Source organism: Vibrio diabolicus, assembly GCF_011801455.1.
GTDB lineage: Bacteria > Pseudomonadota > Gammaproteobacteria > Enterobacterales > Vibrionaceae > Vibrio > Vibrio diabolicus.
In genome coordinates this window covers 402991-864363 of record NZ_CP042452.1, presented here as the reverse complement: position 1 = coordinate 864363, position 461373 = coordinate 402991, and the positions used below count along the sequence as shown (strand labels likewise).

Annotated in this window: 375 protein-coding genes, 1 tRNA gene, 2 pseudogenes and 2 riboswitches (1 of these 380 only partly in view); of the genes and pseudogenes, 157 read left to right on the top strand and 221 right to left on the bottom strand. The window is 44.3% G+C overall.

From position 1 onward, the window contains the following. A protein-coding gene (gcvT, locus tag FR741_RS19145; protein ID WP_167427466.1) for a glycine cleavage system aminomethyltransferase GcvT crosses the window boundary here: on the bottom strand, positions 1–161 show its start. Its footprint begins 958 nt before the window's first position; the window shows 161 of its 1119 coding nt (coding positions 1–161); it begins with the start codon at positions 159–161; its stop codon lies beyond the left edge, outside the window. Between the two features lie 260 nt (positions 162–421). Then, the gene (locus FR741_RS19140; RefSeq protein ID WP_005395176.1) at positions 422–1045 is read right to left on the bottom strand and encodes a helix-turn-helix domain-containing protein; all 624 of its coding nucleotides are present in this window, start codon (positions 1043–1045) and stop codon (positions 422–424) included. A 377-nt stretch (positions 1046–1422) separates the two neighbouring features. Here FR741_RS19140 and FR741_RS19135 point away from each other — a divergent pair, with 377 nt between their 5' ends. From FR741_RS19135 to gcvP, 3 genes are all read left to right on the top strand, one after another. Continuing rightward, positions 1423–2718, top strand: a complete 1296-nt coding sequence (locus FR741_RS19135) for a serine hydroxymethyltransferase (RefSeq protein WP_167427465.1) — start codon at positions 1423–1425, stop codon at positions 2716–2718. Between the two features lie 54 nt (positions 2719–2772). Then, on the top strand, positions 2773–3153 hold the full coding sequence (gene gcvH, locus FR741_RS19130) for a glycine cleavage system protein GcvH (RefSeq protein WP_046876056.1): 381 nt from the start codon (positions 2773–2775) through the stop codon (positions 3151–3153). Between the two features lie 128 nt (positions 3154–3281). Next, complete coding sequence (gene gcvP / locus FR741_RS19125) at positions 3282–6146, top strand: aminomethyl-transferring glycine dehydrogenase (RefSeq protein WP_167427464.1); 2865 nt, start codon at positions 3282–3284, stop codon at positions 6144–6146. A gap of 243 nt (positions 6147–6389) precedes the next feature. On the opposite strand, the gene FR741_RS19120 is transcribed toward gcvP, so the two are convergent. Further along, positions 6390–6791, bottom strand: a complete 402-nt coding sequence (locus FR741_RS19120) for a VOC family protein (protein WP_006742276.1) — start codon at positions 6789–6791, stop codon at positions 6390–6392. A 241-nt stretch (positions 6792–7032) separates the two neighbouring features. On the opposite strand from FR741_RS19120, the gene FR741_RS19115 reads away from it, so the two are divergent. Continuing rightward, entirely contained in the window at positions 7033–7494 is a 462-nt protein-coding gene (locus tag FR741_RS19115; protein ID WP_167427463.1) for a carboxymuconolactone decarboxylase family protein, read from the top strand. Positions 7495–7598: 104 nt separating this feature from the next. After that, positions 7599–8339, top strand: a complete 741-nt coding sequence (locus FR741_RS19110; RefSeq protein WP_174856110.1) for a helix-turn-helix domain-containing protein — start codon at positions 7599–7601, stop codon at positions 8337–8339. Positions 8340–8458: 119 nt separating this feature from the next. Here FR741_RS19110 and FR741_RS19105 read toward each other — a convergent pair whose 3' ends face one another. The 3 genes from FR741_RS19105 to FR741_RS19095 form a co-directional block, all read right to left on the bottom strand. Further along, entirely contained in the window at positions 8459–8953 is a 495-nt protein-coding gene (locus tag FR741_RS19105; RefSeq protein WP_167427461.1) for a YcxB family protein, read from the bottom strand. A gap of 223 nt (positions 8954–9176) precedes the next feature. Then, the gene (locus FR741_RS19100) at positions 9177–9437 is read right to left on the bottom strand and encodes a DUF5062 family protein (protein WP_005376453.1); all 261 of its coding nucleotides are present in this window, start codon (positions 9435–9437) and stop codon (positions 9177–9179) included. A 196-nt stretch (positions 9438–9633) separates the two neighbouring features. Beyond that, complete coding sequence (locus tag FR741_RS19095) at positions 9634–10494, bottom strand: immunity 49 family protein (RefSeq protein WP_167427460.1); 861 nt, start codon at positions 10492–10494, stop codon at positions 9634–9636. A gap of 356 nt (positions 10495–10850) precedes the next feature. Here FR741_RS19095 and FR741_RS19090 point away from each other — a divergent pair, with 356 nt between their 5' ends. The 3 genes from FR741_RS19090 to FR741_RS19080 all read left to right on the top strand — a co-directional run bounded on the left by FR741_RS19090 (position 10851) and on the right by FR741_RS19080 (position 14290). Next, on the top strand, positions 10851–11465 hold the full coding sequence (locus FR741_RS19090) for a 3'-5' exonuclease (protein WP_167427459.1): 615 nt from the start codon (positions 10851–10853) through the stop codon (positions 11463–11465). Positions 11466–11632: 167 nt separating this feature from the next. Next, on the top strand, positions 11633–13393 hold the full coding sequence (locus tag FR741_RS19085) for an ABC transporter ATP-binding protein/permease (protein ID WP_167427458.1): 1761 nt from the start codon (positions 11633–11635) through the stop codon (positions 13391–13393). 504 nt (positions 13394–13897) lie between these two features. Continuing rightward, entirely contained in the window at positions 13898–14290 is a 393-nt protein-coding gene (locus tag FR741_RS19080) for a hypothetical protein (protein WP_047008310.1), read from the top strand. 41 nt (positions 14291–14331) lie between these two features. Here the strand turns inward: FR741_RS19080 and FR741_RS19075 are convergent, their stop codons facing one another. The 4 genes from FR741_RS19075 to FR741_RS19060 form a co-directional block, all read right to left on the bottom strand. Further along, the gene (locus tag FR741_RS19075) at positions 14332–15336 is read right to left on the bottom strand and encodes a metal-dependent hydrolase (RefSeq protein ID WP_167427457.1); all 1005 of its coding nucleotides are present in this window, start codon (positions 15334–15336) and stop codon (positions 14332–14334) included. 333 nt (positions 15337–15669) lie between these two features. Continuing rightward, positions 15670–16128 (bottom strand): hypothetical protein, encoded by a 459-nt coding sequence (locus FR741_RS19070; RefSeq protein ID WP_005395188.1) that lies wholly within the window; start codon positions 16126–16128, stop codon positions 15670–15672. A gap of 94 nt (positions 16129–16222) precedes the next feature. After that, on the bottom strand, positions 16223–17251 hold the full coding sequence (locus FR741_RS19065) for a phospholipase A (RefSeq protein ID WP_167427456.1): 1029 nt from the start codon (positions 17249–17251) through the stop codon (positions 16223–16225). A gap of 232 nt (positions 17252–17483) precedes the next feature. Beyond that, positions 17484–17987, bottom strand: coding sequence for a DUF2938 domain-containing protein (locus FR741_RS19060; RefSeq protein ID WP_047008307.1), 504 nt, complete (start codon positions 17985–17987; stop codon positions 17484–17486). Between the two features lie 73 nt (positions 17988–18060). Between FR741_RS19060 and FR741_RS19055 the strand changes: the two genes are divergently transcribed. Continuing rightward, entirely contained in the window at positions 18061–18459 is a 399-nt protein-coding gene (locus tag FR741_RS19055) for a helix-turn-helix domain-containing protein (RefSeq protein WP_167427455.1), read from the top strand. A 64-nt stretch (positions 18460–18523) separates the two neighbouring features. Here the strand turns inward: FR741_RS19055 and def are convergent, their stop codons facing one another. The 7 genes from def to FR741_RS19020 form a co-directional block, all read right to left on the bottom strand. Then, positions 18524–19030 (bottom strand): peptide deformylase, encoded by a 507-nt coding sequence (gene def, locus FR741_RS19050; RefSeq protein WP_005388756.1) that lies wholly within the window; start codon positions 19028–19030, stop codon positions 18524–18526. Between the two features lie 220 nt (positions 19031–19250). Next, entirely contained in the window at positions 19251–19709 is a 459-nt protein-coding gene (locus tag FR741_RS23530; protein WP_054867394.1) for an ABZJ_00895 family protein, read from the bottom strand. Between the two features lie 31 nt (positions 19710–19740). Next, positions 19741–20070, bottom strand: a complete 330-nt coding sequence (locus FR741_RS19040; protein WP_080253353.1) for a YceK/YidQ family lipoprotein — start codon at positions 20068–20070, stop codon at positions 19741–19743. 316 nt (positions 20071–20386) lie between these two features. Beyond that, a complete protein-coding gene (locus tag FR741_RS19035; RefSeq protein ID WP_005395194.1) occupies positions 20387–20638 on the bottom strand; it encodes a DUF2999 family protein in 252 nt (83 codons plus the stop codon). Between the two features lie 100 nt (positions 20639–20738). Next, positions 20739–22184, bottom strand: a complete 1446-nt coding sequence (locus tag FR741_RS19030) for an AGE family epimerase/isomerase (RefSeq protein WP_167427454.1) — start codon at positions 22182–22184, stop codon at positions 20739–20741. A 113-nt stretch (positions 22185–22297) separates the two neighbouring features. Further along, the gene (locus FR741_RS19025; protein ID WP_167427453.1) at positions 22298–22834 is read right to left on the bottom strand and encodes an AAA family ATPase; all 537 of its coding nucleotides are present in this window, start codon (positions 22832–22834) and stop codon (positions 22298–22300) included. 293 nt (positions 22835–23127) lie between these two features. Beyond that, positions 23128–24474, bottom strand: coding sequence for a magnesium transporter (locus FR741_RS19020; RefSeq protein ID WP_167427452.1), 1347 nt, complete (start codon positions 24472–24474; stop codon positions 23128–23130). Positions 24475–24686: 212 nt separating this feature from the next. Between FR741_RS19020 and FR741_RS19015 the strand changes: the two genes are divergently transcribed. Then, positions 24687–25562, top strand: coding sequence for a universal stress protein (locus FR741_RS19015; protein WP_167427451.1), 876 nt, complete (start codon positions 24687–24689; stop codon positions 25560–25562). Positions 25563–25607: 45 nt separating this feature from the next. On the opposite strand, the gene FR741_RS19010 is transcribed toward FR741_RS19015, so the two are convergent. Together FR741_RS19010 and FR741_RS19005 are read right to left on the bottom strand one after the other, a co-directional pair. Beyond that, complete coding sequence (locus FR741_RS19010; protein ID WP_167427450.1) at positions 25608–25997, bottom strand: MazG nucleotide pyrophosphohydrolase domain-containing protein; 390 nt, start codon at positions 25995–25997, stop codon at positions 25608–25610. A gap of 26 nt (positions 25998–26023) precedes the next feature. Then, the gene (locus tag FR741_RS19005; RefSeq protein ID WP_045627353.1) at positions 26024–26452 is read right to left on the bottom strand and encodes a PaaI family thioesterase; all 429 of its coding nucleotides are present in this window, start codon (positions 26450–26452) and stop codon (positions 26024–26026) included. Between the two features lie 210 nt (positions 26453–26662). Here FR741_RS19005 and gloA point away from each other — a divergent pair, with 210 nt between their 5' ends. Both gloA and FR741_RS18995 read left to right on the top strand, forming a co-directional pair. Then, positions 26663–27049, top strand: coding sequence for a lactoylglutathione lyase (gloA, locus tag FR741_RS19000; RefSeq protein WP_167427449.1), 387 nt, complete (start codon positions 26663–26665; stop codon positions 27047–27049). 11 nt (positions 27050–27060) lie between these two features. After that, positions 27061–28161 (top strand): alkene reductase, encoded by a 1101-nt coding sequence (locus FR741_RS18995; protein WP_167427448.1) that lies wholly within the window; start codon positions 27061–27063, stop codon positions 28159–28161. Positions 28162–28280: 119 nt separating this feature from the next. Here FR741_RS18995 and FR741_RS18990 read toward each other — a convergent pair whose 3' ends face one another. After that, complete coding sequence (locus FR741_RS18990) at positions 28281–28556, bottom strand: nitrogenase-stabilizing/protective protein NifW (protein ID WP_005498697.1); 276 nt, start codon at positions 28554–28556, stop codon at positions 28281–28283. A gap of 239 nt (positions 28557–28795) precedes the next feature. Here FR741_RS18990 and FR741_RS18985 point away from each other — a divergent pair, with 239 nt between their 5' ends. After that, on the top strand, positions 28796–30646 hold the full coding sequence (locus FR741_RS18985) for an acyltransferase family protein (RefSeq protein ID WP_167427447.1): 1851 nt from the start codon (positions 28796–28798) through the stop codon (positions 30644–30646). Positions 30647–30726: 80 nt separating this feature from the next. Here the strand turns inward: FR741_RS18985 and FR741_RS18980 are convergent, their stop codons facing one another. The 4 genes from FR741_RS18980 to FR741_RS18965 form a co-directional block, all read right to left on the bottom strand. Then, a complete protein-coding gene (locus FR741_RS18980) occupies positions 30727–31197 on the bottom strand; it encodes an RES family NAD+ phosphorylase (protein ID WP_005376497.1) in 471 nt (156 codons plus the stop codon). Position 31198: 1 nt separating this feature from the next. Further along, complete coding sequence (gene parS / locus FR741_RS18975) at positions 31199–31651, bottom strand: type II RES/Xre toxin-antitoxin system antitoxin (protein WP_006742299.1); 453 nt, start codon at positions 31649–31651, stop codon at positions 31199–31201. Between the two features lie 177 nt (positions 31652–31828). Beyond that, the gene (katG, locus tag FR741_RS18970; protein WP_167427446.1) at positions 31829–34000 is read right to left on the bottom strand and encodes a catalase/peroxidase HPI; all 2172 of its coding nucleotides are present in this window, start codon (positions 33998–34000) and stop codon (positions 31829–31831) included. Between the two features lie 185 nt (positions 34001–34185). Further along, positions 34186–35727, bottom strand: a complete 1542-nt coding sequence (locus tag FR741_RS18965) for a glutamate synthase-related protein (RefSeq protein WP_167427445.1) — start codon at positions 35725–35727, stop codon at positions 34186–34188. 157 nt (positions 35728–35884) lie between these two features. Between FR741_RS18965 and FR741_RS18960 the strand changes: the two genes are divergently transcribed. After that, a complete protein-coding gene (locus tag FR741_RS18960) occupies positions 35885–36364 on the top strand; it encodes an aminoacyl-tRNA deacylase (protein ID WP_006742302.1) in 480 nt (159 codons plus the stop codon). Between the two features lie 169 nt (positions 36365–36533). Here the strand turns inward: FR741_RS18960 and FR741_RS18955 are convergent, their stop codons facing one another. The 3 genes from FR741_RS18955 to FR741_RS18945 form a co-directional block, all read right to left on the bottom strand. After that, on the bottom strand, positions 36534–37946 hold the full coding sequence (locus FR741_RS18955) for a coniferyl aldehyde dehydrogenase (protein ID WP_124007837.1): 1413 nt from the start codon (positions 37944–37946) through the stop codon (positions 36534–36536). A 125-nt stretch (positions 37947–38071) separates the two neighbouring features. Beyond that, positions 38072–38644, bottom strand: a complete 573-nt coding sequence (locus FR741_RS18950) for a GNAT family N-acetyltransferase (RefSeq protein ID WP_167427444.1) — start codon at positions 38642–38644, stop codon at positions 38072–38074. A gap of 114 nt (positions 38645–38758) precedes the next feature. Beyond that, positions 38759–39217 (bottom strand): NUDIX hydrolase, encoded by a 459-nt coding sequence (locus FR741_RS18945; protein WP_167427443.1) that lies wholly within the window; start codon positions 39215–39217, stop codon positions 38759–38761. 184 nt (positions 39218–39401) lie between these two features. Here FR741_RS18945 and FR741_RS18940 point away from each other — a divergent pair, with 184 nt between their 5' ends. Next, positions 39402–40307, top strand: a complete 906-nt coding sequence (locus tag FR741_RS18940; RefSeq protein ID WP_167427442.1) for a DMT family transporter — start codon at positions 39402–39404, stop codon at positions 40305–40307. An 83-nt stretch (positions 40308–40390) separates the two neighbouring features. Here FR741_RS18940 and FR741_RS18935 read toward each other — a convergent pair whose 3' ends face one another. Continuing rightward, positions 40391–40705, bottom strand: a complete 315-nt coding sequence (locus FR741_RS18935) for a DMT family transporter (RefSeq protein ID WP_005395239.1) — start codon at positions 40703–40705, stop codon at positions 40391–40393. Positions 40706–40855: 150 nt separating this feature from the next. Continuing rightward, the gene (locus tag FR741_RS18930) at positions 40856–42961 is read right to left on the bottom strand and encodes a M4 family metallopeptidase (protein WP_167427441.1); all 2106 of its coding nucleotides are present in this window, start codon (positions 42959–42961) and stop codon (positions 40856–40858) included. A 352-nt stretch (positions 42962–43313) separates the two neighbouring features. Between FR741_RS18930 and FR741_RS18925 the strand changes: the two genes are divergently transcribed. Continuing rightward, positions 43314–44678 (top strand): endonuclease/exonuclease/phosphatase family protein, encoded by a 1365-nt coding sequence (locus FR741_RS18925; protein ID WP_167427440.1) that lies wholly within the window; start codon positions 43314–43316, stop codon positions 44676–44678. Positions 44679–44969: 291 nt separating this feature from the next. Here the strand turns inward: FR741_RS18925 and FR741_RS18920 are convergent, their stop codons facing one another. From FR741_RS18920 to FR741_RS18905, 4 genes are all read right to left on the bottom strand, one after another. Further along, positions 44970–45503, bottom strand: coding sequence for a DNA mismatch repair protein (locus FR741_RS18920; protein ID WP_167427439.1), 534 nt, complete (start codon positions 45501–45503; stop codon positions 44970–44972). Continuing rightward, positions 45497–45883: an MAPEG family protein gene (locus FR741_RS18915; protein ID WP_167427438.1), complete on the bottom strand. Its 387-nt coding sequence runs from the start codon at positions 45881–45883 to the stop codon at positions 45497–45499. Before FR741_RS18915 ends, FR741_RS18920 begins: the two co-directional genes overlap by 7 nt. A 206-nt stretch (positions 45884–46089) precedes the next feature. Beyond that, on the bottom strand, positions 46090–46995 hold the full coding sequence (gene rarD, locus FR741_RS18910) for an EamA family transporter RarD (protein WP_167427437.1): 906 nt from the start codon (positions 46993–46995) through the stop codon (positions 46090–46092). 101 nt (positions 46996–47096) lie between these two features. Continuing rightward, positions 47097–47819: a sulfite exporter TauE/SafE family protein gene (locus FR741_RS18905; protein WP_005395248.1), complete on the bottom strand. Its 723-nt coding sequence runs from the start codon at positions 47817–47819 to the stop codon at positions 47097–47099. Between the two features lie 446 nt (positions 47820–48265). Between FR741_RS18905 and FR741_RS18900 the strand changes: the two genes are divergently transcribed. Continuing rightward, positions 48266–48790, top strand: a complete 525-nt coding sequence (locus tag FR741_RS18900; RefSeq protein ID WP_167427436.1) for a prepilin-type N-terminal cleavage/methylation domain-containing protein — start codon at positions 48266–48268, stop codon at positions 48788–48790. A 51-nt stretch (positions 48791–48841) separates the two neighbouring features. Here the strand turns inward: FR741_RS18900 and FR741_RS18895 are convergent, their stop codons facing one another. Then, on the bottom strand, positions 48842–49822 hold the full coding sequence (locus FR741_RS18895) for a chemotaxis protein (RefSeq protein ID WP_025998672.1): 981 nt from the start codon (positions 49820–49822) through the stop codon (positions 48842–48844). A 478-nt stretch (positions 49823–50300) separates the two neighbouring features. Between FR741_RS18895 and FR741_RS18890 the strand changes: the two genes are divergently transcribed. After that, positions 50301–50909, top strand: a complete 609-nt coding sequence (locus FR741_RS18890; RefSeq protein ID WP_167427435.1) for a response regulator transcription factor — start codon at positions 50301–50303, stop codon at positions 50907–50909. On the opposite strand, the gene FR741_RS18885 is transcribed toward FR741_RS18890, so the two are convergent. The 4 genes from FR741_RS18885 to FR741_RS18870 all read right to left on the bottom strand — a co-directional run bounded on the left by FR741_RS18885 (position 50906) and on the right by FR741_RS18870 (position 54606). Then, positions 50906–51793 (bottom strand): LysR family transcriptional regulator, encoded by an 888-nt coding sequence (locus FR741_RS18885; RefSeq protein WP_046876026.1) that lies wholly within the window; start codon positions 51791–51793, stop codon positions 50906–50908. The genes FR741_RS18890 and FR741_RS18885 overlap by 4 nt on opposite strands. A 136-nt stretch (positions 51794–51929) precedes the next feature. Beyond that, positions 51930–53291, bottom strand: a complete 1362-nt coding sequence (locus FR741_RS18880) for a GGDEF domain-containing protein (RefSeq protein WP_006742317.1) — start codon at positions 53289–53291, stop codon at positions 51930–51932. 6 nt (positions 53292–53297) lie between these two features. Beyond that, the gene (locus FR741_RS18875; protein WP_048624969.1) at positions 53298–53447 is read right to left on the bottom strand and encodes a hypothetical protein; all 150 of its coding nucleotides are present in this window, start codon (positions 53445–53447) and stop codon (positions 53298–53300) included. Between the two features lie 4 nt (positions 53448–53451). Continuing rightward, the gene (locus tag FR741_RS18870) at positions 53452–54606 is read right to left on the bottom strand and encodes an EAL domain-containing response regulator (RefSeq protein WP_167427434.1); all 1155 of its coding nucleotides are present in this window, start codon (positions 54604–54606) and stop codon (positions 53452–53454) included. Positions 54607–55284: 678 nt separating this feature from the next. Between FR741_RS18870 and ylqF the strand changes: the two genes are divergently transcribed. Further along, positions 55285–56229, top strand: a complete 945-nt coding sequence (ylqF, locus tag FR741_RS18865; RefSeq protein ID WP_005395264.1) for a ribosome biogenesis GTPase YlqF — start codon at positions 55285–55287, stop codon at positions 56227–56229. A gap of 340 nt (positions 56230–56569) precedes the next feature. Then, the gene (gene cqsA, locus FR741_RS18860; protein WP_167427433.1) at positions 56570–57751 is read left to right on the top strand and encodes an alpha-hydroxyketone-type quorum-sensing autoinducer synthase; all 1182 of its coding nucleotides are present in this window, start codon (positions 56570–56572) and stop codon (positions 57749–57751) included. A gap of 103 nt (positions 57752–57854) precedes the next feature. Here the strand turns inward: cqsA and FR741_RS18855 are convergent, their stop codons facing one another. Then, on the bottom strand, positions 57855–59900 hold the full coding sequence (locus tag FR741_RS18855) for a response regulator (protein ID WP_006742321.1): 2046 nt from the start codon (positions 59898–59900) through the stop codon (positions 57855–57857). 367 nt (positions 59901–60267) lie between these two features. Here FR741_RS18855 and FR741_RS18850 point away from each other — a divergent pair, with 367 nt between their 5' ends. After that, positions 60268–60885 carry an HAD family hydrolase gene (locus tag FR741_RS18850; protein WP_074190595.1) on the top strand — a complete coding sequence of 206 codons (618 nt, stop codon included), beginning with the start codon at positions 60268–60270 and terminating at the stop codon, positions 60883–60885. 86 nt (positions 60886–60971) lie between these two features. Here FR741_RS18850 and FR741_RS18845 read toward each other — a convergent pair whose 3' ends face one another. Beyond that, entirely contained in the window at positions 60972–61520 is a 549-nt protein-coding gene (locus FR741_RS18845; RefSeq protein ID WP_005398196.1) for a GNAT family N-acetyltransferase, read from the bottom strand. Positions 61521–61792: 272 nt separating this feature from the next. Between FR741_RS18845 and FR741_RS18840 the strand changes: the two genes are divergently transcribed. The 4 genes from FR741_RS18840 (at position 61793) to FR741_RS18825 (ending at position 67346) form a co-directional block, all read left to right on the top strand. After that, complete coding sequence (locus FR741_RS18840) at positions 61793–62917, top strand: acyl-CoA desaturase (protein ID WP_005398197.1); 1125 nt, start codon at positions 61793–61795, stop codon at positions 62915–62917. Between the two features lie 355 nt (positions 62918–63272). Beyond that, complete coding sequence (dcuC, locus tag FR741_RS18835; protein ID WP_005398199.1) at positions 63273–64640, top strand: anaerobic C4-dicarboxylate transporter DcuC; 1368 nt, start codon at positions 63273–63275, stop codon at positions 64638–64640. 226 nt (positions 64641–64866) lie between these two features. Continuing rightward, positions 64867–65457 carry a LemA family protein gene (locus FR741_RS18830; protein WP_005398201.1) on the top strand — a complete coding sequence of 197 codons (591 nt, stop codon included), beginning with the start codon at positions 64867–64869 and terminating at the stop codon, positions 65455–65457. Beyond that, positions 65457–67346 carry a M48 family metallopeptidase gene (locus FR741_RS18825; RefSeq protein ID WP_167427432.1) on the top strand — a complete coding sequence of 630 codons (1890 nt, stop codon included), beginning with the start codon at positions 65457–65459 and terminating at the stop codon, positions 67344–67346. Before FR741_RS18830 ends, FR741_RS18825 begins: the two co-directional genes overlap by 1 nt. A gap of 68 nt (positions 67347–67414) precedes the next feature. Here the strand turns inward: FR741_RS18825 and FR741_RS18820 are convergent, their stop codons facing one another. Continuing rightward, a complete protein-coding gene (locus tag FR741_RS18820) occupies positions 67415–67771 on the bottom strand; it encodes a hypothetical protein (RefSeq protein WP_005398137.1) in 357 nt (118 codons plus the stop codon). A gap of 577 nt (positions 67772–68348) precedes the next feature. Here FR741_RS18820 and FR741_RS18815 point away from each other — a divergent pair. The 4 genes from FR741_RS18815 to FR741_RS18800 all read left to right on the top strand — a co-directional run bounded on the left by FR741_RS18815 (position 68349) and on the right by FR741_RS18800 (position 72426). Next, positions 68349–69581, top strand: coding sequence for an L-lactate MFS transporter (locus FR741_RS18815; RefSeq protein ID WP_167427866.1), 1233 nt, complete (start codon positions 68349–68351; stop codon positions 69579–69581). Positions 69582–69648: 67 nt separating this feature from the next. Then, positions 69649–71262 (top strand): VRR-NUC domain-containing protein, encoded by a 1614-nt coding sequence (locus FR741_RS18810; RefSeq protein WP_167427431.1) that lies wholly within the window; start codon positions 69649–69651, stop codon positions 71260–71262. Between the two features lie 165 nt (positions 71263–71427). After that, positions 71428–72075 (top strand): AcfA family outer membrane beta-barrel protein, encoded by a 648-nt coding sequence (locus tag FR741_RS18805; protein WP_046876005.1) that lies wholly within the window; start codon positions 71428–71430, stop codon positions 72073–72075. A 15-nt stretch (positions 72076–72090) separates the two neighbouring features. After that, positions 72091–72426, top strand: a complete 336-nt coding sequence (locus tag FR741_RS18800; protein WP_005398145.1) for a NirD/YgiW/YdeI family stress tolerance protein — start codon at positions 72091–72093, stop codon at positions 72424–72426. Positions 72427–72503: 77 nt separating this feature from the next. On the opposite strand, the gene yegS is transcribed toward FR741_RS18800, so the two are convergent. The 11 genes from yegS to FR741_RS18745 all read right to left on the bottom strand — a co-directional run bounded on the left by yegS (position 72504) and on the right by FR741_RS18745 (position 84633). After that, positions 72504–73406 carry a lipid kinase YegS gene (yegS, locus tag FR741_RS18795; protein WP_048624961.1) on the bottom strand — a complete coding sequence of 301 codons (903 nt, stop codon included), beginning with the start codon at positions 73404–73406 and terminating at the stop codon, positions 72504–72506. An 8-nt stretch (positions 73407–73414) separates the two neighbouring features. Further along, complete coding sequence (locus tag FR741_RS18790; RefSeq protein ID WP_167427430.1) at positions 73415–74320, bottom strand: LysR family transcriptional regulator; 906 nt, start codon at positions 74318–74320, stop codon at positions 73415–73417. A gap of 173 nt (positions 74321–74493) precedes the next feature. Beyond that, the gene (locus tag FR741_RS18785) at positions 74494–74919 is read right to left on the bottom strand and encodes a bifunctional diaminohydroxyphosphoribosylaminopyrimidine deaminase/5-amino-6-(5-phosphoribosylamino)uracil reductase RibD (RefSeq protein ID WP_167427429.1); all 426 of its coding nucleotides are present in this window, start codon (positions 74917–74919) and stop codon (positions 74494–74496) included. A gap of 49 nt (positions 74920–74968) precedes the next feature. Beyond that, positions 74969–76285, bottom strand: a complete 1317-nt coding sequence (locus tag FR741_RS18780) for a BatD family protein (RefSeq protein WP_174856109.1) — start codon at positions 76283–76285, stop codon at positions 74969–74971. Then, on the bottom strand, positions 76282–78012 hold the full coding sequence (locus FR741_RS18775) for a vWA domain-containing protein (RefSeq protein WP_140264826.1): 1731 nt from the start codon (positions 78010–78012) through the stop codon (positions 76282–76284). The genes FR741_RS18780 and FR741_RS18775 overlap by 4 nt, the downstream gene beginning before the upstream one ends. Beyond that, positions 78005–79075, bottom strand: coding sequence for a vWA domain-containing protein (locus FR741_RS18770; RefSeq protein WP_167427428.1), 1071 nt, complete (start codon positions 79073–79075; stop codon positions 78005–78007). Before FR741_RS18770 ends, FR741_RS18775 begins: the two co-directional genes overlap by 8 nt. Further along, a complete protein-coding gene (locus FR741_RS18765; RefSeq protein ID WP_025505516.1) occupies positions 79068–79646 on the bottom strand; it encodes a DUF4381 domain-containing protein in 579 nt (192 codons plus the stop codon). Before FR741_RS18765 ends, FR741_RS18770 begins: the two co-directional genes overlap by 8 nt. Continuing rightward, the gene (locus FR741_RS18760) at positions 79647–80609 is read right to left on the bottom strand and encodes a DUF58 domain-containing protein (protein ID WP_167427427.1); all 963 of its coding nucleotides are present in this window, start codon (positions 80607–80609) and stop codon (positions 79647–79649) included. A gap of 12 nt (positions 80610–80621) precedes the next feature. Then, the gene (locus FR741_RS18755; RefSeq protein ID WP_167427426.1) at positions 80622–81605 is read right to left on the bottom strand and encodes an AAA family ATPase; all 984 of its coding nucleotides are present in this window, start codon (positions 81603–81605) and stop codon (positions 80622–80624) included. Positions 81606–81690: 85 nt separating this feature from the next. Further along, a complete protein-coding gene (locus FR741_RS18750; RefSeq protein ID WP_167427425.1) occupies positions 81691–82992 on the bottom strand; it encodes an anaerobic sulfatase maturase in 1302 nt (433 codons plus the stop codon). A 114-nt stretch (positions 82993–83106) separates the two neighbouring features. Beyond that, entirely contained in the window at positions 83107–84633 is a 1527-nt protein-coding gene (locus tag FR741_RS18745; RefSeq protein WP_006742790.1) for an arylsulfatase, read from the bottom strand. A gap of 140 nt (positions 84634–84773) precedes the next feature. On the opposite strand from FR741_RS18745, the gene FR741_RS18740 reads away from it, so the two are divergent. Then, positions 84774–85631, top strand: coding sequence for a LysR family transcriptional regulator (locus FR741_RS18740; protein WP_174856108.1), 858 nt, complete (start codon positions 84774–84776; stop codon positions 85629–85631). A 123-nt stretch (positions 85632–85754) separates the two neighbouring features. On the opposite strand, the gene FR741_RS18735 is transcribed toward FR741_RS18740, so the two are convergent. Beyond that, on the bottom strand, positions 85755–87302 hold the full coding sequence (locus FR741_RS18735; protein ID WP_074190583.1) for an arylsulfatase: 1548 nt from the start codon (positions 87300–87302) through the stop codon (positions 85755–85757). 330 nt (positions 87303–87632) lie between these two features. Here FR741_RS18735 and FR741_RS18730 point away from each other — a divergent pair, with 330 nt between their 5' ends. From FR741_RS18730 to FR741_RS18720, 3 genes are all read left to right on the top strand, one after another. Next, a complete protein-coding gene (locus FR741_RS18730) occupies positions 87633–88004 on the top strand; it encodes a winged helix-turn-helix domain-containing protein (RefSeq protein WP_043884638.1) in 372 nt (123 codons plus the stop codon). 89 nt (positions 88005–88093) lie between these two features. After that, entirely contained in the window at positions 88094–90448 is a 2355-nt protein-coding gene (locus FR741_RS18725) for a fatty acid cis/trans isomerase (protein ID WP_167427424.1), read from the top strand. A gap of 18 nt (positions 90449–90466) precedes the next feature. Continuing rightward, the gene (locus tag FR741_RS18720; RefSeq protein WP_005376565.1) at positions 90467–90658 is read left to right on the top strand and encodes a hypothetical protein; all 192 of its coding nucleotides are present in this window, start codon (positions 90467–90469) and stop codon (positions 90656–90658) included. Between the two features lie 49 nt (positions 90659–90707). Here the strand turns inward: FR741_RS18720 and torS are convergent, their stop codons facing one another. Next, complete coding sequence (gene torS, locus FR741_RS18715) at positions 90708–93671, bottom strand: TMAO reductase system sensor histidine kinase/response regulator TorS (protein ID WP_167427423.1); 2964 nt, start codon at positions 93669–93671, stop codon at positions 90708–90710. A gap of 43 nt (positions 93672–93714) precedes the next feature. Between torS and torT the strand changes: the two genes are divergently transcribed. Both torT and FR741_RS18705 read left to right on the top strand, forming a co-directional pair. Next, the gene (torT, locus tag FR741_RS18710) at positions 93715–94764 is read left to right on the top strand and encodes a TMAO reductase system periplasmic protein TorT (RefSeq protein ID WP_269819784.1); all 1050 of its coding nucleotides are present in this window, start codon (positions 93715–93717) and stop codon (positions 94762–94764) included. 64 nt (positions 94765–94828) lie between these two features. After that, positions 94829–95284, top strand: coding sequence for a methylglyoxal synthase (locus FR741_RS18705; protein WP_005376571.1), 456 nt, complete (start codon positions 94829–94831; stop codon positions 95282–95284). A 77-nt stretch (positions 95285–95361) separates the two neighbouring features. On the opposite strand, the gene helD is transcribed toward FR741_RS18705, so the two are convergent. Further along, positions 95362–97431, bottom strand: coding sequence for a DNA helicase IV (gene helD, locus FR741_RS18700; RefSeq protein ID WP_150916766.1), 2070 nt, complete (start codon positions 97429–97431; stop codon positions 95362–95364). A gap of 323 nt (positions 97432–97754) precedes the next feature. Between helD and yccS the strand changes: the two genes are divergently transcribed. From yccS to FR741_RS18685, 3 genes are all read left to right on the top strand, one after another. Beyond that, positions 97755–99908 (top strand): YccS family putative transporter, encoded by a 2154-nt coding sequence (gene yccS / locus FR741_RS18695; protein WP_167427421.1) that lies wholly within the window; start codon positions 97755–97757, stop codon positions 99906–99908. A gap of 184 nt (positions 99909–100092) precedes the next feature. Further along, positions 100093–100323 carry a hypothetical protein gene (locus FR741_RS18690; protein ID WP_041853076.1) on the top strand — a complete coding sequence of 77 codons (231 nt, stop codon included), beginning with the start codon at positions 100093–100095 and terminating at the stop codon, positions 100321–100323. A gap of 80 nt (positions 100324–100403) precedes the next feature. Further along, on the top strand, positions 100404–100706 hold the full coding sequence (locus FR741_RS18685) for a hypothetical protein (protein ID WP_005396673.1): 303 nt from the start codon (positions 100404–100406) through the stop codon (positions 100704–100706). Between the two features lie 159 nt (positions 100707–100865). Here the strand turns inward: FR741_RS18685 and FR741_RS18680 are convergent, their stop codons facing one another. Beyond that, complete coding sequence (locus FR741_RS18680) at positions 100866–116237, bottom strand: retention module-containing protein (RefSeq protein WP_167427420.1); 15372 nt, start codon at positions 116235–116237, stop codon at positions 100866–100868. Between the two features lie 859 nt (positions 116238–117096). On the opposite strand from FR741_RS18680, the gene FR741_RS18675 reads away from it, so the two are divergent. Next, positions 117097–117342, top strand: a complete 246-nt coding sequence (locus tag FR741_RS18675; RefSeq protein ID WP_005397186.1) for a YgjV family protein — start codon at positions 117097–117099, stop codon at positions 117340–117342. A gap of 98 nt (positions 117343–117440) precedes the next feature. Here FR741_RS18675 and FR741_RS18670 read toward each other — a convergent pair whose 3' ends face one another. Both FR741_RS18670 and FR741_RS18665 read right to left on the bottom strand, forming a co-directional pair. Further along, a complete protein-coding gene (locus FR741_RS18670; RefSeq protein ID WP_167427419.1) occupies positions 117441–117722 on the bottom strand; it encodes a DUF2218 domain-containing protein in 282 nt (93 codons plus the stop codon). 42 nt (positions 117723–117764) lie between these two features. Beyond that, positions 117765–119771: a TonB-dependent siderophore receptor gene (locus FR741_RS18665; protein ID WP_167427418.1), complete on the bottom strand. Its 2007-nt coding sequence runs from the start codon at positions 119769–119771 to the stop codon at positions 117765–117767. A 116-nt stretch (positions 119772–119887) separates the two neighbouring features. On the opposite strand from FR741_RS18665, the gene FR741_RS18660 reads away from it, so the two are divergent. Continuing rightward, on the top strand, positions 119888–120856 hold the full coding sequence (locus tag FR741_RS18660) for a helix-turn-helix domain-containing protein (RefSeq protein ID WP_174856107.1): 969 nt from the start codon (positions 119888–119890) through the stop codon (positions 120854–120856). 87 nt (positions 120857–120943) lie between these two features. Continuing rightward, positions 120944–121330, top strand: coding sequence for a Cu(I)-responsive transcriptional regulator (gene cueR, locus FR741_RS18655; RefSeq protein ID WP_012842332.1), 387 nt, complete (start codon positions 120944–120946; stop codon positions 121328–121330). Between the two features lie 54 nt (positions 121331–121384). Here the strand turns inward: cueR and vctC are convergent, their stop codons facing one another. The 13 genes from vctC to rbsD form a co-directional block, all read right to left on the bottom strand. Continuing rightward, positions 121385–122140, bottom strand: coding sequence for an iron chelate ABC transporter ATP-binding protein VctC (vctC, locus tag FR741_RS18650; protein ID WP_005397181.1), 756 nt, complete (start codon positions 122138–122140; stop codon positions 121385–121387). A gap of 2 nt (positions 122141–122142) precedes the next feature. Then, positions 122143–123093, bottom strand: a complete 951-nt coding sequence (vctG, locus tag FR741_RS18645; protein WP_012842333.1) for an iron chelate uptake ABC transporter permease subunit VctG — start codon at positions 123091–123093, stop codon at positions 122143–122145. Next, positions 123086–124021: an iron chelate uptake ABC transporter permease subunit VctD gene (gene vctD / locus FR741_RS18640; protein WP_041853077.1), complete on the bottom strand. Its 936-nt coding sequence runs from the start codon at positions 124019–124021 to the stop codon at positions 123086–123088. The genes vctG and vctD overlap by 8 nt, the downstream gene beginning before the upstream one ends. A 22-nt stretch (positions 124022–124043) precedes the next feature. Continuing rightward, a complete protein-coding gene (locus FR741_RS18635; RefSeq protein WP_005397174.1) occupies positions 124044–124952 on the bottom strand; it encodes a siderophore ABC transporter substrate-binding protein in 909 nt (302 codons plus the stop codon). A 163-nt stretch (positions 124953–125115) separates the two neighbouring features. Continuing rightward, positions 125116–125796: a Crp/Fnr family transcriptional regulator gene (locus FR741_RS18630; protein WP_006741007.1), complete on the bottom strand. Its 681-nt coding sequence runs from the start codon at positions 125794–125796 to the stop codon at positions 125116–125118. Between the two features lie 132 nt (positions 125797–125928). Then, complete coding sequence (locus FR741_RS18625) at positions 125929–126660, bottom strand: nucleoside phosphorylase (RefSeq protein ID WP_167427416.1); 732 nt, start codon at positions 126658–126660, stop codon at positions 125929–125931. Between the two features lie 10 nt (positions 126661–126670). Beyond that, complete coding sequence (pnuC, locus tag FR741_RS18620) at positions 126671–127402, bottom strand: nicotinamide riboside transporter PnuC (protein ID WP_005397168.1); 732 nt, start codon at positions 127400–127402, stop codon at positions 126671–126673. A gap of 500 nt (positions 127403–127902) precedes the next feature. Beyond that, on the bottom strand, positions 127903–128925 hold the full coding sequence (locus FR741_RS18615; protein WP_167427415.1) for a substrate-binding domain-containing protein: 1023 nt from the start codon (positions 128923–128925) through the stop codon (positions 127903–127905). A gap of 33 nt (positions 128926–128958) precedes the next feature. Continuing rightward, complete coding sequence (gene rbsK, locus FR741_RS18610; protein WP_005397162.1) at positions 128959–129876, bottom strand: ribokinase; 918 nt, start codon at positions 129874–129876, stop codon at positions 128959–128961. Positions 129877–130101: 225 nt separating this feature from the next. Then, the gene (gene rbsB / locus FR741_RS18605; protein ID WP_005397160.1) at positions 130102–130980 is read right to left on the bottom strand and encodes a ribose ABC transporter substrate-binding protein RbsB; all 879 of its coding nucleotides are present in this window, start codon (positions 130978–130980) and stop codon (positions 130102–130104) included. 77 nt (positions 130981–131057) lie between these two features. Beyond that, positions 131058–132041, bottom strand: coding sequence for a ribose ABC transporter permease (rbsC, locus tag FR741_RS18600; protein WP_006741011.1), 984 nt, complete (start codon positions 132039–132041; stop codon positions 131058–131060). After that, positions 132038–133543, bottom strand: a complete 1506-nt coding sequence (rbsA, locus tag FR741_RS18595) for a ribose ABC transporter ATP-binding protein RbsA (RefSeq protein ID WP_104972464.1) — start codon at positions 133541–133543, stop codon at positions 132038–132040. The genes rbsC and rbsA overlap by 4 nt, the downstream gene beginning before the upstream one ends. A 23-nt stretch (positions 133544–133566) precedes the next feature. Then, positions 133567–133986 (bottom strand): D-ribose pyranase, encoded by a 420-nt coding sequence (gene rbsD / locus FR741_RS18590; RefSeq protein ID WP_005397153.1) that lies wholly within the window; start codon positions 133984–133986, stop codon positions 133567–133569. A gap of 472 nt (positions 133987–134458) precedes the next feature. Between rbsD and FR741_RS18585 the strand changes: the two genes are divergently transcribed. From FR741_RS18585 to FR741_RS18570, 4 genes are all read left to right on the top strand, one after another. After that, positions 134459–136825, top strand: coding sequence for an EAL domain-containing protein (locus tag FR741_RS18585; RefSeq protein ID WP_109169873.1), 2367 nt, complete (start codon positions 134459–134461; stop codon positions 136823–136825). Positions 136826–137668: 843 nt separating this feature from the next. Beyond that, positions 137669–138310, top strand: coding sequence for a murein L,D-transpeptidase catalytic domain family protein (locus tag FR741_RS18580; protein ID WP_167427414.1), 642 nt, complete (start codon positions 137669–137671; stop codon positions 138308–138310). Between the two features lie 330 nt (positions 138311–138640). After that, positions 138641–139099 (top strand): hypothetical protein, encoded by a 459-nt coding sequence (locus FR741_RS18575; protein ID WP_006741015.1) that lies wholly within the window; start codon positions 138641–138643, stop codon positions 139097–139099. 86 nt (positions 139100–139185) lie between these two features. Further along, entirely contained in the window at positions 139186–139509 is a 324-nt protein-coding gene (locus FR741_RS18570; RefSeq protein WP_046875977.1) for a hypothetical protein, read from the top strand. Between the two features lie 125 nt (positions 139510–139634). Here FR741_RS18570 and FR741_RS18565 read toward each other — a convergent pair whose 3' ends face one another. Together FR741_RS18565 and FR741_RS18560 are read right to left on the bottom strand one after the other, a co-directional pair. Next, positions 139635–140315: a DedA family protein gene (locus FR741_RS18565; protein WP_167427413.1), complete on the bottom strand. Its 681-nt coding sequence runs from the start codon at positions 140313–140315 to the stop codon at positions 139635–139637. A gap of 575 nt (positions 140316–140890) precedes the next feature. Further along, the gene (locus tag FR741_RS18560; protein ID WP_005397138.1) at positions 140891–141409 is read right to left on the bottom strand and encodes a DUF4136 domain-containing protein; all 519 of its coding nucleotides are present in this window, start codon (positions 141407–141409) and stop codon (positions 140891–140893) included. A 371-nt stretch (positions 141410–141780) separates the two neighbouring features. On the opposite strand from FR741_RS18560, the gene FR741_RS18555 reads away from it, so the two are divergent. Beyond that, positions 141781–141855: transfer RNA gene (locus tag FR741_RS18555), tRNA-Gly, on the top strand. 17 nt (positions 141856–141872) lie between these two features. Here FR741_RS18555 and FR741_RS18550 read toward each other — a convergent pair. Continuing rightward, positions 141873–142730, bottom strand: coding sequence for a sterol desaturase family protein (locus FR741_RS18550; RefSeq protein ID WP_085344412.1), 858 nt, complete (start codon positions 142728–142730; stop codon positions 141873–141875). A 7-nt stretch (positions 142731–142737) separates the two neighbouring features. Then, positions 142738–143748, bottom strand: a complete 1011-nt coding sequence (locus tag FR741_RS18545; RefSeq protein ID WP_104970605.1) for a DUF2804 domain-containing protein — start codon at positions 143746–143748, stop codon at positions 142738–142740. 302 nt (positions 143749–144050) lie between these two features. On the opposite strand from FR741_RS18545, the gene gdhA reads away from it, so the two are divergent. Continuing rightward, a complete protein-coding gene (gdhA, locus tag FR741_RS18540) occupies positions 144051–145403 on the top strand; it encodes an NADP-specific glutamate dehydrogenase (protein WP_164665539.1) in 1353 nt (450 codons plus the stop codon). A gap of 75 nt (positions 145404–145478) precedes the next feature. Here gdhA and FR741_RS18535 read toward each other — a convergent pair whose 3' ends face one another. The 3 genes from FR741_RS18535 to FR741_RS18525 form a co-directional block, all read right to left on the bottom strand. Next, positions 145479–145946, bottom strand: coding sequence for an OsmC family protein (locus FR741_RS18535; protein ID WP_167427412.1), 468 nt, complete (start codon positions 145944–145946; stop codon positions 145479–145481). 98 nt (positions 145947–146044) lie between these two features. After that, positions 146045–148402, bottom strand: coding sequence for an ATP-binding protein (locus tag FR741_RS18530; protein ID WP_167427411.1), 2358 nt, complete (start codon positions 148400–148402; stop codon positions 146045–146047). Further along, positions 148395–149363 carry a cytochrome-c peroxidase gene (locus FR741_RS18525; RefSeq protein ID WP_167394253.1) on the bottom strand — a complete coding sequence of 323 codons (969 nt, stop codon included), beginning with the start codon at positions 149361–149363 and terminating at the stop codon, positions 148395–148397. Before FR741_RS18525 ends, FR741_RS18530 begins: the two co-directional genes overlap by 8 nt. A 720-nt stretch (positions 149364–150083) precedes the next feature. Between FR741_RS18525 and FR741_RS18520 the strand changes: the two genes are divergently transcribed. The 3 genes from FR741_RS18520 to FR741_RS18510 all read left to right on the top strand — a co-directional run bounded on the left by FR741_RS18520 (position 150084) and on the right by FR741_RS18510 (position 155157). Next, on the top strand, positions 150084–152732 hold the full coding sequence (locus FR741_RS18520; protein ID WP_174856106.1) for an EAL domain-containing protein: 2649 nt from the start codon (positions 150084–150086) through the stop codon (positions 152730–152732). 255 nt (positions 152733–152987) lie between these two features. After that, positions 152988–154364 (top strand): NfeD family protein, encoded by a 1377-nt coding sequence (locus FR741_RS18515; RefSeq protein WP_085344417.1) that lies wholly within the window; start codon positions 152988–152990, stop codon positions 154362–154364. A 10-nt stretch (positions 154365–154374) separates the two neighbouring features. Then, complete coding sequence (locus FR741_RS18510; protein ID WP_005373196.1) at positions 154375–155157, top strand: slipin family protein; 783 nt, start codon at positions 154375–154377, stop codon at positions 155155–155157. 83 nt (positions 155158–155240) lie between these two features. On the opposite strand, the gene FR741_RS18505 is transcribed toward FR741_RS18510, so the two are convergent. Beyond that, on the bottom strand, positions 155241–155645 hold the full coding sequence (locus FR741_RS18505; RefSeq protein ID WP_005392547.1) for a globin: 405 nt from the start codon (positions 155643–155645) through the stop codon (positions 155241–155243). Positions 155646–155883: 238 nt separating this feature from the next. On the opposite strand from FR741_RS18505, the gene FR741_RS18500 reads away from it, so the two are divergent. Further along, positions 155884–156540, top strand: a complete 657-nt coding sequence (locus FR741_RS18500; protein WP_031780265.1) for an NAD(P)H-dependent oxidoreductase — start codon at positions 155884–155886, stop codon at positions 156538–156540. A gap of 103 nt (positions 156541–156643) precedes the next feature. Here FR741_RS18500 and choV read toward each other — a convergent pair whose 3' ends face one another. The 14 genes from choV to FR741_RS18430 all read right to left on the bottom strand — a co-directional run bounded on the left by choV (position 156644) and on the right by FR741_RS18430 (position 174344). Beyond that, on the bottom strand, positions 156644–157822 hold the full coding sequence (gene choV, locus FR741_RS18495; RefSeq protein WP_167427409.1) for a choline ABC transporter ATP-binding protein: 1179 nt from the start codon (positions 157820–157822) through the stop codon (positions 156644–156646). Between the two features lie 2 nt (positions 157823–157824). Continuing rightward, positions 157825–158667: a choline ABC transporter permease subunit gene (gene choW / locus FR741_RS18490; protein ID WP_005392552.1), complete on the bottom strand. Its 843-nt coding sequence runs from the start codon at positions 158665–158667 to the stop codon at positions 157825–157827. Positions 158668–158745: 78 nt separating this feature from the next. Continuing rightward, positions 158746–159684 carry a choline ABC transporter substrate-binding protein gene (locus FR741_RS18485; RefSeq protein WP_167427408.1) on the bottom strand — a complete coding sequence of 313 codons (939 nt, stop codon included), beginning with the start codon at positions 159682–159684 and terminating at the stop codon, positions 158746–158748. 38 nt (positions 159685–159722) lie between these two features. Continuing rightward, complete coding sequence (gene betA, locus FR741_RS18480) at positions 159723–161438, bottom strand: choline dehydrogenase (protein ID WP_167427407.1); 1716 nt, start codon at positions 161436–161438, stop codon at positions 159723–159725. 181 nt (positions 161439–161619) lie between these two features. Further along, the gene (betB, locus tag FR741_RS18475) at positions 161620–163080 is read right to left on the bottom strand and encodes a betaine-aldehyde dehydrogenase (RefSeq protein ID WP_167427406.1); all 1461 of its coding nucleotides are present in this window, start codon (positions 163078–163080) and stop codon (positions 161620–161622) included. Between the two features lie 18 nt (positions 163081–163098). Then, positions 163099–163698 (bottom strand): transcriptional regulator BetI, encoded by a 600-nt coding sequence (gene betI / locus FR741_RS18470; protein ID WP_005392557.1) that lies wholly within the window; start codon positions 163696–163698, stop codon positions 163099–163101. Positions 163699–164228: 530 nt separating this feature from the next. Beyond that, positions 164229–166250, bottom strand: a complete 2022-nt coding sequence (locus FR741_RS18465; protein ID WP_374042267.1) for a diguanylate cyclase — start codon at positions 166248–166250, stop codon at positions 164229–164231. 456 nt (positions 166251–166706) lie between these two features. Beyond that, on the bottom strand, positions 166707–167465 hold the full coding sequence (locus tag FR741_RS18460) for an SDR family oxidoreductase (protein WP_104972454.1): 759 nt from the start codon (positions 167463–167465) through the stop codon (positions 166707–166709). A gap of 9 nt (positions 167466–167474) precedes the next feature. After that, complete coding sequence (gene mmsB, locus FR741_RS18455; protein WP_139060664.1) at positions 167475–168371, bottom strand: 3-hydroxyisobutyrate dehydrogenase; 897 nt, start codon at positions 168369–168371, stop codon at positions 167475–167477. An 18-nt stretch (positions 168372–168389) separates the two neighbouring features. After that, positions 168390–169520 (bottom strand): enoyl-CoA hydratase/isomerase family protein, encoded by a 1131-nt coding sequence (locus FR741_RS18450; protein ID WP_167427404.1) that lies wholly within the window; start codon positions 169518–169520, stop codon positions 168390–168392. Positions 169521–169530: 10 nt separating this feature from the next. After that, positions 169531–170307, bottom strand: a complete 777-nt coding sequence (locus FR741_RS18445; protein ID WP_167427403.1) for an enoyl-CoA hydratase — start codon at positions 170305–170307, stop codon at positions 169531–169533. A 49-nt stretch (positions 170308–170356) separates the two neighbouring features. Then, positions 170357–171511, bottom strand: a complete 1155-nt coding sequence (locus tag FR741_RS18440) for an acyl-CoA dehydrogenase family protein (protein ID WP_167427402.1) — start codon at positions 171509–171511, stop codon at positions 170357–170359. 90 nt (positions 171512–171601) lie between these two features. Beyond that, positions 171602–173095, bottom strand: a complete 1494-nt coding sequence (locus tag FR741_RS18435) for a CoA-acylating methylmalonate-semialdehyde dehydrogenase (protein ID WP_167427401.1) — start codon at positions 173093–173095, stop codon at positions 171602–171604. 70 nt (positions 173096–173165) lie between these two features. Continuing rightward, complete coding sequence (locus FR741_RS18430; RefSeq protein WP_167427400.1) at positions 173166–174344, bottom strand: thiolase family protein; 1179 nt, start codon at positions 174342–174344, stop codon at positions 173166–173168. Between the two features lie 209 nt (positions 174345–174553). On the opposite strand from FR741_RS18430, the gene FR741_RS18425 reads away from it, so the two are divergent. The 6 genes from FR741_RS18425 (at position 174554) to FR741_RS18400 (ending at position 181690) form a co-directional block, all read left to right on the top strand. Then, on the top strand, positions 174554–174940 hold the full coding sequence (locus FR741_RS18425) for a MerR family transcriptional regulator (RefSeq protein WP_005373242.1): 387 nt from the start codon (positions 174554–174556) through the stop codon (positions 174938–174940). A gap of 45 nt (positions 174941–174985) precedes the next feature. Further along, positions 174986–176155 (top strand): isovaleryl-CoA dehydrogenase, encoded by a 1170-nt coding sequence (locus FR741_RS18420; protein ID WP_069495921.1) that lies wholly within the window; start codon positions 174986–174988, stop codon positions 176153–176155. A gap of 113 nt (positions 176156–176268) precedes the next feature. Beyond that, the gene (locus FR741_RS18415; RefSeq protein WP_167427399.1) at positions 176269–177876 is read left to right on the top strand and encodes a carboxyl transferase domain-containing protein; all 1608 of its coding nucleotides are present in this window, start codon (positions 176269–176271) and stop codon (positions 177874–177876) included. A gap of 107 nt (positions 177877–177983) precedes the next feature. Beyond that, complete coding sequence (locus tag FR741_RS18410) at positions 177984–178766, top strand: enoyl-CoA hydratase-related protein (protein ID WP_167427398.1); 783 nt, start codon at positions 177984–177986, stop codon at positions 178764–178766. Then, positions 178759–180807 carry an acetyl/propionyl/methylcrotonyl-CoA carboxylase subunit alpha gene (locus tag FR741_RS18405; RefSeq protein ID WP_167427397.1) on the top strand — a complete coding sequence of 683 codons (2049 nt, stop codon included), beginning with the start codon at positions 178759–178761 and terminating at the stop codon, positions 180805–180807. The genes FR741_RS18410 and FR741_RS18405 overlap by 8 nt, the downstream gene beginning before the upstream one ends. Next, a complete protein-coding gene (locus FR741_RS18400) occupies positions 180788–181690 on the top strand; it encodes a hydroxymethylglutaryl-CoA lyase (RefSeq protein ID WP_167427396.1) in 903 nt (300 codons plus the stop codon). Before FR741_RS18405 ends, FR741_RS18400 begins: the two co-directional genes overlap by 20 nt. A gap of 87 nt (positions 181691–181777) precedes the next feature. Here the strand turns inward: FR741_RS18400 and FR741_RS18395 are convergent, their stop codons facing one another. Together FR741_RS18395 and FR741_RS18390 are read right to left on the bottom strand one after the other, a co-directional pair. Next, entirely contained in the window at positions 181778–184399 is a 2622-nt protein-coding gene (locus FR741_RS18395) for an ATP-binding protein (RefSeq protein WP_167427395.1), read from the bottom strand. A gap of 11 nt (positions 184400–184410) precedes the next feature. Then, the gene (locus FR741_RS18390) at positions 184411–185247 is read right to left on the bottom strand and encodes a phosphate/phosphite/phosphonate ABC transporter substrate-binding protein (RefSeq protein WP_167427394.1); all 837 of its coding nucleotides are present in this window, start codon (positions 185245–185247) and stop codon (positions 184411–184413) included. A 132-nt stretch (positions 185248–185379) separates the two neighbouring features. On the opposite strand from FR741_RS18390, the gene FR741_RS18385 reads away from it, so the two are divergent. Together FR741_RS18385 and FR741_RS18380 are read left to right on the top strand one after the other, a co-directional pair. Further along, the gene (locus FR741_RS18385) at positions 185380–185700 is read left to right on the top strand and encodes a DUF1840 domain-containing protein (RefSeq protein ID WP_167427393.1); all 321 of its coding nucleotides are present in this window, start codon (positions 185380–185382) and stop codon (positions 185698–185700) included. A 238-nt stretch (positions 185701–185938) separates the two neighbouring features. Beyond that, entirely contained in the window at positions 185939–186487 is a 549-nt protein-coding gene (locus FR741_RS18380) for a sugar O-acetyltransferase (protein ID WP_167427392.1), read from the top strand. Positions 186488–186496: 9 nt separating this feature from the next. Here the strand turns inward: FR741_RS18380 and FR741_RS18375 are convergent, their stop codons facing one another. Further along, the gene (locus tag FR741_RS18375; RefSeq protein ID WP_011106430.1) at positions 186497–187912 is read right to left on the bottom strand and encodes an aminotransferase-like domain-containing protein; all 1416 of its coding nucleotides are present in this window, start codon (positions 187910–187912) and stop codon (positions 186497–186499) included. A 154-nt stretch (positions 187913–188066) separates the two neighbouring features. On the opposite strand from FR741_RS18375, the gene FR741_RS18370 reads away from it, so the two are divergent. Genes FR741_RS18370 through FR741_RS18360 form a run of 3 tightly spaced genes read left to right on the top strand, consistent with a single transcriptional unit; the run spans position 188067 to position 190616 of the window. Then, the gene (locus FR741_RS18370) at positions 188067–189431 is read left to right on the top strand and encodes a cytochrome ubiquinol oxidase subunit I (RefSeq protein WP_167427391.1); all 1365 of its coding nucleotides are present in this window, start codon (positions 188067–188069) and stop codon (positions 189429–189431) included. A 28-nt stretch (positions 189432–189459) separates the two neighbouring features. Continuing rightward, positions 189460–190467 (top strand): cytochrome d ubiquinol oxidase subunit II, encoded by a 1008-nt coding sequence (gene cydB, locus FR741_RS18365; protein WP_167427390.1) that lies wholly within the window; start codon positions 189460–189462, stop codon positions 190465–190467. Positions 190468–190487: 20 nt separating this feature from the next. Further along, the gene (locus FR741_RS18360) at positions 190488–190616 is read left to right on the top strand and encodes a DUF2474 domain-containing protein (RefSeq protein WP_080936814.1); all 129 of its coding nucleotides are present in this window, start codon (positions 190488–190490) and stop codon (positions 190614–190616) included. Between the two features lie 134 nt (positions 190617–190750). Here FR741_RS18360 and FR741_RS18355 read toward each other — a convergent pair whose 3' ends face one another. The 3 genes from FR741_RS18355 to FR741_RS18345 all read right to left on the bottom strand — a co-directional run bounded on the left by FR741_RS18355 (position 190751) and on the right by FR741_RS18345 (position 192985). Then, positions 190751–191257: a hypothetical protein gene (locus FR741_RS18355; RefSeq protein ID WP_226420519.1), complete on the bottom strand. Its 507-nt coding sequence runs from the start codon at positions 191255–191257 to the stop codon at positions 190751–190753. Between the two features lie 15 nt (positions 191258–191272). Then, the gene (gene hxpB / locus FR741_RS18350) at positions 191273–191974 is read right to left on the bottom strand and encodes a hexitol phosphatase HxpB (protein ID WP_167427389.1); all 702 of its coding nucleotides are present in this window, start codon (positions 191972–191974) and stop codon (positions 191273–191275) included. 129 nt (positions 191975–192103) lie between these two features. Then, a complete protein-coding gene (locus FR741_RS18345; RefSeq protein WP_167427388.1) occupies positions 192104–192985 on the bottom strand; it encodes a LysR family transcriptional regulator in 882 nt (293 codons plus the stop codon). Between the two features lie 97 nt (positions 192986–193082). On the opposite strand from FR741_RS18345, the gene budA reads away from it, so the two are divergent. From budA to FR741_RS18330, 3 genes are read left to right on the top strand one after another with little or no spacing between them, the layout of a single operon-like run. Next, entirely contained in the window at positions 193083–193868 is a 786-nt protein-coding gene (budA, locus tag FR741_RS18340; RefSeq protein WP_005373273.1) for an acetolactate decarboxylase, read from the top strand. A 29-nt stretch (positions 193869–193897) separates the two neighbouring features. Beyond that, positions 193898–195601, top strand: a complete 1704-nt coding sequence (gene alsS, locus FR741_RS18335; RefSeq protein ID WP_167427387.1) for an acetolactate synthase AlsS — start codon at positions 193898–193900, stop codon at positions 195599–195601. After that, positions 195598–196356: an SDR family NAD(P)-dependent oxidoreductase gene (locus FR741_RS18330; protein WP_167427386.1), complete on the top strand. Its 759-nt coding sequence runs from the start codon at positions 195598–195600 to the stop codon at positions 196354–196356. Before alsS ends, FR741_RS18330 begins: the two co-directional genes overlap by 4 nt. A gap of 90 nt (positions 196357–196446) precedes the next feature. Here the strand turns inward: FR741_RS18330 and FR741_RS18325 are convergent, their stop codons facing one another. From FR741_RS18325 to FR741_RS18280, 10 genes are all read right to left on the bottom strand, one after another. Continuing rightward, the gene (locus tag FR741_RS18325; protein WP_167427385.1) at positions 196447–198360 is read right to left on the bottom strand and encodes a BCCT family transporter; all 1914 of its coding nucleotides are present in this window, start codon (positions 198358–198360) and stop codon (positions 196447–196449) included. Positions 198361–198510: 150 nt separating this feature from the next. Beyond that, positions 198511–199116: a methyltransferase domain-containing protein gene (locus FR741_RS18320; protein ID WP_167427384.1), complete on the bottom strand. Its 606-nt coding sequence runs from the start codon at positions 199114–199116 to the stop codon at positions 198511–198513. A gap of 124 nt (positions 199117–199240) precedes the next feature. Next, positions 199241–200443 carry a phenylacetate--CoA ligase family protein gene (locus FR741_RS18315; RefSeq protein WP_167427864.1) on the bottom strand — a complete coding sequence of 401 codons (1203 nt, stop codon included), beginning with the start codon at positions 200441–200443 and terminating at the stop codon, positions 199241–199243. A 9-nt stretch (positions 200444–200452) separates the two neighbouring features. Next, positions 200453–201274: an ABC transporter ATP-binding protein gene (locus FR741_RS18310; protein ID WP_005373283.1), complete on the bottom strand. Its 822-nt coding sequence runs from the start codon at positions 201272–201274 to the stop codon at positions 200453–200455. A gap of 80 nt (positions 201275–201354) precedes the next feature. Then, entirely contained in the window at positions 201355–202599 is a 1245-nt protein-coding gene (locus FR741_RS18305; RefSeq protein WP_006741059.1) for an ABC transporter substrate-binding protein, read from the bottom strand. Between the two features lie 45 nt (positions 202600–202644). Beyond that, entirely contained in the window at positions 202645–203712 is a 1068-nt protein-coding gene (locus tag FR741_RS18300) for a branched-chain amino acid ABC transporter permease (protein ID WP_104973556.1), read from the bottom strand. 11 nt (positions 203713–203723) lie between these two features. Then, the gene (locus tag FR741_RS18295; RefSeq protein ID WP_005392598.1) at positions 203724–204617 is read right to left on the bottom strand and encodes a branched-chain amino acid ABC transporter permease; all 894 of its coding nucleotides are present in this window, start codon (positions 204615–204617) and stop codon (positions 203724–203726) included. After that, positions 204617–206569 carry a long-chain fatty acid--CoA ligase gene (locus FR741_RS18290; protein WP_167427383.1) on the bottom strand — a complete coding sequence of 651 codons (1953 nt, stop codon included), beginning with the start codon at positions 206567–206569 and terminating at the stop codon, positions 204617–204619. Before FR741_RS18290 ends, FR741_RS18295 begins: the two co-directional genes overlap by 1 nt. Then, positions 206569–207369 carry an ABC transporter ATP-binding protein gene (locus FR741_RS18285; RefSeq protein WP_005392600.1) on the bottom strand — a complete coding sequence of 267 codons (801 nt, stop codon included), beginning with the start codon at positions 207367–207369 and terminating at the stop codon, positions 206569–206571. The genes FR741_RS18290 and FR741_RS18285 overlap by 1 nt, the downstream gene beginning before the upstream one ends. A gap of 241 nt (positions 207370–207610) precedes the next feature. After that, complete coding sequence (locus FR741_RS18280; protein WP_167427382.1) at positions 207611–209248, bottom strand: electron transfer flavoprotein-ubiquinone oxidoreductase; 1638 nt, start codon at positions 209246–209248, stop codon at positions 207611–207613. Positions 209249–209404: 156 nt separating this feature from the next. Here FR741_RS18280 and FR741_RS18275 point away from each other — a divergent pair, with 156 nt between their 5' ends. From FR741_RS18275 to FR741_RS18265, 3 genes are all read left to right on the top strand, one after another. Then, positions 209405–210157, top strand: coding sequence for an electron transfer flavoprotein subunit beta/FixA family protein (locus FR741_RS18275; protein ID WP_006741064.1), 753 nt, complete (start codon positions 209405–209407; stop codon positions 210155–210157). After that, on the top strand, positions 210154–211080 hold the full coding sequence (locus tag FR741_RS18270; protein ID WP_167427381.1) for an electron transfer flavoprotein subunit alpha/FixB family protein: 927 nt from the start codon (positions 210154–210156) through the stop codon (positions 211078–211080). The genes FR741_RS18275 and FR741_RS18270 overlap by 4 nt, the downstream gene beginning before the upstream one ends. 86 nt (positions 211081–211166) lie before the next feature. Beyond that, complete coding sequence (locus tag FR741_RS18265) at positions 211167–213170, top strand: acetoacetate--CoA ligase (protein ID WP_167427380.1); 2004 nt, start codon at positions 211167–211169, stop codon at positions 213168–213170. 29 nt (positions 213171–213199) lie between these two features. On the opposite strand, the gene mnhG is transcribed toward FR741_RS18265, so the two are convergent. From mnhG to FR741_RS18220, 9 genes are all read right to left on the bottom strand, one after another. Next, positions 213200–213493 (bottom strand): monovalent cation/H(+) antiporter subunit G, encoded by a 294-nt coding sequence (gene mnhG / locus FR741_RS18260; protein ID WP_054867462.1) that lies wholly within the window; start codon positions 213491–213493, stop codon positions 213200–213202. Further along, positions 213493–213771: a cation:proton antiporter gene (locus tag FR741_RS18255; protein WP_046875930.1), complete on the bottom strand. Its 279-nt coding sequence runs from the start codon at positions 213769–213771 to the stop codon at positions 213493–213495. Before FR741_RS18255 ends, mnhG begins: the two co-directional genes overlap by 1 nt. After that, positions 213764–214240 (bottom strand): Na+/H+ antiporter subunit E, encoded by a 477-nt coding sequence (locus tag FR741_RS18250; protein ID WP_005392607.1) that lies wholly within the window; start codon positions 214238–214240, stop codon positions 213764–213766. The genes FR741_RS18255 and FR741_RS18250 overlap by 8 nt, the downstream gene beginning before the upstream one ends. Then, entirely contained in the window at positions 214237–215733 is a 1497-nt protein-coding gene (locus FR741_RS18245) for a Na+/H+ antiporter subunit D (protein ID WP_167427379.1), read from the bottom strand. The genes FR741_RS18250 and FR741_RS18245 overlap by 4 nt, the downstream gene beginning before the upstream one ends. Then, positions 215730–216083 (bottom strand): Na+/H+ antiporter subunit C, encoded by a 354-nt coding sequence (locus FR741_RS18240; RefSeq protein WP_167427378.1) that lies wholly within the window; start codon positions 216081–216083, stop codon positions 215730–215732. Before FR741_RS18240 ends, FR741_RS18245 begins: the two co-directional genes overlap by 4 nt. Continuing rightward, positions 216083–218752: a hydrogen gas-evolving membrane-bound hydrogenase subunit E gene (gene mbhE / locus FR741_RS18235; protein ID WP_174856105.1), complete on the bottom strand. Its 2670-nt coding sequence runs from the start codon at positions 218750–218752 to the stop codon at positions 216083–216085. The genes FR741_RS18240 and mbhE overlap by 1 nt, the downstream gene beginning before the upstream one ends. A gap of 166 nt (positions 218753–218918) precedes the next feature. After that, on the bottom strand, positions 218919–219110 hold the full coding sequence (locus tag FR741_RS18230) for a hypothetical protein (RefSeq protein WP_005392611.1): 192 nt from the start codon (positions 219108–219110) through the stop codon (positions 218919–218921). A 109-nt stretch (positions 219111–219219) separates the two neighbouring features. Further along, positions 219220–220155 (bottom strand): universal stress protein, encoded by a 936-nt coding sequence (locus tag FR741_RS18225; protein WP_046875927.1) that lies wholly within the window; start codon positions 220153–220155, stop codon positions 219220–219222. 396 nt (positions 220156–220551) lie between these two features. Next, a complete protein-coding gene (locus tag FR741_RS18220; RefSeq protein ID WP_167427377.1) occupies positions 220552–221271 on the bottom strand; it encodes an SDR family oxidoreductase in 720 nt (239 codons plus the stop codon). 135 nt (positions 221272–221406) lie between these two features. On the opposite strand from FR741_RS18220, the gene FR741_RS18215 reads away from it, so the two are divergent. Continuing rightward, positions 221407–222315 carry a LysR family transcriptional regulator gene (locus FR741_RS18215; RefSeq protein ID WP_167427376.1) on the top strand — a complete coding sequence of 303 codons (909 nt, stop codon included), beginning with the start codon at positions 221407–221409 and terminating at the stop codon, positions 222313–222315. Positions 222316–222405: 90 nt separating this feature from the next. Here FR741_RS18215 and FR741_RS18210 read toward each other — a convergent pair whose 3' ends face one another. Continuing rightward, complete coding sequence (locus FR741_RS18210) at positions 222406–223179, bottom strand: AraC family transcriptional regulator (protein WP_167427375.1); 774 nt, start codon at positions 223177–223179, stop codon at positions 222406–222408. Between the two features lie 99 nt (positions 223180–223278). Between FR741_RS18210 and FR741_RS18205 the strand changes: the two genes are divergently transcribed. Beyond that, complete coding sequence (locus tag FR741_RS18205; protein ID WP_167427374.1) at positions 223279–224415, top strand: multidrug effflux MFS transporter; 1137 nt, start codon at positions 223279–223281, stop codon at positions 224413–224415. A 116-nt stretch (positions 224416–224531) separates the two neighbouring features. On the opposite strand, the gene FR741_RS18200 is transcribed toward FR741_RS18205, so the two are convergent. From FR741_RS18200 to FR741_RS18150, 11 genes and pseudogenes are all read right to left on the bottom strand, one after another. Then, positions 224532–225635, bottom strand: a complete 1104-nt coding sequence (locus tag FR741_RS18200; protein ID WP_167427373.1) for an alpha/beta hydrolase — start codon at positions 225633–225635, stop codon at positions 224532–224534. Positions 225636–225858: 223 nt separating this feature from the next. Continuing rightward, on the bottom strand, positions 225859–226269 hold the full coding sequence (locus FR741_RS18195; RefSeq protein WP_006741077.1) for a hypothetical protein: 411 nt from the start codon (positions 226267–226269) through the stop codon (positions 225859–225861). Between the two features lie 203 nt (positions 226270–226472). Then, a complete protein-coding gene (locus FR741_RS18190; RefSeq protein ID WP_233059826.1) occupies positions 226473–226961 on the bottom strand; it encodes a hypothetical protein in 489 nt (162 codons plus the stop codon). 78 nt (positions 226962–227039) lie between these two features. After that, positions 227040–227603, bottom strand: coding sequence for a hypothetical protein (locus tag FR741_RS18185; protein ID WP_049775473.1), 564 nt, complete (start codon positions 227601–227603; stop codon positions 227040–227042). After that, complete coding sequence (locus FR741_RS18180) at positions 227603–229834, bottom strand: hypothetical protein (protein WP_006741081.1); 2232 nt, start codon at positions 229832–229834, stop codon at positions 227603–227605. Before FR741_RS18180 ends, FR741_RS18185 begins: the two co-directional genes overlap by 1 nt. Before the next feature lie 893 nt (positions 229835–230727). Next, a pseudogene (locus FR741_RS23785) lies at positions 230728–231304 on the bottom strand (DUF4150 domain-containing protein); the annotation flags it as partial. 148 nt (positions 231305–231452) lie between these two features. Then, positions 231453–232244 carry a type IVB secretion system protein IcmH/DotU gene (gene icmH, locus FR741_RS18170; RefSeq protein WP_006741083.1) on the bottom strand — a complete coding sequence of 264 codons (792 nt, stop codon included), beginning with the start codon at positions 232242–232244 and terminating at the stop codon, positions 231453–231455. Further along, entirely contained in the window at positions 232241–233566 is a 1326-nt protein-coding gene (tssK, locus tag FR741_RS18165) for a type VI secretion system baseplate subunit TssK (protein ID WP_047008196.1), read from the bottom strand. Before tssK ends, icmH begins: the two co-directional genes overlap by 4 nt. 11 nt (positions 233567–233577) lie before the next feature. After that, the gene (gene tssJ / locus FR741_RS18160) at positions 233578–234078 is read right to left on the bottom strand and encodes a type VI secretion system lipoprotein TssJ (RefSeq protein ID WP_005392625.1); all 501 of its coding nucleotides are present in this window, start codon (positions 234076–234078) and stop codon (positions 233578–233580) included. Then, the gene (gene tagH / locus FR741_RS18155; RefSeq protein WP_167427372.1) at positions 234071–235564 is read right to left on the bottom strand and encodes a type VI secretion system-associated FHA domain protein TagH; all 1494 of its coding nucleotides are present in this window, start codon (positions 235562–235564) and stop codon (positions 234071–234073) included. The genes tssJ and tagH overlap by 8 nt, the downstream gene beginning before the upstream one ends. A 9-nt stretch (positions 235565–235573) precedes the next feature. Then, positions 235574–236173, bottom strand: coding sequence for a hypothetical protein (locus tag FR741_RS18150; RefSeq protein WP_005392629.1), 600 nt, complete (start codon positions 236171–236173; stop codon positions 235574–235576). A 538-nt stretch (positions 236174–236711) separates the two neighbouring features. Between FR741_RS18150 and FR741_RS18145 the strand changes: the two genes are divergently transcribed. From FR741_RS18145 to FR741_RS18135, 3 genes are read left to right on the top strand one after another with little or no spacing between them, the layout of a single operon-like run. After that, positions 236712–238025, top strand: coding sequence for a type VI secretion system ImpA family N-terminal domain-containing protein (locus FR741_RS18145; RefSeq protein ID WP_167427371.1), 1314 nt, complete (start codon positions 236712–236714; stop codon positions 238023–238025). A 27-nt stretch (positions 238026–238052) separates the two neighbouring features. Further along, positions 238053–241445: a type VI secretion system membrane subunit TssM gene (gene tssM / locus FR741_RS18140; RefSeq protein ID WP_167427370.1), complete on the top strand. Its 3393-nt coding sequence runs from the start codon at positions 238053–238055 to the stop codon at positions 241443–241445. 28 nt (positions 241446–241473) lie between these two features. Then, positions 241474–241926: an Lrp/AsnC family transcriptional regulator gene (locus tag FR741_RS18135; protein ID WP_005373369.1), complete on the top strand. Its 453-nt coding sequence runs from the start codon at positions 241474–241476 to the stop codon at positions 241924–241926. A 54-nt stretch (positions 241927–241980) separates the two neighbouring features. On the opposite strand, the gene tssG is transcribed toward FR741_RS18135, so the two are convergent. From tssG to FR741_RS18070, 13 genes are all read right to left on the bottom strand, one after another. Next, a complete protein-coding gene (gene tssG / locus FR741_RS18130; RefSeq protein WP_167427369.1) occupies positions 241981–242979 on the bottom strand; it encodes a type VI secretion system baseplate subunit TssG in 999 nt (332 codons plus the stop codon). Further along, positions 242976–244724 (bottom strand): type VI secretion system baseplate subunit TssF, encoded by a 1749-nt coding sequence (gene tssF / locus FR741_RS18125; protein ID WP_006741090.1) that lies wholly within the window; start codon positions 244722–244724, stop codon positions 242976–242978. Before tssF ends, tssG begins: the two co-directional genes overlap by 4 nt. Positions 244725–244734: 10 nt before the next feature. Continuing rightward, a complete protein-coding gene (gene tssE, locus FR741_RS18120; protein ID WP_005392634.1) occupies positions 244735–245145 on the bottom strand; it encodes a type VI secretion system baseplate subunit TssE in 411 nt (136 codons plus the stop codon). A 61-nt stretch (positions 245146–245206) separates the two neighbouring features. Beyond that, on the bottom strand, positions 245207–246682 hold the full coding sequence (tssC, locus tag FR741_RS18115) for a type VI secretion system contractile sheath large subunit (protein ID WP_005392635.1): 1476 nt from the start codon (positions 246680–246682) through the stop codon (positions 245207–245209). An 8-nt stretch (positions 246683–246690) separates the two neighbouring features. Then, positions 246691–247197: a type VI secretion system contractile sheath small subunit gene (tssB, locus tag FR741_RS18110; protein WP_006741091.1), complete on the bottom strand. Its 507-nt coding sequence runs from the start codon at positions 247195–247197 to the stop codon at positions 246691–246693. A gap of 26 nt (positions 247198–247223) precedes the next feature. Beyond that, on the bottom strand, positions 247224–248792 hold the full coding sequence (gene tssA / locus FR741_RS18105; RefSeq protein ID WP_167427368.1) for a type VI secretion system protein TssA: 1569 nt from the start codon (positions 248790–248792) through the stop codon (positions 247224–247226). After that, positions 248779–250779 carry a serine/threonine protein kinase gene (locus tag FR741_RS18100; protein WP_167427367.1) on the bottom strand — a complete coding sequence of 667 codons (2001 nt, stop codon included), beginning with the start codon at positions 250777–250779 and terminating at the stop codon, positions 248779–248781. The genes tssA and FR741_RS18100 overlap by 14 nt, the downstream gene beginning before the upstream one ends. 237 nt (positions 250780–251016) lie before the next feature. Beyond that, positions 251017–251961 carry a hypothetical protein gene (locus FR741_RS18095; protein WP_167427366.1) on the bottom strand — a complete coding sequence of 315 codons (945 nt, stop codon included), beginning with the start codon at positions 251959–251961 and terminating at the stop codon, positions 251017–251019. Beyond that, on the bottom strand, positions 251954–252946 hold the full coding sequence (locus FR741_RS18090) for a DUF2169 family type VI secretion system accessory protein (protein WP_167427365.1): 993 nt from the start codon (positions 252944–252946) through the stop codon (positions 251954–251956). The genes FR741_RS18095 and FR741_RS18090 overlap by 8 nt, the downstream gene beginning before the upstream one ends. Continuing rightward, on the bottom strand, positions 252927–254246 hold the full coding sequence (locus tag FR741_RS18085) for a hypothetical protein (protein ID WP_167427364.1): 1320 nt from the start codon (positions 254244–254246) through the stop codon (positions 252927–252929). Before FR741_RS18085 ends, FR741_RS18090 begins: the two co-directional genes overlap by 20 nt. A gap of 111 nt (positions 254247–254357) precedes the next feature. Then, positions 254358–254840 (bottom strand): hypothetical protein, encoded by a 483-nt coding sequence (locus tag FR741_RS18080; RefSeq protein ID WP_005392644.1) that lies wholly within the window; start codon positions 254838–254840, stop codon positions 254358–254360. A gap of 2 nt (positions 254841–254842) precedes the next feature. Then, positions 254843–256921: a type VI secretion system Vgr family protein gene (tssI, locus tag FR741_RS18075; RefSeq protein ID WP_109169809.1), complete on the bottom strand. Its 2079-nt coding sequence runs from the start codon at positions 256919–256921 to the stop codon at positions 254843–254845. Between the two features lie 72 nt (positions 256922–256993). Continuing rightward, on the bottom strand, positions 256994–257512 hold the full coding sequence (locus FR741_RS18070; protein ID WP_005373415.1) for an Hcp family type VI secretion system effector: 519 nt from the start codon (positions 257510–257512) through the stop codon (positions 256994–256996). Positions 257513–257967: 455 nt separating this feature from the next. On the opposite strand from FR741_RS18070, the gene tssH reads away from it, so the two are divergent. Together tssH and FR741_RS18060 are read left to right on the top strand one after the other, a co-directional pair. Then, on the top strand, positions 257968–260640 hold the full coding sequence (gene tssH / locus FR741_RS18065; RefSeq protein ID WP_167427862.1) for a type VI secretion system ATPase TssH: 2673 nt from the start codon (positions 257968–257970) through the stop codon (positions 260638–260640). Then, positions 260627–262258: a sigma-54-dependent Fis family transcriptional regulator gene (locus FR741_RS18060; protein WP_167427363.1), complete on the top strand. Its 1632-nt coding sequence runs from the start codon at positions 260627–260629 to the stop codon at positions 262256–262258. The genes tssH and FR741_RS18060 overlap by 14 nt, the downstream gene beginning before the upstream one ends. A gap of 79 nt (positions 262259–262337) precedes the next feature. Here the strand turns inward: FR741_RS18060 and FR741_RS18055 are convergent, their stop codons facing one another. From FR741_RS18055 to FR741_RS18040, 4 genes are all read right to left on the bottom strand, one after another. Continuing rightward, a complete protein-coding gene (locus FR741_RS18055; protein WP_167427362.1) occupies positions 262338–267077 on the bottom strand; it encodes an OmpA family protein in 4740 nt (1579 codons plus the stop codon). Beyond that, positions 267077–268153, bottom strand: coding sequence for a hypothetical protein (locus tag FR741_RS18050; protein WP_167427361.1), 1077 nt, complete (start codon positions 268151–268153; stop codon positions 267077–267079). The genes FR741_RS18055 and FR741_RS18050 overlap by 1 nt, the downstream gene beginning before the upstream one ends. 3 nt (positions 268154–268156) lie before the next feature. After that, positions 268157–269869 carry a hypothetical protein gene (locus FR741_RS18045; protein WP_233059825.1) on the bottom strand — a complete coding sequence of 571 codons (1713 nt, stop codon included), beginning with the start codon at positions 269867–269869 and terminating at the stop codon, positions 268157–268159. A 763-nt stretch (positions 269870–270632) separates the two neighbouring features. Next, the gene (locus FR741_RS18040) at positions 270633–281045 is read right to left on the bottom strand and encodes a tandem large repeat (RefSeq protein ID WP_167427359.1); all 10413 of its coding nucleotides are present in this window, start codon (positions 281043–281045) and stop codon (positions 270633–270635) included. Positions 281046–281426: 381 nt separating this feature from the next. Between FR741_RS18040 and FR741_RS18035 the strand changes: the two genes are divergently transcribed. Next, positions 281427–282404, top strand: a complete 978-nt coding sequence (locus FR741_RS18035; protein WP_167427358.1) for a M23 family metallopeptidase — start codon at positions 281427–281429, stop codon at positions 282402–282404. A 249-nt stretch (positions 282405–282653) separates the two neighbouring features. Here the strand turns inward: FR741_RS18035 and FR741_RS18030 are convergent, their stop codons facing one another. Next, positions 282654–283583 (bottom strand): LysR family transcriptional regulator, encoded by a 930-nt coding sequence (locus FR741_RS18030; protein ID WP_233059824.1) that lies wholly within the window; start codon positions 283581–283583, stop codon positions 282654–282656. A 266-nt stretch (positions 283584–283849) separates the two neighbouring features. On the opposite strand from FR741_RS18030, the gene FR741_RS18025 reads away from it, so the two are divergent. Both FR741_RS18025 and FR741_RS18020 read left to right on the top strand, forming a co-directional pair. Next, a complete protein-coding gene (locus FR741_RS18025) occupies positions 283850–285691 on the top strand; it encodes a 2-oxoacid:acceptor oxidoreductase subunit alpha (RefSeq protein WP_167427356.1) in 1842 nt (613 codons plus the stop codon). After that, positions 285681–286679 carry a 2-oxoacid:ferredoxin oxidoreductase subunit beta gene (locus tag FR741_RS18020; protein WP_167427355.1) on the top strand — a complete coding sequence of 333 codons (999 nt, stop codon included), beginning with the start codon at positions 285681–285683 and terminating at the stop codon, positions 286677–286679. The genes FR741_RS18025 and FR741_RS18020 overlap by 11 nt, the downstream gene beginning before the upstream one ends. Positions 286680–286862: 183 nt before the next feature. Here the strand turns inward: FR741_RS18020 and FR741_RS18015 are convergent, their stop codons facing one another. Together FR741_RS18015 and ampC are read right to left on the bottom strand one after the other, a co-directional pair. Further along, complete coding sequence (locus FR741_RS18015; protein WP_047008178.1) at positions 286863–287507, bottom strand: CatB-related O-acetyltransferase; 645 nt, start codon at positions 287505–287507, stop codon at positions 286863–286865. Positions 287508–287601: 94 nt separating this feature from the next. Continuing rightward, the gene (ampC, locus tag FR741_RS18010; protein ID WP_167427354.1) at positions 287602–288753 is read right to left on the bottom strand and encodes a class C beta-lactamase; all 1152 of its coding nucleotides are present in this window, start codon (positions 288751–288753) and stop codon (positions 287602–287604) included. Positions 288754–289112: 359 nt separating this feature from the next. On the opposite strand from ampC, the gene pdxR (FR741_RS18005) reads away from it, so the two are divergent. Continuing rightward, positions 289113–290516, top strand: a complete 1404-nt coding sequence (gene pdxR, locus FR741_RS18005) for a MocR-like pyridoxine biosynthesis transcription factor PdxR (protein WP_167427353.1) — start codon at positions 289113–289115, stop codon at positions 290514–290516. A gap of 578 nt (positions 290517–291094) precedes the next feature. On the opposite strand, the gene FR741_RS18000 is transcribed toward pdxR (FR741_RS18005), so the two are convergent. From FR741_RS18000 to FR741_RS17990, 3 genes are all read right to left on the bottom strand, one after another. Continuing rightward, positions 291095–299809, bottom strand: a complete 8715-nt coding sequence (locus tag FR741_RS18000; RefSeq protein WP_233059823.1) for an Ig-like domain-containing protein — start codon at positions 299807–299809, stop codon at positions 291095–291097. Between the two features lie 120 nt (positions 299810–299929). Continuing rightward, positions 299930–300544, bottom strand: coding sequence for a phage tail protein (locus FR741_RS17995; protein ID WP_167427352.1), 615 nt, complete (start codon positions 300542–300544; stop codon positions 299930–299932). Positions 300545–300690: 146 nt separating this feature from the next. Then, positions 300691–301110, bottom strand: a complete 420-nt coding sequence (locus FR741_RS17990) for a hypothetical protein (RefSeq protein ID WP_167427351.1) — start codon at positions 301108–301110, stop codon at positions 300691–300693. Between the two features lie 1361 nt (positions 301111–302471). On the opposite strand from FR741_RS17990, the gene FR741_RS17985 reads away from it, so the two are divergent. Next, on the top strand, positions 302472–305153 hold the full coding sequence (locus FR741_RS17985; protein ID WP_233059822.1) for an ATP-binding protein: 2682 nt from the start codon (positions 302472–302474) through the stop codon (positions 305151–305153). 134 nt (positions 305154–305287) lie between these two features. On the opposite strand, the gene FR741_RS17980 is transcribed toward FR741_RS17985, so the two are convergent. After that, the gene (locus tag FR741_RS17980) at positions 305288–305761 is read right to left on the bottom strand and encodes a DUF1842 domain-containing protein (RefSeq protein WP_104972385.1); all 474 of its coding nucleotides are present in this window, start codon (positions 305759–305761) and stop codon (positions 305288–305290) included. Positions 305762–306044: 283 nt separating this feature from the next. On the opposite strand from FR741_RS17980, the gene FR741_RS17975 reads away from it, so the two are divergent. The 4 genes from FR741_RS17975 (at position 306045) to FR741_RS23665 (ending at position 309904) form a co-directional block, all read left to right on the top strand. Then, complete coding sequence (locus FR741_RS17975) at positions 306045–307736, top strand: FAD-binding oxidoreductase (protein WP_167427349.1); 1692 nt, start codon at positions 306045–306047, stop codon at positions 307734–307736. A gap of 85 nt (positions 307737–307821) precedes the next feature. After that, positions 307822–308103, top strand: coding sequence for a hypothetical protein (locus tag FR741_RS17970; protein WP_233059821.1), 282 nt, complete (start codon positions 307822–307824; stop codon positions 308101–308103). Positions 308104–308612: 509 nt separating this feature from the next. After that, on the top strand, positions 308613–309491 hold the full coding sequence (locus tag FR741_RS17965) for a linear amide C-N hydrolase (protein WP_233059820.1): 879 nt from the start codon (positions 308613–308615) through the stop codon (positions 309489–309491). Beyond that, positions 309491–309904 (top strand): Ntn hydrolase family protein, encoded by a 414-nt coding sequence (locus FR741_RS23665; RefSeq protein ID WP_233059819.1) that lies wholly within the window; start codon positions 309491–309493, stop codon positions 309902–309904. Before FR741_RS17965 ends, FR741_RS23665 begins: the two co-directional genes overlap by 1 nt. A 134-nt stretch (positions 309905–310038) precedes the next feature. Here FR741_RS23665 and FR741_RS17960 read toward each other — a convergent pair whose 3' ends face one another. The 5 genes from FR741_RS17960 to FR741_RS17940 form a co-directional block, all read right to left on the bottom strand. After that, the gene (locus tag FR741_RS17960; RefSeq protein ID WP_005396079.1) at positions 310039–311082 is read right to left on the bottom strand and encodes a GMP reductase; all 1044 of its coding nucleotides are present in this window, start codon (positions 311080–311082) and stop codon (positions 310039–310041) included. A gap of 437 nt (positions 311083–311519) precedes the next feature. Continuing rightward, positions 311520–313061 carry a bifunctional ADP-dependent NAD(P)H-hydrate dehydratase/NAD(P)H-hydrate epimerase gene (locus tag FR741_RS17955; RefSeq protein WP_046875905.1) on the bottom strand — a complete coding sequence of 514 codons (1542 nt, stop codon included), beginning with the start codon at positions 313059–313061 and terminating at the stop codon, positions 311520–311522. Positions 313062–313147: 86 nt separating this feature from the next. Continuing rightward, the gene (locus FR741_RS17950) at positions 313148–313585 is read right to left on the bottom strand and encodes a PAS domain-containing protein (protein ID WP_005396081.1); all 438 of its coding nucleotides are present in this window, start codon (positions 313583–313585) and stop codon (positions 313148–313150) included. Next, positions 313585–314589 (bottom strand): response regulator, encoded by a 1005-nt coding sequence (locus FR741_RS17945; protein ID WP_006741121.1) that lies wholly within the window; start codon positions 314587–314589, stop codon positions 313585–313587. Before FR741_RS17945 ends, FR741_RS17950 begins: the two co-directional genes overlap by 1 nt. Positions 314590–314955: 366 nt before the next feature. Then, positions 314956–315864: an aldo/keto reductase gene (locus FR741_RS17940; RefSeq protein WP_085343916.1), complete on the bottom strand. Its 909-nt coding sequence runs from the start codon at positions 315862–315864 to the stop codon at positions 314956–314958. Positions 315865–315959: 95 nt separating this feature from the next. Between FR741_RS17940 and FR741_RS17935 the strand changes: the two genes are divergently transcribed. Then, on the top strand, positions 315960–316373 hold the full coding sequence (locus tag FR741_RS17935; protein ID WP_167427348.1) for a helix-turn-helix domain-containing protein: 414 nt from the start codon (positions 315960–315962) through the stop codon (positions 316371–316373). Here FR741_RS17935 and FR741_RS17930 read toward each other — a convergent pair. Beyond that, positions 316354–316932 (bottom strand): hypothetical protein, encoded by a 579-nt coding sequence (locus FR741_RS17930; protein ID WP_047008142.1) that lies wholly within the window; start codon positions 316930–316932, stop codon positions 316354–316356. The genes FR741_RS17935 and FR741_RS17930 overlap by 20 nt on opposite strands. 491 nt (positions 316933–317423) lie before the next feature. Between FR741_RS17930 and clcA the strand changes: the two genes are divergently transcribed. After that, positions 317424–318827, top strand: a complete 1404-nt coding sequence (gene clcA, locus FR741_RS17925) for a H(+)/Cl(-) exchange transporter ClcA (protein ID WP_167427347.1) — start codon at positions 317424–317426, stop codon at positions 318825–318827. A gap of 243 nt (positions 318828–319070) precedes the next feature. Then, positions 319071–320036: a TDT family transporter gene (locus FR741_RS17920; protein ID WP_119184670.1), complete on the top strand. Its 966-nt coding sequence runs from the start codon at positions 319071–319073 to the stop codon at positions 320034–320036. A 47-nt stretch (positions 320037–320083) separates the two neighbouring features. On the opposite strand, the gene FR741_RS17915 is transcribed toward FR741_RS17920, so the two are convergent. Together FR741_RS17915 and folE are read right to left on the bottom strand one after the other, a co-directional pair. Further along, complete coding sequence (locus FR741_RS17915; protein ID WP_167427346.1) at positions 320084–321322, bottom strand: NRAMP family divalent metal transporter; 1239 nt, start codon at positions 321320–321322, stop codon at positions 320084–320086. Between the two features lie 275 nt (positions 321323–321597). Then, positions 321598–322251, bottom strand: coding sequence for a GTP cyclohydrolase I FolE (gene folE / locus FR741_RS17910; RefSeq protein WP_006741127.1), 654 nt, complete (start codon positions 322249–322251; stop codon positions 321598–321600). Positions 322252–322538: 287 nt separating this feature from the next. Here folE and moeA point away from each other — a divergent pair, with 287 nt between their 5' ends. The 7 genes from moeA to FR741_RS17875 all read left to right on the top strand — a co-directional run bounded on the left by moeA (position 322539) and on the right by FR741_RS17875 (position 330916). Then, entirely contained in the window at positions 322539–323774 is a 1236-nt protein-coding gene (moeA, locus tag FR741_RS17905; RefSeq protein WP_167427345.1) for a molybdopterin molybdotransferase MoeA, read from the top strand. Positions 323775–323783: 9 nt separating this feature from the next. Further along, the gene (gene moeB / locus FR741_RS17900; protein ID WP_109168985.1) at positions 323784–324533 is read left to right on the top strand and encodes a molybdopterin-synthase adenylyltransferase MoeB; all 750 of its coding nucleotides are present in this window, start codon (positions 323784–323786) and stop codon (positions 324531–324533) included. Between the two features lie 185 nt (positions 324534–324718). Further along, complete coding sequence (locus FR741_RS17895; protein ID WP_167427344.1) at positions 324719–326830, top strand: LruC domain-containing protein; 2112 nt, start codon at positions 324719–324721, stop codon at positions 326828–326830. A 10-nt stretch (positions 326831–326840) separates the two neighbouring features. Continuing rightward, positions 326841–327296, top strand: coding sequence for a hypothetical protein (locus tag FR741_RS17890; protein ID WP_047008137.1), 456 nt, complete (start codon positions 326841–326843; stop codon positions 327294–327296). A gap of 140 nt (positions 327297–327436) precedes the next feature. Continuing rightward, entirely contained in the window at positions 327437–327733 is a 297-nt protein-coding gene (locus tag FR741_RS17885; RefSeq protein WP_006741132.1) for a hypothetical protein, read from the top strand. A 39-nt stretch (positions 327734–327772) separates the two neighbouring features. Further along, positions 327773–328603, top strand: coding sequence for a sulfurtransferase (locus tag FR741_RS17880; protein WP_167427343.1), 831 nt, complete (start codon positions 327773–327775; stop codon positions 328601–328603). A gap of 21 nt (positions 328604–328624) precedes the next feature. Further along, positions 328625–330916, top strand: coding sequence for a bifunctional diguanylate cyclase/phosphodiesterase (locus FR741_RS17875; protein ID WP_167427342.1), 2292 nt, complete (start codon positions 328625–328627; stop codon positions 330914–330916). 25 nt (positions 330917–330941) lie between these two features. On the opposite strand, the gene FR741_RS17870 is transcribed toward FR741_RS17875, so the two are convergent. After that, positions 330942–332234, bottom strand: coding sequence for a glycoside hydrolase family 18 protein (locus tag FR741_RS17870; RefSeq protein WP_167427341.1), 1293 nt, complete (start codon positions 332232–332234; stop codon positions 330942–330944). Positions 332235–332365: 131 nt separating this feature from the next. Continuing rightward, complete coding sequence (locus FR741_RS17865) at positions 332366–333367, bottom strand: sugar-binding transcriptional regulator (protein ID WP_005396112.1); 1002 nt, start codon at positions 333365–333367, stop codon at positions 332366–332368. A gap of 466 nt (positions 333368–333833) precedes the next feature. Between FR741_RS17865 and tal the strand changes: the two genes are divergently transcribed. Beyond that, positions 333834–334784 (top strand): transaldolase, encoded by a 951-nt coding sequence (gene tal / locus FR741_RS17860; RefSeq protein WP_005396118.1) that lies wholly within the window; start codon positions 333834–333836, stop codon positions 334782–334784. 123 nt (positions 334785–334907) lie between these two features. After that, positions 334908–336899: a transketolase gene (tkt, locus tag FR741_RS17855; protein ID WP_145534636.1), complete on the top strand. Its 1992-nt coding sequence runs from the start codon at positions 334908–334910 to the stop codon at positions 336897–336899. Positions 336900–337040: 141 nt separating this feature from the next. On the opposite strand, the gene FR741_RS17850 is transcribed toward tkt, so the two are convergent. The 3 genes from FR741_RS17850 to aroG all read right to left on the bottom strand — a co-directional run bounded on the left by FR741_RS17850 (position 337041) and on the right by aroG (position 341181). Further along, positions 337041–338603, bottom strand: a complete 1563-nt coding sequence (locus FR741_RS17850) for a methyl-accepting chemotaxis protein (protein WP_167427340.1) — start codon at positions 338601–338603, stop codon at positions 337041–337043. A gap of 211 nt (positions 338604–338814) precedes the next feature. Next, positions 338815–339987 carry an MFS transporter gene (locus FR741_RS17845; protein ID WP_046875894.1) on the bottom strand — a complete coding sequence of 391 codons (1173 nt, stop codon included), beginning with the start codon at positions 339985–339987 and terminating at the stop codon, positions 338815–338817. A 141-nt stretch (positions 339988–340128) separates the two neighbouring features. Then, positions 340129–341181: a 3-deoxy-7-phosphoheptulonate synthase AroG gene (aroG, locus tag FR741_RS17840; RefSeq protein ID WP_005396134.1), complete on the bottom strand. Its 1053-nt coding sequence runs from the start codon at positions 341179–341181 to the stop codon at positions 340129–340131. Between the two features lie 461 nt (positions 341182–341642). Between aroG and FR741_RS17835 the strand changes: the two genes are divergently transcribed. After that, complete coding sequence (locus FR741_RS17835; RefSeq protein WP_005396135.1) at positions 341643–342635, top strand: OmpA family protein; 993 nt, start codon at positions 341643–341645, stop codon at positions 342633–342635. Positions 342636–342722: 87 nt separating this feature from the next. Here FR741_RS17835 and FR741_RS17830 read toward each other — a convergent pair whose 3' ends face one another. After that, on the bottom strand, positions 342723–343325 hold the full coding sequence (locus FR741_RS17830) for a beta-phosphoglucomutase family hydrolase (protein WP_031780520.1): 603 nt from the start codon (positions 343323–343325) through the stop codon (positions 342723–342725). Positions 343326–343401: 76 nt separating this feature from the next. Between FR741_RS17830 and arfB the strand changes: the two genes are divergently transcribed. Next, positions 343402–343815 (top strand): alternative ribosome rescue aminoacyl-tRNA hydrolase ArfB, encoded by a 414-nt coding sequence (arfB, locus tag FR741_RS17825; RefSeq protein WP_005396137.1) that lies wholly within the window; start codon positions 343402–343404, stop codon positions 343813–343815. Between the two features lie 101 nt (positions 343816–343916). Then, positions 343917–345686, top strand: coding sequence for a methyl-accepting chemotaxis protein (locus FR741_RS17820; RefSeq protein ID WP_150916929.1), 1770 nt, complete (start codon positions 343917–343919; stop codon positions 345684–345686). A 91-nt stretch (positions 345687–345777) separates the two neighbouring features. Here the strand turns inward: FR741_RS17820 and vmeZ are convergent, their stop codons facing one another. Next, the gene (vmeZ, locus tag FR741_RS17815) at positions 345778–348930 is read right to left on the bottom strand and encodes a multidrug efflux RND transporter permease subunit VmeZ (protein ID WP_167427339.1); all 3153 of its coding nucleotides are present in this window, start codon (positions 348928–348930) and stop codon (positions 345778–345780) included. A gap of 8 nt (positions 348931–348938) precedes the next feature. Further along, positions 348939–350066 carry a multidrug efflux RND transporter periplasmic adaptor subunit VmeY gene (gene vmeY, locus FR741_RS17810; RefSeq protein WP_005396140.1) on the bottom strand — a complete coding sequence of 376 codons (1128 nt, stop codon included), beginning with the start codon at positions 350064–350066 and terminating at the stop codon, positions 348939–348941. Between the two features lie 416 nt (positions 350067–350482). Here vmeY and FR741_RS17805 point away from each other — a divergent pair, with 416 nt between their 5' ends. Beyond that, positions 350483–350947, top strand: a complete 465-nt coding sequence (locus tag FR741_RS17805; RefSeq protein WP_005373515.1) for a dCMP deaminase family protein — start codon at positions 350483–350485, stop codon at positions 350945–350947. A gap of 87 nt (positions 350948–351034) precedes the next feature. On the opposite strand, the gene pepT is transcribed toward FR741_RS17805, so the two are convergent. Further along, positions 351035–352264, bottom strand: coding sequence for a peptidase T (pepT, locus tag FR741_RS17800; protein ID WP_047008127.1), 1230 nt, complete (start codon positions 352262–352264; stop codon positions 351035–351037). A 170-nt stretch (positions 352265–352434) separates the two neighbouring features. Next, the gene (locus FR741_RS17795; protein ID WP_031780521.1) at positions 352435–353298 is read right to left on the bottom strand and encodes a DUF6279 family lipoprotein; all 864 of its coding nucleotides are present in this window, start codon (positions 353296–353298) and stop codon (positions 352435–352437) included. 261 nt (positions 353299–353559) lie between these two features. Here FR741_RS17795 and FR741_RS17790 point away from each other — a divergent pair, with 261 nt between their 5' ends. Beyond that, on the top strand, positions 353560–353733 hold the full coding sequence (locus FR741_RS17790) for a hypothetical protein (RefSeq protein ID WP_005373524.1): 174 nt from the start codon (positions 353560–353562) through the stop codon (positions 353731–353733). Positions 353734–353822: 89 nt separating this feature from the next. On the opposite strand, the gene FR741_RS17785 is transcribed toward FR741_RS17790, so the two are convergent. Both FR741_RS17785 and narQ read right to left on the bottom strand, forming a co-directional pair. Further along, positions 353823–354455, bottom strand: coding sequence for a response regulator (locus FR741_RS17785; RefSeq protein ID WP_005398453.1), 633 nt, complete (start codon positions 354453–354455; stop codon positions 353823–353825). Further along, complete coding sequence (narQ, locus tag FR741_RS17780; protein WP_167427338.1) at positions 354442–356178, bottom strand: nitrate/nitrite two-component system sensor histidine kinase NarQ; 1737 nt, start codon at positions 356176–356178, stop codon at positions 354442–354444. Before narQ ends, FR741_RS17785 begins: the two co-directional genes overlap by 14 nt. Positions 356179–356425: 247 nt before the next feature. Here narQ and napF point away from each other — a divergent pair, with 247 nt between their 5' ends. The 6 genes from napF to FR741_RS17750 all read left to right on the top strand — a co-directional run bounded on the left by napF (position 356426) and on the right by FR741_RS17750 (position 361034). Next, the gene (gene napF / locus FR741_RS17775; protein ID WP_167427337.1) at positions 356426–356911 is read left to right on the top strand and encodes a ferredoxin-type protein NapF; all 486 of its coding nucleotides are present in this window, start codon (positions 356426–356428) and stop codon (positions 356909–356911) included. 41 nt (positions 356912–356952) lie between these two features. Then, entirely contained in the window at positions 356953–357261 is a 309-nt protein-coding gene (locus tag FR741_RS17770) for a chaperone NapD (protein WP_167427336.1), read from the top strand. Continuing rightward, complete coding sequence (gene napA, locus FR741_RS17765) at positions 357258–359747, top strand: periplasmic nitrate reductase subunit alpha (RefSeq protein WP_006741149.1); 2490 nt, start codon at positions 357258–357260, stop codon at positions 359745–359747. The genes FR741_RS17770 and napA overlap by 4 nt, the downstream gene beginning before the upstream one ends. Positions 359748–359825: 78 nt before the next feature. Next, the gene (locus tag FR741_RS17760) at positions 359826–360281 is read left to right on the top strand and encodes a nitrate reductase cytochrome c-type subunit (protein ID WP_164665863.1); all 456 of its coding nucleotides are present in this window, start codon (positions 359826–359828) and stop codon (positions 360279–360281) included. A gap of 28 nt (positions 360282–360309) precedes the next feature. Further along, complete coding sequence (locus tag FR741_RS17755) at positions 360310–360888, top strand: NapC/NirT family cytochrome c (protein ID WP_005398274.1); 579 nt, start codon at positions 360310–360312, stop codon at positions 360886–360888. A gap of 11 nt (positions 360889–360899) precedes the next feature. Next, positions 360900–361034, top strand: coding sequence for a TIGR02808 family protein (locus tag FR741_RS17750; RefSeq protein WP_005373546.1), 135 nt, complete (start codon positions 360900–360902; stop codon positions 361032–361034). A 204-nt stretch (positions 361035–361238) separates the two neighbouring features. Here FR741_RS17750 and phaC read toward each other — a convergent pair whose 3' ends face one another. The 4 genes from phaC to FR741_RS17730 form a co-directional block, all read right to left on the bottom strand. Next, positions 361239–363014 carry a class I poly(R)-hydroxyalkanoic acid synthase gene (phaC, locus tag FR741_RS17745; protein ID WP_167427335.1) on the bottom strand — a complete coding sequence of 592 codons (1776 nt, stop codon included), beginning with the start codon at positions 363012–363014 and terminating at the stop codon, positions 361239–361241. 80 nt (positions 363015–363094) lie between these two features. Then, positions 363095–363442, bottom strand: coding sequence for a phasin family protein (locus FR741_RS17740; RefSeq protein WP_005398278.1), 348 nt, complete (start codon positions 363440–363442; stop codon positions 363095–363097). A 44-nt stretch (positions 363443–363486) separates the two neighbouring features. Next, on the bottom strand, positions 363487–364695 hold the full coding sequence (locus tag FR741_RS17735) for an acetyl-CoA C-acetyltransferase (RefSeq protein ID WP_031780700.1): 1209 nt from the start codon (positions 364693–364695) through the stop codon (positions 363487–363489). 12 nt (positions 364696–364707) lie between these two features. Beyond that, positions 364708–365448, bottom strand: a complete 741-nt coding sequence (locus FR741_RS17730) for an SDR family oxidoreductase (protein WP_005398281.1) — start codon at positions 365446–365448, stop codon at positions 364708–364710. 1005 nt (positions 365449–366453) lie between these two features. Here FR741_RS17730 and FR741_RS17725 point away from each other — a divergent pair. Continuing rightward, positions 366454–367074 (top strand): LysE family translocator, encoded by a 621-nt coding sequence (locus tag FR741_RS17725; protein WP_041853084.1) that lies wholly within the window; start codon positions 366454–366456, stop codon positions 367072–367074. 16 nt (positions 367075–367090) lie between these two features. Then, a complete protein-coding gene (locus FR741_RS17720; protein WP_104970816.1) occupies positions 367091–367357 on the top strand; it encodes a hypothetical protein in 267 nt (88 codons plus the stop codon). Positions 367358–367419: 62 nt separating this feature from the next. Here the strand turns inward: FR741_RS17720 and secF are convergent, their stop codons facing one another. From secF to FR741_RS17700, 4 genes are all read right to left on the bottom strand, one after another. Further along, a complete protein-coding gene (secF, locus tag FR741_RS17715; protein WP_167427334.1) occupies positions 367420–368322 on the bottom strand; it encodes a protein translocase subunit SecF in 903 nt (300 codons plus the stop codon). Positions 368323–368324: 2 nt separating this feature from the next. Next, complete coding sequence (gene secD, locus FR741_RS17710) at positions 368325–370163, bottom strand: protein translocase subunit SecD (RefSeq protein WP_167427333.1); 1839 nt, start codon at positions 370161–370163, stop codon at positions 368325–368327. A gap of 163 nt (positions 370164–370326) precedes the next feature. After that, complete coding sequence (locus tag FR741_RS17705) at positions 370327–370806, bottom strand: hypothetical protein (protein ID WP_104973502.1); 480 nt, start codon at positions 370804–370806, stop codon at positions 370327–370329. Between the two features lie 125 nt (positions 370807–370931). Continuing rightward, complete coding sequence (locus tag FR741_RS17700) at positions 370932–371600, bottom strand: SH3 domain-containing protein (protein WP_145534611.1); 669 nt, start codon at positions 371598–371600, stop codon at positions 370932–370934. A gap of 103 nt (positions 371601–371703) precedes the next feature. On the opposite strand from FR741_RS17700, the gene FR741_RS17695 reads away from it, so the two are divergent. Continuing rightward, positions 371704–372252, top strand: coding sequence for a hypothetical protein (locus tag FR741_RS17695; RefSeq protein ID WP_053807963.1), 549 nt, complete (start codon positions 371704–371706; stop codon positions 372250–372252). Between the two features lie 526 nt (positions 372253–372778). Here FR741_RS17695 and FR741_RS17685 read toward each other — a convergent pair. Together FR741_RS17685 and FR741_RS17680 are read right to left on the bottom strand one after the other, a co-directional pair. After that, positions 372779–373402, bottom strand: coding sequence for a class I SAM-dependent methyltransferase (locus FR741_RS17685; RefSeq protein WP_104972363.1), 624 nt, complete (start codon positions 373400–373402; stop codon positions 372779–372781). Positions 373403–373407: 5 nt separating this feature from the next. Then, positions 373408–373863, bottom strand: coding sequence for an Lrp/AsnC family transcriptional regulator (locus tag FR741_RS17680; protein ID WP_031780652.1), 456 nt, complete (start codon positions 373861–373863; stop codon positions 373408–373410). Positions 373864–374011: 148 nt separating this feature from the next. Between FR741_RS17680 and FR741_RS17675 the strand changes: the two genes are divergently transcribed. Next, the gene (locus FR741_RS17675) at positions 374012–374938 is read left to right on the top strand and encodes a DMT family transporter (protein WP_047008123.1); all 927 of its coding nucleotides are present in this window, start codon (positions 374012–374014) and stop codon (positions 374936–374938) included. 94 nt (positions 374939–375032) lie between these two features. Then, the gene (locus tag FR741_RS17670; protein ID WP_065646235.1) at positions 375033–375695 is read left to right on the top strand and encodes a flagellar brake domain-containing protein; all 663 of its coding nucleotides are present in this window, start codon (positions 375033–375035) and stop codon (positions 375693–375695) included. 2 nt (positions 375696–375697) lie between these two features. Here the strand turns inward: FR741_RS17670 and FR741_RS17665 are convergent, their stop codons facing one another. The 8 genes from FR741_RS17665 to FR741_RS17630 all read right to left on the bottom strand — a co-directional run bounded on the left by FR741_RS17665 (position 375698) and on the right by FR741_RS17630 (position 383929). Next, entirely contained in the window at positions 375698–376735 is a 1038-nt protein-coding gene (locus FR741_RS17665) for a DUF2955 domain-containing protein (protein ID WP_109168965.1), read from the bottom strand. Between the two features lie 12 nt (positions 376736–376747). Further along, the gene (locus FR741_RS17660; protein WP_104972361.1) at positions 376748–377806 is read right to left on the bottom strand and encodes an HlyD family secretion protein; all 1059 of its coding nucleotides are present in this window, start codon (positions 377804–377806) and stop codon (positions 376748–376750) included. A gap of 35 nt (positions 377807–377841) precedes the next feature. After that, a complete protein-coding gene (locus tag FR741_RS17655) occupies positions 377842–378297 on the bottom strand; it encodes a MarR family transcriptional regulator (protein WP_005397727.1) in 456 nt (151 codons plus the stop codon). A 301-nt stretch (positions 378298–378598) separates the two neighbouring features. Next, positions 378599–381175 carry a quorum-sensing autoinducer 2 sensor kinase/phosphatase LuxQ gene (luxQ, locus tag FR741_RS17650; protein ID WP_167427332.1) on the bottom strand — a complete coding sequence of 859 codons (2577 nt, stop codon included), beginning with the start codon at positions 381173–381175 and terminating at the stop codon, positions 378599–378601. Continuing rightward, positions 381175–382272, bottom strand: coding sequence for an autoinducer 2-binding periplasmic protein LuxP (locus FR741_RS17645; protein ID WP_005397733.1), 1098 nt, complete (start codon positions 382270–382272; stop codon positions 381175–381177). The genes luxQ and FR741_RS17645 overlap by 1 nt, the downstream gene beginning before the upstream one ends. 320 nt (positions 382273–382592) lie before the next feature. After that, entirely contained in the window at positions 382593–382913 is a 321-nt protein-coding gene (locus FR741_RS17640) for a GIY-YIG nuclease family protein (protein ID WP_012842363.1), read from the bottom strand. Further along, positions 382910–383560, bottom strand: coding sequence for a YceH family protein (locus FR741_RS17635; RefSeq protein ID WP_047008119.1), 651 nt, complete (start codon positions 383558–383560; stop codon positions 382910–382912). Before FR741_RS17635 ends, FR741_RS17640 begins: the two co-directional genes overlap by 4 nt. A gap of 165 nt (positions 383561–383725) precedes the next feature. Beyond that, entirely contained in the window at positions 383726–383929 is a 204-nt protein-coding gene (locus FR741_RS17630) for a hypothetical protein (protein ID WP_031780656.1), read from the bottom strand. Between the two features lie 241 nt (positions 383930–384170). Between FR741_RS17630 and FR741_RS17625 the strand changes: the two genes are divergently transcribed. Then, positions 384171–384485 (top strand): DUF496 family protein, encoded by a 315-nt coding sequence (locus FR741_RS17625; RefSeq protein WP_005373603.1) that lies wholly within the window; start codon positions 384171–384173, stop codon positions 384483–384485. Between the two features lie 121 nt (positions 384486–384606). Continuing rightward, complete coding sequence (locus FR741_RS17620; RefSeq protein WP_167427331.1) at positions 384607–385944, top strand: MATE family efflux transporter; 1338 nt, start codon at positions 384607–384609, stop codon at positions 385942–385944. Between the two features lie 62 nt (positions 385945–386006). Here the strand turns inward: FR741_RS17620 and FR741_RS17615 are convergent, their stop codons facing one another. Beyond that, positions 386007–388643 carry a hybrid sensor histidine kinase/response regulator gene (locus tag FR741_RS17615; protein WP_109168962.1) on the bottom strand — a complete coding sequence of 879 codons (2637 nt, stop codon included), beginning with the start codon at positions 388641–388643 and terminating at the stop codon, positions 386007–386009. Between the two features lie 615 nt (positions 388644–389258). Here FR741_RS17615 and FR741_RS17610 point away from each other — a divergent pair. Beyond that, positions 389259–390692 carry a glyceraldehyde-3-phosphate dehydrogenase gene (locus FR741_RS17610; RefSeq protein ID WP_006741169.1) on the top strand — a complete coding sequence of 478 codons (1434 nt, stop codon included), beginning with the start codon at positions 389259–389261 and terminating at the stop codon, positions 390690–390692. A gap of 239 nt (positions 390693–390931) precedes the next feature. After that, positions 390932–391153: a hypothetical protein gene (locus tag FR741_RS17605; RefSeq protein WP_005397748.1), complete on the top strand. Its 222-nt coding sequence runs from the start codon at positions 390932–390934 to the stop codon at positions 391151–391153. 146 nt (positions 391154–391299) lie between these two features. Here FR741_RS17605 and FR741_RS17600 read toward each other — a convergent pair whose 3' ends face one another. From FR741_RS17600 to FR741_RS17590, 3 genes are all read right to left on the bottom strand, one after another. Further along, complete coding sequence (locus tag FR741_RS17600; protein ID WP_167427330.1) at positions 391300–391914, bottom strand: LysE family translocator; 615 nt, start codon at positions 391912–391914, stop codon at positions 391300–391302. Between the two features lie 95 nt (positions 391915–392009). Beyond that, positions 392010–392924 carry a LysR family transcriptional regulator gene (locus FR741_RS17595; RefSeq protein WP_167427329.1) on the bottom strand — a complete coding sequence of 305 codons (915 nt, stop codon included), beginning with the start codon at positions 392922–392924 and terminating at the stop codon, positions 392010–392012. A 42-nt stretch (positions 392925–392966) separates the two neighbouring features. Further along, positions 392967–393422 (bottom strand): Lrp/AsnC family transcriptional regulator, encoded by a 456-nt coding sequence (locus FR741_RS17590; protein WP_005396378.1) that lies wholly within the window; start codon positions 393420–393422, stop codon positions 392967–392969. 327 nt (positions 393423–393749) lie between these two features. Between FR741_RS17590 and yjeH the strand changes: the two genes are divergently transcribed. Next, the gene (gene yjeH / locus FR741_RS17585) at positions 393750–395012 is read left to right on the top strand and encodes an L-methionine/branched-chain amino acid transporter (protein WP_006741172.1); all 1263 of its coding nucleotides are present in this window, start codon (positions 393750–393752) and stop codon (positions 395010–395012) included. Here yjeH and pdxR (FR741_RS17580) read toward each other — a convergent pair whose 3' ends face one another. Further along, on the bottom strand, positions 395013–396458 hold the full coding sequence (pdxR, locus tag FR741_RS17580; RefSeq protein WP_167427328.1) for a MocR-like pyridoxine biosynthesis transcription factor PdxR: 1446 nt from the start codon (positions 396456–396458) through the stop codon (positions 395013–395015). It lies immediately after the preceding gene. Positions 396459–396558: 100 nt separating this feature from the next. Between pdxR (FR741_RS17580) and FR741_RS17575 the strand changes: the two genes are divergently transcribed. Beyond that, positions 396559–397215 (top strand): pyridoxamine 5'-phosphate oxidase family protein, encoded by a 657-nt coding sequence (locus FR741_RS17575; protein ID WP_006741174.1) that lies wholly within the window; start codon positions 396559–396561, stop codon positions 397213–397215. Here FR741_RS17575 and FR741_RS17570 read toward each other — a convergent pair. Together FR741_RS17570 and FR741_RS17565 are read right to left on the bottom strand one after the other, a co-directional pair. After that, positions 397196–398518 carry an ATP-binding protein gene (locus FR741_RS17570; protein ID WP_167427327.1) on the bottom strand — a complete coding sequence of 441 codons (1323 nt, stop codon included), beginning with the start codon at positions 398516–398518 and terminating at the stop codon, positions 397196–397198. The genes FR741_RS17575 and FR741_RS17570 overlap by 20 nt on opposite strands. Positions 398519–398521: 3 nt before the next feature. Continuing rightward, positions 398522–399214: a response regulator transcription factor gene (locus FR741_RS17565; RefSeq protein ID WP_025546713.1), complete on the bottom strand. Its 693-nt coding sequence runs from the start codon at positions 399212–399214 to the stop codon at positions 398522–398524. Positions 399215–399579: 365 nt separating this feature from the next. On the opposite strand from FR741_RS17565, the gene FR741_RS17560 reads away from it, so the two are divergent. Both FR741_RS17560 and FR741_RS17555 read left to right on the top strand, forming a co-directional pair. Next, complete coding sequence (locus FR741_RS17560; protein WP_167427326.1) at positions 399580–401121, top strand: hypothetical protein; 1542 nt, start codon at positions 399580–399582, stop codon at positions 401119–401121. Positions 401122–401133: 12 nt separating this feature from the next. Continuing rightward, positions 401134–401823: a VV20781 family protein gene (locus FR741_RS17555; RefSeq protein WP_041853146.1), complete on the top strand. Its 690-nt coding sequence runs from the start codon at positions 401134–401136 to the stop codon at positions 401821–401823. A gap of 85 nt (positions 401824–401908) precedes the next feature. Here FR741_RS17555 and FR741_RS17550 read toward each other — a convergent pair whose 3' ends face one another. After that, the gene (locus tag FR741_RS17550) at positions 401909–402910 is read right to left on the bottom strand and encodes an AraC family transcriptional regulator (protein ID WP_167427325.1); all 1002 of its coding nucleotides are present in this window, start codon (positions 402908–402910) and stop codon (positions 401909–401911) included. Positions 402911–403017: 107 nt separating this feature from the next. Between FR741_RS17550 and FR741_RS17545 the strand changes: the two genes are divergently transcribed. The 14 genes from FR741_RS17545 to FR741_RS17480 all read left to right on the top strand — a co-directional run bounded on the left by FR741_RS17545 (position 403018) and on the right by FR741_RS17480 (position 417688). Then, positions 403018–403344 carry an MFS transporter gene (locus FR741_RS17545; protein WP_017635162.1) on the top strand — a complete coding sequence of 109 codons (327 nt, stop codon included), beginning with the start codon at positions 403018–403020 and terminating at the stop codon, positions 403342–403344. Further along, positions 403344–404567, top strand: coding sequence for an HlyD family secretion protein (locus FR741_RS17540; protein WP_167427324.1), 1224 nt, complete (start codon positions 403344–403346; stop codon positions 404565–404567). Before FR741_RS17545 ends, FR741_RS17540 begins: the two co-directional genes overlap by 1 nt. Positions 404568–404665: 98 nt before the next feature. Beyond that, the gene (locus tag FR741_RS17535; protein ID WP_167427323.1) at positions 404666–405988 is read left to right on the top strand and encodes an ABC1 kinase family protein; all 1323 of its coding nucleotides are present in this window, start codon (positions 404666–404668) and stop codon (positions 405986–405988) included. 112 nt (positions 405989–406100) lie between these two features. Further along, the gene (locus tag FR741_RS17530; protein ID WP_005396363.1) at positions 406101–407447 is read left to right on the top strand and encodes a magnesium transporter; all 1347 of its coding nucleotides are present in this window, start codon (positions 406101–406103) and stop codon (positions 407445–407447) included. A gap of 804 nt (positions 407448–408251) precedes the next feature. Then, complete coding sequence (gene codB / locus FR741_RS17525) at positions 408252–409490, top strand: cytosine permease (protein ID WP_167427322.1); 1239 nt, start codon at positions 408252–408254, stop codon at positions 409488–409490. A gap of 9 nt (positions 409491–409499) precedes the next feature. Beyond that, a complete protein-coding gene (locus FR741_RS17520) occupies positions 409500–410777 on the top strand; it encodes a cytosine deaminase (RefSeq protein WP_167427321.1) in 1278 nt (425 codons plus the stop codon). 261 nt (positions 410778–411038) lie between these two features. Beyond that, positions 411039–411677 carry an HD domain-containing protein gene (locus FR741_RS17515; RefSeq protein ID WP_167427320.1) on the top strand — a complete coding sequence of 213 codons (639 nt, stop codon included), beginning with the start codon at positions 411039–411041 and terminating at the stop codon, positions 411675–411677. Further along, the gene (locus FR741_RS17510) at positions 411678–412436 is read left to right on the top strand and encodes a helix-turn-helix domain-containing protein (RefSeq protein ID WP_167427319.1); all 759 of its coding nucleotides are present in this window, start codon (positions 411678–411680) and stop codon (positions 412434–412436) included. It begins immediately after the preceding gene. A 146-nt stretch (positions 412437–412582) separates the two neighbouring features. Continuing rightward, positions 412583–414436: an MFS transporter gene (locus tag FR741_RS17505; protein ID WP_167427318.1), complete on the top strand. Its 1854-nt coding sequence runs from the start codon at positions 412583–412585 to the stop codon at positions 414434–414436. Between the two features lie 117 nt (positions 414437–414553). Beyond that, positions 414554–415171: a lipase family protein gene (locus FR741_RS17500; RefSeq protein ID WP_134645480.1), complete on the top strand. Its 618-nt coding sequence runs from the start codon at positions 414554–414556 to the stop codon at positions 415169–415171. Positions 415172–415275: 104 nt separating this feature from the next. Next, positions 415276–415416, top strand: a riboswitch (FMN riboswitch). A 113-nt stretch (positions 415417–415529) separates the two neighbouring features. Beyond that, positions 415530–416186, top strand: coding sequence for a 3,4-dihydroxy-2-butanone-4-phosphate synthase (ribB, locus tag FR741_RS17495; protein ID WP_006741191.1), 657 nt, complete (start codon positions 415530–415532; stop codon positions 416184–416186). Between the two features lie 104 nt (positions 416187–416290). Beyond that, positions 416291–416836 carry a glutathione peroxidase gene (locus FR741_RS17490; RefSeq protein WP_167427317.1) on the top strand — a complete coding sequence of 182 codons (546 nt, stop codon included), beginning with the start codon at positions 416291–416293 and terminating at the stop codon, positions 416834–416836. A gap of 10 nt (positions 416837–416846) precedes the next feature. After that, positions 416847–417290, top strand: coding sequence for a DUF3429 domain-containing protein (locus FR741_RS17485; RefSeq protein WP_167427316.1), 444 nt, complete (start codon positions 416847–416849; stop codon positions 417288–417290). Between the two features lie 152 nt (positions 417291–417442). Next, the gene (locus FR741_RS17480; protein WP_005373664.1) at positions 417443–417688 is read left to right on the top strand and encodes a hypothetical protein; all 246 of its coding nucleotides are present in this window, start codon (positions 417443–417445) and stop codon (positions 417686–417688) included. A 70-nt stretch (positions 417689–417758) separates the two neighbouring features. Here the strand turns inward: FR741_RS17480 and FR741_RS17475 are convergent, their stop codons facing one another. Together FR741_RS17475 and FR741_RS17470 are read right to left on the bottom strand one after the other, a co-directional pair. Further along, positions 417759–418358: a thiol:disulfide interchange protein DsbA/DsbL gene (locus FR741_RS17475; protein ID WP_104972344.1), complete on the bottom strand. Its 600-nt coding sequence runs from the start codon at positions 418356–418358 to the stop codon at positions 417759–417761. 83 nt (positions 418359–418441) lie between these two features. Continuing rightward, positions 418442–418822, bottom strand: coding sequence for a hypothetical protein (locus tag FR741_RS17470; protein ID WP_167427315.1), 381 nt, complete (start codon positions 418820–418822; stop codon positions 418442–418444). A 284-nt stretch (positions 418823–419106) separates the two neighbouring features. Between FR741_RS17470 and FR741_RS17465 the strand changes: the two genes are divergently transcribed. From FR741_RS17465 to FR741_RS17420, 10 genes are all read left to right on the top strand, one after another. Next, positions 419107–419403 carry an isoamylase early set domain-containing protein gene (locus FR741_RS17465; protein ID WP_167427314.1) on the top strand — a complete coding sequence of 99 codons (297 nt, stop codon included), beginning with the start codon at positions 419107–419109 and terminating at the stop codon, positions 419401–419403. 214 nt (positions 419404–419617) lie between these two features. Then, positions 419618–420331: a response regulator gene (locus tag FR741_RS17460; RefSeq protein ID WP_005396348.1), complete on the top strand. Its 714-nt coding sequence runs from the start codon at positions 419618–419620 to the stop codon at positions 420329–420331. Next, positions 420331–421626: an ATP-binding protein gene (locus tag FR741_RS17455; protein WP_006741195.1), complete on the top strand. Its 1296-nt coding sequence runs from the start codon at positions 420331–420333 to the stop codon at positions 421624–421626. Before FR741_RS17460 ends, FR741_RS17455 begins: the two co-directional genes overlap by 1 nt. A 117-nt stretch (positions 421627–421743) precedes the next feature. Next, positions 421744–422136, top strand: a complete 393-nt coding sequence (locus FR741_RS17450) for a glycine zipper family protein (protein WP_167427313.1) — start codon at positions 421744–421746, stop codon at positions 422134–422136. A gap of 143 nt (positions 422137–422279) precedes the next feature. After that, on the top strand, positions 422280–422636 hold the full coding sequence (locus tag FR741_RS17445; RefSeq protein WP_150916971.1) for a diacylglycerol kinase: 357 nt from the start codon (positions 422280–422282) through the stop codon (positions 422634–422636). A 22-nt stretch (positions 422637–422658) separates the two neighbouring features. Then, a complete protein-coding gene (locus FR741_RS17440; protein WP_167427312.1) occupies positions 422659–424314 on the top strand; it encodes a phosphoethanolamine transferase in 1656 nt (551 codons plus the stop codon). Positions 424315–424437: 123 nt separating this feature from the next. Continuing rightward, the gene (locus FR741_RS17435; RefSeq protein ID WP_167427311.1) at positions 424438–425370 is read left to right on the top strand and encodes a Gfo/Idh/MocA family protein; all 933 of its coding nucleotides are present in this window, start codon (positions 424438–424440) and stop codon (positions 425368–425370) included. A gap of 217 nt (positions 425371–425587) precedes the next feature. Then, positions 425588–426019: a YccF domain-containing protein gene (locus tag FR741_RS17430; RefSeq protein WP_005373685.1), complete on the top strand. Its 432-nt coding sequence runs from the start codon at positions 425588–425590 to the stop codon at positions 426017–426019. 633 nt (positions 426020–426652) lie between these two features. Further along, complete coding sequence (locus FR741_RS17425) at positions 426653–426991, top strand: hypothetical protein (protein WP_006741201.1); 339 nt, start codon at positions 426653–426655, stop codon at positions 426989–426991. 387 nt (positions 426992–427378) lie between these two features. Next, the gene (locus tag FR741_RS17420) at positions 427379–428227 is read left to right on the top strand and encodes a patatin-like phospholipase family protein (RefSeq protein WP_048624804.1); all 849 of its coding nucleotides are present in this window, start codon (positions 427379–427381) and stop codon (positions 428225–428227) included. Positions 428228–428370: 143 nt separating this feature from the next. On the opposite strand, the gene FR741_RS17415 is transcribed toward FR741_RS17420, so the two are convergent. Next, entirely contained in the window at positions 428371–429219 is an 849-nt protein-coding gene (locus tag FR741_RS17415; protein ID WP_134645472.1) for a pirin family protein, read from the bottom strand. 391 nt (positions 429220–429610) lie between these two features. Between FR741_RS17415 and cspE the strand changes: the two genes are divergently transcribed. From cspE to FR741_RS17390, 5 genes are all read left to right on the top strand, one after another. Beyond that, positions 429611–429820, top strand: coding sequence for a transcription antiterminator/RNA stability regulator CspE (gene cspE, locus FR741_RS17410; RefSeq protein ID WP_005396336.1), 210 nt, complete (start codon positions 429611–429613; stop codon positions 429818–429820). 240 nt (positions 429821–430060) lie between these two features. Then, complete coding sequence (locus FR741_RS17405; RefSeq protein WP_053807947.1) at positions 430061–430270, top strand: hypothetical protein; 210 nt, start codon at positions 430061–430063, stop codon at positions 430268–430270. A 50-nt stretch (positions 430271–430320) separates the two neighbouring features. After that, a complete protein-coding gene (locus FR741_RS17400; protein ID WP_005396335.1) occupies positions 430321–430461 on the top strand; it encodes a PA3496 family putative envelope integrity protein in 141 nt (46 codons plus the stop codon). A gap of 249 nt (positions 430462–430710) precedes the next feature. Next, a riboswitch (purine riboswitch) is annotated at positions 430711–430810 on the top strand. Positions 430811–430899: 89 nt separating this feature from the next. After that, the gene (locus FR741_RS17395) at positions 430900–431913 is read left to right on the top strand and encodes an adenosine deaminase (RefSeq protein WP_145472742.1); all 1014 of its coding nucleotides are present in this window, start codon (positions 430900–430902) and stop codon (positions 431911–431913) included. Positions 431914–432042: 129 nt separating this feature from the next. Then, positions 432043–432516 carry a peroxiredoxin gene (locus tag FR741_RS17390; protein WP_167427310.1) on the top strand — a complete coding sequence of 158 codons (474 nt, stop codon included), beginning with the start codon at positions 432043–432045 and terminating at the stop codon, positions 432514–432516. Positions 432517–432566: 50 nt separating this feature from the next. Here FR741_RS17390 and FR741_RS17385 read toward each other — a convergent pair whose 3' ends face one another. From FR741_RS17385 to yghU, 3 genes are all read right to left on the bottom strand, one after another. Next, a complete protein-coding gene (locus FR741_RS17385) occupies positions 432567–432974 on the bottom strand; it encodes an SPOR domain-containing protein (RefSeq protein ID WP_006741205.1) in 408 nt (135 codons plus the stop codon). Between the two features lie 214 nt (positions 432975–433188). Then, positions 433189–434358 (bottom strand): D-alanyl-D-alanine carboxypeptidase family protein, encoded by a 1170-nt coding sequence (locus tag FR741_RS17380; RefSeq protein WP_167427860.1) that lies wholly within the window; start codon positions 434356–434358, stop codon positions 433189–433191. A 1197-nt stretch (positions 434359–435555) separates the two neighbouring features. Next, entirely contained in the window at positions 435556–436413 is an 858-nt protein-coding gene (yghU, locus tag FR741_RS17375; protein WP_006741427.1) for a glutathione-dependent disulfide-bond oxidoreductase, read from the bottom strand. Positions 436414–436667: 254 nt separating this feature from the next. Here yghU and FR741_RS23760 point away from each other — a divergent pair. Continuing rightward, positions 436668–436778, top strand: a pseudogene (locus FR741_RS23760) (dihydrofolate reductase family protein); the annotation flags it as partial. Positions 436779–436857: 79 nt separating this feature from the next. Here the strand turns inward: FR741_RS23760 and FR741_RS17365 are convergent. From FR741_RS17365 to FR741_RS17355, 3 genes are all read right to left on the bottom strand, one after another. Continuing rightward, complete coding sequence (locus FR741_RS17365) at positions 436858–438312, bottom strand: sucrose-6-phosphate hydrolase (RefSeq protein ID WP_167427309.1); 1455 nt, start codon at positions 438310–438312, stop codon at positions 436858–436860. Positions 438313–438343: 31 nt separating this feature from the next. Further along, on the bottom strand, positions 438344–439267 hold the full coding sequence (locus FR741_RS17360; protein ID WP_167427308.1) for an aminoimidazole riboside kinase: 924 nt from the start codon (positions 439265–439267) through the stop codon (positions 438344–438346). Positions 439268–439432: 165 nt separating this feature from the next. After that, a complete protein-coding gene (locus FR741_RS17355) occupies positions 439433–440872 on the bottom strand; it encodes a sucrose-specific PTS transporter subunit IIBC (protein WP_017188252.1) in 1440 nt (479 codons plus the stop codon). 235 nt (positions 440873–441107) lie between these two features. Here FR741_RS17355 and FR741_RS17350 point away from each other — a divergent pair, with 235 nt between their 5' ends. Then, complete coding sequence (locus tag FR741_RS17350; RefSeq protein WP_167427307.1) at positions 441108–442094, top strand: LacI family DNA-binding transcriptional regulator; 987 nt, start codon at positions 441108–441110, stop codon at positions 442092–442094. A 63-nt stretch (positions 442095–442157) separates the two neighbouring features. Here the strand turns inward: FR741_RS17350 and FR741_RS17345 are convergent, their stop codons facing one another. Beyond that, positions 442158–443531: a carbohydrate porin gene (locus FR741_RS17345; RefSeq protein ID WP_167427859.1), complete on the bottom strand. Its 1374-nt coding sequence runs from the start codon at positions 443529–443531 to the stop codon at positions 442158–442160. 933 nt (positions 443532–444464) lie between these two features. On the opposite strand from FR741_RS17345, the gene FR741_RS17335 reads away from it, so the two are divergent. Further along, the gene (locus tag FR741_RS17335) at positions 444465–444809 is read left to right on the top strand and encodes a hypothetical protein (protein ID WP_053809279.1); all 345 of its coding nucleotides are present in this window, start codon (positions 444465–444467) and stop codon (positions 444807–444809) included. A 109-nt stretch (positions 444810–444918) separates the two neighbouring features. Here the strand turns inward: FR741_RS17335 and FR741_RS17330 are convergent, their stop codons facing one another. The 5 genes from FR741_RS17330 to FR741_RS17310 form a co-directional block, all read right to left on the bottom strand. Beyond that, the gene (locus FR741_RS17330; protein ID WP_167427306.1) at positions 444919–445263 is read right to left on the bottom strand and encodes a hypothetical protein; all 345 of its coding nucleotides are present in this window, start codon (positions 445261–445263) and stop codon (positions 444919–444921) included. 319 nt (positions 445264–445582) lie between these two features. Then, positions 445583–446302, bottom strand: coding sequence for a 3-oxoacyl-ACP reductase FabG (gene fabG / locus FR741_RS17325; RefSeq protein ID WP_167427305.1), 720 nt, complete (start codon positions 446300–446302; stop codon positions 445583–445585). Positions 446303–446602: 300 nt separating this feature from the next. Then, positions 446603–447397: a metal ABC transporter permease gene (locus FR741_RS17320; RefSeq protein WP_167427304.1), complete on the bottom strand. Its 795-nt coding sequence runs from the start codon at positions 447395–447397 to the stop codon at positions 446603–446605. A 3-nt stretch (positions 447398–447400) separates the two neighbouring features. Continuing rightward, positions 447401–448327, bottom strand: a complete 927-nt coding sequence (locus FR741_RS17315) for a metal ABC transporter solute-binding protein, Zn/Mn family (RefSeq protein WP_114323398.1) — start codon at positions 448325–448327, stop codon at positions 447401–447403. Continuing rightward, positions 448317–449459: a hypothetical protein gene (locus tag FR741_RS17310; protein ID WP_167427303.1), complete on the bottom strand. Its 1143-nt coding sequence runs from the start codon at positions 449457–449459 to the stop codon at positions 448317–448319. The genes FR741_RS17315 and FR741_RS17310 overlap by 11 nt, the downstream gene beginning before the upstream one ends. A 207-nt stretch (positions 449460–449666) precedes the next feature. Between FR741_RS17310 and FR741_RS17305 the strand changes: the two genes are divergently transcribed. Then, complete coding sequence (locus FR741_RS17305) at positions 449667–450338, top strand: cupin domain-containing protein (RefSeq protein ID WP_167427302.1); 672 nt, start codon at positions 449667–449669, stop codon at positions 450336–450338. 73 nt (positions 450339–450411) lie between these two features. Here FR741_RS17305 and FR741_RS17300 read toward each other — a convergent pair whose 3' ends face one another. Further along, a complete protein-coding gene (locus tag FR741_RS17300; RefSeq protein ID WP_005392770.1) occupies positions 450412–450651 on the bottom strand; it encodes a YdcH family protein in 240 nt (79 codons plus the stop codon). Positions 450652–450883: 232 nt separating this feature from the next. On the opposite strand from FR741_RS17300, the gene FR741_RS17295 reads away from it, so the two are divergent. After that, entirely contained in the window at positions 450884–451921 is a 1038-nt protein-coding gene (locus tag FR741_RS17295) for a DUF4382 domain-containing protein (RefSeq protein WP_046875835.1), read from the top strand. Positions 451922–452035: 114 nt separating this feature from the next. On the opposite strand, the gene FR741_RS17290 is transcribed toward FR741_RS17295, so the two are convergent. Then, on the bottom strand, positions 452036–452905 hold the full coding sequence (locus FR741_RS17290; protein ID WP_167427301.1) for an AraC family transcriptional regulator: 870 nt from the start codon (positions 452903–452905) through the stop codon (positions 452036–452038). Between the two features lie 125 nt (positions 452906–453030). On the opposite strand from FR741_RS17290, the gene FR741_RS17285 reads away from it, so the two are divergent. Both FR741_RS17285 and FR741_RS17280 read left to right on the top strand, forming a co-directional pair. Beyond that, complete coding sequence (locus tag FR741_RS17285; protein WP_167427300.1) at positions 453031–454179, top strand: aminotransferase-like domain-containing protein; 1149 nt, start codon at positions 453031–453033, stop codon at positions 454177–454179. A 412-nt stretch (positions 454180–454591) separates the two neighbouring features. Continuing rightward, positions 454592–455620, top strand: coding sequence for a hypothetical protein (locus FR741_RS17280; RefSeq protein WP_167427299.1), 1029 nt, complete (start codon positions 454592–454594; stop codon positions 455618–455620). A gap of 103 nt (positions 455621–455723) precedes the next feature. Here the strand turns inward: FR741_RS17280 and FR741_RS17275 are convergent, their stop codons facing one another. Then, positions 455724–456053: a DUF4156 domain-containing protein gene (locus tag FR741_RS17275; RefSeq protein ID WP_005392758.1), complete on the bottom strand. Its 330-nt coding sequence runs from the start codon at positions 456051–456053 to the stop codon at positions 455724–455726. A 195-nt stretch (positions 456054–456248) separates the two neighbouring features. On the opposite strand from FR741_RS17275, the gene FR741_RS17270 reads away from it, so the two are divergent. After that, on the top strand, positions 456249–456959 hold the full coding sequence (locus FR741_RS17270) for a lipoate--protein ligase family protein (protein ID WP_167427298.1): 711 nt from the start codon (positions 456249–456251) through the stop codon (positions 456957–456959). A gap of 61 nt (positions 456960–457020) precedes the next feature. On the opposite strand, the gene FR741_RS17265 is transcribed toward FR741_RS17270, so the two are convergent. Genes FR741_RS17265 through FR741_RS17255 form a run of 3 tightly spaced genes read right to left on the bottom strand, consistent with a single transcriptional unit; the run spans position 457021 to position 460718 of the window. Beyond that, positions 457021–458058, bottom strand: coding sequence for an HlyD family secretion protein (locus tag FR741_RS17265; protein WP_167427297.1), 1038 nt, complete (start codon positions 458056–458058; stop codon positions 457021–457023). Position 458059: 1 nt separating this feature from the next. After that, positions 458060–459376, bottom strand: coding sequence for a glycosyltransferase family 2 protein (locus FR741_RS17260; RefSeq protein WP_167427296.1), 1317 nt, complete (start codon positions 459374–459376; stop codon positions 458060–458062). Then, positions 459363–460718 (bottom strand): TackOD1 domain-containing metal-binding protein, encoded by a 1356-nt coding sequence (locus tag FR741_RS17255; RefSeq protein ID WP_167427295.1) that lies wholly within the window; start codon positions 460716–460718, stop codon positions 459363–459365. Before FR741_RS17255 ends, FR741_RS17260 begins: the two co-directional genes overlap by 14 nt. Positions 460719–461373 lie beyond the last annotated feature (655 nt).

The following is a 461373-nucleotide window of genomic DNA, read 5'->3' as shown; positions in this document are numbered from 1 at the left end:
GAAACATCAAACAGACCTGCCGCATCACGAGTGTGTAAGTGTTCCTTTTTTACGCCTAGAGGATACTGAACAGGCATATCGTAACCCGCGAACGGGACCATTTTGGCACCAACTTCAACGTGAAGTGCGTGTAGTGGTGTTTTCAGTAGTTCTTGAGTCATTTTCGTCTCCATTTAGATAGACCCGAGAATGCTATCGGCATTCGATGTGTTTCCAATAATAAACACGGCTCATTCTATTTTGCACGAACAAGACGTAGATCGACTTGCAAAAGTGTGACTCTTAACATTTTAATCACAACAAATCGTACAAAAAAAGCGCTTTAATGAGTGTGTTCTCATCAAAAAAGCGCCTTTTCATTATAACGACCACCGACAGCAATCGTTTGCTTTCACTATAGGAAATTTACAATTATTTATCACTATTTGGCTGTCACCCACAAAATGTGCGCATCTTCCTCGCTAACACTGGTCAACATATGTCCCATGTTCGCATCGTAATAGACGCTGTCGCCCTCGCTTAGAACCACAGGTTCGTAGAACTCAGAATAGAACATGACCTCACCAGATAAGATAAGCAGAAATTCTTCGCCATCATGACGAACCCAGTCTTTGTATTCATCAAAACTGCGAGCACGAATTTGGCTCTTAAACGGCATCATTTTCTTATTGGAAAGTTGAGTAGCGAGCAGTTCATGTTCATAGGTTTGCGTTGGGTGTGGTTTGCCTTCATTCTTCTTGGTAACATCCCTACGCCCTGTCGCAACCTTTTTTCTTGGTGGCTCAAAGAGTTGCGGCATATCAATTTGTAAGCCAAGCGCCAATTTTTGCATTGCTTGAAATGTCGGAGAAATCTGCTCATTTTCTATTTTACTCAGTGTAGAACGAGCAAGCCCTGTTCGCTGACTGGCTTCTTCTAGTGTAATACCAAGTTTTGAGCGGATATCCTTGATACGCTGACCCAGCTTTAATGGCTCGATATTTTGATCATTTTGCTCTTTCGCTAACGTCATCGATGGGTATTCATCGTAAATACTTTCTGCCATAAATCCCTCTATAGATATCCTTATTTTTGTCCTACTAGCATTGTGCATGAAGCACATAGTGGATAAAAGTCCACCAAGTGAATTAAACCGTGCTCTTGTTAACAAATTTTGAAATCTTGTTTCCTATAGGAAATTTTTGGTTGATTGTTCCCGCCGCAGGCGCTATGTTACCAACTTGTTAGATGTAGAGATGCATATTTCCGTAAGAGATTGGTAAAGGAAACACGCAATCCGACGGAGTTTTTGCCCACATTTAGGGCCGGATGTTCACTCTGTTCTGCTATGCAGTTCAGCTGTTTTGAGGACAAATGAACCACAACCGCAAATCATAATTCATCTATTGCGGGTTCATTTTAAGATTTGGAAGGTCAACTACCATGAATAAGAGTTACCCTAACCACAGCTTGGAAAACTTTTTCTCTACCAACCTCTCTGCGACAGATGATGCTGTCTTTGCTGGAATTCAGGCGGAATCCGCTCGCCAAAACGAACAAATCGAACTTATCGCTTCTGAGAACATTGTTTCTAAAGCGGTAATGCAAGCTCAAGGCACATGCCTAACAAACAAATACGCTGAAGGTTATCCAGGTCGTCGTTACTACGGTGGTTGTGAGCACGTAGATACAGTGGAAGCCATTGCCATCGAACGCGCGAAAAAACTTTTTAATTGCGAATACGCAAACGTTCAACCTCACTCAGGCGCTCAAGCAAATGGTGCGGTGAAACTGGCTCTTCTTCAACCAGGTGACACCATTCTTGGCATGTCTTTGGACGCTGGTGGCCACCTAACACACGGTGCACGCCCAGCACTTTCTGGTAAATGGTTTAACGCAGTTCAATACGGCGTTGATCGCGAAACACTAGAAATCAACTACGACCACGTTCGTGCACTTGCAGTAGAGCACAAACCAAAGATGATCATCGCGGGTGGCAGTGCTATTCCACGCGTTATCGATTTTGCTAAGTTCCGTGAAATCGCTGACGAAGTTGGCGCAATTCTTATGGTCGATATGGCGCACATTGCTGGCCTTATCGCAACAGGTGCACACCCTAGCCCATTGCCACATGCGCATGTTGTGACAACCACAACACACAAAACATTGCGTGGCCCTCGCGGCGGTATGATCCTGACTAACCACGAAGACATCATTAAGAAAATCAACTCGGCCGTATTCCCTGGCCTACAAGGCGGCCCACTGATGCACGTTATCGCAGCAAAAGCGGTTGCATTTGGAGAAGCGCTTGGCCCTGAATTTAAAACTTATATTGATTCGGTGATCAATAACGCAAAAGTCCTAGCGGAAGTATTGCAAACTCGCGGTTGCGACATCGTAACTGGTGGCACAGACACGCACCTAATGCTGGTTGACCTTCGCCCTAAGGGCTTGAAAGGCAACAAAGCAGAAGAAGCTCTAGAACGTGCTGGGATCACATGTAACAAAAATGGCATCCCATTCGATACAGAGAAGCCTATGATTACATCGGGCATCCGTTTAGGAACGCCTGCGGGTACAAGCCGCGGCTTTGGCGCTGAAGAATTCAAACTCATCGGTAATTGGATTGGTGACGTACTGGATGGTTTGGTGAACAACCCAGAAGGTGACGCAGACGTTGAAAAACGCGTTCGCAAAGAAGTAAAAGAACTTTGCAGTCGCTTCCCTCTTTACCAATAAACGATTTTTTTAAAAATCACAATAATTCCTGACAAGTTATTTGGAGATTAAGCAATGGACAAAACACTGAAGTTTACAGATAGCCACGAGTGGGTACGTGACAACGGTGACGGCACAGTAACACTTGGTATTTCTGAGCATGCGCAAGAAATGTTGGGTGACGTAGTATTCGTTGACCTACCAGACGTAGAAGATGAAGTAGAAGCAGGTGAAAGCTTCTCTTTGGTTGAGTCTGTAAAAGCAGCGTCAGATATCTACTCTCCTGTTACCGGTGAAATCGTAGAAATCAACGAAGAACTAGAAGACAGCCCAGAGCTAATCAACGAAGAACCGTACGAAGGTGGTTGGATTGTGAAAGTGAAGCTTTCAAACCCATCTGAGTTGGATGACTTAAAAGACGCGGAAGAATACCTAAACTCTATCGAAGAAGAGTAATTAGGATGTGACGAAAGCTGTTCCCTAGCCTGTTTAGAGAGCAGCTTTTTTTCTAGGTTCGGACGTATAATTAAATGTGTCACTAACGACCATTTCCGTTACCCGAGCCAAGGAGTAGGTAAAGGACAATGACTGAATTACTTCAAAGCCTCAGCACACAAAATGAGTTCGTTGGACGCCACAACGGACCAAGCAAATCAGACCAACAAAAAATGTTGGATGCCATCAACGCGGTAAGCCTTGACGCCCTCATCGAAGAAACTGTGCCTGCACAAATTCGCCTAGAGCAACCAATGACGTTGGCAGAAGCGAAAAGCGAAGCAGACATGCTAGTGACGATGAAGCAGTTTGCTAAACAAAACCAAATTAAACGTACATTCATTGGCCAGGGCTACTACAACACGTTTACTCCAAACGTCATTCTACGTAACGTGCTAGAAAACCCTGGCTGGTATACTGCTTACACACCTTACCAACCTGAAATTTCTCAAGGTCGCTTGGAAGCCCTTTTAAACTTCCAACAAATGATCATCGACCTAACTGGTATGGAAATCGCGAACGCCTCATTGCTAGACGAAGCAACAGCGGCAGCAGAAGCAATGACTCTGTGTAAGCGCGCAGGTAAGAGCAAGAGTAACGTATTCTTTGTGGCTGACGATGTTCACCCACAAACGCTAGAAGTAGTAAAAACTCGTGCAAAATTCATCGGCTTTGAAGTTCTGGTTGGTTCGCTAGAATCCCTACCAGAGCAAGACGTGTTCGGCGCTTTAGTTCAATACCCAAGCACAACAGGTGAAGTTCGTGACCTAACGGACATCATCGCAAAAGCGCAAGCAAACAAAACGCTTGTCACTGTTGCGACTGACCTGCTTGCTTCTACCCTATTGAAGCCTGCTGGTGAAATGGGCGCAGACGTAGCAATCGGTTCTGCACAACGTTTTGGCGTTCCTATGGGTTACGGCGGTCCACACGCAGCATTCATGGCAACGCGTGACAAACACAAGCGTACCATGCCAGGTCGTGTTATCGGTGTTTCTATCGATACCAACGGTAACCAAGCACTGCGCATGGCAATGCAAACTCGTGAGCAGCATATCCGCCGAGAAAAAGCGACATCGAACATCTGTACCGCTCAAGCCTTGCTAGCGAACATGGCGTCTTTCTACGCGGTTTACCACGGCGCAGAAGGTCTACGCACTATTGCTCGCCGTACACACCATATGACTGCGATTATCGCCGCTGGCCTAACCAAAGGCGGCTTTGAACTTGCTCATAACAGCTTCTTCGATACCATCACGATCAACACAGGTTCAAAAACAGAAGAGCTTTACGCAAAAGCACTTTCAGCAGACATTAACCTACGTCTACTACCTGGCAAGCTAGGTATTAGCTGTGACGAAACAACCACGGTCGCTGATGTAGAAGCACTATTTGCAGTCTTTGGTGTAAAAGAAGACGTAGCAGCACTATCGACGGAAATCGCAGGCAACGAGTTTGCGGCAATTCCAGAAGCGCTACGCCGCACAACAGAATACCTGACTCACCCTGTATTCAATACGCATCACAGCGAAACGCAAATGATGCGTTACCTGAAACAGCTAGAGAACAAAGACTTCTCGCTAACGCACGGCATGATCCCACTAGGCAGCTGTACGATGAAGCTAAATGCCGCGGCAGAGATGATTCCAATCACTTGGCCTGAGTTTGGTTCGATCCACCCGTTCGCACCAGCAGAACAAGCAGCTGGTTACGCAGCACTCGCAAAAGACCTTAAAGAAAAGCTATGTGAAATCACTGGCTATGACGCATTCTCACTACAACCAAACTCTGGTGCATCTGGTGAGTATGCAGGTCTTATCGCGATTCAACGCTACCACGAAAGCCGTGGCGAAGGTCACCGCAACGTATGTTTGATCCCAAGCTCTGCGCACGGTACTAACCCTGCGACAGCATCTATGGTGTCAATGAAAGTTGTCGTGGTTAAGTGTGATGAAGAAGGCAACATCGACATCGACGACCTAGCAGCGAAAATCGAGAAGCACAAAGACAACCTATCAAGCATTATGATCACTTACCCTTCTACGCACGGCGTTTACGAAGAGAAAGTGAAAGAAGTGTGTGAAATGGTTCATGCCGCTGGCGGTCAGGTTTACCTAGACGGCGCTAATATGAACGCACAGGTTGGTCTAACATCACCAGGCTTCATCGGTTCAGACGTTTCTCACCTAAACCTACACAAAACCTTCTGTATCCCACATGGTGGTGGCGGTCCGGGTATGGGTCCTATCGGAGTGAAATCTCACCTAGCGCCTTTCCTACCAGGCCATATTGAAGACGGCGTAGAAGGCGAAGATTTTGCAGTATCAGCAGCAGATATGGGTAGCGCTTCTATCCTACCTATCTCTTGGGCTTACATCGCAATGATGGGCGAAGCAGGCCTAACAGATGCAACAAAAGTAGCAATTCTGAACGCAAACTACGTGATGGAAACACTTCGCCAACACTACCCTGTTCTTTATCGTGGCAAAAATGGTCGTGTAGCGCACGAATGTATTATCGACATTCGTCCACTGAAAGAAGAAACAGGCATCAGCGAAGAAGACATTGCGAAGCGTCTAATGGACTACGGTTTCCACGCACCAACTATGTCGTTCCCTGTAGCGGGCACGCTAATGGTTGAGCCAACGGAATCGGAAGATCTAGAAGAGCTAGACCGCTTCTGTGATGCGATGATCGCTATCCGCGAAGAAATGGAAAAAGTGAAAAACGGTGAATGGCCACTAGAGAACAACCCTCTCGTTAATGCGCCACACACGCAAGTTGACCTTTCTGCTGAAGAGTGGGACCGTCCTTACTCTCGCGAGCTTGGCTGCTTCCCTTCTAAAGCGACCAAATCTTGGAAGTACTGGCCAACAGTAAACCGCGTAGATAACGTATACGGCGACCGTAACCTAATCTGCTCGTGCCCAAGAATCGATAACTACGAAGATTAATTTTTGGTAGCATCTAAATAGACAAAGGCGAACCGTTTGGTTCGCCTTTTTGTTTTTGGTGTGCCGCCCTGACATTTGTTGGTACATCAAGAAGGAATGATAACTAGTTATTGTTTGCACAAAAGTGATTTAGAAATATTGTAACTTCTGAGAACCTTAGAATTAGCACTAATATCTCAGAACCTTAAAAGCTTGTTGGAAACTCCTCATGAACACTATGTTATGCAGGTGCTGTGTAGTTTCTCAGTTCAGTTGCAGTAAGTCCCATTTATTACCATAGAGATCTTGGAACACCACCACTGTCCCGTATTCTTCCACACGAGGCTCTTCATTAAATACAACACCATTTTTCTTCATCAACTCGTAGTCACGCCAAAAATCATTAGTTTGCAGAAACAGGAAAACACGACCACCTGTTTGATTTCCTACTGCATGCGTTTGCTCCGGGGTACTCGCTTGAGCTAAAAGTAGGTTTGTACCATTGGAGTTTGGAGGAGAAACTTGAACCCAGCGTTTACCACCTCCTAGGTTGGTATCTTCAACCAGAGTGAATTGAAGTTTTTGAGTATAAAATTCGATAGCATCGTCGTAATTTTCAACGACTAGAGCAATGTTTCCGATTTGCTGCTGAACAGTTTTGGACATGATGATTTCCGCTGTGTCAAAACGCTAATTGTACGCTATTTTGAGACTTTTCTAGAAAGCACGTAACGCCTTGCAAAAGTGTAAGGCACACAATACGAATGTTTACGCATAGCATCAAATAGACATCGTTTTTCGCTTTCTTCGTTCACTCCTTTATCTAACTTTATTGAGTGCATGTCGAAAATCTTCAATCTTTTGCTAAGAGCGTTTTTTATTATGTGAAAAACAGAGGAGAATGACCATGAAAAAACGACTCAACTATATTGAAGTAGCGCCAAAGGCAATAGAAATCCTATACGCTCAGGAAGCTTACTTCCATCAACAATTTAGCCAATCAGAAACCATGAACATGATCATATGGGAACTGGTTAAGTTACGCATATCGCAAATCAATCAATGTGCATTTTGTATCGACATGCATAGTAAAGATGCGCTTAAGTTAGGTGAAAAGCCGGAACGCATATGGGGGCTTAGTGCATGGAAAGATATGCCATTCTACAGCGATGCAGAACACGTTGCACTAGGCTGGGCTGAATTACTAACTGCTGGCCGACCAGTAGATGATGATACCTATCAGCTGACCTTGAATACCTTCGGAGAAGAAGCTATGGTCAGCCTAACAATTGCGATCAACGCGATCAACAGTTGGAACCGAATAGTTAAGGCATTTAAGCCAAAGGTTGGAGTCTATAAACCTAGATAATTCTATCTGACAGTTTTTACATATAAGTCACTGCTTATTCCTCAACTTAATATGATGAAAAGTACATGTGTATCACTTTCTCATTTAAGTTGAGGTTAAATAGGATGATTCATTTGAACTTAGAATTTGATATTTTAAAACCTCAAAGGGCTTTAGCTGGCTATGTTCAAGCCATTTGGTCAGCATCCGTCAAACCTGATACGACGCAAACCGTACGTAAACAATTACTCAGTGATGCTGGTACAGGTGTGGTATTCATTTTACAGAATGAAGTACAAATGGATGGTGAGTGGCAAACGCCAGGGGTTGTCCTACTACCTGTAAGCATTCTGGCACATCAAGTCTGCCTACCGCCAGGCGCGGTGATGACTGGCGTACGCTTTCATCCTGCTGTTGGTTATCAACTATTTGGTAAACGCCTAGAACAGCTATTGCGGATTCAAGATGACCACCCTTTGGCTTCTTCTGCGCTAGCAACATTTGAGTCTCTGCAAACAGCGCGTTCGCCGTCTGCAAGGATTTCTACTTTGTATCGCTGGGTTCAAGCACTGATTGAGGAATATGAACCACAATACGTCCGCCACATCATTGACCAGCCTACAGGGACGCTCAGTCAGCGCCAGAGAGAGCGCAATTTTCAGAAATGGTTGGGGATTACTCCTAAACATTACCAACGTATTAAACGAGTGAAGCACACTTTAGAACTACTCCGAGCGCAACCCGATCTTACTTTATCGGAGTTGGCGCTGGAGCAAGGTTTTTCTGATCAAGCACACATGACTAGAGAATGTAAGCAGATTGCGCGCATGACACCGAAGCAGTTTCTCCGAAAGAGAAATCTCTAAACCTTTTTAGCTTTGTACATCAAACCCAGTTGATTCAGAATCAACCAAGCACTTGTTATGATGTTCGATCATATATCACCTACTTTTTAGATCGCTCATTCCAGCTTGATGTAAATTTGTTAGCTCGCTTTTGATGCCGCGTGCTGTTCTACCATAAACGCGGTCACTTCTTCGTTTAAGCAAGATTTGCTGATGTATTGGCGTTGTTTACCAAGGTGAAGGATAAATCCCAAATCAGTTTGTTCCAGTTGGTCGATATCATTCCAAGCGAGGCTGCGGTCAACTTTACCACTTTTGTAGCGCACGCCATCTGCATTCACTTCAAAAGCCACTTTACTGCCGCGACTTGAGCTGATGGTTTGACGCCACAGCCACCAAGTTCTTTTGAAGTAAACGCTACACGCTTCAATCACACTCAATACGATAAAGAACCAACCGACATAACCGTTAGGTAGCAGTTCAAACTCTAATAAGACCACACCAAAGATAAGAAACAGTATCCCTTTTAAGTACGCTTGTGGGAACTTCGTTGGCTGGCTAGTTTGATCATAACACTCAGCAAAGAAAGGTTTGTCGAGTATGTATTCTGTAGTGAATTCGAAATCTTTAGACATGTATGGTTACTTCAAGGCTTCTGTAAATGAGTAATCTTGGTTGCACTCTCGCAACGCCTGCATTGTAGCGCTTATCGGGATTTATCTTTAGTCCTTTTGATTCTGTTTTGTAAATCAATGATACCGCCACGCAAAAAGACCTCGGTGCACTCGCCAAGATCAAACAAGGCGAACCATTTGGCTCGCCTTGTTAATTAATGACCTATATGACTTATAAGGTTTTCTACTTTAGAGGGTCGTTGTCTGGCAATGCACTGTGTATCCAGACTGCCAGTCGGTGTTTGATGCTTGCGCCGTCTAGCTTGCTTTCCGGTAGTGGCGTGATCTGTTTGGCATCGACCAAGAATAGGTAAATCGCTTTTACTCTCAGAGGTTGTGGTGACTGTGGAAGGTCAAAACCTTGTAGTTTCGCCATCTTCCCACCAATCTCTAGTGCCTTCTTGACCAGTTTGTCTTCATTGTGAAGCTTGGAGCTTTTTGACATTGATAAATCCTCTTCTTCGCTTCGGCTAAGAATACATGAAGTGTCACGTATGGCGTGTTAGTAAGCTCGCATATTGATAAGTTTATGCCTTACTACCGAGTGGTCGATTAAAAAACGACCTTTTTCGAGGCGTATTTTCTGTGTATGCCTCCGAGCTGCAACTCCGAGTGGGCTTGAGGGCCAGCCTCCGAATGATTTATTTAGAACAGAGATCATGTTCACCGTAAACGAGCCATTTCGGTAAATATGCGGTTTCTGGAATCGTCCAGCCATACTTATCGTATGCTAATGCAGCAAGACCAGTCAGTTTCAGAGAAACATTTCCTTTTGGCAAATAGCGAACATCTTCATTCATGTAGAACTGGTAATGCGCCTCTAACGCATCTCTCAGTGCTTCTTGATAATGTGACTCATCGCCATCGATAATGGCAACAAACACATTCACAAAAGGAATAAACAAAGAATGTACATAGGGCACCCTGGTTGATTCTAAATATTGCGGGGAGGATTTCTCCATCACAGTTTGCAATAACGCAGGTAGCGCTGATGAATTACTAAATACACCTTTAACGAACTCGACCAGTGCAACATTAAACGGTGTCTTTATAGACACTAATGATTCATCCATGATGGTCATCAGCTCTACACAGCGCCAATCTCTCGCTGCCATCGCTAAACAGATTTCATCCAACCAAGCATCCATCGTTCCCCCTGCAACAGAACGGTCACCTACTTCCGAAAAATGTCGGTGCCCAACGGAGAATTCAACAACTTGGTCTGAATGATTGGCCAGTAAGTATACGTTATTCAGTAACTCAAGCGCTCTTTTTATATAAGCTGGCGAGGCCTGATGTTGTCCATATTTTGAAGCAGTAAAAAATGCCTGAAGCGAATCCCAAGCATCGCCTTTCATTCTTTTAAGAGGTTGCTGATAAAAAGATTGTTTTTCATCAAGCATTCTTTCCCAGAAGCTGTAGAAATCTTCATCTTCTTCACGAAAAATACGCAATTTTCTTTCTTCAGGTATCTCTAAATAGTGATTTTTCATTTGTTCCATCGTTCCCTAGCCTCGCATTATAAGTTGTTCTAATTTTTTGCCGTGATGATATTCATCTTCAAAATCAAGCCGCGAATGATGCCGAAGTTGATTTATAAAATCAATTTATAATCAGTATTTTATATCGAAAGTTAATGCTTAATTGAAATGAATCGAAAAGCCGAAAAACATTTGAAATATAAGGCTACCGCACAAGCCGCGATGGGTAAGCCAGAACGTACCTGTCCATAAACAGTGAACGACGAACACTGACTTTGTGGAGTAAAGATAGACAGATATTCACCATTGTGTTCGCCTTTCTTTTTCTGTCGCTTTCAATAATACTCTTGCGCAATATTACTCAGCTGGAAAATTTTATGCCTCAAGCAAACTCTGTGGTCGTACTCGACTTTGAAACCACAGGTCTCTCTCCTACTTTAGGTGATCGCGCAATAGAAATTGGTGCAGTAAAGTTAGTCAATGGCGAGGTTGTCGATAGTTTTCAGCAACTCATGAATCCCGGTTTCAGAGTGAGTTCTTTCATTGAGAACTACACCGGCATTACCAACAATATGTTGCGATCGGCACCAAGCTGCGAAGAGGTAATGGCGTCATTTAGTGAGTTCATTGCTGGCGAGAACCTTATCGCTCATAACGCTTCATTCGATAAACGATTTTTAGATGCAGAGCTTGAACGAATCAACTGTAGTTATTCGGGGGAGTTTGCTTGCTCCTTACTGGTAGCAAGACGGCTCATTCAAGATGCCCCATCACACAAGCTAGGTGAACTTGTTCGCTATAAAAATATCGACAACGACGGTGTTTTCCACCGTGCACTATCCGATGCGCAAATGACAGCCAAGCTTTGGCTCTTAATGGTCGAAGGGATAGAAAACTCAGGTATCGTTAAGCCAAGTTTTCAGTTGATGCAAACGGTTAGTAAAACAGCAAAAGGAAAAGTCGACCAGCTACTCGCCAAAAGCCGTGCTTAACCCCCTCCTAGCTAAAAGCTGATTCTCGTCTCTTACACGTTTAAGTGATTTTCGATGCAATATTGGCTATCCCAGTGAACTTCCTAATCTGAATGCGGCAGTTCGCTGGTCTCACCAACCAAACTGGCTTACTATGCCAGGTACCTAAAACGCTTTGTGAGTCACTCATGAGCCGAAAAAATAACAAAAATCTCAGCATTCTTCTTAAACTCAACACCTTTATTGCACCTTATAAATGGCGGGTTGCGGCGGCTTTGGTTGCCCTTGTCGCGACGGCAAGTTTGACGTTATCCGTTGGCTATGGAGTACGTATTCTTATCGACCAAGGCTTTGCTCAGCAATCATTGCAAGAGCTTACCAATGCGATTCAGTTTATTGTCGGTGTCACATTGTGTATTGCCATTGGGACCTTCTTTCGCTTTTACCTTGTCTCTTCGGTGGGTGAGCGCGTCAGTGCGGATATTCGCCTTTCAGTGTTTAACCATGTGATTACGCTGCATCCGAGCTATTTTGAGACCAACAGTAGCGGCGATATTATGTCGCGCCTGACTACCGATACCACGTTGCTGCAAAGCATTATTGGTTCATCGTTCTCGATGGCGATGCGTAGCGCTTTGATGTGCTTTGGGGCCATCATAATGTTGTTTGCCACCAACGTTAAGCTCACGCTGATTGTGCTTGCTTCTGTGCCTTTGGTTTTGGTTCCGATTTTGTTTTATGGACGACGCGTGCGTGCGCTCTCTCGCCAAAGTCAAGACTCAATGGCCGATGTCGGCAGCTACGCAGGTGAAGCGATAGAACATATTAAAACCGTGCAAAGTTTTAGCTCAGAGCCGTACGAACGAGCGGCTTTCGCTGTCGAGGTGGAAAAAGCGTATGAAGTGGGCAGACAGAGAGTAAAACAACGCGCAATCCTGATATCAGGCGTTATTGTGATTGTGTTCAGCGCAATTGCAGGCATGCTTTGGGTTGGCGGCAGCGATGTGATTCACGGAAAGATGTCTGCGGGAGACCTAGCAGCGTTTGTGTTTTACGCCATTATGGTTGCCTCATCGACTGCAACCATTTCCGAAGTCATGGGTGAACTGCAAAGAGCCGCAGGTGCTACCGAGCGACTGATTGAGATTCTTCAAGTAGACAGCGATATTAAAGCGCCAAGCAACCATTTGCCTGTCCGTCCGGATATGCCTGCTGAGGTTAACTTTAATTCGGTGAGTTTCAACTACCCTTCTCGCCCAAATCAACCAGCTATCAAAGAATTAAATCTAACCGCAGAACAAGGCAAAGTATTGGCGTTGGTTGGCCCTTCTGGTGCAGGTAAAACAACACTATTCGAATTGCTGCAACGCTTTTATGACCCACAACAGGGGCAAGTGTTGTTTGGTGGCGAAGATATTCGACAGTTCGACCCAAAAGAGCTTCGACGCCAAATGGCACTCGTACCACAACAGCCAGCGCTGTTTAGCCATGATGTGTTCCACAATATTCGCTACGGCAATCCAGAAGCCACGGATGAACAAGTCATCGAAGCCGCCAAAAAAGCTCATGCCCATGAGTTTATTGAGAAGCTTCCCGAAGGCTATCACAGCTTTTTAGGCGAGCGCGGCGTTAGACTATCAGGTGGTCAAAAGCAGCGCATTGCGATTGCCCGCGCGATTCTAAAAGACCCAAAAATCTTACTACTAGACGAAGCTACCAGCGCCCTTGATAGTGAAAGTGAACATCACGTTCAGCAAGCACTTGAAGCACTGATGAAAGGACGCACAACACTTATCATTGCTCATCGCCTTTCGACTATCCAACATGCGGATAAAATAGCGGTGCTGGACAATGGTGAGTTAGTCGATGTTGGTAACCACCAATCATTAATGCAAAGCTGTGAGTTGTATCAGCGACTCGTGGCGTTACAATTTAAGCACTTAGAGTAACGCCTAGTTAAGCCCTCAAGAATAAGCAAAAACGGACCAAGTGATTTAATGCCAATAGCTTAACGATGTTTTTGTGTCATTCCAGCGAGCCTTGGCGAGACTAGGAATCTAATAGCAACGTGCTGAGGAGTGGTTAAAGAGACAATTTTGACCATAAAGAGCTAGGATAGAAGATCCTATATCACGCACCTTCGCCGCTGTACAAGATAACGAAATACAAAAAGATGCCACTCGTAGTTAAACGAGCGGCATTAAACCAAGTGGTTCTCGTTTTAATACAGGAACTCCGGTAAGAATCCAGTAACCAGCGTACTCTCCCTTCAACTAGAAACACTCATCCCCAAGTACCATATAAAATCCAATCAACTTCATTTGTAACAAGTTAGGTTTCAAAAATAGGAAATTACCACTGTAAAAATTCACCGCGTTTTGTCTTGCTGCCTATGGTTACAATGTTCGTGAAATCAATGCCTTTAAACCAAGTTACAAGTAAGTGGCACCGAGATGAACAGTGAAGCGAAACAACTTTTTTATCATTTATGTCAGCAATACGATGCGCTTTCTCAAGAATTAGAGTCTCGCGCGTTTCCTGAGTTTTCCGAGACCATCACTCATCCGCTTGGACACTGCTTTGTCCGTTGCCCTGTTGGCAGTCAGCGCTTTTCCATTGTTGCAGTCAACTTTGCGCCCTCCGTTCGCGGGCAAGGTGTGCTTACTGCATTTATCGACTACATTAAAAGCCATCCATATCATTACCAAGGCGTTGAGGTCGCTATCATTGAAAACAAAAGCTTAGCAAAACGACTGTTGTCTCTTGGCTGGAAGTACAAGTCTCTGTTTGGCAAAGTTTTCTTCGCCAGCAAGCCTACCCTAGTGAAGGACTTTCAGTCAGCGTGATGGTTATTACGACACCGCATCGGTACCCAAAGTAAAAACCATCACTCAAAATCCGTAAGCATATTGAGAAAAGTTTGGCGGTCTTCCGTTGTACTACCTTGATGAGCAGTGTATTCGACGTGTTCATCCGCGCTGGCTTTTGGGGATAGATTGATGCCCCACAGCGCGTTAATTTGGTTTGGAACGATGGAGTAACGCACGTCAACAATTCGCATTTCGTTATTCGGGTCTTGCGCTACAAAACCATTTGAAAACCAACGGAAACGTTCGATGTCTTTCGCTTGCTGCGATTGCGGATCGAGCCATGGAAATTGAGTCTTCACATTGAGCTTTGGTGTGGATTCGCCTGGGTAGATTTTTATTGAACGCCCCACTCTTACCGCATCCACATAGTAGTTATCTTCCGTTTCATAAATCACTTTCCAGACCAAAAGATTCCCGAAGGTTGGTTTTGCTTTTAGCTGCAAAGCGCTGTGCTGTCTCTCTTGGACGATTTTCCACCCGGCCGCTTCTGCTCTATCTCGTTGAATAACCCCAAGAGTCAGATAAGCCAGAGACCATAGAAATGCGACACGCGCGTAATTTCGATTTCGCTTCAGTGCGGCAAAGAAAAGCAGGATCAAAATCGGAAGTGAGAAAGCGGGATCGATAACAGAGATCGTATTCCAGGCATAGCGTGTGTTGCTTATCGGCCAAAAAAGCTGAGTCCCATAGCTGGTGCAAGCATCTAACAGCGCATGGGTGCTATAACCAAGGGCACAATAAAACCAACTCTGCCGGAAGCTTAGTCCTCGCTTTTTTGCTAACAACGGATACAACACTAAAGCACAGAGAAAGCTGCCAAAAGGGATAAACAACAATGAATGGGTAAAGTGTCGGTGATATTCCAAAAACAGCAATGGGTCAGTTGATGAACGGATAAGTACATCCAAATCCGGTGCCATCCCTGAAACCACGCCTAACACGCCAGCAGCCACAATGTGCCGCTTGTTACTTGCAGACTGTGGCAAAGCAGCGCCAAGTAAACCTTGCGTTAACGGGTCCATTATTTACGCCCGCAACGAAAATGTAGCCGAGATAGAAGGCATATACGCTTCAAAATAGGCTCAAATTTAAAAACCAGAACGTTCTCCGACATAAATTATCCGTATTTAAGTGGATTGGAAGACACACCTTAATGACGCATTAAAGTGTTCGAAAACAAACACTTTGATTTTAGTGTAAGAAGGAATCGCCCTATTCTCTAGTGAGAAGCGAACCTAAAGCGAGGCTTGTGGTGTACGTCAAAAGTACAAAACTGCGGATTTTACAGATGCAAAAATAAAACAAGGCGAACCGGATGGCTCGCCTTGTTTACTGAAGGATTAACGACAAAAACCTTAGTCTTGAGGGTTTTCTTTCGCGTTGATTTCAGCGTAAGTGTGCAGAAGTTCCGTCAATGTTTTTACCCAATCAAAAACATCCGAAGGTGTATTTTCGAGTAGCTTTTCCACTAGTGCACAGTGTGTTTCTAACGTGATCGCCTCTTCCAAATGGAATGAAATCGCATAGAAATGCCAAAGAACCAGTCGCGTCATTCGCTCGCTATTTTGCTTCGCATTGTCTGAGTCATCAAACGCTTGTTGAATTTCACTCAGTGCGATTGCTGTCATGCGTAACATGGCATCAAGACGTGCAGACAACATACGGTCTTCGCTATCCACTTCTTCTTGATCGAAAGTAAATAGCTCATTCATCACGTCTTCAGGCACCATTTTACTGATCATGCGAGCACTAAACTCTTCCAGTTCATGACGAGGCATGGTTACAAGACAATCGAAGGTGTAATCACGAAGCATAAAATCACTCTAGGTTGGAAATCAATTTCAGCCACGCATTCTAAATACTGAAATCTCAATTGCCAGCGTTTATTTCTATTGAGCTACCGAAAAACTACAGAACACCGTTGATCGCGATACCAACACCAATACGCTGCTGATTATGATCATAGTCAATCAAGCTCTTACCATACCCCGTCGAGTACTGTGCGTATCCCTGAAGTTTGCCCCAGATCGGAAATGACACCCCTAATTCGGCAACGCCTTTATGCGTTTGGAAGTTCTGGCGGCCCAAGAAGGTAAACTCATAACCATTCCATTTGTACGCACTCGATAGCTCAAAGTGCCCCATGTAATCTTCGATATCCGGGTTATCATCACCTTTAGGATCATTCGGAGATGTTTTTTCATCCTCAGGTATACGCCACCACGGTTGAAGAGAAACCGCAAAATTGTCTTTCGCAAAGGTTAAGTTGGCGTAAACACGATTCCAACTGCGCGATAACTCTTGTCTCTGCCCATTCGACTCATGTTCAATACCAAAACCTAACCAAGTCGAGCCATCAAGTGGCTTCCAGTCTGTCGGGGTATAATAAAAAAGCTCAGGACGATAATTGGTTTCACGAAATGGACGCGATGCTGCTCCTGTATACACCTGCCAAAATGACTTTAGCGTCATACCAAAGAACAAACCATCCCCATCAAACAACAAATCGTCGTAGTTCATTGGCACTTTAAAACTAATTTGGAACTCCGCTTCTTCCTTACGCAGCTCATCTCCGTACTTAGTGTCCGCATAAGCACGCTTATTTACGCGATCACTGTAAGTGAACGGCAAGATGTAGTTAACACGATGCGCCACCAAACTAAATGGTTCAAAGGCGTTTTCTCGTTCTGATTCCAAACGTTTGTCGACCAAGCTTTCCTGAAGCTCCTCAGGTTCTTCAATTTCTGGATCAGCGGGCACTGTACTTGTTACTGCATCGAGCTCACACTGCGCGCGAATGCTCTTTATGGTTTCCTCACCTTTGCTTTGCTTAATTTTGTCTAGCAAACATAAATCATAAGCACTGGCTGTTTCTCCCATCGCAACTGGCGCTGCCAATAAGCTCAGTATTGATATCCCTGCCACTTTTGAAGCCATCTGAAACCCTTAATATTCTTTATGTCAAACCAGATAATTTTAATTTTTCTTGGTAAACCGCTTGCCATTCTGGCGTTAAGGTAATGTTAAATGTTCGCCGACTTTACGTCTTGGATAAATACGACAGACCTCAAACATATCGGCCCACTATGAGCAACGCGCCAAAAAAGTCCAAGAGTTGAGCATCATAAATAAAAACAAAAAAGACTCGTTTGCATGATGCTCATATTCCCTATGCAAAATACTGGCTCGCCACTTTGATTGCAAACCCGGCTATGAATAAACCCAAGCCGTAAGCCAAATGCGCCAATGTGCTAAGAAAACGGGCTTTCCAAGGTGTTGGGGTTTTACTGGCAGCAAAACCAAATCCTAGACAAGGTTGAATGACAAAAAATGGGAACACCAACGTGACCACACCAGTGGCTAAGCCGGGCACTAGACTAGGCTCTACCAACCAATGATGCCCAAAAGCAGCAATGTGAGCCAAAGCGAAAACAACACCAATGGCATAGTGCAAAAACCAACCGAGTGCTTTTTCTCCCGACATCGCGTCTGTTGCCATAATTGGCGCATGCATAAGCTTTCCTTTGGGCATATATAAAACCCAGCGCGCAACCAATGCATAGTTTAGTGAGGGAATACCAAACACTCTCCTTTGTAGCCAAGCCCATAAATCCATTATCAAAGTCGCACCAATCCCTATTAGCGCCGCTTGTAATCCTATTAAAAACAGCATTTTTCGCTCCTCAAGTTTTTGATTTGTTAAGGTCTTAGTTGCATGCTACAACTTGAAGTCAATGAGGAATAATATGGATATTGCAGAAGTGGTTAAAAAATCAGGATTGCCGACCTCAACGCTCAGATACTACGAACAGTTAGGGTTAATTCGCTCGATAGGAAGGAATGGATTGAGACGTCAATATACACCAGAGGTACTCAATAAACTCAACTTAATTAGTTTAGGGCGTATCGCTGGAATATCACTTAACGAAATGGCGGAAATGTTGAATCACTCAGAAGCATACATTGATCGTGACTTACTGGCGAAAAAGGCGCTTGAAATTGATGAGCAAATAAAACGTTTGAAAGCGGTTCGAGACAGCCTAAACCATGTTGCTTCCTGTCCTCATGAGTCACATATGGACTGTTCTTCATTTCAGAAGCTTATGAAGGTCGTAAAGCGTTATGTCCCTAAAAAACCGAGATAAAGCACTCTACTTATTCTTGATTTAAAAGGAAGTAACTCGCGGTTGTGAGTTACTCCCTTTCATATTACTTAGCTTGCGATTTTACGTACTTCTTCACTTTTTTCATCGCCATTTTTTGCTTTAACGGTGAAAGGTAATCAATGAACAAGTTACCAGATAGGTGATCAATTTCGTGCTGCATCACAATCGCCAAGAACTCATCGCTCTCGATTGTAATCGGGTTGCCATCACGGTCCAATGCAGACACAACAACTGATGTGTAACGCTCTACATCGGCGTAGTATTCGGGAACAGATAGGCACCCTTCTTGACCAAGTGCTTTGTTTTCTCCGCTCACCACTTCTGGGTTAACTAAGATTAAAGGATCATTACGTTCGTCAGAGATATCGATGACAACAACCGCTTCTTTTCTGCCCACTTGGGTTGAAGCTAAACCGATGCCATTGCCCGTTGCGTAAAGTGTTTCTAGCATATCGTCGATCAACGTTTGTACTGTCGATACATCAGTGACTTTTTCTGCTTTTACTTTAAGCCTTGGGTCTGGAATGGAGAGAATTTCGAGGACTGCCATACTTACCTTTCGTTATCTGTAAATCGTAATTTCCGGCGAATTATACACACGTTTCGGCAGACATAAACATGTTGAGTTTTCGTGGAAAGACCGTTTCGTCTAAAACATTCGATTTTGCTAGAGACCAAAGAGGCACAAAGAAAGAGAAAACAATAACGCCAGCGCGATATGGCTGGCGTCTTTTTTACGTATCTATCTTTAAGCGTTCGTTATATGTGAGTTACGCACTCTTTTGCGCTTTTAGCAAAACCTTAATCGCCATTTTTTCACCACTCTTGAAAATAAAGTACCCGAGACAAACGGTTATTAACGTTAATACAACGATAATAATACTGAACCAGCCTAGTTCCGCTATCACTTCAAATATAGAGATGCCCAAAAACATTAAGATGAGAGAAAACACCACTAAGCTCGATAAATTCCAAAGCAGCACTGAATACCATCTCGTTGTCGAAGGCATTATATTCCCTGTTTTATAGCCAAAATAATATCCTACACTCATCGCTGGTATTAACGTCCCAAGAAAGCCGACACCGTTCATTTCCATGCCAGAAATGTACTCAATAATAAATAGCAGTATGGCCAAACAAACTGATGCCAGACACAAAAGCGACGTTACAAAGAGCACCGAGGGAGCGTTGTTTTCTGTTGAGTAATTATTTTTCGATTCCACTTTCATTTCCTTCCATTTATTTCAATAAAATCAGACTTTAGATCATGCTGCCGCTTGGACAACCTAGAGAAACAACGCCGCCATAACTAGTTGTGGGTGTAGCTACCATGACTAAATCAACAGGAAGAAACACAACGTCCGTTGCTAACGACAAAGGAATGTCAATCAATGAAAGTGGATATAACGCGATGGAAGTAATATCAGATCTTAAATAGCAAGGTTGTCGTGCGACTGATAACGCTGTGCCTGAAAACGGCTTTCCGTATCCGCCACCAGCATGCGCATCTATAGATGAACACCCCACCATTAAAGATGCTGACACCACAAGAAATACAACTTGTAGCTTTTTAAATATATTTATTTTCATTTAACCTAGATTCCAACTAACTATTATTTTTTAAAACTAAACCCTCTCTCTCAAATTGTATATTCAATGAATTTACTCATATGGGCCTAGTGCAACCATGTTAATACGTTCTATGTATTAGAAACAATTCATTTATTTCCAATAGCACCCGTGAGTTCATGCGACGTGACTAGAATCGCACTTAATTTTTTATGCAAGCACCAAGTTAAGCTCAACCTATTCGCTTTCCCGTTGGAGTCGCGTACCTTTCATCTGATGTAAAAAAGCCGCCAGAACCATTTGGCTCTGGCGGCTTTTGTTTTTATCGAAAACTCGATTACTGCTGTAGCTTCGCTTTGGCTTCTACTACTTTGGAGAAGTCTAGGCCCAGCTCTTCCACTGCTTCTTTAATCAATACAGGGTTTTGCATTACCTGCGCCATTAACGCTTGAAGCTGATCTTGTGGCAGACCTAGTTGGCTGATAGTTGCCATTGCAGCCAGAGGGTTTTGAGTTAACGCCTGAAATAGCTCGTTGATTTGCTCGTCGCTAATATTGTTTTCTTTCAACATCGCAAGAATCGGGTTCATCAAATTACCTTTAAATACTATGTAAAACAGACCCGCAGTTTACCATTGGGTTTTGTTAGTTTGCACGCAGACTTTAACCACCACACCACCATCGACCAAGTTATGGTCGAATATTGGTGAACGTTGCGGTAGTGACTCCATCACTTTGCGATGAAAGCGCTTTTATATCCGCGTTAAAGTAATATGGATTAAGTGGCATTTTACTCTCGGCTGGTCGCGCGTAGTAAAGCTTGGCGGGCTGTTTTGCCATTTGTTGCGCGTACAAATATCCGACCAACGCATGTTCAAACTGGTGGTAACCATTTCCCCAATGGAACGCTTTGGTTGATTTAGGATTCAGACCAACACCTCCGTACTGATGATCCACCCACACGTCCATAAAGGTGGGTAATGTATATTGCAACGTTTCTTTCATCGAATCATCGACAAGAGAAACCGTCATCGCCGCTTGATCGAGTTCTGCCCATTCCCAAGACGAGCTATAGTGTTTGTGCGGTCTTGATTGCCAAGCAGGAATGCTCTCTTGCGTCCATTTAGTCTGCCATTCTGGCGAGAAGAACGCTTTGACTTGCTCAAAGTTTTGCTGGTATTGCGCCTGTTTAAGCGTGTGTTTCATTCCTTTGAAACCAAACTCTGTCCAATTGGATTTCCCCAACAACTGACCAGTGAGATACGTCATCCAATACGCTTTGATGGTGTGTCCAAAATCATTGTGTTTCGCATCTGACATCATTACCGCTTTGTGGTGTATCGCGCCATAAAAACGCTGCTCTTTGACGGAATGGTAGTTATCTAGCATCACTTGCGTCAGCCACTCCAGATCTTGTTTCCACTTGGCTTGCGCTGGTTCTGGTAAAAGTGGCGCCGTTAACAACAGGTAGCCATTGATTTGGTCAAGTTGAGCGACTAACTCTTGCTGCTTCTCACTTTCTCCATCACCATCTTTCAAAACCCACGCCAGACCGCGATCATCGCTTCGTCGGTATTGTTTAAATATAAACGCTTGCTGGTCGATAAGTGCTTGTTCAACCTTTGGATCTTGCGTCAAGTAGTAGTACATCGCTAAACCCACCAAGGCGTAAGCTTGGTCTTGAGAAGTTCGCTGTTGCCACTCCATCCCCGGTTTTCCACTACGCGTAAAGCTCACAAAGCCGCCGTTTTTCTCATCTTGTAGATGATCAATCAGGTAATAAGCCCCTTTCTTTGCCAGCTCTAATGCTTGTTTGTCACCCGTAAGATGAAAAAGCACGCCATAAGCGTAAGTTTGGCGCGATTTCATGCGTGTGTATTCGCGATCGAAGTGCGGGATAATCCACCCTTTGTTTAATTCTTCACACGGCTTTTGTGGGTCGAGAATGACACCGTTATCACAACGAAATGTCGGAAAATTCCCCGCAGGTTGCCCATGCGCACTTTCCATCATCCAATATGGGGCTAGGCCATTCGTCACATGGTTTAACCAATCATCCCCCGAAGGCAGCTCCACATCAGCAAAGCTGTTCATGCTCGTCGTTGCGAGCAATAAGGTAAGATATTTAAAAGACATAATGCTCAATTAAGTTATTGAATTTTATCCAGTATAAATAACTCCCTTTACGCATATTGTCGTCGTTGTCACAATCGCCTTACGCATTTGTTTGCATTGTTCATCTGTCTGCCTTATTCGATGACTGAGTCGAGAATAAACGCCACTCTGTCTTCGACTGACATTTTGGGCACTTCGAACAATTGATAACCGAACTTGTGGTATGCATCGACCATCTGTTTATGCGTGGCGACCGCTTCAGAAAAATCTTGCTTTCGCTCTTCATCGTTGCTGAATATCGACGACCACGGTGGAAAAATGAACACTTGAGAATGATAACGAAGCGTCTGGCAATGCGTGATGAGCTCATGCGAGATTGGCAATTGTTCCAACTTGCTGTAGCCATATACGTCCACAATACTGCGATCAAAAAACACGTCCCCCTGGCGGACATTGAAAGCTCGGTAATTGCTCACTTCTGCCTTCATCATTTCGTCTCGAAAGGCTTGTTTGTCATTCCAAGGTAATGCTGAACCGTGATTCGTAACCTGCCTTTGTATTACGTGACGACCTGTTTCTGGCGAGCAGATAAAGCCTTGTGTTTTTAGTTGTTCGATTACCGAGGTTTTTCCTGCACCGGGACCACCAGTGAATACGATGAGTTTATTCAAAATTGTTTCCTTATTTTTTTTGTTTGAGTGAAGTAATGCGGGTACAGCCAAGATAATTGGCATGATCTGGCGTTTGAAATTGGCATTTGGCACGCCAGCGTTAAGCGAGATCGGCAGTGGAATGTTTTGGGATAGAAATGAGCAGTGAAAAAAATATTGATGAAATGAAAGCTTAAACGGCGTGTTCAGCGTTTATGAAAAACGGAGGAATTTTGAGCGAACCAAGCTTGCCCAAAAAATTGGGTTGGAAAATGGAGAGATTGGTTCAGCGGGTTAGCGCGTCAATTGGCTTTCTATATCAAGAAAATGGCACCTAAGCCTAAGAATGCAAAGAAACCGACGACATCAGTAACGGTCGTCAATACTACCGAGCCAGCCACGGCGGGGTCAATGTTAAACTTCTTCAACGTGAATGGTATCAGCGTACCCGATGCCGCAGCCGCCAGACTATTGAGAAAAATTGCGCAGCAGATAATAAGCGCCAATGGCCAAGAGTCAAACACCATGTAGACGACACCCGCGATGACTAATCCCATGATCAAGCCATTAATGGTGGCGATTTTTAATTCCTTATTCACCAATAGCTTCAAGTTACTTTGGTGCAAATGGTTGAGTGCGATACCCCGAATGGCCACCGCTAAGGTTTGGCTACCTGCGATGCCGCCCATACTCGCCACAACGGGCATTAAGATCGCAAGCGCAACGACTTGCTCGACCACATTATCAAAAATACCAATGATGGCAGAGGCAACAAAGGCAGTCAGCAAATTAATCACCAACCAAAGTGCTCTTAGCCTTGTCGCCACAGTTAATGGTGTGAACAAATCTTCTTCGCTTCGTACGTTTTCTGCCACTACAGCTTGTAGGCTGAGTTCACGCAAGGTAATCGCGATGGTCGCCATCGACAAAACGCCCATAATTTTGCCACCAGCCATGATAGGAAACCAATGCGCGCCACCATCAATCGAGACCTGTTTACTGACGCTTTGAATCGTTTGGATATCTTCCAGAATTGGCGTGACTGCGGTCAAGTCTGTGAGTTTGGTATGGTTCTCATGCAGCAACAGGGTTTGAGGTTCTATCGTCCCAATAACGCCTCCGACATCGCGCACAATGATCAATCGCACCGGGCTTTGTCCACGTTTTAACAACTCGTTTTTGATGCCTCCTACGCTGTTTTTAGGATTCGCGACCAAAAAATACGGCTCGGCATATCGTCCTACTTTGTTGTCTTCATACGACAATGCTTGTTGAATGTGCGCGACCGACTCTTCACTTTGGTCGATAAGGTACTCATCCACAAATTCGGTCGGTAGAAAGTCTGCAAAGATGATCAGTTCCGAATCCGTGATGTACGCTAAGCGTTCATGTTGCAGCTCTTTGTTGAGTGATTGATGAATGTGCTTGGCGGTGTCGTATCGCAGCAAATTTAATACCGTCCAGTACTTCTCTGGCGGCACCGCTTCTATCACGCGTTTACGATAAGCAATGTTGACCGACTCCAAAATGTTCGCGATTTGCGCTTCCTGATAGTCTTTCAAAAAACTGAGGTCTTCGGTCGACTCTATCGCTTTAATGATCTCGGCAAGCAAATGAGGCACTTTGCGATTAATTTGTAATTGGCTGGAATCTATCATCATTGTCACCGATTTCCTTGGACATCACGTTAGTGTCAACACGATATCTATTATCTAAAGGCATGAGATCCTGATGTTAAAATTCTAGGCAATGGCGCGCACAATTGCGGAATTTATATTTTGCTCGCAGAAACAGAACGTCTTTGTATAAGGGGATGGTATAAACTTTTAGTGTGCATTAGGCGCATTTGCCTCGTTTGATAATGGAGTAATCAATGGCACCAGTATTTTTTCTGACTCAGCAAGCTGCCTTACCAAGTCGTAAGGTGCTTCGTAAAGTGATTCAGTTTACGACAGCGCTGGCTCAACCCATCGTGGTATTGGTGGAAGACCACCGCCGGAGTGAAGATCACGCGTTCGCGCATTTCCTTAGTTTCAACTCTGACCATATAGAAAAGAGACAAGCTGAGTTTGAAGCTTGGACATCAAAATTTAAAGACTTCGTTATCGAACTTTGTGAAGAAGAGGAAGTTGAAACGCCAACACTCTCTTACGAGCATTTCAAAGGGAGTCATTGGATTGCTCAAGTCGCGAAACGGCTTGTCGACCACACAGATTTACTGCTCGTGGGGCATTTTAACAAGCACGAAATTCAAACCTTACTCACCGAGCTAGCAAAAAACGATTGTGATTTATTACTATTAAGTGAGCGTTCATGGCCTTCTCACGCCAACATGCTTTGCGCGATAGATCCGCTTCATCGCGGAGATGCAAAATCAGTCGTAGATAGAGCCATCGTATCGCGAGGCTCAAAGCTAGAAAAAACCTTGAGCGGAAAAATGACGTTAGTTTACTGCCGCTACGTTGCGCCTTATCTATCTCGCTATCGTGCAGAGATTTTGAGCAATCAAAAAGCAGGCATTACGGACTTTATTACTGCGCAAAAGTTAACACGAGTACCACTACTGCTGCCAGAAGGAAACCCTGAAACGGCGTTACCAAAAGCAGTTAAGCAATCACAAGCGGCAATTCTGATTATGGGCGCATGTAAACGAAGCATGTCATCCCAATTTTGGTCTGGCAGCACTGTAGACACGTTACTTGATCAACCGCCTTGTGACCTGCTGCTCGTCAATAGCACGAAGGATTGATCAGGCTTCCCCATCCCGCCGCATCTTCAATAATATCACGCGCAGTTATTGGCTCTTCATGGTCTCTAACTGCGCGGCTTCATGTTCCGCGTTCAAGGCTTGTTTCTGCTGCTGTTTAACCTCATCCCAACTGCGTCCCGATTCAATCGCAGATACACGCTGCTCGTATTTAGTGCAGGCTCTTTCGAGTACTTTCTCAGGATCTATGCCCTTTTCTCTTTCCAACACTTTTAATACGTTAAGATAGTTCCACAACACATCGCCTAACTCGTCTTCCAAATGACAAAGGCGGTCCTCACGAATCTCTTCACGGACTTCATCGACTTCTTTGCTAATGGCCTCCAGATAAGTCTCTACGCCTTTAAACCAAGTGTTGGTTTGGTCATATTGAGATTTTCTCGTCGCAATTGCGTACAACTCATCAAATTTCTTCATTATCTCTCCGTAGAACGAGTTTTTATTTACGCCTCTTTAGGGCGAATAAACTTCCCTTTTGCCGTCACTCTAACTTCATTATTGACCAGTAATTGAGCCACCAGTTGATATATACCGCGGCGTTCACCTTCACAGTGTGCAGTAATCGTGACGTGCTCATCTAACTCAATAGGTGCATGGTAGCGCACATCCAACTGCGCGGTAAGGGCTTGAATGTCTTTAAATAACAAACAGTGTGTCATTGCACCATCGAGCAGCGAACTCGCAATGCCACCATGCAACAGGTCGGTGTAACCTTGATGACGCGGTAAAACGTGAAACTCTCCGACAACAGAACCATCGGCTAGGCACTGGTAGTTCACAGCCAAAGAGTTCGGATTCGCATCGATTGAAGAACAAACCGCACATTGATAATGAGATTCGTGAGTGGAATGAAAGTGACTGTTTGCGGACATGTTAAGTACTCAGCTTGTAAAAAGAGTAATTAGCATATGCCAATTATTAAAAAGAAACGGCGAGTAATCTTTGTTTGCACGTTGTAGGGCCAACAACCTCATTATCCATAACGTTAAATAATCATTTTCATAATTAACGATAATTTCCAGTTTATTTAGAGTGGCGATAAGGTTTGCATCGTGATTACGCAACGTTATGAAAGGCGACTTATGAAGTTTCTCCACACGATGATCCGTGTTGTTGACCTAGACAAATCTATCGAATTTTATACAAAAGTTCTGGGTATGAGCGTTTTGGATCGTTTTGAAAACCAAGAATACCGTTACTCACTGGTGTTTGTTGGTAGCCCTGATCAACCAGATGGCGCGACCATCGAGCTAACTTATAACTGGGATACCGGCAGTTACGACTTAGGTAACGCATTCGGACACATGGCGCTTGGGTGTGAAGACATTTACGCAGCTTGCGAACAAATCAAAGCGCTTGGTGGCAACGTCACTCGCGAACCCGGTCCAATGAAAGGAGGAGAAACGCACATCGCCTTCATTAAAGATCCCGACGGCTACCCAATCGAACTGATTCAAACTAAACAATAACGAGGTTTCCTATGACAGACGCATTATTTCAACCGATTCAACTTGGCTCTCTCTCATTAAAAAACCGCATCGTTATGCCTCCGATGACGCGCTCTCGAGCCTCTCAACCGGGTAATGTTGCCAACGACATGATGGCCACCTACTACGCTCAACGCGCCGAAGCGGGATTAATCGTTGCAGAAGGCACGCAAATTTCACCAATGGGTCAAGGCTACGCGTGGACACCGGGCATTTATAGCCCAGAGCAAATTGCTGGCTGGAAAAAAGTAACTGATGCAGTGCACGAGAAACGCGGCGTTATCTTCGCGCAATTATGGCATGTTGGTCGTGTGACTCATCCTGACAACATCGGCGGCGAGCAACCTATTTCTTCTTCTGCGCTTAAAGCGGAAAACGTGAAAGTATTTATCGACAATGGCACTGACGAACCTGGCTTTGTCGACGTGGTTGAGCCGCGTGAAATGACCAAACAAGACATCAAGAATGTTATTGAAGAATACCGCCAAGCCGCATTAAACGCGATAAAAGCTGGGTTTGATGGTGTCGAACTTCACGCAGCAAATGGCTACTTGGTTAACCAGTTTATCGATTCTGAAGCGAACAACCGCACCGATGAATACGGCGGCTCAATTGAAAACCGTCTGCGTTTTCTTGGTGAAGTGGTCGAAGCGATGACGCAAGCCATTGGCGCAGATCGTGTTGGTGTTCGCCTTGCACCATTCACTTCGTTAAACGGCACCGTTGATAGCACACCTGTCGACACCTACACCGCTGCTGCTGCGCTGCTTGATAAACTCAATGTTGTTTACATTCACATTGCAGAAGTGGATTGGGACGACGCGCCAGACACTCCACTCGCCTTTAAAACCGCAGTTCGTGAGGCGTATAAAGGCACACTGATCTATGCCGGTCGTTACAACGCAGAAAAGGCGCAATACGCGATTGAAAGTGGCTTAGCCGACATGATCGGTTTTGGTCGTCCGTTTGTTGCAAACCCAGACTTACCAAGCCGCATCAAGCATGGCTACCCACTGGCAGAACATGACTCTGCCACATTGTTCGGCGGCGGTGAAAAAGGCTTAGTGGACTACCCTGCGTATCATGCGGGTTAATTCATCTGCGTAAAGCTGATTCGCAACTCACGACAAACCAATAGCTAACCCAAAAGAACCTTGCTCTTCCCCCTGTGACGCCAAGATGCAGGGTTCTTTTTTAGGCAAGCCACCAAGGGTTAACGTCTTTGACAAGATGTACAACCTCGGCACGCAGAGCGCGTCGTTTTACTTAGTAAACTGCGTTGTACTTTACAGTAGGCGTTTTTGAGTGCGCGGCGGCCTGAAAACCAATCATCCGGTTTAGTGAGGATTAAGTAGCCGTTAAACCTCTTAACCAACTCGGTTCGATTGTTTTCGATAAATCGGCTATCAAACTCGATTTCGAAGTAATCCAACGCTTCTTCGATACAAGTAAAGCTGGCAATTTTTTCCTGAATCGTATTCTCTGTCATCGTTTCTTTAGCGTTATCGTTTTCAATGAAGTTTATGTGTCTCGCGCTTTACGTTCTTTGATTTAGCGCTTCTAACATCACTCTTTCTGGAATTTCCATATTGAAATTCAATTTGGGAATTCGTTATTTCCCCAACCTTTTTATTTTAATAATCACCTTAAGACACTGATTTAAATAAACATTATTTTTGGTTCATATTTTGCTCTACTTCGTTAAACGGAATGTTGGAGGGACACGATATGACTTACAGAGCGGAAGTAGACGGATTAAGGGCGATTGCTGTCACGTTGGTGATTTTGTTTCATGCAGGAGTTGAGCAGTTCGCTGGTGGCTTTATTGGCGTCGACGTATTTTTTGTTATCAGCGGCTATTTGATCACCACCATCGTGATTAACGATTTGGAAAACCAGAAGTTCAGCCTCGGTGATTTTTATGAGCGACGCATTCGCCGCATACTTCCCCTGCTACTGGTGGTGATTGCCGTCAGCTACTTGATGTCTTGGTGGCTGTTTTTGCCACAAGCACACAAAGACGTTGGTCAGTTCGTAGTCTCTTCTATTCTTTCTTCATCCAACATTCTTCTGTATTTAAAAGGCCACAATTACTTCGGTTTAGAAGATCAAGCCAATCCGCTGTTTCACACTTGGAGCTTGGGCGTTGAAGAACAATACTACATTGTCATTCCTTTGCTACTCATGCTACTCGCTCGTGGCAAAAACGCGTTTTTCCTGACTTTTTTTGTCGCGGTATTTGCGCTGAGTTTGATGACTATTGTCTATGCGAGCAACGATCCTGATTTCGCCTTCTACATGATCTTCTCTCGTGCTTGGGAGCTGGCAACCGGTTCATTACTCGCATTAGTGATGAGAAAAGTCCAAGTTCAATCTAATGATACTCTAGCAACCATTGGCATCGTTTTGATATTGGCTTCCGCGCTTTTGTTTGAAAAATCGCAAGATGGCGCGGGTATCACTTTGCTGGTGCCGGTCATCGGTAGCGCGTTGGTGATTTTGTTTGCCTCTAAAGACAATGTCTGCGGTAAATTGCTGAGCCTAAAATGGGTCGTGTTCGTCGGCTTAATCAGCTACAGCTTGTACTTGTGGCATATTCCGCTATTTGTGTTTTACCGCTACATGCTGGATGCAACTCAAGACGTCAATATCCCGATTTACATTGCCGCTCTTTTTATACTGTCTTACTTCACTTGGCGCTTTGTTGAAAAGCCGTTCCGCAGCCGAAAAGCCATGAGCATGCGCACTGTGTCTGCGGTTATTGCGGTTTTGACGTTACCCTTGCTGACGTTCGGCGTTATTGGTCATCAAAACGGTGGTTTTCCAGAAAGAAGTGCATTTTTCGAGGCCATGCGCGTGAACAACGGTTACGGTTTAGATTGCAACGGCAACACCGACGTTAACGATGTGTGCTCGTCTGCGCCGCAGCCCACCATCGCTGTGTTAGGCAATAGTCACAGCATGGTTTACGTGAAGCGTCTGTCCGAAGTAACACCAACTGGCGTGGTGCAACTTACTCAAGATTCCTGTGCGGTCGGTTATATCGACATCATCAAAGATGCTGGCTCAATTTCTTGCCGACAGTTCTTCAAACAGGCAGTCGATACCATTTTGCGTACCCCTTCTATTCGTCGCGTCGTTATCTCTTCCAACTTCAATAAAGAGCTTTCACAAGCCGATTATGAGACATCATTAACTAGATTGTTGAATGAACTGGAAGGGAAAGAAGTGGTCGTTTTCGGACCAACGCCTTCTGCACCTTTTGCGGTAGGAGAATGCCTTTGGAAAGCGCGTTTGTTTGGCGAGACAAAAGAGTCCGCATGCGATTTTTCTCCCAAGCGACATCACCCTCAAAACGTGGCGAAGTTAGTGAACTACTTTGAGCAATTTGAGCACATTGAGTTTGTCGACTTGACCGATGCCATTTGCAGAAATGGAGTATGTCGAATGAAAGTTGGTGCGAACAACGCGATGTATACGGATGACAGCCATTTATCTTACAAAGGTGCGGAGTTGGTGCTTGGGCATTACCACAATAGTGCAAATGAAGCGCAACAGTTCACTTACGACCGACAATAACCAAGAGAGTAAGCTTTTATGCTTCAGCGCTTATCTCAGGTAAGCGCTGAATATTTTAAAGCGAGAGAAAGCCAGCGCGTTTATTTGAAAATGCGTGGGTCAAACGCGAAATCGAGCTTTTCGGCTTTCTTAATGATCTCTTTCATTTTGGGATGATTTGGATTCACCACGTAGTTTTTATCACGAGGTGAAATCGTTGAAGGCACTTGCAGTGCGGCAAACTCGGGATGAGGGTCATTGAGAAACTGGTCACCAATGTACTGTGTAGACTCGCTCGCCGGTATTGCTCGCCACGTCACAGGGAGATCTTCTTCATCTAAGGTGGCGATGAGATATTCGGGCATTTCAATACGATATAAATCGTACAGTTTGGTGATAGCTGGATCGTTATTTACGTGAACAAACACTTCCAACGAGCAAAGGGATTCCGATTCAGAGAAGTAGAGGGCTTCGGTTCCTTTTGAGTTCCATCGCCCTCCAAACAACTTTGCGCCAACGGGGCTGAATGGCGTGTCAGCAAATTTCTTTTGTGTGAGACGATAGAGCTTCATATTACGAGAACACCCCGTGCTCTAAACGGCCGATCAAATCTTTGACGATTTCAAAATCCACCGTGGTCGAGACCATGTCTAGCGGCCTTTTTCCACCTAAGCCGTACACATTCTCTCTCATCCATTTTAACGCGCGCTCTTCGTCGTCAAACAACTCTGTCGCGAGTTTCAATAACATCGCTAATCGATAGATTGCATCACTCTCTTGAGTATTAAAACGCTCATCATTTTTAAGACGACGCTTAATTGTACTAACAGGAATCAGTGTCACATGTTGGAATTCACTTTGAGAAAGCTTTACTCGATCAACAATGTTCCGGTATACCTTGGGCTCAAAGCCTTTGTGAACCGCATCAATACGACCCGTTTCAGCATCTTCAATACCTAGCATAAGCCAGAAATTGGCTTTATGAGATTGTTTCGGCTTAAAGCTTTTTAATGCTGCAGTTGCCATATCAAGCTCCTATGGTTCATATGGTCTAGTCATTATGGTTCAAATGAGCTCAATTATCAATCAAAGTAACAATCAAAGTAAAAAGACAGGTAAAGAAAAAGGCGAGCTTTGCGCCCGCCTCTCTTACTTATTCATCAACTTTGTTTACGCATCTACCGATTTGCATCGTTTGACTTATTACAAGTCAAAACGGTCGGCGTTCATGACTTTCGTCCATGCAGCGATGAAGTCGTGGATGAATTTTTCCTGATTATCATCTTGCGCATACACTTCCGCGTACGAACGTAGAATCGAGTTTGAGCCAAAGACAAGATCCACTCGAGTTGCCGTCCATTTCACTTGGTCTGTTTTACGATCACGTATTTCGTACTGATTAGCACTTACCGGTTGCCACGTATATGACATGTCAGTAAGGTTCACGAAGAAATCATTCGACAAAGTGCCTACTCGGTCAGTAAATACGCCCTCTTTTCCACCACCGTAGTTACTGCCTAGAACGCGCATACCACCGATGAGTACCGTCATTTCTGGTGCTGTCAAACCCATAAGCTGCGCTCGGTCGAGCAACAACTCTTCCGGCTTAACCGCGTAGTCTTTCTTCAACCAATTTCGGAAACCGTCAGCAACAGGCTCAAGAACTTCGAACGATTCAACATCCGTCATCTCTTGGGTGGCATCACCTCGGCCTGGCGCGAATGGTACGGAAACATCATGACCTGCGGCACGCGCAGCCAGTTCAATACCTACGTTACCAGCAAGCACGATAGCGTCAGCAACACTACAGCCCTCTTCTGCTGCTATTTTTTCTAGCACAGCAAGAACACGACTTAGACGCTCTGGCTCGTTTCCTTGCCAATCTTTTTGCGGAGCCAAACGAATTCTCGCACCATTTGCGCCACCTCGGCGGTCAGAGCCACGGTAAGTACGCGCACTATCCCACGCCGTACTTACTAGCTCACTAATGGATAGGCCACTTGCTTCGATTTTTGTTTTCACTAAATCGACATCGTAGTCTGTCTTACCTGCAGGCGTTGGATCTTGCCAAATAAGATCTTCGCTTGGCACATCAGGTCCGAAATAACATGATTTTGGTCCTAGATCGCGGTGTGTCAACTTAAACCAGGCACGAGCAAAAACGTCATCAAAGTACGCTGGGTCATTTTGGAACTTTTCTGCAATCTTGCGATATTCAGGGTCCATTTTGAGCGCCATATCGGCGTCAGTCATGATTGGATTGTAGCGCTTAGAACCGTCTTCAACATCGACAGGCTTGTCTTCTTCTTCAATGTCGATTGGCTCCCACTGCCACGCACCTGCTGGGCTCTTCTTCAGTTCCCAATCGTACTTAAATAGTAGGTGGAAGTATCCGTAGTCCCATTGTGTAGGGTGTGTCGTCCAAGCACCTTCAATGCCGCTCGTTACCGTGTCACGGCCAATGCCACGCGTTTTGTGGTTAATCCAGCCAAGACCTTGTTCATGCACGTCTGCGGCTTCGGGCTCTGGACCAAGGTTTGCGGCATCACCATTACCATGACACTTACCGACCGTGTGACCACCAGCTGTGAGCGCGACGGTTTCTTCATCGTTCATTGCCATTCGCGCAAAGGTCACTCGCATGTCATGTGCTGTTTTGAGAGGATCTGGGTTACCGTCTACCCCTTCAGGGTTCACATAGATAAGACCCATCATTACCGCAGCAAGCGGGTTTTCTAAATCTCGCTCACCAGAGTAGCGGCTGTTATCAGCGTCACTTGTGGCTAACCATTCTTGCTCAGAGCCCCAGTAAGTGTCTTTTTCTGGGTGCCAAATGTCCTCTCGTCCAAACGCAAAGCCAAAGGTCTTAAAACCCATGGATTCGTACGCCATGTTACCGGCAAGGACAATCAGGTCTGCCCAACTTAATTTGTTGCCATATTTTTTCTTGATGGGCCATAAAAGGCGGCGAGCCTTATCGAGGTTGGCGTTATCTGGCCAAGAGTTGAGAGGAGCAAAGCGTTGGTTGCCTGTAGCAGCACCGCCACGGCCATCCGCGATACGATAACTACCCGCTGCATGCCATGCCATTCGGATCATTAAACCACCGTAGTGTCCCCAGTCGGCAGGCCACCAGTCTTGGCTATCAGTCATTAAATCTTTTAAATCTTTTTTAAGTGCTTCGACATCTAGCTTTTCCAGTTCTTCTTTGTAATTAAAGTCCTGGCCAAATGGGTTGGTTTTGGAGTCGTGTTGATGCAGGATGTCTAAGTTCAAGGCATTCGGCCACCAATCCATCACCGACTTATCTGTAGATGTTTGCCCACCATGCATAACTGGACATTTACCTACCGAACCGCCGTTTGTGTTGCTCATATAATGCTCCTTCGTATCGTGGTTGTGGCAACCACTCTTTGTTATTCAATAAATCGAATATCCACCTCAAACAGCGTAGTTCATACACTGAATTTTTAGTTAACGCCAAGTCAAAATTTCCATATCTCGGCTAATAAATAATTGTTATCAAACATGTACCTATATGCAGAAAATATGGATAGAGATCAGTTTAACTCCATACCTGAATACTTGATCCCAGACAGCCTCGCCATGTTGTGATCCCAGGTCGCTAAATCATGGCGACTAAATTCATTCAGAGCGTGGTGACCACATGCCCTTGCCATAACTTGCATGAGCTCGACCGAGGATTCGAAGAAATTTTTCAGTTGCTGAGATGATTTTTCGATATCGAGACGCTGCCTCAAATCGGCATTTTGCGTTGCGATCCCCGCAGGGCAATTATTGGTGTTACAAATCCGGGCCGCGACGCAACCGATCGATTGCATCGCACTGTTTGCTATCGCCACTCCGTCTGCCCCAAGTGCCAACGCTTTGACAAAATCCATAGGAACTCGCAACCCACCAGTGATGATTAATGTGACGCGGTCACTTGCGCCTTTTTCATCTAAGTACTTACGCGCACGAGCTAACGCAGGAATGGTTGGCACGCTAATATGATCACGGAACATAGTTGGCGCCGCGCCCGTGCCACCACCGCGACCATCTAAGATTATGTAATCGGCACCCGCATCGAGCGCAAATTGTATGTCTTGCTCAATATGGTTTGCACTGAGTTTAAAGCCAATTGGAATGCCGCCCGTGATGCCACGGACTCTGTCGGCAAACTTTCTGAAATCGTGAGTAGTATGAAGATCTTTAAATGTTGGCGGTGAGATTGCTGGTTGGCCTTCGGGGATACCTCTCACCTGAGAGATCTTACCTACATTTTTATTTGCTGGAAGATGACCACCCGTGCCTGTTTTGGCGCCCTGCCCACCTTTAAAATGAAAAGCCTGAACATTAAGAAGCTTGGATTCATCGTAGCCAAACTGAGCACTGGCAAGCTCATAGAAATACCGCGAATTTGCAGCTTGTTCTTCAGGTAACATCCCCCCTTCACCGGAACAAATACCAGTCCCTGCCAACTCAGCACCTTTTGCTAGCGCAATTTTCGCCTCTTCCGAAAGTGCGCCAAAACTCATGTCCGATACCAATAAAGGGATAGCAAGTTTGAGCGGCTTACGTGCGTTTGGCCCCACAATCAACTCAGTTGATACGGGAACGTCTTCCAACAACGGTTGTGTCGCCATTTGCGCCACCATGATTTGTATAGCGTCCCAATGTGGTAGCAAATGCCTAGGAACCCCCATTGCAGCCATCGGACCATGATGACCGAGTTTAGAGAGCCCTTCTCTCGCTAACTGGTGGATAAACTCTAGGGTTGGTTCTTCTTGAGTAGCGGACGCAGTCGGTTTGTCACTTTTCTCTCGTTTTTTCTCAGGGCCTTCTTTGCCGACTTGCTCAGAAGAAAAACGCTTATGTGTTCCATCACAAAATGGGGCATTAGAGGTATGCTTGCACTGGCAGAGATACGCCTCTTCATCTTTTTCCGCAGTAAAGCTCATTGGCTTTAAGCCTGTTCCCGAATGCGACCCATCGCAATAAGGTTGATTTTTAGAACGTCCACATCGGCAAAAGTAATATTCTTGCCCTTCGGTTAGATTCACTTTAATCGGCTTATTATCGGCGATGATTGGCTTGCTCATGTTGCCCCCTGTTTATTATTGTTAACCACGCTTTCTCGCTGGCTTGCAATAAGCGTAGAACAGGAGCGGAAAGAGCGTCAGCGAAACCAGAGTAAAATACGCGATTGTCGCTTGCCTCACCTATACTCTTTATGGGTCTCATACACGTGGAGGCTATATGACGATTGCAACCCGATTAGATGAATATTTGACTGAGCACAACATTCACTTTCAAACCGTGAATCACAGCCACAGTCATAGCTCGCTACAAAGTGGTGTTGCCGCAGGTGTGCCTTTAATGAATATCGCAAAAGGCGTCATTCTTGAGGATCATGAAGGGCATCATATGATGGCGGTCTTACCTGCCAACAACAAAATCAGTTTGTCGAGATTAAACGATGAATTTAACGCTACTTTCCACTTGGTGAAAGAACGTATGGTTTACCGACTCTTCACTGATTGTGAGCACGGCGCGATTCCACCGATTGGTAGTCCTTACCACATGTCGACCGTTTGTGATGAAAGATTAGCAAACTTGGAACATGTCTATCTTGAAGCCGGCGATCATGAAACTCTGATTAAGCTAGATAGAAAGGCATTTAAAGAGCTAATGAACGACTGCAAATACTTAAGATTCAGCAGTGAAGTTCTGCATTAAACTTCCAAAAACCTGTCGACATTTCGTGAAAAAGGCTCTTTCAAAAAGAGCCTTTCTTTCTCTATTGGCAGCGCATGGTGGAAACTTCTCGGCTTTTGGTAATCCGCAATTTATAGCGCATAGAAACCAAAAAAGCCGCCCGTTTGGGCGGTTTTTATCAATCCAACCACTATCGAACAAATATCTTTTGAATCGCTTTTATCGCCATAGCTCTGCGACGCATTAATGCCCCCGTCCTTGGTAGCCATTTCGGCGTGTGGAGTACGGTTTTCGCGTGGCTAAAGGTTCTGAATCCTTCCACTCCATGATAATGACCAATGCCTGATTCACCAACGCCACCGAAAGGCGCATCTTCAGCGCCAACGTGTAATACCGTGTCGTTAATGCCGACGCCGCCACTGTGTGTGTTGCGTACAATATGTCTGATGGTCGATTTGTTGTCCGACATAACATACAGCGCAAGTGGTCGCTGGTGCTGATTAATGTAGTCAATCGCTTCATCTACCGCTTTGTAAGGCTTGATGGGTAGAAATGGCCCAAATATTTCCTCTTGCATGATGCGCATATCTCTCGACACGTCAGTGATCAAATGAGGATACAAAAGCCTTTCCTGTTGAGGTGACGCTTCAACAGTATGGATGCTTGCGCCCTGAGCTTTGGCATCCTCAAGTAGCGCAGTCAAACGATCATACTGTCGTTGATTGATAATATGGGTCAGCTTTTGATTCTTGTTGGATTTCAAATAGAGTTTTTCAAAACGTTTTAAGAACAGCGTGATGAACTCTTCGACGCGTTCTTGTGGTACAAACGCGTAATCAGGCGCCACACAAATCTGGCCAGCATTGATGCATTTACCAAACAAAATCGCATCAACGGTTTTCTTCATGTCTGCATCTTCTGCAATGATCACCGGAGATTTCCCGCCCAGCTCTAACGTCACTGGAGTCAGGTTATCTGCCGCTGCTTTTGCCACAGCGCGACCAACATTTGTCGAGCCAGTAAACAAAAGATGATCGAATGGCAGTTGACTGAAGGATTGTGCAACGTCCGCTTCTCCTTCAAAGACTTCGACATATTCAGACAACTCGCGACAAATATTGACGATGACTTTATTGGTTTTGGGCGTAAATTCGCTGAGCTTCATCATCACACGGTTACCTGCGGCCAAAGCAGTAACTAAAGGCGCAAGGCTCAAAATGACAGGAAAATTCCACGGCGAAATGATCCCGACCACGCCGAGTGGCTGATACTGAACAGTCACTTTCGACGGAGCAAGCAACAGACCGGATTCACGCTTACTTGGTTTGCACCACTTTTTTAGCTGCTTGATGGTGTAATTGATGTGCGAGACCGTCGGCAAAACGTCGGTCATGGCGGTATCAAATTCGGAACGATAACCAAAATCGTCACTCAGCGCTTCCACCAATGCTTGTTTATTCGCAATCAGAGCTTGTTTTAGCAAGACAAGGCGCTGCTTACGCTCATCCAAACTAGGATAAGGTTCGGCGGCATACGCCGCTTTTAAGCGATCAAGGCTTTGTTGTAACAGGTTGTCCACTTCAACCTCTGCGATTGCGTTCATGATGCTTCTCCTAACCTAGTTTCAACCAATGACGCTCCAAATTAACACGAGCGCAACAATGTTACTATTGTAGCGCTCGCGAAATTAGAGTTCGAACTCTGATTAAAATATCAGTGGGTTTGGAGCTAAGTCAGACGCAACTCATAAATGCCGAGCCGTTGAGAGCGGTCAAGCGTCTCGAACTCGTGATCAACGTATTCTTTTAATGTAGCACCAGCACGCTCAGCAATATTGATGCTGGCAATGTTGTCTTCCATACAGTGGAATTGGATGAATTGCGCGTGCCCTTTCTGCTTCAAAAAAGGAATCAACACCGCGAGTACTTGGTCGATCACTCGGTGTCCTCGCCCATTGTTGGCAAGCCAATAGCCAATCTCAGTGACGCGTGTGTGCGAATCCACACCTTTAATGCCAATAACACCCGTAAACTGCCCATCAAAATAAATAGCGCACCAGTGGGCATCTAACGCTTTGCTGTTCACGCGCTGAGAGATGTAGTTCACCGCTTCTCTGCGGTTGGTCACAAAGTCCGTCCAAGGCAAATAGCCAGAGAGGCTGTTTCGATACGTGTTCACCACTTCCAGTAAAACGGTCGCGTGTTTGGTGGTAAGAGGCTCAATTGAGACCCTGTCTGAAACAGAAAAACTGGCCTGCATGCTATTTCCTTGATACGCCTTTTGGCACATGACCTCATCCATCCACATTATCCCTTTTTCAGTAAACACTACTCACAAATCCTACCGCCTCATTGCGTTGAGAACAAACTTCCATATTCGTTATTTCAAACGTGCTTAAAAGGATGGTTATCTCGTCTAGTCTGTTTGTTCAATCAACGTAAATGGCGTCAACGACTCCACATCCACGTAATGCCTCCACACATGTTCGTAAAGGTGGTGTTGATTTGCAAACGGCGCTAGTCGTTTTGCTTCTTCAAGCGTACACCAACAATACTCTGTGTGTTCTTCGTTAAGTACAACCGATTGGTTAGGTGGACAAAACATTACGAAGCATGGAATAACCATGATGCGGTTATTTTTTGCTTCGTAGAACTGTTCTAGAAAGTCTGCAGTATGTAACTCAACATCGTCAATTTGCGTCTCCTCTTTCAGTTCTCTGAGAATAGTTTGCCATCCGGTTTCACCGGCCTCTACACCACCAGCAACATGGCACCAATAACCACCTCTAACACGTTTGAGCAACAGCATTTTATCGACGCCATCAATTTTAGAAATGACAACGCCAGAAGTATGCGTCGCTTGTACTGGGATCATGTATGCTCCTTAAATATCTAGATATTTCCTAGATGCGCTCCATGCGCGAATCAAAGATAGGGTTGCTTGAGACTCCATAGTCTACTGCTTATTCTCACTCTCGGCAGATGTGTTTGAATATCACGGATCATTTTGTGAGCTGAGTATGCTAAAGTGCGATCTGTCGCAACAAATGAGCAGTAAAATGTCTAATTCATTCAACACTCTGGTTCCCATTGGTGTGCGCTTTATGGTGCTCTCCGCATTCGGTTTCGCGCTAATGTCTGCCACAGTAAAGCATGTCAGTCTTCATGGTATTCCTGTATTTGAGATTGTTGCAGCGAGGGCACTCGTCTCACTTGTTATTAGCTATTTAGATGTTAAGCGAAAACGAATTTCTGTATGGGGCAATAATAAGCCATTACTGTTTGCGCGTGGCGCAGTGGGCACCATGGCATTGATGTGCGTATATTATTCGGTGACTACCTTACCTTTGGCAGAAGCGACCATCTTCCAATACATTCACCCAGTATTTACTGCGCTCCTAGCCGTCTTTTTCTTGAAGGAACGCATTCAACCATCGACGTTCCTTTGCATTGCCTTGTGCTTACTCGGCATCTATATAATGGTAAGTCCAGAAACAGGACAAGAAGCAGAGCGCACTTTACCTATGTTTAGCGTAATGATTGCAATCTTGGGCGCATTTGGTAGCTCAATTGCTTATGTCATTGTTAGAAAACTTAGCCAAACTGAAGATAGTTCAGTGATCATTTTCTATTTCCCTCTGGTTGCTCTGCCCGCTTCACTCTTACTGATTGGCGATGATTTTGTTATGCCCGACCTGTATCTGACTTTCATGTTGGTTTTGATTGGTGTATTCACCCAAGTTGGGCAATTGGGATTAACCAAAGCAATGCAAACTCAGCAAGCGGGCAAAGCGTCTGCTTACTCGTATATTCAGATCGTATTTTCTGTGTTGTTAGGCATCATTTTCTTCGGCGAAATCCCGCTCATCTGGACGTACATCGGTGGTGCACTAATTGTAGCGGGCGCACTCATTAACGTATTTGGCCACCATTTGCGATTGCCATTCGTTAAGCGCAGCGCTTAACCCTTCAGCCCCAAAGCGAGATAACACTAAAACGTAAAAAGCCAGAGTCGACTCTGGCTTTCTTTTTTATGTTTAACCTGACGTTAAGCGGATAATTTTAATCCAGCGATACCAGCTACAATAAGCAATAAACTCAGCAATTTTATTAGCGTCGCGGGCTCGTTAAATATGTAGATACTGACGATTGCCGTTCCAATCGCTCCTATACCTACCCAAACGCCGTAAGCGATACCGAGTGGTAGCGTCCTTAATGCAATTCCAAGTAACCAAAAGCTCAACACCATAAACGTAACGGTAAAGCCAGATGCCGCCAATTTGGTAAAACCTTGTGAGTATTTTAGTCCGACAGCCCATGCCACTTCGCATAAGCCAGCAATGAAGAGAATTCCCCAAGCCATGTCATATTTCCCAACGAGATGGGGTCGTCCCCGAGAAAAGATAGAGCGGTGAGGTCGTCCTCACTTCTTTGCAACTCGCTATTATATACAGAAAATTGAACGTAAAAAAATAAGGCCCTGATATTTCAGGGCCTCTTTACATAAAAATCGCTAGGGCTTAGCGATGATGAATACGGTACCATCCGTCAACGTAAAGCTAACCTCACTGGTTTTCTTTCCGATACCGGATAAACTGCACTCGTTATCGTTATCACACGGCGTATTTGAAATAACATTCCACACGCCATTCATCAAGCCAGAACCAGTAATAATCGCCGTCCATGTTTTACCATTGTTGATTGATTGTGTAGTAACTTCATCAGATGGTGGTGGCGCTTCTTGTCCTACATAACTTGCTTCCACATTCAAATTACTGTAACTGCTGTAAGCGTACACGCCAATGTGCCACGTTCCTTCATTCGGAGAAGTAATACTACATGCTTCATTACTGTTGCTACTGTATGAGCGACAATCGTAGCTGGTTAAACTTGGTTCACTTCCCAGCTTAACGTAAAGATCCGCATCGCCGTTTGCTCCCGATGTGGTAACAATAAAGTCTGAACTGTTGGTAGGCACATCAATCGTAAAACAATGCCACTCACCAGTAGATGAAGAGTCTATGTTGCTGGAAACACCATTGTTTAGGGCGATAGCCTCACACGTGCTAGATGGTGGCTCGACGACTCCGCCATCAACTGAAACACCGACCTGAGCAAAAGCGTCGGCTACATCATTCGCCGCCACGTTTAAGCTTTGGGCGGCCGCCAATACACCCGCAGCTGCAGAGTCAAACGTTTCGCTTGGCGTCCAGTAGTTCTGGTTAGCGTACGCAAAAACCTCGAACGCCTGTCGCGTTCCCCAATTGTACTCAACCGCCAATAGATAAAACGCTTTGTTAAACACACCACTTGAATAATGCACATCCATGCCACTCACATACTGAGACGCGTGATCAATTGAACGACCATCAAGGGGCGGATTATCCATGTAACGCAACGCCGCATTGGCAGCCTTTCTAATATCGTACCCAACTTTCCAGTCGTTAGAACCACGTGAATAGAATTCAGCCGCCTCACCTGCCATATCTGAGAAAGCCTCATTGATTCCGCCAGATTGCTCTGAATAAATCAGATCAGAGTTTTGTTCTGTAAATCCATGGCTAACCTCGTGCGCTGAGACATCTAAACTCACTAAAGGATAGAAATAACTCGCACCGTCGCCAAAAGTCATGCTTGAGCCATTCCAAAAGGCGTTTTCATAGCGTTTGCGGTAATGCACTCGCATTTGAAGCTGAAACGTTAAGGGAGCAGTATTCAGCCAATCTTTGTACATGTCGTATACCACTTTGCCAAAGTAATGCGCATCATTTAACGGGCTGTACGCTCCATTAATTTCTTTAACACTATTGGTTGGACAAACGAACGTATGTGTATTGCCAGACGTCCTACCATTCAAGTTAATGGTTTTGACCACGCCTGGAATATCCATCAAACACGTATCACCAGATTGCTGGACTAATAGAGACTCAAAATCCACACCATAGTGATAACGACCAATTTTTTGGTTTCCTCCCGGACCATTCGCTTCTACGTGCGCTAACCCCTCATATTGCAGCAAAATGTTTCCTGTTTTAGCATCAACAAGAAAGGTGGGACGCGTAGGCTTACCACCATGCTCATTATCAGCAAAAAACTGGACAATATAAGCTAAGTGCGCCACGTCACTTTTATCGACATAAATACGTAAACCTTGGCGCTGATTCTCTATTTGGTATCCGTTTTCTCGGTACGGCTTTTGCGTTGAAGACATTGCTTGAGAAAGCGACAATTTAGGCACCATATCATTGATGTCTCGGGCAATATCCTTTACGAGAGTGCCGTTGATATGCTTGATTTTGCCCTGTTTATCACGATGTACGACAATTTGCTTGCCCCAAATCGGGACGCCTTTAAACATCTGCTGATAACGACTATGCGTACCGCCGTTTTTACCTTGGTTGGTTTTCAGCTCTTGTAAACGATTTCCATTTTGTAAACCTAACACACGATCTATATTTTGTGTGGCTGCAAGGTTGCGTTTTTCTAAAGCAACAACAAGACCATGGTTTTGCTCTAGCCGTTCGGACTGAGCGGCGGATAAAGATGTTGAAAAAAGAAGTGGTGAAGCAAGCATTGCCGTGACAAATAGCCTGCTCTGATAGTTTGATACTGAACCCATCGGTTAGCCCCCTATTTTGCATCAATAGCAAAGCCAAACTGACCAGTTCTTATTTGTTTGTTTCTCACCCAAAAGTGAAGTCAAACTTATCGTAATCATCCCGCTCATTGATTTTAGCACACACAATCATACAGCTTATGTTTTAGTGCCATTTCATCTATTAAAAACGACACCGTTTTTTAACAATTTGCATATAACCTTTTGGTGTTGAAAGTGTTGCGTTTATTGCACAAATCACACAAAAACTAATTGAACATGTAAATATGAAAACGTTTGTGTGATTGATATCGCTTAAAACAATTACTGATGACTTTAATATTCAGCCGAATCAATTATAAGGTATGACGTACCCATGAAAACAATCAAAACCTCTATCGCTCTCCTTGTTGGCGCCGCTCTATTATCTGGATGTAATGACGACACTGAATACGTCAATGTTCAGCCTAAAGAAGTAAAAATAGCGACTTACAACCTCTCTTTTGACCGTGCAACTTTTGAAGCTTTAGTGAGTGAAATGCAAATTGAACCAGCGCAGCAAACTGTATTGGTTACTGCCTATTTAGACGGTTCTATCGCCGCTGAAGACAAAACCACTGCGGAAAAAGTCATTCAAATTCGGAACGTTGCTGCGATTATTCAGAAGAATCGCCCTGACGTTCTTATGATGGCGGAATACAACAACGACGGAACAGGCGAAAATAAAGCTGCCCTTGAAGGCTTCCAGAAGAACTACCTGTCTGTCGCGCAAAGCATCAATGGTGCAGGCGGTGAAGCGAACCTTGAACCTATCGAATATCCTTACGCGGAGTCTTACTCTACCAACACAGGTTTGCTAAGCGAGTTTGACCTCGACAACAATGGAACAGCAGGTCAAATGCCGGGCGATGCATGGGGCTTTGGCATGTACCACGGTCAATACGCCTTTGCCCTAATGTCTAAATACAAGATTGATACGGCAAATACGCGCACGTTCCAAGCGTTTAAATGGAAAGATATGGAAGGTGCGAAGATTCCAACCATTACTATCTGTGACGGCTCACAAAAAATTCCAGATGGCATGAAGTGTGGTGATGAGTGGTACTCTGCAGAAGAATGGGATCAAGTACGCCTATCTTCTAAAAACCACGTAGATGCACCAATTATCATTCCGACTCGCAATGGCGAGGAAGTTGTGCATCTACTGATGTCGCACCCTACTCCACCAGTATTCGACCCAGGTAAAAACAAAGCGCAAAACGCAGCCGAAGTAGAGTTCTGGCATCACTATATTCAAGGTAAAGACTATTTCTACGACGATGCTGGTAAGAAAGGCGGCTTAGCGAGCGGGGCTAAATTCGTAATGATGGGCGATCAAAACCTTGATCCAGTAGCCGGTGACGGTATTAGCTCTGTAATGCAAGAACTGCATAATGATCCATTGGTTAACCAAACCGTGATGAATGGCGAGCTTTATCCGACAAGCTTTGGGGCAGCCGAACACGCTGTTGACCGCAGCTCCACTCACCCATATCCGAATCGCATCACTTCGACGTTTGGCTTAGGTGTAGATTATGCCTTGCCTTCTGCAAACCTAAATGTGGTGGACTCTGGTGTATACTGGTCAGCTTCTTATGAAGAAGGTCGTAAGCTATTTAACGATGCGCGTATTGGTAAGTATGGTGATGGCAAAGATGTGTCTTCCGACCATCGCATGATCTGGATTAAAGCACAGTTCTAAACTGTGCCATTTAAATAAAAAAAAGCCAACCACAAGGATTCGTGATTGGCTGTATATATTTGTGAACAAAGTAGTTCACTAACAACGTCAGTTGGCTAGGTGACCCTCGGCTTAGAAAGGGTCACTCATACTAAAGCATGAGACGTGCCAACTTTGCAGCGCACAAAACAGGTTGTTATTTAACCACTTTCATTAAAACTTCACCAATAGCCACTGTTTGCTCGCGCAATGAATTGCAATTTGCAAATTATAATTGGCATTTCGCAATAGACTCTACCATTAACTTTTGTTCTATGGCTTCCTAGCCAAATCACGTGCGAGGATTAATGCGAGTCCGAATACTTGCAAGAAGAGCCCAATATTCTTGTACCAAGCGATCTTTTCATCTTGCTTTGCCATTACCTCATTGAGCTCTACATTCTCAATGTAATAGTCATCAATGCGATCTCTATACGAAGCTTGTGCTTGGTTTATCTTTGACATTAGCTGAGGGAGTTTATCTATTTGTATTTCATCCGATTCGTGATGAGTCCAAGAGGATAAGTGCCCTTCCAATATCTGTTCTATCTCCGAAGGTATCGCTGCGCTCTGACCTATGTGCAAGTGAAGCAGCAACGCCTCTCTTTTTCTTTCTAGAGTTTCAACGCTATTCCACGCGAGTTGGATGGAATACAAGTTTTCCGCCTTTTGCTCTGCGAGTTGCGAATACTGTTTGCCAAGCCTATCAAGGACCAAGCTAGTAAGAACGATAGCGCCAATATTCAGTACTAACCCAATCAGAACGAGTACCCATGACGGCGGGATATAGCTACGAAGACTTACCATAACTTATCGTACGGAAGATAAATCATATTCAGCACAACCAGAGAAAGTATCACTAGGAATGTCACCTGCATGCCCCTAACACGCCTTTTTAAGTCCTCTTTCAATATACCTCGAGCATGGATAATCCGACCGATCACGAAAATAATGCCTGTGAGATGTATCCAGGTTGGGTAAGTGCTATTGAATTCTAATAGTGCCATTAGAATCAGAGTAATGGGGATATATTCTGTCGCGTTACTCTGTGCACTACGAGCGATTTGGAGAGCCTCTACTCCTCCGTCAGCATAAGCAACCTGATTTAAGCGACGCTGCTTAATCACTTGAACGGCCAACCAAATAATCAGTATTGCAAGAATGCTAGCGTATAGAGCTGTGATCATATGTCGTCCTTTTTGATCCGGTTTTCATTATATAGCGTGTTACTTGGCTATAAATATAGCGGTATCCTAATGATAATGCGTCAGTTAACCTCAAATTATGCTTTGACTCGAATATAGAAAACGAGTAAGAGAATACTTTATGGAACTAAAAACGCCCTCGAATAGAGGGCGTCAGAGTGAAATCGTGAATATTCAAGAATGGTGCACTATAAAGGATGATTGGCCAGCTTTTTACGCTTATGCCCTTTGACAATACTTTCAAAGATTGTAAATAACAGCCCCACCCAAATAAAGGCAAAGGTCACTGCTTTAACTTCATCAAACAGTTCACCGAAAAACATCACAGCCAAAACAAATTGCAAGCTTGGTTCAATGTATTGCATTAAACCAACTGTCGATAAGTTTGTTATACGTATCGCGATAGAATAAAAAATCAGTGGTAAAAGCGTGATCGGTGCGCTGCCAAAGTACAAAAGCAATGTTGTGATATCTACGCCTGAAGCCAGCTCACCCACTGTCCATTGTTTGTAAAACAAATACGCTACGGCAACTGGAGTCAATAGTAGAGCTTCAACAAATAAGGTGGTGCTCCAGTCATATTTTATCTTCTTTTTGTACAACCCATACAAAGCAAAGAACAACCCCATCGTTAGTGCGATAACAGGCAACTGGCCATAATGAATCACTTGATACATCACACCAATTGTTGCTAGCACAATTGCGATGAGTTTGCCTTTTGATAGCTTATCTCCAAGAATAAACACGCCTAGTGCCACAGACACTAACGGTCCAATAAAAAAGCCTAAGCTTGCATCGATGACTCGATGGTGAGTCAAAGCCCAAGTGAACGCACTCCATGAAATACACATCAAGCTGCTCGCGACAAACGTGTACCACAAAGATTTTTTGTCACACCAGATTTCTTTCCAACTCGGTCCTCGACGGGTTATACCAAGCACAATTAAGAAACCGACAGGAACTGAGCCGATGATTCGCCATGCCAGCAACTCATCCATTGAAGCATTCGGTAAATAACGATAATAAATGGGTAGCAGCCCCCAAATTACAAAGGAGAATGCTGCCATAAAAGTGCCATAACGAGTGTTATTCATAAAACTATCGCTCATCTAAACGAATAAGTCAGCGCAAACAAATCGCGCTATGCATGATAAAAGGAACGCGATATCCCTGTGAATTTAAGATGCTGAGGGCATTATTGGTTCAACGCTTGTACTACTGCTGTAAACCCACTCACAAAACACAACATAAGTGCTCCAAATCGAATTTTTTCTTTTGGTAACGATTGGGTGGTTTTCATCGCGAGCCAATACCCAAGTGCTGCCGCAGGTAATAGCGGAATAGTAATCACCAAATGGTGTAATGTGAAGAAACCAGCGGGAATTTGAACAACGAGCGAAATGATGGAACTGAAAACAAAAAATGCCGATAGGTTACCACGTAACTGATTCGCTTCTTGATGTTGCAACAACAACGCCATCGGTGGGCCTCCAATCGCCGAACTGGTACCAAACAATCCAGAAAAGAATCCTGCTAATGTCATACGCGCAGGTGTGGGTTCAACCCGAAACGGTAAAACACTCACCACAACCGCGAATAACACCAAAAAACCAATCCAAAGTGTAAGGGCTTGAGTCGAGACAAAAAACAGTAGCAAGCCGCCAGCGACCGATCCGGGCACACGCCCAATCAATGCCATTTTTAAACCGCCGATTTCAACACTACTGCGGTGCTTCATCGCATTCATCAACGAAATAAATAACGCGACTAAACAGATTGGTGCAGGCACATACTCCGGCGCCCAAAGAATCAGTAAAGGTGCGGCAACAATTGCCAAGCCAAAGCCTATTGCGGTTTGTACATAAGAGCCAAGAAATATTAGCCCTATCGCAAGCAAGTTTATCGAATCGAATTCCATCTAGATTATTCTTATATTTGAAAGCCAAACACGAAAGCAAAGCACATTCGCACGATGAATGCGTCGAGTGTGTTGTGATATGAATCTCGCGTAGCATTCATCAAAGTGAACAAAAAGACAATCCATTTGTGCGGTTTGCCGTCACTTCTTTTCGTCTTTCATTCAGCCGATGTACGCGTATGCTTATATCTAGGCGAATTCATGCTCGACTGTTCATGCAGCATTTCTTCCACGGAATTAATGACTGCTCAAAAACGGCCGCATTAGATCTTTGAATCCTCCTCCCGCTCTATATAGGCGTAACCGATTCTCACTACGTCGGTATAGCACTTTATGACTCATCGCTTTATACTATTGATCATTTTGTCATTACCGTACTTATTTACACAACAACAAGTGTACGGTCAGTGTTACTTTTTCTACCTTTAACTTGCTGTGAAAATAATATGAGAAAACAAACTGGATTTACTCTAATAGAGTTAGTCGTAGTTATTGTCGTGCTTGGCATTCTTGCTGTCACTGCCGCACCACGCTTTTTAAACCTTCAAAGTGATGCGCGTGAAGCGCGTTTAGAAGGCATGAAGGGCGCGATTGCATCAGCGCTCGGTGTCGGTTATGGGAAAATGGCGATTGCAGGGTTGGAGAGCAAAGCATATGTTGCAAATTTTGATAATAAATTCACCAAAGTAGAGCTGCCTTTCGAAGGCTGTACTATTGGCGCCAACAAGCGATGCGTCTTCTTATACGGATACCCTGATGCAGATGAGACTGCTTTGGGGTTGCTTGTTCATGAACTTGAACATCAGTACGGTACAACAGATTGGAAAATTGAGGCTTTTGAAGATAAAAGGCTCGTAGCGATAATGGCAAGAGATGACAAGAGTGCGTCAAAAGAGAAGTGCAGTATCATTTATGGTCCACCACTTAGAGAAAACCAAGACTATACTCTAGTAATTAATCATTGTTCTTAAAACAACAGGGCTGCCCATCGGCAGCCTTATTTTTAATCTTATCGGGTTTGTTTACGCAAAGTTAAACACGTATTTATCCATCATATTCACCATACGGCCAATCTCTGGCTTGGTAATCGTATCATTTGCGCCAAGAGACAGTGCTTTGGCCCGGTTATCCTCACTCATCAATGATGAGAACATAATGATCGGCATTTCATGAAACGCTTCAGTATCGCGTAGTCTCTTCACTAAGTGCATACCATCCATTCGAGGCATTTCTACGTCTGTAACCACCGCATCTAACAGCTCTTTAACTGGCAAGTTTTCTTCTTTCGCGACCTCGATTAAGCTCATTAATTTCTCATGAGCCTCACCACCGTCTTTACAAGTGATCACATTGTAACCTGAAGAAGCTAATGTATCTTGAATCAAAGAGCGAATAAATGCTGAGTCATCCACCACCATGATCGTTTTAGCATTACGCTTACCCACCATTCTCTGGTTTAGATCTACCGACTTATCCCCTTTCACATCGTATTTTTCCATACTCAGCTCTGGGTTAATATCCGCGATGATTTTTTCAAAGTCGAGAATCATGATCAGGTTGCCTTCTTTGCGAACAACTGCCACTACACAATCTTGTTCGCCCGCTTCCAAAAACTGACTTGGTGATTCCACATCATTCCAAGAAATACGATGAATACGTGAAATACTATCAATCAGAAAGCCATTGGTCATTTTGTTGAAATCAGTAACGATAACAAACTTACGCTCTAGGTCCTGACGTGTTGGTACACCTAACCAACCAGCTAAATCAACTAAAGGCGTCAATACATCTCTGGACGAAAACACCCCGATCATGTGAGGTTGTGCGTTTGGATAATCGGTTGTCTCTGGTACGCGAATCACTTCTCGTACTTTCGCAACGTTGATGCCGTAATAACAAGTTTTTGTGCTGCCATCCGGCAATGTTTTTTCTAAATGAAACTCGATGATTTCAAGCTCATTGGTACCACTTTCTGTCAAAATGGTGCTGGTTACGTTACTCATAAAGCCAATTATCCAACCAAAATACGCATCAGAAAAAGTTTGATGCAAACGCCATGAGAAGCCATTCTCAGGCTAAAAATCCAAGAATCCTTTTTAGTCGTTACAACAAAGTTTGTAAACCACCAAAAGGACGGCCAACGCACATTTCCATATCAAACTGTGAAAAAATGTCTCATTTTTGAACAGGATAACATGAGTTAACTTAGTGCGAACTTACCTTCCCACTTTTAGCGGCCATTTCGATGAAAAGTTTAGGGTTAATATTGATGTTTTTCGTTGGCCTATCACTATACCCACACATATGAAATCCCTCGTGTATTGGCGTATTCGACAGTATCTTATTCAATTGTGCTCAGTGAATTTCAATTATAGAAAATGTCATTTTCCTTTCCATCAGAAAGGTTTTTCCTACAATCCCTCTTAATACAATCATATTGCGTTGGGCGGTATGACAGTTCGGATAGTAGTGAGGCTCCATTTGAATAGTGTTCTTATCATTGATGACCAACCACTTTACAGCGAAGCACTGACTTCTCTTGTTGAGAGCGTAATCAACACAGCCGAAGTCATTCAGTCGAAAGACAGCGCAGAAGTAATGGACTTAGTTCGAAATACAAAAATTGATTTTATTATTCTAGACGTTGTCCTTGGTGATCGAGATGGTATGCGTTTGGCGAAGAATATTTTAGCAACGGGCTATCAAGGTAAATTACTTTTCATTTCTTCACGCGACTATTCCAGCCTTTCTAAAGCGGCTTACGAGATGGGAGCTCATGGTTTCTTGAATAAAAACGAGACAAAAGAAGCGATTGCTGACGCGATTGTGAGTGTCTCACGTGGGTACTCTATGTTTAAGTCTACTCACGCTCCTTCTACTGGTGATGTCACGCTATCCAATCGCGAAGCCATGGTGTTCCACTACTTAGCTCAGGGCTATTCAAATAAACGTATTTCAGAACAACTATCGCTCAGCGCTAAAACCATCAGCACTTACAAAACTCGTATTTTGAAAAAATACCATGCAGATTCATTGATTGAATTACTGCATACGATCCCAAGCGCTGAAAACATTCAATGCGATCGTTAGTTCTTCATATATTTTGCAATGGCATCGGTTAATATCTGATGCATTGCGTCGTGACGATGGCTTTGCTTCATCTGAAGTACAACCTTTGGCCAGCCGTTGGGGTAATAAGATTCAGGAATACGAATAAAACGGTATCCTTCGATTGGCGCCTGATACTCCAGAAAAACCGTCGCCGCCTTTTTTTGTTTGAGCAGCTTTAGCACACTGCTCACGTTATCTAGCGCTGCAATTCGATTGATCACCATACCGTGATTCTCCATTGCTCGTTTTGCAAGCTGCTCTTTCTCTTTCCAACCGATAATTTCAAGCATAATAAATGGCAGTTTGGCAGCCTCTTCAAGAGTGGTGATCCCAAGCTCTTCCGGAACAACAACCACAGCTGGCGCGTAGCCAATAAATTTCTGATGGATAGATTTTGGCAATTCATCATTGAAGTAATGAAGCTGGGCATCCACTTTGCCTAAAAGGATTTCGTCCACCGTATATTCCGTGATGGTTGCGACAGTAATATGAGCTTTAGGAAACAGCGTCATTAAATCCATCGCCAACAAGTGTCCAAATGAGTACTGAGCCGTTTGGGGTAAACAGACCGTTATATCCTTACTGTATTTTTCTGGTTTGAATTCTGATCGAACTAAGCATGTTTCTAAGTTATCTAATGCATCTGCAATTTTGGGTAACTGACGCATCAGAAAGTTGGTGGGTTCTAAATGATGTGGGTGACGAATGAATAGTTCATCACCAAGTTGGATGCGTAAGCGAGCAAGATATTTACTGATCGACGCCTCACTCTTGCCCAAGGCTTTCGCTACGGGTTTAAGCTGACGATGCTTTTCTAACAGAACCAGTATTTTTAATAGGTTTAGATCAAGGTCTTTGTTCACGATACAGTACCAGTTGGGTCTTATGATAATCAGCAATCAAAGGAGCATTATGCATTGCTCGACTAATATAAAAGACCAAGGGTACTGCTTGGTCAAATTTATCAAACAGTTATGTCATGGTTATGTATTGTTGTCCTCAAACACGCTGTTTTTTCATTTCATATAACTCTTCATCTGCTCTCACGATCACCTCTTGCAGCGTTTCATCCTCTTCGCGCACAGCAACACCAGTACTAACGCTGATCTCTATATCTAATGTATTTAAACGATTGTGTTTAACAACGCCACGGAGCTTTTTCGCTAACATGGAAGCTTTGCTCATGCTGCATCCGGGCAAAATTACAATAAACTCATCACCACCAGTCCTGACTAAGTAGTCACTGTTCCGAAAAACCTTTCTCATTGAGTCTGCAATAATAACAATGACTTCATCGCCAACATGGTGTCCGTAACGATCATTAATCTTCTTGATACGATTTCCGTCAATCGCAATAATAGAGTATGGTTCAACCTCCATTCGATGTTTAAACCGCTCTTCTTTAAATACTCGCCGATTTAATAATCCGGTCAAGTCATCTTGCGTTACATCACTCAGAGCATTTTCTAATTGAATTTTGCTCTGTTTAGATTCATTGGCTTTTCGATAATAGGCGAACGCTACGACAGAATAGATGACAAGAATAAAGCTGTAGTCCACCACTATTTTACTAAACGGATATTGGTAAATAACAAGATTATTATTGTCGGCAACATAGGATTGAGTGTAAGCAAAATGAGCTAAGGGGTAGCTCGGAAAGTAAATAATTATCTGCTTATTTCCGTTACTAACCTCTACGTCAACGGCTTTGCCTTCATTATAAAGCGATGATAAATACAGTTGTTCCGAAAATTCGCCGACAAGCTTCCCTCTATAGTAGACGGGACTCATGATACTTAATGCCATCTCATCTGAATACGTGGTTTTGAAGGGCTTAGAGATAAGAACTCGGTCGGAGAGCTGCTCTTTCCACGCAGCAAGAATACAAGCGTAATTCACTCTGCACCATTCTATATCAAACGTCTCTTTAGATCCCTCTAGAGCTGGGATTGGTCGTTCTAAGATTAGTTTGTCACTAGTGTAAGAACGAAAGTACAATATGGCGTCTTCTCTATCGTAGACATTGGACAAATGAGCTTCTGCTTGGTGTAGTGCTTTACGAGCAACAGTTTCCACATAATCTAGGTTTTTATACGGCTTTAAAGCATAAATTGCATCTTGAAAACTGAAGTCAGTCAGTACTTCTATTTGTTCGATACTGAAGTTTTCATACTGCGCCAATTGAGCTTCGGTCAACAAGCCTAGCAGAATGACCTTCTGCTTTGTTTTTGCTAAATTGTTAGCGTACGTATTAAATTGCTTCTCCTCATAAGAGATGAGTACAGCACCAATCATGGTCACCGATACAATAAATAACAACATCGCAACCGCAAAAGAAGAAACAAAACTTCTTACATTCATAACACTTTATGTTCCCACTACTTTTGCAAGTTCAATAACATCATTCACATTAAACTTGTCTAGAAATCGACGTTTCTTGGTACTCACGGTTTTATCACTGATAGCCACACAGATAAGCATTTGATCATCAAAGATCAAACAGTTCAATTTTTTCATATCTTTACTTCAAAATAGTGATTACCTCTAACGGCATGGGCTTATCAATGTAAAAGCCTTGGCAGATGTCTATTCCACATTCGCGCATGGTTTTATAGGTTACTTCGTCTTCGACACCTTCGGCGACAATACGAATATTTAGGTTTTTCGCTAAAGCACAAATGGCGATGACAATGCTTTTCTTTTTCAGGTCTTCACTCGCTCCGTAGACAAAAGCGCGGTCAAGTTTGATCTCGTTAAAAGGTAACTTTGCCAACTTTTCAAATGTAGATGAGCCCGTACCAAAATCATCAATTGATACCGTGACACCTTTCATTCTGAGCTTGATGAGGTTTTTGTAGATAGATGTGCTAGCTTGGAAAGCTTCCCGCTCTGTAATCTCAATGGTGATTTGTGACGGGTCGACACCACTTTCCGAGCATTGTTGAATAAAACGATGCGAGAAGTCAGGGTCGTTCAAGTTTTCGTGGTCGACATTAATCGAAACCTTTTGGGTTAATCCCCTATTGTTGATGTCATAGATTGTATTAATCAGCACTGATTGAAAAAGTTCAGAAGACAAATGGCATCGTTTTACGATCGGAAGAAAGTGGTTTGGTAACAACACGCCATAAATAGGATGCACCCAACGCGCTAACGCTTCATAACCTAAAAGCTCACCATTGTGTGCGTCTACCAAAGGTTGGTAATAATTCTTCACTCGCCCTTCACCCAAAGCAAATAAAAACTCTTGGTCTTGCAGTACGATAGGTTGAGCAAACGCTGTTTTTCGCGTTCTTTCATCTTTTATTTGGTTGAAGAGTTTAACCACTTGCATTTCGTCGTACGGCTTAGGCAGTTCTCCTAATATCTCAAAACTAAACCCTTCGCACATTTCTCGTACTGCCGAGATGATGCTCTGCTCCAACAAACTGACTAGCACGACTTGCCCGTGATACTGAATTTGGTCGAATACTTCCAAGATGTCGATACCGCCTTTTCCCGGCATCTGGAGATCGCAAAAGATCACATCAAAATATTGCTCTTGTGCACATTGACTAGCAGTGTCCACACAATTGAATGTACTGACTGAAGCGCCACTATGACCCAATATTTGGGTAAGTATCTTGGTTTGTAGAGGATGACCATCAATCACCATCACATTAAGCTGTGTATTCATTTATCTCTATCCAATAGTCTATATTTTCGATCTCCTGCTCGATTGGTTAAATTAATCCTGCCACTCGCTGATCAAAATCGACCAGCATTACTCAGCCTCAATGTAAAACTCAGTCTGCTTGTCTGTTCTCAATAACTGTCACTATCAATGAGTTAAAAAAGAAACTACTGGCAAAAATGTGGCAACGGACAACGCTGTAATACGACTTATCGTACTGAGCATAAAGCCTTACTCGGACTGGGCAGTCAGACTAATTTGTGTCGGCTAAATGTCAAATTTCGACTAATAGCGAAATGAAATATAAATTACTGATATAAAGATAAAAAATTAAAATAAGTCAGAAAAAACCGACAAAACAATCCACCTTTGACTACACAATATTTGCGCTTAATATCTCACCAAAGTGAATACTTGTTGTAAGTCCGTTGGAGAGCATACTCAACAAATGTTTACTTGCTCGTCTTTAAACCGTGGCTTTTTGTCTCCATCTTGAATGCTTCGCCGTCATTCCGTGATAAACTAGCTCATTAACACGAAAAAAACGCTCAACTTTGCGGTACAGAGCCACAAAAGTAAGTACGGTTTTAACACACTCTGTCTAAAACTATGCTGCTCGAAGCTCAAATTACTACTCGTACGCCCGTTGGAGCAGTAAGAAAATTAAGGTATTAAATTCAAATGGTTAATAACTCAATCCAGTGGTTTCCTGGCCACATGCACAAAGCACGTAAAGAGATCGAAGAAGCAATCCCACAAGTGGATGTGATCATCGAAGTACTGGATGCTCGTATTCCTTTCAGTAGTGAAAACCCTTTGATTTCTCAAATCCGTGGTGACAAGCCGGTCGTTAAAGTCTTGAACAAGCGTGATTTGGCCGATCCTGAGTTAACTCAATTATGGATTGAGCACTTGGAGCAAGAGCAACACGTAAAAGCAATGGCAATCACGACGTCAGAACCGCAAGAAGTGCATCGAATCATGGAGCTTTGCCGTAAACTTGCCCCACACCGTGAAGAGATCGGTAAAAACATTCGTACCATGATCATGGGGATCCCAAACGTTGGGAAATCGACAATCATCAATACTCTAGCTGGTCGAACGATCGCGGTGACTGGTAACCAGCCCGCGGTAACACGTCGTCAGCAGCGTATCAACCTGCAAAATGGCATCGTTTTATCCGATACACCAGGGATTCTGTGGCCAAAAGTGGAAAACCCACACAGTGGCTTCCGTTTAGCTGCTACTGGCGCTGTAAAAGATACTGCGATGGAATACGACGAGGTTGCGTTTTACACCATTGAGTATCTAGCAGCCCACTATGCAGACAAGCTGAAAGAGCGTTACCAAATCGAAGAGCTTCCTGAATCAGATATCGAGATCATGGAAGAGATTGGTCGCCGCCGTGGTGCACTACGCGCAGGTGGACGTGTGGACTTGCACAAAGTATCAGAGATTTTGTTGCACGAACTTCGCCAAGGCATACTAGGCCAAATTACACTAGAGCGCCCAGAAATGATCACTCAAGAGCTGATTGAAGTCGAGATTGAAACCGCTCGTAAAGAAGAAGAAAAAGCGAAGCGTAAAGAAGAACGCCGCAAGCGCTATCTACGTAATAAGCGATAAACTGATATTATCTTTTCCCAATTATATTTTAAGGCGCGATTTTCGCGCCTTTTTTGTTATCTAATGCGCCCATTTTTTCACTTTTCAAACTTTATATTCCTCATACAAAATCCAGATATGAAGCACGAAAAAAACACCGCAAAATCGCCGTATAAACTTTAAGCACAAACTAGTTTAGACCCCGGGCCCCTATAGAGTTACAGCCAGCATCCAACCCTCAAATGTCGAGTTTGCAAGGGTCTGCAAACTTATGCAACCTGGTTAGTGACACTCTCCCCAAAATCCGCAATATGAATAAGTGTCAGCGCTGGCGTTTTTCCATATGAAGAAGAGATTTATTATGAGTGAAACTATACAAAGCAAACCACTTCCTTCCTTTATTGAGGAACGCCTAGATTTTCATATTCAAGATCTAATTGAACCGAACGAGAACAAGAAACACCTTGTTCTTGGTAAACGTCCACCATGTAATGCCGTTGTTATGCAAAGCAATGATTACCTGGCACTGTCTCATAACAAGGAGATTCAAAACGTGCATCGTGATGCGATTTCTCAACACGATGACAACGTCGTGATGTCCGCGATTTTCTTGCAAGATGATGAGTCGAAACCTGCATTTGAAACTCAACTAGCCAGTTTTGTCGGCATGCCTAGCTGTCTGCTTTCTCAATCGGGATGGGCTGCGAATGTCGGTTTATTACAGACTATTTGTGCACCGAACATACCTGTGTATATCGACTTCTTTGCGCATATGTCTTTATGGGAAGGTGCACGTATCGCAGGAGCACAAATTCATCCGTTCATGCATAACAACACCAACCACTTACGAAAACAGATTTCACGCCATGGTTCGGGAATTATTGTTGTGGATTCGGTTTACAGCACTATCGGAACCATTGCTCCTCTACGTGATATCTACGAAATAGCACAAGAGTTTGACTGCGGCTTAGTTGTGGATGAATCGCACTCGTTAGGTACGCACGGTACGCAAGGCGCTGGGCTACTGCAAGAGCTGGATTTGACTCATATGGTGGATTTTGTAACCGTAAGTCTTGCAAAGACATTTGCTTATCGTGCTGGCGCAATTTTAGGTGCAGAAAAGCTGGCGAAGACGCTTCCATTTGTCGCGTATCCTGCCATTTTCAGCTCCACCGTGTTACCGCAAGAAATTATTCGGTTAGAAAAAACACTGGACGTCATAAAAAAAGCCGATGACAAACGGGAGATTTTGTTTAAAAGAGCGAAGTCTCTAGCCGTTGGTTTAAAACGTATTGGGTTTACTATTCGCAGTGAGTCGCAAATTATCGCGCTAGAATGTGGCAACGAAAGAAACACTGAGCGAGTTCGCGACTTTTTAGAAGAAAGAGATGTCTTTGGCGCAGTTTTCTGTCGCCCTGCAACAGGAAGAAACAAGAACATCATTCGTTTTTCTGTCAATGCGGACATGACTGCCGCCGAAGTCGATCACGTTCTTTCCGCCTGCCAAGAAGCGTTTGTTCATCCCGATCTAGAGTTTGTATAAGCTAGAGTGTAGGTAAAAATAAAGAGCTCAGCAGTTTTGCTGAGCTCTTTATCCGTATTCGCGTTATGATCAACTCGTCTCAAGATAACACAGTTGCGAGTGATTAAATCCAGTTTGCGATTTTGTCGAATAAGCGATTTTTATCCGCTGGTTTCACGATAAAGTCAGACATGCCAGAAGAGCCTATTTTGTCCAGCGTAACAGGTGAGCTATCCCCAGTATGCGCAATAATAGGTACCGACGCATAGTTTTTATCCGAGCTTCGAATTCGCCTTGAAGCTTCTACACCATCCATGATGGGCATCTCGATATCCATAAGAATGAGGTCAACGTTCTCTTGCTCTAATGTATCCAGTGCTTGCTGCCCGTCTTCTTTCTGAATCACTTCAAAGCCCTGCTTTTCGAGTAACATCGCGGTAAATTTTCGCAAAGATTCGTTATCATCCACGACCATAATTGTCCGCTTATTTGACGTATCCAAAGCCACTGAGGCCGTTGGTGTCGATACATAGCTTGAATCATACAAGAGACGGTCAATGGTTGGCTTAGTATTCAATAACCAGGCTTGAGTCTCGACCCAAATAGGCTCATATGCCGCTTTGCATGCTCTCTGTGTCGGGTGATGCTCAAAAAGATAAACGATACGAGCTTCCGTGAAAGACAAAAGAGATTCTAATCTATCCAATTGGTTTGCTCTTGCATCCAAGCTCTCAAGATCGATAAAAATCAGGTCGAATTCGAACTCATACTCTTTCTTTTTGAGCACTTGATTAACATCTAAGATCGTTGATTCAAAACCCATAAAACGGCTAATGTCCGTCACTTTCGACACAAGAATATCTTGATTAGTCACCGTTAGGATGGTTTTGAGTTTGGTCAAATCGTTTTTAATTTCAGTCACGATATCAGATGTGATCGGCGGGAAAGTTAACGTGAACTGAGACCACTCACCTAGCTGAGACTGGCATTCAATGTTACCTCCGAAAGAACGCATCACTTTTTTACAAAATGGCAAACCCAAACCATAGCTGCCTGACTTACCAGTTGTGTAAAAGTCCTGAAATATATTACGTAGGACATCAGGAGCAATGCCTGCACCATTATCGGTTACAACGATTTGGTTTGAGTGCTCCGTACTCGTCATGGAGACATGTATGTGGAAATCTTCAGATGTGCGATGATGGAAGGCGTTCTTGAAAAGGTTATACATAACGTATTTGAGTAAGGTATCGCTACCAAGAAAATCAAACTCACTTCTCGCATCTAGGGATATAGCAAAGCGATCCGTCGCACGCTTATAACTAAAGCTTTCAATCGCTTTTTCAACCACTGAGTGAGCAGAATGCTTTTGGAAACTGGATCGCGAGACACGGTTTTCGTCTATCGATGTCAGAAGTAAATCTATCGTCTCGTTGCCCGACTGGATGATGTTCATCGCATCCTCACTAACTTCGCGCAGCAGGGTGACATCCTCTCCGCTCATCAGATATTGGTCTTTCTCGGCTTCTTTTTTACTGGGTAAGACTGATTGGATAACATCGATTGACGTACAAAGGCCACTTAAAGGGTTACGCATTTCATGCGCAATTCCGGCCCCGAATGACTTGGCCAACGACACTTTCGCTTCGTGCTCTACTTGGTTCCGAAAGTAGAATAAATTGCCAAATACATAAATAAAGAGAAAGATTGGCACATGCGTCCAGTCCATTGTTAAATCGAGATGAAACCCTTTCGCTACCCAAGCAAAGAACGTCGCTAAACCTATTCCGGCAAAAGTTTGAGCGAACATAACTCTTGTGACATGAACCAATAGAATGTGCAAGAAAATCGCGGACATAAAGGACATGACCCAAACATTGGACCAGTCATTCATCAATAACATATAGAAAAAGAAAAACGGTAAGCAGATCGTTATCGTCACTTGGTAGTAAATATGGATATATTTTCGCCACGTTGACGACAAGCGGTTTCTAAAAATGATGCCAAAGAACAATAGTGAACAAAACAGTCTGAGCGGCAAGTTTTCATAAGCCTGTGGGAAAACAAAATCCCAAACAAAGTAGTACAGCGGAAAGCCAAGAAACCCCATCCAACCAACGAGAGTCAGGTTGGGTTCTGCATATTGATAAACCTTACGTATCGAGTCCATATTATCTATTTTGCCTACTCCGCCTGACGTCCCAATAGTGTGATTTGCATTCATTCTTATCGTTTTATTATTAAGTAATTATATATTACTTAACGCTTATAAGCAGCGCGAAATGGCGCAAATATTTCGCGACGCTTGTCTTTAATTTCAATCTTTTAAGATAGCGACACTTGATTTACAACCAAATAAATGAAGTTGCATATAGTTTAGTGTAATTTTGCGATAATCGCGTTGTATCCTAAGGGATGTTAATCTCATATACGTTCGAGACGTTTAAACAGCGCCTTTAGCTCGAACTTCCAAAGATTTAACGACAGCATTCACTGTGGATGTAACGCGGTGATGAACAATTGGCTTGGAGTGTGTTATGGAACCTTTACAAATAAAAAACGTAATTTTTGATGTGGGAAATGTATTAGTACGCTGGTCTCCGGTAGAGATTGTTCGCTTAACATTTGGTCACTCAGTAGAAGCGGAAAAAATGGCCCAGTTGCTGTTTTCATCACAAATCTGGAAAGACTTAAACAAAGGAATCATTTCCGAAGAGGAAGCCAAACTGTGCTATCAACGTGAGCACAAAGTGACAGCGGAAGAAATGGACCGCTTTTTTTACTACGTAAAACATACACAAATATTACTTTACGGCAGTGTCGAACTGCTAAAAAGAATAAAAAGTGCAGGATATCGCGTTTATGCGCTCACAGACAACGTCAACGAAATTGTTGAGCATCTTCGTGCTACCTATGAATTCTGGCCGCTGTTTGAAGGTGCAATCATCTCTTCTGAAGTGCAGTTACTAAAGCCACAAGCTGAGATCTACCAAGCCCTACTTTCAACATATCAGCTTCAGGCCGAGGAAACGGTATTTCTTGATGATATGCCATACAACGTCGAAGGGGCCCGAGCGGTAGGCATGGAAGCCATTCAATTTGAAAATGCTCAGCAATGCGAGTCAGAGCTAAAAGCCATGGGGCTTTGCTTTTGAGTCGCCCACTGAAACACAAAACTTTAGGGCAGGCACAAAAAAGAGCAGCGTTGATGCTGCTCTTATTGCTAAGCTAAAACGTCAGACTAGGAGTAAATAACGTTTTCTTCTATCCCACTGACTAGTGACTGAGCATTCTTCCAACGGAATACCTTCTCCAATACTTCTGTACCACCTGGCGCACGCCAAGTTCGCTCTTGACATTCTTGACCTCCAATATGGCGGTAGAATTCAATTGCAGAAATGTTTTGCGATACGACTTCTAGATAAAGACCAGTGTCTTTAAAATACTGTTGTTGCCATTCTGCGACAGCAAGTAATAGCTGCTTGCCAATACCACGACCGCGGTAGCTGTCATCAACATGCAGTGCGTCAATAAAGGTTCCACGCTCGAAATCATGGTTGCCAAACACACAAACGAAGCCGAGCAACAAACCACCCTCTTCCGCCAAGACAATGTGCTGGTTGAATGGTGGGTTGGTCAGACGGGTTTGCCAGATCAGTAGTTTGTCGTCAATCGCCTCTTTATCAAGATAGTTATCACTAAGAATGCCACGGTAATGACGCTTCCAACTATCCGCATGAAGATGCGCAATGCGCTCGTAGTCCTTATATTCCGCTAATCGTAAATCCATTACGTATTCCTATTTTCTTACATTTTTTGCTTCTTTATAGAGTCTCGGCATATTCCACCTTTATAACACTTGTTTCTTGGCAGATTTTATACACCTTAAGCCAGAGCTCATTTTTTAATACTACTCATTATTCAATTAAAAGCAAAATATCCCATCAAGTTCCTTAATGTACATCCAAAGGAACAGTCACATTTGTCTAACTTTAATTTGACTTACACGTGTACGCTGATATTCTGGCGAACAGTTGTTAGCTCAAAGTTAGGAATACACCTGTGACTCAAAACAAACCACCCATTATCTGGTTGAATACGTTGATATTTTCTTCCAGTTTTGTTCTGACTTTTATTGTAATGCCTTGGTATGCATATCATTTTGGACTGGGTTGGGAGCATCTAGTTTGGGGAGTGATGGCATTCAGTTTTACGAATCTTTCTATTACAGCAGGCTATCACCGACTCTGGAGCCACAAAACATACGAAGCTCATCCAATTTTACGTGCTATTTTTGCGATTGGAGGAGCATTTTCTTTGCAAAATAGTGCATTACACTGGTCTTCTGATCATCGTGTACACCACAAGCATGTCGACAATAACGACAAAGATCCTTACTCAGCGAAACGTGGCTTTTGGTATTCTCACATTGGCTGGATGTTACGCGACTACAACAAATCGCAGGAAAACGAATACACCAACTGCCGCGATTTAAAACGTGACAAAATCGTCATGTGGCAACATAAGTACTATGTTCCACTTGCTCTACTCACCAATATTGGCTTTCCGGTCGCTCTTGGAATTATCTACGGCGATATTTGGGGTATGTTATTAGTAGTTGGTGCCGCTCGACTATTTATGAGCCACCACACGACCTTTTTCATTAACTCACTTGCGCATGTTTGGGGAAAGCAGACTTTCACGGACAAAAACACCGCTCGCGACAACGGCGTGTTAGCGTTTTTCACATTTGGTGAGGGCTACCACAATTTCCATCATATCTTCGAGAATGACTATCGTAATGGTGTGTATTGGTGGCATTACGACCCGACCAAGTGGTTGATTAAGTCTTGTTCTTGGCTTGGACTCACATCTAAGTTGCGCACAACGCCTACATTTAGAATTGAAAAAGCTCGCGCAACTCAACTCTTGAAGAAAGCAAAAGAAAAACTGGGAGCAAAACCGAATACGCAGACGATTCTCGATCAGTTACAACACGAGTTTGATGCGCTAGTTCATCACATGCAGGAATATTATGAGATGCGAAAGGAAGTACTCGGTGCAAAAACAGCCAGTGTGGTAAAAAAATACGAGTGCTCTGTGACAAAGATAAAGTATCAGCAAATCAAAGCGGAGTTCGAGCGGCAACAACGCAGTTGGAACCTCATGGTGCGCCGATACGCTTAACTTAACCCATCCTTACGATTTAGCTTCGCTTCGGCGAAGCTTTTTTGTTGCAAGGATTATTACCCTCTTCCAACTCACTGAGTTGTTTCTTTTTCTCATTTTGAATCAATTCCCTCACTATTTATTCAAATTTCTGGTCATATTTTCCTTCCTGCAAACAGCTTCAAACCAGCACATAACACTTAGAAAACCAAATTCCAACAATACAATCTAACGAAATTAATTATTAAATTATTATTTGTCTCAGATCATACAAGCCCCATATTTGTCTCGTGCCACAGTTAAGAATTCTGTAAATTCCTTGTCATAAACTGAAACAGTTTCTTTCTTTTTTTCATAACATTCGGAGATCCCTATGTTAGAGCTCTTAATTGGCTTAGTTGTCACCATTGCTGTGGGTTACTTTATCGTCAAAGGCTATAAAGCAGCGGGCGTGTTACTGACGGCTGGTATTGCTTTACTTCTTATGACTGGCGTATTGGGGCATGACGTGCTGCCCTCAAAAATCACCTCAACCGGTAACATGGTGACAGACGCGCTAGAATACGTGAAATACATGCTACAATACCGCGGCGGCGGCCTTGGTATGCAAATCATGTTGCTATGTGGCTTCGCTTCCTATATGACTCACATCGGCGCGAATAACGTTGTAGTGAAACAGTTCTCTAAACCGCTTTCTGTTATCAAGTCTCCTTATGTCCTTTTGGTAGCGGCTTACATTGTGGCGTGTTTGATGTCTCTTGCGGTAAGTTCTGCAACTGGCCTTGGCGTACTATTAATGGCGACATTGTTCCCAATGATGGTCGCGATGGGGATCTCTCGTCCAGCAGCGGTTGCAGTTTGTGCCTCTCCTGCGGCAATCATTCTTTCTCCAACCTCTGGTGATGTGGTGATCGCCGCCGAAAAATCTGGCTTGGCGCTTGATGTGTTTGCGGTACAAACAGTGTTGCCTGTTTCTATTTGCGCAATCATCGTGATGGCTGCCGCGGCTTTCTTCTGGAACAAATACTTAGATAAGAAAGAAAATACGCCAATGGAAAAAATTGACGTATCAGAGATCAAAGCCGATGCACCAGCGTTTTATGCGGCACTGCCATTTCTACCTATCATCGGCGTGTTCCTATTCAACGGTCGTACCATTCCAGGACTTAGCCTAGACATTTACACTATTGTGGTCGGTTCGATTTTCCTTGGCGCTCTGATCCATTACGTTGTAAATAAGTTTGATGGTAAGAAATCACTGGAAGATTTAGATTCTTGTTACGCTGGCATGGCTGACGCGTTCAAAGGCGTTGTGATGCTTTTGGTTGCAGCGGGGGTTTTTGCTCAAGGTCTAATGTCTATCGGCGCTATCGATAACCTACTTCACCTTGCAGACAATGCAGGTGCAGGCGGTGTTGCTTTAATGCTTATCCTTACTGCATTGACAGTTGCAGCAGCAATTGCAACGGGGTCTGGTAACGCGCCTTTCTATGCATTTGTAGAGTTGGCACCATCTTTGGCTGCGAAAATGGGACTAAACCCAGCGTTCCTAATTATCCCGATGCTTCAAGCATCAAACCTAGGTCGTACTATCTCACCAGTGTCTGGCGTAATCGTTGCGACATCCGGTATGGCGAACATCAGCCCGTTTGAGGTTGTAAAACGAACATCTGTTCCGGTTCTTGCTGGTCTTATCACAGTTATAATTGGTACTATGGTGCTTGTTCCAATGAGTGCCTAACGGCATCGCCAATATTGCTTATCGACAAGGCCCGGCTTCTAGCTGGGCCTATTTCTTTCATCTCTCCAGTGCCATTATTCTTTCTGTATTGCTTTGTAAATGCATTTTAATTGTTACTCAACTCGTGACATATTTCTCGGTTATTACATCGCTTCTTCAGAAGCATTTGCTTAATATCTCAACAGTTTATATAAGAACTGAATACATTAAGAAAATGGGATTTATTATGACTGCATTTATTGTCTTTATCGTTATTGTCCTGCTCATTGTGGTGTACGCCGTCAGTATCTACAACAAGCTCGTTACTCTACAAAACCGTTTCAAAAACAGCTTCGCTCAAATAGAAGTTCAATTAAAACGTCGATACGATTTGATTCCAAACTTAGTTAATACTGCAAAAGGCTATATGGAACACGAAAAAGAAACATTTGAACGTGTCATCCAAGCTCGTAATCAAGCAATTGCTGGCCTGAAAGCAGCCAGTGACGCGCCTGGTAGTGATGCGGCAATTAGCCAACTAAACCAAGCAGAAGGCATGCTGCAAAGTGCGTTGGGCAAACTGAATGTTGTAGTGGAAGCCTACCCTGAGCTTAAAGCGAATGAAACCATGAGTCAGCTTCAAGAAGAATTAACCAGCACTGAGAACAAAGTTGCGTTTGCTCGCCAAGCATTTAATGATGCGGTAACCAGCTACAACACATACAAACAAACGTTCCCGCCCGTGTTGTTTTCCAACGCATTCGGATTCCAAGATGGCAAACTGTTAGAGTTTTCTGACAGTGCTGAAATACAAGCGGCCCCGAAGGTTGAGTTCTAATGAATTTCTTTGACCATCAAGATACCGCGCGTCAACGCACTGGGCTTTTGGTGTTCCTGTTTTCCTTAGCAGTTGTCACCATCACTGGTTTGGTAAGCGTATTATCGATTGGTATCTATTACGGAGTAACAGGCGAACACTTTGATCAAGAAACCGCACTTACCTACGTCTTGTTGTGCTTTGCCGGTGTATTGCTGGTTGTTGCGATAAGTTCAATGGTTCGCTTGTCCGCCCTCACCTCCAATGGAGGCCGAGGTGTTGCTGAGAGCATAGGCGGCAAGCTGATTTCCTCAAACACCTTAGATGCAAAACATAGACAACTGCTCAACGTTGTGGAAGAGATGGCAATTGCATCTGGTATTCCGGTTCCTCCCGTCTATGTGATGCAGGAAGAGCGCGGTATCAATGCTTTCGCAGCAGGCATGAGCATTGATGATGCCGTCATCGGCGTCACACAAGGCGCACTGGATAGCTTCACGCGAGATGAACTACAAGGTGTCATTGCTCATGAATTCAGCCATATCTTAAACGGAGATATGCGTTTGAATACGCGTCTTATCGGCGTACTGTTTGGCATCACTTGCATTGCACATTTTGGACACTTGGTCATAGATAACACTCATCATACGAGTCGCGTATCAAGAAGTTCTTCCGATTCCGATAAAGGCTTTGCGGTTATCATGTTGATTGCGATTATCTGTTTGGTTCTGGGCTGGATTGGCACCTTGTTTGGCTCGATGATCAAAGCTGCAATCTCTCGTCAACGTGAATTTCTCGCTGATGCCAGTGCCGTTCAATTTACTCGAAACGATCAAGGCATTGCTGGTGCACTCAAGAAAATTGGTAGTCATATTGCGGGTTCTTCATTGAATACAAAAGCAAGCGATGAGATGAGCCATATGATGTTTGGTCAAAGCAAACTCTCCGGCTTTTCTGGCCTATTTGCGACTCACCCTCCACTAGAAGAACGGATTCGCCGAATTGAACCTGGTTGGGATGGAAGTTTTTCTCAAAGTTCGCATCGTCCAACAACAAGCTTTGAGAATGATAACGTTAGTGGATTCTCATCAGGGACGTCGACACAACCTGAGAAACCAACCACCGCAGAACTCAGCGAAGTAGGTCAACAACTACTTAACCAACTTCCTTCCGAACTTGTCGACATCGCTCGTGAACCATACAGTGCGCGCTTTATTGCTTTTGCCTTGATATTTGATGGTAGTGAACTCCAGCGAGAGATGATAAAAAGTCATATCCCCAATGTGTCTCAAGCACAATTATTACCATGGCTGGATTATGATTTGCCTCTTCATCTACGCTTTCCATTACTCGAACTCTCCATCCCTGCCTTGAAATCGCTAAGTGAGGGTCAGAAAAACAGACTGTGCCAGGTGCTACGTGAACTCTCTCAAACTGATGACCACTACTCACTCGCAGAATGGTGTGTCATCAACTTATTGGAGAAGCAACTACTCGAATCGTATGGATGTACAAAACAGATCCAATCTTTAAAGCAATTAAAAGAGAGTGTGTTTTGGCTACTGCGCGAATTGGCTTGGGTTAGTCACTCTCAACCGGAAGACGCTCAACGTGCATTTAGCAGCGCCCTAACCTGTTTGGGCTTTAATGATGCAGAGTTACAACCCGCAAATAAGAACTGGGGCCTAAATCGCGCCGCTTTAGAGCTCCTACTGCAACTCAAACCGAAAAGTCGTCGCTTGTTCGTAAAAGCGTGTCGATTAGCGATTGAATCGGATGGAAAGGTTACCGTTGCGGAAGGAGAACTCTATAGAGTAATCGCCTGCTTCTTAGAAGTTCCAGAGCCGCCACTAACAGTATCAGTCAATACAGGACAAACCCTACCGAGCCAAACACAACAAGCTAACTGACTTAGCTTTAAACAAAAACGCCAGCACTTTTGCTGGCGTTTTTTCATTATGTTTTCTTATTTGACGATTTACGCTGACTTAAATCGATCAGGGATCTTAGTAATACTCTCTCGATAACTAAACCATAAGTAGGTCACGGCGAGGGAGAAGAATAAATACGAAAGTGCGAATACGATTGGAGACGTAATTAATTCAGCCGACATTCCCCACATCACACCAACAACCGTTATCGTCAACTTAGAAAGCATGCCGCAAATTAGTAAGAATAAAGCAAGCTGTGGAAAGCGCGAGCTACGGAATGCAAAGAAATAACAGCTCCCTACCGCTAGAGAAGCAATAGATAGACCCAACATAAATGAATGGATGTGGTCTGCAGATGCGACACCAGCAGATACCGAAGCCATGAGTAATAGGAACAGTTTCATAAGTCACCTCACAACAAGTCTAAAAAAGCATCCCTTCATAAATGAAATCTCATTTTTCGCTATATTCTGCTCCTATAATCTGCAATTACAAGTGACTTTTTTGTTCACTTAATGCACAAAAAACCTAATCAGCTCTAGTTATTACAAAAGGTTAACAATTTAAATTTAAGAAACCCTTTACATCCAATACTTACGGCGATAAGACGATATTTCAGTCATTTTTGTTACAGAGAGTTAACACGGTAACATTTTGAAATTTTTTATATGAAATGTGAGCTGTGCACCCAACTGCGCACTGAATTCTCTGTTTTGACTAGTTCCTCGTTCCTTACAACAAAAATCATCACTTTTTGATAACACTCCAACCACATACAAAACCATGAATTCACATCCGCTTTTAATGTTTCAAATTATTTTATCAGTAACGGTAAAAAGAGATTCCAATCACATATTTATTGGTTATAATCCGCGCTCATTGCGTTAATCGTTGAAAAACGCAAACTAATTTTGAGAAAAAACATCTTTAAACCAACCCTCTTTGCGGCATTGCCAACAAGAGGAAAAACTGAGAATGAAAATGAGCAAGATTGATAAAGCTATGCGCATCCTGTTAGCAGGGTTCTGTATCAACCTTTGTCTTGGCATCCTGTATGCTTGGAGTGTATTCAACAAGGCACTGGTAACTGAATCAGGCTGGAGTGCTGCAGAAGCTTCTGCACCTTATGCAACTGCAACCATCACTTTCTCTATCTGTCTTCTTGTTGCAGGTATTCTTCAAGACCGCATGGGTCCACGTATGATCCTTATCCTAGGTACTGTTCTTACAGGTCTAGGCATGATCGCGTCTGGCTTTGTTGACACTCCACTCATGCTGAACATTACCTTCGGTGTGATCACAGGTGCAGGTATCGGTTTTGGCTACGCATGCCTATCACCTTCTGCAATGAAATGGTTCCACGCTTCGAAGAAAGGCATGGTTAACGGCATTATTGCGGCTGGTTTCGGTCTAGCGGCTATCTACCTAGCACCAGTAACATCATCATTGATCGACAGCATGGGCATTCAAACGAGCTTTATGGTTCTTGGTGTTGGTATCCTAGCAATTGCAGTTCCTCTTGCAGCAACCATCAATAACCCACCAGCAGACTACACGCCTGCAGAGCCTAAAGTAAAAGAAGGTCAAGCACCTAAAGCGGTTAAAAAGTCAGATGACCTAACTTGGAAAGCAATGCTGAAGACGCCACAGTTCTACTCTCTATGGATCATGTACGCGTTCGCAGCTTCTGTTGGTCTAATGATCATCGGTAACATCACGACCATCGCAAGCGTTCAAGCAAACTTGCCAAACGCGGTTTACCTAGCGTCTATTCTTGCTGTATTTAACTCAGGCGGCCGTGTTGTTGCGGGTATGCTTGCAGATAAAATCGGCGGTGTTCGTACGCTCCTACTTGCGTTCGTCCTACAAGGCGTAAACATGGTGTTGTTCGCAACGTTCGACTCTGAGTTCACTCTGATCATTGGCACTGCGATCGCAGCGGTAGGTTACGGTACACTTCTAGCGGTATTCCCTACTCTAACGGCCGAGTTCTACGGTTTGAAAAACTACGGTACTAACTACGGCGTGCTTTACACAGCATGGGGTATCGGTGGTGCAATCGGCGCAGCAGTTGTTGGCTTCTCTATGACGAACGGCGAAGGCTACACCTTGGCTTACACTATTTCATCAGCAATGATGGCAGTATGTATCGTACTTGCGTTCATCACTAAGCCACTGTCTGAAGCGAAAGTAGCGCAGCTAAAAAACGCATAATTGCGAATTGATTTGATAGCGAAAAGGCTTAACCTATGGGTTAAGCCTTTTTTGTTACAGGTCGTTTATGGAAAGCCCTATCGAACTTGCACCAGACTACTATCTAGAAAACTTCTTTAAGCTGACTCACCACGCAGTAACCTGGTACAGCGATTTACTGGCCGAGGATGAACACGCTTGGCTTTGCTCGTTTGATTCCTTGAGCAAACACGCCCAATGCCTGTTGGTGCGTTTATACAGCCGAAAAGGGTGTTGGTTTCGAAGTGATAAGCTGAGTTATCAAGAAATACCTTCTATCAATGAAGCACTGGCAGAATTGAGTCAACATGAGTTTGTGGCCCTTTCCCCAACACTCTCTCATCAAGAGTTAGCGTCTAACTTACTGACGAAACCGGAGATCTCTGCACTTTACCCAGAGCTACCGAAGTCATTAAAGAAAGATGCCCTTGTAGAGCGTTTAAGCAACACGGAATTTGATCGTTTTGAGCAGCTTGAGTTTACGATCATCAAACTCAATTCAGCTCACATGATCGACGTATTACTCACCCTGTTTTTTGCCAACACTCATCAAGACTTAAGTCAGTTTGTGCTTGATGACTTAGGTCTACATCAGTTCGAGCAATACCAATTGAGTAAAGTGCGCCGTTTCTTTGATTCACGTGAGCAAATAGACCGCTTAATTGAACTAAGCCAACTGGCCAACCTGTACTGGCAATTTGATCGAAAAGACAAAGCGAACCTCGACTTATTAATTGAGGCAATGCCTCATCCAGTTAGTCACCATTACGTAGATCGTAAACGCGAACACATGTTAAATGACATTGCGCGAGACTATGAGCGTATTAATGAGCTAGAGACCGCCCTATCTCTATTTAGCCAAACTCAGCTCGCTCCGAGCCGAGAACGACGTGCACGTATCTATGATAAACTGAACCATGATGATTTATTTAGTGACATTGTCACAGAGATACTGCTGTCGCCAATTGATGTGTCTGAGCTCGAAGTCGCACAAAAACTTGAGCAACGGTTGAAGCGAAAACAAGGCGCGAAAGTACCAAGAGTAGCGAAGCCACTCTGCTCCGAATATCATATTGAACTGGATTTATCTCAACAACGAGTCGAGCTTGCCAGTAAAGCGTATTTTGAGTCCTTAGGCTGGAATGTGTTTTACGCTGAAAATGCGTTGCTCAACTCGCTACTGGGGCTTACATTCTGGGATGCGATTTTTGCTCCTATTGAAGGGGCATTCATTAACGCTTATCAACACCGTCCTTTAGATTTATATCACTCGGATTTTGTTACCAAGCGCCAAGCTTTGATAGACACCGCTTTTGCCGAGCTAGAAGCAGGCAACTCCCAGACGTTATTGACAAAATACGATGAGAAGTTTGGCATTAGTAATCCATTTGTACATTGGAATTTAATAAGTAAAGAGCTACTCGAAACAGCGCTCAACACTATCCCAACCAATATGCTGATGGCTCTGTTCAAAATACAATTGAGCGACCTTAAGCTTTACCGCAATGGGATGCCGGATCTCATTGCTTTTAAAGAAAATGAGTTCGAGTGGATTGAAGTGAAAGGCCCTGGCGATAAACTCCAGGATAACCAATGGCGTTGGATCAAAGAGTTTACTCGCCTTAATGTCCCGTTTGCGGTGTGTTACGTCGCAGCAACTTAACTTACTCTATATAAAGAGCTTGGTGTTTGTTCACTCAAACCGCCCCTCGGTTATCGCCCCTTGCTCTTTTTTCTAAACATTTTTTCGTTTCTTCACGATCGCTTCACGCTTCTTCACACAAAATGCGCTTCTACTCACTAAGTTGATTTGAAGAGGCAAAATAAAATGAACAAAACACTTCTTGCGTTACTTGTTACCTGCTCAGTTTCGGTATCTGCGGCTCCTTATGTAGGTCTGGAATATGGACTAGGCACCACTGACCATGATTTGGAACCTCACTTTTCAACTGACAACGTAACACTCAACCCTGAGCTTGAAGACGGTATTTTCTCAGGTTTTATCGGTTACGCGTTCAATGACAACTGGGCGCTAGAGTTGGGCTACAGCCAATTTGACCTTGATGATAATCGTTCAAAGAACCTTGGTATCAAACAAATTGATGGCAAAGATTACCATCATGAAATGGATTGGGATGCGTCAATCAAAGCCAAGCAAGTGTCGTTGGCACCTGTGTTTAACTATGCATTAAATGACAAATGGACAACAAAATTCAAAGCGGGTCTAACGTACACGGAATACAACGCCAAGGTTTCTAAACATCAAGAATACGAGCTTGTCGCGAACGACGATGTGGAAATGAACAACACGCTTTTCCACAACACAGAGAAAAACAACGAGCTAGGCGCAATGTTCTCAGTGGGTGCGGAATACCGAATTTTCCCGCAGCTCACCATTGGTGCAAACGCAAAATATCAACTAGACAGCTACGCAAACACTGCATCCTTTAACGTAGGCACAACTTACTACTTCTAATTTAAGGAGACGATAATGAAAAAAATGATTTTAGCATCCATGTTTGCCCTACTTTCAAGCTCAGCTTTCGCCGCATTTAATGGTCCAGAAGTAAGCGTAATTAATTCGGTGAAAGAGGCGCACAACGCAACCGACGACAGCGCCGTCATGTTAACCGGGCACATTGTTCAATCTCTTGGTAACGAGACTTACTTGTTCAAAGATGAGACTGGTGAAATCGAAGTGGAAATCGACAATGAAGATTGGATGGGGCTAGACGTTGGTCCAAACGATAAAGTGACGATTCGAGGCGAAGTTGACTCAGAGTGGACAACCACGCAGATTGACGTAGAGACCATTCAAAAGCTTTAATTCGCCTGACACCTCAACACAAACAACACAGCCACATATTGGAGGCTGTGTTGTTTATGGGCCGTGAAACTACTCGTTTAGCTGGTCAAGCAAGGACAATCTTGCGGCAAGACTAATCGTATACTCTTAGGCTGAACATCAAACCGTATTGTTCTCGAATGATATGGTTCGCCATCTAAATTAAGCGGTAGTGGATTTGGGAAGTCTATCTCCAACCAGCTTGCTCTTGTGTGTTTTACAAACTCACCTTTCTCGCTAGGATTATTGATCTCTTCGATAACTTTTGGCAGCTCATGAGGTAAGAATGGACGCACCAATGTTAGATCCATCAAGCCATCATTAATCATCGCTTTCGATGCTAACTCTTGCCCACCTCCAGCTAAGCGACCATTACAGAAAGCGCCAAGCAACATTTCTCCCTGATAAGCCCCGCCTTCAATTGTTATTGTTCCGTCATAAGGTTTAAAGCCGAGCGCTTTTACAACACCAGTTAGTGTATAAGCGCCGCCACCAAGAAAGTTTTTGAGTTCAACAGGCGTTTCTGCCGTAACTTCTGCGCCAAACCCAGCTGTTGCCACGTTAATAAAGTAGCGATCGTTAGCCTTGACACAATCGACCAAAGCAGACTGCCCTTCTACGGCGAGAGATAAAGACGCCTTGATAGAAGCTGGCACTTGAATCGCGGTGGCAAAATCATTTGCGGTACCAAGAGGGATAATGGCTAACTCAGGGCGTTTTTCTTCTTCAATTTGGATAATCGCAGAAGCCGCCTCATTGACGGTCCCATCGCCACCAGCGACAACAATACGTTCAATCCCTTCATCAACCGCTTCTTTCACCAAGCGCGGCATGTCTTGAGATTCCCAAGTCACTCGCACTTGCACATCGACGCCCTTGTCTCTCATTTTCATGATTGCATCTCTTAACTCTGGGTTCCCAGCTTTTTTGCCGTTAAGGATGGCACGTATTGTCTTCTTCATTGCACTTCCTATTGGTTGATGACTTTCCCTGCTTGTTTAATCTGTGATCGCAACCATTGATGGGCACTGTCGTTTGTCCGACTAGGATGCCATATTGTGCAGAGCTCATAGGTTTGTTCATCTAATGGCATAGATAAAGATTTAACATGATAGGTGTGGTTGAACAAGTTGATCATCGACTCGGGCATTAAACCAATATATTCACTACCGCAGATAACAGGTAGCATTTCCAACACGCCAGAAGCTCGATACTTTATCTTTCTTTTGTCCAAGTCGACAATATCATCGGCGTTTAACAAGCTCTTACGACTCTGCCACTGCGAAACCACCACATGTTCTTCTTCAAAAAATTGTTCAGCCGTAATCTCGTCCTTTAAGCGTGGGTGCTCCTCGCTAGACACCACCACCAAGCGCTCAGTAAGCACAGTTTCAACTTTTAAAACCGTTCGTGCTCTTGGCGCGATATCAATGATCAAGTCGTAACGTTGCAAACGCAGATCGCTTTCAAAATCTTCTGTGAAGAGTGGATGAACCTCTAAAGCAATATGTGGTGCTAACTCACGGATCTGTTTCATGACTTGAGGGAGCAACTCAAAACTTGCAACAGAGACACAAGCAATGGAAAACACTCGATTCGACACTTTAGGGTCAAATTCGCTAGAAGCCGCCAGAGTTGAAGTAAAGTTTTGCACCGAAGTAAGCAGCGCAGGGTAAATATCCATAGCAAAAGAGGTAGGTTCTACCCCCTTGGTACAGCGATGAAATAAAGGTTCGTCATAAATATCACGAAGGCGTGCCAACGCTTTGCTGACTGCGGGCTGCGTGATGCTGAGACGTGCTGCTGCTTTAGATAAGTTCCCCTCTTCATAAATGGCAATAAAGATGGGGATAAGATTCAGATCGGTCGGTTTCATGCTATTAAATTTTTCGAAAATCACTTTCTCTATTTTAATCTAACAGCATGATAGTTAACGTAGCCAAGTACAAGAAATGGGCGGTACGACCTGTTTTAATGAGTTTTAACTCAATTTTGACGTGCTCCATTCACCTCATAAGTGAGCAGCTACCGTGCAAGCCAAAGCTTACATTAAGATTTGCCTAAATATGGGGTAAGAAACTCGCTGACTTCCTCGCCGCATAAACCAATTTCTACCTCAATACCGGCTTGTTTTAGAATCTCGATACCTCGACCACTGTTTCGCGGGTCGGGGTCCAATATGGCTACGACGACTTTGCTAATACCGGATTTTACTAATGTCAACGCGCACGCCGGCGTGCGACCTACAAACGAACACGGTTCGAGCGTAACGTATGCCGTCACCGCTTCTAACGAGCCTTGATATGCATTCAGCGCTTCTACTTCCGCGTGGTTGCCACCAATAGCTTGAGTATGACCTTCTGAAACGATTTGATTGTCTTTAACTAACACGCAGCCAACCGGCGGGTTGGGTTGACATTCAGGAAGCGCATTTTTGGACACTTCCAATGCGCGGCGCATAAACAATTGGCTCATTTGAACTCTATTCTCTAATAAAAACGAGGCGCTATATTAGCGCCCCGTTTTATTCATTGCCATCTCTTCCAATGACTTTGTCCAGTTCTGGTAACGCTCGCGGTATACGGAATTTAAAGCGTTGTTGTTTGGTCTGGATCTTGCGCCACATCGACTTCATTAAATGAGCGCTATTTTCACCATTTTGCATTCGCGACGCACTTTTTTGCCACGATTCACTCGTATCGGCTTTGGTCATTTCCAGCTCTGCCGTATTTAAACGCAATTGTTTGTACAATACGGTCCTTGCTTCAGACCACCGTTTAGCCTTTAACAAACGGTGGAACGTCAACCATGCTGGTGTCGGTTTGTTGCGGTAGTAACGTTTAATGGCTACCAATGAAACAGTCACAAAACCCAGCAATACAAGCGTGGATACAATCCATGCAAAGTACGTTTTGATGAAGGATTTCAACGTGTGCTTCGCAGCAAATGTTTTGCCCTCTAACACCACCGTTTCCACTTGCTGAGTCTTACTGTTCCACCAACGGAACTCATAATCTGGCAGGGTTAATTCACCACCTTGTTGAATCACGTACACGCTCTCTTCTGTGCGTGTTGACTGGTAATCACCACGTGTTTGCGTATCTGTAAGACGGTGCGGTTGAGGATACGCTTGGTAACGGGTTGTTGATTCTCCTTTCAACAAGTCTGGTAGCAACACAGATAGCGAATCTTGAGCTGAAATAGTGATTTTACGCGTGATTGCATCCCCGACTTTGAGTGACTCAGTGGAGGTTTCCCACTCTTGTTTTACGTCTACGTGCGTTGCAGAAAACCAAGGCGTATCACCGCTCAACAATCCCGATGGCAAGACAGTTTTGAACTTAATCGGCTGCGTGTAAAGTGTGCCTGACACCTTCTCGCCGTCCGGCGCCGACACCTGAACGCCCACAGCGACATGTGGAATCACAAAATCACCAGATGCTTGCGGATACAAAGTCACTTCCCAGCGTTGACGCGACCAAGTTTGGCCGCCCTTGTGCTCCGTGAAGTTAGTGGCTAACTGATTACGCTGTTTGGCGATAACATTGGGCATTTCAATACTGCCAATTCGCGTCCCCCCCGTAAACCAGCGCGGCGTTGCCACTTCGATGGTTAAAATGACTTGCTCGTTGACACTAAAACTTGGCGTTTTACGCTTTTCCCCAGCCGTTGGTTGTTGACCAACCCACGCTTGCAACTCAACACCATGATTGCGTTGAAGATCGTAAATATCCTGAGCGGAAACGTGACGACTTACGAATAGACTCAAACAAACCACTAACCATGCCACTATCCGTACAGGAAGAGCAAAAGAGTTAACGCGATGGACATTCATCATCATTGGGCCGCCTCCTCTGTATTGTGTTCCGTTGTCGTAGTTGAGCTACCCGTTGTTGGCGAGCGTAATTGAATTTGAAATTTAGCGCGTAAGAAATACTTCGGGTCCGCTTCGACTCGCTTTAGCCACTTGTCGGCTAATTCTTGGCTACCTAAGATGTCGTCTGCGCTTAACGTCTCTTTAATCATCAACTCCGCTGACGTTTGTTCATCCGCTCCTTCTGCGGTTTGAGGGTTGTCGCCTAGCTCGGTTGACGCCTCTTGCTCTGTTCCGGCTTGACTTTCACTCATCTGATTTATCTCATCGACGATGCCAGCAATCACTTTCAAGTTGTGCTCAACATCAGGTCTTAACGACTCGCTCAACGTTGGCTTACTGGCTAGGGATTTTAACAAGTCACGTGCAGCCAAATATTCACGCTGGCGCGCCAATGCGCTCGCCGCATTGTAAAGACCGTAATCTCGAACCTCTTCAGACGGGTCGTTTTGCATTTCCAAAAACGCACTGTGCGCGAGCTCAAACTCGCTAGCGTAGTAGTATGCCGTGCCTTTGCGTAAAGGATCGACAAAATGCTTCGCAGCTTCTAAATACGCTTGTTGGTTGAACAAACGCTGTCCTTGTTGGTCTGGCGTCAGCCACAAATCCCACCACCATTGCGCTACCTTGTCGAAGGTCGTCACTTTTTGCACAACTTGTGGCTGTTCGGCTTTAACAGAAATGTTCTCCGCCATTGCACTGGTCGGCATCAACAGTGTACCGCTCACCATTGCAATCACGCACCACTGCACTAACCACCCTTTTCTAAACCACAGCATCATGATTAACGCGATTGGGAACAGCAGTTGATAACCCATGTCTTTCCAAGGCATTGAAGATTCGCCATTTAGCTGCATATTGCGCTCAACGTATCGATTCAGTTGTTCGATATCACTGTTATCGACCGTCACTTCCACCAATCGACCGTTGGTCTGACTGGCCAGTTTTTGCAGAGAATCCAAATCCATCGGGTTGTTACTCACGATGTCTGTATTCCCCGCAGCAAGAATTAACAGTTGATAAGGTTTACCTGCAAAATACGCTTGGTATTGCTTAATCGTGGCCGGGTTCACGCCGTCGCTCACCAACAAAACGGTGGAGCCTGGTTGACCTTGCAATTGTTGATCAATTAACGGCAAGGCTTTTTCAGCAAGCTTACCTTGCACGGGCATGATTTCTGGCGTAATGGCCGCCAAAAATGGGTCAAATACTTTGCTGTCTTGAGTCACAGGCATCGCCACATGAGCACTGCCCGCAAATACGACTAAACCCGTTTTTCCGCCTTTTCGCGCAGCTAATAAATCGCGTACTTTCTGTTTGGAACGCTCAAGGCGGCTTGGTGGGAGATCTTTTTGCAGCATCGAGTCGCTGTTATCAAGCACCACAAGCAGAGAGGCTTTATCTTCACCAAAGGGAGAAGATTCACGTTGCCACGTTGGGCCTGCACAAATCACAATGGCGATTAGCACAATCAGCATCAAGAGCTTAAGCGGCAGTTGCTTGCGCCAACCTCGCTCGCCTATCGTCAAAGCATTACGTAAATGTTCGGGAAGAATATCCTTCCAGCTTGGTTTGCTTTCTTCTCGCCAGCGCAACCACACCAAGAAAAACATAGGGATCAAAGCCAGTAACCACAGCGGTCGGATAAAATGAAACTGCGTAAAGAATTGCGTCCAACTAAGAGAATCAAACATCGCTCTCTCCTAATGATGATCGTGTTGCAGCCCTTCTTTTGAGTGTCGCGATGCTGAACGCGAGTAAATGCATGATGACCACTAACGCCATCAAGTAATGGTGAAGACTTTGTTTTGGGCGGTATGTGGTGCTTTCGTAAAGTTGAGGTTCCAGTTTGCCAATCTCGTCGTAGGCAACCGACAGTTCATCACGGTTGAGTGCTTCAAACGCTTCACCGCCGGATTCTTTCGCAATGCGATGAATCGTGTCCATATCCAACGCGGTTTCACCTATCGTTTCCGGATCGCCCATCGCAATCACGTGCACTCGCACGCCTTTGGCTTTCGCAACTTTCGCCGCATCAATCGGTTCGACAAAGCTGCCCGTGTCGTTACCATCGGTTAATACAATCGCGACTTTTTCACGGTTTTGATCTTGTTCTAAAGCACCACGCGACTTATCGCTTTGCTCAAAAACTTTAATCGCTAGGCCAATCGCATCACCAAGATGGGTACTCTGCCCTGCCATCGCCACATCGGTTTGGTTAAGCAGTTCGAGCCACACTTTTTGGTCTGCGGTAAATGGCGTTTGCACAAAAGCGGCATCACCAAAAAGAACCAAGCCTAATCGGTCACCTTTACGAGACTGAACAAACTCCGTCAGCACTTCTTTTGCCGCATCCAGGCGAGAAATTTTTTCACCTGTACGAGACGTGAAGTCAGGCTCAGCCATGGAACCCGAAAGATCCACCACCACCATCACATCGCGCCCTAAACTCTCGCGAACTTGAGGCTCGCCTAACACGGTGGGTTTGGCCATCGCACACACCACCAAAAGCCATGAGAGAATTAACGTTGCTCGTTGCCACCAGCTTGGGGTTAACTGACTTGCACCTTCTGATGGCGTCTCGCCAATCGCTTCCACCAACTGACTAAAAAACGGCACTTTGATCGCCATTTGCTTAGTGCGATATGCAGGCACCAAGTAGTACACCACCAACGGCAAGGGCAAAATCAGAAACCACATTGGGTGAGCAAATTCAAAACCAGACAAACCAGTTAGCGATGCAAGAAGATCATTCATGTTGACCTCCCTGATTTGCTTTGCGTTTCAATAGTGGTGATTTCTTTGACGCGCTTTTTTGAACATCACAACGGTGTTCACTCACCCAGTTTTTCGCACGAGCAATAAGCGTTACTCGTTCTTCGTTGGTTAGCGTAACGCTTGGGTCAACAATACTTTGTAGCCAGCGCTTTGAAAGCTCATCGTTAAAGACCACTTGCGAGTTTGCTAGAGAATCTCCGGTTTGCGGATATAGCGCATCGAGCTTGCGCAAAAACGCGGTATCAAACAATTTCGCGTTACGGCTATCAACATGAATCAACACAATTTTAAGCACAGAGAACAATGCTTTAGGCATGCCTTTGTCGCTCGGTTTGATTTGCGAAATCGCCAACAGAGCTTCTTGTCGGTAGCGGTTACACCACCACTGTTGAGCCAAACGATACGCGACATACACCAATGCAATGAGCGCAACCGCCGCTAAAATCTTCCAGCCAATAGTTTGCGGATACCAACTCACGCTTGGTGGCACGGCCACATCATGTAGCTCTCTGAGTATGTAGGTACTCGGAGGCGTAGGAAGACCACTCATTTAACGCCCTCCTACCAGTTTTTGAAATTGTTTAATGTGCTCGCCTGTCGTATCGAGTTCGATGTGCGGAAGGTGTTTCATCGCCATAAGTTGAGAGAGTGATTGTCGCTGTAAGCTAGTTCGAGCCTCAAGCTTTGCGCTCGCGGCTTCTATCTTTGCTTTGCTGTCTAAATTGAGTTGATACTGCCCATCACCAACCACCCATTTCGATTTTGCCAAATCGTCTGGTAGCGCTTGTTCTAATGGGTCACTGACCATCACTGCAAGAACATCGTTGTGCTGTTGTAGCTGTTTAAGGTGATCAAGGTGGTGCTCCTCGCAGTCGCTCCAGTCGCTGATAAAAATCAATGTGGATTGTTTGAGCTTCATGCGTTTAATGAGCTCAATCCATTGACTGAACGTCACTTTTTCGGAATTGCGGGAGTCCACATTGAGCGATTGATTGGCTTTAGCGAGACGCTTAAGTTGAGCCAGAAGATCGTTTTGCGAACGCTGCGCCTTGCTGTGAAACAACGCCTGTTGGGATGCGATGACAAAACCAACTCGGTCGCCATCTTTTAACACGCGCCACCCGCACATGGCCGCGATTTCTGCCGCGACAACCGATTTCATTACTTGCGTCGAAGCAAAAAACATTGCGCTGCGCTGGTCGACACACACGATCACGTTGCGATCTTTTTCTTCGGTGTAGCTGCGCACGTGCGGCTTGCCTGTGCGCATCGTGACTTTCCAATCCAGGTTACGAATGTCGTCACCCAATTGATAATGGCGCAGCTCTTCGAAGTTCAATCCACGACCGCGAAACAGCGAATTGTGGCGGCCTGAGAGTACGCTACCCGCTTTTAGATGAGGAAGTAAACTGAATGATTCTGCTTGTGCTTGCAAGCGTACTAAGCGAGCGTAATCGCAGTACAAACGGGGATCCATCCCCTGTGATTTTGGCGCAAGAGTTGGCTTAGCCATAATGCCTCCCGCTTACCCAATTTCTACACAATCTAGCAGCTCTTGCACGACGCGTTGGTGATCGACTCCGTCTGCTAGTGCATCGTAGGTCAAAGAAAAACGGTGGCCCAGTACAGACGGAACCATGGCTCGCACATCATCAGGAGTGACATGGTCACGTCCTTGCATCCACGCATACGCACGAGCGCATTTGTCTAGTGCGATGGAAGCACGAGGACTAGAGCCAATCTCAATCCATTTTGCTAAGTTTGAATCGGCATAACGCTCTGGCTTACGAGTCGCCATCACTAACGCGACAATGTAGTTCTCCACTAGGTCTGATACCACGATGTTTGGTAACTGACGGCGCGCTTCTAGCACCACGTCTGGCTCGATGTGTTTTGGCGTAACAATTTCGCTGCTGGTTTCCGCACCTAATTCTTCACTGCGCACCAAACGAATGATGTCACGTTCAGCGTCGTCTTCTGGGTAATCGGCGGTAACCTTCATGATAAAACGGTCCATTTGCGCTTCTGGCAGCGGGTACGTGCCCTCTTGTTCTACTGGGTTTTGCGTTGCAAGCACCATAAACAAGTCTGGCAATACGTGAGTTTTATCGCCTACCGTGATTGTGCCTTCGGCCATGGCTTCAAGCAGTGCGGCTTGTACTTTGGCTGGCGCACGGTTGACCTCATCGGCAAGCACTATGCTGTTAAAAATTGGCCCTGGTTGAAAATGAAGTTGCGGCTTGCCATCCAACTCTTGATAAACCTCGGTCCCCGTCACGTCTGATGGTAAAAGGTCCGGCGTAAACTGGATTCGCCCAAAACTGGTGTTTAACAAGTTGGCCAACGATTTTACAGAACGTGTTTTTGCCGTTCCCGGCAAACCTTCTAGAAGAATGTGCCCGTTCGTTAATAACCCGATGACTAAAGCTCGAACCACGTGGCTTTGTCCAATGACGCTTTTTTCTGTTTGTTCGATGAGTTCTTTTATCGCTTGTTGTGCGTGGTTCATAGGGTACCTTTTCAGTGGTTTAAGCCGTCTTTTCAATAGTTAAGTATAAGAACAAATGAAATAACTTAAGGTTATATTCACTATGCTATCTTTGCGGTTCTTCAGATTGGAGAAGCTGTGCAAGACCAACCAACATCGGTAACGCGTAATCAAAGAACATTTTGATTCCCGAACACAGATAGTTTAGTCCAGCCTCGCCATTCGGCGTTTTGATCAGACGGTTTTTCGGACACTCGCCCCAGCAATAAGGCAAGTAGGGACACTGCTTACAATACGTCGGCAAAGATTCGCGTTTTGCCATGCCAAAGGTGTATTGTCGTGTAGAGAAGGCCATGTCATTCAATGAGTGTTCATGAATGTTGGCGAGCTTGTATTCTGGGTACACATAGTGGTCGCAACTGAACACGTCGCCATTGTGCTCAATCGCCAAGCCTTTGCCACAAAACTCAGCTGTCACGCAAAGCTGAGACGGTTTCCCCATTACTTGCGCTACCGCGGTTTCAAACAGGTTAACCAGTACACGGCCAAGATCGTTATTCACCCATTCTTCAAAGGTCGCCATTAAAAAGCGTCCCCAGTCTTCAGGATCGACCGACCAATCCGTCACAACAGACATTGGATGACCCGGTTTCGCCAGATCACTGCCTTTGGTTGGGATCATCTGTTCGTTCCAAAACTGCGGTGCGGTTGTTTGGAAGTCGTTCGCTTCAACCACCGGTGCAAACTGAATGTATGTCACACCCAATTCTTGGGTTAAAAATCGATACACTTCGAGCGGGTATTTCGCATTGTGACGATTCACCGTCACCAACGCGTTGAATTTCACGCCATGCGCTTTGAGCCTATCTACCGCTTTCATCACCAGATCAAACGTCGGCTTACCGCTGCGGGTTTTGCGATATTTGTCGTGCAGCTCTCGTGGCCCATCAATCGACAAGCCAACTAGGAAGTTGTGCTCTTTTAAAAACGCACACCACTCATCGTTTAGCAAAATGCCGTTGGTCTGAAGGTCGTTTTCAATGCGAACGCCTTTCGGCTGATGTTTCTTTTGCAGAGCTACGACATTGCGGAAATAGTCCAACCCAAGCAGCGTTGGCTCCCCACCCTGCCATGAGAACACAATTTCTTCGCCATCCTGACTTTCGATGTAGTTTTTCACGAACGCTTCCAATGTAGCGTCGTCCATTTTTGGCTGCTTTTCTTGGTGCAGTAGATTTTCTTTATGCAGATAAAAGCAGTACTGACAATCGATGTTGCATTTTGCTCCGCCCGGCTTTGCCATCACATGGAATCGACGGTCATACGCGCCCGAAACCGGTGCTTTAGAAGCCGTTTTAAGAGGAACAATAGGCATGGTAGTAGAATGGCGAGGGGAAATCTTACTCATACGTTTCTCACTATTAAATATACCCAAATAACCTCGTAAGCGTAGTGCAGTAAGCGGGAAGCTATTTGGGTATATAGCGCTCCGAAGAGCGCTATGGATTATCGATGTTCTTTATTACTTAGAAGACTTAGGTACGAATGAACCTGCTTCCATGCGAGGTGGGAACTCTTTAAACGTACCCATTACCTCTTTCACTTTCTCTACCGCTGGCATCATTAGGAATGAACGCTCGTACATCCAACGAGAGTAACCCATACCTTGGTCACCACGTTCGAATGGGTCGATGCTCAAGTCGAAGATCAATGGAACACGAAGTTTAGTGAATGGTTTACGCCATACATCCATACCCGTTTCATTCTCTTGAATCATAAAGTGGAACTTGTACTTTCCTTGGCGTAATGCCACAAGATCACCGTCATCGCTCCAGTAAACGAACTCATTACGAGCAGATTTGTCTGATTTACCTGTTAGATATGGCAGTTGGTTATAACCGTCTAGGTGAACTTTATAGTCCATATCACCAACTTTCTTACCTTTTAGTAATTCATCTTTAACTTTGGTGTCACCCGCAGCAGCAACCAATGTCGGGAAGAAATCCTCTAATGACATCATGCCGTTGAACGTTTTACCTGCTTCGATGTTTCCTGGCCATTTAATCAACATCGGCACACGGAAACTGCCTTCCCAACCAGTGTTTTTCTCTGAGCGGAATGGTGTCATCCCTGCATCAGGCCACAAATCAACCATAGGACCGTTGTCAGTGGTGTAAACAATGATTGTATTGTCATCTACACCCAACTCTTTGATCTTATTAAGTAGCTGACCGATTTGATCATCGTGCTGCTTGACACCATCCGCGTAGAAACCAGCACCTGTTTTACCTTGGTATTCTTCAGGAACATGCGTGAAGTTGTGCATGCGAGTGGTGTTAAACCAAGTAAAGAACGGCTTATCCGCTTTTACTTGTTTTTCTATGAAGGTTTCCGCGGCATCAAGGAATTCACCGTCAACATTTTCCATACGCTTACGCGTAAGTGGACCGGTATCTTCAATTTTGCCGTCAGCGTAAGAGTGGATTACGCCACGAGGGCCAAATTTCTTCTTGAACTCTGGATCTTTAGGATAATCCACGTTCTCTGGCTCTTCTTCCGCGTTCAAGTGATATAGGTTGCCGAAAAACTCATCAAAACCGTGGTTGGTAGGAAGGTGTTCGTCTCGGTCGCCTAAATGGTTCTTACCAAATTGTCCGGTTGCATAACCCATTTGCTTAAGCACGGTTGCAATCGTTGGATCTTTTTCCGAGATACCTTGCGGAGCGCCTGGTAAGCCCACTTTTGATAGACCAGTACGTTTTGGCATTTGACCAGTAATGAATGCAGAACGGCCTGCTGTCGAACTTTGCTGTGCGTAGAAGTTAGTGAACTTCGCACCTTCTTTAGCAATGCTATCGATGTTCGGCGTGTTGTACGCCATCATGCCTTGGTTGTAGGTACTAAGGTTCCAGTAACCAACATCATCACCAAAGATGACAAGAATGTTGGGTTTGTCCGCTGCGTGTGCAACTGCAGATGCAGCGCCTAATGCTAACGTACATGCGTTAAGTACGAGTTTTTTACTGCTCGTTTTGGTCGCATTTTTCATATTATCTCCAAGAGTTCGCTAGTGCGTAAAAATGGTATTCGCTTTTCAATACCATTGTTGATATAAGATAAAGCACTAATTTCAGGCGATAAATGCAGTCAGAATTAGTTAACCTATAAATTAAATTTATGAGTAACGTTATGGACTTGAATTTGATCCAAACTTTTCTTGTTGTCGCGGAGTTCCAATCTTATACGAAAGCCGCGGAACAATTGGGGCTGACACAACCCGCTGTGAGCGCTGCAATAAAGCGTTTAGAACAAGTGGTCGATAAGCAATTATTTGTCAAAAAAGGGCGAGGTATTGCACTAACATCCACCGCCTATCAACTGCTACCGCAATTCCAGCAAGCGGTTAATATCATTGATAATGCGATATCCGATAAGAATCATTTTGAAGTGTGTTGTTCCGAAATTTTATTGCACATTATGGACCCGATAAAGAACACTATTTTTTATGAATCGCCACCCGAAAAGTTCTTATTATTTGAGCTTCTAAGACAACAAAAAGTCGATCTTGTCATTGATACTGTTATCACAAAAGATGCCGCATTTATTATTGAAGATGCCTACGAAGAAGAGGCGGTGATTATCTGTCGTGAGAATCATCCCCGCGTGCAAGGCTCGCTCTCAAAAGAACAGTTTTATGAGGAAACTCACTGTTTGTTTTCAGGGAAATGGAACAACATGAGCGGTTTTGAACAGCTATCCCAAGAAACTATTCAAGAGAGAAAAGTCGATTTGATCACATCTTCGCTTGCTGGTATGGCGTTGTACGTCGCGCAACGCGATTGTTTAGGCTTAGTGTCTCAATCTTTTGCAAACAAATGGAGTAAAGCCCTTAAGCTTCAAGTTCTGCACTGCCCTATTTCTATATGCGCTATCCCTTACAAGTTTGTTTACCACAAGCGAGAAATGAACAACCCTGCTCATATTGCGCTACGTGAAAAAATTAAAGCGAACTTAACGGCTGCCCACTACGAGCCAGTTTCCTTGTAGACCTTATTGATTCGCATTTTCTTTGTCATTCGTTGCTCTTAAAGCTTCTATTAGACGGAAAAAAGAGGCTCATATGAGCCTCTTTTCTATATGGTTGCATCGTATTGCTTACGTAGCACTAGCCTACTTATTTGGGTTCTCTTTTAATTTCTCCATCACCTGATCGAGCGAGAAGCTTGCCGCTTTTTGCCTTGGTGGGAACTCTTTAAACGTTTCGAGGAATCGTCCTACGTAAGCTTGGGCAGGAACCAGCATATAAGCACGGTCTAGCATCCAATCATAGTAGGTGTTGGAAGTGATATCAGCGACTTCGTAAGGATCCATACGTAAGTTGAAGATCTTAGGAACTCGAAGTGTGGTGAATGGTTCTGCCCAAATGCGCAGCGTACCTTTTGCTCGTTGCTCCATGAAAACCAGTTTCCACTTGTTATAACGAAGTGCGGTTAAGTCTCCATCATCCGAGAAGTAAAAAATCTCTTCACGCGGTGCTTTCTCTTCTTTGCCAGTTAAATATGGCAGGAAGTTGTAACCATCGAGATGCACTTTGAATTTCTTACCATTCGCACTATAGCCTTTGAGTAATTTCTCTTTGATACTGTCATCACCCGCGGCAGCAACGAAAGTTGGCATCCAGTCCATATGGTGCATGATATCATTCGAGACAGAGCCAGCTTTAATTTTACCCGGCCAACGTACCATCGCAGGGACTCGATACGCACCTTCCCAGTTAGTATTTTTCTCTCCACGGAATGGCGTTGTGCCTGCATCTGGCCACGAGTTCATGTGTGGACCATTATCGGTTGAATAAAAGACTATCGTGTTGTCTTTTATGCCCAAATCGTCCACTTTTTTCAGTAGTTGGCCGACATGATTATCATGCTCAACCATACCATCTGCATACTCACTGATGCCTGTTTTTCCCGAATTCTCTTCTTTCACGTGGGTACGGAAATGCATACGCGTTGCGTTCCACCAGACGAAGAAAGGTTTTTCAGCTTTGACGGCACGATCCATAAAATCGAGAGCCGCATCCAACGTCTCTTCATCCACGGTTTCCATACGCTTGCGAGTCAGAGGCCCGGTGTCCTCAATTTTGCCGTCAGCGTACGAGCGAATAACACCTCGTGGACCAAATTTTTTACGAAATTCTGGATCTTTAGGGTAATCGACGTTTTCTGGTTCTTCCTCGGCGTTCAAGTGATAAAGGTTGCCAAAAAATTCATCGAAGCCGTGGTTAGTAGGCAGGTGTTCGTCTTTGTCGCCTAAATGATTTTTACCAAATTGACCCGTCATATAGCCCATCGGCTTCAACATTTCGGCAATGGTGGCATCTTCTTCCTTCAAGCCAAGATCTGCGCCAGGAAGCCCTACTTTACTTAAACCCGTTCTAAGGACGGTCTGGCCGGTGATAAAAGTAGAACGGCCCGCAGTACAAGATTGTTCACCGTAATAATCCGTGAACATCATGCCCTCTTTCGCGATGCTGTCTATGTTTGGTGTTTTGTATCCCATCAAACCGAAGGTGTAAGCACTGAGATTGGACTGGCCAATATCATCACCCCAAATGACGAGAATGTTAGGTTTCTCTGCCGCGATACTGCTACTTGTCGCGCTAATTAAGGCGGCGGCAAGAATCGCTAATCGACGTTTTACGCCATATTTCGCTGTCATATAAACCTCTGTGTGTATTAGAAAAGAGCTTCCTGCAACAGAATGTATAGTCTAGAAATAGTGGATAAGCGAATCTTAGAAATAAGAACTTTAGAGACATTAACAGCTGCTCTAGTCCCCAAAATAGCTGATTATTTACTTTAGAAATTGTGGTAGTACTTATTGATTTGGCGATTTAAATTGGTGCTCGTTCCCTCGTAGAGTTATTTCTTCCATATCAGAATTTTGATATGACTCCGACATCTTGCATTACAAATAAAATACAGCATTGATTTCACATCAACATTAATGATAATAGTTTTTACTATCATTAATAATTAAAATGCCAATATGTTTGAGTCTACCCTTTCGTCTGCTCCTAAGACGGCAGCTTCCGATAACGGTCTCAATAATGAATATGAGCTCGTACTGGACAAGCACAGCCATACTGTGATGATAAATCGTCCGCCAGACAAAAAGTTAGTTCAGCTTACAAGCGTTCAATTCGAGCTGCTCCGTACTCTGACTCATTATCAAGATCAAGTACTTAGCAAACCTTTCCTTTATGAAACGGTACTGAAGCGCACGTTCTCAGAGCATGACCGCGCACTCGATATGCACATTAGTAGAATAAGAAAACGACTGGCTAGCGAAGGGATTAAAGCGGATCGAATTCAGACCGTTCATCGACAAGGTTATGTATTTAAGCATGCGAAAAAGTAAAGAAATCGCGGCGAATTGCTCCAACTTTTGGTAATTGACCGCTTATTTTGCTTTAATTAATGCAAATTCTAATCACGTAAAATAACTCAATGAATTTGCGCTTAATTTTTATACTTTGCATTGCTACATTGTTTGCTGGCTGTGCAACCTATGCGGGCCTTAACTATGACCAACTGTTTGGTCCACAGCTCGTTCGTGAACGTACGGCGGACGTGGCTACACCTCAAGCAAACTTCTTCCAAAGCGAAGTCAAACCCATTATGGATAACCGCTGTGTCGTCTGTCATGCGTGCTACGATGCACCATGTCAGCTTAAGCTTTCTTCCGTTGAGGGTATTGACCGTGGCGCGAGCAAAGCACTGGTATATGAAGGAACAAGACTTACTGCCGCCGCGCCAACACGCTTATTCGAAGATGCAGAAACAACCCAAGAGTGGCGCGATGCGGGTTTTCATCCGGTACTTAACGAACGTGATCAGAGCATGGCGGCCAACATTGATGCAGGCCTCATTGCACGTTTGCTACAACAAAAAGAACGCCACCCGCTGCCTGATCAAGTCCAGTTAGAAGGTTTTGATTTTTCGATAGACCGAGAACAAACCTGTCCAACAATTGAAGAGTACGAACAGTACGAAAAAGATAACCCAACCTGGGGAATGCCTTTTGGTATGCCAAACCTATCAAACAGTGAATACCACACACTGATGACTTGGCTGGAAAACGGCGCGATAATGAACGTTCACCAACCAATTAGTGAACAAGAGCAAGCTCAAATTGACAAGTATGAGACTTTGCTCAATCGCGCTGATCTAAAAAATCAACTGATGGCTCGCTATATTTACGAGCATTTGTTTTTGTCTCACCTCTACTTTTCAGAACTCACTGAAGATCCTCGATTCTTTACGTTAGTTCGTTCTTCTACTCCACCGGGGCAACCAGTAAAACGTATTTCAACACGTCGCCCGTACGATGATCCCGGGGTTGAGCGCGTGTTTTATCGAATTATTCCAGAACAAGGGACGATTGTAGATAAAACGCACATGCCGTTCGCGTTAAACAAGCAACGTATTGAAAACTGGAACACATGGTTTATCGATGCTGATTACACAGTTAATCAACTACCGAGTTATGAACCTGAAGTTGCTGCAAACCCGATGACATCATTTATCGATCTTCCGGTTAAATCACGCTTCAAGTTTATGTTGGGCAATGCACAAAACACGATCATGGCTTACATTAAAGGGCCTGTTTGTCGTGGCCAACTTGCATTGAATGTTATCAATGATCGCTTTTGGATATTCTTTCTAGATCCAGATAAAGCAGATATCCCTGAAGTAAATGAGTTTTACCGTTCTCAGGCTGATAACCTAAGACTGCCAGCAGAGCAGGAAAGCAACACGCTGCCTGTTACCAACTGGGTTAAATACGCCCGTCAGCAAGCTCGCTACCTAGAAGCCAAGTCTGAATTTACCAATAACTGGTTTAAGGAAGGCGAAAACCTATCCACCGACGTAATTTGGGACGGTAATGGTACCAACCACAATGCGGCATTAACGATTTTCCGCCACTTTGACAGCGCGTCAGTCGTACAAGGGTTAGTTGGCGAGCAGCCGAAAACGGTATGGATTCTTGACTACGCGTTACTAGAACGCATCCACTATTTGCTCGTTGCTGGGTTTGATGTGTACGGCAACTTCGGCCACCAACTCATGACACGAATGTTCATGGACTTCTTGCGTCTGGAAGGCGAAAGTAACTTTATCTCTTTGCTGCCAACCGACATGCGTCATGAACTGCAATCAAGCTGGTATAAAGATCAAAGTCCACAGTTAAGTGACTTTTTACAACGCAACGTGAAGCCATTTAACCAACCAACCAGCGTCGAGTACAAAACTGACGATCCAAAAACAGAGTTAGTCGAGTTGCTTAGAGAACGAGTTTCAGATGTTCTTCTTCCGCGCTACGAGGTTAAAGATACTGAGCTTTCTGCTCAAAGTGAAAAACAGCTCCAACGTATTGGCCAAGTTCGTGGAGAAGGCCTGAAAACCGTTCCGCAAATCACCATGCTTATGGTGAGAAGCCAGTCTGGAAAAGATGAGTTATTCACCCTACTTCACAATAATGCGCACACGAATATTTCTAGCTTGTTTGATGAAGAAAGCAACCGCGACTTTGCTAACGATGATATGACCATCGTACGTGGCGTTGTGGGAAGCTACCCAGCGGCATTTTTCTCGATCAACGAAAATCAAGTAAAAGAATTTGTCGATCAATTTAGTGCCATCCAAAATGAATCCGATTACGTTAAGTTGTTGGATAATTTTGCGATTCGCAGAAGCTCAGAAAAATTCTGGCCGTTTAGCGATCGTCTGCACAATTGGTACCGTACAAAACAACCGATCGAATTTGGATTACTTGACTATAATCGTTTTGAGAATCGATGATGATTTAAGGGGGTTCTCATGGGTATCCGAGATAACATTGCCGCTCTTGAACAACAGATTTACGTTGCTTGTTCTGAGGGAGACTACGAAACGGTCAACATGCTTGAGCATCAACTCGAATACTTGCGTGGCAAAGTGGAGCATCCTTTTGATGACGACCCTTATGCCCTAGACACTCGATTCGAGTGGGAAGATGACATGACCGAATAGAAAAAACCTCCGGCTTGCCGGAGGTTTTTGTTTTTGGGATGCAATTGATTTACTTCGCCATCAACTCATCAAGAGCTTGAATTGATTCAGACACTTGAGACACCAATTGATCTTTAGTCGCCATGTAGGTATCTAAAGGTTGAGGCGCAGCTTCAATTTCTTGGCAAGAGTTCATTAATGCCGTAAGCCCTAAACTCCCTGCGCTGCCTTTTAGTTTGTGAGCAAGGTTCTTCACTTGTTTACTGTCATTACCACCAGCAGACGCTTGCAGCTTGCTTAGTACATCGGCACTGGTCGTTCTAAACAGATTAATGATGTGCAACATCTTCTCTCTGCCCAAGATTTTCATATCGGACTCAATCACGCTCGGGTTAATGATGACCACATCTGATTCCTCTGTTTTAGGGACTTGAACAACCTTTGATTGTATCGCTTGTTCTTGAGACGAAGTTTGATCAAACGGGGTACAGTCGGCATTTTGTGGCAATAACAACGGTTTTCCATCCAGCACATCCTGAATCAATGCCGCTAGTGCTTCTTTTGCCAATGGTTTAGGTAAATACCCGTCAAAACCTGCAGCTAAATAGCGCTCAACTTCTTCGGCAAAAACGTGCGCAGACACTGCGATCATAGGCGTAGCAGCAAGGGCTTTATTGGCTGGTTTGTTACATTCAATTTGTTTTAAACGTTGGATTAACTCGGTTCCATCACAGTCTGGCAAGTTGATGTCGACTAAAGCGATATCAAAATCCTGCGTGCTGATCAGTTGCTCTGCCTGTGAACCGTTTTCTGCCATCACGACCTGGTGGCCCATGCTTTCTAAAAAGCCTTCCGCAACCACTCGGTTTACTTCATTGTCTTCTACCAACAAGACTTTCGCTTTCACTTTGCAGCGCGCGGTTGCCACTGCACCGGTTTCAACAGGCTCACTTTCCTCTAATGGAATGGAGAACCAGAATCGACTGCCATCTCCTTCTTCAGAATCGACTTCTAAAATACCGCCCATCGCTTCAATAATTCGTTTACTGATGGCAAGGCCAAGCCCCGTTCCTCCAGTTTGACTCATCCCACCTTCGGCTTGCGTGAAGGCATCAAACAACGTTCTCTGATCTTTTTTGGCAATACCTATCCCGGTATCTGATACTTCGAATAGGACTTGCGACTCATCCTCTGGGTTGAGGCTCACATAGATATCAATTTCACCTTCGTCAGTAAATTTAATCGCGTTTCCGACGAGGTTGTTCAGAACCTGACTGATTCTGGTGACATCCCCTTTCCAATAGCGACTTACATCACTTTCAATATGATAGGAAAACAACAGCTTCTTCTCTTGAGCTCGGCTGTTCATTAACTGGAAAGTGTCTTCAACCATTTGGTGTAAATCGAAGCCCATGTGGCGAATCTTTAAATGCCCTGCTTCAATCTTGGAGTAGTCCAGCACATCATTCAGAATCGCGAGCAACGTTTTACCACTGCGGTTAATGATTTCCGCATAACGCTTTTGAATAGGGTTGAGGCCGGAGTCAATCAACAGACGTGCTGTTCCGAGCACTCCATTCATCGGCGTTCTGATCTCATGGCTCATGGTCGCCAAGAATGCTGATTTAGCTCGACTCGCTTGCTCTGCTTGCTTACGAGCTTTCGCGTGATTCAAAACCTCTTCATTCAAACGGCGGTTCGCTTGTTTTAACTGTGAAGTGCGTTGCTCAACGAGCTCTTCCAAATGCTCTTTGTGCTCTTCGAGCTCTCGCTTGGCTTGAGCTTCTCCCTCTGCGACCACTTTTAGCGCTTGCGCTGTATTTCGAGCCGTGATGATAGCTTGCCCCATATGTGCTAGCTCATCTTTGCCTTTTACCTCCAGCTCGACGGCTAAGTTACCCTGCGCCACAGAAAGCAACGCAGCAGAGTACTCTGCCAATCGCTTAACCACAGAAAGGTATACAACACGCCATAAAATCAGCACCAACACAATCAAACCAACAATTGAAATCACCGTTAGAGACCACTGAGCGAATTTCAGCGTGCTCGTCAATTCATCCACAGCGACGGTTGTCGTTTTGTTTGAATCATCAACCAATTTGTTTACGGTGCCATTCAGCTCCGAAAACAATTCCAGTGTCTTTTGCATCAGTTGTTGAGATTGTTCGTTATTCTCATACTGCTGCATCAAAATAGTGAACACGACCTGACGCTTACCGAGCTCTGTTAGTAGTTGGCTCATTTGTTTGGAGCGAGTGGGATCTTCTACGGCAAGAACACGGCGCTTCATGATTTTGAGATTACTTTCAAAATCACTTTGCACCTGCTGGATTCGCTCAATATTGGTTAATGTGCGAGCCTCTTCAATTTGATTCAGCATTTTAAAAGCCAATAAGTGCAGCTCATGCAATCGCTCCGTCAGATCTAGATCCACTTCCACCAGCGCATCTAGTGCCTGATAAACTTGCGATTTTTTATTCGATTCTAATAAATCATAGATATGTGTGACGTTAGCAACGGCAATGGTGCTCGTGTTCTGAACTTGCGTCCGAGTTAGCTGTTCCAACTCTTCACTCAGTAAGCGCATCTCTTCGACACGAGTATCAATCTCTTTTGCCAGCCACAGCTTTCTTTCAACCGAAACACCAAGTTCTGCCAAGTTGTCGATAACGTTCTGGACGTTACTCTCGAGATTTTCTAGCAATTGAGAATCAAACGACTCACTCCCCAGCTCTTTGATATGAGTAAGCAATGATTCGAGCTGTTCGAAAAGTACACGCCCAGACTCTTTTCTTTCCTGCTCGTTTCTTGCGTTTGATAACAGTTGTACAGACGAAATGATGCGAGTACTCAACTCAGAGACTTGCCTCGCTTCAATCATGGCGGGAATTGCAGAATCCACGACATTTCTTTCCGTCTTGGCAACTAAAGAAAATCCAGACACACCAATAAGTGCCGATAACATAACCAGCATTGCCATCGCAATGAAAGACAACAAGAGTTTACGACCGATGCTTGCGGTTGCTAGCAACATATTTTCATGACCTTAATGTTCGTGTTCAGCGACATATTACGTTATATTTTGCAGTGTTTACTTAATCTATGCCAACGAACTTCATTTCATGGTTAAAAATCAACACGCATTTCGCACAATTTTCAAACATTCTGCAGTCACATTAGCCCTTGTCGCTTCTTTACCAGTGGTTGCAGCAGAAAAAGTATGTGCCATTTACCCTCACCTAAAGGATTCATACTGGTTATCAGTAAACTATGGAATGGTGTCCGAAGCGAAAAAAGAAGGCGTCGAGCTGAGAGTCCTTGAAGCGGGTGGCTACCCAAACAAAACGCGTCAAGAGCAACAACTCGCACTGTGCAGCCAATGGGGAGCAGATGCGATTGTCCTTGGGACCGTGGACCCACAGGCCTATGAACATTCGCTTAAGAATTGGGTCGGAAACATTCCTGTCTTTGCTACTGTAAACCAACTCGATCTGGATGAAGAGCAAAGTAAGCTGTTAAAAGGTACGGTCGGTGTTGACTGGCACTGGATGGGATACGAAGCAGGAAAATATCTGGCTGCTCGTCATCCAAAGGGATCAGGAAAAACAAACATTGCCTTACTTTTGGGGCCGCGTACTCGTGGAGGTACGAAGCCCGTGACTGCCGGATTTTATGGAGCGATCCAAGGAAGTGATATCAACATCGTTGACTCGTTTTGGGCAGACAACGACAAAGAGTTACAGCGTAACCTTGTTCAACGTGTGATTGATATGGGAAATATAGATTATATCGTTGGCAGCGCGGTTGCGATTGAAGCCGCTATCAGTGAACTGCGTAGCGCAGGCAAAGCTGAGGAGATCGGTTTGGTTTCTGTGTACTTAAGTCATGGTGTTTACCGAGGACTATTGCGTAACAAAGTGCTCTTCGCACCAACAGATAAAATGGTGCAGCAAGGCAGGCTTTCCGTCATGCAAGCAGCGCATTACTTGAGGGGTGAAGAGTATGACAAACATGCCTCACCAACGATCAAGCCACTGACTCCGAAGACACTTCATGACGATACGATCGAAGAATCGTTATCTCCGTCAGAATATAGGCCGACATTCCGTGTTAAGGCTGTTGATTGAAAGACAAAAAACGTGTTCTATTAAATAACAACAATTTTAAAATCATACAAACGGAAACATCTTGATGCAAAAAACCATTCGTACCATGCCAACCCACAAACATGTGGCTTTGGTTGCCCATGACAACTGCAAACCTGAGCTACTTCGCTGGGTAAAAGAAAACAAAGAAAAACTGCAGAGTCACTTTCTTTACGCGACTGGCACAACCGGACACATGTTGAGCAAAGAAACTGGACTGGCGATTAAGAGTATGATCAGTGGCCCAATGGGCGGTGACCAACAACTTGGCGCGCTCATTTCAGAAGGTAAGATCGACGTTCTCGTTTTCTTCTGGGATCCGCTAAACGCCGTACCTCACGACCCAGACGTTAAAGCGCTTCTTCGTATTGCTAGCGTTTGGAATATTCCTGTGGCAACGAACCGAGCCACCGCTAAGTTCCTGTTTAACTCCCCTCTTCTTGAGCAAGAAGTAGATATTGAAGTACCGGATTACGAAGCGTATCTTGCTGAACGCATGTAAGCTTTGATGCCAACCGAATAACGTAAAGGCGATACTGAGTATCGCCTTTATTATTTCTAAAATTCAGAACTCTGCCTTCAACGCGAAGTAATGATCGGATAATCGCCATTGACGAGCTCTTGAACAAATGCGGACCCAGCGCCAGTGTGCGTAATCCAAACTTTCTCTTTCGCACGCGTAATCGCCACGTAAAACAGCCTGCGCTCTTCTGCGTGAGGGAATTTGTCTTTGGACTCGGTCAATGCGCCATCAATGTGAATTTGCTTCTTCTTCGCAGGGAACTGCCCCTCATCCACAGAAAGAATAATGACAAAATCAGCCTCTCGCCCTTTACTCGCATGGCAAGTCATAAAACGAATATCGAGATTAGGAAAACGTCGCAACCAATCGTCATACAAGTCGGGCTTATGATAATGATTACGTCCTAACAATAAGACTGACTTGGTTTGCTTGGCTTGTTGATTCAATTGATCCAAGATCTTTTCAACTTGGTTACTCGGTGCGGTATGCACACTCTTCTGCTTACGTTGCTTGTGGCTATTTAGTGTTTTCGGCAATTGCGATGGGTTTTGCTGAACAAAAGTGTTTGCCACATCACCAATCTGATTGTTGAAACGATAAGTCGTATCTAGATGATGAACGGTAGAGTGAGCAAAGCGCTCTTTAAACCCAGTGATAAGATCGACGTCCGCACCAGCAAACTGATAGATGGCCTGCCAGTCATCACCAACCGCAAACAACGTCGCACCCGCTTGTTTCGGTGTGGATTCGCACAGTGCTTCAATCAGTGCTAAACGGTCTGGAGAGATATCTTGGTACTCATCGACCATAATGAAGCGCCATGGGGAGACAAATTTCCCTTTATTTACATAATCTGTCGCACGACTGATCATGGTAGGGAAATCCACTTGATTGCTTTCTTTAAGCATTTTCTGCCACGCCGTAAAACATGGCCAACACAAGGCGAGTTCGCTGTTTAAACGAGTATAGTCTTGGTGATTTACCAACTTTTCTTGCACTTGCTTTTTGGTTAGCCCTACCGCAGCTAAGTGAGACAACTGAGAGTCTAGCCACGCGATCAGTTTTGGGTTTTCTGAGTGACTTCCTAACTCATCGTCCCCTTTTAAATAGGCAATCGGCCATTTGTCTAAATGTTTTTGCCAACGTTTAAAGTTAGTAGGCGTCATCCAATGCTTTTTCAGCCAATCTACACACCATGCCGTTCGCTGGTTGTCATCTAACGCCAACGGACTGATCTCAACAGGCTGTTGCTCAACTTGATTAAGTATATATAAGCCTAGTTGATGGAACGTATTCACACGCACACCGTCTGCGGCCATGCCTACTTTATCCACTAAACGCTCTTTCATTTCAGTCGCGGCATCACGACCGAAAGCCAGCATAAGCAACTCTTCTGCTTGAGCCTGGTGGCTTTGCAGCAAGTATGCCACTCGAGCCGTTAAAACACTGGTTTTGCCAGAGCCTGCGCCAGCAAGGACTAAGTTGTGATCATCGTTGAGCAACACCGCATATTGCTGGGATAAGTTTAAAGGCGAAGATTCTATGCGATTAAACAGCACTTCCCAATTCGGACGTTCTTCCTCAAGCCAATCACGATTACGCTCACCAAGCGTCGCAGACGTATCAATAAGCCAAGGTTCTATTTCCGCCATGCGATTCGGCATCCGCATTTTGGCTTCTTCTAGAGTGGTTTTCATTTCGCTTAACTCTTGGTTAAGACTTTCCACCCAGGAGACCACTTGAGAGTGCGATAGATAGGCAGGAAGATGCTTAAGTTTGTAGAGCTCTTCTTCCCACTTAGGTAGATACTCAGCCAGTTTTCGGCACTGAGTATTGTGCCATTCTTGATACTGACGAACAGCTTCAAGAGCAAACTTACGGCATTGTGGCCACGGTAGCCCTTGTACTAGCCAACTTTGTTGTTTGCCTTCGTGCTCATGAGCAAAAAACTGCAAAGAGCTCCATAACAACCCACGCTTTACGCTAACTTTGCCATTCCAGATCGTAAAAGGAATATGTTCTTCACTGCCTATTGAGCTTAATAAAACACTGTTCTCTTTTATTTCGACGTGATGGTACTCATTTTGAATAAAAAACTGTGCTTTGCTAGTGGCAGTGAGCTGCATGAAACGTGCGCCTTTTAATTTAGAAGTTGTCGATTTATATCATTTTAAGGCGCCAAATTGTAGCAATGGCGAGCACCTAAGTAAGCATCTTCTTTTATTCTTTAATAAAATTCACATTACTGTCGATTTAGTAACCTAAAGCTCATTCTATTTGAAGCTGACTTTACAATTATAGACACATTGCGAGGCTGCTTTAGTATAAGTCAATGACATCCCTGTTGATTTTATCGACAACAACGAATTTTTCTTAAAGTAAATCATAAACGCGCTATAGTGGGTTTGGTAGTATTCCCCCGTTCTTCATCGGAAACATAAGGCGCATTGTGCAAGCAACTTCTAAATTTCGGCTCTATTGGGCAAACAAGACCATAAATTACAGCGTTCTTATCCTAATCACCTTACTGGGTGTGGTTATCCCGACTTGGTACTTCGAGCAAAACACGCTGATCACGCCTCTAATATTGGGCGTTATTGCTGCTGCTTTGGCAGAGAGTGATGACAGCTTCACTGGGCGCATCAAAGCGCTGATTCTGACTTTTCTCTGTTTTGCGCTCGCCGCTTTCTCAATTGAAATCTTATTCGACACCCCTTGGGCATTTGCATTAGGGTTATTTATCTCAACCTTTGGTTTTATCATTCTTGGAGCGATAGGTCCTAAATATGCGAGCATTGCTTTTGGCTCTTTGCTGATCGCCATTTACACCATGCTTGGCGCACATGAAAGTACTAACATTTGGTTTCAGCCACTGCTGCTTTTAACTGGTGCGGCTTGGTATTACTTCATGTCGATGATTTGGCAGATATTTTGGCCTCTTCAGCCTGTGCAACAAAGCTTAGCCAATGTGTTCTTCCAAATGGCAAATTATCTCGATGCGAAAGCCAAGCTTTTTCACCCTGTCACCAACCTAACGCCACAGCCACTTCGGATTGAAGCCGCCAAGTGCAACGCAGCGACGGTGATGGCGCTAAACGCTTGCAAAGCGACATTACTAAACCGCTCGAAACGCGGCCACATTGATGGCCCTAGTGACCGATTCTTAAATATCTACTTCATCGCTCAAGACATCCACGAACGAGTCAGCTCTAGCCATTACCGCTATCAAGATTTAGCAACTGAATTTGAACGTTTTGATGTGCTGTTTCGTTTTAAATATCTTTTGGAATCTCAAGCCCAAGCGTGTCGCGATATTGCATTAGCGATTCAGCTAGGGAATGAATACTCACATACCGATCAGTCCATCTTGGCCTTAGCTGAAGTGCAAAATTCACTTGCTTACTTAGAAGAACAAAAGCAAGGACACTGGAAACGTCTGCTAATGCAGTTAACATATTTATTCAATAACTTAGCGACGGTAGAAAAGCAACTGAATAACATTAACAACCCAGATGTTGAGGGCCTAGAGGAAGATACGCTCGCCGATACTAACCCGCACACATTAAAAGCCATGTGGCAGCGTATATCCGCGAATTTACACAAAGATTCGATGCTGTTTCGACACGCATTGCGTATGTCGATTGCTTTGACGATTGGTTATGGAATCATTCAAGTATTCAACATCGACCGAGGTTACTGGATACTCTTAACCACTCTCTTCGTGTGTCAGCCGAACTACAGCGCAACACGTCAAAAATTGACAGCGCGAGTCATAGGCACATTAGCTGGTTTGTTAATTGGCGTACCATTACTGACTTTCTTCCCTTCTCAAGAAAGCCAGTTAGTATTCATCGTTATTTCTGGCGTGATGTTTTTCGCCTTTCGGATGAACAATTACGGATACGCAACCGGTTTTATCACACTACTGGTCCTCTTCTTATTCAACCAGTTAGGTGAAGGTTACGCGGTTGTGCTTCCTCGACTAGCTGATACCCTCATCGGGTGTGTGCTTGCTGTAGGAGCCGTGCTGGTTATTTTGCCAGATTGGCAATCGAGAAGGCTGCACAAAGTCATGTCGGATGCGATAGATGCTAACAAACAGTATCTCGATCAGATCATTGGTCAGTATCGAATTGGTAAAAAGGACAACTTGAGCTATCGCATTGCTCGTCGTCAGGCCCATAACAGTGATGCCTCACTTTCTTCTGCCATCAGTACAATGCTTGCGGAACCTGGTAAATATCGTGCTGCCGTTGATGAGAGCTTCCGCTTCTTAACGTTAAATCACGCAATGCTGAACTATATTTCTGCTCTTGGCGCGCACCGAACTCGCATTGAAGATGAGTCTATTCATAAGCTCGTTTTAGATGCGCACCGCTGTATTCATCAGCATTTAGACGTTCTCCATAAACAGCTTCACCAGCATTGCGAAGAGTGCGATTTATCTAATATTGACGACGCGGGACTTGAGCAACGCTTAAATGAGTGGCGAGATGAAGATGATAGTTCCGCTCGCATGGTATTGCAGCAACTTCACCTTATCTATCGCATGCTCCCAGAGCTACATTCACTCGCCAGTAAGTTTGCAGTGAGGGTTAACTAGTAACACACGGATAGAAAAGGGAAGCGGATTGTCGCTTCCTTTTTTCTTTCTACTTTTCTATCTACCCCAAAGTGGGTAATTATGTACCTTCATAGGAAAAATCTGACGTATCACTTAACGCACCTTGACAATATTCGGACAAAAAGCAATCGATCAAATTCTAATCTATCTAGGTTGAATAAATATGTTGTATCCAAAGGACGAAGAATTTCGGGAAATGAAGGATAAACCGAATTACAACGAGGGTATTGAGATGAACGCACAACAATTTAATGAACTTAAACAAAAGCTCAGCGATTTAACGGCGAGTCAGTTGAAATCATTACAGGGTGAGATAAGCGTAAAGTTAAACAAAACGCAAAACCCAGTACTTTCTGTTGAAGAGCGAGAAATGCTTTCTAAACTGTTTGCTTAATCAAATCATTGATATAAAACACTTGAACGTTTTATAAACTCCACCTATGCTCTCATTAGCATAGTAATGGGAGTGGTGATATGCCTGTATCAGGAATTCAATCTGGGCACCAAATTGTTCAGATGTCACAGCAGATGGCTGAAAAAGCCGCGCATGGCATTAATGATAATTTAGGTAAAGTGAAAGAAGAGATCGCTTCTCACAACATCGATTTGGCTAAAGTGGCAGATGTCGCAATAACCGCTTCAACTCCTAGCCTCCCCTCTCAAAAAGTTGAATCACTCATCAACCTGACGCAAGCTGCAGGTTACAACAGAGTGGGTGCATCCGTCATTGAGAAAAACAATGAAGTCATTGGCAGCTTACTCGATATCCACGTCTAAAACTTCTTAGTTCCGACCTGTCACTACAAATCCGTAACAAGCCCTCTTTTGCTACCTAATGTTTTGATATTTCGATTCAATAAGTCTCGATAAAAACCAATAACTCCCAATAAAAACGGACGCCTTGTTAAAGCCGCCCGTTTTATGTTGAATCCAAACTTATCCGTTATCAATAACACCGTGATTCAGCAATGACTCTACAATCTCATTGGAGCTAAGACCGTTGAAGTCTATCGATGTACCTAAGTTTTCCACAACTATGGTTTGCTGGACATTTGCATCCGTCGTAATGTTCAGAGAAACATTTTCTGTTGATGCGTCGTAATCGGCTTGAATGTGCGCAAGTAAATCATCAATACCTGCCGTTGGATCATTCAAATCAGCGATCACGTCTTTGAGGTCAATGGTGTCCTCATTAACGCTAAAGTCAGTGATGGTGTCAATCGCACCATTATCCACCGTATCTTCTGTCCATTTAAAGATATCGCTACCCGCACCACCAGTCAGAATATCAGAGCCTAGTCCGCCGATAAGCACGTCATCTCCATCTCCTCCTAGGATATAATCATCTCCCGTACCTGCTGCTAAAGTAATGCCTGCATCACTACCAATAAGATAGCTGTCTTCACTTTCAGCAGACTGATCAATATCTTGACTATTTAGTGTAACGTTTAGATTAATATCTAATGGCGTTGAATACGCTTGGTCACCATTTGATGCAGTAGAAACCGCAGTCAATGTAATATCGTAATCTCCCGGGATCGCATTATTGATGTGTAGCGTATCAATTTCATCTTCTGGAACAGTCCATGTTGTACCATTAAAGCTGATATTCGATGTTGTAGCTTCACTCGTGATAGTGGCTCCTCTTGGCACGCCAGTGAGCTCTAAGGCCAGTACTTCATCGACATCGGTCAACGCCGCCATAATACCCACCAGCGCGATGCCTTGACGGCTTGCACTTTGACTCGCACTAATTCTTTGAATGTAACTAAAGTTCTGATCAATGCCTAGGTTTGGTACGTCAGCGACCGGCGTTACATTAATATCAAACGTTTCTGATGTTTGTAGTGAGGTACCCGTTAAGTTGTCATAGAAGATACCGTTGTCATTAGCGGTAACGGTAAGCGCAATAGAATTGCTGTTCACGTCACTGGCATCAATAAATACACCGGCATCCGGATCCGTCGAAGCGAAAAGACTATTAAGCTGAGACAAGGTCCCCATCAGTACAGTTTCACCTGCTAAACCAACGCCTTGAGTAATGCCACTCCCAGCCGGGACAAGAACACTTATATCACCCTCATCTATGCTGAGTGACACCGTCATGATTTCATTCTCATGAATACCTGCAAAATCAACATCGGTAATTTCGATACCTGAGATTTTTTGATCCGATGACTCCATAATCGTATTTGTGACCATTGAGCCATCAATCTCCGGAGCATCGTTAATCGCCTGCACTGTCATCACGGCTGAGCCACTGACGGTCTTCGGATCCGAGACGCCATTGGTCATGCCATCATCCGTAATATCGTAATTAAAGCTTACATCTCCGTAAAAATCAGGAGCAGGTTCAAAGCTCCACTCCGTTGAGCTCAGTTGAGTAAGCGTCCCTGTTGCAGGGTCGACAAGCGTAACATTGCTAACGGTTAAATTGTCCGACTCAATATCAACAGCATTAACCAGCAAATCCGCTGCGGTAACAATAACAGCGCCGCTGTCTTCATCAATACTTGTCAGCGTCACTTCCGATGTTGTTGGCGCATCGTTCACCTCTGTGACTTCAATTACAAATTGGCTGCTATTTGAATTGAGTGTTTCATCGACACCGCTAATCACGATACCTTCGTTGCCTTGGTCATCGACAGAGATGTCGACATTGACGTTACCAAAGAAGTTAAGCGCTGGGTTAAACTCCACTAAACCATCAGCGATAGCGGCGTTAAGGTCAGATACGGTTCCTTTCAGTTCAATTGAACCCGTGCCGTCTCCTGAAACCGTCAATCCGTAATTGGCAATAATCGATGGATTGAGCGCCAAGTAACCGCTATCGACAGCAATATTCAAGACATACTCTGCGGTAGGATCATCAAGTACCGCATCCATATCCGAAATACCAAATGTATCCAGCAGGATAGCGTTGTCTTCTGGTGTTTCAACGTCAATGACATTCACGAAGTCCGGTCGATCATTCACCGCTTCAACATCAACAGCTACGTCAAACTCCTCGGCTGAACCTAAATTTTGGCGACCATCGAGCCCGGTATCAACGGCTTGCACTTTGAAATGCAGTGACCCTCCCCATGAGTTATCGTTTCGATCACCAGAATTAAAGACCACTTGATCCAAATCTTGAGCATCGATTTCTAATACGAAGACGCCATTTCCTTGGTCAGTAAACACCGTTCCATCAGGTAATGAAACACTCGCCCCATCAGGGACATTTGAAATCTCAACTCTCAGCGTCTCTGGATCATTTTCCTGGTAGGTTGCGCCATCTCCGATGGACTCTTTGTTATCAACCACCAACGCATTGACGTTGATAACAATATCTTCTCCCTCATTCCCCGCAGCTGAAGTATCAGGATTCACATCAACATCATCGCCAATAGGATTCACAACCAGCGTAAAGTTATTAGTTCGCTCAGTTGGTACTTGTAACAATTCTTCTTGGATGAACACGGTAATGCCAATCTCTGCCTCGCCACTGAAGTTTTTCGGCGGTTTGATTTGGATGTCACTCAAATCAACGGATGTCTGAGTAAGGTCTTTTAGCTGAATACTCCATTCTCCTCCGCCGTTGTTCTTAACAACATAATCAGAGGAATTGGATTGCACGACAAAATCATCAGGGATCCCTGTTAACTTGAGTGAAACGAAACTTTCAGAGCCATCATTATCGTTTAAGCTGATCGAAACCCCAGAGCCTGATTGATTCAACGAAATTAAAGTATCTTCGTCACCAACCACGGTAATTGGCTTCGTAGGATCGGCACCTGTAATCGTAATATCGTCCACCACTGGCGTAACTTCGAATGTCACGTCATCAGTAAAAGTTCTTATATCGATATTATCGCCAGGGTTATTTAGGATAGACTGATCAAATACAGCCTCGTCCGTGATCTCTCCTTCGATATTAATCTTGACGGTGTTTTGTCCCCCACCTACGGGATAATTTTCTTTCGGCTTAAACAGAACATTATCAAGCGCACCCGCTAAAATCTCAGCTTCATTAAACTCAATACTTGTCCCTAAGCTATTGCCATTTGCGTCAACAAACTCCCCCAGTGTTGTGTCATCGAGTGCTAACTTAATATTCGTTAGCGTTTCCTGACCACCTTGGATATTGTTATAACGGTCGGCAAAATCGACATTCAGATTAAGCTGGATTAAACCATCTTCATAACCCACACCATCCGCCGTTGGTACATCGTTATTTAGGTCATCAACGGGTTGTTTGTTCGCGTCTAAACCGAGAGTACCTGTGATATCCACTGTCACATTTGGTGTAACATCACCATCTAATGGCTGATCACCCGCCGAACTCGGAACATCTGCAATCGGTAAAACTTGAACTGGAATTCGCACGTTGTTTTCTTTTTCGTCGCCAGACTCTGTGTCTTTGGTGACAAACCTCACAGGCAATTCGAAATCACCAGCGTAATCTTCTGCCAAGTGCATCGTTAAACCGTCCAAACCTGTGATATTGCCACTAGCATCAATATCTGCTTGGAAAACGTATTTACCATTGACAAAATCGATATCAGTGCCTGTTATCACCAAGCCTGGAGGAATACCGGGTGCAGATGGGTCAATAACAACAGTCAAAACATCTTCCACACCATCCGCATTAATCGCATCGACTTTCGACGTCAATTGAGTGCCAAGGTAGATCGCATTATCTTCCGATGCTTCAATTTGGACGTCATCAGCCACCTGAATTTCAGCTGCAACACTTGTTTGCGGCGTGAGAACCGTCGGAAACTCAAGTGTCACGTCAGTTTCTCTTACTACTGTTGCGTCTTTTTCAACGGCATCTTCACCTAAATCGTTGACCTCGGCATAGATGGTTAACCCAATTTGAGATAGACCGCCGTTGTCACCATCATCGCTGTCGTCGTTTGGCGTTAAATCAAGACCCGAAGGCGCTTTAATCGAGAAGTTTTCTTCGTCAATGACTGTCCATCGACCGCCGCCTTCGTTCAATGCACCAACAATGACCAATTGATTGAGAATCTCAGGGTCAACATTGTGGAACTGAACAACAAGCTGAGTCACTACTTCATCTGAAGAGGCGTCAAACTCTTGGTATTTGATGATATTCGCACCAGACTCCCCACCCGTTGAAGTATTGATCGTAAAATCAATGTTCCCTTGACCGTCTGACTTCACGATGTCAGTGACAACGCCAGTGCTTTCAGTAACAAGCAAACGTGTCTGGGCGTCTAGCGATCCTGTTGTATTTTCTGGCTCAACGATTGGATTGACTTGGACATGCACCATGCCATTGATGGTTTTTTCTGCAATTCCCTGCCCTGGATTAGAAGCATCGACATATTCGTGGTCAATCTCTTTCACCGTCACCGTAGTATTCAAATCAAAGTCAGTACTAGAGTCTTGCTCTAATTGCACCTGGACATACCCGCTTTGAGAGATTCGAGCAGAAAAGTCTTGCTCCGACTCGTTCGCTAGTGGCGAAAGTGTTAATGTTCCAGAAACCAATGTTTGTGCTACGCCATCGACATAAACCGTGCTGCCTGGAGGAAATCCAGAAATCGTCACCTCACTAAAGAACTCGTCTGTATCAGGGCTTTGAGCCAACGTTGGCTTCCAATCAATATTAAAGCGTGTATCTTCATCACCTTCTGATTGAACCGTGTAGTTATCTTGCGCATCAATGACAGGAGCGACAATAATTCGGATCTCACCCGATGAGGTTCGACTGTGACCATCATTCTCTGTGACGATCGTCGTCGCTGTAATATGAATGTTCTCCGTCGATGACGCTTCCGGTTTAATAACAATTCCAGAATTAATATTCGCCGTGGTGATATTGGCTTCATAGATTGGCTGATTTTGCGCGTCATAGCCTACAAAGGTCAGATCGACGGATGCACCATCGCTATCAAATACCTCGACACCTGCCGGAATATTGGACAGCAGAACCGTAACCGACTCTGAGTGATCATTCGGGTTATCTGGTAACTCGCCAGAGATGACACTAAAGCCCAACTCTACTTGACCATTCTCATCGATATTAGTCTCAATACCTCTTACATTGCCGTCATTAAACTCATGCCAGATCCCTGATTTATCATTAAGCTCAATAAATGGTATGTCAGCTACGCCTTTCACACCGACGATCACTGTTTTGCTGCCTAGTGACAACATATCTTCGGCAACCCCACTAGATAACGATGCCGTGTCTTTGACGATACCTTCAACGTTGAAAGTAAAGTCATCATTGCTGTGCAACGGAGGAAGCACTTCGACCTTGGCTAACTCAGATTCTGGCACTTCGTAATAGAGTACATTGCCGCTTGAATCGGTTACTTCTACGATTTGGCTTGGGTTTGCTGAATCAAGCCACACTAACGTAACGCCATCAATTGAGAAGTCAGAAATACGCACAAATAGTGCTTCAGAACCATCTAAATCCGCAGACGGCTTCATGGTAATCACTTCACTTAACTGAAGTGGATCATGATCCGTGACAGGATTGACGGTATCTTGAGTTCGAGCGTTATCCTCAAAGACATTGATTCGGTTGACCGTAAAACTACCTGGGTCCGCGATTGGGTTAACATCAATGATGATAGTTTCTGTCTCTGAACGTGCCGTTTCCTTCCCTGATAACGGATTATTGTTTTCTGTTGTAATCGCGGTTACATCAATCTTGATTTCGCCCGAGAAATTATCGATTGGATCAATTTGAACGTCACCAATTCGGCTGGCATCTACGAGATAAACACCACCAGATTTTGGTATCGCACTACCATCTGAATAGACTAACTCTGCGTTATCTTCCCCTTGTGTAAAGACGAGTTCGTACACAATTCCTTCAGGGTTACTAGTATCTTGAGTTTCAGCCGTGATGTTAAGTGCGACGTTGTTTCCGTCTTCATCGACAGAATAGTTAAACTCGCTGCTCGTCGTCCAAGTCGCAATATCTGCCACACTCTCAACTTGAATATTCAAATTACCATTAATAACGTGGTCAGCTGAGCCATTGTTCAGTATTTCAACGCGAATACGAGGATCAATACCTGAAACGTCAGTCGAGGTATGACGATCTGGTACGAAGTACAAGTTATCTAACGAGACAAGCTCACCATTGAATGACTGCTCGACATTCGACGCATCGAGAACAACCGTATCGCCTACTGGTGTCAGTTCAATGAAGTTACCGCTGCCATCTCGGTAATAGAAAGTACCGTTGTGCGTGCTTGCATCTCGAATCGTGATGTCACCTAAGCTCTCGTTACGGTCGATATCGTGTAAATTGATAACCAAGTCGACTTTCGCCGGCGTCACATCCAGCGTCGACAAGTTGTCCTGCGTATTTGCAGAGTCAACGCCCACAACGACACCATCACGCCCTTGGTCCTCGAACGCAATAACGGTAGACGTGTCAATTTGTGCATTGCGGTCTCTTATCGAGATATCCACATCGGCATCTGCGATATCGCCATCACCATCGGTTGCAACAACGTTGATGGTGAAATCAATCGAGTCGGTTTCTGTATGGTCAAGATCGCCATTCGGACGGAATGACACACTGCCATCAGTTCGAACAACCAAACGACCTATTTCAGTATCCACTCCGTCAAGAACCTTGTGAACAAATACGACTTGGTCGCTGCCGTTCAAATCGACAGAATCGGAATCAACACCGTTTTGCTTAAAGTAAATGCCTGAATCATCAGCCGAAAATGAAGTTATTTGTGCGCCGTCAGCACCAAGATCGTCATCACCTTCTACAGGGTCTTGGAATAAATGAACCGTGCGGCTGCCTTGCCCCTCAACACGCGAAATAGATGCATCGTACAAGGTTGGAACATCATCGGTAATCGTCACTGGTAAGTTAATACCGGCCGTATCGCCATCGACATCGGTCGCGAAGACTGGGAGATCAAGTATGAGTGTATCTTCGCCTTGGGTTGAGTGGTCTAGCGCCCTTTCAAGCGTAAACTTGTAAGAGCCGTCAGCGTTCAAAACTAGCGTGAACACTGAATTACCATCAGGTGTTTGACCTTGATAAGTAAAGTTGTTGTTGCTTACCGCGGTTTGAACTAACGTCACCGCGAGGCCACCTGAAGTTACTCCTGGGATCGGGTTAGAAGTAAGATCCAACTGGTAAGAGACAACCGTATCTGCCCCTTCCACCGTATCGAAATTACCCGTTGCTTCTAGGCTGTCTTTATTGGTTGCCTGAGAGCCATTAGCAAGGTCATCCTCGTCAACAGCCAAAGGATCTGCTGATGTGATTTCAGGAATGTCATCAACAATGGTAATTGGAAGGTTCAATGATGATGACGTATCACCATCAAAATCTGTAACTGTAATTGGGATATAAATGACAAGGTTGTTTTCACCTTGAACAGCGTCATGGTCGATTGGTCCCAACAGTTCAAATTGGTAACTGTCGTTATTCGCATCAAGAGACAACGTGAAGATCTTAGTTGATGTGCCAGTGATCACCGCTTGGTAACTGGTTACACCACCAACCGAGCTCACCACATTCAACTCGATGCTGTTGCCGTTTGAAGTTAAGCCAGACACAACCGCATTGAGGTCAGAAACTTGGTAGCTGACAATCTCATCCGCACCATCAACGACTTCAAATCCACCAGTTAATACCGTTGAATCGCCACTTGTCGTGTCTGAGCCACCAGCAAGATCATCTTCATCAACGGTTTGTTGGCTAGAGTCTGTCACTTTCACAATCGCTGGAACATCGTCCACCACAGTGATCGGCAAGGTGATGTTATTGGACACATCGCCGTCAAAATCGGTCGCGTTGACTGGGAAGTTGATGACTAACGAGTTTTCATCGTTACCCGCAGGATGATCAAGTGCACCCAACAGTTCAAATTCATAGCTGTCTGCTGAACCATTTAGCGTCAGTTTAAAGACGGTATCCGTCGTACCTTGAACATAGGCTCGGTACTCAATCACACCATTTGAATTTGAGAACTCAACCAATTCAAGCGGCTGACCACCTGAGGTAAGGCCAGAAACAGGCGATGTTAAGCTGTCCAATTGGAAGCTAACTATAGTATCAGCACCATCGGTAACCTCAAAATTGCCACCAATGATATTGGATTCTGGCGTGTCGTCCGAACCTTGGCTTGGAATATCATCCTCATCCACAGACAAGGTACTACCAGAGCTAATAGCATCAATGGTTGGCTTGTCATCTACGATGGTCACTGGCAAGGTAGCAGTGATGGTATCGTTGTCGCCATCTGTAATCTTCACAGGTAGATTCAACAAAATCTCATCAGAGTTAACCGCGTGATCTAACTGACCAGATAACTCAAAGTCGTATTTACCATCTTGATGAAGTGTCAACGTGAAGACCGTCACTCCGCTCGGAGTTTGTCCCACGTAAACAAGCGCGTCAGCAGTTGAAGCACCAACGTCTTGAGAAACTGTTACCTCTTCTCCACCCGATTTCAGATTCGGGATAGGATTTGAGCTCAGATCCAATTCGAAAGCATCAATACCATCTGCGCTAGTGACTTCAAATTCACCTGATACCGTTAATGGCTCTTTAGTGCCATCAGAACCAAGAGGTAAGTCATCTTCGTCGACACGCAGACTTTCAATATTGGTAACAACTGGAACATCGTCCACAACGGTAATTGGCAATGTGAAGGCTGGTGAAGTATCACCATCATTGTCTGTCGCCGTCACAGGGAGGTTAATAACAATCTCGTTTTGCTGATTACCATCTGGATGATCAAGCGGCTTCTGTAAATCGAACTCGTAGGTGTTGTTCGTTGCATCCAACGTCAGTTCGAACACCACTTCAGCAGGATTGCCAGCGATACCTTGGTATACGTTCACGCCGTTTGTACTAGAAGACAAAACTAAGGTGATAGCGTCACCATCTGAAGTCAGTGACGCAACAGGCGTTGTCAGGTCACTGAGCTGAATAGAAGCAACTTGGTCAGCACCTTCGGTGATATCAAAAGTACCTGAAATAACAGTATCTTCTGCACTTGCAGCATCTGTACCTCCTGGTAGGTCATCTTCATCAACGGTTTGTTCGCTGCCTGCTAGTAAACCATCAATGGTCGGAACATCATCCACAACCGTAATTGGTAAGGTGATGCTGTTCGACACGTCTCCATCAAAGTCACTCGCGTTTATCGGCAAATTGATGACCAGTTCATTTTGGCCATCAGCATTTGGATGATCGAGAGGAGCAAGCAAATCGAACGTGTAGCTGTCATTAGAGGCATCGAGTGTCACACGGAATACTGGTGTCGTCGTGCCATCAATACGAGCTTCGTAAACTGAAACGCCACCTGCGTTTGATACTTCAACCATAACCAATGATTGACCACCTGAGGTCAGGCCTTGTACTGACGTCGCTAGGTCAGAAACGCCGTACTCCACAATGCCATCAGAGCCATCAGTCGCGATGAAGTTACCAGCAATGCTGTTCGATTGCGTACCATCAGATCCGACTGTTGGGATATCGTCCTCATCAACCGTTTGCACACTGGTTGCTTCAATGCCACCAAGTGTCGGCTTGTCATCAACGATCTTGACAGGAATTGTCTCAGCAGACGTGTCACCATCAAAATCTGTTGCGATGATTGGGAAGTTGAGCGTTAACTCGTCGCTATCAACAGCATGGTCGATTGGCCCTTCAAGCGTAAACTGATAGCTACCATCGGTATTCACCGTCAGCGTAAAGACCGCTTCAGAACCCGCTGTTGCTTTATAGGTAAAGCTTCCATCGCCGTTTGCGGTTTCAGCCAATGTAACTGCCACGCCTTGTGATGTGAGTCCAGCCACCGGTGTTGCAGAAGCATCAAGCTGATAGCTCACCACTCGGTCAGAGCCTTGCGTGGTGGTGAAGTTGCCATCGATTGAAATCGGGTCAGTTTGGTCTGAGCCAATCGTGGCTAAATCATCTTCATCCACGGTAATCGCATCGACATCAGTAATAGTCGGCTTGTCATCGACGATGGTGACTGGGATCGTTTCTGTGGTGGTATCACCATCAAAATCTGTCGCGATGATTGGGAAGTTCAGCGTCAGCTCATCACTACCTGTTGCATGGTCAATTGGACCTTCAAGCGTGAAGTTGTAACTGCCGTCGCTGTTCACCGTCAAGGTAAATACGGCTTCTGATCCTGCGGTAGCGGTATAGGTGAAACTGCCATCCGCATTCGCGCTTTCCGTCATTGTCACCACTACCCCGTGTGAGGTTAAGCCATTAATAGGGTTAGAGGACGCGTCTAACTGATAACGCACAACATGATCAGAACCCATCGTGACAAAGTGACCATCAATCGACACGGACTCGTTTTGATCAGAGCCAATCGTAGCCAAGTCATCTTCATCCACGCTGATCGCATCAGCATTAGTGATGCTTGGCTGATCATCAACAATAGTGACAGGCAGTATTTTAGTTGAAGTGTCGCCATCAAAGTCTGTTGCGATAATCGGGAAATAGATTTGTAGGCTGTCGCTATTCATCGCATGGTCTAGTGGACCTTGCAGAGTAAAGGTGTAGCTGCCATCTGGCTTCAGCACTAATTCAAATACGGCATTGCCATCTGCTGTGGCAATGTAAGTAAAGCTACCATCACCGTTTGACGTCTCAGCAAGCACGACAGGTTCACCATGAGAGGTCAACCCTGCTACTGGATCTGCTGTTGCATCAAGCTGGTATTTAACAACACTGTCCGAGCCTTCAGTCGTGCTGAAAGAACCCGACATAAACGCATCATCGTTTTGGTCTGAGCCAATTGAGGCGAGATCATCTTCGTCTACTGTCAGTGGGACAACGTTATCAATGGTTGGAACGTCATCAGTAATCGTGACTGGAATGGTCGCCGTCGTCGTATCGCCATCAAAGTCGGTTGCAATGATTGGGAAGTTCAGAACTAATTCATCGCTGTTTAACGCGTGATCGACTGGCCCTTCCAGACGGAAGCTGTATGTGCCATCAGCATTCACATTCATGGTGAAGACAGGGTTGCCATCCGCGGTAGCAACGTAAGTAAAGCTGCCATCGGCATTCGCAGTCTCTACCAAAGTAACAGGCTCACCTTGAGAAGTTAAGCCTGCAACAGGATCAGAAGTTGAATCCAGTTGGTAACTCACCACACGGTCTGAGCCTTGGGTAGTAGTAAACGCGCCTTTAACAAACACAGCGTCAGTTTGGTCTGAGCCAATGCCTGATAAATCATCTTCGTCGACAGCCAGAGGCACGACATTATCGATGAATGGTGCATCATCCGTGATCGTGACTGGAATGCTTGCTGAAGTTGTATCACCATCAAAGTCGGTGGCAACAATTGGGAAATCAATCGTTAGGCTGTCGCTGTTGGCCGCATGATCGATTGGGCCTTGCAGCGTAAAGTCGTAAGTACCATCTGTTGCGACGTTTAACGTGAATACTGGATTGCCACCTGCGGTCGCGACATAGGTAAAGCTGCCGTCACCATTCGCGGTTTCGACCAAGGTAATCGCCTCACCTTGAGACGTCAGGCCCGCGACAGGATCAGAGGTTGAATCCAGTTGGTAGCTCACCACTCGGTCAGAGCCTTGTGTGGTGGTAAACGCGCCTTTAACGAACAGATCGCCGCCTGGGTCGGAACCTACAACGTTAAGGTCATCCTCATCAACATTCAGCGCATCAACCGCTGTAATAGTCGGTACATCATCAACAATCGTGACTGGAATGATTTCAGTTACTGTGTCGCCATCAAAGTCGGTGGCTATAATTGGGAAGTTCAGTGTCAACTCATCACTATCAACCACATGATCAATTGGTCCTTCAAGCGTGAAGTTGTAAGTACCATCAGTATTCACAGTCAGCGTAAAGATCGCTTCAGAACCCGCTGTCGCTTCATAACTGAAACTACCATCACCATTTGCGGTTTCTGTTAGCGTGACAGCCACACCTTGCGATGTTAAACCGTCAACTGGTGTTGCAGAGGCATCTAACTGGTAGCTCACCACACGGTCTGAGCCTTGCGTGGTGGTGAAGCTGCCATCAATAGAAATTGGATTGCTTTGGTCTGAACCAATTGACGCTAGATCATCTTCATCAACCGTAATGGCATCTACGTCAGTAATCACTGGCTTATCGTCCACGATCGTCACAGGGATCGTGGCGTTTGTGGTATCACCATCAAAGTCGGTCACGATGATTGGGAAGTTGAGCGTCAACTCGTCGCTATCGACAGCATGATCAATTGGCCCTTCTAGCGTGAAGTTATAAGAGCCATCGGTATTCACTGTCAGCGTAAAGACCGCTTCAGTCCCCGCTGTCGCCTCGTAAGTAAAGCTGCCATCGCCGTTTACGGTTTCAGTTAGCGTGACTGCCACGCCTTGCGATGTGAGTCCAGCCACTGGTGTTGCAGACGCGTCAAGCTGATAGCTCACTACTCGGTCAGAACCTTGTGTGGTGGTGAAGTTGCCATCGATTGAAATCGGGTCAGTTTGATCCGAACCAATCGTGCCTAAGTCATCTTCATCAACGGTAATCGCACCGACATCGGTAATGGTCGGTTTATCATCCACGATGGTAACAGGCAGTACGATTTGGCTTGTGTCACCATCGAAATCGGTAGCAATAACGCTAAAATCAAGGGTTAAGCTGTCGCTATTTGCCGCATGGTCGATTGGACCTTGCAGTTCAAAACTGTACGAGCCATCAGTATTCAAAATTAATGTGAAAACTGCACTGCCATTTGCAGTTGCGCTGTAGGCGTAACTGCCGTCTGCATTTTGCGTTTCGGCAATGGAGACGGTTTGCCCTTGAGATTGCAGGCCATTTAAAGGATCAGCGTTTACATCCAACTGATACTGTACGACGCCATCAGAGCCCTGAGTCGTCGTGAACTGACCTTCAACCAACGTTGGCTGTGATTGGTCAGAGCCTACCGAACTTAAGTCATCTTCATCGACGGTAAGAGCAACAACGTCGTTAATGGTTGGCACATCATCAGCAATGGTTACCGGTAGAACAAGTGAACTGGTGTCACCGTCAAAGTCCGTTGCGACAATAGTGAAGTCTAGAGTTAAGCTATCGCTACCCACAGCATGATCGATTGGGCCTTCAAGACTAAATGAATAAGAACCATCAGGGTTCACTTGTAAGGTGAAGATAGCGTCCCCTTCTGCCGTTGCAGAATAGGTAAAGCTGCCATCTGAGTTGACAGTTTCCGTCAGAGAGATAGATCGACCCTGTGATTCCAACCCATTGAGTGGATCAGTGCCGCTCTCTAATTGATAACTTACAACACGGTCTGAGCCCTGAGTCGTCGTGAAACTGCCTTGCGCGAGCACAGAATCGCTTTGATCGGAGCCGATGCTTGATAAATCGTCTTCATCGACGGCTAGCGCATCAACGCCATCAATCGTAGGAACGTCATCTTGAACTTGAATGACAATTTGCGCCGCTTCTGGTGTGTTCGAACCTTGGGTAATCGAGGAGCGATCGCCATCCGCATCTACCGCGTAAACTGGCAGTGAGAAAGTGAGCGCATCATCATTAGCACCCGTATGGTCGAGTTGTTCATACAAGTTGAATTGATATTCGCCCAATGCAGGGGCACCGATCGCCACATCAAATACGGTAATACGCTCGCCATCCAGTTCGATGAAGCCTTCGTAAGTGCGCACGCCGTTACTCTCGGACGCGAGTTCCAGTTGAACAACCTGCCCTTGAGATTGGAGTTCTCCACCAACGTTAAACTCTGTAGGTTCCAACTCATAGTGGTCAATGATATCACTACCGACCGCTGTCGTGATCGACCCGGTACCACTTGTTACTGCCGCGCCTTCCTGTGAACCTTGGTCAACCCCCGCCTCGTCTAAAGACAATCCCGTCACGTTTTCAATCACTGGATTATCGCCATCAAGAATGGACATCGTAAAGGTATTGCTTGCCGTATCTTGGTCAAAGTCAACGATTGTGGTTGGTAAAGAGAGCTCAATCGTATCTTCACCGTTTGTTTGTTCTAACGGCTTAAATTGCTCAAATTGGTAGGTACCATCGGTGTTCAGACTGATGGTTAAGACGGTTTCATTCGAGCCAGCAATGGACAAGGTGATAGTACTGCCGTCTTCAGAGAGTACCGCTTCTGTCGCCTGATTATCACTCAGTAGGCCATCGAACTGACTAAGTCCTTCTTGATTAAACGTGACCGTTGCCAATTGATCACTACCAATATCAACAAAAGTGCCAGTGATTGGTGTAGAAGAAGATTCAACGTTTTCAAAAGTAACGTTTTGCGGCGAAGGATCATCGCCATCAATAACGGTTGTCGTAAAATCGATAGGCGCTTGAATGCTATTACCACCAATATCTGCGCCTGTAATGTCAAAAGCGATATTGATTTGATCACCGACGATAGATACTTGGCCATCAGCGATGGACGCCACATGGTCAATACCCTGGCTAATCGTGGTAACGACCTCTAACTCTAAATCACGGCCTAAAGATGTCGCTTCGATCTCGATACGAAGCACTTCGTTACCACCTTGAGTGCCGATAATGGCATTTTGCGCTTCGTCATAAACGAACGCCACTGGCTGACCACCAGAGGTAATGTCACTATTTAACTCGGTTAACAAAGACTCTAATGAGGACGTTTCAGGTACAAATGAAGCAGTATCAAGTGCGAGATCCCCTGCTTCAACCAGCACACTAGAAGAAATGGTTTGCGGGTAGCTAGATAGAGAAATTGAGCCTTCTATTACGCTAGATTGCAGTGACTGCCCACCATCAGCAAAAATCGTGACATTCAAACCGTCATCTTCGTCGCGATCATCTTCTCCGCTGCGAGTTGCAGACGTTTCAAAAAAAGTAGACGCGAGTACTTCCGGGTTATTATATTCAACCGTCACGTAGCCAGCATTGGCTGAGCCTTCAGCGCCAGCACCAGCAGCCGTTGCTTCCAAAATAGCAGTCGGGTCAGCACCATCTAAAATGGCCTGTTGGATAGCCGCGACATCATTAGCGTCAAAGTTAGCACCTTCGATAGCTGTTGGATCGAAAGTAACCTGGCCATTAACTGGAGATTGCAGCAAGGTTTCTGGTTGTTCAAAAGAAGGTTCTGGAAGGCACGCGACACAATTAGCATCAATCAGATACAGCTCATTATGTATCTGTACATCAAGAGAAGCGTTATTTTCAGTAATGATCACTTCGCCAGATATTAACTCATCCCCCGCTTTTATAGACCTGACTTTTCCATCCAGACCTAAAACCAAGACTTCACCTTTGACAGCATTTACAATCGCGTTCTGCGGCACGGTTTGCGTACTCATCTGACCTCCGCTAATGGCCTACGTTTCCCATTAACCTTTTTAGATAGTTTTTAAATGATTTAGTGCGGCATACTGCACACCTTTAGACGATTAGACTAAGTATCAACTCATTAAACAATCGATAAATGGCGCACTAATGAGCAAAGTAAGTAAAACTTACTAGTAGTCACAGAAATGTGACACATGTCCTAACACCGCAATATCGATTAATTATATGAAATTGATATCTTATTCCGTATAAGTGTAGTCGTTTTAAAAAAGAAGATAGATGAAAACGCTCAGCTAAACGCCAAACTACCGGTTGCAATCAATAATGGAAGAAAAGCAATAAGAATGTTGTATACACCTGAACGTGATGACAACTTAATCAATATTGGTGACGAGAAAAACGTGACGATTAAATATTGAATGACATAAATCGTTGGACAAAATATAACCATGAAAATGTGGCTCACAATATGAATTCCCGAGCACCACGAATTCGGCTTTGTCCTGATATACAGTAAAAAAAATACGAGCAAGCTAATAAGAAAATACATAAACATCACACTTGAAAATAATTATCATTTTCAATCATATGTAAATATTCCCCCACTTTCAATGATGTGAGAGCTATTAATACCATCGTTATTATCAATCAACACAATAAGTAAAATTATCAGTAATTCCCGTCCTAAACGTTTGCGTAATCGCTAACCTTCTCTTAACCTTGATTTGAGGCTTTTATCACGGTTTTTCCATTGATATAGTGCGTCCATACAACAAAAAAGACCATTCGAGGCATGGAGCTTCCTCATTAATCTCAAGATGAGAAGAATTGGTACCGACAAAATTCGGCAGATTTTAAGAGGGTCAAAAAATGGACATGAATATGGTTGAGATTTTAGGTTATGCAGCTTCAATCATGGTCGCAATTTCGCTAACTATGAAAGATATTGTTAAGCTTCGTATCCTTAACTTTATTGGTTGTGCGCTATTTACTGCTTACGGACTAATGATTGATTCTTGGCCTGTAGTATTAACTAACGGCTTTATTGCTTGCGTTAATATCTACTTCCTAGCAAAAATGCAACAGGAAAAAAAAAGCCTAGAATCTAGAGCCTAAAAAGCAATAGCATTCGAACAATAAAAGCCCGCGAATGATAAGATCGCGGGCTTTTTGCTTTTAATGCGCTCTCACTTTCTGCCCATTCATCAACAGCGCTAGCGAACCCAGTTAAGTGCTAATGTTTCTCGACGAGAGAACATGTCTACATGCGATGAGATTATCGCCTTCACTGTGTTCAGTTTCTCTTCTGAATCCGCCTCACAAATAATGGTCAAGCTAGACTCGCAAAGAGCAAACTCCGCTTTTCCCGTCGGGAATGTCACCAAACCGCTGCTTTCATTCCAAGTAGCAGGAACCTTTCGTCCAAAATGCCGACAAAGCGTCACTAAATATTTGTCAGCGTGTTCGCTATCTATTCGGGTGCTTTCTTTAATCATGAATTTACTCGTGTTTTGAAGCGCCCCCTCTCGGGAGCCCTATTAGAATTGATAAGCAGCAGAAAGTTTGAAGTTGCGACCCGGCTCGTAGTCATCAAGCGAGAAGCCACGTGCAGTACCCGAACGAGACGCATGAGAGCTGTACAACTCGTCAAATACATTATCAATACCAAAGGTCACCGACAGTCCCTCAATATCAGACGGCACCCATTGAGCATATAGATTATGTACATCATAGCTTGCTTTCTTTGGCTGACCATCAAAGACGTTGTCTTCCTCTAGAACAAACATTGAGTTCCACCCGAAGATCGTTTCTAAAGCGTCTGACTGGTAATCCAAAGTTAGAGCAACACTATCACCCATATCAATGCTACGCCCATTACCCCCAGCAACAGGGCCACCAGTATTCTTGTTTTTGGTGTCCGACTTAGAGTAAGAAAGTTTGCTGTTAAACTTGTCGTAGCCATAAGAAGCACTTGCCTCAAAGCCTTTAATCTCGACATCACCTAAGTTGTAAATCAGGTAAGTTTGAGTCGCGTTTTGGTACTGGTCTGCAATGTAATCATCAATTTCCGTTTGGAATGCCGTAATATTCGCTCCAAAGAAATGCTTATCAAAGGTTTTATCAAAACGGACACCACCCTGTGTGTTCAACCCCGTTTCTGGCTTTAGTCCATCCTCTAAAAATGCAACGTCTTGGTAGGCAATAAAGGTTTCCATCAGCTCAGGGCCTTTGAATAGAGAGCGTGCGCTCGCAAACAACGTCCAATCCTGGGTGACTGCCCATTCTGCTGCTAGGGCCCAGGTCACATCATCATAGTTACTCGTCCCCGTTTCAGCTTCACGTTTGTAATCATCAAAACGCATACCTGCGGTAACAAAGAAAGCATCAGAGAAGAAGAACTGATCTTCTACAAACAATGCGGTTGAAATGGCCGATTCATCCATGAACTTACGACTACCGTAGTAACTTGAAGATGTCTTATCCATGTAGTTGAAACCATAGGTGATTCGATTATCAAACTCACCTAACATAACATCCGACTGGAACTTACCATTCAAACCAAAGTTTTGGTTTTTAGCGGTGTTCTTCGATAAACGGTTCGAAGGCCAGCGAGGAGCCATAACGCTCTCATCCCGTTTAATTTCTGTCTCGGTATTATAAAGCGTGACGTTTCCCTGATGTTGTTCGCCTCGCAGCTCGTAACTCAAGGTAACGGTATCTCGGTCATAATCCGTAGGAATAAGTAACGTGCTCGATAAGCCATTGTTCGCACTACCCGACATATCAGGACGCGGACTGTAATCACCACTGTCTCGGTACATGTCATAAGAGAGCTCAAAACGATGGATGTCGTTTAGTTCATACCCCAACTTAGCCAGAATGTTGTAAACATCACCCGCAGCGCCATAGGTTTTGTTGCCGTCACCATCTTCAAAGTCATCGCGCGTAACGTAATGGCCATAAACCATCGCATCAATGTTTTCGGACAAAAGCCCGTACAGTGTCAACGAGCCTTGTTGGTTGTCGTTGGATGCATAACCGCCATAAACACGAGCACCAAACTTTTCATCGTAACGAAGTAAATCGCGAGCGTCTTTCGTTTCAAAATAAACCGAGCCGCCTAAGCCATTTTGAGTCACAGAGTTATTACCTACCTGGATATCGGCAGATTTGAGAATGTCAGGGTTTAGCGTCAAGTTACCAATGTGATGGAACATGCTCGCATGCTGAGAAGCACCATCAAGACGAATGTCCAAATCGGTTTCGCTCAAACCACGAATGGTAATACGTTGATTCACAGAGTGTGTTCCACCAACATCCACACCGGGAATATCGCGCAGTAAATCAGACATATGATCCGCTTGCTTCAGTGACATGTCGTCCGCAAACATTGACTCAGTATTGCTAGAAACTTTTGTTCCCCATACAACGACTTCTTCAAAATGTGACTCGGTATCTTGAGCTAAAACAGGGTTTGATAGCGCCATTCCCACTGCAAGGCAAAGGCTTGAAAGCTTGATAGATGAACAAGCAGGGCTTTCCATAACTTCACTCCTAAATATTAATGATAATAATTCTCATATATAATAAGCATGAGTTTTATAAATACAAAGGCGATTTGATTATGCGAAATCGCACAAGTGTTATGAGGAAGTGTCAAATGCAGGAAGTCACACCAAAACGAACTAGAATTGCCAAGATCGCTTTAACCCAAAAACTGGAAGCCACAGAAAAACAGTGGATCGTCACGCAAGGTCAACCTTGTCAAACTCAACTGGCAGAAGGCAAATTCCTATCATATCAGTACAATGATCAAATCTTTGTTCATGGTGGACGTTGCCTAGAGCTTGTTGATTCACATATTGTTTCTACTGCACACGCCTCACTGTTGGTCACTATTCTTTTAGAAGGTAAGCTCTCGTTTGGCTATGACGATTTGCAATTTGATTTAGACGCAAGCGACGGCCCTAAAGGTGTCGTGGTGAACCTACTCAAACCTGCAAACTTTCGTCGTTCACTGCTCAAAGGTAACCTCATTAATAAGATCAACATATTGGTTAAGCCCCAGTGGCTAGAGGCTCGCCTTGACCAAACCTGTCGTCATTGGTCCTTTTTTAACTCTCATCAGGCGTTTCATCCTCTAGAGCTTAACCAGGCGTTATGCGAACTGGCTGAAACGCTGACAAGCCGAGAAACACCACAAGAATTCCAAGATAAGTTGGAAGTGGAAAGCTTGATCTATCAAATTTTGCATCAAGCGACTGAGCAAATCCCCAAGAATTTCAGTGCTAATAAAAATAACCTTGAACGTCACACAGATGGTCGAGTAGATGATATTGTTAGCTATATAGAAACTCACCTTGAGCAAGAACTAAGCTTAGAAAAGTTGGCAAGCGTGTTTTCAATGAGCGTTTCAAACCTGCAGCGCCGATTTAAACAATCACTGAATATGACCGTAAATGGTTATATTCGCTTTCGTCGCCTTGAGATTGCGAGGCAACACTTGGAACGTGGCTTAGTGACGATCACAGAAGCTGCTTATGAAGCCGGATACCATCACCCTTCCAACTTCACCTGCGCTTTCAAAAAGGCATTTGGTGTACCACCGCATGAAGTGATAAAAGAGTAAAGAGGCCCCAGGTAACTGACTGTTATTTAGGAGTGTCTTATCCACAACATCGGTATATACTCGCCTTAAACGTTATGGAGGTTGAACATGAATATTGGTGCTGTCGCAAAGCTTACTGGGCTTTCATCTAAGTCGATTCGATTGTATGAAGACAAAGGGATCATATCTCCACCAGCGCGCAGCGACTCTGGCTATCGCGAATATTCAGATAATCATATTCAAGAGCTTAACTTAGTATCACGCGCAAAAAACGCAGGCTTTTCATTGCAAGAATGCAAAGAGTTTGTGCAACTTGCCCATAATCCCAACCGAAAAAGCAGCGAAGTAAAAGCAAGAACCATGGATAAGCTGAGAGAGGTTGAAGAAAAAATCGCGCACCTCATGGAGATCAAAACGCAACTTGAAGGTTGGGTTTCTTCTTGTCCGGGAGACGCTGAAAGCCGATGCCCAATCATAGACGAGCTCACCAAGTAAACTCGCCTATCTATCCTCATTGAGGAATCGCTTTCATTAAGCCCTGAGGTTGGATTAGTGGTAAGTACACATGCGCTTGCCGTTTAATTCGATAATATTAAACGGCGTTTCGTAGATATCCTCTAGCGTAGACGCCTGAATCACCTCCTCCACCGCACCACTTGCCACAACTTTGCCTTGCTTAAGCGCCAATATGACATCCGAGTAGCACGCTGCGAAATTAATATCATGAATTACCACCACCATGGCTTTGTTCATGTCATGAGCTAACCGCTGCACGACTTTCATGATCTGAAGAGAGTGTTTGATATCTAGATTGTTAAGTGGTTCATCAAGAAAAACGTAGTCTGTATCTTGTGCAATCACCATGGCAATAAACGCAAGCTGTCGCTGACCACCACTTAATTCATCCAAATATTTGTCTTGTATACCTTGTAAATCTAGATAGTCGATCGCTTGTTCAATCACCGCATGATCTTCTTTGGTCAGATTTCCTTTGGAGTATGGGAAACGGCCAAAAGAGACCAACTCCTTCACGGTAAATCGCATGGTAATAGAGTTGGCTTGACGAAGTACCGCCAGCTTTTTCGCTAACTCTTTAGTGTCCCATTCCGCAATTTCCTTGCAATCAATGATAACACTACCACCATCCCGCTCCGTTAAGCGCGAAGCCATAGATAACAGCGTGCTCTTTCCCGCGCCATTCGGGCCAATAATCGATGTTACCTTGCCCTTTTCAAACTGAGTATTGGCCTCATCAACTACTTTGTTTGAACCGAAGGCCTTCGTTAATTTGTCTATCACTATCATATTTATACAACTTTGTTTTTCAGTAATAGGTATAAGAAATACGCACCACCAATAAAGTTAATAACGACACTCAACGTCGTCTCAAAACTGAACACGTTCTCGATAATCCATTGCCCAGCCAGTAACGAGCTGATGGAGAGAAACGAACAACCAACCAGTAGCGTTTTGTGTTGGTAACTTCGGAACATTTCTCGGCTTAAGTTGGTCACCAGCAAACCAAAGAACATAATTGGTCCCACTAGAGCAGTAGAAATAGCAATCAGAACCGCCGAGATAATGAATACATTTCGCGTCACCTTAGGTACGTCGACGCCCAAACTTTTCGCATTGTCTTGGTCGAGCCAAAACACATCTAAAGTGCGATGCATACTAAATAGCAACCAACATGCAAACATCAAAGCTGGTGCACTAAAGTAAACCAAATTCACTTTGACATTATTAAAGCTGGCGTAAAGTTTCGATTGAACGATTGCAAACGTATTTGGGTCCATCAGCAAAGAGAAAAATGACGCCGCATTGGAAAATAGCTGACCAAAGATCAAGCCGACCAATAGCAACGTAATCAAGTTCTTGCTTCCTTTAGAAAAGTAAAAACCAAACAACAATAATGAAAACGACACCATTACAATTACGGCAATCGTGAAATTGACGTACAAGTTAAGAACTAAAGTACTCAAACCACCAAAAATCAGCACGATCAAAATTTGCGTCAACACATACAACGCATCAAACCCCATGATACTTGGCGTTAAAATTCGGTTGTGCGTAATGGTTTGAAATACAAGTGAAGACTGAGCAATAGCCACACCCGCTAGCACTATCGCCAATACTTTAGGAACTCTACGAGATAAAAAATACTGGTAGTTGTCAGCCGTTAGCCCAATACCAATAAACAAACATGCAAAAAGTACCGCAATGCCACCTAGCAGTAGGATTTTCGTTGAATCACGCATGTTGCTTACCTCGCAACAACATCGCGATGAATACCACACCACCCAATATGCTGATCACGATAGAGATTGGCATTTCATGAGGGAAGATAATCAAACGACTCACCAAGTCGCAACACAGCACTAAAGTCGCACCATACATGGCCGTAAGCGGAATGTTCTTTTTGAGGTTATCACCATAAAAGTGACTAACGAGGTTCGGCACAATCAGACCAAGGAATGGCAGCTGCCCCACAATCATCACGACACTTGCTGACATGATTGACACCAATAGAACGCCAATCGTGACAACCTGCTGATAATTTAACCCCAAGTTAACCGCGAAATCTTTTCCGATACCCACGGCTGAAATCCGTGCGGCAAAAAGATAGCTGAGAATAGCCATTGGTACCGCGATGTACAGCAGTTCAAAATCACCACGCAAGATGTTGGCGAAGTTTGCGACTGTCCAAGCATTCAGACTTTGAAGTGCATCGTATTTGTAAGCGATAAACGTGGTCATGGATTGGATGACATTGCCGAAAATAATCCCGACAAGAGGCACAAAAACCACACTCTTAAATTGAATGCGCTGAATAAAGAAAATAAACGCCAGCGTCCCAAATACCGAGATGCCGAATACGAGCCAAAGGTGATTGTCGTTGCCAAAGAAAACCACGCTCAGTACATAGCCCAGCATGGCGCATTCGATCGTACCGGTTGTAGAAGGTGCAGCAAATCGGTTCTGGCTGATTTGCTGCATAATAAGGCCTGCAATACTTAAGCCTGCACCAGCAAGCAGTATGGCGAATAAACGTGGTATACGGCTGGTAAAGAAAAGCTCTAACGCTTTCTCATCACCCGAAAATAACTGTTGGGGCGTCATGTTTGCCACCCCAACAAACAACGAAACCGTGCTTAAAACCACAAGGGTTAGCAATAACTTTTTCAAAGTTAACCTCTGCTATCTTGGATTACAGTTCAACGGTTTGCTTGATCTCACTGACCATTTTTTCTGTTGCAGTCACACCAGACATCGACAAGTACCACGCGTCCACATCTAAATAAGTGATTTTGTGATTCTTATATGCCGCGGTTGCTTTGACTAAGTCATTATCCATGGACTTACGAATATCGTTATCTGGCGTGCCTTTTAGCGAATTGCGGTCAACTACGAGTATATTTTTCGGGTTAGCTTCACGAATAAATTCATAAGAAATAACATCTCCGTGAGTGCCCGTTTTCACGTGTTCAACCGTTTCCAAGAAACCGAAATCGTTATAAATCACACCAAATCGTGATTGAGCACCAAACGCACTGATGTTGTCACCCATGCTTAAAATCGTTAACGCATCATTGTTATTTGATTGGTTGTAGTCACGGATTGCTTTGAATTGAGCATCTAGCGCTTCAATTTTCTGCTCTACTTTTTCTTCGATATTGAAGATTTTACCAATATTGCGCCACTGTGCTTGCGTACCTTCCCAGTAACCTTGATTCTCTTTCGCAGCAAAAACGACCGTAGGAGCAATTTCACTCAGCTCTTCATATTTCGCAGACGCTCGCGGACCAACCAATATCAAATCTGGTTTTTGCATGTAAATGGTTTCAAAGTCAGGTTCAAACAAGCTACCCGCAGAGGTGTAGTTATCTTTGCTGTATTTTGAAAGGTAGCTAGGCAGATTAGAAGAGTTAGAAACTGCAACAGGATCGATACCAAAGTTGTCCAGCGCATCTAGCGGTCCAAAGCCAATCACAACCACGCGTTCTGGTGATTGTTCTAGCTCGGTTTGACCCATGTAATGGTCAATCACAACCTTAGCAGCGAAAGAAGGAGAAACAGTAAATAGCGACAGCATAGCCGCACCGACGAATTTTTTCATTTTGTTAAGCCTTAATGAGATCTATTATCATGCGCGTTCGCAATATAGCGTTACTCTTTACTGCATTCAACAAAATTTAAGGTACTTTACATTAGTTACGCTTATTCGAGCTTCAACTATATCAAAGACTTATAAAAACCATTCATTGCAATATCTAGGTGTATCATTCATGCGCTTCGATAAATGCTTTAAGTGCAAGCTCATCAATAATCTCCAACCCGTTTTCCGTTTTTGCAATCAATCCCTTTTCAATCAAATCTTTAACTGCACGTCGATAAACACGACCAGAAGTACCAAATCGCTCAGCTTCTTGATTTACTTTGTCAAAGCCACCGAGCAATGTATTGGTTTGATTACGGACGAAAAGATCATACGCAATATTATAAGTAATGGGATGCAATAACCGATTGGTATAGATATCCATAGAGTCTTGATAATCTTCGGCCAACGCTGAAGCAAAGAACACCATCATTTCTGGATGCTTTTGTAGCGCTTCAGTTAGTTTTTGGATGCAGATGACATCAACCTGCATGTGCTCATCTGCAATCACATTCCATTGGCAAGGAGTCTGAGTGAAGTACTCCATTTCACCATAGATATGGTAGTCGCAGTTTGCCTCTCCTAATTGAAAGCGTCGCCCATTCGCGGCCAATATGCTCATTGACACTCGACCTACCGGCACAACATATAAGTACTGAAGTTGCTCACCTTGGCGGAGAATTTCTTCCCCAGCATCAAAGTAACGCGTACTAATTTGACACTGATAGATCATCTCACGAAAGGCAACGCTCTTTTTTTCAAGGTATGTTTTGAAGCGGCCAGTTGGATACGGGCTGATTTTCATTCTCTGCTCTCTCAGAAAAGTTACTGATAACTATCTCAGGTGGATTGTACCCCGTAACACCAAATAAAAAAGCGACAGTGGCCTGTCGCTTTACATTCATTGATTTATAAGAGTGACTGAAGTTAGTACGGACTACCTCTGAGCAATCAGCGCTTCTAACGCCGTCATTACAGCAAGCTTCTCACCTTGCATCATTACTTTCGCTTCATCAACGTACTGGCCAACCCCTTCTTTCACATCTTGTTGGTACAGAACGACGTTATTTAAGATCGAAGCCACATGAAGACCACGTAACCGGCCAACGGCAAACAAAGCTGAGGTTTCCATATCTGCACCTAAGACGCCCTTCTTGTTCCAGTATTGGCATATCGCATCTTCGTCATCGGTATAGAAACTGTCGTGAGAACGTACCACACCGAAATGATAACGCGCCTCTTGCACCGACAGGTAACGCTCAACTTCCTTTAATAAGGAAAAGCTTGCGTACGCCGGATAAGCCGAATCCACATACGCTCTGGAGCCGCCTTCATCTCTTACCGCACCTTCGGCAATAATCAGCTCGCCAAGCTGAATGCCTGATTGCATCGCACCTGCCGACCCAACACGTACTACATGAGTTACGCCGCACTGTTTTAGCTCTTCAACTGCGATGATCATCGATGGGGCGCCGATACCTGTGCTGCATACTGAAACAGGCTGGTCTTTGTATTTGCCAGTAAAAACACGGTACTCGCGATTTTCCGAGATCATTTCTGCATCATCCAATAATGCGGCAATACGATTAGCTCGGTCTGGCTCACCACATACAATGACGAGAGGAGCGACTTGTGTTTCATCAACACCAATATGAGGTTGTTTAGCCATTTTTCGTTCCTTATGCTGCAGCTTGAGCTAAGGTTTTATCGCCATTGCGCTTGGCGCTACGGGCCCACTCACGCGTACCATTGGCAGCAATGAACATCAAAATCGCATACTGAACGGACATCGCATAAACACCCTGTGTCGCGTAAATGCCAACACTGATGATGTTAATCACAACCCAAAGGATCCAGTTTTCCACATATTTACGTGTCATCAGAATTTGTGCAACAACAGAAAGTACTGTCATGGTTGCATCCCAAAACGGGAACGCATCAGGTTCAAGTACCGGATCAGCCAAACCTGCACCAAAGAGATTCAAGCTATCAACAGCAATGTTTGCTAATGCAAAGAAAAAAGGGTCGATGTAGATGGTTAACAACGCGATAGACACAACGCTAATAGAAGCAGTGGCGATGAGTTTCTGTTTGTTTAACCAGCGTACTTCCAGCGTTTCACCTTCCGCGTTTGGACGAGTCCACGCATACCAACCGTAAATGTTCGCACAGAAGAAAAACAGTTGAAGAAGTAATAATCCGTATAACTGAATTTGGAAAAAGATAACGGCAAAAAGAGTGACATTCAGCAAACCGAATAAGTAGTTGATGGTTTTTTCTTGGCTAGCAAACCAAATGCAAAGCAATCCAAAAACCGTACCGAAAGCTTCGATCCAACTCATTGCGTAACCGCCGCCAATTGGAATGTTAACCAGGGTGTTGTTTATATCGAGTAAGGCAAGTAGGTCCATGTCGATGTCCTTTATTATTTTGTTTGGGAATATGCCTATATTAGGGCGTGACACCTAACAAAAAGGAGGACATTTGTCCCCCTCTTGATGCACTCGATCATAATTCAGTTCAATATTTGCTTGAAAGCAATAAATGACTCAATTGAACCGCTTGGAAATTAACACGCCTAAGAATCCAAACCTAAATAGCGCTTTTTGAATGCGGAAGCTGATGCAAATAAAGCTGACGCCAAAAGTGTAATAACAAACCCAATGGCGTACTCGAATGCTTCATTCACCAAGAGCTGATAACAGCTCACAAAAAAAATCAGTATGACCGCAATAACATTAACTCGGTGAAACCAAGGATGCTTTACGGAGAACTTAGCGTAACCTTTTGATAACATTTAACTAATCCGCCAGACAACAATTAATATTTTTATTTATAATCAATGGTGATAGTAAGGCTTTATAGTATAAAGAGAAACGACTTTTTTGATTTTTTAGCTCAACATCACAGGTCATCTAGTGCTGCTTGACTTTAATATCTTGACACTTTTTCGTTCAACTAAGGTAGGTTCTAATTGCACGACTTGCGCTTCTGTTGATTTATCATCCAATTTTCGGACAAGCGTTTCCACGGCAGCTTGCCCAAGACGGTATTTAGGCTGGTGAATTGTGGTGAGTGATGGCGACATGAACTTCGCGATATGTATGTCATCGTAACCGATGATTGAAATCTGTTCCGGGACTTTAATATTGAGCTCATTTGCGGCGTTAATCACACCCATCGCCATCATATCATTGGAAACGAAAATCGAGCTGGGTAAGATGCCTCGCTGCGCCATTTTCATAAATGCTTGATATCCTCCTTCACATTCGAAGTCCGATTCAATGATCCAGTTGGCATTAAATTCCAAGCCTGCTTCGTTCATCGCACGTTTGTAACCTTCGTATCGCATTTGCGCTTGGTGTTTAATCAAAGGGCCAGTGATACATCCTATTTCTGTGTGGCCACAATCAATCAGGTATTTCGCCGCTAGGTAACCGCCACGAAGCGAGTTATCTTGAATTTTATCGCTCGTAAACAGCATCGGCCCCCAATCCATCACCACGACAGGGATATCAGGATAACGCTCAAATACATCGATACGCTCCCCTTCTAGCGAGGAGCACATCAAGATCAAACCATCGACACGCTTTTGCAAAAGCGTATTAATGGACTGGCGCATGCGTTCGTTGTCACCTTCGGTGTTACATAGAATGAGACTATAGCCTTTGTGATAGCAACTGCGTTCGACGCCTTTTACGACTTCGCCAAAGAATGGGTTGGTTGAAGTTGTCACTAGCATACCAATGGTTTTGGTACGATTGACTTTGAGGCTACGCGCCAAAGCTGATGGCGCATAGTAGTTGAGTTCTTTTGCGGCAGTATTGACGCGTTCGGAGATCTCTTCACTCACAAAACGCGTCTTGTTAATAACATGGCTCACTGTTGAAGTGGAAACCCCTGCCAGTTTTGCGATGTCTTTCATCGTCGCCATGTTATTACTCCTAATTAATGAGGCGTTTAAGCCCTATTGTGCAGCGAGAAACGCGTCCACCTCTTCGCGAGTTGGGATCGACGTCTGCGCGCCAAAGCGGGTCACAGAAATTGCAGCCGCCGCATGTGCAAACTTAATTGCTGATTCTAAAGGTAAATCCTCTAACAGGCCAGTGACGAATGCCCCATTAAACGTATCCCCTGCTGCGGTGGTATCAGTCGCGTCAACACGGAACCCCGGGATGAGCTCACCTCTACCATTTTGACTTAACCAAACACCCTTCGCACCGAGAGTGATCATGACAATTTCGATACCTTTGCTATGAAGCACATTCGCCGCTTCTTGCGCGCTGTCATTATCCGTTACCGTTACCCCCGTCAACACTTCAGCTTCGGTTTCATTTGGTGTAATGACATCAATACAAGCAAGCAGTTCGTCTGACAGTTCACGAGCAGGGGCAGGGTTTAAAATGACGTTAGTTTTTGCATCTTTCGCCACTCGCGCGGCTTTCTCAATGCCGCACATCGGCGTTTCCAATTGCATCAGCAGGTAATCCGCTTGGCGAATGCGATCTAAATCTGGCTCAATCGCTTCTGCTGTCAATTTGGCATTCGCTTCTGCTGAAATACAAATGCTGTTTTCACCACTATCCGACACTTGAATCATCGCAATGCCAGTTGGGCAGTTTGGTTGCATCTTCACACCAGTGATGTCGATGCCGTCCATATTGAAGTTTTCACGAATATTGATGCCGAACGAGTCATCGCCTACACAAGCAATAAAGCCAATATCAGCCTTGAGTCGAGCTGCAGCAACAGCTTGGTTGGCACCTTTGCCACCTGGGATAACTTGATAGTTGCGACCATGTAGCGTTTCGCCAGGGCGAGGGAAAGAAGGCACTTGAAGAACATGGTCAGCGTTTACACTACCTAACACCACTAACTTATTCATACGGTTATCCTCGGTTCTGAATGAACCCTTTTTTTGAAAAACTATTTTGGAAAATACATTAGATGACTTTAACTTCTCTTCCTAACGAAGGAGTCACGATAAAAAGTCAAAGGCATCTATACCCTGCATTTTTAAGTCTCTTGGGTATGTTTGCCCTCTCCTCCTAAACGACAGATATAAACGGAGGAGAGAGCAAAAATTAGGACGCTTTATTGAACGTCAAACTTATTTAGTCACTACTTTTAGTGGCACCGGAATGTATTCTTCTACTTTTTCACCTTTCAAGACTTTGTCAGCCGTTTCAACACCTAAAGCACCAATAAGATCTGGTTGCTGTGCGATGGTTGCTGCTAGCTTGCCACGGTTAACTGCGGCAATGCCGTCTTCCGTGCCATCAAAACCAACGATAACGACGTCTTTGCCAGAAGCTTGAACGGCGCGAAGTGCACCTAGCGCCATTTCATCATTCTGTGCGAACACCGCTTGTACATCAGGGTTAGCCGCGAGTAGGTTTTCCATCACGTTTAGGCCTTTAGTACGGTCAAAGTCTGCTGGCTGGCTGGCAAGAAGATCCATATCGCTGCCCTTCACGGCATTCATGAAACCTTCACCGCGCTCGCGCGCCGCCGATGTGCCCGCAATACCTTCAAGCTGAATTACTTTTGCTTTTTCGCCAACTTTTTCCATGATGTAGTGGCCTGCCATTTCACCACCGATCACGTTGTCGGACGCGATGTGGCTCACAACTTCACCACGGCTTGCGCCACGGTCTAGTGTCAATACAGGGATCTTAGAACGGTTCGCCATACGAATCGCATTAGACACAGCATCAGAATCCGTTGGGTTGATAAGAATTGCTTTTACACCGCGAATACTTAAATCCTCGATGTTCGACAGCTCTTTGCTCGGGTCATTTTGCGAGTCCAGTACAATTAAGTCGTACCCCAATTCTTTCGCTTTAGCTTCCGCACCGTCTTTCATCGTTACGAAGAACGGGTTGTTTAGCGTCGAAACCACAATCGCCATCGTATCTTGGGCTTGTGCCGCTACTGATACAGTGGAAGAAAGAAGTGCAGCAGAAATAAGAGTTGCAAGTTTTTTCATCGTTCTAGTCCTTTGTGTAGGGTGAGCCAGCACACGCCCACTGGCTCGGTTTGTATTCAGGATTTAATGGTTATGGATTATTTGTTTTTGTTGTCTACCAGTACTGCGAGCAAGATAACCACTGCTTTGGCAATCATTTGGTAGTAAGAAGAAACATCAAGTAGGTTAAGAGCATTGTTCAAGAAACCGATGATCAGCGCACCAATCAAGGTACCCATGATACGGCCTTTACCGCCCATCAAGCTGGTACCGCCAAGAACAACCGCTGCGATAGCGTCTAGCTCGTAGCCCATACCCGCTGTTGGCTGCGCCGAAGACAGACGAGAAGTCACGATGATGCCTGCAAGCGCTGCCAGCATACCGCAGATTGCGTATACACCAATCTTCACTCGGTCTACATTGATACCAGATAGACGAGTCGCTGATTCGTTGCCACCTAGTGCGTAAACGTAGCGACCAAAGCGAGTGTGGTTAAGTAAGTACCAAGCCGCTGCGAACACAACCACCATTAACCAAACAGGTACTGGAATACCTAGCGCGTAGCCGGTACCAAACCATGCAAACGCATCAGCTGTGTCAGTAAAACCTGTCGAGATTGGACGACCTTCGGTGTACACCATAGTCACACCGCGTAGTAACGTCATGGTAACCAGCGTAGCGATAAAGGCCTGTACTTTGCCCTTCGCAATGATGATGCCGCTAATTGCACCTAACGCTGCACCTGCGACTAAAGCAGTCGGAACCGCCACCAGCACCGGGACTTCAAGCGCAATCATGCTTGCCGCAAAGGCACCGCATAACGCCAGTACGGAACCAACACTCAAGTCGATGCCTGCGGTTAAAATAACCAGTGTCATACCTACCGCGATAATGGCATTCACTGAGGTTTGACGAAGAATGTTGAGAATGTTGTCGACCGTAAAGAAGTTCGGGTTCAAAAATGAAACAACAACAATCAAAAAAATCAGTGCTATCAGTGATTTTTGCTCAATCAACCACTCTTTTGTGAACAACTTCTTGTTGCTAGCTTCGGTTGGTTTGCTCATGGTATTAGTACTCATGCTGCTTCCTCATTGATCTTTTTGCCTACGGCACAGGCGAGTAATTTTTCTTGATCGGCGTCTTTCGCATCGAATTCGCCAGTAATACGACCTTCATGCATAACCAGAATGCGGTCACTCATACCGAGCACTTCTGGCATCTCGGAAGACACCAAGATGATGCTCATGCCTTCGGCTTTGAACTTGTTGATGAGTTGATAAATTTCTTTTTTCGCACCGACATCGACGCCACGTGTTGGCTCATCGAGAATCAGAACTTTAGGTTTGGTCATTAACCCTTTCGCGATCGCCACTTTTTGCTGGTTACCGCCGGATAAGTTACCAATGATTTGGTCGCGCGTAGGGGTTTTGATATTAAATAGCTTGATAAAATCTTCCACGGCAATCACTTCATCGCTATGTTGGATTTGGAAGCCTTTAGTCAACTGATTGAGTGAACAAAGTGACATATTCTCCTTAACCGAGAGACCTAACACCAAGCCATCGCCTTTGCGGTCTTCAGAGATATAAGCGATGCCATTTGCTAAGCCATCTTGTGGGCTAACCGGGTTAATGGTTTTGTTATCGAGGTTGATAACACCATGCTCACTTGGCAACGCGCCGTAAATCACTTTCATCAGTTCGGTGCGGCCTGCCCCCATCAAACCAGAAATACCCAATATCTCACCGCGTTTCAGCGTGAAGCTCACATCGTGAACGCCAGAGCCAGTCAGGCCAATCACTTCAAGGCAAGTTTCGCCATGTCGCACATCAATACGTGGGTATTGCTCTTCTAACTTACGACCAACCATCATTTCGATCAGGCCGTCTTCATCAGTGTCTGCTACTTTGCATTCACCGATAAATTTACCGTCACGAAGCACGGTAATGTCGTCACAGATTTCAAAGATTTCTTTAAGACGGTGTGAGATATAAACAATGCCGCAGCCCTGCTCTCGAAGCTCGTTGATCACTTTAAATAGTGACTCCGTCTCGGTATCGGTCAGCGCGTCAGTTGGCTCATCCATAATAATGACTTTCGATTCAAACGAAAGCGCTTTCGCGATCTCCACCATTTGCTGTTCACCTAGGCTCAAATCACCAAGCAACGTTTTCGATGAGTGCTTTACGTTAAGGCGTTGAAGCAACTTGTCTGCTTCTTCATACATCTTGCCCCACTGAATACGCCCCATCGTGCCGGTAAATTCACGACCTAGATAGATGTTTTCAGCAATCGTTAGTTCAGGGATCAAGTTCAATTCTTGGTGAATGATGCTGATGCCCGCTTCCTGAGAGTCACGCGGCCCTTTAAACGCGGCAGGTTGGCCTTGATATTGGATGCTACCCGCATCCATGTGATAGATGCCAGTCAGCACCTTCATCAATGTTGACTTGCCTGCTCCATTTTCTCCCATGAGCGCCATGACACGGCCTGGGTAAACATTCAGGCTCGCTTTGTCCAGTGCTTTTACGCCCGGGAACGCTTTCTCAATGTCGCTCAGTTGTAGAATGGCTTGAGTCATAATCTGTCCTCAATATCTCTGGCTTAAAAAACCACGCCCGCTTGAAAGATAACGTTCGCGTATGGCGAGCATTCGCCAGTTCGAACGACAGCGCGGCTTTGTGCCGTGCGTGCTTTAAATGCTTCATGTGACACGTAGCTGATCTCGATAGATTTACCCGTTTCTTCGCTCTCTTTGCTCAGTTCGTTAAGCAATGCTTGATGCAAAACAGGGCTTACATCAGAAAACTCTTCCGCAATGATGACCCCTTCGATTTGCGACTCAGATAGAATCACGCGAACAGTATCAAGAAAACTTGGTACGCCATGCGTTAGCGCCAAATCAATTCGCTGTACATGCTCAGGGATTGGCAGGCCAGCGTCACATATCGTGATCTCATCGGTGTGGCCTAGCGTCGCCACCAAGTAAGAAATATCTGAGTTAATTAGGGTACTTTTTTTCATCTCATCGACCTTTCGGTTACACGTTCATACAACCATGAGCGCCTGTTTTAAAGTGTTTTCGTTATTAACAGAAAACTCATCGAAACGTTTCGATGAAATAATAATTCGTTGTGGTAATTTGACCAGAGTGAGATCGATAAGGTGTGAGAATGATCCGTAATTAGCGGGTCATCGAATAGTAAAAAGGTACATGAGTCACACTTTACCATCGAAACGTTTCGATGGCTGGCTTTATCTACACTTGAAGTGAGGTTTTTAAAGACAGTTGAAAAAGAGATACGTCCCATTACTGAGAAACACTCTAGTTAATGAGATGGAAACCTTACACATCATCACAGTTCTTGGATGGTTGTCTGATTTTGGAGAACGCTCACCTTACAATCTGGTTACAATTTGCAAAACACATCATCCGTTCAGTACCTTATATGGTATGCGACGTTTGTAGGGACACAAACGGAAACTAAAAGCCATAATGAAGTTAAGCAATCGAGTCATCTTGCTTGTCGCGCCAGTGATCTTATTAAGCGCGCTGGTATCAAGTTATATTATTTACAGCATTCAAAAAGTAACGCTCATCAAGCGAGAAGACAGCTATATCCAATTGCAAATGGAAAAGCTCGCTGGGCAGTTCCGACAAGCCAACATATTCCTCAATAGTTATGCATACACATTAAGCAAAAGTGATGTATTGCAAGACTACTTGGTGAATCATAGCAATCCGTATCGTGAGCGCGTGTTATTTAACCGACTCGATGAAACCGCAGATGTGTTAAGCCATGGCTATACAGGCGATGCAAGCATGGCGATTCTCGACGGGAAACAAAACCTTCTTTATTACACAGAAAATAAATACTACGAATCTTCAGGTGTAGTCGACCCTAAGGTATTGGATTACATCTCGCGAAGCTTTAGTACGAGAGAAGCGTTTAACCATACTGGCTTTATTTACAATTCCAGCGGGCAAAGTATTCTTCTGCAATACGAACTCATCGACAAACGAACAGGGACACAACCTCTAAGTTTTGATCCGCAAAATGTCTTTTTCGTGGTGGTATCGGTATCGCTCGAAGCCTTCAATGAAATCAAGCACGAAATCGAGTTCGACACGCATAGCGTGATAACTTTTGCCGACAAGCCTATTTATCTCGATATTCCTCTCGCTCAGACGATTGAACTATTGCCACACTTTTATGCGGTACTCTCCCCCGCTGAATATTTGATGTGGAATAAAGTCGATAAAGTGTGGCTAGAACTGGCCCTTTCCTTTGGTGTGGCGGCGTTTTGCACCATCACCTTAATTGTTTTGGTTTTGTATCGTTATGTATTACACCCCGTTTCTCGCCTCGATAAACAGCTACAAGAGCTGGAAACAAATCAACGCGGCAACATTGAAAAGCTAGAAACAAACGATGAAATAGGACGCTTATCCTCACGCTTTTTTGATATGTATGAAGAGCTCAACGTCATATATAAGAAGACAAAACGCCTGGCTGAAACGGATCACCTAACGCAACTCGCTAATCGCCATCGTTTCCATGAACTTGCAACTCGTGAACTCGTCTCCCCTTCGCAGCATTTGTGGGTCATTTATGTCGATCTCGATAACTTTAAGTACGTTAATGACAAATACGGGCATGAACTGGGAGACAACTTATTAAAGGTGTTTTCATCACACATCAAAAATGTCTGTCAAAAATTCTCGCACGACTACGATAGTCCCTGTTTTGCAGCAAGATTGTCTGGTGACGAATTTGCTATTTTATTGAGCTCAAATCAGGATGCACAACGCCTACCCGACTTGCTGGCCTCAGAGTTGCTAAAACCGATTAGCAATCTCAGTCCATCTTGGAGCAATTCATTCCCCGTGACTGCGAGCGTAGGTATCGCTCAGTACCCTCAAGACGGTACAGACGTCGCGAAATTACTCTCCAGTGCCGATGCGGCAATGTATCAAGCCAAACGAGCCGGGAAAAACCAGTACGCTTATTACTCAGCAGCTCTCAATGTTGAGTCTCAAAGACGCAGTCAGCTTGAGCGAGCGCTCAGAAAAAGCAACGTGGAAGAAGAGTTCCATCTCGTTTTTCAACCCTATATGAATAATCGGGACAACGAGATTGAAGGACTAGAGGTATTATTGCGCTGGGAAGCGGAAGGCATTGGTCCTGTGCCTCCGAAAGAGTTTATCCCAATCGCGGAACAGGCGGGCTTATTTGATAAAATTGATCGCTGGGTTTTCGCCAATGCAACTGCAGAATATCACCAATTAAGAAATATTTTTGGCAAAGACATTGTCCTTTCGATCAACCTCTCTTCAGCAGAGCTTAACTCCATCGAAATGGCGAATTATATTCATGACCAAGCAAGCAGAAACGGTGTGAAACCAGAATGTATTGAGTTAGAGATAACAGAAACCTTTGCCGCAGAACAACAAGGTACAGCATTACTTGATGAGCTGTCGAAGCGTGGCTATCGTCTCGCCATTGATGACTTTGGCTCTGGCTATACATCGCTGACTCAACTTGTTCAATATCCAGTTCAAAAGATCAAGTTTGACCGAGAGTTCCTCGTTACATTGATGAAAACCAACAACGGTCATGTGATCAAACCCATCATCGATCTATGCCACGCTCAAAATAAAACGGTCACCGCAGAAGGTATTGAGCACAATGTGATGCATGAATGGTTATCGTCCTACCGCTGTGACTATATGCAAGGCTATTTATTTGGTAAGCCAATGAGTAAGGAACAACTGAGTTTGTGGTGGCAATCCGCAAATGACGATAGCCGCTTCGATGGTTCCATAGTAGGTTCGATTACTGTTCAAGGGACATCTTATTAAAGATTAAGTACAGAAGCCATGTATGTGGCTGCTGTACTTATATAATATAGAAACAAGACTTTACCCTTAGTTTCAATAATATAATCAACCACATAAGTTCGTACGTTAATTTTTGGCATTATTATTTTTCGATGAAATCTCTCAGTTATTTAAATATTTAATCAAAACGATAGAATTACTTTTTGGTAAGTTTAGTTCAGATTTTATGTATTTAATTGAAAACAAGAGGAAATAAGTAAAAGCTGACAAAACTTACTTTTGTACTGCTAATCACCGGCTTAGATGATTCGTGTAGAAGCTCATTTGTCGGCTCCACTTAGACTTAGCTTTATCACTTGTGAACAAGAAATGCCCTTCTTCTCAGTATTTCTCTACCTTTCTTATCCATCTTGTTGTTTACCCACTCACTTAAAATGCACTAACACACATAACGAGTTGACGTTACGATTTGTTACGAGTCAAATCACAAATCTAAACGCAAGCTAAATAGACGTACAAAAAACAAACATATTGAAATAAAAAGAATTTCTAATCTAGAAAAAATAAAACGTCGTTTTTATAAATTCGCCACCTCACAAATATCCTTAAACACAGTTTTATTAATTACACATATCAGATATTATTTATGCCGAAGTTTATCGAAACAATCTATTAACTTCATAATTTATTTGAGTTTCAAACAGTTAGTTTTTAACTTGAAAACTTATCGTTAACCCAATATTAAGTACCTAAGCGTACAATAAGAAACATTGGGAATAGAATTATATTGATGTGCATGTTGTTTTAACGAATGCATGAAGCAATCGGTAAATTTGTAACACCATAGAGTTTTATTTAGCCAAGATGAAAAAGTTAATTTTATTATTTATATGGACATTTCTGTCTGCCTCTCCTTTTGCCTTTGCAAAACAAGCAGATAACGAAGTCAAAAGTCACATACCACAGAATCAAATTGAACAAGTGTTCAAACAAGCAAAGTTAGATGGCGTAGTAGACTTTAAATTGTTTCGTGACGCTTATATCGCGTACCAAAAAACACCCGATAGAAAGAAATCAGTACTAACCATCATCGACTATAGTAAACCATCGACTGAAAAACGCTTTTATGTGCTTGATTTAGATAAAAAGAAGCTTATCTACAATACTTATGTTTCTCACGGTGTGAACAGTGGAAAGAAAACAGCGACGCAGTTTTCAAATGTGGTGAACTCGCGTAAAACATCACTGGGTACGTTTTTGACTGACACCACCTACTACGGATCAAATGGTTATTCACTTCGATTAGATGGTCTAAGCTCAGGGTTGAACGATAAAGCTCGCGAGCGTTATATCGTTGTGCACGGTGCCGACTATGCTAACCCTTCTTTTATCAAGAAGAATGGTTACCTTGGGCGCAGTTGGGGTTGCCCTGCACTGCCAAAGAAGTTGTCTCGTGAGATCATTGACACCATAAAAGGCGGCAGTGTTATTTATGCAAGCGCATAACACGGTGCAAATTATGTGGGGAAGAATGCTCTATTTCTTCCCTAACAAATAATCGGATTGGCTCAAGCTTCCTTGTCTCATGACTCTCTTTACCTGTTTCTCCAGTTTTCGCTTGCCTCAACGCTAAAATTATTTAGGTATTAGCTTATACCCAAATAACATCAGAAAACTCTGTTCATCCCTCTTCCATCTCGTTAGTATACGCTGAGTTGGTCAGACACCGATTTTCATTGTTATCATAGTGTCACTAAGATTCCGTAGTCATAGTGATAGTCTATGACGTTATATGTTTAGGGTTACTTCTTGCGTTATCTACACCGTATATTATTGATGCTTTCATTGTCCCTATTTTCAGGGTTCATCGTTGCCTCATATGCGCATACGTATCACCACACTAAACATTACACCTCTGAACGCTTGCTTAAACTTGCGCAACAAGACGATTTTGAACTAGCACATAGCGAATTCCATACTTTTGCCTCTCCAAGTTCTTGGGGCTCAGAAGGTTATTATCTGCATATAAAGCGCGAGTTGTTAGCGCTGGTTTCCTGCCGCCGAACATCCGCCACTGATGGTGTTTTATCATCAGATTTTACTCCTGATTATTTTTTACTTGTTGCTTTCTCTTCCCCACCACTATTGGAATTGGCAAAACAAGCATCTCGCTTACCTCTTGATGGTTATGGCGGGCTGATGAGTAAACGCTCTCTCTATCGACTCTCAGGAAGAAAAGAAGCCAATTTAATGTACGTCTTTACTCATGGTCGCAACGCCTTCCCTGTTGTTTAACTTTTTATGACATACAGAGAACACGGAAATGTAACGATGAGAACCAATACGCTCATTGTTACTAGAACCAATTTGAGGTCCATATAATGACAAAATTCGCTACGACTATCGCACTAGCATTACTATTTGCAACGGGCTCAGCCTTCGCTAACACAGAAGCAAAGCCAGAAGAAATGAGCAATGAGACTCTGCTAGAGTGTGCCAATGTTTCTAATGCACGTATTGCGGTTCCTGAACACAGAGCGATGTTCAGACACTACCTAATGTCTGAAAGAAACTATAGTTTCAGCCAGTTATCTTCTGCTGAGCTTGAATTTAAAGCAGCAGATAAGAATGAATCCGAAGTAGAAACTATCTACAAGTCTCAGTGTAAAGAGGTTGGCGAGTACCTATATAGCATTGGCTATTAAACTCGAAACCCTAACGACACTCAAAAAGAAAGGCGCATACATTGCGCCTTTCTTTTTACTGATAAAAACCAGCCGATTAGATGTCTAATCTGTATACAAGCTTAAAAGTGCAAATCAAAGTAAACTTACTGAGAAAACTCTGACACATCCTTGGATTTACAGAACGTTCGACGTGCTTTAACAAACAAGAAACTAAGCCCCCCAATCACGAGAGTAATTATTGGGGCAGCCATTAATAGCATTGTGATCGCTTTGCTCATATTCTCTGGTAAAAAGGGAAGCAATAAACCAAAACCGCATAATATCAGCGTCCATAAAATCGCACTCAGCCACGCAAAGTAATGGAATTTACTAATACCTTTCACTCGCAACCCCATCATTAATGGCAATAGGGAACGAACAACCGGAATAAACCGCGCACAAAAAAGCGCGATCAATCCATGTTTACTGAGCAATACGTCGACCTGTTCCAAACGCTTTTGAGGAACCGCGCTCACCCAGCCTTGGACCTTAGGTAAGCGATTTAGCCACTTGCCTTGTAAGTAAGCCGCCCAACTTCCCAATCCCGCACTAACAGCTATCACCAACATGATCATTATTGGATCAAGGACACCAACCGCCGCCAGCGTACCGGATAATACGACGACACTGTCGCATGGGAATGGCGCAGCAGGAATAAAACCACTTTCCAAAAAGATAAGCGCAGCAACAACAAAATAAACCAATCCTGCACCGCCTGGCGCCATTAACGCCGTGAAATCTTGATGCCAAAAGGCACTCAAGACCTGAATTATCGAATCAAACATAAACCGCTCCTAAGCATAACTAACCAAAAATTGTAAAAACATGGAATGTGTTAGCGAGCATGTATAAAGCGGTATATGAGATTCGATTCTTTCCTCGCACCGATTCTGTATTTAGAATGAGTAAAAATACTTTCAACACAACGACCTAAAGCCTCATTGCCGATGCGTTTTAGCAGCCCCATCGAGTGAATTGCCGAACGATGTATCCACCATACTACAGCAAGCGTTTCAAACCATTCGAGTTCTACATCGTCGTTCGAGCTCGTTTCCTTAGAATGGCTAACCCTCAATATATTCCGGCTGTTTAAACTCGGATAGTCTTGTTGTATTGGAGAGACAGGGTGTTCTGAAAAGTGCTTCGACTTAGCGTCAACAGCAATATTCTGGTTATGAAAGGAAAGAAAATTTGGGTATGAGTGCGCCAGACTCATGCTCGGAGCCAACAAGCAGAAAAGTAGTCCGAGTAAAGCAATCAGAGTCGTACGCACAAAGGTAACCAAAACCAAAATAGTAAGTTCTTTTAACTCTGTGCGTAACGATTGGCAATTAGTATTCTTAATCGTTAAGAATACTAATTATTTTTCACCGTAAGGGTAGTTTTCAAACATTTTCGCAATTTCTTCTTCAATCAGAGACTCTCTTTTCTCAGAGCTCATAGACTCAGATAGTTTCCTGCTTGAAACACCTTTCCACACAACCTGATTAGCCTTTGCATCAACAAGTTCTACCACCAGTTTGCCATACTTACGTTCTTTGTATCGTTCCGGGCTTGAAGTGATCACGCCAAAGCTATTCCAACCATAACCGAAACTCACCGAAGACCCAGAAGAGACAAGCTCGGACTCTTCGACGATATCATGATGAACGTAAAGGTCCCCACCACTATTCACTTTAATTAAGCCCTTGTCTTCAAGCTGTTCAGCCAATCCTTGTTCAATACGTCGACCATCAATACTCGTAGGGGCTTCTGCTTGGGCACCGAAATCAAACGTTCTGTAAGCTGAAAAATCGGCTTGCTTATCGACATCCGTCGTTACGGTTGTACAAGCAGATACGAGCATCATCACCGCCCCTAATATCAAACCTTTCCACATGTTAAATCTCCTTTGGTTAAGCTGACTGTTTCAGCGGAATTACGCTAGTGCTATACATACGCTTCAGCAGTAAAAAGTAATCATTTCAATATCTAGTCTTGACCATGAAACCTGACTGTTCAATAAACGCGATTAACCTTTACACTGACAATCTTGAATATCATCAATGCCTAAACGCTAGTAGACAGTGTGTTTGCCCCTAATTAGCAGCCATCGATTTTAGAAGCGGAATCGCTGACCCTCCTGAAAAACAGAGACAATGGACACTTTAACACCAAGACGCTACTTTTTTAGGCATCTGACAAACAATTGATGAGAAAAGACTTTTCTTTTTCGTTCAGTGTGGCATATTAACTGAGTCCTATCGATGCGCGGGCATCGTATAATGGCTATTACCTCAGCCTTCCAAGCTGATGATGCGGGTTCGATTCCCGCTGCCCGCTCCAATCTCTTTTATCTCAATCTACTCAAAAGAATCCGATGGCGGAGCAAATAGACAGCGCCAACGTTGTTTCCACGTTAAATTTGGTCGTGTTACGTCATAAAACATGTCTTTCCATTCTGCAAACGTCACACGAATGGGATTAAAGCTGTTTACCGGTTTAGAAATTCCATACCTAACGGTTTCCACTTCTGGTTCAAACGTTCCAAACATCCGATCCCAGATAATCAACACTCCCGCGTAATTTTTGTCGATGTACTGACGGTTTATACCATGATGAACGCGATGATGAGATGGCGTATTAAATACCCACTCTAGCGGTCCAAGCGAGCGAATTGATTGAGTATGAACAAAAAACTGTAAGCCCAGATTAAACAGCACAACGAAGACGACCCACTTGGGATCAAAGCCAATAATCACCAAAGGCAACCAGAAAATCCACATTCCCGCTAACGGATACATCAAGCTTTGACGAAACGCGGTGCTGAAATTCATTCTCTCCGAGCTGTGATGGACCACGTGCGCAGCCCACATCCAACGAATACGGTGGCTAGCTCGATGAAACCAGTAATAGAAAAAGTCTTGCAGAACGACAAGTAGCAAAAACGCTGAAACGCTCATTTCGATATCAAACAATCGCCAATCAAACCACCACAAATATAACTGAGCAATCAGTAAACCCGTGAGTATGTCTGTCGCTTGGTGTAAGCCCGCAAGTACAAAATTACATACAACTTCCGGAATATAATACATCGCGCTTTCAGGTAAACGTCCCCTTCGTTGTCCAAACCAGTACTCTGCAACCATACATAAAAAGAAAACTGGCGCCAAAATCATCAGAAGTAATTCAGGGCGTTCCATCAACTGTGTCCAATCCATTGTGTTTCTACCATTTTGCATAGTGATCTTCAGTAAGACCTATGACTTCTTCTAACTGATGTTTGATACCATTCCCATCAACGATGTAGCCAGAGAAATAGCCGATATATTGACGAAAATTGCTTTTGAGAAACCAAAAGTTCTTCTTTTCTGAACGTCGGTTTAAAGGCGTGAACACTAGGTCAATCCGTTTATCTTCCGACGTGATATGCCATCTTTGTCCTTCATCATTTCGTGAAAATTGAAACTGAACAGACTGTAAAAAATGCCGTTCACCATTAATCCAGAATACATTTTCACAGTAGCCCGTTTCATTGACGCCTGCAGCTAAGTTCAGCCCCAATCGTCTGCCGCTTTCAAAGCAATTAATACTCGCCCACCGCCAGCTTGTCTCCCGTCGCATGTACCCAGCGGAAAAGTCGTAACCAGCAGCCACTTCTGAGAGATCTTGTTCCTTTCCTAATATGAATAAATTGCCATCTACCGTTAACGCATTGTGCTTCTGCGTATAAGTCCAACCCGCATAACCGGTTGGCGTACATAACATTAATGGCAAACTCATACTTTCTGGACGTAAGTAGAGATCAGCATTGACAGACTTTGTCACAAAGTGGACGTGCCAAATACCATTCTGAATAGAAAACTGAATACTTTTGTCAGCAAGATGGGCATGACTAGACCAACTGGAAGGCTGAGTTTGATAATCAATATTAAAAGGCTTTAACCACTGCTGCTCCACTAACTCATTATTTTGAATGTCAAACAGATAGCAAAAACCAGATGCTAAATACCTAATATCCGCAATCGCAACCCCAATCACGTAGTTAGGTGTGACCAAATTAACGAACTGAAACTGCTTATAATCACAGTAACGGCGCCACTTAGACGCTGGCTTATCCATCTCATCAAGGTAGGTAAACTTATCTAACTGTAAAGATGTGGGAATCCCATCAAGATGGCCAAACACTGGTAGACCGTTTTGCTGAATAAACGAGTCCAGAGTCTTAAGCTCATGCATATTTTTATCTTTTTCGAGTCAACACGCTCAAATGTTAACACCGAGTTAACAAAAACAGTTTGCGTGACAGCACAACAATATCGACTAATTTGGCTTCTGCTCGCTATATGTGAAACCGATCACTCAACCATCCAATCATGTCACTCACTTAATCTTCCTCATCAATACGACCAGAAGTTGGAAATTGAGCGTTCTCATCCGCAGGAAAGACCATTATAGCCATTGAGAATTGGTCAAAATCACTATTTAATGGGAATAAATTCATATAAACTGATTGCTTATTCATATCAAGGAAGAGATCTATGTCACACATACACGATACTATTGTTGCGTTGCAACACAGTAGCCCGGCTCAAAAAGAGTTTTACCAAGCCGTAGAAGAAGTATTAACTTCTCTCGCTCCAGTCATAGAAAGCAATAATAAATATAAAGAACAAGCGATTATCCAAAGAATCGTAGAACCAGAACGTCAAATCATGTTTCGAGTTCCTTGGGTCGATGACGCAGGGAATGTGCAAATAAACAAAGGCTACCGCGTCGAGTTTAACTCCGCGTTAGGTCCATACAAAGGCGGACTGAGGTTCCATCATTCAGTGAACGCGAGCATCATAAAGTTCCTCGGCTTTGAACAGATTTTTAAAAACGCGCTTACTGGCCTTCCAATTGGTGGCGGAAAAGGCGGTTCAAATTTCGATCCTAAAGGAAAATCTGACGGTGAAATCATGCGATTTTGCCAATCATTTATGAACGAGTTATACCGCCACATTGGTCCTGTTACCGATGTTCCTGCTGGCGATATCGGCGTCGGTGCGCGTGAAATTGGTTATATGTTTGGTCAATATAAGCGATTGACGGGCCGCTACGAAGGGGTACTTACAGGCAAGAGCCTTCTTTGGGGGGGCTCACTTGTTAGGAAAGAAGCAACGGGATATGGAACCGTATATTTTGCGGAATGCATGCTCAATGACCGTAATGATTCACTCAAAGGCAAAACTTGCCTCGTTTCTGGCGCAGGTAACGTCGCTATCTATGCAATTGAAAAGCTATACCACATGGGAGCAACCCCAGTAACATGCAGCGATTCTAGAGGCACGATCTATCATGAGCACGGTATTGACCTGCAGCTCCTCAAGCAACTTAAAGAAGTGAAAAGAGCAAGTTTAGAAGAGTATTTAGACACTTACCCTGAAGCAGAGTATACGCCGTTGGGTGACTATCCTAATGAAGGGCATGCTGTATGGCGATATCAAGCTGACGCCGCATTCCCTTGCGCGACCCAAAATGAACTGACGTCAAACGATGCTCTTGCTCTTATCGATAATGGGTGTGTTTTGATTAGTGAAGGAGCAAACATGCCAACCACTCGTGATGCGGCCAATATCATCGTGGATTCCGAAATGGCTTATGGGCCAGCGAAAGCAGCCAATGCAGGCGGCGTTGCAACCAGTCAGCTTGAAATGGCACAAAATGCCAGCATGCAAAACTGGACCTTTGAGCAAGTCGATAGCCAGTTGCAGACCATCATGAAAAACATCTTTATTAACGCAAATGAAACCAGTCGAGAGTTTGGTCAGCCTGGTAATTTAGTTTTAGGCGCAAACATTGCCGGCTTTAGAAGAGTCGCTGATGCGATGATCGAGCAAGGCATCGTTTAGTTCACAATAGCCAGCAGCCGGACTGCTGGCTTAACACTATTCGGTGATACACTGCGCTTTAACACAGAGTTTCATTTAATCCGCAATAAGCGTCGTCACTTCAGTTTTAACCGAATTGGCGATAAAACAATTCTCATGAGCCATGTGGTGCATTTTTTCTAATTGAGATCGTGTCGGTTGTTCATCACCAGCAAATGTTATCTTAGGGTTTAGTGTTACCTTAGACACCCATTCTTTTCCATTTTCACCTTTTGTCAGCTCTCCTACTGCTTCATCTAAGTAGCGATCCACAACGTAACGTCGTTTCGCCGCAATAGAGAGAAAAACAAGCATGTGACAACTGGAAAGTGCCGCAACAAATGCTTCTTCCGGATCAACGTTTTCTTCTACAGATAATGGCAACGGCACTACGTGTGGAGATGGTGACGCAGGGACTTGCAACCCGCCATCAAACTTCCAAATGTGCGCCCGACTATACTGGTTATCACTGAACACTTCGTCAGCTTCGCGATGCCATTCGATTAAAGCGGAATGCTTACTCATTCTAACTCCCTGATTTTCTCATTGACGAATCAACACATCCATTCACGTCATAGTAAACCATAACGAAACAAGGTAAGGAACGTATGAACTCAGAGACGTTACAAAATTTGTTGAGGATCGACGTTTTTTTTCTGTATGTCATCCAGAAGTCGATTAGCCTGATGGATGTTAACTTGTAATCGGTTGATTAGCATCTGTAACCGCTCAATTTCAGGAGTTTGCTTCGCTTTGAGCGCGTTTTCTAGCGCCTCCGTTTGTCCAGCTAAAATCGGCAAACCAAGGTTCAATGCCATACCTTTTGTTTTATGCAACGTGTCTTCTAGAGACGCGAAATCTTCAGCCATAAAATAATCAATAAGTTCATCAACCGATGATTCAAAATCGACAATAATACTTTTTAGTAGCTCATCTATCGCTTCCGGCGCTTCTTGCAAAGAAATGAGCATCTCTGAACTGGATAACTCTTCTTCTGTCAGCCGTAACTTCTCTATTGGCTTGCGCTGCAACTGGAGAACGTTGTTGTCATTCGTTAATGGTAAATTCTCTTTTGGTTCGAGCCTCGCAGCAAACTGTTTAAGAGCGTCAGAAAAGCTCTCTTGCTGTAGCGGTTTTGTAAGCACATGATCCGCTCCGGCTTCAATAAAGCTATCATGCGCCTCACGAAAGACATCTGCCGTATACGCAAAGAGTAATGTTTTGATACCTAACTCTTGTCGAATCACACGCGTCGCTTCAACACCATTCATCTCAGGCATGTGATTGTCCATCAAAATCAGATCATATTCGTTATCTCTCGCCTTTTTAACCGCCACCAATCCGTTTTCAGCAACATCGACCTCATGTCCCAACTTTTCGCAAAACCCTTTCGCCACAATGGCGTTCACTCGATTATCTTCAGCAAGCAATATCTGCAAATTGTGTGTTTTCTTGCGCGTTTTTGGGGGCTCTTGTGCCTTTGGAAGTTCGCATTCAACCCAAGGAATGGGCAGCTCGACGATGAATTGACTTCCGACGCCCTCCACACTTTTCAATGTAACCTTGCCATCCATCAAGCCAGTTAATTTTTTAACTATTGCCAAACCAAGCCCTGTGCCTCCAAATTTTCGGGTAGTTGAAGAATCGGCTTGCTCAAACGAGTTGAAAACATGTTCTTGCTTATCTAGCGCGATACCAATACCAGTATCACTCACAATCATCACCAAACACTGATTTACCTTATCAAGTTCTGTTCTGATTAACACATGCCCTTCACCGGTAAACTTCACCGCGTTGCCTGCAAGATTAAACAAGATCTGTCGTAAACGTGCGCAGTCTCCGGTAAATTCAACGTATTCAGGCACTTCATTTTCTACGATCAATTCGATATTTTTCTCATCGATGAGCGGTTTTATTGCGCTACACACAGGAGAAATGACTTGATCTAAATTGAACTTAGCCTGCTCAAATTCCAGTTTGTTTTCTTCAACTTTAGAGAAATCCAAAATATCGTTGAGAATCGTCATCAAGTGTTGGCCAGAATCAAGAATGACTTTCACGTACTCTTTAGTCGTCGGCTCTTTGGTTTCCTCTGCAATCATTTGAGAAAGGCCTAATACACCATTCATCGGCGTTCTTAATTCGTGACTCATTGCGGCGAGAAAACTTGATTTGGCTTTTGCTGCTCGCTCGGCTTTATTTCGCGCCTCCTCGATTTCGAGGTTTAATTGTTTCAAGTTGTACATTCGATATTGCGATTGATACAAGAATGCACTGACTAACAACATCACGGCAATAAAAACAAACAACCAAGTAAAACGCGCTTCACTTTGGGCAATATTGAGCAGCCGATGCTCCGCATCCTCGATAAAAACAAAGTATCCATGATCAAGCAGTTCATTCGTGAGTAGTTCTATCCTTTTATCGCTCGCTTGAAGCCGATCTAAGAAATTGGCTTCACTTTCACTCTCAACTACGTTTTGTGTCAAAAGCAGTTGGTTGAGAAACTCAAAATAGTGATGCCCACTCAACGTCTTTCCGGTATCGGTAGAAATATCTTGCTGATATAAGTTGAATAGCATTAATAACGCGTATTGATTCTCTACCTGAACGCCAATCAACATATCGAGCTTCAGCGTTGTATCAAGCACACGGTTTTTGAATAGGTTGAGCGTATCCTCAACTTTTTTATGATTGGGCGTCACAGGGAACCAAACTGACTCCCTTGATGAATTTAGCAAGTTCTCAGCTGCGACTTCTATATCCACTAAAGATGTCGTCAGTTCATAATTCTTCCTATCTTCAACCGCATATCGATTCACTATAACATCGCGCTCTTCAATCAACTTGTGCCCAATATCCGTCAACTCCGCGTGGAATTCTTGTGCACTTTTTGAATTCACATGTGACATGTACGCCAATACACAACACGTCAGCATGGCAATAAAAAAGCAGATATTAACCAGTTTGAATTTACTCATTTTCCAACACCTCTAAAATCACGGGTCTGGGTGCGGTCAAGGACTGTAAGAACGCTTCAATATCAGCGACACTTTCATCGCTCATCGTAATACCGAGCTGCGTTTTCGCCATAATCTGTATCGCCTCGGATAACTGGTCAACTCGTCCGTTATGAAAATAAGGACTTGTTAGGGCGACATTACGTAAACTGGCGACTCTAAAATAGAATTGTTCTTCACTTTCCGTCGTAATCAGGTGACGTCCCGAATCCTCTACTACTGGCTTATCTTTGAAATAGGCGAACCTTTGTATCATCGCTCCGCCAATATTTTTGCCCTGATGACACTGTACGCAACCTGAAGACTGAAATGTTTTCCACCCCCTAATTTGCTGCTCACTGAGGACATGGGTGTAACCCAGTAAGTAGGCATCGAATGGTGCACCTGGAGTTTGGAGCCCTTCGACAAACTCCACAATGGCGGACTTAATATTGTTAATATTAATCGGTAGCTCACCATCACGACTAAATAGTGCTTGATAACGTTCGCTTCCTTTCACGTACTGCTCTATTGTTTGCCAGTTTGAGTCCATTTCTATTGGATTGTGGATTGGCCCATCAATCTGAGCCATTAAGGTGTTTTCGGTACCATCCCATAAAAAACGATAATTTAACGCTGCATTAAACACTGTGATGGAGTTTCGAGTTCCATCACCTTTCACCCCTGTAGAGACGGGGGTATTTTCAGCGCCATTGGTTTGCAAGTTGTGGCACGTCGCACAACTGATGCTACCGTTTGAAGATAGCTGAGGATCACGAAAGAGATGCCAGCCAATTCTCGCCAGCTTAATATCTACGACAGGGTCACCTTCTATCGGCTGAACTAACGAAATATCACCTAGCACCTTAGCATTTCTTGCGATTGTTGCTTGGCTCAAAATGAGTGCCACAACAACTAATGTGATTATGCTGAATTGCCTCATCAACTGCATACCTTACACTTGCCATTAGTATGAAGTTAGTTGCATTTTTAGGTTTTTTCCATTAATGGAAAACGGTTACCAGAGCTGCACGCGGAGGGACTTTTATTTAAAGCTCACATAAGGAGCAAATGACGAAGGCGAGTAACGAAGAATTGACTCGCTTCGTGGAGTTATGTGTGCATATTGAATTCTAGACTTAGCTTATAGAAGCCAGCAACCTTTGAACCCAAGTAATCTCACCATAGGAGATGAGATCGAAGATAGTAAAGAAAATGGCACAGATAATGGCCAGTTTGACCAAGCGTTGAACAATAAACATCATAATTACCCATCATTTTTTCGCAGTTTACTATTACAAAAGAAGTTTAGATACAGAAGAAAAGCACTAGTTACACTAATAGACTGTTTTATAAAAAGATTTATACCTTTACTAGCTGCACGATTAAACCTTAATTTGAATGCGCGGTACGTTATTGAGCATTTTAATTGCAAACACGAAAATCTAGTAATTAGGGCAAACGTTTCACTTACCATATCAGCTCAGCAAATCCTTCATTTTATCTCTATAATTTGAATCTATATCAACAATTTCTGTTAGAACATGTCGTACACTTTCAGTGAATTAACATCTATAACTATTTTTTAATGAAAACACTTCGCTTGTTTAACTTGAATCTTCGCTATAAAACCGCCCTATACTTTTCATTAGGACTGCTGGGCATGGTCATCAGCTTCCTTTTTATTAGCCGTTATTTTTTCCTGTATAGCTTAGATGAGCTCGAAGACATGGAAATTAACCATGCGAATCAGCAAGCACTCGCTGTCATCGACATGATGGTGAGCCAGCAAGAAAGCGCCTCATACGACTGGGCGTACTGGGACGAAACGTACGATCTGTTTGTTGATCGTGATATTGCGAAATATACCGAGCGAAACCTTTACACAGAGAGCATTGATGCGTTAAACCTCGATATGATGGCGTTTATCACGACTAATGGGCAAACCCTGCTCTCCTTAACTCGTGAGGATAACCCCGACACTTCTTCAGAACTCACCGCTAAAATGGCGAATCAACCTACTCTTCAAGATTACATCAAGTCCATGAATCACAAGCTTGATATCCATAGAGAGAGCATCTCAGGGTTGTTTAAAATCAACGATACTATTTGGGGTCTTAGCCTCAGCCCAGTTAGAAATAGTGAAGGCGACCGCCCTTCTAACGGATGGATGCTTTGGGGAAGAAACCTATCTTTGCGCTTTCCTGGAGACTTTAAATCCATTTTAACTGCGGAAAACTCATTAGAGACGCAGATGGTAAGTGGATCAGACAGTAGTGAGATGCGGGATATAGAGAAGACCTCGCGGTCAATAACAAAATGGGCCTCACTCTCTGATTTATCTGGTGAACCAATCGCATGGCTAAAAACGAAAACACAGCGAGAGCATTATGCGAAAGGTAATACGCTATTCATGTACCTGTTTGCAACGGTTGGCGTTGTGGCATCAATCATCGCTGCGGGTACCTACATCACGTTTAAAAATAAGGTCGCCACTCGCTTTAATCATTTTGCTGAAGGAATAAGCGAAATCGCCTCTCAATACCAGCTTGAAGGCTTGCATTCTGTAAAAGTAGACGAATTAGAGTTAGCGACAAAACTGGTACAAAAGCTCTCTGAAAATACATCGTTAACCCAACTGCAATTGAAAGACTCGATGGAAAAGTTTGGTGCTCTGTACCATAGCTCCTCACTAGGCATGCTAATTGTTATCGATCGTAAAATAGTCGATGTCAACCAACGAGCGTTAGATCTGTTGAGCTACAGCAAATCGCAATTGATAGATCGTCCTCTAGACACCTTGTGCCCATCGGAGGACGATGAATGTCGAGTTGACGCAATGTTCAGAGAGCTGAAAAACGGTAAAACACAATTCGAAGCGCAGGTGCTCGATAGCAATACAGAAGAAATCGACTGTTTGATAGAAGCCACGCTCATTCAACATCATGGTCAAAGTGCGCTGATGTTGTTGCTTCAGGATATGAGAGAGACAAAACAGCAAGCAGAAATGATCCAAAAACTCACCGACTTTGATCCGGTATCCGGTTTCTGTAATCGTCCTGTCATTCTCAATGCACTGCACGAGCTCGTAGAGACACGGCCAAACCATTTTTCGTTTGTGTACATTAATAGTAAAACTCTCAAGCAAATTGCAGGGGTATACGGTCACCTCATTTTTGATGAAGTGATTCAATACATCGCATCCGCAATACGCGAGCAATTAGGGGCATTCCAAATAGGCCGAATTAGTGAGCATGAATTTATCGTTTTGATTCCAGATATCGAGCACCACCAAAAAGCGATAGATGCTACCAATCGATTACTGAATCATTTGTCACATAAGGTCCAGCTCTCTGGGATCATGATGTCATTAGACAGTAAAGCGGTGATGATGGACCTAAACATTACTCACCAATCTGTCGAGCATTTGCTGCTTGCAGCACGTTTCTCATCGCAATCCGCTAAGGGCCGTCACTCTCACGAAGTATTAGTGATTGATGAAGAACTATCAGAGCAGGCGGAAACGTCTATGGTGATCAATCGCGATTTAGAAAATGCCATTAGACAAGATGCGATTAAACCTTTTTTCCAGCCTATCGTGGATGCTAAAACCACTGAAGTCATTAGCTTCGAAGCACTTGCTCGTTGGCAACATCCAACATTAGGGATGATTTCACCAGAAGTATTTATTCCGATGGCAGAACAAGGAAAACTTATCGTCGAATTGGGAGAGTCCATTCTCAAACAATCTTGCGAATTTATCAGTCGGCTCAACGGAGTTCGTCATGCGCAAGGTCTGTCGATGTTAAGCGTGCATGTGAACTTAAGCGCGCAGCACTTTTATCATTCAGGACTGATGCCCTACCTAAAAAAAGTGATGGCTCAATACAACCTCTCTGCGGGTCAGCTTGTGCTTGAAATTACCGAAAGTATGTTGATGGGCGGAGAAATAGAATCAATCCAAAGCATTCAAGACATCAAGCGACTTGGTGTTGGACTCGCTTTGGATGATTTTGGTACTGGATACGCATCATTCAGTAGCGTATGTAATTTTCCATTGGATATTGTGAAGCTGGATAAATCTTATATCGACGAGATTGAAACCAATGACAGAGCGAAAACACTGGTAAGAAACATTGCCAACATGTCTCAAGAATTAGGGTTAACTATTGTCGCCGAAGGTGTTGAAAGCGCGAGCCAAGTACGCAAGCTTAAAGTTTGGAATATTGATGAGTTGCAAGGGTTTTACTTCCACAAACCGATGCCAGCCGAGCAAGCACTCGTTCAATTTTCTCGCCTCGTAAACAGTTAGTCTCTCTCCTCTAAAACACATTAGGAAGGCAAAGTGATTACCGTCACTTTGCCTTTTTGTTGAACCTCTTCACACCAGACGCCCCACGATTCGTGACTACCGCTATTCATATTAAGGCCCGTAGCCTCAGATGTGCCATGATAAATGCTGATATGACTAATTCGAGTGATCAATTACTTATTTGCACTAGTATTACTGCGTATATACTTGAATTAGGTTTTCAAAAAGTCCCTGTGACCGCACAAGGAGGACTGCATGAAACGACTATGGATATGGGTCTTACCTTTACTTTTGTTTGCTAGTCAAGCACTGGCCAATACTGTCTGGATTGTTCCCGTCAAAGGCGCTATAGGTCCTGCTACTAGCGACTATTTGTCTCGTGAGATAGAAGAGGCACAACTCAACGGTGTCAGTTTAGTGATCTTAGAGATGGACACTCCTGGCGGCTTAGACAGCGCAATGAGAGATATTATTCACGCAATTACCACCTCCTCCACTCCAATTGCAACTTGGGTTGGCCCGTCAGGATCTAGAGCGGCTAGCGCAGGGACATACATTTTACTCGCCAGCCACGTTGCTGCCATGGCTGAAGCCACTAACCTTGGCGCGGCAACACCCGTCGCGTTAGGTGGTGCCCCTCAGCCCCCTTCATCGGATGATGGCAAAGATCAAAACGCGGAAGAAACGTCAGAAGGAACCAACGAAAGCTCAGAGAAAGTTCCTGCGAAAACCGCGATGGAGAAAAAGGTGATTAATGATGCTAGAGCCTATATTAAAGGCTTAGCAAAGCTTCATGGCCGAAATGCAGAGTGGGCAGAGAAAGCAGTGAGCGAAGCAGCGAGTTTGGACGCCACAGAGGCATTGGAATTAAACGTTATTGATTATATAGCCAACTCACCAGAGGATTTAGTCAAAGCCATTGATGGACAAACAGTTAAAGTTAACAATCGTGATGTGACATTGTCACTGGAAAATCCCGTATGGATTGAAAGAACACCCGATTGGCGAGCAGAAATGCTAGCCGTTATCACAAACCCAAACGTCGCCTACATCCTGATGCTCATTGGCATCTACGGTTTGCTTCTTGAGTTTTACAACCCGGGCATTGGCTTACCCGGCGTGTTGGGTGGTATTTGTTTGCTCCTCGCCATGTACGCGTTACAAATGATGCCTGTGAACTACGCTGGGCTTGGTCTGCTGTTACTCGGAATTGCACTGATGATCGCAGAAGCATTCAGTCCGAGCTTTGGCATTTTGGGCTTAGGTGGCGTTGTCGCCTTTGTGCTCGGTTCCATATTCCTCATGGACAGTGAGTTGCCAGGGTTTCAGATCGCCCTTCCTTTAATTTTCGGTATTTCCATCTTTTCTGTCGCGCTGATCGTGTTAACTGTCGGCCTGCTGCTCAAAATACGCCGACGACGTGTGACAACAGGCTTAGAAACTTACCCTGGGAAAATCGCTGTCGTGAGCGATGACTTTATCGATGGCGAAGGGCGCGTTCAACTTGACGGTGCGCTATGGCGAGCCAAAACCAAAGACCATCAACAACTCAAACAAGGTGATCATGTCACCATTGTGAATGTGAAAGGGCTGACCTTAACCGTGATGCCTGATGACCGCCAAAATAAATAGGAGGCGCTTTATGATGCTCTATACTGTTGCGGTGATCGTGGTGCTGTTGTTCGCACTTGCGACCCAAATGTTTAAGGTTTTGAGAGAGTATGAACGTGGGGTTGTATTCTTTCTTGGTCGCTTTCAAGAAGTAAAAGGCCCTGGCTTAATCATTCTTATCCCATTTATCCAACAAATGGTACGGGTGGATTTACGTACTGTCGTTTTGGATGTGCCGACACAAGACTTGATAACCAAAGATAACGTGTCTGTGCGCGTCAATGCGGTTGTTTATTTTCGCGTAGTCGATCCTCAAATGGCAATTAACAACATTGAAAGTTACAGCGATGCCACCAGCCAGTTAGCGCAAACCACGCTGCGATCAGTATTAGGCCAGCATGAACTGGATGAATTACTTTCAGAGCGCGAGCGTCTCAATAAGGATTTACAATCCATCCTCGATCAACAGACTGATGACTGGGGCATCAAGATTGCCACGGTTGAAGTCAAACATGTTGATTTAAATGACAGCATGGTCAGAGCGCTAGCGCGTCAGGCTGAGGCAGAACGTAACCGTCGTGCGAAAATAATTCACGCTACCGGCGAGTTAGAAGCTTCTAATAAATTAAAAGAGGCAGCTCAAATGCTCAACGAAGCGCCGAATGCGCTGCAATTGCGTTACATGCAGACACTCACGGAAATCACGACAGACAAAACATCGACTATTATCTTCCCTATGCCGATCAACCTTGTCGAAGCCGTCAGTGATATCGCCGAAGCGGTAAAAAAGAATAAAGAGACACAAGACAAATAAAAGCCATACTCAAGGAAGTAAGCTGTTTAACGTTACTTCCTTGCTTTAACTTGCTTGTTTTCGAAGAGCATTTAGTTTCTCTTTTAGTGTTTGGAGCACTCCCGCTTCATTACCGACAAACCTGTGTTAAAACAAGCTCTCCACGCAGTTTCGACATCATCGTCGTATTCAAAATCACACTCTTGAACCGTTTCGATAAGGCTTTCAAACCAAACATCAATATCCTGTGGTTCAATGCCAATATCGGAACTCGCATGCTTCTTACCATATTTCTCCACCATCTTGTGCGCCTCGTTAGAGGTATCGGCCATCATAAAAAACACGATAGATCCTCTAAGCATTCGCACCTGTTGGTGCATGTCGACACCATCAAACTTTTGTCTAAAGCTTGTACTTTTTGACCATAAATTCTTGTAAAACAAGTCGAAAAAGCCTTGGTTCGCGATACAACGTTCATAACTATCGTTGAAAACTTGAATCACGTTCATGTTGCTCTCCATCACTCCCTTAATATGAGTGTAATTTAATAATCATCAAAAGCATCTAAATGATGATGCCTAACCCTATGAAGCACGCCAATTTTCAATAAAAAGTAAAAAGTGATTCAAATAAACGCCCTCTTATCAATGAAAAAATATCCCGTATTATGAATCCATATTCGAGGTACGCATGGTTGTCGATGCTAAGCGCATCCTCATTTGTCACAAAAATAAAAAGGATACAAACGTGTCTCATCAAATCATTACTGATCTAAACAGCCGCTACACTGCGAAAAAATACGACGAAACCAAACGCGTTTCTCAAGAAGATATGGCAATCATCAAAGAAGCACTCCGTCTTTCAGCGTCTTCGATTAACTCGCAACCGTGGAAATTCATCGTGATTGAAAGTGATGAGGCCAAGCAACGCTTCCACGATACATTTGCAAATATGCACCAATTTAACCAGCCACACGCGAAAGCCGCATCACATACGATTCTGTTTGCGTACGATCCAAACTTCACCAAAGAGAAGTTCGCAAAACGTGTGGATGCCGAAGTAACGTCTGGCCACCTACCGGCGGAAATGTACAACAACTTTATGGGCGCCTACGCTTTTGCCGATGCAAATACGGACGAAAATGGCTTCAACGGAAACTGGACAAAAGCGCAAGTCTATTTGGCACTAGGCAACCTACTACACACATTGGCTCGTCTGGGTATTGACTCAACGCCGATGGAAGGTGTAGATCCAACACTGATTGGAGAAGTATTCAAAGAAGAATTAGAAGGCCATGTCTGTGAAGTTGCACTGGCGATTGGCTATCACAAAGACGGGGAAGATTATAATCATGGTCTACCAAAAGCTCGCCTTGCGATGGATGATGTAATTACAACTCTATAATCGACCGTTTCCTTAGCTTAACTATTTAACTCATTGTTTAAACCAAAAAGAGCCGCACTAATATGCGGCTCTTTTTTAGCTTGGCTTCAACTCTACTCTAACTTTATGCCACTTGCTCGGACTTAAAGTTACCAAGCAATGCATCGTAAAGCTCGTTGTCGCTTAACACACCAACTAACTGATTGTCCTCCACCATAAGCAGAGGCTGATTGCTGCGCTGCTTAAGCTCAATCGCTTCTCGCATACTGATTTCCGGGCTAACCTGAACCAGCGAATTTTCGTTTACCTCATCAAGGTTCGAAGAATCGCTCTTCCATTGAACCAACGACTTATCTGTACCCGCTAAGCTTAAGCCTTTGCTCTCTTGGGTCACCCAAATATCTTTGTCAGGGCAAATTAGAACACGCTCATCTTCACGAACTAAGTCGTCACGCATCAAAGAGCGTCCCTTAAGTACGTTCAATGGATTAGTGTGAGCAACAAAGTCAGCCACATAATCGTTTTCTGGAGCAAGAATGATCTGTTCTGGCTTGCCGTGTTGAATCAACTTTCCTGATTCCATAATGGCGATGTTGTTACCGATTTTAAGCGCTTCATCCAAGTCGTGGCTCACAAAAAGAATGGTTTTGTTTAGCTTTTCTTGAAGCAGAATCAATTCATCTTGAAGCTGAGCACGAATCAATGGGTCAAGCGCTGAAAACGGCTCATCCATTAACAAGATATCTGTGTCCATCGCGAACGCTCGCGCTAGGCCAACACGCTGCTGCATACCACCAGAGAGCTCGTGCGGGAATTTCGTTTCCCACTCAGACAAACCGACCATTTCGAGCTGTTCACGCGCTTTTTTACGGCGCTCTGCTTTACCAATGCCTTGCATTTCTAGACCAAACGCAACGTTATCTAATACCGTTAACCATGGCATCAATGCAAACTTCTGAAACACCATGGATACGCGGTGAGTACGAAGGTGGCGCAACTTCTGTTCGTCACAGTTAGAGAGCTCAACCATGTCGTCGCCGTCTTTAATTTTCAGAGAGCCACGAGAAATTTCGTTCAACCCGTTAACTGTTCGCAGCAAACTTGATTTACCCGAGCCTGAAAGCCCCATCAAAACACAGATCTCACCCTGTTTCACGTTCAGCGAAACATTATCAACCCCAACCACTTGGCCAGTTTCGTCGATGATTTCTTGTCGAGACTTGCCTTGGTCTAGTAGTGTTAACGCTTGTGACTGCTGCTGACCAAAAACCACATCAAGATTTTGAATAGTAATAGCGTCCATGATTAAGCCTCCTTCTGGTTTGGTGCTTTACACAAGCGGTCAAGAATGATGGCGACGAGTACAATCGCTAAACCCGCTTCAAAACCTTGCGAGATGTTTACGGTATTGAGTGCGCGTACGACTGGCTTACCAAGTCCATCAGCACCAACAAGCGCCGCAATGACCACCATAGACAGAGACAACATAATACATTGCGTAACACCGGCCATAATACTTGGTAATGCCGCAGGTAATTCCACCTTAAACAGCAACTTCATGCGGCTTGCACCAAATGCTTTGCCCGCTTCAAGTAGCTCCTCCGGCACTTTAATAATACCGAGGTACGTCAATCGAATTGGCGCAGCGATAGCGAAAATGATGGTCGAGATTAGGCCAGGGACAATACCTAAGCCAAACAGAACCAAGGTTGGAATTAGGTAAACGAATGTCGGTACGGTCTGCATCAAATCGAGGATTGGTCGCAACAAGGTGTATAACCAAGGACGGTGTGCCGCCATAATGCCCAACGGCACGCCAATTAATACGGAAATCGTTGTCGCTGCAAACACAAGGACAAAGGTTTCCAGCATTTCTTGCCAGTAACCAAGGTTGAGAATTGCGAGCAAGGCCAACACGATGAATACAACAAGCGGAATGCTGCGGTGTAAGAACCAAGCAATTGCCGCCGTCATAATGATTGGCGCTGCAGGTGGCATCCATTTAAAAATGTCCACCACGAAAAGAATGATCGTTTCAAGTGTAATAGAGATTGCATCGAAGAAACCCGATGCATTGATGGTTAACCAATCGACGCCAGTTTCCATCCATTGGCCCAACGGTAGTTTGTTGTCCGTAATAAAATTCAAAATAAAACCTTTGTGTTAATGAAGCGGGCATGACTGCCCACTTTCTTTTTCAAAAAAACGCGCTTAAAAACTGCTTAATTAAGCGTTAGTTTTTAAATAGTTTGTAATTGCTGTTACTGCGTCTTGACCATCCACCGTCTTAACGCCTTCTAGCCACGCTTCAATTTGTTCTTGGTTTGCGTTCAACCATGCTTGCGCTGCTTTCGACGGTTTCTGCTTCTGGTTGAGAATCGCTTCCATCAATTCGTTTTCCATTTCTAGGTTGAATTCTAGGTTTTTCACTAGCTGACCTACATTTGGACACTCTGCAAGGTAGTTTTTACGTACGTTTGTGTAGACATTCGCGCCGCCGTAGTTAGGGCCGAAGAAGTCGTCACCACCCGCTAGGTATTCCATTTCAACATTGCTGTTCATTGGGTGCGGGGCCCAACCTAGGTACACAATCCATTGGTTGCGGCGCGCAGCACGTGATACTTGAGACACCATGCCAGCTTCACTGGATTCAACTAGGCTGAAGTCTTTTAGGCCGAATGCGTTGCTATCAATCATTGACTGAATTAAGCGGTTACCATCGTTACCTGGTTCAATGCCGTAAATGCGGTCTTTAAATTTGTCGGCATGTTTTACTAGATCAGCGAAGTTGGTCACGCCTGCGTCATAAACGTATTTTGGAACCGCGAGTGTGTATTTTGCGCCGACGAGGTTCGCTCGTACGGTTTCAACGGTACCTGCATCACGGTATTTCGCGATGTCACCTTCCATTGTTGGCATCCAGTTACCTAGGAAAATGTCGATATCGCCATTGGCCATAGAAGAGTAAGTAACAGGTACCGATAGTAGATCGGTCTTCGTTTTGTACCCCAACCCTTTTAGCAGCTCATATGTCACAGCGGTGGTCGCCGTAATGTCGGTCCAACCTACATCTGCAAAACGTACCGTTTCACATTGGTTGGCATAAGCGCCTGTTGCTAAAGTACTTAGTGCGATTGTTGAGAAGATTTTTGTCATCTTAGACATATTGAATTCCTTGTAATGATTACTGACTTTTTTCATTTTTATGAGATCGAATCGAGATCTCTTTTTGGCGGATGCATTCGTTGCATCTCTTGCCAGTTCGGTGCAATCCAAACTGGTGCGTTGTTCGACGTTTCCAGGGCGTTATCCAAAATCATGTCCGCGGCACGTTCTGCCACCATAATAGTTGGCGCATTTAAATTACCGTTCGGAATGGTTGGGAAAATAGAAGAGTCCACCACACGCAAGCCTTGAATACCGCGTACTTGGCATCGATCATTCAAAACCGCTAATGGGTCATTGTCTGCGCCCATTTTGCAGGTACAAGATGGATGGTAAGCACTCTCGACATTCTGCTTCACCCATTCATCAATTTGTTCATCCGTTGTGATATTCAGACCCGGCTGGATCTCATCACCACGAAACTCATCCATGGCTGGCTGATTGAGGATCTCGCGAGTAAGGCGAATACAATCACGCCAATCCTGCTTATCTTGTTCAGTGGAAATGTAGTTAAACTCAATCTTCGGCTTATCATTCGGATTCGCAGATACAACTTCTACCGAGCCGCGACTCTCGGGCTTGTTAGGTCCAACGTGCACTTGGAAACCATGACCGTCAAAAGCAGCTTGTCCGTCATAACGCATTGCCGCTGGCAAAAAGTGATATTGAATATTTGGCCACTTTAGTCCCTCACGAGAACGGATAAACGCACATGATTCAAAGTGGTTAGTAGCCCCAAGGCCTTTGCGAGTTAATATCCACTCAGTGCCAATCAAGCCCTTGCTCACCAAACCTAATTTGCTGTTGAGCGTGATAGGTTGCTTACAGTGATATTGGAAGTACACTTCTAAGTGATCTTGCAGGTTTTTACCTACCCCTTCCAACGGATGTTTCACCTCAATGCCTGCTTTTTCTAATACTTCTTTAGGGCCAATGCCTGAAAGCTGCAACAGCTGAACTGAGCCAACCGAACCAGCACTCGAAATCACTTCATGATTCGCAAAACATTGCTGAACTGAACCTGATTTTTCAAATTCAACACCAACCGCTTTCTTGCCTTCTGCACCTGTTTCTTCTAATAAAACTCGATGAACCGTCACCCTATTCATTAGGGTGAAGTTTTTGCGTTTTTTAGCACGGCTTAAGTATGCATTGGAGGTTGAAGCGCGTACGCCTTTGTCAACTGTCATATGCATTGGGCCAAAGCCTTCTTGCTGATAACCGTTGTAATCTTTTGTTTCTGGGTAGCCAGCTTCTTTGCCTGCATCAATAAAAGCTTGATACAGCGGATTGAGCTTCATATCGTTGCCGTTACATGTGCCGACTGGACCGTTATCGCCTCGGTATTCATCAGCACCACCAATCCAAGACTCTGCTTTACGGAAATAAGGCAAACACGATTGATAATTCCAGCCTTTCGCGCCTTCCTCTTCCCACTGGTCAAAGTCACAAGCGTGTCCACGAACGTAAACCATGCCGTTGATAGACGAACTACCGCCCAGAACTTTTCCGCGAGGACAATGAAGTTGACGGCCATCCAATCCTTGCTCTTCAACTGTCTCAAACTGCCACGCGTATTTTTCAGTGTTCATAGGGTAAGAAAGCGCCGTTGGCATTTGGATAAAAATACTTTTATCCGACCCACCCGCTTCGAGTAATAGGACCGAATATTGACCACTTTCACTTAAGCGATCCGCTAACACACAGCCGGCCGAACCCGCACCGACGATGATATAATCGTAGTGTTGTTGCATTTTGATTCTCCTAGGAGTTAATACCAATCACAGTAGATAAGTGAACGAAATTAGCGTAGGAAAAATGCTTGAGAACAAGGCGGAAATTTTCGATAAGTAGTTAGCCTACAATCAAAATTGACAACGCAGTTATCGAGCATTTTAACAAGCTAAAGTGGTCAGTTATCTACTACGATTGGTATCATTTGTAAGGGCTTTCGAAGTCGCTTAGCTGAACCAGAACACTCTTCGTTTGCGTGTAATGTTTAAGGGTTTCGACACCGTTTTCACGGCCAACACCTGATTGTTTGTAGCCACCAACTGGCATTTCCGCAGGTGAGTCGCCCCATGTATTCACCCAACAAATACCAGCTTGAATTTGATGAATCACGCGGTGGGCACGAGATAGGCTTTGAGTAAATACGCCTGCAGCCAAGCCATAATCGGTGCCATTTGCACGCGCAATCACTTCCGACTCATCACGGAATTTCAGCACTGACATTACCGGGCCAAAGATTTCTTGTTGAACGTGGCTCATGTCATCATCGCAATCGACAAATACGGTTGGAGCAACAAAGTTACCATTGGCTAGGCCATTGTCTGTTACTTTGTAGCCGCCAGTTAGTAACGTCGCGCCACTCGCTTTCGCAGCTTCAATCGCTCCTAGTACTTTCGATTCATGATCTTTAGAGATCAGCGCGCCAATTTGCGTGTTCTCATCAAGCGGATCGCCGACAACTAACAACTCAGTGCGAGCTTTAAGTTGTGCGATGAAGTCATCATAAATACCTTCATGAACAAACACGCGTGTACCGTGCGTACAAACTTCACCTTGCGTGTAGAAGTTCGCCACCATGGCCGCAGAAACGGCATCGTTTAACTTTGCATCATCAAAAATAATCAGTGGAGACTTACCACCCAGCTCCATCGTTACTTGTTTTAGTGTCTTAGCGCTGTCACTCATGACGACTTTACCGGTGCCTGATTCGCCCGTGAACGATACTTTTGCGATGTCAGGATGCGCCGTTAGCATCTGCCCTACTCGGTAATCCCCTTGTACGACATTAAATACGCCATCTGGCATGCCCGCTTCTGAATAAATTTCTGCTAGCTTAAGCGCTGTTAATGGTGTTTCTTCCGATGGTTTGAAGATCATAGCGTTGCCCGCAGCCAGTGCTGGCGCCGATTTCCACATCGCAATTTGGATTGGATAATTCCAAGCGCCAATACCTGCGCAAATGCCCAATGGCTCGCGACGTGTGTAGAAAAACTGGTCTTCGCTGAGTGGCTGCTGCTTACCTTGCAAGCTTGGAGCAAGACCCGCATAGTACTCAAGAACATCGGCACCTGTTGTTATATCAACCGCGATAGCTTCTTGAATTGGCTTACCAGTATCTGCAACTTCTAATGAAGCAAGCTCGTCATTACGCTCACGTAAAATGGCAACGGCTTTGTGTAAAATACGGCTGCGCTCGATCGCAGTCATTGCTGACCATGCAGCAAAACCTTTCTTTGCCGACTCAATCGCCGCTTCGAGATCGTCTTGGTTCGCTTGTTTAATGTTGGCCAATGGCTCACCATTCGCCGGATTGTAAGTGGTGAAGTGCTCATCTGAACACCCGTTGTACATCGCACCATTGATATAGTGTGCTTTCATTTCCATTTTGAAGACCTGTGACTTTTATATTTTTTCAGAATAAAACGTAAGTTGTTTGTCGAGATAGTCGTTGATGATGATTCTCGCTCTTTCTGCATCAATGCCTTGCGGGTTGAGCGTTCCGCGCAGCCAAATACCATCGATAAGTGACGCAATACCATGAGCAACCAGTTCGGCCTGCTCTGCATTTAATAATGCTTTGAGTTCTTTTCTTAGGTGGGACAATAAACGTCGTTCATTGACACGCTGCAAACGCTTAAGCTGCTCGTCATGCATTGAGTACGACCAGAACGCTAGCCAAGTCTTCGCAACTTGGTTTTCTGCCTGATAGCCGACAAAGTTACCGTCAATGATGGCATTAATTCTTTGGTGATGAGCATCGCTTGGCAGCTCACGTAACTTCTGTGTGATAGTGGACGAAAGCTGACGCAAGATCTCTCGCATCGTTTCCTCCAACAACCCATGCTTACCACCAAAATAGTGATTGATAATTCCCGTTGATACACCTGCTTCTTTACTGATCAACGAAATACTCGCAGCGTGTAAACCGACTCTATCAATCACTGACATTGTCGCTTTCACCAGCTGTGGTTTTCTGATTTCAGGCATCCCCACCTTTGGCATTTTGCGTCCTTGTTATTTTTAATTGAACGGTTAGTTAAATATAAAATGCCTGAAAATTAGTTCGAACTCAAATCATTTTTTAAGAAAAAGGTTATTAACAAAGGAAGGAAAGTTGATGGTGTACGCAAAATTTCTATGCGATAACTTGTCGTAAAAGTCAAAGATGTGTTTAAAAATCCAAATAAAAACAAAAACAAACCAATAACTTATTGAAGCATCAATTTTTAACACACCTTTCAGAGAATTGTTTTTCGTGCCACAAAAATCCACACCAGAAAAATTTTACATCGACCACTAATCATTTCACCTGTATCGGCTTTGTTTGTATAAAAAACAGACATACTCGTGTGTTATAGCTTCGTATACACAAGTGACATTAGTACTTTGAAAATGGGGGAGATAAAACGAGTAGAAAATACTGAACGCTATGAGTATGTAATTCGATACTCTTAAGCTAAGCGATTTTGAAGTAATCAGTAGGAAGGATGAGTTCAGGCTCACCGTTTGATGAGCCTGCATTCTTGATTTTATTAGGTCAGCTTGCGCCCTTTCACGCAGTTACGTCCATCCGCTTTAGCTTGATAAAGTAATTTATCTGCCTGATCACAGAGTGATTTAAAATTCATCTCACTATCTTCAGTCGTCACAACACCAAAACTACAGGTCACTCTCACTTCTTCATTCTGTTCCGTGACGAACCCATGTAAGGATAAAGCGCTACGTAATCGTTCAGCGGTAATGAGAGAGTCTTCATGATCGGTATTGGGCATCACAACAACAAACTCCTCACCACCAAAGCGTGCAACAATGTCATTTTCACGCACCGTCTCTTCTAGCACTTTGGCAACGCCTGTTAGTACGGCATCACCGAACACATGCCCATAGGTATCATTTACCTGTTTAAAATAATCTACATCGATTAGCGCTAAACTTACCGGCCCCGACTGCGGCTTCTTTGGCACCATTTTCTGTTTATCGAGTTTGCTATCCACCCATTTGTTTAAAGCTAGGTAGCCGTACTTAACTTGCTCGACTTGCTCAGACACAAAATGCTGCACCTTTTCTTGCTTAGATTGAGGCGTCGGCTTTTCTTTGCGTTCACGTTTCGTCTCTACGGGTTTAGTGAACCAATCTTCTAAAAAACGGCGATTAAATAACCCTGTCAATGTATCTGTCTTTGCTAGGCGGCGCATTCTTAAACGTGATCGATTCACAACAAGGAATACCACTGCCATCAAAAAGAGAACACCAATGAGTGCTAGTAGCGCTTCACCCAATAGATAAAAGGTACGACGGTTATTTTCCAGTTCCATACGCTGCAACACGTTGTTCCAGTTGAGATCTTCGTTCTCATATTCAAGTCTTTCTAGCTCAAATAGCGTCTGCTGACGCTCAAGATTTTCAACTTCTCTTTGGTTGCTAAATTGGATGAATTTATCGTGATAGTTGCCGTAAGTTTTATACGCTAATTTAAAGTCATTGCTTCCCGCGTAGGCCATGGCAGCCACTTTTAGTAGTTCCATTTGCTGTTGCTTAACATATCGGCTCTCGATAATTTCCGGCAACATAGGCGCGATCATCGCTAGAAGTGTCTCAAACTGCTTCTGTTCTAGCATATATTCGGCTTGCAACAGCTTAAATGTAGCTAAGTAGGCGCTAGAGGTTTCTCTATACTGTAAGTTCTCCGCCAACTTTAAGTGGCGAACCATCTTATTTTCTTGGTTCGTCTCACGGTATAACGCAGCAAGCTCGAGGTTAACTCGAAACCTAAAGCGCCCGTCACCAATGATTTGCGCGAGCTTTAGCGCTCTCTGATACGATACAATCGCCTCTTCGTATTGGAACTGTGCCTTATGAAGCTTTGCTATCGTTAAGACGCTCAGCAGCTCATTGAACGACATGCGTCTATCCCTAAAATAACGGTACGCTTGTTTCAACAATGCTTCTGAACGGTCATAGCCCTGAATTTTGACCAGTACGTCACCAAGCTCTAGCGCCGCCCGTTCGACCAATCCTTGAACGCCAGAGGACTCAGCCGCATCCATTGACGACATAATTGCGGCATAGGATTTTTTAAACTCGCCCTGCTCATCGTAGTAACGTCCTTTTAGCAACAGGATCTCCGACTCGAGCTGCTTATCGCCATTTTCACGCGATGTTTCCAACAAACTATCCAACGAAGAAAGCGCGGTATCGATATCGCTCTTTCCGACCATAGTTCGCATCTGAATCAACTTAAATAAGAGATACTCATGGCTTTGTGGACGCACAAGTTCCAACCCTTTTTGTGCGACGTTTTGGCTCTCTTCCGCGCGCCCAAGTAGCTCTAGAACCGTGGACTTTGCAAGCCAATAACGTACCAGTAGCTCTGTTGGTTGATTTTGTAGTAGAGAGTCTTCTTCTAACGCCTCAATCAAAGCCAAAGAGCTCTGAGGTAATGCGTAAATTTGATTTTCAATGCCTTCTAGCGACTGTAAAAACTTACCTTCTTGTTCAACCTTTTCTGCGGATGCCTGAATAGAAAGACACAGACACCCCAATAGTAGTGGCATCGTCCTAAGCGAATGAAATAGTGACATTATTGCTCTTCCCTAATGGGTAGTTACTTCAGTGTAATAGAGAATTCTGGTTATTTTATTATTAAGGTAGCTGAAGGTTATTCAGCCAGCCTCATATTCCCATGTATTTTGCGCTGAATAATAAATCACCATCTTTAGATGTCGAAATGGTTTTCGGTCACAATATAATCAATAAGAGTGTTTTTCATACCCCAAGAAGCAAAATCTCATCAATGAGACAAATAATTGTCTTGATTGTGAATTAATACATTTACATAAAAATTAACACGAGAGCACTTATTCATACCAAAAATACAAAAGAGTTGTAAATGTAATCGGTACAGCAGCCGTTGCTAAAACATCCATTAAAAATTATCGATAGAAACAATATAAGAAAGGAGAAAGGAAGCGGACAATCAAGCTCGCTCCCCTTTTTAATATGAGGAGGGGCTACATTCGCATTCCGCCATCGACTTCGAATACTCTTCCAGTCACGAACTCATTGGTTAACACGTATTTGATGGTCGAAGAAATTTCATCAGCAAGACCTAAGCGTCCGACAGGAATCATTTTAACTAAACGCTCCATCGCTTCAGGTTTTATTTGGTCCGTCATGGCAGTCTTGATGACACCCGGAGCAATCGCTACTGAGCGAATTCCGAAACGCCCTAACTCTTTCGCCCACACCGTCGCCATGGTGGCTACCGCCGCTTTGGATGCAGAATAGTTAGTTTGACCAATATTCCCCGCACGCGCGACGCTAGATATGTTGATCAGAACGCCTTTGCTATCGGTGTTCAGCATTACCTTGCTCGCTTCGCGGCCACACAGAAAAGTACCTGTCACATTCACATCCATAACAGACTGAAATTGTTCCAGCGACATCGCGTTAACCTGACCATCTTTAACTTTGATGAACATGCCATCGCGCATAACGCCTGCGTTATTGATCACGCCATTGAGCTGTTTGAAATCCGCTTCAATTTGCTCAAAAGCAGCGCACACTTCTTGTTCTTCCGTCACGTTCGCTACATAAAAACGAGTGGTGACGCCGAAAGATTCACACTCCGCTTTCGTTTCAGCCAGTTGGTCTGAATTGAGGTCGATAAGCGCAAGGTGAACACCGCTTTCCGCCAGCGACAGCGCCATTTGTTTACCAAGCCCCTGCCCGGCCCCCGTGATCGCAATAACCTTATTTGCTAGATCCATAAGCACTCCTTAGGCCTGATTTTGCTTTTGGTAGAACTCAAACAAGCTTGAAAAATCTTTTTGTCCGTTGCCCTGACCGTTGTGAAAATTAAACAGGTTACGAGCCAAGCTGCCCATTGGTGTTGATGTTTGACTGGCAACCGCCGCTTCCATCGCAAGACCGAGATCTTTCGCCATTAACTGACTCATAAAGCCGCCCTGATAACCATTGCTTGCAGGCGTGTTTTCCATCACACCTGGGCACGGGTTGTAAAGCTCTAGCGCCCAGTTACGGCCTGAACTTTGCAGCATGATGTCAGACAGCACTTTGGGATCGAGTCCGTTTTCCATGCCTAAATTGAGTGCTTCACAAGTGCCGCTCATCAAAATGCCCAACATCATGTTATTGCAGATCTTCGCCACCTGACCGGCTCCGGCATCACCTGCATGGAAAATGTTTTTGCCCATGTGGCTAAGCACCACCTTGGCTTGAACAAAGTTCTCTTGTGAGCCGCCAACAATGAAAGTCAACGTACCTGCCGCTGCGCCCGCAACGCCACCAGATACCGGTGCATCAACAAAGCTGAAGCCAAGCTGCAGCGCCTTTTCGCCAACCAAACGAGCGGTCGCTGGATCGATGGTCGAAGAGTCGATTAGCAGCGTTCCAGAATCTACGCTATCTAAGATCCCGTCTTGACCAAGATAAACACTTTGAACGTGTTGGCTAGCAGGTAGCATGGTGACCACCACGCTCGCACCTTGAACGGCTTGTTTTACCGAATCTGCACTCGACGCACCAAGTGCGGTAAGTTCTGCCACAGCGTTTGGATTCAAATCAAACACTTCGACGTTCAAGCCCGCTGTAAGTAGGTTCTTAGCCATAGGCGCGCCCATGTTGCCAAGGCCAATAAATGCAATTTTATCCATGTCGTATTTCTTCCTTGTCTAAAGTGCCACAGTGGCAACCGAGGATGCGGTCAGTGGGTATTCTGCTGAATCAATTGGCGCGAAGAAGCGTTCCAAAACTTGTGGCGTTACGTCAGAAACCGTGCGATGTTGCCAAGTCGGTTGATTGGTTTTATCGATAATCAGCGCACGAACCCCTTCCCTAAAATCACCTTCTAAGCCGCAACGTAACGTCAGATTAAATTCCATATCAAAACAAGCTTTCAAAGAGAGGTTTTGATACTGCGTTAGCTGCTGATAAGTGATATTGAGCGATAACGGACTGCCATAATTCAATGCTTTTTGCGCATTGATGAACCACTTATCATCAACGTCGGCACTGCTGATTGCGCGAACAATCGAATCTAAATCACCCGAACAAAGCTGCTCAATCAATCCCGCATATGGCATCAACATCCCTTCGCTTGGCTCGTCCACTTGTACCGAACGCAGCACAGTGGCGATTTTTTCGTTGATGTTCACTTCACCTTTCCAACTTACCGATGCAAGCAGATCCAACAGTGCTTGTTTGCTTTCTGGCTTTGCAATCCATTGGCTTAATCCCAACGCTTTCATGTCTGTCGCGTTAATTTGGCAAGCCGTCAAACTTAAGAAAAGTGCCAAATGTTTTGGTAACTGATTTAGGAAATAGGTCGCGCCTACGTCTGGGTAAAGGCCGATCTTGATCTCTGGCATCGCAAAGCGTGTGGTGGTTTCTGCTACGCGATGACTTGCGCCCATAAATAAGCCCACACCGCCGCCCATCAGATAACCATGCCCCCACGCGATGATCGGTTTTGGATAAGTGTGAATAAGATGATCACAGCGATATTCGAGGTCAAAGAAGGTTTCCATCGCTGAAAACGCAGAATCAAAGTCTTGCTCTTTGTTTTCAAGTGCACGGTAGATCGCTTGAATATCACCACCAGCACAAAACGCTTTTTCACCTTGAGCATGCAAGAATACCGCGACGACGCTGTCGTCCGTTTGCCATTCATTAAGCTGTTTGTACAACTTCTCAATCATCACGTAACTCAACGCGTTGAGAGCTACTGGATTATCAAGCTCCAGCACACCAATAACAGATCCATCAGCGCACTTAAGCTTTGAAACATTTACTGTACCTGTCATTTTGCCTCCGCTAGCTGTTTGTCCATTGTGGCTTGCGCTTTTGCAAGAACGCATTCACACCCTCAGTCTGATCTTGTGTATTGAACAGCTGTAAAAACAGTTCACGCTCTAAAACCAATCCAGCCGCGTGAGTTTGGCTGCGTCGACCTTGAATGAGCGTTTTGCATGCAGAAATGGATTTTGGCGATTGACCTGCGACACGCTGTGCCAGTGCCATCGCTGAATCTAGTGCTTTGCCTTTTGCAACGACTTCTTCAACCAAACCGATTTGTTCCGCTCGATCGGCCGTTACACGTTCGCCACACAGGATCATGCGTTTCGACCAACCTTCACCAACTAACGCGGTCAGGTTTTGCGTTCCTCCCGCACACGGCAACAAGCCTACCGATGCTTCAGGAAGTGCCATTTGTACTTGTTCTTCTGCGATGCGAATGTCACACGCCATCGCCACTTCCAAACCGCCGCCCATCGCGTAACCATTAATTGCGGCGATGGAAACACCATCGAACGCTGACAGCGCTTCAAAGGCTTCACCAAATGCGAACGCCATATCTGCTGCTTGCGATTTATCGCCGGATGCAAAGTTGTTGAGATCCGCTCCAGCAGAAAAGAATTTCTCGCCTTCGCCGGTTAGTACCAACGCATAAATAGAGCGATCATTACTGAGTTCAATCGACAACTCTTTTAGCTGATTCAGAGATTCAAGCGTCCAGGTGTTTGCTGGCGGGTTACTAATCGTGAGCTTGGCAATGTGCGCTTCACGCTCTAGTTTGATTTGTGCCGTCATAATCTTTCAGTCCTTTGTTATTCCTTGAGGTAAGGCTGTGTCTCGCTTTCTAAAGCAGTTCAACGCCTTCCGTTAGTAATCGTCTTGAAATGATCAGACGCATGATTTCGTTGGTACCTTCCAGGATTTGGTGAACACGAACGTCTCGGAAATGGCGCTCGACTGGGTATTCTTTGATGTAACCATAGCCACCGTGAATTTGCAGCGCCTGATCGCAGACTTTAAAGCCCACATCAGTAGCAAAGCGTTTTGCCATGGCACAGTACGCACTTTTTTCTGCGTGTTGGGCATCAAGTTTGGCGGCAGCGAGTCGCACCATTTGACGTGCGGCAACCAGTTCAGTTGCCATATCAGCAAGCTTGAACTGCAACGCTTGAAATTGCGCTAGTGAACGGCCGAACTGTTTGCGTTCGGTCATGTATTGCTTGGCTTCGTTCAGTGCTTGTTGCGCAGTACCGACGGAACAAGTGGCGATATTGATTCGACCACCATCAAGGCCAAGCATGGCGAACTTAAAGCCTTCTCCCTCTTCACCCAACAGATAGTCAGCCGGAATACGAACATTTTCGAAGGTGATCATACGCGTTGGTTGGCAGTTCCAACCCATTTTGGCTTCTTTTTTACCGTAGCTAATGCCTTCGATGTCAGCAGGAACGACGAACGCAGAAACGCCACCCGCCCCTTCGCCGCACGAACGCGCCATCACGACGAGAACATCAGTATCACCCGCGCCAGAGATAAATACTTTTGCGCCATTCAATACAAACTCGTCGCCTTCACGTACCGCACTTGTCGTGAGCGAAGCGGCGTCAGAGCCGGCATTAGGTTCGGTTAAACAGTAGGAAGCGAGCTTTTCACCCGAAATTAGATCCGCGCTAAACTGCTGCACCACTTCGGCTTTGGCAAAGCTGGTGATCATCCACGTCGCCATGTTGTGAATGGTCATAAACGCAGTAGTCGCGGTACAACCCATAGCCAACTGCTCGAAAATGATCGCCGCATCCAAACGAGACAATCCCAAACCACCATGCTCTGGCGGCGTATAGATGCTCAGAAAGCCAAGTTCACCTGCTTGACGCAGTACATCTTTAGGGAAATGATGGTTTTCATCCCACTCGGCCGCGTGCGGCGCTAACATTTGGTCTGCAAACTGCTTTGCTACTTCGGCAAACGCGAGTTGATCTTCGTTTAATTCAAAATCCATCTTGAAGTCCTAAGGTCTAATTCGTTGCACTTGAAGCCAAGCCATCTAAAGGTTTGAAAGGCTTGGCTAGAGGTATCGCTACTTCTGTGACTAGCTCAATTGAATGGTCATGTTTGGACCGCTTGGAATGTCATCTTCAAACCAACGCGCAGTGACAGTTTTCGTCTCGGTGTAGAAGCGAACCGCTTGTTTACCGTAAGCATGCAGGTCGCCGTAGAAGCTGCCTTTCCACCCCGTAAATGAGAAGAACGGCAATGGCACCGGAATCGGCACGTTGATGCCTACGTTACCCACTTCAATATTGTGTTGATACTTTCTCGCGGCTGCGCCATTCGCCGTAAAAATAGACGTACCGTTACCAAAACGATTCGCGTTGATTAGCTCAATTGCCGCATCTAAATTGTCGACTTCCATCGTCAGTAATACTGGACCAAAAATCTCTTCCTGATAAATCGACATGTCAGTAGTCACGTTAGTGAATAGCGTTGGTCCCACCCAGTTACCGTTCGGGAAGCCAGGTACTTGACAGTCGGTACCGTCCAGAACACAGTTCGCACCAGATTTTTTGCCTTCATTAATTAAGTTCACCACACGTTGTTTCGCTTGCGGGCTAATCAGCGGACCATAACCGGCGGTTTCATCATCCCACGCGCCAGGTTGAACCTGAGCTAACGCCTCTTTAAGCTCTGGAATCCATTCTTTGGTTTCGCCGACAAATACCGCCACCGAAATCGCCATACAGCGTTGGCCTGCGGCACCGACTGACGCGCCAACTAGGTTATTGATGACTTGCTGCTTGTTTGCATCTGGCATGATGACCATGTGGTTCTTAGCACCTGCAAATGACTGCACGCGTTTCAGGTTGTCTGTACCTGTTTTGTAGATGTACTCACCAACGGGCACTGAGCCGACAAAAGAGATCGCACGAACGACTGGATCAGTCAGAATGCGATCGACTTGCTCTTTGGTGCCGTGAACAATTTGCAACACGCCTTTTGGTGCACCTGCTTGTTCAAACAGCTCCGCCAGTTTCATTGCCGTTAGTGGCACTTGCTCTGACGGCTTCAAAATAAAGGTGTTGCCACAAGCGATCGCCATTGGGAACATCCACAATGGAATCATCGCAGGAAAGTTAAACGGTGTGATGCCAGCACAAACACCGAGCGGTTGAATGTAAGAGTAACCATCAATATTGGTTGCGACATTCTCAACCGTTTCACCCATCATTGAGCTACAAATGTTTGCAGCTTGCTCTACCACTTCAATTCCGCGCCAAATGTCGCCTTTCGCATCAGCGAGGGTTTTGCCTGTCTCACTTGAAAGCAGTATCGCCAACTCATCGTGTTGCTCTTTTAGCAAATGTTGGTAACGCAGCATCAATCTAGCACGCTCCGGCGCTGCAACTTCTTTCCAGCGTTTGAACGTTTCTGTTGCGCTGGCAATCGCCGCATTCATTTCCGATTCCGTGGCACAAGGTACTTGTGCAATCACTTCGTTGGTTGCCGGGTTGGTTACATCTAGCCATTGTTTTGAATCGGAGATGGCAAATTCACCACCGATATACTGCTTTACTTGTTCTGTCATGATGACATCCTTGTATTTTTCAGCTTGTTACTGACTACTGTTATGTAAGTGAAACTTTGTTGAGAGTGATTTAGCAGATTTCAATCGCGATAGCGGTTGCCTCGCCGCCACCAATACAAAGCGATGCAACGCCACGTTTACCGCCTGTTTGTTTAAGAGCGTGAATCAAAGTCACGAGGATTCGGTTACCACTTGCACCGATTGGGTGGCCTAAAGCGCATGCACCGCCGCGAGGGTTCACTTTGCTTTCGTCCAGTTCGAGTGCTTTCACCGCGTATTGAGTCACGACGGCAAAGGCTTCATTGATTTCCCAAAGGTCCACGTCTGACTTGTCCCAGCCCGTTTTTTCCAGCAGCGTTTCAATCGCAAATACCGGTGCGATGGTGAACTCATCCGGCTGTCTTGCATGCGTGCTGTACGCGACAACTTTGGCTAGAGGTTGAAGGTTTTCCTGACGGCCAAATTCACTATCAACCAATACCATTGCCGATGCACCATCAGAAATAGAACTGGAATTTGCTGCCGTTACGCCGCCATCTTTAGCAAACGCAGGGCGTAAGGTAGGAATTTTAGTGACGTCGAGTTTACTCGGTTGCTCATCATCTACAACCAAGGTTTCGCCGCGTCGACTTTTTACGTTAACAGGCACGATCTCTTCTTTGAAAAAACCTTGTTCGATTGCTTGCTGCGCACGAGTCACCGACTGCTGCGCCCAGGCATCCATACTTTCACGGCTGAACTGATACTTTTGCGCGGTTTGTTCGGCAAAGACCCCCATCAATTCGCCTTGGTAGGCATCCTGCAAACCGTCATAAAACATGTGATCAAGCACTTGCTCGTGACCTAAACGGAAACCATCACGCGCTTTCTTTAATAGATAAGGAGAAGAGGACATGTTTTCCATACCACCAGCGATAACCGCATGCGCATTACCAGATTGAATAAGATCATGTGCCAGCATGACGGTTTTCATACCCGAGCCACAGACTTTGTTCAATGTCGTACAACCGATCGATTGTGGCATTTCTGCTTTAAGACTTGCTTGTCTTGCTGGCGCTTGCCCCACGCCGGCGGGTAAAACGCATCCCATCAACACTTCGTCTATTTTTTGCACATCGAGTTGGCTTTCGGCTAGTGCCCCTTGGATGGCTTTCGCACCGAGTTCCGTGACATCTGTTGAAGCTAATGCACCTTGAAAAGAGCCGATAGGCGTTCGCTTGGCGGCAACAATCCATGTTTCATTTTTCATTCCATTAACCTTTTATTGACGTTTACGTCATAACTATACTAACATTTACGTTAACGTCAAGTTTGAGGTTATTGTTTGTTCGAGTGACTATTTTATTTCGAGTAAATGCGAGTGATATCAAGGCTCAAGAGTGGATGTTGTTTATTTACTTTAACGTTAACGAATTGTATATTCGTATGAATGTTATACGAAAGTCGTAAGGTTAAGGAATGAACACATTTAAGATCAGCGAGCTCGCGAAAGAGTTCGACATTACTACCCGAAGTATTCGCTTCTACGAAGATTTAGGTCTCCTAACTCCGGAACGTAAAGGCAACACACGAATCTACAATGGTCGCGATCGAATTCGACTAAAACTGATTTTGCGAGGTAAGCGATTGGGCTTTTCTCTTGCAGATATCAAAGAGTTATTTGAACTCTACGATACCGATCAAAGTACTGAGCAGTTGAACTATATGATTCGGTTGATCGAAGAGAAGAAGGCAGCATTGCAACAGCAAGCAAACGACATTCAAGCGGTAATGATGGAGTTAAATGCTGCGCAGTTGCGATGCCAAAACACACTGAGATCCATGAAAGGCGAAAAAGTCACCTAACACCTCAACTCTGGGATGTAGGTGACGTAAAGGCAAGGACACGCAATGAAATCTACCTACTCTTCCCTGAACTTTGTTTATGACGAAAATACCGATTTGCTTCGCGAACAAATCAATAGTTTTGCTGCAAGAGAAATTGCGCCGCTAGCGCAATCTATCGACCAATCTAACGACTTTCCAAACCATCTTTGGTCCAAACTGGGTGACATGGGTCTTTTAGGTGTGACCACCAGCGAAGAGTTTGGTGGTGCGAACATGGGTTATCTCGCCCACGTTATCGCTATGGAAGAAATCAGTCGAGCATCCGCTTCGGTTGCGTTAAGTTACGGCGCTCACTCCAATCTTTGTGTCAACCAAATCCACCGCAACGGCACACAAGCACAAAAAGAAAAATACCTACCAAAACTCATCTCCGGTGAACATATCGGTGCCCTTGCCATGAGTGAACCCGGTGCAGGCTCAGATGTGGTCTCTATGCAGCTTAAAGCGGAACGTAAAGGCGATATATTCCTGCTAAACGGCAACAAAATGTGGATCACCAACGGCCCAGATGCGCACACCTATGTTGTCTACGCCAAAACCGACCCAAGCCAGCACTCCAAAGGCATCACGGCCTTTATCGTAGAACGCGGATTCCCTGGATTTACTCAAGCACAAAAACTCGACAAGTTGGGCATGCGCGGCTCGAATACGTGTGAGCTGGTCTTCCAAAACTGCGAAGTCCCTGCGGACAATATTCTCGGCGAAGAAAACCAAGGCGTGAAAGTATTGATGAGCGGCCTCGACTACGAACGTGTGGTACTTGCCGGTGGTCCACTTGGCATCATGCAGGCGTGTATGGATATCGTTGTGCCTTACATTCACGACCGTAAACAGTTCGGTAAATCCATCGGTGAATTCCAGCTAGTTCAAGCAAAAATCGCTGATATGTACACGCAAATGAACGCAGCTAAAGCGTATGTTTACGCCGTTGCTGCTGCTTGTGATCGCGGTGAAACCACACGTAAAGATTCTGCTGGTGCGATCCTCTACAGCGCAGAACTGGCAACCAAAATGGCATTAGATGCCATTCAGCTACTCGGTGGTAACGGCTATATCAATGAGTTTGATACCGGTCGTTTACTTCGTGATGCCAAGCTGTATGAAATCGGAGCCGGCACTTCAGAAATTCGCCGCATGCTTATTGGTCGCGAATTGTTTAACGAAAGCGCCTAATAATCAGCCCAGGCGTTCTGACTAAAAAACATTTTCTTAATCAACCCAAATCTTATTCAACCTAAATAAAGACGGGTGGTACCACCCGTCTACCGAATGGAGATCGGCTATTTATGGCTTGTTTGACGACCAATATTAATACCCATTCAGAGCAGTATCAGGAAAACTACCGCTCTATGGCGTCTCTTGTGGATCAACTCTATACCGTGACCGCGCAAATCGAAGATGGTGGCGGTGAAAAAGCACGCGAGCATCAGCAGAAGAAAGGCAAACTTCCGGTACGTGAGCGCATTCTTGCCCTACTCGACCCCGGCTCATCTTTTTTAGAAATCGGTCAGTTTGCTGGCTGGGATGTGTATCCAGATTACGTTCCATGCGCGGGCGTAGTAGCGGGTGTTGGTGTGATTGACGGCACCGAGTGCATGATCGTCGCCAACGACGTGACGGTAAAAGGCGGCAGTTACTACCCACTTACCGTGAAAAAGCACTTACGCGCACAGGAAATCGCAGAGAAGTGTCAGTTGCCGTGTGTTTACTTAGTCGACTCTGGCGGTGCTAACCTACCCCGCCAAGATGAAGTATTTCCAGACAAAGACCATTTTGGCCGTATTTTCTACAACCAAGCCCGTATGTCGGCCAAGGGCATCCCGCAAATTGCAGTGGTCATGGGGCTATGTACCGCTGGCGGGGCGTACGTTCCTGCCATGTGTGATGTTTCCATCATAGTCAAAGAGCAAGGCACGATCTTCTTAGCGGGCCCTCCTCTGGTAAAAGCAGCAACAGGCGAAGAAGTCAGCGCGGAAGATCTTGGTGGCGCAGACGTTCACTGCCGCACCTCTGGCGTGGCGGACTATTACGCAGAAAATGATCACCACGCGTTAGAGTTGGCAAGACAGGCCGTTTCTCAAATCAACCACTTGAAACCCGTCCAACTCAAGCAAAAAACGCCACAGGAACCACGCTTTCCTGCGCGAGAGCTGTACGGCATCGTCGGAACCGATCTTAAAAAGCCGTTTGATGTAAAAGAAGTCATTGCCCGAATTGTTGATGATTCGCAGTTCGATGAATTTAAAGCGCTATTTGGTGAAACTTTAGTCTGTGGCTTTGCCCATATTCACGGTATGCCGATTGGTATCGTCGCCAACAACGGGATTCTATTCTCTGAGTCGGCGCAGAAAGGCGCGCATTTTATTGAGCTGTGCGCACAACGCAAAATTCCTCTGCTTTTCTTGCAAAACATCACTGGCTTTATGGTCGGTCAGAAGTACGAAGCCGAAGGCATCGCCAAACATGGCGCGAAAATGGTGACCGCGGTGGCGTGTGCAGACGTACCAAAGTTTACCGTGGTTATTGGTGGTTCGTATGGCGCAGGCAACTACGGCATGTGTGGTCGCGCTTATGATCCAACCATGATGTGGATGTGGCCAAACGCACGTATTTCCGTAATGGGTGGTGAGCAAGCAGCAGGCGTAATGGCTCAAGTGACCCGCGATATAAAGACGCGCAAAGGTGAAAACTGGAGCACTGAAGAAGAAGAAACATTTAAGCGTCCGATAGCTGAACAGTACCAAACTCAAAGCCATGCGTATTACGCCAGTGCTCGTTTGTGGGACGACGGCATTATTGACCCTGCGAAAACCCGTGATGTTGTCGGCATTGCTCTGTCTGCTGCGCTTAATGCGCCGATACCAGACAGCAAATTTGGCATCTTCCGTATGTAGTCAGATGCAAGGCAAGCCTTAACTCCTCGCTATCCACCGATGTTTATCCGAGTACTGGTTAGCGAGTATTGGAATATCAGACTGAAATGTCAGACAAAGGAAGTCACATGACCGGACTACTGCTTGAAAAAGACAGCAATGGCGTTGCCTGGTTGAGCCTGAATCGGCCAGAAAAAAACAACGCGTTTAATGACGAATTGATTGCCTCACTGATTGAGACACTAGAACAACTCGAAAAGGAAGATTCTCTCCGTGCACTGGTGTTAACTGCACAGGGAAAACACTTTTCTGCGGGTGCGGATCTTGGCTGGATGCAGTCAATGGCCACCAAAACCGAGAGTGAAAACCTTCAAGATGCACAGCAACTAGCAAAACTTTTGCATACGCTGGATACCTTCAGTAAACCAACGATTGCCATGGTGCACGGCGCAGCATTTGGTGGCGCGCTTGGGCTGATCTGCTGCTGCGATATTGCCATTGGCACACCTGAGAGCCGCTTCTGTTTGAGTGAAGTGAAACTCGGCTTATTGCCCGCGACCATCGGTCCCTACGTAATCCGAGCAATTGGACAACGACAAAGCCGACGCTACTTTTTAACCGCGGAACTGATTGATGCCGAAACCGCGCTATCGATGAATATTCTTCATCAGATAGACGCTCAACCACGTGAAGCCGTCAATCGCACCATTGATCACCTGCTTAACAACGGTCCACAAGCCATGCAGGCGGCAAAAGCGCTCTGCTTACGTTGTGACAACCAACCTATCGATCACTCATTAATTGAATACACCAGCCAAGCGATTGCTGCTGCTCGCGTGTCCACCGAAGGACAAGAAGGACTGAGTGCATTTTTTGAAAAGCGCGCCGCCAATTGGAGGAATCATGTTTAAAAGAATACTGATCGCAAACCGCGGTGAAATTGCCTGCCGAATCATTAAAACCGCAAAAAGCATGGCTATAGAGACGGTTGCCGTCTATTCCGAAGCGGATCGCAGCAGCTTACATGTTAAACAAGCAGATTTCGCTGAATTTATCGGCCCTGCTCCGGCGAGTGAGTCGTATCTTGATATCGATGCGATTATCGGCGCTGCGAAAAAATGGCAAGCCGATGCTATCCACCCTGGGTATGGTTTTCTTTCCGAGAATCCGAAACTAGCCAAAGCGTGCAGCGAAAATGGCCTCGTCTTTATTGGCCCTTCCACCAGCGCAATTGAGGCAATGGGTTCTAAATCTCAAGCCAAGGCAATCATGTCAGAGGCGAACGTGCCCTTGGTTCCCGGCTATCACGGCACAGACAACAGCGTTGAGCACTTATTGGCTGAAGCAGAGAAAATCGGTTATCCAGTGATGCTCAAAGCAACCCAAGGGGGCGGCGGTAAAGGCATGCGAGTGGTCAACAGCGCCGCCGAAATGCCCTTGGCCATCGACGGTGCGCAGCGTGAAGCGCTTTCAAGCTTTGGCGATAAGCAGCTTCTAATCGAAAAATGCATATTGCAGCCTCGCCACGTTGAAGTTCAGGTATTTGCTGACCAACATGGCAACTGTGTTTACCTGTCTGACCGCGACTGTTCCATTCAGCGTCGTCACCAAAAAGTAGTCGAAGAAGCGCCTGCTCCCGGTCTTAGTGATGAACTGCGTAAACAAATGGGTAAAGCCGCGGTTCAGGCCGCTCAAGCGATCGACTATGTTGGCGCTGGCACGGTTGAATTCTTGCTCGATAGCCGCGGTGAGTTCTACTTTATGGAGATGAATACCCGTCTGCAAGTTGAACACCCTGTCACCGAGTTGATCACTGGCGTTGATTTGGTTGAATGGCAATTCAAAATCGCAGCTGGTGAGTGTTTACCGATCTCGCAATCCGAAATCACTCATAACGGCCATTCAATCGAGCTGCGAATTTACGCCGAAGACGCAGACAACGACTTTATGCCGTCAACTGGCCGCATTGATTACTTGCATGAGCCCACTTCAGACAGCAATGTCCGCTTAGCGTGCGTGCGCGTTGATAGTGGTGTTACCCAAGGCGATACCATCAGCGAATACTACGATCCGATGATCAGCAAACTGATCGTCTGGGGGCAAACTCGTGATATCGCCCTAAAGCAGCTTAAACAGGCGTTAACTCAATATCACGTGCGTGGAGTCACGACAAACATTGGTTACCTGCACAGCATTATTTCACAGCCAGCCTTTGCCAATATCGAACTTGATACCGACTTCTTGGTTAAACACCAGCAAGGCATCAGCGCGCAACAAAATGTGTCGGATTCTATCTGGCTAACGTTGGCAGCGGTTGCTCGCTGGAATGCTCTCACTGCTAAATCAGGCAGCTCAACGTTACCCGCGCCAACCAAACAGGGTTTTAGACTGTCGGTTGCCAACGTTTATCGATTTAACTTCACGGATGCCAATGCCAACCATCAGGTACGTTTGCAACAATCATCGCAAGATACAGGATCTCACTTCACTATCCGATGCGGCGAGGAGTTGCATCAAGTCATCCTGCTTGAAAGTGAGAGCCAGTTTATCGTCGATATCGATAGTGTGCGTTACACCTTTAATGCGCTCAACGACGAGCAAAAGACGACGCTGTTTTATCTTGGTCAGCAACGTACCTTTGCTCACCAACCAAGTTTTGAATCCGCAAAAGGTCAAGACGATGAACTTAGCCCAACCGCGCCACTGAACGGTGTGATCTCGGCGGTCATGGTGAATAAGGGAGACGAAGTAGCGACTGGCGATCCGCTGTTAGTGCTCGAAGCGATGAAGATGGAGTACACCATCACAGCTCCGGTAGCTGCAACTGTTGATGAGATTTTTTATCAGCATGGAGACCAAGTACAGCATGGTTCGATACTGCTGCATTTAGCTTCGATACCCGAAAATGTCTCTGTCGATAAGGAGCGTGAGTATGCTACCAGCGAAGGTTAATATCGTCGAAGTTGGTGCTCGCGACGGCCTGCAAAATGAAACGTCAGTGACGCTGGTTGATAAAATCCGTTTGATTAATCTGCTGAGCAACAGTGGCTTAAAGCACATTGAAGCAGGCTCTTTTGTCTCTCCAAAGTGGGTACCACAAATGGCCGATTCCGATCAGGTGTTTGCTGGTATCACGCAAAAGCCTGACGTGGTTTACAGCGCGCTCACACCAAATCTCGCAGGATTAGAGCGTGCGCTGGAAAGTGGTGTAAAGCAAATTGCGGTGTTTGGCTCCGCTTCAGAAGCGTTCAGCCAGAAGAACATTAACTGCAGCATTGCCGAAAGCCTCTCTCGTTTTGAGCCCGTTATCGAACTAGCGAACCAGCACAACATACCTGTGCGCGGGTACTTGTCTTGCACTATGGTTTGTCCCTACGAGGGAGAAATAAAACCAGAGCAAACCACCGCGGTAGCGAACGCGCTGTTTGATATGGGATGTTATGAAATTTCGCTCGGTGACACGGTCGGTAAAGCAACGCCTAATCGCGTTATCGCCATGCTGGATTCGCTGTTAACGCAACTGCCAAAAGACGCGTTAGCCGTGCACTTCCACGACACATACGGGCAAGCGTTAGCCAATATCTACCAAGCCTTGCTGATGGGGATCAATACCATTGATAGTGCCGTTGCAGGACTGGGCGGCTGCCCTTACGCAAAAGGGGCCAGTGGCAATGTGGCAACCGAAGATGTGCTTTATCTGTGTGAGCAACTTGGGATTGAAACAGGGATTAATCTCAACATCATCAATGAAGCGGGTTGGCAAATTTCTCGAGCCTTAGGTAAAAGGCCGATGTCGAAAGTGGCGTTAGCATTGGGTGATCCAAACAGCTTGTAAATTGCTCAACCTACGATAAACAACTACAAACGAGCATGTTTAATAACATGCTCGTTTTCTTTGAGCCGATTTAATCTAACCGAAACACTAAACAGAAGCGTGCTTTTCCTCTGCAAGGGTATGGCATCCCCACTTCGCGATCATATTAAGCAAATCACTTTTCTGAACTGGTTTTGTCAGGTAATCATCCATACCTAATGCGATACTTTTTTGTTGCTGCTCTTGCATCGCATGTGCGGAAAACGCGACGATTGGGCACCAAGGAAACGCACCACTTTCCTGTAACTCACGAATGTCTTTTGTCACGCCAAAACCATCTTTGTTTGGCATAGAAATATCGGTAATCACCAAGTCCGGAGAAAGCTGTTTATAAAGTTCAACGGCTTCAACACCATCTTCCGCCAACGTCAGTTTAACACCTGTGTCTTGCAACATTTTTTCAATCAATATTCGATTGATATGGCTGTCTTCTGCGACTAATAGGTGCAGGCTAGAAAAGTCAGGATTCTCATCTGAGGAAAGTTCTCGACGCTTTTGTGTCTTAGTAGAAAACAGAGCTTGCAGTTTATGCTGCGTGACCGGTTGCGGCAATAAACGATCCCGCTCGCACGACCATGCCTGCCCTTCCTCCATCACGCAAGGTGCAAGGAACAGTACCCGTTTGGCAGCGGATTCTGTCGCATCAAGCTCATAGAGCTCATCTCTATCTTGAGCATTGTTTACACTCGCGAGGATACGATCAAAACCATCCAATTTTTTACCCAAAGACTGCGCAGTTGACCAATCGTTGGCATGAGTAACTTCAATGCCAATCTCTTGAGCTAAATGTATCAAGTGTTGCACGCGCGGTTGATAATCATCAATCAACAATAGTCGATTTGCACTCAGCTCTATCGGTTCGGCAAGAAGCTGACTTTGCTTAGGCAACTGCAAACTAAAGCTAAAACACGACCCTTTGCCAAAATCCGAATGCACACAAAGCTCGCCGTTGTACATGCTGATCAAACGTTTTGAGATTGCCAACCCCAAGCCTGTACCTTCATGGCGTCTTGTCGCGGAGGTATCGACCTGCTCAAACTTATCCATAATATGAGCCAATCGATCTTCGGGAATACCAATGCCCGTATCACTCACGGAAAAATCAAAACCGTGCTCACTTTCTCTGACTTTGAGTAGCACATGGCCTTCATCCGTGAATTTCACCGCATTACCGATCAAGTTAAGCAAGATTTGATTAATCCGACCTTTGTCGCCGACCACGACCGTATTCATAGACAATGACATATCAACCAACAACTTGAGGTTCTTTTTATCCGCCTGATAGGCACACAAAGCGGTGCAGCTCTCGACGAGTGAACGCAAGTCAAACTCCTCTTCAACTAACGTCAACTTGCCCGCTTCTACTTTGCTGTAGTCGAGGATGTCATTAATGATGGTCACAAGGTTGTTGGCAGATTTGTGCAGCAAGAGTAATAACTCCCTTGGCTCTCGACGGTTTTCGTTCTCAAGTAATATCTCGCTGATCCCCATGATCGCGTTCATTGGGGTACGAATCTCATGGCTCATGTTCGCCAAAAATTCCGATTTGGCTTGCATCGCCTTTTTCGATTTATCTAAAGCAGACGACAGACGCCTCTCCATCCTGCGCCTGTCGGTGATGTCACGCTCTACCGCAATAAAACGTAACAGCCCGCCATCTTCATCAAACACAGGAGAGAGCTCCAACTCGACCCAATACGGGTGCTTCGACTTGGTATAGTTGAGTATTTCAACCCTAATAGGAGAGTGCTTACGGACACTTTTTGAGAGCAATGCCACCGTATTTGGGTCTGTGTCTGGCCCTTGGAGTAACTCGCCCGGCGATTTGCCAATAACTTCTTCCAACGTATATTCGGTTAGCTGTTCAAACGCAGGGTTTACCCATGCAATAGTGCCGTCAGGGTGAGTAATGATGATGGTATCACGCGCATGTTCAGCAACCTCAGCAAGCTGCGATATTTTGGCCGATAACTGTTGCTGGGTTTGATGCTCTTGCTGAAGTTTAGTTTGCGCTTGTGCTAAAGAGCGTGACATTTGGTTAAACGCTTCGCCAACACGTGTAACTTCGTCATTGCCTGAAATCGAAATTTGCGAACCCGGACCTTGCTGTGAAACCTTGATTACCCCAGTACGAAGAAGATCGAGCCGCTTCATCAAATAGCTACCGAGAGCATACGAAAACATGGCCACCAGCGACATTTCAATAAAGGCGATAACCAAACTTGCATGAGTCGCAAATGAAAGTACTTGATGTACATGTTCAACATTCACACCCATTTCAACCTTACCGAAAGTCTGCTCTCCAAGAGTAATCTCTTGCGCAACATCGTAAACTCCATCGGTCACATCAAACGGTCTCACACCAGTATCAACACCGCTGTAATCCCCTTGTAGCGTCAGCTCGACGCCATCTTGATTAACAATACGAATATAAGCCAGCCCGTGTTCACTTACGACAGAACGAGCAAAACTGTCTAGATAGGCTAAGTCCGTCGCAATCACCGCATCTCTCGACGCCTGAGCAAATACACTCACCAAGTGTTGGCTCCCAACCTCGAGGCTAGTCTCGTTGGAACTTTCCAACCAATTAAGCCCACTAATGATGAGTACACCGAGCGCAAGGGCCTCAATAAGAGCAATGCCAAGTATCGTTTTCGAACGCAGCGTCATAGGACAACCATTTATCTTGAGATTCCCAATTGAACAACATCTTGCCAATCTTGGTCTTGTGCAAGCTGTAACCCGTCAATATTGAGTAAAGTAAAACTCTCCTGTGCTTTTGGATCATCATTAAGTTGCGAAATTGCCTTTCGTAAGGCAAGAGTAATCTCTTCATCGACATTATTTGAAACCGCAATAGCATGAGGCGTATAACCAGCAGTTGTATAAATGATGCTAAGTTGGTCTTTTATTTCACTCGGTAAGCTCTCAAATGTACGCTTCACGCCACCACCAGCAATGTACAAACCTTTAAGTACCCCCAAATAGACTGAGTCGTGCGAACCGACGTATTTAGGCGTAAACTTGATGCCTTTCTGCGCCAACTCTGATTGTGTGATGATAGAAGCAGCAAATGCTCGTGGGGCAGGAAAAGCGATGGTCTTGTCTTGCAGCTCATCAAGGGAAACCGGCTTCCCTCGCCTTGCTACAATAATGCCTGTAATGCGCTTATTTTTCGCTCTTGCTAACGCCGTATAACCTGGGTTTTGATTCACCAACGTAAAGTGATATGGGTTCATGTATGCAATGTCGTAGGCTCCAGCCATCAAGCGAGCTTCGAATGTGGGAATATCACGTGCCGTGGCAAACTTAATCTCAACGCCAGCAAGATCTCCCCAGCGTTGCAGTAATGGCTGCCATTGTTGCACTAGTTTGGTCGCCGACTGTTGCGGTACGACACCAAAAACAATGGAAGGTTGAGCAACGACAGAAGGTGACCATATGCATAACACCATAAGCAACGTAAATATTCGCTTGTGAAGCCGCCAAATCAACGTCTTTAATTGGGAGTTCAACAAAATCATCTCCTTATGTTTGTCTTTCGTTAAAGATAGATAGCTATCTGAAAGATTGCGAATTATCGGATTAAATTGCCTCGTGTCTCAGATACCATTTATACTCAAATGAACACCTACAACAGGAGCAGGTAAATGCTTATTACATTTCGTTGCCATAGCCACTCGAACGTCACTATGTTTGGCGATATTGCGATAAAGATGATCAAAATGATGGGGCATAGTGGCTCAGTACCAGGGTCAATTTCCGCTCAAGACATCCCTGATGCTCTATCTAGATTGACCTCCGCTCTCGCAGCACAAGAAGCGATAGAGAAGAACAACAGTCAAGCAACGGAAGAAGATGAAGAGCAAGAGGAACAAACGGTCAGTTTAGGACGCAGAGCATTTCCACTTATTGAGCTTTTAAAATCTGCTATTAAAGAAGAGTGCGAAGTGATGTGGGACAGCCAATAAATGCTCCAAATCAAGCTGTGGAGAGGAAAGCAACATCCAATCTATACTTTCCTCCCCTGCTAAAAGGAACTTACCCAATTCACTTCTCTATTTGAATGACTCTTAACGAGTGCTTACTCAAACCTATTGAATATAAATCAGTGATAAACATCTGATTTCATAATAAAAATCCCCTATTGACTGAAACACTCACTTATCATTGTGGCCTCAACTGCAAACCATTAATGGAATGATTGTTATGTCAGAACTGACTCGGATGCGCTCTGGAGAAACCTATAATTGCCTGGATGAAGAACTAAAGCTCATGCGCGCCAAAACCGCGCAGCTTGTCTTCCAATTTAACCACGAACCAAACCCAGATATCCGTAGACAACTATTGGCGGAAATGGGCGTCCAATTAAAAAACAGCGCCTGTATAGAGCCACCGCTTCAACTTACCTACGGTTGTCACTTGTCCATCGGAGAAAACACCTACATCAACTGGGATGCCATTATTCTGGACAATGGACAGGTTGAGGTTGGCGCGAACGTCATGATTGGGCCTAGAGTGCAAATTTACACAGCCGCTCATTCACTCGATACGCAAAGACGCTTAGCCGGAGATGAGATCGCCAAACCGGTAAAAATCGGCAATAACGTTTGGATTGGTGGGGGCGCTATCATACTGCCAGGCGTGACCATTGGCGATGAGGCCGTCGTCGGCGCTGGCTCTGTGATAACCAAAGACGTTGCGCCGGGCGATCGAGTTGCTGGAAATCCGGCGCGCTCCATTAAACCAAAAAACTGAAGAAAGTCGCTATTTTGCCAAATGATCGCGAATAATGTTGGCAAGCAGATTGAGAGCATGGACGTATTTGTCATTAAGCTCAAAAGAAGCGTTAAGACGAATACAGTGATCGTATTGTTCTGTCAGGCTGAACATCTTTCCCGGTGCGATGCTGATATTATCTTTTAGCGCTTCTCGATATATCTGCAAGGCGTCGATATGCTTGGGAAGCTCTAACCAAATAAAGTACCCGCCGCTTTGGCTTAACACTTTGACTTCTTCAGGTAACAGCTCATTAAGCAGATTCGTCATCTTACTTTTACGTTCAAACAGCTTTTTCCGTAACTGCTTCAAATGCGATTCATAATTGCGGCTTGTTAAATAGTGCACCAATGTCATTTGCACTGGTGCACTCGTCGCTAATGTACTCATTAGCTGTAACTTTTGTACCTCTAGCGCCCGCTTTCCCGCCGCAACCCAACCAATACGTAGCCCTGCGATTAATGATTTTGAAAACGAGGAGCACAACATGGTATTGCCCGTGTCATCAAACATTCTTAGTGGGTAAACCGAGTCATTCTCGGCATGCAGTTCGCTGTACACATCATCTTCAATCACTGGCACGTTATATCGCTGTGTCAGCTCAATCAGCTTTTGTTTTTTCTCGTTGGAGAGCGTAAAACCCAGAGGATTCTGGAAGTTCGACATAAGCCAACATGCTTTCACATCGTGTGTTTGCAGCGCTCGTTCCAATGAATCTAGGTCAATGCCCGTGACCGGGTCTGTTCTTACTGAGAGCGCTTTCAAACCTAACCGCTCTAAGGATTGCAATGCGCCATAGAATGCAGGCGACTCCACAACCACCCAATCTCCCGGTCTTGTACAAGCTTGCAAACTGAGCGTTAACGCCTCCAGCGCGCCTGCCGTAATGACAATTTCATCGGGTGAAATTTCAATGCCTTTCGCAGCATAACGCTTCGCGATGATGGTGCGTAATTGTTCGTTTCCTGGAGGTAAGTTATCAAAGGTGGTGGAAATCGGCATATTGCGAGCGGCTGCGCTCATCGCCCGATTCACGTGATAGCGTGGGTACAAACTTGGATCTGGATAGGCAAAGCCAAAATTGATCATGGATGGATTTTTACTCGCCTGCAGCACATCAAAGATAAACTCATTGATGTCTACCTGCTCTGTCCACGAAACCGCGGCTGGCGCTTGGGGTTCATTTGAACTCTTAATATTGGGAGCGACTCGATAACCAGAGCGCGGCTGTGAGGTGACCCAGCCTTGAGATTCCAGAATTTGATAAGCGTGCAATACCGTCATCAAGCTCAAACCCGAGTGTTCAGATTGGCGACGCAGAGAAGGCAGTTTGTCACCCGGGTGCCATATCCCCGATTTTATCTGCCTTTTAAGCTGTTCCACTAACTCTTGATACTTCGCCAAACGCAAATCCCCCTCCATAAAGCTGAACTCAAAATAATAGCACTTCAATATTTAATCTGTTATAGGTTTATAGTCACTGTCTGTACCTACTTCCCCTACTCCGCTCCTTTTAAAATAGCTCTCTCATAAAACTTAAAAGATCAAAGGAAGTTTAATGTTTGGCCTCGACGCATTTATGCTTGCACGGATACAGTTCGCCTTTACGGTATCCTTTCATATTATTTTCCCCGCTATCACCATAGGTTTGGCCACCTATCTCGCCGTGCTGGAAGGCTTATGGCTAAAAACACGTAATCCCGATTACCAAAAGCTCTATCACTTCTGGTCGAAAATTTTTGCGGTTAACTTTGGAATGGGTGTTGTATCTGGTCTTGTCATGGCCTATCAATTCGGCACCAACTGGAGTGGTTTCTCCGACTTCGCTGGTTCTATCACTGGCCCATTACTGACTTATGAAGTATTAACGGCTTTCTTTCTCGAAGCCGGATTTCTTGGCGTGATGCTGTTTGGTTGGCGTCGCGTCGGAGAAAAGCTGCACTTTTTTGCAACCTCGATGGTGGCGTTAGGCACGATCATTTCGACCTTCTGGATTCTCGCCTCCAACAGTTGGATGCAAACGCCACAAGGCTATGAAATTGTCGACGGACGCGTGGTACCAACCGACTGGTTTGCTATCGTTTTCAATCCTTCATTTCCTTATCGTTTGGCGCACATGAGCGTCGCGGCTTTCGTCAGTTCAGCACTCTTTGTAGGCGCGTCAGCCGCTTGGCATTTATTGAGAGGCAATCAATCGACTGCGGTAAAAACGATGTTTTCGATGTCGCTCGGGATCTTAGTGTTCCTTGCGCCACTCCAAGCCGTGATTGGCGATGTACACGGGTTAAACACTCTCGAACACCAGCCCGCCAAAATCGCTGCCATCGAAGGACATTGGGATAACAGCGATGGCAAACCAACCCCATTGATATTGTTCGGCATGCCAAACATGGAACAAGAACGCACAGACTATGCCTTAGAAATTCCTGTTCTAGGAAGTTTGATCCTACGCCACAGTTTAACTGAGCCAATCCCGGCGCTGAAAGACTTCCCGAAAGAGGAACGACCGAACTCACCTATCGTCTTTTGGTCATTTCGAATCATGGTCGGGTTAGGACTTCTGATGATTTTTCAAAGCTTCTACAGCATATGGTTACGAAAAAAGAACACGCTTTATACCTCGCGTTGGTTCCTCAAGTTTTCATTATTTATGGGGCCATCTGGTCTTATCGCAATACTCGCTGGCTGGTTTACGACAGAGGTTGGTCGGCAACCTTGGGTCGTGTATGGCGTACAAAAAACGCGTGATGCGGTTTCTGCACACGGAGACCTACAAATGAGCATCAGCCTGCTGTGTTTCCTTGTTGTATACAGCTTGGTATTTGGTTTTGGTTATTACTACATGATCCACCAAATCAAGAAGGGCCCCGATACAATCGAGCACGATGAGCACGACATGACGACCGTTTCAGGCCGCATCTAGAATTTGTCACAAAGTGAAGGTAAAGAATATGCATTTTGATTTATCCGTGATTTGGTTCGCGATCATCGTTTTTGCCACTTTGATGTACATCATCATGGACGGATTCGATTTGGGTATTGGAATACTGATGCCCTTCATCAAGGATGAAAAACAAAAAGACGTCATGGTCAACAGTGTCGCGCCTGTTTGGGATGGTAACGAAACTTGGATTGTGCTTGGAGGTGCATCTCTATTTGGCGCTTTTCCCATGGCTTACGCAGTAATTATTGAAGCACTAACCATCCCTTTAACGTTGATGTTGATTGCTTTGATCTTTCGTGGCGTAGCATTTGAGTTTCGCTTTAAAGCATTGGAAAACCACTTAAAGTTCTGGGACCGCTCTTTTATGGTCGGCTCGATTTTAACCACGTTTTTCCAAGGCATCGTTGTTGGCGCGGTAATTCAGGGCTTTGCAGTGGAAAACCGCGTCTTCGTAGGTAGCCAACTCGACTGGCTCAGCCCTTTTCCCATCTTTTGTGGCTTCGGTTTAGTCGCAACCTACGCGCTGCTTGGTAGCACATGGCTCATCATGAAGACGGAAGGTGAACTGCAAAACACGATGTACCGCTTCACTAACAAAACACTACTGGCGATGATCTCCGCATTAGTCATTGTGAGCGCTTGGACTCCACTTGCTTACCCTGCCATTGCGGAAAGATGGTTTTCTCTGCCTAATTTGTTCTACTTACTGCCCGTACCTGTCATTACTGGGCTGGTATGTTTGAAGATTGCCGACTCCGTTAAAAAGCGTAAAGAGCGCAGCCCTTTCGTGATGGCATTGGTGATCGTGATTCTCGGGTTCGCTGGGCTTGGCATCAGTATCTGGCCAAATATCATTCCTCCTAGCATATCAATATGGGAAGCAGCCGCTCCTGCAAGCAGTCAACGCTTTATGCTCGTTGGAGCAGTGATCATCATCCCGATCATTCTGGCTTACACCTTTTGGAGTTACTACGTCTTCTCTGGAAAAGTGAAAGAAGACGAAGCGTACCATTAACGAGTTGATAAGGAGTGAGTATGAAAGTCAAAAATTGGTGCCGCCAATGGGCTTGGATGGTTGGAATTTGGATCGTTAGCGTCGCTGCATTAGGGTTAGTGTCTATGTTATTTCGCGTCATGATGACCGCTGCAGGGTTAAAGTCTTAGCTCGGGACTTTTAAGTCAATAAAAAAATGGATGCCTCTAGATCTTGTGTAAGAGCTAGAGGCGTTGAACCTAATACTCAATCTTAATGATAAAGCCAAGCGTTAAGAATCTACTCAAAACACTCTTTCATAAGTCTACATTGCCTGCAGTCGTTCATGCATGCTTACGAGATCAAAAGGTTCAAGCTTTTTCGCAAGGTTCAGTAATGCTTCCTTTTTATCTTGCGGTAAACTTTGAAACTTCGACTCTAAACGTAAATCCACTTTGCTAAAAAGTAGCTTTCTAATTTGACTAGCTTTTGCCTTTGATAATTGCAATCCATCATTATCGGAGGTTTCAATTATCATGATAATCCTTGCTAACTCACTGAATTCATTATCAGAGCATAAATAAAGTGATTGTTTGTATAAATAGCCAACCGAAATTTCAAAATCAATATTAAGCGCTTGAATCTTATCGACAATGTTTTCACTCACATCATTTTGAGAAGAAGAGTTGATGCAATCATCAAATCGCCTTTCAAATGTAACAAATCGATTATTGAGCTCGTCCAACATAGTCGTATCTTTTGCGAATGATTCTATAGGTAAAACCAATAAGAACATTGGCAGTAGGTATTTTTTCAGCGATCGACTGTTCACAATCAAGTCCTTCTTCTAAAAACTTTCATGCGGTGTTGGTGCAATTGTTGCTCTCAAACTCAAGTCCATTAAACTCGCCAAATGGCTTTCATTAAACTCTGATAGCTTTTGCAGCTTTAGACTGGCTTCATTAAACTCTTGATAGAACTTATCAGGTTGAGGTATCACGACTGTTTTTATGTTTGCTCGTGTTGCAGCAAGCATACCCGAATAAGAGTCTTCAAAGGCAATACAGTTACTTGAGTCTACACCTAGTTTATTGATTGTTGAAAGGTAGACATCTGGCTCTGGCTTGCCCTGTTCTACATCGTCTGACGATGATATCGCGTCAAAGTAACTGGCAATACCGAGTTTGTTCAAAATGGTGGGAATGAGTTGATAAGGTGAATTAGTAGACAGCCCTATCTTAAACCCTTTTTCCTTAAGCCATTTGAGTGTTTCTGTAACACCCTCTAATTCGCATCCTTTTTCAATTATTAATGCCTCCACTTTATCCACAACAGCATTCTCTACTTCTTCTAGGCTCTTTTCTTGCCAAGGATTACGTTCATACCAAAACCTTGTTACTTCATCTGTCGTCATCGTTGCAGTCTGCTTTGACAGTACTTCGGTCACCTGGACGCCAACTGATGAAAACACCTGCTTTTCCGCTTCCTTCCACAAAGGTTCTGAATCAATCAGCAACCCGTCCATATCAAAGACCGCAGCGTATATCATTGGTACATCCTCAGTAAGTTCTATTCGTTGAGTAAGATTTGTCTATTCAACCAAAGCATAGCTTTGCATATAACGAGGGAGAGTATCACATTTGCCTGTGGCTATCAGAGCCAGTTCGATGACTCATCTTTAAGCCTCAACATGACCGATGTGCATGGCTACTTTTAGCGCTTGTTTATTGAGATTAGATGCCTCCCAAGCAACAACAACGCGACTAGTGAGAGGGATATCATCAATCTCGGCGACTGTCGCGGAATCATCGAGATGTTCAGCCAGTGAGCTCGGAACGAGAGCAATACCTAACCCGGCCTGCGCCATGGCAATCGTCGTACGAAGTTGCGGTGCTGCGAACTGTGGTTCGAGCCTTACTCCTGCGTCGGCAAAAAGTGTGCTCATGCCATCAAACAATGCGGGTCCAGTCTCTCGTGGAAACAGTAAAATTTTATGGCCTCTCAACTGTTTCATCTGGATACAGGGATATTTTGCCAGTTCGTGGCCCGCCGGAATCACCGCGACAAACGGGTCGTTAAACAACACCTTGTGCTCAAAAGGCTCACTGGCGTAACAGGGTAGCCGCATGATTGCGAGATCAAGTTGTTTGCTTTTTAACTGAGTGGCAAGCTCTGGCATTGACAGTTCCGCCGTCTGTAAATGAACCCCATTCTCTTGAATACGCCCAATTCTCTCCAATACCTTAATGCAAGTTGATGTTGACGTCGCGAACCCGATTTTAACCTGCGTATTTTCACCACGGGCAATCTGTCGGGCTTTTGCTTTAGCGCGTTCCACATCAGCAAGAATATTTACCGCATCCGTATAAAAGACTTGCCCTGCATGGGTCAGCTCGACTCCTCTAGACAAGCGCTTAAATAGGTCCACGCCAAGCTCGTGCTCTAGCTTTTTGATTTGTTGACTCAAAGGAGGTTGCGCAATCCCTAGCTGTTCAGCTGCTCGGGTAAAGTGACGAGTCTCGGCGACCGCGACAAAATACTTCAGGTAGCGAAATTCCATATATTTTCCATATCAAAATAAATCTTTTTTATATTGGATTTAGCACCGTGTAGAAGTCAATCTAAATATACTCTTCATTGCATAACTGGTCTTACTCATGCGTGGATTTTATAACCCTCTATGTGCTTGTTCGCTTGAAGTAGCGAAAGAATTTTCTGAATACCATCACGTTACCGGAGATGGTGAGATTTATCAGACTTCGTTAATGAGTGCTTTGATCGCTGGTGTTTACGAAGGCTCAACAACCATAGAAGAACTACTGAAACATGGGGATTTTGGTTTAGGTACGTTCAATGAATTGGATGGTGAGTTGATTGCTTTTGATAAGGAAGTTTTCCAACTCAAGTCGGATGGCTCCGCAAACCCGGCAGACCTGGCGCAAAAAACGCCCTTTGCTGTCATGACTTTTTTTAAGCCTGATATCGAGCTGCCACTGACATCGCGCATGTCACGTCATGAAGTCCATAGCCTCATAGACGACATGGTTCCAAGCGATAACCTATTTTGCGCAGTGCGCATTGATGGCGTTTTCGATTCAGTTCGTACTCGCACCGTACCTAAACAAACACGCCCTTATCGGCCAATGCTTGAAGTGGTCAAAGAACAACCGACATTCCGCTTCACGCATAAGCAAGGCGTGGTCGCCGGCTTTCGCAGTCCTAAATATACGACTGGCATCAATGTACCCGGCTATCACGAACATTTTATTACCGATGACCGCCAAGGAGGTGGTCATATTCAGGATTACAGCATTTCGTCAGGATTTCTCCAGATTGGCAAAGTCTCGCGGCTAGTGATTGATACACCAGTATCGACAGACTTTCTCAACGCCAATTTGGCTCCGGAAGATATAAATACCGCTATAGAAAAGGCGGAAAAGTAACAAAGTCAGGCAAATAATAAGGACAACAAATGCAATCCAAACCTTCAAATAAAAATGGAGCTCAGTTGATCGCTCAACAGCTAGAGTCTCTCGGCATTAAGTACATTTTCGGTATTCCCGGTGCAAAAATCGATCGACTGTTCGATGCGATTGAAGACACTAACATCCAAATGATTCCTGTACGTCACGAGGCTAACGGCGCGTTTATGGCGGGCGTTATGGGAAGACTAACCGGCAAAGCAGGCGTCACAATGGTTACGTCAGGTCCAGGCTGTGGAAACCTAGTTACAGGGGTGGCAACAGCAAACTCCGAAGGCGATCCGCTGATTGCTATCGGTGGTGCGGTGAAACGAACTGACCAGCAAAAACAAACACACCAAAGCATGGATACCGTCAGTATTTTTCGCTCTATAACCAAGTTCAGTGCTGAAGTGCAGCATGTGGACGCCGCAAGCGAGATCATGGCGAACGCATTTCGTATCGCAGAGTCAGGTCGTCCTGGGGCTTGCTTTTTGAGTCTCCCCCAAGATGTTTTATCCGAGCAAACCCAAACGGACATTATTGTCCCCTCGCCTTACACACAGCCTGGTTGCGCAGACATCGCAGCAATCGAAGAAGCGGTCAGTCGAATCAGTAAAGCAAAGCGCTGTGTGGTTTTACTTGGCCTTCACGCGAGCCGCAGTCAAAACGCTGCTGCTATTGCCCGATTTCTTCAAAATACGCAGCTACCCGTTGTCGGCACTTACCAGGCCGCCGGGACCGTAGACATCAACTACTATCACCACTTTGCTGGTCGTGTTGGTTTATTTAACAACCAACCTGGCGATGTTTTACTGCGGGACGCCGATTTAATTCTCACCATCGGCTTTAGCCCAATAGAGTATGACCCTGAGCTTTGGAACAGCCACCGCAACCCAGTGATTCACCTCGATATTGAACCGGCTGAATACCAACTTAATTATCAGCCTTGTGTTGAAATCGTCGGAAACATTGCGCAGTCATTAGACAAAATGGGTAGCTACATCTCTGAATATGCTCGTCTTTCCCCAACAGCACTTTCAGTACTGGAAGAGGTAGCACTGCAACGGCAAGTGATCAAAACCTATCCCAATGTCTATAACAAGCAAGGATTTCATCCACTGGCACTGATTAAAGCCATGCAATCTATCATCACACCAGATACCACGCTATGTCTTGATATGGGGAGCTTCCACATCTGGATCGCTCGTTACTTAAGTTGTTTTCGAGCTCGCCAAATGCTGGTGTCTAACGGCCAACAAACGATGGGCGTTGCACTGCCATGGGCCATTGGTGCCAGCCTACTAAAACCTGGTAGTAAAGTGGTATCGATATCGGGAGACGGCGGTTTTATGCAATCGAGCATGGAGTTAGAAACCGCGGTTAGACTGAACTGCAATATCGTCCATATTGTGTGGGTTGATAACGCCTACAACATGGTAGAAATGCAAGAGATCAACAAATATCAGCGCTGCTCTGGTGTGAAATTTGGTCCAATTGACTTCAAAGCGTATGCCGAATCATTTGACGCGAAAGGCTTCGCAGTGACTAGTCAACACGAATTGCTACCGACATTGAATAAAGCCATGGACGTTGAAGGACCAGCAGTGGTCGCTATCCCCGTAGATTACAGCGACAACGACAAACTGATGTTGCCGCGCACAGAGAAAAATCAAGATCCCGTTTTTGTAAGTTTCGAAGGAGAAATCGCATGAGAGGATTAAAAAATAAAGTCGCACTCGTCACTGGTTCTGCAAATGGTATTGGTTTGGCCATCGCAAAACGTCTGTATGAAGAAGGCGCAAACGTCGCTCTTGCCGATTGGAATGAAGAGCAGTTGGCAAACGCCGTTGAGGGCTTTGATAAACAGCGCGTGTCTGCACATTCCATTGATGTTTCTGACCCAGGCAAAGTCGCAGCACTGATTTCTGATGTTGTTACCCGTTTCGGTAAACTGGATATTTTAGTAAACAATGCTGGTGTACATGTCCCAGGTTCAGTGATTGAAGGTAGTGTGGAAGACTGGAAGAAGATCTCTGGTGTAAACATTGACGGCGTCGTTTATTGCGCGAAGTTTGCGTTACCTGAACTCTTAAAAACGAAAGGTTGTATGGTGAATACCGCGTCCGTTTCTGGTTTGGGTGGTGACTGGGGTGCCGCATTCTATTGCGCGAGTAAAGGCGCTGTGGTCAACCTTACTAGAGCGATGGCATTGGACCATGGTGCGGAGGGCGTAAGAATTAACGCCGTATGCCCAAGCTTAGTAAAAACCAACATGACGAACGGCTGGCCGCAGGAAATCCGCGATAAATTCAATGAGCGCATTGCGCTCGGCCGAGCCGCCGAACCTGAAGAAATTGCGTCCGTCGTGACTTTCTTGGCAAGTGATGACGCATCTTTCATTAATGGCGTAAACCTACCTGTAGACGGCGGTGCCACCGCATCAGATGGTCAACCTAAAATAGTATAAGCATTAACACTGACTGAGCAGAATCTTTAACTGTAAGGTATCCACGCCAAAAAAGAGCCGAGTTTGTACTCGGCTCTTGTGTGTCTGTTCTTAAGCCTGCGACGTTGCTAAACCTGCCGACGCGCCGCCTAATAACACATAATTAAATTCCATTCGAGATTCTTGGGCTTGTTCAGACAGTTCTTGTTTCTTCTGTTGAGCCAACTCAAGCGCTTCGGTTAGTTGTTGTAGCTCTGCTTGCATCTCTTCTGGTAAATGATGGTCCGAAAACCCAGATTCACAGCTATGTTCTAAGGCAAATGCGCGAATTCTCTTACGCATGCTCATCAGGGCTGCCATTGCTTCGCGCTCTTCTTCAGCCGCCTGTTGAGCTAAGTCTTTAAAGCGCTCAAATTTCGCCAAAGCCATTCCCTCTGTTGACCAAGGGTCAATTTCCGGCAGTTCTTCAATGTTAATGGTTGGCTCTTCGTATTCTGCTTGATGTTTAATATCTAGGCTCGCCGCGCGAACAAAGGACACCATCAACATCACCGAGATAACTAGCAATGGTAAACCGCCCACGATCGCAGCGGTTTGTAATGTCGATAAACCTCCCATGAACATTAGGACGGTTGGCAGAAAAGACAAAGTAAACGCCCAGAACAAACGGTTCCAGCGCATCGGTTCTTCCGTCACATCATTTTGAACCACAGACGCAAGAATGTACGAGATAGAGTCAAACGACGTCGCCGTAAAAATGATACACAACAGTGTAAAAACACCAATAACGATTGGCCCTAACGGCAGTGTATCTAACGTTGCAAAAATTGCCGCCGGTGCGCCCGATTCGTTGAGGATTGCGATGACATCAAGCTCACCCGTCAATTGCAACGATAACCCGTAGTTACCTAAAACAATGAAGAATAAGAAACAACCTAAAGAACCGTAAAATATCGAACCTACGACCATCTGTTTGATCGTTCTTCCACGCGAGATACGCGCAACAAACAATCCCATGCAAGGAGCAAAGACCAACCACCATGCCCAGTAGAAAATAGTCCAGTCTTGCGGGAAGTGTGTATCTGTAAACTCACCATAACCACCAAACGGCTCCGCCCAGGTTGCCATAACAAAGAAGTTAGACAACATACGACCAATAGAATCTAAGCCCGTTTCTAACATGAACACGGTTGGCCCAACGGCAAGTACAAAGAGTAACAAGCCCATCGCACCCCAGAAGTTAATGTTACTAAGGAATTTGATCCCCTTCTCAAGCCCTGCATACGCGGAGTAACCAAAAATCGCAGTACAGAGAAGTAATACAGCCACTTGGCTGAAGGTATTGTTTGGAAGACCGAAGATATGATGTAGACCACCGTTGATAAGAGGCGCTGCTAAGCCAAGCGTAGTCGCCGCGCCACCCAACATACCAAAAATAAACAGCACATCGATAAACTTGCCAATACCACCGTTTGCGCGCTTTTCTCCTAATACAGGCATTAACGCACTAGAGATTTTCAAAACAGGTTGTTTGCGTACATAAAAGAAGTAAGCGATAGGCAGAGCAGGAATAAGGTAAATTGACCAAGCGATCGGTCCCCAGTGAAACAGACCATAAGTCGCGGCCCAGCGAATGGCTTCTTCACTGCCTGCTTCCAACTGAAATGGTGGTGATTGATAGTAGTATGCCCACTCGATACACCCCCAATACAGAATACTTGCACCAATACCTCCACAAAATAGCATTGCAGCCCATGAGGCGTTACCAAATTCTGGTTGCTCGTCGGCTTCACCAAGTTTGATTTGGCCAAGATCGCTGAACACCGTGTAAATCATAAAACACATTGCTGCGATACCCAGTGCGAGGTATAACACACCAAGCTTATCGGTCATGAAAAATTTGGCCGAAGCTATCCAATCCGCACCTTGTGTGGGAAATAAAATTAAAGGTATAACGACGCTGAGTAAAAGAAAGAGTGAGCCTAAGAAGGTAGGCTTATCGATGAGAGAAAATGATTTGTCCATATTATATATCCTTATGTTTTCAAAGGACATGATCTACATTTCTCACAACTTCGCCAATTCACAACACTTATCGTTACCACAAGAATAATTGTCTTTAAAATATGCATTATGTGACGCTGATTTTGTATTCATTATTTGATGCCATAGCGTTTAAATACGGCAACTTTTCTGCCACACCATCCAGCGCTCTCTACCTTTAAAAACCTCAACACTGTTTGCCACCACTGAGGATTCCACAAGCTTAAACGTCGGTTCTAGATAACCCTCCAACTCCCCACTTCGCAAACAAAATGGAGGGAAGCGAGAGTGGTAATCATCATCTATAACGAAATAACCAATTAACAAACCGTCTCTTGGCAGCAATTTATCCACCATAGCAAAGTAATCTGGCCACTGGTCTCTCGGTAGTGCAGCGAGAAAGGCACGCTCGTAAATCACATCAAATGAGTGCGTAGAGTCAGCGTTAAATACATCCCCCAGCACGACTTTATCTTTGTGCTTGCCTAACGTCGATTGCGCCATTTTTACTGCTTGTTGGCTGTAATCCATCGCGATCACATCATGCCCATATTGAATAAAAGAGCTGAGTTCATAAGCAACACCACAGCCAGGGATAAATACAGACTGACCGCTATGAAGCGCTTTTTCTAGGTAAGCTTTTAGCTCTTGAGGTGTGGTTTTGGCATCCCACGGCATGGTGCCTTGGGTAAACAAATTATCCCAAAACTGTTGATTGATGGTCGGTGCCTGCTTCATTTATCGCCCTCCTAATTGTACTGGCACAAAAAGAAAGGGATACGCAGCACAATGTGGTATCCCCTCTCCTAGCCTTTGATTTTTACGTTGTTAGCTTTTTATAAATGCGTTTTACAATGATGGGTTAACTGCGCAGGTCATTGATTAACGGCTGCTCCGCTTGGTTCGGTACAAACTGGACATTGCCTTTCAGTTTGGTGACAGACTGAAGTGTCGCTTGAATGTCCTCTGCCGAGACATGAACATCATGACAGCAGAAAGTAATGGTATCGTTGAAGCCATCGCGCTCAATTTTCAAGGAGCCTTTAATATCGTGGCGACGACAGACTTCTTGGATCTGATGCGGATAAACAAACAGGCCTTTCACTTTCACCGCTGAGTCCGCACGCCCCATCCAGCCTTTAATTCGCGCATTCGTGCGTGGCGAATCCGAGCCCGTTTCTAGGTATGCCGATAAATCTCCCGTTGCGTAGCGAATCAGCGGAAACTTCTCATCGAGCGATGTCACGACCACTTCGCCTACTTCTCCCGGTTGTACAGGAATGCCATCAGGATTAACGATTTCCACGATGATATCTTCGGCAATCACCAAGCCTTGCTCGCCAGACACTTGATAAGCAATCAAACCAAGCTCTGCACTTGCGTAGGCTTGAGAGACTGCAATGCCTTTGTCCTCAAACATCTGTTGCATGTCTGCGGTGACCGCTTCACCAGAGACCAGCGCTTTGGTAAAACTCGGCGACTCACCGTATTGTTCTTGGTACTTTTGTAACAACGTCAGCAAGTAAGAAGGCGTGCCCGTATAACCCGTTGGCTGCAGCTGTTTAATCGCTTCAATTTGTGCTTCGGTATTCCCGACACCCGCCGGAAATACCGCACAGCCACAAGCTCTTGCGCCTCCATCCATAATAAATCCGCCAGGCGAGAAATGGTAAGAGAGCGTGTTATGCACTAAATCGCCCGCACAAAACCCAGCTGCGTGGAACGCGCGCCCCATACGCCAGAAATCCGCCTCATCCGTTTGTGCCTCATACAAAGGCCCCGGAGACTGAAAAACACGCGCCATCTGACCAACCGCAACACTATTTAAACCACCAAACGGCGGTTTAAGTTGCTGCTGGTTTGGCACATTGAATTTGCGCGTAATCGGAAACTGAGCAAGCCCTTCACGATTATTCGCCAACGTAGGCTCTAACTCAGCAAAATGCGCCGCATAATGTTCGCTGTTGGCTTTTGCATTTTCAATCAACGTTGGCAGACGTTGAAACAGCGATTCTTCTCGTGCCTGTGGAGACAAAGACTCTTTCGCATCAAATAGTTCGTTCATCATCGCTCCTTACAACCAACGCTTACGACGTTTGTAAGATTTCAGATTCTTGAAGCTCTTGCGATCTTCATCGCCGCCGCCAAGGTAGAACTCTTTCACATCTTCATTGTTTAGCAGTTCGTGCTTGCTGCCATCCAGTACGATTTTGCCTGATTCCATGATGTAACCGTAATCGGCCGCTTGAAGGGCAAAGTTGGCATTCTGCTCAACCAAAAGCATGGTAATGCCTTGTTCTTTATTAATCTTGTTAATAATGCTGAACACCTCCTTCACCAATAGCGGCGAAAGCCCCATCGAAGGTTCATCCAACAAGATCATTTTTGGACGAGCCATCAGTGCACGACCAATCGCTAGCATTTGCTGCTCACCACCTGACAAATAACCCGCTAGACCAGTGCGCTCTTTAAGACGAGGGAAATAATCAAACACCATTTCGATGTCTTGTTCAACTTCGTTGTCAGTGCGTGTATAAGCGCCTAAGCGAAGATTTTCTATTACCGTCATATCTTCAACAATTCGGCGCCCTTCCATAACTTGGAAGATGCCCGAACGGACGATCTCTTCCGGGCTTTTGTTGTCTATGCGCTCGCCCATGAAGTTGATTTCGCCGCGCGTCACTTCACCATCTTCGGTTTTCAACAAACCAGAAATGGCTTTCAACGTCGTTGATTTACCCGCACCGTTGGCACCCAGTAAGGTCACTATCTGCCCTTTTGGAACTTCTAAGCTCACACCGCGAAGTACTAGTATTACTTCGTCGTAGACGACTTCAATGTTGTTCACTGAAAGCAGTATTTCTGCCGGTTCGATATTCGTTGCTAATTCAGCCATCAAGCTACTCCTTGCTAGGGTGAGAGTGTCCTCTCATCCATCCTTATTTTCAGTAAGCTTTGTTATTAATAAGTCGTCGATTAGTAACCTAGCCAATCGTCACGACGTGACAATGTCACCTGAGATACTTTCTTAATATCAACTGCGCCGCCGTTGTTGTTACCCATAAACACGTTCACGGTTGTTGTGCCACGGTGATCTTCCGGTTTCCAGTTCGCAGGTACACAAACACCTTCTAAGCCTTGTGGGACCCAGTTGTCATGGACATACATGCCCTTCTTGATGTTTTCACCCGTGATGCCACCGTTGTCTTTCGCCCACTCCATCGCTTCTTTCATGTAGAACGCAGAACAAATGCCGCGAATGTAGTGGTGAGTTCTAAACTCGCCAGGCTCTGATTCAGACTGCTTAGAAATCTCACGAACCAGTTTCATGCCTTCGTTATCGTCTCCCCAAAACGCCGTCATGCCAGGAAAAACATAATCTTTAAGGCCATCGCCCGCCGCTTCAAGTACTGGTTTGTCACCGCCCCAAATGTTCGCCATGTACTGGAACTCTGTACCAACCGTATTACAAGACTTCACGAGTGAGATTACCGAGCTACCGATATTGGCAATGTAACCGTAGTTGGTGCCAGACTCTTTGAGTGACAGACATTGTGCTTTGAAATCACCCGGTTTGAGTGACACAACGACTGGGTTTTGTACCTCAAAACCAAGCTCTTCAGCATATTCTGCACACGCTTCTTTTGGCGCATTCGGGAATGGGTGGTTATCGCCAATATGGGTAAATTTCGGCGCACCTTGGTTGCCCTTTGATTCCCAATCTTCTTTCGCCCACTTCACTAGTGCACGACACGCATCTGAGTACGACGCACCATAGAAGAAGTTATAAGGCGCTGGTTTCGCGGTTTTTGGGTTCTTGCCGGTTGGGTCCGTTAAGTGACCTGAATAAGAGGCAGAGAACACTGGCACTTTGTCTTTGGTCACAAACGAGATGAGTGCTTCGGTATCTGCCGTGCCCCAACCTTGTAGCGCAACCATGTCTTTACGCGCCACCCAACGTTTGTAGTTGGAAATGGCTACTGGCACTTTATACGCCATGTCTACCGTTTCAAATTCGAGCTCAGTACCGTTAATGCCACCGTTTTGGTTGATCCAGCGTAATGCGTCTCGCACACCAGAACCATAAGGCTTACTCACGTAGGCTGTTGGTCCAGAAAAGTCGACCAATTGCCCGACAAATACAGAGTCTTTTGCCCAAGTGGCGGTAGTAAACAGTGCCGAAGATAGCACCAACGTTGTCGCTAAATGTCCTTTGTTCATAACTCGTTGTCCTTGTTATTGAGGTATATTCCACTTAATTCCACGTTAATATGAGAACGGATAGTGTTTCCAATATGCTCGAATCTGTTGCCAGCGATGCGATAACCCTTGAGGTTCGAAAATGAGGAACAGCATGATGACTAAACCAATCGCCATTTCTTTGAAGTAAGCCAGGCCATCAATGAACGAAGTGTTATTGCTAAACTCAGCCAACCCCGTCACGCCAAACTCCAAAACTTCAGGCAGCAATACGATAAATATCGTACCCATCAATGTGCCTTTGACTGAACCCAAGCCACCAATGATGATCATTGCCAAAAACTGGATAGACATCATGATGGTGAAACCTTCTGCTGATACAAAACCTAGATAATGTCCGTAGAGTGCGCCCCCGATGCCCGCATAGAATGCGCATACACCAAATGAGAGCAGACGATACTTAGTTAGGTTGATGCCCATGATTTCTGCCGACAGATAGTGATCTCGTACCGAGACAAACGCGCGACCATCACGAGAACGGATCAAGTTCGATGCCCACATATACATGAAGATCAGCGCAAATAGAGCGATGTAGAAGAAACTTTCGTCGGTCGTAAACTCAAAGCCAAACAGATTGATAGGGTTTGCACCAGCACCATATGAGCCGCCACTGAACCAGTCTGCACGAGCAAAGAAGTCCTCTAAAATAAACTGCGCCGCCAACGTTGCGATAGCTAGATATAAACCTTTAATTCGAGCCGCTGGCAGACCAAACAGCATCCCTACAATCATGGTTAAGTAACCCGCGAGCGGAATCGCAAACACGACTGGAATGTTAAACTGGTTATTTAGCCAAGCCGATGCAAAGGCGCCAAAGCCAAAGAACGCACCGTGACCTAGCGAGATTTGTCCGGTAAAACCAACCAGAATGTTTAAGCCCAATGCCGCGATACCGAGGTATGCAATCTGAATAAACAGGTTTAGGAAGTAAATATCCAAGACCAGCGGTGCTGCCAGCATGGCGATGACACCTGCAATCGCAAGGCTTCTGATGGTTTTGGTTTCAAAAATTGGCGTATCACTTTTGTATGTGGTTCGAAAATCCCCACATGGGCGCATGCTAAGTTGAGCCATGTTATTTCTCCTTAAATACGCTCGATATCTTTGGTACCAAACAGGCCGTATGGCTTGAAGGCAAGAATGATTAACAGCACATAGAATGGTGCGATGTTGTACAGGTTACCCACTTGCAGGTATTGGCTATCAAAAAACTCAGCCAAGTTTTCTAGCACCCCGATGGTGATGCCACCGACAATTGCGCCGACTACAGAATCTAAGCCACCTAAAATAACGGCTGGGAAAACTTTGATACCAATAATGGATAGCGCGTCAGATACGCCGTTAACGATCCCGATAACAATCCCTGCTGTTGCAGATACCATTGCCGAAATAGCCCAACTAATGGCGAACACTTTCTTGATGGAAATGCCAAGACTCTGGGCTACTTGCTGGTTAAATGCCGTTGCGCGCATTGCCAGACCCATTTTGCTAAATTTGAAGAACCAGTAGAACGCGCCCATGATGAGCATCGAGAAGATCAAACTCAGAATGTAAGCGAACTCAACGTTCAAACCACCGATATTCACCACATTTGTTTCGAACACTTGCGGATACGACACAGCCGAGACACCAAATATCCATTTCATCAATGCTTGGAAGAACATGGACAGACCGATGGTCACCATGATCACCGAGATAATCGGCTCACCAATTAACGGCCTGAGCACAATGGTTTGCACCGCAATACCGAACACCATCATGAACGCAAGCGTGAGTAAAAAGCCGATAAAAAACGGTAACTGTAGGTGTACCAATGCCGCCCAACATACCCACGCGCCAATCAACAAGAACTCACCCTGAGCAAAGTTGACCACCTGGGTCGATTTGTAAATCAATACAAAGCACATGGCGACAACGCCATACAACATGCCAACGATCACGCCATTAATGACGAGTTGCAGTAATAAATCCGTATTCACTATGCGATCCTCCGTTGTTCGCTATCCACCAGTGTTGGCTCATGTTCAATAAGCGTTTCAATCACTAGCGACGTTTGAATGCGTGTTTTGGTGCCATCCTGATAAGTGATCACCGTATCCACATCGACTTTTGGATCGTCGCTGTAGATGGTTTCGATGATGTCTCCGTATTTCTCCGCAACCACACCACGGCGCACTTTACGCGTACGAGTTAACTCGCCATCGTCGGCATCTAGCTCTTTGTAAAGTAGAATGAATTTGCTGATCTTCTGTGCATCCGGCAGTGATTCGTTCACTTTCAGTACTTCTTCACGAATCGCTTGATACACTTCTGGTTGAGCGGATAAGTTGGTGTAGTTAGTGAATGCCAAACCGCGCTGCTCTGCCCACTTCGCAACAATCGCGTAGCGAATACAGATGATGGCGGATAGCCAAGGTCGACCTTTGCCCACCACTACGGCTTCTGCAATAAACGGCGAGAACTTGAGTTTGTTTTCAATGAACTGCGGAGAGTAGCGGTCGCCATGGCTGGTTTCCGACATGTCTTTCAGACGATCAATCACCACCAAGTGACCGGAATCTTTAAAATAGCCCGCATCACCCGTATGCATCCATCCGTCTTGTACGTCTTCGTCATACGCTTCCTGGTTGTTCAGGTAGCCAGTAAACATGCCGGTACTTTTCGCGATGATCTCACCCACGCCATTGCTGTCTGGGTTGATGACTTTCACTTCTGCATTGTCAAACGCGACGCCGACGGAATCGTAATCCACGTCATCGGCTTGGTGGACGGTGTACGCACCACACATTTCGGTTTGACCGTAAAGCTGCTTGAGTGGTACGCCGATCGCTTGCAGATAACGGAACGTGTCCGGTCCCATCGCCGCACCACCCGTCGCAGCAGATGCTAGATTCGAGAAACCTAAGCGGTCACGCAGAGCACGCAGAAGAATCCATTCAGCCAACTTAGAGCGTTTACCCTGCTCCAGCGCTTTGTTGGCTAAGCTCATGCCCAGTTTGTACATCTTCTGCTTAAACGGTGTGGAATCCATCATTCGCGCAGACACGTCTGCCACAATGTTTTCCCATACACGCGGTGCAAGTAGGACGAAGTTCGGGCCAATTTCGCGCAAGTCGGACATCATGGTTTCTTGTTCTTCCACGAAGTTAACGATTTGACGAGAAATCAACGCCTGACCAACCACATACACCTGCTCCATAATCCAAGGCAAAGGCAGAACAGAAACGTAGTTGTCGCCTGGGGAGCGCGGGTCTGCACGCAGATAAGCCGCACAGTGATCCAAGAACGTGCCGCTGTGTAGCTGAGCTAATTTTGGTTTGGAAGTCGTACCCGACGTGGTACAAAGAATCGAAAGATCGCTGCCTTTGGTTGCCGCAACCATATTGAGATATTTATCCGGATCCGCTTTGTCGATCAGTTGACCTTTTTTATAGACCTGCTCAACATCAATCAGTCGTGGGTCGTCGTACTTGCGCATTCCACGCGGGTCACAATAGATAATGAATTCTACGCTTGGGATCTCATCACCGAGTTCAAGTAGTTTGTCGCATTGTTCTTCATCTTCGGCAACCACGACTTTTGCTTTGGCATAGTTGATGAGGTACGCCACTTCTTCGTGCATGGAATCTTGATAGATGCCCAGCGAGAAACCTTTGATCGCATGGGCAGCCAACTCGCCCCATACCCATTCCGGGCGGTTATCACCCAGCAAACCAACAACGTCTTGCTCACCAACACCTAAATCTTGCAGTGCCAGAGCCATCCACTTCACTCGATTTTCATAATCTTGCCAAGTGAACTCTCGCCAAATACCAAACTCCTTTTCACGCATTGCGACTTGCTCGGGCCATTTCTTGGCATTGTGCTGCAACACTTTTGGAAAGGTATCTAAGCGGGTTATATCTGCCCAATCATTATGTTGCTGTGCCATTATGCACTCTCCTCTAATGTCGGTAGCTCTTCGCCTAAGTACGCTTGTTTCACATGTGGGTTGGCCATCACTTCTTCTGGCTCGCCCATCGCAATGTGTTTACCAAAATCCAACACCAATACGCGGTTAGAGATATCCATCACCACGCCCATATCGTGCTCGATCATGATGATGGTGATGTCTAACTCTTCATTCAGATCCATGATGTAACGCGCCATGTCTTCCTTTTCTTCCAAGTTCATGCCTGCCATTGGTTCATCAAGCAGCAGTAACTTAGGTTTTAAGGCAATGGCACGAGCAAGCTCTACACGTTTACGTAAACCGTAAGATAGCGTGCCAGCGGTGGCTTTGCGGATGTGCTGGATTTCAAGAAAATCGATTACGTCTTCTACGTATTTACGGTGCGCCATTTCTTCTTTCTGCGCGTTAGAGAACCAGTAAAGTGGCCCTGTGACGAAGTTGTTTTTCAGTAGGTGATGTCGACCAACCATAATGTTGTCGAGTACCGACATATGAGAAAAGAGTGCTAAGTTCTGGAAGGTCCTTCCCAACCCTAACTCAGCTCGTTGGCTAGGTGTTCGTTTGGTTACATCATCTCCAGCGAAGATTACAGAGCCTTTGTTTGGTGTGTATCGACCAGAGATGCAATTGAGCATTGAGGTTTTACCTGCACCGTTTGGACCAATGATTGAAAAAATTTCCTTTTCATTCACATGGAAGCTCACGTCAGTTAGAGCTTTCACCCCACCAAAAGCCAATGAAATATCGTTTACCTGCAACAGAGGCGATTCCGATACCATAGTTGATCTCCCTTTCGTTATTTAAGTGCGTTCCATTGAGCACTATTTGATCAAACCTAACTTTGATACTGGTAACCGCTTTTACACCTATGCATCAACTTTGTATTCAGTTTACGTAAACGTCAATTTAAAATCAGAATAGTGCTTGAAAGATTAAGTTGCAATCGAGTTCATCGAGAAAGATTTGAACTAACGCAAACTTTAAGTAAATAAATTGTTAATAAAAATTATTCTCAGACGACTACATATTCGGATAGTTAGGGCCACCACCACCTTCCGGCGGTGTCCAGGTAATATTTTGACTTGGATCTTTGATGTCGCAGGTCTTACAGTGGATACAGTTCGCCGCATTTATTAGTAGCTCTGGCTGCTGATCCCCTTGTACGATTTCATAAACGCCAGCCGGGCAATAGCGCTGTGCTGGCTCTGCATATAATTCAAGATTCTGCTCGATGGGAATGCGCTGGTTCGCCAAACGTAAGTGGCACGGCTGATCTTCCTCATGGAAGATATTGGATAGATAAACAGAAGAGAGGCGATCGAAACTTAATACACCATCAGGCTTCGGATAGACAATTTCATTGCTTTTTTCCGCCAATAACAAAGACTGGTGATCGGGCTTATCACAGCGGATATGCCACTTAGCTTTACCTTTTAACACGTTATGTTCCAGCAGCGCTAAGCCACCGCCCAGCCACGATCCAAAGCGGTGAATGCCACTTGAAAAGTTACGTGCTTGATAAAGTTCTTCATACAGCCAAGACTGTTTGAAATGCTTTTGATAATCAGCAGTAACTGACTGACTCTCAAGGGCTTCACATACTGCTTCGGCGGCAAGCATGCCAGATTTCATTGCGGTGTGCGTGCCTTTGATTTTAGCGCCGTTAAGCGTTCCTGCATCACAGCCAATCAACAAGCCACCAGCAAACTGTTGCGTTGGAAGCGAATGGAAACCGCCCTTGGTGATCGCTCTTGCGCCATAACTAATGCGTTTACCATTTTTGAGGTATTGCTCAATCAACGGGTGATGTTTAAAACGTTGAAACTCATCGAATGGACTCAAGTGCGGATTCTTATAATTCAAGTCAACAATCAACCCGACGGCAACTTGGTTTCCCTCTAAATGGTAGAGGTAACTGCCACCTGCAGCTTCGTTTGATAACGGCCAACCTAATCCGTGCACTACTAAGCCTTGCTGATGCTGCTCTGATGGGATTTCCCACAGCTCTTTAAAACCGATAGCGTAATGTTGAGGCGTTTTCTCTTCAGCAAGATTAAATCGGTTAATCAATTGCTTACCAATATGACCCCGCGCGCCTTCAGCAAATAAAGTAAACTTCGCTCGCAGTTCAATACCAGGTTCGAAATTTCCTTTTTGTTCACCATTTTTGTCTAACCCCATATCGCCCGTGATCACGCCACAAACACGACTATCTTCATCGATGATCGCTTGACTGGCGGTAAAACCTGGGTAGACCTCCACCCCCAAGTTCTCAGCCTGCAACGCCATCCATCGGCATAGACTGCCCAAACTTATGATGTAATTACCTTTGTTATGTAACGTATTAGGCACCGCCCAAGAAGGCAGTTCATGACCATTGATTTCATTGCCTAGATAGTAGGTTTTATCTTGGTTTACTTTGGTATTGAGCGGAGCGCCTTTCTCTTGCCAGTCGGGAAAAAGCTCATCCAAACTTCGCGTTTCAAACACCGCGCCCGATAAAATATGCGCTCCAACTTCAGAGCCTTTTTCTACCACGCAAACAGAGAGGTCTTGTTCTTTTTCTGCTGCTAATTGTTTGATTCGGCATGCCGCAGACAAACCTGCGGGACCAGCGCCTACAATCAGAACATCAAATTCCATGCAGTCTCTTTCCATGATTGCATTCCTTTTTCTTTGCATGTTGCCAACTTGTTAAGCAACAATATATTTAAAGTTGACGCAAACGTAAAGGTAAATTAACATCATTTTAAAGACGTCATCACATCGTCTTCACTGTAAACACATAGTCTTCACTGTAAAAAGGAATCTAACGTGAAAATACTAGTGCCAATCAAAAGGGTCATTGATCCCTACGTTAAAGTTCGTGTGAAAGCGGACCATAGCGATGTTGAAACCAATAACGTCAAGATGACGATTAATCCATTTTGCGAAATAGCCGTTGAAGAAGCCGTACGACTAAAAGAGCAAGGTATTGCAGATGAAGTCATCGTTGTCAGTGCTGGCGGTAGCCAATGTCAGGAGCAACTGCGTACTGCGCTTGCGTTAGGTGCCGATCGCGCTATTCATGTCGATACTGAAGACAAAATAGAGCCATTGGTCGTCGCTAAGCTGCTCAAAGCTCTGGTTGAGCAAGAACAAGCACAGCTTGTGATTACGGGTAAACAATCCATTGATACCGACAACAACCAAGTGGCTCAGATGCTGGCAGCCCTACTTGACTGGCCTCAAGCAACTTTCGCTTCAGACGTGAAGATAGAAGATCAAAAAGTTCAGGTCGTGAGAGAAGTGGATGGCGGCTTGATGACGGTCGCGATGAACCTACCTGCTGTGGTCAGTACTGACTTACGCCTGAATGAACCGCGTTTTGCCTCTTTGCCTAATATAATGAAAGCCAAGCGCAAGCCGTTAGATACAATCACACCTGACACTCTGGGTGTTGAAGTGGTATTTAGCCAAACCATTCAAGAAGTCACACCACCAGCGCAGAGAAAAGGTGGCATCAAGGTTGAATCTGTCTCAGAGCTTCTCGATAAGCTGCGTAACGAAGCGAAGGTGATTTCATGAAGAACTTAATCATAGCAGAACATGACAATAACCAATTGCATGCGGACACACTCAAAGTAGTTAATGCAGCAAAACAAGTCAGCCAAGACAATGTTTTGATCGTAGTGGGCCACCAGTGTGAAGAAGTCGCTCAGCAAGCTTGTCGCGTTGATGGTATATCAAACGTAATTTGTGTCGATGATGAGCAACTTAAGCATCAATTTGCCGAGAGTATCGCACCTATTGTAGTGAGTGTTGCTGAAGGTTTTGACGCAATCTGGGCTAGCTCATCATCAAAAGGGAAAGATCTTGCACCGCGAGTAGCAGCGAAGTTCGGCGTTGGGCAAATTTCCGATATTGTCCAAGTTATCGATGAAAACACTTTTATCCGCCCTATTTACGCAGGAAACGCATTTGCCAAAGTGACCACCAGCGACAAGGTTCGCGTCGTCACCGTGCGCGCGTCTGCGTTTGAGCCGGTTACTTGTCACAACCAAGCTGACATTGAGCATCAGCAAGTCACCATCTCAACTCCATTGGTTGAATTGGTTTCTGTCGATAAAACCGTGTCAGAGCGTCCTGAATTAAGCGCGGCAGAGGTGGTTGTGTCAGGTGGACGCGGGGTCGGTAGCAAAGAGAACTTCGCGTTGATCGAACAAGTTGCCGATAAACTAGGTGCTGCCATTGGCGCTTCTCGCGCGGCGGTTGATGCCGGGTTTGTTGCCAACGACTTACAAGTGGGTCAAACCGGTAAAATCGTTGCGCCTAAGCTTTATATAGCGGTTGGGATTTCCGGTGCCATCCAGCATCTTGCAGGAATGAAGGAGTCCAAAGTGATTGTCGCGATCAACAAAGATCCAGAATCTCCTATCTTTGAAGTTGCCGACTATGGATTGGTTGGTGATTTATTTGAGGTACTACCTCAGCTTGCCGAACAACTTTAAACGATCAGATAAGGGGCGAACACTGCTATGTTCGCCCCTTTATTTTGTTTTGGTCATATTCAAAAGAATTGAAATTTGAGGGACCTATGCCAAATTCTGCACCTATTTGGTCACCATCTGCTGAGCGCGTCAGCAATAGCAACTTATTACGGTTCATTGAAAAGGTTAATAAAGACAAAGCCGAAGGTGCCGTAATCAACAATTACACGTCTCTACACCAGTGGTCCATTGGCCACAATGACGAATTTTGGCGACATACTTGGCATTTCTGTAACGTCATTGGAAATATTGGCTCGCAAGTCAAAAGCCTTGGTGCTCCCAAGTGGACACAGACAGATTCTACTCAGAGCCATGTCAATAGGGACACCGTATGGTTTGCTGACGCCACGCTTAACTACGCAGAGAATCTCCTCTCTCAGGCCGAACAAACACCTGAGCGTGAGTTTATCGTTTTTACTAATGAACGCGGTGAACACAAGCAGCTCACTGGTACACAGTTGCTCGAACAAGTGTCTGTCATTCAGCAATGGCTACTCAATTGTGGTGTTGGCAAAGGCGATGTCGTTGCGGGTTATTTGCCCTACCTTCCAGAAACCGTTATAGCCATGTTGGCTACTACCAGCCTTGGCGCCATTTGGACTTCAACCTCTCCTGATTTTGGTATCGATAGCGTCGTAGAGCGTTTTGGTCAGGTCAAACCGAAAGTTCTTTTTTGCTGTGATGGCTACCAGTTCGGAGGCAAAGCTTTCGATATGACGGACAAAAACACCACTCTTAGTAGTAAGTTAAGCAGTACCTCCGAAGACGCTACTATTAGCGTATGCCAAATCGAATATTTACAAAATGCTAAGAATGCTAGCACTTCTGACTTTGTGTATTGGTCTGATATTACTCACCACTTTTCTCCAAAACCAGTTCAATATCAATCAACACTGTTTAATGACCCATTATTCATTTTGTATTCTTCTGGCACAACGGGGCAACCAAAGTGTATTGTCCATTCCGTAGGCGGAACCCTGCTCAATCACCTCAAAGAACACCAACTACATTGCGATATCAAACCACAAGACAAGGTTTTCTACTACACAACATGTGGTTGGATGATGTGGAACTGGCATGTTTCCGCTCTTGCGAGTGGTGCAACCTTAGTGATTTACGACGGTAGTCCGGTTTACCCTGATCACTCGGTCTTATGGCGATTAGCGGAAGAACATAGCGTGTCACTGTTTGGTACGTCAGCGAAATACTTAGAAGCACTGGAGCATGCGAACTGCTCTCCAAAACTAGAACATAACCTGAAATCACTCAAAACTCTGTGCTCAACTGGTTCGGTGCTTTACCCAGAACAATTTAATTATGTCTATCAGCACATCAAGCAGGACTTGCATCTCGCTTCTATCGCTGGCGGCACGGATATTTGTGGGTGTTTTGTACTTGGGAACCCTATTTCACCGGTGTACAAAGGCGAATGCCAAGGTTCAGGGCTGGGAATCGACGTGCGTGTTTTGAACGACGAGGGAAATGCGATTACAAAGCAACGCGGCGAACTAACGTGCAATAACTCGCTACCTAATTTCCCTATCGGTTTTTGGCACGACGACGGCGAACGCTATCACAACGCTTATTGGAGCAAGTTTACTGATATCTGGCACCACGGCGACGATGTGATGCAAACCGAACATGGCGGTTTTATTTTTTATGGCCGTAGCGATGCGACATTGAATCCAGGCGGCGTACGAATCGGCACCGCTGAGATCTATCAGCAAGTGAACGCGTTACCCGAGGTCGAAGATTCCATCGCCGTCGGCAAGTTAAACCAGCAGTCTGAAGAAATCTGGTTACTAGTAAAACTCGCTCACGACGTCGAGTTAACCCAACAACTCACCGATTCAATTCGCGAAACACTAAAAACAAAATGTTCACCACGCCATGTGCCACGCCAAATTTTTGCTATCAGTGATATTCCTAAAACGCGCTCAGGCAAACTGGTTGAACTAGCAGTGAAACAATTGGTTAACGGACAAGCTGTAAAAAACATTGGTGCTATTGCTAACCCAGAAGTGCTGGAAGAAATTAGTCAGCTTAATTAATAGTGACAATTGGTTAAACAAGAAAAAACTTAATCATTGCGCCAAATCTTATATCCGACCTCTCGCATTGCTCTTCCGAGCAGGTGGGAGGCGACTGGTGCCGTGAGAACGATAAACAACATCGTACCGATAACTCGGGAGATCACGGTGACTTCAGGAATTGAGAGGGCAACCGCTAGTAGTAAGCAACTAACTCCGACGGTACCGGCTTTGGTTGCGGCATGCATTCGGGTGTATAGATCTGGTAACCGCAACACACCTAAACTAGCGCTTAGGATCAATAACGTCCCTAAACATAAAAACAGCCCAATCAACACATCCATTATTCTCTCTCCTTCCTTTTAACGATCAAACGCGCAAATGCGATTGTGCCAAGAAATGCGACCAAACCTAATGTAATGGCGATATCTAACAAGGCATCCTCACCACTGTCTAAGGTGTAAACCGTAATAAAACCGATGGTGATAAATGAAATCAAATCTAACGCCACAACTCGGTCAGCCAGCGTTGGTCCTAAAATTAAACGGAAGAAAGCCATAACAAAACTGAGTAATAGCCCTGCATAGGCAAAAGTGACACTTATTTGCAGCCAACTATCCACGCGTCACCTCCAAAATTCGATGCTCTAATCCGTTTTTAATTCCACGGATAACTTCTTCATGCTCAGGTGCAAACATGGCATGAACGATAAGATGCTTTTTATCAGGCGTAACGTCCAAACTGAGTGTGCCCGGGGTTAACGAAACCATATTCGCAAGTAAGGTGATTTCAAGGTCGGAATCGACGTCCAAAGGGACGTAGACGATATCTGGCTGGCTCAAATGCGTTGGCGTCACGACATCCCACACGACTCTTGCAACCGATATGATCATTTCATAAGCGAAGTACACCAGTAACTTTAATGCCGACGCAAAACGTCGAAAGTAGCTGGTTTTTAATCCAAATGGTTGGCTCAACCGTAAGGCAAAAAAACCGACCGTAAACCCGACAATAAAATTCAAACTCGAATAGCTGCCGTTTAACATCATCCATGCTAATGCTAAGAAAAGATTGAGGAATAGATAGATCATAGATTTCCTCCCAATACCGCTCGAATGTATTCATTCGGATTTAACAGTTGTTCAGCAGCTTGAACAGAAAACTGATAAAAAGGCTCCGCCACCAAGCCTATGATCAACGTGAACATGGTCAATACGGCAATTGGAACGCAATACAACCAATGTACTTTGACTTGCAGAGTCTGTTCTGTTTTCTCCCTAACCGGCTTTTTCCAGAATGCCTCACTCCAAATTTTCGTCATCGAGTAGATAGTAAGCAGCCCCACCAATAGCGCGGTACCTGCTAACCAGTAATATTCAGCCTGTAAACTCGATTTGATCACCAAGAATTTGCCCCAGAAACCAGAGAGCGGCGGAAATCCTGCCAGAGAAAACGCAGGGACAAGAAACAAGAACGCTAACCAAGGCATTGCTTTATATACCCCGCCCAACTGTTCAAGTTGACTAGACCCATATTTGCGCTCAATAAAGCCACCGATTAAGAACAAATTTGCTTTTACAATGATGTGGTGAACAATGTAGAAAATTGCGCCAGCCAAAGCTAAGGGAGTGTAAATCGCCAACCCCATGATCATATAGCCTATTTGGCTAATAATGTGAAAAGAAAGAATCTTCTTAATGTCGAATTGACTTGCCGCCCCCAAAACGCCCGTTAACATGGTGAGGCCAGCAATCCAAATCAACGTCGGCTGCCAACCACTCTCGGCGAGCGGAAATACCAATGTGAAGACTCGTATTAACGCGTATACGCCGACTTTAGTAAGCAACGCAGCAAACAGCGCAACCACACCACTTGGTAAGGTGTGATAAGAAGCTGGCAACCAAGCAAATAAAGGAAATAGTGCCGCTTTGATAGAAAAGGCAAACAAAAACAAGGCGGACAACATCATGTTGATGCTCAGTTCGCTCTCTCCCGCTTTGGTATAGAGATCGGCCAAGTTCAAGGTGCCCGTTGCGCCATACAACAAACCGATGGCAAGTAAGAACACTAGCGTCGAAATCAGGTTCAACATCACATACTTCACTGCCCCATCAATTTGAGTTTTCGTTGCATCTAATACCATTAAACCAAATGACGCGATGAGCATGACCTCGAACCAAACATACAGATTAAAAATATCTCCGGTGAGGAACGCGCCATAAACACCAGCAAGCAACACGTGCGTCAACGCATGGTAATTGCTATAGGAAGGTTTTCGGTGAAGGTCCGCCATGGCATAGAAAACACATATCGCACCAATCACCGCCGTAATCATCACCATGGCAACGCTGAAGTAATCTGCGACAAAAACGATACCAAACGGTGCTTGCCACTGGCCAAAAGCAACGGCTTGAATACCATTACTTATGATGTTTTCTGTGAGAAGGCCTGCGACGACAAGGCTCAAAATCGCACTGGCGCCACTTAACCACTCAGCACTTTTTGTTGAGCGACGTACAAAGAAAATGGTCAGCGCCGTACTCAATGAAAGAACAACAGGTAACGTCAGCAAAATCGAACTCATTGACCCTCCTCAGAACGTTGCATTTCATCGACGTCTGCGGTTCCAGAATCTTTATAAGCTCGATAGAACAACATTAAAGCAAAAATAAGTAGCCCAAAACCGATGACTATCGCGGTTAAAATCAGCGCTTGAGGTAATGGGTTTGCTGCGCCATCTGGTGGCAAAAGAGCATTATCGCCAATCAGTGGCGGCTCTCCAGGAGTCAGCCTTCCCGCTGTAAAAATAGCAAGGTTAACCGCACTACTGAGTAACATGATACCGAACAAAAGACGCAAGATATGCTTTTCCAGCATTAAATAAACACCTGCGGCGACAAATACTCCAACGACAACACTCCAGACTATTTCCATCACTCTAGCTCCTCATTAATACGAAGCAGCATACCCATCACGCCACCTATAACGGCAAGGTAAACACCAACATCAAAAACCAATGGCGTCCCTAGTGGTATCACATCTTTCCACCACAGTCCGGTCAAAAACGGTTTATCAAACGCAAAGCTCAAAGCACCAGATACTAAGCTCAATGTAATGCCAGATAACGCAATGAAAAACGGCTTGAAATACAATCTAGAACGAACGTATTTCGGTGATTCCGCGAACATGAGAAGCGATAAGCCAATAACGGCAATCAATGCACCAATGAAGCCACCACCCGGTTCGTTATGACCACGTAATAACAGATACACAGAGAACACGAGCATGAGCGCCGCGACGATATGTGCCGTGGTTGCAAAAATTAATGATTGAATACGGTTTTGCTTTTTCGCTCTTGTCTTAAGCAAGCTCACTGCTGCAATCCCAGCAATGACAACGACGACAACCTCTCCCAATGTATCGAACGCACGAAAGTCGACGAGAATGACGTTGACAATATTGCGCCCATGCCCGCCTGGGACACTATTTTCCGCAAAGAAATCCGACACCGATGAATCCATCGGCTGGGACGTGATTCCTAACAAGAGGAAAGTAATCGAAACACCTATCACGCCCGCTATACAAACATTTGCCAATTTACGTTTTATTGAATGCTTGGGCACGGTGGTTAAACGCGGCATATGACGCATTAACAATGCTAAAAAGACCACCATTAATGTTTCCACTAACAGTAGAGTCTTCGCGACGTCCGGAGCACTGTAGATCATAAAAACAAGCGTGGTCATAAAACCAATCATACCTAGCGCAGAAATCGCAAGAAGCCTTGAGTGAGACAACGTACATACGATCGCTGCACCAACCAGCAATAAGGCAATGCCAATTTCATAGAAAGCCACGTTTGAAAGCTGTTCAAACAAAGGCAGAGGAATAAATGCTACCTGACCAAGCAAAGCGACGGCGAGTACCGTGAAAAATAGCAGGACATAACGACTCAACTTCTTTTGCTGCAACAGCGCCGTTTGCCACTTCGCCAGTGCCATCATGCCATCTAATAGTCGTTCAAAAGCGTTCTCCGCTTTAGGTACGAACAGATGTAACCGCTGAAAAAATGCAGACACAGTAGGATAAACACGGTACACCACATACCCCAATACTAGCGTGATAACGCTTAGGACCAGCGGTACATTCACACCATGCCATAATGATGTCGCTTTAAGAGCAGCTGTGGGCAGAATGTCAGCAGAGCCCGGAAAAATGATATTGCGATCTAACCAATTTAAACCGACTAAAGGAACGATGAGACTGCCAAGTGCCAAGAGTAAAGGTGAAACCCACATAGCCTTTTGGGCCTCAATCGGCTTCGTTTCAATTGGCACGAGATCACGGTGAGCAAAGAATGGTCTCGCAATAAGCATAATAGTTAGCGCAACCATCAGTATATTCACGATTAAAAGTACAAAGGCGATCCAGTTATTGAGCTCTACGGCGGATTTGTACATGTATTCTTTGCTCAAAAAGCCTAACAACGGCGGGAATCCCGCTTTAGACAATGCAGCCAAACTCCCCGCAACCATGCTGATGACGAGCACTGACTTCAAGCCGTACAGTTGATCGATATCTCGTGTTCCTGTCGCTTTGTCGATATTGCCCACCACCATAAACAGCGCTGCTTTATAGAAAGAGTGAGCGAGAATAAACATCAATACTGCACTCACGGCCAAATCTGTGCCCATACCTAACAATAATGTTAGTTTCCCCAAAGCCACGTTCGTGCTGTAGGCTAGCATCAGCTTCAAGTCAGTTTGTTTTAATGCGACAAACGTGCACCAAACGGCGGTGATACTCCCTGTGATCACTAAGGCATAAAACCAAACCTCGCTATGAGCATAAACTGGCGATAAACGCGCTAACAAGTAAATGCCTGCCTTTACCATTGTTGCCGAGTGTAAATACGCACTGACCGGAGTGGGCGCTGCCATCGCGTTAGGTAGCCAAAAATGAAACGGGAACTGCGCAGATTTAGTAAATGAACCAAGTAGTATGAGCACTAGAGATGGGATAAACCATTCATGCTGCGCAATAGTGTCCGCCTGAGCGATGATCGTATGTAGCTCATAACTCCCTGCCATCGCTCCCAACAAGATAAGGCCAGCTAACAACGCTAATCCACCAGCACCTGTAACGATCAACGACTGCAGTGCATTTTTTCGTGACGTTTTGTTTTCGTGATTAAAACCAATCAGTAAGTAAGAAGTGATGGTGGTGAGTTCCCAGAAAACGAACAACAATAGGATGTTATCGCTCATCACAATCCCTAGCATGGCAAGCATGAATAGGGTTAGGTATAAATGAAAGGAAAATCGGCTATCACTCTCTCGTAAGTAAGCCAAAGCGTATATTTGGATCAGTGCGCCAATCCCGCTGATCAGCCCGGCAAAAAGGAATGACAGACCATCTAACCTAAAGCTGAAGTTAATATCGAGGCCAGGTATCCATTCCGCATTCCAGCTTACGCCTGCGGGTGTGTAGATGTAAAAAAGAAAAGAGAAGATTAAAATTGGCAGCACAGGGAAAATCAGTAAGACCAACTGATTATCGGGATTTTTCGGCAGGTTTTCTTTACCCGTTATGCTATTCAACATCGCAGCCCATTCATTTTTATAAGAAAGTTCGCCCTATTTGGCGCAAAGATAAAAAGCTCCACTTGATTGTTTTAGCCCAAGTATTTCAAAAAAGATCATAAAACCAAGGGATAAGTAGCAAACAGCAATCACTGAATGCTACTTAAAGGAACGTTAATACAAACAGCTACTTGCTGTCCGCTACGGTGTAAGAACGTAGATCACTACTTACGTGTTCTCGACTGAATGTGTATGGATTATCGTCATCAGTTAACTCGAACGCATCGTAGGTGCAGTCACCGATATCATTTCTCGGACAAACATAAACGTTCGAACGTTCTATCATTTCTGTGTGGCATTTCGGGCATAGGTTTTTCATGTCACTCTCCTCTGATAACTTATTGATACACTGATAATTCCATGTTCTAGTCTCCGTCTCCCTCCTTTACCTAAAACAACCACTTAAACCCAGGTTTGTTACACACCAATTACTGAATCGGCGATACAAAACCATCGGGCTTAAGAGCGACCAAACTACAGTTTATAGATTGCAAAATGTTTTCAGCCGTATTACCAATGACGTAGCCAGATATCCCAGTTCTCGCTAAGGTCCCCATGACTAGAACGTCCACTTCTATGCTTTCTACGTAATCCGGGATTTTTTCATCAGGCTTTCCGTGTAAATGATGAATCACAATTTCACCCGTAATCCCCGACTCTTCCAGCAGTTGTTGTAGAGCTTGTTTATGATCGGCTTTTGCTTTGTCGAGTTCATGTTTCAACTCAGCATCGTCGACTTGAATCCAAGCATTGTCATGTAGGTAATTCTCTAAGTAATATTCCCAGCAAGAAATCACATGTAAACGACTGTCACAGGTGTCGGCTATTGAACGAGATAATTCAAGTAAACGCACCGCTAATGAGTGCTGTTCATCGCTCGCCGTTAACGGATCTATAGCAACAGCCACACGGCGTTTGTCTCTCGGCTTATCAATCGGTCGGTGTAACCATAATGGACAAGGACATTTGCGTAACAGTGTCATATCAATGGCTTTGAAGCCTTCAGCGCCTTCACCGAGTGGTTCAGCTTCTTTGATGATAAGATCTTTGTTGTCAGCTAATGCTTCTTTAATGATACAGACAGCGGGTTTTTCACTGCTTTTCACAGTAAGAGGAAATGCCAGATCATCTTCAGAAAGATCGAGCTTCTGTCTGTATTCCTGAATGCTTTGTTTGAGGGAGTCTTGTAGCGATTGCTCATAACTTTGCTGATACTGGAGCATATCCGCGGGGAAGTCGGGGCACGCAATTAGCCCTGAAACAGGCACTTTGTTGCTGGATGCGATCCTCATCGCTTGTTCGAGCGCCTCACTATGACCAGGCAATCCTTGTGTTGCAAAAAGTATGTTCGCGAATCGTTTCATACACACCTCCTTGTTTGGTTAAATATTAACCACCCACAAAGTATAATACCTAACGGATAATTGTAACGGCTTGTGACGTTGATGAAATCAATTCTCATTAAGCTATGGATATTGATTCATTTTGCTTTACGTCACCTTCTCCTTTTCTTTACGACTGTGGCCCGCTGACCCCAATAGAGCTACATACTAAAAATTGAGACCAAATAAAAACCCAAATTACTCAAAGTTTTTTCTCACCTTGAGTAACTTGGGTATAAGCAATAACACACTTAGGCTACGGACTTAAATGGGTAACCTAAATTTTCATACGACTTAGTTGAAAGATGCCATATCAATCACGAATCGGTGTGCAAATATTCACAGCCCTAATGATCCAGAAGTCGCTGTAAATTAATGTTAAGGTTGCTGTTTTGTCGGTGCCAAAGCAATTTCGCGAACACATACACCTTGCGGTTGCTGATAAGCAAACAGCACTGCTCGTGCAATATCGTCGGCTGCCAACACGCCCCCCATATCCTCTTTCCAAGCATCATAGCCATCTTTAATATCTTGAGACGTAGTATGGGAAAGTAATTCAGTTTCCACAGCGCCAGGTGCAATAGTCGTAACGCGAACATTCGATGATGCGACTTCTTCACGTACGTTTTCAGAAATCGCATGAACCGCAAATTTGGTACCACAGTAAGCGGCATGATCAGGAAATGTTTTCTTGCCCGCAATAGAGCTGATATTGATGATCGTACCACTGTTACGCGCTTTCATCGGTGCTAAAACGGACTGCATGCCATTTAGCAAGCCAAGTACGTTCACATCAAACATGCGCTTCCACTCCGATGCGTCCTGAGTATCTATCTGGCCTAGAAGCATAACGCCTGCGTTATTTACAAGTGCATCTACCGGACCATACAACACTTCAGCTTTCTCAATTGCCGCTTCAAAAGAAGCTTTATCGGTCACATCTACCTTTTCACAAAGCGTATTTGGTAAGTTTAATGCTTCTAAACGTTCTACACGTCTTGCTAACAAAAGAAGAGCATGGCCCTGTTCACTGAAGTGACGTGCAATCGCTTCACCAATGCCTGAACTAGCGCCTGTAATAACAATTAACTTTTTCATTTTGAATCCTTAATAGAACGGTTTACATCAGTGGCGATAAGTTTAAGAAAACTTTGTTTGTTGATATATACCGACCTAGTTGAAACACTGTTGTTATACTGCAACAATACTTTTTTGAATTACGCAGAAGTCATCATGCAAACACACATCAACCTTGCGGATATCCGCTCTTTCGTCCTAATCGCTCAACTAGGAAACTTCACGAAAGCAGCAGAGCAACTTGGCGTTTCTCGCTCACACGTTTCACGTCAAATAACAAATCTGGAACAACAGATTGGTGCCACTTTGCTACAAAGAACCACTCGAACACTGAAGCTCACCGAAGCAGGCAAGGTTCTGTATAAACAGTGTGAAACCGCCCTTCACAATATTGATCAAGCTGTTATGGCAGTGGTTGATGATGTAGAAGAATTAAGAGGCGAAATTCGTATCAACTGCGTGGGGGGTTATTTAGGGGAAGACGTTGTCGCAGATATCGTTGCTCAGTTTCTAATCCAACACCCACAAGTGAACATTAACTTAGATTTTAGCAGCCATCGTGTCGATTTAATCGCGGATGAATTCGACATCGCTTTTCGAATGGGAAAGTTAGACGACTCCAACTTTATCGCTCGCAAACTGATTGATGTGGAAATGGGGACGTACGCAAGCCCAAGTTATTTAGAAACACATGGCTATCCTTCGCATCCAAAAGACTTAGAAAAACACATTTGTTTGACAGGTAGTGTGACACGCTGGGCATTCGAGAACACAAATACAAAGCAGTCAACGGAACACCAGATACGTGGACAGTTACGATGTAAGAGTGGCAGAGTAATGATAAAAGCAGCGTTGGCGGGAAATGGTATCATCCGTGTACCAGCACTTTATTGCCAACAAGAACTCCAGACAGGCAAGCTAAAAGAAGTGTTTACCGACTGGAGCATTCCGAGTGTGGAGTTTTCACTCCTTTACCATCACGACCGACATCAACCAAAACGCATCCGAGCCTTTGTTGATTTTACCACGCAATACTTTCGCAAACTGCAGAGTAAAGACAAGTAACCTGCACGTTGGTACCTGTCTATGTATGCTTTATAGGCTGAGCCTGTGAACCTGGGGTTTGTTCTAGAAAGAGTGTGAGCATTTTGACGCTTAAGGCTTGGTTTTCATAAACGTCAGAGGTGTTTGTCCAGTTTGCTTTTTGAAAAATGCAATAAAAGCACTGTCTGACGAAAACTCCAGCCAATCGGCAACTGCGCTGACTGGCATGCCCGTTGATAACAATTCAACTGCTTTTAAAAGCCTCCACTGTTGCCGCCAATCTTGATAATTCATGCCCGTTTCCGACTTAAATAATCGTGTTACCGTCTTGGTGCTTGCCCCAACTTTGCTTGCAAGAGTAGTAAGCGAAGGAGCTAGAAATGAAGGTTCAACCAACTCTCGACGAAACGTTGTTAAGCGCCGATGTGATGGCAAAGGCAACTGAAACGAATAACGTTTCGCAGCATAAAACTCCTCCCAAAAAAGCGCCGTCGTATTTACCATCTCGCCGCTAGGCTTAGCCCACTCCCAAAATGACATTTTATCAATAAGAGCTTGGAGTAAATTATTCACTTCTATCATCGTGATCTTACTCGGACAGGCAAACTCCTCACAATCAAAATACAAAGATCGATACGCTACCACATTCGTCATTAGTGCGCGATGCGTCGTATTAGGTGGGATCCAAACCGCCTTTGTCGGTGGCAAAATACAAATCGAGTCTTCCAGAGCAAAACTCATACAACCTTGAGGTGCGTACAATAACTGCCCTTTTTTGTGCTGATGCATACCTGAGTCGTGCTTGCCAATATCCGCAGCAATTCCCACTACACAATTAGAAATTTTGTCTGCATCAAATTGTGTTTTTTCGTTAATAAGCGCCATTTTGTCCGAATGTTGATGTATTTGGTTTTTATGTTGTTATTAGATCAATCATAGCCTCATTTATACTGCCCGCCAACTTCATTAACGATGGGTAACAATATGAATACTAAGCCCTCTTTATGGCTCATGCTGGTTATGTTGATGTTTCCACAAATTGTAGAAACCATCTATAGCCCAGCGTTGAGCTCAATCGCTCTATCATTTGATGTAAACCACGCACAAGCAGCCCAAACATTGTCGATTTACTTCCTAGCTTTTGCCGTTGGCGTTGTAGTTTGGGGAGTGCTCGCAGATAAACTGGGAAGAAGGCCTACCATGCTTATTGGGCTCTTTATCTATGGTTGTGCATCTTTACTCGCAACTCAAACCGAAAGCTTTGCTGTTGTCATGGCTGCGCGAGCCCTGAGCGCATTTGGTATCGCGGTAGGTTCCGTTGTCACACAGACCATGCTTCGTGACGCGTTTGACGGTCAAGAACTAAGTAAAGTCTTCAGCTTAATGGGGATGGGTATATCAATCAGCCCGGTAGTAGGCATGCTATTAGGCGGACAGCTTACAGGGCTTGGTGGATATCGTTATGTGTTTTTTGCCTTATTTTTAATCGCGCTAGTATTGCTCGCTTATAACGTTATTAAGCTTCCTGAAACAAAGAAGGAACACACACCAGTGCGGTTGCATCAACTTAGCTTGAAAATGCTAAGAGACGCGCGAATTTGGCGCTCAGCATTATTAGTCGCTTTGTATAACATTGCTCTGTTTGCTTATTACCAACTTGGCGCATTTACTTTCTCAGCACTTGGGTATAGCTCCGAACAATTTGGATACAGTGGCATGGTACTGGGGTTAGGCACTCTGCTTGGGAGTTATTTAAACAAATCCCTAGTGTCTAAAAATGTTCGAAAAAACCAACTACTTTGGCTCTCCGCAGTATTGCTTAGTTTGGGATCAGTCGGTGTGTTGATTCTGAGCCAATCAATCTGGTTTGTTGCTCCAATGATGTTAGTCGTCATGTCGTATGGGATTGCGATACCCAACATACTCAGTGATGCACTCGTTGATTATAAACAACAGGTAGGTAGCGCAGGTGCTTTATTTGGGCTCATGTACTACATCATGATCGGGACGGGATTAGCGATGGCTGGAACAGTACAAAACTTAGGTGTCGTTCTATTAGCATGTAGCTGTTTAGCGATTTTATTAGCGTTTTCTACAAAACAAGTTCATACCGACTTGTGAGTATAATAATGAAATACTCTCCGTAATGGTTCACCGAGAATCTAGAGAATTTTTCAATCAATAGGAACTGAGGAGCACAATAGTAACCGCTCCTCAGTTGTCTTCTAGAGGGCGATCTAAACTAAATTAACCTTAAAGAAGCTCTCTAATTTATCAAATGGGATCACATCCAATTGATCGTAGAGATCCGTATGATTCGCATTTGGAATGATCATCAATTCTTTAGGCTCTGCCGCCGCTTCATACGCCGTTTCACTGAAATAGCGAGAGTGCGCCTTTTCGCCATGAATGAACAACACTGGGCGTGGAGATATCTCTTCAATGTAGGTCAGAATTGGCATATTCATAAACGACAGCGGCGTTGTGAGTGTCCATGCTGCATTTGAATTAATGGCTCGTGGATGAAAGCCACGTTCAGGAGACTTGTAATAGGCTGCATACTCAACAACAAATTGGGGCTCACCTCCAACTAACTCAAGCGATACTGGCCCGTAAGTAGGTGTTCCATTTTCGGCATCTTCCCATCGTTGCAGGCATAGCTGCTCTAACGTTTGCGTGCGCTGTTCAAACGTCGTACTGTCGTTATAGCCTTTAGACATTACACGGGTCATATCATACATCGTACTGGTTGCGACTGCTTTGACGCGTTTATCTGCAGCAACTGCGTTTAACGCCATGCCGCCCCAACCACATATGCCTATCACACCAATTTTCTGACGATCAACGTCTTTCTGTAGGCCAATAAAGTCCACAGCTGCGCTAAAGTCCTCTGTATTGATATCAGGTGATGCAACGTTTCTTGGTTCACCACCACTCTCTCCGGTATACGACGGATCAAACGCTAAAGTAATGAAGCCTCGCTCGGCTAATGTTTGAGCATATAACCCTGAAGACTGCTCTTTCACAGCGCCAAATGGACCACTAATGACGATAGCCGCAAGCTTGCCACTTTTATTTTTAGGTTGATAAAGATCCGCTGCCAACGTGATGCCATAACGGTTTTTAAAACTCACTTTGCGATGTTGAACTTGGTTACTTTTCGTAAATGTTTTATCCCAGGTGTCACCAAGATTTATTTGCGTCTCAGCTTGAACGGAACTCGTTGAGAGCGATCCGACTCCCATAGCAACCACGCTGGCACCCGTCATTTTCATCATATTGCGACGACCTTCATCAGGTTCATCTTGGTAACTTGCTTGATTGTCGTTCTGGCTTTTCATGGTAGACACTCCTAATTAACGTAACACACGATGAGTACAGTACGCGGAGGCTTTATCGCTCCTACTTTACTGACACGTACATTGTTGCAACTTTCGTATTTTTTCGTTAACCAGATACTACGCATTGCTTGCCTAATCTTCCGAAGATTGGTCTAAACCTCTTCTAACGTTAATTAAGGCGTAAATAAAAAGCGCCTGTCGGCGCTTTAATTATCTATAGCTCTTATTGCCATGTTGGCTCGCCAAACTCTTCACAACGTTGCTTGTCGTAATTTTCAATGCGCCCGCGTTTACCTACAAACTGAACCTGAACAACCATTCCAGCTTCAACATATTCACTGAAATAATCGCAAGAAACACGAAAACTAGTATCGCGTATCACAATTGGTACCCATTCATAGCCGCCGCTGCGTGGTAAGTAAGACTTGAAGGTAATGACCCCATCATCTGAAACGTTGATTTCTTCATCATATTCATTCAACTTATAAAAGCGTTGTCCATCAAACTCTGCCTTTGCTTTTTCAATTATTTCCTTCGTTGCTGTCGATTGCATCGGCGTATTTGACACCAGTTGACACCCAACAACAGATGTCAATACGGACAAAGCCAAAGCGAGTTTAGTTATTTTATTCATTTACCTAACCACTGTATAATTATTCAACACTTACCATTTTAAAAGGAGGGAGACCATACTTTATTTTAAAGAAAATAAAATGCGCCTTTCGGCGCTTTTTATCTGAACATTTCTTATCCAAACATCTCGAGTAAATTTTCTAGAAAAGCTAACTCTTTATTAAAATGAATTTTATTTAGGCTCTCACTGGAATCTATTGCTATTTAATCCCAAGCTTCAAACTCATTGGGCTTTACGTGTTTTATTTTTAATCTAACGTTGGGATCCAGAGCTGTTTCAGTTTCCAATTCACAGTAGTACTCAACAGCATTTTCATCTTCAATCATGTCAACGGAGTTAGCAACGACACTCAACCGCCCACCACCTCTAGTCAATGAAAAATACGCATTCTTGTTTTCATTTACTTCAAACTTCAAAGGAATGAATTCAGGTTCTTCAAAAGAAATATCTATCCATTTATAGTTATCTAAACTCTTCCCTTGTCTTGGAGTATAAACTGTTTTCAACCCATTTTCGTCAACAAAAAAATACATCGAATTCTCGGCTTGATTAAAGCAAGCTTTAAAACTGCCATCTTTATTTTCTAAATCACATGTGAATACGGTGGATTCTTGATCACAGCTTGCACTTACAGAAAGTGAAAGAGACAAGGACGATAAAAAGCTAATGATGTTTATATTCCTAATGAACAAGGAGCCCCCTCATCAAACATTCAAGAGTCACGCGCAAGAACCAGAGGATCGTTATAAGCTAACACATCTATTGTAAATTCAGTGAAACTCCGGTTCATTTGGGTCTTGAAATTGTTCAGGAAATCTTTTGATTAGTTCTTCTTCTAATATCACCGAGCCTGATGATTGACCTCCACCAAACGTGTTCAGCTCGGAAGTCTCTTCGCAAGATGAGCTAAATACAAGCTCACTACCTTTATAAACATGCAAGCTACAGTTATCAGCTAAATAACCGATACTATATCTGTAATCCCCTGAATAGAAAAAAATATTCCTACCTTGTAACTTACCAAGTCTTATATGATAACTTAAAAACTTACCTTTTGGGGTTTCTGCACTTTTTGGGTATTCTAATTCTACTTTATCGCTTGTCCCATATCGATACTTTACATAACCAGTACTTGGACTTCTATGCCCAGCCCCACACAAGGAAACATATTTTCGGTTCTCTAACTTTGCATTAAAGTAAATGTCCTCGTTGCTCTTACACAAAGTGACTGTTGTATCGCTTAGTTTTTTGTCTATCTGTGGGTGTACTGCTAAAACTGGGAAGCTTATTATGAGAATGCTTGACATAGCATGAAGTTTAATATTTTTTATCATTAGTTAAATACCTTATTTTCCCATAAAAGTTTGAAGTTTTCTCTACGCTTCCGGTAAGATTTATTGCTAGTATAACGGTTTACCTTACGTGTTATTTCATTCACAACTTTATCGTTGGCTCCTTTATCTGCCCTCTCAGGACCTTTAATATCTAGCCAAAACCAAGCAGCAGAGCGAGTCGCATATTTAGCCTCTAATATAAGCTCTGGTGTATTTAAAAAATCTACGACGTCCAATGGCCACTCTGATTGATTTTGTAAATGCCATTTATTGAAACGCTCATAATTGTCTCTGCCGGTAAGCTGTTTTAATCCACGCCCCCTAAAAATCCACCCATCATCAGTTGTCAAAAAATCACCATTCTTCATTTCGCTTCTGCCTCCATACATAACGTTAAACAATATCCTTTTGTCATCAAGAGTAGGAGAAGTACCATCTTTTTTAACGAATTTACCATTTTTCTTGTCTGCGATACCGTGAACATCAATATAGCGCTTACCTGCATATTTAGGGTGATCTAAAGGATATCGACGTGACCTAGCAGTATTAAATTCTGATGTATCCAGCGTAGAAATACGATAATTGGTATATTCAGCCATATTTAGGCTCTCACCGGTTTCTTGCATAAGCTGAGCAAAAAAGTGTGTTCTACGTAAAGGCGTATCTAGCTTATAAAAAAGCATGTGATCATTTAGTTCATTAACAATACCTTGTAAGACATCCCGCTTAGAGTCTTTAACTTCAGGGTATACCTCTTGTAGCATTTCTAGAGTAAACTTAAAGGCACCTTGAGTTTGAGGAATAAAAGGCCAATAATGCCAAAGACTCTTATCATCGCTTAGTTGCAAATCACCTTGTAAATCTTGCATCCATGAGAACTTATCTGCTCTTTCCAGTTCGAATTGCGAGAAAAGATCAAAGCTATCCATCACTTGATCGCGCCATGGGGAGTTACGGTAGTCCTCTATAGTCACAAAACCAGCGGAGCACTTAATATCTAGAGCTTCCTTTGCGGTCTGATGGATTGATTCATAAAGACTTTGTGACGACTCTGTATGCCAATCTGTAGGATGTTTCACAATAAATCGCTCAAAGTGTTTACGCTTACCGTCTAAGTATACTTTGGCATCGCGAGCAGTGAACGAGGAGAAGTCCGTTACTTGATCTTCTGTCACAGATTCAAGTAATTGCTGAATAAACGAATTACTCATATCAACGGCACCGCTACTATCGGCTCCATCGAGAACAACAAGTGGATTTTCTTCCGCATTTTTGGGAGAAATCTGTTTTTTGAAAAATTCGGGCGGCTCCTCAAAAGAGAACATCTCGATATGCACACGATTATCTTCTTTCTTAGTTCCAATTGCATCGTTACTGTACTCATGCAGTCCCATGTAACCGATATCTTCCCCAGCTGAAACCTTTATCCCCTCTCTAAATAGGAGTGGGAGTAAAGAAACCACACTACCGTCCCTAATCATTGCCGCCTTGTCCGACATCCATTTAGGTTCTGAAACTGGTTCTGATAGGACAGCAGAGGAATCTTCTAAAATGTCAAAGTCACTATTGAGACCCGAAGCAAACCAAACAATCTTGTTTAACAGTGCTTTTTCGCTACCACTTGCCGATTTACCATTCTCTACCACACGGCACTTTATCATTTTGTAGGTATTTTTGTCGATCTGGTATGGATGGGTCTCCTTCTCTTCTGCATACAGGTATTCAAGTAATGTTCCTTTAGACATCGACTGTTTTTTTTCACCAGAATTAGTAGGCACATCACTATGTTTGAAAGTGCGTACATTTCTCGCTTCTTGTAAACGGTAACGCGTGGTTATAGATGAATTGGCGCCAATATCTGAAGGTGGCGCAAGGTGCATATAAAGTGTATAGAACTTAAATACATCTTCATTATCTTCGGGGTTTACAGCCTCATGCTCGATAAGCACAAAGTTATTACTATACTTAAACTCTTGCTCTTGGTACGTTGATGTTAGGTAATCAGGATTTATGCGAAATGCCACTATTTTTCCATCAAGCATCGCTTGAATAGGTCTGAGCCCTTTCCCCCACGGTAACATTTTTGATGTTAAGTGAATGCCACTATGCCAACCGTACCCTTGTCCTATTAAATAACGACCGCTCTTAGCTTGATCAAACAATTTCGTAAAATCACTGAGCGTGTAGTAAGCGCCACCTTCTCGTTGCGCTATCGGAAAAACTGCATCCATGATTTAAATGTCCTAGTCAGAAAAGTTATCGTCAAAAGTGACAAATGATGGGCGGTTCAAGTTGTTTGACTTCGTGTACACCACCGCATTAACCCTACCTAAATTAGTAGCAAAGCTAGATTGGCTCGCTATGTTAACGGTACTCCCAAGGGCCATTGCCGATATAGAAATTAGGGTGTCATTTTTGGTTTCGAAAATTTGGCTAATGACGTCAGGAAGTGCTTGTTTGAAGTGGTTAAGTGCTTTTTTATAACCGTTTATACCCTCTTCAACAGAACTCAACGATCTTGCAGAAGCTTGGCTTTGTATGAAATCTAAACGACCGATGATTTCACTGTTTAGCTCATCGATGTATGAACAGATTTGATTGTTTATCAACGTCCATAAAACAAACTGCAAATACTTCACAGTATTCCCAGTCCCTAAAAAGCGAAGCTTCGCTAATAATTCATAGGGAGGCTCAAACACATCAGCTTGATATAAGACTCTCAATATATCGCCATTTTCGTGCACTTGCTCCAAGAGCAGTTCAACTAAAGGTTCATATTTCTCTAGCGCAGTAGTATCAGTTTGGATGTGATAAAGTGCCGAAACATAAGCATCAGAAAAATCTTTAGAGTGATTTTGACTAATCGCATAAGGAGACGATATACGGCTTTGCTCTAACACAATATCTTTAAAGTCATCATCACTGAAGGATGGGGACATCAATATCCCCCAGTCATTAGCAACCCCAACACGATCTTCCCAAAATGGCGAGCGGCGACCTGCGACAAACGTACAAAAATCATTCGGATCAGGGTAAGTTTCCGTCACAATATTTTCAGCTAAAGATTGGTTCGGCGTATAAGAGTCTTGAGTTTCGCTGAGCACTAACTTGCATTCTTTTAGAGCGAGACCATTAACAGATGCTTTTCCGCTAGAATCCAGCACTCCACTCCCAATGACAGCACCTGAAGGTTCGACTAAAGAAAATTGTGCATTAGAGTAAGGGAGCCCATTTGGATATTTGCATTCTATATCCAACGTATACGTCCCTTCCTGCTCTTCCGTCACAGAAACCGATGGGTTTTGTGCCCCACCAAGACACATGGTATTAGCTTTGTTCATGGTCATTTGATCGGATAGACGACATACGCCTTTGCCCTCAAATTTAACCGTTGGTGAAGCTGAAATGAATTTTGCTTCGGCTTCTATCGTGCCTGAGGCAACGCCTTTTCTGTCACCGCCCGCATCGCCAGTACTTTTTGAGAACGTACTGCCCTTGATAGCGACACTGTTACCGCCATCCATAGAGACTGTCGTAGTCCCACCAGCAAGGTCTGCTGATTTAGCATTGTTGCCATAAGGGATAGGAACGACTGGCTTGCCGACCTTAGTTAAACAAACATCTGGGAGCGTTGCATTCGCTTCACCACCTGAGCCTTTATGAACTATCGAAAGTCCATTCGCACCAACTGTTACGCCCATAACCAATCCATTTGAATTTTATTGATTGAATGATAAAAGAGATCGCACATTGCAATCTCTCTAAATGACTAGTGAATTTCACTAAAAGACCAGTGATATTCACAGCAAACCTTAAAACTGGCAGAAGATCTCATTTTTAGATTTCTGGTTATCTATACACTTCAAGCAGTTGCTGGAATTTTAAGTCTATGACGATGTAGGTTGCCGCATACATAAGCGCAAACGTAATCGCACTAAGACTCAAGATCAGCTTGGGTGAAATTACCCTTTTTAACGGCTTCTTTAGGTATTTAGCTTTAAGGTTGATTAAAGAAACTTTTTCTTGTTCTGCTAGGCGGTCATCTCGCACTAATCGATAAATGGTGCTGCCAATTTCCGCTAACTTTTCGTTACCACGCTCTTCACGGCCGTACTTGCCTTGGAAACCAAGTTGAAGCAATAAATAGAGAAACTCTATAACGTGACGGTATTTGCGAGGGTCGGCTTTTAAGCGGTCGAGAATAACGAAAAACTTGTCACCACCAGATGTTTCGTTATGGAATTCAGACAGTAAGCTGTTCTGGCTCCAGTGACTATTTGCCCCCCATTCTTGCCGACAAACAGATTCATCAATCGCCGCACACAAGCAGTAACGAATAACAAGAACCGAAGCACGATCGAGCTCCATTTCATTAAGTTTTCGTTCACCTTTTCGAATCTCACGTGCCACTTGTTCACGAAATGGCATCGGGTCATCAAGCCAAGGGATCGAAGACATACAAGACAGACTGGCGATCAACCATGAGAATTGATCCACCAGCGGGTTAATACCCATGTTGTCGATAGATAGATCTTGTACTGCGATGTTTCTCGATAAGTCAGGCGCTGGCATTACCTCCATTGGTTTGCCAGGCTCTGGTTGGAATAAGACTACGGTGACGTCTGTTTCTGCGTAACTCATAGACGAACGGCCCAAAGTTGCAATGATAAGTTAGCGAAATCGCCCGCAACGTGAATCGCAATCGCAGCAGTGTTCTTCAATGCCATCCACTCTTCACCCGTTTTATCGAGCTCGAAATAGGTATAGCCAGCGTGATACGGCAGCGCGCGTGGCACAACTGGCATTGGTTTGATCTCAATCCCTGGCAGTTGAAGGTTAATCAAGTCGCGAATGTTATCGATTGAACCGATCTTCGTTTGGCTGACAAACTGCGTATGCAGGACATCCAAGGTAACGTCGGCTTTAACTGCAAGAATAAAGGTCGTCGTATCAATGATCTTATTGTCAGGGATCGCTGCCGTTCTGATGCCATAGTTCTGATCTTTTAAGGTCAGTGGAATTGCTCTTTGTTCAGACATCACGCTCAATGTCATTTTCGCACTGTCTAGAACGCGAGAAAGACAGCTAGTAAGATCACCATGATTGTATTTAGTAAACTCAATAGGTCGGCGTGTCGTCGAGCACAGCGTCGAAAGCTCGCCCTCTGCCTGAAGAAGAATTCGATACAAAGACTCAGGGTGTACAGCTTCTGTGTTTGCAAAATGCCAAAACAAGGGTTCGTATCTATTGAGCGCTTGCAATAGCATAAAGTCAGAAACTGATGATACGCCTTGTTGATCCACCACTCCCAGTCGCTGAACTATGGATTCTGCGCGGTGCTTTAGCATAGAAGCAAACTCCGTCGCGAACTTATTAAGTACCGTAGATGCGTGAATATCAATACAGGTAGGAATGAAACTATCATCTAAGATCACGCTACCATCTGGCTTCACTTCCGAGATCTTGAGGATCGGAATAGACGTGTAAGCACTTTTATCTTCATGATCGTACATTAAGCAAAAGTTAAGCTTACCGACGACGATATTTGCCATGTCTTCCGAATCATAACAAGCATCAACCGCTTCTTGAGATTCCATCGTATAACGTGCACCATCTTTTTTAGTGCCAAATAACTCAGAACGTTCCGATGGTAACGGACAGCACAAATAAACCACTTTATCGGCAATCGAAGGATCCACATCTTTCACTTCTGGTAGTTCAGCGAGCAGTGGAAGTTCAAATGGCGTGCGGTCCTGTAGGATACCTTCTGCACGCGTAATACCAATTTTACCGAGGGCTAGCAGTTGTGAATTTATTTCCAAACGCTTAATCCCCCAATGTAAAGGAGATGCGTTGCTGCTCAACATACTCGACAGTTTACTTTGCGAACGATCGAGTTGTTGAAAATGCTGCGGCTTCATGAACATTCCATCTTGCCAAACAACTGGATTGTATAAAGACATGTTTCTATCCCTTAAAAGTAAACCTGTTCAATGCCGCGAGTATTATCAGAAATTAACTCACTGCCTTCTAACTTGAGCTTGATGTAGTACTCGCTCTTCTCTTCAATGACTTCAACTTTACGCCATGACGAACCATCAATATCACGAAAGGCCACAGAAAAACCGACGGCACGAGTGTCAGGGTCTAGCGTTAGCATTTCATGAACTTTTCCACCTGGCTGTATTTGATATTCATAACGTTTGATGTACTCATCACCCAACGACGCTTTATCGTTTTCAAACAGCGCAAAAAAATCTAAGCTCCGGAATAAAACTGGCGAATTTAATTCGTGAAGGCGGAGAATGACCGGAGATGACTGCCCCCCATCTCTCACATTGAGTACAGGTGACGCCTCAATAACCAATTCAATGGACGAAGTTTCTGGTGTGATACCCGTGGACTCTTTAAATTGATCCCACATGGAACAACCGGACAACATGGCAAATCCGAGTAATACAGCGATACTACGCATGGTTTCCCTTAATCACTTTGTTATAGTTTTTCTTAATCAGCCCTTTTAAGGATGTTTCGTTGAGCAGGCGACGATTGTTAGAGTAGAAATCTAAATATTCGCCCCACAGTTTTGACTTCGTTGAGAACAAAGATTGACTCGCCACTTTGTTAGCAAATGCAATGGGATCGTTCGTCTCTGATTGTTCTAAAATGAGCTCATTCAGCGCTTTATTAAACGTGACTTGGTGGTCATTCAACTCATCAAGCATTTGTTCTACCAGTTCATTTGGAGCCAGTAGATGTTGGCTATTGAGAGTCAGCATCAGCTCCGCAATGTTAGAGTTAGACTCACTCGTACTCTGCTCTTCTTTCAAGGACTCTACTTCGTGTAATTCTTTCTGCAGGTTATCAATACATAAGCGCAAACAAGTGCCCATTTGTTTGAACAACTGAGCTTCATTCGTCATTAGCTCGGGATTTCGAATACCCAAACCATCAAAAAACGCTTGTGCTATATCTTGATAACAGGCGGTTGCTTCGATACCCGCTTGCTCTTTAGTCGTACTGTTTATCGTAGGTTCTACCGCAGGCATTTGAAGTGGCTGATTAGTTTGAGAAGAAGGAGTAAATGACTGTGTCATCTCTTCCCATTTTGAACCTTTAGCAGTATGCTCGACGATCGTCTCTGTGGAGTTAGGTGCACGATGTTGTCTTTGAACTGCCCTATCTAGAATCGTCGTTTGGGGTTGAACCGTCTCTTCTGAGACAATATCTTCTCTATATGGCGTACCGTTCTCTACCCCTAACGAACCCTTTATTGATGCGTTACTCTTGGTCTCCGTAGCCATCCAATCTTCAGGGATGAGGCTTGGCTGATCGAACTCGGAGTATATGCTGAAACTGTCATCGACCACCTGACGTGTGCTTTCCACCGTTTTAGGTTGTTCAGGTTCTGGATGCTCATCGTCACGAATCAAATAATCATCATCTCGCTGCATTGAAAAGTTAAGGTGCGCAACAGGATCATGACAATCAATGTCATCCTGTTTAGTCTCCATAAACAAATCTTCTAAAGCGCCTACTTTTTCTTCTTCTTCGACAACTGCGTCTCCGAGGCTAACCAAAGGATCATTGGATACTCGCTCAGGGGCTATATCAGCGGCAATGTCTTGTGTCGAGGTAACATGCTCCAGAGAAACGCCAATTTCATATTGTCCTAAAGAAATAATATCGCCATCGACTATCGCAACAGGTTGATTTTTGAGTATTTTGTTTCCGTTAACCATAGTGCCATTAGTGGATACGTCACTAATATAGTAGGTATCTCCATACACACTGATCAGGCAATGAGTGCCTGATATAAAGCGGTTGTGATCGGTTAAAGACACACTACAACTTGGTGAACGCCCCATTGAACCACCATTCTCGGGCATTTCAATGTGCTTTACACCTGTGTATTCCTCTGGGCATTTAGAAATAAATAGAACTAGCTGATTTGAGTGCATCTATATACCTCAAAATAGCATAGAAACAGACAGTTCAAGCCCACCTATCCCATCATTGATAACTGGGAGAATATAAGAGGCTTGAGGAATGATTTGTATATGAGCATCTGGGTTACTACCTAGCTTAATGACTGTACCAACGGCGATAACTGCACCCAGCTCGAACTGATCGATGTCCTCGACACTCTTATAGCGGTAACCTTCTGGGTCAACTTGCCAACGGTTTGAATATTGTGAGTAACCTGCAGATAAACCAGCACCTACGTACGGTGTGAAAACGCTCCAAGAAGCCAGCGCATATTGCGGTACAACACGAAGTTCATAGTTAGTTACTTCTTGATATAGACCGCTAGCTGGCGCTTCGATATCTTCTGCTAGGTAGTTAAGCCCTAACCACCAGCGCCAACGGTTATTATTTTCATCAATAGGGCGAGAATGAACCAAGCCAAACCTCAGAGTGTCTTGTTCACCACTGTTACCTTCTTCGTAATTAATGCTATCGATAGTCAACATACTGGCAGAGAGTCCATAACGCTCTCCCTTTGCGACTGCAAAAGAAGAAAATAGACACATGGCTGAAATCAGCCCGATTTGACTTGGTTTTAGCATTTCGTCCCTCTAGGAAAACCGATATTCTACTTAGAGGCGAAAGATATCAATTATATTCTCTTTTTCAATAAGCCTAAAAAAACACCTATAACTTAATACATTTCAACTACAGGGTTGGTTATTTTACCTACAAACAAAAACTAATGGACCGAACTGAGTTAAAGCAATGAGCCTGTAAACCTATTTAATTAAATAAAAATTAAGAAGGCTCTATCACCAATTTTAGAGGGCTATTTTAAAGAACACAGACGAACAAAAAACAGACAAAATTAACAATTTAATCACATTTATTAACTCAAAAGATCGACTTCGTCATATATAAGGCTCTCCTTAAAAACAAATCGAACTATTGACATTAATATTATGAACAAAGATCACACTAAGGATAATTTAATTTATTTTTTAAGTGTTTTTATTATCTAAACAACTTCTTTTGTCTATAGAATCACTTCGGTAATGCACTGCTTACAATTTAATATAACAGCAGTGGAGTCCTATATACCTTAATACTTCTATATGATCAGTTGGAATTTGCCTTATGTTTTTTAGCGACTTCGCTCGAAGACCAATCGATGAAAATAACCCAAGCGGCTCTAACCCTAATGGCTCTGAAGACTTTGACGAAATAAAACGTCAAATAAATAATCTTAATAAAGTCACCGGAAGAGTCTCTTGGAAAACGGTTCAAACACTCTCAAAAAAAATCTTGAGCACTCACGCAAAAGACTTACGTTGTTGCTGCTACTTCACGGTCGCATCAACATATAACGATGGTCTAAGAGGCCTTGTTGAAGGGTTAAATTCATTGCTTGATGTGTGTGTCGTCTATTGGAACACCGCATACCCTGAACATTCAAAGTCAAAAGCACGAATGAGCGCAATTGAGTGGATGGTGGAGCATACTGAAAAACGTATTAATAAGCACCGTGCGTTGCCGGAAGAACTTCCACTGATTGAAGCTGCGCACCAGTTGTGTTTAAGAATAGAGGAAGAGCTTCGCCTTCATTACGGTATTCAAGCGCCTTCATTTGGTCGCATTCGTCGTATCTTAAATCAATGGGCTGAACAGATAAAAGAACAACAACATGCCATAGAGTTACGCGAGAAAAAACAAGCAAATACTAACGCTTCAGCTTCCGCACAGGCAACACCTGAAATTAAAGTGAATGTATCTCCCTCTCCTGCCCCGGACTCGCCATCCCCCCTCAACAACAGTGAAAAAACGACCCCAACAAAGCCCGGCCGATTTATGATCTACTTCATCATTGGCTTGATTGTTACGGCGATATGTTCACATTTTGTTTACGAACAACAACGCTATCGAACGCTGGAGCAAAAAATTAGTCAATCTTCACTTAATGAACTTGTAAAGTTGGTCGCCTCGTTAGATTACGAAAATAAAAAATATGCCCAGTCACTGAAAACACCAACTATTAATCGCGTAGATATTATGATGAATAACTGGTTTTTAGACTCGGCCAAAGTAAGTAACGTCAGCGAGCTCGATAGCTTGACCAATGAATTAATCGCAATCTATCCAGATTCATCTTCTGCCCAGCAGCTACGTCAAAACTTTTTGACACAGAGCGCCCATTTAGAAGACCAGTTTATGGATGTGTATAAGCGATTCTCAGACGCAAGAACGGTGTTTGCCAACGTAGCTAGACAGAATGTAGATAAGAACTCTAAAACGGCGTACGAATATAGTAACTCACTATTCCCGCTTCTAGGTCGTATTGAATACGCTGAAAAGTATTCACAGCAAAAGGAAATTGACCGCGCAACCCTTTTACTGAACATCTACCTATATAAATTGAGTCAGCTACAAGCTGAAAAAACTGACAATAAATAACAATACAATTAAAGAAGTTTTAGGCTTATGTTCAAACAAAAACTGTTTAGAAATCCAGTTGTGATTTCTACTATATTAACGCTTTTAGTGGCGATAACCATTACCGCTATTTATCTTCTTTTTCTAAAAGATGCAGATAAACTGTATCTTTGGCTGAGCCTTGGTGTTATCGCCATTTTCTACATCACTTTTCAATTCACACTATGGTTGAAAAAAAAGAACAGCGCTAAAGCTCAAAATTTGGAAACTGAGGAAGAAGCTCTTTCTATGGTTATCCAACCTCTTCTTGCTAACTCAGGCAAGAAACCAATTTATCTGATGCTTGGTAATAAAGGGTCAGGGCGACGTCAATTTTTATTTAATTCTAGTGCAATTAAACCAATGGATCGCACGAGAACCGCTAAGAATGATTTTTTTGAATGGTACGAATCTGACAGCGCTGTATACATCAAACCTGACCAACGCTTAGTGTTTCAAGAAATATCAAGCAGTGATGCTTCTTTATGGAATACATTCATCGAAGAAGTGATTCGCCACCGACCTAGAAAACCATTTTCTGGCTGTTTATTCTTTATCGACTTCGAGTTCATGATCGTCTCTGAGCCAGAACAAAAAGAGTACACTATTTCGTCGTTATTGGAGCGCTTGAGCACTATCAACTCTAAAACGTCGTCAGCATTACCCATTTATCTAATTATGTCGAAGCTAGACAAGTTAGATGGATTTAAAGAATACATGCACTTTAGTTCTCTTAAGACACGTGTAGAGTTCCTTTCTATCCCGCTGAAAGAGGCCAAAGGTGTTTTTTCAGAATACTACCGTGATAGCTACCGAAATCTAGTTAAAGTGCTTGAAAGTAACGCGCTAGATGCATCAGCTAACTCAACAGATATCGACGAGAAACAGGCAATTCTCGCTTTCCCTAAGCAGTTTGAGCTATGTCAGTCTGAAGTCAGCTATGTTCTTGAGCGTCTGTGTGATGTTAACAACGGTGTTTATTCGCTAGATATCCGTGAAATTTTCTTTAGCTCAAATTTACAGGGCGGTCGTAAATACAATTTACTAGCAAAAAGTTGTAGTAATTACTTCAACTTACCAATTATCGCCTCAGAGCATACCCAGTTGACGGAAACACCGTATTTTTCTCGCTTTCTGATTGATTCGCAAATATTGCCTGAGAGCGATTTTGCGGGAGAAAACAAGACGTATCTTCGTCTAATTCAGAGACAAAGCCGTTTAGCCATACTCGGCTCCATTATTCTGCTTGCTGGCGGTGGTTACTTTTTTGCAACTACGTTAGACAGTAATTTACATGTGATGAATCAACTACTAAGTATTGATGACAAATCACAAGCAGAGCACGATGCAAGATTTAGTGAGCTTTTAGAAAATGCAACCAAAGCGATAGAACCGTCTTATGGGGCATGGCTTAAAGGTTCTAAGGCTTTAGATGAGGAAATATTACCACTCAATATTAGCCGTTTGGATCAAAGCACTCGCATTGCCTACGAAGCGTTACTTAAGGAAGTCGCTCAGCAGCTAATACCTCTGATTGAGAAAGGTTACCGCCTACAATTAGCACAAAGTCAAAACGCTTTCACGCGCGCTTTACCTCTATTGAAGGGGTATTTAATGCTTAACGATCCATCTAAGCGTGATATCCGTTTTTTACGTCATCAAACACTCCAAATGATGAGTGATTTGAGTAACCAAAGTGACGTCGTTGATCAGGCCATGCGCTACTTAGACGCCTACTTTCGCACACAATTTGCTCCAATCGATATCAACATGGATCTTGTTCGTGCAACACGTCGCTCATTACTTGCAAATTCGAATGTCGACCTCGTGTATGCAGGCATTTTAAACGAAGCAAGCTCTATTGATTTAGGAACATTAGATCTGCAACGAGCCGTCGGTTTTGAGTTTAGCAATGTATTTAATACGCCAATCGATAGCGAACGCTTAATCGTCGATAAGATCTATACCTCCACTGGTTTCAGCACCTTTTATCGACCACGCGTGGACTTAATGTCACAACGAGTAATCAGCGACAACTGGGTTCTAGGTCTATCGCAACATGTCATCCCTACCAACGAAGAGCAAGAAGCCTTTAAAGAAGAAGTGCGAAAAAAATATACTGATGACTACATCAATAACTGGCGTAATGCGCTGAGTGAGCTCAAAGTCCAAAACTATGACAACGTTGGTGACCTGACCAACGCGATAGACTTAATCTCTGGCCCTTCTTCACCAATGACAACGGTATTGAAGCAGGTCTATGCCAACACACAATTTTCACCCGTTGGCGAAAAAAGCGCTCTAATTTCAAAACTTGACCCGAAACTCGCGGCAGCAGCAGATTCTGCATCAGATGCCGTAGAAGAAGTGGTAAAGCCTGATTACTTGCTAATGCAACGTGTTGAGCAAGCCTTTCACCTATTAAACCAGCTTCAAGTGAGTGAGACACCAAACTCCCCAACTCCTTGGGATGAGACCGTTGCAGCGTTGAGCCGTGTTCGCACCTACATGAAGGACATCGCCGACGCGCCAGATCCACAAATGGCGGCGCTAGCAGCAGCACAGCATCGAATGAACAGTACTGAGGCGGACCCATTAATCAAGCTTAAACAGATTGCACAAAAATCACCAGAACCCGTTCGCAGCTGGTTACTAGATGTGGTTCAGCAAAGCTGGTCAGTAATGATTACAGAGTCCGCAAAAGGCATCCAAACTCAGTGGTACAGTGAAATTTATACCAAGTTTAAAGAGATTGGATTAGGGAAATATCCATTTGACCTAACAGCGACCGAGGAAATCTCAATTGAAGATTTCGAATTGCTATTTGCTTCAGGTGGCTTGTTAGACACATTTATTCAGAAAAACTTTGCACCGTTCTACGATACGAACTTGTGGACGCCAAAGCAGGTAGATGGCGAGACGATGCCAATCTCTCCAGCTCTGCTAGTGCAACTACGCAACTATAATGTCATTCGAGATACATTAATTAATAAAAGCACCAACCGAGTTCATATTCCGTTTAGTGCAAGAGTACTCGACCTTGACTCTAGTGCAATTAGAGCCAGTTTAAAAATTGCGGATACCAATATGAGTTACTACCACGGTCCAAGCCGAATTCGTGAAATGGCCTGGCCACCGCAAAATGGTGACTTCAATATTAGTATCACACTCCAGGATGTAACCGACGAAGGTAGACAGCACGTTTTAAATAAGAGTGGTCAATGGGCGATATACAGATTGCTAGGTGACTCGACCTTGACAAACACTCATAACGGCAGCTTTGTCAGTGACATAAAAGTGTCAGGGAGGGACTTAAGCTTACGCATCACTCCATTGACGCAGAAAAACCCATTCACTCTTGCTGAGCTATATAACTTTACGCTCCCAGAGTCGATTAAATAACAATATAAAAACAAAATAGGCAGAACACATGATTTCAAACATGACTTTACAAGGTTTAGATAAATTAGATCGAAAAATACTTTCAAGTCTATTGTCAAACGGGCGTGAGTCTATTGCGAATCTATCTCGAAACATTGGTTTGTCTCGTACAGCAGTAGCAGAAAGGATTAATCGTTTAGAAAAGACCGGTATTATCAAAGGCTATACCGCACAAATTCGTGTAGAAAACGAAGGGCGCAAAGCCGCAAGCTATCTATTGATATCTTGTGAAAAGGGTAAGAAAAATGATGTAACAAATGCGCTTAAAGAAATCCCTGAGGTTCGCTTAACAAGCGTTGTTGGTGGCAACTTTGATATTATTGCCCTAATTGAAGCGCCCGATCTGCAGTCTATTCATCATCTTTGTAACGAAATTGAGTCATTTAACGGGATTCAAAGGCTTGATACTACCGTCGTACTTCACCAGCCGATCAGCCGTTAAGCTTTTCTGACCTTTTTGATGACAACATAAAAAGCCGCTCGTAGAGCGGCTTTCTTATATGCTTCCGATAACTCGGATTTTGGCATCTTTATCACTTGGGTTACCTAACCAGAATGTTTGTCCTAAGTGGTTCCCTTCCCCATTACCTAGCTTATTCTCTGGAATACTATCTAAGTTAACTGTCAACTTTAAGTCCCACGACATCGGGTCACGCAAAATGAAACGCATCAGGCCAACCAGTGTTTTGTGTAACTCACCATCGTAGGAAAACTGCTTAAATGTTTCAAAATCGATGCTGTCGATGCAGAGGTTAAATTTGCCGTTTAAATCCGCAATGCTTTGTCCTAAGTGCAAATTTTGCCCTAATATGCAATTAGCACGGTTGAGTTTATTCCGTTGGCTTTCTGCGATTTCTACGCGGCGATATACCCACTCTTCAATGCGCACATTCGGCAGTGAAAAGTAGTGCGAAACAATACCGGATATCAGCTTTGGAGAGCGTGTACGCGTAGAAAGTTGGTTTACATAAGACAGTATTTTCGCTCGATCTAACTCTGCGACCTTACTATCTTGCATTACGCTAGATAGGCCCGCCAAGTGCAGAATACGTCCAGAGAAGGCATCACTTGCCCCGCTTTGGTACTGCACGTGATATCGGTATTTCTTCCAAACCCGGTACAACAAACTGGTGTACCGATTATGGAAAAAATCAAAGAAATCTTTTACCGGATTGTCTTCAGGATCTCGCCCTGCCAGTTTCTCAGTATAAGAAGCAGGAAGTGGTGAGCTTGAACCATGCAAGCCAAGAAAGTTGGTTTCGACTCTAGAATACTGCTGGCCATTTCTCTCCATATGAGCAATAAAGTCCATATCGCTCTTTGGAAAAGATAAGTTTGGCGAAACGCTGAACTCAATACGTTCTTGGTGGAAGTACTTGTTCTCACCGACGGCGACAAAGTTAGAGTTCGGCTCTAGTTGATAATGCTTCTCTAGCAGCAAGACTGCTTGATAGAAACTAAACTCATTCGACTTATCAGAAAGTGTATTAATCATAGTATCGTCTGCTGTCCGATAAGACTTGCCCAGTTATAAACCTCGCCTGTCGCTTCATCAAACACTTCCAGTTCGGTAAAGGAGTTCACACTCGAATACAAACGGATGAATTCGTTAAGCACCGTCGCCATCAAGAACATGTCGCCTTCATTGACAAAAAATTTGGAATTGGTGACCAACTTAAACTGATTGCCGCGTACCGAAACGCCACGAAACACACGGTCGATTGGTTTCATTTCCGAAGAGATAACCCCATCAAGTCGATGAATTGATGCACGGTGCGCTTGTCTGTCAACTCGAGAGTGGAAATCATAGGTAGAGAGAAGTACTTTAAGTACATCAATATTTGCCAGCGATAAATAGTTGAGTGACATATTCGCAATTAGCTGCCACTGAAGCTCACCATTCACTTGCGGACTGACCGATTGAGTGGGCTTGGTAATATTCCTAAACGTCGCATAGGTCGGTGATTTATGAGTCGCGTAAGTGATATCCCCCACTGACAAACGTTCCGCCAAATCTGCGTTACTACATTGCAGTTTCATGAGTACCGTTTCTGTCCCCAGTTCCGCAATATCCCCATTATGAGTATGAAATGATATGTAGCGTTCAAGGCCTCTACCGCTTACACGCTCAGCAACTTTAGATTTGTAGAACTCGCGCTTATCTCGTTGGTTAATTTGATGCTCAAATGATTCAAATTCAATCAGAGACTTTCGACGACGCTCGTCCTTACTCCAGCTTTCCACTTGCTCAATGGAATAGACTTCGTAATGCTCCTGAGTGTTGCTTTGCGGACGTACCTTGTACTCGTTACGTCGGTGCTCTAAACGAATTGGATCGCCATCTTTTTCAAATAAATTAACGGCAGGCGTACAGTGCAACTTCAAGTGTTTATCTTTAAGCACCACCTCTGACGGTAATGCACGCTTAAAGTGGAATTTGATTTTGACCGTGCTACGTTGTGGAATGCCTTTTAGCCACTCTAAGCCTTTAATGTCGAAGAACATGAACTTATCTGGCAAAGAGAAGAATTCTTGCAGCAAACGATAGCCTGCAAATGAATTTTTGCTGTAAGGCAGGAGCGCTTCGTCCTCTTCATGCCCAACTGGCTTAACGTATTCTGGCCCTAAGCGATGTTTGTAACCACCACCAACATCTAATTCGACATAATCTAGGTAACGGAACAGCCATAAAAAGACAGTTCGAGTAATATGAATCTCGCCATGTAGGTGTAATCGCAGCGTGTCTAAACCGATCCGAGACAGTTCAAGACCATGCTCCGTCGATAAAGTCACATCAATCATCGAACTGGTGCGGCTGTTGGTCTGTTCGATGTTAGTGATCGTAATTGGGTATAGATTGACGTCGTAACAAGTACGGAACAAACATTGCGTGCCCTCTACCTGTTCACTTGCCATTTCTGCGCCACGTTTCACCACGGTTTTCTCAGTAACACTTCCGGTATGCGGTTTTAGTTCGCTAATGCACAAAGACGGAATCGAACGCATGTAATGTGGCCACAGCAAAGTCATCAGAGATTGCGTCAGCTCAGGCAGTTCATCATCAATCTTCTCGCGGATTCGACCTGTCAGAAAGGCAAAACCTTCGAGCAGTCGTTCGACATCTGGGTCAAAGGTTCCCTCAGAGAGAAAGTGAGTTAACTTCGGATGATATTTGGCAAACTCACTACCCGACTCACGCAAATACGTGAGTTCATCTTGAAAGTATTTACTGTTACTCAAGTGGCACCTACTAAACGTTAAATTGGCCGTCGGTTCCCATGTAGACGTCTATCGACATTGGGACTTTACCGCCGTTATGGGAAACTTCGCCGCGAATACCAAAGCCGAGTTGTAGCGGGTTATGGTGATCTTCACGATAATTAACCTCGACATTCAACAGTCGCGGTTCAAAGCGTTCTATGGTTGACGTGATGTTTTTTTGAATGTGGCGAACTAGGTTCGTGTTGTTAGAAAGTACGTCATTAAAATCTGGTAAACCATACTCATTGTCGATCATTGCATTCCCAGAATGGGTATTCAGCAAGTCTGCGAGATGAGAATGAATAGATTCAATCAAATGCTTGTGAGAAACGACTTTCTCGTAACAGTTTTTGGGTTCACCAAGCTCAATCCGCTCTAAAAGGCGATAACCTTTTTCCATCTTCACTCCTACGAAAAAAGCAGCCAGTCTTTACTGGCTGCTTTATGGTTTCAGCAATGGGTTATTGGTCTAACTTACCAACTAAAGACAAGTCGAAGCTTGCACCCATGTACTTGAAGTGAGGACGTACAGACATTGATACTTTGTACCAACCTGGGTCGCCTTCTACGTCTGATACTTCAACCTTAGCAGCACGAAGCGGACGGCGACCACGAACTTCCGCTGGCGGGTTTTCCTGGTCAGAAACGTATTGACGAATCCACTTGTTCAGTTCGATTTCTAGGTCAGAACGCTCTTTCCAAGAACCAATTTGCTCACGCTGTAGCACTTTGATGTAGTGTGCTAGACGGTTGATGATGAACATGTAAGGAAGCTGAGTACCTAGCTTGTAGTTCATCTCTGCTTGTTTGCCTTCTGGCGTGTTCGCAAACACTTTCGGTTTTTGAACTGAGTTTGCAGAGAAGAACGCCGCATTGTCAGAACCTTTACGCATAGTTAGCGCAATGAAGCCTTCTTCTGCTAGCTCGTACTCACGACGGTCAGAAACAAGAATCTCAGTTGGGATCTTAGTTTCGATTTGACCCATGGCTTCAAAGTTGTAAACCGGTAAGTCATGCACAGTACCACCGCTTTGAGGACCAATGATGTTTGGACACCAACGGTACTTAGCGAAAGATTCACTAATTTTTGATGCCATCGCGTACGCAGAGTTACCCCATAGGTAGTTGTCATGGCTGTCTGTTACTTGCTCATCGTAGTCAAACGCCTTAATTGGGTTATCTTCTACAGAGTAAGGTGTACGTAGCATAAAGCGAGACGTACATAGACCTAGGTAACGTGCATCTTCGTGTTCACGTAGACTACGCCATTTAGTGTATTGTGGGCCTTCAAATACTGACTTAAGATCTTTTAGATTCGGTAGCTCTTCATAGCTATCTAAACCAAAGAACTTCGCAGACGCCGATGTAATAAATGGTGCATGAGACATTGCACCCACGTTTGCCATGTACTCCATCAGTTTGATGTCTGGAGACGAAGCCGACATATCGTAGTCACAAATGACTGCGCCAACAGGTTTACCACCAAATTGGCCATATTCACGCGTATAGATTTGTTTGTACAAACCAGACTTCACCACTTCTGGTGCGTCTTCGAAGTCATCAAGAACTTCATCTTTCTTTGCAGAGATCAATTCAATTTGAATGTTCTCACGGAAGTCAGTGTGATCAACCAGGTACTTAAGGCCGCGCCACGTTGATTCAATCGCTTGAACTTCTTCGTTGTGAAGAATTGCATCAACTTGCTTGGACAATTTTTGGTCGATTTCAGAGATCATCAGATCAACCAGAGATTGGTCGACTTTCTCTGTGTTCGAACTGCTTAGTAACTCACTGATGAATGCTTCTACGCCACGTTTTGCAACGTCAAAACCTTCATCACTTGGCTTTAAACGAGTTTCGTTAAGAATGCTATCCAGAAGTGAGCCTGATTCAACTAAGGCTGCTTCTTGTTCTGGCGCTTGTGCTTCTGCAGACATGATATCCCTTACTCTTCTTTCGCTTCTTGGTCGTTGCCAATGCTTAGTTCATCCAACAGTTTCTTTCTCGCGTCTTCATCTTGAAGTACTGATGCGATCTTCTTGCGGAATGCAGGAACATTACCTAGAGGGCCTTTCAGCGCCACCAAGGCTTCGCGAAGTTCAAGCAGGCTGTTTAGTTCAGGCACGCTTTTCGCAATCGCTTCTGGAGAGAAGTCCTTCATGTTTTGGAACGTTAGATCAACACCGATTTGGCCGCCTTCTTCATCAGAAAGACGGTTTTCAACGTTCACTTTAACGTTTGGAGACATGCCTTCTAGCACTTCGTTAAAGTTGTCTTTATCGATATTGATTGGAGTGCGTTCTTCAATTGGCGTCTCATCTGCACGTGCAGTAAAGTCGCCAACCACCATCATGCTTAGCGGCAGTTCTACGTCTTCTTGCGTATCGCCAGTTGCTGGAACATAACGGATATTAATTCGCTCTTTAGGAGCCACCGAGCCGTCACGTGACATAATTCGTTCCTTATCTAACTCTTTAATTAGTCATAAATTGCTTTCCACTCTTCATACTTCTCAGGTAAAAGATCCTTACTTCTGAATAACTGATGGAGTGTTTTTCGAATCAGGTCTTCTAACTGCGACGATAAGTGGGGTTCCCAGCTCGCGAGATTAAACGCATTTTGTACTTCCCACCCCTTCTCAAGATACGGCAAACACAACGGGTATAATCCAACAGACTGGTAAGCTGCTATCAATTGTAAATACAGCATGAACTGTCCACGCCCTGAGCCATCCAGCTCAAGTTTGCGGGCGAGTTCTGCGGCATATTCCCCTAGATTTTCTAGAGTGATATCCTCCACCAGCAATGAATCTTCTTCAGCGATCACAACCGTCTGTACAACAGTTTGTGCTGCCGATGAAGTAGCATCTTGAGTAGACAACCAACTCAATGTTGCTTCATCTGCAAATGGTATAGAATTCTTAAAAGAGAGGCGTTCGATGCCCTCCAGTGACTCAACAAACCGCTTTACTTCTTGTTTCACGGCAAGTGCTGCGTCATCAAAACCTAAGTTAGTAAGCATCAAATACACGAAATGGTGGCCTGTGAGCCAAAATGGCGCGTCAGTTAGCGTGCGCTCCAAACGTTTAATCGTGTCGATGTCACTTTCCTGATTGGCTTTGTCGCGGTATTCCGCTTGTTGATCGGACGATACCGCCAAGCTCAATGGCGTTTGATCGTTTTGGTGGTCAGGTAGACCATCAATGTCATCCCAAGTCAGATGACGATAAATTCGGTAAGCCAGCGGATCACTTGGATTCGCATGAAGCATGACTTCCGCGACTTTTTTTAACGTGCGTTTTGAAGCCGTAGGCGATGAGAAATCTGTATCGACATCGACTTCTTTTGCTACGGCTTTCTTAACTGGCGCAGGTTTAGGGGCCGGCGGAACCGTCTTCGCTGAAGCGGTTTGAACATCGTTCTGTGCTGGCGTTTCTACCGCGGCAGGCTGCGTAGCTGGTGCCGCTTGTTCGATGGTAGCGACTGAGTCATCGCTCTGGTCATCGGCAGCTGCTTGTTGAGATAAAACATTGAGCTGCGTGCGAATCTCAAAGAAGTCAGCTTCGGAGTCTTGGTAAACATCGTCGTACTGACGCTGCACTTCTTCAATCGCCGAAATACAGCCTGAAACTAATTCCCAAGATTGCGCACTGTCCGCAAGCTTAGTGCTCATCAATTTAAATTGATGATTCAACCACTCCACCGCTCCGTCTCTACCGCGTTTCCGTGACGGGTAAAGATCACTACCGAAGCAAGCTAACGCCTCATTAATCAGTTTCAGACCTTGCTCAAAACCTTTGAGCCCAGATTCCTCGGCAAGCGCTCGTACTAAATAGCAAAGTGCTTTTAAATCTTTACTATGATGCTCGAGCACTTCCATCGCATTGGTTTTTACTACATTCCAGTCGACTGTTTCGCCAAATAGAGAGCCGAACTTTTTTACCTCGGCTTCCATCATTTCATAGCAAAACTCGTAACGGGCATCGTTTCCCACTGGAGATTCATCAGAAATAGGATTAAGCAGACGATCGATATCAATGTTGGACAAAATTCACGTCTCCTTCAGTCAAGTAGTCTCTCAATGCACGAGCTACGGCAATGGCACCATTTGCAGGCTTAGAAAACTGATGACTCTGATTAATCGCATCCGACGCCATGCTATCTAGAATTTTTGTGATTTCTGTAAATTTTCTTGGCGCATTTCGTTCTAAATCAGCAAGGGACTCATGCAATTTCTGTTTGTCGAAAATGGATTGCTCCATCACCGTACTAAACAAAATAAATTCGCTTCTTGCGATGATTAAGTCTGTTATTTTTTTTTCTAGTTCTGGCGTATTACCAAAGTAGTCTTTGGCTAATTCAGCTTCTTCAATCGCTTTGGTATAAAAGTGCGCCTCTGCATGTCTATCAATGGAGTCATTAATATTTTCCATCACTCTCTTTGGTAAGATTTGGCTATAGAAATATGCCTGTGACTGGTTTAATAACCACGCCTCTTTCATTTCTTCTTCTGCGAGCTTAGCTTCACCATCTAAAATTAAGTGAGCAATCTGCTTATCACGACTGCCAGCAATGGCAGATACTTTCATGGAATCAACAGAGGCGACATTCAAACCCGACATCACTTTAGTCAGTGTTTCGTCCGCATAGGGAAACAATGCACCATCACGAACGAGTTCCTCTCGTAACGTGACAAGCTCCTTGCGTAAATCCACTAATGTCTGTGGTAGTCCATCAGCTAAAGCTTGATAAGACTTCAACTGAGTCTGTTTTTCATTATATAAACCCGAAAGGCTTAATTGCTGAACTCGATACGCTTCTCGGTAGGCTTTAGTTGTATCAACGCTCTGCTCAGTTTTTGCTAATACTTCTTTGATTTTCCATGGCGGCTCAGCCAAAAAAGAAGCAGTATCTGTGGGCGTGATTGTGTGACTTAAAGGTGTCGTTTCTTTGGCAAAAATAGCATCCAATGCATCCGAATTTTGCTGATACAAATAACTTCCTGTCATTGCCACCACACTCAACACTAAACTCGCCTCCAATAGTTTGAAGCGTCCGTACGCTGTTTTATCATTCGACTTACAGTGTGTAAGCAGAAGATCCGCATTACGCAAGCTACTGAAAATTGGTGCGTTAGAATTTGAGTTAATCGATTGAGTATCGATTCGTGCTAACTGCTGGGCGAAAGAAATAGCGGTATAGCCATGCCCTCTTGGTTTGTTGATGACTTCTTTAAGCAATTTCCAAATATGAGCCGGGATCAAAGCCGGACGCTTTCGGTCTTTTAACTGCTTATTCCAAGCATCACCAAATATTGATCCTAAAAATAGATGTCCAGCGAGCAAAGCGAGAGAGTAAACATCATCTTGCGGTTCCGCGATGCCAGTTTCTATATAAAGAGGGGAAGCGTAGCTCAAGCTTGCCTCTGCGTAAGGTTCTGTCTCTCCAATGTAACGAGCAGCGCCGAAATCAATGAGCTTAACGTAATCGCCTTCACTCACTAATACGTTAGATGGTTTAATATCAAGATGACAGATACCTCTTGTATGCATAAACTCTAGAGCGCCAGCGAGTTGATACACCAACCAAGCGATGTGGTCGTGGCGGAAGCCTTTAGAAGAATGACGCTCCATTTTTTCCGCCAGTGATTCACCTTGGATCCACTCGTACATCAAATATGGGCGTTCGAATTCGTTGCCGATTTTTACAAAGTTAGCCACGCTAGGGTGTTGAGAAAGCTCCAGCCTGCTCGCTTCGTTAATCAACATTTTGCTCGCAAATTCTGGCGAGTCATCATTGATAACTTTGCAACAGATTTGCTTCTCTGGCTGCCCTTTTTTTGCAAGATGGTAAACCGTTGTCTTACCATTTTTAGAAGGAAGCTTGTCTAATACATCAAACTGTGAAAAAAGCACGTACTCAAGCTTCGGCTTATTTTTTTCTGCTAGCCTTTGCTCATTCAGTTTCTTTTTCTCAATAGCTTTAACAACCAACTGATCGATATATCCTTTGGCTGTACTCTGATTATTAGACACTTAGTACTCTTTCATAGAATAAATATTATTAGAGTTGAATAATATTTTCTTGAACGTACTTGTATCAAGGTTGGTATTTAAAACAAACAGTAAGCCTATTATTTTAGTTATTATTACTAACTTATTAGACCTTTTTACTTACGCTTTCACTGCATGAGTTATACGCTTTTTCGTGTTACAAACTTCAACCTAATAATATGAGTATATTTTCATTGCCATTTGATCGATGAGTGCCTACTAACATTGCAGCAACTGGAGAATCCCCTTGTCACCATGAAAGTCAAACATTAACAACGTGGTTGGTTGCCTAAAATGGTGATCTCTGACCGCAAAGGCGATTAAGGCTAGAGAAGAGCAACTGCCCAACGTGCCCCACAATTCGTTAATAAGCTGTGGCTGTTCTGGATTCGTGAACCGTTCCGCTTTAGCCCCCAGAGCAAAGCCGTAATCTTCCGTGTGCATGCGAAGGTTCGTCATATCGGAATACACTTCACCAAATAAATCGAGCTTTTTACTCGCACGTTGAACAAGTCGAAACATACCTCTTCGGTCTGAAGTATTTAATTCCGTATCAATATAGCCAAGTTGCGCTTGAGGCTTAAGTTTCAATGTCTCTATGGTATTTCTACGGCAAAGAATTAAACCTGCCCCACCCTCGCTCGGAATAACGCCCCATGGATTATTCGTACTCATTACCATCGCATCGTCGATGAGTGTTTGCATCGAATTCACCAAGGAATCGACACTGATACACATCATGGCATCGTATTTATCCAATGATTTCATGGCCTGGAGAACGAAACTAGGCCCACTGGCATGAACGGCATTCACCACAGAGAGAAAGTCAGCGTAGTGACTTTCACCAAGCCATTCTTGCACCTTTACTAGTGAAATAGACGCAGGCACCGCTATAAGTAACGGAATCGGCTTTAAAGAACGCGGCAATTGTTCCAACAATGAATCAAGTAAGTGGGTTATTAACTCACACGTTTTCTCAAACTGTTCCATTTCTTTGGTGTATTCGATTTTTGCGTAAGTAAATCGCTCGATACCATCACCCCCTACACATTGGTCGAATCTTCCTAAATCAGCATACGAAACTGCACTGGCAATATCTAAATTCATACCGGTTGGCGTCATCACTTCCATACCTAGCACGTAACGGCCTGTTGAATTATGCATGCTCACTTACCTCTTCCAACTTAGTGATCGATGTCGACACCAACAAATGCTCCTTGCCCTGACAAGGAAACGCGGCGGTGTAACTGATTGATATAGTTTTCTTTTCAGCATCAACGAATAAGGTGTACATCGCCATATCAACTTGATAGTTATCGTTATTAAAAACGGCAGTTGCTCGATATTTCTCTTTAGGAATGCGGAATGAAAGCGTGTCATCATGACAAAAGCCACTCATCATCAAACGCTCCCCCCCACGAAGAAAGCCTTTGCACTGCTGATCAATAGGTGCGCTTTGGAAGAACCGCTTATCAAAATCGAGTGGCAACATTGGCTTGCGGTTCTCAATCCAATCGTCATCGAACGTGCCGGCCAGCTTCTGGCGCGACTCAAAGAACGGAGGGACTGGCCCGAACCCCGCAACGCGTAGTTTTTTCGCGGCGGCACTCCAGTCCTCTCGAGGATAAAAAACCGAGGGTACTTTCTGTTCAAGCAATTCTTTGTTGGAGTCGGCAACCCCACCACCTATTCGGTTACGTAAATCACCGCCTACCGCGCAAGTGTAATCAATGTCTTTTTCAATAAATGGGATTGGATTACTCAGCGTGATACTGCCAGCATGCTCAACCCATACGCGTTCCCCGTAAATAGCGAGAGTCTTATCGATATGACCATCAATCAACACGCGGCATTCTTGGTATGTCACCGGCTTTTTCGCGTAGCTGCGCGCTTTGCCGTAAACAAGTACGTCTGTGTTGTCTTTGGTATAAGCGAATTCGTGGTCAACTTTCATCGCAGAGAAACCTTCTTCGCCCAAATATTGGGGATCATCGAAGATTTCACTTTCACCTAATTCGTGCCAAACCACACCATCGAATTGCCATGTGCGTTTGGCGACCACAACCCAGACTTCATCGCCGTTTTCGTCACGTTGAAAACGACCTTTAAGTGATAGCTCAGGGTGCGCCTCAATATCCCATAACTGCATTGCTATTCCTTAAGTTGAATCGTTCGCTCGCAGAAGGTGCGGCCTTTAAATTGTTAAAGTTCCAGTCTTGTTGATGAATCGGCATTGCCATATCCCAAGGCACGTAGGCTCTGGATTGAATACAGAGTTGACGCCATAGCCAATCGCGGAACAGTACATCAACGTTAGCATCTTGCATCGCCTCTAACGTAGACTCAAAACTCAATGCGTAACCCAAGCGGCTAGGTAGATTTTGGATGTGTTTTTCATCTTCCACCCACTCATTGAGAAGATCGACGATCTCTTCCCATTCATACTCGACACCAACATCTTGCGGAGTCAGAGGAAGAAGCTTTCCGTAGACGACATACAAAGCTTGAAGCCAAATTTCACCCTCAGCTTCCTCCAGACTTTCCAAGTGCTCGATGATTTGGGGCATCAACTTCCAATCACCACTCAGAGCAAAATCAACAGGTGCTAATGAAGAAGAGATATCAAACGCCTCAAACTCTTTTAACTCAAGCAACTTGGCATAAGTGAGCACTTGCGCTGATGGTAATCCATTTGGTTCGATGCCAAAGCTCTGACGGAACCAAGTGCCTCTGTCACGTTTGGTAATCAAACGTTCAAATAGATATTGTTCGCTGCCTGCATTGTCATTGAGCCAATCAATCCCCTCTTTCACGTCTTGTAAAGCGAGTATTGGCAAAGCAACATGAGAGCTAATGATGCTGGCTTTGTGCCAGCGCTTGATGAGAGAAGCACTTAATGTCTGGCGGACACGTAAGCATTCAAAGTAAAACGCACTGGATATCGCATTACCCTCAATAAGCTCCGAAAGCGTGCTATCCATAGACTCAACCGGAGATTGTACGGCAATGACCATTGCAGTTTTAGCGTCAATATCTTCGAGCAAACTCAAGCCGCACAAAAGGTTATCCAACTCTGAGCCCAACTCGCCCTGTAGCATCAGCCAGCTGTAGATTTCTGGCTCCTGGCCTCTTAACTGATGAATCAACCCCGGTGCTAACCGATAAAACGACAAGTACGCCTGCTTCAGTTCTTCAATTTGGCGTTCAATAAGTTTGAGATACTCCAACTCACGACTTGGATAACCCCTTTTGTGAATTTGAACTCGCTGCCTGATTAAAAAACCGATACTTTCAGAAGCAATGGACAGCTTTTCATTACAGAAATCCAGCCATTTTACTGGCAACTGGGAAAGGTCATTCACAGCGCGCTCAGCTTTTGCTAACGCGCCTTCGACTTCTTGATTGGTTATGGGTGCCTTTAGGTGCTCGGCACCGATTCTTTGTCGCATCTAGTTATCCGTTATTAGCGTGCCATAACGCGATTGCAATTAGTTAATACAAAGTGATTAGCTAACTCGGCGTGACTTGTTAACACAAAACCATTAGCTAACGCGATGTAACTAGTTAATTGCGATCGTTCCGCCTTGAATTTTTTGTGCTTTTTCTGCTTGAGAAGTGACGTACTTCGCTTTAGTGGTAATTCGTCCATCGCGCCCGCTATAGCGAGTTTCTGTCTCACCACTTTTGACTACCAACTCTTGTTCTGTCTCGATAACCATCTTCTTCGCTCGCAATACAAACTCATCAGAGTCATCCAGAATGGAGAAAAAAATGTCCGTCACAAGAGGCAAGCTTAAGTCGTCGTTCAAAAACTCAATTCGACAACTTAATCGATTATCGATAGCCATTTGCAGTTCAGAACGACGAAAGCCACGTCCTAGTCTCGCAGTGAGTGGCTGCTTAAATGGGTTACCATCAAAATCAACTCGCACACTGCCCGTAGACTCATTGATAGCCACTATTATTCCAAAACGCGAAAAGCAAGCCGTTGATTCGGCTTGCTGCTCTGATATTACTTCTGTTGTAAGAGGTTGTTTTTCCATTGTTAGTTAACCACTACGTTGCCACCTTTCACGACGACTTTGTCACTGCCTTCGATCGTAATAGCCGAGCCTGATAACTTTATTGAACCATCACTGTTCATCACTAAAGAGGAACCACCCGTTTTCAATACAATCTTGTCGCCACTGATGATTTGCGTCGCACCATCGGCTTTATAAGCGGTGTTACCTTTCACTGATACCGTTAAGTTGCCACCAACCGTCTGGTTATCATCCGCACCAATGTCTGAACTCTTAGATGCACCGATAGTAAGGTTACTGTTTTCACCAATATCTAAATCATCATTTTTACCGATCTTAGTCGTACGGTTATCACCAATTTCTAAGTCAGAATTGTTTTTCACATACTGGGCTTCGTTCGCGTTGTATGTGACGGTAACGTCCTGCTCGACTGTCTCGGTAAACGTACTGTTTACTTGTGTCGTTTTATGCCCATGAATGGTTTCTTTATGGTCACCATGAACTTCATTCGTTTGGTGACGTGCAACCTTTAAGAATTCATCTTGACCGATATCACGGTAACGGTTGTTGAGCACCTTGGTAGACATGTCTTTTTGAGCGTGAATATAGACTTCTTCTTGGTTCGCTTCGTCTTCAAAACTCAACTCGTTGTAACCTGTTCCTTTATGCGTTTGCGTGCGGAACGTGGTACGAGTTTTGTTTTCTGGCAAAGAGTACGGTGGGAAATGCAAACCGTTGTAAACTGCGCCCGTAACTAACGGACGATCTGGATCCCCCTCAAGGAAAGTCACTACGACTTCATGGCCAATACGCGGCAAGTAAACAGCGCCCCAAGTTGGCGCCGCCATGGATTGACTTACGCGGATCCAGCAACTTGAGTGTTCATCGTTATCGCCATAGCGATCCCAATGGAACTGTACTTTCACTCGACCAAGTTTGTCGGTGTAAATCTCTTCACCTTCTGGTCCTACAACGACCGCCGTTTGAGGGCCATCAACCACTGGTGCTGCTAGTTTAGGCGCTTTAAAAACCACATCACGTGGAATACATGAGAACTGGTTGTAGTAAGTGGTTGGCATACCACTCGCTTCATCTTCATGCACTTGCGGATCTTGCCCTGTGTGCATTACAGACAACATGAGGTAATCGCGGTTAATCTCAGAACGTGGGTGGTCACTGACGTTAAAGCTGTAACCAGATGCTAAGCGCATTACGTCACTCGTTGCTTCCACTTGTTGATTATCGACTATGTGTTCCGACATCCACTCCGTGGTTCTCACTTGGCCCATCAGCGGGTCAACGTATCGTCCAGGATAATCAAACTGCTTGAGATCTTGGTCGAGCTCGCCAGCCTGTGTCATCTCTTGTGGAATTTTAGGGTGTTCGTAGTTGTAATCTGTGTACGTAACCTGTCCCGTTCTAACGCGGTTAACTAACTCGAGATCAGAGATATGTTCGCGATCGGCAACACCGCCACCATCGGCATGATAAACAATCGGCCCAATGTATGAAGCATTTAGTGGTGAGCTTATCAAAGGTGCAATCGCGTCATTACTGTCGACAATGACCATCGTATGATTTGAATCGCTATGGTCAAAGTAATACCACATACCGTGTTCAGCCATCATGCGCTGCACGAAGTGCAAGTCAGACTCACGATATTGCAGAACGTATTCTTTTGGAGGATAAGTACCCGACACTTCAAATCGGTAATCGGTGACTGCCCCATCATCGAGTACTTCTGTGATGATGTCTTGCGCTGACTTTTGCTGGAAAATACGACAATCTTGGCGCTGAGATAAGAACCAAGCTTGAGGAACTAAAACTAATTGATAACGCGAAAAACGACGTCCAGTCCCTAAGTAACGAACTTCATTCACCACGCCGTTGAACACACGCGCAGCCCCAACACCTTGTCCGTAAAGTGTCAATGTTCCAGCTTTACGTATTAACTCATCGAACGAGATATCTGGATCAAGTGAAAGTAATGAGAGATTGATGTGGAAAGGCTTAGATAACTCTTCATGAACATGAAAGCTCTCAACCCGAAATTCATGCCCACATCCAGGCACTTCAAATTTAAATTCTACGTCATTCACCATATCTTTTACCTGATACAAATAATCGAATTAGGGCCAACAATCGTTGGCCCTGAATCTTTACGCGACGAGCAATTAAGCTTCGCGTGGAGCACGCCAGTCGTCGTTACCCGCAGTACCACAGTTTTCGTGAGTTACTTCGATCGCACGGTAAGTGAACTTAAGCACTTCTTCTGTCACGCGGTCAGCTGTTGCTGCGTCTTGACAGTGGTTCATACGAGTTTGGATATCGACAAGTAGCGCATCAATCAATTTGATTGAGTAGTAGTGCTCTTGTTTACCTTGAACTGAAGTACGGTAGAAGCGGATCACACACTCAGGAAGTTTTTCGCCAGATACTAGTGCGTTGAATAGTAGTGGAGATGAGCGATCTTGAACTTTAGTTACAACAAGTGGACGGTGTACACGTTGACCAGTTGGCTGACCACTTTGTGGATCACGTGGAACAGTTAGCACGTGATCAAGTTCTTGTACTAGGAACTCATCAACGTGAGCTTCTTGCCATGTGTTACCTACTGAATCTGCAGAGTAAGTATCTTTAGTAATATGGCCTTGAGTCTCACCTTGGATAGACATATATGCTGGAGTTGGCATCGCTATTTCCTTTTCTAAAATCTGTTTTGTTTAAATCACCAAATCGCTTATCACCGCGACTACTTGGTATAATCAAAGTCCGTGCCAACTTTAAAAACACAACAAAAACAACGAGTTAAACAAATTAAGACATTATTCACTAATATCTTGAGTACAATTTATTGGATAAAAAAACAAAAAGTTGGATTAAGATAATAATAAATTGTTCTAATTTTAAAAAGTGAAAATAACCATATAAAACTGTGTAAATAAAGTCATTAAAACTAATAAATCCGACACTTTTACTATCAATTAATTTAGAATAACAACGTCATTAAAATAACCACAAACATTAATGTCACAATAATCATTAAAAATAACCAACAAACGATAGTCAAAATATCTTGATAAAAAAAGAACGCAATCACTTTTAGTATAATAGCCGCTACTCTTTTCCTCTAAAGAATAAAATGGCTATGATAAATATAAACCTTTCTTCATTAATTCAGCGTCTACACCCGATTGCAAAAGTAGCATTAGAAGACGCCGCTGCACTTGCAGTCTCTGAAAAAGCAAACGAAGTTCAAATTGAGCATTATTTACTGAGTCTATTAGAAAGGCCAAATAGTGATTTTGACGTCTTATTAAGTCATTTTGATTGTTCTGAGAACTTATTAAGACAATCGGTTCGATCTACACTCGACACCAACGCCAAAGGAAATGGCAGCAAACCTGTTTTTTCTGCTTTATTAATCGAATGGTTACAAGAAAGCTGGCTGGTTTCTTCTTTAGATCTATCCGAAACACAAATCCGCTCTGGCGCCCTACTCCTTACTCTTGTTAGCAACCCTCTCCGTTACGGCCAACATGGTTACGCCTCTATCCTTGAAGCAGTAAACCCTGATAGCCTTAAACGTAACTTTGCAGAACTAACAAGCCACTCTATTGAGGCGCAAGTTGCTACTTCAGAGAAAACACAAGCTCGTGAAGATGGCTCAGCACTGAGCAAGTTCACAACCGACTTCACTGGTAAAGCACGCAAAGGCGAAATCGATCCTGTTTTCTGCCGCGACCAAGAAATTCGCCAAATCGTAGACATTCTTGCTCGTCGCCGTAAAAACAACCCTATTGCTGTTGGTGAACCGGGCGTTGGTAAAACCGCAGTAGTAGAAGGTTTGGCACTTAAGATTGTACAAGGTGACGTACCAGACAACCTCAAAGGTGTTGAGCTTTACGGCCTGGACATGGGTCTTCTGCAAGCTGGTGCAAGCGTAAAAGGCGAATTCGAAAAACGCCTAAACGCAGTATTGGATGAAGTGAAAAACTCGCCAACTCCAATCATTCTATTCATCGATGAAGCACACACCCTTGTTGGCGGTGGTAACCAAGCAGGCGGCAGCGACGCGGCAAACTTGCTAAAACCAGCCCTAGCGCGTGGTGAAGTGAAAACCATCGCTGCGACAACATGGTCGGAATACAAGAAGTACTTCGAGAAAGATCCTGCTCTTGCGCGTCGTTTCCAATTGGTGAAACTCGACGAACCGTCTCCTGAACAAGCAGCATTGATCATTCGTGGTCTGCGCCCAGCGTACGAGAAGTCACACAACGTTTACGTGCGTGATGACGCCATCACTGCTGCGGCAACGCTTTCTGCTCGTTACATCTCTGGTCGTCAACTACCAGACAAAGCGATCGATGTACTAGATACGGCGTGTGCACGAGTGAACATCAGCCTTAATGCTATTCCTGCTTCTGTAGAGACCCTGCAACAAGAACTTGCAGCTCAACAGCGCGAGCTTGAAGCACTTGAGCGTGATGCTCTGCAGCAAACTGGCGACAAGCACAGCCTTGCTAACATTCCAGACCTAAAACTGGCAATGGAAACAACGAAAGAAGAGCTAGCAGAACAAGAAACGCAATGGCACAAAGAAAAAGAGCAGATCCAAGAGATGATTGCTCTACGCTCTCGCTTACATGAACTGGTCTTCGGCGAAACAAATGAAGAAGAGCTTGTTGCAGACGAAGATTCAGAGCAAGACGTTTCTCCATATGCAGAAATGGATGAAGAAGCCGTTCGCATTGCAATTTCGGCCTGCCAAGAACAGCTAGATGCAATCCGCAATGGCAACCCACTAGTTCACTTTGAAGTGGGCCCAGATGAAGTCAGCCACGTGATCTCGGACTGGACTGGTATTCCTATGGGTAAGATGCTTCAAGACGAAGCAGAAACCACGCTAAAACTGAAAGAAAGCCTAACACAGAGCATCAAAGGCCAAGAATACGCTATCGATGCACTGTCTGAAGGCATTCAAACTGCGAAAGCTGGTCTAGGTAACCCAGACGCACCAACAGGCGTATTCCTGCTGGTTGGCCCAAGTGGCGTGGGTAAAACCGAAACGGCTCGTGCGATCGCTGATCAAATGTTTGGTGGTGAGCGCTTTATGACGACCATTAACATGTCTGAGTTCCAAGAGAAGCACACGGTATCTCGCCTAATCGGTTCGCCTCCGGGTTACGTAGGTTACGGTGAAGGCGGCATGCTGACAGAAGCGGTTCGTCAACGTCCATACTCTGTTGTTCTTCTTGATGAAGTGGAAAAAGCCGACCCTGAAGTGTTGAACCTGTTCTACCAAGTGTTCGACAAAGGCACGCTGAACGACGGCGAAGGTCGCACCATCGACTTCAAGAACACGCTGATCATCATGACCAGTAACCTTGCAACGCATGAGATCGAATCTTTGGTTCATCAATCAAAAGACATCGATGCGAACATCATCGCAGAAGCTATTCGCCCTACTTTGAACCAACACTTCAAGCCGGCGCTGTTGGCGCGTATGTCTGTGCTTCCGTTTGTTCCGCTGTCTGATGAAGCGATGACAGAAATCATTCACCACAAGCTGAACAAAGTTTCTCAACGTCTACAGAGCCATCACAAGTTGTCGCTAAGCTACGAAGAAAGCTTGGTTGAGTTCGTACTAGGTAACTGTCGCCTTGCTGAAACAGGCGCGCGTAATATCGACGCGGTCATCAACCGTCAGTTGCTGCCGCAACTATCGACTCAGCTATTAGTGCATGACAAGGATGATTCACATACGCAAATCGAAGTGTCTGTCGATGAGCAAGGAACACTAACCTATGCGTTCAGCTAACCATAGCGAACTTAGTAACGCCCTACTTGCGATCAGTCAGTCTTTGGCTGATCGCAGCCAGCTTACCCAAACATTGGATGCTGTGTTGACCGCGGCGAGACAAATGACCCTCGCAAAGCACGGCATCATTTATGTTTTGGACCAGACTGGGCAAGCGTTGATTCCAAGTACCGCTCACCATAACGATAAAACGATTGTTTCCCACCCTTGGGAAGCATTACAGTTAGACTCAGCCAGTGAGAACGACCCATTTAACTTTGCCATTCGTAATGGTGAAGTGGTGTTGATTAACGAGTTGTATAAGTACAACGGCTATGACTGCGAAAGCATCTATCAAACTGAGCAGACACTGGGATTAAAAAGCGAGAACTTACTGGCTTGGCCTTTGATTGATAGCGAAAGCAAAACCATTGGACTGTTAGTCTTACTCGATTTGAACGTCATCGACAACGAGGCAGCCTTGACTGAGTTTTGTCGTATGGCTGCGAGTAATATTCGCCAAGCCGTTTGGTTAGAGCAATACGGGCAAGTAATAAAAAATCTCAATGCCGACAATCAAGCCTTAGTACGCGAGAACACTCAGCTCAAAAAGCGTACCCAGAAAGCCTATCAAGGTCCTATTGCAGAGAGCGAAGAAATGCTCAATGTCTTGAATCGTCTTGATAAGGTGCTATCTCTTCCTGTCGATGTGCTGTTGCGTGGTGAAACGGGCGCTGGTAAAGAGGTGATCGCGAAATACATTCACGAAAACTCTAATCGTTCAGAACAACCTTTGATCGTACAGAACTGTGCCGCAATCCCAGAGCAGTTATTAGAGTCAGAACTCTTTGGGCATAAGAAAGGCTCATTTACGGGCGCAGACAAAGACAAAGTCGGTTTGTTTGAAGCAGCCAACGGCGGCACGCTTTTCCTAGATGAAATTGGCGATATGCCAATGCTACTACAAGCGAAGTTACTGCGTGTACTGCAAGAGCGTAAAGTTCGCCCAATCGGCACTAGCAAAGAGATTGAAGTGGACGTTCGCGTTATCGCCGCAACCCACTGTAATCTTATGCAGCAAATCAAAGATGGCGGATTCCGTGCCGATTTGTTCTATCGTTTGAATGTGTTCCCTATTACATTGCCACCTTTAAGAGCACGCAAGTCGGATATTATTCCCCTTGCTGAGCATTTCGTGCAACACACAACCAACACGCTAGGTTTGCCGCAAGCGCCAGGGTTAAGTGCCAACGTACGTAAACAGCTCCTTGCCTATCAATACCCAGGGAACGTGCGTGAGCTTAAGAACATCATTGAGCGCTCGGTGCTACTGTCCGATTTTGAAACCATTACTCACATTGAGTTTGGCGAACAAATCCCAGAAAGTGTGCCAAGTATCGACATGAAAGCAGCTTCACCTACCCCAGAGCAACCTGCTTACGAGCAGCAAGCACAAGCGGATTTAGAAGACGTTTCAAAGAGTCTTAAGGACGTCGTTAGCCAATACGAGCGTACAGTGATCATCGATTGCTTAAATGCCTGCAATTGGCACACCAAGAAGGCCGCTGAGCAATTGGCACTTCCAATGAGCACTCTCAACCATAAGATGAAGAAATACGACATTTCTGCAGCTGGTTGATGGGGGTTAAAAAGAAACTTCTAAATTCAGTATGAAGTCATAAGAAAAGAAAAACCGCCCGAAGGCGGTTTTTTGTATGTTACTTTGCCTGTAAAAGAGCGATTTCCGGCGCATTGAGCGAAGACGCTTGTTTCGTTATCCAATTCTCAACATATCCTTTCTGCTCGTTCTGTACCCCTAGGTTTTTCCAGTGTAAGTGATTCGCCTCACTTGTCGCATTTTCCTTTTCAACAGTTTCTATCCATGGCTTACCCGTCATGAAGTCTTTCACCGCAGGAACTTGAAGCTCAAACTTCGGTAGTTCATAACCTTCACTTACATCCATTTGTTCAAATGAAGCCAGCTCAAGTTTGATAGGTTTTAGATCATTACCATCTAAAACATCACCAAAAGGTCTTAAACCATTAACTAGCTTGCCTGTAGGCGACACATAAGAGTACTCAAAGCGAATTATATAAAGGTACTTTTTCTCGCTTGAAGTTAATAAACGGGAGAAATTCGCGTCATTCTGATCAATAAATTGAACGGCGCTTTGCTCCAGACCTGTACGCTTAGTCGCGCCGCTATCGTCAAGCTCTAGATCAAAAACGGTTCTTGTTTCTATTCCGTTATACCCAGTATTTGACTTCTCGGTAACAAGACGAGAACGAATGTTGACTACCCCGGCATAATGCATCACGTCATGTTTAACTGGTCCCTCTTTGATCTGCAGTTTCACCCCACACTCAATGGCGTTGAGTAACATTGTATCGTAGTCATCACTCGCACGATCATCCCCCAACACCGCAAAACAAAGTGAGAACCTTTGCTCTTTAGACCAATCAAACTTGTTACTTATCAGTTTATTCGCATTGTCTTCACCCCAAGCAAGATCACCATCAATTTCAATACCAGGCAAAATAATAACGTTGCCATCAATAACCTTCGGTGTACTGTCTCGGGATGACGCAGACTCACTCATGACAAACTCTTCGATCAAAAAGTCAGTGTCTGTGAGTTTCGTCTTTTCCAATGTTCGACCGTTAAAGTTTTTCGCTTCTTGAGCAGGGCTTTGACCATCGATACCAAAGTTAACTTCAGTAATATCTAGAGTGTAGTTTTTATATGTACCCAAGCCCTCTAACTTACCCGCTAGCAAATCATGCCCTCCTAGTGAGAAGACATATCTCATCTGCTCAAAAGCACCGGTGTCTCGAACATATTCAAACACGCTTTGACCTGTAAAGAAGGCTTTCACCTCATCTATGACTTTAACATTTGGGCATAGCGGCTTGATTCCATGGATTAAAAACTCACCAAAGCCATATGTTGGCTCAAATTCAAGACCATACAATTCCTCGACACCTTTACTCTCAAAGTGTTTTTGAATCGCTTTATCAGGGTCTTCGAATTGAGAAGCATCCATTTTTGTAAACAACACATCAAAGGTTGGCCCATGAGAGTCCAAGCCAACAACGGCTGCGCGATAAGCGACCTCCTGTAAAAACAGTGCCTTAGATGAGACATTGTCTTTTAAAACCACCTGTAGTTTCACGCGAGTTTGTGGGCGTAGCTTTCGTCCATTCTGCGCAAATGCCCACTCTACATATGGCGTCCATTTCTCACCGTCTTGAACCAGCAAGCGGCTGAACTCTATATCATCACGGCCAAGTTCTTCTTTAGCTAAGTTGAAGTCGTGACAAAATGCTTTTAGGCCTTCTCGGATAGAAGCACTTTCTTGCAAGGACTCATCTGATTTTCGGTCCAAGAATAGACGTGTCTGTACAGGGAATCCCGTATTAAATGCACCACCTATTTTTTCACCGTAACTCCATTGTAACGAGCTATTGGCATCTGATTTAGAGAACAAACCAGATTTTTTAAAGCGGTTTACCCAGTTCAGGGCCAGTGTATTACCATCATTGACTGGTATTTCCCAGTTATCACTCATGACATACAACTGAATAAACTCGTCAACTCGATAATCCTCAATGAAGTCATCAAAGTCACCCGTCAGGCTCCACTTAGCGCGGAGAAGCGTTAGTAACTCAATCAATGAATTCAAAGCATAAGAGCGCAACAAAAAGCGCTTCAACAATTCATCATGATTCGCCTGTTTTTTGAGAAAGTCAGCTAAGCCAACAGCATCAATGACCTGAGGTTGAAGGTCTTGACTTATCCCCTTATACAGTGAGATAAGCTCTTTATTGATGCTACTGAGTGTTTTTAGCATGCTTTTGTTGTTGTACTGAGCTTTGATCTCCTTAAACGTCGCATCACCAAAAAGGTCGCCATAAAAATCAGTTGCAGCGCCCAAAAGATCTGCCCCCACTTTACCGGCAAAATAATAGGCAGCCACTGGTGCGGCAGGCGTCCAGATTGCGACACTTGCCATTGCATCAACGGCAGCAATAATCAACTTATCTTGAGCTTCCTTTGCCGCAAGCTGATGCCCTTCCCAAATTTGATGCGCGCGATTTAATGCCATCGTTCCCGAGCGGCTCGGTGGTAGGGAAACCGCAAAGTCAGGGATGATCAACCTAACCTCTACACGTCGGTTCACAGCGATATCCGCAGTATCTGATCGGTCGTTAACGTCGGCATAACCTTCGATATCATCAATCAGTTGTGACTTACCCTTAAATTCAATCCACAACCTTGATTCTAGATTCGCTCGTTCTTTTTCGCTTGCTTTGGCAAGGATGGCCTCTTTAACGACATCCGCACGCAATCTGGAAATTTTTAAGTTATTTTCATGCGTTCCTATTGGCCCTGCATGGCCAATAATGGCAACTTGGTAATCAGGGTTTTTGGATAAAAGCTGGCATAATTTTTTACATACTTCTATATAGTCGATATGCAGTACTTGAACTTCGTTCTCAAACTCAGCAGAGTTAAACTTGAAGTTCATTCGAACAACGACCCCTTGACCATCAACAAAGATCTGAGCATTCCCTTCTTTACCAAGCGCTTCCTGCACCGCTTCTGCCTTTTTTTGCCAATGTTCTGGATTATCAAAGCGACGAACAAACGTTAAAGAAGAAAGATAGTTTTCAGAGTATTTGCTTAAAGTTTCTTGCGCTTCTTTCGCATTTTTAATTTGTTCAGAGAACGCCGAATATTGCTCTAACGCTTCCTTGCCACTTGCGATAACTCCAATTGCTGGTAGCGCGCGATTTGTTCCGCTCAAAAAATCACTGCTTAAACGTCCAACGCAACGCATGATTTTTGACTCTGGGCCTGCCGCTTTAAAAGCACGTTTGATATAAGGAATATCGATTACATGCTTTCTAAACACTAACGCTTGTGCTTGTTTCAGCGTTAGCTCTTTACGCGCAAAAACCTTTGCAAGGCTGACGCTCTTTTTAACACCACTGGTGGCGGCAAGTGCCGAATGTAACGCGATACCACTCATCAGAAATGGAGGTAAAGCCCCTGATTCACTGTTTTCCCATAGCGCCTGCCCGATGGTTTTCGCCATATCCGCAGGTGGGCCAAAAAGCTTAGCACCGTCAATGGAGAGAAAATCACTGCTCAACGATTCGTAGGTTTTGTTGATCGCAGCATGCAAAGATAACGGTGCGACGCCCGGCTTTTGCTTAGTTTGATAGGTTAACCCCTTTGTCGCGTAGTCTGAATAAGATGGCAACTGATTAGGAAATTGTTGGATGAGCGCTTCCTCTAAGGTGATCATGTCACCACACACGCACGCCATTTTGCCAATGCCCGCGGTCTCGATAAACGTCAGCTTTTCATGCAGCTCATAAGTATATACATTCTGCTCCACATCAGTTTTAGGGTGTTTCATAAACTGCTTTGTGACATTGGCCTTCAGTACACTTTCGGGTAACACCTTACGTGTTTCATCGAATGCTAACCACTCGTCTTCCCAAAATTGGATGCGCAACAAATAAAAGCCATCTTCAACTTGGTTTGGATCAAGGTTAAACAATGCACTTGGTAAAACTGCATTACCTTCCGTTTTTGTCGCCCACAAAGGCTCCTTTACCGAGACCGTCCCTTCAGCGATAATTTCTTCAGTTGCATTTTCTATATCACCCGCCTGAATACTTTGAACTGGGCGAATTAACGAAACGTCAGCGCCACCATAAAGCTTGTCTGTGAACAGTACCGCACAACTGTGCATCCTTGGTACAACAAAACCTTTCAGGGGTAGATTTCTTTTTTTCTGACGCTCCAACCAATTATTGTAGCGTTGTTGCTCTGCTGTGAGATCGCCCCCAACATACGAAGGAGCCAGTTGACTCAGGGCAATTTCAGTAAGTTGGAACTGCACCCCAGTTTGGTTTGTTTCGTTAGTCCCATCATCAATGTACTGAGCAAAATGCTTGATGTTTTCAGCAAGGCTCGCCAGATCTTTTGCGCCCCCCGTACTTTCTGGATCATTCTGCGGCGCAATCATCTGCGCCAACAAACGCAATGGCGGAAAGCTTAATTCATAGCTTTTCCCTTTGCTGACCCCTTCCGGTCGGTTGCCTAACTTGAGCACTTCGTAATTGTCGACATCACTCGGCACTGAACTTTCAGAATTGACTTTTTCTCCCGATAAAGGTTGCTTACCCCCTGTTCGCGGTGGCTCACCTAAACCTAACTCGACCAATTTCCCTTCTTTGGTGGTGCCCCATAGCACGGGAACGCCTCCCGATAAGGCATTGACCATCACTGGTGTCAAAGGAATAGGACGAATCTTTCCAGTTAGCTCATCAACCTGCGTTAAATCCGATTTTGTATGCCAATCAAATATTCGGCCTTCATCCGTATCGTAGCCGTGAAATAAAGCACCAAATAGGTAGATCTCATCATCGTAAGTTCTGGCCATTATTCGACCTCCTTAAACCAGTTGCCATGATTTGCAGATAGGTTATATACGATGGCGGGATCTAACGTTCGGCTGTAACCTAGCGGCTCCCAATCCCACGCTTGTTTGGTCTTGCTATCTAGAACTCTCATTCGTGTCATATGTTTATTAACTAATGCGAAACGACTGTTTAAACCAATAGCAAATTGCATCGGGGAGGAAGTAGGTACTTCGCGATTGGCTGTAACATCCATTTTAAAAACACCAGCGCTCATATTCGCTCCCCAAGATACGTCGCCTTCCGGGCTGATCGCAGTCTCATCAGCACGCGCATGTTGAGGCTTTAAGTTCTCTCCCCATCGAGCACTCTGTAACTTTTTACCCGTTTTCTCATCATAAACAACAGTAAACACCTCAGTGACCTTGTAACGCTTCCCATCTTTGATCATACCCGTATCTGTTATGTGCAGATCGGTCTTTTCCGCCTCACCTTTAGCAATGTCCCACTTATACACCGTACGGCCAACCTTACCCGTACGGTAATAAACGTAACTGCTGTCTTCCGCCCATAGGAAACCCGGAATACCTGCTAAACGATGCGGTAAGTCAATCAATTTTTGCTCTTTTAAATCAAAAAGATAAATGTCAGGTCCGGAGTTCAGTGCAGCGTAACGATTGTTTGGCGAGCGACTGGTTTTATATCGAGTGCTGGATGCCTTTCCAAGATAGGGTAAATCCGTCACCAAACGTAGGTCCGTACCATCGGTCTTCATACTCCAAACTTTTACACGTCCTTCGTACTCATCGTACATTGGGTCTGGTCCATACCCTTGGTCGTTTGATAAGTTTGCCCAAGTAAACTGAACGCGTGGCAAATCGTAAGAGCTCGCGTCATTTAAATCTTCCCTTGGCCATTCTTTGGCACGATGGATAAAGTAACGAGGAAAGTCACGTTGTTGAAAAGTAGCAAAGTCAGCTTTACGGATCTCGCTCTGTTCCATGGTGTAATAGTTGTGTTCACCAACATAGGTGCGGCCGTCATCTTTACAACCCGCTATCGATAAAGCAGCAAGCAACAGTAATAGTGTTTTTTTCATGGTTTAACCTAGCAATTCTGAAATGGGTACATTTTCTTCTACAACGACAAGACGTTGGCTACCCGTGGAGAGACTCGAATGAACACCTCGAACAATATCGACGCTCTTGACCTCTTCCGGCGGGAATGCGAACCGAAGCGTCATATAACCATCGTCGTCTTTCATTGCTGAACGAAAGTACGATTTGTGAATCCAATCGTGTTCTATGTTACGAAGCCCAAAGAAATCATCCGGCTGATCTGTCAACGGCTCATGAAGGTAACGTATAGAAGGCAATGCGCCTCTTGGAGCCAATTTAAGCCCCGCAATATTGCTTTCTTTATGTTCATTGATGATTCCACTGCCAGTGCCTGTCGATGCGGTACCGGAAACTGGAATAATATTCTCACCCGCATTATTAAAGCTTTGGGATGAGGAGTATATTTGCAACTCTGAAAGAGACTTAGCAATTGAAGCAGGATCACTCTCTAGCTCAGACAGTTCCGTGTTTGTCAAAGCCAACTCGGAATAATGGATATAACATTCTTGTACTTCTCCCGCGACTTTATATGGCACCCAAATATGCGGTAGAGGAACACCTTGTGCAATACGCAAACCATCTTTGCCAGCTTTATAAGGGCTTAGCACCGTTTTAACAGTGATAGGATCAATATCTAATTCTGGAAAAACAACATCTACTTCCTCATCTACAAGGCGGAATACCCTAGCACCTTGATCAAGGCTTAGATGTCCCGAATAAACTTTCTGACCGGATTGATAAATCTCAAATGATTCTTCGCCAATATAGTAGTCTGGTACAAGGTTTGCCCCATCAATGTTGACATGTCGTGTTTTCATCGAGGATTCAGGGTCATTATTTCTGTAGTACTCTAAATCGACATCAGCAAAGTAGCCTTTTGGTGTAACTTCAACCTCACGCCAAACTTTGTTATTCCAGATTACATAAAAATAACCTTCTGCAACCAACTCATGCCCATTTGTGCCCTCTAGCATAGGTAGCACAGGCACCAACACGTTATCCCACTCATCCATCTGAGTATCTTTATCAACGGGTTGCAAGTCTTCGGCGAGTTTAAGCAAAATTGGCTGAGGCTGGTCAGTGCAAGGGATTTTGATATAGAGCGTTTTGCCCTCAGCTTCGAGATCTTTAAATGTCGCGAGGCTGCGGTGTTTGTTTTCTGTATCAGCCTTGCCTACAGTCACTTTTTCTTTTTGAGTTTCCGTTTTTCCCAACATCAAACATGCCGCGTTGCTAGACCACTGCCCTGCAAACTCGACAACAATTTTTTGGTCTGGGCTTGGCTCAGAAGGTACATGCGTGTAACTGCGAACTAGAGCAACATCGTCAGTAACCTGCTTGTAACCCGCTTTAAAAACTTTGCTTTCATTCGAAGCAGATACAGAGTCAACGAGTGTTTTAAGTCTAGGGAAGCTTTGCAGCTGAGAGTCCGTCAATGGCGACCGACGAGCAACGGTAGATAATGACACCCAATTGCCTTTTCCCAATTCGATTCTTATAGCAGCTAGCAATGCGCTGGTCGTTTTTTTGGCAGAGATGGAAATCTTTTGCGCCAATTCTTTAGGGAGGTTTCTAAGGATGTCATCTGAATTTCGCAAACGCGAAAGCTGTCCTATACACTCGTCCGGTGTAAGAACATAAGATAGCTCGTTGGAGGATAGCTTCGAGCTAGGTATAAATTTGCAAACTAAATGCATTTGAATTCTCCACAACCAACATCGTAAATATGGCTGCGGTGACAATTAAGCTGATAAGGCTTACAAGTACGATTTGGTCTGCGTATCCTACTTACTTAGCCATTTATTTTCAACGAGATAGAAAAATCGCCCGAAATAAAAAACACCAAAAAAACGGTGATTTTTGCTATCAAAACATGCGATTTGACCACAATAAAAGCCAGTAACATCACCCACTCTGTCAAAATGGTAAAATCTTACTATCTAAAAAAATTTAATTTATGGACTGAAGTTAACAAAAATCATAGTAACGTGCGCTTCAGGTAAGCACGAGGAAATTCAGAAGCTGATGAGGTGCCCTCCTCAGCAACAAACAACAAATTGACTGTTACTGAGGAAGTTTAAATAAAAAGGTGAGCGCATTACGCACTCACAAAAGTAACTGCTCTGAAGCTTGCTAGGATTAAATTTGCTTCATCGCGAGTTAAAGAGGCGAGGTATTACCCATCGACCTCATGCAGAACACTATACTCAGAGTATAGAAACGAGCGTAAATGTATAATATTTAAAAAGATTTTCAACGCGACACATTAACCACAGCACCTGCCGAGCGACCATCACAATCACGTCATACACACCTAAAAGCAACATTGGCCTAGTTATTATAGTTATTCAGCCTTGTATTAAGACGATTCATTAATTCGAGTAACTTATCAATAAAGGCAATTATTTTGATAAATATCACAAAAAGTCCCAAATAAAGCGAGCTAAACGCTCGCTTTATTTATGCCGCATTTTTTAAAGTTTTGTTCTCACTAAAATATCGGTTGTAGACAGCACCTAAGGAGGCTGTATTTGCGAAGCGATCATAATTAAATGTTGCTTGAGCCTCTTCGGCAGAAGCGGAAAGCTTGTTGGTACCATTCACATAAATCGTCACCACCCCCTCCTTCAGTCCTGAAAGATCTAAATCAGTTGTCCATGAGTCTGAAAGCACGGTTGCCATGCCTGTGGCTTCTTTACCATCAGCGTCGACTACTTTGATATCTATGAACTCACCATCTTCAAATCGTTCACTGCTACCACTTACTGTCACGCTTTCCACTCCAGCAACATCGTTGATAACGTCTAGGTGTATTGTTGGTGTAATTGGCATGGAGTAAGCCGTGTTCTGACTACCGGTATTCCCTGATAAGTCTTGGTAGTCACGAACTAGCAACGCCACATTGAGCTCTGACGTGCTTGGTACCACCACATCACCAGTCCAAACACTTGGGTCCGCGGTTGCCACTAACGAGGTGATCGTTGTGCCACCTAACTCCGCCACAGCACCTTGCAATGCTTTATCGAATTCCAGCGCCACCGTCACGCTTTGGCCGATGGCTTGGTGCTCAGGCGTAAACGTCACGTTAGTCAAGGTTGGCAGAGATTGCGCGAGTGTAAAGCTCTGGCTTTCACTCACTTCAATGCCCGCAGAGTTCGTCCCCGTCACCATCACGATATAAGTGCCATTGGTTTGATGACTCATATCCATTGCGTCACTGGTCCAAGTGCCACCGGCTTGTACTGTCGCACTGCCGCTTTTTAGTACCGTCGCGCTGCCTTGGGCTTTCACTTCAAGACGCAGGGACTGACCGTCAAAACGTGTCGACGTGCCTTCGAATTGTAGCGTGGCGGCATGCGCTTCATCCACACTGCCCACTGGCGTAATAGCTAAGGTTGGTGTGATCGGCATGGAGTAAGCCGTGTTCTGGCCACCGGTATTCCCTGATAAGTCTTGGTAGTCACGAACCAGCAACGCCACATTGAGCTCTGACGTGCTTGGTACTACCACATCACCAGTCCAAACGCTTGGGTCCGCGGTTGCCACTAATGAAGTGATCGTGGTACCACCTAACTCCGCTGCGGCGGATTGCAGATCTTTATCGAATTCCAGCGTTACCGTCACGCTTTGGCCGATGGCTTGGTGCTCAGGCGTAAACGTCACGTTAGTCAAGGTTGGCAGAGACTGCGCGAGTGTAAAGCTCTGGCTTTCACTCACTTCAATACCCGCAGAGTTCGTCCCCGTCACCATCACGGTGTAAGAGCCATTGGTTTGGTGACTCATGTCCATTGCGTCACTGGTCCAAGTGCCACCGGCTTGTACTGTCGCACTGCCGCTTTTTAGTACCGTCGCGCTGCCTTGGGCTTTCACTTCAAGACGCAGGGACTGACTGTCAAAACGTGTCGACGTACCTTCGAATTGTAGTGTGGCGGCATGCGTTTCATCCACATTGCCCACTGGCGTAATAGCTAAGGTTGGCGTGATCGGCATGGAGTAAGCCGTGTTCTGGCTACCGGTATTTCCTGATAAGTCTTGGTAGTCACGAACAAGCAACGCCACATTGAGCTCTGACGTGCTTGGTACCACCACATCACCAGTCCAAACGCTTGGGTCCGCGGTTGCCACTAATGAAGTGATCGTCGTGCCACCTAACTCCGCTGCGGCGGATTGCAGATCTTTATCGAATTCCAGCGTCACCGTCACGCTTTGGCCGATGGCTTGGTGCTCAGGCGTAAACGTCACGTTGGTCAGCGTTGGTAGAGACTGCGCGAGTGTAAAGCTCTGGCTTTCACTCACTTCAATGCCCGCTGAATTCGTCCCTGTCACCATCACGGTATAAGTACCATTGGTTTGGTGACTCATATTCATCGCGTCACTGGTCCAAGTGCCACCGGCTTGTACCGTTGCACTGCTGCTTTTCAATACCGTCGCGCCGCCTTGGGCTTTCACTTCAAGACGCAGGGACTGGCCGTCAAAACGTGTCGACGTACCTTCGAATTGTAGTGTGGCGGCATGCGTTTCATCCACACTGCCCACAGGCGTAATAGCTAAGGTCGGCGTGATCGGCATGGAGTAAGCCGCGTTCTGGCTACCTGTATTCCCTGATAAGTCTTGGTAGTCACGAACAAGCAACTCAACATTGAGATCTGACGTGCTTGGTACCACCACATCACCAGTCCAAACGCTTGGGTCCGCGGTTGCCACTAATGAAGTGATCGTGGTACCACCTAACGCCGCCGCTGCGGATTGCAGATCTTTATCGAATTCCAGCGTTACCGTCACGCTTTGGCCGATGGCTTGATGCTCAGGAGTAAAGGTCACGTTAGTCAAGGTTGGCAGAGATTGCGCCAATGTAAAGCTCTGGCTTTCACTCACTTCAATGCCAGCTGAGTTCGTCCCTGTCACAATCACGGTGTAAGTGCCGTTGGTTTGGTGACTCATGTCCATTGCGTCACTGGTCCAAGTGCCACCAGCTTGTACCGTTGCACTGCTGCTTTTCAATACCGTCGCACTGCCTTGGGCTTTCACTTCAAGACGCAGGGACTGTCCGTCAAAACGTGTTGACGTACCTTCGAATTGTAACGTGGCGGCTTGCATTTCATTCACACTGCCCACTGGAGTGATGGCTAAGGTCGGTGTGATCGGTAATTCGTGAGCGGTGTTATCCTCCCCTATGTTACCAGTCAAATCTTTAAACTGACTAACAACCAAGTCGACACTTAACAGCGTGGTGCTCGGAACTTGTACATCACCAACCCAGACCTTTTTATCTGCCGTTGCGGACAGAGAACTGATGCGATTGCCGCCAAGCTTGGCGGTCGCCTCTTGGAGCTCTTTATCAAACTCAAGCGAGACACTCACGCTTTGAACCACGCTCTGATGCTCGGGGTTAAATGTCACATTGGTCAGTTTTGGTAAGGTTCCTTCAACCGCGATACTTAAGCTGCTTCCTTTTCCAGGAATTGTGTTGGTACTTTGATAGCTATTATCTTCTACCTGAATAGTGATATTTTTATCTTGTTTTTCTGGGCTGATGTAATTAACCGTCCACGTAATATTGTCTGAAGTCGACCAAGTATCTTGTTTTAACGTTCCTGTTGCACCGCTATCACTAGCGACAAGATGGACATCTGAGATATCAAAGTTCGTAACTTCTTCTGTAAAGTTAAACGCGAGCGTAATCTCTTCGCCTCCAAAAAGAGGGGCGCTTGAGGCGGTAGAGATACTTAGCCCGGGAACGGTTGCCGCTTCCACATGCGCGTCAATAGAACTTTCACTCTTGTTATCCACCTTGTCTGTTGCTGCCACCGTGATCGTATGATCGCCTTTAGGTAACAAATAGCTTATGACATAAGGCCCCGCTTCGGTTGTCGGCTCAGTAATCGCTTGAGGAGCCACAGTGCTGCCACCACTCACCGCTTTTGACGTGACGAGGTTTAAATTTTTATCTGTAATGTATGCGCTAATTTCTAGCTGATACTTATCGTTTGTCGGTATCTTAGAGATTTGATTAGCACTTAAGCCAGAAATACTTGGAACGTCATAATCAACAATAGACTCGATAACTTGTCCATCATAACTTTTGCCTAGTAATTCAAAGCTTGTATTCTCTCTTCCAACTGAGTCCGTCACCGTCACCTTAAGGGTATATGACCCTTGGTTATCGACGGCAAAGTTCATCATTCCATTACCACTAGATGAGATAACATCACCTGAGTAACGCAAGGAATCACCTAGGCTTGGAATAAGCTCCACAGAATATTGTGAAGCTTTCACTCTTTCTCCTTCCACCGTAGATACCGTAAACGGCTGGCTCGCCTTGGTTAAAAACAGTTTCCCACCCTGCAAACTCGTAATTCCATCGAAATCAACTGTGACTTTAGGAACACTAATATCAATGACTTTTCTGATATCAGAATACAGTCCGACGCTATCTGTCGCTTTGATGTCTACTGTGATTGAACCACGCCCCTCTAACTGAGATTTCGGTAGTTCAAAGTACGTAGATGAACCATTCCCATCCTCTACTCTTTCTTCTTGATAACTCGGGTTTAAAACCGAGTAGTTTACTTTTGCGAGGCTGCTACCAGTGTCCGTTATGTCGAAACGAAAACGAACATTATCTGGATTTGTTGGCGATTCAGTTACGATAATCTCATCGCCAACACTTGGAGATGTATTGTCAACTTTAATATCAACGGTCGCTTCACCGACTCTCGACCACACATCCGTTGCGGTAATAATTGTCCTGATCGTTTTTCCATCAGCATCGCTAGGAAGTTCACTCGTAAATGTTGAACACTTGTAGGTTGGGTCATCTGCACACACTTCCAATTGCGCAAACTTCTCCGGATTATCTTTATAGTTGTAGGATTCCGTTCCAAATCTGGCCATCACATTGTCTAGCCTAGAGTTTTCATACAACTTAATTCTGAATTTAGCGACAAGCTGCTGGCCATTAATGGTTGTGTTTCCGACCGGATCAGTAATTTCAACGACTACCGAACCTTTAGGTAATTCAAGCAGTAGATCATGCTCTGGCGTCAAGTTTCCTGCTAAGTCAGATACGTTTTTGATTTTGTATTCTTGAGTTGTACTCAGACCATCAATAATATCGGCGTAGGATTCAGAGTACGTACACTTGATATTTCCAACACCTTTGGCACAGGTCGTTGGTGTATAAGCTTTGTTGCCAAGATTACGAACCAACTTTGGATATTTATCTGAACTTTCAGTATTCACGCCTGATAAAGCATCATTGAAAGAGAGCTCAAATGTGAGCATCTTCTTCTTCAAAGCTTCATCAAACCAAACATCACTTCCTTTAAAACTGTATGAGTTACCATCCACGACTGTCGGTGCATCAATATCCACCATCGAGAAATTGAACTTGTTGATCGTTTCACGCCCATTTGTACCCAAGGTTTTAGTGATCAAAGTGACAGGTGCTTTGGTCATGTTTTGCCCAACATTGACACTACAACTGTAAGGTTCTTGCGATACGTTGATAACACCAGACGTTGGTTGCTCGTTAGTTGGTGGCGCATCTAGAGAGTTGTATTCTTCACGAACCCAACACTCTAACGTTTTGGCTTTGACCGCACTCAATGTAGTAAAGGTGACATCAAGAACACCATCAGATAAGTAGTTCTGGAAGTCCAGCGGACTTGCAACCGAGAGAACCACGCCTTCACGCTGTACGCTAAAGGTTTGGTTTACTTTTCCAACCTTTCTGTCTTTTTCGTCAAGGTAACGAACTTTGTTGTAAACCTTTATATCAAGTTCATAGTTACCATCTTTGGCAATTTGTGTAGAAAGCAGCGTTGCCGTCCAAGTGCCATCTGCGGTTTCTGAGAACGTAAAGTTAGTCCCGTTTTGCTCTCCAGAAAATCTATACGTTGAGTCAATTCGATCAACGCCACTGTCATCAACAATATCAAGCGTAAGTACGATATTCCCATCTTGATAGATGGTGCTGTTTGTAATTGGCGTTCCATCCGTGTAACTCATCGCTAGGGTTACCTGCGGGATGGAATTGTACACTTTAACGGTAAAATCTTGCTCACCACTGGTTAAGGTTGTGTTGCCACGAACATCAGACCCTTTTAAACGAACCTTGTGTGTACCCGTACCTAAATCACCAAGACTCACTTTGAGATCTTCATTGATTTTTTTACCTGGAGAGCCAGGTAATGGCTCCAGATCGCTAAACGTCCAATACTCTAAGCTTTCTCGGTTTACACCATTAATTGAAATATCACCGTTTGCATTTAGGTCTAGCGCCGTTAGGTCAAAGACATAGTTTCCTAAGTAGTAGTCATTCGCATTGAAACCACTTAATCCTAATGTTGGCCCATCACGATCAAGAATAACCTTGTGCGTGTTAGAACTAGACTCAAAACCATAAATATCGGTTGCTTTTACATACAATGACGTTGTTTTTTCATCTTCAGAAATGTCTATTTTATCTGTGTCACTCTTGATAAGAGACATGACAAACTCTTTAGATGAATCCGTTGGCACAATTGTCTTAATTGGCGAATCTTTACCACTTTGATACAGCGAGACTTGCTCAAGGTCTGAATCGTCTATTACGGATTTAAATCGCACATTGAACTCACGCCCTATGACATAGTTCTCTTTAGACAATGTGTCTTCAACCCAAGGCGTATTTAGGATGATTTCGGGGCCTTTGTTATCGACTTGGAAGGTGAATTTCCCTGTTGTACTGACATTGGCAGGGTAAGCGTTGTCCGTCGCAGTGACGTAAAATTCATTCCATTCATCGTAATCAAATGCTTTTGAAACCAGTTGGACTTTGACGTCAGGCTGTTCACCAACTAGGTATGGTACGTCACACGCCTCTGTTAGAGGGTCACAGCTTTCTAATGTCAGAGCCTGACCAGATCCGCGGCGCAGATCTATTTTTACGTTATTGCCAGAGCTTAACGTCCCCCAATCAATGACAGGTGTCCATTGGTTATTACCACCTAAACGGCTTTGAACCTGCTCGCTTTTTACAATAGGAGCTTCAGAGTCGATACGAATATTGAATCTCGGAGCGGTGCTAGTTAACTCTGAAACGGAGTTACCTAAGTTGTCCTCTGCCGCTGCAACGACTAGCCAATCACCATCACCCGGGTAAATCGTCGCGCCTTGATTTGAACAAAGCTCCCCCGTACATAATTTGACTTTAAAGGCGTCTTTCGAGTTATTCGAAAAGTCCTCTGGTGTGTATGTGACTTTTTCACCCGTTTGCTGGTAGAAAACAAGACCTCTTGAAGAAAGCTTGTCACCCACAACATCTTCAACCTTGAAGGTCAATTCATGGGTATTTTTGGCATTTAAATAAATACCGGCTTCTACAGATTTACCATCGACGTCATTAGGTGGGAGGTAACTCGTTTTAGGGAAATCATTATCAATAAATACCGTTTCTATAAACGGAGCTTTGCCATCGTAACCATACGCATTGCCATGTGGGTCCATGGCACTGGTTTCCACAGCAAACTCTACAATATCTTTTAGTTCACTAGACTGAGAGTTAAGGGTAAAGAGGTACTCTTTTCGATAAGCATTGCTGTTGCCAGGGTTCTCTACAATGTTGATGTCCAGCGGTATTTCAATGTTTGGCTCACTGGCTTGATACCACATCGTGCTAAACTTCGGACCATAAGCGTCAGTTTCTACAATACCAGAAGGATCGTCTAGGACAATTTTAGAAACAACTTCACCAGCAATATAAAGCTTATTGCCAACCATCGTCTCTCGACCGCTTTCAATCGTTAATTTTGGCTGTGGAGGCAAGATATCGATACTGCTACCCTCTGTATCAAAAATGTTCTTACCATTTAAGTTAGGATTAGCCATCGAAATATCATCAGCATAGAGCTGCGCGATATTGGTCTCAATACCGTATTTGCTCGCCATGATTTCGTAATACGATTGCGCTAAATCCTTTCGATAAGTATCGGAACCGAATTGATAAGAATCGAGCATAACCTGACGTCCACCAACACCAATACCATTCGCTTTTCCATCAAAGCTCAAATCATCGTAAATAGCGGAGGCAAAATCTAATGAGTTATTTCTCGGCATTCCCTGAGCAATACTATCGATGGCTTCGACAAGAAATCGGTGTAGATAATCGTTTGATGGCTTTTCTGGAATCGCTTTGGTAGCAAGCATTTCGTTCGTTGCATAAGGCACAACCGTTGGATCAAACCCAAAGAATGAGTTGTTGTTCGTGCCTGATAACGCGTAGCGCACCTCATCAAGAATTTGAATCGCACGCTCAGAAGTTTTCTCTCCGGCAGTGACTTGATCCCACTGGAAATCAAACAAGCTAGTCTGATATGTCGATAGTTCAGTAATATAGTAAGTCTGGGAGCCATTGAGCTTAAAGTACACACCAATATTGGCCTTGTTTAAATCAACCGTTACTTTTTTGGTTCCTGGATCTCTTTTCCATTGATAGTAGTATGGCTCGCTGCCTTCGATACCAATTAAACGAACACGCATGAAGTCATAATTCACAACATCAGTTGTGGTTTCACAACTCGCGACGTCAAGAGCCATTGATTGATCACTTTCCAATTGTTGGATAGTGGTACAACTCGCAAGTGAAGTGAATTCACCATTTGGACTCAACCCTTCAAGTTGCGCTCGCGCACCAATAAATGGTGTCACCACTTTTATAGTTGGCAGATCAAAGCTACTTCTAAAATATACTTCTCTTGGAGTGCTTTCGTTATCAGACTCATCGACGGTTTGAATGACTAGCTTTTGACTACTGTTTTCTGATACCGATTTAAAGCTGTCACCCAAAATATCTCTTACAAATGGAATGTAATAGATGACATCTTCTACACGCCCATTGCTATCTAACAGCGTTTCGTGCGGAATTTTTGCGATGTAGTCGTCATCCGATGCGGTTGTATCAATAACCTGCTGAAGTGAGTAATTATTATCGTTATTTTGGCTGACATAATACTTGACGACGAGCTTCAGTTTATTGGCGTTGGAGCCTAAAACCGTATCGGTATTTACGTCTGATACTTTCACACGAACATAAGGGATTTTATTCTCTTTCAACAAGTTAGCGTTGAAGTTACTAAAATCTACCCCTTTTAATGAATTCTGAATCCCTATACTTGCGTACGCATAGTCAATCTTCAAGAAATCACGGCTCGCTTGAACATTGTCTGGGGTATACGTATCTTGAGAGTAGATACCATCGTAAGTGGTTCGTTCACCATCTAAACCGACATTTACGTACGTCATTGACGCACCTTCAGGATAAGTAATCGTTTGTGCTGGCGCTTGATCGTCACGACTTACTGCATGCTGAGCGGCACCCGTATTGCCTTTGCTATCCTTCGCTCGAACCTCAAATACCGTCGTAGATAGGAATTCATCAGTTGGGTAAGCCTTACTAAACTCACAAGCATTTCCAGACTCTACAGTGACAGGAGAACATGTGACGTCCTGATGTAAGCCATCTTTAAATGAAATACTGACCGAACTAATCTCTTGCGAGCTTTCTTTTACAACCCCTTTCAGAACATACTCTTTAAGTTGATTATTAATTGCACTCGCCGATGTAATATCAATAACAGGCGCATCGTTATCCCATTCAAAGTTGATATGAAGACCCGAATGGCTGCCTGGAATTAACTCATTACCCAATACATCCGCTGTATATAAGACTAATCGTGCTGCTGTTACGTTTGAGAGCCCTGTGGCAGGGTTCATATCCACACTATCGATCTCTTTGGTATTAATGTTAACTTTAACGTTGGTCTCTCGAAGGCCAACTTCAAAATCATCAAATTCAACCGAACAGAATGTGCTTCCAAAATCTTGTATGTCGTTACATTGAAATTCACCAGACCAAGAGCCATTAACCTGATACTGAATAAAGGCGGATACGTCTTCTACACCGATATCATCAACAATCTTTAGATCAACTTTATCGGTGCCAGCGAGCACATCACTGTCCGTACGAGTAACTATTGGCGCATCTGTATCGATATCCGTACCATCTCGCGGTGGAATGACGCCATCAGTACTGCCATATGTACCTAAGTCATTAAGCTTCTTACTAAAGTCGACATAGTCTGCGGCATCAGTACCAGAGATATTGACACTTGGATCGTTTACCACGATCAGAACATGCTGAGATAAATCACGTGTATAAATGTCGCTATTTATCTTTTTCTGTCCAAAGCTGAGGGGAGTCACGGCTCCTGAAGTCTGGCTCACTTCAAGACCATCAAGAACACCATCTGCAATAACATCCCGATATTGGATGTCAGCGAAATGCATTGAAGTGTAGACGTTATCGCTGTTGCCGTATTTTTTTATAAGATCGTAAGAGTAAGACGAGTATGCAGTTAATAAAGCGCCGTATTGATGCCCAGCACTAGCAAAACTGCTTTGCCCACCTTTGGTTATATCAATAGGTTTGGTCTCATTTACGTCAAACCCATACATGCTATTGATACTATCCAAAGCGGTTGAAAAGGCACTCTCATCTGTGGATCCTTGAGAAATTTTGTACTTTGCCAAGCCTGCTGCCAAGTTCGACAGCGGAGTAAGCATTAACTTTTGCTCACTCCCCTCTTTAAAGTTCACAACACCTTCAAATTTAAGTGTCTTCGCATTGCTCACTGATACCGTTTCATTCGTAAACGGGTCGGTATAACTCCCCTCTTTTGCAACAACAAAAAGAGGCATTGAAGACGATTCAAACTCTAGCAGATAGTTTCCGAACGCATCAGACGTCGTGTTAGCCAACTTCCGGCCTAAGTTTCCATTTTTGAATTCGAAAACCTCAATCTTTGCGCCATTTACAGGGGCGTCAAAAACCATACCGGAAATGCTTCCTTTGCTTCTAGCTGGAGGTGTGTTGTCTCCTCCATCACCACCACCACATGCACTCAATAAAAGAGATGTAAGCGTAAGACCTAATGTTAATTTCAGCGTATTTTTAGCGAACATAGTAATTTGGCAAAATATATTTTGCCGAGATTATATTATTGTAAAATATTTTCTCAACGTGACAATAACACCACTTAAAAAGCCAAAAACACCAGACCGACCGTCACTTTTACTAAATTATCAAATTAAAATCATCACCTATAATTATTCACTTAGTTAAAACGGAGGAATTAGCCATACTTTAATGCTAGGTTTTGTTTAAAATATTATACTCTACGCACAACTGTCAGCCTTGATAAAGCACCAAAACTAATGACTATTTTAATAATAAAAAGGAGTGTGCGAACTCCTACCGCAACCCTTCTCACCATTGCCTTACTCATTTTTATTGGCGTGTCTCTTTCTCACCACATCCTCACTCCCATGGATAGACTGCCTACCGTTAAGCCTTTGGAGTTCAAGAATGAGGAAGTTCAAGCTCCTTTTGAGGTGGGTACTCTTAGACAAAAAATCACCATAGGTGTGGTTGAGTACTCGTTTGTCGCTTCATTGTTAAAATCAGGGATAAGTCAAAAAGAGATTAATTTGCTATTGGCCCTTATTAAAAGTAACTTTAATATTATTGATTCAGTTAAGAGAGATGACCATTTTATCTTAAGAACTAAGTTAAATAGTAGAAATGAAACCTATATTAGTTCTTTTTACTATTTAGGTAGTAAAACCGATTTATTTATTATCAATGATGGGCAAGGTAACATATTTGATGAACATGGCGTGTCAATAAAAAATAAACTCCGATTTTCAGATCCCTTTGATAAAAGCTACAGAGTAAGCTCTGGCTATGACTTAAAACGAACACACCCAGTAACTAATATAACGACTCCGCACTTAGGCACTGACTATGCAACACCAGTAGGCACAACGATTCGTAGTATTGCTGATGGCATCGTTTTAAAGTCTCGTTACAACCGTTTTGCAGGCAACTACATTAATATCCGCCACACAAATGGCTCTGTATCACGCTACCTACACTTATCTCAACGCCACGTCCACGTTGGCGAGAAGATCAGCCGAGGACAAGTGATAGGAAAAACGGGTAACACAGGAAGAACAACAGGGCCGCATTTACACCTTGAACTGCACATTAATGGTATTCCGGTTGATTACGAGCGATACATTCAAAAGCACCCAAACACTGACGTTAATATAGAAATGCTGATTGCAGCGAGAAAAGAAAAAGCAGAATTAACAGCGGAATGGCAACGGTATAGGCAGTCAAATCGGCAATAAAATACTTCGGTTCGATCTTTCTTCATTTATCTGAAGCGAGTACTCGTAACCCTCTGAGCGATTCAAGTCCTGTCGCCACTTTCCAAGTTCAGGACAAAAAAGAGCTGCTATATGCGGCTCTTAATGATGCGAATCTTTGTTTACAGACCCATGAGTTAATATTTTTGTGGGCACAACTGAATGTAGCAAACTTGCTGGCACGTAACACGCTTAGACTTCAGAAAAAGCTATCATCCTCCAGTAAGAGCTTTAATGGTTCAGCATCCAACTGCTGTTGATCGCCTCTCCCTGCTCATCCAGTTTATGAATAATATAGTCGATAAATACTTTTACTTTCGCGGGCACAAACTTACGACTTGGATAGTATATATAGACACCTTGATCATCGGTTCTTTGAGGTTCAGAAACCAACATCAGTTTACCTTGCTGTACTAAGTCTCGAGCAAGATATTGGGGCATCAGTGCAATCCCTGCTCCTAAACTCGCTAAAGAGGCCATCGCATAACCATTGTCTACTGTCACTTGATGTGTAGGACTAAATTCTACTAATTGCCCATCTAAAGGCATCGTCAAGGTAAGCAAGCGCCCCGATTGTTTATAGCGGTACATTATCCATTTGTGCTGGTTAAGCGCTTCAACACTCTGAGGCCGACCAAACTTCTTTATGTACTCCGGACTGGCAAACATACCCATATCAATAGGACATAATCGCCTCGCAATCAGGTTGCTGTCATTTAGTCTCCCGCTTCGAATAGCAACGTCCATCCCACTCTCCAATATACTGGTGTATTCATCGGAAAAGCTAAGATCCAACTTCACTTCAGGGTAACGTTCGCAAAACTCTGGAATCAGCGGAGTTATATAGTTTTGCCCGAACGATAAAGGAAGGCTGACACGAAGTGTACCAAACGGAGATGCAATACTTTGATGAAGCTGCTCTTCACTACTTTTGAGCAAGTTGATCACTTCTCTTGCCGTCTCAAGGTAGTTAAACCCCGCTTCAGTGAGCTGGAGTTGACGTGTAGTACGGTGAACTAACCGAACACCCAAATCCTGTTCTAGGCGAGCAATCGCTTTACTAACAGTAGAAGGCGACTGCCCTAATTGATTCGCGACTGCTGTAAAGTTCCCTAAGTCCACAACAGATACAAACAACTTTATTAATGACAGCTTATCCATAACGCTCACAATTAATGAAAAATAATCACATCTAATATGACAGAAAAAGTATTTTTGTGTCATGCAAACTTTTCTAGTATTTCGGAAAAGCATACCTAGCTATGGATATTTCTACTGACCTCAGAGACGACAAATAAAGCCAACACCATTAACTCTACACTCAGAATGCTCGGGCTTACGGCATTTTCTCCAACCTTTAATTCCATTGCACCTCATTAAGTGCAATGAAACATACTGAACTTGCTCTAACACGGTAAGAGGTTTTAATGACAATAATTCAACTTAAACGCGAAGTGATCTGTTTTGCTGGCGATTCTGGAGATGGTATCCAATTACTTGGAGAACGCTTTTCAGACAACTCGTCGAAACAAGGAAACGATGTCATGACGTTACCTGATTATCCAGCTGAGATACGGGCTCCGGCAGGAACCACATCTGGAGTATCGGCTTTTCAGATGCAATTTGCCTCAACAGAGATTTATACTCCTGGCGACGATTTTTCAGTCTTAATCGCTCTGAATGCCGCTGCATTAAAAACCAAAATCTCACAACTCGTTGAAGGCGGTTTGGTGCTTATTGATCTCGATGGTTTTAATAAAAAAAACCTTGAGCTTGCTGGCTATGAATCGAACCCATTGAGCGATGGTAGCCTCGCAGATTATCGAGTGATTAGTGACAGTTTTACGCGTTTAACCGTTCAATCTCTTTCTGAGTTAAACATAGCGCCTAAAGTAGTGAAACGAAGCAAAAACTTTTTTATGCTTGGTATTGTTTTATGGATTTACAGTCGTCCGCTAGAACCGACCATTGAATGGCTAAATAATAAATTCGCTGACAATCCGCAAGCGAGAGAGGCAAATACTTTAGCCATAAAGTCAGGATTTAATTATGCCGAAACAACCGAAATATTCAGTGACTGTTTTCAGGTTGCTCCCGTAGCAGATAAAACTGGCTTGTATCGTACTGTTTCAGGGAACGAAGCATTATCGCTTGGATTAATATGCGCAGCAGAAAAACTCCAACGCCAGCTATTTTTGGGCTCTTACCCCATAACACCCGCCTCAGATATTCTACACACACTATCAACCTATCAACACTTTGGGGTCACGACATTCCAAGCAGAAGATGAGATTGCAGCTGCTTGTTCAGCTTTAGGTGCATCTTATGCTGGCGGTTTAGGAGTCACATCAACGTCCGGCCCTGGATTATGTTTGAAAGCAGAGACCATTAACCTTGCCGTAATGGCGGAGTTGCCAATGGTTGTTATCAACGTACAACGTGGAGGCCCCTCCACTGGCCTACCGACTAAAACAGAGCAATCAGACTTGCTTTTGTCTTTGTATGGTAGAAATGGGGATTCACCACTCCCAGTGTTGGCTCCTGCTTCTCCCGCAGACTGCTTTGACATGGCAATCGAGGCCTGTCGAATTGCTACTACATTTATGACGCCAGTGATCTTATTGAGTGACGGCTACTTAGCAAACGGCTCCGAATCTTGGCTCGTGCCCAACCCTGATGAGATTAAACTAACTGCCGAGGCAGCAAAAGCAAACATAAGCCCGTTTTATCCCTATGCCCGTGATGACGTGTATTACAGCAGAGAGTGGGTCACGCCTGGTACAAAAGAGAAAATACACCGCATTGGAGGATTGGAAAAGCAAGCGATTACAGGCAACCCTTCTCATGATCCTGAAAACCACCAGCGCATGACTGATGAAAGAGCAAAAAAAATAAATAACATCTGCCATTTCATCCCTAAACAAACGCTAACAGGCAGTACTCAAGACTCACTGCTAGTGCTAAGTTGGGGAGGCACGCAAGGTTCTGTGTCGACCGCAATTGAGCATCTGAGAAAGCAAGGCGCATCGGTTGCTCACGCCCATATTAAGTATCTAAACCCGTTTCCAATCAATTTGGAAGAGATCATTAGCCAATTCAAACATGTGCTTGTTTTTGAGTTGAATAACCAACAACTCGTCAAAGTGATTCGCTCACAATATGCCATTTCTGCACGCTCCGTAACCCAAGTTAAGGGGTTACCATTCAAAGTTCACGAGGTCATTGAGTCTATTAACCACCACCTGAAGGATATTAAAAATGACGACTAAGGTACTCAACCGCAAAGATTTCGCATCTGATGTTGAAGTCAAATGGTGTCGAGGCTGTGGTGATTTTAACGTATTAAAAACGATGCAATCCGTTCTAGCACGATTAGGTCGAACTAAAGAGAACACCGTATTCATCTCAGGGATTGGCTGCTCATCTCGTTTTCCTTATTATCTCGATACTTATGGATTTCATACGATTCACGGCCGTGCCCCTGCCATCGCTACTGGTGTAAAAGCGAGCAATCCAGAGTTAGATGTTTGGGTTGTAACTGGCGATGGTGACGCACTGAGTATTGGCGGTAATCACTTTATTCACGCGATTCGACGCAACCAAGACATTAAAATTTTGCTTTTTAATAATGCTGTCTATGGACTGACCAAAGGCCAATTTTCCCCGACAAGCGAACAGGGCTTCATTTCTAAGTCGAGTCCTGAAGGTTCTCCCGATCAAGCGCTTAAACCTCTGGCATTAGCAGCATCCGCAGGTGCTACGTTCATAGCACGAACATCAGACAATGATCCTACACACATGACGATGGTGTTAGAGGCTACCGCCGCGCATTCGGGCACTGCTGTGGTTGAAATCCTGCAAAACTGCGTCATTTTTAACGATAAAGTGCACGAACCTTACAACGCCCCAGCCAATAGAAGCGAACATCTACTTTATCTCTCAGATAATGAACCGTTATTGTTTGGTAAAACACACTCAAAAGCGTTGATCAATAGAGGGTTTGGTTTCGAGATTGTCGAATCAGAGGCCCCGAACCTTTTGCTCCACTCCAGTCAATGCGAGGAGTCATACTATGCTTACGCGCTTGCTAACTTGAGCTATCCAGACTTTCCCGTACCCGTGGGCGTTTTTCGTTCAGTGACTCGACCTACTTTTGATCAGGTCATTCGACATCAAAAACACCAAGCAACTCTAAAGTATGGTCAAGGCGACTTAACCGAATTACTCAAACAAAACAGTTATGAGCGTCTCTGCTAACAATTGAAAGAGCCAACTATTGAGGTAACCTTTCCTGCAAAGATGAAACTAAAAGGTTTCCGATTCTAGTTGGCGACTTGCTGAATGATGAGTTGATAAGGAAGTGTGGTGGTTGCAGATATCCATCACACTAAAAAGAGGCTCTATAATGAGCCTCTTCTGTTTTTTAAAATAGTGACATCGTCACTCTTCTGAATGGTTTCTATCGTATTCAGCGCTTGCCTTTTTCAGCCCTTCTAAATCGTCTGAACATAACAATCTCTTCAGGCTGTCGATTTTCTTATCAGGCCAATCATATATCCTAAGGGCGAGCAGTTCGTCTATCGTCTCTCGAGAAAAGCGATATTTGACATGCTTAGCTGGTGAGCCTGCAACCATGCTGTAAGGCTCAACATCTTTCGTCACCACGCTGTTTGCCGCAACGATTGCTCCTTCTCCGATAGTCACACCCGGCATTATCATGGATCGCATACCGAGCCAGGCACCATCGCCAATGTGAGTATCTCCTTTCCCGACGTACGCTTCTTCAATAAAGTCCATAAATGGGTACAAGGAGAACCAATCAGCTCTATGTGTACTATTTCCCCCCATAACAATCACAACTTCCGCTGCAATACAGACAAAGTCACCTATATGTAACTTATCAATCTTCCATTTTGGTTCCCAATCTCGGCTGAACTCATCGCCTTGTAGATATCTTACAACGGACTCCTCAAAACCGGCGTCCCAACAATCACTGTAATAACTATGTTTACCTTTAATCGTTATATTTGGATTCGTAACAACTTCATGTAGCAAAGTCACCTTAGACCAATGCTTAGTTTTCATGAATACTCCTATAAATACTATCGAATAAAACAATGCAGATAGTATGTATCTAAATAAGCGCTAATAATTACGTAGTTCCTATTACCAATAAAATTTACTTCACCACCGAGCTAATAATATTGTAAGCAGCCTCTACTCTTTCTGCATTAGGGTAGTTTTTATTCGCTAGAATCACTATGCCTATTTTTTCAGAGGGTACATACGCGACATATGCCCCAAAGCCACCTGTTGAGCCCGTTTTGTTATACCAAACGTCACGACCGAGAGTACCGGATACACTTGCTTGAACCGGTTTAGCGTTGAGAATTACGTCGCTGGAGTTACCCTTCAATAATTGCGAAAGTGAAACGGGGTAGTCATAACCCTCCCACCCTACTGCTTGTGTAAACGTGTCGGTATCAAAATACTTAGTATGAGTTCGCTCTAGCGCATTTTCTATATCCGTATTAAGTTGCGCTTGACCCATATTGGCTTCGATATATTGAAGCATATCTAAGCTTGTTGATTTAATACCATAGGCTTGTGCATCAAGAATACCTGGATTAACTCTAACGGGTTTTCCCTCAGAACTATAACCAAAAGCATAGTTGTTAAGCTGATCCTTTGGTACATCGACAAACGTATTGGTCATACCGAGCTCAGGTAGGATGACGGTTTCCATCATTTCCGTATAGTCTGACTTCATACTCAAAGCACCGATGTAGCCAAATAGACCAATACTAGGGTTTGAGTACTTCCTCTTAGTACCGGCTTCGTACTCCGGCTTCCACGTTTTGTAGTACTGCATCATTTCAGCGTCGTTCGTTACTTCGCTAGGGAATTGTAATGGTAGACCACCTGCAGTGTAGGTTGCGACATGAACTAGCTTGGTATTACCCAGAACACTATTTTCTAATTCTGGAATATAATCTTTGACCTTGTCATCCATATTCAACTTACCTTTTTCTTGGGCGTACCCAGTCAAAGTAGCGGCAAAAGTTTTACTGATAGAGCCGAGTTCAAAAATAGTGTCGTTAGTGACTAAACTCCCCTTACTTTCGTCAGCGAAACCGTAATTGTAAAAATAACGCATACCATCAATCGTTACTGCAACAGCCAACCCCGGAATGTCGTATTCGTTCATTAATCCTTTAGCACATTCATCAACTACGCTCTTTAATTGACCGCTAACCGTTGACTCCGTTTTCGCAAACGTGACGAAAGAAGTGAGCGATAAAATAGCCACCAAAGCATTGTTTAATTTCATTGAACCCTCAATTTTTAATTTTCACTTATAATTAATTTCTAGTTTATTCCAAGGCTTTTAGCTTTTTATATAAAAGTAATCCTGACTTGAAGAACTCCAATCGTTAACCCCCGATGAATAACACTGTGTCTTCAAATTTTTAGTGCGATATAAACAGGTTTAAACCTTATCACCGTTGATAGGTAGGCCGATTAGATACGAATGTAAGTAACATCCGTTTGCAAAATGGGGAAATAATGTACTCAATTACGCTTTCTCCATATCACGATAACGGTATACTAGGTAGATATACCTAATGTATACAGATCCACATCCTCACAACGCTTTAGAACCACTTTTCAACGTCTACAGAGAAAACGATGCCATTTTCACTACACTTCGAAACTGGAAAAGTCACCAGCCAACAGCTTTATTCCGAGATATACCAAGGGATATTAGAAGGCAGATTACGATCAAATGAGAGATTACCGTCGACTCGCATGTTGTCAAAAAAGTTAGGCATAGCAAGAAACACTGTCATTTCGGTGTATGAGCGACTTCAGTTCGAGGGGTGGATAGTAAAAAAGGCAGGGTCTGGCACGTACGTAAGTAATGCTCTAGAACAAACGGTGAATCAAGATAAGAGACCAATAAAACACTACCAACTAGGGGTGTTTGGCACTAACGCAGCGAAAAAGCCAGAGATCATCACACCAAAGAATCTAGACTATGACTTCACTTTAGGCGTTCCTGATCATCAGAGAATAGCAAAGCATATTTGGCGACACTCAAGACTGAGTAGGCTCAATGCATTAACTCCAGAGTTTGCACATGGTGGTGATTTGCAAGGACTAGCTTGTTTACGAGAGTCTATCTGCGAGTATGTAAGACATTCGAGAGGCGTAATCTGTGATCCTGAAGACATCATCATTACGCAAGGGTGCCAGCAGGCAATAATGACGGCTCTCCTTACATTACTCTCTCCGGGGGATCTCGTGTCGACGGAAGATCCAGGATATCCTGTTTTTCGAAATCAAGCTCGATTGCTTGGCGCGCAAATAGGCACCGTGCCGATGGACGACCAAGGCGTTGTCGTTGAATCAATCCCTTCTAATACCAAAATTATTTATACAACGCCTAGTCATCAGTTCCCTTTAGGCTTTAGCTACTCCGTCGAAAGAAAGTTAGAACTGTTGAGGTGGGCAGAAGTTAATAACGCAATCATTATCGAAGATGATTATGATGCGGAATATCACTATCTCAATACCAGTAAGCAAGCTCTCAAGTCACAAGACAAAGATGACTGCGTCATAATGATAGGCAGTTTCTCTAAAATACTATTTCCCGGCATACGCATTGGATATATGATTCCACCAAAGTCTTTAATAGAGCCAATTTCAAATATGTTATGGCACTTGGGAAGAAGTACATCTGTAGTGTCTCAAATCCTACTTGACGAATTCATGCGTGACGGTCATTTCTCTCACCATTTACTCAATATGAATAAAATCTACAGCGAAAGGTATCATAAGCTCACTCAATTAATTGACAACGTAGATTGCTTACAACGTATTCAGAGCCAAGGTGGATTGCATATAGCAGCTGAAGTATCGGGGTGCGCGACACAAATGGTGAATAAGCTTGCTTCATCCAATGTAGCGGTTTATCCATCATCGCATTTTTCTATCAACAATCATTCTAATGCCCTCTTATTTGGGTTTGGCATTATCCCTACCCCAAAAATAGAAAAAGCATTTGATATTATTCAATCAGTATTGGATTAAAGCAGATATAAAATTGCCTCTTCAAAAATGTCATAAACCTAAAAAGCAATAAACTTATGAAGAGGCAATATCAAACTATCGTCTTGATAGGTATCAATTTATCGTCGTGTTATCACCAGCAGAGTCAGAGCAACTGCGAGCTTGGAACGCTTTTCAACTCAATAAGGGTTCACTACGAATTGTGTCGCTCTAACCCGCTTGTTTTGCTTCAGCCCCAACACTATATTTCTTCGACTATAAACGTACTAGGTTCAAAGTAAAGCGACGTATCACGCTGACATTTTCAGCGCCCCCAGCAACACTATTACGTAAATCATCTTCTTTTAAGTTCACATCTAGTATTCAATGAACCTTATTTTTCTAATATCGAACGGATAGTAAGTTCTGCTTAACACTCTATCAATCACTATCTTTCCCTAGATGTTAAAGAAGAAAAGACCTCAAGATAATTAAGGATTTTTCATGGACTATTGATCTACATAATAAAGAGCACAATCACGACATTAATCTCCAGTGATTTACCATACCGCTTCATGAGCAATTGGGATATAAATTATCGAAAAATACCAAACCATAAGTTAATACGCTGCTAACGGCTCAAAAAAATAACGAAGTTGTAGCGCAATTATATCAACATCATTTTCATGTAAAAAATAACGAGCGCCTTGGACACCGATCTCCCAATTACCTGAGAGGTTGTAGCCAACTTCTGCACCAATATATCCATCAAAACCATCCACTTCCGTCGTTATCTTGCTGCCTTGATACGTACTTTCAATATCGGTATCCCAGAACAAGCCCCCCAAACTCAGTTTTGCGGACCATGAATTGTATTGCCAGAACTTATAACCGATGTCGAAGCCTATGCCCTTAACAAGGAGTGGTGCTATAGATGCGACACTGGTGTGATAGTCTTCTGGTGAAGTAGTCGCACTACGCAATGTTGCACTACCTTCACCCATATCAATATAACGGATAGTTCCTGACCATTGCTCAGAAAAAGCATATCCAAACCCGATAGAACGGTAGAGCCCGGTGTTGTCAGTAGAGATTACGTTATCACCTTTAACAGCATCACGCTCATCTGCATGGCTTGACCCCATTTGAACATCAACATACCAACCAGCTTGACTACTAAAACTAAACACAGCAATTAGTGCTAGAGCACTGTTTCTTCCATAACGTTTCATGGCTCCTAACAAAATCAAAAGCATCAACACCATGCCACCCAATGATCCTGCTGAAGTATTTTCAACCTTTACATCTCTTACCAACTTAACTGTCACTATAACTTTCCCTGTGTCTTGCAGGCCTTGGCTATCTTGAATGATATATGTCAACACATCATTGCCTTCAAACCCTGAGGTAGGGGTATAGGTCACGCTCTGATCTGCATTCATAACCACCTGCCCGTACTGCGCTTGGACTGAAACCAACTTCAATGTGTCGTTATCCGGATCGGTATCGTTAGCAAGGACATAAATCGTGACAGGGGTACGATCATCGGTGGTAATATTATCGTCCACCGCATTCGGATTCTGACTGTTTACCACATTCACCGTCACCTTCGCCGATCCCGTTCCACCATTACCATCCGTTACGCTATAAGTGATCAAAGCCTCCCCGTAGTACTGTGGTTGAGTGACATAACTTAGTTTGTTATCAACCACACTAACACTACCAATATCTACAGAAGCGCGACTTACCTTCAGCCCATCACCATCAGCATCGGTATCATTGCTCAATACATCGAGCGTCACCGTACCATTGAGACTAACAAACGCATTGTCGTCAATCGCTTGAGGGAGTGCATTATTGTTTACACGAGCGGCAACGACGCCAGGGTCAACGACACTGCCATTAGCCAATCCGTCATCATCGTTCGGACCACCGTCTTCAATGGTAAGTTGTACACACCAGTCACCTTCAGTCAGACCCTGTGACCATGAACTGTGCCCTGGTGGCGGACAATAACCAGCCTCGCCAGCACTAGAAGAAACTGTGTTTTGAGCATCCTCAATAAAGTCTATCCACCCCTGTTCAGCGTTATACTTTCGGTACACTGCATTTGCTGGAACAGGTAAACGCTGAGGCAAAACTAATTGATAGCTTTGGCCGGGCAGCGGCAAATTAGTTACTACAAAATCAAAGATTCCCCCGATGCTCTTCATGTTGATATCTTTAGGAAGCTCCTCATCTAGCAATAAAGCTCCTCCTGTTGTGTTAGTCAGAATGGTTATTCCTTTGCGTAAACAGACACCTGGCTGCCCCTCAATGAGGAAGCGATCTTTTTCTGACACAACCTGTTGAATTACGTTACAGTCAGAAATTGCGTCAAGATAGTCAGGAATGCCATCACCATCACTATCATTATGACCTTCTTGATCATCCGGGATTAAGTCGCCATCACTATCTTCACTTCCGAGCTCCGCCAATGTTTGTACCACTTCTAAATAGACATTCCGTGTCACTGATAATGGTGGAGTGCCATTGTCAGTAACTGTCAATTGCAAATTGTAAATCGCTGAACTCAGTAATTGCGGAGAGAAAGTCAATGTTTCGCTGTACATCTGCCCCGCAATCGCTTGGTTAAGTACATCGCTATCACTACTCCATCTGAAACTGTGTATATCTGACATATTTGCATCATTAACACTACTTGTGATTGTGACCGGTTCAACACCATTTTCAATTTGGCTCCGCTGCTCCCCCGCCTGAGATACACTTACCGAGACCTTCGGAGCCACATTCTCTTCAAAGATTGTCAAGGTGTAACGACGCTTACTACCTAGATTAAGGGTGCTGTCCAAATCAATCACTAAGGTTTCAACGCCTTCACTTTGTCCATCATTAAGTAGTTCGAACGAAAGTTTGCCTTCGGTACCACTAGTTATCACCACTTCGCCAGAGGTGAGTGTGTGGTCATCACTGTCTGTGCTTCCTGAAACCGTGTAAGGTACGACTACTGGGTAACTCGGCGAAGGGCCATTAAGGTGTATCGTTACGCTATGGTTGGTGCCTTCCGTGGTTTGCGCATCTTTGGAGATACTTATCAGTGGATACACTGTTACCGTTTGACTAGCCTCAGCGACGTTTCCATCAGAGTCTTGAGTACGCCAATAGACCGTATTAGTTCCAGGTCGGAAGAAGGTCGTGCTGTCGACCAATGAAACAGGTAATAGCTTGCCTGTACTATCTCGGGCCACGGCAGAGCCTAATGCAACTTTAGTAAAGAGCGAACTTGCGTTCACTTCGATATCTGAAGGTGCGGTTATTGTTGGTGCGTCCAATTTCGCACTTTTAATTGTCACGATTGCTTTCGCGGTGGCCTTTCCTCCATTACCATCTTTCACACTGTATTGCACTGTCACTGTACCAATTGAGGTCGTTGCCAATTGGATTTGACTGCCCACAATCGTTGCCGTTCCAGATGTAGGTTTAACCCATTCCAGTTGTAATGTGTCTAGATCAATATCGCTGTCGTTGCTGAGTACATCCAATAAGTAGCTACCATCGTTACTCTCGGTAAAGACATAGGTATCATTAACTGCCATTGGTTCATCATTGACGTTGATTACCGTGATGCTAAACGCTGCTAGAGAAGCGCTTAACTCACCGTCAGAGACACTAATAACAATATTATTGGTGCTGCCAACATGCTCATTTTCCGGCGTACCACTTAGCAACCCAGTAGCTCTATCAAAGGTTGCCCATGATGGTTTATTGCGGATTGAAAAGCTCAAGCTACTACTATCAACATCCGATGCCTGCAGCGCAAAGCGATACGTACTGCCTTCGTTGACAGTAAGAGCAGGAGTGCCACTGATCACTGGCGCGTCATTGATATTGTTAACAACAATACTGAATCTATTGAGCATTGTGGTCGTGAGACCATCAGAAACCGAGATAACAATGCCCTGATATTTGCCAACATCACCATTATCTGGTGTACCACTGAGCGTGCCTGTTGATGCATCAAAGCTAGCCCAAGATGGCTTGTTCACGATACTGAAGGTGAAGGCTTGGCTGTCAACATCTGACACTTGTGGCGTGAACAGATAGGTGCTGTCTTCATTCACTTGTGTTGCTGGTGAGCCAGATATAACGGGTGCATCGTTAACGTTATTCACAGTAATCGAAAACGCTGACAATGAGGAAGAAATTGTGCCATCGGATACGCTAATCACGATATCTGGATAAGTCCCCACATCACTGTTACTTGGCGTGCCAGAAAGTGCTCCTGTTGTCTTGTCAAATGTAGCCCAAGGTGGCTTGTTAGCTATCAAGTAGGTCAGAGTATCCGCTGGGTCATCGTCCAATGCCGCGGGCACAAACTGATACACACTATCTTCATCAACTTGCGCCGATGGGGTACCCGTAATCACTGGCGAGTCATTAACGTTATTCACCGTGATGGTCACTAACGCCACTCCAGAGGTAAGCTCTCCGTCACTTACGCTGTAAGTGAAACTGTCCTGACCAAAGAAGTTACTGTTACCCGTATAAACCGCGTGATTGCCTGTGACGGTAACATTACCGTTGACTGGCGATGTTACAATTTGATAGATCAAAGATGAGCCTTCTGCATCGTTACCATTTAAAGTAATGGTCAGCGGTATCTCTTCCTCTCCCGTAGCACTGATATCGGTCGCGGTTGGTGTATCGTTGACTGGATTAACCGTCAAATCGACACGAACCTCTGTCGAGTCTAGATCACCGTCGTTGACCTTGAACAAGAAGAAGTCGGAGCCATTGAAGTTCGCTTCTGGTGTATAGCGCCAACCATTATTGGTCAACTGCTCTAGCACGCCATGACTGACTTGCTCAGTGATAAGATACTGCAGAGTGTCATCATCGTTATCAATATCTGAACCAACCAGCGTGATCACCAAACTATTGTCTTCATCAAGCGTTTGTGACTGTGCTTGCGCCATTGGTGCGTCGTTGACTGGTGTTACCGTCATGGTCACTGTTGCGACGTTAGATACAGCACCTGCTAAGTCTGCCACCGTATAGGTGAAGCTGTCTTCACCGAAGTAGTTCTCATTGGGGTTGTAAACAATCGCTCCTGACGCCGTCACGTTCACACTGCCATATGCTGGCGTATCGACGACTGTGACACTAGTGAGTTCAAAACTGTCTCCAGCATCGGCATCACTATCATTGCCTAATACGTTGACTTCAAAGGAGCCTCCCTCCAGTAGTTGTGCACTGTTATCAACAGCAACGGGGGCATCATTCACTGGCGTAATATTGAGCGTGACGGTTGCTGGCACGGAGACAGCTTGACCACTATCGGTTAACGTGTAGGTAAAGCTATGTTGACCATTAACGTTCGCTGTTGGCACAATCTTTAGGGTCCCATCGGCATTAACACTGACCGAGGCAAAACTGTATCCCCCCTCTCCTTGACCAAGATCTTGCAGGGTAATACTACTCGCGGTGAATGACCCATCTTCAATATCACTGTCGTTACTTAAAACATCGAGTATCGATGTGACATCTTCATCAAAGGTAAAACTGTCTGCCTCCGCCACTGGTGAGTCATTGACGGAACCGATATTGACGCTGACTGTGGCCGCAAGAGAAACGCCGCCTTCACTGTCTGCGATCGTGTAAGTAAAACTGTCGCTACCATTTTCATTCGCATTCGGCGTATATACAAAAGTGCCTACAGCTTGATCAATGGCGACTTGTCCTTTTTGAGGCAAACTAACTAACGCTAAATCACCCGCTGGGATGCCATCTTCAACATCCTTCGCTTGACTGCGCGCGGTGACTGCTGCGCTTGCGGTATCTTCGTCAGTGTTAATGGTCAGCGCTTTCGCGACTGGCGCATCATTTATAGCGTTGATAGTGACGGTTACTGTCGCGTCTTGTGACTCCTGTAACAGGGCATCTTTCACGGTATAGGTAAAGCTATCCGTGCCTGTCTCATTACTATTTGGCGTATAGGTAACAACGCCGTTGCTGATCGACACCTGACCTTTAATTGGTTGCGTTTTAATCGTTGCAGAAGAAGCGACCATGTCATCATTAATATCGGAATCGTTGGCTAACAGATCAAATTGTTTCGCCGTATCTTCCTCAGTCGAGAAGCTATCATCAACTGCCGTTGGCGCGACATCATAGCGTTTAGTCACCGTATCCGTCACTGCATCAGATGCATTGCCTGCGGCATCGGTTACCACCACGCTTACTGTCAGCGTCCCCTCTTGCAAACCAGTGACGTCAATGCCCGTTACTTGCATGGTCTCCGAGGAGATTGTTTGACTAGCGCCGTCAATGGTCGTGGTACCGTCGGTCACGCTATAAGTGAACATTGCGTTCACTTCAGCTGCTGCGAAGGTAAAGCTCATCGCTTGTTCGTTGGTTTTGTTAATGCTCTCCTGATCAATGCTGATGCTATGTCCAGTCGGGATCCCCGTATCCACTGAAATCAACAACTGAGTCGCTGCAGTATTGAGGTTGCCTGCAGCGTCGCTAAATTGCTCTGCTGCAACATCAATAGTTGCATCCTCAGTGCTTTCTTCTGCAGGTGTAAAGGTAGCCGTGTAACTGGCGCCACTGCCCGCAAAGTTAGAAAGAGTTCCGCCAGTAACGGCCACATCGGCTTCGGCAAAATCAGTTGCGGCTTCACTCAAGGTAAACGTGAGTGTTGCCGTTTCACCCGCTTTCAGCGCAGAACTGGAGCTAGTGATACTGACGGTTGGAAGCACAGTATCGACGCTGATGGAAAGTGGTGTTGCTGCGCTATTGCTGTTACCAGAGGCATCGGTAAATGTGCCTGTGGCAACATCAATGGTGCCGCTCGCCACACTCTCTTCCGTTGGTGTAAAGGTCGTCGTGTAGCTGCTATCACTGCCCGCAAAGTTGGACAAACTGCCGCCAGTGACGGTGACATCTGACTCAGCAAAGTCACTTGATGACTCACTTAAGGTGAACGTGATACTCGCCGTTTCGCCAGAGATCAAATCGAGGTCTGAGCTGCTCAAAGAAACAGTTGGCTGCACGTTATCTAACGTAAATGTTTTACTATCTGCACTGGAGGTGTTGCCCGCAGCATCGCTCTGGCTAGCCGCGACCGTCAGGGTGCCGTTGTTAAACGCACTTACATCAAGCTCACTGCCGCTCAACGTCCAGTTGCCTGAGTTGTCGGCCGTTACCGTACGACTGGCATAATTGCTGTAGTCCGTGATGGTCACGGTCACGCTATTGCCTGCTTCCGCGCCGGAGCCAGCAATCAGCACGTCGTTGTCTTCTGCCGCATTGACGATGCCATCAGTTTCAATCGGCGTGGTGATGGTCACAGCTGATGGTGCGGCGTTATCCAGTGTAATGCTCTGGGTGGCGGCGGTGGAAGTATTACCTGCTATATCTGCTTGGGTTGCAGACACCGTCAGTGTGCCATTGTTCAGGCCACTGACATCAAGCTCGCTGCCGCTCAACGTCCAGTTGCCTGAGTTGTCGGCCGTCACCGTACGACTGACAAAGCTGTTATTGTCCGTGATGGTTACGGTCACGCTGTTGCCTGCTTCCGCGCCGGAGCCAGCGATCAACACATCGTTATCTTCTGTCGCATTGACGATACCGTCGGTTTCAATCGGCGTGGTGATGGTCACTGCTGATGGGGCAGCATTGTCCAGGGTAATGCTCTGTGTGGCTGCGGTGGAGATATTACCTGCTATATCAGCTTGGGTTGCAGACACAGTCAGGGTACCATTGTTCAGGCCACTGATATCCAGCTCGCTGCCGCTCAGCGTCCAGTTGCCTGAGTTGTCGGCCGTCACCGTACGACTGACAGAGCTGTTATTGTCTGTGATAGTCACGGTCACGCTGTTGCCTGCTTCCGCGCCGGAGCCAGCGATAAGCACATCGTTGTCTTCTGCAGCGTTGACGATACTGTCAGCCTCAATCGGCGTGGTAATGCTCACTACGGATGGTGCTACTGTATCAATGGTGACACTTAACGCGTTGGATGCCGAGCTAACATTATCATCGCTATCAGACGCTTTAGCACTTATTGCATGTGTAATACCAGACGCCAACTCATTGGTTGTTATCTGCCAGTTTCCTCCATTAGCAGTGCCTGTGCCAATAACCGTTGCACCTCCACCGACTTGATCACTGTATAAAGTAACGATCGATCCACTCTCAGAAATCCCACTAAACGTTGGAGTAGTGTCACTGGTAATATTATCAGTATTTAATGATCCGGTATCCGAGCTAGCATCTAAATCGGGTGTAGATGGCGCATTTGGCGTGGTATCGACTGTAGTAAAGTTAAATGTGGCATCATCGCTGATCCCAGCAAAGTTATTATTTGCGGTGTCAGCCACGGCACTGGATTCAATATGAATGGCGTAAGTCCGGTTTCCTATCAGATCACTGGTTGGGTTTAAATAAACTTTATCGTTGGTAACACTGATGCGGCCAGCGCCTGGTGAAGTTGTTGTGCCATCACTTTCGGTGGCAACATTAAATACTTCAAAATCGCGGCTGTCTGTAACATTACGAATGGTAATATTGCCGCTCTTCAGCTCAATATTCTCATCAAAGGCAATCTCGATGTTGTTGTTAACAGAAACATTGGTTGCATCATCAGTGGGGGTTGAGCTCGCACTGACAAAAGTAGGCGCGGTTGAGTCTGAAACCGCAGCGTCATCAATCTTGATACTTTTGATAAGATAACGAGAGTCAGCACCCGGACTTCGGGTAAACGCCATAGTCACTGTATCAACGTCCTGCCATGCAGAATCAGTAAAGTCTGTACCACGGGTCAGGGTAAACAAATCCTGTAACCCTGAGTTTGCTTCACCACCTTTTGGCAAGGTGACAGTTTCGGTCACTGTTTGAGTATTATTAGAGAAGCCAGTTAACACAAGTTGATACGTTTTATCTGAGTCTCGGGCCGACCCCTGCATAAAGGTAATTTCGTCGAAACTGAAGTTAGTACTTGATCTCTCAAAAAAGCGGAAGCCACGATTGTTGAACTCATTAATCATGGTATTTGAGAAAAAAACACCAGCTACAAACCCGAGGTCATTTAGGCCAGTAAACGGAGTGCTATCAGTGCTATTGCCTGCATCTAATACCATAGACACAGCACCTGCATTGGTAAGAGTGACCGAGGGCATACCCCCAGTGACGCCTGTCTCCACCTCACTAAAATTGGAACCTGAACCATTAGAGTAGTTAATCGTTTGCTGTGCGGCCCAGGCTTCACCGGAAAAAAACGCTGAGGACACCCATGCTGTTGTAATTGCGATCGCTACCTGACGACGTAATCTCATTTTCCTCTCCTGAAGATGACGGCCTTATCAACATAGCCGGGTTATCATAATCAACTTAAATATTTAATTTTTTTATAAGAAAGGATTAGCGAAAGTTTCAGCCAATTCTTTCTTGGTTGATTAGCTGCGCGGTGGGTATACTCCCGCAGTGGCAATTAACCAATTAATCGGCAATACCGGGCTCAAAATATTAAGTGGCTCTGAACCGCCAGTTTCAGTCACAGTTACAGTACCTCCTTCCGAGCCACCACCAGACACACTTAAGCCTTCGATCTCAGTCAAATCTGGTTGCTGAAACGTCGATTTATAGAACCCGGGGGTAGAGTTTTGCGCTATATACGAATTACTATCGGGTACCTGTGTATTTGCAGCATTGGTAGCAACCTGCATCCTGCCTGTTACAGGTGCAGAAGTGCCAAGAGGGGTAAAAATTGCCGTATGTAAGTGTGCTGGCATTTGAGTTATATCAATAGTTACCAGTTCAGTACCCAATCTTTCTCCCTGATGATAATCCATCCCCCCAGGTCGTGTGCCTACACCAACTAGACTGCGGCCACGCAAATCAGGTAAACCAAAGGTAGTTCGGGCGTCACCTCCGTATAGAGTGCTAACTAGAGAGAAGAGTGCTGGATTATCTTCAATTGCCTGCATTTGCCCCGAGCACATTGCCCAATTTCTAATTGCAAAATTGCCGCCAAATGCGGTTAGTGTCCCAAGATACGGTTCTGTAGCCATACTGCTCTTCCTTTTAACGTATACACTTAAGTTAAAACCAACCCATAACGTAATTGGTGTGGTTGGTTAAAACTTTCCAATCTCGCATTACTAAATACCGTTACGGGCTTCATTAATGCCGCAAAGAGCCGTATTGAGATATTTCTTTACTCGCAGGCCGAAGAGCGCTGAAGCAATGACATCCCAGCGTTCAGCCCAGATGTGGAAATGTACTGTCGGGTCAGTTCCTCTTGAGTGAGTTTAGCCAGAGAAAGAGATTGGCAAGCGTTGCCATACATGCTCTGAAAGGCTTGCACCAGTGTTCGGTGCTCAACTTTCGTCTCCTTCAATACGAGCTCAACTGCCGCAGCGAAACTCTCTTTCAGTTGCCGTTGGCGTTCAGCCGTGCTGAGTTGGTTTTGGAGCATAGCCTCAAGTTGAGTCCGTAATGAGTACTTAAGCAGCTCATCCATTTCGGGTTCAGCAAAACCAAACTGTTGAGTTTGTTGCTGCACTTCTTCAACACCGACCGTCTCACGAGATTGAGGACGTTGCTGGTAGAATTCTATAGGTGAGCCCTTTTGCATAATTCATGAACCTCAATTGCCGCTATAGCAGTTGTTAATGATGTAAACAAGCCTGTACTTGAGAAAAACATACGCCATAAGCTCGGCGTTATAATATCTGAGCTCACGGATCTAATTTCATAAACCGTACTGACAAAATTGGGCAGAAAAATTGAGATAAAAACAGTTCCAATTCTGGAAATTCAGAGAGTAGTAAATAGTTAGGGTAATAGGCCTTTCGATAGGATTCTTCTAAAGCAAGCGCTTGCCAATCCCCTCGATAACAAGATCGTTTGACATGTGGCAGCCACACAGTCTCCTTGATAGAGGTAAGCGCGGCATTCAAGTGTGGTGTAATATGAAATCCTTTTAACAGGCAGAAAAAGCCAATATCCATTGTATAAAGCCAACTATTTATAATATTGAAATTAAAATTATTTTTATCGGCAGTTATTTAGAAAGTGCCGATATTTAATTTATAGACTAGAAAAACTTAACTCGCCAGAATAGAAATAAAAAAAACACTAAAAATAAAATTGTCAATTTATATCTTTAAAATTAAAGAATTTAATTGTTACAGTTTAATATGATCCAATATAAGCTGAAGGTGTGCAATCTTTTAAAAGATATACATTTAAAGATATTTCAAAAAACTTATTAAGAAAAACATGAATTCACAACAATAATTATCAAAATTATTAATAACAAAAACACCACCAATACAACAATAAATTAAGGTAGTTTGAAGATTAAAATGCCCATTTCATTTTCGTATATAACATTTTAACTACTAGTATTATATATGGTGAAATAAGATAAATTTGTTCACTCAACATATCCAATCGATTCAGGTTTACTGGGAAAAGCTATACGTTACAACGGAGTGAAATATGGCAAATAGGGATGGAAGAATTCCACTCAACGTATTACGACTCAAAGAACTGAGAAAGAAATTAGGACTGAGCCAAGAAAGACTGGCGGAAGAATGCTTTCAACAGGGTTTTGTCGTATCTATTGCTTCCATAAAGCGAGCAGAGTCTGGGGCGAATGTGCTGTATCGTACCGCATCCAACCTCGCGGAATACTTTTCTGTCCCCGTAGAGGACCTCTTAATAGATCGCGCCTCAGAACCATTACTTACAAATGTGTCTTCATCACCACCATATTTTTTTATTTTTGCAATCGAAGCAAAGTGTGATTTGACCGCAAAGACTCTGCAAACATTACTTTTCAGCCAAAACACTACACCCATAATAAAAAACCGGACGTTTGTTCTTACTTGGTCTATACAGGAATCGGACGAATATGTTTTTGAACGAATTCGACAACTAGCCCTTCAATTACAGGTTGCTCTTTCGGCTTCGATTCGGTCTTTTATCAATGTGAAATACAAGCATCGAGTCACTGAGCTATCGGAACATCCGAATGCGATAACCCCAATCAATGAAATCCTAGTTAAAATCCCTTGGGGAGAAATAGCTGCTTGCCCTTGCTTTATCTCGTCCAATTGTGCCAGGCCAATAAAACCGTTTCTAACAGGAGAGCCAGACTTCAACAACTGGCATCTTGTATCCTTACACCAAAACCATACTGACTGTTTTGTAGGGCGTAAACTTGAACTAGAAACATTAAATAGCGGAATCAAGCGATGGCAAAAACAAGAAGCAGGCCAAACGTATTGTATTACTGGTACCGCAGGGATAGGAAAGACCAGCCTACTCAACCAGGTCATTGCGTCTTTGAATCGATCTTCGTGTTTAACCACAGAGATTCAAATCCTGAATCATGGTAGTGCTGATCTCTTGTCCCCTCAAAATATATTCACTCGGGCAATTTGTTCATTTACTCGTGAAGATACCGATGATTCTATTCGTCAGCAAACTGTCGAGTCATCAATTCCCTCTTCTTTCCACCTCTGCCTTTATTGGTTAATGGGGGTAGCACTCAACGAATCAGAAAAGCAGTTGCTGAACTTAATGGAGTTCCAAACGCTGAAACAAACGATAGAGCAATCTATCCCTTTCTTAATTCAACAACGGCAGACCAGCAAACCGCATTTGATTATTGTTGAAGATGTCCATTGGGCCGACGAAGTAATGTTGGCATTTCTTGAGACACTGCTACCTCATATCACAAAAACCAATATTTTACTCTTTCTGACGTTTAGGCAGCAAAAACGACTTAGTTCCAAACAATCTTGGTTTGCCAACGTGAATCTAATCGAACTTAGGGAGTTATCATCTGAAGAGTCTTACGAGTTAGCTTGCTCAATCACATGCCAACAGAATAAACATATCAATGACTGTATAAAGCTTGCGAAAGGCCATCCTCTATACTTGCGCCAAACACTGCTTTGCTCTCAGTTTGATAAAGACGTTCCGGAGTCATTGGAACATTTAGTTTCGATACAATTAGCTCAACTTCCAGCCCAAGATCGCCAAGCACTCTGTACTGCCTCTGTGTTGGGGCAGTGCTTTCAACTGGAGCAACTGCGTGAAATCACTCGAATTCCCGGCTACGTACCAGATAAGTTAGTCGATGCTGGCTTAGTAAAACTCAATGGCGATCAATACCTTTTCCATCATGATTTGATTTGCAATGCTGTTTTCCGTCAAATAGACAAGTCACAGTGTTCAAAAATACACATGGCCTGTGCAAAATGGTATGAGAACCGAGATCGATTCTTATATGCCGTCCATATCAATCATGCCAAGGGCAAAGGTGTATTTACTGTTCTTGAACAGACCGCCAAACATTACCTGAGTAATTATCAGTTTGAAAAAGCACTGACACTTATTGAGTACGCTATTAAAGAGTCACCTAAAGAACAGATGGCGTATGCACTAAATATGAAAGGAAACTGCCTGTATTCGATGGGACGCATCAAAGAGAGTATTGAGGTTCTTGAGCAAGCGGTTCATCACACAGAAAATGATCCTGAACGTGTTCAATACTATTTAGACCTCATTAACCCCTACCGCTTAACCGACAACTTTGTACAAGCGATGTCGATTTTAGACCAAGCCCAAGCCCTGTGCGAAAAGCTGACGTTAAATAAATCTTTGTGTGAAATCCACTCGATGAGAGGTAATATGCTGTTCCCTACTGGGCAGCTAGACGAATGTGAGAAAGAACATTTACTTGCATTAGATTACAGTCAGCGAGCAAACTGTTTTCGCGCGAAAGCAAAATCGCTTGGCGGCCTCGGTGATTGTGCCTACGCACAAGGAAAAATGGCTCGCTCATACGAGCACTTAACCGAGTGTTTGCAGCTGTGTGAAGAGCATCAGTTGCTTTCGATTGAAACTGCCAATCGCTACATGCTGGCGACAGTGATGATCTATCAACTGCAATCTGACGAAGCACTAAAACAGGCTCAGCATGCCTCGAATCTTGCCTATCTCACGGCAAACCGCCGAGCAGAAATTGTTTCCAGGCTTACGGCAGCATGGATCTTTCTCGACCGTAATGTATTGGTGCAAGCTGAAAACGAAATCTCGACCGCTCTGCAACTTTCAAAACAGCTTAATGCTCATCGATTTGTCGCTTTTCTTTTGGAGTCCAGTGCAAGATTGCACTGGTATCAGGGAAAAGAGGAGAAAGCCCTTTCGGACATCGACACGGCTCTAGATCTTGTTCATATCAATAAGCTACACAATTTTATTGGTCCTTGGCTCGTATCTACCAAGGCACTTATTTGTGGCGATGAATCAACGGCCCTCTCCGCTTTGCGCACTGGTGAGGCTTGGCTAGAATCTACCTGTGTTGGTCATAACTATTTACGCTTTTACCAACAAGGAATCCAAGTAGCGTGGCAGTATAAGCAGCCTACGCTACTTCGAAAATATCGCGATAAGCTTGCTAACTTCACCCGAGAAGATCCGCATCCATGGGGTGATTTTTATATTGAACAAGCGAATCTGATGCTTGCCTTACTCGACCAGTCCAGCTCCGTCTCTGAGTTGTTAAACTTCAATCAGGCCGCGCGTAAGCATCAACTGAACCAGGCTCAAATAAGTGTTGATGAGCTCGACCATTGGCTCTTCACATCTACTCAACCATGAAATATTCAATAAACGAAGAAAGTCGACTAATTGCACCGTCAAATCATCTTGTTTTCTCGATTTACCTCGTCAAACACAGATATTCGAAACCATCGAATATCTGTGTTTTGGCACAGTGTCATCGCTGATTAGATTTATGCTGGTGCATGATCACTTTGCTCCACCTTAAAGTTTTCGATGCTAGGAACATGCTCAGGTAAAAGTAGAGTAACGCGTTGATTTGCTACTTCAACCCATTTACCTGAACTATTTTTATATCGATAGAATGCCACGCCTGACTTCCAATCATCATTAAGTAGGATGTTGAGCGTTACGTTGTGAAGATCTGCTCCTAGAGGAGCAATGCCTAGGTAAGGCTGGTAGCCCTGCAACGTCACCATGATATGACAATCACGCATCGTGCATTGATAGTTGAAACTGCCATTGAGATCAGACACCACATTTAACGGTGGGTTAATGGCCTGGAAGATATGTCCTTTACCCACTATTGATTTGTCTTCGCTGGCCACGAGTAGATTAACATCGAAGTTCACTCCTCCAGGTAAGCCGTTACCAATTTGATAATGAGCAGTAAAAATTGCTTGTGATTCTTTTGATTCCATTTTCATTGTGTTCTCCAACTGAATTTATTGTCGTTAGTGACCCATTCAATGTAGATAACACGTCATTTAAGTTCAGTATCACTTTAGGCTCAGATCTACTTGACTACATAAATTATCTACGGTCACGCAGATGCCGCTCGTTCTTTTCATCAACCAGATATTATTGCTCTCTCGCTGATGCTTTTGGCGATTTGTACAGAACAACTGATACCAAACTGATATGGCGAACATATGCATTCGAGTTAATATTTAAACAACTATTCAATACATAAGCCAAATGGAAAAAATAATGGAACAAGAATGGATGCAGGGAACTAAAGAAAACCAAGTGGTAGAACAGCACCCTAACCCTCAAATACAACGCCTCGCTGTACTTAACGCGTACTCAATCTCAATCAATAATGCCAAACTGTTTATTCAGAAAATGGATAAATGCGGTTTTCCTAAAGAGCGACTACTGACACCTCTTGAAAACACGGTTTCACCGGTTCCCGGTTTGAACCAATATCAAGTCGAGTCACTCATCTTCAATACTCGCTATCAACACCAACCCTTTGTCATTGTCATGTGCGAAAGTACGCAAGAAGTTCAGCAAGCCTATCTAACAGCAACTCGATTCAGTCTCCCGATTCGTGTTCGCTCAGGAGGGCATGATCACGCAGGTGAATGCAGTGGTGACAACGTTATTTTGATTGACGTGAGCAGAATTAAGACCTTTCAATTGTGTGAAAATATTGCCACCATTGGTGCTGGCTATCGCTTCTATCAACTGACACCAAAACTTGCAGAGCATGATCGAATGATTGCACATGGAACCTGTGCCACAGTTGGGTTGACTGGCTATATTCAAGGCGGAGGATGGGGCCCTTGGACGCGAAAATACGGCATGTGTTGTGAGCACCTAGTGAGTGCAACCGTGGTATTGGGTGATGGTACGATCACAGAAGTCTCAGCAGAGTCCAACCCTCACCTATTTTGGGCACTAAGAGGCGGCGGAGGCATGAGTTATGGCATTGTTACCGAGCTACGCGTAAAAACATTCCCTTTACCCAAAGAGATCCACCGCTTCGAGCTTCAGTGGAACCTCTATCCAAAAATCAACGGTATGCTTCAGCCAATACCAACGCACCCTACCATAGATGTGCTAAAAAATTGGGAGCAGGCTATAAAAAGCCTCGATACGCCTAAACTTCTTGGCACCAACTTGCAAATTGATGCTCTGCCTGAATCATCTAACCACTGTGATCTCGAAACCATCAGCCATCACTGCACTATGTACGGTTACTGGGAAGGAACAGTGCAAGATCTTGACCAATTTATAGCCGTTCAATTTAGCGCCTGCTCCCCTGATTTAGTTCAAGTCTATGAAGCACATGGTACTGATTTTGACGGGAAGAAATACGATCACTCCCTGATGAGCACATGGGGGCGCGATTCTTTGTGTCAAAGCGGTTCTCCTTTCCCTCCAGATTATGACGCCCCAGCACCTCACAAAATCACTTCGCGATTGGTGTCAGAGCGAGGTCTTAAAGCAGAAGGCTATACTGCACTTTTGCAAAGCTTAACTTCGCCTTTGATAAAGCCAGAAAACCGCGATCAAGGGCTATTTAGTTACGTAACCTTAGGTGCGATCACTGGTCGCTTTTATCATCACTCAGACGACCTTGAAGACATATCTTTCCCCTACCGCCAGTGTCAATATACAGTCCAATACCAAACTTGGTGGAATGAAGAGATAAAGCAAAAACTAGAACTACAAAATAACCCAGTACTTGTTGATGTAAACAGAGCCATGGACTGGATTGATAAAGCCAGAGAAGCTGATATACCGGGAACCTATGGTGCCTTCATCAGCTTTAAAGATCCGGCAATTCCCACAAGCGTTTATTTTGATCGAAGCTACCGCGACTTAATCGGTATAAAAGAGAAATACGCTAAGGATAAGTTTAATCATCTTAGAACTAATAAGACCATCATTTAACATCAATATGCATCTTAAGAAGCATATATTAACAGACCGTCATTTGGCCGTTCTATCACGTATAGAAATTAAAAAGAGGAAAATTATGACAACTAAGGGGGCATTTTACGTTAAAAATAACTCCAGCGATAAAATCACCGGATATGTGAGACCTAAAGACTCTCCGGAAATGGAGGTCCGTTTCGACTTGAATATTGGCGAACAATCTGAATCTGCTAGTTTTGAATCCGGTGCCGCTACCCATGACTCCTGGTACTACAGTTTCAAAAAGGCAGGTGAAACCTATACTGGGACAAGTCCTGTGCATACTATGCAAAAGACGAAAATAAAGGCCCCGTCGCTGTGGAAATCTTTAATGATAATTTAAAAATATCTCCACCACTTAGCGGTTCTTGTGATAAAACTTTATAGCCGCTTACCCGATTCATCACTTCGCCCGAGACTGTTAAACAACTTCTCGGGCAGTTTCATTTCTCGGTATTTGGATTGAAGACTCTCCCCATTTTCAATCATAATCTGAAATTGTTAACTTTATGTTCTCAATTTATATCACCACTGCAAGATAATCGAATCAATAAAAATCACTTTTAAAACCAACTTTAAATCTAGAGTAACCAGGATTGAAAAAATAAATATATTATTGAGTTCTAAGATCAAAGAGTTTTACTTAATACATCACTTTTTATTTTAACGCTATCAACTGATACTAAACTGCTACTGACGTTTTTTGATTGAATGCTTAACTTAATAGCATGCGCTTATCTCAATGGCTAAAACCATTATTAAAGCGCAATCCTTCTATATCCACGTAATCTCTAAGCATTTGATTCAGAGAGTTTCTTGGATATGCATCATTCAAGATAAACAACGGAAAGCATGGCTATGTGTACAGATGTGAATATCAATTATGGTTGCAACAACCAAACCTTATCCGCTAGAACCATGGAGTTTGCAGTTAACCTTCAGACCGAGATTTGGTTTAGAGCCCAACAAACTTACCAAATTACGACCTTTACTTCCGACGGAAAAGCCGACCGTGTTTTCAATGGTCAGCCGCCAAAACGTCACAGTAAAGAATGTGAGTTTCGAGCAAATTGGCAGGGAGAGTTGAGCTTCATCCACTGCAACGCCATTACCCGGTATAATAACCCTCTTTTAACAGCTGATGGCATTAATGAATCTGGCCTTTCTGTTGGATCACTGTACTTGCCCATTCTCAATCAAAATGTATCGACCTCTCACATCCCTGATGATGCCTTTGCATTAGGCAGCGGCCTGTTTGGTACTTTTATCTTGTCTACGTTTAATACTGTGGACGAGATGGTGACCTACTTCACCACCCACCCCGTTTACGTGTTTAACTCGACTATTTCAACTGGTGAAACAGAGAGTGACAACATGGCTTTGGACCAGCATTTCGTGATTCACGATGCAAATAATGACAGTGCAGTCATTGAGTTTCTTAACGGTAATATGCATATCTATCGAGCATTCAAAGAAAGCGATATGTTCAGCAAAGAGAAAAATCAGCAAGCACGCTATCAATGTACCGAATACGACTTTGATGATTATAAAGTGGTTGTGGACCACTCCTACGTTGGAGTAATGACTAACTGCCCAAATTACCATTGGCATGTCAATCACCTCTCTTATTTTTCCAATTTGCGCAACTACAACCCAGAACCGAACAATGAAGTAACCATGCAACGTCATGTCCAAGTGCCTGGCCCACTTCAATCAATGGCGCTGGCTTGATGGGCCTACCCGCCGACCCAACACCGCCGTCTCGATTTGTACAAACCTATGCAATTAAGCAGTTAAGCGAACAACCAACTAACTTCGACGAAGCCTTCTCACTCGGACAAAAGCTACTTAATCGCGTTGATATACCTTTGGGTATCATGGCGAATGAGTTTGAGACATCCGATAACCCTGAAGTCTTTTTTAGTGATATCACCCAATGGAGCGTTATTAGACATAACAGTCATCAGTCACCCGCGTTCTATCTGCGTACTTACGGAGACATGACTTGGCGAGTAGCCAATGTCAAAGACTATATTGGATTAAATAGAGACTGTCAGATTTCAAGCGTTTTACAGCTCATGCCAGTTACAACATCATTACCGTTTGAACAAGTCGAATCTCGACCAACTATTAAAATCGCTTAGAGTTAATTTTGAAGCGCAAACAAATGAGAAGCAAAAAGCCCCGCTTTCTAAGCGGGGCTTTTAAAAGACAAACTGCTAAATTCACTATTCTTAATTTATCTGGAACTAAACAAGATAATCGCCATTCAGTCAATTTACTCTTTACCGAACACGTTGTTCTCTTGTTCTTGAACGCGGATGAATGTAGTACGCTTGGTTAGCTCTTTAAGCTTTGCTGCACCCACGTATGTACAAGTTGAGCGAACGCCACCAAGGATGTCTTGAATAGTGCCGTGAACGCTGCCACGGTATGGCAATAACACTGTTTTGCCTTCGGCCGCACGGTAGCCAGCGACACCACCTGAGTGCTTCTCCATCGCGCTCTTAGAAGACATGCCGTAGAATTTCATGAACTTCTCGCCGTCTTTCTCGATCACTTCGCCGCCTGACTCTTCGTGGCCCGCTAACATGCCGCCTAGCATAACAAAGTCCGCACCGCCGCCGAATGCTTTGGATACATCACCTGCGCATGAGCAACCACCGTCACCGATGATCATGCCACCAAGGCCGTGCGCTGCATCGCCACACTCGATGATTGCAGAAAGCTGCGGGTAACCAACACCCGTTTTTACACGAGTTGTACAAACTGAGCCAGGGCCAATGCCTACTTTCACGATGTCTGCACCAGCAAGGATCAACTCTTCACACATATCACCAGTAACCACGTTACCCGCAGAAATCACCTTATCTGGGAACTCTGCTCGCACGCGTTCAACATACTCGACTAAATGCTCTGAGTAACCATTTGCAATGTCGATACAGATGAAAATAAATTCATCTGAAAGCGCCATAATATCTTTGGTTTTTTGGAAGTCCGCGTCAGATGTTCCCGTAGACACCATTACGTTATTCAGGGTTGCTTTATCGGCTGATTTAGCAAACTCAGCCCAATCTTCTACCGTGTAATGTTTGTGAACAGCAGTCATTACACCATGCTCAGCTAGCGCTTTAGCCATTGCAAAGCTACCAACCGAATCCATGTTTGCTGCGATTACAGGCACACCAGACCATTGACGACCACTATGCTTGAATGTAAAATCGCGGGTTAAATTTACTTGAGAACGGCTCTTAAGGGTAGAACGTTTCGGGCGAAACAGTACATCTTTAAAACCTAACTTAAGTTCTTGTTCGATACGCATTGTGTAATTCCTTGATTCATATGTATATGTGTCATCTCAGAGTGCGTAGTGATTTCGTTGGCAGACGAGTTCACTGTTCTTCGGACACAAAAAAACCGGAGCGTTGGCAGACGCTCCGGTTTTCAGCATTATAGGCTGTGATTTATTTCCTACAAGTCTGATATTTGAATTTTTTTTGTGATACCATCTTGATAATCGCATATCAAAAACACTCCTCAAGTCGTTATTTTTTCTCATTATTTATAATTATCAACAACTTAAGAAAACGTTTAAGTTAACCTATTGCGCAAACCTTTGCGTCATACCTTTAAAATGAAAACGCATCACCTCTCAAATCTGCCTAAAACTCAATCACCTAATACTAAGATGCGCTGCTAATTCGGAAAAAGTACTCCAAAAAAATCGATCATTTTTTCATAGTGATGGGCGAGATCTAGCTACGTCCTATCGATTTGTTGAGTAATAGCGGTACGAAGTGTGCCTATAACATCACTTGCCAAAAGACCAATTTGACCATGCTGACTCACGTTTATATCCGCAGCATGACTGTGGAGTACCACACCTAAACGTGCCGCAATGGAAATGGGTAACCCTTTAGCTAGCAACGCACCAATAACACCAGATAGCACATCTCCCATTCCGCCCGTCGCCATTCCGGCGTTACCCGCTAGGCAGACGTACATTCTCGTTCCATCGTAAATAAGTGTTCCCGCGCCTTTTAAAACCACCACACCGCCATAACGCTCTTGCAGTTGTCTTGCAGCAGAATATCGGTCACTTTCTATTTGTTGAGTGGTCACATTTAATAGTCGAGCTGCCTCTCCAGGATGCGGCGTGATCACTCGCTGGTTGTCGCACACCAAAGTGCCATCACATCGTTGGCTTAGCATCGCTAGAATATTGAGCCCATCAGCATCAACAACTTTAGGTTTCTGTTCTTGAGCCAGATATTGATAGGCTTGATAAGCCCACTCATCATCACCAAAACCTGGACCAAACACCAATACTTCAGCCCAGCGAATGCGTTTGGTTAAGTCGTTCTCAGTATCCCTGAGTAAGTCAGCGGTGATGCTTTGGCTCATTACTTCTGGGCAGCCAATCTGTAGTGGAATAAGGCTACTCGGGTGAGTAATTGCGGCAGTTAAACCCGCTCCGGCTCTAACCGCAGCGGAGGAACATAAACGAATCGCTCCTGACATACCTTGGTTACCACCGACGCAAAGTAGTTTGCCATTGTCACCTTTGTGTGCTGTCGGGTTTGGCTTGAGCATTAACCTTGAAACAACCTGATGATCAATACCTAGTGCACTTTCTACTTCGATAGAATCAAACTCAATATTTACACCCAATCCACAAAAGTGGAGTTCACCAACTCGATCTCTCGCTTGTCCGGTGCACAAGCCTTGCTTAACACCAATGAAGGTTACAGTATGCTCAGCATGAATGGCATCGCCTAAAATAGCACCTGTATTTGCACACAACCCGGAAGGAATATCGACTGCAATCACTGGGGTGTGAATTTGATTGATTTGCTCAATGTAGCGACGGTACTCCGAACGAACCTCACCACTTAAACCAGTGCCTAACATGGCATCAATGATCACATCGGCTTCTAGCAATGCGGTATTCCACTCATCCCAATCATTGTTAACACCATCGATGGACTGCCAATCTTGATATGCGCGTAAAGCATCACCTTTGAGCGCAGTCACATCACCAAGTTGGAAAACCTGTACATTGAGTTGCGCTTGTTTAGCAAGCGAGGCAAATACGTATCCGTCACCACCATTATTCCCTTTGCCACAAATGACTAAGATATTTTTTGATTTGGGATATAAGTGTAAAAAACGCTCATACACAGCCATACCTGCGCGTTGCATTAGGCTATACATAGAAACACCAGCCATTTGCGCTGCCAGCGTTTCACCGTTTTTTACTTGTTCTGCGGTGTAGAGTTTTAGGGCGAGATTAAAGTCCATCTTCACGTTCTGCGCATTAGGAAACACAATTATAAGTATACAAAAAAGCCAAGGCGAACCTTGGCTTTTGAGAAAGTTTTTTATCGCTACTGACTCTGAGACATCAATGCTTCAGCCGTCGCGTCTTGTATAGATAAAAACAACGAATTGATTTTCCCAGTCGGGGTACGCATGGGGTTCAGCGTAACGTTCTGGTACATAAACTCCGCTTGCTGAGTAACAGGGCGTACGTTACGGCAACGGAACAAGTAAGGACGCTGGCGCCACGTAATAAAGCTGCGGCAACCTAAATCATACACGGGCTTTGTTTTTAACTTAAACCATTCCTGCGGGATTTCAGGGAAGATATCAAAGATAGAACGACCAATTGCATCATGAGATTGCAAACCACTGTGATGAGTCATAAACCCATTCCACACTTGCACATTATAATCTCGGTCAATGACGACGAGCCCCATGTCGACGTTTTGCACCATGTCGACCATCCAATGGAATTGTTCAAACTCTGCTGGCATATTCAACATTAGAACTCCTCCATTAGATATGACAGTTTGTTATCGAGCAGCGGCAAAGATTCATCGACGAACATAAACAATAAATCACAACGGATTGACGTTCCCTCAATGTTGTAGCTCACCTCGAATGTCATGGTGCGGCTGAATGCGCCCGTCGTAGACTCAATGATCGAATCAATTGATATATGCTGACCAAGAAGCACTGGAGGGCTTTGGAAGAATCGCACTTCAGATTGTTCGCCTAAGCCATTTAAGAATGACCCCACCAAGATATTGGAAATATCCATTAGCAGCTCAAGCTCTTCCAGTTCGTCGCTGTCAGCTGGCACTTTCATCAACTTCTTGAGATCCGATACGCTCGAATCGCTCAAAATCACCAGCGCTTCACCCGCAATACCTTCGCCACAAAAGCCCTGACAAACGCCCGATACGTTATCATGCGACGCTAAGTCACGGAGTGCCATGTGTAGTTCGCTCACTTCGAAGATATTAACGTTCGGGAGCGGTAATTGCACAAACACATCAAAATGACGCGCCAATGCATCTGCGGCTCGACCAATAGAGACGTTCGCCACTTCCATATAAATATCGCGACGACGTAAAATCGGTAACTCAATAGAAACAGGCGTGATAATTTGAGGACGAGGCTCTGGCTCAACCAACTCTTTAAGCGCATTCTTGAGTTCATCTTTGGCGATCGGTTTTTGAATAAACGCTTTTGCACCCAGTGCGAACACGCGCTCTTTCGCTTTAGGTTGGATATCCCCCGACACCACAACCACCGGAGTTGTATTCCCTAACCGCTGCATGTTTTCTAGTGTTTCAAAGCCATCCATTTCTGGCATGGTCAAATCAAGAAACATCAATTTAAACTCGTTCTTTTCGAGTTCTTCTAGCGCATTTTTTCCGTGGATAGCAAACGTAATATCGGCATTCAATGTGGCTGGTAGTGATCTCGCCATCTGTTTGCGTGCTAACGCTGAATCATCACAGATGAGTACGGGAAAAGACATTCAATCACCTTTTTATATTCCACAATCTGCGCCGGAGTCTAACAGATTGTTACAGCATGTAATACGAGAAAACTGACGAGTTTTTATTTCTTTTTTATTCAATAAGCATACGCAATATGAATGGATGAGTGAACAAAATGGCGAAAAAGCAAACATCCCATTCGCTGTTTAGTGACATGAAACAAACATGGATAAAACGCCTCCATTAAAAATAAGCACAAAGTTGCATTTTAAATTAAAAATTCGTTTTTACTCCCACTCTATCCGCTCAGTATGAGTACTGGGGAAATCGGTATCACGTAGCAATAAAAAAGCACCCTTTCATAGGGTGCCTTGAATAATGTATTCATCAATAAAGTGTCACTTCTATGGCACACCGTGACCTTTAGAAGCCACCCATACGCGATACCATTGCTCACGAGTCAATTCGATATTCAGCGCATTTACTGCCGTTTGCACACGCTCAATCTTACCAGAGCCAATGATTGGAATTGGGTTAGATGGCAAACGGCGTACCCAAGCGTAAATCACTTGGTCAATGCTAGTCGCGCCCACTTCTTCGCGAATCGCTTCTAATTCGTTGCGAACACGAACGGCTTGCTCACTGTCACCACTGAAGATTGAGCCACCACCGAGGCAAGACCAAGCCATTGGGCGCGTACGCAGCATTTGCATTTGATCAAGCGTTCCATCATGTGCAACTTCAAAATTAAGCGGGTTGATTTCCACTTGGTTAGTCACAAGAGGCTTACCTAAACGAGATTGCAGCAGCTCAAACTGACGTGGAGTAAAGTTAGATACACCAAAGTGCTTCACTTTACCCACTTTGTGTAACTCTGAGAATGCTTCAGCCACTTCATCGGCATCCATTAACACGTCAGGGCGATGGATTAAAAGCACATCGATTTCGTCCACATTCAAACGCTCAAGCGAGTTATTCACCGATTGGTAGATGTGAGCGGAACTTGTATCGTAGTGATTGATCTTACGCTCTGGTGTTTTATCTCCGCACAGGTTGATATCACACTTTGTGACGATCTGAATCTGCTCTCGCACGCTCTTATCGAGAACAAGTGCTTCACCAAACAACTTCTCACACTCGTAATTACCGTATATGTCTGCGTGATCGACCGTGGTAATGCCTAACTCAATATGTTGCTTGAGGAATGACAAACGCTCTTGAGCAGTCATGCCCCAATCAACTGCACGCCAATATCCTTGGACCAGCTCTGAGAACTCAGGGCCTTTTGGTGCAGTCACAACTTTTGCAACCATGGTTTTTCTCCTTCAATTGATCTGCATTCATCGTAGTCTTGTTTTCACATCGGCTCAACGGGTAAACTTTGGCAATTCGAACTGGAGTACGAAATATGTCTTTTGCCCAACGCCTAGCCACCTTGATCGGAGAAGAAAGCATCAGCGGATTTGCACGACGCGTTGATGTGTCTGAAGCTTTAATACGCAAATATTTAAAAGGCAGTGAACCGAGCCTAACGAAAGCAAATCAAATTGCGATGCGAGCCAACTGCTCTCTTGAATGGTTAGCGACCGGATGTGGTTATTTATATCGCCGCGCTGAAGTCGTAGATATGGATGCGTACAAACTTGCATTTCAACACGTTATGAATCAGCCGTTGCCAGATGAGGCAGAAGAACAGCACCGTAAGCTCATTGCTGGCTATCAATACCTGCGCGCGCACAAAAAATCGGATGGATTTTTGGACGAGTCTACGATGGCGACCTTCCTATCTCTCCATAAAGAATCTAAAAACGAGTCACTTTAACATCGATAATTTCGCCATCGCTGTGCAATTCCACATTTAAAGACGGTGATGGCGACGAAAACTCGTCCGGTTTTACCCAAAATAAGCTTCGAATCGTTTCTTGTGGATAGCGGTTTATCAACAAGATAACTTCTTTATCGACGAGCTCAGAAGATTTCTTTTCCAGCGCTTCAAAGACGTCATAGTGCTCTTGTCCGATAGTTATACTACGTAAAACCAACCCGTCTTTTCTTAAATTGAGGATTAAGTCATTGAGACTTTGCCATTGATATTCGGTCAAAAAAGAGAACTGAGCACTGTCCTTTCCCAAAACAACTTCACCATACAGATGCTGCTGATAGTACGAAAAATCGTCCAAACAAAATGTGCTGAAATACGTTGAAGCATCTTGCTGCTGCACGTCACAGCGATACCAGCCTCCCCTTGTTTCTATACGCTCTTTTAAATTGGAGTACGGCATTGCAGACAACGTGTCCTGCCACCAACTCGGCGTCGAAAATGCTGGAAACGTTACCGAAAAACAACATAAAGAAAACAGGACTCGAGGATAAAAGCGCATGAATTACTCTGGTTGATTAACATCGACCCCAGACATTACCGACTAGTAGAAATTGTTCAAGATAAAAATAGTGGCAAGTAGTGCGGAAAGTTGTAGAGCAGAAATTAAGAAGGCGCACATTTGCGTGCGCCTCTACCTCGTTACTCAATCGTGAGTGTGCGAATCGGAGATGACTATTGATGCATCCCGAACATAAAACGAGGACTTACCGTAGGGTTTGAATCCATCCAAATTGTGTGTAAAACCTCACATCCCTCCTTCTGAAGCAGTCATGTTGCTTTACACCTAAAGCATGGTTCATTTTGCTCAAAAAACAAGTTTTTTATCCCAAATTATGAGAGCAATAGCACAGTCTTGGTGAATGAATGATATCGCGACACTTCGAACACTCAATAGTGAAAAGCTAAATTGCATCTTTATTGATTAGGTCTAGACTCTGCGAAGCGTATACTTTCTCGCGTCCCTTCCACCAGCAACAGGAGAACTTGTTAATGACCAAACGAGAGAGAATTGTGAAATCTGTGTTAGCGCACGTACCGAAAGATGCGATTAACCAGTTTGTCTCTCGAGGGTCAACACCATTTTCTGTCCTGATTATGGCCGCCATCGTCGGCACATTAGCCGGTTTCGTCGGTACTTACTTCGAACTTGCGGTTCATTTTGTTTCTGAAACCCGTACCGAATGGCTAAAAAGCGAAATCGGTAGCGTACTTCCTCTTTGGCTTGCTGCGGTGCTGATCAGCGCGTTGCTTGCTTTTATTGGTTACTTTCTTGTTCACCGCTTTGCTCCGGAGGCTGCGGGATCAGGCATCCCAGAAATAGAAGGCGCGATGGACAACATTCGTCCAGTGCGTTGGTGGCGAGTTCTACCTGTTAAATTCTTCGGCGGCATGGGTGCACTTGGCTCCGGAATGGTACTTGGTCGCGAAGGTCCGACAGTTCAAATGGGCGGCGCAGTTGGTCGAATGGTGACCGATATTTTCCGTGTGAAAGATGACGATACTCGTCATTCCCTACTCGCTTCAGGTGCCGCTGGTGGTTTGGCTGCCGCCTTTAATGCCCCACTCGCAGGCATTATGTTCGTTGTAGAGGAAATGCGACCTCAGTTTCGCTATTCTCTGATCTCAATTCGCGCGGTGATCATCTCTGCTATTATGGCCAACATTGTGTTTCGCGCCATCAACGGGCAAGACGCTGTCATCACAATGCCGCAATATCACTCTCCAGAGCTTCAGTCACTTTGGTTGTTTTTATTGCTTGGCGCATTGTTTGGCGTATTCGGAGTGATCTTCAATAAATTGATTACCGTGGCACAAGACAGTTTTGTCGCAATTCACAAAAACGATCGTAAACGCTATTTAATTGTGGGTTCACTACTTGGTGGCATTTTTGGTCTGCTTCTCTTATACGTGCCACAGCTAACTGGCGGTGGCATCGGCCTTATTCCTGATATTACCAATGGCAACTACTCGGTATCCGTTTTAGTTCTGCTTTTCTTTGGTCGCGTCATCACGACGTTGCTATGCTTTGGCTCTGGTGCGCCGGGCGGTATCTTTGCACCGATGCTTGCTCTGGGGACCTTGTTTGGCTATGCATTCGGAGCGAGTGCTGATGTGTTGCTTCCTACGCTTGATATCGAACCTGGCGTATTTGCTATTGCGGGCATGGGGGCCCTGTTTGCTGCAACGGTACGCGCACCGATCACGGGCATTTTGTTGGTGATTGAAATGACCAATAACTACTACTTAATTCTACCACTTATCATTACTTGTTTAGGTGCCGTGATTATTGCTCAGTTGTTTGGCGGACAACCGATTTACAGCCAGTTGCTACATCGTACAATCAAAAACGATAAGTTACGTCAGCAGGATCTTCCTGAAAACCAATCGACATAATTCTCGCTTTGTTATTATTTCGCTCCAAACTATCGAAGGGTTTGGAGCGATAAACTCTACATTTTTACATCTTTTCCAAAATATTCGATACCAAACTCACAAAAACACCATTCTCTGATATTTCCTCACCACCTTTCATGAGTAAGCACTCTCTAAACTTGCTAGTATTCGCTACTCAAATAGAGCATTTCATCCAAATCATCACGTTTCGTTTCATTCAGGCAAAAATCAAATGGAGTAGATTTGAACTGGAGAAGACTTGTGCAGTTTTATAGCGTTCCGCCGTCTCAAGCCGCGTTAGCGCTAGGTATGATAGGTTTAGGACAAGCTTGGGCACTCTATGTCCCTGAAATTGGTGAACCAATACGCCCATTTTTAGCGTCACTCGGCGCGCTTTTACTCGCTCCTGTGCTGATAAAATATGCCACGAATCCACGATTATTTATGGTCGACATTCGTCACCCATTGAGCGGTAGCTTAATGGCCCCCATGAGTATGGCGTTACTGATCCTTGCAGATTATCTTGCTTCTGTAGCGCCAATCATTGCTTATCCACTCTGGTTTATGGCACTTTTGCTGCATTTTACTATGATGGTACTGTTTTTTAGCTTTCAGCTAATGAACTTCAAAATGTCGAATATTGTACCTAGCTGGTTTCTCTATCCAGTGGGACTGATCAGCAGCTCATTAGCAGGCTCCCAATTGGGTCACAACCTATTCTCTGAAACCTTAGCGATGATGTGCATTGGCATTTATTTCTTTATGTTACCGCTGGTGCTCTATCGTTTGGTGTTTTTCGGATCTCTACCGAGACGAGCCAGGCCGACCCTCGCAATTATGGCCGCACCGGTAAACTTGTCATTGGCGGCATACTTGGTGAACTTTCCCCTGCCCGATCCGATACTGACTGGCGCATTAGCAGGGATTGCTATCACCATGACGTTATTGATCTACCTGTGTTACTTCCGCTTACTTCGATTGAAGTTTCAACCTTCTATCGCGGCGGTAACCTTTCCTTCCGTGATCAGTGCCATTGCGATGCACCGCTTAACCTCCTTTTTTGCCGAATCGCATCCACATTGGCACTGGCTACACGATTTTGGCTTTTTAGAGCTCAGCATTGCGACTGTGTTGGTGGTTTGGGTATCGGCAGGTTACATCAAAATGTATTGGCCAGAAATCGTTAAGTCGCCCTCTAAACAAGCATAAAAAAACGGCCTCATCTGAGGCCGCTGTTTATCTCTATCAATAAGACATCAACCCGCAAACTTCGCCATGAAGTTCCCAATGTTAGTCAAACTCGATGCCGCCATTACGATAACAATCGCTGCTCCAGTTAGCGTTAAGTACATTGGGTGTTGGTAGTCACCGACAATATCTTTGCGTTTTGTCGCAACCAATACAGTGCCCAAAACGATAGGAAGAATAATGCTGTTCACTAGGCCCGCTAGCATCAAAAGAAGAATTGGCATGTCCATGGTTACCGTGCCTAGCGAGGTTAGGATAATGAAACCAACACACCACGCTTTCTCGTTTCGCGCGACAACTGGGAAAAGCGTCTTAATTAATGATATAGCCATGTAAGAGTTGCCAACCACAGACGTGATGGAAGCTACAAACAGTACTAAGCCAAAGATGAAGTAACCAAGCTGGCCAGCACCTTGACGGAAAGCATCCGCCGCAGGGTTAGCCGTATCCAGCGTTGCGCCTGTCGCGATAACGCCAAACACTGCCAAAAACAGTAGGATTCGAATAACCACCGCAATAGAGATACCAGCCCACGCTGTTGAGGTGATGGAAGGCACGTTCTCTTTGCCTTTCAAGCCGATGTCTACTAGGCGTTGTGCACCCGTGTAGTAACCGCCAACTGCACCGCCAACGATAGTCAACGTAGGCAGAAGCAAACTACCAACATCCATAGGCATCACCGCTGCACTTAGTGTCTCTCCCATCGGAGGTAAGCTCGTCATAGCCACGTATGCGATCAGAACAATCATGAACAAGCCAAGGTAGCGGGCCATTTGGTCCATTCGTTTGGAGGCGTTATGAACCATAAACAACAAACAGCCAACGACACCGGTAAACAGTGCGCCCCATGTTGTGTCCACGCCCGTTAGCACATTGATGCCTAACGCTGCGCCACTCACGTTGCCAAAGTTAAACGCCACTGCACCAAGCGCAAGGAGAATACCAACACCATAACCCATGCCGGGGGCCACTTTGTTCGCAATGTCTTGGATTCGCATGCCAGAAACGCCGACAATACGCCACAAGTTCATCACGATACCAAACGTGATAAAAATGGAAGCCAAAACTGGAAATGCCATGTCGACTTTGTAGATATTTGTGAAGACTGCGGTTTGAGTCAAAAAGCCGGGACCAACAGAGGTTGTCGCCATCAAAAAAGCGACACTGAGCATGGCTTTCTTTTGCCAACTGCTTTCTGTAACTGGAGCTGAAATAGAGGAGGTGCTGATAGTGCTTTGTGTAGTCATGCCGAGTCCCAAATTTGTTGTCTTTCTATTATTAGAAAATAGAAAGACAACTGACCGAGATCAGCTGAACTTAGAGAAATATCTCTTTTTAAAACAAACGATTACAAGTTGTAGCCGTTCATTGGGCGCATATATTAAGAGCAACGAATGTGACTGTCAATACACAATTGCATAATTACTATTTATTGCGGCTCACTTGACGATGATTTGGATATAAAAGATATAAAAAAGGATGGCAACTCGCCATCCTCTCTCAATTTTATTTGTCGATTTGATTAACGCAGGCCATGCAGAAATTCAGCACGGGTCGCTGGGTTGCTCTTAAAAATACCACCTAACGCTGTAGTCGTGGTTTCACTGGTGGCATCCATCACACCGCGTGATTTCACACAGTAATGCGTCGCGTCGATAGTCACCGCTACATCGTCAGACTCAAGCAATGTTTGCAAAGCAACAAGGATTTGCTGGGTCATACGCTCTTGAACTTGAGGGCGTTGCGCAAAGAAACGAACAATACGGTTGATCTTAGACAAGCCAATGATCTTACCGCGAGGAATATAAGCAACAGCGGCTTTTCCGTCGATTGTCACAAGATGGTGTTCGCACGTACTGGTCACAGTAATGTCTTTCACGCGAACCATTTCGCTCACGTTCATCTTGTTTTCGATAACTGTGATCTTGGGGAAGTTGGAGTAATCCAAACCAGAGAAAATCTCGTCCACGTACATTTTTGCAATGCGGTGTGGCGTTTCCTCTAAGCTATCATCCGTAAGGTCGAGCTGAAGCAGACCAAGAATCTCACGCATGTGGTATTCAATCTTTTCCTTCTTCTCTTCACGGCTAACGGCATTAGGGCGCATTGGTGTTTCTAACCCGCGTTGCTCTAGCGCTTCTTTCACTAACTTTGCTGACTCGCTAAGACCTGACATTCCACTTCCTCTTTTGTAACTACCACTCTCGGTGTGAAATACAATTGCCGTGTTTTCATCCCGTAGCGTTAAAGTCGCTCAGTCCGATGTTTATAACGCCAAGGCACATAACAAGAATACACTGAGCTATTTTCTCATGCTCCGTAGGAACTTTACCCCTTTCGGATGGGTGACAAGGATACTCGGATTTTTGAATAATTACACCCATATTTTATAGGTGGACATTCTTACTCGGTCCCCTTTTATGGTAGAGTTGCCACAAAACAAAAGAACATAGGATTATCTCAATGGGCTGCTGCGACGCACCTGGCTTGATGCCAATTGAAGAAGCGATGGATAAGATGCTATCGCGAATCAAACCTATCCAAACGACACTTTCTCTTCCTCTTGCTGACGCTCTGGGCTTTGTGCTGGCTGAAGACATTTTATCGCCAATTCACGTGCCCCCTTTCGACAATTCAGCAATGGACGGTTATGCCATTCGTATTCAAGACCTAGAAGTGTCTACTGTGTTGCCTCTGGCAGGTAAATCCTTCGCTGGTCAGCCTTTTGAAAGTGAATGGCCGGCAGGCACTTGTGTTCGAATCATGACTGGCGCGAAAATTCCGGAAGGCTGTGATGCCGTTATCATGCAAGAAAATACGGAAGTGACCGACGCTGGTATCCAGTTCAACCAAACGGATGTGAAGCCGCAAAATAACATCCGCCCTACGGGTGACGACATCAAGCAAGGCGATATTGTATTGGCAAAAGGCGCGCGCCTGACACCGCGCGATATTCCAATGATTGCCTCTCTTGGTGTCAGCCATGTCACCGTCGTGCGTAAGCCAAAGGTGGCATTTTTCTCCACAGGTGATGAACTTAAACCATTGGGTGAGCCACTCAAGGCGGGGCAAATCTACGACAGTAATCGTTACGGTATTAAGCCGCTGATTGAAAACTTTGGTTGTGAAGCGATTGATCTTGGCATTATCCCTGATTGCCCAGAAACATTAAAAGCAACGTTTGAAAAAGCACAAACGCTTGCGGATGTGGTTGTAACGTCTGGCGGTGTCAGCGTTGGTGAAGCAGATTACACCAAAGACATTCTTGAAGAACTTGGCGAAATCGGTTTCTGGAAACTGGCAATCAAGCCGGGTAAACCTTTCGCATTTGGCAAGTTAAGTACTGCTTGGTTCTGTGGGCTACCAGGTAACCCTGTATCTGCGGTGCTAACCATGTACGTACTTGTTCAACCAATGTTGGCTAAATTGGCTGGCCATACTGAATGGAAAGCACCTGAGTCTATCCCTGCTACGACAAAAACTGCATTTAAGAAAGCGCCAGGCCGCACGGACTACCAACGCGGTATCTATACTCTAGAAAACGGTAAATTTGTCGTTGAAACCACTGGCAACCAAAGTTCAGGAGCCTTTCGCTCAATGAGTTTGGCAAACTGCTTTGTTGTGTTGGAACGTGAGCGTGGCCGTGTGGAAGTTGGCGAAACGGTTCAAATCCAACTGTTTAACTCAACGTTATACTAGGAACGTACCGTGGATATTCTTTCCGATCAGGAGATGCTGCGCTATAACCGCCAGATCATTCTTCGTCAGTTCGATTTCGAAGGGCAAGAAGCGCTCAAACAAAGCTCGGTGCTTATTTTGGGTGCTGGCGGTTTAGGTTGCGCTTCTAGCCAATACCTTGCCACGGCTGGTGTTGGCAATATTACTTTTATCGATGACGATATTGTTGAACTCTCCAATTTACAACGCCAAGTATTGCACCACGACGCCGATATTGGCCGTAAAAAGGTTGACTCCGCGGCGGATGCGTTGCGGGAACTTAATCCTCATATCGAAGTAAACACCGTTGCTAAACGTCTCGATGATGCTCAACTTCAAGCTTTGATTGAACAACACACTGTGGTGGTCGACGCTTCAGATAACGTCGACACTCGCAATCAACTCAACCGACTCTGCTTTGCAACAAAAACACCGCTTATTTCTGGTGCAGCCATTCGTATGGAAGGCCAAGTGAGTGTGTTTACGTACGACGACCCAACTCAACCGTGCTATCAGTGTTTGAGCGCGCTATTCGGCAGCAGTGCATTAAGTTGCGTTGAAGCTGGCGTAATGGCGCCTGTTGTGGGTATTGTTGGCGCTGTACAAGCGATGGAAACCATCAAGGTGATTGCAAATTACGGCCAACCCAAAAAAGGGAAGATCCTCATTCTCGATGCGTTTAGCATGTCCTGGCGGGAAATGAATTTGATGAAAATGCCGACCTGCCCTGTTTGTGGCTAAGTAACGCTGTCAGCTTATCAATGAAGATTCTCAAAAAGCTCAACGTAACGTTGAGCTTTTTCTTATTCTGAGATTCATATTTCGAACCAAATAACTTACCGATATAAAATTCATTATAAACAGTAAGTTAAAAACTGGCACATTCCTTTCATTGCATATCATACAAACCAATGAGAGGGCGAATCATGAAAAGGACATCACTATTACTTGGATCTCTGTTCGCAAGCGCATACGTAAGCGCAGCGCCATTCGACACTTGTCCGAGCAAAGCATATTTATTCCAATCGACCCCAGTGCAAGTTTACGGCGTTAATCTGGTTACCGGATCAACCAAGTTACTGACCGACGATGTGGGCTTAGCATCTGGTATTAACGGCGTCGGTTTCAACTTCACTGATCGATACATCTATGGTTACGATACAACCAACTTGAAAATCGTACGTTTAGGCCAGGACTTTCAAGCAGAAACTCTCAACGTACAAGGGCTTCCTAGCCATACGTTTTTTGTCGGCGACGTGTACAACCACGTCTACTACTTGTATCGCAAAGGTAAAGGACTATTTTCCATTGATCTGTCGCCGTTAGATACGGACCCAAATGCTACCTTAACCCTGAATAAAATCACATCAAATGCAAGCGTGAGTTTAACCGACTTTGCGTTCCACCCTGGCGACGGGGCGCTCTATGGTATCGATAATGGGTCTGGCGTATTGTATAAATTCGATACAAAAACAGGCCAAGCAACCGCGATCGGCAATACAGGGGAAACGGGTACCTTTGGTGCAGGCTACTTTGATGTAAACGGAAACTACTACGTATCGCGTAATCAGGACGGCAAAATTTATCGCGTCGACTTATCAGAAAACAATGCAGCCAATATCGCTGCGGGCATTGTTCCTGCTGTAGAGTTTGTGTCTAACGGTCCAAGTTCCAGCCAAAATGACGGTGCCCGATGCGCGAACGCTCCTGTTATTGACGAAGACGAGCCAATTGACTTTGGTGACGCACCTGACACTTACGCTACCTTGCTTTCTTCTAACGGACCACGCCACGCTGTTGATGGTGTAACTTGGCTTGGCACAATTGCGCCAGATGGTGATGCCGATGGACAAGTGGCTCCGTCTGGAGATAACAAAGTTGGTACAGCAGATGAAGATGGCGTCGGCTTTGTTACCGCACTCGACCCAGGGTTAAGTTCACTAGTGAACGTAACTGCATCGACATCCGGCTACTTGTCAGCTTGGTTTGACTGGAACCGAGATGGTGACTTTGCTGACGAAGGTGAGCAAGTATTCACTGATGAGTTACTCTCTGCAGGCAGCAATACGCTTCCATTTGTCGTCTCTGAACTGGCAACCGCAGGTCCTAGCTGGAGCCGATTCCGCTTTAGCCAACAAACTGGTCTGAACTTCGATGGCGGATCAACATCAGGTGAAGTAGAAGATTACCCAATCACAATCACTGAAAACGGCGTATCCGTACAGCACTTCCCAAGTGCCGATTCCTACGCAACGGTCGCGTATGAAGACAACTGGCCTTACACCGCTGACTACGACATGAATGACGTTGTAATTAAGTTCCGTATGACTGAAACACGTATGGACGGCACGGTGGAAAATATCCAAATTAGCGGAGATCTGGCCGCCTATGGGGCTGGCTATAAAAATGGCTTTGCTATTCGTCTACCTGGCGTTTCGAAAGCAAGCATTGAAAACGGCTTAACAAAGCTAACGTTTAATGGCAAAGAACAACCGACCAACGGTCTAGAAGCTATATCAGAAGAAGCCATCTTCATTATCAGTGACGACCTCAGTCAGTATGCGCAAAGTCAATGTGCGTATTTTAGAACCCAAACGGGTTGTAATGATAACGTCGCGTTGTCTTTCACACTGACCATCTACTTTAAGGAAGGAGCCGACCGCTCAGCGCTACAGGCCATGCCTTATGACCCATTTATCTTTGCCACACCCAATACATATCACGGCGATGGTATCACCTTTCAACCAGGTAGAAAATGGGAAGTACATTTGCCAGACCAAGCACCAACTGAGCAGTTTGATGACGCAAACCTATATGGCGTGGGCGTAGACGCAAGTGACCCGACTCGAGGCGTGTACTTCAAAACAGCGAACAATCTTCCTTGGGCATTGCTTATCGTCGAAGAGTGGAATTGGCCGCTAGAGAAAGTTGACTTAGTAGACGCTTACCCAGAGTTTGCCACCTACGCCGAGTCTGGTGGGCGAGAAGGAGCAAACTGGCATACCCTACCTAAAGCAAACAAACGTTACATTCCATAGGAGAAGCATCATGAAAAACTTAATCACAATCATCATGGGATTAGCGTTAACAGCCTGCGGCGGTGGCGGTGGCGGCGGTGGAGACAAAAGCAACGATAGCGCTACTCCACCTCCAGCTCAAACTACCGTTATTGTTGAAGAGCCAAGCATGCAAAATTTAGACGTACCAGATGGGTTCGATTATGACCCAAGGTTAGAAAGCTCACTTGCGGTAGATATTAGTGGTTACTCTTTACAGCGCGCACATCTGAGCATTTATAAGGAGTACCGTGAAGATGCGTCTGGAACCTACCAAGCGAAATATTCGAGCAATATTGCTTCTGCTGCGCTGACGAGTGGGAAAGCTAAATTAGACTTCTCCACCTCGGACAGCCAAGATAACCTGTTAGTCGAAATTTGGTTCTACGATGGCTCAGAACCTCTTCAAAAAGTCGTCTCAACCGGAAATACGACATGGCGCATGTAAGATGCTCTATTGGTGAGCATTGATACTCGGGACTGGCGCAAGCCACAGGTTTTAAGACAAAATCGCATCGTTCTTTGAACATGCGATTTTTTTGTTGTAAAACAAAATGATTACTTGAAACAATAGCAATGGAGCGCAAATTGGATAATCCCAAAACCTATATGTTGGTCTTCAGCGGTTTCATTGCCCTACTTGTGCTCTTGTTGCTCATTAAGCAAACGGATGAAAACACGGTTTCAGCCACCGTCATTAGCAACACTTTAACTCAGTCCCTTGATGGTCAACGTCGGTACCTCACTATTAATTCACCTGAGATAGAGCAACAACGAGTGACGGTTCCAGTGTCCGCATCTTGTCCAGTGGGCTCTATTGCGTTGTTCCACCAAGCATCCCGCTCAAGTCTTGACTCATCCCTTTCATTCATTCGCTGTGAGTAAAGCTACTGTGCGGACTTCCCAAATCAGAAGGATTTAACCATGCAAGCATTGATCGATGCCAAAGAACTTCATGCTTTATTAGACCAACCAAATGTAAAACTTCTAGACGCGAGTATTCGTTTTCAAATTCCTTCCGAAGGGAAAAAGATCACCAATAAGTGGATTCCAGGCTCATTGCGTTTCGACTACGACAATGACTTTTGTCTTCCAGATACCAATCTCCCTCATATGATGCCAACAGAAGAAGGATTTAATCACAGCGCTCAGAAACTTGGCCTGAACAACGAAGACCTTATTGTTGTTTATGACAACTCAGGAACACTCGCCTCTCCGCGCGCATGGTGGATGTTTAAGGCAATGGGACACGATAATGTCAAAGTGCTTAATGGTGGCCTCCCGGCTTGGATTGAGGCTGGACTGCCTGTCACGGATGTCTTGTCAGAAGCTAAGCAGCTTGGAAACTTTACTGGGAAATTAAATAAACATGCTTTTTTGGACGCAAATGCAATATTAGAGTACTCAAACAATTGCAGTGTAAACATTGTTGACGCTCGCTCACGTGCACGTTTTTTAGGCGAGGTACCCGAGCCAAGGGAGGGACTGCGTTCTGGTCATATTCCTAATTCTGTTTGCCTCCCTTTCCAAACATTGTTGAGTAATGGCTTTATAAAGGCAGACTCGGAATTGAAACAAGCATTTAGTGCACTAACGTTATATAATGATAAATCAATCATTTTCAGTTGTGGCTCAGGTGTAACGGCCTGTATTTTGCTGCTAGCAGCATACCAGTTAGGTTGGCGTGATTTATCGGTCTATGACGGGTCATGGACAGAATGGGGCGCAGACCACTCATTACCCATTACTCGCTAATCTAGGAGCTATCGAAGCGGCATGGTCAGGTTAAAGAAGAACATTTGGACACTATACATGGCGCTACTTACAATAAGCGCCGTGCTGTTCGTGTTGTTTGGCCGCTACCATTATGAGTCAACCCTGAATAAGTACAAAGATAAGCAGCTCCTACAATTGGAGCTGTTTGCCTCTTCTGTCGAATCACTTCTGAAAGGACAAGAATCGTTACTTGAAGTCATTGGTCATCAGTTGGTCGAGAGAAATGACTTTACTCGTACAGCAGCAGTTCAAACTCGCCCGATGCTGGACAAACTACTCAGTATCCATCCGGCGATTATTGGGTTCGGCCTAACTAACCCCGATGGAGACTACATCGCCGTAAGCTCCAATTTGATCTTGGCAAAGCTGCATAATCTAAAACAAGATCCACTGACTCGTGATACCTTTTTGGCAGCGCTCAACTCCGACCGAATGATTATAGGTCGAACGTATTTTATGCCAGCTCAAGATTCACTTGTGATTCCGATCCGAAAAGCAATTCCAAATAAAGATGGTGTTGTACAAGCAGTGATGACGGCTGGCTTTAATATGAATTCATCTTCGGTTTTTCGTAACGACATCCATGCTAATGAGCACAATCGGGTCACATTGATCCGCAGTGATGGCTACCTTACTTTTAGCTCGTCAGAAGATACAACCCTAGAAGATTACCTAAAGCCTGCCAATGATTTAGATATAAAAGCCGTTATGGCTCAAATCACAAAAGATTCAGGCTGGGATATGGCGCAACTAAAAGAGCTCACACGAGCGCTAAATATTGTTGTCGACAATTCTCGCCTGAGTGAGTTAATCACATTGAGATACCTTCCTGATTATCATCTTTGGGCCTCTTCCTCGACAGATTTGAATTTTATTAAGCGCGGATTTTACGAACAGTTTGCACTGTACTCGATTGTTTTTCTTATCGTCCAAGGTGCTTTTTACGCTTTATTCCGCTCCATTGCGAACAATGAACATAAAACAAAACTGCGTTTGCTCTATCAAGCGAACCACGATCATCTCACTGGATTACCAAACCGAGAGTACCTACGCGCAAACATTCGACATTGGCTTTCAGGGAAAGGGAATCCTTTTTCTTTGATGTTTATCGATATTGATAATTTCAAATCAGTCAACGACACACATGGTCATGACTTTGGCGACGAAGTTCTAAAACAAATATCTATCCGCTTAAACACCTTTGTTAACGATGGCCGATTAATCATCCGTGAAGCCAGTGACGAGTTTATTTTTCTAACGAATCGAATTGATGAAGTAAGCGTTAAAAGACTAGCGAGCGACTTAATAAAGGCGCTATCAGAACCCTACGAAGTCAATGACAGTCAGTTCCTGCTCAGTTGCAGTATTGGTATTGCCTGCTATCCACACCATGGTGAAACATTAGATGAATTGCTCCTGTCAGCCGATATTGCGATGTATCAAGCGAAAAAACAACGCAACGTATACAGCCTGTTCAATCAGCAGATGCAAGCTACACACCTGCGTAAAATGAAAATTGAGCAACGCCTGAGGCTCGCGATAGATAAGCAAGCGCTTCATATGGTTTATCAACCTCAGTTAAACCTAGAAGGCGATATTTATGGTGTCGAAGCGCTTATTCGTTGGAGTGATGATGAGCTCGGCTTAGTCCCACCAAGTGAATTTATTCCCGTCGCAGAAAGCACAGGGTTGATGGTTCGTATTGGTGAACAAATCATTGAAAATAGCCTGACAGATATGGCTAAACTGACTGGTAATATTGATACATCTATCCAGATGTCTATTAACATCTCGGTCAAACAGTTTGTTCACGCCAAATTCATTACTAATCTTATGAATGCTATTGAGAAACGCGGCATCGAATGTTCAAAGATTACCCTAGAGATCACCGAAAACCTGTTTATTGAAGATCTTGAAAAGTTCGCACCAATTTGCGAGCGCTTGCATGCTCTTGGCTTTAAAATCTCGCTCGATGATTTCGGGACTGGCTACTCTTCATTAAGCATGTTGCGTACGCTACCTATTGACGAGGTGAAGATTGACAAGAGCTTTGTCGATCACATTGAGCATGACAAAAAAGCGCTGAATATGGTTAAGAATATCATTTCTATCGGCAAAAACTTTGAAATGAAAGTACTGGCTGAAGGAGTAGAGACGCTGCAACAACTGAATGAGTTAAAAGCTTGCGGTTGTGATTTGATTCAGGGCTACTTCTACTCTAAACCTTTATCGCTTGAAGACTTGATCGCTTTTACGAGGCAGAACCAAAGCAAAGAAACCGTAGTTGAATAATTACGATCGCTTTGCTTAGAAGGTTTTATTTATTCATTTCTTGGTACATCACCTCCACCAACTCGCCTTTCGGGTCGCCTGATAATTCCCAGGTAAAAATGCCGCCTAAGTTTGCCTGTTTAGCCCAATTTGCTTTGGCTTTGATCGAGCGTTGATCTTCGTAAGAGATAAAGACTTTCTTTACAGGATGCCACAAGTAAGGCGCTTGAGATTGCTCATCATACTTGTACTCGTAGCCCTGCTCCGCTCCATAGTTCTTCACCAAATCCCAGAACATGAAATAGCCGTTCTCACCCGTACCAAACTGCGCTCCTTGCTCGGATACAAGATCTTGCGTTGGTAAGCCACCCGAGAAGTCTTTGGTGCCTTGCCAGCCACGCCCGTAAAACGCAGCGCCAATCACCAGCTTCTCACTTGGAATACCGAGCTCAATCATCTGATTAATAAACACGTCTGCGCCCATGCCCCACCAGCTTCGCTCAGTCGCATGCAAGTTGGTAGTATGCCCGGTTTGCTGCCCCCAACCACCAAGGAAGTCATACGTCATCGCAAACATGTTAGTTAGGTACGGCTCCGCGGCTTTCCAATCGATACCTGCTGCTTTTGGACCAACGCCAACAGCAGTAGAGAGCTCGTATTCACGTTTGGTTTGATTTGTGAGTTCATCTAATTCTGCACGCATGGTTTTCACCAAATAGGTAAAGGCCTCACGCTCAGATACTTTTTGCTCATCAGAAAGCTTGGTGTCAGGGTTCCAAGGCGACGTTGTTAAACCGCCACCACCAGGGTATTCCCAATCCAGATCAATACCATCAAAGAAATCATATTGAGCAATCAACTCAACGGCAGTTTTTGAGAATTGATCCATCGCTTGTTTGTTTTTTGCCATAGCATGGAACGGTTCGGACATTGTCCAACCACCAAAAGAAGGGAGAATTTTGAGATCAGGATGTTGTTTCTTCATTTCAGCAAGTTGAGCGAAGTGGCCTTTGTATGGCACGTTAACGGAGACATCGCCAAAGTCCTTTTCTAATGCTGCTTCGGTATCGACAATGATCGCCGTATACGGATCTTTTCCTTCACATTGTTCGGCAACCAGTTTTTGTACCGTTTCAGAAGCACCGGCATGAGGGCCGCACATACTAAGAAACGCGTAAATCACGTGTGTCAGCTTATCGGCGGGAATATCGTTCACCGTGTATGGGTTTTCTGCATTTGCGTACTGCCAATCCGCAAAGTAACCCGCCACGACTTTTTGCTCAGCTTGCGCCGCACCAGTCAGCCCCATAATCAGTGCAGCAAGAAGTGTCTTTTTCATTGTGTTCTCCAGAGTAGATGTACAAATTTAAAGCTACTCCTAGAGAATATTTTTAACTTGAAAACGAAATCAGGCTGCGAGTCATTTATAACTCCTCGCAGCCTGATTACATAAGTTGCATATTATTTGTGCTAACTCTCAGATGCCGCGTTGCCGTGCATTTGCTCATCTAAGTTGAGTACCGTTAATGCATTGCTGACGCTTGTGGCGATCACGTCTATCGCTCCGGTTCTTAATGCTCCAAGTAAGGCGAGCGGCTTACTGTTCTCCGCTGCAATCGCGATGACTTCCGATATTGGGCGAAACTCTTCAATACCAAGGCCAATCACTCGGTCACTCATTACGGTGTTGGCAACATTACCGTGAATATCAAAGAAATCATAACCTGCAAAGTCCCCGACCACGCCTTGTTGAAGTCTCGACTGAACCACTTCATCAGGCGTAAACCAACCTAAGTCCACCATGTAGCTGTTTTCGCTCATGTCACCAATACCGACCAAAGCGACATCAGCTTTACGTGCTAGGTCGAGCGTTTGTTTCACGGTTGCATTTTGCATGAAAGCCAACTTCTGTTCTCTGTTCTCTGCATAAGCCGGCGCATAGAGAGTTTCGGACGTTCCACCGTACTTTTTCGCTAACTGACGACAAATGTGATCGGCGTTATACATACCACCACGTGGGTGAATACCGCCGATACCACATACAAATTTACAGTCACGCGGCGTAATAACACCAATATGGTGAGCGACGGAAGATACGTTACGCCCTTGTCCAACGGTCACCACCATGCCGTTTTTAAGCGTGCTGGTGAGATAATTGGACACCAATCCCGACACCTGTAGTCGCTGTGCCTCTTCATTTGGCTGATCAAGAGCGACAAGCGCACGCTTAACGCCGAATCGCTCGATCAAACGTTGCTCAATCTTGGCGCTAAACACCGGGTGGTATTTAACGGTGATTTCAACGATGCCTTCATCACGCGCCTGCTTGAGCATTCGCCCGACCTTTGCGCGTGATATGGCAAATTTTCTCGATATCTCTTCCTGAGTCGCACCGTCTTGATAATACGCGACGGAAATCTCTGTCAACAAATCCGTGTTTTCAATGGAAATATCTTGATTAGAACTGCTCATGGTTTCTCTCGCCCTTTAAGAGGATCGATATTGTATGCAATAAGTGAGCATATGCTCATCGACTTAGCATATGTTCTTTATCAATTTAAACGCTACATTTGCTCATCGCAATAACATTTTCTCACTACAATTTTTTACCCTCACGTACAACGCTCAACCTTTGAACAATAAGGGCAAACGTTTATTTGGGTTAACCACTACACACACAGTAAAAAAACGTTGATGAAGTTCACTATAAGTCGATTTCAGCGATTGACTTTCAGCATAGATAGGATAAATATGGACACATCATTTACTCAGCTATCGATCAAATGTTCATTGCATTTGTTCGGTAACGAAATTTTCCGTAGTTGGCTGAGCAGATGTCTCATTAAATGCGATGAGACGATTAGCTAACTCGCTTGCAAATGCACAAGCTGTGATAACAAAAATCACGCTTAAGCCCATTTAAATAGGATGATCGATTATGAGCAACAAGTTAGAGCAACTTCGTAAACTAACGACTGTAGTAGCAGACACTGGCGAAATTGATGCAATCAAAAAGTATCAACCAGAAGACGCAACAACTAACCCTTCTCTTATCCTGAAAGCCGCTCAAATCGCAGAGTACGCACCTCTAATCGATGCTTCAATCGAATATGCTAAAGCACAGAGCAACGACAAAGCTCAACAAGTTCAAGACACTTGTGACATGCTTGCAGTAAACATCGGTAAAGAAATCCTAAAAACTATTCCAGGTCGTATCTCTACAGAAGTTGACGCACGCCTATCTTACGATATGGAAGGAAGCGTAGCGAAAGCACGTCAACTAGTAAAAATGTACAACGATGCAGGCATCACTAACGACCGCATCCTTATCAAACTAGCGTCTACTTGGGAAGGTATCCGCGCAGCAGAAATCCTAGAGAAAGAAGGCATCAACTGTAACCTAACGCTTCTATTCTCATTCGCTCAAGCGCGTGCTTGTGCAGAAGCTGGCGTATTCCTAATCTCTCCATTCGTTGGCCGTATTATGGACTGGTACAAAGCGAAAGAAGGCCGTGACTTCGAAGCTTCAGAAGATCCAGGCGTACTGTCTGTAACTAAGATCTACAACTACTACAAAGAGTACGGCTACAAAACTGTCGTAATGGGCGCAAGCTTCCGTAACATCGGTGAGATCCTAGAACTAGCTGGCTGTGACCGTCTAACTATCGCGCCTGCTCTACTTGCTGAGCTAGAAGCTGCAGAAGGTGAAGTGGTTGAGAAGCTAGTTGATTCTAAAGGCGCAGCTGAGCGTCCTGCACCAATGACTCATTCTGAGTTCCTATGGGAACACAACCAAGACCCAATGGCGGTTGAGAAACTGGCTGAAGGCATCCGCAACTTCGCCGTTGACCAAGGTAAACTAGAAGCGATGATCGAAGCTAAGCTTTAATTGCTTACCAAAAGCGAGTAGCCCGTCTACTCGCTTTTACCATCAGCGCTTATTCAAGATTTTCTATTTGAACTTGTTTCGACGAGTTCCCTCTATTTAAACCCTTATCGAGAAGTAATCACTATGGATCGTAAATATCTAGCAAATGCAATCCGTGCGCTAAGCATGGATGGTGTTCAACAAGCTAACTCTGGTCACCCAGGTGCACCTATGGGCATGGCTGATATCGCTGAAGTTCTTTGGCGTTCTCACCTAAACCACAACCCATCAAACCCTGAGTGGGCAGACCGCGACCGTTTCGTACTGTCTAACGGCCACGGCTCAATGCTAATTTACTCTCTACTGCACTTGAGCGGTTACGAGCTATCTATCGATGATCTGAAAAACTTCCGTCAGCTTCACTCTAAGACTCCTGGTCACCCAGAGTACGGCTACGCGCCTGGTATCGAGACAACAACGGGTCCTCTAGGTCAAGGCATCACTAACGCGGTTGGTATGGCTCTAGCTGAGAAAGCGCTAGCAGCACAGTTCAACAAAGAAGGCCACGACATCGTTGACCACTTCACTTACGTGTTCATGGGCGACGGCTGTCTGATGGAAGGCATCTCGCACGAGGCATGTTCTCTAGCTGGTACACTAGGTCTAGGCAAACTGATCGCATTCTGGGATGACAACGGCATCTCAATCGATGGTCACGTTGAAGGTTGGTTCTCTGACGACACGCCTAAGCGTTTTGAAGCTTACGGCTGGCACGTAATCCCAGCAGTAGACGGTCACGACTCTGAAGCGATCAACGCAGCAATCGAAGCGGCGAAAGCGGATCCACGTCCTACACTTATCTGTACTAAGACAATCATCGGTTTTGGTTCACCAAACAAATCTGGTTCACACGATTGTCACGGTGCGCCACTAGGTGCAGAAGAAATCGCAGCAACACGCAAAGAACTAGGTTGGGAGCACGGTCCTTTTGAAATTCCGCAAGAAGTCTACGCAGAATGGTCAGCGAAAGAAACAGGCGCAGCTAAGGAAGCAGCGTGGAACGAGAAATTTGCAGCTTATGAAGCAGCGTACCCTGAGCTGGCAGCTGAATTTAAACGCCGCGTAAACGGTGAACTTCCTGCACAGTGGGAAGAGAAAGCAAGCCAAATCATTGCCGATCTTCAAGCAAACCCAGCAAACATTGCGTCACGTAAAGCATCTCAAAACGCTCTAGAGGCATTTGGTGCTCTACTACCTGAGTTCATGGGCGGCTCTGCTGACCTAGCGCCGTCTAACCTAACCATGTGGTCTGGTTCTAAGTCTCTAGAAGCAAGTGACTTCTCTGGTAACTACATCCACTACGGTGTACGTGAATTCGGTATGACGGCGATCATGAACGGTATTGCGCTACACGGTGGTTTCGTTCCTTACGGCGCGACATTCCTAATGTTCATGGAATATGCTCGTAACGCAATGCGTATGGCGGCTCTGATGAAGATTCAGAACATCCAAGTGTACACGCACGATTCTATCGGTCTTGGCGAAGATGGCCCAACTCACCAACCGGTTGAGCAAATGGCATCGCTACGTCTAACGCCAAACATGAGCACATGGCGTCCATGTGACCAAGTTGAATCAGCAGTGGCTTGGAAACTAGCGATTGAACGTAAAGATGCACCAACTGCGCTTATCTTCTCACGTCAAAACCTAGCGCAACAAGAGCGCACAGCTGAACAAGTTGCTGACATCGCAAAAGGCGGTTACATCCTGAAAGATTGCGAAGGCAAGCCAGAGCTAATCCTTATCGCAACAGGTTCTGAAGTTGAACTAGCAGTAGAAGCAGCAGCACAGCTAACTGCTGAAGGTAAGAAAGTACGCGTTGTTTCAATGCCATCAACAGATGCATTCGACAAGCAAGACGCCGCTTACCGTGAAGCCGTTCTACCATCAGACGTAACAGCTCGTATCGCTATCGAAGCAGGTATTGCTGACTTCTGGTACAAGTACGTAGGCTTCGACGGTCGCATCATCGGTATGACTTCATTCGGTGAATCTGCACCTGCTGGTGAACTGTTCAAAATGTTCGGTTTCACTACTGAAAACGTAGTAAATACAGCAAAAGAACTACTAGCGTAATTGCAGTAAAAAGATAATCAGTTTTCTCTATTGCGAATGTGAAAACTGAAAAGCCCCGCCAGCAATGGCGGGGCTTTCTTTTATCTGGCCCCTATTTGTGTAAACACAGCCAGAAAGTGAACACAACGACTTTCGTTACGGCTATTTGTCTTCAAATCGAAGCGCGAGCTGATAGAAATCTTGTACTTGCTCTTTCAACTGACGGCTGTTTTGCTCTACGGAGTGCGTTGCTGCCAAGTTTTGCTCTGCCGTAGAAGCAATAGAGTGAATATGCTGATTTACATCGCTGGATAGCTTCAGCTGGTTATTTGCCGCTTCCGCCACATCGACCATCAACCCACTCATGCTTTGCATCATCTGTTCAACCTCAGACAAACGAAGCGCGCTTTGCTCTGCAACCTGAGAACAGGTATCCGTTTGCTCTTTGTTTGCCAGAATGTCTTTTTGCCAACTTTGTATCGTCGCCAACATAGCAGAGATAGACGCTTGGATTTGTTCAGTTGCATTGGATGTGCGACCAGAGAGCGCGCGCACCTCATCGGCAACAACAGCAAAACCACGACCTTGCTCACCCGCCCTCGCCGCTTCAATTGCCGCGTTAAGTGCCAGTAAATTGGTTTGTTCTGCGATCCCACCAATCTCTTCCATCAAATGATTCACTTTCTGCGCCTGATCACTCAGTTGATACGTCGTTTCCGTCGCTTTTTCTGCTTGAAGGCTCAACTGCGTTAGATTGGTGTGCGTTTGATCGATGGTTTCCTTCGCCATCAAGCATGACTTCAATGTGTCATCAATTAGCATATGGGCATCATTGGTGCTAGAAGAGACTGAATTCGCCGAAGACTCCACCTCTTGAGTCGCATCACGTACGCGATGAATATCGGTGTTTTGCTGATTTAATGCAGCCGAAACTTCTGCTGTGGTTTGACTGAGTTCTTCGGCGCAATGCTGCAACGGCAGTGCGGAGTCTGTCATTCTTCCCAACACGGTTCGAATTCTTGCGGACAGCATTTTGATATGGAAATCGGCAATCGAAAATGCCGTATTGCCGGAATAGATCAAGCGACTCACGCTGTCGTATTGCTTTTGTAACTTTTTCAGTTGTTTAGGCGTATCAATCAATTCTTGGCGGAATAACAACGCTAGAACACTCGCAGGTAGTGCACTTGCAAGCCAAGCCAATGGACCTTCAATAGACAATGCATATGCGGCTGCAGGTGCGGTCAATGCGCCAAGTAGAATCGCATAGCGAATGGTTTCATTGAGTTTCAACGACCAAGTACGACCTGACTTCTCGGCGGCGCGCATACTCTTGTAGGCTTTCGTGGCTATATCAACCCACTCTCGCTTTGGCTTCACGCGCACAGATTGATAACCAACAACGTGGTTATTTTCATAAATAGGGGTGACATAGGCATCAACCCAATAGTAACCGCCCGACTTAGTGGCATTCTTAACCATGCCGCGCCAGGCTTTGCCTTGCTTAAGACGTGCCCACATATCGCCGAAAGCGGCTTTAGGCATGTCATTGTGGCGAACGATATTGTGGTTCTGGCCGACGAGTTCTTCGTGAGTGTACTCAGCAACACGGCAAAAGGCTTCGTTACAATACGTAATAACACCTTGTAGGTTAGTTGTTGAGACGAGTTCCTCAGACTCCCTCACGAGAGTTTCTTGAGCTTTATGAGAAATATTGACTGACATAGACGAAACTTCTGTAGTTTTTATTGATTTTCGGCAAGATATATACAGGATTTTTATTTTTATTACAAAAAGTTAGACAAAAAGTCTTATCAATTCGACATTTTTAGTGTGGGAATTCACATTATCAATAAAAATATAAAGAAGAAGTTGTGGAGTTGAGCTAATAAACAAAACCCGACACGTTATGCCGGGCTATGTATAGAAGATCTAATCAAGCAGTTTGGGATTCCGTTTCTTTGTTCGTTTTCAAAGCAAACATCACGATGACGAGTAACACAAAAGGAAGAACGTACAAATTAAGGTTTTGCCAACCTACGGTGGATTCAAGCCAGCCAGATAGTAATGCAGTGATAGTGACACAACTGAACACGAAGAATTCATTAAACGCTTGAGCCTTGCTCCTGTTTTTCGCTTCATAGCTTTGACTAAATAACCCAGTTGCCGCGATAAACATAAAGTTCCAACCAACGCCTAACAGAACTAAAGCAAGACTAAAGTGCCAAATGGACACTCCGTGTATGTTAATTCCAATACAAGCAACAAATAGCAATCCACCGGCTAAAATCATATTCTTCGCGCCAAACCGCTCTATCAAGCGTCCCGTGACAAACGCCGGTGCAAACATGCCCAGCACATGCCATTCGATCACTCCTGCCGCTTTGTCAAAATCAAAGCCACAACCAATCATCGCCAGAGGCGTTGCTGTCATTAAAATGTTCATCACCGCATACGCAACCATTGCGGCGATAACCGCTAGCATGAAATTAGGTCGACGGATAATATGCCCCACTTTATCCGCTTTAGTATGTAGAACTTGCGTGTGTGCTGGTGGAAAACGAATCGTTTGCAGCACGATCAACGCAGTTATATAAAGTCCAATAAGCACGGCAAAAGCACTAATGTACAAACCATCATCTGACCATTGCTGTGAATACACCGCCAAATTAGGGCCAAGTATCGCCGCTAGTACCCCTCCCGCCATAGATATCGAAATCGCCCTGTGTCTTGCCGACTCTTCACACACTTCAATAGCAGCAAATCTGTATAGCGTTCCGAAGCCAATACCAACACCGAGCAAAAAGGTAGAAACACAGAACAGATAGAAGTTCTGTTGACTTAACGCATACGTCGCTAGGCTGGCACCCAAAATGCCAATAACATTACCGAGACTAAACCCAAGGCGACGTCCCAACTTGCCCATAATTAGTGACGCAGGGATCGTCGCAGCCATCAGTCCTAAAAATTGCAGCGCAACGGGCAACGTAATAAAGCTTGATGACGGCGCAAGTGTTTTGCCAATAAGGGCAATAACAGATATGAGTAAAATATTCCCTGTCATTAATAGGGCTTGGCAAAGGGATAATAGCCATACATTACGATTCAATTCCAAATTCCTTTTGGTTACAGCGCATACAGATAACATATAGGAAAGCAGAAACAATAGAAAGAGATGCGAGTAATTCTCAATAAAAAAGAGCCAGAAGCACAATGCCTCTGGCTCTTTAAAAAGTTCTTTCTGTTGAGCTTATTTGTTACGGCGCGCTTTTACTGCATCTGAAAGCTGACGAAGTACGGTTTCCGTATCTTCCCAACCGATACATGCATCGGTAATCGACTGACCATAAGTGGCCGCTTTACCATCCACTAAGTCTTGGCGACCTTCAACTAAATGAGACTCAATCATCACACCAAAAATTGCTTCTTCGCCACCAGCTATTTGCTCTGATACGTCATCAGACACCAACATTTGACGTTTAAACTGCTTCGAGCTGTTAGCGTGGCTAAAATCAATCATCACTTTTTTCGGTAGCCCTGCACCATCTAACTCATCTTTAATTTGAGCAACATGCGCTGCACTGTAGTTTGGCTCTTTACCACCACGGAGAATGATATGGCAATCAGGATTGCCAGCGGTTTCTACGATCGCAGAATGTCCGTATTTTGTTACTGATAAGAAGTGGTGAGAAGCACTTGCAGAACGAATCGCATCGCTCGCGATCTTAATGTTCCCGTCTGTACCATTTTTAAACCCAACAGGACAAGAAAGACCAGAAGCAAGCTCACGGTGAACCTGAGATTCTGTCGTACGAGCACCGATAGCACCCCAACTGATCAGATCCGCCACGTACTGAGGCGTAATCATATCTAGGAACTCACTCGCGGTTGGCAAGCCCATATCGGTAAGATCAAGAAGAAGCTTACGTCCAATACGCAGACCATCATTCAGCTTGTAGGTATCATTCAGGTAAGGGTCGTTGATCAGACCTTTCCATCCTACCGTTGTACGCGGTTTCTCAAAATAAACTCGCATCACAACTTCTAGTTGTTCACCAAGTTCATCACGTAATACTTTTAGCTTTTTACCATATTCAACCGCAGCAGCAGGATCGTGAATGGAACACGGGCCAACAATTACAAGTAATCGGTCATCTTTTCCTTCAAGAATATTGTGAATGGCATTACGGCAATCAAAAGTGGTCGAAGAAGCGGTTTCAGTCGCTGGGAACTTCTCTAATACTGCTACAGGTGGCAATAACTCTTTTACTCTATTTATTCTTACATCATCAGTTTGAAACATTACTTCTACTTCCTGGTTTTTATTTCCGACCCAATTTTTTGCCAACTGAACTCATTGCAACATTGTTCACAAAGCGAGCAGCATCAAGGGCTCTGGTCATTTTCTGTCTAGCGTTTAAGTAACTTATCGGCTTAGGCGTAGACTTGCAATCAGTTTTTGCAAATAAATGCAAATAAAAACCACCTGTTAACCACCGCGCACAATGTAAAATAAACTTTACGAAAAAAAGTTCAAAATAATCATCAATTTTCTTATGACCCCAAAAATCTTTACTACAATGTAAGAAATATCAGAAGTTTGTGAGGTGTTATTGGTTAGTAAATGTTGATCAAGTTCAAAGATATTGTTGCTTGATATGAAATGATTAGAATATTAAACTAATTTCTTATAAACGCTGGTTTTTTCTAATTTTTTGATAAAACGAAGTAGAAGTTAATATGCAATCAATACAAGGAAACATTATGAACAAAGTAGCAATTGCAGTAGCAGCAGTGGTAGCTGGTAGTAGCGCGCTTTTAAACTCTGCTCAAGCTGAAATGTATATCGGGGGCAAAGTAGGCATGACTACACTTGACGATGCTTGCTATCTAAATAGCCCTTGTGATGATGAAGCTTTTGGTGCTGGACTACATATCGGTTATGACTTCACCGATATCATCGGGCTAGAGTATGGTGTCGACTTCTTAGGCGATTACAAAGCTAACTTTAAGTCAGGGGCTAATACAGTTAATACGATCGACGGCAATTTAACGGCTTTAACTCTCGCACCTAAATTCAACTGGCACTTGAACGAATCTTGGAATTTATTCGCTAAGATCGGTGGTGCTTACATGATGTCTGATGACGAAAAAGATTTCGTTCCAACTGGCTCGCTAGGTGCTGAATACACTATCGACAGAAACTGGAGCGTACGCGCAGAATATCAACGCTATCAAGATCTGTCTGATGACGTATGGGACGACATGGACGCTAACTTCTTCGGTATCGGCTTTAACTACAAATTTGCGGCTGCGCCAGTGGTTGCGGCAGTTGTAACAGAAGAAGTGGTTGAACCAGATCCAGAACCAGTGATGATGAGCAAAGTGCACAAAGAAGAGTACGGTACAGGTACGTTTGAATTCGACAGTGCTAAGCTAACAGACTCTGTTTCGGAGCGTCTAGACAACTTCGTATCATTCTTGAACGAATACCCACAAGCTCAAGTAGAGATCACTGGCTACACGGATAGCTCTGGTCCTGCGACTTACAACCAAAAACTGTCTGAGCGTCGTGCTCAATCTGTTGCGGATTACCTAACTGCTGCAGGCATTGACTCAGATCGTTTAACTGTGAAAGGCATGGGTGAAGAAAACCCAGTTGCTGACAACAGCACTCGTGAAGGTCGTGAGAAAAACCGTCGCGTAGAGGTTGTGGTTCCTTCGTTTGAATACCAAGAACTAGTTCAACCTGAATAAACATTTATGATATTTTATCTATGATGTTGTAAAAGTTAATGGGGTGCGTTTGCACCCCATTTTGATCTCGCTTTATCGCTCTTTTTACTATGGTTTTGGAAAAAAGATTAACTCGTTATCTTGCACCATAACGCAATCCATACCCGCTGCATGCGCCGCTCGTTTACCTAGCTCGGTATCCTCGAATACAAGACATTGTGACGCTTCCAACCCAAGATGCTCGGCCGCCACCAAAAAGGTATCCGGAAAAGGCTTATGGTTCTCTACATCACTTGCAGTTACCACAACATCCAACTTGTCCAATAAACCGGAGTGGCTCAATAAGCGCATGGCACTTTCTCGTTGACTGCCAGTCCCGACCGCTATTTTCTTGTGGCCTAAATATTCTTCTAACACGATATTAGTGCACGGAATAACGTCCCCGTGCAGCTCCATAGCAGCGAACGTTTCCATTTTAAATGTAGCGACGGTTTTAGGATCTAATGAAAGCTCATGCACACGGTTTAGCTCCTCAACAATTTTAAAGCTCGGCATGCCCCCTAAACTGTGAAACCACTCCTGACAAAACGGAAAATCAAAGCGATCTGCGGTTGCTTGCCAAGCAGCCAAATGGGCTGGCATGGTATCTATTAAAGTACCATCCATATCAAATATGAATCCCTCATAGGGCCTAAAATCAATCGTGCTCATGTCTTTTCTTCTATTTGTACATCTGTGATGTTAATTTATCAGCTCTTTCAATCGTCCTTACCGGCATTTACTTATCATGCTCAAAATTTCGAACTCCGTCACAATTCAAGAGTGGGAAATTCAATTATCCCCAATTAGAGCTCAAGGAAATGGTGGCCAGAACGTTAACAAGGTAGCGTCCGCTATACATTTACGCTTTGATATCCGACATTCCAGCTTACCTGACTTCTACAAAGAACGATTACTTGCTCTTTCTGACAGTCGTATAACTAAAGATGGCGTGATCATCATCAAAGCGCAACAATTTCGCACGCAAGAACAAAATAAGGAAGACGCCCTGAATCGGCTTCAAGCTTTAATTAAAGCTGCCGCCTTACAGGAGAAGAAGCGTATTAAAACGAAACCAACCCGCGCTTCTCAACGCCGAAGACTTGATACCAAGAACAAGCATGGAGCGAAAAAGCAGCAACGTAAGAAAGTGCTGTATTAATGCATGTCGTTTTCTCGACATGTTAGTTGAACAACGTTTGCTAGCCCTTGGGAAATCTCATTGGATTTCTCTTTTTAGTTACTTATTCAGGAAACAACAATATGACTATTAGGCAAAAACTCTACTTCCTCGGAGTTATCGCCATTTTAGGCATCGTGGCCCTTTTGGGTACGTCATCCCATTTCGCCAATAAGAGCAATGAACTTAACCACGCCATCAAACTCGTTGGCGATCTAGAAATACGTTTACTCAACTTACGCAGAAACGAGAAAGATTTCTTACTGCGTAGTAATGACAAATACCTAAACAAATTTGATGCGAATGTTGATAAGTTTCTAAATACAGAAAGAGAGCTTGCGAACATACTCACGAGCAATGAATTACCTTCCAGTCAACGATTCAAACAAGACCTCCTTGCATACCAAAAGGGCTTTCAGAATCTGGTCAGTGCTTACCAACGCTACGGACTTGATGCAAAGAGTGGCCTTCTTGCTGCTTACGAGCAAGCACTGTTAGAAGCCAAGCAACGCTCCGACCACCAGCAATTGCTGGCGTTGGTTCGTTTTGACTCTGCGGTTAAATCAGGTCAATTCAATAGTGATTTGCTTGTTGGGCTATATGCTCCGGAGCTCACCAAAACAGGTAAGCTAGTAGCGACACAAAAACAAGTTGTAGGAGTCGCTTACGACCAAGGCCTACTTGGTGAAACTCGCGCATTATCTCATGCCGTAGAAGAACAATTTGAAACCTTTTCGACAGCCCTTAGCTCTGCTGCTGCAAAGCGTGATGAACAAATGTCGACCATCAAGCAAGTCATTACTGCTCTGATCTTAGGTGTTATTTTCGCATTGATTTGGCAGATCTCTCGCTCAATCAATACACGAGTAAACAGCTTGCTTGGCACCATTCGAAGCATTAGCGAAACAAACAACATGGGACTGCGCTCTGACTTGAAAGGCAAAGATGAGCTATTTGATATCAGCCACCACCTCAATGATCTGTTGGATAAGCTTGAGCAGTTAATTAGTGGCACCCAAGAAAAATCTGCGCAGTTAACGGCCAGTACCGATAATATGCATCGTGAGCTAGAAGGAGTTATGGAGCAGTTCCATACTCAAACGGACCACACTGCATCGATGGCTACTGCGGTTCAGCAAATGGTGGCAACGATAGGCGAAATATCGGAAAGCACGTCGGTTGCGGTAGAGGGTGTACATCAAGCCGCGAATAATGCCGAACAAGGCCGAAGTGTTGTTGAAACTACTGTAACCAACATTGGTCAATTGACCAGTATTTTATCGAACAGTCAGCAGTCGATTGGCTCGTTGAACCAACATGTAGATAAAATTGGTGGTGCGGTGAACATCATCCAAGAAATTGCGGAACAAACTAACTTACTGGCTCTCAATGCAGCAATTGAAGCCGCGCGAGCGGGCGAACAAGGTCGTGGCTTCGCCGTTGTTGCCGATGAAGTACGAGCCCTAGCTAGCCGAACTCATCAATCTACCGAGGAAATCACGCGAGTTGTTGTTGATATTCAAGCTCAAATGTCGACGGTCGTGGCGGATATTGATCAATGTAACGATCAAGGACAACAAACGCTTAATGCCTCTGAAAAACTTGATTCTAGCCTGCAGCAGATCATCACTGACATGCATGCAATTCAAGGCAATTCGGAGCGCATTGCTTCTGCGATTGAAGAGCAAGGTATCGTGATGAACCAAGTTAGTGGCTCAATCACCGAGCTTAACGCGATATCTGAAAACAACATGCAATCCGCTCAGGAATGCTTGCACGAAGTGAACTCTGTTTCTGCTCAAGCTCATGATATGGACGAAGCCGTTGCACAATTTAAAACCGCGCTAAAATAACCTTCCCTACAAATAAAAAGCCCGAGGCAATCATTGCTTCGGGCTTTTTTTCGACTTTAACTTCGTGCTCTACTGTGCACTGCGGGTGTGATTACTCATCATCAAGAGGAACCAACTTGGTGTTGCCGCCATGAACTTTCTCACGCTGTCTTTGCACCATAGCGTAGAAGCCAGGGATCAAGAATGTACCTGCTAGAAGCACACACAATAGACCACCAATCAGCGACACACCGAGCGAGTTTTGGCTCACGTGCCCTGCACCTGCGGCGAAGATCAGCGGGAAGATACCCAGGATAAACGACCAAGATGTCATATTCACAGCGCGGAAACGTAACGTGCCTCCTTTAACCGCAGCACTATCGATATCAGCATCTTTTTCTTCACGTTCTTGCTTGGCGAACTCCACAATCAAAATTGCGTTTTTCGCCGCCAAGGCTATGAGCAAGACAAGACCAATTTGCGCATACAAGTTAAGCGGTGTCCCAGTCAGATTCAACGCTAAGAAGGAGCCTAACGTTGCTACTGGCACCACCAAAATGATGGCTAATGGAATACTCCAGCTCTCATATTGTGCAACCATGAACAAGTAAATGAAGATCAAAGCCAGCGCAAACGCATAAATGGCTTGGTTACCCGCAAGTACTTCCTGATAAGCCATACCTGTCCATTCATACGTGTACCCCTGTGGGAGAACTTCAGCAGCAACGCGTTCCATTGCAGCAATCGCATCACCACTAGAGTAACCCGGAGCTGGTTGGCCTTGAATGATAGCACTGCGGTACATGTTGTAACGCCATGCCACATCAGGCTCAAACACTTGCTCGTAGCTCACTAGCGTACTTAGCGGAACCATATCGCCGTTCGAAGAACGAACATGGAAACGCTCTAGATCTTCCATGCTGCTACGGTGCTGGCTATCAGCTTGCATGGTTACGCGGAAGTTCTTACCAAACATGGTGAAGTCATTCACATAAAGCGAACCTAAGTTGCCTTGCAAGGTTTGGAAAATAGACGATAGCGAAATACCCAACTGCTGTGCTTTCTCACGGTCGATATCAACGTAGTAGTGCGGGACATTCGCGCGGAACGTACTAAACGTGTAGGCAATTTCAGGGGCTTGGTTGGCCGCTTGGATCATTTCTCCCATGACCATCGACAAATCGGTACGGCTTCGCCCTAGCGTATCTTCAAGCACAAACTCAAAACCAGACGCTGCCCCCATACCAGGAACCGCTGGTGGCCCCATCGCAAACACAACCGCTTGAGGCAACTCTGTTGCAGCACGACCGTTAATACGCGCCGCGATGGCATTGGCAGAGTGTTCCCCTTGCAACGAGTTACGAGTATCCCAGTCATGCAGTTTGATAAACACAGATGCACCGTTTGATGCCGCTGCGCCTGTCATAAACGAGTAACCGTTCGCAACCGTCACGCCATCCACACCAGGTTCTTCACCAATCATGTTCATTAAATCATTGGTGACTTCTTCAGTACGAGATAAAGATGCTGAATCTGGTAGCTGAACGTTAACCAGCAAAATGCCTTTATCTTCTTGAGGAACAAACGCTGTTGAGGTGGTTTTCGCAAAGAAAGTGACCGCCGCGATAGCGACTATAAAGAACGTCACGAGTAGCAAAGATTTCTTCACCAAGAAACCAGCGACCTGACCATAACGCGTTGTGATACGCTCTAAGCCTCGGTTGAAAGCCTGGAACCAGTTAGCCGTGTTGCCCCCACCCTGCTTCAATACCAGAGAACAAAGTGCTGGAGACAGCGTCAATGCATTGATGGATGAAATCACAACCGAAATACAGATGGTCAAAGCGAACTGGCGATACATGATTCCAGTGATACCCGGCAGCATCGCGACTGGTATGAATACCGCAAGTAGAACCAAGGTCGACGTGATGATTGGGCCCGTTACTTCTTTCATCGCTAGCAATGTCGCTTTACGCGGTGAAATGGTTGGGTCTTTCGCCATGGTGGTATCGACGTTTTCGATAACCAGAATCGCATCGTCCACCACGATACCAATCGCGAGGATCAAACCAAACAAAGTGACCGTATTGATGGTGAAGCCCGTCGCCTGCATGATGGCAAACGTACCAATCAGAGAAACGGGGATCGCAACAACAGGAATCAAAGTTGCGCGCGCACTACCCAAGAACAAGTAAGTTACAGCAATCACCAATAGAATCGCTTCAATCAGTGTTTTTACTACCCCTTTGATCGATTCAGATACGAACACGGTTGTATCGTAGCTGGTCTCGTACGCCATGCCCTCAGGGAAGTTTTTACTCAAGTCCTCAAGCAGCTCCATGACGGCCTGACCACTTTCTAACGCGTTCGCATCTGATTGAAGAGACAATGCAACAATTGACGCGTCCTGACCACGGAATTTACCGTTACCATCGTAGAACTTTTTGCCTAGTTCAACGCGAGCAACATCTTTCAGATAAACCGTAGATCCATTGGGATTAGCTCGAAGGACAACGTTCTCAAACTCACTCACGCTTTCCAAGCGACCTTTGGTCACAAGGTTAAACTGAACTTCTTGTGGATTGTTGTATGGTGCTGCACCAACACGCCCTGCCGCAACTTGAACGTTTTGTTCAGCCAAAGCGGCGTATACGTCTGACGTGGTTAGCTTAAGGTTGGCCATTTTTTCCGGATCTAACCAAACACGCATTGCGTATTCGCCACCACCAATCACGTTAACTTCACTAATGCCTTTCGCACGAGCCAGCTGATCTTTTACATTCAAGTTAATGTAGTTAATCAAGAACTGATCGTCATATTTACCATCAGGTGAATAGAAGTTAAGGACCATCAGCAAGTCAGGTGAGCGTTTTTTCACCGTCACACCAACCATGCGCACTTCTTGAGGCAGTTTTGACTCGATCTGTGACACACGGTTTTGCACGTTTACTTGCGCCATGTCTGGATCGGTCCCGACATCGAACGTAACGTTTAGGCTGTATGAGCCATCGTTCGCGCTCTTTGAAGACATGTAGATCATGTCCTCAACGCCATTGACCGACGTCTCTATGGGGTCCGCAATGGCCTGCTCGACAACTTCCGCACTCGCACCGGTGTAGTATGCCGAAACGCTGACTGATGGCGGACTTATCTGTGGGTACTCCGCCACTGGCAAAATCGCCAGTGAGATCGCGCCTGCTAGCGTTAATATGATCGAAATAACCAGCGCGAATTTAGGTCTCTGAATAAAGAAACGACTTAACATAGTGCCCCCTACTGCTTATCTTCAGCAGGTGTTTGAATGCGCACTTCTACACCATTACGCACACGCTGTAGGCCCTGTGTAATAACCGTATCTTCCTGTTCGAGGCCTTCTCGAATGATAATGCCTTGTTCAACCTGAGGTCCAAGCTCGACGTTACGACGCTCAGCCACACTTCCCTCAGCCATCACCATCACAAAGTCACCTTCTAAGTCAGTCTGTACGGCACGTCGTGGGATAACAATAACGTCTTTTGTGTTCTTATCTCTCAAGTTCACTTTGATGTGCTGACCCGGAAGTAACTTCTGCTCTGGGTTTGGCACTAGCGCACGCATTGCAATCGTACCAGTTTTGGTATCAATACGATTACCTAAGAAATCGAGCTTACCGAGATGCTCAAAAAACTGACCATTTTCCAGCTCAAGCTGAACTTCAACTCTGTTTGATTCTGCTGAGCCGTCGCCTTTGACTTGATCCATCCCCATGGCTAAACGCTCGCGCTCACTCACACTAAATGAAGTATGCACTGGGTCTAAGCTCACCAATGTCGTCAGCACGCCAGATGAAGGGGAAACAAGATCACCGGTACTCACTTTGGTATCGCTAATACGACCGCTGAACGGAGCTCGGATTTGAGTATAAGAAAGGTTAACTTCAGCAAGCTTAAGCTGAGCGTTTGCTGCTTCTAGCTCGGCTTTCGCACCAAGAAGTGCCGCAGTTAAGGCGTCAAACTCAGATTGAGAGATACTACCACGAGGCAACAAGTTTTTACCTCGGGTGTGGTCTAGTTCCGCTTTTTTTAGCGCGGCTTTTGCTTGTGCAAGTGCCGCTTTAGCGCTCGCGACTTGTGCTTCAAAAGAAGATGGCTCGATAGAATAAAGAAGCTGTCCTTTTTCTACCATTTGCCCCTCTTCAAAGTGACGAGCTTTTAAATAGCCAGAAATCTGCGCGGTAATATTGGTATCTTCTACTGCTTCAATGCGACCGATATAAGACTTGCTCGGTTGGTAGTCGATAACCGTGACATCCTGAGTCACTACGAGAGGCGCCTGGCCTTCCCTTTGGGCATTATTAGCTTCCCCGCATCCAGCGAGGATTGCTGTAGCCGCCATTAGTGCGACAAGTGGTTTCTTTTGCATGTATTTACCGTCTTTATAGAACAGGATATTGTTGAATTCCCATCAACCTTACTCCTTGCTGCAACTGAAAACTTCACTCAAAAGCCCCCAAAATGTTTCTAAATGTAAACATGAGAAACAAAAAGAAAATAAAGTAATTTAGTTAACAGTGATATTTAATGAGCAATATACAAACAGCTCAATCATAACTATTTGATATACACTCTCAGGCATCGTGCATTTAGGGCGCTAGGAAACGCGAATTAAGATATCGTATAAAGACGGAAAGTGAGATTCGGTGCTCAAGATAAGAACGTTTTATGGTTAAAAAGACAAAAAATGACGCCTTCATACTCAAGACCTCGATTTTGACTATTTTTTTAATATAAATGGGTTATCATTCAATTAATTCAACGCCTTCGACAGAGAGGATGACTATGATTTCTAAATGGGCAAAACGCTTTTACCAGATGGCAGAACTAGTGGCGTCTTGGAGTAAGGACCCATCAACACAAGTCGGTGCAGTTATCACTAAACAGAATCGCATTGTATCTGTTGGATTTAATGGCTACCCGCACGGTGTTTCTGACAGTGTCGATACCGATGAACGCGAGTTGAAATATCTAAAAACACTGCATGCAGAAGAGAACGCAATTTTGTTCTCAAAACGTGATTTAGACGGATGTGATATTTGGGTGACGCATTTTCCATGCCCTAACTGCGCGGCAAAGATCATTCAAACAGGGATCTCACACGTTCACTGCCCTGAGCAATCTGAAGACTTTCTATCTCGCTGGGGAGATAAAATCCAAGTCAGCCAAGACATGTTCGACCAAGCGGGTGTGAAAGTCGACTGGCTACCACTAGAAGACATAGAAATTGAAGACAAAGACGTACGTTAATGTTTCGTTTTTGAATTTAAAAATAGCCCAGATGACTCTGGGCTATTTTTCCCCATTCAATCGACAAGAACCGCTCGACCTGATCTGTTAACCGTGTTTTTTAGCGGTGAGTTCAGCAATTTTGACGATGACAAGCACTGACTTCTCCATCATTTCAACCGAAATAAACTCATGAATCCCATGGAAGTTAAAACCACCAGTGAAGATATTCGGGCACGGCAACCCCATAAAAGATAAACGAGCGCCATCTGTACCACCACGAATAGGTTTTATAATTGGCTCCACATCACACGCTTCCATCGCTTGCTTTGCTAGCTCAATGATATGCGGGTAAGGCTCAACCATTTCTCTCATATTGTAATAGCTGTCTGTTATTTTCAGTTCTACAGAACCATGGCGTAAGCCCGCGTTCATATCATCAACGAGTTTCTGCATAAAGGCTTTACGCTCTTCAAGCCCCTGACGATCAAAGTCTCGGATAATGTAACCAAGCTCGCTTCGCGCCACGCCCATTTCTGCCGATTTTAAATGGAAGAACCCTTCGTAGCCTTCGGTTGTTTCCGGAGTTTGATCTTGGGGCATTTGAACTTGAAATTTCGCAGCCAAGTTCATCGCATTGACCATTTTGCCTTTTGCGGTACCTGGATGAACGCTAACACCATGAAAAATCACATCGGCGTTTGCCGCATTAAAGTTTTCGTATTCCAGTTCACCTTGCGGGCCACCATCAATAGTGTATGCCCATTTCGCGCCAAACTTTTCAACATCAAATAAATCTGCGCCCCGGCCAATCTCTTCATCTGGTGTAAAGCCGATACAAATGTCGCCGTGTGGAATGTCTGGATTTTCTAGTAACAGCGCGACTGCAGAGAGAATCTCAGCAATACCAGCTTTGTTATCCGCGCCAAGTAATGTAGTGCCATCGGTAGTGATAAGATTGTGGCCATGTAGATGATGTAAATCTGGATATTGCACCGGAGATAGCACTTCATCCCCCAACCCTAGCGCAATATCGCCACCTTGATAATCTTCAATAAATTGCGGTTTTACGTTTTTTCCTGAGGCGTCAGGCGCGGTATCCATATGGGCAATAAAGCCGATAGGCGGCACCTCATAATCAACGTTAGCTGGCAGTCTAGCCATCAAGTAGCCATTTTTATCTAATGTCACATCACTTAAGCCAAGTTCGATCATCTCTTTCTTAAGCAACTCAGCAAACACAAGCTGACCAGGCGAGCTTGGGCAAAGCGTAACATGTGGATTTGATTGGGTATCGAACGTGACGTAGCGAAGAAATCTTTCAACTAAATGTTTCATATTTATTCTCATTGTTTTTATACGATGAGGCTTTATCAACCATCAGTAAGCTGACCTTACCTCATCAAACCTCAAGCTATGTTACGCTCTTAGCTCAATAAGAATTTGCTTTGAATCATTTTTTCATAAGAAAGGCTAATGCACATCCCCTCGTCAATTGAAGCATGAATCTAATCTAATAATTCCTCAGCTAGTACTCGCCACTCTTTTACCTTACCGCGAAAATGACGCCATTGTTTATCGGTCATAGATTGAGAAATATCTAATGTCAGTTGATCGACCAGCACAAAGTTAGAATCAATATTTTTAGAAAGCTGCTCACTGTAATAGCTCTCTGGCTCGAACAACAGGCGCATAAATATATCCTGATAAGTGACAGCATTGGACTTGTTGTCGAACAGATATTCAAGCTCTTGATATATCGTTGCTCGATAACCTCTCCATAAAGGACTGTTAAGAGTGACTTGCTGAGAAAACGTTTGAGCTAATTGGCGCTGACTTTCTGATAGGCTTCCCAACCACTCTTCCATCCATTCTTCTGTGTTATCTAGAATAATTTCACGTATTTCATCTTCCGTTTTATCCGCATATTTTGCGTTTCGCTCTTGATAATGCTCTTGTACATTACTCAGAAATTCCCGTTCTTGATCTTTCGTTAACTGTAAACTCAAAGCAAAAAGGTCTGGTGCCGCTTTGCTTACCACTCTATCGTAATGCGCTCGCATTCTATCTCGATTTTCCTGCAAATAATTTAGGGTGATATCGCTCGCTTTTAATCTCTCAAGCTCTTTTAAATGATCGATATATAACGGTAACTCTTCTTTCTTATGCCATTCTGCTAACAATAATAAGCGTTCTTCCACTAGGACTTCTTGTTCACCTTGCAGAGAAACATAATCCTCTATGTAATCGATAACGAACCAATCGATATTGCTGTATAGAAACTTCTTCGTACATCCGGCAAGAAGAAATACGAAACAAAATAGAAGGCCATAGCGAAGCACCTTATTAGATACACCCTGTAATTTAGTCACTTATTCGTATTCCCTTTTCTATTGATTAAGTTCTATACTCAACTTGTATCACTTAATATTGCGGCAAACTTACACCAGTGTGACAAATATTGATTGCCACCTTAATAATATATAGAGTTTGAAATTAACTTTTTGATCACAGCTATCCGCAAAAAAGTGAGTTAGAGCGCAATTATCGGCTAAAAAATGCACCGAACGACGCTCCCTATAACGGCATATAATTTGCATGGATGTTTTTTGGATGGTTTATGGAGGCGAAGTATGGCAGCCGCTGAGCAACTTGATACCAGTGTAGAATATGAGATTCGATATTTTGAACAGGGGAAAATGCACTGCATGAGAGTCATTGCTGAAAGCAAAAAAGTGGCTTATCAGTACTATTTGGAGTGCGGTAAGCACAACAGTGACTTGTACTCTATTCGCCCAGACAAATAAAAAAACCGCCTTAAAGGCGGTTTTTTTACCATCAAAATCACACTAAACAATTGATTGTATTAGTAATTTTGGATTAACCTTCAACTGTATTATTTGATATCGCCAAAGCGCTCAAGATAAAGAACCGTTGCCGCAGTACGAGAAGGAACTTGAAGCTTTTTAAGTAAACTCTTCATATGCACTTTAACCGTGGATTCAGAAATAAAAAGACGGTCGGCAATCTGCTTGTTGCGGAAACCTCTTGCCACCTCTCTTAAGATCTGCGTTTCGCGATCCGTCAGCGTATCAAAAACGTCCTCTTGTCCTGAACGCTCACTCAAATACTTAGAAACTTCTTGGCTGTAAGCTTTGTCGCCTTGATGTGCTTGTTTTAGCAACTCAACCAACTCATCGGGCTCAGTGTCTTTCAATAAATAGCCATCGGCACCACTTCTAACTATTGCTTCTATGTCAGCTGGGCTATCCGATACGGTTAAGATAACAATTCGAGCTTCACAACCATCAGCACGTAGCGCTTGTAAGGTATCGAGGCCTGACATGCCTTTCATATTGAGATCAAGAAGTACAAGATCCAGTTCCAGCTCATGCGCTTTCGCTACCGCATCTGCGCCATTACTTGCTTCTGCAACGACTTCAAACTCAGGCTCAAAGCTTAAAAGTTGGTGAATACCTCGTCGCATGAGTGGATGATCATCCACCAGCATTACTTTACACACTGTCACTGTTTACTTCCTTACTATGTTGGAATTCTAGTTTTACGGTACAGCCTTTGTTTATCGATGCTTCAATGTGAAGATCGGCATGCAGCCTAGCGGCTCGCTCTTGCATGATACTCATACCGTAATGATTTAATTTTTCGTCTTGATGTTCAAAGCCTATTCCATCATCGGTAACGGTTACTGTGACTTTTCCATCATTATCAAGACATTGAATGTGAATATTATCTGCTTGCGCATGCTTGATGGCATTAATTGCCGCTTCTCTTATCAACTGTAGTAAATGAACCTGCTGGTGTGCATCCAGTTCAGTTGAAGAAAGTCTATTTTTTAACGTAATGTCAGCGACGGTTTGTTCGTTGAGCGTTTCGACCATATCTTGCAATGCTTGGCCAAAACTGCCCTCTTTAATCGTAAGACGAAACGTCGTCAGTAATTCGCGTAGTTGGGTATAAGCAGCAGATAAGCCCGTATCCAACTCGGCAATGACTTGATTCGCCTGAGCTATCGCTTTTTCATCAGGCAAATTCTTTACGCTTCTCTTTAATAAAGCGACCTGAATTTTTAAATAAGAGAGTGCTTGAGCTAATGAATCATGCAGTTCCCGAGCAATGGTGGCTCGCTCTTCCATCAGTAGGATTTGTTCTGCTTGGCGTTGGGCTCGATTGTAATACACGGCACGCGATAAAATCTGCACAAAGTTGTCAATCAGTGCCTCATTCGGACAAGGTAACCCGGCCTTCCAATACAAATAGCCTAAGTGCTCACCGTCTAACGTTAGAGCCTTACTATGGCAATCTTCATCACAGTCGTGGCAGCACTCTTCCCCTTCCATCAATATCCAACTCGGTTCTCCCAATTGCTCTATTTCAAGTTTGACCGCTTTAATGCCTTCAAGACTTGCAATATGTTGCAATATGGCTTGGAAGTTATCCTGATTAATACGCGAAGCCGTTAACTCTTTCGACGAGTCATACAATACTTCTAAAGACTGATTCGCATGCTGTAATTTACGCGTTTTTTCATCAACCGCTTGTTCTAGCCCTCGGTATAACTTACCAAGGTCCGTCGCCATCCGATTAAAGGTTCGAGTCAGGATCCCCATTTCATTATCGCTGGATACATCAAGCGATATATTAAATGAGCGATTCTTAATTTGCTCGCTAGCAAAAACTAAAGCACGCAAGGGCCGTACAACTTCGAGGCGCACAAAATGGACAACAAACATACTGACACAAAGGATACCGCCTAACCCTAACCCGCCAATCCAAGCTAAGTTAATCAGCTTTTGCTCCGAAAAGCTTTGCAGCTTAAATACAAACTCATCGATCTGCTTTACAAAACCAGCCACTAGGAGTTGGTACTCCGCCGGGTTGTCTCCTCTCAACACCGACTTGAGCTCATGCCATCTCATAATAAGACGGTAGTAATCATGAGTAATGTCGTCTGGCACTGACCAATGCTGGAGTGCTTTCATGGAAGGTGAGTATATCGAATGTTCAAATGCGTCAATATGTGAAGAGTAATCAACAGATTTAATCTGAATATCATGTGCCAAACGATAACTTTGCATTCGCATTGAGCCAGCAACATTGACGGCTTCTGCATCATTCAAGCTTGACGCTAACGTAAAAATTGCAAAACCAGTCGTAGCAACTGAAAGCAGCAAAATAAGAAGCATCGCGGACGCAATCGTGCGCGTCACTGACTTTTTCACATTTTTAAACAATCTGAGTTCCTCGCCCATTAACAACCCTATTTGTACGTGCAATGAACCCATTACCTTTCAACTTTATCAATATGTGATCACCTGCGACGGAATTTATTGATCCAAAACAATATTGCATCCCATTTACCTCCTAAGAGGTATTTATACAAATATGTCAAAAACTACAATTTCGTTAGTTTAAATGACAGTTTATTAATGAAAATTGTGGACTATGCTTAGTTTGGGTTCCAAGTTTCGAGGTGACTAAGTGGTAGACCTTTCCAGAAGAAGACTCTTTGCAAGAAAAGCGCACCCCGACAACGCCGTACGTTTGCCTTGGTTAACCAAGCCAGAACAGTTTACGGACGATTGCACTCGCTGCGGTAAATGCATTGAGGCCTGCGAAACAAAGATTATAACTAAAAGTGATGGCGGATTCCCTTCGGTCGATTTTTCTATTGATGAATGCACATTTTGTTATCAGTGTGCAGACGCCTGTCCTGAGCCCCTTTTCTTGCCAAAAACAGAGCAACCTTGGCAAGCGAAAGCAATCATCAACGATAGCTGCTTAGCAAAACAAAATGTCGAATGCCGAAGCTGTGGGGATATGTGCGACCCAATGGCAATTCAGTTCAAATTAGAGCTGGGGAAAGTAGCACAACCCAATTTAGACCTTGATGAGTGTAACGGCTGCGGCGCCTGTGTTTCAGTGTGCCCGACTTCATCCATCAATGTGAGCAATATAACAGCCTAAGCCGTATGTCGTCGGCCAAAGGCAATAAATGAGAGAGCTATATGTCACTAAATGAAGTGCATATTTCAAGTTTGGTAGTACACGTACTGCCAGAACATCTGGACGACATCAAACAACAGATCGAAGCACATGAAAATGCGGAAATCTATGGTGACAGTCCAGAAGGCAAGATTATCGTCGTGCTTGAAACCGAAAACCAAGGTTTTATCACAGACACTATCGATGCCATTAACAATTTACCGAATGTCTTGAGCACGGTATTGGTTTATCACCAAATCGAAACTGGGCTTGAAGAAACGGATGAAGAAGACACTGGAACACAACATTCCCAAATCGAGGGTGAAGTATGAAAATGACAAGACGTGCGTTTGTGAAAGCAAACGCGGCTGCATCAGCTGCTGCTGTCGCAGGTGTGACACTACCAGCATCTGCAGCCAACCTGATTGCAAGCTCTGATCAAACCAAAATCACATGGGACAAAGCACCTTGTCGTTTCTGTGGTACAGGCTGTTCTGTTCTTGTTGGTACTCAAAATGGCAAAGTGGTAGCAACACAGGGTGACCCAGAAGCACCAGTAAACAAAGGCCTAAACTGTATTAAAGGCTACTTCCTTTCTAAGATCATGTACGGTCAAGACCGCCTGACTCAGCCGATGCTGAGAATGAAAGATGGCAAATTCCACAAAGACGGTGAATTTACACCTATCTCTTGGGATGACGCTTTCGACATCATGGCTGAGAAATGGAAAGCTTCCCTCGAGAAAAAAGGTCCAACAAGCGTAGGTATGTTTGGCTCAGGCCAATGGACAGTAATGGAAGGCTACGCTGCGTCAAAGCTAATGAAAGCGGGCTTCCGTTCAAACAACATTGATCCAAACGCTCGTCACTGTATGGCTTCTGCTGTAGTTGGCTTTATGCGCGCATTCGGTATCGATGAGCCGATGGGTTGTTACGATGACTTTGAGAACGCAGACGCATTCGTTCTATGGGGCTCGAACATGGCAGAGATGCACCCTGTTCTATGGACTCGTATTACTGACCGTCGCCTAAGTCACCCTCACGTTAAAGTGAACGTGCTTTCTACTTACTACCACCGTTCATTTGAGTTGGCAGATCACGGCTACATTTTTAATCCACAGTCTGACCTAGCGATTGCTAACTTCATCGCGAACTACATCATCGAAAACGATGCGGTAAACTGGGACTTCGTGAACAAGCACACTAACTTCACTCAAGCAGATACCGACATCGGTTACGGCCTACGTGACGATGATCCGCTACAAAAAGCAGCGAAGAACCCTAACTCAGGCAAGCTAACGTCTATCTCTTTCGAAGAGTACAAAAAGTCTGTTGCACCTTACACAGCTGAAAAAGCCTCTGAAATCTCTGGTGTTGAAAAAGAGAAGCTTATCGAGCTTGCGAAGCAATACGCCAATCCAAATACGAAAGTAATGTCACTTTGGACAATGGGTATGAACCAACATACTCGTGGCGTGTGGATGAATAACTTGGTTTACAACATCCACCTACTAACCGGTAAGATCTCGACTCCGGGTAACAGCCCATTCTCACTAACGGGTCAACCATCTGCGTGTGGTACCGCTCGTGAGGTTGGTACTTTCGCTCACCGTCTACCTGCAGACATGGTAGTAGCTAACCCGAAACACCGTAAGATTGCGGAAGACATCTGGAAACTGCCAGAAGGTACGATTCCACCAAAACCTGGCTTCCACGCCGTATTGCAAGACCGCATGTTGAATGACGGCGTTCTGAACTGTTATTGGGTTCAATGTAATAACAACATGCAAGCGGGTCCAAACATCAACACAGAACGTCTTCCAGGTTACCGCAACCCTGAAAACTTCATCGTTGTGTCTGACCCATACCCAACAGCGACAGCGCAAGCAGCAGACCTTATTCTTCCAACTGCAATGTGGATTGAGAAAGAAGGTGCTTACGGTAACGCAGAGCGTCGTACTCAAGCTTGGTACCAACAAGTGGGCACGGTCGGTCAGGCAAAATCTGACCTATGGCAGCTAATGGAGTTCTCGAAACGCTTCAAAATGGAAGAAGTGTGGCCTGAAGAGCTACTAGCGAAAGCGCCTCAGTACCGTGGTAAAACCATGTACGACGTACTATACCGCAATGGTAATGTCGACAAGTTCCCTATCGAAGAAGCACGCGAACTGAATGACGATGCCCACCACTTCGGTTTCTATGTTCAAAAAGGTCTGTTTGAGGAATACGCAACATTTGGCCGTGGTCACGGGCATGATTTAGCACCATACGACCGTTACCATGAAGTGCGTGGTCTACGTTGGCCAGTTGTTGATGGTAAGGAAACACAATGGCGCTTTAAAGAAGGTTCTGACCCATACGCAAAAGAAGGTTCTGGTTGGGATTTCTACGGCAATGCTGACGGCAAAGCGAAGATTATCTCTGCACCATATGAAGCGCCACCAGAAGTGCCAAACGATGAGTTTGATATGTGGCTATGTACTGGTCGTGTTCTTGAACATTGGCACACAGGCACCATGACTCGTCGTGTACCTGAGCTATACAAAGCAGTACCAGACGCAGTGTGTTACATGCACCCTGAAGACGCAAAAGCGCGTAACGTTCGTCGTGGTGAAGAAGTACTCATGGCAAACAAACGCGGCGAAGTACGCGTTCGTGTTGAAACTCGCGGTCGTAACCGTCCGCCAAAAGGTTTGGTATTCGTACCGTTCTTTGATGCACGTATTTTGATTAATAAGCTCATCCTAGATGCGACTGACCCACTGTCTAAACAGACAGACTTTAAGAAGTGTCCAGTCAAAATCACTAAGATTGCTTAACCTTCAGATACCGAATGCTACGGCCGTCACTATGGCGGCCTAATAAAGAATTTAAGCCATAAAGGCGGAGATGAAATGATGAAAAAATTACTTGTCGCACTTTTATCTGTAGGTGCTTTAGTGACAGGCATTGCGCAAGCTGAGTTAGATAATCCAGGTGGCATTGGTGGTCTAGAGTCTCTACGTGGAATGTCTCAATTGGAAGACACACGCCCAGCAGATGAGTTCAAAGACTTCCCTAAAGACCAGATTGTTGAAGATAGCTTTGTTTATCAACCACCGTTGATCCCACACAGCATCCGTCACTACGAAGTGTCGTTAAATGCTAATAAGTGTCTTGCGTGCCACAGCTGGAAAAATGCAAAAGAGTCAGGCGCGACTAAAATTAGCGTAACGCACTATGTAAACCGAGAAGATGCTGTATTGGCGGATATGTCTCCTCGTCGTTACTTCTGTTTGCAATGCCACGTGCCACAAACTAATGCTAAGCCACTAGTTGAAAACAAGTTCCAGGCAGTTGATTCGCTTCAGTAATTGAAACGCGAGTACTAAGAGGTTATTTATGAAAATACTTAAAGCGTTTTGGAAAAGACTGAAGAACCCAAGTAAAGCTGCCGCTGGTGTGGTTTTGTTCTTAGGTTTTGCTGGCGGTCTTTTATTTTGGGGCGCATTCAACACAGGTATGGAGGCAACCAACACAGAAGAGTTCTGTTCTGGCTGTCACGCACCAATCGTTGCTGAAATTCAAGAAACAATTCACTACTCTAACCGTTCTGGTGTTCGTGCCATCTGCTCAGACTGTCACGTTCCTCATGAATGGACAGATAAGATCGTTCGTAAAGTACAAGCATCCAAAGAGCTATTCGCTCACTATGTTCTGCGTACTATCGATACACCAGAGAAGTTCCAAGAGCGTCGAGGACACCTTGCTGAGCGAGAGTGGGCACGAATGAAAAAGAATGACTCTCTTGAGTGTCGTAACTGTCACGAGTTTGATTACATGGATTACTCTCAACAAGGCTCACGAGCAGCGGAACAGCACTCTACTGCGCTAGCTTCTGGAGAGAAAACCTGCGTTGATTGTCACAAAGGCATCGCGCACAAACTACCGGACATGAGCGGCGTTGAAGGCTGGCACTAAGGAGACTTCCCATGAGTACTTTAGAATCTGTAATTTGGCATATCCTTGGCTATAGCGCCATGCCTGTGATTATTCTTTCCGGCTTTGTGGCAGTAGCAGCAATCTCTCTCTGGCTGCTGTCATTTGGTAAGGATAAAGAGGTGTAACGTAACGCACCTCTACCCGTCAACTTGCCTATTTGTTGACACTAAGCGCTGAGTATCTACTCGGCGCTTTTTTATTCACCGTCACTTTCGACCCCAGAGTTTCCTCAACCGACACGTATATTCAATCGGTATAATAAGGTAGTCAGTAACGACCAAAAAAAGCGACCATAAAGGTCGCTAAAATATACTGCTATAGGGAGTTGTTTAAGACTCTTTTACTGGCAGAACCTGCTTGACGTATTGCCCTGGAGCTTCATCGATTGCTGGGTGGTCTTCCGAGCCAATAGGGAATGGTTCGACTTGCTCTTTTGGATTGAATTGAAGTAGCCATTCATTCCAATGTGTCCACCACGATCCCTCTTTGTGCTCGGCATTATTCAACCACTCGTCAGCCGAATCATCCAAAGTATCGTTCAACCAATAACCATACTTATTTTTCGCTGGAGGGTTCACGATACCCGCAATATGACCCGACTCACCGAGAACAAACGTTTTGTTGCCACCAGTGTTCAGGGCACCACGATAAGTTCCCTGCCATAACGCAATATGGTCTTCTTTCGTTGATACAAAATAGCTAGGAATTTTGATCTTATTTAGGTCAATCCATACCCCACCAATTTTGACGCCTTTGTCTTGCACTAGCTTATTCTCTAAATAGAGCTCACGAAGCAAGAAGTTATGGGAGGCGGCACTCACGTTGGTGCTGTCACTGTTCCAGTACAACAAGTCAAAGTCTACTGGGCTGTTGCCCTTCAAGTAGTTGTCGACATAGTAGTTCCAGTACAAGCTGTTTTCGCGCAGTAAGCTGAATGTGACGCTTAATGAACGACCGTCCATATACCCTTTTGCGTTGTTTTGCGCCTCAATTGCACTCACAATGGTGTCATTGATGTACGCGCCAACTTCGCCTGGCTGAGAAAAGTCGAGCAATGTGGTGAAGAAAGTCGCTGACTTAATACGCTTCTTCATACGTTTTGCCGCATAGTACGCAATCGTGCTCGCCAGAACCGTACCACCAATACAGTAACCAGCCGCGTTGATTTGCTCTTGGCCCGTTATATCTTCAATTGCGGCGACGGCTTTGACGACGCCTTCTGTCACATAGTCACCAAACTCTACATGCGCTTGTGCCTTGCCTGGGTTGCGCCAAGACATCATAAATACGCTATGTCCCTGCTCTAGCAACCATCGAACCATTGAGTTCTTCGCTGTTAAGTCAAGGATGTAGTATTTATTAATGAAAGGCGGAACGATGAGCAGTGGCGTCGCATTCACTTTCTCTGTTAGAGGTCGATATTGAATCAACTCAAACAATTCGTTTTGAAAAACCACATCGCCCGGAGTGGTCGCCACGTCATCACCCACGCGGAACGCATTGTTGTTCGTCATACGAATTTTCAAAATGTCCGCACTGGACTCAACGTCTTCTTTTAACTGCTCTAAGCCAGCCAGAAGGTTTTGACCGTTTTGCTCAAGTGTCAGTTTCAAGAGTTCTGGATTCGTCGCGATGAAATTCGAAGGGGAAAGTGCATTGATGGCTTGACGAGAAAAGAAAAGTATTCGCTCTTTAGATTTTTCATCCAAACCTTCGAGTGACTCAATTGTATCTAAATAAGTCTTGCTGAATAACAGGTAGGATTGCTTAATGAAGCTATACATCACCTCATTTTGCCACGCTTCATTAGAAAAACGCTTGTCCCCTTTTTCTGCTTCAATGACCTGTTTTTGGTTACCCGCCAACGCGACATTCTGCCAAATTTGTAGCTGCTGTTCCCACCATTCTGCTTGCAGTTTTAAGATCGCAGCAGGTTGATTTACAGCTTGTTCGAAGAGTTTGGCAGTGTCTTCCAAGTTCACTTCTTGCATGGCCTTATTTAAAGGAGAGTTCACGACTGCCTTGTTCACTTCGAAATCATGCCACCACTGTTGATTGGTTTGTTGAAGCTGTACAAGATAGTCCGAAAAGAAGTGCTGAAACATAGTCTTACTCCTATATTCGGAAAAAACAACGCCGCCCAAATTAGGGTCTAGAGACCCTAAGGCGGCGAGAATCGGACAAATTACGCTGGAGTAACAGTCTTTAGATTTTCCGAAGTCATTTTCTCAACGTCTTCTTTGAACTCTTTTGCAATAGCTTGAAGCTTGTTGCTGTCGTCCATCATTTGTTGAGAAAGCTTAGTAAGAACGCTTAGTTGCTGGCTGTTGAAAGCAGTCAATGACGTTACGTCTTTGATTTCTGATGCCGCTTTCATTTGGTTCAGACCCACTTCGCTGTAAGTACGAATTGCGTTCAGTTGAAGCTCAGTCAACACTTCTACGTTTTTTGTCACTAGCTTGTTGAACTTCAAGTAAGGTTCTAGATTTTTTTCAGTTTGATCGCTAAAGGTTTTGAAGAAATCTGTGTACATAGTTTATCTCCTAGAGAAAGAATTAAAAATGTCCGTTTAAATAATTACTTAACTGCTTTTATAACCACAGCCGTCCCCATGCCGCCGCCCACACAAAGTGATGCGACACCATATTGACCATTTTGCTTATGAAGCTCGTGAACAAGCGTCACTAAGATTCGGTTGCCCGAAGCACCAAGTGGGTGACCTAGCGCGATAGCACCACCATTAAAGTTCGCTTTATCTTGAATCGCGTTAACGGGAACTTGGTTGGTTTCCGCCAACTGATGAATCACGCCAAGTGCTTGCGCAGCAAATGCTTCGTTCAACTCGTAAACGTCAATGTCGTTTACCGTTAATTCCGCTTTTGCTAATGCTTTATTGACTGACTCCACTGGACCTAGACCCATGATTTTCGGATCAAGTCCCGATTGCGCATAGCTTACGATCTCAGCAATAGGCGTGAGTCCATGTGCTTTAACTGCGCTCTCAGACGCGACGATAATTGCACTCGCACCATCGTTAATACCTGATGCATTCCCCGCAGTCACAGTGCCTTCACGGTCAAAAGCAGGGCGCAGCTTGCTTAACGCTTCCATAGTCGCATTAGCCTTTGGGTATTCGTCGGTATCGAATAGCACCGTTTCACGGCGTTGCTTTACTTCTACAGGCACAATTTCGTCTTTGAATTTGCCCGCTTCGATTGCCGCCACCGCTTTCTGTTGGCTAGACAGCGCATACTCGTCTTGCTGTTGACGGGTTAGGCCGATTTCTTTTGCAACGTTTTCTGCCGTCACACCCATGTGATATTGGTTGTAAACGTCGGTTAAACCGTCCGCTACGAGCAGGTCTTTCAGCTCTAGGTTGCCCATTTTGTTGCCATCACGAATACTGCTTGGTGCGGCAAACGGTATCTGAGACATGACCTCAACACCTGCTGCAACAACAATCTCTGCATCGCCACTACGGATATGTGAAACCGCATCCATGACGGTTTTCATGCCACTGCCGCAAACCATGTTTACACCATACGCAGGAACCGCGTCCGGAATCCCAGCGAACAATGCCGCCTGACGACCGACTCCCATGCCTTGACCTGCGCCGACAACGTTGCCAACAATGACTTCGTCAATCTTGTCGGCATTCAACTTCGCCGCTTCCAATGCGCCCTTAATCGCTACTGCTGCCAAATTGCCAGCAGAGGTATTTTTCAGACTGCCACCAAAGGCGCCAATTGGAGTGCGCTTCGCTGCTACGATAAACACTTTTTCCATCATCTTATCTCCTTAGTGCATGTATAGGCCGCCGTTCACCGACAAAGTCTCACCGGTGATATAGGCTCCTGCATCGCTGACCAAGAAGCTGACTGATGCTGCAATTTCTTCTGGTGTAGCAAGGCGTTTCATTGGGATTTGATTCGTGATGGATTCCAATACTTCTGGCTTCATTTGCTCAACCATTGGTGTACCAGTGTAACCTGGCGCAATAACATTTACTGTCACACCCGAACGAGCACCTTCATACGCCAACGCTTTAGAGAAACCTATCATCCCAGCTTTCGCCGCCGAGTAGTTTGCTTGACCAAACTGCCCTTTTAGGCCATTGACTGAAGAGATGTTAATAACACGACCACCGCCTTTTTCGCACATAGCAGCGAACAGAGGTTGCGTAACGTTGAATAGACTATTGAGGTTGGTATTAATGACGTCATTCCAAGCTTGCGCAGTCATCTTTTTAAACACGCCATCACGTGTGATACCTGCGTTGTTGATAACGACATCAATGGTCCCTTCTTCCTCAAGCAATTGCGCTAACTTTGCTGCACACTCTGCAGTGTTTGTTACGTCCAACTCAAAAAGGCGAACCTGATCTTTGGTAAACCCTTTACTGTTGAACCACTCCAACGCACATTCATAGTTGCCTGTGAAATACGTAGCGATTACACGGTAACCATCATTCACTAATTGAGAGGAAATAGCAGAACCAATTCCGCCTTTTGATCCGGTGATCAAAGCGACTTTCTTCATCGAAGACTCCATTCTTAACGGCATTTAAAAAAGCAAACTAAATACACTGATGAAATAAATCACCAACTGACGTGTTTATTTATTCTTTTGGCTATCAATCCTGTGATGCCTTTTATTTTAAGTTAAACCAGAAATATTACATTTCAAATAAAAAACTAATCCATTTGCATAAGATTGATTTAGATCTCATTAAACATGAAATGTTATAAAATGGTTAACTATTTATAAGTCATTGTTTTAAATAAAATTAAGTTAAACACAAGCTTATCAGAACATAAATTTAATCATTATTTATCAATAAGTTACATACCGAACAGTGGACGTTACATCATCTCATGATTTCAGATACTACTCTCATGCTCAGAGTTGTTATCTATAAATACGATTAGAATAATAATTCAAATATCAATATAAGCAATTGTCAGTAATATCATTTAATTACTAACTTAAATGATATTACTGACAGTATAACCTTAATTTTATATTTATAGTTTTACTTATGAAAACTGGTATATTTAGAATGTAAAAAATAGAAGAAAACGTCTCATTTTGGTGCAGTTCGCACTATTATGACGCAGCAATTAAAAAATAGTTTCAGTTTTATTTTAAATATCCAAATAACATCAATTAACTAGCATTTAACGTATCGAATCACTTTTTATCTATTGAAGTACCGGTACGGTGCAATATTCGATAGTGCCATCTCCTAAAGCAATCATCTAGATTCTTTAACCCAGTAAATTGATGTTATACCCAAATGACGTCAAGATGCAGAAATCGTGTCAGTGACATGCTCCGCAGGGCGAGTTTCCTTATCCCACAGCCTTTGTTAACGATTTTTGATTTAGAACCACTAGATCTTCAAATCGTTGCCGTGCCTGTGAGCCAAGTCATTCTCGCTGAACCTAGCACCTCGAGGTTATTTGGGGATATTTGGGGATAGTATCCTTTATCAATTTGCACTATCTTTGTGGCTTCTATCAAATCACTTAGTTATCAACAAACATGAATCTTGCATTGCTCAGTATGTTCATCCCTACCTTCTTTTTTGTCTCAATTACACCAGGAATGTGCATGACGCTCGCCTTAACGCTAGGAATGAGTATCGGTTATCGCCGCACATTATGGATGATGATTGGTGAACTCGTCGGTGTCGCGCTGGTTTCAGTCTCGGCAGTACTAGGGATCGCAGCGATCATGCTCAACTATCCTTGGATGTTTATCGCACTAAAGTTTATTGGTGGCGGCTACTTACTCTATCTTGGTGTAGAAATGTGGCGATCTCGAGGTAAGTTAGCAATAAATGTCGATAATTTGGAGACACCCAGAAGTGGTAATGTCGCGCTCATCATGCAAGGCTTCGTTACCGCTATCGCAAACCCAAAAGGCTGGGCATTTATGATTTCTCTGCTGCCGCCTTTTATCGATCAAAATGCGGCTCTTGCTCCACAGCTGATCGTGCTTGTCTCCATCATCCTTCTTTTTGAGTTCATTTGTATGTCTCTGTATGCCACGGGTGGTAAAGGACTGAAACGCGTGTTGGGTCAATCAAAGAATGTGCGCCTGATGAACCGTATCGCGGGCACTTTAATGATGGGGGTTGGTGTTTGGCTATTACTGAGCTAAAGCAACGCTGGAAATGATGAAAAATATCCTAAGAAAAATTACGCGAAACATAAGTGAAGTATTAGATTTTCAGGCCCGGGTTTGGGTCGTAAACGTTTATGCTGGAGAACACAGAGGCGAATCTTACGTTGTAAACGAAGACAGCTTTTCCGAGCCATTGCAATGGATGAAAAAGAAAGGTTATCACACATCCATGTTGCGCCTGGTTGAATCGATGAAGCGCTCTCAAATCATTGAGTTCGATTTAGGTCACGTCAAACACCGCCTGATGCGTGTGAAATAGCACAAAGTAAAACGCCACTCAAACTGAGTGGCGCGAGCACTTTTTACCTTCAGCACCTCGTATTACGGCGCGGTATCAATCTCAACAGGCAAGTAATGCTTCGGTTCGAGCTTGAACAGTTCAGGTAATACGGTACCAATGGAAATGGAAGACCATGTACCTGATAGCACACCAATAAACATCGCGGTTGAGAAACCCGCTAGCGGTGCTCCCCCCATAATCCATAGTGCACCAACAGTAATCAGTGTTGTGCCTGAAGTCACCATCGTTCTAGAGAACGTCGCGATGACAGCCTGGTCATTGATGTCTTCCATTTTCCAACTTTGTTTCGCGATCAGTAGCTCACGAATTCGATCTGAAATGATGATCGAATCATTCAATGAGTAGCCTAAAATTGCCAATACGGCAGCAAAAACCGTTAAGTTGAATTCCATTTGGGTAAAGGCGAAGAAGCCGAGGACGACAATTACGTCATGAGCCAGAGCAAATACAGAGCCACTCGCTAAGCGCCATTCAAAACGGAAACACAAGTAACCAAGGATGCTCAGCACACAAATCAATAGTGCTAAACCGCCTTGGTCAAACAAATCCTGGCCAACTTGAGCACCAACAATACTGTTGCTGACGACATCAACTTGATGTGAAACTGGCTTTAATACCTCTTCCACACTTGGCAGAGTTTGCCCTTCTTCAGGGGCGGAGTAGCGAATGAGCCAACGACCATCTTCACCTGTGCGGGTGACAGAGGTTGATTCACCAAGTTTTGGTTGTAGTGCATCAAGCAGATCGTGATTGGTTAACGACTTATCGACTTTCACTTCTGTCACCATACCACCAGTGAAATCCAAGCCGAGATTCAACCCTTTAAAGCCCAGAGCACCAAGTGCGATCACCGTCAAAACGATAGAAACTAGCGTAGTGAAGTGGCGAATTTTACGAATATTTTGTTTTAGCATTTCGACCATGATTAAACCCTCACATCACGACGGGCATCTCGGCCCCAAATTAAATTGATCATTGCTCGAGAGGCAAATACGCCTGTAAACATACTGGTTAACAAACCTAATCCGAGTGTTAAAGCAAAGCCTTGGATTGGACCGTTACCGATGGCGTATAAAATCACGGCGGTGATCATGGTAGTAATGTTGGCATCAAGGATGGTCGAGAACGCGCTATCAAAGCCCAGATCAATCGCTTGAGCGAAACTGCGGCCTTCACGCATTTTGTCCTTAATACGTTCGAAGATAATAACGTTGGTGTCCACTGCCATACCAACGGTTAACACCAACCCTGCAATACCTGGAAGCGTTAGCACCGCACCTGGTAACAAGGCAATTAAGCCAAGCAAACAAAGCATGTTGGCACAAAGCGCCACGTTCGCCACCCAACCTAAGCGGCGGTACCAAAGGGCCATAAAGGTCAGTGTTAAACCCATACCCAAAGCAAGTGCCGCAAAGCCATTTTCAATGTTTTCAGCTCCCAAAGAAGCACCAATAGTGCGCTCTTCTACGATAGTAACCGGGGCTGTTAGCGACCCCGCACGAAGTAATAGCGCTAACTGCTGCGCTTCGTCCATGCTGCCAGCGCCGGTAATACGGAATTGGCTACCAAGTTGAGATTGAATAGTCGCAACGCTGATAACGCGCTCGCTGCGCTCCGTTACGCCACGATCGTTTGTCTTGTATTCGCGGTAAACCGTCGCCATTGGCTTGCCAATATGCGTTGCAGAGAAATCACTCATCTTTTTACCGCCCGCGTGGTCAAGCGAGATGTTAACTTCTGACATACCCATATTGTCGACGCCTGCACGAGCGTTAACAATGTGCTCACCCGTTAGGACTGGTCGTTTCTCCAGAACAACAGTTCGGCCATCGTTATCTTTCAGCACAAGATCTTGGCCGCTTCGCGCTTGGCCTGCATCTTTCACTTCATAGAATGCCAAACTCGCAGTGGCACCAATAACGTTTTTCGCTTGTGCTGGGTCTTGTACACCTGGTAGCTCAATACGAATGCTGTCTTTACCCTGACGCTGAACTAATGCTTCCGTAATGCCTAGCTCTTCAATACGACCACGCATAATCTTCAAGTTTTGTTGCAATGTCGTTGATTGGAACTCTTGAATATTCTGCTCACTTGGCTCAAGAACAAAACCGCGAGACGAGCTTTTCACCACCCAACCTGGATAGTTTTGACGCAAGAATTTGTTTACTTCAGCTAGGGCGGTATCAGTCTCACTGTTTACCGCAATGCGGTTACCACTTTCTGCGCGAATTTGTACACCACGCACGCGCTGATCTCGCAGGCTTGCTTTGATCTCATCGATCAAAGCATTACGTTGCTCCTCAAATGCTTTATTTACGTCGACATTCAAGAGGAACTGTACCCCACCGCGAAGGTCAAGACCGAGTTTGATTGGGCTAAAACCCATCTCATTCAGCCACTCTGGAGCAACAGACACATATGAGAAGGTAATGCTGTCTTCTTTATTTAGCTCATTGTTTAGTAACGCACGAGCTTTGCTTTGCGCATTTTCATCATCGAATACAATGGTCGTTTTGCCATCTTTTTCGATGATTTTGTCTGCTGAGATATGATTGGTTTTCAGTAGTTGATTCAACTGAACAACCGACATTTCACTGCTGTTTTGGTTTGAAAACGTTAGCTGGATCGATGGTTGCTCACCGAACCAAGTCGGAATCGCGCTTAACGTTAAGATAATGACCGTCGTGATTAATACGACATATTTCCAAGCTGAATAGTGATTCATCAGCTTTCTGTTCTTTTGCTGCTTTGGTGTTTTTTTCATGTAAACATCATCCCTTCACTACGAAGTGAAGCTTTTAATAACAAGGCTTAACACACGACAGATGCCCCCAGAATAAATTCAGGGTATGAAATGCTCAGGACGGTTACGCCCTGTTGAATACAATCGTCGTGTTAAGAGTGCACAATGGGCAAATAGATGGTGTTTAGGCAGAAAACTGACTATTGAGTGCGACGTACATTGCGTTGGTCTCTTTCCAACCAGAAATGCGATGATCGCTTGTGAAATGATAAAAAGTGTACTGGTTTTGACGCCAATTGATATCCATCAGGCTGTAGGCATAACCTGCGTCAACATAGAAAGGCGTGTTTAGGTCACCAACAACGTCAACATGCTCATCATCGAGGCCTTCACGTAAGTGAGAAACCCAACGTTGAGTGTTAAATAGAGCTAGCGTATCGAGTCTTGCATGACTTTCAGAAATCGGAGACTGCGTCGTTTCTTCTGAGACTTCAGAAAAATCGATTGAGGTATTTGCAAAAGCAATACTCGCAACAAATGGTTGCAGCTTAGAAAAGTAAGGTAAATGAGCTTTCTGATCGATTTGCGCAGCAAAAACATGCGCTGGTAGCAATACCATCGCAAGCAGCATAAAAAGCAATTTTTTCAAGCAAATCTGAGACATAAGAACTCACTAAAAACAAAACGAGTCGAGTTTTTTCACTCGACTCGATGATAGTATTCCTATTAATTATGGTTCACAACTAAAAAGTTATAAATCTCTAGAGGCTTTAAACTAAAGGCGCTCTGTTAACGGTAAAAGATATCGCCTTTATCGACATCTAAATAGATTTTGTTCTCTTGCTCCAAACCACCACAATAAATGAAGTACACATTGCGCTTGTCATAAGTAACCGAACGAACCCAGCCACCGAGCTCTTCAAAATCACTCGGATCACAGGTTTCATCGTCTAACAATTGCTGGGTTTTCTTGCGGAAGATGTCCAAGTGGACTTTTAAATCATCCGACTTCTGCAAATATCCATCCAGTATTTCCAAACGCTCTTGTTCTTTAATAACTGGCTCTGCATCAGATAATCCTTCGGCATTCAACCACTCAGCTTTTTCTTCACCGCCCTCTTCATAAACAAGGTAACCAGAGATTCGATACCAACCATCCACTTTTTCTAACACCGATACTTTTTCTCCCTTATAGAGCGTATCAACAACCAAAGCATTAACATTTGGCTTATTGTAAACATTGATTCGACGCTCAATGACATAGTATTCGGTCACTTCAGGGGGGGCGGTTTCTAAATCCAGAATCGGTTTGGATATTTCTTCTTCCACTGGCACTTGCTCCACTTGCGCAGCTTTTGGCGCTTCAGGTTCATCTTTTTGCATAAAGAAGAAATAGTATCCAGCACCCGCCCCACCGAGCAACAGTATGACAATCAATGCGATGAGAATTTTCTTCATGTACTTTTCCTTTTCATTCTTTGTTCTTATCTCACCGGCAACACGCATGTCGCGGAAATTTGGGTATATACTCAAAAGGGTCGGTCAACTAACGCGAGCAATAATGATCAACAAACTCAATTGGATACTGTTGCTTCTTCTGTTCCCCATTATGGGGCACGCCAATATTCAATGTAAACCATCGTCGTGGAATGACAATCTTACCCAATTCAATCGTTTAGAGTCCAATTACAATAAGCATGTTGAGGTATTCAATGCACTTTTAGCCGAACATAAGCAGCGTCAGTTATTGTCCCAAACCTTTTCCCTACATGAACTCGTATTACTTTGGCGCGCCCGCTCGAACCAAAATGCGTTCAAAACTCAATTAAAAGCCTCCATTCAATATAAAGAAGAACTCACGACTAAAGCTAATGAGTTGATTAAATTGAGCACACAATCTCAATGGTCAGCAAATGGATGGAAGAAACTTGCCCAAAAGTGCCGTGAGTCAAACGAAACTGCCAATCAAATCACTGCGGAGTGGTATAACACCAACGCTTTGCAACTTACCGAGGATTACAAACGCCTTTCTTCACAGTACCAAGCACTAGCGCAACTCTATGATAAAGAAGCGAGATCGCTTCAATACGCTCAAGATGTTTCGAGGTAAAAATCGAGCCCGTTTTGAAAAGACGATGTCGGGTTTTCACTCCAATATTAGACGTTATTCGTGCTTTAATTCCCTCTTTTAGTGATCCCAACATTATATGTAAAAAATGGGACTGTTCCCTTTTACAAACTTGACTAAACCATGACCAAGAGAGGCAACTTATAGAGACATACGTCACAATAATGCTTTACTTATGGCCAATTTTTGGTTAATTTACCCATTAATAAAATTTAATAAAAAGTCACATTTGGCTGGAGATGATGCTACAACCATGGTTATCAATCGATTAAGTAACAGGGACTGTCCTAATGCTACCAAAGCCAAGTTTTTGTCAGTAGTTAGGCACGTAAAAGAGTTTGGTTCAATCAGCGATTTGGACCTTTGTAAAATCTTCGGAGAAACAATTTGGAGTGATGGGAGGGAATACCATTCAGCTGCGTTCTCATTCAAGGTTGATAGATACACAGGTAACTGTGAAATCTCACAATACAAGCACCAATAAGGCTTAAGAATTTATAAGGCGGAGTCAGGAAACTGATTCCGCTTTTTTGATCATCGCAATCGTAAAGTCGTGATCGGAATAACCCTCAATCAATTGTGCGTCTGGACATAGCCATCGGCAATAGCGTAACACCCCAACTTTATTATGCGATGCGAGCATTCTCATGCTCGGCAGCTTTTCTTCATCCAATAAGTTAAACACGCACCCTTTCTCTGCGGCCCGGTACATTTTCTCGATCATCTCAATGGTATGATTTGGATTCGCGGATTGATAATTCAATGATCCAGAAGCAAAGACATAATCACTACGGGGCAATAGCAAAGTTGAAAAGTCACCGCATACGAACTCACTTTGAGTACGAAAGTCCCGCTTTCTGGCCTCAGAGATAAACTGTTTTTGCTGATCAATGCCAATATAACTTTGGGGGCGCAGATTGTTGAACTCAATAAACGCTAATAAGTCTCCGTAGCCACACCCAATATCTAAAAGACTTGAACCGTCTAACGTTAACCCACGGCACAAGGCTTCAAATCGACTGATTTGGCTGTACTTATCTCTCCATCCCAGCGTTCGCGCTCTGTCTGTACCGAACTGTCGGTATCGCTTTCGGTGATAGTGAGCAATCTTAAGTCTATCGAGAAATTTCATCTTTCTTATGCATAAATCGGCAAGCTTCCATTTCCTTTCACTTGTCTAATCGCCAAGTGCGTATGGATATCTTTTACGTTTTCTAATCGTTGTAGCTTTCTAGTGAATGTTTCATAGCCAGCGAGATCTTTGCTGACCACTTCTAACAAATAATCATAAGCCCCTGATACAACATGGCACGAGATCACCTCGTCCATTTCAACAACAGCATGTTCAAATTCATCAATCGAAGAAGCTTGGTGGTTGTTCAAACTGACTTCAACAAATACGGTCATCGCAATACCCACCGTGTCTCTGGACACAATGGCTCGATAACCGCTAATTACGCCCTCCTGCTCTAAACGCTTAATGCGTCTTGCACAAGGTGATGCCGATAATCCTACTTTGTCAGCGAGCTCTGCCGTAGTCAGGGTTGCATCCTTCTGCATCAAGTTGATCAGTTGCCTGTCAATTTTGTCCATTTATCCTTCCATGCCAATAATCACTAACAATTAACATTTATACGCGCTTTATCACCAACATCAAGCTTAATTACGTCAAACTTTGCCTCCCTTTGGCACGTGTTTTATTCAACAATTAACACATCATTTACAAATGGACATGCCGACAATGATCTTGGGATACGCAGCTATATTAACGACCTTACTGCTTTGGTCTGGTTTCTTTATTTCTTTAAAAGGGGGCGCAATTTCTAACTTGCAGCCAGCCGATATCGCGCTAGTTCGCTTTCTAATCCCAAGTTTAATTTTATTACCATTTGTGATTAAGCATAAGCAGGCGCTTCGCGTCGTGCCTAAACGCTACCTAACTGGTGTTGTGGTAGGGAGTGGCCTGCCCTACCTGCTGGTCGTCGGCACAGCTATGCACTTCGCTCCCGTGGCGCACGGCAGTGCATTAGTACCTGGTACTTTGCCATTATTTGTTTCTGCTATCGCGGTGTTGTGCTATCAACAGTCGCTGAGTGCTCACCGCTTAATCGGGCTTTCTACGGTGCTGTTAGGGATTTTCGTATTTCTTCTTTCTAATAGCGGTGCAGAGTACAACTGGTCTCAATTACAAGGCCACATCCTGTTTCTAACCGGTAGCATTATGTGGGCTGTTTTCACCATCAGTGCTCGTGTTGCTAACCTTAATGCGCATGTCTGTGCTGGATTCGTTGCAATCGCGTCTTTGGCACTGCTCATCATTGCGGTTGGCTTCGGATGGGTAGATAGTTACCTAGCGATAACGCCGATCAGTCAGTGGCCGTGGGAAGAATTATTTGGCCACGCGATGTTGCAAGGTGTCGGCGCAGGCTTAATCGCTTCTTTTACCTTTATCTATGCAATCCGAATTATTGGCGCCGAAGCCAGTGCTGCTTTTGGGTCATTAACTCCAGTCGTCGCGACACTTCTTGCCGTTCCAATCTTTGGTGAACAACCAGATTCACTGACTTGGTTAGCGCTGATGCTGGTAACCTGCGGCAGTATTGTGGCAAGCCAAATCTTTATGAAAGATGGAATGAGCCAAACTTATCGCCCACCACTTCACAGATAGCGATAATTTTACAAAAACTTTTGTCCTACTATCTTGAATAACAAAATGGCGTTTTGATAGCCTCGATTTAACCAATAATTAAAACGCCAATGTAATGCCTGCCACTCATACTAAAGATGAACTGCATAGATTCCTCAAACCGGGAATGAAACTTTCGACTAATTTCGAGTTTGGGCCTAAGGACCAGTATACGTATTCCACCACCTATCTTGGGATGAAAGAGAACGCGTATTTGATTCTTGATATACCGATGCGTTTGCTTGAAGAGCAAGTGATGAGAAAACTCCCAAACGCCGATGTCATCGTGCGTGGTGTATCAGATACGGAGTTAGGCCATGTCATTGCATTTAAATCCAGTGTTCTAACAACTGCGGTTCGTCCTTCGCCCCTTTTATTTATTCGAATTCCAGGAACATTTGCAACCAAACCAGTCCGGGAACACGAACGATATAAGCTGCAAATGGATTGTAAGATTGTTCATGCGGGGAATGTTTACGACGGTAGCCTTATCGACTTCTCACTGGCAGGTATTGGTATCTCAACCTTTATAGAGCCTGAATTCAACGTTGGTGAAAGTGTCACTATCGACTCTTCTCTAAGTCACTATATCGGAGAAGAAAATCGGTGTGTCATTGCCAACATTAAGAAGTTGGTGAAAGGCTGGGTAATAGGAATTAAGTTTGAAAGCCCAATAGCGATGAGTCACGAGCTAAAAACAGAGTTACTGGAGCAGTCCTTTCTAACCAGTAACGTCTGAACTTACTGCTGGCTAAAGCGCGTCGCCTCAAAGCTGTTGAGCACTCTGTGCACCGCATAGGTCAAGAGCAGAGTGACAACAATAGCAAACAAAATACTACTCACGCGATACAGCGCGCTGAACATTAAATCGCCATCCGGGGTCAGGTATTGGCCAAATAAAATACCTAATGTAGTTAATCCGCCAAACCCAGCTCCTGACCCACTAGACTCTTTTACATGCATATAGCTGAACATCATCGCGCCAATCCACAGCAGTGGGACGATAAACAGCAAGGTATCCGACCAATCGTATAGTACGAGCTGCCCAGCAATACCAAAGGTTACCCCCATCAAGGTCCCCATTGCTCTTTTGCGCGCATACCCTAAAGCACCGTTCCAATGCATAGGAAACAATAAAAGCAAGGTTGTCGCCTGAGCGGACATAGAATCACTGAGGTCAAATAGCTGGAATACAAGGAAAGACATTGTAGCGATGCTCGCCCCCATAAGGGCTTCATGACGCATGCGGTGACTCTGTTTAGGCTGAGATGGTTTTGCCGGTGGCTGACGAGGCTCTGCATCAGGGATCAAAAATGTCACGACGTAGGCCACGATCACTGAAATAACATTCGCTTGTAGGTTGCTGAATATCAGATCATTTAAGTCGGTTGTTGGATAACTCGCAAAATGCAGCATGATGCTCAAGCTCAGCACGCTATTTGCCCCAAACAGGAATAAGCTCCCTTTTGACATACAGGCGAACTTATACAAAAACAACCCGAAGGCGATGATCGTCATCATGCCAGGATGTCCACCAAATAGCCCACCAAGAATACCGACCTCTAATCCGCATACGACCGCTGAAAAAATCAGCTGTCGTGCGGCATGCAGGCTCATGACTGGTACCATTCCAAGTAACAACATCGGTGTTACGGTAAAAAATACGCCATAATTCCAGCCAAAGACCTTACATAAGGTGAAGCCAATGGTCGCGCCAGTTGCAATGCGCAAACACTGACGGAAGTCGTTTTCCGACATGGGATGATCCCATAACTTCATATCGCCTCCCCGTTAATAAATGTAATGAAGAAGACTCAAAAATCGGATCTGACATCTCGCTAACCAGCCAGATAACGAGTTTTCTGGCAACAGTTGCACAGTCGCACGTGCCCCGGCCGGAAATGCGCGCTGTTGAGGTTCATCGATAGCTAAATGTAAACGTAAACGCTGCGCGTCTCTCACCCAACGGTTTGAGTCTGTCGGTGTCGCTAAACGGCCATCCGCATCAAACTGGCCCGAGCTTACCCCCGCATCCACACTCGTAATACGAGCTTCAAATACGTCACCAGGCAAGCTATCAAAGGCCACTAACGCCCGACTGTTCTGATTGAAGTGTCGCAGACTCTTTTCACGAAAGTCGGCAATAATATCCACGTCATCCGAGACTAAAGCCACGAGAGGTGTACCAGCTGCTGCATAGGCACCCGTTTCCAGTTGCAAGTTAGCGACAACGCCATCATGTTCGGCCACTACTTGAGTGTAAGACAGATTAAGTTCCGCTTGTTTTAGCTGGTTTTGTGCCACGCGGATATTTACATTCGTCGCACCTAAATCGCCTCGGTTTACTTCCAACTCTTTTAAACGAGCGCGCGCGGCCAGTAAGTTTGCTCTGGCTGCCGTTGCACTACTTTGTGCGTCGTCACGCTGTTGTTGCGAGGTGCCATTGCGATGAAACAATGTATCAAGACGTTTGGCTTCGCGAACTTTTTGCTCGGCGACAATTTTGCTCGCTTCAACGTCCGCTTTTGCCGCTGCAATAGAGGCATCAAGCTGTTCATTATTTTGAATCACACGCTCAAGGTTAAGTTGAGCCTTTTCTACGGCGAGCTGATAAGGCTGTGGATCAATCTGGAATAGTAGATCGCCTTGGCTTATTTCTTGGTTGTTGGCAACATAAAGATGCGTAATCTGTCCACTCACACGGGGAGCTACTTTAGTTACCACTCGCGTTGCCATTGCCTGAGGCGTCAGTGGCATGGCGAGATCTGCGACTAGAAAATAGGCAAAGACAAGGACAAACGCGACGCAAGAATACTTGATCCAACGTGCGAATTTTTGATCTGGAGTCATAGGCGTTTACTTCTCTTTTAATTCGGGTTTCTGACTTATTCGCTAAGTGAATCAAGTGCATTGTGAGCAATCTGATCGAGGATCAATGAAAGCTTTTGAAGCTCTTGGTCATTGATTTCCGTCAGTAGCTTGCTCCGGACTTGAAGAATTCGAGTCTCCATTTGCTTGAGTAGGGTTTTACCTTCTTCTGTAAGGCTAACAATGCGTGCTCGCTTGTCATGCTCACTGCAATGGCGAGTGATCAGAGATTGCTCTTCTAATAGCTTTAATGTGCGCATCAGCGATGCCAACTCAATCTCAAGCGCTTCAGCCAAATGCTTCTGACTAACGTTGTCGCCCATTCGATAAAGTTTCCATAACGCAGTCCAACGCGGGTACGTCAGGTTTAAAGGCTCCAACTCGCGATCTGCAACCATTTTCCACAAACGGGCAACGCGAGATAACTTTTCAGCCAGAGAAAGGTCGCGCAAACTGTTGATGTCTTGAATCATAAGATCTACTCAATTACTTAGCTTGCTAAGTAATATAAAATAGTTAGCACGCTAAGTAAATAAGTTTTTGTGATTTAAATCACATAGAATATGCCATTGGAGAACAAGTTTGCGTAACGCAACGTAGTACTTGGGTTGAATAGTAGTGATATACGACACTAAAGGTGATATCAGCACTCCTGGCTTATCAACAAGTGAAGCATTGAGATACAAAAAAAGCACAACCCTAAGTTATGGCGTTGTGCTTTTCGGTTTAGTGAGCGATTGAATTATCAATTAAGGCTCATAGCGAATGAGTTCATCACGTTCGTTCAATTAAGAATCGCTGCTTGAAGTCAACAAAGGCTTCATGCAGCGCATTTTCTTTAATCGGTTTGAGCAATACGTAATTCGCGCCCGCCTCCATAAACGCATCACTGGTTTCTTTCGCCGTATCGGCAGTACAAGCATAAATTGGCGTGCCTAACTTCAGCTTCTGTCGGATCTCTTTGGTTGTTTCAATTCCTCCAAGATGCGGCAGTTGGTTGTCCATCAAAATCAAATCGTAAGTATGATCTTTTAAGAACTCCATCGCTTCCAATCCATCTTTTGCCCAATCAACCTGCATTTTGTACTTGTTACAAAATGCTTTAAGAATGAAGGCATTAGTATGGTTATCTTCTACCAACAGTACTTTTAGACTCTCTGCGAATAACTCCCCAGGCTTAACTCGCAAGCTTGAATCAAGAGGGGTGAGCACTCGCTCACGATCTTTCACTGGCATTGTAACAACAAAGGTCGTGCCTAAACCTTTTTGACTACGTACTTGAACGTCACCTTCCAGCATATCGACGAGGCTTTTCACAATGGTCAGTCCCAAGCCACTGCCACCGTATTCTCGAGTGGTCGTTGCTTCCTCTTGAACGAAAGGTTCGAACATTTGGTCGAGCTTATCGGGCTCTATGCCGATGCCCGTATCCGTAATTTCCACTACCAACACACTATTTTCGGCGCCGTAGAACTGCTCCAGTTCCGCATGCAAGCGTACGCTGCCCGAGGGGGTAAACTTAACTGAGTTACTGACTAAGTTGAATAAAATTTGGTTCAGACGAACTTGGTCAGTAAAGATTTCAACATTGGGATCAATCTTGTTTTCAATGACGAGGTTAACGCCTTTATTTTCGCAAATTGGACGATAAATGTTTTCTAACGTCCGAATCGTGTCAGTGAACGAAAACGGGTGCTTTTGAATATTAAACTTACCCTGCTCAATCTTCGAAAAATCCAAAATATCATTCAAAACAGCAAGTAAGTGCTCACCACTATGTCGGAGTACGTCAATTTGGTTATTCTGCTCTTCCGTTTCGACCGAGTCTTTTAATAATTGAGCAACTCCCAGAATTCCATTGATTGGCGTTCGGATTTCATGGCTCATTTTAGCCAGAAAATCGGCACGTGCTTGGGCGGATTTTTCTGCCTCTTTACGTGCCAAGTTACTTTGTTTTTCCGCTTCAATAAGCGTCGTAATATCCTGACCTTGAACAATGATACCGCTGATATCACCGTCAACTCGAATCGGCGATAAGTTCCAGCGATATACCTTGTCTCCAATTGGTACATTGACGCCAGTTAACGTGGCTCCTTGAGCTGCCATTCGCAGGTGAGGCATCAACTTTTCTTTGAAGCCTTTAAACACTGGGTGCATGGTTTCAATGTCGTTTTCCATGACCAATTCTTTGCGGGCTGCCGGATTGATTTGGATGAGTACGCCAGACTCTGACCACACCATAATCGGCGATAACGCAAAGTTAAACAGATCGCGGAATGAACGCTTTTGCGCTTCCAGCTCTTCAAAGGTGTTTTCTAGTGTCGAACCAATATGATCGAACTCCTCGATATCCGACCCACCAAACCGTTCGAACCCTTTTTCTTCACGAGCCGAACGAGTGTATGCCATCAACGAGCCAAGCTCTTCGACGACTCGATTCTCAATCCACTCTTTGGTCATCAACGCAATCATCACCATCCCGATAACTGAAGCCAGCATCGCCAAAAGGTGCTGGATTTGCAGCGTCACAACACTCTGATTGTCTTGTACGGTTAGTAAACACAAATCCGTCGTGGCAGCATTGACTTCGATAGGGGTTTTAATGATCAACAACTGGTCAAGCTTTTGCTGAGACTCTCGCCGCTTCAGAACATCAAATATCTTGTACGCTTCATCTCCGACTAGTGAGCTAGCTAGTGGCGTATCGTTGGCCACCAAAACAACATTATCAACGTTCCCTTCGTTTTTTAGTCTTTCCATCAACCCGAAGTTGTTATCTAGAACAACAACATTGTAAGAATACCCCATCACTTCACCGGTTTTAGGTTGTAAAACCGGCACACGACGCAGTAACAGATGGCGAGTTCCCATTGGGGTATGTGAAGGGAGGTAATACCAATTGTTGCTAAAAGTCACTTGGCTCGCGAGATCATTGAGAATCAAGTTATTGATGCCATAGAAATGCGCATTCCCATCGTCCCAAATAATGCCTTGATGATCGGTGAGAAAGCGAAATTCTGGCGTATGAGAAGGATCACTCTGGTCAATACTCATGAAAAAGTAATTGAGAGCTTCTTCATCCCGTTCTGTATAAAAATCTAAAACAACATCACTCTTCGAGTTACTGTTGTGATGAATCTGAATCGCAGCAAAATGGCTATCAAAAATATTAAGAATCAGCGCTGACGTCTGTTGCTTAGTTCTATCCACTTCTTGCCAAATAATTTGCTTCGAGAAGTAATAACTCTGAACGAAGATGCCTAAAATGATCGGAGCAAGTACGAGAATGATTATTTTCGTAATAAGCGTCGACAATGAGCGACGCTTTCTTGTTTTTGATGTAGTTGTCATCAATTGTCTGAGTATCTAAATGCGCGTTTTCTTAATGCTTCAATTCTTTCTGGAGAATCCGATTTCGTGACGACTTCAAAATCACCAGAATAAACGGTTGGAACGGGTTTCCCTTCAAGATCCCACTTAATCGCTTCTGCCATTGCAATGCCAGTATCATCGTTCATACGCATAACAGTAACGTCTAACTCCCCTTTCGAAAGCGCTTCTAATTCTGCAGAGCCGCCACCCCAGCCGTTGATCATGACATCTTCACGCCCTAATTCTTTCAGCGCATCAACAGCCCCTAGCGCCACATCTGTAGAACACGCATAAATAAAATCGACGTCAGGGTATTTTTCCAAACTCGCTTTTGCTGCTTCATACCCAGACTGCTTTGTCGCTTTGGTATAGTAAGCAGATTGTAGTTCAAAGTTGTTATCACGGTTGACTTGATTGATAAAGGTATTGCCTCTGATATCGCTGATATACCCTTCTGAAAAGTAGAGCACACTATAATGGCTCTGTTTTGGAAAACGCTTACCAAACTCCACAGCAAGCTCACGGCTGCCTTCAGCATGATCAAAACCAACATAAAGGAACGGTTGGTGATCCTCCCAATCTCTTACCGGTGTAGTGATATTTTGTAAGATCAACTTGGTTTTCTTTGAGTCTAAGACGTGTTCAACAAACTTACGATGCCTAGTGGTATCGAGAGTGAAAATCAGATAATCGGAGTTGCTCTTCAGCGCTTCCATTAAAGACAAACTTTGTTGCTTAATATCTGCGTTGGGACGGGTAAAAACTTGATTAAGTTGATAGTCGATATCAAGTTTATCTAAACGCTGTTCAAATGCGTCTATATTTCGAATCCAATAATCCGAAATCTGTTGACCTGGATAAACCACAGAAATTTTTAACGGACGCTTTTTGTCTCTTTCAACCGGAACGGGAGTCTCTCGCACGGCGTCAGCCAACGCATTCGTTAACTGCTTCTGTTCTGGAAACTGGTCTAAAAATTCTTGATATGCCCAATACCCGTTGAGGACTTGAGTGGCTTGCGCTATCGGCGCGACAGTGGCCATTGACATCAGGGAGAATACTAACGCTTTTTTCATCTACTGCTCTTTTAGCTTTTTATGAGCCTAATTCAGCTCTATTCGTTACCTAGCCGAGTCATCCTTTACTCTTGTAATCTACCTTCCTCTGAGTGCCTGTTTCAATAATAAATTGGTTCTTAGTCTGAGTTGGAACGAATAAACGTTTATTGTGTACCTAATTGTAAGGTCACAAAATATCATTTCTCCTTTTCATACTCTGAGTGTTTAAACAGAACACCAACCCATTATGCGTCAGTTTGTTCTTACATGGTACTCCAAAACTAAAAAGAAACCGCCTCAGTGGACGGTTTCTTTGTTATTCGGCATGTCGCGAACGCTTATTTCGATAAAGCCATTTCTAACATCATCTGCTGATTTTCATCAACGACAATACTTGCTTTTGACGTAACAAGCAGCTCTTTCTTAGCTTTTGTTAGTTGCTTAATATAATACTCAGCCCGCATGGCAAGTGTCTTTGAATCAAAATCCGAAGACCACTCCAATACCAAGGGACCTTTTCCTTTTAAAGCTTTCGCTCCTTTGCCCGTTTGGTGCTGATTGAATCTTCGCTCAACATTGTTTGTGACACCGCAATACAGCGCATTGCGGTTATTTCGTATCAAATAGACACTCCAACGCTGCGCTGTATTTTCAATCATGAAAGTAGTGACTCGACCTTAGCTTTTAGTTCATCGAGCTCTTCTTTAAGCTGAGCAACTTCGAGCTCTAACTGGCTGACTCGATCAGAATTAGAGCCAGCCGCTGACACTGGCACTGCTAGCTCAGAGACGTCAACGTCGCCACAGAACAAATGCATATAGCGTGACTCTCGCTTTCCGGCTTCACGCGGTAACTTGACCACTAATGGCCCTTTGTCTTCGCTTGCTAAGTGCTCCAGAACCGTTTCAACTTCTTTTACATCATGAAATGTCGCGAGACGATTGGTACGAGTGCGAATTTCCCCAGGCGTTTGAGCACCACGCAAAAGCATACAGCACACGATTCCCTTCTCTTGTTCTGTCAGTTTTAAATCACCAAACTCCGTATTACAGAAACGGTGCTGATACTTGCTAACACGGCTGTTAAACGCACTTTCGTCACTGACGAGCCTACGCTCAATTAGAGCATCAACGGCATCGAGAACGTCTGACTCAGAGAGCGACATTACGGGATCACGGTTGCTTTTTTGATTACACGCGTTGGTTAAAGCGTTTAGGCTGAGGGGGTAAAGATCTGGGGTGGTGACTTCTTTTTCGATCAAGCAACCAATGACTCGTGCTTCAATTGCCGTTAGCTCAACTTTCATAATGCATTTCCTTATTATTTTTGCATTTGACTTGGTACCTAAATCGCTTCGAAATCATGCATCATACATTGGCAAAGAGATGCAAGAAGCGTTAACGATTCAGGTGTCGGTGTCAGGCTAAAGCATAGCGCAAGACCTGGCACCCTTTGCGAATCGGGTCAGGTATCAATGCTCCGAGAGAATTGGCACTTTCGTCAAATTGCCATCTTGATCAACCATCATTATTTTTGAACGATTCAGCTCAACTTCGATGATTTCGAGTTGCTCGCGAGCGTTGATATACGCTGTTTTTAACTTTTCAGCCACAGAGCGAGTGGCTTGCTCATTATCTTGACTACTTACTTGCTCCGCAGTGTTCCCAGAGTCCATATCAAGTTCATCATTTTGCATTCAATGGTGTTGATAATATAGTGAAGGCCACGTTATGACAATGCATCGATGGATTCTACGATGTTGCCCAAAACTCGATTAAAGAAGCGTGATTATGTAGACACATCGCAATTGGTTGAGAAATGTTCAACTCTGCATTGTGATTGATCTAAAGACTGTTATGCCACTGGATGTTGTGCTTTAATCGAGGGAGATATTCATAAAATTAGGAAAGAGAACTATGAGTAGCGTATTTGAAATCGTTAACCAAGCTCGTCGTAAAAACAAACTAAAACGTGAGCTGCTTGATAACGAAAAGAAAGTTCGTGATAACCGCAAACGTGTTGACCTTCTAGAAAACCTTCTAGATTACATCAAACCAGAAATGACTCACGATGAAATCGTCGCAATCATCAAAAATATGAAAGCAGACTACGAAGATCGTGTTGATGACCACATCATCAAAAGTGCAGAAATCTCTAAAGCACGTCGTGACATCAGCCGTCGTATTCGCGAACTGACTGAAGAAGACAAGCAAACTAGCGGCAAAAAATAAACGCTTAAGCTAGATTTTCCAACCCTGAGTAAGGCTACCTTACTCGGGGTTTATTTTTGTCTCTAAACTAAGCGCCGTGTACAATCAATCCAACTCTTATTCCTAACGCATTCAGCTTTCTATGTCCTCAACTACGACAAGTACACAACCAACACTTGCAAAACAATTATTTACGATGACTTGGCCAATGCTATTTGGCGTTCTATCTTTAATGAGCTTTCAGCTTGTAGATAGTGCGTTTATCGGTCAGCTCGGCGTTTTACCTTTGGCCGCTCAAGGTTTTACTCTTCCGTTGCAAATGGTCATTATCGGCATTCAAGTCGGTTTAGGTATCGCCACGACTGCTGTCATTTCTAAAGCGCTTGGTGCGAATGAAAGTCGTTATGCCAAACAGCTCGGTGGCTTAGTTTTGATGATTGGCTCAATCGGTGTAGCCGTTTTTGGAGGGCTAATTTGGCTTTTGCGCTACCCCATTTTATCTCTATTAAGTGCTCCAGAGTCTGTGATGCCGATTATCGACAGCTACTGGCCTTGGTGGCTGCTAAGTTCATGGACTGGCGCGGTTTTATATTTTTACTACAGTATTTGCCGAGCTAACGGCAACACCATGTTGCCTGGCACAATGATGATGGTGACCAGCGGCGTGAACCTTGTGCTCGATCCACTATTTATTTTCACGTTTGACTTGGGCATTAACGGAGCCGCAATAGCAACCATCGTTGCTTTTGGGTTTGGTATTTTAGTCGTCGCGCCTCGCGTAAAAAAGAATCACTGGGCAACAACGCAGTGGCAAGACCTCAACGTAACTAAAAGTGTTGCGTCTATCGGTAACATCATGGGACCTGCGATGATCAGCCAACTGCTGCCTCCGTTGTCGTCCATGTTGGCAACAAAGTTGTTGGCAAGCTTCGGGACCGCAGCAGTCGCCGCTTGGGCGCTCGGTTCACGCTACGAATTCTTTGCTATCGTTTCGGTGTTAGCGCTGACAATGTCTATGCCCCCAATGGTCGGGCGCTTACTTGGCGCAAAGAACTACCAAGATATCCAATCGCTAGTCAGTATTGCCGTAAAATTCATTCTGGGCTTTCAACTTTTGATCGCAGCCATTACGTTTGCCGTCGCAAACCCACTTGCACTACTGATGACCAGTGATGTTCAAGTAGAGCAAGTATTAGAAATGCATTTGCTGATTGTTCCTATCAGCTTAGGTTCACTAGGTGTATGTATGTTGATGGTTTCTCTTTGCAATGCATTAGGTAAGTCTTACACCGCGCTCACCATTTCAGCGCTACGCTTGTTTGTCTTTTTCCTTCCTTGCTTATGGGTTGGCGCTCAAATGGGGGGAATCCGAGGTCTACTTTTAGGCGCTTGTATGGGCAACATTCTGGCGGGCATTTCCGCTTACCTAACCTATCGACAAACCATACGTAAACTCGCTGGCGCTCAAGCAAACGCATAACAATACATGGTTAAAATAAAGCCCCTTTGATTGGGGCTTTATCGTCTTGAAATGTTATCGATTTAGGCGAGTTTTAATTCATTGAAGAGCTCAAATAGCTGATTCGATTTATAAGGCTTAGGTAAATAAGCATCCATACCTGCAGCAAAACAGTTGTGAATGTCTTCTTCCAAAACACTCGCGGTGAGCGCAATAATGGTCGTTTTCTCACGCCCGGCTTTCTTTTCCCAACGACGAATTTCTTTCGTCGCGGTCAGTCCATCCATCACCGGCATCATACAATCCATTAAAATTGCATCGAATTCTTCTCCCTTTGTGATGGCTTCCAACGCTTCTTGTCCATTGCTTGTTATCAAATAGTCATATCCTGCTTTATCCAGAAAGAAACTCGCTATTTTCTGATTCATCAAGTTATCCTCCGCGATTAAGATCCTCCTGTGAGAGCGCGACGTTCGATATTCAGACTTTGGAATACTATTAGTGACAGCGTCACTTGAAATGGTTTTTTCTACCTTCGCTAAATCGTCAATGACATGCTTAAATCGATTGCCAAGAAAAGGCAATGTGAGCACAGCATGTACTCTTTCTGCATTGTCGTAGGGAGTGGATAGATGATGCTGACAAATAATCACACGACGAAGATCATACTTGAGTGACAACTCATCTAAGGCTTCATCCGTATTGGAGTCGTCACTATGGCACAGAAATATGACATCAAAGTCATCGTTTATTGCTTTTACTTCATTAACATTATTCGCACCAAAGAGATTGATTTTCGCTAATCGACACTCTTTCAAAAGTTGATCAGCGTAATCGTAATTTGTGCAGATCAAGAGCCCTTTATTTATCACGTCCGAGCGCCAGCCAAACATCGGAATAACGTCAACCTCAATAGAGAATTCAAAGCATGTGCCCACTCCTTTTGTGGATGTCGCTATAAGCTGCCCTCCCATCATGGATACCAGTTGACGACAAATTGCCAATCCCAGCCCCGTTCCACCGAACTGCCTCGACACCCCTTCATCTTCCTGAGTAAAGGGTTCAAAAATCGTCGTTAACTTATCTTGTTCAATGCCTATCCCGGTATCTTCGACTTTAAACATCAGCGTTCCGCGCTCGTTCTCAGGTAACTCGTCATAACTGACATCAACACGTATATGACCGCTTTCGGTAAACTTGACCGCATTCGATACCAGATTCGTGATGACCTGCTTGATGCGATGATCATCAACCATCACTCGAGTTGGAATGTTTTCAGCTAAGTTAATCCCCAGCTCTAGCTGTTTAGATGTGGCTTTGGATTGAAATAAAACCATCGACTGGTACACCACCTCTCGGATATCGGCCTCGACTAGCGACAACTCCAGTCGACCAGATTCGATTTTAGAAAGATCCAAAATATCGTTAAGCAAGGTAAGCAATGTTTGAGATGAAGAGTCAATGTCATCAACGACTTCTTGTTGATGGGAAGATAACTCGCTTTGAGAGAGTATCTCCGTCATGCCCATAATACCGTTTAGGGGGGTACGTATTTCATGCGACATGTTGGCAAGAAATACTGATTTAGCGCGATTAGCAGACACTGCTGACTCTTTAGCATGGAGTATTTCGTCTGTTTGTCTCTGCTTTTCTTCAACCACTCGATTCACTTGCTGAGCGAAAATCGTCAGTTCATCACTGCCATCGACTTTGACTTTCGTCTGTTTCTCTTCATCGTTGATCAGCGCCGTTAAGGTATGAATAATCGCATCTAGTTTGCTATTAACCCGAAACCAAGTGCCAAAGCCAAGCCAGCAAAGCATGACGATAACCAAAATAACGCCAGAGGTAATCATCGCAATATTGGTCTTTTGTTCATGAACTTGTGTTAGGAGCGATTGCTCTGTTTGTTTCGTGAACCCATCAATGAGTACTTGCAAGCGTTGCACACGGAAATCGAGTTCTCTCAAATACGCTTCATAGTCACTACGTGACATGTCCCCTGACATTAATCGCCCACGAGATGCCAAATTTCTCTGATATCTGGGCGACGTAAACAAGCCTAGCAGTTTATCAACTTGATCGTATGACCCTCCTAAATTTAAAAACGCATCCAAATTTTGCTGCTGTCGATCAATAGCCTGAAAAAACAGACTCTGACTCAACCGACTCTTAGGATCTTGAACTAGGCGATGCGTCAACCAGGCTTCTTTCTGTGTCCAAAAAGACAGCTGAGCAAGGTAAGCAATAAAATTCTGCATTCGAATACCGTCCTCACTGCCATACCACTGATGATTTTGTAGCAAAGAGCGCGACATATTTTGAAGCAGTTGAAATGCCCAATCGCCAAGGTCATCCATCTCGTCCAACCTACCGGATAATACCCCTAGCATGGCCTCTTTCAGCTCATCAGCATATTCCGCGGTATTGGGGTTACTGACGAATTTTTGATGCATGGAAGAAATAACACCGTCTTGTTCTTCTATATTAAGTGCGGCTGATGCTTGAAGCGTAGGCTGGCGGCGTGCTTTCTCTATGGAGTATATAAAGTGAGAGGCTTGGGATATCAACTGGAAACCTTGGATATTGATTACCGTTTGATTGAGACGGCTTACGCGCAACGCATTGTCAGAAAACTGCTGAACTGCAAAAACCACTATCACCACCGTGGGTAATAGTGCGAGGAGTGCTAAGCGTGTTTTTATTGATAATCTCAACATCCATCAGCCCAATGGTTGATCTCATCCGATTATTTAATACTAGACTAGTTTCTAGCATTGAAAGGCATATACGACATGGTTACTTTAAAACAACATTCACCTACCAAAACCATGGTCATTCCGCTTATTTCGCCATCGGTCAATGAAATGGTAATTGTGACTCGAATCATACTTTTTGATCTTCAAGCTGAGTACAAACAGTGAAGTTTCACTCATACCTAAGATGCACATCACTTTTCATAAAATTCCAAACCATATGTTCACCTATTTCGTTGCCTTATCGAGACAAATCACACAAAAATGCAAACGAATTAACAGTGACAACAAAACTAATTTGAAAACACACATTATCATCGCGAAAAAAGTGGATGACTTTTTAAATGTCAATACGTGAAAACCACCGCTTTAGTCACATTAATTCACCACTAACACGACCTTAACTAGTGTTTTACACTGGATTTAATTTTCCTAGCAGAATAAGGGCTCCGACCTTAGAATCCGCACACATAACTATTACAACCCGATTACATAACCCACCACACTCTTGCACGCTGCCGAAGAGGCAACAGCAGAGAGTATGGTTAGCCCCCAAAACGTGAAAGGTCTAATACAACAATGAGTCCAGAGAAATATCTCCAAGACTGGCAAACTAGCCAAACGATTGCTGAATCTATTTCCCCTCTAATTGGTAAGCTATATCGTCAAAAAGGAATCGAAGTGGTTCTGTTTGGTAAAACGCTTATCAATGCTACTACTATAGACATTCTCAAAACTCATCGCGTTGCAAGACGTTATACAGGCAGCCCACTCTCACTTGAGCACACGATGCCTATCATTCAAGCGCTATGTGAAATGAGCATTTCTTCGTGTCGTGTCGATGTTGGCCAATTGGCAACTAAGTACTGGAATGAGCATGACGATACTGCATCTCTAAATGATTTCCTTATCACTGCACTCGATGGCGCACGCGATGCAGACTCTTCATTGAAAGCGCGTGATGTAGTTCTTTATGGTTTTGGTCGCATTGGTCGACTACTAACTCGCCTTCTGATCGAGAAAAGTGGCCCAGGTTACCCACTACGACTACGAGCGATTGTGGTTCGTGGCGGTAAAAAAGGCGATTTAGAGAAGCGTGCTAGCTTACTGCGTCGTGACTCAGTCCACGGTCAGTTCAACGGTAGCATCGTGATCGATGAGGAACGTAAAGCTCTGATCGTTAACGGTAACTACATCCAAATCATCTACGCAAACAATCCAAGCGAAGTGGACTACTCTGCTTACGGTATTAACAACGCGCTTGTTGTTGATAACACAGGTGTTTGGCGTGATTCTGAAGGTCTAAGCCAACACTTAGCGTGTCAAGGTGCAGAGAAAGTGCTGCTAACGGCACCAGGTAAAGGTGACATCAAAAACGTTGTATTCGGTGTAAATGAATCAGTTATTCAAGAAGATGACACCATCATCTCTGCAGCGAGCTGTACCACAAACGCAATCACGCCGGTTCTTAAAGCGCTGAATGATAAATATGGTGTCCTTTCTGGTCACATCGAAACCGTGCACTCATACACAAACGACCAAAACTTGATCGACAATTTCCACTCTGGTGACCGCCGTGGACGTAGTGCTTCTCTGAACATGGTTCTAACTTCAACTGGCGCAGCTAAAGCAGTAGCAAAAGCACTGCCAGAGCTAGCTGGTAAGCTAACAGGTAACGCAATTCGCGTACCGACACCAAACGTTTCGATGGCAGTCGCTAACCTAAACTTAGGTGAAGACGTAGACCGTGATTCACTGAACGATTACTTGCGTGAAATGGCGTTGAACTCTGAGCTTTCGGCACAGATTGACTACACCGATTCAACAGAAATTGTATCAACTGACTTAGTTGGTTCTCGCCATGCAGGCGTCGTGGATGGTCAAGCGACTATCGCACAAGACAAACGTTGCGTACTTTACATCTGGTACGACAACGAATTCGGTTACAGCTGCCAAGTTGTGCACTGTATGGAACAAATGATGGGTGTTCGTTACCAAACATTCCCTCGATAGGTGAACTTTGCTCCACAACGTTAACCACATAGCGTAACGGACAATATCTCATATTTGTTCTAAATAATAAGCGCGAAGCGCATTACTAATATTTTCCCCGTTTATACGCCTGATCACCCTCAGGCGTTTTTTCATTTCGCTCATTTGACACTCTCCGGACAAAGTAAAGACTATCATTCATGTTTTGTTCATGTTCACAGCATTAATCTGAACACATGAATTACAGAGAGGTCATGATTATGAATCGGATTATTGTTACCGCACTAGCACTGATTACGGGCTTTTTTACATTAGTATTTAGCTTGATCATTGCGATTCCGTTGACCATCGCAGCGTTAATTACAGGCAAGCGTATTGAGAAGCGCGTGAAGAAAATGCAGAAAGAAATGCATGAAGAGTATGAATTCAATACTGGTAAAGCCGATGCTATTGAAGGTGAGTTCGAAGAGGTTCGCCGATAAGTAAATAGAATTTATATAAGTTTCTCTCCCCCGACTGCTCCTGAGAAACTTCTTGCTTTCACCCTGTCTTTTACAATGGCAGGGTGCTTTTTTACAAAAAAGGCAGCCATCCGGGCTGCCTTTAATATTTTGTTGTCTTGGCAAATTTATACGGTTACGACCACTCGAAATGCCAATAGCATGAGAACAATCCCTGACAAACGATCAATTAACACTGCTTTAGAACGAATTCTGTCCACCACTTTAGAGCTTGATAACACTAGGGTGATAAAGGTATACCAAAGCCCGTCCACAACAAATGGTGTAGCCACAATGATCATTTGATTGCTCAAATCATTACCTAGCGCTACAAACTGACTAAATAGTGCGATAAAAAACAAGGCAATTTTGGGGCTTAAAATCGAGATAAAAAAACCTTCTCGAGCAGACTGGCTTACCGTTGTTTCTTCGCCTGACTCCAACTTCGCCGCCACACCGCCTTTCGAACGCAGCGCATTGAACCCTAAATATGCAAGATATGCCGCGCCTGCAAGGCTGATCGTCTTGAACAACATCGGGCTTTGCTGCAAAACAACAGCGAGGCCAATCAGCGTAATAAACGCATAAATGCCAATTCCAAAAGCGTGTGCCCAAGCCGTTGCCAAACCATTGATGCGTCCACCAGCCAAGGCATGTTTTGCCACAATCGCTAGGCTAGGCCCAGGTGACATAGCACCGAGTAAACACACGGTAAAAAGTGATAACCAAACTGTTAGTGTCATAAATAACCTCTCTCCATTTGAACTCAATCTATCAATTGAAGAGCTATAATTTGAAATCAAAGTTTCGCATAAAAGTCATGATTTAAAATCATAACCTAATGAATGGAGTATTCCGATATTTTCATCACCGCGTGGATTTGCTCTCGCACCCACTGATGAGCTGGATCATTGTCGTATTTAGGATGCCACATCAGCCAATATTCATGGGTAGGTGTCTCAAAAGGAAGCGCTTTATGAACCAAAGGCCAGTGCTTGGCCAAATTATTTGCAATGTGCTCCGGAACTACCATTAAGTGCTCACTTGAGATCAAACGATTTACCGCCGCAGAGAAAAAAGGCACTTTAAAGGTAACATGACGCATCAGCCCCCTGTCTTTTAGTGCCATATCGGTACTTGAGTCTTTGTCTCCCCCACCCGTCACTTGAATATGCGAATGACTAATGAGGTCCTCTACAGAAATCGAAGCCTTACCAGCTAAAGGGTGAGACGCCTTCATCAAACAAACTGACTTATCAGAACCAATATTGATGCTAGATACACCTTCAGGCTGAGTGGGATACATAGAAGAAGCAAGGTGGATTCCTAACTCGTGAAGCTTATCGATAAAATCTAGCTGCCACAGTCGATACGCCAAATCCAATTGTGGTGCTTGTTCACCCAAGTGAGATGCAATATCGGGCAAAACGTATTGTGCCACGTAATCGCTTGAGGCTATAACCAGCTCGCCTTGCCACAGTTGCGGCTCAAAAGGTTTGTCATCGAGTAAATGGTCAAACTCAGCCAGTAACGCATCAAGCTTTGATTTTAATGCTATTGCTCGCGGGGTTGGTATCAGCTGATTACCTTGACGAATAAGCAGTGGGTCACCACACAGATCGCGCAATTGTGCAAGCTGTCGGCTAACCGCAGACTGAGTAATGTGCAAACGTTCTGCAGTTCGGCTGACATGACACTCTTCTAAAAGTACATGCAAGGACCTAAGTAGATTCAAATTGATGTTGTTTAACATACCGGCTCAAGAAGGTTTAATAAATAATGGCACCCATGATGCTTATTTCACAAACTGGTTGCCAGTCGTATTAAAGAACTCAGCTAAAACGGTATGAGTCATGAGGTGCCTTAGCTCTGGGTAACGTTGAATTTGATCTCTGATTTCGTTCAAACGAGTCATCGTAGGTACTTCGACAAAAACCATCATATCCGTTTCACCACTGATTGCATGGCACCATTTTACGCCATCGATTTTGTATAGTTCGTCGGCATATGATTCGCAATAATACGTGGATGTAGATTTATCGAACTTTAGAGCAAAATAAGCACAAATCGAGTCCCCGCCTGAAGAGGCAATTTCAGCGTGATACCCGAGAATCACTTTGTCATGTTCTAGCTTACGAATACGAGCAGTCACCGCAGAACGAGAAAGGTTCACTTTATCCGCAATTTCAGTCACCGACAGCCGAGCGTTGTGTCGGAGAAGATCCACAATCTTGTGATCAAACTTGTCCATATACTTACCAAGCTTTCCTTATTTTTCTCATTCTATACCGATTCTAACTGCATAAGAAACCAACATTTTGTTGGAAATATTTAAAACAACCGTCATATTGACGGTTCAGTAAATCATTTTGTTATTAAGATTTTGGATATGCTATTTGGTAAGCATGAGATGAGCACCGTTATCCATTCAAATAAAAGAGCGATAACGCATTGAAATCAAATACGCTTCTTATGCACTCAGCGCACTAGCGGGCTCATTAAACTCCAATAAATGAGATAATTAGAAGCCACAAGCGTTTTCGTCATAAGCTCTACAACATTGGATGAATCAATTAGCATGGAACAGCTCAAAAAAGACATTTCACTCACATCCGGTATCGCCCAACTATCCACAACATTAATGGGAACGGGGCTTTTTATGATACCAGCCATTGCAGCAGGCATAGCGGGTCATTTTTCACTATGGGCCTGGATTTTATTATTCATCGCCATTTGTCCTATTGCGCTGACTTTTGCCCAGCTAGGCAAGCGATATCCCAACGCGGGCGGAACCGCATTTTTTGTGCGTAAAGCATTTAACGCCAAGCTGGAAAGTAGTGTAGCTTGGCTATTTGTTAGTGTCATTCCGGTAGGGGTTCCGGCCGCGATTGCACTCGCCGCAGGCTTTCTACAGCAAATATTGCCAGAGCCTATTAGCAATAATCTGTTTGCACAAATTCTAACGGTATTACTTCTTGTGTTCGTCAACTTGATGGGCACTAAGTCATCAGGTCATTTACAAACTCTTATTGCTTTGAGTGTCTTTGCGCTCGTTGGCACATTTTTATGGAAAGGTGACGTTAACAGCGCCGATCTCGTGATGCCAGCTATCACACAAGAGTCAATTTGGCCTATTACCGCAGCGCTTGGCGTGATGTTCTGGTGTTTTGTTGGCATAGAGGCTTTTGCTCATATGGGGGAAGAATTCAAAAACCCTCAAAGAGATTTCCCTATTGCCATTATTGTCGGTTGTTTTGTAGCGGGAGCTACGTACTGGGCTTGCTCTGTTGTTATTTTAAAGTTTGGTGCATATGGTAATGCTCAATTCGATAATGCATCGATTCCATGGTTGAGTGCTCAACTACTTGGCGATGGGGCCAAATGGATAATCAGTTTGATCGGATTCTCCGCTTGTTTCGCGAGCGTTAACTTATACACACAGAGCCTAGCGCGAATGGTCTGGGCTCAAGCTCGGGAACATCGTCCTTACAGCCCACTAGCCAAGATTTCGCGTCGTGGTGTCCCTTTCTCAGCCACCTTATTAGTTGGCGGCGTACTGCTAATATCTTGCGTGATAGGAACGCTATCGCAGCTCGATCTGGAGTTTTTCCTAAAACTAGCAAATAGTGTATTCGTTTTGGTTTACATGTTGGCGATGTTAGCCGCTTATAAATTGCTTCGTGGGTTTGGTAAAGCGCTTGCGGGACTTTCTCTACTGCTTTGTACCGGTGTTTTTATATGTTTAGGCTGGTCAATGTTTTATGCACTTGGCATTTTCACTCTACTTTTACTGCCTTGGAAACAGTGGCGACATAAACGACAAACACGCGCAGTTGAATAGTCACCGCTTCCCATGTCGAAAAATTTGGGCTAAACGTTGGATACCAGCGTCTATGTTCTCTAACGCGATATTACCGTAACCAAGCACGGCACCATGCCAGTGACGTGCTCGGAAACCTGGATGTTCATAATAGCTCAAAGGTCGCAAGATGATCCCTTCATGTTCTGCCAGTTTTGTAAAACGCAGCTCATCCATACCGTTTTGCCATTTCAACGTAATATGAAGCCCCGCCGCTTGGCTAACGACGCAAACACTGTCGCCAAAATGCTGTTGAATGGATAAATGCATCTGTTCATGCTTAGTTTTGTACAGTCGACGCATTTTTCGAATATGACGTAATAACCCACCTTCAGTAATAAAATCTGCCAACGCTTCTTGAGTGTGCGTCGGTGAATCACCACTTAACGCATCTTTAACCACCAAACATTGCTCTACTAAACGTTCAGGAACCACAAGGTAGCCAAGCCGCAATCCGTTAAACATTACTTTACTGAAGGAACCCACATACAACACACGATCATCTCGACCCATTTGAGCGGCTAGCCCCTGTAAGCTGGTGTAGGGACGATGAGCAAACTGAAATTCGCTGTCATAATCATCCTCGATTATCCAACTTGATTGTTCGACCGCCCAGTTGATGATCTTTCCTCTTTGCTCGGTATTGAGTGTGGTACCCATCGGATATTGATTACTTGGTGTGATATACAGCGCATCGGCATCGCTTGAGGTCACAGCTTCCACATCAAAACCTAATTTCTCTCTTACGAACAAAGGCTCAAATTGATAGTTTTGGAACTGAATCAACTTCCGCATTTGCGCGTAACCCGGTTGCTCCATCAAAACCTTATCACCTTGTTTTAGAGCTACCATCGTCGCGATTGACAACGCTTGCTGTGCCCCAGAGGTAATAATAATGCGCTCTGGAGAACAATTCACTGAGCGACTTGATGCGAGGTAGTCAGCTAAAGCACTGCGCAATGCCCAACTACCCTGAATATCTTGATTCCCCAACAAGCAGGGGCGGGACATGTGGCGAGCAAGTAACTTTTGCCATTGCGCCATCGGAAATGCGTCCAAATCCGGCACACCCGGTGCAAATGCGCGGTTGATGTCAAAGTTGGTTTTCGGTGATGAGTCTCTCTGAACTGAATTAGGTTCAGGCAAGTACTGCTCCGGCAGTTCTACGGCAACATAAAAACCCGAACCTTTTTGGCTGTTCAAGTAACCTTCCGCCACTAACTGCTCGTAAGCAGAAATCACGGTATTCCTACTTAGATTAAGCGCTTGTGAAAGCTTCCGCGTAGAAGGCAACTTCCCATTCTTCACCCACAATCCTTGAACAATTTTCTTGCGAATAGCAAAAAACAACGCTTGCTGACGCGTTCCATCACTGTCTTTTAAATGCAGGTCACCGATATCAATCAAAGACAAACTGGATCCATCCATTAGTTAAAAGTGGCTCTCTTTAAGCTACCAGTTAAACGCTACATTGCAATCAAAGAATGAGGATCAATCGCTCGTAATCGTGAGCAAACAAGGAGAGAAAATGCTATCCAACACCAATAGAACGGAAATTAAGAAAGGCGCACATAAAGCCGTCTCTGATGTTAGCAAACTGCACGCCATCATAGATGAAAGCCTAATCGCTCATATTGCGATAACCAACGAGTCAGGCCCTGTGGTCATCCCTATGCTGGCATGGCGTGTCGATGATTACGTGTATATCCATGGTGCCAACAACAGTCGACTGTTACGCTCACTCAAACAAGGAGTGCAAACGTGCTTAACCTTTACTTTGCTTGATGGTTGGGTATTGGCTCGAAGTGCATTTCACCACAGTGCGCATTATCGTAGCGCCGTGGTCTTTGGCCAGTTTGAGATGGTGGAGGATAACCAAGAGAAAGACAGGTTGTTGAATCACTTTATCGAACAGATCGCTCCAGGGAGAACAAAACAAGTCCGTTTGAGCAATGAAAAAGAGCTCAAAGCCACCATGCTGCTGCGTATCCCACTCACAGAGGCATCTGTGAAAATCAGCAATTTTGGCGTCAACGACGATGCGGAAGACATGGACATTCCTGTTTGGGCAGGTGTCCTACCCTACCGAACTGTCGTAGGTCCACTGCAAGCTTGTGAAGATTTGTATGAAGGTATCGCTGAACCAGACTACCGCAGTGCCTACTCTAATCGTTGGCAGGAATAAGCACCGTAAAACGTGCGCCGCCTAAGTGACTCTCGCCGACAGAAAGTTCCCAACCTAATTGCCTCGCTGCACTGGTAGCGATGGCAAGCCCTAAACCAAAGCCTTTCACGTCGGCGTTGCGGCTTTTGTCTAAACGCGAAAATGGCATAAATACTTCTTCTCGCATCGATTCAGGGATGCCCGGACCATCGTCCTCAATATCGATGCTCCAGCAATCCGCTACCATTCGAATCGTCACCTCAACGCAGGATTCACCGTAACGCTTGGCGTTTTGCAATAAATTATCGAGGACGAGGTTACCCAAAGTAGGCTGAAAGTGAATCAATTGGTTCGCGAGTTCATTTTCTGCTCTCAACATGGCGGACTCTAAGCCTAGGTAATTCATGCGGCTTTTACACCAAAGAGGCAGTTCCATGGTTTCAACAGAATCGCTCAAAGAATGGTTTTTCACACTCAAGCGAGACAGCATGACAATGTCGGACGTTAAATCCGTCACTACATCAACGTATCGTTCAATATCATCGTGCAACTCTGCCTGCATTTCACCACTCGTGCGCCTAGCTAAATCCGTCGCTAGCTGAATACGACTCAGCGGAGTGCGCACTTCATGAGGAATAGCTTGAGTAAAGATGTGTGTTTGACGTACTCGTCTCTCAATCTCTTCAGACATGTTGTTGAAGCCTTGGGCGAGCTCTTTCACGGGTTGCGAAAATTGCTTTAGATCGACTCGCGTATTCAACTCACCATAACCAAATTGTTGTTGTGCAGCCGTTAGTTGTCGAATTTGGCGGTCAAGACGTCGTACAGGTATGTAAACCATAATGCCTAAACTGCACACAACAACCAAAAGTAGAGTCAGTATAAATACAATCTCAGAATCTTCATTCCAATCAACATCTGGGCTAAAGAAATCCGTTTTTTCTTTGAAAACTAAATTCTTCGAGGTGTTAGGTAAAGGGAATACCGCGGCATAGGTACTGCCATCAATAAGATAAACAGGTATCCCTTGCATTCGGTACAGCAGCTTACAATCTCGACAAGGCGGTGATCCGTCCCAGTTTTCAACCAATGTTAAATCAAAGATAAAGAAATCTTGCTTGCCGTTTTCGGTTAACTTCTTATAGAGAGAATCCGGAGTGCCTCGTTGCTCAATGTATTGATCGACAAAATAAGCACCATCACTCAAAAAAACACCGACTTCTGTTTTGCGCATGTACTCTTCCCCCATAAAGAGAAACAAAGCAACAGTCAGCGCAAGGCCAGTAACTAACCCCACATATAGACGAGTAAACAGGGAAAACATGCGTCATTTACCTGTCAGCATATAGCCGTGGTGACGTATGGTCTTAATGGTAGCAGTATGGATATGAGCCTTAGAGAATTTCTTCCTTAGTGAGGATATACGCATATCAATCGAACGATCAGTAATGCAGTATTCAATGCCTCTGGCAAGACGGCAACATGATTCACGAGATACTGGTTTATCGACATTCAGCATCAGGAGCTCTAGAATTTCAAACTCAGAACTCGTCAAACCAATATCTTTTTGCAAATAAAATGCTTGGGAGCGACGAAGACAAAGGCTAATGCCATATCGGCTCAGCTTTTCTTCTTCAACGGTATCAACTTGACGACGATAGCGACGCAACGCCGCTTCAATACGGGCGAGAAGGATGTTGCCTTTTATCGGTTTGGTAAGGTAATCATCAGCACCGAACTTAAATAAGCTCACCTCGCTCATTTCATCATCGGTTGCAGTCAAAACAATGATAATCCCATGATAAAATTTACGTGCCTCTTGGCATATTTCTGCGCCATTTTTTCCCGGCAACATCAAATCTAACAGCACTAGGTCCGGATTGAGTCCGTGAATCGTTTCTAATGCATTTTGACCGTTGTCGATAACGGTTACTGTATAGCCTTCGGCTTCGAGGTACATTTTGGTTAATCGAGCAATCTCAGAGTCGTCTTCTACCAGTAAGATTGTATTGCCCACCATGAATCATTTACTCCACCAATATGATGGAGGGAGTATATCGCTCGTCCTATACTGCGCAACCCACTTAAATGATAATTTTAATAAAAAGCGGGCTTACATACGCTTACAAACCATACATATACGATAATCCTAATCATTCTACGCCCCTAAAACCATGCAATAACCTGATGTTTTATTCATTAGCAGAATATAGCTTCACATAAAAATAAAATTTGGAATAAAAATCCACTATATTTTTAAATATATCGAATGATAGTCCTTACTAAAAAACAATATCGATATATATGACTTGGTTTGCTTATATAGACAGGACTTTATGTTGCTTCTAAGTTTCTTGCCCTAATAAAGTCTACGAGTAACATGAAATGAGATATTCCCAATTAACACCTTTAGCCATATTTTGCGCGATAAGTCTAACTGCTTGCGGCGGCAGTGAATCTAATTCGAAACCATCGACAACGACACCTCCAACACCACCAGCGCCAACATTGAGCACTGTCACAATCCCAACTATCGTTTCTACAGAGTTTCCAGCCAAGTTAAAAGTGGCTGCTGATGCGGGCTTCACCCACTATGTGAAAATCTCCCTTTCTGAAGCAAATAACAATGATACATTTCACATTGTGGCTGTTGATGACGGTGCGAATAATGAAAAAATCTTTCGTGCAGCCAAAATCATACAACACCTTCTCACAAACCAACCAGACTCTAAGTACGGCGCTGACAAGTCTCGTATCGCTAAGACATTAGCCGAGCGTGATGCCACACTAATGCTGACCGAAAACGACGAACAGAATGATGAGATGCTAACCAAAATCTTTATCAACGAACTGATTCGCCAAGACAAACTGAACGATGCAGTGACAAACTCGGGCTTAGCACACTCTTTTGATACGAGTTCTCTAGAAAAGTTTGTTGTAAGCATGATGGTACTTAACGAAGAAGATATGGATACACTTGTCACATCTATCGTGGCAACATTAGTAAATAGTAAAGAAACACCAAACTGGCTAAGGAACAGCCAATCTCTGATGTATCGAGAACTGACAGTTGAAGGCGATTGCCATTACATGAGTAATTTTGCCGATTACTGTGCCAATCTTGGTAAAAAAGCCGAACGAGACGCCGCTTTTGAAGAAATTTTACACTTGGTCCAAGCGCAAGGTATTGCACCTAACACGGGGACTGCGGCACTGCAAAATGACATTCAAGCTCATGCGTTAAAAATCTATAACGATATTCAAGCGGGCAAACCGACGGTGTGGCGCCCAACTCAGTATGACTGGGACGATTGGAAATCGGACGACTTCGATCCTGAAAGTGTTAAACAAACGGGCCCTTCATATTCTCACGAATACTTTGCTGCCGCTTTTGAAGCTTACATGGGTGTAGCAAAAGCAAACGGACAAGGTTTAGATGGCTACCAAGCGTTAACACGTGAAGAAATGCAAACTCAAGATCCACAAGCCGTTGATTGGATCAGCGGCTTATTCCACGGATACTTGCAATACACCGCGAACATCGACTCTGCGGGCGTCAAACTTTACACAGAAAAGACAAATCCAGGCACAGTGCCTACCTTCCGTATGGCTCCCAACAAAGACGGCTTGATAGAAGCATACACCTACAAATCTCAGTGGCTGACAAGAGTGAAGGTCATTGGCGACGACGCAATGAATGTCATCGGTAATGACCAAAACAATACCTTTGAAGGCAACAGCAAAGACAACAGCATTTATGGTGAAGGTGGTATCAACACCTATATCGTGCCACACAAACTGGCAGAATGTACTGTTATCAAAGCAAAGAGCGTTTCTGTTAAGTGCCCGAGTACAGGCTCGGATGAGTTGTACGACATTCAAAAGATCCAATTCACCGACCAAATCTTAGATGTAACCGAGCTATAAACGATGAAAAACATGAAGAAACTTACTCTATTCGCTCCCCTACTCCTTGTAGGTTGTGGTGGCCTAGCTGTCATGGATCGTACTGATGCCGTAAAAGCACAACCAGAAATGCTGATCAAAACCGACGGAGATTTTTGGGGATTCGGTGCAGATGGTCATTTTGATTTTGCTGGTAAGTACAAAGGCAACTATTCACGCAGTGCTTCTAACTCAAGTTGGTTTAACCATATCTCTTTCAAAGAAGGTACGATGGGCGCAGAAGTTACTCGTATCGACAACGGGGAAACTTGGCTTCTGAGCTGCTCTGGAGGCGGTATGTCGGTTAACTACATGGGCGTCGATTTTGGTGGGAATGATCCTTACACCTGTGATATCACCCAAGATGGCGTCAAAGTGGGAGAATTTGCTATGGAGCCAAAATCCGCTCTCATCGACATCAGCTTCGAGAAAAAAGAGACTGGCGTAGTGCGTATCGGCAGCACCCACTTTAATGTAGAAACCGTACATACTAGTCCCGACGCCATGATGGCGGTAGACATTCCATTGGGTTATAGCTTTAAGGAAGGCACACAAGAAATTGCCGCTGTACAGACGAACGGTACCATTGCGGTACAAATGCTCCCAGAACTTAGTGAACAAAAAAAGGATGTGATTGCCATCGGCGCTGTTGCAAGTGCACTAAGCTGGCGCCCTAAGAAATAGCCATTACATTAAACAACACCAAAAATAGCAAAGCCCTCTACCTTGAGGGCTTTTATTGCTTGTTTTCATAAAGACAAGTGAAGCATTACTTTTCTAATCTTCCCGCATACTGCTTGGGCGTTAATCCACGATGTTTCTTAAACATACGATTGAAGCTCGCCACATTGGTGTAACCAAGGCGCATGGCTATGTCATCAATACTCACGCGCTTACTCAATAACCCAGCCGCAACATTACTCAATACATAGCCGGATACCATCGAGAAGTTGAGGCCTAATTTGTGCAAACGACGTTGAAACTGCTGTTCAGATAAATCAAGCAGAGAAGAAACGCGCTCTAACGTTGGCAATCCATAATGACTGCTGTAGTTCACCACTTCATAAATCACTTTCAACTCATCTTCTGGGTCGGGCATATTAAGCAAATCATCCAAATCGGAAAAACTCATCGCTAGACGGCTGTCTTCGCGATGGCTCACTTGTCGAGAAGCTAATCGGTCATCTCCCGGGATCCATATTTCTGTTTTTGGCTGACTCCATTCCACCTCGCAGCCGAAATATTCTCGGTATGGTTCAGTATTTTTTCTCGACCCTGAAACCTTCACGCGCAAAGGCTGATAGTCTTTACCAAGAAATTCGCGTAGCACTTTAATCATAAATACCGCACAACGGATACTATCGTGCACCTTTACTGACGTTTCTATAAACGGGTTGTGGTAAGTCCATTTGATGATTTTACCCGACTGTTCGCCAGCAAAAAACGCCCCAGATTGTAAGTTACTCGCACCATAATTAACGCGTCGAATCGCGCTGGCTAAATCATTCCCAGAAAATAGCCAGCGTCCCACAGGTCCAAGCTTTTGCAGTTCAATACCTCGGCTGAGACTCAATACCACATCCGGGTCACCACTGGCTTGTTCAACACAACGATACCATTCTGCGACGGCTTTTAGCGGGATCAGTGTCATTGGGTTGTGAAATACCGACGACGGAATCCCCAGTTCATCCGAGCCCAAATTATATTTAGATAACGCGAGGTTATGCATGTTTAGAATGCCCATCGCGCGAATAAATCGAACCGTCTTCATTACCAATCACATCAAATTTAATCCCCTATTGATTGAATCTGTCACAAAGAAAGACCTAAATCAAATCCAGATCACAATACGCCAACCGTTTGATAGAGGAGTGTTTAATGAGTTTACTGAGTGTCCCATTTGTCGGTACAGGCGCAGATACGGCGTTACATGTTGTCGCTGCTGTCGTTTTAATCGCGAGTGTCGCGGGCGCGTGTTACGGCTTTTGGAAAATCCATGAATTACCTATCAATAAAGCACACAGCAAAGACCATCATCAGATAGGGCTCATCACTGCGCTGACCTGGATAGGGTTTGTCTGGCACTGGGTTTGGGTGCTAGCCGTGATCTTTGCATTTGTTGATATGGAAAAAGCCATCATCAATCTGCGTGATACATGGAAAAGTAAACCGCAAACAGAAACACAGCCAAAAGAGGAAGCATAATGTTAGAAGGTTTAGCGGTATGGGCACTCTTCATCTATCTATTGCGTTTGGTTGGCATGCCTTGGAACAAAGCAACCAAATCGTTCGCTTATCTTGGCGGTTTGAGTTGGCTAATGTTCGTATGGGTAGGTTTGATTAATTTCACCCCGATGGATTTATCCGGTGGTTCTGTCGTGCAGTCACCACACATCCAATTGCGTCCAGATTCAACCAATGTAAAAGGTAAAGTTGACCACATTTACATTAAGCCAAATCAGCAAGTTAAAGAGGGTCAGCTCATTTATGAACTTAACCCAACGCAATACGAAATCGCATTAAATCAGGCGAACGTATCCGCCGATTCTGCACGAGTCGCATTAGCTACGGCAAAAGGCGACATCGAGATTGAAGAAGCGAATCATCAAGCATTGGTGCAAGATCTAGAAACATCAAAGAGCCAATTGGAAGCGGCGAAAGTTGACTACAAATTGCAGAAAAAGATGCTAGATCGTTATGTTGAGCAAAACCGAGTGGTGCAAAACACCATCACGGAAAGCGACATCGACAAACAATCGAGTGCGGTTGATATGGCACGTCACAACGTGTTTACCCTTGAGTCTCAAATTAAGAAGAAACAAGTCGATATTTCCCGTGCAAAACTGACGATTCATAAAGCGGAACTTGCAGTTGAAACCAAACAAGCCGAACTGCGCCAAGCTGAAGAGCAAATTGCAAAAGCGCAATGGGATTTGAATAGCACAAAAGTTCATGCCCCAACAGATGGCTTTGTCACCAACTTTATCCTGCGTGAAGGTCAGCGTGTATCGATGATGCCGCGTATCAACATGTACACTAACGAGAAGTATGTGCTGATGCGAGTCAACCACCAGGCGATTCGTAACATCAAACCGGGTCAGCCAGCGGAATTCTCTTCGTCCGTTTACCCAGGTAAGATCTTCTCAGCGACCGTCGAAGGCATTGTTGAAGCAACAGGTGAGTCACAAGGTAATCTGCTGGGTTTCGATGATTCCGTAAGTATCACCACTGGAAAGAATTTACAGAACAAACACCACTTTGTTCGTCTTAAGATTGATGAGCCAGAAGGCTACGACATTCCTGTTGGCTCTGTTGGCCTCGCATGGGTCAGCGGTGAAAAACCGATAGGCTTCATGGCCTTCTTAGATGTGATTCGCGGGATCATCATTCGAATGAAGTCTCAGCTGTACTTCTTCTACTCCATCTAAACTCACAAACCGCCAGTTTCGCTGGCGGTTTTTTCATTTGTATCCAAACACATCCTTTTCCCGTATAACAATTAGTTAGTAAACAGCGGAGAAGATTCATGTCGGCAAAGGAAAGAAGCCTACCTACCCATCGTATCTCAAGGTTCAGCAAGTTCGCTTCACTTGCTACCCGTGTCGCAGGCAATGTGATTGCAGAAGGCACGAAACAAATCGCCAAAGGCAATAAACCAAAAGCGAAAGACCTCTTGCTGACGCCACAAAACATCGCACGGTTGACAGACCAACTTGCTCACCTACGTGGCGCTGCAATGAAGCTTGGTCAAATGCTCTCAATGGATGCTGGTGATGTTTTAGAACCTGAACTCGCCGATATTCTCTCCCGCCTTCGCTCCAACGCAGACCCAATGCCTGCAAAGCAACTGAACGGAGTCATGGAAAGTTCGCTAGGAACGAGTTGGAAAGCTGAGTTTCTATCATTTAACTTCAAACCAATCGCCAGTGCATCAATAGGACAAGTGCATCAAGCCTACAGCGATGCGGGCGATAACCTAGCCGTCAAAGTGCAATATCCGGGCATTCGAAAAAGCATCGATAGCGACGTCGATAATGTCGGTACATTGCTCAAAGTAGTTGGGTTGATTCCGGAGTCCGTCGACTACAAAGGGCTACTAGAAGAAGCCAAAAAGCAACTGCATGATGAAGCCGATTACACCCGAGAAGCGCAATTTGCGATTCGTTACCATGATGCTTTGAAGGAGCATCCTCATTTTGTCGTACCAAAGATTCACACTGAAAGTTGCTCAGACTCCGTTCTCGCCATGGAGTTTATTGACGGCGTACCCATTGAACACATCGAACATTATGATCAAAGTACGCGAGATTTTGTCATGCACAGTTTGCTCGAATTGCTGTTCAGAGAGCTGTTCGAATTCAAGATGGTGCAAACCGACCCTAACTTCGCCAATTACTTGTACATTGAAAGTACTCGCCAAATCGGCTTGTTAGATTTCGGTGCAACTCGCGAATACAGCGAACGATTCAGTGCAGGCTATCGCCAAGCCTTTGCGTCCGTCGTGAATAATGACGAACAAGGCTTGAATGACGCGCTTGAACAAATTGGCTTCTTCAGCCAAACCATCCTACCTGACCAGCGCCAAGCGATTCTCGATTTAGTAAAAATGGCATGTGAACCCATGTTAGTTGATGAGCCATATGATTTTAAAGCCAGTGGCTTAGCGCAAAAACTTCGCGAAGCTGGCACTATTTTGAGCATGGAACAAGAGTACTGGCATACCCCACCTGCCGATGCCCTATTTTTACATCGTAAAATTGGTGGCATGTATTTGCTCGCAGCGAGAATTGGCGCAAAAGTGAACATTCACCAATTGGTACAGCCATATCTCACTATCAACAGCGAATAGCCTATTGTTTTTCTGTTACTTTCAAGTACCTTGAGCAAGGCTAAGATGCATAGTTGTGCATCTCAATAACATGCCATACTTCCATAAAACGAATTAACTATCGGGGTACTCGGTGAGCAAGTTTCAAGATCTCTCCACTCTAATCCAGCAAATTGGCCAAGCCGAAGAAGCGGATCAAGTCGCAACGCTCAATGAATCTATTGAAGCGGGTCTCGAACCTGGCGCAGTCGCCCTAATTCTGGAAGCCTTTCCAATCGATGATCGTGTTCGCTTATGGCGAGCTTTGCCACTAGAACTGCATATCGACGTGTTAACGGAAATGCGTGCCGACGTACGTTTTTCTATCATCAATGCATTATCTGAAGTCGAGCTAAAACTCACCCTCGCTAAACTTGATAACTTATCGCTGATCGAATGGGCGGATTCGTTGCCTGAGTCGATCATCAACGAAGCGCTCGCGTTAATCGAAAAAGATGAGTTAGAGCTTTACGATCAGGCAAACGAATATGAAGATGAAGAACTCGGCCACTGGGCTGAGCGTAAAATCATCACCCTGCCCTTTAATATTACGATTGGAACGGCTAAGCAGTTAATGGAGCGCTATAGCTACGACACACCTCAACAGGTCTACCTGATCAACCGTAATAAACAGTATCGAGGGACTGTCAATTACTACGAAATTTTACGTAGTGATCCTGATACTCGCTTAAAAACACTCGTTATTGAAGCGGTGACGGTGCTAGACAGTAAGATGATGCTTCCCGAAGCGGTAGAAGCATTAGAGCACAGCACACTGCCCGCTCTGCCTGTGACCGATGCAGACCAAACTCTGATTGGTGAAGTCGATTGGCAATTTGCATTAAGTACGCAACGTGAAATCTACGAAGCGCGCTTAATGGCCGGTACTGGTATGGATGAAGGCGATGACTTGTTTGCGCCAGTATTAAAAAGCTCGCAAAAACGCGGCGTGTGGCTGGGCATCAATTTGCTGACTGCAATTTTAGCGTCTGTCACTATCGGGCTATTTGAAGACGTGATTGCTCAAGTGGTTGCTTTGGCCGTACTAATGCCAATTGTTGCATCGATGGGTGGCATTGCAGGCAGCCAAACCCTGACTCTAATGGTTCGTGCGATGGCGCTTAATCAGATTACCCCAGGTAACCGATTCAAATTCTTAAAAAATGAGTTGGGCATAGGCTCACTGAACGGCATTGCTTGGGCGCTAATCATCGGCGGGTTAGCCGGATTGTGGTTCCAATCGCCAGTTTTAGGCGGAACCATCGCGCTGGCCATTATCGTCAACATTATTACCGCGGCTTTATTTGGTGTGTTGATACCCATTATTTTGGATAAGTTTAAATTGGACCCTGCTTTGGCTGGCTCGGTGATTCTAACAACAGTGACAGATGTGGTTGGTTTCTTCGCCTTTTTGGGAACGGCGAGTTTAGTCATGCTCTAAAAAGTCCACTGTTTATTAATCAATCATTAGCATAATAGAGTCAAATTGCATAACGCAGTTGCAAATTGCAAACAAACTCAAACTTTAAGCAACGCATGTCACAGAAACTACGTATTTTAGGGCATATTAAAGTTGGCACAGTAACTGCATTATATAAATCGACCCTTCTTAAGCCGAGGGTCACCTAGCCAACTGACGTTGTTAGTGAACTTGATTTTGTTCACATGTATATAAGCCAATCGCACTCTTTGCGGTTGGCTATTTTTTTATGTGGCTACTGCTCTCTTATCCTCTGACCGAGCTCGGTTGTACTTTTCTTGCCCACAACAGATTGTTTACTGTTTATAAAATTCAAATATTCGCCCACTAAACCATTAGAAATGCCAGCTTCAACAAAAATAAATCACCTACATAAAATAAAACCAAGAAAACACACACCAAAAAGAACAAATAACGTCCAAACCAAAAATCTCATCATGAAATCGTTTTCTTTTCATAGAAATCGACTGAACAATCCAGAGTTATAGATAAATTTAATCCATAAAAACAAATGGCAATTCAAAACACTCATTTCACATAGAAAACCTGTCTATAAGTCATGGAAAATACGTAAAAATAAACTTTTCACTTTTACAATTTAAAAATCAAACCATTGTTATTAAAAGAAAAAATAGACACCAAAAATCCAGCAAACGTTTAAATTGCAATTTTATCATTGACTATTAAATTTACATCACGATAATACGCGCCGTTTGCCTGAAAACCAGGTGCTATAATTTAATATTTCAATGTGCGGAGGTAATAATGGCTGGAGACAATAACTACAGTCTTGGACCAGTTCCCAACACGGCCAGAAAAGGCGTGGCATCACTAACCATGGTGATGTTAGGACTCACTTTTTTCTCCGCAAGTATGTGGACAGGGGGTTCTCTCGGTACTGGGCTCTCCTTTAATGATTTTTTCCTCGCTGTTCTCATCGGTAACCTAATCCTCGGTATTTACACTTCTTTCCTCGGTTACATCGGCGCTTCTACTGGTCTCTCGACTCACCTTCTTGCTCGTTTCTCTTTTGGTTCTAAAGGATCTTGGCTTCCTTCCGCTCTTCTTGGCGGAACTCAAGTTGGGTGGTTTGGAGTTGGTGTCGCGATGTTTGCGATTCCGGTGCATAAAGCAACGGGCATCGATACCAACACGTTGATCCTCGTCTCCGGTTTGCTCATGACCGCGACCGTTTACTTTGGCATCTCCGCACTGATGGTGCTGTCAGCAATCGCCGTTCCTGCCATTGCGCTACTTGGCGGTTACTCTGTCATTGAGGCAGTAAATAGCGTTGGCGGTATTAGCGAACTACAACAAGTTCAACCAACCGAGCCACTCGATTTTTCAATAGCTCTCGCGATGGTTGTTGGCTCTTTTGTCAGTGCTGGTACATTAACGGCAGATTTCGTGCGCTTTGGCAAAAAGCCGCGCAGCGCCGTGATGATCACCATGGTGGCATTTTTCATCGGTAACTCGTTAATGTTTATCTTTGGCGCGGCAGGTGCATCCGTGACTGGTCAATCAGACATCTCTGAAGTGATGATTGCGCAAGGCTTATTAATTCCCGCCATCATCGTACTTGGATTAAACATTTGGACGACTAACGACAACGCGCTCTACGCATCGGGTCTTGGATTTTCCAACATCACAGGCTTACCAAGTAAATACATCTCGATGGCGAACGGGCTTGTTGGCACACTCTGCGCTCTCTGGCTCTACAATAACTTTGTTGGCTGGCTGACCTTCTTATCGTTGGCAATTCCACCGATTGGCGGCGTGATCATCGCTGACTTCTTCACGAACCGTAAACGCTACGCAAACTTTGAAGCCACCCAGTTCCAAAGCGTAAACTGGGCTGGCATTATCGCTGTCGTGATTGGCGTTGGTGCGGGACACTTCCTGCCTGGCGTAGTGCCGATTAACGCTGTACTTGGCGGCGCAATTAGCTTCCTGATTCTTAATCCTATTCTTAACAAAAAAGCACTGGCTACACAGCCAGCGTAAGGAACCATCATGACAACACTACTGATCAAAAACGTAACGCTAAAAGGACAAGAAGGTCTGCAGCAAATTTTGATTGAAGATGGTCAATTCAAGCGCATTGAAAGCAACGATGTGGAGCTTAATCATAACGGTGACACCATCGATGCTGAAGGCGGCATGGCGGTGGCGCCTTTCTGCGAGCCGCACATCCACTTAGACACAACGCAAACCGCAGGCGAGCCAAGCTGGAACATCTCTGGCACATTGTTTGAGGGTATTGAACGTTGGGCTGAGCGCAAAGAAATGCTGTCGATTGAAGACGTGAAAACGCGCGCAAAACAAACCTTAAAATGGCAGATCGCAAACGGTGTACAACACGTTCGTACTCACGTAGACGTTTCAGACCCTACCCTAATTGCCCTAAAAGCGATGGTAGAAGTGCGTAAAGAGATGAAAGAGTGGGTAGATATCCAAATCGTCGCCTTCCCGCAGGAAGGTATTCTCTCTTACCCAAATGGCAAAGAGCTGCTAGAAGAAGCCGTCAAATTGGGGGCGGACGTGATTGGCGCGATTCCACACTTTGAATTCACACGCGAATATGGCATTGAATCACTGCACTACGTATTCGAGTTAGCGCAAAAATACGACCGCCTGATCGACGTGCATTGTGATGAAATCGATGACGAACAATCTCGCTTCGTTGAAACACTGGCAGCATTAGCGCACAAGTTTGATATGGGGAATAAAGTCACGGCCAGTCACACCACAGCGATGGGTTCCTACAACGGTGCATACGCATCTCGCCTGTTCCGTTTATTACGCATGTCCGGTATCAACTTCGTGGCAAATCCATTGGTGAACATTCACTTACAAGGCCGTTTTGATGATTACCCAAAACGTCGCGGCGTAACACGAGTGAAAGAGATGCTGAATGCCAACATCAACGTCTGCTTTGGACACGATGATGTATTTGACCCTTGGTACCCACTAGGCACTGCAAACATGCTGCAAGTGCTGCATATGGGTCTGCACGTGTGTCAGGTGATGGGTTACGACCAAATCAACAACTCACTGGATCTGATCAGCACCAATTCAGCGCGCACATTGAACATTCAAGACAATTACGGAATTGAAGAAGGCAAATCAGGTAGTCTTCTGATTCTTCCAGCTGAAAATGGCTTTGATGCAGTACGTCGCCAAGTGACTGTGCGCTACTCGGTTCGTCACGGTAAAGTCATTGCAGAAACGCAACCTGCGACGACTCATATTCATCTTGAACAAGCAGAGCAAGTGACGTTCAAGCGCTAAGGTTCGTAAAAATACCGACTAAAACGAAAAAGGGTCTGACGAAATCATCAGGCCCTTTTGCTATTGGCAAACGTCACTGCTGTTCTGTGTCTTACGACCTTAGTAGCCAACCGAGCGCACAAAAATGCTATTTAAGATGACCCGATACTTACTAAGTTGCATAAGGTTCTGATGGCTAAATCTCAATTACACTATCGAACTTGGAAATTCCTCTCTGCGTTCGGCATACTTCTGACTTCATTTTAGTTGTAGATATGAACCATGACGTCATTAAGCCAGATAGAACCGCAATTTTTGGAATTTATGCAGCAAGAGATGCAAGTAGATGCAGCTCATGATCTTAAACACGTAAAGCGCGTAGTCAAAACAGCAAAGCAGCTCTGCGAAGAAGAAAATGCAAACATCGCGATTGTATTACCGGCCGCCTATTTACATGATTGTTTTACCTATCCGAAAGATCATCCAAACCGCAAGCAGAGCTCAATCATTGCAGCCAAAAAAGCGGTCGCGTTTTTAGAAAGTATCGATTATCCGCAGCAATACCATGATGCCATTGCCCATGCGATAGAAGCACACAGCTTTAGCGCTAATATCAGACCCAACACATTGGAGGCAAAAGTCGTTCAAGATGCCGACCGTCTGGACGCTTTAGGCGCAATTGGCATTACTCGCTGTATACAAGTGAGCACTGAGTTTGATGCGCAACTTTACGATGACAAAGACATCTTTGCTCAACAGCGAGAGCTCGACGACAAACAATTCACTCTGGATCACTTCCAGGCCAAGCTATTCAAAATCGCCGAAACCATGAACACAGAGTCAGCGAGACGCGAAGCGCAAAAACGCAAAGCCTTTATGCAAACGTACCTAGAGCAGTTACACGACGAGGTAACAGCGTAAATGTCAGAAAGCTGTACGTTAATTAAAGAGCTTAAACGCCAACTAAAGTTAGCTGGGCTGCATTATGTCGATGTTGCACAACACCTTGATTTAAGTGAAGGAAGCGTCAAACGTTTACTCGCTGAAGGTCAACACATTAGCCTTGAACGCTTAGAACGCATTTGCCAATTGATTGGTTTAGAAATGGCGGAACTGTTTAAGCTCGCGGCTGCGCACAACAAAGGTCTAGAGTCGCTAACGTTAGAGCAAGAAAAGCAGTTGGTTGACGATAAAGCCCTGCTACTCGTGGCAATCTGTGTTGTAAATGGCTATCAGTTTGAACAAATCGTTCAGCAATACACCTTCAATGAGTTGGAACTGGTGCAAAAGCTGGCTCAGTTGGATCGTCTGAACATCATCGACTTGCAGCCAAATAACAAAATTCGTTTGCGTATATCTCCGACATTTAAGTGGCAGATGGGCGGCCCTATTCAACGGTTCTTCCAACAGCAAGTTCAAGACGCCTTTTTCCAAAGCTACTTTTCCGGTGAAGATGAACAGTTGTCCATGGCAACAGGATTGATGAGTGTACCAACCAACAAGAAGCTACAACAGAAACTGCAAAAGGTCATCGATGAGTTTTATCAGGCTTGCCAAAGTGATAGCTCTCTCGATATGGACGAAAAACACGGCACCTCTCTGATTATTGCGATGCGTCGCTGGACGTTCCCTTTGTTTGAACCATGGGAAAGAAAACCTACTCAGAAGTCTCGAAATTAGTAACTCAATAAACAAATGGAGATGAAAGTAACGAATTTCGTTACTTTTGGTGGCATGCAACGTCACTTGACAGAGAAAGCTGGTTTAATCGTTCATTGAGCATAAAGTGCTCCCATCTCATTCGACTTTGTTTAATCGGAGCCAGCATGTTTTTCTCAAAACGCTTTTTTCCTTACTTTGTGACGCAGTGTCTTGGCGCACTCAATGACAACATCTACAAAAACGTTCTGTTATTGATGGTGACATACAGCCAAATTGATAACTTACCAATATCCGTTAATCTATTTGTTAATTTGGCGGCAGGCTTATTCATCCTACCTTTTTTTCTATTCTCTGCGCATGCTGGTGCCGTCGCTGACAGCATGGACAAAGCCAAATTAATCCGGCGTCTAAAGCTCATCGAGCTGGCTATCATGTCTTGCGCTGCAACCGCTATTGCCACTCAAAGTGCCATGCTGATGCTGGCTCTTTTGTTTATGACAGGCACTCAATCGGCCTATTTTGGTCCCGTAAAATACGCCTTACTACCACAAGCGCTCAAACCAAATGAGCTTGTTAAAGGAAATGCTTGGGTTGAAATGGGCACGTTCCTTTCGATTCTTATAGGTACGCTTAGCGCAGGCCTGCTGTTAGCCATTCCTAATGGTACCTTGATTGCTTCTTGTGTCGTGATTGCCTTGTCTTTACTTGGTTTTATGAGCAGTGTGAATATTCCAACGATGCCTAGCCAATCGAATGACAAAGCGAAATTTGAACCAATTTCTGGTTTAAAGAACACGTTAAAAGTGGCAAAAAAACAGAGAGGCATTTGGATGTCTATTCTAGCCATCAGTTGGTTTTGGTTCATGGGTGCGACTTACCTGACTCAATTCCCTAACTTTGCGCGTGAACATTTGTTTGCAGACAGTACTGTCGTTTCTTTACTGTTGGCATTGTTTTCCATTGGTATCGCTACAGGCTCTTGGTTGTGTGAAAAGCTCTCTTTCAACCACGTTGAGCTTGGTATTTTGCCATTCGGTATCCTTGGTCTGACAGTCTTTGGCGTCGACTTGCTATGGGCCGTCCCAAGTTATCCATCACTTCCGATTCACTTTTATGATGTGCAAAGCTTCGTTGCTGAATCCAAACATCTGCGCGTCATGATTGACCTGTTCCTTGTTGGTGTAAGCGGCGGTGTCTTTATTGTTCCTCTTTATGCGTTCATCCAATCTCGTTCAAACAAAGGGGAATGTGCACGTGCCATTGCTGCTAACAACATCATGAATGCGTTGTTTATGGTGGTGTCTGCTTTGGTTTCGATCGTTGTACTCAGCGCACTAGAGCTTTCTATTGTGGAACTGTTTGCCATGATGGCAATAGGTAACTTCTTCGTGGCAATCTATGTCTATCGTCAAGTACCGGAATTTACACAACGCTTTATCAGTTATTTACTCAGCCATTGTATGTATCGTGTGTCCGTAAAGGGGCGCCAACATATTCCTGAACAAGGTGCTGCGTTAATCGTGGCTAACCATGTTAGCTATGTCGATGCATTGATTTTGATGGGAACCTCTACTCGCCCGGTTCGTTTTGTGATGGACAAGTCCATCAGCGAGCTACCTGTTCTTAAATATGTATTCCGTCATGCCGGTGTTATCCCGATCTGTTCTCCACGTAAGTGTGCCGACACTTACCGACGAGCATTTGAACAGATTGAACAAGCACTTAACGACGGTGAGGTTGTCTGTATCTTCCCTGAGGGTCGTTTAACGTCTAACGGTCAATTGGGTGAGTTTCGCCCTGGTGTAGATAAAATCCTTGAACGTAACCCTGTTCCTGTCATCCCTATGGCGTTAAAAGGGCTTTGGGGTTCTTTTTTCAGCCACAAAGGCGGACATGCTCTCACAAAACGACCGACTCGTTTTTGGTCAAAAGTGGATGTTGTTATCGGTGAAGTGTTAAGTCCTGCGTCTTTAAATCGTAATCAATTGCAACAACAAGTACAGGATTTACTGGGCTGAGTCGCTTGCTACAGCAGTCAAACTTTGCAGCAAAACGTAAATATGCACCACAAAGCACAAGTAGTTCTTTGTTAATTAGAGTAGGATATCTACGACGTCATAAATCTAGGAGGTATTATGAAAATCATCATCTTACATGGTCTTTATATGCATGGGCTGGTCATGCAGCCTCTTAGCCAAAAGCTGAGAAAACTCGGATACGAAACGCAAGTACTCAGCTATAACACTGTTGCTATCGATGAGTCTTCACTGTTTGATTCTATTGATCATTCGCTTAATCCACTGACCACAAACGTGCTCGTGGGACACAGCTTGGGAGGCTTGATGATTAAGCGCTATCTCGCCAACAGAAAACCGAGCACTAACTTAATCTCTCATGTTGTCGCTATCGGTTCGCCTCTTAAAGGCGCGTCCATAGTAGGTCGGATTCAAGATCTCGGATTGGGTGCAATTTTAGGCAATTCGCCACACCACGGATTAAACAGACATGATGACGCTTGGGATTTCCCTCAAAAACTCGGCAGTATCGCAGGAACGATGCCGATTGGCGCTCGCCCATTGTTGATCCGTAATGACAACACCATGTCGGACGGTACGGTTACCGTAGAAGAGACAAGACTGGAAGGTATGCAAGATCATATCGAAGTGAAACAAACGCATACGAGCCTGATTTACAACACCTTCGTGCCACAGCAGATTGATCACTTTATTCGCACAGATTATTTCCGTCGATAGCACACTTTTCCATCATACAGATGGAATCGACTTTCCAAGCTATTCAGTTCGCAGTACTATCCTAGCTCCACTTCCTCACAACTTGGATGAAGTGGCACATTTTTAATTGTTCTCAGGGCGGGGCGAAATTCCCCACCGGCGGTATACTTTTTCAAGTGAGCCCGCGAGCGCTCGATTCGTCGAGGTCAGCAGATCTGGTGAGATGCCAGAGCCGACGGTTATAGTCCGGATGAAAGAGAATAAGAATACACCAGCATAGCGAGTCAGATTGCTAAGAGTGCTGGTGCACTTCTTTTTGATCGTATTTTACGACGATCTCTCATACCGCCCTGATTCTGGTGAAATTTAGGAGTTAACCATGAATCAGTCATCACTACTTGCCGAATTCGGCGACCCAATTACTCGCGTTGAAAACGCACTTATCGCTTTAAAAGAAGGTCGTGGCGTACTACTTCTTGATGATGAAGATCGCGAAAACGAAGGCGATATCATTTATTCAGTCGAGCACCTCACTAACGAGCAAATGGCATTGATGATCCGCGAATGTAGCGGCATCGTTTGTTTGTGCTTAACAGATGCTCAAGCAGACAAACTGGAACTGCCTCCAATGGTAGTAAACAACAACAGCGCAAACCAAACCGCATTTACGGTTTCTATTGAAGCGAAAGTTGGTGTAACAACGGGGGTTTCAGCAGCAGACCGAGTGACGACCATTAAAACGGCGGCAAACCCGCATGCGAAACCTGAGGATCTTGCTCGCCCGGGCCACGTATTCCCTCTGCGCGCACGTCCAGGTGGTGTAATGACTCGCCGTGGTCACACAGAAGGTACGATTGACCTGATGCAAATGGCAGGGCTTCAACCCGCTGGCGTACTATGTGAAGTGACCAACCCAGATGGCACGATGGCAAAAGCACCAGAGATCGTTGCGTTTGGTCGCCTGCACAACATGCCAGTGCTGACTATTGAAGACATGGTGATGTACCGCAACCAGTTCGAATTAAAACTGGCATAATTAAATCCCAGCTCTGAAAGAAGCCGCGCATTTGTGCGGCTTTTTTGATCGATCCTCTTTGCACTTGAGTAGTTATACTTATTGAAAACAAAGGGAACAACACCATGAAAGGATTACTGAAACTCGTCGCTCTCGTTGGCTTTCTCTCCATGAATTCGCTTGCTCTTGCATCTGAGTGCCCTGATATTCTTCAAGGTAAGCAAAGGTTGTTAAACTCAACAGAAGAAGTCGATCTATGCGAAAGCTTTAAGGGAAAGACACTACTAGTCGTCAATACAGCAAGCCAGTGCGGCTTCACTCCTCAGTTCGAACAGTTAGAAACCCTCTATCAAACTTACAAAGACCAAAACTTCACCGTTATAGGCTTCCCGAGCAATGACTTCCGACAGGATAGAGGAAGCGAAACAAACACAGCGAAAGTCTGTTATCTCGATTACGGGGTCACCTTTCCAATGATGGCTCGCTCCTCAGTATTAGGCGTAGATGCAAACCCCGTATTCAGCGAGATTACTAACCAAGCTGGCATCAAACCAAAATGGAACTTCTATAAGTTTCTAATTAGCTCCGAAGGCAAAGTTATTGCCACTTTTCCAAGCTCCACATCACCGACAAGTACTACGCTTACCAATATGATAGAGCAACAATTGTAAGGTGACGACCATGACAACACGCTCAACCATGCTACAACTCGGTTACTTAGGCCTGGTTCCATTTGTGTTTAGTTTAGGGCTGATTTTCACTGACATCTCACTGTTCAATTTAAGTGGCCAGCAATTTTTCATCGCATACAGCGCCGTTATATTAAGTTTTTTATCCGGCATCCTTTGGGGTAACGGCATTGAGCATTACTACCACCGCCTTAGCAGAAATATATTAATTCTCAGCAACCTTTTTGTCTTACTTGCTTGGGGCGCATTACTGCAGGGTCACAAACATTACGCGGTCGCTACCCTACTCTTAGCAATTGGGTATCTTGCTATTTGGTATGCAGAAAAACTCGTGAGGAAAGTCGAACAAGACGCCGAGCCCAAGGGATATCAAGGAATGAGGAGCAAGCTGACCTTCAGCGTAATCGTAATGCACGGATTGGCTTTAGTTTCATAGCCTGGTCTGTCCAGTGCTAAGATCACAAAAAAACGTCTTTTTATAAAACAATGTTCATTTCGTGAATGCACACATATTTTGAACACTGTTTTGTTTTATTTATGAATCAATCCACATATAAGTATTTCAAAGCATTCACAAAGGATATGAATATGTTTTTTCGCAAACTTTTGTTTAGCACTGCGATGATCAATGCAACGACAGGTTGCGTGTCTTACCAGGCACAACAAGCCGCCGCTCAAACAGTAAATAATACAGGCGCCGTGCTTACCAATGTGATTAAAACTACGATTGCTCAGCCATGTAATGTTGCAATCACTGCTGCTAGCTTGTTTTATCCGCATGCCATATTTATGACTAGTGTTCCGACTCAAGCATGTACAAGCGTTCTTAGATAATGCGAAAGTGATAAGCATAAAAAATGGCGACTCTATCGTCGCCATTTTTAAGCATCAATGCTATTTATAGTTACAGCGTCAATAAGTAATTAACTAATTGATTGTACTCGTCGTAAGTACGAATTTCGTTGGCCAAAACAATGTATTTATTGTTCACAACCACACCTGGAACCCCTCTTAACGTGCTGGCTGCAAATTGTTTGTCAAAGCCTTTCTGCATTGAGTTTACGGCAAAGCTATTGTAAGCGGCATCAAACTTCTTACCTTCTACGCCATTATCAACGAAGAGCTGTTTCAGCTCAGCGTCATCTTTTGGCGCTTGTCGCTTTTGATGAATTTGGGCAAACATGGCAGGAATCATTGTATCTTCAACCCCGAGCGATACCATCGTCGCGTAGGACTTGGCCATCGGAATCGCCATATCTCCGCCCATGAACCCCACATGTACCTTTTCAAACTTTGCCTCTTTTGGCAGAGCAGGTTTTAAACGCTCAATAAGCGACTCAAACTTGTAGCAATGTGGGCAATAAAAAGAAAAGAATTCCGTCACAACAGGTTTCGATGCTTTCTTAACATCCAGAACTTTGTAGTGCTTCCCTTCTTCAAATTGCGCTGCGTGAGCGGTAAAAGTCAGTAAAAGTGCACTACATAAGGCAAGTAGTTTTTTCATTGTTTATTTCCTTGTGGCATTCAAATGCCAAATCATTTCATTTGGTAAAAAGGGGGAAACCCCAAGTAATTTGAGATGAGAAATTAAACAATCGGAGGACGATAAAGCTTGGTGATCACTGTCACTACTTTTTCGACTAAAGGCCTATCAATCAATGCAAGGCTGTAAGGAAGAAGCAGTAAGTCGTTTTGAGATAAGTTGGCGGGAATTTTGACCATGCAGGAAGAGCTACAACTCGTGTGAGACTGTTGCACCTTATTGATAGTTGACCCATCGTGATGTGACTCTACGCAGTCGTCATTGACGCCAAGTTGTTTGTGCAGAGCAGCCTGTTGAACAATAATATCGCGTACTTCAATTGTTTTCACCGGGGCTGAAGCCTTCGCCATAGGAGCGACACTGCTCAAAAGCATAGCGGCTAAACAAACTATCGCGGTCAACAATGTGCGGTTAAACTTCAACATAGCTACATCAACAAAAATGGTGATTTAAGATAATACATGATAACGGTTTGACTTCAAGATACGGACTCTGAGTTCCGCCTCGCCTAAAAACTTGGTACGTTAACGGTTCCTTACCCTTGAGGCTTCTCAATACCGCTCCCCTCTCACAAGAACTCATAGCGATTAAGCTATTCATCATTTAGATAGTTCTTCACCTGATACCAGCGACAATTCGATAAAACTTGAAATCGTTATGAAACACGAGTAATAGTTAGAACAGTTTTTGTACGAACAAGGAAAGATCAATGCTTAAAAAGAGATTCTTTAAGACAAAAGATGAAGTTGAAGTCACGTTCGAGCTAGATAAAGACCAGTGGGACTCCATTCATATTGCTGGGGATTTTAACAACTGGCAGCCAGAACCGATGAAATTAATGAAGAAAAGCCGTCAATTTAAATTTAAAACGCGCTTACCTAAAGAGCAGAATGTTCAGTTCCGCTACTTGCTCAATGATGCAAAGTGGGAAAACGACCCTCAAGCCGACGCTTATGTTCCCAATGCTTTTGGCAGCGACAACAGTGTCGTGTGCACCACCGAATAAAACGTAAGTTCACTCTAATATTCCATATTAAGGCGCAACAGTTGCGCCTTTTTTAGACTTTTCAAAATGTGATTAATGATTAAGTTTGAATCATTACTTGGGGTATTTATCGAATCAACTCATCCGATAACCTTATTCTGAGAAAGCTTTATTTGAAATAATTCGTAAATTTGTTTAAGTTCCGGTGATATTAAATATTGTATACATCACTCAAATGAACGCACAACAAGTCAAACCATCTTTAATCATCGTGGAAGACGATCCCAAATTACAAGCTATGCTGGGAGAGTATTTTGTTGAACAAGGTTTCCAGGTCAAATGTATCGACAACGGGACAGACGCACCGGAAGCGATTATTGACACACAGCCAGACGTGGTTTTGTTAGATTTGATGCTACCTGGACAAGACGGCCTGAGCGTATGTCGTCAAATCCGTGAATGCTACAAAGGCAAAGTGTTGATGCTGACAGCGAGTGATGACGACTTCGATCACGTCGCCGCATTAGAAATTGGCGCCGATGACTTTGTTACCAAGCCTATCAAACCTCGCGTGCTGCTGGCACGCATTCGCATGCTATTGAGAAGAAAAGAGGCAGCCTCTACCGAGTCCGAAAACGGTCTACAAATTGGAGTGCTGTGTTTAAACCGATTACGTAAATCATGCGTCATGAACCAGGAAGAAATTGCGCTGACTGACGGTGAGTTCGATTTATTATGGGTTCTCGCAACACACGCAGAAAAAACACTCTCACGTGAGTGGTTAACGAAAACACTACGTGGTATTGAGTACGACGGTACAGATCGCACCATTGACAACCGTATTGTGACATTGAGAAAAAAATTAGGCGATGCTTCTTGCTCTCCACAAAAAATCATTACGGTTCGCGGCAAAGGCTACCTATTTATGCCTGATGCATGGAATGAATAATGAGACGGATTTATCTGGAAAGCTTTGTCGGTCTTATCATTCTATTTATGGTGAGTTTGTGGGGTTACGAATTCTTAGTCTATGAGATCAACACAGATTACGATTACCTGCTACAAGAGCAAGAAGGTCAAGCTTTCCACGATCTTATCTATCCTATCTACGAAGAGCACGGACTAGAATACACTCAACAACAGCTTGAGCAATTTGCCACGTCCAGCCATCGCTTGTTGATTCCTCACACGCTCGAAGAACTTCCAGAGGACATCAGAAAAGCATTTGAAAGTGACACCTCTGTTAACGTTGCTTACGACGAAGAAAGGGATATATGGTTCCGCCTAGATGCGGACACCCCTATTTTCAAAATGATCGATGATCCGGATAGCTCAGTTATTCAGGCGATTAACTTTGATGACAACATTGTATGGTTATTCTTTTTAGCCGGATTTGCTCTGTATTGCATACTGCTGATCTGGTTTTTGAGTCGTCGAATTCGTGAGTTAGAAAGAGTCACGGTAGAGTTTGCTTCAGGCAACTTCAAAGCACGAGCAAGCACCTCAAGTGCCAAGTCCGTTGGAACGCTGAACAAAAGCTTTAATACGATGGCTGACAAAGTTTCTCGCCTGATCACTAGCAATAAAATGCTGACCAATGCAGTTGCGCATGAATTACGCACTCCTATTTTTCGTTTGCAGTGGCAAGCTGACTTGTTATCGGACTCTACATTAACCGAACAACAGAAAAAGCATGTACGTAGTATCGTCGAGGACATTGACGAGATGGAAGATATGGTTGAAGAGCTGCTTTATTACGCCAAAATGGAACGCCCAGATACGGCGTTGCAAACAGAAAACGTAGCACTCGCCAAGTTAGTTAGTGAGTTAAAACAGAGATGGCAAAAAGAGACCAAGTTATCTATCTCACTCAATGAAACAAACTCTGAAAACGCACGCGCATTCGCTGATCCAAAACTGCTAAAACGTGCCTTGGATAATCTGCTACGCAATGCAATGCGATACGCAAATACTCAAATTATGGTTGAGATAAAAAGTGATCAGCAAAGCTGCTTAATCCATGTACATGATGATGGTATAGGTATAGAAGAGCAGCATTGGCCTCACCTTTTTGAAGCATTTTATAGCGCGGATGAGTCCCGAAACAAAAACACGAGTGGATTTGGGCTCGGTTTGGCGATCGTCAGGCAAATAATGGAACTTCAACATGGTGAGGTTTCGATTTCTCATAGCCCACTTGGTGGTGCTTGCTTCACACTTCGTCTCCCAAAATCAGACAGTTAAGCTAACGTCTTTCCCCCTTTACAGAAGACGACACTTCAATACACTCCAGCGACAGAGCCCAACAATAAAACAGTGTACATTTAATCCATAAATTCACAGAACAAATGGATAATACTCATGTACAAACCTTTTATTCTGGTTATGACGCTTGCCTCTACTCTTACCGCTTGTACTTATAATCAAAAGCCTGTTGTCGACATGACCAATGTTGATCCTGCTAAATATGAACAAGATTTTCTTTATTGCCAAGGGTATGCGGATAACGTAGACAAAGCGGAAGCTGCTAAATCTGAAACCGCTAATGGTGCAGTTACAGGTGCACTAATTGGGGCGGCAGCTGGAGCACTAGAAAGCGGGATAGGAGGGGCTGCTGTAGGTGCCGCTGCAGGCGGTGCTGTAGGAGCAGGGGCCGGAGCGTTGAGTGGAAGCAATGACTCCACCAAGACACAATCTCTCGTACTGCGAAAATGCCTTCAGAATAAAGGCTATACCGTCTACGACCTTGATTAATTCAACTCTTTTTTCTTATTCAAACCCTATATCGTTGTGTGATGAACGCCATTCACAAATGTTTCACGCAAGAACGATTAGTCTCTTTTCATCGTTTGGATAGATGCACAATTTAAATTATTAAGCTGTAGTAAGGTCATATTTTGAAGCCAGGTAAAACAGGTCTACGCCGTGTCATGGATGCGACCGGCTATTCATTTCAGGGATTGAAAGCCGCATGGAAATACGAAGCCGCCTTCAGACAAGAATTGATTCTAGCCTTAGTGCTTTCCGTCTGTGCTTTTTTCCTTCCAGTCACCACATTTGAAAGAGTACTGATGATCAGTAGCCTGTTATTGGTCCTGATCGTCGAACTTATTAATTCCGCCATAGAAGCGGTTGTCGACCGTGTTAGCGATGACTGGCACGAGCTCAGTGGTAGAGCCAAAGATATCGGCTCGGCTGCAGTATTTGTTGCGCTCACTCTTGCCCTTTTTATTTGGGCTTCGTTCTTGCTCTGATTTTGATTCAAGACATTTACTTATGAAGACACATAATTTGCAACAGAAAGGTATCTCGTACGTTACCTTTACTTTCTTGTTGGCACTCTATTTCGCGCTGGTTGTAAACATTCCTATTTACAAAGAGCTGAATGGTATTTTTTCAAGCCTAGATAATGTCAAAATTGGTTTTATTATTACGATACCCATTTTCTTTCTTGCCGCGCTCAATTTCCTTTTTAACTTATTTAGTTGGCCTTGGGTTGGAAAGCCATTCTTTATTATTTTGCTCATAATTTCGAGTATGGTGAGCTACGCAAGTTACAACTATGGCACGCTTTTCGATTCTGGAATGATTGCTAATATTGCTGAAACCGATTCGAGCGAGGCAAGCTCTTACCTGAGTACTTATTCTGTAATCTGGACGCTACTTATGGGGGGCGTCCCTGCGATGATTGTCTATAAGGTCAAGTTGCAATCTCAGCGCCACCAATTGCTGTATTTTTCTCTCACGAAGTTGGTGTCGATGTTGTCATCTCTTGCAGTAATTGCTGTTATTGCCAGTGTTTACTACCAAGACTATGCATCTGTCGGTCGCAATAACAGCTATCTGAAAAAAATCATTATTCCCACTCAATTCGTTTACAGCGCGACTGGGTATGTAAAGGAGAAATACTTCACCACGCCAGAACCGTACCGCGAGATTGGAATCGATGCAAAGCAGTCAGATAGCGCAGTAAAGCAAGCACAGAACAAGCCGACACTACTGGTGTTTGTTGTCGGAGAAACCGCTCGAACGCAGAACTACCAACTCAATGGCTATAAGCGAGAGACAAACCCTTACACCAGTAAGCTGGATGTGATTTCATTTCAAGAGGTTGCGTCTTGTGGCACTGCAACTGCAGTATCTGTGCCTTGCATGTTTTCTCAGCTCACGCGAAGCAAGTTTGAACGGACCAAGGCAGATAACCAAGATAATGCTCTCGACATCATGCAGCGCGCTGGAGTTGACCTAATCTGGAAAGAAAATGATGGCGGAGACAAAGAAGTCGCCCACAAGATCAAGAAAATTGAAGTGAACCGAAAGCAAGCAAGTCCTCTGTGTAACGGTCAAACCTGTTACGATATGGCGCTGTTAGATCACTTTGATCAAGAAGTTGCGGATATGCACGGCAATCGCGTTGTCGCCATGCATCTTATAGGAAGCCATGGTCCTACCTACTTCCAGCGTTATCCTAGAGACAAAGCGTTTTTCAAACCAGACTGCCCACGTGCAGATATAGAAAACTGTAGCGTCGAACAAATCGTGAATACGTACGACAATACGGTACGCTACACTGATCTTGTGTTGGCAGAAACCATCAACAAACTCAAAGCATTAGAGTCTCAATATAATACCGCTCTCATCTACGTATCGGATCATGGTGAATCATTAGGCGAAAACGGATTGTTCTTACATGGCATGCCTTACGGCCTTGCACCAGACTTCCAAAAACGTGTTCCTTTGCTCATGTGGCTATCTTCCGGCTTTAAGCAAGTGAAACAAATCAACACCGACTGTTTGTCGAATGAAGCGCAAAAGGCAGGACAGTACTCACATGATAACGTGTTCCACTCTTTATTAGGCATTATGGATGTACAAACCCAAGCCTACGACGGCAAGTTAGATATATTCAAAGACTGCCGCACGACTTCCTAAGTGGACCAATAAAGCCTGACTCAAAATGTGAGTCAGGCTCTTTTCTAACAAGGCATTTAAACTCATCAGCTTGCCAAGCGTTATACTACAACCTGCCATCCATACATCGAAATAAGGACTAGGATGAAAATTGGTATTATTGGTTTAGGCGATATTGCTCAGAAAGCATACCTTCCCGTTATCACTCAGCTTCCAAATATCGAACTTGTATTTTGTACCCGCAACGCAAATGCACTTGAGAGTCTGGCTACGCAATATCGAATCTCAGAGACCTGTCAAGACTACCAGCAGCTTCTGCACTTTGGCGTAGATGCTGTCATGATTCATGCGGCAACAAGCGTACATCCTCAAATCGCAGCATTCTTTTTGCAGAATGGAATCCCAACCTTTGTCGACAAACCATTAGCGGACAATGCTGATGACGTGGAAAAACTGTACGATATTGCCGAAAAAGAAAAACAACCACTTTATGTGGGCTTCAACCGACGTCATATTCCGCTTTACAACCAACACATGCCAGAAGTACAGCAAGGCAACATTTCTGACCTAAAATCGCTACGCTGGGAAAAGAACCGCCACCAACTACCAGGCGATATTCGTACCTTTATATTTGATGATTTTATTCACCCATTAGACAGTATTAACGTGACAGCCAAAAACGATTTAAAAGAGGCTTACATAACGCATCAGCTTGAGGGTGACCAATTGGCGCGTTTAGATATTCAGTGGCAACACGGAGATACTTTACTCCACGCTTCGATGAATCGTAACTTCGGTGTGACTGTGGAGCGCGTTCAAGCTTGTTATGCTAACAAAGCAGTGGAATTCGACTCTTTCGTTGAAGGGAAACGATGGCAAGCGAACCAAGAGCAAAAAATCAATTTGAAAGATTGGACGCCAATGCTGACGAGCAAAGGTTTTCATGCGATGTTGTTCGACTGGTTTAGCGTCGTTGAATCTGGAAAAATCGCTAGTGAAGTAGTGAAACGCAACATTGCTAGCCATCAGTTAGCAGAGCAAATTTGTCAATATATCGAGAAAGTTACCTCTAGGTAGCTTAATTCTTGGCTATGTGCTTAATCGAGTATTACGCTCTATACTAAAACAAACGTAGCTTCAGAGAGTCATTCATTCTCTGTTAATACTTATGCGGCTATTCTATCAAGCAAGTGAATGAGGGAACGGATCACGTTTATTAACGGAGTGGTTCTAGTTTTACATTACTATACCCTCAGGAACCTGCATCGTCATATTCAAGAGTAAAGGAAATAGAATGAGAACACTCGGTAACATCATTTGGTTTGTATTTGGTGGCGTATTTATGGGGTTGCTATGGTGGTTTTTCGGTATCTTAGCCTTTATTAGCATCATCGGAATACCTTGGGGGCGTGCGTGTATCGTTATGGGTAATTTTTCCTTTTTCCCATTCGGAAAAGAAGCCATTTCACGCGATGAATTGACCAATGAAATGGACATTGGTACGAGCCCTCTAGGCGTTATCGGTAACGTCCTTTGGTTTGTCTTTGCAGGCCTTTGGTTAGCAATCGGTCACGTACTTTCCGCCGCAGCGTGTTTTGTAACCATCATTGGTATTCCGTTTGCACTCCAACACCTGAAGCTTGCGGTTATTTCACTCGCACCAATTGGTAAAACGGTTGTGTCGTCAGAAGAAGCTGCAATGGCTCGGTACAATATCAACCGCTAACAAACAGCCAATATACTTTCTATCCTCTGGGCAGTATTGCTCAGAGGGCAACTCCCGTCAAAAGTAAGCCTATTATCGCTATCGCATATTCAATAATGGTTGATTGTATATCCATACCGTCACCTTTAAGTTGAAGTTCACCCTAGCTCTGTACTACTTTACTTTTTTATTAATCAATGGATTAGCTTAACCCTCCAAGCTCACCCACGCTCAAAAATCAGTATTATTTCCGCTCATCTAAATTGAGTTCATTTACGAAAAGTCGAACTATAAGCATAGTTGATATTAATGATTTTTGACGATAAATAACTCACACCAATCCAGCGATAGTTCCAGCGTTTACTTTTTCTCAGTAAACGCAAGCCGTTACGAAAGCGGGTTTCTTCCCGATCAAAGCCACCACTTCGCATCACTATCGCTTTTCTTTAAAAGGCAACAAATATTCGTTGTTATCTTGAGTAAATTATTTTGTTTGTCGCATTTAAGTTCAATCAATATTATTCGCGACATCAGAGAAATAGACCATTGAGCTCCTTAGCATTTATCACAGACATAGAACGTAAAGCCCCTTTTTTGCTCGTTTTTCTTTTTACAAATGTTCTAACTCAACGTCTATTCAGACAGGAATACACCGTGGATAAATATCAAGCTGCTTATGCCAAACGTCTAGAGAAGTTAAAGGGTAATCAATCTCCAAAAACGATAGCCCGTCTTTCGGCTTGGGAGGCATTTCTTAACAAAGAGTACGAACTCCAAGACTTAGAATACCAACTATCAGACGCAGCACACCTACACTATGAACAATCTCATGTGAAAAATGATATTTCTTTTAAGGCGTTCAAGCGGGCGTTCTATAACGAATCCATCAAAATCTACAACCTAACCGATGGCGCCTCTATACAGAAAGTATTCACTCCGCTGCTCGCATTAACGACAGTTTGGGTGCTATTTATCTGCTTTTTTGACAAGTGATCATCACTTTTATTAGAACAATAAACTTAGGGCGCTTGCATCATGATTCAAAACGATAACCAGACGCACAACGCCCCACTTAAATATAAAAAAGGAGTTTGATCTTGTATGTCTAAGATGACACTTCTTTTAATTACAACAACGATCAGTATCGGAATTACAGGCGCCGCTTTCTGTGTGGGAGTGACATATTTATTCAGTGCGCTTTCACTAAATGAGCTGCTCAATAACCTGTAACTCCCTAGGCTTAATATAAAAAGGGCATCCATCGATGCCCTTTTCTTTTACTTAAGGAGATGCCCTAGCACTTAGGACCACTTGGGTATAAAACCGTTATGCGTTAAGCTGCATTCTATTCATCCAATAGGTAAAGAACGGAACACAGTGATGGAACAAGTAGGAGAGCGTGCGTTGATTGTCGAAGGTGGTGCGATGCGAGGTGTATTTTCTTGCGGCATACTCGATCATTTTCTCGCTAACGATTTCTCTCCATTTGATAGCTTTTGGGGCGTATCGGCGGGCGCAAGTAACTTGGCGGCGTATTTAGCTAAAATGCCCGGGCGCAACTTAAAAATCTATCTCGATTACAGTTTAAGGAAAGAATTCATCTCACCATCTCAGATTCTACGTGGCGGCGATATGATGAACTTAGATTGGATGTGGAACGTCACTCTCGAAGAGCTTGGTATCGACAAATCCGCACTAAAAGCGGATTCGAGACCTTTCTTTTTAGGCGTAACACGTCAAGACAATGGCCAAGCCGAGTACCATACTCCTAATGTCGACGAGCTCGCAGAAACAATGAAAGCCAGCAGCGCGCTTCCCGTACTTTACCGAAATGGTGTCTTACTGAACGGCACCCGATACGTTGATGGTGGGGTTTCTGATGCCCTTCCTGTCGCAGAAGCAATAAAGCGAGGAGCCAAAAAGATTATGGTTTTACGCAGCCAACCCTCTAGCTATCAAAAGCCGAAAGGAAAGTTCAGCGCACTAACCAAACGGATGTTGAAAGAAACGCCAGGATTAATTGAGCCGATGTTGACGCGTGAAGTTCGCTACAATCAAACGTTAGCACTGATCGACAATCCACCATCGGGAGTCGAAATCATCCAAGTTTGTCCTCCTGAATCATTTAAATTAAAACGATTGAGTCGCTCGCCAGCACCATTGCGCCAAGCTTATGAGTTAGGTATTGAAGCAGGAAAAGAAGCCATCATGCGATGGAATCAGAAGTAGAAAAAAGCCACGTGGATTAGACGTGGCTAACGCAAATTCGATGGCAGTGGATTATCGTATCTGCTTCTGGTCGAGCCCAATAGTCAGGCTCAAAACTGTTGATAACTGCGCTACTCACAGAAAAGGGAGTTAGGATGTTGACGCTAGTAGGTTTCAAACAATCCTGAATTGTAGTCTTGGATTGCTTGTTCTATTTCTTCCATGCTATTCATTACAAAAGGGCCATAGTGAACCACTGGTTCATTGATTGGTTCGCCAATAAAAATCAGAGCACCACTCTCCTTTTCGGCTTGTAATTCAACCCATTCACCTTTCGATAGAATCGCCATTTCGCCTTGATTGATCTCACGATCTTTTAACTGAACACGACCTTTATAAACGTAGATCATCATGTTGTGGTCTTGCTCCGTGGTCAAATTCAAAGCGTGACCAACCATCGCTCTCCAATCGGCTACTGTGGCAGCAACACCTGTTTCTGTTAAAGGCCCCTGAATACGTTCGTTGTTTATAGTCAGATGACCAGCAATCAAGCGTACAACACCCGAGCTTTGAGTTTCGAATTCCGTTATCGTTTCAGGTTGAAAGTCATGATATTGAGCCGGTGACATCTTATTTTTCGCAGGCTGGTTTATCCAAATTTGGAAACCATGCAATTCACCTTCCTGCATAATAGGCATCTCACTATGAATGACGCCTCTTCCTGCCGCCATCCATTGAGCGCCACCAGAACGAAGCTCACCAACATTATCCATGTGGTCACGATGCTGGAAATGACCTTTCAACATATAAGTAAGCGTCTCGATGCCGCGATGCGGATGAGGAGGAAAGCCACCCACATAATCAGCACGGTCGTCAGACTTAAGTTCATCCATCATCAAAAATGGAGAAAAACTCGCATGATTAAACCCTGCTACTCGACGAATTTTCACTCCGTCACCATCAGCAGTGGGTTGTGATTGAATAAGCTGACGAATTTCTCTGAATGTGCTCATACTATTTCTCCTCGTTTACCTTTGTGGCCGCTTGCAAACCGCATGTTCAGCCATGGCTATCGATATGGTTCTATTTTAGATTGAAGAAAAATAATCATGAGCCTTGCTATTTGAGCTACTTATTCAAATTTTTCGAACAGCCCACTTATCCAAGCTGTCGACATATATTTAAAAATAAGTGTAGCTATTTCCTAAACAAGGTGTATAGTAGGCCTTGGCTCTTAGAAGAGAGCTGTTAATGCAACATTTAGTTTAAGTTTCCTCTCAGTAAAATCTTGAATCCCCCAATTCAGACACCTGCGTACAACTTCCTCTTGATTGAACATTCAATAGCTTAGAAAAGATCCACAAAACAAATTCAAATTTTAATGTTTAATTCAAAGGTATTTTTATGTCTAAAGTAAACGGCTCAGTAAAATGGTTTAACGAAACTAAAGGCTTTGGCTTCCTATCTCAAGACAACGGTGGTCAAGATGTATTCGTACACTTCAACGCTATCGTTTCTGACGGTTTCAAAACACTGACTGAAGGTCAGAAAGTAAGCTTCAACGTAGAGCAAGGTAAAAAAGGTCCTCAAGCGACTGAAGTAACTCCTCTATAAGACTGCTTTTCTTGGTGTAGCATGCCCATGCTGCACCAAATCTCTCTCCTTCAAAAATATTCTCACTTTAATCACTCAGCCTAATATCAGGCATTGCTTTGTGCTACCTAAAATAAATAGGATAGTACTGCTTAATTTATTATTTATAGGAAAAATCATGTCCTCAAAAAGAACAGGCCGTCAAAGGCATTGGTATCAATTACTTAACAAAGACAAAATCACTAAGAAACAGGAGAATAAATGTTAGAAATTGAATTTAATCTAGAACAACCTCACACCTCTTGGAACGCTAAAATACATCAATTAAATGGTGATATTTTACGAAGGCACGTATTACCTAAGCTTCATTCTCATAGCTACATGATCGATTTTGAATATTGTGAGAAAACGCAATCTGGAACTATTCTCTGTGATTCAGGTTCAAAGTTAGGAAGTTTTACTGTTAACTAATTCAGTTTTCATGCATTAATGAATGATGCAACTAATTTGGAAGGTATCCAATGGCTAGAAAAAGTAAGAAGCAAGCAGAAAAAGACAAAAAAGAGTCTGAGCAAAACGCGGCGGCGGTAAAACAAAAAACGCGACGCCGTATAGAAGACATTATGGAACAAAGAGAATTTGACAAGTTATTTGATCTATAAGCTATCCTTGACTCTCTCAATTCTCTCTCTGCTCCATAGTTGTGCAAGGTACCGCCACCTACCTTTGCTCAAACGAAGCCTCACTCTTTTCCTCGCTTATAACAACACGATAAGCCTCGTTCACGCTCAAAAACCAATTTGCTCCTCTATACCCAAGTGACTTATACGGTTGCCAGTTACTTTTCTTAGAAAAATCCTTCGACTACTGACAACTAGGTTATTTGCGTATAGCCAAATTGAGAATTTTGCGTATAATCGCCTCGTTTGCTTCGTATAACCCCAATGATATGGTTTGGGGGTCTCTACCAGTTCCCGCAAAGTGCTGATTACGAAGAGTTGAGATCATCGTGGGTCTTACTCTTTGTGATAGCGTTCGATTTATTCCTATCTATACCTATTCTTAGAGTAACTGCATCCACAATACACATAAGGTGGAATATGAACGCATTTATTCAAGGTCTTCCAAAAGTAGAGCTGCACTTACATATCGAAGGTTCACTTGAGCCAGAACTTCTCTTCAAGCTGGCGCAACGAAACGGCATCGACATTCCTTACTCTTCTCCGAGTGAACTACGCAGCGCGTATCAGTTCGAAGACTTACAGTCATTCCTTGACCTTTATTACCAAGGGGCGGATGTTTTGCGTACAGAGCAAGACTTTTACGATCTCACTTGGGAATACTTACTGCACTGTAAAGCGGATAACGTTATTCATACCGAAATCTTTTTTGACCCGCAAACGCATACAGAGCGCGGTATTGACTTTGACACCGTTATCCACGGGATCGCCCGCGCACTACAAGATGGGCACGAGAAGCTCGGCATTACTTCACAAATCATTGCGTGTTTCCTCCGTCACCTTTCAGAAGAAAGCGCCATGGAGACTCTGCAAGCCGTTCTGAAATACCGTGATAAGATCATTGGTGTTGGTCTAGATTCTTCAGAACAAGGCCATCCACCAGCTAAGTTCAAACGAGTATTTAAACAAGCGGTAGAAGCAGGCTTACTGACTGTTGCTCATGCAGGTGAAGAAGGCCCGGCACAAAACATTACCGATGCAATTGAAATGCTTCACGTCAGCCGCGTGGATCATGGTGTTCGCTGTGTTGAGGATGAAGCATTAGTCGAGTCGTTAATTGAAAGCAAAATGCCACTGACGGTATGTCCATTATCGAACCTTAAATTGTGTGTATTTGACGATATGAACGATCACAATATTGTCGAGCTACTGCGCAAAGGGGTCGCTGTGACAATTAATTCGGACGATCCTGTATACTTTGGTGGTTACATGACAGATAACTTTTTAGCCGTCAACAACGCACACCCAATGAGTAAGAATGAACTAGCTCAATTCACAATGAATGCGATTGATGCTAGCTTCATCGATAATGAGTTGAAAGCGAAGTATCGCCATCTCGTTAGTCAATACGTAAGTCAGCATGAAGCGTTGTAATAAAGCCATCAGTGCTACATCTTGGGTCAAACACTTAGGTGCTAAAACCTTACAAAAGCTCTGTGGTTAACCGCATTTATAAGCGCTAGACTGAGAAAGCTAAACTAGCACACAAAAAGGAATAAAATCATGATTCAACAAGGCCAAGCTCTACCAGTTGCGACTCTAAGCGAATTGACTGCCAATGGTATGGTTAACCACGACGTTACTGAGCTGTTTGCAAACAAGAAAGTCGTACTCTTCGCTGTACCTGGCGCATTCACCCCAACGTGCTCGGAAGCTCACCTACCAGGCTATGTGGTATTAGCCGACGAGTTGAAGGCAAAAGGTGTTGATTTAATTGCGTGTGTTTCTGTAAACGATGCATTTGTGATGCAAGCTTGGGGCGAAGCTCAAAACGCTTCAGAAATCCTGATGTTGGGTGATGGCGACGCAAGCTTTACTAAAGCATTGGGTCTTGAAATGGATACCGGCGGCTTTGGTGGTATTCGCTCACAACGCTACGCCATGATCATTGAAAACGGCATTGTGACCAAACTTAACGTTGAAGAACCAAAAGAGTTTGAAGCAAGCAAAGCAGAAACGATTTTAGCGGCGCTTTAAGCTTACCCTTAGATACAAAAACGGAAGCCATCGCTTCCGTTTTTTGTTGGCTAACGCATTCTCACAACACTCGTTTGTTGCTTACGCTGCATTTCCGCAAAAGTCAGCACAAATGGGGATGACTGCTTTACGCGGCTCGGCAGTGAAGAAAGCGCATTGTAGGCATCCTGTTTCGTTTTAAAATCGCCAACAGTTACCGTATACCAACGCGTGCCTCGGCTGTTTTTCCAGTTAACCCAAACCGGATGCTTAGGATCGATATAACGAATGTAATCTTTCACATCTTTTTCTTGCTTTAGCGCGAGTACCTGCATCGTGTAATGGTTTGGGTTTAAATAACCATACGCATCCTGAGAGGTCATTACTCCAACACATTGGCCACTATCGACCTGCTGCTGGTAAGGCATAGCGCAGCCCATGAGCGATAAAATCAATGTCAAAGATAAAATCTTGTGCACGTGTCACTCCATTTTTGTTCTAGTTTCTTTTCTCTCGCACTCAAAAACACAAAAACGCTTCTAATTAGGCGAAAATAGACCCACACGAGAAGATTCGATGTTTTAGCGCAACGAGTATTCCAAAAAAGTAAGGCGACCACGTTGGCCGCCTTAGTAAATTGATTTAATAGAACAATAACAAGATAGAGTGATAATGGCAGAAGTTAGCTGTTTTTTAGAGCCAACTCGCGACCAATTGCTTAAACCAGTCTAAAATTCGCTTGAATAAGCTGCCTTCTTCCACCGATTCCAACGCTACAAGTTCGGCTTCATTCACAACTTTACCTTCGACTTTGTAAAGCACTTTACCAACCACTTGTTGCTCAGAAATTGGCGCTACCAAATCGCCATTATATTCAACTTCAGCTTGTAGCTTTTTCACATCCCCTTTTGGTAAAGTGAGATAAACGTCATTGGCAACGCCTACTTTAAGCTCATCTTGTTCGCCCATCCAAATTCGAGCGTTCGCAACTTCCGTTCCTGCCTCGGTTGGCATTACCGTATCGTAAAAGCGGAAGCCATAACTTAGCAGTTGTTTGCTTTCGGATTCACGGATATTCTCACTTTTTGCTCCCATCACAACAGCAATTAAACGCATGTCACCTTGAGTCGCTGACGTCGCTAGACTGTAACCAGCACCGCTTGTATAGCCAGTTTTCATACCATCGACATTCATACTGCGATCACGAAGCAAACCATTGCGGTTATATTGCGTAATGCCGTTGTAGGTAAACGAGGTTTCGCTATACAGTGGGTAGATATCAGGTAAGTCACGAATAATAGCTTGACCCAACTTGGCAATGTCATAAGGTGTTGAATATAAACCGTCACTGTCTAGACCATGAGGGTTGGTGAAAGCCGTGTTATTTAATTCAAGCTTAGCAGCCCAACTATTCATCAAGCTTACAAACCCTGACTCACTACCTGCGACATGTTCAGCAATGGCCACACTAGCATCATTACCTGATTGAACAACCAGGCCACGGTATAAGTCAGATAAAGAAACGGAAGTATTGACTTCAATAAACATCTTTGAGGAATCTGGGAAGTTTTTTGCCCAAGCATTTCGGCTAATGACGACCTCATCATCCAAAGTAATATTACCTGCGTTAATTTCTTGACCAGCCACATAAGCCGTCATTAACTTCGTTAAGCTCGCAGGATTTAGCCGTTTATGTGCATCACGTTCAACCAGCACTTTCCCAGTGTGAAAGTCCATCAAAACATAGCCACGAGAACTGAGTTCCGGTGCATTTGGCACAACCGTTGGTGCTGCATAAGCCAACGAAGATACAGCAGCGAACCCTGTAATTAACACTGTGTTTAATATAGTACTTTTTCTCATCATGACATCTTATCTTAGTAGCATTTAAGGCTTACAAACGGTACCCGAATGAATTCAAAGCGCAGGGTTACCTAGGTAAAGAGCGAGTATATTGAAACGGCGCTCAGTTACAGCCACCTTGTTACGATTAGTTACTTTTACTCAATGTTTGTCGAGAATAATGAGAGGTAGGTAGAGCTTTCGTCTAGAAAGATGAGACAAGAGGCGAGAAATCATGCCGTTATGCTATGTAATTAGTGTTCAGAGAAAAAACCGTACAAGCCAGATCTAAAACTAAGCTTGTACGAGAAAAGATAGCTAAAAATTTTATCACTATCTAACTAGGGGCAACTAAGAAAATCTACAATTCAATTAATAATCCGAACTAATAATTTACTAACCAATGCTTCATCTCGGTCATAACAACATAATAATTTATTGTCAGAATTTCAGATAAAAATAAAAATTTAATTTATATATAACCTAAATATTATCTATTACTAGACAGGAGAAAAGTATAATTTCCCTTTCTTAAAACTAAGGGAGGCTTTTTTCGATGCCTTTGAGTTTGTATCGTCATCAGTAAACTGAGTGTAACAATGAGGGATAAGGCATCCGGCTTTAGCACGAAAAGATAAGCCACTGTTATTTAAGTTCACTCTCTGCTTTTTTATCACTAAAGACTTTAAATTTCGGTTACCTTCAGTTTGTATAGCAATTCTTTCACGTACCCCAACCCAGTACGAATCAAACGACGACATTATACATATCCTCTTTCATGGTATAAGCAGTTGTAATTAAACATTGCTCAAAGCTAGATGTAGAATTCAGTAAATTATTTAAATTTTATTTATCTATAAATTTTAATTTAAATAGATTAACCTGCACATTCCACACAAAATAAAAGGTTATGTCAAAGATTAATTATCATTAAGTTTATTTATACTAGATATAAAATTAAGTTATAAATTTAAGGTTATCTAAAGTATAAATTTTTAGAATATCATCAGCTAATAGTTAATAGAAATGCAGAGGGCTTGTTGAATATGAAAACGACAAATAGAAGCAAAGAACCATCTATAGATTGAATAATCTTCAACGGGGTTACAATTCAAATAAAAGTAGCGCATCTAGTAAGATGCGCTATGGATTTGATCAGTTTTGGAGTATGAGTTCGGATGAAAACAAACTTACTTGAAGTGACTGAGCCAAGTTTGCTTATGGTTTAAGCTTCAATACCTTATCAATATCTTCTGCGCTGTGACGTTCAGGTAACTGCTCCCACTCTTCTCCCCATGAGCGATTCACAATACGACCACGCTGGACAGCTTCTCGCTCATCAATCGCTTTCGCCCAACGCACAACGTTTTTATAGCTTTCTACGTCTAAGAATTCAGCCGCATCGTAAGCACGACCCAGTACAAGGTTGCCGTACCATGGCCATGTTGCGATATCAGCGATACTGTACTCATCGCCACCTAGGAATTCATTGTTTGCTAGGCGCTTGTCTAATACATCTAACTGACGTTTTGCTTCCATTGTAAAACGGTTGATTGGGTACTCGAACTTCTCTGGTGCGTACGCGTAGAAGTGACCAAAACCACCGCCTAGGTATGGCGCAGAACCTTGCAGCCAGAATAACCAGTTCATTACCTCAGCACGCTTAGCGCCTTCTTTTGGTAAGAAATGATCAAACTTCTCTGCTAGATAAAACAAGATGTTGCCAGATTCAAACACGTTCACTGGCTCAGAACCCGAACGGTCAACCAATGCCGGAATTTTAGAGTTTGGGTTAACAGCTACAAAGCCAGAACCAAACTGGTCGCCGTCACCAATCTTGATCAGGTATGCATCATATTCTGCTTCTTTTACGCCTGCCGCCAGAAGCTCTTCAAACATGATCGTTACTTTCTGGCCGTTTGGAGTCCCCATGGAATAAAGTTGGAATGGGTGTTCCCCAACAGGCAATTCTTGCTCATGACGAGCGCCTGAGTCCGGGCGGTTAATGCTCGCCCACTGACCACCGTTTTCGTTATCGTTTGTCCAAACTTTTGGTGGAATGTATTCGTTAGCCATTGTTATCCCTTATTGTGTTTGAATGCATTATCAAACTGGCAAACTTAGTGCGCCAGCAAGCATGATGAAGTAACCCACCGCATTCGATAAATGGGCATACCCAAGATATTAGGCCGGAATCTTCAAATAAAAGTCCTGACCTTTCACTTAATTAGAACCTTTGGTTATGGGATTTTCTTTCACGCTATAAGGAAAAACGTTGTGTTAATGTGAGTTAGGTTCGAGATGCTAACAATAATGAGTAAGCTCAACTCGGCGGCGCACCTCTGTTTGGTGGTTTAGAACAACCGCTAAACTTTAGAATCACCAAGAGCGAAGTGGTGTTAGACACCTTAGTTCAAACGACTTACGTACGTGAAAGATAGTTAGGCTAGATAGTTAAAAAGAAAAACGCCCTTCACTGAATCAATGAAGGGCGTTTTAATATCTTTGTAATCGAAACCGTTACTTAGCTGATTCAAACAAACCAGTGATGCCTTTCAAAGGGAAAAGCCTTGCTTGCTCCAACCCTCTCAACGTTACCGTATTTAAGTCATCAATAAAGAAACGACTGGTCATCGTGTGTTTGCCACCATTAATGAAAATCTCGATGACAGAATTGTCGATATATATATCAATCGCCTGCTTAGCGTCCAATCTTGGTGCTTTTCGAATGCTACCAAATTCTTCTGCGTACAAATGAGACATGTGACGACGGTCCAGCATAAACTCGTGCTCTGTCGCACTAAAGACGATGTTGTCACCTTTGAGGTTACTCAGCTCAAGTTCAAAGCCATCGACCACAAGGTCTAATTGGATCAAACAACTGGTGCTTTTCAGTGTATGGGATTGTGCAAAGACCACCTCTTCTTTTCTTAAACTCTTCAGCTCAGGGAGTGGAGTTTGAACAAGAAAACCATCTTTCAACGTTAGTTCTCTAGGAAGAGACAACATTCCTGCCCACTGGTGTGTGACCGATGGCGTGTCGATTTCTGGCAACCCTATCCATGCAATAAGAATGCGACGCCCACTCTCATCTAAATAGGTTTGTGGGGCGTAGAAATCAAACCCATAATCTGGCTGTAAAATATCTTGGTGGTTTTCTAAAGTCATCGACTCTAGGTTCAACTGATCACCCACGATATACGCGACAGAATAGATGTTTTTGAAATCATAAGGATTACTACTGCTCACGCCCTGTGGCGAAAACAACATCACCGACTGACCATTAATCTCAAAGAAATCAGGACACTCCCACATGTACCCAAGGTCAGAAAGCTTGGTCTTGATAGGACCTTTATGCTGCCACGTTTTCAAATCTTTGCTTTGATAGAGCGCCATTGAGCCATGCTCGGTTTTGGTTTGAGCACCCACCACCATCAAATAGTCGTCGCCTTTCTTCCAAACTTTTGGGTCACGAAAGTGCTCCGTGTAATGTTCGTTCTCAATGACCACACCATGCTTTTCAATGTTGCCATCTGAGCCCATGGTGGCAAAACACTGTGTTGGGATTCGATTCCAGTTTTGGTCACGCTTGTTACCAGTAAAAAACAGCAAAGCCTTGTTGTTTTCCACTAAAGCGCCGCCCGAATAGACGCCATGTGAATCGTAGTCTTGGTCGGGATGAAGACCCACGCCATGATCAGTAAAATGGATGAAGTCTTTAGTAGAAAGGTGATACCAATACTTCATTCCATGGACTGGTCCCACAGGTGTCCACTGGTAAAAGATGTGGTGCTCACCATTGAAATAGCACAACCCATTTGGGTCATTTAACAGCCCAAATCTAGGGGCGATATGAAAACTAGGAAAGCCTTTATCTTGCTGACGTAAAAGTGTCATTTCTTCGATATCACACTGAGGGATTTGCTCAAGTCGGCGATATCTTTGCTCTACAGTCCAACGGTTGTTTAAGCTCATAATTTTTCTCAACTGAAATTGGATCTGGAGATCATTGCCCAATAAATTGCAGCAATTCTGTCTGGGTCGGAAGCGCAGTCATTGCGCCTTTTTGCGTCGTCGCTAATGCACCACAGCCATTTGCCCATTGAATCGCAGAGCTAACAACAGGATGATTTTTCCAATCGTCATGTTGAGACAGACATGCCAGTAGCCCTCCGACAAAAGCATCACCAGCCCCTGTAGTATCAACCGGACTAACGACTTGACCAGTGATCAGCTCACTCTGGCTTTCAAAGACGCGCCAAACGCCTTTCGCACCTTGTGTCACCAAGACCAAAGCAATATTCAAAGCGGCTATTTGTTGTAAACCCTGTGCCATCGAAGTTGAGTCAGTTAAGAACAAAAGCTCTTCTTCAGAGAACTTAACCACGTCAGCCATCGCTACAGCCTTCATCACGACAGCTTGGATTTCTGATTGTTCTTGCCACACTTCATCACGCAAGTTAGGGTCAAAGCTAATGAAACCACCAGCGGCTTTTGCTCTTTTGATCGCCTCAAATGTGCTGCTTCTACTTGGCTCATTTGCCAGTGAAATCGAGCAAACATGCAGCCAGTCACCTTGCTTAAAGTTTGGGATATCTTCAACAGACATAAACTGATCAGCGCTCGGTTTTACCATAAACGTAAAGCTGCGCTCACCTTGATCGTCTAAATCCACCACCACTGTTGATGTTCTTTGCTCAGGATCTTTAACGAGAAACTCCGTGCACACGCCCTCTTGATCCAGAGTTGATTTCATAAAGCGACCAAATGGGTCATCACCCACACGTCCAAAAAACGCACTCTTACCAGATAGACGAGCAATTGCTACGGCGACATTCGCTGGTGCACCTCCGGGACATTTGAGTAAAGAAGTCTCAGATTCCGGTATTAGATCGACAACAGCATCACCAGTTACCCACACTTGATTCATCTTGCTTACCTTAAAATTAAAGCCCTGATAGTCCAACGTGTTGAACACATTCACTACCAAGTAAAAATTGAAAAAGGCTAGCCAAACCATGAGTGCTTGGCTAGCACCCCAAACATTTAGGAAAAGAAGTGGATTTTGGGGGACTCCACCCTTAAGGAGTTCAGATTAAGCCGCTGCTTTTTTACCGACTTTAGCGCGGTCACGCATACCAAGAACAATGGTGAGAACAAATGCGGTCAAGAACGCGATCACCATACCCGCGATGTAGTAACCAATCTTATCCGGCGTGATGGAAATGATGCCTGGAAGACCAGCTGCCCCTAATGCCTGAGCTTTCACATTAAACATTGTGATGAACGCACTTGATAACGCCGCAGCGCAAACTGCCGCAATAAATGGGTAACGTAGTTTTAAGTTAACACCAAACATGGCTGGTTCTGTAATACCCAGCAAACCCGTGACACCCGATGGAATCGCAATACCTTTCATCTTCTTATCTTTACTCATCACGCCCACCGCCAACGCTGCAGCACCTTGAGAAACGTTAGACATCGCCGCAATAGGAAAGATAAAGGTGCCGCCTGTTGTCGCAATATCCGCAAGAAGTTGCGTTTCAATCGCAATGAAACTGTGATGCATACCGGTAATAACAAACGGAGCATAGATAAGACCAAATACCGCACCACCAACAAAGCCAGCTGTGTTGTATAGCCAGTTCAGACCATCACCCAATAGGAAACCGATATCACGCGTGAATGGACCGACGACAGTAAACGTCAATAAACCCGTGATGAAAATCGCAAGTAGCGGCGTTAAAAGGTTATCTAAAACAGAAGGAATAACCTTGCGCAGACCCAACTCAACCTTCGCAAGAATGAATGCCGATACCAAAACCGGTAACACTGAACCTTGGTAGCCCACTTTTTGAATTTCAAAGCCAAGAATATTCCAAACCGGAATGTTGCCAGATACCGCAGCACCCCCGAAGCCCCACCCGTTAAGTAATTCTGGGTGGACCATCAACATACCTAACGCCGCCCCTAAATATGGGTTACCGCCAAACTTCTTACTGGCTGAAAATGCCAGCAGAATAGGCAGGTAAACAAACGGAGCGTTCGCAAACGTGTTGATCATGTTCGCCAAGTCTGTCAGTCCTGGGTTGGCATCAATCAAAGATTTGCCATCAATAAACAAGCCTTGAGCAGTCAATAGGTTATAGATACCCATCAACAAACCGCCAGCGACGATTGCTGGAATGATTGGGACGAAAATATCAGACAGCCCTTTCACCGCGCGCTGAACGATGTTTTGTTTCTCTGCGCCAGCAGACGCAACGTCGTTGGTGGACATTTCACTCATCCCCGTCAACTTCGCCATTTCTGCATAAACTTGGTTTACGATGCCTGATCCAAAAATGATTTGGTACTGACCCGCAACTTTGAACTGCCCTTTTACCCCTTCAAGGCTATCAATCGCTTGTTCATCTATTTTTTGCTCATCTGCAACGGCAAGGCGTAAGCGTGTCGCACAATGCGCAAGTGCGGTGATGTTGCTTTTACCACCTAATAGAGTTAACAACTCTTTTGCTACTGCCGGATAATTCATTTCATACCCCATTGGATTATTATCTGAGCTTGCGAAATTTTCGGGAACGTTTGCAAAACAGATTTTTGCTCAATAAAACCAAATGATCAAAGATAAAGCAGAGAGAATGTGAGAATGATCGTCAAATTCTCTCCCTAAGAGCAGTATAGGAGGTTAGAATCGCTACTTATCAAAGAGCTTTTCATCTTCTCTTTGCAAACAATCCCAAAAACGAAAAACAGAATGGATAGGAACAATGGCGAGTCTGCATGATGTCGCCCGTCTGGCTGGCGTATCAAAATCAACAGTGTCACGGGTTATAAACGATGAGTATGGCGTAAAAGAAGCGACAAAACAAAAGGTCCGCCAAGCGGTAGCTGAGTGTGGCTATGTGCCAAACCAAGTCGCTAAAGATCTAAAATCTCAAAAGACCAATCTGGTTGGTGTCATTGTTCCTCGGGTTTCTTCTCATGCCACATCCCAAGGTGTCGATGGATTAACCGATGTCCTTGAAAAAGCTGGGAAACATGTCTTACTTGCTAGCACTCACCAAGCCCACGAAAAAGAACTGGAATACATTCAGATCTTTAACCAAAAACGGGTTGAAGGGATCATTCTTTACGCCACCCACCTCGATTCCAAGCTGGTAAAAGCAATTCAAAACTCAGCGGTCCCAGTTGTGCTCGTCGGTCAAGATGGTTCCATGTTTAATATTCCAAGCATCATTCATGATGACGCACGAGTAGGGTTTGAAGCGGGAAATAGACTGGTTGCAAAAGGTTGCCAAACCATGGGCTTTATTGGCGTACAAGGTGACGATATCGCGGTAGATAAGCAACGCTCTGAAGGATTTGTTCAAGCGCTGCAACACCATGGTTTTGAGCTCGCCTTTCATGCTCGTGGTGACTTTACCATCGACTCTGGCTATTCATTGGCAAAACAACACTTAACAGAGAACCGTAAGCTAGATGGCTTGTTCTGTGCGACAGACCGTATTGCTATCGGTGCGATGAGAGCGATTCAAGAGCTCGGGTTAACACCGGGTAAAGACGTTTTAGTGCTAGGAGTTGGTGATGATGAGCTCGCATCAGTGTGCACCCCAACCTTATCAACATTTAACTATGCATTTGATAAAGCAGGTGAAAATGGTGCGAAACTGTTGCTAGATAGAATTGCCAAAAGAAGTTTTGAAATGAGTAAGATGGTGCTAACTTTCAAAAAAATTGAGCGTCAGTCCTGTTAATGAAAAAGCGCCAACTGAAATCAGTTGGCGCTTTTCTTATTACTCTTTCTCGGTTAGAGCCCTTTAGAACCAAGTTTCCATTTGCAGTGCAAACAGAACTTCACCACCATCACCCATCGTTGCAGCGCCCGCATCCTGGCTAATCGAGTAGCCATTCAAGTCTTCGCTCCAATCAACGTAGCTAACAGCAAAACGTAGCTCCGGACGGTCAAAGAAACCTGCTGCGGTAGACATCTTAAGCGTTGGTGCAATTGTCGCTTTGTAAAAACTGCCACTTGCTTTATCAATCGCATTGTCTAGGTCCATGTATTGGTATGAGCCTTCATAAACCATCTCAAAGTTTTGCGTAAACTCTTGCGCTAAGCGGATGTTGAACGATGCCCACGTGAATTCATCATTTTTAGCAAAGCGATCTTGGCTGTGTTCTGCTAGCAACGCAGGTGCTACACGCCAGTTGTCGCCGATGCGTGTTACACCATAACTGAACAAACGTACGGCTTTTGCGTCTTCTAGCAAATCACCGTTTGAACCAATACCTTTAAGTTCCGCACCCAGTCCATCACCCATCAAAATACCAGTTTTAGAGAAGCCTTCACTCATGCCAAAGAAGGTATCGCCATGGTAGGCAAACATCGCATGTAAACCTTTGTCCGCTGCACCTTCTACGCGATCATTGTTATCAGCAGACGTCATGCCGCTCAGCATCAATTGCCAATTACCAAAGCGGTTGTTCATTGTCGCGATATAGTTTTCAACATCCGTTGACGAGCTATCAATCTCACCAAAATCACGACCATAGATCGAGAAGTTTGCTTGCCACGAATCGCTCATTTGGACGTCATACACGCCAGCACCAGTACCAGATAAGAAAACGATATCCGAGTCAAAGAAGTGAATGTCAAAGTTATCACGGTCAAATCGTTTACCTGCCCAAAAAGTTGCGTCAGCAAACGCACTTGATTCAGAGAACATGCTCAACTTGTTTAGCTCAGCATATACCTGACGAACGTTTAATTGACTCTCACTCGCTGTCCATTCGTTATTCGTTTCCGTACTATCTGCCAGCATGATTCGGAACAATGCGCTGGAACCATCATCTGCAAAGCGTTTGTGAATAAGGTTTGCTTCCACATAATGATCATCCTCAACCCCTAATCGTCCAATTGGCGCGCCGATAGCACCAGCAGCCGTCATGTAAGGACCAGTACCCACTGCACCATTCAGATCGTCATTAATGAGCAGCCCGGAACGAGCGTAGCCATGAAACTCAAAGCTTGAGGCTTTCTCATTTGCTTCTGTGGATACTTTTTCTGTCTGTTCAAGTCTCTGTTCTAATTCATTAATTCGCTTTTCAAGAGCGTCAACATCTGTTGTTGCGAATGCAGGTGCAGTAACCAGCCCAAGCGCTACTGCCATCGTCAAAGTGTGTAGTTTCATTTCCATAGTCTCACGTAAATTTATACTTAGGTTATTTGCAAACGTTCCCAAGAAAAATTGCAAACTTATGGTGACTTTAAATGCCCATATAAAGCCTGAATTTCAGAGCGCTCAGACTCAGAGCGTCTCTACCACTTGTATCAATGGGGCGATAATATAGAAAACTTTCGGGAACGTTACCTATGGAGGGAAATTTTGTTACTTGTATCACGTTCAATTATGTTACTTACATAAAAATCATTAACCAGCGCACAGTTAAATTATTCGTTCTAGCGGAATTAGTTTGAAGATATCAGGTTGTGAATGGGAATTTGATGTTCGCTTGAGGGAATGATAATCACTCACTTCCCCAATCTACTTGGTGACGACGCGCCTCTAGAAGATCAGCGGCTAAGCTTGAAAGTGACTAAGAGCGAAGCGGATCTCGATACCTTGGTTCAAACGACATAAAAGGCTTTTAACGCCCTGTTGAGGTGATCAACGCAATACTGATGCTGCCGCATAACACCTCAACCACTAAAACCAATGTATAGTGAAAATGCCACGCGTTGCAAATCACTCTAAATGCTTTGTTATGTGCTAATTTAATGCAGCCACTTGTTATTTAGTACCTTATAATTTGAACTAATTAGTAGCATTGTTGGTGGCATTGTGCTGTCTGTAGGTACAGGAAAAATCACATCGTATACCGCAACTTCTACTGGCTCCATTTGGTTTGCCTTCATGTAATCTTCAGCAGCCCCGTCTTCAACCTCTTTACGATCGTTAGAGTCACACGCCCTAACGTGAAGAAACTTCTCTTACTCTACTAAGACCTTTGAAACATCTTTCTTTATTGAATACTCCAACAAGACTGCCGTTTCAATCAATTTTTCTCTCTAAAACACCGTGTTAAAATAGCTGATTATACAACGCATTAATTATGGGGATGAAATGAAAATATTTGTTATTCTGGGTTTAATTGCAGTAGCGTTCTACTTTTACACCAGTGGCGATGAAGACAAAATTAATAATCTTAGATCTGTAGAGTTCAGCGCCAAAAATAGGATTCTGACGATAGCAATAGATGATGATAGAGACTTGCAAACAAAAATCAGAGTGGACGATAAAATAGAAGAAGCTGTGCTCCTTAATCAGGTGATAGATAAAGGTAAGTCAATCTACGCCGACGGTAACTATCTTTACCAAGGCCGATGCCAACACGTTCAATTAGAATGGCAAAAAGGTGAGTTGTTCTTACCGAAATACTACAAGGTACTTTTGAATGAAACCTGTTAAAAAAGTTAGTGTTAACACACCCACTTTTTCCTAGTTTGTTAACCAAAGATATATGCTGTTGTCAGAGGGCTTTGATATGACTGATTTGCTAGGTAAGTTAGCGTAGGATTCAGAACATCATTTGGTTCTCAATTTCTTGCATGGCAATAGCGCGGCCAACTTCGAGAATCCATCGAATCATGCTCGTTGGACCACCGCCAACTGCGTACTCTAGACTAGCGTTAAAAAACGCTTCTAGAAGGCTCAAAGCTTCGGATATCTTAAGAGCACCCTCATACATGTGATAGTAAGTATTAGCTACTTCATCGGTAAATCTAAAGCCTGAAGGCGGTCTAAATATAGTACAGTTGTTGCTATAAATATTACGATTCCCGATCTTACGGAATAGCTCCATAAGGCGCAAAAACTCTGCTTCTGCCTCTTCACCTGAAACTGAGCTCTTAGCTTTCACCATCTCTACTTTTCAGCAAAGCTAATACCAATCACATCATCGTATTTCAGATAGGTCATTTTTAACGGTTTTAAAAACTTCTTCGAGCATTTTTATTCCTTATTTTTGTGGGTTAAGTTGTTCTAGAAAGTTAAAACCAATTACCTCGAGATTTGTAACAAGCGCTGTCTGTATATACAGTGACTTTATAAAGAAAGTTGCGATAAAACGAGTTAAATTGGAATGGGGCAAAAACGCGCCAGCAGCGCAATTAACGTTACCCAACAAAAACGCCCTTCACATAAGTAAAGGGCGTTTGTTATTTGAGATTTTGATTAGCGAGCTATAACACCAACCCACCATCAATCTTAAGCACTTGTCCGGTTATAAACGCACTTTTATCAGACGCTAGAAACGCAACGCCATTGGCAATATCTTGCGCCGAGCCCATTCGGCCTAATGGGGTTCTACCCTCCATCATTTGAATGACTTTTTCAGGCAAGCTCTTTGTCATGTCGGTAGAGATAAAGCCTGGAGCAACACAATTGACTCGAATTTGAGCGCCTTTTCTTGCGAACTCTTTCGCCCAGCCTTTGCTCATCGCTATCACGCCACCTTTACTTGCGCCATAATTACTTTGACCAATATTGCCATCCGTTCCCACGATAGACGAAATACTGACAATACTACCTACACCCTGCTCTAGCATGACAGGAGCAACACGTTGGGTGAGTAAGAACACCGCTTTTAGGTTCACGTCGATCACGCTGTCCCAGTCTTGCTCTAACATGTCTGGCAACAGTGCATCTCGAGTGATGCCCGCGTTGTTAACCAGAGCATCGATTCTTCCGTGCTGCTCTACAACACTTTCTACCACTTCACTGACAGCTTCGGCATCACACAAGTTGACTTGATAACTGCTTAGCTGCGCCGACTGGCTCCATTCCACGGGCGATATGTCTAGCCCGATTACGTGGAATCCATCCTCCAGTAATTGCTCACAAATCGCTTGGCCAATACCACGAGCTGCACCAGTGACTACTGCTACTTTTTCCGGTTTCATCTTGGTCTTCCTTAAATGTTGAGAGTACAAATTCGCTTGTATCCCTAGCGTTTTTTGTTTTTATGCCTAGTCGCGCTACAGCTGCGCTTCTCATACGCAGGGTCTTTTATATCTTATAAAAACTATAGAAACAGTCTGGGAGTCGGATATGAACTAATCAAGGCAACTTGATGACTATGGCAAGATCAACTTAAGAAAGTGTGTTGGAAGGAGCAAAGTTACACGATTGGAGGGCTTGGATAGAAAAGTATTGATCTGATGACTCAAATACGACTTCATCAGACCAATATTACTTGTCTCTTAATCTCTTACAAAAGCTGGTTTTGTTATTTTCACCAGAAAAGGTTGAAGCAAAAGATTAAACAACATGCCAGTAATAAACAGGGTGATCACAATACTCGCACCACTTGGTAAGTCGTAGCGAGCCGATGCGGCAATACCCGATAAAATCCCAACAATACCGATGCTGATACTGGCGACAAAGAATCGAGTTCCCTTCAATGCTGCCGCACATAAAGCTGGAATCACCAACAAAGCAAATTCTAAATAAATGCCGGTTAACTTGACCGTAATGGGCATCAGGATAGCAAAGATCAGATAAAAACCACTACCGCGCATAAACGCAGGTTTTAACCAAACCAATAGCAACATCGCAGCGGTAATGAGTGCCAAAGGCCAAACGTCTGCCCAAGTCGCCCATAACAGTTGCCCATTAAGAATGCCTTGAATAAAGTCTCCGCCGTGTGGGTCTTTGCTCACCAGCAGGATCGCCAGCGATGCAGACACCACAAACAAGCTGCCAATCATGGGCTCTAAATGTTGCTGGTATCGTTTCTCCATTAAGGCAATCAAACCGCAAAGCATCAAAGACATAACCCAAGGGCCAATCATTTCACCAAAGAATGAGCCTGAGAACAGCGCGTATTGGCTCAACCAGTAGTGGCTTAGTGCTGCCCCCAATGCCGCGACTTGCGCCACCGCCAAATCTATAAAGATGATCTGACGATTAAGAACTTGTTGCCCCAGAACGATGTTGCCAACTAACGCAATTAAGCCACACAAAACCGCAGGTAAAAACCATGCATAATCTGCCATGACTTAGATCTTCACTGGAACGGGTGGCACTAACACATCCAGTAAATCATCAATGACCTGATCGTACATCTCATCCAAGCTTTCACCCTCAGAAACGGTCAATGGCAGTTGAATCACAGGTTTGTCAGTATGCTCCTGCAACCAGTTCGCTGGACGCTGATCCTGATGAGAGGAGTAAACAATCGCATCAAAACTGTCGGCATCTAACTTGGTAAGTGATTGCAGGTGAGATGTGGTCGGTGAAATGCCCGGTTTAGGTTCGAGATCGGCAATCTGCTTCATTCCGAGCCAATCGTACAAATAACGATACGTCGCGTGATAACCGACAACTTGCTTACCCTTTAAAGCCGCGCCTTTCTCATTCCATTCATTAAGCTTTTTTTGCCACTGCGCGCGAAACTTCATACCATTCACTTGGTAACTTTGTGCGTTGTCGGGATCAATCGCTTTTAAGCGCTCCGTTACTTTGCGAGATAATGGAATCATGTCATTTGCCGCAAATTGAACATGTGGGTTTCCGTGCGCATGGATATCCCCCATGCTGCGGTCAACATGATCATGAGAGTCCAACATACGCACGAAATCGGTCGCATAAATCATGCTTTGAGCACCATTTTGAACGGCACTATTGCCACTTCGATTTTGAAGCATCGGCAACCAACCTACCTCCAACTCAGCGCCAGAGCACATCGCCATGTCAGCTTGGCGCATCTTGGCAATTAAAGACGGACGAGCTTGAACATAATGCGGATCTTGCTTAGCCGTGGTTGCTGAGTAAATGGTGGCGTTTGGGGCATGACTTTCAAGAAAAGCTTTCCATTCAGGCTCACAAACGAAAATGTTGAGAGCCAAAGCAGGCGAAGAGATGATGGCAGATCCCGCCGCCATCATCACTAAACTGCATTTACTTATCGCAAGTTTAGAACGCATGTGCACCGTGCGCTCCAAATGTCATCACGTATTGCAGAGTAAACACGTTGTCTGTTTCGCTGTCTTGGTTATCAATGCGAGTGTATTGCGCACGGATCGTACCGAAATGAGAAGAATCCCATGCGATCATCGCATCCATCTCTTTATCATTCAGTGCTGTGAAATGCATGTGATCGCCGTGTGCGTGGCCATCATAACTTTCTGCTTCGCCGTAACGTAGGCCCGCAGACCAACTTGGGTTGAAGCGGTAAACGCCCGAAACATAGTATGCGCTTAGGTTGTCTGGTGACTCTGCATCGTTCTTGTATTTGCTGTCTACTACACCGTCCAACAACATGTATTCCGCAGATAGCGTGAAGTTGCTGTACTTGTAGTTACCATCTGGTGCCCACTTCCACACAAAATCTGCGCCGTATAGGTTCGCACCCGTTACAGCCGCAGCGTGGCTGTGGTCATGTTCTTCTTCGTGACCATGACCATGGTCGTGATCTTCGAATTCTTTAACTTTGCCATTTTCGTTACGCAGGTAACTTAAACCAAACTGCCAACTTGAAGATTCAGAGAAATCATTACCAAGCTTCATCGTTGTCGTGTAAACACCAACTTTAGAGCCATCTTCAACAGAAGATATCTTGTTGCCGCTTAATGCTTCTACACCAAACTTCACGTAAAGATCGGTTGGCAGAACGATGTTTGCGCGTACACCGTCATCATAGTAATGCGAACCAAGGAAAGTACGGTAAGCAATTGGGCGTTCAACGAAACTGTTAGTGTGCATATGTTGATTGTTGAGGTAACCGAAGTCAGATAGGAATCGGCCCGCGCGCACGTTTACACCGTATGGCAATGCCAAAGTTTCGATGAATGCTTCTTCAAGCTCTAATTCTGTCTCATCGCCATGACTTTCAAGAACAGCGGTCAACGCACCGTGAAACTTGTCGTCAATATTTGATGATAAATTCAATTCCGTATGGCCTAGACCAAAACCTTCTTCGCGATCGGAATTATGACGTTGACCATCTTGGTAGTAGCCATCAACAACAACACCAATCTGTGGGTTCGATAATGTATCGGCAAAAACAGGGGACGCAAAAATGCTACCGATCGCGAGAGAAAACAATTTCTTATTCACTACTTCTTTCCTTTTGTTATGTTATAACATTTAATTTTGTGATGTTATAATATAACAATTATCATTACACAAGCAGAAATTTAACTCGGTTCCGACTGCTAGCTCGTATTCAATCCCTGATTTTGACTATCCACAAGTGAATCAATTGATGTTTTTTATACGTATACTATTGAGAGTCAATCATTAGATAAGTAACGGAATTTCAGTATGTTGAATATGGATTTCTCGAAAAGAATTGTGATAGAAACGGGTGAACAGAAGTGGATCGCCAGCCCTTCCAAAGGCGTGTGGCGTAAACCTTTGGAAAGAGAAGCCAAAGAATCAGGGCACACCACCAGCGTAGTGAAGTATGAGCCAAACTCGCACTTTTCGACTCATCCTCATCCTCACGGAGAAGAAATATTAGTGCTCGAAGGAGTGTTCTCTGACGAACATGGTGACTACCCTGCTGGAACCTACTTGCGTAACCCTCCTGGAAGTCAACATGCGCCCTATAGCAAAGAAGGCTGTGTGATTTTAGTTAAACTAAATCAATTCAATTCTGATGATCTTGAAGCAGTTCGCATCAATACGAACGAAGCGAATTGGTTACCTGGCATTGGTGGGCTGGAAGTCATGCCATTGCATGATTTTCAGCATGAACATGTCGCATTGGTTAAATGGCCGAAAGGCGAGAAGTTTCAACCACACCGTCACTTTGGTGGTGAAGAAATTTTTGTGTTATCGGGGGAGTTTAAAGACGAGCTAGGAACCTATCCTCCCTACTCTTGGATACGCAGTCCACATATGAGTGAGCACTTTCCTTTTGTAGAGCAAGAAACGATCATTTGGGTAAAAACAGGCCACCTGCCACTCCAAGCTCCTGCTCAGCAACCCTAATGTTGGAATACTTGGCATCGTCCCTTGAAACTAAAATCGGCTCGTAGATTACGAGCCGATGATCATTGCGTCGCTAAGAGCCCATAATTCTCGAGTGGAGCCAATCTTTGAGCTCAGCTCGATTATGTTTTAACACGTTCATTTCGTGATCATCAATCGGGCTTCCTTGCAGTTCTAGTACGCGGATTTCCTTATCTAAAGCATTGTAGTTTTTAACGGTTTCAGCAAATGATGCATCGTTTTCGGCAAGCTGAGTAATGGTATCCAAATGTTCTGGGAATTCATGAGTTAATGAGTGATTTTCACCTAACATAGAGACCTCTTGGCTAGAGTTATTGATGTATATCTCCGCTCGTTTTTTGAGCGACACATTCTTAACCATAGCACTTCATTGAGCACAATATCGTCGATTTGAGCACACTTTTACTGAACTTCTTAATGATGGTTCGTCGCTGTTTTCGACCCGGTAACTCCGCTCGTTGTTATTCTGTACTTTGCCAATAATCGGCTACATTTAATACACTTCTCATAAAAAGGTACATCTAATGAACAGCATGAAAATTGGCCTAATCAGTGCATCAATAGCCGTTGCACTTATTGGCTGTAATTCAGACAGTGACTCTGTCAGTACAATGACTCCTGTTACTTTGTCTGTATCAGATGCCCCTATTGATGACGTATCAGAAGTGGTGATCACATATAACAAAGTTGCATTTCTTCCTCTTGATGGTGGCACACCACAAGTATTCGATGTGTATAAAACAAACGAAGAAGGCAATTTGGTCGACGAAGATGGTAACCCCCTTCCCGATGGTGAAGATCCACTCCCCCTAAGTGTTAACTTACTCAACTTCCAAGGCAGTGACGCACAAGAATTGGTGGATGATGAACTGATACCAACTGGTAATTATAAACTCTGCGTGTTTGCTAATGATGGCGATCATCCAAACTACCCATCGTATGTAATTGACGAAGCGACAGGAAATCAAATCCCACTGACCGTCAAAGGTGATGGGGCTTGCCCACAAGGTGTCGGAAAGGATCCTGATTCTGGAGTACTGTTCTTTAACAACACCTTTGCAGTCAACCCTGACAATAATGAGTTCGTAGTTGAATTTGATCTGCGCCGTGGCTTAAAAGACGGAACAGGCCAAAACGAAGGCTACAGCATTCAACGCACCTCCGTAACTTTAATTAACACGGTTACAACGGGGGAGATTCAGGGTGATGTCGCAACATTGACCTATCAAAGCTGCGAAACGGATACCCCAAGCGCAAATGGATATGCGCACGCGGTCTACTTATATCAAGGAAATATCGCTGAAGAAAACATGGGGCCATTTGCCGGCGCAGAAGGCCAAGCAATGCCAATCGCAGCAGCGAACGTGGTTCAAGACGTTGATGATGCAAATTACGAGTACGAATTCGGTTTTGTAGAACCTGGTACTTACTCGGTCGGTTATACCTGTACGGCAAATGACGATTCTGAAGAAGGTATTGTCGCTGGCGAAACTTTCAGCATTTATCAATCAACTAGCGGACTTAACGTATCCGTTGGTACTAATACAGACGCAAACTTTTAAGATCCCCTAGAAATGGCAGAGCCAGCACAAGCTCTGCCTTTTCTTCATGGCGCTCTTGGTCAGCTCTTTGCTCACCACAAATCGACTCACAAGATAATACGTTCGTTTTCATCCTTAGAAGAAGCTAATGGGTAGATAGAAATCCAGCTCAAACGCCTCATCATGGCTGAGAAAGTGATTTTTATGATAATGGACATAAGCGGGTGTAGAACGCTGTTTAAAGCCAGAGTTAGGCAACCACTTCTCTAGTACCATACTGAGTTGAGGAAGAAGCTCACCATATACGCCCGTTAAGCGAAAGACGGCATGCAAACCACCCGGAATCGTCATTTGATTCACGACGCCGCGCACTTTGAGCGGCGTATCAATTGCCATACAAGCCACATAACGACACTTGTCGAGTTCGACCCAAGCAGGGTTGGAGTGATGCAAACCATATTGAACCGAAAAGTCCCGATTCTCAGAACTTGCCCACGCCTTCAAAATCAGCCACGCATTGCGAATGGAACGGTTATAGCCCTCATGTCGAACATACGCCGCAAAGCGTTGTGGAACCTCCATAATTTTAGGTTCTGGCAACTCGCGTTTAGCAACACGATGATAACCCGCAGCCACTTCCGGATCCTTCAAATACGGTTTTTCTGCGACTTGTAAATCATGCTTTCGCCACGCACCAGGTGACATAGCGAACGTCGCTTTAAACGCTCGGCTAAAAGAAGATACCGAGCTAAAACCGCACTTGTTAGCAATGTCTAACACCGACGAGCTGGTATCAAACATCAGTTGATTGGCGGCGTATTCCATTCTTGTACGGCGGATATATTGATGGATAGACTCCCCTACCACGTCTTTAAAAATACGATGGAAGTGTTGCTCAGAATAGGCTGCTACATCTGCTAGCTCTTTAGCTGATAAATCTCTGCTAATGTCCTGATGAATGTAAAACAGCACGTCATTGATTCTGGAAACTTGTTGATGGCTCACGGAGTAAACTTTTGCTTAAATAGCATAAATGGACACGTTTAACAGCATAAATGGACACACTAAGCTTGGCAATTTACCTATACTATTTCTGACATAAAAAAAGACAATTACGAGAAGCACAGCACATGGAAATCGCACAGTCATTACAACAAACTAAGTCATCCTATATTCGAGAGATCCTCGCAGCAGCGAGCGATAAGAACGTCATTTCTCTTGCGGGTGGCTTACCGGACGAAAAAACCTTCCCGATCGACTTAATGAAACCGACGCTCGAAAACCTCGCGAACATGCCAGAGGTGTTTCAATATGGCGCAACAGCAGGCTACGCACCGCTACTTAACTTTTTGACCGATTATTACCAGCTGCCAGAATCTCATTTGGCGATGATCACAACGGGTTCTCAGCAAGGGCTAGATTTGATTGCGCGTGCGTACGTGAATCCGGGCGATAAAGTGGTGATGGAAGCACCAAGCTACCTTGGTGCTATGCAAGTATTCGGTTTAGTGCAAGCCAACATCGTGACCGTTTCGCAAACCGAGTGTGGCCCAAACCTTGAAGAACTCGAGCAATGCTTTGCCACGCAGCAACCAAAAATGTTCTACGCCGTACCTGATTTTCACAACCCAACGGGCGTATGCTGGGCGCTAGAGACTCGCCAAAAAGTTGCCGAGCTTTGTATCCAATACGACGTGGCATTCATTGAAGACGCGCCATACCGCGAGCTGCGTTTTTCTGGTGAAGCACTGCCGCTGGTTTCGGATTTCTGCCCGCAGCACTCCATCGTGTTGCGCTCTTTCTCCAAAATCGCCTCACCAGGCTTGCGTATTGGTGTGGTAACGGGCAAACGCAGTTACCTTGAGCCACTCATCAAAATCAAACAAGGTGCCGATCTGCACTCTAGTATTCCAATGCAAGCTTTGCTGCATGGTCTACTGCAACATGACAACTTCGAAACGCACATTTCAACCATCTGTGCGCTTTACAAATCGCGTTACGATGTCATGTTTACTGAGCTGCAAAAACAGCTGCCGGAAAGTTGCGTACTCAAACCTGTCGATGGTGGTATGTTTGTCTGGGTAGAAATTCCAGAATGTGACACGTTCGAACTTGCGAAGACCCTTCTCGCAAACTGGGTTGCTGTAGTGCCAAGCCCGGTATTTTATCCGGAAGGTTCAAAGGTAAAAGCCGCTCTGCGTCTTAACTTTACCAATGCCACACCAGAAGAACTGAAGACTGCTGTCACTCGACTTGCGGATGTACTCAACGCTTTGTAATTAAGCGCATGCGTTAGAATCTGCCTTTGAGATTCGAAAAAGTCTCAAAGGCAGCATCAAAAAAGTTCCCCAAAAAAATTTATATTTTTCTCTCAAATCAACTCTCTACAGTAAGTGCCTGTTTTCTCTTGATCCTCTCACTCATATAAAAATGAGAACCTAATCACGTATTTGATGGTTAGAAAAGTTACGTCTATCTTTCAAACAAAAGACATCAACTTCGCAGCATTAATGTTCTCAATTTCAGACACTTTACTCAGTCGTGGCTTAGCGATTGAGAAAACGACTAGAAAGCATCTGCGGGCATACCCACTACGAAGGATTGACCAGAACCATTCTGAATGTCGCGAGCCAATCTTTTGATTGGCAATTACGTCAGTGAATCGCACCAAATGACAGAGGGGTTATCAGGATGAACACTCGAACCACGACAGGACTCGTCGCAACTGGCTGGTCCGTTATCTTTTCACTTTTTACCGCATTCGCCGCGTATGCGAATACGTCTCCAAACTGTAGTGATGTTTTAGCGGGCAACACAACTGCCGTATCGCAAAAAGTGATGGTTTTACTGGGCGAAGACATCACTAAATCCAACCGCATCACCACGGTGATTCCAGCCGAAAACAATCCATTTGTGACCGAAGCACTGGTCTCGGTTTCCAACGACGTGTCACCCAATGGACGTTTGCCACAAAAGACATTGGAAGAGATCAGAAAAGTACGCTCAGATTTAGAAAAAGCCGCACAGGAAGTGAGCCGATTACAAGGTACTTTTGAAGTCGCATTTGTTAGCTTGATTGATGGTTACTGCCAGTTCTCGAACCACGAACTTACTCAGCATGCCAAAATCGACTTTGACCATTTGGAAGGTCTCACGTTGTATTCAATCCCCGCTTTGTTAGCAATGGTGGATCAATCCTACGCCATGGCAGAAAATAGAATTGCTAGCGAGCAGGAACAGTTAAGCAACATCGAGAAAGAACAACAGAGACAGAAACAGCAAGCCAGTGCTGCCGCAGCAGCTCGTTACCAAGACGGTAACGTGTTGGTGAAAGTCGAGAATTTTGATGGCTCTAATGTGACGTTTTCCGTCACTAACGTCGGTTCACAAGGTTCATTACAGCCAAACTTCAACACGTTTAATGCCTATCGCACCGAAAGCGGAGAGCTAGTGTATAAATCGGAGTCTTTGTTGAACTTAGCAGATACTGCGGGTAACACGCTTGAAACCATGGGGATCGCAGAGCTCTCATCACGAGGGGGAAACAACTTGTCAATCTCTCCGGGTGAAACCCGAAAATTCGTCACCAGTATCGCTTCAGAAGTCGCACCACACACACAGTTAAGCTTGGAGTTCCCGGCCAAAGTATTAAATACCGAACAGGACTTCACGCTGTCATTTTCTGACACGACGGCTGTGGCTACAGCGAACGTAAATTAACTGAAAAGCGCTCATCATAACGCGCACAGACGTAAACTTGTTGTTTGGCAGCAAGCTCAAAGACAGGCACATTTCGCCTGTCTTTGCTTTCGGAAAAGTAAAATTATGGCTGTTTGCACTTATAAGCATTGGCAAACATAGTAACCGATGTGGAGAAGTCCAACGGCTCATATAAATACAATGTATCTGCGCCCAAATCTGCCGCTTTGATGCGCATTTGGTTTAACGTACCCCAAACCATGTCTTTATCTGCGTGCAGCCAATAATCATAAAAGTGCCCTTCCGAGCCAATTACCGTTCCCATTAGCTCGCAGTTTTCAATCGCATTCACGTTGTCCCAAAGCACTTGGACTTGCTCAGATTCTTGGGTCGGGAACGTCACACATCCCGTCAATGATGCCGCTAACGCAAGACACATCACTCGCTTTTTCATAGTCATATCGCCTAAAAATTATTTAGATGGCGGATTTTATGAATTGCTTATGTGATGACCAACAAAATATTTCTATCGCCCCTTTAAATAGAAATAATGGAAGCGCAGAAAACTCTAAAGGCAGCGTATACCGCTAGTAATTACATGGTATCTAAGATAAAACAGTAGCGATAATATACGGATGAGGGATAGAGCTTGGTTTCTAAAAATAAGCTAATTCGCTATACGGCTACGGAAGTCGCTGATGCATTTGAAAAAGAAGATGAGCTCATTAAACAAGTTCAGTCCAACCAACTCTCGCAAGTGCTATTACTTTGGCAAGTAAAAAGCCCGACGCTCGTGCTTCCCGCAGGTAAAAAGTGGCCTATTTCTAACGAGTTAGAACATGCGTTAAATGCGTCTGGCTGGAAACTCTTTTCCCGTAAAACTGGTGGTGCCCCCGTCCCTCAAGTACCGGGTATTATTAATCTATCCCACATCTATCACTGGCCAGACGGTGAGCCTTACGACATCAAGAAAGCGTATCTAGATTTGTGTGCGATTTTGACAGTTTTCTTTGAGCAGCAGGGCGTGAAAGTAGATGTCCATGCTACGCCTTATTCCTACTGTGATGGCGAGTATAATCTTAATATTGGTGGTCAAAAAGTTGTGGGAACCGCGCAGCGCGTTTTACTGAAAAAAGGCGGCGGACAAGTGGTGTTATCACAAGCATGCATTCTGATTGATGCAGACGTTGAAAAGATTGTCGCACCGGTAAAATTGTGTAATCAACTTTACGGTCACAGCGATGATATTCGTGGTGATGTCCACACACCGCTCTTCAATCATATATCCGACCGCCCCTCGATAGATTCACTCTTTCAGCAACTGACTAGCGCGTTTTTAATGCATGCTAAAGGCGACTAAAGGCGCGTTAGCAACCAAAGAAAAGGAGCTTTTCGCTCCTTTCCTACTCAATCAACCAACCTTAAAAGCGAACTTCCACTTCGACCCCTTCAATCCATCGACTTTTTTCCAACGGCTCATCAAAGCTCAGTGTGACTTTTAAATAGGCCGGCTGCCCTTCAAATGGGCTTTGAAGTTCCGAAGGCAATTTGTTCACAACCTCAACCGGCTTCGATACCGTCGCATTAAACTTTCGACCATCAGGAAATACGACTTTTGCTTTGGTTTCCATATTGCTGTATTCGAGGTATTTAGGATTTAGAAAAGCCGTAATTTCAGGTGTCACGTTGCGAGCAATCGTGAGCAATGGCGTATTTTCCGATACATTTTGCCCCTCATGCACATGAATATCGAGTACACGACCGTTCATAGGAGAACGGAAGGTGAGATCTTCTTGTTGAGCACGCTTTACTACCAGCTCACGCATTAAAGAACGATACTCTTGTGTCACTGGACCAGCCAACTCTAACTCTTCCAAGTTACGCATCGCATCCACATAAGCAATTTTCTGACTGCTTAACTGATTGCTCAGTGAGTTATTCACACTCACAATAGCCGCGTAATCCACCTCAGACACTTGCCCTTTCTTTCTGTAAAGGTCGTATTTTTTCTGAATATCACGGACCTTCTTCAAGCCTTCGGCTGAGCTTTCAATAGCACTTTTGTATAGCTCATCAGTACTTTGCACCTGATTTTTAGACAGTTTCACCAGCTCATCTTTAATGAAATCAATCTCTTTATTCAACGCATTATCTTTTAACAACAGCAGCGCTTGATCCTGACTCACTTCCGTACCGACATTCACAGGCACTGGCCCAACAATGGCAGAGCGAGTTGCCGTCACCGTAAGTGGATGTGACGTGATAATGGCAGGCGCCGTCACTAACACTTGCGTTCTAAACAAGTAATAAGCCATAAACAAAAGCGGACTGATTACAATCGCTAAAATCAAGTACCAACGGAGACGATAACCGCCACGCTTTGCCTGTCCGTAGACGACTTTCATCCCGTTCTCAGACTGCGGTTTGTTTTTCTTATCTAAGTGAAAGTTAACTTTCATACTAAAACTTTTTACCTCGCTTCAATACCCACCAAGGTGCCATACTCGACTCTTCATGACTTCTCCTCACAACTTCATTAACCATTGAGAAAGCGGTAATCAAACGCATGAAAAACTGGTAGACAGGGTAAAGAAATAACCATTTCGCTGACTTCAAATCCTCTTTTTTTCTCTCTGATACAAGCCCAATGTAGACAACAAAAATCAGAGCAGATAAGAAGAGGTAGACAAAATAGAGCATTAGCATCAACGCCAATACAAATTTAAGTGGATAGACAATCACCATGTACACGCTAAATATCACCACAAGCAGCGGCAATAAAACGTTTTGAATCACGCCATAAGCCAAAGTGAATAAGAAGTTTCCCCAACCAAGTAACCGTGGAGACAACCCTTCATTGTGTTTACGCAAAAACAAAAACAATAAATCGCCATCCCAACGCAGCCGCTGCAATACCAAACCTTTCAACGTATCTGGCACATCAGTATGGCCGATGGAGTGCGTCGAAAAGGCCAATTTATTATCAGGGTAACGACGTTTGTATTGCTTCAACCGCATGGTTAAGTCGAGATCTTCTGCGGTATGCGTATCCCAGCCCCCCACTTGCTTAAGCAAGTTCTTCCGAAACGCTCCGAAGGCGCCAGAAATGTTATTGAGCACTCCCCATGTCGCCATCCCCGTTTTACCGGCTTGCATCGACAGCATGTACTCCAAGGATTGCATTTTGGTCAACAAGTTGGCGTTGTGGTTGCGAACTCTTAACGCACCACCGCTCGCAATCACATTTTTATCCGCAAACTGTTTCATCATGGTGAAGACCATGTCGTTATCGAAAGACGTATCTCCATCCACGTTAATGACGATTTCACCGCTAGCCATTGATAAGCCGGCATTCAGTGTTGAAACCCGGCCTCCTCGTTGCCATTTTGGCAACACGCGTACTTTACGATTACGAACGCCTGCATGCCTTTTCTCACCATTTAACGCGGCATGATAGGTATCTTGGTTTTGTACCGCCCCATCAACCACAGCAAGTACTTCAATATGACCTGGGTAAACTTGCTCAACTAACGTATCGATAGTGATCCCAATCGCATCACCTTCACCATAACAAGTAATAACGAAACTCACTGAAGGAAACCGCTTTAATTCTCGGTCTTCTTGCGCATATGACCAACGAAATATCCCTGTTAGCACCAGCAAATATAGAGGTAGCTCGATAATGATCATGACGGGAAACAGTAATAGCCATAACTCTTCATTATGAAGTAGCATGCCTCGAAGATAGTCGAGCAGAACGAGACTATCTTGCAGCATAAATCTCACCCATCAGCGACTCCATCCAAACAGAAACACCGTCTTCAATGATCGGATCGGGCAGGTCCCAAGCAAAGACATCCAACTCAAACTCTTCGTCTTCAACAAGTTCACCCAGATCCGATAATTTTTGCTGTAAAATGGACAGGCTCGCGTTGGTCGTATTTGGCATTAGGACAAGCAAAACATCCTGTTTGTACTGACAACAGATATCGGTATCTCTAAACAAGCCGCTAAGACGACGCGTCAGTTGATCCATCAATGAGAATAATTTTGCATCGCCATATTGCTTACCGTATTCATCGATCGTCGGTAAATGCAGTCCAAGTAGAAGGTGCTGTTCTTTGTGTCTCAGCGCGACTTTATTTAACCATGCAAGCAAATTTTGGAAAAAGCTGACTTCCACTTTGCCTTTGATCGAGAGCTCAGGAGCTTGAATGGACTTGCCGTGTTGGAAAATGTATTCACCCACTTCACCAAGTCGATATTGGTAAATTTTCCGGACAACAAGCTCTTCGACTTTGATCTTTGAGCCACAACTTAAACATTGACTGATCGTCGCAGCTTCAACAAATAAACTGGAGCAACTATTACAAACGTGGTTTTCAAGCGGGCGATCATAATCAACGCCGATATGGCGCAGCTGGGTCAAACATTTAGGGCACTCAAGCTTTCCACGGCGCTGAAAGCTGTGTTGTTCACCAACATGGCCACAAGTGAAACAGTGCAAAGAGCTTTGAGAATCGATATCGATGCTGCTGCAATCCGGGCACACCTCTACATAATTCAAGTGTCCGCTGTTGCAATGAGAACAAACACGAATTCTATCGATCAGTACTTCCGCTTCTAATACTCCGCGACCTTGCTCTGAGAGCACGTATCGATAAGTCGAATAAATATCAGGAAACAACATATCGATGATTGGGTACGAATAAACCGACATAGACTCTAAACTTTTTAAAGCAGTCACTCTTCGCTGACGATTGACCCCAAGCCAACCAATCAAAGGGTCTAACACTTCCGGTTCATCAATGGCATCGAGCTTATTTTGAATAGATCGCCAAATTTTTATTGATTCTCTAACTTCAAATACACCGTCGGTAACGCATCGAGAATAAGGGGTTTCCACGGAGACATAAACCGCCCAAGACCAACGCCCTTTCTCCTGATAAAACGCTTTCAGAGCAGTATCTATTTGGTGTGGATCTTGATAAGCAATACACACCATGCCACCGAGTCCCGTTGCCACCTCATCAATATGATTAACCAAAACCATATCTTCAGCTAACTCACTGACAGGCTGTTCACCAACCCAGTAGAAATTGTTATTTATTGACGACATTTTATTAGTTCTCACAACCACAAAATTAATTCATAACATCAGAAATATAGAACTGCAGTAACAAAGCACTCTAGGTAGACAAGCCTTGCCACCGTTAAATACAACAATAGAACAAATATTTAGAGAGCTTTAACTCAGGCAGTAAAAGCAGAAAGATCTCTGAATAAAGTGTGAAGGAGGCCGTGAGTAGAGAAATCGGATAGCAAAGCGCATAGTACAACCTTTTGTTAGCAAGCTGGGATAATAGTGCGATTTGATGCTGAATGAGATCCTTGCATTCACATCAAGCTCATTGTTTTATATCAGTCGATTCCTTTCTGCTCAGCATTTAACCATACCGTCATGTGTCAAATCTGAGACTTGGTAATACTTTACTAACTAATTTCCATTAAAATTGAGTGGCAAAACACTGAATAACATTCAATCATTCTGATTATTTATCAAACAAGTATTTTTAAGCCGTTTGAGTGATTAATAATCACCATTTGTCTCGCTGTTTTTTCCGAAAGAACACGTAACACATTAAAACTACAGAATGAATCTACGTCACTTTTCTATGCTCTTTTTTGTTCAAAAAAGAAATGAGATCCAGTTCAAATATTTATCCATAACAGAATTAGTTGAAGCCAGCGCGTAAAAGCCTCAGAATGTCGCA

What these genes read in the sequence shown, in the direction of transcription:
- FR741_RS18030 (WP_233059824.1), bottom strand. Translation starts at nt 283,583, where the DNA reads ATGGATAAGCTGTCATTAATAAAGTTGTTTGTATCTGTTGTGGACTTA.
- FR741_RS17535 (WP_167427323.1), top strand. Translation starts at nt 404,666, where the DNA reads ATGTCGGCAAAGGAAAGAAGCCTACCTACCCATCGTATCTCAAGGTTC.
- FR741_RS18315 (WP_167427864.1), bottom strand. Translation starts at nt 200,443, where the DNA reads ATGAACGAACTATTTGATGCGAAAGAGTCTTTGTCTCCACAGGCACGA.
- FR741_RS18845 (WP_005398196.1), bottom strand. Translation starts at nt 61,520, where the DNA reads ATGGATTTACGATTAGCGGAATATAAGGACTACGAGCGCATTGCGCAT.
- FR741_RS19055 (WP_167427455.1), top strand. Translation starts at nt 18,061, where the DNA reads ATGGATATTGCAGAAGTGGTTAAAAAATCAGGATTGCCGACCTCAACG.
- FR741_RS18225 (WP_046875927.1), bottom strand. Translation starts at nt 220,155, where the DNA reads ATGAAACGATTCGCGAACATACTTTTTGCAACACAAGGATTGCCTGGT.
- FR741_RS18535 (WP_167427412.1), bottom strand. Translation starts at nt 145,946, where the DNA reads ATGAGTAAGCATTCCGCTTTAATCGAATGGCATCGCGAAGCTGACGAA.
- FR741_RS18765 (WP_025505516.1), bottom strand. Translation starts at nt 79,646, where the DNA reads ATGAGTGGTCTTCCTACGCCTCCGAGTACCTACATACTCAGAGAGCTA.
- FR741_RS18505 (WP_005392547.1), bottom strand. Translation starts at nt 155,645, where the DNA reads ATGAACGTGATTCAAGTTTTCAACGATAGTTATGAACGTTGTATCGCG.
- FR741_RS17870 (WP_167427341.1), bottom strand. Translation starts at nt 332,234, where the DNA reads ATGAAAAAGACACTTCTTGCTGCACTGATTATGGGGCTGACTGGTGCG.
- FR741_RS17630 (WP_031780656.1), bottom strand. Translation starts at nt 383,929, where the DNA reads ATGGACTCTGGGAACACTGCGGAGCAAGTAAGTAGTCAAGATAATGAG.
- FR741_RS18730 (WP_043884638.1), top strand. Translation starts at nt 87,633, where the DNA reads ATGTTTGAGTCTACCCTTTCGTCTGCTCCTAAGACGGCAGCTTCCGAT.
- FR741_RS18440 (WP_167427402.1), bottom strand. Translation starts at nt 171,511, where the DNA reads ATGGATTTTGAATTAAACGAAGATCAACTCGCGTTTGCCGAAGTAGCA.
- FR741_RS18925 (WP_167427440.1), top strand. Translation starts at nt 43,314, where the DNA reads ATGAAAACAATCAAAACCTCTATCGCTCTCCTTGTTGGCGCCGCTCTA.
- FR741_RS17640 (WP_012842363.1), bottom strand. Translation starts at nt 382,913, where the DNA reads ATGATTGAAAATACAGCGCAGCGTTGGAGTGTCTATTTGATACGAAAT.
- hxpB (WP_167427389.1), bottom strand. Translation starts at nt 191,974, where the DNA reads ATGATATACGCTGCGGTCTTTGATATGGACGGGTTGCTGATTGATTCA.
- FR741_RS18220 (WP_167427377.1), bottom strand. Translation starts at nt 221,271, where the DNA reads ATGAAAAAGTTAATTGTTATTACAGGCGCTAGTTCAGGCATTGGTGAA.
- FR741_RS18090 (WP_167427365.1), bottom strand. Translation starts at nt 252,946, where the DNA reads ATGCAGTTATGGGATATTGAGGCGCACCCTGAGCTATCACTTAAAGGT.
- FR741_RS17400 (WP_005396335.1), top strand. Translation starts at nt 430,321, where the DNA reads ATGGCTAGAAAAAGTAAGAAGCAAGCAGAAAAAGACAAAAAAGAGTCT.
- FR741_RS18985 (WP_167427447.1), top strand. Translation starts at nt 28,796, where the DNA reads ATGACTTACAGAGCGGAAGTAGACGGATTAAGGGCGATTGCTGTCACG.
- tal (WP_005396118.1), top strand. Translation starts at nt 333,834, where the DNA reads ATGAGCAACAAGTTAGAGCAACTTCGTAAACTAACGACTGTAGTAGCA.
- FR741_RS17405 (WP_053807947.1), top strand. Translation starts at nt 430,061, where the DNA reads ATGTTAGAAATTGAATTTAATCTAGAACAACCTCACACCTCTTGGAAC.
- FR741_RS18615 (WP_167427415.1), bottom strand. Translation starts at nt 128,925, where the DNA reads ATGGCGACGATGAAAGACATCGCAAAACTGGCAGGGGTTTCCACTTCA.
- pdxR (WP_167427328.1), bottom strand. Translation starts at nt 396,458, where the DNA reads ATGGATGGATCCAGTTTGTCTTTGATTGATATCGGTGACCTGCATTTA.
- FR741_RS18205 (WP_167427374.1), top strand. Translation starts at nt 223,279, where the DNA reads ATGAATACTAAGCCCTCTTTATGGCTCATGCTGGTTATGTTGATGTTT.
- FR741_RS17755 (WP_005398274.1), top strand. Translation starts at nt 360,310, where the DNA reads ATGAAAATACTTAAAGCGTTTTGGAAAAGACTGAAGAACCCAAGTAAA.
- FR741_RS17670 (WP_065646235.1), top strand. Translation starts at nt 375,033, where the DNA reads ATGCCTGCCACTCATACTAAAGATGAACTGCATAGATTCCTCAAACCG.
- FR741_RS17315 (WP_114323398.1), bottom strand. Translation starts at nt 448,327, where the DNA reads ATGCGTTCTAAACTTGCGATAAGTAAATGCAGTTTAGTGATGATGGCG.
- FR741_RS17350 (WP_167427307.1), top strand. Translation starts at nt 441,108, where the DNA reads ATGGCGAGTCTGCATGATGTCGCCCGTCTGGCTGGCGTATCAAAATCA.
- folE (WP_006741127.1), bottom strand. Translation starts at nt 322,251, where the DNA reads ATGTCAGGTCTTAGCGAGTCAGCAAAGTTAGTGAAAGAAGCGCTAGAG.
- FR741_RS17460 (WP_005396348.1), top strand. Translation starts at nt 419,618, where the DNA reads ATGAACGCACAACAAGTCAAACCATCTTTAATCATCGTGGAAGACGAT.
- tssB (WP_006741091.1), bottom strand. Translation starts at nt 247,197, where the DNA reads ATGTCACGTGACGGCTCGGTGGCTCCTAAAGAGCGAATTAATATCCGT.
- FR741_RS18720 (WP_005376565.1), top strand. Translation starts at nt 90,467, where the DNA reads ATGGGTATCCGAGATAACATTGCCGCTCTTGAACAACAGATTTACGTT.
- FR741_RS18670 (WP_167427419.1), bottom strand. Translation starts at nt 117,722, where the DNA reads ATGATTAAAGAAAGCACCCGAATAGATAGCGAACACGCTGACAAATAT.
- FR741_RS18310 (WP_005373283.1), bottom strand. Translation starts at nt 201,274, where the DNA reads ATGGCTGAATTAGCAACGAATATCGAACCGGCAGAAATACTGCTTTCA.
- FR741_RS17280 (WP_167427299.1), top strand. Translation starts at nt 454,592, where the DNA reads ATGAACACTCGAACCACGACAGGACTCGTCGCAACTGGCTGGTCCGTT.
- FR741_RS18420 (WP_069495921.1), top strand. Translation starts at nt 174,986, where the DNA reads ATGAAATCTACCTACTCTTCCCTGAACTTTGTTTATGACGAAAATACC.
- yegS (WP_048624961.1), bottom strand. Translation starts at nt 73,406, where the DNA reads ATGAAGAAGACAATACGTGCCATCCTTAACGGCAAAAAAGCTGGGAAC.
- FR741_RS19110 (WP_174856110.1), top strand. Translation starts at nt 7,599, where the DNA reads ATGATTCATTTGAACTTAGAATTTGATATTTTAAAACCTCAAAGGGCT.
- FR741_RS17260 (WP_167427296.1), bottom strand. Translation starts at nt 459,376, where the DNA reads ATGCTGCAAGATAGTCTCGTTCTGCTCGACTATCTTCGAGGCATGCTA.
- FR741_RS19030 (WP_167427454.1), bottom strand. Translation starts at nt 22,184, where the DNA reads ATGTCTTTTAAATATCTTACCTTATTGCTCGCAACGACGAGCATGAAC.
- FR741_RS18045 (WP_233059825.1), bottom strand. Translation starts at nt 269,869, where the DNA reads ATGCATTTAGTTTGCAAATTTATACCTAGCTCGAAGCTATCCTCCAAC.
- tssG (WP_167427369.1), bottom strand. Translation starts at nt 242,979, where the DNA reads ATGATTAATACACTTTCTGATAAGTCGAATGAGTTTAGTTTCTATCAA.
- FR741_RS17790 (WP_005373524.1), top strand. Translation starts at nt 353,560, where the DNA reads ATGGCAGCCGCTGAGCAACTTGATACCAGTGTAGAATATGAGATTCGA.
- FR741_RS18525 (WP_167394253.1), bottom strand. Translation starts at nt 149,363, where the DNA reads ATGAGGCAATTCAGCATAATCACATTAGTTGTTGTGGCACTCATTTTG.
- FR741_RS18940 (WP_167427442.1), top strand. Translation starts at nt 39,402, where the DNA reads ATGTCTAATTCATTCAACACTCTGGTTCCCATTGGTGTGCGCTTTATG.
- FR741_RS18955 (WP_124007837.1), bottom strand. Translation starts at nt 37,946, where the DNA reads ATGAACGCAATCGCAGAGGTTGAAGTGGACAACCTGTTACAACAAAGC.
- FR741_RS23665 (WP_233059819.1), top strand. Translation starts at nt 309,491, where the DNA reads ATGGGCCTACCCGCCGACCCAACACCGCCGTCTCGATTTGTACAAACC.
- FR741_RS18750 (WP_167427425.1), bottom strand. Translation starts at nt 82,992, where the DNA reads ATGAGTAAGATTTCCCCTCGCCATTCTACTACCATGCCTATTGTTCCT.
- FR741_RS17965 (WP_233059820.1), top strand. Translation starts at nt 308,613, where the DNA reads ATGGCTATGTGTACAGATGTGAATATCAATTATGGTTGCAACAACCAA.
- tssC (WP_005392635.1), bottom strand. Translation starts at nt 246,682, where the DNA reads ATGTCTGCAGAAGCACAAGCGCCAGAACAAGAAGCAGCCTTAGTTGAA.
- FR741_RS17725 (WP_041853084.1), top strand. Translation starts at nt 366,454, where the DNA reads ATGAATCTTGCATTGCTCAGTATGTTCATCCCTACCTTCTTTTTTGTC.
- icmH (WP_006741083.1), bottom strand. Translation starts at nt 232,244, where the DNA reads ATGAGTTACGCAGAAACAGACGTCACCGTAGTCTTATTCCAACCAGAG.
- FR741_RS18035 (WP_167427358.1), top strand. Translation starts at nt 281,427, where the DNA reads ATGACTATTTTAATAATAAAAAGGAGTGTGCGAACTCCTACCGCAACC.
- FR741_RS17570 (WP_167427327.1), bottom strand. Translation starts at nt 398,518, where the DNA reads ATGTTTTCCCTGTTTACTCGTCTATATGTGGGGTTAGTTACTGGCCTT.
- FR741_RS19115 (WP_167427463.1), top strand. Translation starts at nt 7,033, where the DNA reads ATGAAAAAACGACTCAACTATATTGAAGTAGCGCCAAAGGCAATAGAA.
- FR741_RS17700 (WP_145534611.1), bottom strand. Translation starts at nt 371,600, where the DNA reads ATGAAGAAAATTCTCATCGCATTGATTGTCATACTGTTGCTCGGTGGG.
- FR741_RS17575 (WP_006741174.1), top strand. Translation starts at nt 396,559, where the DNA reads ATGCTATCCAACACCAATAGAACGGAAATTAAGAAAGGCGCACATAAA.
- FR741_RS17995 (WP_167427352.1), bottom strand. Translation starts at nt 300,544, where the DNA reads ATGGCTACAGAACCGTATCTTGGGACACTAACCGCATTTGGCGGCAAT.
- arfB (WP_005396137.1), top strand. Translation starts at nt 343,402, where the DNA reads ATGCTCAAAATTTCGAACTCCGTCACAATTCAAGAGTGGGAAATTCAA.
- FR741_RS18995 (WP_167427448.1), top strand. Translation starts at nt 27,061, where the DNA reads ATGACAGACGCATTATTTCAACCGATTCAACTTGGCTCTCTCTCATTA.
- FR741_RS19020 (WP_167427452.1), bottom strand. Translation starts at nt 24,474, where the DNA reads ATGATGATAGATTCCAGCCAATTACAAATTAATCGCAAAGTGCCTCAT.
- FR741_RS17760 (WP_164665863.1), top strand. Translation starts at nt 359,826, where the DNA reads ATGAAAAAATTACTTGTCGCACTTTTATCTGTAGGTGCTTTAGTGACA.
- FR741_RS18330 (WP_167427386.1), top strand. Translation starts at nt 195,598, where the DNA reads ATGAGAGGATTAAAAAATAAAGTCGCACTCGTCACTGGTTCTGCAAAT.
- vctG (WP_012842333.1), bottom strand. Translation starts at nt 123,093, where the DNA reads ATGCGTGATTCAACGAAAATCCTACTGCTAGGTGGCATTGCGGTACTT.
- FR741_RS18775 (WP_140264826.1), bottom strand. Translation starts at nt 78,012, where the DNA reads ATGTTTGATTCTCTTAGTTGGACGCAATTCTTTACGCAGTTTCATTTT.
- FR741_RS17720 (WP_104970816.1), top strand. Translation starts at nt 367,091, where the DNA reads ATGAAAAATATCCTAAGAAAAATTACGCGAAACATAAGTGAAGTATTA.
- cueR (WP_012842332.1), top strand. Translation starts at nt 120,944, where the DNA reads ATGAATATTGGTGCTGTCGCAAAGCTTACTGGGCTTTCATCTAAGTCG.
- FR741_RS17680 (WP_031780652.1), bottom strand. Translation starts at nt 373,863, where the DNA reads ATGGACAAAATTGACAGGCAACTGATCAACTTGATGCAGAAGGATGCA.
- FR741_RS17950 (WP_005396081.1), bottom strand. Translation starts at nt 313,585, where the DNA reads ATGTTGAATATGCCAGCAGAGTTTGAACAATTCCATTGGATGGTCGAC.
- vmeY (WP_005396140.1), bottom strand. Translation starts at nt 350,066, where the DNA reads ATGCAAAAGAAACCACTTGTCGCACTAATGGCGGCTACAGCAATCCTC.
- FR741_RS17330 (WP_167427306.1), bottom strand. Translation starts at nt 445,263, where the DNA reads ATGGTGAAAGCTAAGAGCTCAGTTTCAGGTGAAGAGGCAGAAGCAGAG.
- rbsK (WP_005397162.1), bottom strand. Translation starts at nt 129,876, where the DNA reads ATGAATAAGTTAGTGGTGTTAGGTAGTGTAAACGCTGACCATGTTCTT.
- FR741_RS17935 (WP_167427348.1), top strand. Translation starts at nt 315,960, where the DNA reads ATGTCTTTTGCCCAACGCCTAGCCACCTTGATCGGAGAAGAAAGCATC.
- FR741_RS17480 (WP_005373664.1), top strand. Translation starts at nt 417,443, where the DNA reads ATGTTTTTTCGCAAACTTTTGTTTAGCACTGCGATGATCAATGCAACG.
- FR741_RS19120 (WP_006742276.1), bottom strand. Translation starts at nt 6,791, where the DNA reads ATGTCCAAAACTGTTCAGCAGCAAATCGGAAACATTGCTCTAGTCGTT.
- FR741_RS18025 (WP_167427356.1), top strand. Translation starts at nt 283,850, where the DNA reads ATGACAATAATTCAACTTAAACGCGAAGTGATCTGTTTTGCTGGCGAT.
- FR741_RS18265 (WP_167427380.1), top strand. Translation starts at nt 211,167, where the DNA reads ATGCCAAATTCTGCACCTATTTGGTCACCATCTGCTGAGCGCGTCAGC.
- FR741_RS17335 (WP_053809279.1), top strand. Translation starts at nt 444,465, where the DNA reads ATGAAAATATTTGTTATTCTGGGTTTAATTGCAGTAGCGTTCTACTTT.
- FR741_RS17415 (WP_134645472.1), bottom strand. Translation starts at nt 429,219, where the DNA reads ATGAGCACATTCAGAGAAATTCGTCAGCTTATTCAATCACAACCCACT.
- FR741_RS18415 (WP_167427399.1), top strand. Translation starts at nt 176,269, where the DNA reads ATGGCTTGTTTGACGACCAATATTAATACCCATTCAGAGCAGTATCAG.
- vmeZ (WP_167427339.1), bottom strand. Translation starts at nt 348,930, where the DNA reads ATGTTAAGTCGTTTCTTTATTCAGAGACCTAAATTCGCGCTGGTTATT.
- FR741_RS17365 (WP_167427309.1), bottom strand. Translation starts at nt 438,312, where the DNA reads ATGAGCTTAAACAACCGTTGGACTGTAGAGCAAAGATATCGCCGACTT.
- FR741_RS18725 (WP_167427424.1), top strand. Translation starts at nt 88,094, where the DNA reads ATGAATTTGCGCTTAATTTTTATACTTTGCATTGCTACATTGTTTGCT.
- FR741_RS18630 (WP_006741007.1), bottom strand. Translation starts at nt 125,796, where the DNA reads ATGAAAATCAGCCCGTATCCAACTGGCCGCTTCAAAACATACCTTGAA.
- FR741_RS17740 (WP_005398278.1), bottom strand. Translation starts at nt 363,442, where the DNA reads ATGTACACAGATTTCTTCAAAACCTTTAGCGATCAAACTGAAAAAAAT.
- FR741_RS18240 (WP_167427378.1), bottom strand. Translation starts at nt 216,083, where the DNA reads ATGGAAATAGTCTGGAGTGTTGTCGTTGGAGTATTTGTCGCCGCAGGT.
- FR741_RS18905 (WP_005395248.1), bottom strand. Translation starts at nt 47,819, where the DNA reads ATGGAATTCGATTCGATAAACTTGCTTGCGATAGGGCTAATATTTCTT.
- FR741_RS17510 (WP_167427319.1), top strand. Translation starts at nt 411,678, where the DNA reads ATGTCAGAAAGCTGTACGTTAATTAAAGAGCTTAAACGCCAACTAAAG.
- FR741_RS17520 (WP_167427321.1), top strand. Translation starts at nt 409,500, where the DNA reads ATGACAACACTACTGATCAAAAACGTAACGCTAAAAGGACAAGAAGGT.
- FR741_RS18935 (WP_005395239.1), bottom strand. Translation starts at nt 40,705, where the DNA reads ATGGCTTGGGGAATTCTCTTCATTGCTGGCTTATGCGAAGTGGCATGG.
- FR741_RS17545 (WP_017635162.1), top strand. Translation starts at nt 403,018, where the DNA reads ATGAGTTTACTGAGTGTCCCATTTGTCGGTACAGGCGCAGATACGGCG.
- FR741_RS18820 (WP_005398137.1), bottom strand. Translation starts at nt 67,771, where the DNA reads ATGAAACTGTTCCTATTACTCATGGCTTCGGTATCTGCTGGTGTCGCA.
- katG (WP_167427446.1), bottom strand. Translation starts at nt 34,000, where the DNA reads ATGAGCAACACAAACGGCGGTTCGGTAGGTAAATGTCCAGTTATGCAT.
- parS (WP_006742299.1), bottom strand. Translation starts at nt 31,651, where the DNA reads ATGGCAACTGCAGCATTAAAAAGCTTTAAGCCGAAACAATCTCATAAA.
- FR741_RS17970 (WP_233059821.1), top strand. Translation starts at nt 307,822, where the DNA reads ATGACAACTAAGGGGGCATTTTACGTTAAAAATAACTCCAGCGATAAA.
- mnhG (WP_054867462.1), bottom strand. Translation starts at nt 213,493, where the DNA reads ATGGATGTGTTGATTGGGCTGTTTTTATGTTTAGGGACGTTATTGATC.
- FR741_RS18230 (WP_005392611.1), bottom strand. Translation starts at nt 219,110, where the DNA reads ATGAAAAACCTATGCCCGAAATGCCACACAGAAATGATAGAACGTTCG.
- FR741_RS18430 (WP_167427400.1), bottom strand. Translation starts at nt 174,344, where the DNA reads ATGAAAAATGAAACATGGATTGTTGCCGCCAAGCGAACGCCTATCGGC.
- rbsB (WP_005397160.1), bottom strand. Translation starts at nt 130,980, where the DNA reads ATGAAAAAACTTGCAACTCTTATTTCTGCTGCACTTCTTTCTTCCACT.
- fabG (WP_167427305.1), bottom strand. Translation starts at nt 446,302, where the DNA reads ATGAAACCGGAAAAAGTAGCAGTAGTCACTGGTGCAGCTCGTGGTATT.
- rbsC (WP_006741011.1), bottom strand. Translation starts at nt 132,041, where the DNA reads ATGAGTACTAATACCATGAGCAAACCAACCGAAGCTAGCAACAAGAAG.
- FR741_RS18210 (WP_167427375.1), bottom strand. Translation starts at nt 223,179, where the DNA reads ATGGCGCTTATTAACGAAAAAACACAATTTGATGCAGACAAAATTTCT.
- FR741_RS18380 (WP_167427392.1), top strand. Translation starts at nt 185,939, where the DNA reads ATGTCAGAACTGACTCGGATGCGCTCTGGAGAAACCTATAATTGCCTG.
- FR741_RS18325 (WP_167427385.1), bottom strand. Translation starts at nt 198,360, where the DNA reads ATGGACAAATCATTTTCTCTCATCGATAAGCCTACCTTCTTAGGCTCA.
- FR741_RS18965 (WP_167427445.1), bottom strand. Translation starts at nt 35,727, where the DNA reads ATGAGCAAGCCAATCATCGCCGATAATAAGCCGATTAAAGTGAATCTA.
- FR741_RS18000 (WP_233059823.1), bottom strand. Translation starts at nt 299,809, where the DNA reads ATGAGATTACGTCGTCAGGTAGCGATCGCAATTACAACAGCATGGGTG.
- FR741_RS18150 (WP_005392629.1), bottom strand. Translation starts at nt 236,173, where the DNA reads ATGCTAAAACCAAGTCAAATCGGGCTGATTTCAGCCATGTGTCTATTT.
- FR741_RS17455 (WP_006741195.1), top strand. Translation starts at nt 420,331, where the DNA reads ATGAGACGGATTTATCTGGAAAGCTTTGTCGGTCTTATCATTCTATTT.
- FR741_RS17975 (WP_167427349.1), top strand. Translation starts at nt 306,045, where the DNA reads ATGGAACAAGAATGGATGCAGGGAACTAAAGAAAACCAAGTGGTAGAA.
- FR741_RS18690 (WP_041853076.1), top strand. Translation starts at nt 100,093, where the DNA reads ATGTTGTATCCAAAGGACGAAGAATTTCGGGAAATGAAGGATAAACCG.
- gcvP (WP_167427464.1), top strand. Translation starts at nt 3,282, where the DNA reads ATGACTGAATTACTTCAAAGCCTCAGCACACAAAATGAGTTCGTTGGA.
- FR741_RS18945 (WP_167427443.1), bottom strand. Translation starts at nt 39,217, where the DNA reads ATGATCCCAGTACAAGCGACGCATACTTCTGGCGTTGTCATTTCTAAA.
- FR741_RS18815 (WP_167427866.1), top strand. Translation starts at nt 68,349, where the DNA reads ATGAGCAAGATTGATAAAGCTATGCGCATCCTGTTAGCAGGGTTCTGT.
- FR741_RS18825 (WP_167427432.1), top strand. Translation starts at nt 65,457, where the DNA reads ATGAATTTCTTTGACCATCAAGATACCGCGCGTCAACGCACTGGGCTT.
- ampC (WP_167427354.1), bottom strand. Translation starts at nt 288,753, where the DNA reads ATGAAATTAAACAATGCTTTGGTGGCTATTTTATCGCTCACTTCTTTC.
- FR741_RS18920 (WP_167427439.1), bottom strand. Translation starts at nt 45,503, where the DNA reads ATGGTAAGTCTTCGTAGCTATATCCCGCCGTCATGGGTACTCGTTCTG.
- FR741_RS18755 (WP_167427426.1), bottom strand. Translation starts at nt 81,605, where the DNA reads ATGAACCACGCACAACAAGCGATAAAAGAACTCATCGAACAAACAGAA.
- FR741_RS18015 (WP_047008178.1), bottom strand. Translation starts at nt 287,507, where the DNA reads ATGAAAACTAAGCATTGGTCTAAGGTGACTTTGCTACATGAAGTTGTT.
- FR741_RS17890 (WP_047008137.1), top strand. Translation starts at nt 326,841, where the DNA reads ATGAAAAACTTAATCACAATCATCATGGGATTAGCGTTAACAGCCTGC.
- helD (WP_150916766.1), bottom strand. Translation starts at nt 97,431, where the DNA reads ATGCAGCTCACTGCCACTAGCAAAGCACAGTTTTTTATTCAAAATGAG.
- betA (WP_167427407.1), bottom strand. Translation starts at nt 161,438, where the DNA reads ATGCAACAACACTACGATTATATCATCGTCGGTGCGGGTTCGGCCGGC.
- FR741_RS18445 (WP_167427403.1), bottom strand. Translation starts at nt 170,307, where the DNA reads ATGACGGCACAAATCAAACTAGAGCGTGAAGCGCACATTGCCAAGCTC.
- FR741_RS18800 (WP_005398145.1), top strand. Translation starts at nt 72,091, where the DNA reads ATGAAAAAAATGATTTTAGCATCCATGTTTGCCCTACTTTCAAGCTCA.
- FR741_RS17635 (WP_047008119.1), bottom strand. Translation starts at nt 383,560, where the DNA reads ATGAAAGTTGAGCTAACGGCAATTGAAGCACGAGTCATTGGTTGCTTG.
- FR741_RS18410 (WP_167427398.1), top strand. Translation starts at nt 177,984, where the DNA reads ATGACCGGACTACTGCTTGAAAAAGACAGCAATGGCGTTGCCTGGTTG.
- FR741_RS17850 (WP_167427340.1), bottom strand. Translation starts at nt 338,603, where the DNA reads ATGTCAGTCAATATTTCTCATAAAGCTCAAGAAACTCTCGTGAGGGAG.
- FR741_RS18660 (WP_174856107.1), top strand. Translation starts at nt 119,888, where the DNA reads ATGCAGGAAGTCACACCAAAACGAACTAGAATTGCCAAGATCGCTTTA.
- FR741_RS17980 (WP_104972385.1), bottom strand. Translation starts at nt 305,761, where the DNA reads ATGAAAATGGAATCAAAAGAATCACAAGCAATTTTTACTGCTCATTAT.
- FR741_RS18990 (WP_005498697.1), bottom strand. Translation starts at nt 28,556, where the DNA reads ATGACAGAGAATACGATTCAGGAAAAAATTGCCAGCTTTACTTGTATC.
- FR741_RS18665 (WP_167427418.1), bottom strand. Translation starts at nt 119,771, where the DNA reads ATGGAAAGCCCTGCTTGTTCATCTATCAAGCTTTCAAGCCTTTGCCTT.
- FR741_RS17465 (WP_167427314.1), top strand. Translation starts at nt 419,107, where the DNA reads ATGCTTAAAAAGAGATTCTTTAAGACAAAAGATGAAGTTGAAGTCACG.
- choV (WP_167427409.1), bottom strand. Translation starts at nt 157,822, where the DNA reads ATGGACGCTATTACTATTCAAAATCTTGATGTGGTTTTTGGTCAGCAG.
- tssH (WP_167427862.1), top strand. Translation starts at nt 257,968, where the DNA reads ATGATAAATATAAACCTTTCTTCATTAATTCAGCGTCTACACCCGATT.
- FR741_RS18760 (WP_167427427.1), bottom strand. Translation starts at nt 80,609, where the DNA reads ATGGCTAAGCCAACTCTTGCGCCAAAATCACAGGGGATGGATCCCCGT.
- FR741_RS18405 (WP_167427397.1), top strand. Translation starts at nt 178,759, where the DNA reads ATGTTTAAAAGAATACTGATCGCAAACCGCGGTGAAATTGCCTGCCGA.
- FR741_RS18550 (WP_085344412.1), bottom strand. Translation starts at nt 142,730, where the DNA reads ATGGATTGGACACAGTTGATGGAACGCCCTGAATTACTTCTGATGATT.
- FR741_RS19070 (WP_005395188.1), bottom strand. Translation starts at nt 16,128, where the DNA reads ATGCTTCGTGATTACACCTTCGATTGTCTTGTAACCATGCCTCGTCAT.
- FR741_RS19085 (WP_167427458.1), top strand. Translation starts at nt 11,633, where the DNA reads ATGAGCCGAAAAAATAACAAAAATCTCAGCATTCTTCTTAAACTCAAC.
- FR741_RS19035 (WP_005395194.1), bottom strand. Translation starts at nt 20,638, where the DNA reads ATGAACCCGATTCTTGCGATGTTGAAAGAAAACAATATTAGCGACGAG.
- FR741_RS17475 (WP_104972344.1), bottom strand. Translation starts at nt 418,358, where the DNA reads ATGAAAAAACTACTTGCCTTATGTAGTGCACTTTTACTGACTTTTACC.
- FR741_RS17435 (WP_167427311.1), top strand. Translation starts at nt 424,438, where the DNA reads ATGAAAATTGGTATTATTGGTTTAGGCGATATTGCTCAGAAAGCATAC.
- FR741_RS18880 (WP_006742317.1), bottom strand. Translation starts at nt 53,291, where the DNA reads ATGAATGTAAGAAGTTTTGTTTCTTCTTTTGCGGTTGCGATGTTGTTA.
- FR741_RS18785 (WP_167427429.1), bottom strand. Translation starts at nt 74,919, where the DNA reads ATGAGCCAATTGTTTATGCGCCGCGCATTGGAAGTGTCCAAAAATGCG.
- FR741_RS17275 (WP_005392758.1), bottom strand. Translation starts at nt 456,053, where the DNA reads ATGAAAAAGCGAGTGATGTGTCTTGCGTTAGCGGCATCATTGACGGGA.
- FR741_RS17770 (WP_167427336.1), top strand. Translation starts at nt 356,953, where the DNA reads ATGTCACTAAATGAAGTGCATATTTCAAGTTTGGTAGTACACGTACTG.
- betB (WP_167427406.1), bottom strand. Translation starts at nt 163,080, where the DNA reads ATGGAAATGAAAGCACACTATATCAATGGTGCGATGTACAACGGGTGT.
- yjeH (WP_006741172.1), top strand. Translation starts at nt 393,750, where the DNA reads ATGGAACAGCTCAAAAAAGACATTTCACTCACATCCGGTATCGCCCAA.
- FR741_RS18770 (WP_167427428.1), bottom strand. Translation starts at nt 79,075, where the DNA reads ATGAATGATCTTCTTGCATCGCTAACTGGTTTGTCTGGTTTTGAATTT.
- FR741_RS17505 (WP_167427318.1), top strand. Translation starts at nt 412,583, where the DNA reads ATGTTTTTCTCAAAACGCTTTTTTCCTTACTTTGTGACGCAGTGTCTT.
- FR741_RS18565 (WP_167427413.1), bottom strand. Translation starts at nt 140,315, where the DNA reads ATGTTTGATTCGATAATTCAGGTCTTGAGTGCCTTTTGGCATCAAGAT.
- gloA (WP_167427449.1), top strand. Translation starts at nt 26,663, where the DNA reads ATGAAGTTTCTCCACACGATGATCCGTGTTGTTGACCTAGACAAATCT.
- FR741_RS17590 (WP_005396378.1), bottom strand. Translation starts at nt 393,422, where the DNA reads ATGGACAAGTTTGATCACAAGATTGTGGATCTTCTCCGACACAACGCT.
- FR741_RS18960 (WP_006742302.1), top strand. Translation starts at nt 35,885, where the DNA reads ATGACGATTGCAACCCGATTAGATGAATATTTGACTGAGCACAACATT.
- FR741_RS18850 (WP_074190595.1), top strand. Translation starts at nt 60,268, where the DNA reads ATGGAACCTTTACAAATAAAAAACGTAATTTTTGATGTGGGAAATGTA.
- FR741_RS17915 (WP_167427346.1), bottom strand. Translation starts at nt 321,322, where the DNA reads ATGACTACACAAAGCACTATCAGCACCTCCTCTATTTCAGCTCCAGTT.
- FR741_RS17940 (WP_085343916.1), bottom strand. Translation starts at nt 315,864, where the DNA reads ATGGTTGCAAAAGTTGTGACTGCACCAAAAGGCCCTGAGTTCTCAGAG.
- FR741_RS18915 (WP_167427438.1), bottom strand. Translation starts at nt 45,883, where the DNA reads ATGATCACAGCTCTATACGCTAGCATTCTTGCAATACTGATTATTTGG.
- betI (WP_005392557.1), bottom strand. Translation starts at nt 163,698, where the DNA reads ATGCCAAAGGTGGGGATGCCTGAAATCAGAAAACCACAGCTGGTGAAA.
- gcvH (WP_046876056.1), top strand. Translation starts at nt 2,773, where the DNA reads ATGGACAAAACACTGAAGTTTACAGATAGCCACGAGTGGGTACGTGAC.
- FR741_RS19135 (WP_167427465.1), top strand. Translation starts at nt 1,423, where the DNA reads ATGAATAAGAGTTACCCTAACCACAGCTTGGAAAACTTTTTCTCTACC.
- FR741_RS18195 (WP_006741077.1), bottom strand. Translation starts at nt 226,269, where the DNA reads ATGAATAAAATAACTAAACTCGCTTTGGCTTTGTCCGTATTGACATCT.
- FR741_RS17960 (WP_005396079.1), bottom strand. Translation starts at nt 311,082, where the DNA reads ATGCGTATCGAACAAGAACTTAAGTTAGGTTTTAAAGATGTACTGTTT.
- FR741_RS18900 (WP_167427436.1), top strand. Translation starts at nt 48,266, where the DNA reads ATGAGAAAACAAACTGGATTTACTCTAATAGAGTTAGTCGTAGTTATT.
- FR741_RS17360 (WP_167427308.1), bottom strand. Translation starts at nt 439,267, where the DNA reads ATGAATCAAGTGTGGGTAACTGGTGATGCTGTTGTCGATCTAATACCG.
- FR741_RS18180 (WP_006741081.1), bottom strand. Translation starts at nt 229,834, where the DNA reads ATGGATGCAGTTTTTCCGATAGCGCAACGAGAAGGTGGCGCTTACTAC.
- FR741_RS17695 (WP_053807963.1), top strand. Translation starts at nt 371,704, where the DNA reads ATGATCAACAAACTCAATTGGATACTGTTGCTTCTTCTGTTCCCCATT.
- FR741_RS17730 (WP_005398281.1), bottom strand. Translation starts at nt 365,448, where the DNA reads ATGAAGAAAGTCGCTTTGATCACCGGATCAAAAGGCGGAATTGGTTCT.
- FR741_RS19075 (WP_167427457.1), bottom strand. Translation starts at nt 15,336, where the DNA reads ATGGACCCGTTAACGCAAGGTTTACTTGGCGCTGCTTTGCCACAGTCT.
- tssM (WP_167427370.1), top strand. Translation starts at nt 238,053, where the DNA reads ATGTTCAAACAAAAACTGTTTAGAAATCCAGTTGTGATTTCTACTATA.
- FR741_RS18830 (WP_005398201.1), top strand. Translation starts at nt 64,867, where the DNA reads ATGACTGCATTTATTGTCTTTATCGTTATTGTCCTGCTCATTGTGGTG.
- FR741_RS18050 (WP_167427361.1), bottom strand. Translation starts at nt 268,153, where the DNA reads ATGAAAAAAACACTATTACTGTTGCTTGCTGCTTTATCGATAGCGGGT.
- FR741_RS18040 (WP_167427359.1), bottom strand. Translation starts at nt 281,045, where the DNA reads ATGGTTTTTGACGCCCCTGTAAATGGCGCAAAGATTGAGGTTTTCGAA.
- napA (WP_006741149.1), top strand. Translation starts at nt 357,258, where the DNA reads ATGAAAATGACAAGACGTGCGTTTGTGAAAGCAAACGCGGCTGCATCA.
- ribB (WP_006741191.1), top strand. Translation starts at nt 415,530, where the DNA reads ATGAATCAGTCATCACTACTTGCCGAATTCGGCGACCCAATTACTCGC.
- tssI (WP_109169809.1), bottom strand. Translation starts at nt 256,921, where the DNA reads ATGGTGAATGACGTAGAATTTAAATTTGAAGTGCCTGGATGTGGGCAT.
- tssK (WP_047008196.1), bottom strand. Translation starts at nt 233,566, where the DNA reads ATGTCTTTATACAATCCAGTTGTTTGGCAAGATGGAATGTTCATGAAG.
- FR741_RS18635 (WP_005397174.1), bottom strand. Translation starts at nt 124,952, where the DNA reads ATGAAAAAATTCGTCGGTGCGGCTATGCTGTCGCTATTTACTGTTTCT.
- FR741_RS17990 (WP_167427351.1), bottom strand. Translation starts at nt 301,110, where the DNA reads ATGCAAAAGGGCTCACCTATAGAATTCTACCAGCAACGTCCTCAATCT.
- luxQ (WP_167427332.1), bottom strand. Translation starts at nt 381,175, where the DNA reads ATGACAACTACATCAAAAACAAGAAAGCGTCGCTCATTGTCGACGCTT.
- FR741_RS18485 (WP_167427408.1), bottom strand. Translation starts at nt 159,684, where the DNA reads ATGTCTAAGATGACAAAAATCTTCTCAACAATCGCACTAAGTACTTTA.
- FR741_RS19005 (WP_045627353.1), bottom strand. Translation starts at nt 26,452, where the DNA reads ATGTCCGCAAACAGTCACTTTCATTCCACTCACGAATCTCATTATCAA.
- FR741_RS19090 (WP_167427459.1), top strand. Translation starts at nt 10,851, where the DNA reads ATGCCTCAAGCAAACTCTGTGGTCGTACTCGACTTTGAAACCACAGGT.
- FR741_RS18530 (WP_167427411.1), bottom strand. Translation starts at nt 148,402, where the DNA reads ATGAGTAAATTCAAACTGGTTAATATCTGCTTTTTTATTGCCATGCTG.
- pnuC (WP_005397168.1), bottom strand. Translation starts at nt 127,402, where the DNA reads ATGGACCTACTTGCCTTACTCGATATAAACAACACCCTGGTTAACATT.
- FR741_RS17625 (WP_005373603.1), top strand. Translation starts at nt 384,171, where the DNA reads ATGAGTAGCGTATTTGAAATCGTTAACCAAGCTCGTCGTAAAAACAAA.
- FR741_RS17565 (WP_025546713.1), bottom strand. Translation starts at nt 399,214, where the DNA reads ATGGTGGGCAATACAATCTTACTGGTAGAAGACGACTCTGAGATTGCT.
- FR741_RS17295 (WP_046875835.1), top strand. Translation starts at nt 450,884, where the DNA reads ATGAACAGCATGAAAATTGGCCTAATCAGTGCATCAATAGCCGTTGCA.
- FR741_RS18510 (WP_005373196.1), top strand. Translation starts at nt 154,375, where the DNA reads ATGATGCTCTATACTGTTGCGGTGATCGTGGTGCTGTTGTTCGCACTT.
- mbhE (WP_174856105.1), bottom strand. Translation starts at nt 218,752, where the DNA reads ATGTTGAATAGCATAACGGGTAAAGAAAACCTGCCGAAAAATCCCGAT.
- FR741_RS19065 (WP_167427456.1), bottom strand. Translation starts at nt 17,251, where the DNA reads ATGGCTTCAAAAGTGGCAGGGATATCAATACTGAGCTTATTGGCAGCG.
- FR741_RS18465 (WP_374042267.1), bottom strand. Translation starts at nt 166,250, where the DNA reads ATGCCACTACTATTGGGGTGTCTGTGTCTTTCTATTCAGGCATCCGCA.
- FR741_RS17440 (WP_167427312.1), top strand. Translation starts at nt 422,659, where the DNA reads ATGAAGACACATAATTTGCAACAGAAAGGTATCTCGTACGTTACCTTT.
- rbsD (WP_005397153.1), bottom strand. Translation starts at nt 133,986, where the DNA reads ATGAAAAAAAGTACCCTAATTAACTCAGATATTTCTTACTTGGTGGCG.
- FR741_RS18435 (WP_167427401.1), bottom strand. Translation starts at nt 173,095, where the DNA reads ATGACAGAACAAGTAAAGCAGTATATCGGTGGTGAATTTGCCATCTCC.
- secF (WP_167427334.1), bottom strand. Translation starts at nt 368,322, where the DNA reads ATGGTCGAAATGCTAAAACAAAATATTCGTAAAATTCGCCACTTCACT.
- FR741_RS18135 (WP_005373369.1), top strand. Translation starts at nt 241,474, where the DNA reads ATGATTTCAAACATGACTTTACAAGGTTTAGATAAATTAGATCGAAAA.
- FR741_RS18300 (WP_104973556.1), bottom strand. Translation starts at nt 203,712, where the DNA reads ATGGCTCAACTTAGCATGCGCCCATGTGGGGATTTTCGAACCACATAC.
- FR741_RS17675 (WP_047008123.1), top strand. Translation starts at nt 374,012, where the DNA reads ATGATCTTGGGATACGCAGCTATATTAACGACCTTACTGCTTTGGTCT.
- FR741_RS19080 (WP_047008310.1), top strand. Translation starts at nt 13,898, where the DNA reads ATGAACAGTGAAGCGAAACAACTTTTTTATCATTTATGTCAGCAATAC.
- FR741_RS19015 (WP_167427451.1), top strand. Translation starts at nt 24,687, where the DNA reads ATGGCACCAGTATTTTTTCTGACTCAGCAAGCTGCCTTACCAAGTCGT.
- FR741_RS18870 (WP_167427434.1), bottom strand. Translation starts at nt 54,606, where the DNA reads ATGAATACACAGCTTAATGTGATGGTGATTGATGGTCATCCTCTACAA.
- FR741_RS17285 (WP_167427300.1), top strand. Translation starts at nt 453,031, where the DNA reads ATGGAAATCGCACAGTCATTACAACAAACTAAGTCATCCTATATTCGA.
- FR741_RS18810 (WP_167427431.1), top strand. Translation starts at nt 69,649, where the DNA reads ATGGAAAGCCCTATCGAACTTGCACCAGACTACTATCTAGAAAACTTC.
- FR741_RS18395 (WP_167427395.1), bottom strand. Translation starts at nt 184,399, where the DNA reads ATGACGCTGCGTTCGAAAACGATACTTGGCATTGCTCTTATTGAGGCC.
- FR741_RS18740 (WP_174856108.1), top strand. Translation starts at nt 84,774, where the DNA reads ATGGACTTGAATTTGATCCAAACTTTTCTTGTTGTCGCGGAGTTCCAA.
- FR741_RS18215 (WP_167427376.1), top strand. Translation starts at nt 221,407, where the DNA reads ATGCAAACACACATCAACCTTGCGGATATCCGCTCTTTCGTCCTAATC.
- FR741_RS18560 (WP_005397138.1), bottom strand. Translation starts at nt 141,409, where the DNA reads ATGTGGAAAGGTTTGATATTAGGGGCGGTGATGATGCTCGTATCTGCT.
- FR741_RS18570 (WP_046875977.1), top strand. Translation starts at nt 139,186, where the DNA reads ATGACAAAATTCGCTACGACTATCGCACTAGCATTACTATTTGCAACG.
- FR741_RS17550 (WP_167427325.1), bottom strand. Translation starts at nt 402,910, where the DNA reads ATGAAGACGGTTCGATTTATTCGCGCGATGGGCATTCTAAACATGCAT.
- FR741_RS18250 (WP_005392607.1), bottom strand. Translation starts at nt 214,240, where the DNA reads ATGATCTATCTATTCCTCAATCTTTTCTTAGCATTAGCATGGATGATG.
- FR741_RS17865 (WP_005396112.1), bottom strand. Translation starts at nt 333,367, where the DNA reads ATGAGCAGTTCTAATCAAGATATTTCCATTGAAAACACGGATTTGTTG.
- FR741_RS18185 (WP_049775473.1), bottom strand. Translation starts at nt 227,603, where the DNA reads ATGATAAAAAATATTAAACTTCATGCTATGTCAAGCATTCTCATAATA.
- vctC (WP_005397181.1), bottom strand. Translation starts at nt 122,140, where the DNA reads ATGATAGTGATAGACAAATTAACGAAGGCCTTCGGTTCAAACAAAGTA.
- moeA (WP_167427345.1), top strand. Translation starts at nt 322,539, where the DNA reads ATGGGCTGCTGCGACGCACCTGGCTTGATGCCAATTGAAGAAGCGATG.
- FR741_RS18370 (WP_167427391.1), top strand. Translation starts at nt 188,067, where the DNA reads ATGTTTGGCCTCGACGCATTTATGCTTGCACGGATACAGTTCGCCTTT.
- FR741_RS18855 (WP_006742321.1), bottom strand. Translation starts at nt 59,900, where the DNA reads ATGGACTCGATACGTAAGGTTTATCAATATGCAGAACCCAACCTGACT.
- FR741_RS17605 (WP_005397748.1), top strand. Translation starts at nt 390,932, where the DNA reads ATGAATCGGATTATTGTTACCGCACTAGCACTGATTACGGGCTTTTTT.
- FR741_RS17875 (WP_167427342.1), top strand. Translation starts at nt 328,625, where the DNA reads ATGGTCAGGTTAAAGAAGAACATTTGGACACTATACATGGCGCTACTT.
- FR741_RS17490 (WP_167427317.1), top strand. Translation starts at nt 416,291, where the DNA reads ATGAAAGGATTACTGAAACTCGTCGCTCTCGTTGGCTTTCTCTCCATG.
- FR741_RS18200 (WP_167427373.1), bottom strand. Translation starts at nt 225,635, where the DNA reads ATGAAAAGCCAGAACGACAATCAAGCAAGTTACCAAGATGAACCTGAT.
- FR741_RS18305 (WP_006741059.1), bottom strand. Translation starts at nt 202,599, where the DNA reads ATGAACAAAGGACATTTAGCGACAACGTTGGTGCTATCTTCGGCACTG.
- FR741_RS17600 (WP_167427330.1), bottom strand. Translation starts at nt 391,914, where the DNA reads ATGACACTAACAGTTTGGTTATCACTTTTTACCGTGTGTTTACTCGGT.
- FR741_RS17930 (WP_047008142.1), bottom strand. Translation starts at nt 316,932, where the DNA reads ATGCGCTTTTATCCTCGAGTCCTGTTTTCTTTATGTTGTTTTTCGGTA.
- tagH (WP_167427372.1), bottom strand. Translation starts at nt 235,564, where the DNA reads ATGCACTCAAATCAGCTAGTTCTATTTATTTCTAAATGCCCAGAGGAA.
- FR741_RS18055 (WP_167427362.1), bottom strand. Translation starts at nt 267,077, where the DNA reads ATGGCCAGAACTTACGATGATGAGATCTACCTATTTGGTGCTTTATTT.
- FR741_RS17560 (WP_167427326.1), top strand. Translation starts at nt 399,580, where the DNA reads ATGAGATATTCCCAATTAACACCTTTAGCCATATTTTGCGCGATAAGT.
- FR741_RS17555 (WP_041853146.1), top strand. Translation starts at nt 401,134, where the DNA reads ATGAAGAAACTTACTCTATTCGCTCCCCTACTCCTTGTAGGTTGTGGT.
- FR741_RS18460 (WP_104972454.1), bottom strand. Translation starts at nt 167,465, where the DNA reads ATGGATCTAGCAAATAAGGTTATTGCGATCACGGGGGCCGGGCAGGGG.
- FR741_RS18520 (WP_174856106.1), top strand. Translation starts at nt 150,084, where the DNA reads ATGGTCATCAGCTTCCTTTTTATTAGCCGTTATTTTTTCCTGTATAGC.
- FR741_RS17615 (WP_109168962.1), bottom strand. Translation starts at nt 388,643, where the DNA reads ATGTTGAGATTATCAATAAAAACACGCTTAGCACTCCTCGCACTATTA.
- dcuC (WP_005398199.1), top strand. Translation starts at nt 63,273, where the DNA reads ATGTTAGAGCTCTTAATTGGCTTAGTTGTCACCATTGCTGTGGGTTAC.
- FR741_RS18680 (WP_167427420.1), bottom strand. Translation starts at nt 116,237, where the DNA reads ATGAGTACGCAAACCGTGCCGCAGAACGCGATTGTAAATGCTGTCAAA.
- FR741_RS18790 (WP_167427430.1), bottom strand. Translation starts at nt 74,320, where the DNA reads ATGAAACCGACCGATCTGAATCTTATCCCCATCTTTATTGCCATTTAT.
- FR741_RS17380 (WP_167427860.1), bottom strand. Translation starts at nt 434,358, where the DNA reads ATGAGAAAAAGTACTATATTAAACACAGTGTTAATTACAGGGTTCGCT.
- codB (WP_167427322.1), top strand. Translation starts at nt 408,252, where the DNA reads ATGGCTGGAGACAATAACTACAGTCTTGGACCAGTTCCCAACACGGCC.
- FR741_RS17685 (WP_104972363.1), bottom strand. Translation starts at nt 373,402, where the DNA reads ATGAAATTTCTCGATAGACTTAAGATTGCTCACTATCACCGAAAGCGA.
- FR741_RS18280 (WP_167427382.1), bottom strand. Translation starts at nt 209,248, where the DNA reads ATGGAAAGAGACTGCATGGAATTTGATGTTCTGATTGTAGGCGCTGGT.
- FR741_RS17820 (WP_150916929.1), top strand. Translation starts at nt 343,917, where the DNA reads ATGACTATTAGGCAAAAACTCTACTTCCTCGGAGTTATCGCCATTTTA.
- FR741_RS18575 (WP_006741015.1), top strand. Translation starts at nt 138,641, where the DNA reads ATGCTTTCATTGTCCCTATTTTCAGGGTTCATCGTTGCCTCATATGCG.
- FR741_RS17265 (WP_167427297.1), bottom strand. Translation starts at nt 458,058, where the DNA reads ATGAAAGTTAACTTTCACTTAGATAAGAAAAACAAACCGCAGTCTGAG.
- FR741_RS18070 (WP_005373415.1), bottom strand. Translation starts at nt 257,512, where the DNA reads ATGCCAACTCCAGCATATATGTCTATCCAAGGTGAGACTCAAGGCCAT.
- ylqF (WP_005395264.1), top strand. Translation starts at nt 55,285, where the DNA reads ATGGTTAATAACTCAATCCAGTGGTTTCCTGGCCACATGCACAAAGCA.
- budA (WP_005373273.1), top strand. Translation starts at nt 193,083, where the DNA reads ATGCGTGGATTTTATAACCCTCTATGTGCTTGTTCGCTTGAAGTAGCG.
- FR741_RS18545 (WP_104970605.1), bottom strand. Translation starts at nt 143,748, where the DNA reads ATGCATGAGCTTAAGACTCTGGACTCGTTTATTCAGCAAAACGGTCTA.
- FR741_RS18060 (WP_167427363.1), top strand. Translation starts at nt 260,627, where the DNA reads ATGCGTTCAGCTAACCATAGCGAACTTAGTAACGCCCTACTTGCGATC.
- FR741_RS18625 (WP_167427416.1), bottom strand. Translation starts at nt 126,660, where the DNA reads ATGGCTAAACAACCTCATATTGGTGTTGATGAAACACAAGTCGCTCCT.
- FR741_RS17610 (WP_006741169.1), top strand. Translation starts at nt 389,259, where the DNA reads ATGAGTCCAGAGAAATATCTCCAAGACTGGCAAACTAGCCAAACGATT.
- cydB (WP_167427390.1), top strand. Translation starts at nt 189,460, where the DNA reads ATGCATTTTGATTTATCCGTGATTTGGTTCGCGATCATCGTTTTTGCC.
- FR741_RS18020 (WP_167427355.1), top strand. Translation starts at nt 285,681, where the DNA reads ATGACGACTAAGGTACTCAACCGCAAAGATTTCGCATCTGATGTTGAA.
- FR741_RS17620 (WP_167427331.1), top strand. Translation starts at nt 384,607, where the DNA reads ATGTCCTCAACTACGACAAGTACACAACCAACACTTGCAAAACAATTA.
- FR741_RS19040 (WP_080253353.1), bottom strand. Translation starts at nt 20,070, where the DNA reads ATGAAAATAAATATATTTAAAAAGCTACAAGTTGTATTTCTTGTGGTG.
- FR741_RS18930 (WP_167427441.1), bottom strand. Translation starts at nt 42,961, where the DNA reads ATGGGTTCAGTATCAAACTATCAGAGCAGGCTATTTGTCACGGCAATG.
- FR741_RS17665 (WP_109168965.1), bottom strand. Translation starts at nt 376,735, where the DNA reads ATGAAGTTATGGGATCATCCCATGTCGGAAAACGACTTCCGTCAGTGT.
- FR741_RS17485 (WP_167427316.1), top strand. Translation starts at nt 416,847, where the DNA reads ATGACAACACGCTCAACCATGCTACAACTCGGTTACTTAGGCCTGGTT.
- torS (WP_167427423.1), bottom strand. Translation starts at nt 93,671, where the DNA reads ATGTTGCTAGCAACCGCAAGCATCGGTCGTAAACTCTTGTTGTCTTTC.
- FR741_RS18735 (WP_074190583.1), bottom strand. Translation starts at nt 87,302, where the DNA reads ATGACAGCGAAATATGGCGTAAAACGTCGATTAGCGATTCTTGCCGCC.
- FR741_RS17430 (WP_005373685.1), top strand. Translation starts at nt 425,588, where the DNA reads ATGAGAACACTCGGTAACATCATTTGGTTTGTATTTGGTGGCGTATTT.
- FR741_RS17735 (WP_031780700.1), bottom strand. Translation starts at nt 364,695, where the DNA reads ATGGAAAAAGTGTTTATCGTAGCAGCGAAGCGCACTCCAATTGGCGCC.
- aroG (WP_005396134.1), bottom strand. Translation starts at nt 341,181, where the DNA reads ATGTTTCAAACTGATGATGTAAGAATAAATAGAGTAAAAGAGTTATTG.
- FR741_RS18805 (WP_046876005.1), top strand. Translation starts at nt 71,428, where the DNA reads ATGAACAAAACACTTCTTGCGTTACTTGTTACCTGCTCAGTTTCGGTA.
- gdhA (WP_164665539.1), top strand. Translation starts at nt 144,051, where the DNA reads ATGTCACACATACACGATACTATTGTTGCGTTGCAACACAGTAGCCCG.
- FR741_RS19100 (WP_005376453.1), bottom strand. Translation starts at nt 9,437, where the DNA reads ATGTCAAAAAGCTCCAAGCTTCACAATGAAGACAAACTGGTCAAGAAG.
- FR741_RS18515 (WP_085344417.1), top strand. Translation starts at nt 152,988, where the DNA reads ATGAAACGACTATGGATATGGGTCTTACCTTTACTTTTGTTTGCTAGT.
- FR741_RS17830 (WP_031780520.1), bottom strand. Translation starts at nt 343,325, where the DNA reads ATGAGCACGATTGATTTTAGGCCCTATGAGGGATTCATATTTGATATG.
- FR741_RS18875 (WP_048624969.1), bottom strand. Translation starts at nt 53,447, where the DNA reads ATGAAAAAATTGAACTGTTTGATCTTTGATGATCAAATGCTTATCTGT.
- alsS (WP_167427387.1), top strand. Translation starts at nt 193,898, where the DNA reads ATGCAATCCAAACCTTCAAATAAAAATGGAGCTCAGTTGATCGCTCAA.
- FR741_RS18085 (WP_167427364.1), bottom strand. Translation starts at nt 254,246, where the DNA reads ATGCGACAAAGAATCGGTGCCGAGCACCTAAAGGCACCCATAACCAAT.
- FR741_RS18780 (WP_174856109.1), bottom strand. Translation starts at nt 76,285, where the DNA reads ATGATGATGAATGTCCATCGCGTTAACTCTTTTGCTCTTCCTGTACGG.
- FR741_RS17880 (WP_167427343.1), top strand. Translation starts at nt 327,773, where the DNA reads ATGCAAGCATTGATCGATGCCAAAGAACTTCATGCTTTATTAGACCAA.
- FR741_RS18320 (WP_167427384.1), bottom strand. Translation starts at nt 199,116, where the DNA reads ATGAAGCAGGCACCGACCATCAATCAACAGTTTTGGGATAATTTGTTT.
- FR741_RS17645 (WP_005397733.1), bottom strand. Translation starts at nt 382,272, where the DNA reads ATGAAAAAAGCGTTAGTATTCTCCCTGATGTCAATGGCCACTGTCGCG.
- FR741_RS17255 (WP_167427295.1), bottom strand. Translation starts at nt 460,718, where the DNA reads ATGTCGTCAATAAATAACAATTTCTACTGGGTTGGTGAACAGCCTGTC.
- FR741_RS18585 (WP_109169873.1), top strand. Translation starts at nt 134,459, where the DNA reads ATGAAGTTAAGCAATCGAGTCATCTTGCTTGTCGCGCCAGTGATCTTA.
- FR741_RS18145 (WP_167427371.1), top strand. Translation starts at nt 236,712, where the DNA reads ATGTTTTTTAGCGACTTCGCTCGAAGACCAATCGATGAAAATAACCCA.
- tkt (WP_145534636.1), top strand. Translation starts at nt 334,908, where the DNA reads ATGGATCGTAAATATCTAGCAAATGCAATCCGTGCGCTAAGCATGGAT.
- FR741_RS17305 (WP_167427302.1), top strand. Translation starts at nt 449,667, where the DNA reads ATGTTGAATATGGATTTCTCGAAAAGAATTGTGATAGAAACGGGTGAA.
- FR741_RS17705 (WP_104973502.1), bottom strand. Translation starts at nt 370,806, where the DNA reads ATGTCTCAGATTTGCTTGAAAAAATTGCTTTTTATGCTGCTTGCGATG.
- FR741_RS17300 (WP_005392770.1), bottom strand. Translation starts at nt 450,651, where the DNA reads ATGTTAGGTGAAAATCACTCATTAACTCATGAATTCCCAGAACATTTG.
- FR741_RS19010 (WP_167427450.1), bottom strand. Translation starts at nt 25,997, where the DNA reads ATGAAGAAATTTGATGAGTTGTACGCAATTGCGACGAGAAAATCTCAA.
- FR741_RS17355 (WP_017188252.1), bottom strand. Translation starts at nt 440,872, where the DNA reads ATGAATTATCCGGCAGTAGCAAAAGAGTTGTTAACTCTATTAGGTGGT.
- clcA (WP_167427347.1), top strand. Translation starts at nt 317,424, where the DNA reads ATGACCAAACGAGAGAGAATTGTGAAATCTGTGTTAGCGCACGTACCG.
- cspE (WP_005396336.1), top strand. Translation starts at nt 429,611, where the DNA reads ATGTCTAAAGTAAACGGCTCAGTAAAATGGTTTAACGAAACTAAAGGC.
- FR741_RS17945 (WP_006741121.1), bottom strand. Translation starts at nt 314,589, where the DNA reads ATGTCTTTTCCCGTACTCATCTGTGATGATTCAGCGTTAGCACGCAAA.
- FR741_RS17750 (WP_005373546.1), top strand. Translation starts at nt 360,900, where the DNA reads ATGAGTACTTTAGAATCTGTAATTTGGCATATCCTTGGCTATAGCGCC.
- FR741_RS17320 (WP_167427304.1), bottom strand. Translation starts at nt 447,397, where the DNA reads ATGGCAGATTATGCATGGTTTTTACCTGCGGTTTTGTGTGGCTTAATT.
- FR741_RS17420 (WP_048624804.1), top strand. Translation starts at nt 427,379, where the DNA reads ATGGAACAAGTAGGAGAGCGTGCGTTGATTGTCGAAGGTGGTGCGATG.
- mmsB (WP_139060664.1), bottom strand. Translation starts at nt 168,371, where the DNA reads ATGGATAAAATTGCATTTATTGGCCTTGGCAACATGGGCGCGCCTATG.
- FR741_RS18425 (WP_005373242.1), top strand. Translation starts at nt 174,554, where the DNA reads ATGAACACATTTAAGATCAGCGAGCTCGCGAAAGAGTTCGACATTACT.
- FR741_RS18950 (WP_167427444.1), bottom strand. Translation starts at nt 38,644, where the DNA reads ATGGATGAGGTCATGTGCCAAAAGGCGTATCAAGGAAATAGCATGCAG.
- pdxR (WP_167427353.1), top strand. Translation starts at nt 289,113, where the DNA reads ATGCCATTTTCACTACACTTCGAAACTGGAAAAGTCACCAGCCAACAG.
- FR741_RS18345 (WP_167427388.1), bottom strand. Translation starts at nt 192,985, where the DNA reads ATGGAATTTCGCTACCTGAAGTATTTTGTCGCGGTCGCCGAGACTCGT.
- FR741_RS19105 (WP_167427461.1), bottom strand. Translation starts at nt 8,953, where the DNA reads ATGTCTAAAGATTTCGAATTCACTACAGAATACATACTCGACAAACCT.
- FR741_RS17450 (WP_167427313.1), top strand. Translation starts at nt 421,744, where the DNA reads ATGTACAAACCTTTTATTCTGGTTATGACGCTTGCCTCTACTCTTACC.
- FR741_RS19095 (WP_167427460.1), bottom strand. Translation starts at nt 10,494, where the DNA reads ATGGAACAAATGAAAAATCACTATTTAGAGATACCTGAAGAAAGAAAA.
- FR741_RS17515 (WP_167427320.1), top strand. Translation starts at nt 411,039, where the DNA reads ATGACGTCATTAAGCCAGATAGAACCGCAATTTTTGGAATTTATGCAG.
- yghU (WP_006741427.1), bottom strand. Translation starts at nt 436,413, where the DNA reads ATGGCTAACGAATACATTCCACCAAAAGTTTGGACAAACGATAACGAA.
- FR741_RS18360 (WP_080936814.1), top strand. Translation starts at nt 190,488, where the DNA reads ATGAAAGTCAAAAATTGGTGCCGCCAATGGGCTTGGATGGTTGGAATT.
- FR741_RS23530 (WP_054867394.1), bottom strand. Translation starts at nt 19,709, where the DNA reads ATGAAAGTGGAATCGAAAAATAATTACTCAACAGAAAACAACGCTCCC.
- FR741_RS17835 (WP_005396135.1), top strand. Translation starts at nt 341,643, where the DNA reads ATGAACAAAGTAGCAATTGCAGTAGCAGCAGTGGTAGCTGGTAGTAGC.
- FR741_RS18980 (WP_005376497.1), bottom strand. Translation starts at nt 31,197, where the DNA reads ATGAAGCTCTATCGTCTCACACAAAAGAAATTTGCTGACACGCCATTC.
- FR741_RS18290 (WP_167427383.1), bottom strand. Translation starts at nt 206,569, where the DNA reads ATGGCACAGCAACATAATGATTGGGCAGATATAACCCGCTTAGATACC.
- FR741_RS18745 (WP_006742790.1), bottom strand. Translation starts at nt 84,633, where the DNA reads ATGAAAAATGCGACCAAAACGAGCAGTAAAAAACTCGTACTTAACGCA.
- FR741_RS17500 (WP_134645480.1), top strand. Translation starts at nt 414,554, where the DNA reads ATGAAAATCATCATCTTACATGGTCTTTATATGCATGGGCTGGTCATG.
- FR741_RS18400 (WP_167427396.1), top strand. Translation starts at nt 180,788, where the DNA reads ATGCTACCAGCGAAGGTTAATATCGTCGAAGTTGGTGCTCGCGACGGC.
- FR741_RS17655 (WP_005397727.1), bottom strand. Translation starts at nt 378,297, where the DNA reads ATGATTCAAGACATCAACAGTTTGCGCGACCTTTCTCTGGCTGAAAAG.
- FR741_RS18580 (WP_167427414.1), top strand. Translation starts at nt 137,669, where the DNA reads ATGAAAAAGTTAATTTTATTATTTATATGGACATTTCTGTCTGCCTCT.
- FR741_RS17390 (WP_167427310.1), top strand. Translation starts at nt 432,043, where the DNA reads ATGATTCAACAAGGCCAAGCTCTACCAGTTGCGACTCTAAGCGAATTG.
- FR741_RS18895 (WP_025998672.1), bottom strand. Translation starts at nt 49,822, where the DNA reads ATGAGTAACGTAACCAGCACCATTTTGACAGAAAGTGGTACCAATGAG.
- cqsA (WP_167427433.1), top strand. Translation starts at nt 56,570, where the DNA reads ATGAGTGAAACTATACAAAGCAAACCACTTCCTTCCTTTATTGAGGAA.
- FR741_RS18080 (WP_005392644.1), bottom strand. Translation starts at nt 254,840, where the DNA reads ATGGAAAAACAACCTCTTACAACAGAAGTAATATCAGAGCAGCAAGCC.
- FR741_RS17470 (WP_167427315.1), bottom strand. Translation starts at nt 418,822, where the DNA reads ATGTTGAAGTTTAACCGCACATTGTTGACCGCGATAGTTTGTTTAGCC.
- FR741_RS18285 (WP_005392600.1), bottom strand. Translation starts at nt 207,369, where the DNA reads ATGGTATCGGAATCGCCTCTGTTGCAGGTAAACGATATTTCATTGGCT.
- FR741_RS18705 (WP_005376571.1), top strand. Translation starts at nt 94,829, where the DNA reads ATGCAAAAAACCATTCGTACCATGCCAACCCACAAACATGTGGCTTTG.
- rarD (WP_167427437.1), bottom strand. Translation starts at nt 46,995, where the DNA reads ATGAATAACACTCGTTATGGCACTTTTATGGCAGCATTCTCCTTTGTA.
- tssE (WP_005392634.1), bottom strand. Translation starts at nt 245,145, where the DNA reads ATGGAAAAAGGTTATCGCCTTTTAGAGCGGATTGAGCTTGGTGAACCC.
- FR741_RS17660 (WP_104972361.1), bottom strand. Translation starts at nt 377,806, where the DNA reads ATGACTCCAGATCAAAAATTCGCACGTTGGATCAAGTATTCTTGCGTC.
- FR741_RS18095 (WP_167427366.1), bottom strand. Translation starts at nt 251,961, where the DNA reads ATGCATAATTCAACAGGCCGTTACGTGCTAGGTATGGAAGTGATGACG.
- secD (WP_167427333.1), bottom strand. Translation starts at nt 370,163, where the DNA reads ATGAAAAAAACACCAAAGCAGCAAAAGAACAGAAAGCTGATGAATCAC.
- FR741_RS17955 (WP_046875905.1), bottom strand. Translation starts at nt 313,061, where the DNA reads ATGGACTTTAATCTCGCCCTAAAACTCTACACCGCAGAACAAGTAAAA.
- rbsA (WP_104972464.1), bottom strand. Translation starts at nt 133,543, where the DNA reads ATGACTCAAGCCATTCTACAACTGAGCGACATTGAGAAAGCGTTCCCG.
- FR741_RS17595 (WP_167427329.1), bottom strand. Translation starts at nt 392,924, where the DNA reads ATGTTAAACAACATCAATTTGAATCTACTTAGGTCCTTGCATGTACTT.
- tssJ (WP_005392625.1), bottom strand. Translation starts at nt 234,078, where the DNA reads ATGCGTAGTATCGCTGTATTACTCGGATTTGCCATGTTGTCCGGTTGT.
- FR741_RS18450 (WP_167427404.1), bottom strand. Translation starts at nt 169,520, where the DNA reads ATGACAGGTACAGTAAATGTTTCAAAGCTTAAGTGCGCTGATGGATCT.
- FR741_RS17805 (WP_005373515.1), top strand. Translation starts at nt 350,483, where the DNA reads ATGATTTCTAAATGGGCAAAACGCTTTTACCAGATGGCAGAACTAGTG.
- FR741_RS17345 (WP_167427859.1), bottom strand. Translation starts at nt 443,531, where the DNA reads ATGAAACTACACACTTTGACGATGGCAGTAGCGCTTGGGCTGGTTACT.
- FR741_RS17395 (WP_145472742.1), top strand. Translation starts at nt 430,900, where the DNA reads ATGAACGCATTTATTCAAGGTCTTCCAAAAGTAGAGCTGCACTTACAT.
- phaC (WP_167427335.1), bottom strand. Translation starts at nt 363,014, where the DNA reads ATGTTTCAGCACTTCTTTTCGGACTATCTTGTACAGCTTCAACAAACC.
- FR741_RS18675 (WP_005397186.1), top strand. Translation starts at nt 117,097, where the DNA reads ATGGACATGAATATGGTTGAGATTTTAGGTTATGCAGCTTCAATCATG.
- FR741_RS18270 (WP_167427381.1), top strand. Translation starts at nt 210,154, where the DNA reads ATGAAGAACTTAATCATAGCAGAACATGACAATAACCAATTGCATGCG.
- FR741_RS18385 (WP_167427393.1), top strand. Translation starts at nt 185,380, where the DNA reads ATGCTTATTACATTTCGTTGCCATAGCCACTCGAACGTCACTATGTTT.
- pepT (WP_047008127.1), bottom strand. Translation starts at nt 352,264, where the DNA reads ATGAAACATTTAGTTGAAAGATTTCTTCGCTACGTCACGTTCGATACC.
- FR741_RS17895 (WP_167427344.1), top strand. Translation starts at nt 324,719, where the DNA reads ATGAAAAGGACATCACTATTACTTGGATCTCTGTTCGCAAGCGCATAC.
- FR741_RS19140 (WP_005395176.1), bottom strand. Translation starts at nt 1,045, where the DNA reads ATGGCAGAAAGTATTTACGATGAATACCCATCGATGACGTTAGCGAAA.
- FR741_RS17540 (WP_167427324.1), top strand. Translation starts at nt 403,344, where the DNA reads ATGTTAGAAGGTTTAGCGGTATGGGCACTCTTCATCTATCTATTGCGT.
- def (WP_005388756.1), bottom strand. Translation starts at nt 19,030, where the DNA reads ATGGCAGTCCTCGAAATTCTCTCCATTCCAGACCCAAGGCTTAAAGTA.
- FR741_RS18685 (WP_005396673.1), top strand. Translation starts at nt 100,404, where the DNA reads ATGCCTGTATCAGGAATTCAATCTGGGCACCAAATTGTTCAGATGTCA.
- FR741_RS18245 (WP_167427379.1), bottom strand. Translation starts at nt 215,733, where the DNA reads ATGAGTTCGATTTTGCTGACGTTACCTGTTGTTCTTTCATTGAGTACG.
- FR741_RS19060 (WP_047008307.1), bottom strand. Translation starts at nt 17,987, where the DNA reads ATGCTGTTTTTAATAGGATTACAAGCGGCGCTAATAGGGATTGGTGCG.